At 70.1% G+C, this 372,708-nt stretch carries 324 protein-coding genes, 5 tRNA genes, 15 pseudogenes and 1 riboswitch (1 of these 345 cut by a window edge); of the genes and pseudogenes, 158 read left to right on the top strand and 186 right to left on the bottom strand.

The window, feature by feature from the left end:
• Positions 1 to 283 (bottom strand): annotated as a pseudogene (locus tag AB0436_RS15290) (hypothetical protein); the annotation flags it as partial.
• A gap of 209 nt (positions 284 to 492) precedes the next feature.
• On the opposite strand from AB0436_RS15290, the gene AB0436_RS15285 reads away from it, so the two are divergent.
• The 3 genes from AB0436_RS15285 to AB0436_RS15275 all read left to right on the top strand — a co-directional run bounded on the left by AB0436_RS15285 (position 493) and on the right by AB0436_RS15275 (position 5,219).
• Positions 493 to 1,437 (top strand): LysR family transcriptional regulator, encoded by a 945-nt coding sequence (locus AB0436_RS15285; protein WP_366468305.1) that lies wholly within the window; start codon positions 493 to 495, stop codon positions 1,435 to 1,437.
• A 423-nt stretch (positions 1,438 to 1,860) separates the two neighbouring features.
• Positions 1,861 to 3,585 carry a glycosyl hydrolase family 18 protein gene (locus AB0436_RS15280; protein ID WP_366468304.1) on the top strand — a complete coding sequence of 575 codons (1,725 nt, stop codon included), beginning with the start codon at positions 1,861 to 1,863 and terminating at the stop codon, positions 3,583 to 3,585.
• 113 nt (positions 3,586 to 3,698) lie between these two features.
• Positions 3,699 to 5,219, top strand: coding sequence for a chitinase (locus tag AB0436_RS15275; protein WP_366468303.1), 1,521 nt, complete (start codon positions 3,699 to 3,701; stop codon positions 5,217 to 5,219).
• A gap of 100 nt (positions 5,220 to 5,319) precedes the next feature.
• Here the strand turns inward: AB0436_RS15275 and AB0436_RS15270 are convergent, their stop codons facing one another.
• The 3 genes from AB0436_RS15270 to aroQ are packed head-to-tail and all read right to left on the bottom strand — an operon-like array spanning position 5,320 to position 8,469.
• Positions 5,320 to 7,101 carry a TIM barrel protein gene (locus AB0436_RS15270; RefSeq protein WP_366468302.1) on the bottom strand — a complete coding sequence of 594 codons (1,782 nt, stop codon included), beginning with the start codon at positions 7,099 to 7,101 and terminating at the stop codon, positions 5,320 to 5,322.
• A gap of 37 nt (positions 7,102 to 7,138) precedes the next feature.
• Complete coding sequence (locus AB0436_RS15265; RefSeq protein WP_366468301.1) at positions 7,139 to 8,002, bottom strand: shikimate dehydrogenase; 864 nt, start codon at positions 8,000 to 8,002, stop codon at positions 7,139 to 7,141.
• A complete protein-coding gene (aroQ, locus tag AB0436_RS15260) occupies positions 7,999 to 8,469 on the bottom strand; it encodes a type II 3-dehydroquinate dehydratase (RefSeq protein WP_366468300.1) in 471 nt (156 codons plus the stop codon). Before aroQ ends, AB0436_RS15265 begins: the two co-directional genes overlap by 4 nt.
• 144 nt (positions 8,470 to 8,613) lie before the next feature.
• On the opposite strand from aroQ, the gene AB0436_RS15255 reads away from it, so the two are divergent.
• Positions 8,614 to 9,276: a TetR/AcrR family transcriptional regulator gene (locus AB0436_RS15255; protein ID WP_366468299.1), complete on the top strand. Its 663-nt coding sequence runs from the start codon at positions 8,614 to 8,616 to the stop codon at positions 9,274 to 9,276.
• A gap of 167 nt (positions 9,277 to 9,443) precedes the next feature.
• Entirely contained in the window at positions 9,444 to 10,802 is a 1,359-nt protein-coding gene (locus tag AB0436_RS15250) for an MFS transporter (RefSeq protein WP_366468298.1), read from the top strand.
• A gap of 67 nt (positions 10,803 to 10,869) precedes the next feature.
• Here AB0436_RS15250 and AB0436_RS15245 read toward each other — a convergent pair whose 3' ends face one another.
• A complete protein-coding gene (locus AB0436_RS15245) occupies positions 10,870 to 11,853 on the bottom strand; it encodes a LuxR family transcriptional regulator (protein WP_366468297.1) in 984 nt (327 codons plus the stop codon).
• Between the two features lie 312 nt (positions 11,854 to 12,165).
• Here AB0436_RS15245 and AB0436_RS15240 point away from each other — a divergent pair, with 312 nt between their 5' ends.
• Genes AB0436_RS15240 through AB0436_RS15230 form a run of 3 tightly spaced genes read left to right on the top strand, consistent with a single transcriptional unit; the run spans position 12,166 to position 13,997 of the window.
• Entirely contained in the window at positions 12,166 to 12,501 is a 336-nt protein-coding gene (locus tag AB0436_RS15240) for a hypothetical protein (protein ID WP_366468296.1), read from the top strand.
• A complete protein-coding gene (locus AB0436_RS15235) occupies positions 12,455 to 13,093 on the top strand; it encodes a hypothetical protein (protein WP_366468295.1) in 639 nt (212 codons plus the stop codon). Before AB0436_RS15240 ends, AB0436_RS15235 begins: the two co-directional genes overlap by 47 nt.
• A gap of 16 nt (positions 13,094 to 13,109) precedes the next feature.
• The gene (locus AB0436_RS15230; RefSeq protein ID WP_366468294.1) at positions 13,110 to 13,997 is read left to right on the top strand and encodes a hypothetical protein; all 888 of its coding nucleotides are present in this window, start codon (positions 13,110 to 13,112) and stop codon (positions 13,995 to 13,997) included.
• Positions 13,998 to 14,061: 64 nt separating this feature from the next.
• Here the strand turns inward: AB0436_RS15230 and AB0436_RS15225 are convergent, their stop codons facing one another.
• From AB0436_RS15225 to AB0436_RS15150, 16 genes are all read right to left on the bottom strand, one after another.
• Positions 14,062 to 16,668, bottom strand: a complete 2,607-nt coding sequence (locus tag AB0436_RS15225) for an AAA family ATPase (RefSeq protein ID WP_366468293.1) — start codon at positions 16,666 to 16,668, stop codon at positions 14,062 to 14,064.
• A 40-nt stretch (positions 16,669 to 16,708) separates the two neighbouring features.
• On the bottom strand, positions 16,709 to 18,745 hold the full coding sequence (locus tag AB0436_RS15220) for a carbamoyltransferase C-terminal domain-containing protein (RefSeq protein ID WP_366468292.1): 2,037 nt from the start codon (positions 18,743 to 18,745) through the stop codon (positions 16,709 to 16,711).
• A gap of 95 nt (positions 18,746 to 18,840) precedes the next feature.
• Positions 18,841 to 19,173, bottom strand: a complete 333-nt coding sequence (locus AB0436_RS15215) for a hypothetical protein (RefSeq protein WP_366468291.1) — start codon at positions 19,171 to 19,173, stop codon at positions 18,841 to 18,843.
• A 26-nt stretch (positions 19,174 to 19,199) separates the two neighbouring features.
• On the bottom strand, positions 19,200 to 22,142 hold the full coding sequence (locus tag AB0436_RS15210; RefSeq protein ID WP_366468290.1) for an NHLP bacteriocin export ABC transporter permease/ATPase subunit: 2,943 nt from the start codon (positions 22,140 to 22,142) through the stop codon (positions 19,200 to 19,202).
• Positions 22,139 to 24,409 (bottom strand): NHLP family bacteriocin export ABC transporter peptidase/permease/ATPase subunit, encoded by a 2,271-nt coding sequence (locus AB0436_RS15205; protein WP_366468289.1) that lies wholly within the window; start codon positions 24,407 to 24,409, stop codon positions 22,139 to 22,141. Before AB0436_RS15205 ends, AB0436_RS15210 begins: the two co-directional genes overlap by 4 nt.
• Positions 24,410 to 24,419: 10 nt before the next feature.
• Positions 24,420 to 25,232 carry an HlyD family efflux transporter periplasmic adaptor subunit gene (locus AB0436_RS15200; RefSeq protein ID WP_366468288.1) on the bottom strand — a complete coding sequence of 271 codons (813 nt, stop codon included), beginning with the start codon at positions 25,230 to 25,232 and terminating at the stop codon, positions 24,420 to 24,422.
• Positions 25,229 to 26,758: a SagB family peptide dehydrogenase gene (locus AB0436_RS15195; protein WP_366468287.1), complete on the bottom strand. Its 1,530-nt coding sequence runs from the start codon at positions 26,756 to 26,758 to the stop codon at positions 25,229 to 25,231. Before AB0436_RS15195 ends, AB0436_RS15200 begins: the two co-directional genes overlap by 4 nt.
• Positions 26,740 to 29,010, bottom strand: a complete 2,271-nt coding sequence (locus AB0436_RS15190) for a TOMM precursor leader peptide-binding protein (protein WP_366468286.1) — start codon at positions 29,008 to 29,010, stop codon at positions 26,740 to 26,742. Before AB0436_RS15190 ends, AB0436_RS15195 begins: the two co-directional genes overlap by 19 nt.
• Before the next feature lie 139 nt (positions 29,011 to 29,149).
• Positions 29,150 to 29,824 (bottom strand): VOC family protein, encoded by a 675-nt coding sequence (locus AB0436_RS15185; RefSeq protein WP_366468285.1) that lies wholly within the window; start codon positions 29,822 to 29,824, stop codon positions 29,150 to 29,152.
• A gap of 48 nt (positions 29,825 to 29,872) precedes the next feature.
• A complete protein-coding gene (locus AB0436_RS15180) occupies positions 29,873 to 31,267 on the bottom strand; it encodes an NAD(P)/FAD-dependent oxidoreductase (RefSeq protein WP_366468284.1) in 1,395 nt (464 codons plus the stop codon).
• A gap of 65 nt (positions 31,268 to 31,332) precedes the next feature.
• A complete protein-coding gene (locus AB0436_RS15175; RefSeq protein WP_366468283.1) occupies positions 31,333 to 32,115 on the bottom strand; it encodes an alpha/beta hydrolase in 783 nt (260 codons plus the stop codon).
• A complete protein-coding gene (locus AB0436_RS15170) occupies positions 32,112 to 33,134 on the bottom strand; it encodes a Rieske 2Fe-2S domain-containing protein (protein ID WP_366468282.1) in 1,023 nt (340 codons plus the stop codon). The genes AB0436_RS15175 and AB0436_RS15170 overlap by 4 nt, the downstream gene beginning before the upstream one ends.
• A 41-nt stretch (positions 33,135 to 33,175) precedes the next feature.
• Positions 33,176 to 34,420 carry an FAD-dependent oxidoreductase gene (locus AB0436_RS15165; protein ID WP_366468281.1) on the bottom strand — a complete coding sequence of 415 codons (1,245 nt, stop codon included), beginning with the start codon at positions 34,418 to 34,420 and terminating at the stop codon, positions 33,176 to 33,178.
• On the bottom strand, positions 34,410 to 35,642 hold the full coding sequence (locus AB0436_RS15160) for a cytochrome P450 (RefSeq protein ID WP_366468280.1): 1,233 nt from the start codon (positions 35,640 to 35,642) through the stop codon (positions 34,410 to 34,412). Before AB0436_RS15160 ends, AB0436_RS15165 begins: the two co-directional genes overlap by 11 nt.
• A gap of 1 nt (position 35,643) precedes the next feature.
• A complete protein-coding gene (locus AB0436_RS15155; protein ID WP_366468279.1) occupies positions 35,644 to 36,513 on the bottom strand; it encodes an ABC transporter permease in 870 nt (289 codons plus the stop codon).
• The gene (locus AB0436_RS15150; protein WP_366468329.1) at positions 36,510 to 37,382 is read right to left on the bottom strand and encodes an ABC transporter ATP-binding protein; all 873 of its coding nucleotides are present in this window, start codon (positions 37,380 to 37,382) and stop codon (positions 36,510 to 36,512) included. Before AB0436_RS15150 ends, AB0436_RS15155 begins: the two co-directional genes overlap by 4 nt.
• 396 nt (positions 37,383 to 37,778) lie before the next feature.
• Between AB0436_RS15150 and AB0436_RS15145 the strand changes: the two genes are divergently transcribed.
• Together AB0436_RS15145 and AB0436_RS15140 are read left to right on the top strand one after the other, a co-directional pair.
• The gene (locus tag AB0436_RS15145; RefSeq protein WP_366468278.1) at positions 37,779 to 39,101 is read left to right on the top strand and encodes a cytochrome P450; all 1,323 of its coding nucleotides are present in this window, start codon (positions 37,779 to 37,781) and stop codon (positions 39,099 to 39,101) included.
• Complete coding sequence (locus AB0436_RS15140; RefSeq protein ID WP_366468277.1) at positions 39,098 to 39,940, top strand: class I SAM-dependent methyltransferase; 843 nt, start codon at positions 39,098 to 39,100, stop codon at positions 39,938 to 39,940. Before AB0436_RS15145 ends, AB0436_RS15140 begins: the two co-directional genes overlap by 4 nt.
• Before the next feature lie 71 nt (positions 39,941 to 40,011).
• Here the strand turns inward: AB0436_RS15140 and AB0436_RS15135 are convergent, their stop codons facing one another.
• Entirely contained in the window at positions 40,012 to 40,197 is a 186-nt protein-coding gene (locus tag AB0436_RS15135; RefSeq protein ID WP_365850382.1) for a hypothetical protein, read from the bottom strand.
• 264 nt (positions 40,198 to 40,461) lie between these two features.
• Here AB0436_RS15135 and AB0436_RS15130 point away from each other — a divergent pair, with 264 nt between their 5' ends.
• From AB0436_RS15130 to AB0436_RS15120, 3 genes are all read left to right on the top strand, one after another.
• Entirely contained in the window at positions 40,462 to 40,830 is a 369-nt protein-coding gene (locus AB0436_RS15130; RefSeq protein ID WP_366468276.1) for a hypothetical protein, read from the top strand.
• A 297-nt stretch (positions 40,831 to 41,127) separates the two neighbouring features.
• Positions 41,128 to 41,496, top strand: a complete 369-nt coding sequence (locus AB0436_RS15125) for a hypothetical protein (RefSeq protein ID WP_366468276.1) — start codon at positions 41,128 to 41,130, stop codon at positions 41,494 to 41,496.
• Positions 41,497 to 41,701: 205 nt separating this feature from the next.
• Positions 41,702 to 42,157: a TerB family tellurite resistance protein gene (locus AB0436_RS15120; RefSeq protein WP_366468275.1), complete on the top strand. Its 456-nt coding sequence runs from the start codon at positions 41,702 to 41,704 to the stop codon at positions 42,155 to 42,157.
• A gap of 31 nt (positions 42,158 to 42,188) precedes the next feature.
• Here AB0436_RS15120 and AB0436_RS15115 read toward each other — a convergent pair whose 3' ends face one another.
• From AB0436_RS15115 to AB0436_RS15060, 12 genes are all read right to left on the bottom strand, one after another.
• Positions 42,189 to 42,650: an anthrone oxygenase family protein gene (locus AB0436_RS15115; protein WP_366468274.1), complete on the bottom strand. Its 462-nt coding sequence runs from the start codon at positions 42,648 to 42,650 to the stop codon at positions 42,189 to 42,191.
• Between the two features lie 48 nt (positions 42,651 to 42,698).
• Positions 42,699 to 43,562: an ABC transporter permease gene (locus AB0436_RS15110; protein ID WP_366468273.1), complete on the bottom strand. Its 864-nt coding sequence runs from the start codon at positions 43,560 to 43,562 to the stop codon at positions 42,699 to 42,701.
• The gene (locus AB0436_RS15105; RefSeq protein WP_366468272.1) at positions 43,559 to 46,171 is read right to left on the bottom strand and encodes an alpha/beta fold hydrolase; all 2,613 of its coding nucleotides are present in this window, start codon (positions 46,169 to 46,171) and stop codon (positions 43,559 to 43,561) included. Before AB0436_RS15105 ends, AB0436_RS15110 begins: the two co-directional genes overlap by 4 nt.
• Positions 46,172 to 46,249: 78 nt before the next feature.
• Complete coding sequence (locus AB0436_RS15100; RefSeq protein ID WP_366468271.1) at positions 46,250 to 47,116, bottom strand: aminoglycoside phosphotransferase family protein; 867 nt, start codon at positions 47,114 to 47,116, stop codon at positions 46,250 to 46,252.
• Between the two features lie 163 nt (positions 47,117 to 47,279).
• Entirely contained in the window at positions 47,280 to 49,136 is a 1,857-nt protein-coding gene (locus AB0436_RS15095; RefSeq protein WP_366468270.1) for an alkaline phosphatase family protein, read from the bottom strand.
• Positions 49,137 to 49,257: 121 nt separating this feature from the next.
• Complete coding sequence (gene efeB, locus AB0436_RS15090) at positions 49,258 to 50,529, bottom strand: iron uptake transporter deferrochelatase/peroxidase subunit (RefSeq protein ID WP_366468269.1); 1,272 nt, start codon at positions 50,527 to 50,529, stop codon at positions 49,258 to 49,260.
• Positions 50,526 to 51,740, bottom strand: a complete 1,215-nt coding sequence (locus AB0436_RS15085; RefSeq protein ID WP_366468268.1) for an EfeM/EfeO family lipoprotein — start codon at positions 51,738 to 51,740, stop codon at positions 50,526 to 50,528. Before AB0436_RS15085 ends, efeB begins: the two co-directional genes overlap by 4 nt.
• Positions 51,741 to 51,849: 109 nt before the next feature.
• On the bottom strand, positions 51,850 to 53,349 hold the full coding sequence (gene mmsA / locus AB0436_RS15080; protein ID WP_366468267.1) for a CoA-acylating methylmalonate-semialdehyde dehydrogenase: 1,500 nt from the start codon (positions 53,347 to 53,349) through the stop codon (positions 51,850 to 51,852).
• A gap of 35 nt (positions 53,350 to 53,384) precedes the next feature.
• Positions 53,385 to 55,262, bottom strand: a complete 1,878-nt coding sequence (gene iolD, locus AB0436_RS15075; protein ID WP_366468266.1) for a 3D-(3,5/4)-trihydroxycyclohexane-1,2-dione acylhydrolase (decyclizing) — start codon at positions 55,260 to 55,262, stop codon at positions 53,385 to 53,387.
• Positions 55,259 to 56,176, bottom strand: a complete 918-nt coding sequence (iolB, locus tag AB0436_RS15070; RefSeq protein ID WP_366468265.1) for a 5-deoxy-glucuronate isomerase — start codon at positions 56,174 to 56,176, stop codon at positions 55,259 to 55,261. The genes iolD and iolB overlap by 4 nt, the downstream gene beginning before the upstream one ends.
• 35 nt (positions 56,177 to 56,211) lie before the next feature.
• The gene (locus AB0436_RS15065; RefSeq protein WP_366468264.1) at positions 56,212 to 57,102 is read right to left on the bottom strand and encodes a deoxyribose-phosphate aldolase; all 891 of its coding nucleotides are present in this window, start codon (positions 57,100 to 57,102) and stop codon (positions 56,212 to 56,214) included.
• Positions 57,099 to 58,097 (bottom strand): 5-dehydro-2-deoxygluconokinase, encoded by a 999-nt coding sequence (locus tag AB0436_RS15060; protein WP_366468327.1) that lies wholly within the window; start codon positions 58,095 to 58,097, stop codon positions 57,099 to 57,101. Before AB0436_RS15060 ends, AB0436_RS15065 begins: the two co-directional genes overlap by 4 nt.
• A gap of 147 nt (positions 58,098 to 58,244) precedes the next feature.
• Here AB0436_RS15060 and AB0436_RS15055 point away from each other — a divergent pair, with 147 nt between their 5' ends.
• Entirely contained in the window at positions 58,245 to 59,135 is an 891-nt protein-coding gene (locus AB0436_RS15055; protein WP_366468263.1) for a sugar phosphate isomerase/epimerase, read from the top strand.
• A gap of 54 nt (positions 59,136 to 59,189) precedes the next feature.
• On the opposite strand, the gene AB0436_RS15050 is transcribed toward AB0436_RS15055, so the two are convergent.
• From AB0436_RS15050 to AB0436_RS15035, 4 genes are all read right to left on the bottom strand, one after another.
• Positions 59,190 to 59,840: an MOSC domain-containing protein gene (locus tag AB0436_RS15050; protein WP_366468262.1), complete on the bottom strand. Its 651-nt coding sequence runs from the start codon at positions 59,838 to 59,840 to the stop codon at positions 59,190 to 59,192.
• Positions 59,841 to 60,283: 443 nt separating this feature from the next.
• Positions 60,284 to 61,480: an FAD-dependent oxidoreductase gene (locus AB0436_RS15045; RefSeq protein ID WP_366468261.1), complete on the bottom strand. Its 1,197-nt coding sequence runs from the start codon at positions 61,478 to 61,480 to the stop codon at positions 60,284 to 60,286.
• A gap of 103 nt (positions 61,481 to 61,583) precedes the next feature.
• Positions 61,584 to 62,528 (bottom strand): RNA polymerase sigma factor SigJ, encoded by a 945-nt coding sequence (gene sigJ / locus AB0436_RS15040; protein WP_366468260.1) that lies wholly within the window; start codon positions 62,526 to 62,528, stop codon positions 61,584 to 61,586.
• A gap of 326 nt (positions 62,529 to 62,854) precedes the next feature.
• Positions 62,855 to 63,466 carry a helix-turn-helix domain-containing protein gene (locus tag AB0436_RS15035; RefSeq protein ID WP_366468259.1) on the bottom strand — a complete coding sequence of 204 codons (612 nt, stop codon included), beginning with the start codon at positions 63,464 to 63,466 and terminating at the stop codon, positions 62,855 to 62,857.
• A gap of 144 nt (positions 63,467 to 63,610) precedes the next feature.
• Between AB0436_RS15035 and AB0436_RS15030 the strand changes: the two genes are divergently transcribed.
• The 6 genes from AB0436_RS15030 (at position 63,611) to AB0436_RS15005 (ending at position 68,591) form a co-directional block, all read left to right on the top strand.
• On the top strand, positions 63,611 to 64,345 hold the full coding sequence (locus tag AB0436_RS15030; RefSeq protein ID WP_366468258.1) for an SDR family oxidoreductase: 735 nt from the start codon (positions 63,611 to 63,613) through the stop codon (positions 64,343 to 64,345).
• A gap of 33 nt (positions 64,346 to 64,378) precedes the next feature.
• Positions 64,379 to 65,002 carry an NAD(P)-binding domain-containing protein gene (locus AB0436_RS15025; RefSeq protein WP_366468257.1) on the top strand — a complete coding sequence of 208 codons (624 nt, stop codon included), beginning with the start codon at positions 64,379 to 64,381 and terminating at the stop codon, positions 65,000 to 65,002.
• 275 nt (positions 65,003 to 65,277) lie between these two features.
• Positions 65,278 to 65,430, top strand: coding sequence for a hypothetical protein (locus tag AB0436_RS15020; RefSeq protein ID WP_366468256.1), 153 nt, complete (start codon positions 65,278 to 65,280; stop codon positions 65,428 to 65,430).
• Positions 65,431 to 65,738: 308 nt separating this feature from the next.
• Entirely contained in the window at positions 65,739 to 65,936 is a 198-nt protein-coding gene (locus tag AB0436_RS15015) for a MerR family transcriptional regulator (protein WP_366468255.1), read from the top strand.
• A 138-nt stretch (positions 65,937 to 66,074) separates the two neighbouring features.
• Positions 66,075 to 66,320 carry a heavy-metal-associated domain-containing protein gene (locus AB0436_RS15010; protein ID WP_366468254.1) on the top strand — a complete coding sequence of 82 codons (246 nt, stop codon included), beginning with the start codon at positions 66,075 to 66,077 and terminating at the stop codon, positions 66,318 to 66,320.
• Between the two features lie 6 nt (positions 66,321 to 66,326).
• The gene (locus AB0436_RS15005; protein WP_366468253.1) at positions 66,327 to 68,591 is read left to right on the top strand and encodes a heavy metal translocating P-type ATPase; all 2,265 of its coding nucleotides are present in this window, start codon (positions 66,327 to 66,329) and stop codon (positions 68,589 to 68,591) included.
• A 373-nt stretch (positions 68,592 to 68,964) separates the two neighbouring features.
• On the opposite strand, the gene AB0436_RS15000 is transcribed toward AB0436_RS15005, so the two are convergent.
• Together AB0436_RS15000 and AB0436_RS14995 are read right to left on the bottom strand one after the other, a co-directional pair.
• A complete protein-coding gene (locus AB0436_RS15000; protein WP_366468251.1) occupies positions 68,965 to 70,254 on the bottom strand; it encodes a citrate synthase in 1,290 nt (429 codons plus the stop codon).
• Positions 70,255 to 70,384: 130 nt separating this feature from the next.
• On the bottom strand, positions 70,385 to 72,658 hold the full coding sequence (locus AB0436_RS14995; RefSeq protein WP_366468250.1) for an ATP-dependent RecD-like DNA helicase: 2,274 nt from the start codon (positions 72,656 to 72,658) through the stop codon (positions 70,385 to 70,387).
• Positions 72,659 to 72,830: 172 nt separating this feature from the next.
• Here AB0436_RS14995 and AB0436_RS14990 point away from each other — a divergent pair, with 172 nt between their 5' ends.
• The 7 genes from AB0436_RS14990 (at position 72,831) to gap (ending at position 80,979) form a co-directional block, all read left to right on the top strand.
• Positions 72,831 to 73,868: a LacI family DNA-binding transcriptional regulator gene (locus AB0436_RS14990; RefSeq protein ID WP_366468249.1), complete on the top strand. Its 1,038-nt coding sequence runs from the start codon at positions 72,831 to 72,833 to the stop codon at positions 73,866 to 73,868.
• Entirely contained in the window at positions 73,865 to 75,403 is a 1,539-nt protein-coding gene (locus tag AB0436_RS14985) for a sugar ABC transporter ATP-binding protein (RefSeq protein ID WP_366468248.1), read from the top strand. The genes AB0436_RS14990 and AB0436_RS14985 overlap by 4 nt, the downstream gene beginning before the upstream one ends.
• On the top strand, positions 75,400 to 77,358 hold the full coding sequence (locus tag AB0436_RS14980; RefSeq protein ID WP_366468247.1) for a substrate-binding domain-containing protein: 1,959 nt from the start codon (positions 75,400 to 75,402) through the stop codon (positions 77,356 to 77,358). The genes AB0436_RS14985 and AB0436_RS14980 overlap by 4 nt, the downstream gene beginning before the upstream one ends.
• Before the next feature lie 34 nt (positions 77,359 to 77,392).
• Positions 77,393 to 78,298, top strand: a complete 906-nt coding sequence (locus AB0436_RS14975) for a ribokinase (RefSeq protein ID WP_366468246.1) — start codon at positions 77,393 to 77,395, stop codon at positions 78,296 to 78,298.
• Positions 78,295 to 78,684 (top strand): D-ribose pyranase, encoded by a 390-nt coding sequence (gene rbsD / locus AB0436_RS14970; RefSeq protein ID WP_366468245.1) that lies wholly within the window; start codon positions 78,295 to 78,297, stop codon positions 78,682 to 78,684. The genes AB0436_RS14975 and rbsD overlap by 4 nt, the downstream gene beginning before the upstream one ends.
• Before the next feature lie 237 nt (positions 78,685 to 78,921).
• Complete coding sequence (locus AB0436_RS14965) at positions 78,922 to 79,878, top strand: helix-turn-helix domain-containing protein (protein ID WP_366468244.1); 957 nt, start codon at positions 78,922 to 78,924, stop codon at positions 79,876 to 79,878.
• A 102-nt stretch (positions 79,879 to 79,980) separates the two neighbouring features.
• Positions 79,981 to 80,979: a type I glyceraldehyde-3-phosphate dehydrogenase gene (gap, locus tag AB0436_RS14960; protein ID WP_366468243.1), complete on the top strand. Its 999-nt coding sequence runs from the start codon at positions 79,981 to 79,983 to the stop codon at positions 80,977 to 80,979.
• A gap of 60 nt (positions 80,980 to 81,039) precedes the next feature.
• Here the strand turns inward: gap and AB0436_RS14955 are convergent, their stop codons facing one another.
• The 3 genes from AB0436_RS14955 to AB0436_RS14945 are packed head-to-tail and all read right to left on the bottom strand — an operon-like array spanning position 81,040 to position 84,184.
• The gene (locus AB0436_RS14955; protein ID WP_366468326.1) at positions 81,040 to 81,837 is read right to left on the bottom strand and encodes a sugar phosphate isomerase/epimerase family protein; all 798 of its coding nucleotides are present in this window, start codon (positions 81,835 to 81,837) and stop codon (positions 81,040 to 81,042) included.
• Positions 81,838 to 81,872: 35 nt separating this feature from the next.
• Positions 81,873 to 83,036, bottom strand: coding sequence for a dihydrodipicolinate synthase family protein (locus AB0436_RS14950; protein ID WP_366468242.1), 1,164 nt, complete (start codon positions 83,034 to 83,036; stop codon positions 81,873 to 81,875).
• Complete coding sequence (locus tag AB0436_RS14945) at positions 83,033 to 84,184, bottom strand: Gfo/Idh/MocA family oxidoreductase (RefSeq protein ID WP_366468241.1); 1,152 nt, start codon at positions 84,182 to 84,184, stop codon at positions 83,033 to 83,035. The genes AB0436_RS14950 and AB0436_RS14945 overlap by 4 nt, the downstream gene beginning before the upstream one ends.
• Before the next feature lie 145 nt (positions 84,185 to 84,329).
• Between AB0436_RS14945 and AB0436_RS14940 the strand changes: the two genes are divergently transcribed.
• From AB0436_RS14940 to AB0436_RS14930, 3 genes are all read left to right on the top strand, one after another.
• Complete coding sequence (locus AB0436_RS14940) at positions 84,330 to 85,421, top strand: LacI family DNA-binding transcriptional regulator (protein WP_366468240.1); 1,092 nt, start codon at positions 84,330 to 84,332, stop codon at positions 85,419 to 85,421.
• 207 nt (positions 85,422 to 85,628) lie between these two features.
• The gene (locus tag AB0436_RS14935) at positions 85,629 to 86,426 is read left to right on the top strand and encodes a sugar phosphate isomerase/epimerase family protein (RefSeq protein WP_366468325.1); all 798 of its coding nucleotides are present in this window, start codon (positions 85,629 to 85,631) and stop codon (positions 86,424 to 86,426) included.
• Between the two features lie 146 nt (positions 86,427 to 86,572).
• Positions 86,573 to 88,402 carry a glycoside hydrolase family 3 protein gene (locus AB0436_RS14930; protein WP_366468239.1) on the top strand — a complete coding sequence of 610 codons (1,830 nt, stop codon included), beginning with the start codon at positions 86,573 to 86,575 and terminating at the stop codon, positions 88,400 to 88,402.
• Positions 88,403 to 88,477: 75 nt separating this feature from the next.
• Here AB0436_RS14930 and AB0436_RS14925 read toward each other — a convergent pair whose 3' ends face one another.
• The 6 genes from AB0436_RS14925 to AB0436_RS14900 all read right to left on the bottom strand — a co-directional run bounded on the left by AB0436_RS14925 (position 88,478) and on the right by AB0436_RS14900 (position 98,978).
• Positions 88,478 to 89,902: a S28 family serine protease gene (locus tag AB0436_RS14925; RefSeq protein WP_366468238.1), complete on the bottom strand. Its 1,425-nt coding sequence runs from the start codon at positions 89,900 to 89,902 to the stop codon at positions 88,478 to 88,480.
• A gap of 111 nt (positions 89,903 to 90,013) precedes the next feature.
• Positions 90,014 to 90,337, bottom strand: coding sequence for a hypothetical protein (locus AB0436_RS14920; protein ID WP_366468324.1), 324 nt, complete (start codon positions 90,335 to 90,337; stop codon positions 90,014 to 90,016).
• A gap of 183 nt (positions 90,338 to 90,520) precedes the next feature.
• Positions 90,521 to 94,321 (bottom strand): ABC transporter ATP-binding protein, encoded by a 3,801-nt coding sequence (locus AB0436_RS14915; RefSeq protein WP_366468237.1) that lies wholly within the window; start codon positions 94,319 to 94,321, stop codon positions 90,521 to 90,523.
• Positions 94,322 to 94,741: 420 nt separating this feature from the next.
• On the bottom strand, positions 94,742 to 96,412 hold the full coding sequence (locus tag AB0436_RS14910) for a thiamine pyrophosphate-binding protein (RefSeq protein ID WP_366468236.1): 1,671 nt from the start codon (positions 96,410 to 96,412) through the stop codon (positions 94,742 to 94,744).
• A complete protein-coding gene (gene speB / locus AB0436_RS14905; protein ID WP_366468235.1) occupies positions 96,409 to 97,440 on the bottom strand; it encodes an agmatinase in 1,032 nt (343 codons plus the stop codon). Before speB ends, AB0436_RS14910 begins: the two co-directional genes overlap by 4 nt.
• A gap of 41 nt (positions 97,441 to 97,481) precedes the next feature.
• On the bottom strand, positions 97,482 to 98,978 hold the full coding sequence (locus AB0436_RS14900) for a sodium:solute symporter (protein WP_366468234.1): 1,497 nt from the start codon (positions 98,976 to 98,978) through the stop codon (positions 97,482 to 97,484).
• Between the two features lie 130 nt (positions 98,979 to 99,108).
• Here AB0436_RS14900 and AB0436_RS14895 point away from each other — a divergent pair, with 130 nt between their 5' ends.
• Positions 99,109 to 100,515: a PucR family transcriptional regulator gene (locus tag AB0436_RS14895; RefSeq protein WP_366468233.1), complete on the top strand. Its 1,407-nt coding sequence runs from the start codon at positions 99,109 to 99,111 to the stop codon at positions 100,513 to 100,515.
• 38 nt (positions 100,516 to 100,553) lie between these two features.
• On the opposite strand, the gene AB0436_RS14890 is transcribed toward AB0436_RS14895, so the two are convergent.
• Together AB0436_RS14890 and AB0436_RS14885 are read right to left on the bottom strand one after the other, a co-directional pair.
• Entirely contained in the window at positions 100,554 to 103,526 is a 2,973-nt protein-coding gene (locus tag AB0436_RS14890; RefSeq protein WP_366468232.1) for an FAD-linked oxidase C-terminal domain-containing protein, read from the bottom strand.
• 77 nt (positions 103,527 to 103,603) lie between these two features.
• On the bottom strand, positions 103,604 to 104,872 hold the full coding sequence (locus AB0436_RS14885; protein WP_366468231.1) for an aminotransferase class III-fold pyridoxal phosphate-dependent enzyme: 1,269 nt from the start codon (positions 104,870 to 104,872) through the stop codon (positions 103,604 to 103,606).
• Between the two features lie 165 nt (positions 104,873 to 105,037).
• Here AB0436_RS14885 and AB0436_RS14880 point away from each other — a divergent pair, with 165 nt between their 5' ends.
• Together AB0436_RS14880 and AB0436_RS14875 are read left to right on the top strand one after the other, a co-directional pair.
• On the top strand, positions 105,038 to 106,477 hold the full coding sequence (locus tag AB0436_RS14880; protein WP_366468323.1) for an NAD-dependent succinate-semialdehyde dehydrogenase: 1,440 nt from the start codon (positions 105,038 to 105,040) through the stop codon (positions 106,475 to 106,477).
• A 57-nt stretch (positions 106,478 to 106,534) separates the two neighbouring features.
• On the top strand, positions 106,535 to 107,032 hold the full coding sequence (locus tag AB0436_RS14875) for a DUF3830 family protein (protein ID WP_365850450.1): 498 nt from the start codon (positions 106,535 to 106,537) through the stop codon (positions 107,030 to 107,032).
• Between the two features lie 23 nt (positions 107,033 to 107,055).
• On the opposite strand, the gene AB0436_RS14870 is transcribed toward AB0436_RS14875, so the two are convergent.
• Positions 107,056 to 108,531 carry an amidase gene (locus AB0436_RS14870; RefSeq protein ID WP_366468230.1) on the bottom strand — a complete coding sequence of 492 codons (1,476 nt, stop codon included), beginning with the start codon at positions 108,529 to 108,531 and terminating at the stop codon, positions 107,056 to 107,058.
• The gene (locus AB0436_RS14865) at positions 108,528 to 109,577 is read right to left on the bottom strand and encodes a D-2-hydroxyacid dehydrogenase (protein ID WP_366468229.1); all 1,050 of its coding nucleotides are present in this window, start codon (positions 109,575 to 109,577) and stop codon (positions 108,528 to 108,530) included. The genes AB0436_RS14870 and AB0436_RS14865 overlap by 4 nt, the downstream gene beginning before the upstream one ends.
• Positions 109,578 to 109,739: 162 nt before the next feature.
• On the opposite strand from AB0436_RS14865, the gene AB0436_RS14860 reads away from it, so the two are divergent.
• From AB0436_RS14860 to AB0436_RS14845, 4 genes are all read left to right on the top strand, one after another.
• Positions 109,740 to 110,441, top strand: a complete 702-nt coding sequence (locus tag AB0436_RS14860) for a GntR family transcriptional regulator (protein WP_366468228.1) — start codon at positions 109,740 to 109,742, stop codon at positions 110,439 to 110,441.
• Between the two features lie 156 nt (positions 110,442 to 110,597).
• Complete coding sequence (locus AB0436_RS14855; RefSeq protein ID WP_366468227.1) at positions 110,598 to 111,755, top strand: acyl-CoA dehydrogenase family protein; 1,158 nt, start codon at positions 110,598 to 110,600, stop codon at positions 111,753 to 111,755.
• Positions 111,756 to 111,770: 15 nt separating this feature from the next.
• The gene (locus tag AB0436_RS14850) at positions 111,771 to 112,667 is read left to right on the top strand and encodes an acyl-CoA thioesterase II (RefSeq protein ID WP_366468226.1); all 897 of its coding nucleotides are present in this window, start codon (positions 111,771 to 111,773) and stop codon (positions 112,665 to 112,667) included.
• 76 nt (positions 112,668 to 112,743) lie between these two features.
• The gene (locus tag AB0436_RS14845) at positions 112,744 to 113,643 is read left to right on the top strand and encodes an aminoglycoside phosphotransferase family protein (RefSeq protein ID WP_366468225.1); all 900 of its coding nucleotides are present in this window, start codon (positions 112,744 to 112,746) and stop codon (positions 113,641 to 113,643) included.
• Positions 113,644 to 113,658: 15 nt separating this feature from the next.
• Here the strand turns inward: AB0436_RS14845 and AB0436_RS14840 are convergent, their stop codons facing one another.
• Entirely contained in the window at positions 113,659 to 114,255 is a 597-nt protein-coding gene (locus AB0436_RS14840; RefSeq protein ID WP_366468224.1) for a hypothetical protein, read from the bottom strand.
• A gap of 130 nt (positions 114,256 to 114,385) precedes the next feature.
• On the opposite strand from AB0436_RS14840, the pseudogene AB0436_RS14835 reads away from it, so the two are divergent.
• Positions 114,386 to 114,505, top strand: a pseudogene (locus AB0436_RS14835) (GNAT family N-acetyltransferase); the annotation flags it as partial.
• Positions 114,506 to 114,657: 152 nt separating this feature from the next.
• Here the strand turns inward: AB0436_RS14835 and AB0436_RS14830 are convergent.
• Positions 114,658 to 114,966 (bottom strand): hypothetical protein, encoded by a 309-nt coding sequence (locus tag AB0436_RS14830; RefSeq protein WP_366468331.1) that lies wholly within the window; start codon positions 114,964 to 114,966, stop codon positions 114,658 to 114,660.
• 179 nt (positions 114,967 to 115,145) lie between these two features.
• Between AB0436_RS14830 and AB0436_RS14825 the strand changes: the two genes are divergently transcribed.
• From AB0436_RS14825 to AB0436_RS14810, 4 genes and pseudogenes are all read left to right on the top strand, one after another.
• A complete protein-coding gene (locus tag AB0436_RS14825; protein ID WP_366468223.1) occupies positions 115,146 to 116,699 on the top strand; it encodes an alpha/beta hydrolase in 1,554 nt (517 codons plus the stop codon).
• Positions 116,700 to 116,867: 168 nt separating this feature from the next.
• On the top strand, positions 116,868 to 117,257 hold the full coding sequence (locus AB0436_RS14820; protein WP_366468222.1) for a hypothetical protein: 390 nt from the start codon (positions 116,868 to 116,870) through the stop codon (positions 117,255 to 117,257).
• A gap of 90 nt (positions 117,258 to 117,347) precedes the next feature.
• Positions 117,348 to 117,847, top strand: a pseudogene (locus AB0436_RS14815) (GNAT family N-acetyltransferase).
• Between the two features lie 204 nt (positions 117,848 to 118,051).
• A pseudogene (locus AB0436_RS14810) lies at positions 118,052 to 118,288 on the top strand (Scr1 family TA system antitoxin-like transcriptional regulator); the annotation flags it as partial.
• Positions 118,289 to 118,322: 34 nt separating this feature from the next.
• Here AB0436_RS14810 and AB0436_RS14805 read toward each other — a convergent pair.
• Positions 118,323 to 119,363, bottom strand: a complete 1,041-nt coding sequence (locus tag AB0436_RS14805; RefSeq protein WP_366468330.1) for a hypothetical protein — start codon at positions 119,361 to 119,363, stop codon at positions 118,323 to 118,325.
• A 105-nt stretch (positions 119,364 to 119,468) separates the two neighbouring features.
• Positions 119,469 to 119,610 (bottom strand): annotated as a pseudogene (locus AB0436_RS14800) (IS5/IS1182 family transposase); the annotation flags it as partial.
• Positions 119,611 to 119,814: 204 nt separating this feature from the next.
• Here AB0436_RS14800 and AB0436_RS14795 point away from each other — a divergent pair.
• The 4 genes and pseudogenes from AB0436_RS14795 to istA form a co-directional block, all read left to right on the top strand.
• Positions 119,815 to 120,012, top strand: a pseudogene (locus AB0436_RS14795) (ISL3 family transposase); the annotation flags it as partial.
• Between the two features lie 410 nt (positions 120,013 to 120,422).
• On the top strand, positions 120,423 to 121,394 hold the full coding sequence (locus AB0436_RS14790) for a transposase (RefSeq protein ID WP_366468221.1): 972 nt from the start codon (positions 120,423 to 120,425) through the stop codon (positions 121,392 to 121,394).
• Positions 121,395 to 121,489: 95 nt separating this feature from the next.
• Entirely contained in the window at positions 121,490 to 121,942 is a 453-nt protein-coding gene (locus tag AB0436_RS14785; RefSeq protein ID WP_366468220.1) for a hypothetical protein, read from the top strand.
• Positions 121,943 to 122,161: 219 nt separating this feature from the next.
• Positions 122,162 to 123,097, top strand: a pseudogene (gene istA, locus AB0436_RS14780) (IS21 family transposase); the annotation flags it as partial.
• A 99-nt stretch (positions 123,098 to 123,196) separates the two neighbouring features.
• Here the strand turns inward: istA and AB0436_RS14775 are convergent.
• From AB0436_RS14775 to AB0436_RS14765, 3 genes and pseudogenes are all read right to left on the bottom strand, one after another.
• Positions 123,197 to 123,397 (bottom strand): annotated as a pseudogene (locus AB0436_RS14775) (hypothetical protein); the annotation flags it as partial.
• Complete coding sequence (locus AB0436_RS14770) at positions 123,394 to 124,176, bottom strand: phosphatase (RefSeq protein ID WP_366468219.1); 783 nt, start codon at positions 124,174 to 124,176, stop codon at positions 123,394 to 123,396. The pseudogene AB0436_RS14775 and the gene AB0436_RS14770, both read right to left, overlap by 4 nt.
• Positions 124,177 to 124,208: 32 nt before the next feature.
• Positions 124,209 to 124,823 carry a TetR/AcrR family transcriptional regulator gene (locus tag AB0436_RS14765; RefSeq protein ID WP_366468218.1) on the bottom strand — a complete coding sequence of 205 codons (615 nt, stop codon included), beginning with the start codon at positions 124,821 to 124,823 and terminating at the stop codon, positions 124,209 to 124,211.
• A gap of 108 nt (positions 124,824 to 124,931) precedes the next feature.
• Here AB0436_RS14765 and AB0436_RS14760 point away from each other — a divergent pair, with 108 nt between their 5' ends.
• From AB0436_RS14760 to glmS, 12 genes are all read left to right on the top strand, one after another.
• Positions 124,932 to 126,539, top strand: a complete 1,608-nt coding sequence (locus tag AB0436_RS14760) for a carboxyl transferase domain-containing protein (protein ID WP_366468217.1) — start codon at positions 124,932 to 124,934, stop codon at positions 126,537 to 126,539.
• An 11-nt stretch (positions 126,540 to 126,550) separates the two neighbouring features.
• Complete coding sequence (locus AB0436_RS14755) at positions 126,551 to 128,497, top strand: acetyl/propionyl/methylcrotonyl-CoA carboxylase subunit alpha (RefSeq protein ID WP_366468216.1); 1,947 nt, start codon at positions 126,551 to 126,553, stop codon at positions 128,495 to 128,497.
• Complete coding sequence (locus AB0436_RS14750; RefSeq protein WP_366468215.1) at positions 128,494 to 129,435, top strand: hydroxymethylglutaryl-CoA lyase; 942 nt, start codon at positions 128,494 to 128,496, stop codon at positions 129,433 to 129,435. The genes AB0436_RS14755 and AB0436_RS14750 overlap by 4 nt, the downstream gene beginning before the upstream one ends.
• A 1-nt stretch (position 129,436) precedes the next feature.
• The gene (locus AB0436_RS14745) at positions 129,437 to 130,594 is read left to right on the top strand and encodes an acyl-CoA dehydrogenase family protein (protein WP_366468214.1); all 1,158 of its coding nucleotides are present in this window, start codon (positions 129,437 to 129,439) and stop codon (positions 130,592 to 130,594) included.
• Between the two features lie 153 nt (positions 130,595 to 130,747).
• Complete coding sequence (locus AB0436_RS14740; protein ID WP_366468213.1) at positions 130,748 to 131,779, top strand: ABC transporter substrate-binding protein; 1,032 nt, start codon at positions 130,748 to 130,750, stop codon at positions 131,777 to 131,779.
• A 3-nt stretch (positions 131,780 to 131,782) separates the two neighbouring features.
• Complete coding sequence (locus AB0436_RS14735; RefSeq protein ID WP_366468212.1) at positions 131,783 to 132,646, top strand: siderophore-interacting protein; 864 nt, start codon at positions 131,783 to 131,785, stop codon at positions 132,644 to 132,646.
• A gap of 127 nt (positions 132,647 to 132,773) precedes the next feature.
• Positions 132,774 to 134,213, top strand: coding sequence for an aspartate aminotransferase family protein (locus tag AB0436_RS14730; protein WP_366468211.1), 1,440 nt, complete (start codon positions 132,774 to 132,776; stop codon positions 134,211 to 134,213).
• A 25-nt stretch (positions 134,214 to 134,238) separates the two neighbouring features.
• A complete protein-coding gene (locus AB0436_RS14725) occupies positions 134,239 to 135,501 on the top strand; it encodes a lysine N(6)-hydroxylase/L-ornithine N(5)-oxygenase family protein (protein ID WP_366468210.1) in 1,263 nt (420 codons plus the stop codon).
• Positions 135,498 to 136,040: a GNAT family N-acetyltransferase gene (locus AB0436_RS14720; protein WP_366468209.1), complete on the top strand. Its 543-nt coding sequence runs from the start codon at positions 135,498 to 135,500 to the stop codon at positions 136,038 to 136,040. The genes AB0436_RS14725 and AB0436_RS14720 overlap by 4 nt, the downstream gene beginning before the upstream one ends.
• The gene (locus AB0436_RS14715; protein WP_366468208.1) at positions 136,037 to 137,824 is read left to right on the top strand and encodes an IucA/IucC family siderophore biosynthesis protein; all 1,788 of its coding nucleotides are present in this window, start codon (positions 136,037 to 136,039) and stop codon (positions 137,822 to 137,824) included. The genes AB0436_RS14720 and AB0436_RS14715 overlap by 4 nt, the downstream gene beginning before the upstream one ends.
• A 95-nt stretch (positions 137,825 to 137,919) precedes the next feature.
• Positions 137,920 to 138,195: a hypothetical protein gene (locus AB0436_RS14710; protein WP_366468207.1), complete on the top strand. Its 276-nt coding sequence runs from the start codon at positions 137,920 to 137,922 to the stop codon at positions 138,193 to 138,195.
• 37 nt (positions 138,196 to 138,232) lie between these two features.
• Complete coding sequence (glmS, locus tag AB0436_RS14705) at positions 138,233 to 140,050, top strand: glutamine--fructose-6-phosphate transaminase (isomerizing) (RefSeq protein WP_366468206.1); 1,818 nt, start codon at positions 138,233 to 138,235, stop codon at positions 140,048 to 140,050.
• Between the two features lie 154 nt (positions 140,051 to 140,204).
• Here glmS and AB0436_RS14700 read toward each other — a convergent pair whose 3' ends face one another.
• Both AB0436_RS14700 and AB0436_RS14695 read right to left on the bottom strand, forming a co-directional pair.
• A complete protein-coding gene (locus tag AB0436_RS14700; RefSeq protein WP_366468205.1) occupies positions 140,205 to 140,774 on the bottom strand; it encodes an acetate uptake transporter in 570 nt (189 codons plus the stop codon).
• 202 nt (positions 140,775 to 140,976) lie between these two features.
• Positions 140,977 to 141,498, bottom strand: coding sequence for a universal stress protein (locus AB0436_RS14695; protein ID WP_366468204.1), 522 nt, complete (start codon positions 141,496 to 141,498; stop codon positions 140,977 to 140,979).
• Between the two features lie 288 nt (positions 141,499 to 141,786).
• Between AB0436_RS14695 and AB0436_RS14690 the strand changes: the two genes are divergently transcribed.
• From AB0436_RS14690 to AB0436_RS14675, 4 genes are all read left to right on the top strand, one after another.
• Entirely contained in the window at positions 141,787 to 142,161 is a 375-nt protein-coding gene (locus AB0436_RS14690; protein ID WP_366468203.1) for a hypothetical protein, read from the top strand.
• A gap of 419 nt (positions 142,162 to 142,580) precedes the next feature.
• Positions 142,581 to 143,792, top strand: a complete 1,212-nt coding sequence (locus AB0436_RS14685) for a helix-turn-helix domain-containing protein (RefSeq protein WP_366468202.1) — start codon at positions 142,581 to 142,583, stop codon at positions 143,790 to 143,792.
• 131 nt (positions 143,793 to 143,923) lie between these two features.
• The gene (gene orn, locus AB0436_RS14680; RefSeq protein ID WP_366468201.1) at positions 143,924 to 144,526 is read left to right on the top strand and encodes an oligoribonuclease; all 603 of its coding nucleotides are present in this window, start codon (positions 143,924 to 143,926) and stop codon (positions 144,524 to 144,526) included.
• 130 nt (positions 144,527 to 144,656) lie between these two features.
• A tRNA-His gene (locus AB0436_RS14675) sits at positions 144,657 to 144,729 on the top strand.
• Between the two features lie 113 nt (positions 144,730 to 144,842).
• Here AB0436_RS14675 and AB0436_RS14670 read toward each other — a convergent pair.
• The 10 genes from AB0436_RS14670 to AB0436_RS14625 form a co-directional block, all read right to left on the bottom strand.
• Positions 144,843 to 145,892: a LacI family DNA-binding transcriptional regulator gene (locus AB0436_RS14670; protein ID WP_366468200.1), complete on the bottom strand. Its 1,050-nt coding sequence runs from the start codon at positions 145,890 to 145,892 to the stop codon at positions 144,843 to 144,845.
• A 220-nt stretch (positions 145,893 to 146,112) separates the two neighbouring features.
• Positions 146,113 to 147,576 carry a GH1 family beta-glucosidase gene (locus AB0436_RS14665; RefSeq protein WP_366468199.1) on the bottom strand — a complete coding sequence of 488 codons (1,464 nt, stop codon included), beginning with the start codon at positions 147,574 to 147,576 and terminating at the stop codon, positions 146,113 to 146,115.
• A gap of 121 nt (positions 147,577 to 147,697) precedes the next feature.
• On the bottom strand, positions 147,698 to 148,615 hold the full coding sequence (locus AB0436_RS14660; protein ID WP_366468198.1) for a carbohydrate ABC transporter permease: 918 nt from the start codon (positions 148,613 to 148,615) through the stop codon (positions 147,698 to 147,700).
• A 15-nt stretch (positions 148,616 to 148,630) separates the two neighbouring features.
• Positions 148,631 to 149,623 carry a sugar ABC transporter permease gene (locus tag AB0436_RS14655; RefSeq protein ID WP_366468197.1) on the bottom strand — a complete coding sequence of 331 codons (993 nt, stop codon included), beginning with the start codon at positions 149,621 to 149,623 and terminating at the stop codon, positions 148,631 to 148,633.
• A gap of 181 nt (positions 149,624 to 149,804) precedes the next feature.
• Positions 149,805 to 151,136 carry an extracellular solute-binding protein gene (locus AB0436_RS14650; RefSeq protein WP_366468196.1) on the bottom strand — a complete coding sequence of 444 codons (1,332 nt, stop codon included), beginning with the start codon at positions 151,134 to 151,136 and terminating at the stop codon, positions 149,805 to 149,807.
• Positions 151,137 to 152,181: 1,045 nt separating this feature from the next.
• On the bottom strand, positions 152,182 to 153,627 hold the full coding sequence (locus tag AB0436_RS14645; protein ID WP_366468195.1) for a cellulose binding domain-containing protein: 1,446 nt from the start codon (positions 153,625 to 153,627) through the stop codon (positions 152,182 to 152,184).
• A 158-nt stretch (positions 153,628 to 153,785) separates the two neighbouring features.
• Positions 153,786 to 155,180: a HAMP domain-containing sensor histidine kinase gene (locus AB0436_RS14640; RefSeq protein WP_366468322.1), complete on the bottom strand. Its 1,395-nt coding sequence runs from the start codon at positions 155,178 to 155,180 to the stop codon at positions 153,786 to 153,788.
• 78 nt (positions 155,181 to 155,258) lie between these two features.
• Entirely contained in the window at positions 155,259 to 155,948 is a 690-nt protein-coding gene (locus AB0436_RS14635; RefSeq protein ID WP_365850506.1) for a response regulator transcription factor, read from the bottom strand.
• An 851-nt stretch (positions 155,949 to 156,799) separates the two neighbouring features.
• Positions 156,800 to 157,663 carry a fused MFS/spermidine synthase gene (locus AB0436_RS14630; RefSeq protein WP_366468194.1) on the bottom strand — a complete coding sequence of 288 codons (864 nt, stop codon included), beginning with the start codon at positions 157,661 to 157,663 and terminating at the stop codon, positions 156,800 to 156,802.
• A 46-nt stretch (positions 157,664 to 157,709) separates the two neighbouring features.
• Positions 157,710 to 158,150: a hypothetical protein gene (locus AB0436_RS14625; RefSeq protein WP_366468193.1), complete on the bottom strand. Its 441-nt coding sequence runs from the start codon at positions 158,148 to 158,150 to the stop codon at positions 157,710 to 157,712.
• Between the two features lie 216 nt (positions 158,151 to 158,366).
• Between AB0436_RS14625 and AB0436_RS14620 the strand changes: the two genes are divergently transcribed.
• Positions 158,367 to 159,716, top strand: a complete 1,350-nt coding sequence (locus AB0436_RS14620) for a tetratricopeptide repeat protein (RefSeq protein ID WP_366468192.1) — start codon at positions 158,367 to 158,369, stop codon at positions 159,714 to 159,716.
• 66 nt (positions 159,717 to 159,782) lie between these two features.
• Here AB0436_RS14620 and AB0436_RS14615 read toward each other — a convergent pair whose 3' ends face one another.
• On the bottom strand, positions 159,783 to 160,379 hold the full coding sequence (locus tag AB0436_RS14615; protein WP_366468191.1) for a histidine phosphatase family protein: 597 nt from the start codon (positions 160,377 to 160,379) through the stop codon (positions 159,783 to 159,785).
• 186 nt (positions 160,380 to 160,565) lie between these two features.
• On the opposite strand from AB0436_RS14615, the gene AB0436_RS14610 reads away from it, so the two are divergent.
• The 7 genes from AB0436_RS14610 to AB0436_RS14580 all read left to right on the top strand — a co-directional run bounded on the left by AB0436_RS14610 (position 160,566) and on the right by AB0436_RS14580 (position 167,191).
• Positions 160,566 to 161,465 (top strand): phosphatase PAP2 family protein, encoded by a 900-nt coding sequence (locus tag AB0436_RS14610; protein ID WP_366468190.1) that lies wholly within the window; start codon positions 160,566 to 160,568, stop codon positions 161,463 to 161,465.
• Positions 161,374 to 162,522: a hypothetical protein gene (locus tag AB0436_RS14605; protein ID WP_366468189.1), complete on the top strand. Its 1,149-nt coding sequence runs from the start codon at positions 161,374 to 161,376 to the stop codon at positions 162,520 to 162,522. Before AB0436_RS14610 ends, AB0436_RS14605 begins: the two co-directional genes overlap by 92 nt.
• 343 nt (positions 162,523 to 162,865) lie before the next feature.
• Positions 162,866 to 164,491: a hypothetical protein gene (locus tag AB0436_RS14600; protein ID WP_366468188.1), complete on the top strand. Its 1,626-nt coding sequence runs from the start codon at positions 162,866 to 162,868 to the stop codon at positions 164,489 to 164,491.
• Positions 164,488 to 165,825 carry an AAA family ATPase gene (locus AB0436_RS14595; protein WP_366468187.1) on the top strand — a complete coding sequence of 446 codons (1,338 nt, stop codon included), beginning with the start codon at positions 164,488 to 164,490 and terminating at the stop codon, positions 165,823 to 165,825. Before AB0436_RS14600 ends, AB0436_RS14595 begins: the two co-directional genes overlap by 4 nt.
• Before the next feature lie 95 nt (positions 165,826 to 165,920).
• Positions 165,921 to 166,262 carry a hypothetical protein gene (locus AB0436_RS14590; RefSeq protein ID WP_366468186.1) on the top strand — a complete coding sequence of 114 codons (342 nt, stop codon included), beginning with the start codon at positions 165,921 to 165,923 and terminating at the stop codon, positions 166,260 to 166,262.
• A gap of 163 nt (positions 166,263 to 166,425) precedes the next feature.
• Positions 166,426 to 167,127 carry a bifunctional DNA primase/polymerase gene (locus tag AB0436_RS14585; protein WP_366468185.1) on the top strand — a complete coding sequence of 234 codons (702 nt, stop codon included), beginning with the start codon at positions 166,426 to 166,428 and terminating at the stop codon, positions 167,125 to 167,127.
• A tRNA-Lys gene (locus AB0436_RS14580) sits at positions 167,118 to 167,191 on the top strand. Before AB0436_RS14585 ends, AB0436_RS14580 begins: the two co-directional genes overlap by 10 nt.
• A 47-nt stretch (positions 167,192 to 167,238) precedes the next feature.
• Here AB0436_RS14580 and AB0436_RS14575 read toward each other — a convergent pair.
• Complete coding sequence (locus tag AB0436_RS14575) at positions 167,239 to 168,489, bottom strand: M6 family metalloprotease domain-containing protein (protein ID WP_366468184.1); 1,251 nt, start codon at positions 168,487 to 168,489, stop codon at positions 167,239 to 167,241.
• A gap of 347 nt (positions 168,490 to 168,836) precedes the next feature.
• Between AB0436_RS14575 and AB0436_RS14570 the strand changes: the two genes are divergently transcribed.
• On the top strand, positions 168,837 to 170,720 hold the full coding sequence (locus AB0436_RS14570; RefSeq protein WP_366468183.1) for an EAL domain-containing protein: 1,884 nt from the start codon (positions 168,837 to 168,839) through the stop codon (positions 170,718 to 170,720).
• Positions 170,721 to 170,726: 6 nt separating this feature from the next.
• Here AB0436_RS14570 and AB0436_RS14565 read toward each other — a convergent pair whose 3' ends face one another.
• The 3 genes from AB0436_RS14565 to AB0436_RS14555 form a co-directional block, all read right to left on the bottom strand.
• Positions 170,727 to 171,803, bottom strand: coding sequence for an LLM class flavin-dependent oxidoreductase (locus AB0436_RS14565; protein ID WP_366468182.1), 1,077 nt, complete (start codon positions 171,801 to 171,803; stop codon positions 170,727 to 170,729).
• Positions 171,804 to 171,946: 143 nt separating this feature from the next.
• Positions 171,947 to 172,666: a decarboxylase gene (locus AB0436_RS14560; protein ID WP_366468181.1), complete on the bottom strand. Its 720-nt coding sequence runs from the start codon at positions 172,664 to 172,666 to the stop codon at positions 171,947 to 171,949.
• Positions 172,663 to 173,484, bottom strand: coding sequence for a decarboxylase (locus AB0436_RS14555; protein WP_366468180.1), 822 nt, complete (start codon positions 173,482 to 173,484; stop codon positions 172,663 to 172,665). Before AB0436_RS14555 ends, AB0436_RS14560 begins: the two co-directional genes overlap by 4 nt.
• Before the next feature lie 207 nt (positions 173,485 to 173,691).
• Between AB0436_RS14555 and ehuB the strand changes: the two genes are divergently transcribed.
• The 7 genes from ehuB to AB0436_RS14520 all read left to right on the top strand — a co-directional run bounded on the left by ehuB (position 173,692) and on the right by AB0436_RS14520 (position 179,414).
• The gene (gene ehuB / locus AB0436_RS14550) at positions 173,692 to 174,603 is read left to right on the top strand and encodes an ectoine/hydroxyectoine ABC transporter substrate-binding protein EhuB (protein ID WP_366468179.1); all 912 of its coding nucleotides are present in this window, start codon (positions 173,692 to 173,694) and stop codon (positions 174,601 to 174,603) included.
• Positions 174,600 to 175,271, top strand: a complete 672-nt coding sequence (gene ehuC / locus AB0436_RS14545; RefSeq protein ID WP_366468178.1) for an ectoine/hydroxyectoine ABC transporter permease subunit EhuC — start codon at positions 174,600 to 174,602, stop codon at positions 175,269 to 175,271. The genes ehuB and ehuC overlap by 4 nt, the downstream gene beginning before the upstream one ends.
• On the top strand, positions 175,268 to 175,921 hold the full coding sequence (ehuD, locus tag AB0436_RS14540) for an ectoine/hydroxyectoine ABC transporter permease subunit EhuD (RefSeq protein ID WP_366468177.1): 654 nt from the start codon (positions 175,268 to 175,270) through the stop codon (positions 175,919 to 175,921). The genes ehuC and ehuD overlap by 4 nt, the downstream gene beginning before the upstream one ends.
• Entirely contained in the window at positions 175,911 to 176,696 is a 786-nt protein-coding gene (locus AB0436_RS14535) for an amino acid ABC transporter ATP-binding protein (RefSeq protein ID WP_366468176.1), read from the top strand. Before ehuD ends, AB0436_RS14535 begins: the two co-directional genes overlap by 11 nt.
• A 164-nt stretch (positions 176,697 to 176,860) precedes the next feature.
• Positions 176,861 to 177,619: an IclR family transcriptional regulator C-terminal domain-containing protein gene (locus AB0436_RS14530; RefSeq protein ID WP_366468175.1), complete on the top strand. Its 759-nt coding sequence runs from the start codon at positions 176,861 to 176,863 to the stop codon at positions 177,617 to 177,619.
• Positions 177,620 to 177,671: 52 nt separating this feature from the next.
• A tRNA-Lys gene (locus AB0436_RS14525) sits at positions 177,672 to 177,745 on the top strand.
• A gap of 106 nt (positions 177,746 to 177,851) precedes the next feature.
• Positions 177,852 to 179,414, top strand: a complete 1,563-nt coding sequence (locus AB0436_RS14520; RefSeq protein WP_366468174.1) for an MFS transporter — start codon at positions 177,852 to 177,854, stop codon at positions 179,412 to 179,414.
• Here the strand turns inward: AB0436_RS14520 and AB0436_RS14515 are convergent.
• Positions 179,396 to 180,559, bottom strand: a complete 1,164-nt coding sequence (locus tag AB0436_RS14515) for an SPFH domain-containing protein (RefSeq protein WP_366468173.1) — start codon at positions 180,557 to 180,559, stop codon at positions 179,396 to 179,398. The genes AB0436_RS14520 and AB0436_RS14515 overlap by 19 nt on opposite strands.
• Positions 180,556 to 181,794 (bottom strand): peptidoglycan-binding protein, encoded by a 1,239-nt coding sequence (locus AB0436_RS14510; RefSeq protein WP_366468172.1) that lies wholly within the window; start codon positions 181,792 to 181,794, stop codon positions 180,556 to 180,558. The genes AB0436_RS14515 and AB0436_RS14510 overlap by 4 nt, the downstream gene beginning before the upstream one ends.
• 200 nt (positions 181,795 to 181,994) lie before the next feature.
• Here AB0436_RS14510 and AB0436_RS14505 point away from each other — a divergent pair.
• A tRNA-Lys gene (locus AB0436_RS14505) sits at positions 181,995 to 182,068 on the top strand.
• Between the two features lie 61 nt (positions 182,069 to 182,129).
• On the opposite strand, the gene AB0436_RS14500 is transcribed toward AB0436_RS14505, so the two are convergent.
• Both AB0436_RS14500 and AB0436_RS14495 read right to left on the bottom strand, forming a co-directional pair.
• On the bottom strand, positions 182,130 to 182,798 hold the full coding sequence (locus AB0436_RS14500; RefSeq protein WP_366468171.1) for a class F sortase: 669 nt from the start codon (positions 182,796 to 182,798) through the stop codon (positions 182,130 to 182,132).
• A gap of 1 nt (position 182,799) precedes the next feature.
• Entirely contained in the window at positions 182,800 to 183,336 is a 537-nt protein-coding gene (locus AB0436_RS14495) for a hypothetical protein (RefSeq protein ID WP_366468170.1), read from the bottom strand.
• A 146-nt stretch (positions 183,337 to 183,482) separates the two neighbouring features.
• Between AB0436_RS14495 and AB0436_RS14490 the strand changes: the two genes are divergently transcribed.
• Together AB0436_RS14490 and AB0436_RS14485 are read left to right on the top strand one after the other, a co-directional pair.
• Complete coding sequence (locus AB0436_RS14490) at positions 183,483 to 184,262, top strand: HAD-IIA family hydrolase (protein WP_366468169.1); 780 nt, start codon at positions 183,483 to 183,485, stop codon at positions 184,260 to 184,262.
• Between the two features lie 90 nt (positions 184,263 to 184,352).
• Positions 184,353 to 185,429, top strand: a complete 1,077-nt coding sequence (locus AB0436_RS14485; RefSeq protein ID WP_366468168.1) for a Gfo/Idh/MocA family oxidoreductase — start codon at positions 184,353 to 184,355, stop codon at positions 185,427 to 185,429.
• 88 nt (positions 185,430 to 185,517) lie between these two features.
• Here AB0436_RS14485 and AB0436_RS14480 read toward each other — a convergent pair whose 3' ends face one another.
• From AB0436_RS14480 to AB0436_RS14470, 3 genes are all read right to left on the bottom strand, one after another.
• Complete coding sequence (locus AB0436_RS14480; protein ID WP_366468167.1) at positions 185,518 to 186,375, bottom strand: fumarylacetoacetate hydrolase family protein; 858 nt, start codon at positions 186,373 to 186,375, stop codon at positions 185,518 to 185,520.
• Between the two features lie 157 nt (positions 186,376 to 186,532).
• Positions 186,533 to 187,294, bottom strand: coding sequence for a YidC/Oxa1 family membrane protein insertase (locus AB0436_RS14475; RefSeq protein ID WP_366468166.1), 762 nt, complete (start codon positions 187,292 to 187,294; stop codon positions 186,533 to 186,535).
• A 96-nt stretch (positions 187,295 to 187,390) separates the two neighbouring features.
• A complete protein-coding gene (locus AB0436_RS14470) occupies positions 187,391 to 187,705 on the bottom strand; it encodes a DUF6412 domain-containing protein (protein ID WP_366468165.1) in 315 nt (104 codons plus the stop codon).
• 206 nt (positions 187,706 to 187,911) lie between these two features.
• Here AB0436_RS14470 and AB0436_RS14465 point away from each other — a divergent pair, with 206 nt between their 5' ends.
• Both AB0436_RS14465 and AB0436_RS14460 read left to right on the top strand, forming a co-directional pair.
• Positions 187,912 to 188,748, top strand: a complete 837-nt coding sequence (locus AB0436_RS14465) for a hypothetical protein (protein ID WP_366468164.1) — start codon at positions 187,912 to 187,914, stop codon at positions 188,746 to 188,748.
• 127 nt (positions 188,749 to 188,875) lie between these two features.
• The gene (locus AB0436_RS14460) at positions 188,876 to 189,871 is read left to right on the top strand and encodes an SEC-C domain-containing protein (RefSeq protein ID WP_366468163.1); all 996 of its coding nucleotides are present in this window, start codon (positions 188,876 to 188,878) and stop codon (positions 189,869 to 189,871) included.
• A 13-nt stretch (positions 189,872 to 189,884) separates the two neighbouring features.
• Here the strand turns inward: AB0436_RS14460 and AB0436_RS14455 are convergent, their stop codons facing one another.
• The gene (locus AB0436_RS14455) at positions 189,885 to 190,814 is read right to left on the bottom strand and encodes a zinc-binding dehydrogenase (RefSeq protein ID WP_366468162.1); all 930 of its coding nucleotides are present in this window, start codon (positions 190,812 to 190,814) and stop codon (positions 189,885 to 189,887) included.
• 114 nt (positions 190,815 to 190,928) lie between these two features.
• Between AB0436_RS14455 and AB0436_RS14450 the strand changes: the two genes are divergently transcribed.
• The 5 genes from AB0436_RS14450 to AB0436_RS14430 all read left to right on the top strand — a co-directional run bounded on the left by AB0436_RS14450 (position 190,929) and on the right by AB0436_RS14430 (position 195,416).
• Positions 190,929 to 191,372, top strand: coding sequence for a MarR family transcriptional regulator (locus AB0436_RS14450; RefSeq protein WP_366468161.1), 444 nt, complete (start codon positions 190,929 to 190,931; stop codon positions 191,370 to 191,372).
• Between the two features lie 45 nt (positions 191,373 to 191,417).
• Positions 191,418 to 191,786: a VOC family protein gene (locus tag AB0436_RS14445; protein ID WP_366468160.1), complete on the top strand. Its 369-nt coding sequence runs from the start codon at positions 191,418 to 191,420 to the stop codon at positions 191,784 to 191,786.
• A gap of 139 nt (positions 191,787 to 191,925) precedes the next feature.
• The gene (locus tag AB0436_RS14440; protein ID WP_366468159.1) at positions 191,926 to 192,891 is read left to right on the top strand and encodes an SDR family NAD(P)-dependent oxidoreductase; all 966 of its coding nucleotides are present in this window, start codon (positions 191,926 to 191,928) and stop codon (positions 192,889 to 192,891) included.
• 133 nt (positions 192,892 to 193,024) lie between these two features.
• Positions 193,025 to 193,153: a hypothetical protein gene (locus AB0436_RS14435; protein ID WP_366468158.1), complete on the top strand. Its 129-nt coding sequence runs from the start codon at positions 193,025 to 193,027 to the stop codon at positions 193,151 to 193,153.
• A gap of 184 nt (positions 193,154 to 193,337) precedes the next feature.
• Positions 193,338 to 195,416 (top strand): SpoIIE family protein phosphatase, encoded by a 2,079-nt coding sequence (locus AB0436_RS14430; RefSeq protein ID WP_366468157.1) that lies wholly within the window; start codon positions 193,338 to 193,340, stop codon positions 195,414 to 195,416.
• 55 nt (positions 195,417 to 195,471) lie between these two features.
• Here the strand turns inward: AB0436_RS14430 and AB0436_RS14425 are convergent, their stop codons facing one another.
• Positions 195,472 to 195,978, bottom strand: coding sequence for a MarR family transcriptional regulator (locus tag AB0436_RS14425; protein WP_366468156.1), 507 nt, complete (start codon positions 195,976 to 195,978; stop codon positions 195,472 to 195,474).
• Positions 195,979 to 196,199: 221 nt separating this feature from the next.
• On the opposite strand from AB0436_RS14425, the gene AB0436_RS14420 reads away from it, so the two are divergent.
• The 4 genes from AB0436_RS14420 to AB0436_RS14405 all read left to right on the top strand — a co-directional run bounded on the left by AB0436_RS14420 (position 196,200) and on the right by AB0436_RS14405 (position 200,142).
• Positions 196,200 to 197,909, top strand: a complete 1,710-nt coding sequence (locus tag AB0436_RS14420; protein ID WP_366468321.1) for a chloride channel protein — start codon at positions 196,200 to 196,202, stop codon at positions 197,907 to 197,909.
• 110 nt (positions 197,910 to 198,019) lie between these two features.
• Entirely contained in the window at positions 198,020 to 198,934 is a 915-nt protein-coding gene (locus tag AB0436_RS14415) for a hypothetical protein (protein WP_366468155.1), read from the top strand.
• 168 nt (positions 198,935 to 199,102) lie between these two features.
• Positions 199,103 to 199,783: a pyridoxamine 5'-phosphate oxidase family protein gene (locus tag AB0436_RS14410; protein WP_366468154.1), complete on the top strand. Its 681-nt coding sequence runs from the start codon at positions 199,103 to 199,105 to the stop codon at positions 199,781 to 199,783.
• A 167-nt stretch (positions 199,784 to 199,950) separates the two neighbouring features.
• Entirely contained in the window at positions 199,951 to 200,142 is a 192-nt protein-coding gene (locus AB0436_RS14405) for a hypothetical protein (RefSeq protein ID WP_366468153.1), read from the top strand.
• A gap of 174 nt (positions 200,143 to 200,316) precedes the next feature.
• On the opposite strand, the gene AB0436_RS14400 is transcribed toward AB0436_RS14405, so the two are convergent.
• Complete coding sequence (locus AB0436_RS14400) at positions 200,317 to 201,081, bottom strand: alpha/beta hydrolase (RefSeq protein ID WP_366468152.1); 765 nt, start codon at positions 201,079 to 201,081, stop codon at positions 200,317 to 200,319.
• Positions 201,082 to 201,454: 373 nt separating this feature from the next.
• On the opposite strand from AB0436_RS14400, the gene AB0436_RS14395 reads away from it, so the two are divergent.
• The 3 genes from AB0436_RS14395 to AB0436_RS14385 all read left to right on the top strand — a co-directional run bounded on the left by AB0436_RS14395 (position 201,455) and on the right by AB0436_RS14385 (position 207,174).
• On the top strand, positions 201,455 to 203,068 hold the full coding sequence (locus AB0436_RS14395; protein WP_366468151.1) for an ATP-binding protein: 1,614 nt from the start codon (positions 201,455 to 201,457) through the stop codon (positions 203,066 to 203,068).
• A 118-nt stretch (positions 203,069 to 203,186) separates the two neighbouring features.
• Entirely contained in the window at positions 203,187 to 206,117 is a 2,931-nt protein-coding gene (locus tag AB0436_RS14390) for a Z1 domain-containing protein (protein ID WP_366468320.1), read from the top strand.
• Between the two features lie 571 nt (positions 206,118 to 206,688).
• On the top strand, positions 206,689 to 207,174 hold the full coding sequence (locus tag AB0436_RS14385; protein WP_366468150.1) for a very short patch repair endonuclease: 486 nt from the start codon (positions 206,689 to 206,691) through the stop codon (positions 207,172 to 207,174).
• Here the strand turns inward: AB0436_RS14385 and dcm (AB0436_RS14380) are convergent.
• Both dcm (AB0436_RS14380) and AB0436_RS14375 read right to left on the bottom strand, forming a co-directional pair.
• Positions 207,085 to 208,311 carry a DNA (cytosine-5-)-methyltransferase gene (gene dcm, locus AB0436_RS14380; protein WP_366468149.1) on the bottom strand — a complete coding sequence of 409 codons (1,227 nt, stop codon included), beginning with the start codon at positions 208,309 to 208,311 and terminating at the stop codon, positions 207,085 to 207,087. The two genes, AB0436_RS14385 and dcm (AB0436_RS14380), sit on opposite strands and share 90 nt — an antisense overlap.
• Before the next feature lie 92 nt (positions 208,312 to 208,403).
• Positions 208,404 to 209,111: an HNH endonuclease gene (locus AB0436_RS14375; protein ID WP_366468148.1), complete on the bottom strand. Its 708-nt coding sequence runs from the start codon at positions 209,109 to 209,111 to the stop codon at positions 208,404 to 208,406.
• Positions 209,112 to 209,245: 134 nt separating this feature from the next.
• Between AB0436_RS14375 and dcm (AB0436_RS14370) the strand changes: the two genes are divergently transcribed.
• Positions 209,246 to 210,253, top strand: a complete 1,008-nt coding sequence (dcm, locus tag AB0436_RS14370) for a DNA (cytosine-5-)-methyltransferase (RefSeq protein ID WP_366468147.1) — start codon at positions 209,246 to 209,248, stop codon at positions 210,251 to 210,253.
• 97 nt (positions 210,254 to 210,350) lie between these two features.
• Here the strand turns inward: dcm (AB0436_RS14370) and AB0436_RS14365 are convergent, their stop codons facing one another.
• The 4 genes from AB0436_RS14365 to AB0436_RS14350 form a co-directional block, all read right to left on the bottom strand.
• Positions 210,351 to 212,177, bottom strand: a complete 1,827-nt coding sequence (locus tag AB0436_RS14365; protein ID WP_366468146.1) for a DEAD/DEAH box helicase — start codon at positions 212,175 to 212,177, stop codon at positions 210,351 to 210,353.
• The gene (locus AB0436_RS14360; RefSeq protein WP_366468145.1) at positions 212,174 to 213,595 is read right to left on the bottom strand and encodes a transcriptional regulator; all 1,422 of its coding nucleotides are present in this window, start codon (positions 213,593 to 213,595) and stop codon (positions 212,174 to 212,176) included. The genes AB0436_RS14365 and AB0436_RS14360 overlap by 4 nt, the downstream gene beginning before the upstream one ends.
• Positions 213,596 to 213,670: 75 nt before the next feature.
• Positions 213,671 to 214,354: a hypothetical protein gene (locus AB0436_RS14355; RefSeq protein ID WP_366468144.1), complete on the bottom strand. Its 684-nt coding sequence runs from the start codon at positions 214,352 to 214,354 to the stop codon at positions 213,671 to 213,673.
• A 1,070-nt stretch (positions 214,355 to 215,424) separates the two neighbouring features.
• On the bottom strand, positions 215,425 to 216,054 hold the full coding sequence (locus AB0436_RS14350) for an ATP-binding protein (RefSeq protein WP_366468143.1): 630 nt from the start codon (positions 216,052 to 216,054) through the stop codon (positions 215,425 to 215,427).
• Between the two features lie 216 nt (positions 216,055 to 216,270).
• Between AB0436_RS14350 and AB0436_RS14345 the strand changes: the two genes are divergently transcribed.
• The 5 genes from AB0436_RS14345 (at position 216,271) to AB0436_RS14325 (ending at position 220,168) form a co-directional block, all read left to right on the top strand.
• On the top strand, positions 216,271 to 217,116 hold the full coding sequence (locus AB0436_RS14345) for a helix-turn-helix transcriptional regulator (RefSeq protein WP_366468319.1): 846 nt from the start codon (positions 216,271 to 216,273) through the stop codon (positions 217,114 to 217,116).
• Entirely contained in the window at positions 217,116 to 217,325 is a 210-nt protein-coding gene (locus tag AB0436_RS14340) for a DUF397 domain-containing protein (protein ID WP_366468142.1), read from the top strand. The genes AB0436_RS14345 and AB0436_RS14340 overlap by 1 nt, the downstream gene beginning before the upstream one ends.
• A 74-nt stretch (positions 217,326 to 217,399) precedes the next feature.
• Positions 217,400 to 219,121 (top strand): hypothetical protein, encoded by a 1,722-nt coding sequence (locus AB0436_RS14335; protein WP_366468141.1) that lies wholly within the window; start codon positions 217,400 to 217,402, stop codon positions 219,119 to 219,121.
• Positions 219,118 to 219,639, top strand: a complete 522-nt coding sequence (locus tag AB0436_RS14330) for a hypothetical protein (protein WP_366468140.1) — start codon at positions 219,118 to 219,120, stop codon at positions 219,637 to 219,639. Before AB0436_RS14335 ends, AB0436_RS14330 begins: the two co-directional genes overlap by 4 nt.
• Before the next feature lie 16 nt (positions 219,640 to 219,655).
• Positions 219,656 to 220,168 (top strand): nucleoside deaminase, encoded by a 513-nt coding sequence (locus AB0436_RS14325; protein WP_366468139.1) that lies wholly within the window; start codon positions 219,656 to 219,658, stop codon positions 220,166 to 220,168.
• 14 nt (positions 220,169 to 220,182) lie between these two features.
• Here the strand turns inward: AB0436_RS14325 and AB0436_RS14320 are convergent, their stop codons facing one another.
• The 3 genes from AB0436_RS14320 to AB0436_RS14310 all read right to left on the bottom strand — a co-directional run bounded on the left by AB0436_RS14320 (position 220,183) and on the right by AB0436_RS14310 (position 222,201).
• Positions 220,183 to 220,794, bottom strand: a complete 612-nt coding sequence (locus AB0436_RS14320) for a GNAT family N-acetyltransferase (RefSeq protein ID WP_366468318.1) — start codon at positions 220,792 to 220,794, stop codon at positions 220,183 to 220,185.
• Positions 220,795 to 220,961: 167 nt separating this feature from the next.
• Positions 220,962 to 221,396, bottom strand: coding sequence for a VOC family protein (locus AB0436_RS14315; protein ID WP_366468138.1), 435 nt, complete (start codon positions 221,394 to 221,396; stop codon positions 220,962 to 220,964).
• Positions 221,397 to 221,622: 226 nt separating this feature from the next.
• A complete protein-coding gene (locus AB0436_RS14310) occupies positions 221,623 to 222,201 on the bottom strand; it encodes a helix-turn-helix domain-containing protein (RefSeq protein WP_366468137.1) in 579 nt (192 codons plus the stop codon).
• An 88-nt stretch (positions 222,202 to 222,289) separates the two neighbouring features.
• Here AB0436_RS14310 and AB0436_RS14305 point away from each other — a divergent pair, with 88 nt between their 5' ends.
• Positions 222,290 to 223,171: an SDR family oxidoreductase gene (locus AB0436_RS14305; protein ID WP_366468136.1), complete on the top strand. Its 882-nt coding sequence runs from the start codon at positions 222,290 to 222,292 to the stop codon at positions 223,169 to 223,171.
• Positions 223,172 to 223,271: 100 nt separating this feature from the next.
• Here the strand turns inward: AB0436_RS14305 and AB0436_RS14300 are convergent, their stop codons facing one another.
• Both AB0436_RS14300 and AB0436_RS14295 read right to left on the bottom strand, forming a co-directional pair.
• Positions 223,272 to 223,505: a DUF5133 domain-containing protein gene (locus AB0436_RS14300; protein ID WP_366468317.1), complete on the bottom strand. Its 234-nt coding sequence runs from the start codon at positions 223,503 to 223,505 to the stop codon at positions 223,272 to 223,274.
• A gap of 132 nt (positions 223,506 to 223,637) precedes the next feature.
• Positions 223,638 to 223,862, bottom strand: a pseudogene (locus AB0436_RS14295) (transposase family protein); the annotation flags it as partial.
• Positions 223,863 to 223,970: 108 nt separating this feature from the next.
• Between AB0436_RS14295 and AB0436_RS14290 the strand changes: the two are divergent.
• Entirely contained in the window at positions 223,971 to 224,534 is a 564-nt protein-coding gene (locus AB0436_RS14290; RefSeq protein WP_366468135.1) for a hemerythrin domain-containing protein, read from the top strand.
• Positions 224,535 to 224,581: 47 nt separating this feature from the next.
• Here AB0436_RS14290 and AB0436_RS14285 read toward each other — a convergent pair whose 3' ends face one another.
• The gene (locus AB0436_RS14285) at positions 224,582 to 225,622 is read right to left on the bottom strand and encodes a hypothetical protein (protein ID WP_366468134.1); all 1,041 of its coding nucleotides are present in this window, start codon (positions 225,620 to 225,622) and stop codon (positions 224,582 to 224,584) included.
• A gap of 232 nt (positions 225,623 to 225,854) precedes the next feature.
• Positions 225,855 to 226,280 carry a nuclear transport factor 2 family protein gene (locus tag AB0436_RS14280; RefSeq protein ID WP_366468133.1) on the bottom strand — a complete coding sequence of 142 codons (426 nt, stop codon included), beginning with the start codon at positions 226,278 to 226,280 and terminating at the stop codon, positions 225,855 to 225,857.
• Positions 226,281 to 226,368: 88 nt separating this feature from the next.
• Here AB0436_RS14280 and AB0436_RS14275 point away from each other — a divergent pair, with 88 nt between their 5' ends.
• Positions 226,369 to 226,935: a TetR family transcriptional regulator gene (locus AB0436_RS14275; protein ID WP_366468132.1), complete on the top strand. Its 567-nt coding sequence runs from the start codon at positions 226,369 to 226,371 to the stop codon at positions 226,933 to 226,935.
• Positions 226,936 to 226,952: 17 nt separating this feature from the next.
• On the opposite strand, the pseudogene AB0436_RS14270 reads toward AB0436_RS14275, so the two are convergent.
• The 3 genes and pseudogenes from AB0436_RS14270 to AB0436_RS14260 form a co-directional block, all read right to left on the bottom strand.
• Positions 226,953 to 227,036, bottom strand: a pseudogene (locus AB0436_RS14270) (DUF1772 domain-containing protein); the annotation flags it as partial.
• 50 nt (positions 227,037 to 227,086) lie between these two features.
• The gene (locus tag AB0436_RS14265) at positions 227,087 to 227,605 is read right to left on the bottom strand and encodes a GNAT family protein (protein ID WP_366468131.1); all 519 of its coding nucleotides are present in this window, start codon (positions 227,603 to 227,605) and stop codon (positions 227,087 to 227,089) included.
• 71 nt (positions 227,606 to 227,676) lie between these two features.
• Positions 227,677 to 228,237, bottom strand: coding sequence for a GNAT family N-acetyltransferase (locus AB0436_RS14260; protein WP_366468130.1), 561 nt, complete (start codon positions 228,235 to 228,237; stop codon positions 227,677 to 227,679).
• 486 nt (positions 228,238 to 228,723) lie between these two features.
• Here AB0436_RS14260 and AB0436_RS14255 point away from each other — a divergent pair, with 486 nt between their 5' ends.
• Complete coding sequence (locus AB0436_RS14255) at positions 228,724 to 229,974, top strand: metallophosphoesterase (RefSeq protein WP_366468316.1); 1,251 nt, start codon at positions 228,724 to 228,726, stop codon at positions 229,972 to 229,974.
• 364 nt (positions 229,975 to 230,338) lie between these two features.
• A complete protein-coding gene (locus AB0436_RS14250; RefSeq protein WP_366468129.1) occupies positions 230,339 to 231,835 on the top strand; it encodes a hydrolase in 1,497 nt (498 codons plus the stop codon).
• Positions 231,836 to 231,962: 127 nt separating this feature from the next.
• Here AB0436_RS14250 and AB0436_RS14245 read toward each other — a convergent pair whose 3' ends face one another.
• Positions 231,963 to 232,568 (bottom strand): helix-turn-helix domain-containing protein, encoded by a 606-nt coding sequence (locus AB0436_RS14245; RefSeq protein ID WP_366468128.1) that lies wholly within the window; start codon positions 232,566 to 232,568, stop codon positions 231,963 to 231,965.
• Positions 232,569 to 232,637: 69 nt separating this feature from the next.
• Here AB0436_RS14245 and AB0436_RS14240 point away from each other — a divergent pair, with 69 nt between their 5' ends.
• Positions 232,638 to 233,531: an NADP-dependent oxidoreductase gene (locus AB0436_RS14240; protein ID WP_366468127.1), complete on the top strand. Its 894-nt coding sequence runs from the start codon at positions 232,638 to 232,640 to the stop codon at positions 233,529 to 233,531.
• 314 nt (positions 233,532 to 233,845) lie between these two features.
• Here AB0436_RS14240 and add read toward each other — a convergent pair whose 3' ends face one another.
• From add to AB0436_RS14220, 4 genes are read right to left on the bottom strand one after another with little or no spacing between them, the layout of a single operon-like run.
• A complete protein-coding gene (gene add, locus AB0436_RS14235; protein ID WP_366468126.1) occupies positions 233,846 to 234,883 on the bottom strand; it encodes an adenosine deaminase in 1,038 nt (345 codons plus the stop codon).
• A 7-nt stretch (positions 234,884 to 234,890) separates the two neighbouring features.
• On the bottom strand, positions 234,891 to 236,351 hold the full coding sequence (locus AB0436_RS14230; RefSeq protein ID WP_366468125.1) for a sodium:solute symporter family protein: 1,461 nt from the start codon (positions 236,349 to 236,351) through the stop codon (positions 234,891 to 234,893).
• Positions 236,348 to 236,572 (bottom strand): DUF3311 domain-containing protein, encoded by a 225-nt coding sequence (locus AB0436_RS14225; RefSeq protein WP_366468124.1) that lies wholly within the window; start codon positions 236,570 to 236,572, stop codon positions 236,348 to 236,350. Before AB0436_RS14225 ends, AB0436_RS14230 begins: the two co-directional genes overlap by 4 nt.
• 18 nt (positions 236,573 to 236,590) lie before the next feature.
• Positions 236,591 to 237,229 (bottom strand): helix-turn-helix domain-containing protein, encoded by a 639-nt coding sequence (locus AB0436_RS14220; RefSeq protein ID WP_366468123.1) that lies wholly within the window; start codon positions 237,227 to 237,229, stop codon positions 236,591 to 236,593.
• Positions 237,230 to 237,591: 362 nt separating this feature from the next.
• On the opposite strand from AB0436_RS14220, the gene AB0436_RS14215 reads away from it, so the two are divergent.
• Positions 237,592 to 238,140: a DUF1062 domain-containing protein gene (locus AB0436_RS14215; RefSeq protein ID WP_366468122.1), complete on the top strand. Its 549-nt coding sequence runs from the start codon at positions 237,592 to 237,594 to the stop codon at positions 238,138 to 238,140.
• A gap of 118 nt (positions 238,141 to 238,258) precedes the next feature.
• Positions 238,259 to 238,816: a hypothetical protein gene (locus tag AB0436_RS14210; protein WP_366468121.1), complete on the top strand. Its 558-nt coding sequence runs from the start codon at positions 238,259 to 238,261 to the stop codon at positions 238,814 to 238,816.
• A 121-nt stretch (positions 238,817 to 238,937) separates the two neighbouring features.
• Here AB0436_RS14210 and AB0436_RS14205 read toward each other — a convergent pair whose 3' ends face one another.
• On the bottom strand, positions 238,938 to 239,990 hold the full coding sequence (locus AB0436_RS14205) for a DUF4157 domain-containing protein (RefSeq protein WP_366468315.1): 1,053 nt from the start codon (positions 239,988 to 239,990) through the stop codon (positions 238,938 to 238,940).
• Between the two features lie 403 nt (positions 239,991 to 240,393).
• Entirely contained in the window at positions 240,394 to 241,215 is an 822-nt protein-coding gene (locus tag AB0436_RS14200) for a class I SAM-dependent methyltransferase (RefSeq protein WP_366468120.1), read from the bottom strand.
• A gap of 454 nt (positions 241,216 to 241,669) precedes the next feature.
• Between AB0436_RS14200 and AB0436_RS14195 the strand changes: the two genes are divergently transcribed.
• A complete protein-coding gene (locus tag AB0436_RS14195; protein ID WP_366468119.1) occupies positions 241,670 to 242,572 on the top strand; it encodes an aldo/keto reductase in 903 nt (300 codons plus the stop codon).
• A gap of 6 nt (positions 242,573 to 242,578) precedes the next feature.
• On the opposite strand, the gene AB0436_RS14190 is transcribed toward AB0436_RS14195, so the two are convergent.
• Positions 242,579 to 243,514, bottom strand: coding sequence for an alpha/beta hydrolase (locus AB0436_RS14190; protein WP_366468118.1), 936 nt, complete (start codon positions 243,512 to 243,514; stop codon positions 242,579 to 242,581).
• A gap of 134 nt (positions 243,515 to 243,648) precedes the next feature.
• Here AB0436_RS14190 and AB0436_RS14185 point away from each other — a divergent pair, with 134 nt between their 5' ends.
• The gene (locus AB0436_RS14185; RefSeq protein WP_366468117.1) at positions 243,649 to 244,236 is read left to right on the top strand and encodes a TetR/AcrR family transcriptional regulator; all 588 of its coding nucleotides are present in this window, start codon (positions 243,649 to 243,651) and stop codon (positions 244,234 to 244,236) included.
• A 46-nt stretch (positions 244,237 to 244,282) separates the two neighbouring features.
• Positions 244,283 to 244,447, top strand: a pseudogene (locus AB0436_RS14180) (alpha/beta hydrolase); the annotation flags it as partial.
• 185 nt (positions 244,448 to 244,632) lie between these two features.
• Here the strand turns inward: AB0436_RS14180 and AB0436_RS14175 are convergent.
• Positions 244,633 to 245,235, bottom strand: a complete 603-nt coding sequence (locus AB0436_RS14175) for a TetR/AcrR family transcriptional regulator (RefSeq protein WP_366468116.1) — start codon at positions 245,233 to 245,235, stop codon at positions 244,633 to 244,635.
• Between the two features lie 73 nt (positions 245,236 to 245,308).
• Between AB0436_RS14175 and AB0436_RS14170 the strand changes: the two genes are divergently transcribed.
• From AB0436_RS14170 to AB0436_RS14145, 6 genes are all read left to right on the top strand, one after another.
• Positions 245,309 to 246,154, top strand: coding sequence for a class I SAM-dependent methyltransferase (locus AB0436_RS14170; protein ID WP_366468115.1), 846 nt, complete (start codon positions 245,309 to 245,311; stop codon positions 246,152 to 246,154).
• A 77-nt stretch (positions 246,155 to 246,231) separates the two neighbouring features.
• A complete protein-coding gene (locus tag AB0436_RS14165; RefSeq protein WP_366468114.1) occupies positions 246,232 to 246,981 on the top strand; it encodes a dienelactone hydrolase family protein in 750 nt (249 codons plus the stop codon).
• A 341-nt stretch (positions 246,982 to 247,322) separates the two neighbouring features.
• Complete coding sequence (locus AB0436_RS14160; protein ID WP_366468113.1) at positions 247,323 to 249,146, top strand: SpoIIE family protein phosphatase; 1,824 nt, start codon at positions 247,323 to 247,325, stop codon at positions 249,144 to 249,146.
• A gap of 204 nt (positions 249,147 to 249,350) precedes the next feature.
• Entirely contained in the window at positions 249,351 to 250,274 is a 924-nt protein-coding gene (locus tag AB0436_RS14155; RefSeq protein WP_366468112.1) for an ABC transporter ATP-binding protein, read from the top strand.
• Between the two features lie 53 nt (positions 250,275 to 250,327).
• Positions 250,328 to 251,692 (top strand): ABC transporter permease, encoded by a 1,365-nt coding sequence (locus AB0436_RS14150; protein WP_366468314.1) that lies wholly within the window; start codon positions 250,328 to 250,330, stop codon positions 251,690 to 251,692.
• Between the two features lie 4 nt (positions 251,693 to 251,696).
• Positions 251,697 to 254,456, top strand: coding sequence for a bifunctional YncE family protein/alkaline phosphatase family protein (locus tag AB0436_RS14145; protein WP_366468111.1), 2,760 nt, complete (start codon positions 251,697 to 251,699; stop codon positions 254,454 to 254,456).
• Positions 254,457 to 254,541: 85 nt separating this feature from the next.
• Here the strand turns inward: AB0436_RS14145 and AB0436_RS14140 are convergent, their stop codons facing one another.
• The gene (locus AB0436_RS14140; RefSeq protein ID WP_366468110.1) at positions 254,542 to 255,348 is read right to left on the bottom strand and encodes a glucose 1-dehydrogenase; all 807 of its coding nucleotides are present in this window, start codon (positions 255,346 to 255,348) and stop codon (positions 254,542 to 254,544) included.
• A 54-nt stretch (positions 255,349 to 255,402) separates the two neighbouring features.
• Positions 255,403 to 255,954 (bottom strand): YciI family protein, encoded by a 552-nt coding sequence (locus tag AB0436_RS14135; RefSeq protein WP_366468109.1) that lies wholly within the window; start codon positions 255,952 to 255,954, stop codon positions 255,403 to 255,405.
• Positions 255,955 to 256,165: 211 nt separating this feature from the next.
• On the opposite strand from AB0436_RS14135, the gene AB0436_RS14130 reads away from it, so the two are divergent.
• Entirely contained in the window at positions 256,166 to 257,341 is a 1,176-nt protein-coding gene (locus AB0436_RS14130; RefSeq protein ID WP_366468108.1) for a macrolide family glycosyltransferase, read from the top strand.
• A 152-nt stretch (positions 257,342 to 257,493) separates the two neighbouring features.
• Here AB0436_RS14130 and AB0436_RS14125 read toward each other — a convergent pair whose 3' ends face one another.
• Positions 257,494 to 257,967 carry a carboxymuconolactone decarboxylase family protein gene (locus AB0436_RS14125; RefSeq protein ID WP_366468107.1) on the bottom strand — a complete coding sequence of 158 codons (474 nt, stop codon included), beginning with the start codon at positions 257,965 to 257,967 and terminating at the stop codon, positions 257,494 to 257,496.
• 554 nt (positions 257,968 to 258,521) lie between these two features.
• Between AB0436_RS14125 and AB0436_RS14120 the strand changes: the two genes are divergently transcribed.
• Positions 258,522 to 259,175 (top strand): maleylpyruvate isomerase N-terminal domain-containing protein, encoded by a 654-nt coding sequence (locus AB0436_RS14120; protein ID WP_366468106.1) that lies wholly within the window; start codon positions 258,522 to 258,524, stop codon positions 259,173 to 259,175.
• A gap of 65 nt (positions 259,176 to 259,240) precedes the next feature.
• On the opposite strand, the gene AB0436_RS14115 is transcribed toward AB0436_RS14120, so the two are convergent.
• On the bottom strand, positions 259,241 to 260,038 hold the full coding sequence (locus AB0436_RS14115; protein WP_366468105.1) for an inositol monophosphatase family protein: 798 nt from the start codon (positions 260,036 to 260,038) through the stop codon (positions 259,241 to 259,243).
• Positions 260,039 to 260,150: 112 nt separating this feature from the next.
• Here AB0436_RS14115 and AB0436_RS14110 point away from each other — a divergent pair, with 112 nt between their 5' ends.
• The 6 genes from AB0436_RS14110 to AB0436_RS14085 all read left to right on the top strand — a co-directional run bounded on the left by AB0436_RS14110 (position 260,151) and on the right by AB0436_RS14085 (position 265,756).
• On the top strand, positions 260,151 to 261,383 hold the full coding sequence (locus tag AB0436_RS14110) for a low temperature requirement protein A (protein ID WP_366468104.1): 1,233 nt from the start codon (positions 260,151 to 260,153) through the stop codon (positions 261,381 to 261,383).
• A 317-nt stretch (positions 261,384 to 261,700) separates the two neighbouring features.
• A complete protein-coding gene (locus AB0436_RS14105) occupies positions 261,701 to 261,880 on the top strand; it encodes a hypothetical protein (protein WP_365850694.1) in 180 nt (59 codons plus the stop codon).
• Between the two features lie 12 nt (positions 261,881 to 261,892).
• On the top strand, positions 261,893 to 262,627 hold the full coding sequence (locus AB0436_RS14100) for a hypothetical protein (RefSeq protein WP_366468103.1): 735 nt from the start codon (positions 261,893 to 261,895) through the stop codon (positions 262,625 to 262,627).
• A gap of 56 nt (positions 262,628 to 262,683) precedes the next feature.
• A complete protein-coding gene (locus AB0436_RS14095) occupies positions 262,684 to 263,712 on the top strand; it encodes a hypothetical protein (protein ID WP_366468313.1) in 1,029 nt (342 codons plus the stop codon).
• Complete coding sequence (locus AB0436_RS14090; RefSeq protein WP_366468102.1) at positions 263,709 to 264,638, top strand: hypothetical protein; 930 nt, start codon at positions 263,709 to 263,711, stop codon at positions 264,636 to 264,638. The genes AB0436_RS14095 and AB0436_RS14090 overlap by 4 nt, the downstream gene beginning before the upstream one ends.
• Positions 264,635 to 265,756, top strand: a complete 1,122-nt coding sequence (locus AB0436_RS14085) for a serine hydrolase domain-containing protein (RefSeq protein ID WP_366468101.1) — start codon at positions 264,635 to 264,637, stop codon at positions 265,754 to 265,756. Before AB0436_RS14090 ends, AB0436_RS14085 begins: the two co-directional genes overlap by 4 nt.
• Positions 265,757 to 265,872: 116 nt before the next feature.
• Here the strand turns inward: AB0436_RS14085 and AB0436_RS14080 are convergent, their stop codons facing one another.
• The 3 genes and pseudogenes from AB0436_RS14080 to AB0436_RS14070 form a co-directional block, all read right to left on the bottom strand.
• The gene (locus tag AB0436_RS14080) at positions 265,873 to 266,619 is read right to left on the bottom strand and encodes a class I SAM-dependent methyltransferase (RefSeq protein ID WP_366468312.1); all 747 of its coding nucleotides are present in this window, start codon (positions 266,617 to 266,619) and stop codon (positions 265,873 to 265,875) included.
• A gap of 90 nt (positions 266,620 to 266,709) precedes the next feature.
• Positions 266,710 to 267,177, bottom strand: a pseudogene (locus AB0436_RS14075) (DUF1990 domain-containing protein); the annotation flags it as partial.
• Positions 267,174 to 268,004, bottom strand: a complete 831-nt coding sequence (locus AB0436_RS14070) for a YndJ family protein (protein WP_366468100.1) — start codon at positions 268,002 to 268,004, stop codon at positions 267,174 to 267,176. The gene AB0436_RS14070 and the pseudogene AB0436_RS14075, both read right to left, overlap by 4 nt.
• 141 nt (positions 268,005 to 268,145) lie before the next feature.
• Between AB0436_RS14070 and AB0436_RS14065 the strand changes: the two genes are divergently transcribed.
• Together AB0436_RS14065 and AB0436_RS14060 are read left to right on the top strand one after the other, a co-directional pair.
• On the top strand, positions 268,146 to 268,937 hold the full coding sequence (locus tag AB0436_RS14065; protein WP_366468099.1) for a GNAT family N-acetyltransferase: 792 nt from the start codon (positions 268,146 to 268,148) through the stop codon (positions 268,935 to 268,937).
• A gap of 118 nt (positions 268,938 to 269,055) precedes the next feature.
• Entirely contained in the window at positions 269,056 to 270,177 is a 1,122-nt protein-coding gene (locus AB0436_RS14060; RefSeq protein WP_366468098.1) for a peptidoglycan bridge formation glycyltransferase FemA/FemB family protein, read from the top strand.
• 114 nt (positions 270,178 to 270,291) lie between these two features.
• On the opposite strand, the gene AB0436_RS14055 is transcribed toward AB0436_RS14060, so the two are convergent.
• A complete protein-coding gene (locus tag AB0436_RS14055) occupies positions 270,292 to 270,879 on the bottom strand; it encodes a TetR family transcriptional regulator (RefSeq protein WP_366468097.1) in 588 nt (195 codons plus the stop codon).
• Between the two features lie 137 nt (positions 270,880 to 271,016).
• Here AB0436_RS14055 and AB0436_RS14050 point away from each other — a divergent pair, with 137 nt between their 5' ends.
• Positions 271,017 to 271,748, top strand: a complete 732-nt coding sequence (locus AB0436_RS14050; protein ID WP_366468096.1) for an SDR family oxidoreductase — start codon at positions 271,017 to 271,019, stop codon at positions 271,746 to 271,748.
• Here AB0436_RS14050 and AB0436_RS14045 read toward each other — a convergent pair.
• On the bottom strand, positions 271,745 to 272,737 hold the full coding sequence (locus AB0436_RS14045) for an alpha/beta hydrolase (RefSeq protein WP_366468095.1): 993 nt from the start codon (positions 272,735 to 272,737) through the stop codon (positions 271,745 to 271,747). The genes AB0436_RS14050 and AB0436_RS14045 overlap by 4 nt on opposite strands.
• Positions 272,738 to 272,764: 27 nt before the next feature.
• Here AB0436_RS14045 and AB0436_RS14040 point away from each other — a divergent pair.
• Positions 272,765 to 273,031 (top strand): annotated as a pseudogene (locus AB0436_RS14040) (hypothetical protein); the annotation flags it as partial.
• A 50-nt stretch (positions 273,032 to 273,081) separates the two neighbouring features.
• Here AB0436_RS14040 and AB0436_RS14035 read toward each other — a convergent pair.
• Positions 273,082 to 274,563 carry an amino acid permease gene (locus AB0436_RS14035; protein ID WP_366468094.1) on the bottom strand — a complete coding sequence of 494 codons (1,482 nt, stop codon included), beginning with the start codon at positions 274,561 to 274,563 and terminating at the stop codon, positions 273,082 to 273,084.
• A gap of 388 nt (positions 274,564 to 274,951) precedes the next feature.
• Entirely contained in the window at positions 274,952 to 275,569 is a 618-nt protein-coding gene (locus tag AB0436_RS14030) for a hypothetical protein (RefSeq protein WP_366468093.1), read from the bottom strand.
• Positions 275,570 to 275,673: 104 nt separating this feature from the next.
• On the opposite strand from AB0436_RS14030, the gene AB0436_RS14025 reads away from it, so the two are divergent.
• Both AB0436_RS14025 and AB0436_RS14020 read left to right on the top strand, forming a co-directional pair.
• Positions 275,674 to 275,991 (top strand): hypothetical protein, encoded by a 318-nt coding sequence (locus AB0436_RS14025; protein ID WP_366468092.1) that lies wholly within the window; start codon positions 275,674 to 275,676, stop codon positions 275,989 to 275,991.
• A gap of 58 nt (positions 275,992 to 276,049) precedes the next feature.
• Positions 276,050 to 276,391, top strand: a complete 342-nt coding sequence (locus AB0436_RS14020) for a DUF2087 domain-containing protein (RefSeq protein WP_366468091.1) — start codon at positions 276,050 to 276,052, stop codon at positions 276,389 to 276,391.
• Here AB0436_RS14020 and AB0436_RS14015 read toward each other — a convergent pair.
• Positions 276,388 to 277,710: a DUF445 domain-containing protein gene (locus tag AB0436_RS14015; RefSeq protein ID WP_366468090.1), complete on the bottom strand. Its 1,323-nt coding sequence runs from the start codon at positions 277,708 to 277,710 to the stop codon at positions 276,388 to 276,390. The two genes, AB0436_RS14020 and AB0436_RS14015, sit on opposite strands and share 4 nt — an antisense overlap.
• Before the next feature lie 110 nt (positions 277,711 to 277,820).
• Here AB0436_RS14015 and AB0436_RS14010 point away from each other — a divergent pair, with 110 nt between their 5' ends.
• Positions 277,821 to 279,056 carry an SGNH/GDSL hydrolase family protein gene (locus AB0436_RS14010; RefSeq protein WP_366468089.1) on the top strand — a complete coding sequence of 412 codons (1,236 nt, stop codon included), beginning with the start codon at positions 277,821 to 277,823 and terminating at the stop codon, positions 279,054 to 279,056.
• Positions 279,057 to 279,106: 50 nt separating this feature from the next.
• Here the strand turns inward: AB0436_RS14010 and AB0436_RS14005 are convergent, their stop codons facing one another.
• The 6 genes from AB0436_RS14005 to AB0436_RS13980 all read right to left on the bottom strand — a co-directional run bounded on the left by AB0436_RS14005 (position 279,107) and on the right by AB0436_RS13980 (position 284,506).
• The gene (locus tag AB0436_RS14005) at positions 279,107 to 279,757 is read right to left on the bottom strand and encodes a DUF1707 domain-containing protein (RefSeq protein ID WP_366468088.1); all 651 of its coding nucleotides are present in this window, start codon (positions 279,755 to 279,757) and stop codon (positions 279,107 to 279,109) included.
• A 10-nt stretch (positions 279,758 to 279,767) separates the two neighbouring features.
• On the bottom strand, positions 279,768 to 280,733 hold the full coding sequence (locus tag AB0436_RS14000) for an ATP-binding cassette domain-containing protein (protein ID WP_366468087.1): 966 nt from the start codon (positions 280,731 to 280,733) through the stop codon (positions 279,768 to 279,770).
• Positions 280,734 to 280,812: 79 nt separating this feature from the next.
• Positions 280,813 to 281,958, bottom strand: coding sequence for a galactonate dehydratase (gene dgoD / locus AB0436_RS13995; RefSeq protein WP_366468086.1), 1,146 nt, complete (start codon positions 281,956 to 281,958; stop codon positions 280,813 to 280,815).
• A gap of 38 nt (positions 281,959 to 281,996) precedes the next feature.
• Positions 281,997 to 282,761: an SDR family NAD(P)-dependent oxidoreductase gene (locus AB0436_RS13990; protein ID WP_366468085.1), complete on the bottom strand. Its 765-nt coding sequence runs from the start codon at positions 282,759 to 282,761 to the stop codon at positions 281,997 to 281,999.
• A gap of 148 nt (positions 282,762 to 282,909) precedes the next feature.
• The gene (locus AB0436_RS13985) at positions 282,910 to 283,800 is read right to left on the bottom strand and encodes an ABC transporter permease (RefSeq protein WP_366468084.1); all 891 of its coding nucleotides are present in this window, start codon (positions 283,798 to 283,800) and stop codon (positions 282,910 to 282,912) included.
• Positions 283,706 to 284,506 carry an ABC-2 family transporter protein gene (locus tag AB0436_RS13980; RefSeq protein ID WP_366468083.1) on the bottom strand — a complete coding sequence of 267 codons (801 nt, stop codon included), beginning with the start codon at positions 284,504 to 284,506 and terminating at the stop codon, positions 283,706 to 283,708. The genes AB0436_RS13985 and AB0436_RS13980 overlap by 95 nt, the downstream gene beginning before the upstream one ends.
• A 245-nt stretch (positions 284,507 to 284,751) precedes the next feature.
• On the opposite strand from AB0436_RS13980, the gene AB0436_RS13975 reads away from it, so the two are divergent.
• A complete protein-coding gene (locus tag AB0436_RS13975) occupies positions 284,752 to 287,136 on the top strand; it encodes a transglycosylase domain-containing protein (RefSeq protein WP_366468082.1) in 2,385 nt (794 codons plus the stop codon).
• A gap of 35 nt (positions 287,137 to 287,171) precedes the next feature.
• Here the strand turns inward: AB0436_RS13975 and AB0436_RS13970 are convergent, their stop codons facing one another.
• Together AB0436_RS13970 and AB0436_RS13965 are read right to left on the bottom strand one after the other, a co-directional pair.
• Positions 287,172 to 289,808 (bottom strand): FG-GAP-like repeat-containing protein, encoded by a 2,637-nt coding sequence (locus tag AB0436_RS13970; protein WP_366468081.1) that lies wholly within the window; start codon positions 289,806 to 289,808, stop codon positions 287,172 to 287,174.
• A gap of 228 nt (positions 289,809 to 290,036) precedes the next feature.
• Positions 290,037 to 290,501 (bottom strand): hypothetical protein, encoded by a 465-nt coding sequence (locus AB0436_RS13965; RefSeq protein WP_366468080.1) that lies wholly within the window; start codon positions 290,499 to 290,501, stop codon positions 290,037 to 290,039.
• Positions 290,502 to 290,892: 391 nt separating this feature from the next.
• Between AB0436_RS13965 and AB0436_RS13960 the strand changes: the two are divergent.
• From AB0436_RS13960 to AB0436_RS13945, 4 genes and pseudogenes are all read left to right on the top strand, one after another.
• Positions 290,893 to 298,773, top strand: a pseudogene (locus tag AB0436_RS13960) (DNRLRE domain-containing protein); the annotation flags it as partial.
• Positions 298,774 to 299,607: 834 nt separating this feature from the next.
• Complete coding sequence (locus AB0436_RS13955; protein ID WP_366468079.1) at positions 299,608 to 300,036, top strand: hypothetical protein; 429 nt, start codon at positions 299,608 to 299,610, stop codon at positions 300,034 to 300,036.
• Positions 300,037 to 300,242: 206 nt separating this feature from the next.
• Positions 300,243 to 300,689 carry a hypothetical protein gene (locus AB0436_RS13950; protein WP_366468078.1) on the top strand — a complete coding sequence of 149 codons (447 nt, stop codon included), beginning with the start codon at positions 300,243 to 300,245 and terminating at the stop codon, positions 300,687 to 300,689.
• A gap of 250 nt (positions 300,690 to 300,939) precedes the next feature.
• Positions 300,940 to 301,923, top strand: a complete 984-nt coding sequence (locus AB0436_RS13945) for a L,D-transpeptidase family protein (protein ID WP_366468077.1) — start codon at positions 300,940 to 300,942, stop codon at positions 301,921 to 301,923.
• 33 nt (positions 301,924 to 301,956) lie between these two features.
• Here the strand turns inward: AB0436_RS13945 and AB0436_RS13940 are convergent, their stop codons facing one another.
• From AB0436_RS13940 to AB0436_RS13930, 3 genes are all read right to left on the bottom strand, one after another.
• Positions 301,957 to 302,277, bottom strand: a complete 321-nt coding sequence (locus AB0436_RS13940; protein ID WP_366468075.1) for a multidrug efflux SMR transporter — start codon at positions 302,275 to 302,277, stop codon at positions 301,957 to 301,959.
• Between the two features lie 32 nt (positions 302,278 to 302,309).
• Positions 302,310 to 302,371: riboswitch (guanidine-III (ykkC-III) riboswitch) on the bottom strand.
• Positions 302,372 to 302,380: 9 nt separating this feature from the next.
• Positions 302,381 to 302,716, bottom strand: a complete 336-nt coding sequence (locus AB0436_RS13935) for a co-chaperone GroES (protein ID WP_366468074.1) — start codon at positions 302,714 to 302,716, stop codon at positions 302,381 to 302,383.
• Positions 302,717 to 302,759: 43 nt separating this feature from the next.
• On the bottom strand, positions 302,760 to 303,101 hold the full coding sequence (locus AB0436_RS13930; RefSeq protein ID WP_365850745.1) for a DUF3618 domain-containing protein: 342 nt from the start codon (positions 303,099 to 303,101) through the stop codon (positions 302,760 to 302,762).
• 139 nt (positions 303,102 to 303,240) lie between these two features.
• Here AB0436_RS13930 and bcp point away from each other — a divergent pair, with 139 nt between their 5' ends.
• From bcp to AB0436_RS13915, 3 genes are all read left to right on the top strand, one after another.
• Positions 303,241 to 303,708: a thioredoxin-dependent thiol peroxidase gene (gene bcp, locus AB0436_RS13925; protein WP_366468073.1), complete on the top strand. Its 468-nt coding sequence runs from the start codon at positions 303,241 to 303,243 to the stop codon at positions 303,706 to 303,708.
• A 119-nt stretch (positions 303,709 to 303,827) separates the two neighbouring features.
• The gene (locus AB0436_RS13920) at positions 303,828 to 305,327 is read left to right on the top strand and encodes an MFS transporter (protein WP_366468072.1); all 1,500 of its coding nucleotides are present in this window, start codon (positions 303,828 to 303,830) and stop codon (positions 305,325 to 305,327) included.
• Positions 305,328 to 305,454: 127 nt separating this feature from the next.
• A tRNA-Leu gene (locus AB0436_RS13915) sits at positions 305,455 to 305,531 on the top strand.
• 55 nt (positions 305,532 to 305,586) lie between these two features.
• Here AB0436_RS13915 and rdgB read toward each other — a convergent pair.
• The 3 genes from rdgB to AB0436_RS13900 form a co-directional block, all read right to left on the bottom strand.
• Positions 305,587 to 306,189, bottom strand: a complete 603-nt coding sequence (gene rdgB, locus AB0436_RS13910) for an RdgB/HAM1 family non-canonical purine NTP pyrophosphatase (protein WP_366468071.1) — start codon at positions 306,187 to 306,189, stop codon at positions 305,587 to 305,589.
• A 62-nt stretch (positions 306,190 to 306,251) separates the two neighbouring features.
• Positions 306,252 to 306,977, bottom strand: coding sequence for a ribonuclease PH (rph, locus tag AB0436_RS13905; protein WP_365850753.1), 726 nt, complete (start codon positions 306,975 to 306,977; stop codon positions 306,252 to 306,254).
• Between the two features lie 78 nt (positions 306,978 to 307,055).
• Complete coding sequence (locus AB0436_RS13900; RefSeq protein ID WP_365850981.1) at positions 307,056 to 307,325, bottom strand: PTS glucose/sucrose transporter subunit IIB; 270 nt, start codon at positions 307,323 to 307,325, stop codon at positions 307,056 to 307,058.
• A 180-nt stretch (positions 307,326 to 307,505) separates the two neighbouring features.
• Between AB0436_RS13900 and AB0436_RS13895 the strand changes: the two genes are divergently transcribed.
• Positions 307,506 to 308,768, top strand: a complete 1,263-nt coding sequence (locus AB0436_RS13895) for a PTS transporter subunit EIIC (protein ID WP_366468070.1) — start codon at positions 307,506 to 307,508, stop codon at positions 308,766 to 308,768.
• 216 nt (positions 308,769 to 308,984) lie between these two features.
• Positions 308,985 to 310,247, top strand: coding sequence for a PTS transporter subunit EIIC (locus AB0436_RS13890; RefSeq protein WP_366468069.1), 1,263 nt, complete (start codon positions 308,985 to 308,987; stop codon positions 310,245 to 310,247).
• Between the two features lie 93 nt (positions 310,248 to 310,340).
• Here the strand turns inward: AB0436_RS13890 and AB0436_RS13885 are convergent, their stop codons facing one another.
• Positions 310,341 to 311,093, bottom strand: a complete 753-nt coding sequence (locus AB0436_RS13885) for an MBL fold metallo-hydrolase (RefSeq protein WP_366468068.1) — start codon at positions 311,091 to 311,093, stop codon at positions 310,341 to 310,343.
• A gap of 184 nt (positions 311,094 to 311,277) precedes the next feature.
• Between AB0436_RS13885 and AB0436_RS13880 the strand changes: the two are divergent.
• A pseudogene (locus AB0436_RS13880) lies at positions 311,278 to 311,385 on the top strand (type II toxin-antitoxin system PemK/MazF family toxin); the annotation flags it as partial.
• 109 nt (positions 311,386 to 311,494) lie between these two features.
• Here the strand turns inward: AB0436_RS13880 and AB0436_RS13875 are convergent.
• From AB0436_RS13875 to clpS, 7 genes are all read right to left on the bottom strand, one after another.
• The gene (locus AB0436_RS13875) at positions 311,495 to 312,445 is read right to left on the bottom strand and encodes a cysteine synthase (protein ID WP_366468067.1); all 951 of its coding nucleotides are present in this window, start codon (positions 312,443 to 312,445) and stop codon (positions 311,495 to 311,497) included.
• 7 nt (positions 312,446 to 312,452) lie between these two features.
• Entirely contained in the window at positions 312,453 to 312,731 is a 279-nt protein-coding gene (locus AB0436_RS13870) for a MoaD/ThiS family protein (RefSeq protein WP_366468066.1), read from the bottom strand.
• 104 nt (positions 312,732 to 312,835) lie between these two features.
• Positions 312,836 to 312,949: a putative leader peptide gene (locus AB0436_RS13865; RefSeq protein ID WP_365850765.1), complete on the bottom strand. Its 114-nt coding sequence runs from the start codon at positions 312,947 to 312,949 to the stop codon at positions 312,836 to 312,838.
• An 83-nt stretch (positions 312,950 to 313,032) separates the two neighbouring features.
• Entirely contained in the window at positions 313,033 to 313,449 is a 417-nt protein-coding gene (locus AB0436_RS13860; RefSeq protein WP_366468065.1) for a M67 family metallopeptidase, read from the bottom strand.
• Positions 313,450 to 313,584: 135 nt separating this feature from the next.
• On the bottom strand, positions 313,585 to 315,012 hold the full coding sequence (locus tag AB0436_RS13855) for an amino acid permease (RefSeq protein ID WP_366468064.1): 1,428 nt from the start codon (positions 315,010 to 315,012) through the stop codon (positions 313,585 to 313,587).
• Positions 315,013 to 315,316: 304 nt separating this feature from the next.
• A complete protein-coding gene (locus AB0436_RS13850) occupies positions 315,317 to 315,952 on the bottom strand; it encodes a DUF2017 domain-containing protein (protein ID WP_366468063.1) in 636 nt (211 codons plus the stop codon).
• A complete protein-coding gene (clpS, locus tag AB0436_RS13845; protein ID WP_366468062.1) occupies positions 315,952 to 316,266 on the bottom strand; it encodes an ATP-dependent Clp protease adapter ClpS in 315 nt (104 codons plus the stop codon). The genes AB0436_RS13850 and clpS overlap by 1 nt, the downstream gene beginning before the upstream one ends.
• 80 nt (positions 316,267 to 316,346) lie before the next feature.
• Between clpS and AB0436_RS13840 the strand changes: the two genes are divergently transcribed.
• Both AB0436_RS13840 and AB0436_RS13835 read left to right on the top strand, forming a co-directional pair.
• Positions 316,347 to 317,675 carry a nicotinate phosphoribosyltransferase gene (locus AB0436_RS13840; RefSeq protein WP_366468061.1) on the top strand — a complete coding sequence of 443 codons (1,329 nt, stop codon included), beginning with the start codon at positions 316,347 to 316,349 and terminating at the stop codon, positions 317,673 to 317,675.
• 102 nt (positions 317,676 to 317,777) lie between these two features.
• The gene (locus tag AB0436_RS13835; RefSeq protein ID WP_366468060.1) at positions 317,778 to 318,362 is read left to right on the top strand and encodes an isochorismatase family protein; all 585 of its coding nucleotides are present in this window, start codon (positions 317,778 to 317,780) and stop codon (positions 318,360 to 318,362) included.
• A 58-nt stretch (positions 318,363 to 318,420) separates the two neighbouring features.
• Here AB0436_RS13835 and AB0436_RS13830 read toward each other — a convergent pair whose 3' ends face one another.
• Both AB0436_RS13830 and AB0436_RS13825 read right to left on the bottom strand, forming a co-directional pair.
• Positions 318,421 to 318,717, bottom strand: coding sequence for a hypothetical protein (locus AB0436_RS13830; RefSeq protein ID WP_366468311.1), 297 nt, complete (start codon positions 318,715 to 318,717; stop codon positions 318,421 to 318,423).
• A 122-nt stretch (positions 318,718 to 318,839) separates the two neighbouring features.
• Entirely contained in the window at positions 318,840 to 321,197 is a 2,358-nt protein-coding gene (locus tag AB0436_RS13825; RefSeq protein ID WP_366468310.1) for an immune inhibitor A domain-containing protein, read from the bottom strand.
• A gap of 469 nt (positions 321,198 to 321,666) precedes the next feature.
• Between AB0436_RS13825 and AB0436_RS13820 the strand changes: the two genes are divergently transcribed.
• Positions 321,667 to 321,996, top strand: coding sequence for a hypothetical protein (locus AB0436_RS13820; RefSeq protein WP_366468059.1), 330 nt, complete (start codon positions 321,667 to 321,669; stop codon positions 321,994 to 321,996).
• On the opposite strand, the gene AB0436_RS13815 is transcribed toward AB0436_RS13820, so the two are convergent.
• Both AB0436_RS13815 and AB0436_RS13810 read right to left on the bottom strand, forming a co-directional pair.
• The gene (locus AB0436_RS13815; protein WP_366468058.1) at positions 321,982 to 322,710 is read right to left on the bottom strand and encodes an RDD family protein; all 729 of its coding nucleotides are present in this window, start codon (positions 322,708 to 322,710) and stop codon (positions 321,982 to 321,984) included. The two genes, AB0436_RS13820 and AB0436_RS13815, sit on opposite strands and share 15 nt — an antisense overlap.
• A gap of 65 nt (positions 322,711 to 322,775) precedes the next feature.
• Positions 322,776 to 324,191, bottom strand: a complete 1,416-nt coding sequence (locus AB0436_RS13810; RefSeq protein WP_366468057.1) for an RDD family protein — start codon at positions 324,189 to 324,191, stop codon at positions 322,776 to 322,778.
• A gap of 211 nt (positions 324,192 to 324,402) precedes the next feature.
• Between AB0436_RS13810 and AB0436_RS13805 the strand changes: the two genes are divergently transcribed.
• Positions 324,403 to 324,882, top strand: coding sequence for an SsgA family sporulation/cell division regulator (locus AB0436_RS13805; RefSeq protein ID WP_366468055.1), 480 nt, complete (start codon positions 324,403 to 324,405; stop codon positions 324,880 to 324,882).
• Between the two features lie 25 nt (positions 324,883 to 324,907).
• Here the strand turns inward: AB0436_RS13805 and AB0436_RS13800 are convergent, their stop codons facing one another.
• The 9 genes from AB0436_RS13800 to AB0436_RS13760 all read right to left on the bottom strand — a co-directional run bounded on the left by AB0436_RS13800 (position 324,908) and on the right by AB0436_RS13760 (position 329,775).
• On the bottom strand, positions 324,908 to 326,275 hold the full coding sequence (locus AB0436_RS13800) for an FAD-linked oxidase C-terminal domain-containing protein (protein WP_366468054.1): 1,368 nt from the start codon (positions 326,273 to 326,275) through the stop codon (positions 324,908 to 324,910).
• Positions 326,276 to 326,346: 71 nt separating this feature from the next.
• Positions 326,347 to 326,631 (bottom strand): gas vesicle protein K, encoded by a 285-nt coding sequence (locus AB0436_RS13795; RefSeq protein WP_366468053.1) that lies wholly within the window; start codon positions 326,629 to 326,631, stop codon positions 326,347 to 326,349.
• Complete coding sequence (locus AB0436_RS13790; protein WP_366468052.1) at positions 326,628 to 326,858, bottom strand: gas vesicle protein; 231 nt, start codon at positions 326,856 to 326,858, stop codon at positions 326,628 to 326,630. Before AB0436_RS13790 ends, AB0436_RS13795 begins: the two co-directional genes overlap by 4 nt.
• The gene (locus AB0436_RS13785) at positions 326,842 to 327,672 is read right to left on the bottom strand and encodes a GvpL/GvpF family gas vesicle protein (protein ID WP_366468051.1); all 831 of its coding nucleotides are present in this window, start codon (positions 327,670 to 327,672) and stop codon (positions 326,842 to 326,844) included. Before AB0436_RS13785 ends, AB0436_RS13790 begins: the two co-directional genes overlap by 17 nt.
• Positions 327,669 to 328,022, bottom strand: coding sequence for a gas vesicle protein (locus AB0436_RS13780; RefSeq protein WP_366468050.1), 354 nt, complete (start codon positions 328,020 to 328,022; stop codon positions 327,669 to 327,671). Before AB0436_RS13780 ends, AB0436_RS13785 begins: the two co-directional genes overlap by 4 nt.
• Entirely contained in the window at positions 328,019 to 328,267 is a 249-nt protein-coding gene (locus AB0436_RS13775) for a gas vesicle protein GvpG (RefSeq protein ID WP_366468049.1), read from the bottom strand. The genes AB0436_RS13780 and AB0436_RS13775 overlap by 4 nt, the downstream gene beginning before the upstream one ends.
• A 1-nt stretch (position 328,268) precedes the next feature.
• Positions 328,269 to 329,009 (bottom strand): GvpL/GvpF family gas vesicle protein, encoded by a 741-nt coding sequence (locus AB0436_RS13770; RefSeq protein WP_366468048.1) that lies wholly within the window; start codon positions 329,007 to 329,009, stop codon positions 328,269 to 328,271.
• A gap of 3 nt (positions 329,010 to 329,012) precedes the next feature.
• Positions 329,013 to 329,465, bottom strand: a complete 453-nt coding sequence (locus tag AB0436_RS13765) for a gas vesicle structural protein GvpA (protein WP_366468047.1) — start codon at positions 329,463 to 329,465, stop codon at positions 329,013 to 329,015.
• Between the two features lie 40 nt (positions 329,466 to 329,505).
• Complete coding sequence (locus AB0436_RS13760) at positions 329,506 to 329,775, bottom strand: gas vesicle protein (RefSeq protein WP_365850800.1); 270 nt, start codon at positions 329,773 to 329,775, stop codon at positions 329,506 to 329,508.
• Between the two features lie 206 nt (positions 329,776 to 329,981).
• On the opposite strand from AB0436_RS13760, the gene AB0436_RS13755 reads away from it, so the two are divergent.
• Genes AB0436_RS13755 through AB0436_RS13745 form a run of 3 tightly spaced genes read left to right on the top strand, consistent with a single transcriptional unit; the run spans position 329,982 to position 332,080 of the window.
• Positions 329,982 to 330,446 carry an Asp23/Gls24 family envelope stress response protein gene (locus AB0436_RS13755; RefSeq protein WP_366468046.1) on the top strand — a complete coding sequence of 155 codons (465 nt, stop codon included), beginning with the start codon at positions 329,982 to 329,984 and terminating at the stop codon, positions 330,444 to 330,446.
• 12 nt (positions 330,447 to 330,458) lie between these two features.
• A complete protein-coding gene (locus AB0436_RS13750) occupies positions 330,459 to 331,088 on the top strand; it encodes a hypothetical protein (RefSeq protein ID WP_366468045.1) in 630 nt (209 codons plus the stop codon).
• 5 nt (positions 331,089 to 331,093) lie between these two features.
• A complete protein-coding gene (locus AB0436_RS13745; RefSeq protein ID WP_366468044.1) occupies positions 331,094 to 332,080 on the top strand; it encodes an SRPBCC family protein in 987 nt (328 codons plus the stop codon).
• Positions 332,081 to 332,167: 87 nt separating this feature from the next.
• On the opposite strand, the gene hppD is transcribed toward AB0436_RS13745, so the two are convergent.
• Positions 332,168 to 333,313, bottom strand: a complete 1,146-nt coding sequence (gene hppD, locus AB0436_RS13740) for a 4-hydroxyphenylpyruvate dioxygenase (RefSeq protein ID WP_366468043.1) — start codon at positions 333,311 to 333,313, stop codon at positions 332,168 to 332,170.
• A 132-nt stretch (positions 333,314 to 333,445) separates the two neighbouring features.
• Here hppD and AB0436_RS13735 point away from each other — a divergent pair, with 132 nt between their 5' ends.
• A complete protein-coding gene (locus tag AB0436_RS13735; RefSeq protein WP_366468042.1) occupies positions 333,446 to 333,922 on the top strand; it encodes an Lrp/AsnC family transcriptional regulator in 477 nt (158 codons plus the stop codon).
• A gap of 53 nt (positions 333,923 to 333,975) precedes the next feature.
• On the opposite strand, the gene AB0436_RS13730 is transcribed toward AB0436_RS13735, so the two are convergent.
• The 12 genes from AB0436_RS13730 to AB0436_RS13675 all read right to left on the bottom strand — a co-directional run bounded on the left by AB0436_RS13730 (position 333,976) and on the right by AB0436_RS13675 (position 350,163).
• Positions 333,976 to 334,764, bottom strand: coding sequence for a S16 family serine protease (locus AB0436_RS13730; protein WP_366468041.1), 789 nt, complete (start codon positions 334,762 to 334,764; stop codon positions 333,976 to 333,978).
• A 46-nt stretch (positions 334,765 to 334,810) separates the two neighbouring features.
• A complete protein-coding gene (locus AB0436_RS13725) occupies positions 334,811 to 335,452 on the bottom strand; it encodes a helix-turn-helix domain-containing protein (RefSeq protein ID WP_366468039.1) in 642 nt (213 codons plus the stop codon).
• Positions 335,453 to 335,764: 312 nt separating this feature from the next.
• Positions 335,765 to 337,546, bottom strand: a complete 1,782-nt coding sequence (locus AB0436_RS13720; protein ID WP_366468038.1) for a DEAD/DEAH box helicase — start codon at positions 337,544 to 337,546, stop codon at positions 335,765 to 335,767.
• Between the two features lie 117 nt (positions 337,547 to 337,663).
• Positions 337,664 to 339,127 carry an MFS transporter gene (locus AB0436_RS13715; protein ID WP_366468037.1) on the bottom strand — a complete coding sequence of 488 codons (1,464 nt, stop codon included), beginning with the start codon at positions 339,125 to 339,127 and terminating at the stop codon, positions 337,664 to 337,666.
• A 114-nt stretch (positions 339,128 to 339,241) separates the two neighbouring features.
• Positions 339,242 to 339,760 (bottom strand): DUF1269 domain-containing protein, encoded by a 519-nt coding sequence (locus AB0436_RS13710; RefSeq protein ID WP_366468036.1) that lies wholly within the window; start codon positions 339,758 to 339,760, stop codon positions 339,242 to 339,244.
• Between the two features lie 115 nt (positions 339,761 to 339,875).
• On the bottom strand, positions 339,876 to 342,080 hold the full coding sequence (locus tag AB0436_RS13705) for a terpene synthase family protein (protein WP_366468035.1): 2,205 nt from the start codon (positions 342,078 to 342,080) through the stop codon (positions 339,876 to 339,878).
• A 333-nt stretch (positions 342,081 to 342,413) separates the two neighbouring features.
• On the bottom strand, positions 342,414 to 344,684 hold the full coding sequence (locus tag AB0436_RS13700; RefSeq protein ID WP_366468309.1) for a xanthine dehydrogenase family protein molybdopterin-binding subunit: 2,271 nt from the start codon (positions 344,682 to 344,684) through the stop codon (positions 342,414 to 342,416).
• Between the two features lie 32 nt (positions 344,685 to 344,716).
• Positions 344,717 to 346,180: a 2Fe-2S iron-sulfur cluster-binding protein gene (locus tag AB0436_RS13695; RefSeq protein ID WP_366468034.1), complete on the bottom strand. Its 1,464-nt coding sequence runs from the start codon at positions 346,178 to 346,180 to the stop codon at positions 344,717 to 344,719.
• On the bottom strand, positions 346,177 to 347,073 hold the full coding sequence (locus tag AB0436_RS13690) for an FAD binding domain-containing protein (protein ID WP_366468033.1): 897 nt from the start codon (positions 347,071 to 347,073) through the stop codon (positions 346,177 to 346,179). Before AB0436_RS13690 ends, AB0436_RS13695 begins: the two co-directional genes overlap by 4 nt.
• 301 nt (positions 347,074 to 347,374) lie before the next feature.
• Complete coding sequence (locus tag AB0436_RS13685) at positions 347,375 to 349,030, bottom strand: beta-N-acetylhexosaminidase (protein WP_366468032.1); 1,656 nt, start codon at positions 349,028 to 349,030, stop codon at positions 347,375 to 347,377.
• Positions 349,031 to 349,144: 114 nt separating this feature from the next.
• On the bottom strand, positions 349,145 to 349,450 hold the full coding sequence (locus tag AB0436_RS13680; protein ID WP_365850836.1) for a DUF3039 domain-containing protein: 306 nt from the start codon (positions 349,448 to 349,450) through the stop codon (positions 349,145 to 349,147).
• Between the two features lie 29 nt (positions 349,451 to 349,479).
• A complete protein-coding gene (locus tag AB0436_RS13675) occupies positions 349,480 to 350,163 on the bottom strand; it encodes a YqgE/AlgH family protein (RefSeq protein ID WP_366468031.1) in 684 nt (227 codons plus the stop codon).
• A gap of 278 nt (positions 350,164 to 350,441) precedes the next feature.
• On the opposite strand from AB0436_RS13675, the gene murA reads away from it, so the two are divergent.
• Positions 350,442 to 351,788, top strand: a complete 1,347-nt coding sequence (gene murA, locus AB0436_RS13670) for a UDP-N-acetylglucosamine 1-carboxyvinyltransferase (RefSeq protein WP_365850840.1) — start codon at positions 350,442 to 350,444, stop codon at positions 351,786 to 351,788.
• 95 nt (positions 351,789 to 351,883) lie between these two features.
• Here the strand turns inward: murA and AB0436_RS13665 are convergent, their stop codons facing one another.
• From AB0436_RS13665 to AB0436_RS13635, 7 genes are all read right to left on the bottom strand, one after another.
• A complete protein-coding gene (locus tag AB0436_RS13665) occupies positions 351,884 to 352,165 on the bottom strand; it encodes an HU family DNA-binding protein (RefSeq protein WP_003968811.1) in 282 nt (93 codons plus the stop codon).
• Between the two features lie 345 nt (positions 352,166 to 352,510).
• Entirely contained in the window at positions 352,511 to 353,944 is a 1,434-nt protein-coding gene (locus AB0436_RS13660; protein ID WP_366468030.1) for an NAD-dependent malic enzyme, read from the bottom strand.
• Between the two features lie 360 nt (positions 353,945 to 354,304).
• Complete coding sequence (locus AB0436_RS13655) at positions 354,305 to 356,764, bottom strand: UvrD-helicase domain-containing protein (protein WP_366468029.1); 2,460 nt, start codon at positions 356,762 to 356,764, stop codon at positions 354,305 to 354,307.
• A 61-nt stretch (positions 356,765 to 356,825) separates the two neighbouring features.
• On the bottom strand, positions 356,826 to 357,596 hold the full coding sequence (locus AB0436_RS13650; protein ID WP_366468028.1) for a zf-HC2 domain-containing protein: 771 nt from the start codon (positions 357,594 to 357,596) through the stop codon (positions 356,826 to 356,828).
• Positions 357,593 to 358,156, bottom strand: coding sequence for a sigma-70 family RNA polymerase sigma factor (locus AB0436_RS13645; protein WP_365850848.1), 564 nt, complete (start codon positions 358,154 to 358,156; stop codon positions 357,593 to 357,595). Before AB0436_RS13645 ends, AB0436_RS13650 begins: the two co-directional genes overlap by 4 nt.
• 97 nt (positions 358,157 to 358,253) lie before the next feature.
• The gene (locus AB0436_RS13640; RefSeq protein ID WP_366468027.1) at positions 358,254 to 358,835 is read right to left on the bottom strand and encodes an ABATE domain-containing protein; all 582 of its coding nucleotides are present in this window, start codon (positions 358,833 to 358,835) and stop codon (positions 358,254 to 358,256) included.
• A 47-nt stretch (positions 358,836 to 358,882) separates the two neighbouring features.
• Positions 358,883 to 359,434 (bottom strand): GNAT family protein, encoded by a 552-nt coding sequence (locus AB0436_RS13635; RefSeq protein ID WP_366468026.1) that lies wholly within the window; start codon positions 359,432 to 359,434, stop codon positions 358,883 to 358,885.
• A gap of 110 nt (positions 359,435 to 359,544) precedes the next feature.
• On the opposite strand from AB0436_RS13635, the gene AB0436_RS13630 reads away from it, so the two are divergent.
• On the top strand, positions 359,545 to 360,126 hold the full coding sequence (locus AB0436_RS13630) for a GNAT family N-acetyltransferase (RefSeq protein WP_366468025.1): 582 nt from the start codon (positions 359,545 to 359,547) through the stop codon (positions 360,124 to 360,126).
• Here AB0436_RS13630 and AB0436_RS13625 read toward each other — a convergent pair.
• The 6 genes from AB0436_RS13625 to AB0436_RS13600 all read right to left on the bottom strand — a co-directional run bounded on the left by AB0436_RS13625 (position 360,072) and on the right by AB0436_RS13600 (position 368,124).
• Complete coding sequence (locus AB0436_RS13625) at positions 360,072 to 361,241, bottom strand: uroporphyrinogen-III synthase (protein WP_366468024.1); 1,170 nt, start codon at positions 361,239 to 361,241, stop codon at positions 360,072 to 360,074. The genes AB0436_RS13630 and AB0436_RS13625 overlap by 55 nt on opposite strands.
• An 84-nt stretch (positions 361,242 to 361,325) precedes the next feature.
• Positions 361,326 to 362,660, bottom strand: a complete 1,335-nt coding sequence (locus tag AB0436_RS13620; protein WP_366468022.1) for a nitrate/nitrite transporter — start codon at positions 362,658 to 362,660, stop codon at positions 361,326 to 361,328.
• A gap of 162 nt (positions 362,661 to 362,822) precedes the next feature.
• Positions 362,823 to 364,001, bottom strand: a complete 1,179-nt coding sequence (locus AB0436_RS13615; protein WP_366468021.1) for an acyltransferase — start codon at positions 363,999 to 364,001, stop codon at positions 362,823 to 362,825.
• Positions 363,998 to 366,157 (bottom strand): glycosyltransferase, encoded by a 2,160-nt coding sequence (locus AB0436_RS13610; RefSeq protein ID WP_366468308.1) that lies wholly within the window; start codon positions 366,155 to 366,157, stop codon positions 363,998 to 364,000. Before AB0436_RS13610 ends, AB0436_RS13615 begins: the two co-directional genes overlap by 4 nt.
• A gap of 23 nt (positions 366,158 to 366,180) precedes the next feature.
• Entirely contained in the window at positions 366,181 to 366,921 is a 741-nt protein-coding gene (locus AB0436_RS13605) for a hypothetical protein (RefSeq protein ID WP_366468020.1), read from the bottom strand.
• Positions 366,922 to 367,131: 210 nt separating this feature from the next.
• Complete coding sequence (locus AB0436_RS13600) at positions 367,132 to 368,124, bottom strand: LysR family transcriptional regulator (RefSeq protein ID WP_366468019.1); 993 nt, start codon at positions 368,122 to 368,124, stop codon at positions 367,132 to 367,134.
• A gap of 102 nt (positions 368,125 to 368,226) precedes the next feature.
• Between AB0436_RS13600 and AB0436_RS13595 the strand changes: the two genes are divergently transcribed.
• Together AB0436_RS13595 and AB0436_RS13590 are read left to right on the top strand one after the other, a co-directional pair.
• Positions 368,227 to 369,522: an MFS transporter gene (locus AB0436_RS13595; protein ID WP_366468018.1), complete on the top strand. Its 1,296-nt coding sequence runs from the start codon at positions 368,227 to 368,229 to the stop codon at positions 369,520 to 369,522.
• Positions 369,523 to 369,564: 42 nt separating this feature from the next.
• On the top strand, positions 369,565 to 370,572 hold the full coding sequence (locus AB0436_RS13590; RefSeq protein ID WP_366468016.1) for a LacI family DNA-binding transcriptional regulator: 1,008 nt from the start codon (positions 369,565 to 369,567) through the stop codon (positions 370,570 to 370,572).
• Between the two features lie 123 nt (positions 370,573 to 370,695).
• Here AB0436_RS13590 and AB0436_RS13585 read toward each other — a convergent pair whose 3' ends face one another.
• Positions 370,696 to 371,280, bottom strand: a complete 585-nt coding sequence (locus AB0436_RS13585; protein WP_366468015.1) for a dienelactone hydrolase family protein — start codon at positions 371,278 to 371,280, stop codon at positions 370,696 to 370,698.
• Between the two features lie 156 nt (positions 371,281 to 371,436).
• On the opposite strand from AB0436_RS13585, the gene AB0436_RS13580 reads away from it, so the two are divergent.
• Both AB0436_RS13580 and AB0436_RS13575 read left to right on the top strand, forming a co-directional pair.
• Positions 371,437 to 371,859 (top strand): hypothetical protein, encoded by a 423-nt coding sequence (locus tag AB0436_RS13580; protein WP_366468014.1) that lies wholly within the window; start codon positions 371,437 to 371,439, stop codon positions 371,857 to 371,859.
• A 203-nt stretch (positions 371,860 to 372,062) separates the two neighbouring features.
• Positions 372,063 to 372,708: the 5' portion of a hypothetical protein gene (locus AB0436_RS13575; RefSeq protein ID WP_366468013.1), read on the top strand. The gene runs 14 nt beyond the window's last position; the window shows 646 of its 660 coding nt (coding positions 1–646); its start codon is at positions 372,063 to 372,065; its stop codon lies off the right edge, out of view.

Here is a 372,708-nt window from a genome sequence, read left to right as displayed (position 1 = left end):
AGGCTTCCTGCACAACTACAACTACCATCGCTGCCATACCGCACTCGGAGGCCGGCCCCCCGTCACCCGCGTCAACAACCCTGCGGGTCAATACACCTAGTGCGTAACCGACCTGAGCCGCCGTCACCAGCAGCGAGGCCGAAGTGGAGGACAGACGCAGATCGCGGGCGATGGTGTCCAGCAGCGGCTGCGCATAGTAGTTGCTCGCTACGCACAGCCCGACCGCCACGGACATCAGCAGGACCGTGCCGCGTCCCGGGCCGGCAGCGGTGTCCCCGTGCACACGCCGGTCAGGGAGGCCTGCGGGGGATGACGGCTGCGGAGTCAGCGAAGAAGCCCACGTCCGTGTCCTTCCGGGAGTACTCGTAGGCGCAACCGCATCGCAGCGCCTGCGGAGCTGGTCGGTTCCGGCTCACGTTCATGCTGTTCCGCCCCGATCGATGAGTCCAACAGATGCTTGTTATGTGATCGATCGCGAAACACGATGGATGTATGGAACTCCGCCAGCTCGCCTACGCCGTCGCGGTCGCCGATACCGGAAGCTTCACCCGCGCCGCACACCGCTGTTTCGTGGTGCAGTCCGCGCTCAGTCATCAGATCGCCCGGCTCGAGGGCGAGTTGGGCACCCGCCTGTTCGAACGCACCAGCCGCCGGGTACGAGTCACTCCGGCCGGTGAGGCGTTCCTCGGCCCCGCGCGCGAAGCCCTCGCTGCCGCCGAGCGGGCCCGCAGCGAGGTGGCCGCCTGTGGCAGTGAGGTGCGTGGCCGGCTGAGTATCGGCACCATCACCCCACTCGTGGCAGTCGACCTGCCCGACCTGCTGGCCACCTACCGGGACCGGCACCCGGCAGTACGCGTCACGCTGCGCGCATCGCTGGTCCGGGACCTGCTGCAACAGGTACGCGACCGCGTCTGCGACCTCGCCTTCGTCGACACCCGCCCGGCGGAGCCGCCACGCGGGCTGGCCGGGCGGGTCCTCGCGCACGAGGAGCTGGCCGCCATCGTTCCCCACGGGCACCCGCTGGCCGGGGCGGCACAGGCCACGGTGTCCCGACTGGCCGAGGAAGAGATGGTCGACATGCCGCCCGGCTCCGGCATCCGTCAGCACAACGACGCGGCGTTCGCTGCCGTCGGCGCCACCCGCACGGTCGCCTACGAGGCCGACACCATGGCGCTGCTGGAGCAGCTGGTGGCTCGCGGTCTCGGCGTCGGACTGGTTCCCGCCGCCACCGCCGCGCGGATGCCCACGGTGAGCAGCGTGGCGATGACCGGTGTTCCGCGTCGAACGGTGCAGGCGGTGTGGACCGCTTCCGGAGTCTCGCCTGCCGCCCGCGCGTTCCTTCAGCTACTGCGCGAACGTACGCCGGACGCCCCGGCAGGGAACGCGGAAAGTACGGGCGCCGGCTCAGCCGGCGCCCGTACTTCCAGCAGCAACTGACGCTTGAGCCCACGAGAGCGGGCGGTGCACGGCAAGCGCTCCGGCTCCCGGGACGCGAGCCCAGGACAGCCGACCGCCCGCGCGCCGGTGAGCTGTGGCCCGGCTCTGCACGCCCAACGGGGCACCGGCCCTTGGATCCGCTTCAGCAGTTCCAGTGGAAGTTCGGCCGCACCGGTGCGGCGTGGTGCAGCACCGCCACTGCCCCAATAGCCGGGATGTGGTTGACAATTGGTCTAGTCCAAATCCGCCAGCGTCAGGACCATGACAACGCAAGTCACGCCAAGATTGGTCTAGTCCTCAATTAGTCCAGACTATTGACGGGCCCCTCCGGACCTCGGTATCCCATTGACATCCGCGCTGCGAGTGACGGTGCGCCACATCCCCCATCTGGAGGTTCTCGTGAGGTCCAGAAAGAGAACGCTCGTGGCGGCCGCCACGAGCGCGGCGCTGGCCGCCGGAGTGCTCACCGCACTCGCCGCCGGTGTCGACAGCGCCCAGGCGGATACCGCCTCCGCCGCCAAACCCGCGGCCGCCGCCGCGAGCAGCGGCGGCGTCAAGATCGCGTACTACGACCAGTGGAGCGTGTACGGCAACGCGTTCTATCCGAAGAACCTCGACACCGAGGGGATCGCGGGCAAGCTGGACGTCCTCAACTACTCGTTCGAGAACATCGACCCGACGAGCCACACCTGCTTCGAGGCGACCAAGGCGTCCGACTCGACGAACGAGAGCGACCCCAACGCCGGTGACGGCGCGGGCGACGCCTTCGCGGACTACCAGAAGTCCTTCGGCGCCGACATCAGCGTGGACGGGGTCGGCGACACCTGGAACCAGCCGATCGTCGGTAACTTCAACCAGTTGAAGAAGCTGAAGGCGAAGTACCCCAAGCTGAAGATCGTCGCGTCGATCGGCGGCTGGACGTACTCCAAGTTCTTCTCCGACGCGGCCGCGACCGACGCCAGCCGCAGGAAGCTCGTCAGCTCCTGCATCGACATGTTCATCAAGGGCAACCTGCCGGTTCAGGGCGGTTACGGCGGTGACGGCACCGGGGCCGGCATCTTCGACGGCTTCGACATCGACTGGGAGTACCCCGGTTCCCCCAACGGCCACACGGGCAACCACTACAGCGCCGACGACAAGGCCAACTACACCAAGCTGATGGCCGAGTTCCGCACCGAGCTGGACGCCTACGGAGCGGCCAACGGCGGCAAGAAGATGCTGCTCACCGCCGCTCTGCCGGCCGGCCAGGACAAGATCGCGAACCTCGAGACCGACAAGCTCGGCCAGTACCTCGACTACGCGAACATCATGACGTACGACATGCACGGCGCCTGGGACGCGACCGGTCCGACCAACCACCAGGACCCGACGTACGTGTCGCCCGACGACCCGTCGACGCCGATATCACCGGGAACCGAGAAGTACTCCACCGACAACGCCATCACCGCGTGGACCACCGGTGACCCGGCCTACGGCATACCCGGCGGCTTCCCGGCCAACAAGATCACCATGGGTTACCCGCTGTACTACCGCGGCTGGACCGGGGTCAAGGCGGGCAGCAACCACGGCCTGTACCAGTCGGCCACCGGACCGGCGCAGGCGCGCGGCATCAGTCAGGTCGCGGGCACCGCGTACTACAAGGAACTGACGGGCATCGTCGCCAACCCGTCCACCACGTTCTACGACGCGGCCACCCAGTCCAACTACTTCTACAACGGTACGGAGTTCTGGACCGGCCTCGGCGAACAGGGCATCCAGGCCAAGGCGGACTACGCGCACTGTCACGGTCTGGCCGGCTCGATGATGTACTCGCTGCTCGACCTCGACCCCGCCGCCACCCTCTTCAACAAGATCGTGTCCGCGACGAGCGGTTCCGCGTCCTCCTGCTCGACGCCTCCGACCACGCCGCCCACCACGCCGCCCCCGACGACACCGCCGCCCACCACGCCGCCGCCGACCACCCCGCCGCCGACCACCCCTCCGACCGGCTCCTGCACCCTGCCGTCCTGGAGTGCCTCCGCGACGTACGTCGGCGGCAACCAGGTCTCCTGGAAGGGCCACAACTGGAAGGCCAAGTGGTGGACCACCAAGGAGGAGCCCGGCACCACGGGTGAATGGGGGGTCTGGCAGGACCTCGGCGCCTGCTGATCGCTCCGCGACTCCCACGATGCCCGGCCGGGGAGCATCCATCCCCGCCGTCCCACCCGGCCGGGCATCGCGGGCCCCTCACCCCCTCAGGTCTGCTCTTCTCAGGAGATTGCATGAGACCGATCCGTTCTCTTCTCACCGCCTTTGTCACGGCAACCGCCGCGGCCGGGCTCGTCACCGTCGGCGGTGGCGCCGCCCAGGCGGCGACGCCGATGCCGGCGCACGTGTACGCCCCGTACTTCGAAGCCTGGACCGGGGACAGCCCGGCCGCCCTGGCCCAACAGTCCGGTAACAAGTACCTGACGATGGCGTTCATCCAGGCGGCGACCAAGGGTTCCTGCACGCCGTACTGGAACGGCGACAGCAGCATGCCCGTCTCCGCCGCCAGTTTCGGCAGCGACATCACCGCCATCAAGGCGGGCGGCGGTGACGTCATCGCCTCGTTCGGCGGCTACACCGCCGACAACACCGGCACCGAGATAGCCGACAGCTGCACCGACGTCGGCCAGATAGCCGCCGCGTACGAGAGCGTCATCAGCACCTACGACATCACCCGGATCGACCTCGACATCGAGGACAACTCCCTCACCAACTCCGCGGGCATCGACCGCCGCAACAAGGCCGTCAAGCAGGTCGAGGACTGGGCGGCCGCCAACGGGCGCACCGTCCAGTTCTCCTACACGCTGCCCACCACCACGCACGGGCTGGCCGCCGGCGGTCTCGCCGTGCTGAAGAGCGCGGTGTCCAACGGCGCCAGGATCGACGTCACGAACATCATGACGTTCGACTACTACGACAACGCCACGCACAACATGGCCAACGACACCCAGACCGCCGCGCAGGGCCTGCACGACCAGTTGGCCAAGCTCTACCCGTCGAAGTCGGACGCGCAGCTGTGGGGCTCCATCGGCGTCATCGAGATGCCGGGTATCGACGACTTCGGCGCTGCCGAGACCTTCACCACCGACAACGCCACGTCCGTCTACAACTGGGCCGTCGGCAAGGGCATCAACACCCTGTCCATCTGGGCGCTGCAGCGGGACAACGGCAGCTGCCCCGGCCAGGGCGCCTCGGACTCCTGCTCCGGGATCAACCAGAGCACCTGGCAGTTCAGCCACACCTTCGAGCCGTTCACCAGCGGCACCACCACCCCGCCGCCGCCGCCCAACGACTTCTCGGTGTCGCTGTCCCCCGCCTCGGCCACCGTCGCGGCCGGCAGCTCCGCCACCTCATCGGTGCACACCGCCGTCACCGCGGGATCGGCCCAGTCGGTCAGCCTGGCGGTGAGCGGCGCCCCGGCCGGTGTCACCGCCTCGGTGAGCCCCGGATCGGTCAGCGCCGGCGGCAACGCGACCCTGTCGGTCTCCACCACCTCGTCCGCCGTCTCCGGCACGTACACCCTGCGGGTCACCGGCACGGCGGGCTCCACCAGCCACGCGGCTACCTACACGCTGACTGTGACCGGCGGCGCCACCGCCTGCACCGCGGCGCAGTGGAACAAGTCGGCGGTCTATGTGGGCGGCAACACCGTCTCGTACGGCGGCCACACCTGGAAGGCCAAGTGGTGGACGACCGGGGAGACCCCGGGCACCACCGGTGAGTGGGGTGTCTGGCAGGACCTCGGCGCCTGCTGATCTCCCGTCCGGTCCGTGCGCACGGTGTCCGGCAGGGTGGTCGACCCTGCCGGACACCGGCGCGTGGCGGGCCAGTTCCTGCGGCGCGCATCGCCAGGCGTCACGTCCGCTGAGCCGTGAGACGAACCGGGGCGTTCTGAGCGCCGTAGCCATCGTAGCCGTTGAGGCGTTCGACGAGTTCGAAGAAGAGGCGGCCGATCGTCTCGGTGTAGCAGTGCCGGAACTCCCCCTTCTCGTCGCGGTCGTAGAGGATGCCGAGTTCGCGGTACGTCTCCAGCTCGCCGGGGGCGAACGCATGGCGTGCCGCCAGGTCGTCGTAGTAGTTCCCAGGTACCTGCAGCATCGGCAGGCCCGCCGCGCGGGCGCGGCGGGCCGCGGTGACGACGTCGTCGGTCGCGAAGGCCAGGTGCTGGGGGCGGGCGGGGTCGTCCGTGGGGGACGGGCCCACGCCGAGCGCGATGCGCACGGTGCCTTCGGGGTTGCTGGCGGCGCGGCTGCGCAGCAGGCCGTACGGGTCGGCCAGGTCGACGCTGGCGTGCGGCTGGAGGCCGAGCACGCTGCGGTGGAAGAGGGCCGCCTCGTCGAAGTGGTGCCAGGGCTGGGTCAGCGCCACATGATCGATGCGCCGGATGCCGATGCCGTCGCCGCCCGGCCGGTGCAGGGCGGGCGGGAAGTCGCCGGTCCAGCTGGGGTGCCCGGGGCGGTCGGTGGCGCAGAAGAAGAACTCCGTGCCGTCGGGTGCGGCCACCGCGTCCAGGGGCGCGTCCTCGGGCGCGCGCCGCCTGGGCAGTACCGGCGCGAGCAGGGATTCGGCGCGGGACGCGGCTGCCGCCGGGTCGGGGCTCTCCAGACCGATGGCGGTCAGCGAGGGGTCCGGGCGGTGGCCGTCCGTGTCGGTGTTGAGCAGGATGCGGGCCTCTCCCTGTTCCCAGAGGTCCACCGGCTTCCCCGGGTGCCGGGCCGTACGGGAGAAGCCGAGCGCGGTGAGCAGCGGAGCGACCCGCTCGGTGTCCGCGGTCGCGATCTCGGCGAACGCGAAGCCGGTGGGCAGGACCGGCGCCGGGGGCGTGGTCAGACCCGCGGACTCCTGGAGTACGGCGAGGGAGCGCTGGGCGTCGGTGGCGGTGTGCCCGGCGTCGGCCTGGCGGAAGACGTCGTTGAAGACCTCCAGCGAGAGCGGACCGCGATAGCCGGCCCGCACCACCGCGCGGACCAGCGCGGTCACGTCGAGGTCGCCCTGGCCCGGGAAACACCGGTAGTGGCGGCTCCACTGCAGGACGTCCAGGGCCATCAGCGGGGCGTCGGCGAGCTGCACAAAGAAGATCTTGTCGCCGGGGATCGCCGCGATGCCGGCGGGGTCGGAACCCCGGGCCAGGATGTGGAAACTGTCCAGGCAGACCCCGAGAGCCGGGTGGTCCGCCGCTTCGACGATGCGCCACGCGTGGTCGTAGGTGCTGACATGGCGTCCCCAGGCGAGCGCCTCGTAGGCGACCCGGATACCGAATCCCTGGGCGAGTTCGGCGAGTCGGCGCAGGTGCGCGGCGGCCAGCGCGTCATTGTCCACGGCGTGCGGCGAGACGCTGGAGCAGACCAGGACGGTATCGGCGCCGAGCCGCCGCATCAGTCGGAACTTGTGTTCCGCGCGCCGCAGGTTGCCGGCGAACTCGTCCGGCGACACGGCCTCGATGTCGCGCATCGGCTGATACAGGTCGATCGTCAGGCCGAGGTCGGCCGTGCGGTCCCGTATCTCCTCGGGGCTGAGCGGGCAGCCGATCAGGTCGTTCTCGAAGATCTCGACGCCGTCGAAGCCGGCCCGCGCCGCCGCGGTGAGCTTCTCGGTGAGCGATCCGCTGAGCGAGACGGTGGCGATGGAGGTGCGCATTTCGGTTCTCCTGACGGCTTGGCCGGCTTCGGCTTTCTCAGTGCGTTGCCGTGAGATCGGCGATGTCGGCGAGCATGTGCGCGGTGTCGGGTTCCCTGTCGGTGAACAGCCGGAACGCCTCGGCCGCCTGGAATACGGCCATGCCTCCACCGTCCAGGGTGGCGCAGCCCAGCACGCGGGCGGTGCGCACCAGCTCGGTTTCCAGCGGGCGGTAGACGACCTCGGCGACCCACAGCCGAGGGTGCAGCAGATCGGCGGGCAGCGGCAGCCCGGGGTGGGCGGCCATCCCGACGGGGGTGGCATGGACGAGGCCGTCGGCGCGGGCCAGCTCCGCGGCGAGGGCGGGAACACCGGCCGCGACGGCCCGTCCGGCGCCGAAGTGCCGGTTCAGGGAGTGCGCGAGCGCCACCGCGCGGGCCGGCTCGGCGTCGACGAGGGTCAGGCAGCCTGCTCCGAGCGTGAGCAGGGCGTGCGCGACGGCGGTTCCGGCTCCGCCCGCACCGATCTGCACGACCCGGTCGAGCGGCGCGTCCGGCAGACCGCGGGCGAAGGAAGCGGCGAAGCCGGTGACGTCGGTGTTGTGGCCGATCGCCCGGCCTTGCCGGAAGACCACCGTGTTCACCGCGCCGAGCGCCGCGGCCTGCGGGGACAGCTCATCGAGGTGGGCGAGTACCTGCTGCTTGCAGGGGTGGGTGATGTTGAGTCCGTCGTATCCGAGCTCACCCGCCGCGCGGACGAGCTCACCGGTCTTCTCCGGGGGAACGCCGAGTGCCTCGATGTCGATGAGGCGGTAGAGGTAGCGCAGTCCCTGCCGGTCCGCCTCTCGCTCATGGAGCGACGGGCTGAGGGAGGGGCCGATGCCGGAACCGACCAGGCCGACGAGGTACGAGTCGGGGCTCACCGGGTCTCCTTCACGAGCTGGGCGAGATGGGCGAGAGCCAGGGCGTAGCCATGGGCGCCGGCCCCGCAGATGACGGTGTCGGCCACGGCCGAGACGTAGCTGTGGTGCCGGAAGGCCTCCCGCCGGTGGATGTTCGACAGGTGGACTTCGACCACCGGCAGCTCGACGGCGGCGAGTGCGTCCCGCAGCGCGACGGAGGTGTGGCTGTAGCCCGCCGGGTTGATCACGATGCCGCGGTGTGCGGTGCGGGCCTCGTGCACGGCGTCGATGAGGCCGCCCTCGTGGTTGCTCTGCCGGCAGTCGGCACGCAGGCCGTGGGCGTTCGCAGCGCTCCGGCAGAGCTCTTCGACGTCGGCCAGGGTGTCCTTGCCGTACACGGCCGGTTCGCGCAGGCCGAGCAGGTTGAAATTGGGGCCGTTCAGCACAAGCACCGGGATGCCCGGCGCTGTGCCGGTGTGGTTCGGCATCGTTCGTCCCATCAATGTACGGACTGGTTAGTTAGTAATACCGGACGGGCTCGGGCTTGGGAAGCCCCACGAACGATTTCCTCGTCCGCCACTCGCCGGCTTCTACAATCACCAGACCCGACCGACCGCCTGCGAAGGATCCGGATGACCACCACCGAAGAGCCCGCGCGCCGCTCCGGACGCACCCGCGACGCGGCCCGTACCCGGGCCGAGATCCTCGCGGTGGCGACGGGGGAATTCGCCCGGCTCGGCTACGACGGGGCGCGGGTCGACGAGATCGCCGCCCGCACCCGCACCACGAAGCGGATGATCTACTACTACTTCGGCGGCAAGGAGCAGCTGTTCACCGCCGTCCTGGAGCGCGCGTACGAGGAGATCCGGCAGACGGAGCAGCGGCTGGACGTCGAGCACCTGGACCCCGCTGCGGCGATCCGCCGGCTGGCCGAGCTGACCTTCGACCACCACGAGGACCACCCCGACTTTATCCGCCTGGTCAGCATCGAGAACATCCACGAGGCCGAGCACATCACCGCCTCCGAGGAGCTGTCCCGGATCAGCTCCCCCGCGATCGACGTGCTGCGTCGGATCCTCGACGCCGGGCGGGCCTCGGGTACGTTCACGGCGGACGTGGACGCCGTGGACCTGCACGCGATGATCAGCTCGTTCTGCTTCTTCCGGGTCGCGAACCGGCACACCTTCGGCGCACTCTTCGGCCGCGACCTGGTCGCCGCCGACCAGCGTGCGCACTACCGGAACATGCTGGGCGACATGGTCATCGCCTATCTGACCGCGGAGCGCGGCGCCTGAGCGGCGCGCCCGCGGTCCGGCTCCGGCTTCCGCCGGTGATGTTTTCGACCCGACCCCTTGACGTGGAGGCGATATCCCCGCAACATCCGTAGCCACCCCGCTATTAACTATCCAGTGCGTTAATTAGCGGGGGCCGTCCCCACGGAACGTCCCCGAAGGAGTCAGACGTGACCGTTCACGCCCCTGCCGCCGGTCCCCCGCCCCAGGCCCAGCCCCGTAAGGCCGCACTCGCCGCCTGGATCGGCAGCGCCCTGGAGTACTACGACTTCTTCATCTACGGCAGCGCCGCCGCCCTCATCTTTCCCAAGGTCTTCTTCGACGCGTCGGATCCGGCGAGTGCGACGCTGCTGTCGCTGGCCACCTTCGGTGTCGCCTACGCGGCCCGCCCGGTCGGCGCGTTCTTCCTCGGACATGTCGGGGACCGGCTCGGGCGCAAGAAGATCATGGTCTTCACACTGCTCCTGATGGGGCTCTCGACGTTCCTCATCGGCTGTCTGCCCAGCCGGGCGGTGGTCGGCGGCGCCGCCCCAGTCCTGCTCGTGCTCCTGCGCATCCTGCAGGGCCTCTCGGCGGCGGGTGAGCAGGCCAGCGCCAACTCCATGAGCCTGGAGCACGCACCGCAGGACCGCCGCGGGTACTTCACCAGCTTCACGATCAACGGGACCCAGGCGGGCCAGCTGATCGCGACCCTGGTCTTCATCCCGGTCGCCGCCCTGCCGGAGGACCAGTTGCTCTCCTGGGGGTGGCGGATCCCGTTCTGGCTGAGCGCCGCCGTCGCCGTGACGGGATACGTCATCCGTCGCACCCTGGACGAGACGCCCGTCTTCGCGGAGCAGGCAGCGACCGCGGGGGTGGCCAAGCTGCCGCTGGCCGTGCTCTTCCGCGACCACTGGAGCGATGTGCTGCGGGTCGTCGCGGCCGCCCTGATCGCCACGGTCAGCACCGTGTTCACGGTCTGGGCGCTGGCCTTCGCGACCAGCGACGCCGTGGGCATGGGCCGGACCGGCATGCTGTGGGTCGGCGCGCTGGCGAATCTGGTGGCCCTCTTCGCGATCCCGCTGTGGGCCCGGCTCTCCGACCGGATCGGACGTCGACCGGTCTTCCTGATCGGCGCCGTCGGAAGTGCCGTGGTGATGCCGCTGTACCTGTGGGCGATCACCACCGGCAGCTACCCTCTGGTGCTGATCCTCGGGATACTGACGTTCGGCATCGTCTACAGCGCGGCCAACGGCATCTGGCCCTCCTTCTACGGCGAGATGTTCCCCACCCGGGTCAGGCTCTCCGGAATGGCGATCGGCACCCAGATCGGCTTCGCCGTCGCCGGCTTCGCAGCCGCCTTCGCGTCGCAGATCGCCGGACCGGACGGAGACAACTGGTCGGGCGTCGCCCTCTTCGCCGCGGCCCTCTGTCTGCCGCCGGTCGTCGCCGCGCTCTCCGCCCGCGAGACGGCCCGGGTAGCGACCGCGCACCTCGGGGAGCGTGACGACGCGGTCGCAGCACGGGCCGAGGTGCCGGCCGGGACCTGAGAAGCTGTTGCTCCACCCCCGCTGGGCCGGCGACGCCCGGCACTCTCGGCGGGGCCGGGGATCCGGCTCAGAGCCAGCCCGCCCGAGCTGCCTTCGCGCCCAGTTCGAAGCGGCTGGAGGCGCCGATACGCTCGGACAGTTCGGCGACCATCCGGCGCTCCGTGCGCAGGCCGATGCCCAGGGCACGGGCGATCGCGTCGTCCTTGGCCCCGGAGGCGAGGAGGCGGATCAGTTCGCGTTCCTGGGGGGTGAGGCCCCCGTCGTCGGGCGGTGCGGGGACGCCCAGGCGGGTGGCGTGCTTCCAGTAGGACTCGAAGAGGGCGGTCATCGCGGTCACCATGGTGCGGTTGGCGAGCACCAGCGCGGTGGGGCGCCCGTCCTCGGTTCCCTCCCCGACGACGACACAGCGGTTGTCCACGATGAGCAGCCGCATCGGCAGCGACGGAGCCGTACGGATCTCGCCGCCGCGTTCCCTGACCCAGCGGACGTACTCCAGGGTCGCCCGTTCCTTGGTGATGCTGTCCAGGTAGATGCTGCGGAAGCGGACGCCCCGGTCCAACGCCCGCTGGTTGAGTGGCTGGGCGGCCTTGGTGCCCTCCTCCGACAGGATGCTGCTGGGGTGGATCGCCAGCGCTTCCGACCGGCAGTCCTCGGAGAGCATCTCCAGGCGGGTGCGGATCTGGTCCATGCCGACCAGCCGCTCCGTACCGGTCAGCCCGCCGGCTTCGCCCTGCGCGGTGTACTCGGCTGCCAGGGCGGCGAGTGCCGCCCTGTTCTGCTCGATGCGCCACTGGCGGTCGGCGAGTTCACGCTGTTCCTGCTGGATGAGGACCTCGAGGCCGAGGGTCGGGCTCACCGCCCTGAAGTTGCCCGGCTGGTCCCAGGAAGGGGTCAGCAACGACAACCCGATCAACCGGTGGACAGCGGTGCGGACCCGGTCCTCCGGCAGCGCCAGATGTTTGGCGAGGGCGGGTACGGCCTGTTCCTGATGGAGCAGAACGGCCCGGTAAACCGCAAGGCTGTCCTGGTCCAGTCCGACCGGCAGATCCACAGCGCACCCCCATACGCGGCCCCGGTCCCCATCGGACGGCCCGAATTCCGCCCGTCACCGTGATCAGGTAGATACTAGTACGAAATCGGCCGTGTCACACGGAAGTTGCCGGTTGCCGATCACCCCGCACCCCGAACTGCGCGAGGTCATGGCAGGTCAGGCAGCTTGGTGCCAGGCAGCTTCCTGGCCTTCACAGAACCCCCGCAGAACCACCGATGCGGTGTTCGCTTGTCCACGTCGGACAGCCTGGCTCGATTTCGCCGCCGGGCACCGCAAGACCACGACGTGCAAGACGAACCAGGGGGATTTTCCATGCAGAGCAGATCCACCGTGCGCCGCTCCGTCGTTCTGCTGACCACGCTGAGCTGTGCCGCCGCGGTCCTGTTGACGGGGCTGGTTTTCGGCTCCGCCAGGCTTCTCGGCACCACCCACCACGACAGGCGGGTGCCGGCGGCCCGCCGCCTGAACAGCCGCACCGGCACCGGTGCGCGCACTTCCGTTCGCAACGCCCCGACCGTGCACAGCGTCGACTTCCGCTGGGACGACGCTCCCCAGGACGTACGCGATCGCGTGTGCGCCGACAACCCCGAGGTAATGACCGGTGGACTTTCGCTCACAGATCTCCCCGACGGTCCTCCTTGCCGGTGAGATGACTCCGACCGCGCGGGCAGTCGCCGCCGGCCTGGGCAACCAGGGTGTGACCTTGGGGATCTGCGCACCGGAGCCGGTCACCGCCGCCTACCTGTGCCGTGATCTGACCGCGTCGGGACTGCTCGCCCTGCCCTTCCACAGCCGGCCGGGCCACATCGAGGACATCTCCCGGCTGCTCGCCGACCTGGCCACCGATCTGGGGCCGTTGGACGCGCTGGTCGATCTCTCGCCCGTCGACCCCGCCGATCTCACCGCCGGGCCGGCCACGCCCGACGTACCGTGGCCGGCCCTGCCCGTGCCGTTCCGCCTGACCTGGGCCGTTGCCCAGTCGATACGGGCCACCGGGCGGTCCGGCCGCGTCGTGCTGCTCAACCGGCGTGCGCCGGACGGGGACAGCGGTGGGGACCGGAGCCCCAGGGCGCCGGTCCGGCAGTGGGCCGGGCACGGCATCACGATCGACACCGTCGACCCGGTGCCCGGGAGCGAGCCGTACCCGGCCGAGCCGATCGTGCGGCTGCTGACCCGCCGACCAGGGGTCGCCGCACCGCGGGCCGCACACGGCCGGCACCAACAGCAGGAACAGCGGTAGTAGGAAACGGGGGCCGATGAAACCGACGGGCGTCAATCCGACGGGCGTGGAGACGCTGTGCGCCGAGTTCTTCGGGATCGGGGTGACGGTCACGGCTGCCACCGGTCTGGCCGCCCTGCGCTTCCGGTTCGCGCCGCATCTGGTCCCGGAGGCGCGGGGCGCCGACCGGCTGCTGGTCGAGTTCGGTGAGGAACGGCCGGGCGGCGCGGCGCAGTTCCTGGTGCGGGGCGCCGACGGTACGCCGATGCTGCGCCGGGCCTTCCGGGCCTGGACGAACGTGCCGCCGCCCGTTCCGCCGTTCGCCGCGCTCGCCGAGCGGTTCTGGCTGACCCCCGCGGTGGTGCTGGCCAAGGGTCCGGTGAGCGTCGCGCTGATGGGCAGCCCGTATTCGCCCCGGGCCGACGTCGCCGTCGCGCTCGCCCAGCGGTCCTGGCAGTTCGTCTCCGGTCAGCTCCTCGTCGTGGACCGGGCGCTCGGTCAGGTACTGCCGTATCTGGTGCCGCTCGAATTCCACGGCGCGTCGGCAGCCGGGGTGAACACCGACACGTTGCCCGACGGCACGTGGAACCGTCGGCCGTCGGCGTTCGGCCACCCGGTCCTGCAGGTACGTCCCGAACGGCTGGGCGGCACCGTCCCGCGGCAGGCCCGGCTCGGGCCACCGGCCTTGGTGCAGCTGTGCCGGGCGCCGGGCGAAGCGATCCGGCTGTCGCCGGCCGGGAGCGCACCGCCGGTTTGGCCGCCCGATGCCGCGGCCGAGCTGACCGGGCTGCCCGACTACCGGCTGGAGCTGCCGGGCAAGGGCGGCGCCGAGGAGGCGGCCTGGCTGATCGATGAGCGCACGGCGGAGACCGGCGGTGGCGTCGAAGAAGCCGCGGCGCCGGCGGGAGCATCACTGCAGATCTGACGCGCGGTCCGCGGACCGTGGTGACCGCTGGGGGGTACGGCCCACAGGCCGTACCCCCCAGCGGTCACAGCTCTTTGAGCGCCTCGCCGAGTTCGGGCCTGCCCCGGATGCCGAGCTTCCGGTAGATGCGGCCCAGGTGGGTGTCCACCGTTCGCTTGCTCAGGAACAGCCGCTCGGCCACTTCCAGGTTGCTGAGACCGGTGAGCACCAGGTCGGTGACCCGGCGTTCGCTCGCCGTGAGTCCGACCCGTCGGGCGCCGGCCGGAGCGGGCGAAGTCCCGGAGCCTGCGGGGTTTCCCGGTCCGGCGGGGCTCCCCGTCGCCGTCCCGCCGGCGGTGGTCGCCCCGGCCGCGGGCCGATGCGCGGGCAGCAGGCCCGTGTGGTGGCCCGCTGCGTCGTCACCCGCGATGGCGCGCGCGGCGCCCGGCTCGCCCAACTGCTCGTAGGCGCACGCCGCGTGCTCACGCCAGGGGACGCAGGCCGGGTTGGCGATGCCCCGCGCGGCCAGCTGGTGCCCGCACTCCAGGAACAGTTGCAGCGCCTGCTCGTGCTCGCCGACACCGGCCGCGGCCACCCCCCTCGCCTGCAGCGACAGCGCCCGGATCAGCGGGTGCGCGCCGGACGGGGGCGGCGCCTGGGCCAGTACGGCGGCGGCCGCCTCGTGCTGGCCGCGGACCACCAGGGCCCGGGCGGCGCAGGCTGCGGCCGCGGCGGCCAGGCCCGCCGCCCGGACCGACTCGGCCAGCCGCAGCGCCTCCCGGGCGTCGCTCAGGCAGGCTGCCGTGCGATCCATGCGGTGGGCGATGTCGGCGCGTACCAGCAGGGTCAGGGCCAACTCGCCGGGGTGCGCGGCGATCCGGGCGGTGAGCACCGCGCGACCGGCCAGGGCCGCTGCGTCCTCCAGCCGGCCGGACCAGGCGAGCGCCAGGGCCGCGCCGGGTGCGCCGGTGCCGGCCCCCGCCGGGGCGGTGGCCTCCGCGCACCGCTCGGCCAGCCGCTGGGCGCGGCGCGGGAAGCGGCCGCCCGCCGCGGTCAGCGCGGCCAGCGCGCCGAGGAAGGCCGGGCCCGCGACCTGCCCGCCCGGGGACCGGCGCAGCGCCGCCAGGGTACGGCGGGCGGTGCCCCGGTGCCCGGCCAGCAGGGCCTGCGTGCCGAGCGGCAGCAGCAGTTCCAGCGATGCGCCGGAACCGGTGTCCAGGGCTGCGGCGGCCTCCACGAAGGACCGGGCGGCCATGGTGGAGTCGAGGGTCAGTACGGCGTCGGCGAAGGGCAGCAGGGCGCGGGCCCGGGCGGGCGGCGGTCCGACGGACGCGGCGACGGTGGCCGCGTACCGGGCGCAGGCGGCCACGTCCTGGTGGAGCTCGACGGCCCCGAGCTGACCGGTCACCGCGAGGACCGTCTCCGGATCGGCGGACTCGGCCAGAGCCCGGCGCAGATAGCGAGCGGCGGTGCCCCAGTCGCCGGCTGCCGCGGCCTCGCGGGCGGCGGTACGCAGGATGGGCAGCGCCCAGGTCTGGCCGGTGGCGCCCATCGACATCAGGTGCTCGGCGGTCTGCGCGGCCGGGGCGCCGAGACGTACCAGCAGTGCGGCGGCCCGGGCGTGCAGATCGAGGCGGGTTTTGGGCTCGATACGGGAGAGGATCGCCGTACGCACCAGTTCGTGACGGAACCGCTGCGGCGGCCCGGGATCGATGAGCCCGCTGCGGCGCAGCTCCTCGCCGGCCAGTGCGGTCTCGAACTCACCCTGGCCGGCGAGGGCGGCGGCGGTCTCGATGTCACCGCCGGGACCTAGTACGGCCAGGTTGGTGAGCAGTTCAACGGCGGCCGGCCGGCTTCGGTGCAGCCACTCCACGGTGGTGTCGGAGAGTGTCGCGGCGCCGATCTCCAGGACGGCGGCCGGGTCCGGTGAGCCCGCCGAGACGCCCGCGGCGAGCAGCCGGTCGGTGAGTTCCCTGAGGACCAGCGGGTTGCCGAGCGAGAGCGTGTGGCAGGCGGAGGCCAGTTCGGTGTCCAACGGAGCGCCGAACCGCTGCGCCATCCACCGCGCCGCGCAGGTGTCGCAGAGCGGCCCCGGCCGCAGCAGCCGGGGGTGGGAGAGCGCGTCGAGATCGGCCGGCAGCGCGTCGTGGGCGTCGGAGTCCACGGTGAAGACCAGGGCCAGCGGCAGTCCCTCGAGGCGGCGCACGATGTACGAGAGCCAGGCGAGGGACGCCGGGTCGGCGAAGGTCAGGTCGTCGACGGCGATGACGACCGGTTTGCCGCCGGACAGCGAACGGGCCGCCTGGAAGAGGTCCTGGAGCTGTTCGTGCACCTCGGCGCCGCTGGCTTCGGCGCGGGTACCGGCCCGCAGTTCGAGGCCGGCCGCACCGGTACGCCCCGGCTGGGCCAGCACCCGGTCGAAGAGCTGACGGACGACCCCGTACGGGAAGTCCCGTTCGCTTTCGTGGCAGCGGGCCCGCAGCACCACGCTCTGCCGGGGCGCCCGGGCCAGCGCGGCCCGCAGCAGCGAGCTCTTGCCTATGCCGCGGGGGCCCTGGATCGCGATGACCGCGGGTTGTCCTTCGGCCAGTTCGGCCATGGTCGCGTCCAGGACGGCCAGTTCGTCGTCCCGGTGGAGCAGCGGACCCGCCGGTCTTCTCGGCCCGTCCGCTGCCTCCTTGCTCGCTATCACCAGTGTGCCCCCGTAGTCCCCGGCAACGTCTACGCGTCAATTATGCGGAACTTCCACCGTTTCGCAGCGCGTTGACCACACCGAAGGCACCGGTCAGGGTGGACGGGTCGGAGAACGAGGCACCCGGGCCGTGGGTGCGGCGGAAGTTGTCGGCGAGGCCGGCGAACGAGGCGTCGACCGAGGCCCGGTAGCCGGCCAGCAGGTTGACGCGTTCCGGGGTGGCCAGCGTGCCTTCGGCGCGGAGCTCGGGCGAGCGGGCCAGCAGGAACATGCCGGGGACCGTGTAACCCCGGTCCAGCCAGTCCTGCCAGATCGCGTCGCGGTCCTCCTCCTGGCCGGCGAAGAACTCCACCGCGCGCGGCCGCGGCCCGGCCGGTGCGCGGGCGGCGAGCTGCTCGTCGCCGGTCCGCAGGGCGATCCGGCGCCCGTTGAGGTAGAGCACGCCGATGCCCTTGCGTACGCAGAAGTTGAGCGCTTCGGCCGCGGTGTCCACGACGGCCTCGCCCCGGTCGTTGAGCGAGGTGTTGCAGAGGATCGGCACCCCGGTGGCGTCCCGGAAGGCAGCCAGGGCCCGGTGCAGCAGCGGGTTGGCGTCGGCGGAGAGCGTCTGGTGGCGTGCCGAGCCGTCCAGGTGGAGGATGGCCGGAACCTGGTCCCTGACCTCCGGACGGACCTGCACGGCCTCCAGCATGTACGGCGATTCGCGGTCCGAGGAGAACCACTCGCCGGTGTGTTCGGACATGACCATCGGGGCGACCGGCCGCCACCACTGGCGCTGCTTGTAGCCGTTGAGCAGGTCCTTGACCCGGGGGGAGCGCGGGTCACCGATGAGGCTGCGGTGGCCGAGTGCGCGCGGCCCGATCTCGGCGCGGCCGTCGACCCACGCGACCACCGAGTCGGTCACGTCGGCGACGAAACGCTCCGGGTCGAAGGCTTCGGCCGCGGCCGCCGACTCGACCCAGGGGGCGAATTCCGCGAGCGCCTCCTCCGTATCACCGGCCGCACGGCCCAGGTAGGCGGAGTCGATCCGCAGCTCGGCCTCGTCGAGGACGCCGGTGCCGTGCAGTCCGAGGAGGCCGAGGCCGATGCCCTGCCCGGAGTCGTTGGCGCACGGCGGGGTGAGCAGGCCGCGGAAGCCGAAACGGTCCATCAGCAGCGTGTTGGTGGGGCAGTTGAGCGCGTAGCCGCCGCTGGTCGACAGGTAGCACTCGTCGGGTCGCAGGTCGCCGAGTGCGATGAGCTGCTCGACATTGCGGATGGCGACCAGTTCGGAGCAGCGCTGTACCACCTTCATGGCGGCGCTGCGCAGGTTCTCCTCGCGGGTGAACGCGCCGTCGAGTGCGACGGAGTCGAGCTGGGCCTCGGCCGCCTCGACGATGGCCCGGACCAGGGCGAACGCCTCCTTCCACGGCTGCACCTGCCCACCGTGCAGGCTGATGCCCGCGATCGCCGCGGCGGCGTCGAAGCGGATCTCGGTGCGGCTCGCGGACGCGAGCGCCATGAGAGTGCCCGGCTCCTGCCCGAAGAGGGTTTCGGCCGCCGTGTAGAGCGGCGCCGGGGACTCGACCGGGGCGAAGGTCAGTCTCCCCCGGTCGGCCACGCAGCCCGCGTACCAGTAGCGGGTGGGGCCGGTGTCCTGGACGTAGTCCGGCAGGGCGTCGATCGCCATCGCGACGATCTTCTCCTGCCGGAACATCCGGGTGTCCGTCATCAGTCCGCTGAACAGATGGGCAAGGCTGTGCACCGGGAAGTCACCGGCGCCCGCCGGCACCGGGACGGGCTGCGCCGCGGGCAGTCCGGGGGTACCCCAGCAGACGCTGATGTCGGCGGACGTGAGCCCTTCCTCGGCCAGCAGGGCGGCGAGGAACGCCTCGGTGCGCTCGGCCGTGTAGAGCGGCCAGAAGTGGTGCTTCTGGCCGCTGACCCGTTCCAGTTCCCAGAGGCGTACGAGCTCGACGGACGCGCCGGAACGGCGCCACAGCACCACGTTCTGGTCGTGCCGGACCGAGAAGATCGCCCCGGGGCCAGGCGGGGTCAGGTAGCAGGACAGGAAGTATTCGTCGGTACGCTCGTTCACTCTGGTTCCTCTCGGTTCGGACGCGATCGGTTCGGACGCGATCGGTTCGGACGCGCTGTGCACTGCCTTCGCTGCCTTCGCGGTGCGCATCCGCCTCACGCCCCGGCCGGCCGGGGCCGGTCGCAGCGGCGCACTTCCACCCGGTTGCCCTCGCCGACGGGGACCTTCTCGCCCCACGCCAGCGCCTCCTCCTCGGTGGCCACCTCGATCAGCCACATGCCGCCGAGCTCCAGGGCGCCGTCCCCGGCCCGCGGTTCGGACTGGAGGATCTCGGGGCGGGCGAGCCGGGCGCCGTATCTGACGGTGACACCGGCGTCGGCCAGGGACCGGCCGAAGGCGCGGTTGGCGGTGAACCGCTCCTCGCGTTCCGCCTCGGACATCTGGTCCCAGCTCTTCTCCTCGCCGAAAATGAGCAGCGCGAACTCCATGGCATCCCCCTCGGGTTGGCGTGGCTTCATGAGATCTGGCGGCGTGCCATCCGGGCGAAGAGGCCGCCGGTGTCCGCCAGCAGCTCCTCGTACCGGCCCTGCTGAACGACCTTGCCGCCGTCCAGCACGACGATCCTGTCGGCGTCCGCGACGGTGGACAGCCGGTGGGCGATGACCACCCGGCTGGCGTTCAGCTTGCGGGTGGACTCCGCGACCAGCTTCTGGGTCGGGTTGTCGAGCGCGCTGGTCGCCTCGTCGAAGAAGACGATGCGGGGCCTGGCCACCAGTGCCCTGGCGATCATCAGCCGTTGCCGCTGACCGCCGGAGAGCGTGTTGGTGCCCTCGGAGAGCACGGTGTTCATGCCCATCGGCATGGCTTCGATGTCGGCGGCGATGCCCGCCATCGTCGCGGCCTCCCAGGCGTCGTCGGCGGTGTAGCTGCTGCTGCCGACGATGTTGGTCTTGATGCTGCCGGCCAGCAGCGCGCCGTGCTGGAGAACCACCCCGCACTGCCGGCGAACGGCGGACACGTCGAGCTCCGCGAGGTCCTGGCCGTCGTACAGCACGGAGCCCGCACCCGGCTGCTCGAAGCCGAGCAACAGCCGCAGCACGGTGGACTTTCCGCTGCCCGACGGGCCGACCAGGGCGACGAACTCTCCGGGGTCGACGGTCAGCGTGACGTCGTCGAGGACGAGCGGGCCGTCCTCCTTGTAGCGGAAGGCGACATGGGAGAGCGCGATCCTGCCCGACAGGTCGCCCGGGTCCGCCTGGATGTCGTTCGTCTCGGGTTCCGCCTCGAGCAGCGGCCGCAGCTCCTCCAGCATCGGTACGACGCCCATGGCGGTGATGGCGGCGGCCGTGAACTGCAGGCTGGAGGCGAGCAGCAGATTGAACGCGGCGAAGAAGGACAGGAAGGCGGCGATCGGGACCTCACCGCTGAACGGGCCGCCGACCACGGCGAACAGGATCGCCGAACAGAACACCGGGTAGGCCGCGTTGAAGGTGGTGACCGCGTTCTGCACCCGCCGGGACACCGCCGCCTGGGTGCGGCCCTTGCTGAACAGCGCCGCCCACACCCCGAAGACCCGCTCCTCGGACGCGGTCACCCGCAGCTTGGTGATGGCGGTGAGCAGCTGGAACACCCGCGACGACATGCGTTGCTCGTACGTGTACAGCCGGCGCTGCGAGCGCACCTCGAAGTAGCCGGCGATCAGCGCGAACAGCGCGCCGGCCGCGACCAGTACGGTCGCGAGCAGGGCCAGCCGGACGCTGTAGAAGTAGACCAGGCCGAGGTTGGCCAGCCCGGTCAGCAGGCCGATGGCGGCCGTGGTCATCATGCCGGAGAGCAGTTCCTGGGCGGCGCTGATGCCCAGCACGGTGGTGCCGAGTTCTCCGGTGGAGTACCTGGCGAAGAACGACGCGGGCAGCGAGAGCAGCCGGGTCCACATGCCGACCTGCATGGCCGCGGTGGTGCGGCTCTCGATGCGCAGCACGGCGATGTTCTGCAGGATGGACAGGGCCGCGACCACCAGCGCGGAGGCGATGACCACCAGGGCGCCCTCGACGATGAGGTCGCGGCGGGCCTCGGCCACGAAGACGCCCAGCACCTCGCCGGTCATGATCGGTACGAGCAGCCCGACCAGCGAGACGGCGAGCCCCATCACGGCGAACGTCCACAGGTCCCGGCGGTTGTTGCGGAAGCCGAAGCGCAGCAGCCCGGCGATGGACTTCACCCCGGGAGGCAACGGCCGGTACAGCACCATGCCCTGCCCGGTGAGGTCCCCGGCGATCTTGGCCGTCACCGGCACCACCGTGCCGCCCTCGGCCAGCACATAGCCGCGGCCGATCGGCAGCAGGGCCACCGGGGTGTCACCGATCTTCCGGTACCCGATCATCGGGCCGAGGTCCTGCCGCCACCAGTCGCCGTCCAGCCGGACCGTGCGGGTGCGTACCCCGGAGGCCAGCGCGATGGCCTGCAGATCGGTCACCTCCCGGCCGTATCCGCTGCCCGCCACGGGCGCCCTGACGGTGAAGCCCTGGTGCGAGGCGACCAGCCGGGCCGCCGCCAGCGGCGCCGGGTCGGCGGCCACCTCGGTGAGTTTGATGCGCGCCTCGGTGTCCCGGATGACGGACTCGAAGCCGCGGGCCGCGGTGACCATCGTGGAGCGGTCGCGGGCGCGGCGGCGCAGCAGCGTCTCGGCCTCCTCGACGCGGCGGCGTTCCACCCGCCGGTCGATGACGTAGAGCAGGCGTGCGGCGTGGGTGACCCAACGGCCCCACAACTCGCCGTTGTGCAGCAGGTCCTGCAGCGAGCGGGCGTACAGCCGGGTGGCCCCGTGGGCGATCAGCCAGTCCCGTTCGGTGACACAGATGTCGGTGCCGGGGCCGATGCGGCCGGCCACGCCCTCGACCATCTCCGCCGAGCCCTCTTCGATCAGTACCCAGCGCACCCCGTCGACCGTACGGATGGCCTGCCCGTCGGCGGCCTCGGTGCTTCCGGTGCCGGCCAGCGGGACGAAGCTGCGGGGTGGCAGGGCATTGCGCAGCGCCTCGGCGAGCGCCACGATGCCCTGCTCGACACCGGTCACGAACTGCTCGACGGTGGCCCGGTACTCGGCGTCCGGCAGCCTCCGGGCGCCCTCGCCGGAGAGCGATTCCACGTGCGAGAAGGGCAGGTAGGAGAGCCGGGAGCCGAGGACCGGACGCCCGACGATGCGGTGGCGCGGTCCGTAGGGCGTGCCGATGAGGATCGTGCCGCGTTCCACCCGGTTGAGGAAGGTCCAGCGGCCGTGCGGGACGCCGTCGCGCATCTCGACCGCGAAGAGGTCCACCGCGCCCGATTCGACGAGCAGGACCCGGCGGATGTCGTCGAAGTGCACGAAACGGTCGCCGGTGAGTTCCACCGGGGTGGCGGCCTCGGTGAGGAACGGCACGAACTCCTCGCCGGCCAGGCTGGGTGCGGCGGTCACGCGTCCTCCTGCGCTCTTCGGCTGGACTCGATGAGCGCGGTGTACTGCCCGCTCAGCGCCAGCAGTTCGTCATGGGTGCCGCGTTCGGTGATGACGCCCTGCTCCAGGACGATGATCTCGTCGGCGTCGCGGACGGTGGAGAGCCGGTGCGCGATGGTGAGGCAGGCGCAGCCGCGGCGTCGCAGGTTGTCCATGATCTGCCGTTCGGTCTCCGGGTCGAGTGCGCTGGTGGCCTCGTCCAGGATCAGCAGGGTGGGGTGGACGGCCAGCGCCCTGGCGAGTTCCAGGCGCTGGCGCTGGCCGCCGCTGTAGTTGCGGCCGTCCTCGGCGATGAGGCTGTTGATGCCGCCGGGCCGGGCCGCGATGACGTCGAAGAGCGCCGCGTCCCGCAGGGCGGCGATCACGTCGTCGTCGGGGATGTCGCTGTTCCACAGCGTGAGGTTGTCGCGGACGGTCCCCTCGAACAGCGCGATGTCCTGGTCGACGTAGGCCACGGAGGCGGCGAGCTGGGTGCGGGCGATCTCCTGGCGGGGCCTGCCGTCCAGCAGGATCTGCCCTGACCAGGGTTCGTAGAGGCCGGTGACCAGACGCCCCAGGGTCGACTTGCCGCTGCCGGAGCTGCCGACGACGGCGACCCGGCGGCCCGGCACCAGATTCAGGCTGAGGTCCTTGATGACCGGTTCGGCCAGCGGGCTGTAGCCGAAGCGGACGTCGCGGAACTCCAGATAGCCGTCGAGCCGGCTGAGGGTGTCGTCGTCGGGGAGGTCGAAGACGGCGGCTGCCGGGTAGCGCTCGACGTCGTACAGCCGCTTGATGTCGGCGGTGACCTCCTGGAGCCGGCTGCCCAGGTTGGTCAGTTGGGTGACCGGGCGGCTCAGCGCGGACAGCAGGGTCTGGAAGGAGACCAGGATGCCGACGCTGATCGCCCCGTCCACCACGCGTTCGCCGCCGACCAGCAGGATCAGTCCGCTGTTGAGCGCGGCGAGCATCGCGGGTACGACGGTCAGCACGGCGGTCGGCGGGCCGAGGCGTTGTTTCGCCGAGATGACCTTGGCGAGGTAGCCGGCCCAGCGGGTGAACGCGTCGGGTTCGGAGCCGGTCGCCTTGACGGTCTCGATCAGGCTGAGCGTGGTGAAGGTGGTGGCGGTCAGGTTGCCCCGGTCGGCGCGCAGCGCCACCACCGCGTCGGTGCGGCTGCGGGAGACCCAGCGCAGCACGGCGATGTTGAGCAGCGCCATGCCGATGCCGATGACGCCGAGCAGGACGTCGTAGCGGATGAGGATGGCCGCGTAGAAGCTGACGAGTACCAGGTTGATGACCGAAAGGGCCAGGTCGCGGGAGAGGATCTCGGCGACCACGTCGTTGCCGGACACCCGTTTGGCGACCTCGGCGGGCCGCCGTTGCAGGAAGAAGTCGATGGGCAGCCGCAGCAGATGCCGGAAGAACCGGGCCGAGCCGGCCAGCCCCAGCCGCATCTCCAGCCGCAGCAGGTAGTGCCGCTGTACGGAGGTGAGGATCAGGGTGGCGAGACCTGCGGCCACCATGAAGATCACCAGGGGCATCAGGTAGTTCTGCTGACCGCCGGACAGAATGCGGTCGATGAAGACCCGGCTGAAGGCGGGAGCCGCGATGCCGGGCAGCACCAGCAGCGCGCTGGCCAGCAGGACCAGCGGAAGGGCGCGTCCGGAGGGCAGCCGGCGCTGCAGCAGCGCGGCTCCGACCTTGCCCTCCTTGCCGCCGGGGCGGAAGTCGGGACCCTTCTCGAAGGACAGCACGATCCCGGTGAACCCGGAGTCGAACTCCTCCCAGTCCATCAACCGGGGTCCGGCCGCAGGGTCGTTGACGGCGACGACGGTCCGGCCGAACCGGCTGCGCACCCCTTCGACGACCATGAAGTGCTGGAAGGCCCAGAAGATGATGACGGGCGCGGAGAGGTCCTTGAGCGTTTCGGCCTCGGCCTGGTAGCCCTTGGCGATCATTCCGTGGGCGCGGGCGGCCGCGAGCACGGTGGAGGCCTTGGCACCGTCCCGGGACACCCCGCACAGGCCGCGCAACTCCTCCAGCGGGACGAACCGCCCGTGGTAGCCGAGGATCATGGCGAGACTGGCGGCGCCGCACTCCACCGACTCCATCTGGATGACCGTGGGCACCTTGTGCCGCCAGCGCATCGTGCGGGTACGGGGATCGAGCGCGGCCGGCGGCTCGGTCTTCGCGGCGGGGGACGGGTCGCCGTTCTTACGGGCGTCGGTGTCGATGGTCTGTGACATGGCTGTCCCCTCAGCGCCCGAGGATCAGGTTGAACGGCGTCTGGCTGCCCAGATTGATGGTGGCCTTGACGGACACCTGGGTGCTCAGCGGACTCGGCGGTCCGTTCGTGGTGGACCAGGCGTAACCCGACTTCGTACCGGCGTCCTTGACCAGGTCGACGACGACCAGGCGGGGCGGGCTGCTCGAGACGTAGCTCTTGGCGGCGAGCTCGCCGCCGACCAGGCCGGAGAGTTCGCCGGAGGTCAGCGGATAGGGGCTCACGGAGCTGATCCGTCCGCGCAGCAGGCCGAAGGAGCGGGGCGGCGCGGTGGACACCGAGAGGTCCACCGGCTTGCCCGGCGCCAGGCCGACGGCGCGGGCGGCGGGCACGAAGACCATGGCGACCATCCGGTCGTCGGAGGAGTCGGTGCGCTCGACCGTGGCGACGGACGAGCCGGCCGGCACGACCTGCCCCTCGCTGACGCCGAGACCGACGACATGACCGGAGAAGGGACTGGTGACGTCGGTGCTCCGGCCGTCCGCTCCCTCGATCGTGGCGACCGGCTGGCCCTCCTCGACGGTGCCCTTGACGTGCACCAGGACACGCCGCACGGTGCCGGGCACCGGGCTCTGCACGCTGGCACTGCCCAGCGGGCGGGTGAGCAGGCCCGGTGCGGACACGCTGATGGGCAGGCTGCCCTGGAAGGCCCAGAGGGTCGCACCGGCCATGATGATCATGACGACGAAGACGGCGATCCAGCCGCGCGGTGCGGCCAGCAGCGTCGGCGAGTCCAGCTCGTCGGGCTCGCGCATCCGCTGCAGCGCCTTGAACCGGAAGTTCACGGCCGCTCCTCCCCCTCGATCCCCTCGATGTCCGGGCCCGCGATGACCGGCACTCCGGACGGGTGCCGCAGCACGGCGGGCCGGCTGCCGAGGACGAGTTCGCCGACGCTGCCCTCGGTGCGGGGGTCGAGGCCGGTGGCGGCGGCGAAGTCGGCTGCGTCCCCGCCGCCCAGTCCGCACACGCCGAGCCCCATGGCCGCGCCGATGAGGTACACGGTCTGGTAGAGCACACCGACGTGCTTGAGCAACAGCGGGTAGGCCACCGTCCGGTACTTCCACATCACCCGGCCGAAGCGGGCCGCGACCAGCAGCACGATCTGCGGGTCGCTCTCCATCAGGGCCCCGTCGCGGGCGCCCCGGACGAGTGCGTCCGTCGCCGGTCCCGCCTCGGCGACCAGTTCGAGCGCGTGCCGGTCGGTGCGGTAGTGCCACAGGCCCGGGTCGAGGCCGGCGCAGTGGCTGATCAGCGGATAGATCTCCAGCTCGTGGACGGCGCCGCCGCTGGGGTAGGGACGGTCGGCGAGCTCCTGACCGTCGCTGCCGGTGAAGGTCTGCCGGCAACGGGCCGCCCGGTAGAGGAGTTCGCCGAGCTGTACGTCGGTGACGGGCGCCGCGTCGTCGTGCTCGCGGACCGAACGGCGGCTCTCCAGGGCCTCGGTGAGAGAGGGGTCCTGCCGGGCGACCGCCGCCAGGTCGGGTACCGGCAGCGCGACCGTACGGGTGGAGCGGGCGGGCGGCACGGCGGGGAGCGGCTCGAAACGGCCGGCGCCCGGATAGGTGCCGCCGTACTCGGTGACGGTCATCGGGCCCCGGCTGCGGGCGTGCAGCCACAGGTCGGACGGCTCCCACAGGGCCTGGGACGGCTCCTGCGCCTCGGCGTCGTCCCCGGGCCCCCCGGCGGCGAGCAGCCCGGCGGCGCCGAGGAGCCGCAGCGCCTGGCCGGTCTCCGGGAGCCCGGGCAGCGTCCCGAGGCCGGCCGGCGTGGTCCAGTCGGCCAGCGCGCCGAGCAGCGCGGCGGCGGCCGGGGCGAGTTCGACCCTGAGGTGGCTGCCGGGAGCGGTGACCGTCAACCGCCCTTCCCGCACCTGGGCGAGGGCGAAACGGGAGAGCTTGACGGGAGCGTCGGCCGCCGGGGCGGGCGGCAGCTCGGTGCGGCCACGGCCGACCGGCCGCAGCCGCACCAGCGGCAGGCCGTCGGCGGTCAGGGTGTGGTCGAGCAGCCCCTCGGCGTCGAGCCGGCGCAGCGTCAGGTGCAGCCGGAGCAAGGCCGGCAGTCCGTCCCCGGCCACCACTGCCGCACCGATGTCCTCCTCGGTGTGCTCGCCCGCGGCGAGATCCGCGACCACCGCCCGTACGCTCGCGGGCAGTTCCCGCAGCCGCAGCGCGCAGAGCGGCCCGGTGACCACCAGCGCCTCGTCGGTGACGGTGAGCACCGCGTCGGACCGCAGGCCGATCACGGTGCGGGCGGCGGTCGCCGGGGCGGGTCCGGTCGCCGGGGCGGGTCCGGTCAGAAGAACACGTTCCACGGGTTCACCTGCTCCTCGGGCGTCGGCCGGTCTCTCAGGCCGAGCTGTACGGGTACGTCGTAGAGGCGTCCGGGGGCCAGCCGGCGCCAGAAGTGCCGCATGCCGGGCGCGATCACCTTCACCACGTTCAGATCGAGGTCGGGCTGGGTCTGGTCGAGCACGATCACTTCGACCCCGGCCTTCCCGGCCCGCGCGACGCACTCGCGGATATGGCTCGCCAGGTCGTGGCCGGGCAGTCCCGGGTGATCCGCGAGGGTGGTGGCCGGGAGAGCCGGGTCGGGCAGCAGCCACGGCTCGTCCTGCAGCCGGGCCTGGCGGCACCACTTGAGGGTCTCGACGTCGTCGGTGCGGTACTCGGTGTTGCCGTCCGCGTCCCGCCGCTCGACGAACGGCAGGAACTGGTTCACCTCGGTCAGCGCCCGCATCACCGCGATCGCCGGGTCGGGATGGGCGCCGAAGCCGACCATGATGTCCTCCACCCGGTGACGCCGGTGGGAGAGCGCGGCGAAGGTGGGAATGCCGAGGTCGGACGTGATGTCCAGGACCCACAGATCGCGGTCCATGCCCGCGTAGAACCTGCGCAGTGCGTCGATGTACGGGTCTTCGAGCGAGTCGAGGTCGAAGGCCGGGCGGCGCAGCCGGTTGTACCACCAGACCGCTACCGCGTCCCGCTCGACGACCTCGCAGAATCCCTGCAGGATCGCCTCTTCGAGGGTGTTGCCGCTGGCCCCGCCGTTGGAGTCGCCGACGCAGTAGAAGTGCCGGGCGAGGTCAGGGTGGCCGTAGTAGGCGTAACCGGTCGGGACGAGCCGCTCGCTGTCATGGGTGAGCGACCAGGCGGTGGACCAGTCCAGCTCCAGGTCCGTGCGGAAACGTTCCGGCACGAGATGGATACGGTGCTCCGGATCGGCGTTCCAGGCGTCACGTCCGGCGAACTGGGCCGGGGAGAAATTCAGCAGCTCGTCCATGTGGAGTGCGACGGCCGGGTCGAGTTCTTCGTAGGCCGCGCGCCGGACCGGCTCACCACCGCGCCAGACCGCCGAATAACGCTCGATCGCCTCGCAGAGCGCACTGACTTTCGCCTGTGTTTCCGACCTGCCTTTTCCGCCGCTCTGCCCGCGCATATTGCGGCGCAGCAAATCCATGTTGTCGTTGACCATGGCGAAGTTGTGGCCCGCCGTAAAGGCGTAGGTGATTCCGTTTCCGATGGCGTCGTGCGCCCCGAGTTTGGTGATCGCCCCGAGGTGCGGACTGACATGGTGCTTGAGCCGCTCGTAGGTGAGCTGCGGCGGCAGCGTGCGGTACCCGCCGTCGGTGGTGTGCCGGGCAGCCCCCGGGCTGAGGACCACCTTGGGACTGCGCTGCGCGGTGATCGCCGGGTCGCCGCAGGAGGGGCACTGCGGGCGGCGTACCAGGGTGTGTTCGGTGGTGCCCAGGGCCGCCAGGTCCAGGGTCACCATCCGGCCGGCCAGCGCGGCGGATTCGCCGGTGGCCAGGAACCGGGCGGCCTCGGTGGCGAGCAGGCCGGCCAGCGCCTGCCGGCCGGTGGGCAGCGCGGCGGCGGTCGCGTGCCGGGGCACCGATTCGCCCCGCTTCCCCGACAGGTACCGCTCGACCTGCCGGTTCTCGGAGATCCGCTGGGCCATACAGAACCAGCAGCCGGTCTGTCCCGGCTGCATCAGCGGACCGAGCCAGGCGGTCACGCCGGCCGGCCGGGCGAGCAGCCAGGGACGCCCGTCGGCGATCCGCCGGTCGTTGAACTCCGCCAGCGCCGGATCGAGGTAGTCGTCGGCGAGCACGATGGCCAGACCACCGGCCTCGCCACTGTCGTCGCCCGCCGCCGCGACCCGTACCCCGTTGGCCCGCAACGCCTCGGCGACCGGGGCCGGATCGGTGGATCCGAGCGCGACCAGGGTCACGCCCTTCGCACCGGCGGCCGTGACTACGGCGGCCGGGTCGATGCCCTGCGCGTCCCAGAAGGCGAGGACCTGATCGGGCAGTTCGGGGCGGCCCTCGGCGAGGTGACCGGCGGCCTCGTAACGCCGCAGAGCGGTCAGTACCCGGGGAATCGAGAGTTCGCCGTGCAGGGCCTGGACGATGTCGCCGACGGTCTGCCGGCCGTCGAGATAGGGCAGTAGCGCCACCGGATCGGCGCCGCGAACCATGTAGTGCTGGTCCTCAGCGACGAGAAACACCTTGTCGCCGTCCACGATTTCCGTATTGAAATGCGCTTTTAGACGAGGACGCTCCAATTCTCTGCCCCCCTGGCTCAAAGTTGTCTTGCTTTCTTTGAATGCGGGACAAGTCAATCATGGGGGCGATGGCTCGAACATACTTCAGTTTCTTCAGCAGTACGTATCTCGGCTGCGTATCCGATTACGCATGCCCCGTTCACGCGGCGGATGCCGGCACGTCCGTCGCGACGAGTGCGAAGCGGGCACCGCGCGCGTCGAGCAACCGCACGGACCCGTCGTCGTACCCGGTCACCCGGGCGCCGGCGGCCAGCGCCGTACGCACCGCGCCGACCAGGGAGTCGACGCCGAAGTGCACCAGCCAGTGCGCGGGTCCGGAGGGGTCCGCCACCAGCCGGATGGCCGGGTCCGCGCCCAGACCGGCATAGAAACCGGCCACTGCGGCCGTCTCGGGGACGTGCAGTTCGTAACGGCAGGCGGCGCCGGACTCGTCTGCCAGCACCACACCGTCCGCCCGCCGGCCCTGCCAGAAACCGACCAGGGTGCCTGCGGGGTCGGCGGCCAGCAGCAACCGGCCGTTGTCCCCCGCGTCCACGGGTGCGAGCACCACGGTGCCGCCCAGTTCGACGACCCGTACCGCCGTGGCGTCCAGGTCCTTCGCGGCCAGGTAGACCACCCAGAACTCCAGCCGCCCCGGCGCCGTACCGAACCCGGCCACCAGTTCTCCGGCGCTTCGGGCCGTGCGGTAGCCGCCCTCTTCGGCGTACTCCCAGCCGAGCAGCGCGGCGTAGAACGCCTCCGCCCCGGCCGGTTCCGCGGAGATGCGGTCGATCCAGCACGCCGCACCGGCGTCATAGGTGGTGCGTACAGGCATGACTCCCCCTCATTTGTACCTCGCCCGGGCGCCGGTACGCCGGCCCGGTCAGACGCAGCGGCGGATGCCGAGCCGGTCCTCGGTGACCAGGCTGAGCCCCGACACCGCGTCGTAGAGATCGTCCGGGTCGATCTTCATCGGCGCCGTGGTCATGCCGGACGGCTGCTGCTGGTCCGCCGCCCGCCGGCGGGCCGTTTCGGCCGCCTCGCCGAGGCCGAGCGCCGGGGCGACGCCGCCCCCCGATGTGGCGTCCTGCAGATCGCTGAGCCCCGCGATGATCGCGCCGAACGCGCTGTCCGGCTCCTCGGTGCGGCTGCCCTCGCGCAGCAGCGTCTGCGCGAGCCAGAAGTAGTGCTTACGGCCCTGGTACTTGCCGTACATCCCCGAGACCAGCGAGAACGCCCGGTGGTAGGCGTTGCGGTAGAGGGCCTCGTAGAAGCCCTGCGCCTCCGGCTCGGTCACGTCGCCGTGCTCGATCGCGTTGATCGATGCCGCCGCCAGCAGACCGCTGTACATGGCGAGGTGCACGCCGGTCGACAGCAGGGGGTCCAGGAAGCAGGCGGCGTCGCCGGCCATGAAGTAGCCGGGTCCGCAGAACTCGTCGGCCACGTAACTGAAGTCCTGCTCGACCCGCACGGGTCCCCGGAAGGTGCCGCCCGCCACCAGGTCACGCACCGTCTCGGATTCGCCGACCACCCCGTGGAACATCTCCTCCAACGAGGCGAACTTGGGCCTGCGCTGCTGGAACTGCGTCTGGTGGGTGACGAACCCGACGCTGTACTCGTCGTCCTTGAGCGGGATCACCCAGTACCAGCCCTGCGGCGACGAGATGCAGTTGATGCCGCCCGCGGGGGTGCGCGGCAGCAGTGTTCCGCCCTGGTAGTAGGCCGAGATGGCGACGTTGCGGAACTCGTCGTGGCGGCGCCGGTTCTTGAACTGCCGGGCGGAGAGGAGGCCCGCGCGGCCGGAGGCGTCCACCACGTAGTCGAAGTCCGTACGCCGCACACGGCCCTCGTGCTCCCAGTCGGCGGCGACCGCACGGCCGTCCGTGAAGTGGATCTCCTTGACGGTGGCCTGCTGGATCACTTCGACGCCCTGGGAGGCGGCGTGGTCGAGGAGCACCGCGTCGAAGTCCGCGCGGTCGACCTGCCAGGATCTGATGTCCTCGCCGAACATTTCACGCCAGTCGACGGCCCAGTCCTTCTCGGTGCCCCAGCGCAGCAGGATGCCGCGCTTGACCTGGTAACCGCGCGCTTCGATCTTCTCGCCGACTCCGGCGTAGTCGATGATGGCGCGGCAGGACGGGGCGATGGATTCGCCGATGTGGTACCGCGGGAAGCGGTCGCGCTCCAGGAGGGTGACGGACAGTCCTGCCCGGGCGAGCAGCGTCGCGCTGATGGAACCGGCGGGTCCGCCGCCGACGACGAGCACCTTGCGGGTCATGAGTACTCCGTAAGTGGTGAGGTGGCGTCCTCAAGTTCGGTCGCCGTCCGTGGGTGGTGCGGCGGTCAGGCCAGCTGAGCCGCGAGGTCTGCCGCGACGGCTTCGGGGCGTTCGAGGAGCGGGAGGTGCCCGGTGCCGGTCACCGTCCGCAGCCGGCAGTCGGGGACGGTGTCGCGCAGCAGCCGGGCGTTGGCGGTGAACACCGGCATGTCCTCGTCGCCGACGAACACCAGCGTGCGGGCCTTGATCCGGGCCAGGTCGGACGGCGTGTGGGACTGGGCGGTCAGGGTCTGCATGGCCCCGTTGTCCAGCTCGGCCCAGCTGTGCCGCGCGATCACCGACCGGAGCCGGGCGCGGAGTTCGGGGTGTTTCTCGGTGCCGCGGAAGATGTCGGGCGGCGAGGTCATCCACAGGTCGGCCAACGGCGCCGATGCGCCGGCGAGGCGCCGGAGCATGGTGAGTTCCTGGTAGCGGCGCTTGGCGTGCGGTTCCGCCGGGGCGCCGCCCAGGGTGGGCGCGGCCAGCACGAGCCGGTCCAGCAGCGCGGGTTCGTCCACGGCGAGCTGGGTGGCCACCAGCGAGCCGAAGGACAGGGCGACCATCCTGGAGGCCTGTTCGTCGCGCGCCAGCTCGGCCAGGGCCGCGGCAAGCCCCGGCAGGGTGAGCCCGGTGGGGACGGGACCGGAGCGGCCGTGCCCCGGCAGGTCGACGCCGATGTGCCGATGGCCGGGCAGCAGCTGCCACAGCGGCTGCCAGGTGCTGGAGTCCATGGTGTAGCCGTGGATCCACAGGACCGCCGGGCCGCTGCCGTACGTCGTCGTGGCGAGGAGCTCCCGTACGGCACTCATGCGGGCTGCCCGGAGGCGAGCGGTCCCGAGGCGAGCGGCCCGGCGGCGACCGGTCCGGCGGCGACCGGTCCGGCGGCGAGCTTCCCGAAGGCCGCGCAGAAGGAGCGGTAGGCGAGCACCGGGCGGTCACTCGCGTCGTAGCGGGGTACCGCTTCGAGGTCCAGGTTCTCCCAGATCTCGGTGTCCTCGGCGAGCGCCTTGTGGCTGCCCTGGACGAGCATGGGCAACTCCTTCTCGTGCCCTTCCGCAACGCCGATCGCGACCCGGGCCACACAGCCTTCCGGCGTCGGCACGGCGGCGGTGACGATGACATGCGTCCGGCCGGGCGGCCCGAATTCGGTGACCACCACGGTGGGGCTGAACGCCCTTGCCAGGAATCTGGGCCGGTAGTCCCAGCGAACCACCCCGGTGCGTACGGCGTTCCAGCGGATCTCCTCCTTCGCCCGGTCGTCCTGCCAGGGCGAGGTCTGCATCAGGAATTCACCCTCGATGACCAGTTCGCCCTGCTCGCCGGGCCTGGCGACCATCCCGGTGACCTTGGGCACCTTGTGCAGCGCCGTGAAGTGCTCACCGTCGAAGGCGTTCTCGACGATCAGCTCGGCGGGCGCCGCGATCTGCTGGGTCAGCGCGGGCACCAGCGGGTGGGTGTCGGCGAAGGCGCTCAGCGCCTCGGGCAGTCCCCGGTCGTCCGCGTCGTCGTCGGTGAGCCGGGTGAACAGGGCGTCGCCCCACTGCAGGACCGGGTATTCACGGACGGACCAACGTCTGGCCGGATCGCCGAGTGCGACGCGCTTGCCGTGGAAGGGGCAGATGACGCAGCCGGCGTCGAGGGTGCCGCCGTGGCCGAGGTGGGCGCCGCGGTGCGGACAGTTCGCGTCGAACAGCCGGATCCGGTGCTGGTCGCTGACCGCGATGAGGCGGCGCGGGCCGATGGCGAGCGGAGTGATGTCGCCGCCGCTCAGCTCGGAGCGGAAGGCGGCCAGATACCAGCCGGTGTGAAGATTCGTTTCTGCCCGCATGGTGCGCGTGTCCGTTCCGATGGCCGTTGTGCTGGGTCGATTCATCGCCGGACTCCCGCCAGGATCTGCTCGGCCGCGTGGCGACCGCTGTCGAGCGCGCTGTGCACCCAGGGCAGCCGGTGACCGGCCAGCGTGGCCTCGCCCGCGAAGAACAACGTGTCGCCGACCGGATCCGCCCAGGTGCCGGCGGCGGCCGCCGCGCCCGGTCCGGCGTACGTGAAGGCACCGAGGCTCCACGGAGACCCGCCCCAGTCCGCCACCGTCACTTCGGTCACCCGGGCGCCGGCGGTCCAGGGCAGGGCAGGCTGCAGCAGTCGCAGCAGTTCTGCGTCCGGGCCCGCCGCCGCGTTCCATCCCGTTGCCGCTTTCCGTACCGCTGCCGCGGCAGCCGACTTGGCCACCACCAGCACCTGGGGGCTGCCCGCCCGGCTGCTCACGAAGCCGCGCAGGCCGTCCGCGTCGAAGACGACGGTGGAGTCGGGTGCGGGGCGGCTACAGGTGACCACCAGGCAACAGGCGTCACCCGCCGGGAGGCGACCCGCGGCCCGGTACTTGGCGGTCGGCAGATCGGCGATCTTCAGTCCGCCGGCGGTGACGACGGCCGGCGGGACGGTCACGACCACGGCACGCGCCTGCAACTCTCCGTCGTCGGTCCGTACCAGGGTCCGTCCCGGCGACCATTCCACCGCGCGGACCGGGGTTCCGCAGCGCACGTCGACTCCGGCGGCGAGACGCTCGGGAAGACGGTCGAAGCCTCCGGGGACCGCGTATTCGCCCTCCCCGACGCCGTCGCCGAGATGGGCGGCCGCGACACCGTACGCATCGAGCCGCTCGGGGCCGACGGCCCAGTGCTGGGCGAACCATTCCCGGGCCGCCGAGCTCTCGCTGCCGGAGAGGCCCTGGGCGGCGAGCCAGTCGGCGACCGAGCCACCGGCCGCTCCCGGTGCGCGGTTGAGGCGGTGCTGCAACAGCCACGGCGCCCGGCCGCCCCGCCCGAGTGCTGCCATGTCGTGGGCTCGTCCCGCGCTGACCGCGCCCGCGCCCCCCGTACGAGGAACCACGGCCAGCGGGCCGGCGATGCGGTGCACGGGGCTTTCCGAGCCGTGCACGACCTGGGCGCCGAGTTCCAGCGGAGGGCCGCCGTCGCGGGGGCGGAAGGTCCGTATTCGGCCACCGATGCGCCACCGGGCCTCGAGCACGGCAACCCGCAGCCCCCCGTCGGCGAGTGTCCGGGCGCACATCAGGCCGGCGGCCCCGGCGCCGACCACGATGACGTCAGTCCGCATCGGCGCTCCCCGTGGTGCTCACCGGACAGCGCAGCAGTCGTCTGGGGATCGGCCTCGGGTCCCAGGCCAGGGCGTCCGGTGCCGTGGTCAGCGCGAGGCCCGGAAAACCGCCCAGCAGCCGTGGCAGCAGCAACGCGCTTGCCGTACGCACGAGTTGGGCCGCCAGGCAGAAGTGCGTACCGGCACCGAAGGCGAGCTGCGGGTTGGGGGTGCGGCCCGGCCGTAGCTCATCGGGGTCCTCGAAGGCCGCCGGGTCCCGGTTGGCGGCGGCGATGATGATCAGCACCCGGCCGTCGCGGGGCACTGTGCCGCCGGGCAGCGGTACCTCCTCGGTGGCGACCCGCGCGGTGAACGGGATGGGCGCCTCCAGGCGCAGCAACTCGTCCACCAGCAGCCGGGCCGCGCCGCCGTCTTCATCACCGTGGCGGGCGTCACCGCCGCCGCTGCCGCGCAGCGCTGCCACGGCTTCGGGGCGCGGCAGCAGCCAGTACAGGGCGTTGCCGACCATCTCGGCCAGTGGCTGCCAGCCGCCCACGACGGCCAGTCCGAGGATGCCGGTCTTCTCGCGCTCGGTGATCCGGTCGTCGGCCATCAGGCGGCCGAGTGGCCCCGCGACCGCCGTACGCGCGTGGGCGGTCAGGAAAGCACTGAGCTCCGCCATGGCGGCCCGGCCGGCCGCCGCGCGTTCGCTCCCGGCCAGCGGGTCGAGGTTGACCGAGGCGGCCCCCGCCAGCAGCTCGAAACGTGCCCAGTCGGTGCGCGGCAGGCCGAAGAGCCGGCCGAACACGGCGGTGGCGAACGGCGCTCCGATCGCCTCGACCGCGTCCAGGCGATCGGGCAGGGCACCGATCAGGGCGTCGATCTCCTCGCCGAGCACACCTTCCAGAGAACGGACCGCCGCCGGGCCGAGCAGCAACTGCCCCGGGTTGCGCAGCCGCTGGTGCTCCGGCGGGTCAGTGGTGAGCATCGAGGGCGGCAGCGCGTCGTCCCGGGCCCGCTCCCGCTGGCCGAGCGCGGCCGACAGCCGGTTGTCACGCAGCGCGGCGCCGCATGCCGCATGGCTGGTGAGCCACCACATCCGGGAGTACGGGTCGTAGTGGACGGGATCGTGCACCTGCAACCAGCGATAGGCGGGGCCCGGGTCGGCTCGCCCGGCCGGAGCGAACGGGTGCGTGAGGTGCGGGGGCAGCGGCACGATGACGGGTCGCTCGGCGGTGGTCATGTCAGTTCACCCGGGGGCCGCGCCAGCGGAAGGTGAGCGCCGAGAGCACCGCACCGGCCAGCGTCCACAGCGCCAGCACCAGGGCGATACGGCCGAGCTCCCAGCCGCCGGCCGGTTCGACCACGGCGAACGAGTCCGGCAGGAACACCGAACGGAAGCCCTGTGCCATCCACTTGACCGGGAAGAGCGCCGCCACGCCCTGCATCCAGGACGGCAGCTGGTTGAACGGGAAGAAGACCCCCGAAATGAACTGCAGCACCATGAACACCGGCGTCACGATCGCGGCCGCCGAGCGGCTGTTGGGAATGAGCGCGCTGTACGCGACGGCGATCATCGCGCAGGCGATCGTGCCCAGGGCCAGGTCCCAGCCGAGGGTGGCCCAGCGCTGCGCCGTGTCGGGCATCGGCAGCCCGAAGAGCGTTACCGCGATCCCGACGAGCAGGATCGTCTCGAGTACCGCCGTGACGACGACCCGGACCAGCTTGCCGACGAAGTAGGCGGTCTTCGGCATCGGGGTGATGCCCAGGCGCCGGATGGTGCCGGTGTCCCGCTCGATGGCGATGCTGATGGCCAGGCCGGAGAAGCCGGTGCTCATCACGCCGGCCGCGATGATCCCGGCCATGAACACCTGCTTGACGTCGGTGTGCGTGCCCTTGACGGTGCCGGAGAAGATCGATCCGAACACCAGGAGCAGCAGCACCGGAAAGAGCAGGGTGAAGATCAGCGACTGCTTGTTGCGGAAGAAGCCCTTGAGTTCGACGGCCGACCTGGCCGTGCTCGCCCGCCAGATGCCGGGCAGGCGGCGCGCCGCGGCCGGGGCCCGCACGGTGGTGGTGGCCACCTCGGCGGCGGTTGGCTGGGTACTGGTCATGAGGTCCCCAGTTCGCTGTTGCGACGGATCAGGTCGAGGTAGGTCTCTTCGAGGGTCGGTCGATGGACCCGCAGATCGAGCAGTTCCGGTACACCGGCGTCCGCGGCCCAGGCCAGCAGGGTGCGCAGCACCTCGCTCGGGTGCTCGGTCAGCACGCTGACCGCATTGCCGTGTTCTTCGGCCCGCGCCTCCGGCCGCAGGGCCGGCAGCGCGAGCCGGTCGAGCTCCGCCGGGCGACGGAAGGACACAGTGGCCGGGGTGTCGGCCCGGCCGCCGAGCCCGGCCGTCGGACCGACCTCTACGATCCGGCCCTCCACGATGACGGCGGCCCGCTGGGCCAGCGCCTCGGCCTCGTCGAGGTAGTGCGTGGTGAGCACGGTGGTCGTCCCCCGGTCGGCGAAGAACCGTACGAGGTCCCACGCCTCACGCCGGGCCACCGGGTCAAGTCCGGTGGTGGGCTCGTCGAGGAAGATCAGATCAGGGTCGCCGACGACACCGACGGCCACGTCCAGACGGCGCTGCTGGCCGCCGGAGAGCGCCAGCGTCTGGGTGCGCTGGTGCTTGGCGAGTCCGACCATGTCGATGACCTGGTCAACGCCGAGCGGTGCCGGATAGAACGCGGCGAAGTGCTGGACCACCTCGCGCACCGTGAGGTCCGGGTAGGTACCCGTGCTCTGCGGCACCACACCGATGCGCGCCCGCCAGTTCCGCCGGTCGGCCGCCGGGTCCTCGCCGAGCACCCTCACGTCGCCGCCGCTGCGGCTTCGAATTCCTTCCAGAATTTCGACCGTGGTGCTTTTCCCCGCACCATTGGGTCCGAGCAGAGAAAAGACTTCCCCGGGGAATACATCAAGGTCGACACCACGCACCACGTCGTGGTCCCCGTATTGTTTTCGAAGACCTCGAACGGTGATTGGGTTGCCCCCGTCGACGACCACCTGGCTGCTCCTCTTCCGCTGGAACTTTCCGCGCAGCAGTCTTCCACGGCGCCCGCACCAGGCCAATACCTCACTTTCCGGCCGAGCGGGCGAAGCATTGAATCGGGCGGTCACCGCGCGCTAGATTGCGGTGTCCGGGCCCATTGGCTTACGTATCCCGCACGCTTGTACGCATCCTCAGTACGTAGTGCAGTACGTATTTTCCGTACGCATTCTCAGTACGTACGCCGACGCCCGCCGCCCCGTACGCACAGACGAAGTACGGACGAATATACGGATAAATGTACGGACGAACTGAACCGGCACCCATGACAGGTGGTCCGCCTTATGCCCAAACAATTGACCATGCCGCCAGGTCCGGCGGACGACGTCGACCTGGAACAGATGCGGCACGCACCGCTGGAGTTCGTCACCGGGCTGGCGCGTACTTACGGTGACGTCACCCGTCACACCGCCGACGGCGACACGGTGTATCTGCTGAACCGGCCCGATCTCGCCCGGCACGTCCTCAAGGACAACGGCGCGAACTACACCAAGGTACAGACCCCGGACGACCACATGCTGCGCCCGCTGCTCGGCAACGGCCTGCTGACCAGCAACGGCGAGGAGTGGGCCCGCCAACGCCACCAGTGCGCACCGGCGTTCCGGCCGGGCGCGGTCAAAGCCTTCGACACGGTCATCACGGAGGCCACGCACCATCTCCTGGAGCGCTGGCAGCCCGCGGTCAAAGCGGGCGCGCCACTCGCCCTCGACCACCATCTGGCGGCGCTGACCCTCACCATCGTGACGCGGGCGATCCTGGGCACCGATCTCGACGGCGTCGGCGAGGGGTTCGGGCAGGCGGTCGACGCGGTGAACCGGTGCATAGGCCACTACGTACCGCCCGAGGACCCCGACCCGGCCGATACGGCGCGACGGCAGCGGGACTTCGCACAGGCGCGGATGTTCCTCTCCATGGTCACCAGCACGCTGATCGGCTCCCACCGGGTGGCCGGCGGCCCGGGGAACACGCTGCTGGACGCGATGCTGAACGGCCCGCACCAGTTGTCCGACGGGGAACTGCGCGACGAGGTCCTCACGCTGATCATGGCGGGCCACGAGACCACGGCCAAGTCGCTGACCTGGACGCTCTTCCTGCTCGACCGGAACCCGCAGGAGGCGGCCAGGGTGCGCGAAGAGGTGGACCGGGTGCTCGCGGGGCGCACCCCGACCGCCGCCGATCTGGAGGAACTACCGCTGTGCCGGAGAGCCGTGCAGGAGGCCATGCGGCTGTATCCGCCGGTGTGGCTGACCTCCCGGCGAGCCGGCGAGGCGGACGTCGTCGACGGGTACGACGTCGAGCCGGGCACCCTGATGTGCATCAGCCAGTGGGTGCTGCACCGCGATCCCCGCTACTGGGACCGGCCCGATGCGTACCACCCCGACCGGTTCGCCGAGCCGGTCGGGCCCAGCCACCTGTACATGCCGTTCGGCGGCGGCGACCGGGTCTGCATCGGCCAGCACTTCGCCATGGTGGAGGCGGTGCTGGTGCTGGCGATGCTCACCCAACGGGTGCGCCTGGAGCTGGTCGACGGGTTCCCCGTGGAGCCGGAGGCCCTGGTCACCCTGCGTCCCAAGCACGGCATGAGCATGATCGCGAGGCCCCGATGACCACCACGGTGAGCTCCCCGGCGGGCTCCTACGACCCGGCTCGTACCACCGGCGGCGGACTGAGCGGTGAACTCGCCCGACTGGAGGCGCAGGCCGCCCTCGCCTTCCCGGAGGAGCTCCGGGTGCTGCGGGAGGCGGGGCTGCCCGAGCGCGGTGTGCTGCTGGAGCTCGGCGCGGGGCCGGGCGCGGTCACCCGGCGGCTGCGCGCCGCGTTGCCCGAGCTGTCCGTCGTCGCCCTCGACATCGACGAGCAACTGCTGGCCCACGGAACGGCCGAGGGTGCGGCCAAGATGGTGGGCGACGCGGGCCGGCTGCCGCTGCGGGACGCCAGCGTGGACGCCGTACTGCTGCGTTACGTACTGCAGCACCTGCCCGATCCGAAGCCGGCCCTCGCCGAGGTGGCCCGGGTGCTCAGGCCCGGTGGCCGTGTCATCACCGTTGAGGTGGACGGCGGTTGCTGGGGTCTGGCCGAACCCGCCTATCCCGAGCTCGCGCGTATCCATGCGAAGGTCGCGGCGGCGCAGAGCACGGCGGGCGGCGATCGCACGATCGGGCGGCGGATGACCCGCATGCTGCGTGCGGCGGGCTTCGACGAGGTGAAACTGCGGCTGTTCTCGACGAGCAGCGACGACCGGCCCGTCGGGGACTTCGCCCCCCACCTGGGACCGCAGCGGCTGGAGCCGCTGGTGGCCTCCGGGCAACTCTCCCTCGCCGAGCTCGCCCTGGCCGCGGACCGCTGGCGGCGTTTCAGGGACGACCCGGACGCCTGGGTGATGCTCGTCGGCTTCGTCGCCTCAGGGGCCCCGGGGCCGTCCAGCACGGCGTACAACTCCCCCTGAACGCAGCGGATCACGGTGCGACGACCGGGCCTGCGCCCGGTCGCCGCACCGTGATCGGGGTGGCGGGCCTGTCAGTACCGGGGCTTGCGCGTGAGCGCGACGCCGGCCAGCAGGAACATCACGCCGAGCACGCCGGCCACGATCGCGGTGGTCGACTCCGCGGGCTTGTGGATCGACGCGGTCACCGCGCTGAAGAGACCTACCACACCGCTGATGTAGCAGAAGATGGTGATGAAGATCTTCAGATTCGGGTTCACCGGAAACTCCTTTGCGTAAATGCGTACACGCCGCTGGATACGTATCCCCGTACCGCGGCACCACGCACGGCACTACGTATCGAATTGGCTCCGCTTCGAGAATGTACCGGAACCCCTGCCACCGCTCAATACTTAACTACGGCCGCCGGCAGGTGAGGTCTTGGCGTCGCAGCGTGTTCGTGCCAGCTTTGTTCGAGTCACCGGCGACCATTCGGAACGCGACAGCGAGTAACGCGACAGCGAGCACGCGACAAGGAGAAAACCGTGGCTTTGGATCCCCGAGCACGCGCAGAATTCGTGAACGGCTACACCCGCGCCCTGATCACCGCCTGGTCCAGCGAGACCTTCGCGGCCAAGCTCGGCACCGACCCCCGCACCGCACTCGCCGAAGCCGGCCTCACCCTCCCCGACGACGCCGAGATCATCGTCGTACGCACCGTCCCCGAGGGCCAGCAGGACGGCAACCTCGAGGTCCAGGTCGGCCTCTACGAGACCGGACTCGCCACCGGACGCTACGAGTTCCACATCCCCGAGACCCCCCAGATCGACATGGCCGAACTCTCCGAGGGCGACCTCGCCGACGTCGCCGCCGGCGGCACCTCCTGCTGCTGCCCCTGCTCCTGCTGCACCTGATCCCCCACCGCAGCAGCGACCCGAACGCCCCGGACCCTCCAGGCCCGGGGCGTTCGCCATTCCCGGCGCACGTACGTATACGTAAGCATGCGTACAGGCGATTCCAGTAAAGCGCAGACGTAGCGCAGTGCATTTCCCCGCACCGAATACGCAATAGCCCCTCCGGCCCGATTAAGTCTTGGCCGGGACCGGAAAGCGTGACAGCTTTATCCATGTCACCGGCGACCATTCGGAACGCGACAGCGAGTAACGCGACAGCGAGTAACGCGACAGCGAGCACGCGACAAGGAGAAAACCGTGGCTTTGGATCCCCGAGCACGCGCAGAATTCGTGAACGGCTACACCCGCGCCCTGATCACCGCCTGGTCCAGCGAGACCTTCGCGGCCAAGCTCGGCACCGACCCCCGCACCGCACTCGCCGAAGCCGGCCTCACCCTCCCCGACGACGCCGAGATCATCGTCGTACGCACCGTCCCCGAGGGCCAGCAGGACGGCAACCTCGAGGTCCAGGTCGGCCTCTACGAGACCGGACTCGCCACCGGACGCTACGAGTTCCACATCCCCGAGACCCCCCAGATCGACATGGCCGAACTCTCCGAGGGCGACCTCGCCGACGTCGCCGCCGGCGGCACCTCCTGCTGCTGCCCCTGCTCCTGCTGCACCTGATCCCCCACCGCAGCAGCGACCCGAACGCCCCGGACCCTCCAGGCCCGGGGCGTTCGCCATTCCCGGCGCACGTACGTCGCCGCGCGCTCCGGGGCAGGCTTCCGGGTGAAGCATCGATCGGTCGGGCACTTCCCGCCGGGTCCGGCCGTTGTCCTTCCGTACGCTGTACGAGCAATGACCAGCATGGCGAACCAGGAGATGGACGATGGCCCTGTGGGACCGGTTCAAGGATTCTGCGCAGACGATGCAGACGCAGCTCAACGCGAAGAAGAACGACCTCAAGAGCGGCGGGTTCCGGGATGCCAGCATGGCCATGTGCGCGCTCGTCGCCGCGGCCGACGGTTCGATCGACGCTTCGGAGCGGCAGCGGGTCGCTTCGCTGATCGCGACCAATGACGTGCTGAAGAACTTCGCCGCGGACGATCTGCAGACGCGGTTCAACGACTACTGCCAGAAGCTCACCGCCGACTTCGACTTCGGCAAGGTCAGCGTGCTGCAGACCATCGGCAAGGTCAGCAAGAAGCCCACCGAGGCGCGTGCCGTCATCCAGATCGGCATCGTCATCGGCGGCGCCGACGGCAACTTCGACAAGAGCGAGCAGGCCGTGGTCCGCGAGGCGTGCTTCGCGCTGGGGATCGCACCGACCGAGTTCGACCTGTAAGCGCCGCCTCGCACCGGCCCGTGCAGGGTCGTCAGGCCGTCGCGGACCCGACGACCAGGGCGAAGGCGGCCGTCGACAGAAACGACCTGACCAGGTGGAGGCGGTTCCAGCGCGCCTCGAAGGCCGCGCGGACAGCGCCGGCCTCCTGGCCGGTCGCGGCGGCGAGCGCGCTGTTCAGCGGGATGTTGCCGGCGATCGTCACCAGGTGACTGAGCACGGCACACACCAGCCCGACGGCGAGCAGCCACAGGGCCGTATCGGTCCGTCCGCGCACCGGCACCACGAGGGCCGCGGCCGGCAGCAGCGCCGATCCCAGGAAGACCAGCAGGAACCACGGCCCGGGGACCTTCTCGTTGATCCGGCGCATCGCTGCCACGAACTGCTCGTCGGTGAGCAGCTTGAGCCCCGGCATCACGCCGACCGCGAAGGCGAACATGAACCCCGCGTACAGCCCGGTGGCCAGGGCGGCGAGGACGAGCAGTGTGGTGGCCATGGCGCACATCATGACGGGTGCGCCATGCGGCGTCGAGGAAGCCCGCCCTCAGGAAACGATGTCCTTCCTGGCGAACCCCCGGAACGCCAGCGCGCAGAGCACCAGCGCATAAGCCACCGACACGGCCGCCCCTCTCAGCATGCCGCCCCACTCCAACTGCGGCTGCAGCGCGTCCGCCCAGGCGAACTGCCAGTGCGCCGGCAGGAAATCCCGCCAGGAGCCGAGCGCGGTGACCGCGTCCAGCACATTGCCCACGATGGTCAGGCCGACCGCTCCGCCGACCGCGCCGAGCGGCGCATCCGTCTTCGTCGACAGCCAGAACGCCAGCGCCGCAGTGACCAGTTGGGACACGAAGACGAACGCCACGGCGAGCGCGAGACGCGGCACCGTGTCGGCGGTGGCGAGCGAACCCCCGGTGGGTAGCGCCAGCGGCCCCCAGCCGTACGCGGCGGTGCCGACCGCGAGAGCGACCACCGGCATCACCACCATGGCCGCCAGGCTGAAGCCCAGCGCCACGGTCAGTTTGCTCCGCAGCAGCCGGGCCCTGGGCACCGGTGCGGCGAGCAGATAGCGCAGCGAGGACCAGCCGGCCTCGGACGCGACGGTGTCGCCGCAGAACAGCGCCACCGGCACCACCAGCAGGAAGCCCGCCGAGACGAAGAGGCAGGTGGCAGCGAAGTTCGCCCCGGACGCCGTCGCGGTGTCCATCAGCGTCGGGCCGTTGCGGCCGCTGCCGCTCGGCGTGCCGCCGACCGCGAACGCGGCGACGAGGATGAACGGCAGGGCCACCAGCACGGCGCCCATCACCAGTGTCCGCCGGCGTTTCCACTGCCGCCCGGCTTCGACGCGCAGCGGCAGGGTGTGCCGGGCGCGATAGCCCGGGGCCGTCTCCGGGAGGACCGTGCTGGTCATGCGGGTGTGCCTCCGATCAGGGTGAGGAACGCGTCCTCCAGGCGGCGGTGCGGACCCACACCGGTCAACGGCACGTCCAGGCGTACGAGTTCGGCGATGAGCGCGGCCGGTGCGGCGCCGTCGAGCCGGACCAGCAGCCCTTCGTCGGTCCGTACGGCAGAGCCGATGCCCGGCAGCGCGGCCACCTTCTCGGCGAGCGCCTCCGGGATCTCTTCAGCGGACGTGACCAGCAGGCTGTCACCGCTGCCGGTGATCTCGGCGACCGGGCCGGCCTGGACCAGCCGGCCCTGGTCCATCACGACCAGATGCGTGCAGGTCTGCTCGACCTCGGCCAGCAGATGGCTGGAGACGATCACGGTCCTCCCCTCGCCCGCGTACCTGATCATCACGTCCCGCATCTCGCGGATCTGCGGCGGGTCCAGGCCATTGGTCGGTTCATCGAGTATCAGCAGATCGGGCAGGCCGAGCATGGCCTGCGCGATGGCCAGCCGCTGCCGCATGCCCTGCGAGTAGGTGCGCACGGCGCGCTCCAGGGCGCCGCCGAGGCCGGCGATCTCCAGCGCCTCCGCGAGGTGCGAGTCCTCGCTGGGGCGGCCGGTGGCCTGCCAGTACAGCTCGAGGTTGGCCCGTCCTGACAGATGCGGAAGGAACCCCGCGCCCTCGACGAACGCCCCGACCCGCGACAGCACCGGGGCACCCGGGGCGATCGCGTGGCCGAAGACCCGGATCTCACCGCCGTCGGGTGTGATCAGGCCCATCAGCATCCGCAGGGTGGTGGTCTTGCCCGCGCCGTTGGGCCCGAGCAGCCCGAGCACCTGGCCCTTCTCCACCTGGAAGGAGAGGTCGCGGACCGCGTACCGGTCGGCGGACCCGGCGTACTTCTTGGTCAGGCCGGTGATCCGCAGCGGCACCACGGCGAGCGCCGGATCGGGCGCCGGGACGGCCCTGCGCCGGCTGACCAGCAGTCCCGCGGCGACCAGCGCGCCCAGCGCGGGCAGCCCCCACACCCACCAGCTGATTCCGGCGGCGGCGGTCTTCAGCGCGGGCACCGTCGGTACGGTCAGTGGCCCCTTCAGCGAGACCGTGTACGTCGCGGGGGCGGCCGAGGACGCATAGCCGAGGTCGGTCGACGCGAGCACAAGACGCAGCCGGTGACCCGCCTCGACCTTGTGGTCGACGGCGGGCAGCGTCAGCCGGACGGTGCGGCCCGCCTTGGCACCGGTCACCCGGACCGGGGCGACCAGTTGGTGCGGCAGCACCTGCTGCTTGCCGTCCGGGGCGACGTCGTAGACCTTCCCGAAGAGCACCGCGTCGTCGCTGGTCGACTTCACCCTGATCTCGGCCGTCGGTGCACCGGTGATCGTGCGGGCGGTGGCCAGCGGCGCGGATTCGAACTGTGCGTACTGGCCGGGGAAGTCCAGCGAGAGCCCCACGCCGAGCCCGGAGAGCTGGGAGAGCGCGCCGGCTCCGGGCACCGCGGAGATCGCCGGCGGGGCGCCGCCCGCCGGGCTGGCGAAAGTCTGCTCGCGACCTGCCAGCGCGATGGGGTGCCCACCGCTCGCCAGACCGGGGTACGTATCGCTGCTCGCACCCCGCAACCGGGCGGCGCCGTCGGTCGAGTCGACCCCGCCGGTCCGGGTGACCCGGAAGGCCGGGCCGGTGTCGGCGCCCTTGTCGCCCTTGAGATACCGGTTGAACCAGGAGGTGATGCGGCCGTCGATACGGCTGGCCTCCCGGTCGCCGCCGTCGTGGCCGCCCGCGATCCAGTCGACGGACACCGGCGCGCCGTTCGCACGGATCTGCTGCGCGGCGGCGTCGGCCTGCCCCAGCGGGAAGAGCGAGTCCGTCTGCCCCTGCACGAGCAGCGACGGCACCTTGATCCGCTCCCCCACCGCCTCGGGGCTGCGCGCCGCGAGCATCTTGCGGGCGGCGGCGTCCGGTTTCCCGGCCTCTGCCACCCGGTTGTACATCGAGCAGAGCTGCGCCTCGAAGTGGTCGCAGCCACCGCCGTCACTGATGAAGATCCCGGCCCAGAGCTTCTTGAAGACTCCGTCGGGGAACAGCGCGTCGGCCAGGTTCCAGTACGTGATCTGCGGTGCGATGGCGTCCACCCGCCGGTCGTACCCGGCGGCGAGCAGCGAGATCGCCCCGCCGTACGACGAGCCGGAGACGCCGACGCGCGGGTCGCCCGCCTTGTCCAGCCGCACCTCGGGGCGCTCGGCCAGCCAGTCGATCAGCTTCGACACGTCCTTGACCTCGTGGTCCGGGTCGTTGAGCCCGATCTTCCCGGTCGACTTCCCGAAGCCGCGCGCCGACCAGGTGAGCACCGCGTAACCGTCACGCGCCAGCTCCTGCGCCTGCGCCCGCACGTCGTCCTTGCTACCACCGAAACCATGCCCGAGCAGCACCGCGGGGCGCCGCCCCGGGCCGCCCGCGGTGAAGTACGAGGTATCGATGCGCACCCCGTCCACCGCCATCAGCCGGTCCTCGCGGTGCACCGCCGCAGTCCCGTCGGAGGCAACGGCCGTCCAGGTGCCCGCCCCGACGAGCACAGCGAGCGCGGCGACCGCACCGGCGAGCACCCGGCCGCGGGGTTTGGGTAGCTTCATACCTGACCACCCTAGGTGCCGTATCCGACAACCGATGCGGCCACCAGGGGGAACTGCCTGGTGTACTCCGGGAGTACGCTACGCCGGCCGCGTACCGCAGCGGGAGTAGTGGCGGGCCCGCCCGTCCCGCTCGCGGTCGAGGGACGACGTGAGGAACTCCGGCGCGTCGGCGGTGAGCGGGGCGGTCGCCCGGCACCACCCGAGTACCCGCTCCGCGGACATCCCCGGCACCAGTGCGGCCAGTTCGGCGCTTCGCGCGATGAGCTCACCCTCGTCCGTGACCCCTTCGAGGACCCAGTCGACCGCGTCGTAATCCGGGTCCCCGAGGGTGGGCCGGGGATCGATGGCGACGAGCCGGCCGCCGGGGCCGAGCAGCACGTTGGCCGGGTGCAGATCACCGTGCACCAGCCCCCGCGCGGGTCCGCTCCGGGCCATCTCCAGCGCCGCGCGCCGCCCCCGGTCCAACGCTTCCGGGTCCCGGCCCCCGCGCCGGGCGGCCATGTCGTACAGAAAGGTGATCCGGTCGGCGAGCGGCCGCAGGTCCGGTGCACTGCGGTACGGAGCCGTCCGCAGCTCGGCGAGGAGTGCGCCGACCTCGCGCAGCCGCCAGCCGCTCTCCTTGACCCGCGCCCCGGGCTCGACCCCGGCGAGCAGCAGTGCCCCCACCGACAGGTCCTGGTCCAGTAGCCCCACCACGGCGTCGCTGCCCGCCCAGGCCCGCAGCGCCTCGGCCTCCTCGGTGGCGATGACGGGATCGGGCGTGAGCTTCAGCCAGACGGTGCGCCCTTCACGTACACACCGGTACACACAGGAGGTTCCGCCGCCTCCTGCCTCTCCCACGTCGAGGTCCCACCGCCGGGCAAGACAGTCGACGAGAGCGGGCAGGGACCGGTACCAGACGGCGACTTCGGGGCCGAACCGTGCGGTGAGGCGGGTGAGGTTCACAGTTCAGTCTCGCTCACGGCTCGCTGCCCCGGTCGGGCCGCCGGCGACACCACCCGTGTCGAACGGCGAGTCGCGCGGCGAAAGCCGCTGCGTAAGGGTCTGGCAACGGAGGGGCCGCCCCCCTGACGGCCCCTCCGCGAAGTACTCGGCGGTCAGCCGGTGCTCAGCTGTCCTTGCGCGCCCCGCGGCGGTGCATCGCGAAGGCGGTGGCGCCGGCCGCGAGCACGGCGAACGCGATACCGGCCGGCAGCACGGCCGGTGGCAGCCCGCGGTCGGTGGCAGCCTGCGCGGTGACGTCCGTGGTCAGGTCGGCGACACCGTGCGACCGGTCCGGGCGTGCGGGGTGCCGGGGGATGTGGCGGACGGACCTGACCGAGCCGTCCGTGTTGAGCAGCACCTGCTGGTTGTTCGGGTGCCTGAAGTCGAAGGCCGAGCTCAGCGATCCGGCGCGGGCGTCGAAGGACGCGTCGCCGATTCGTCCGGTGCGCCAGTTGTCCTCGATGAACCTGGTGATCGAGGCCTGTTCGGTGCGGGTGTGGTCGACCGAGTTGACCTTGCTGTACGGGGAGATGACCAGCAGCGGCTGGCGGGTGCCGGGGCCGCAGCGGTCGGCGTAGCCGCCGGCGGAGGCGGGGCCGGCCTGGCAGGCGGGGCTGTCGGCGGCCTTGCCGTTGGATCCGGTGGTGCTGTCCTGGGAGCCGTTCTGCGGCTTCGCGTAGGCGTGGTCGTACCAGCCGTCGGAGTCGTCGTAGGCGATGACGACGGCGGTGTCCTGCCACTCCCGGGACTGCTGCAGCTTGTTGATCCGGTCGACCAGGAAGTGCTGTTCGTCGATCGGGTCGGAGTATCCGGCGTGGCCGTCCTGGAATTCGGCGGCCTTCAGGAAGCTCACCGCGGGCAGGTTGCCGGTCTTGAGCGCGGTGTCGAAGTCGGTCAGGTCGTAGTTGTGGTTGGCCTGCCCGCTGTGGCCGATCTCGGCGGCGTTCTTGGGCGGCAGGTGGTGCGGGTTGGACGTCGCCTCGTAGTACTGGAAGGGCGAGTGGTGCGGGCTGTAGTCGACGGACGCGGCGCCGCCCACGTTGGTGTGGGTGTTCCCGGCGCACTTCGCGTAGTCGCCCTGCTTGCCGTCCCAGGCGGTGCTGGGCCGGAAGCCGCCCTGGAACCAGCCCCAGCTGACGTTCTTGGCGGAGAGCAGGTCACCGATGTTCCTGCCCTGCATCGCGGCGAGCGCGTTCTTGCTGGTGTGGTCGGCGCCCGAGCAGTCGTCGTACGCCGGGTCGGGGTCGTTGGTGACGGTGCCGACGCCCTGGGCGTCCGGCGAGACCACGGCGTACGGGTCGGGGGCGCCGGTCTGCTTCGGGTGCTCGGTGCCGGATGCCGGGTCGACGGAGATGACGCCGTGGGTCTGACCGGAGACCAGGTTCAGCGCGCCCGGGGTGGAGGGGCCGTAGGTGGAGCTGTAGGAGTTGTCGCCGAGCGAGTAGTGCTGGGCGTAGTTCCACAGCCCGGTGACCGTGTTGCCGTCGTAGTAGTCCATGACCAGGCCGGGCTCGCCGAACAGGTTGCCGGAGCACTTCCCGGAGTCGGTGTTCTGCACGTACTGGTCGGCCTTGCCGCCGTTGGCCGCGTACTGCTCGGGTCCATAACCGTGGTTCTGGTCGCAGGTCATGGCCTGGTCCGCGGAGAGCCGCTCGGGTGCGTACTGGTTCGGGTTGTTCTTCAGCAGTCCGGCCGCGCTCAGGGTGTCGATGTGTTTCGGCGTGTGCTTGCTCGCCTTGAACGTCGTGCCGTCGGTGTTCGCCGCTTTCGGGTACGTGCCGAAGTAGTGGTCGAAGGAGACGTTCTCCTGGAAGATCACCACCAGGTGCTTGATCGGGGTGCTCGTCGCGCTGCTGCCCGGGTGGGCGTGCGAGTTCGCCGACGCGGGGGCCGCTCCCCCGAGAACGGCGAGCGCCGCCGCCCCGGCGCATGCTCCCCAGCGCACGGCGCGGCGTCCCGCCGTTCTTCCTGTGCTGACCATGTTCTCTGTGCCTCCGCTGTCGGCTGTCGTCGTGTCCTTGCGGAGTGCGATGTTCCGGCAGGCGGGCGACCGGGTGGGTGCGTGACCGTGTCGCCGGGGTGAACAACCGGTCAGGAGTTCCTCAGGCGAGCAGCGCCCGGCCCAGCCAGTCCGTCCGGTCGCGCACGCCGGGCAGGGCGAAGAAGTAGCCGCCGCCGAAGGGGGTGATGTAGTCCGCCAGCGGTTCGCCGGCCAGCCGTTTCTGTACGGTCTCGAACTGCCGGGCCAGATCCTGCTGGTAGCAGCAGAACAGCAGCCCCATGTCGAGGTTGCCGTTGCTGTCCATGCCCCGGTCGTAGTTGTACGCGCGGCGCAGGATCCGCTGGGCGTCGGTCTTCGGGACCCGGGGGTTGGCCAGCCGGATGTGGCTGTCCAGCGGGATCACGTCGCCCTTCGGGTCCTGTGGGTACTTGGGCGTGTCGAACTCGCCGGTCCCGTCGAGTGGCGCCCCGGTGTCCCGGCTGCGGCCGAACATCCGCTCCTGCTCGGTGATCGAGACCCGGTCCCAGAACTCCACCAGCATCCTGATCAGCCGCACCACCTGGTAGCTGCCGCCGGCGGTCCAGGCCGGTTCGGCGCCGCCGTCGCCCACCCAGACGAGGTGGTCCATGGTCGGGCCGTCGCCGGCGTCCGGGTTGGCGATGCCGTCCTTGAAGCCCAGGTGGTTGCGCGGTGTTCCGCTGGGCCGGGAGGGGCTGGTGTAGCCGTCCATCCGCCACCGCACCTGCATGCCGCCCCGGGTGTGGCGGGCGATGTCACGCAGCGCGTGCAGCACCACGTCGGGGCTCTCCGCGGAGAGTTGCAGGCTCAGGTCGCCGTGGCACATGACCGGGTCGAGGTCGTCGTCCGGGAAGGTCGGCATCGCGGTGAGCCGCAACGGCTTACGGTCCTTCAGCCCGAACCGCTCGTCGAAGAGGGCGGCGCCGACACCGGCCGTAACGGTCAGCCCGCCCGGCGGGACGACCGGCCCGAGGACCCCCGAGTCGGTGGGGGGTGCGGTGATTCCCGGCGAGGCCGGGGTGCCTCCGGTGGTCAGGAAGCGGGCCCGGGCAGTGAGGGTGTGCAGCAGCTCGGTGAGTTCCCGGCGGCTTTCGGCCGTCACGTCGAACGCCACGAAGGCGGTGGCTCGTTGGGAAGGCCGGAGGATGCCTGCCTGGTGCGGACCGTGGAATGCGGTGCGGGCCGCGGACTGTCCGGGCTCCGCCGGTTTACCGGTCGGGTGGTCCGCCGCCACCAGGCCGGCCCCGGCGACGGCCGAGCCCACGCCGATCGCCGCACCCCGCAGGAAGCCGCGCCGCCGTACCTCGTTGGCGCGCGGCTCCTGCGCGTGTCCCTGGTCTCGCCCCTCGTTCATGCCGTCCTCCGCAGATCACAGATGGCCGCGACCGATGCCAGCCGCTCCACCGTCTCACCGATATCACTGTTGAGCCGTTCCCGGTCAGTGCGCGGCAGTCGGTTCACCGGCGGGCGGTGGCCATCGTGCCCGAAGCCGTCCAGGGTGTGCTGCGTACGATCCAGCCAGGAGTCCAGCTGTGGCAGCCCCGGGAAGCGGGAGGTGAGCAACGGACGTAGCACATGCAGGAGTTCACGGGTGCCGTCGAGGTTGGCGCGGGCCGTGTCCAGGCTGGTGCCACTGCCGTGATCGGTGCGCCCGGTCAGCTCGAGCTGCTCGGTGTTCTCCAGGATCTCGTGCGCCCGCAGACCCAGCTCCGCCGGGTCCATCCGCTGCTGCGGCCAGCCGTCCCGCAGGGCGTGCACGGCCTGCGCCAGGCGGTCGGCCGGGGCCCGCAGCGATGCGGCGGACTCGCCGTGCCACAGCCCGTACTCGACGCGGTGGAAGCCCTGGAAGCCCGGGTCGTGGACGCCGTCGGGCAGTCCGGCGCCGGTGCCGTTGATGGCCGCGTCGGCGTCCCCGAAGGTGCCGTAGGCGGCGCCCATCCGCTCGTAGACCAGGTGCGCCGGCAGCCATGCGGTGCGCGCGGCGGCCAGGTCGCCGCGGTCGACGGCCTGGCGCAGTACGTCCGTGCGCCGCGCGAGTTCTACGGTCCTGGCGCCGATCCACCGCTGGTACGCGAGGGTCGGCGGGACCAGGTCGTGTTCCGTCACCGGGACCGCGTGCGGGCCGGCGGCATCGGCGCCGCCGGTGACCCGGACGGTGGGCCCGGTGATCGCGTCGGCGTCGTCGGGCAGGCACCGGAAGGCGTACGAGCCGCTGCCGAGCGCCACCCGCATCGGGCGGGAGGTGCCGGGCGCCAGGCCCTCGACCTCACCGTAGACGGCGCCGGTGCGCGGGTCGGTGAGGTCGACCTCGGCCGGCCCGGTGGACGTGTTGTGCAGGTCGAACACCTGGGTACCGGCGCGGGCCCGGGTCCAACCCCGGCCGCAGGAGCCGACCGAGACCTCCACGGCAGTGTGCGGGAGGCCGTCGGCGTGGGCCGGGTGCGGTGCGGACGCCGTGCCGGACGGGTCGTCGGTCAGCAGAGCGCCGGTGGTCACCATGGCGGCGGCCGACAGCACGGCCGCCGCCGCCCATATGCGGGTACCGGCGATGGCGCGGCTGGACACGACGGGGCTCCGTTCGTACGGCGGGGGCGGCGCCGCTCATGCTAGGCAGCGGCACCGCCTCCCAGGGCCTTTCGAACGCCCGGCCGACCGGATTTCCCCGAGAGTTCACTCAGTGGTTGCGAGGAAACCCGAGGTCCACCCCGGCCGGCGCGTCCGCCGGGTCGGGCCAGCGGGTGGTGACGACCTTGCCGCGGGTGTAGAAGTGCACGCCGTCGTTGCCGTAGATGTGGTGGTCGCCGAAGAGCGAGTCCTTCCAGCCGCCGAACGAGTGGTAGCCGACCGGGACCGGGATCGGCACGTTGACGCCGACCATGCCCGCCTCGATCTCCAGCTGGAAGCGGCGGGCCGCGCCGCCGTCCCGGGTGAAGATCGCGGTGCCGTTGCCGAACGGCGACGCGTTCATCAGGGCGACGCCGTCCTCGTACGTGTCGACCCGCAGCACGCAGAGGACCGGGCCGAAGATCTCGTCCCGGTAGGCGTCGGAGTCCGTCGCGACGTTGTCCAGCAGCGAGAGGCCGATCCAGTGGCCCTCCTCGTGGCCTTCGACGGTGTAGCCGGTACCGTCCAGGACCACCTTCGCGCCTTGGGCGGCGGCCCCCTTGACGTAGGAGGCGACCTTGTCGCGGTGGACCGCGGTGATCAGCGGGCCCATCTCGGACGCCGGGTCGTTGCCGGGGCCGATCTTGATCTGCTCGGCGCGCTCACGGATCTTGCCGACCAGCTCGTCGGCGATGGAGGCGACCGCGACGACGGCGGAGATCGCCATGCACCGCTCCCCGGCCGAGCCGTACGCGGCGGAGACGGCGGCGTCGGCCGCGGCGTCCAGGTCGGCGTCCGGGAGCACCAGCATGTGGTTCTTGGCACCGCCGAGCGCCTGGACGCGCTTGCCGTTGGCGGACGCGGTGGCGTGGATGTAGCGCGCGATCGGGGTGGATCCGACGAACGAGACCGCGGCGACGTCCGGGTGGTTCAGCAGTCCGTCGACGGCCACCTTGTCCCCGTGCAGCACGTTCAGCACACCGTCCGGCAGCCCGGCCTCGGCGGCCAGCTCGGCCAGCAGGTTCGCGGCCGAGGGGTCCTTCTCGCTGGGCTTCAGTACGAAGGTGTTACCGCAGGCGATGGCCAGCGGGAACATCCACATCGGCACCATCGCGGGGAAGTTGAACGGCGTGATGCCCGCGACGACGCCCAGCGCCTGGCGGATGGACGACACGTCGACCCGGGTGGAGACCTGGGTGGACAGCTCGCCCTTGAGCTGGTTGGTGATTCCGCAGGCCAGCTCGACGATCTCCAGGCCGCGGGCGACCTCGCCGAGCGCATCGGAGTGCACCTTGCCGTGTTCGGCGGTGATCAGCGCGGCGATCTCGTCACGGTGCGCGTCGAGCAGGGCGCGGTAGCGGAACAGGATGGTGGTGCGGGTGGACAGCGACGACGTGCCCCAGGTTTCGTACGCCGCCTTCGCGGACGAGACGGCCGCGTCGACCTCCTCGACCGAGGCCAGCGCCACCCGGGTGGTGGCGGCGCCGGTCGCCGGGTCGGTGACCGGGCCCCAGTTGCCCGACGTGCCTTCGACGGTCTTGCCACCGATCCAGTGGTTGACGGTCTTCATGGGTGAGCTCCTCAGGGGTCCTCAGGCGTGTTCTTCTACAGATGGCGTCGTCGGGCTGCGACCTGCCGGTCGTACTCCTCCCGGGCCTTGACCGCCGACGGACGGGTCGCGGTCTCCGCTACGGGAACATCCCACCACGCCTGGGCCGGCGGCGGGCCCGACACAGTGTCGTCCGTTTCGGTCTCCACGTAGACACATGTGGGACGGTCCGACGTCCGAGCCGTGGCCAGGGCTTCGCGCAGCTCACGGACGGTCTGCGCGCGTAGGACGGTGAGGCCCAGACTGGCCGCGTTGGCCGCCAGATCGACCGGCAGCGGGTCGCCGGTGTACGTGCCGTCCGGGGCCCGGAAGCGGTACCCGGTGGCGAAGCGCTCGGCGCCCACGGAATCGGAGAGGCCGCCGATGGAGGCATAGCCGTGGTTCTGCAGGATGACGACCTTGACCGGGAGCCCCTCCTGGACGGCGGTGACGATCTCGGTGGGGTTCATCAGATACGTGCCGTCGCCGACCAGCGCCCAGACCGGCCGGCCCGGCGCCGCGAGCTGGACGCCGATGGCGGCCGGGATCTCGTATCCCATGCAGGAGTAGCCGTATTCGACGTGGTACTGGTCGCGGGAGCGGGTCCGCCAGAGTTTGTGCAGGTCGCCCGGGAGCGAACCGGCGGCGTTGATCAGGATGTCCTCGCCGGTCACCAGGGTGTCGAGGACGCCGAGCACCTGCGCCTGGGTGGGCCGCACGTCTTCCCGGTCCGCGGCGTAGGCGGCACTGACCAGGGTCTCCCATTCGGCCTTGGCCGCGGTGTACGCACTCTCATAGCCGGCCGGGACGCGGTGGCCCGTGAGAGCCTCGGTCAGCTGCCGGAGGGTGGCTCCGGCGTCCGCGATGACCGGAAGGCCGGCCATCTTGTGTGCGTCGAAACCGGTGATGTTGATATTGACGAACCGGACCGCCGGTTCCTGGAAGAGGGTCCCGGAGGCCGTGGTGAAGTCGGTGTAGCGGGTGCCGACGCCGATCACCAGGTCGGCGGCGCGGGCCAGTCCGTCGGCGGTGACCGTCCCGGTGTGGCCGATACCGCCCACGTCCGCCGGGTGGTCGTAGGGCAGCGATCCCTTGCCCGCCTGGGTGGCCGTCACCGGGATGCCGGTCGCCTCGACGAGCGCGCGCAGGGCGGGTTCGGCGCCGCTGTGATGGACCCCGCCGCCCGCGACGATCAGCGGCCGGCGGGCGGCCCGGATCGCGTCGGCCGCATCCAGCAGCGCCGTCCGGTCCGGCTGCTGGACCGGTACCCGCCAGACCCGCTCGGCGAAGAACTCCTCGGGCCAGTCGTACGCCTCTGCCTGTACGTCCTGCGGCAGCGCGAGCGTCACCGCGCCGGTCTGCGCCGGGTCGGCCAGCACCCGCATGGCGGCCAGCGCGGCGGGGATCAGGGCCTCGGGGCGGGTGATCCGGTCGAAGTACCGGGAGACCGGGCGCAGGCAGTCGTTGACGGACACATCGCCGGCGTAGGGGACTTCCAGCTGCTGGAGTACCGGGTCGGCGGGGCGCGCCGCGAAGCTGTCGCCGGGTAGCAGCAGCACCGGCAGGTGGTTGACGGTGGCCAGCGCCGCACCGGTCACCAGGTTGGTCGCGCCGGGGCCGATGGAGGTGGTGACGGCGTGCGCGGAGAGCCGGCCGGACTGCCGGGCGAAGCCCACCGCCGCGTGCACCATGGCCTGTTCGTTGCGGCCCTGGTGGAACGGCATGGTCTCGGGGCCGGCCTCCACCAGCGCCTGACCAATCCCGGCCACGTTCCCATGGCCGAAGATGCCCCAGGTGGCGGCGATCAGCCGGCTGCGGTGTCCGGCGCGCTCGGTGTACTGGCGGGCCAGGAAGGTCACCAGGGCCTGCGCGGTGGTGAGCCGGCGTGCGGTCATCGTGGGCGCTCCGATTCGCTGTCGGGGGCGGTGTCCTCGGGAACGGCGTCTTCGGGGGCTGTGTAGAGGGGCAGCCGCGGGTCGACGGCCTGGGTGTCCCAAGTCGTACGGATCCAGCCGTGGTCCGGGTGGTCGCTGATCAGCCATTCGCGTGCGGCGCCCGGGCCGGCCATCACGTTGAGGTAGTACATGTCGTGCCCGGGGGTGGCCATCGACGGGCCGTGCCAGCCGTCCGGGATCAACACGGTGTCTCCGCTGCGGACTTCGGCCAGCAGATCGGTGCCGCCCGGCCGGGACGGTGTCACCCGGTGGTAGCCGGGGCCCGCACCGGCGATCTCGAAGTAGTAGATCTCCTCCAGTTCGGACTCCTCGCCAGGACGGTGCTCGTCGTGTTTGTGCGGCGGGAAGGAGGACCAGTTGCCGCCCGGGGTCAGCACCTCGACGGCGATCAGCCGGTCGCACTCGAACGTGTCGGCCGCGGCGAAGTTGTTGACCTGCCGGGAACAGTTGCCGCTGCCCCGCAGTTCGACGGGAACCTCCGGCGCGGGGCCGTAGCGGGCGGGGAGACGTCGCCCGCATTTCGCTCCTGCCAGGGCGAAGCGGCCTCCCGCGCCGGAGGAGATCTGCACATCGGCATCGCGCGGCACATAGGCGAAATCGGTCACCGCATCGAACACCCCGGCTCTGCCCCGGAGTTCGATGATCGCTCCGTCGACCAGGACGGTACAGCCCCCGGTGAGCGGCAGAACGATCCATTCGCTGTCTTCGGTGGAAAGAAGATGTGAACCGCCGGGGGCGAGTTCCAGTATCCGCAACGCACAGTGCGCCCAGCCGGCCCGCTCCGGACCGATGTCCAGGGCGTAGGGCCCGTGGGCCTCGCTTCCGGCCCGTACCACCAGGTCGTCGTCCTTCATCAGTGCCCTCCGGGGCGGCTCGGGTTCTCCGATGGCTACAGCAGTCCCACCGCGGTGTCGACGGCGCCCGTCACGTCACCGTCGGCCGGATAGAGCAGCGCACGCCCGGCCACCAGCCCCTGCACGGTGGGCAGTCGCAGCGCCCTGCGCCACTTCTCGTAGGTGCCCACCGGGTCGTCACCGGGCTCACCGCCGAGCAGCACGGCAGGCAGCGTCGAGGTCTCCATCACCCGGGCCATGTCGTCCGGATCGGCGGTGACCGGCACCTTCAGCCAGGTGTACGCGGAGGTGCCGGCCAGGCCGGAGGCGATGGCGATGGAACGGGTCACCGCGCCGGCACTCAGATCGCTGCGGAGCCTGCCGTCCGCGCGGTGGCAGATGAACGGCTCGACGAATACGGGGAGCCGGTGGGCCGCCATGTCGTCGATGGCGCGGGCGGTGGCGTGCAGTGTGGTGAGCGAGCCCGGGTCCTGGTAGTCGATCCGGAGCAGCAGTTTCCCCGCGTCGAAGCCGAGGCGGGCCAGGTCCTGGGCGCGGTGGCCGGTGAAGCGGTCGTCGAGCTCGAAGGAGGCGCCGAAGAGCCCGCCCCGGTTCATCGAGCCCATCGCCACCTTGCCCTCCAGGGCCCCCAGCAGCAGCAGGTCCTCCAGGATGTCGGCGGTGCCGAGCACCCCGTCGACGCCCGGTCTGGACAGCGCCAGGCAGAGTCGCTCCAGCAGGTCGAGCCGGTTGGCCATGGCGTGCGCCCGGTCCCCGACGGCGAGCGAACCGCGGGCCGGGTGGTCGGCGGCCACGATCATCAGCCGGCTCCGGTCCCCGATCAGCGGCCGCCGGGTCCGCCGGGCGGCGGCCTCCGCGATGGCCTCCGGGTGGCGGGTGCGCACGGTCACCAGGTCGGCGATGGAGATCGATCCGGCGCCGGTCATGGCTGTACTCCTTCGAGGGCCGACTCGACCTCGGCCGGGTACGGCATGGCGGACGAACAGGCGAGCCGGGAGGCGACGATGGCGCCGGCCGCGTTCGCGTACCGCATGGTGCGCTCCAGGTCCCAGCCCGCCAGCAGCCCGTGGCAGAGGGCGCCGCCGAACGCGTCGCCCGCGCCCAGCCCGTTCACGACCTCCACGGGGACGGGCGGCACCTCGACGGTGGCGCCGTCGCGGTGCACGGCGAGTACCCCCTTGGGGCCCTGTTTGACGATGGCGAGCTCCACGCCGTGCGCGAGCAGTGCTTGGGCGGCGGTGTGCGGGTCGCGCTCGCCGGTGGCGATCTCCACCTCGTCGATATTGCCCACGGCCACGGTGGCGTGGCGCAGGGCCTGTTCGTAGTACGGGCCCGGTGCCCCGTCCCAGAACATGGGACGCCAGTCCAGGTCGAACACGGTGACAGTTGGTCGCCGGCAGTCCTGTTGCTGCTCACGGCGAGGGGCAAAATCAAGCCCCTCCGGCGATTGAGGAGCGGGGTCCGGGGCGGAGCCCCGTGCAGCGAGCGCCGCAAGCGTCGCAGCGCGGCTCGGCTCCTGGCACAGCCCCGTCCCCGTCATCCAGAACACCCGCGCCGAAGCGATCGCGCCAAGATCGAGCTCACCGGGCAGGATCTCCAGGTCCGGCGCCTTCGGCTGCCGGTAGAAGTACAGCGGAAAGTCGTCCGGCGGAAAGATCTCGCAGAAGGTCACCGGCGTGGGCAGCCCGGCAACCGGCGTCACCCACCGATCGTCCACGCCGAACCCACGCAACGCCTCGTGCAGGTAGTCACCGAAAGGGTCCGCACCCGTCCGGGTGATGACCGCGGCCCGCCGCCCCAGCCGTGCCGCGGCGACCGCGACGTTGGTCGCCGACCCGCCGAGGAACTTGCCGAACGTGTCGACCCGCGCCAGCGGTACCCCGGCCTGCAGCGGGTAGATGTCCACCCCGATCCGGCCCATGGTGATCAGGTCGTACACCGTGCACGTCCTCTCGGTCGGCGGGATGTTCACAGGTCTAACTCCCCCCTAGACCCGCTGTCAACGCATTGTCCTTACATTCGGACGAACGCTTGACAGCTTTCCGGCACGGACGGAAGCCTGGTCCCCATGACGCACATCCGGATCGGCTCCGCACCCGACTCCTGGGGGGTGTGGTTCCCCGAGGACCCGCTCCAGGTCCCCTGGACCCGCTTCCTCGACGAAGTCGCGGAGTCCGGCTACGAGTGGATCGAACTGGGACCGTACGGCTATCTGCCGACGGACCCGGTCCGGCTCGCCGAGGAGATCACCGGGCGCGGACTACGGGTTTCGGCGGGAACGGTCTTCACCGGGCTGCACCACGGGCCCGCCGTGTGGGACGCCACCTGGGCCCATGTCTCCGACATCGCGGCACTGGCCCGGGCCATGGGGGCGGAGCACCTGGTCGTCATCCCGTCGTTCTGGCGCGATGACAAGACGGGCGAGGTCAAGGAGCCCGACAGACTCACCGCCGCGCAGTGGCGGGACCTCACCGCCCAGACCGAGCGGCTGGGGCACGAGGTGCGGGAGCGCTTCGGGCTGCGGATCGTCGTCCATCCGCACGCGGACACCCACATCGACACCGAGGAGAACGTCAGCCGCTTCCTCGACGCGACCGACCCCGCCCTCGTCTCGCTCTGCCTGGACACCGGGCACTACGCGTACTGCGGTGGCGACAGCGTCCGGCTGATCGAGACGTACGGGGAACGGATCGGCTACCTGCACCTCAAGCAGGTGGACCCGGCAGTCCTGGCCGAAGTGCGCGCAGCGGAACTGCCGTTCGGCCCGGCGGTGGCACGCGGCGTGATGTGCGAACCGCCCAACGGCGTGCCCGCGCTGGGGCCGGTGCTCGACGCGGCGCGCAAGCTGGACCGGGACCTGTTCGCGATCGTCGAACAGGACATGTACCCGTGCCCACCCGACCGGCCGTTGCCGATCGCCCGCCGCACCAGGGCCTTTCTGCGCTCCTGCGGGGGCTAGATCGCCGGTCTTCACGTGCAGGACGATGGCCGGCGCGCCCCTGAAGTCGGCCGCCTACCCGGCGGTACGCCTGCGGGCCAGTTCCTTGGCCTCCTCCGGCAGGGCGTCGGCGACCAGCAGTCGCGGCAGCAGCTCCGGTTCACGTGTCATCGCGCGGAAGACGAGCGCGACGGTCACGTCGTGGTCGGGCCGGTACACGATCTCCACCGGGTCGGCGGCGCGGATCTCCCCCGGCTGGATCACGCGCAGATACGCGCCCGGCAGCGCGGCCCGCGTGAAACGCTTGATCCAACCGTCACGCTCCAGCCAGCCCTGGAACGTCGCACACGGAATACGCGGGCAGGACACCTCCAGGAGAACATCGGAGCCGATGCGCCAGCGCTCGCCGATCAGGGCGTCATTGACGCCCAAGCCGGCGGTCGAGAGATTCTCCCCGAAGACGCCGTTCGCCAGCGGCTTGCCCAACTCGCTCTCCCACCGGTCGAGATCCTCGCGGGCGTAGGCGTAGACGGCCTGGTCGGAGCCACCGTGGTGCTGCACGTCATAGACCCGATCGCCGACGAGACCGACCGCGCCGGTGCCCTTGGGGCCAGGGGCGATCACGGCGACCGGGCCCTCAACGGGCCGCTTGTCGATACCTGTGGCGCTGAGGCCCTTCCACGGATTGGGGCGGGGCCTGCCGACGTTGACGGAAAGCAGCTGCATCGAGGCGACGGTACGGTCCACTGCACCCGAAGGCGACACATTTTCCCGCCCCTGCGGCGCCTGCGGGGACACGTGACGCCTCAGCGGCCGGCCCCGGGCTGGGTGATGGCCCGGTGGTATGCCGGTCTGGCCCGCACGATCTGCCGCAGCGGCCAGGACCAGATCCGACAGGCGTACCGCGAGGACTATTCTCCAACTGGACCTACGGAGCCGCCATTTCGTTCCTGGGCGTTGGCGTCGCCTACCTCGCCGGTTCACTCGTTGCCTGGCAACTCATCGCCCGGCCGGAGCGCGTAGCCGCGCTGACTGCCATCGCGGCCGCCTGATGCCGGGAGCTTCTCTCCGGCCTCGCCAGGTGCGCTGAACGACCCGCCGGCGGGCAGTGTTTCTGCCCGCCGGTGTCTCCCGGCGCCCCGTTCTCCCGGCGCCTTCCGCGGTGCGCGTCAGGACGTCACCTCGACCGCCGGGCTCGCCGCTACCGGCTCGCCCACGACGCGGCGGCGACGGCTCGGCATGCCGAGTGTCGGGTTGGCGACGCCCCAGGCCGCGCCCTTGCAAACCAGTTCCTTGTAGACGGCGGCGAGCCGTCCGGTCAGGGCCGCCCGGATCGCGCGGTCGTCGGCGGTGACGTACTGGATCAGGCCTTCCTGGCGGCCCAGCGAGATGCACTGGTTGTAGTAGCGGGCCGACACGTTCGGCAGCTTCCCGCCGGTCAGGCGTGCCGCGATGGCGTCGGCGGCCTGCCATGCCGAGGGGACACCCGAGGCGCAGGACATCCGCAACGGCTTGCCGCCGGGGCCCATCGCCAGCGCCGCGTCACCGATGGCGTACACGTCCGGGTGGGAGACCGACCGCAGGGTGTCGTCGACCACGATCCGGCCCGTGTCGGTGACGTCCAGGGTGGTGGCCTTCGCGATCGGATGGACGGCGAAGCCCGTGGTCCAGACCGTGACGGCGGCCGGGATGGTCGTGCCGTCGGCGGTGGCGACATGGTCGGTCTCGACGCCGGTGACGGTGACGTGCTCGTGCACGGTGAGGCCCAGCTTGTCGGCGACCTTCCGCAGGTGCCTGCGGCCTTTGGGCGAGAGCCAGTCGCCGAGGGTGCCGCGGGCAGCCAGGGTGACGTCGAGGTCCGGGCGGGCCTCGGCGATCTCGGTCGCTGCCTCCAGGCCGGTGAGGCCACCGCCGACGACGACCACGGGCTGTCCGGCGTCCAGACGGGCCAGCCGCTCGCGCAGCCGGAGTGCTCCGGGGCGGCCGGCGATCTCCTGAGCGTGCTCGGTGACCCCGGGGACGCCCTGGTCGTTCCAGCCGCTGCCGAGGGCGTACACGAGGGTGTCGTACTCCAACTCCTCGGCTTCGTTCGCCCCGTTGAGGTTGACGGTCCTTCGCTCGACGTCGACGCCGGTGACCTTGGCGAGCCTCAGTGCGACGCCGGTGCCCGCGAACATCTCGCTGAACGGCCGGGGGCTGAGTTCCTGGCCGACCGCGAGCTGGTGCAACCGGACCCGTTCGACGAAGTCGGGTTCGGCATTGACGAGGGTGATGGCGACGTCTTCACGGCGCAGCCGTTTGGCGAGGCGGCCGGCCGCGATGGCTCCGGTGTATCCGGCTCCGAGGACGACGATTCGATGCTGCATGTCCGGCTCCTGTCTCCAGCGGGTTCGCCCCTTGAACCGGGCAGCCCGCCGTTTCCTGACAGGAGGAGAATGTGAAGCACGTCACAGCACGTATACCTGGTGTTCAGAAAGCACGGAGCAGGGGCTCTCCGTGGTCGGTGGCCGCCCACTGCCGGGTGGCGCGCTCGAGCTTGTCGGGGTTGACCTGGCTGCGGAACGCGGCGATGCCCTCGTCGGCGATCTCCAGGCAGATGACGCCGAAGACCCGGCCCTCGACGATCACCACGACGGCGGGGGCGCCGTTGGCCTCGCTGACATAGACCTCGGTCGAGCCGCCGACCAGAGCGCGCTTGGCCTTGTTGATCTTGAACAGGCCCCGCATGAACTTCGCGACCGCGACCGCGCCCTCGAACGCCCGGGCTCGGGCCGGGACCTTCCCACCGCCGTCGCCGACCGCGATGGCGTCCTGGGTGAGCAGCCGTACGAGTGGCTCGGTCCGGCCGCTGGTGGCGGCCGCGAGGAACTCCTCGACCACCCGCCGGGCAGCGGCCTCGTCGATCTCGGTGCGGGGCCCGTCTGCGGCAACACGCTTCTTGGCGCGGTGGAAGATCTGCTGGCTTGCGGCCTCGGTGAGACCGAGGATCTCGGCGATTTCCCGGTGCGGGTAGGCGAAGGCCTCCCGCAGCACGTACACGGCCCGCTCGTTGGGCGAGAGGCGCTCCAGCAGGACGAGGACCGCGTACGACACCGAGTCGCGCTGTTCCGCGGTGTCGGCGGGACCCAGCATCGGGTCGCCGGCGAGCAGCGGCTCGGGAAGCCATTGGCCCACGTAGGTCTCGCGCCGCGCGCGTGCCGATGTGAGCTGGCTGAGGCAGAGATTGGTGAGCACCTTCGTCAGCCAGGCCTCGGGGACCTCGACACGGTCGACGTCGGCGGCCTGCCAGCGCAGGAACGTCTCCTGCGCGGCGTCCTCGGCCTCGCTCGCGGAGCCGAGCAGACGATAGGCGATGGCCTCCAGGCGGGGCCTGAACGCCTCGAACCGGTCCACGTCGTTCACGCTCAGCGCCATGCCCACGGATCCTAGCGGTGCGCGACGGCGGCCGTCGCGGACGGGGTGGCGTGGCGCAAGCCCGGGCGCCGGCCCCGCAAGCCGTCCCCGCCCGTTCGAACCGACGGCGCGTCACCGCCCTGGGCCGGGATGACGGCCTCGAACTCCTGAAAGCCTTTGGGGGGCGCCGGTCTGCCCGGCGGCTTGTGCTGCGGCCTGCTGCAGGCGGGCGGCCAGTTCCGTAAAAGCCGACACGCCAGGGCCGGGTGCCGGGCGGGTGGTGTCGCGTACCGGCGGGTGCAGCCGCGCGGCCGGCAGCGCGTCCACCCCGGCCGCGGAGTGCCAGGTCAACTCGACGCTTCCTCCCGTCGCCGGTCTTCGCCGGCTGTGGCGGGGATGGCGGTGTCGATGAGGACGGCGGCGATGGCGGCGGCGGTGGGGAAGGCGTCGGCGTTGAGGACCCGGGTGCGGGCCGCTGCGCCGTCGATGAGCAGCGCGAGTTGCTCGCCGAGCTGTTCGGGGTCGGCGGCGCCGGCTTCGCGGGCGGTGTCGGCGAGCCGCCCGGCGACGGCTTTCTTGTAGTCGCGTGCGTACTGCGATGCCGGGTGCTGGGGGTCGTGGAGTTCGACGGCGGCGGCGATGTAGGGGCACATGGGGGTGCTGGGGGGGATGTCGAAGGCGGCGAGGAGCCGTTCGCGGGGCGTGAGGTCGGTGCGGTCGAACACGCCGGACAGAACAGAGGGATCGAACCGGCGCAGGTACTCGGCGACGAGTTCGTCCTTGCCGTTGAAGTGCTGGTAGGCCGTCCGCTTGGACACCTCGGCCGCCGCACAGAGCTGGTCCATGCCGGTGCGGTTGATGCCCCGCTCGCGGAACAGCTGCTGGGACGCGCCGAGGATGCGCTCGCGGGCGCCCCGGCCGCGGCGGCGGCCCGTGGGGCCTTTCTCCAACTCCGTCATGGCCCCATGCTACCTCACTTGGGTAACGACCGGTGTACATAGCTTGCGCCCTGGCCGCCCGCCCAGTAGCGTAAGCACACAGGACGGTGTACATAACACCGTCGCCCCAGGTGCACACGGCACCACCGACCCAAGGGAATGACTATGGGAAAGCTCGACGGCAAGGTAGCGGTCATCACCGGCGGCACCACCGGCATGGCGTTGGCCGGCGCGAAGCTGTTCGTCGACGAGGGAGCGCACGTCTTCATCACCGGCCGCCGCCAGGACGCCCTGGACGAGGCCGTGAAGCAGATCGGCCGCAACGTCACCGGCGTTCAGGGCGATGCCGCCGACCTGAACGACCTGGACCGCCTGTACGACACCGTCAAGCAGGAGAAGGGAAGCCTCGACGTGCTGTGGGCCAGCGCCGGCGGCGGCGAGCCCGCCCCGCTCGGCGAGATCACCGAGGCCCAGTTCGACACCTGGTTCGGGCTCAACGCCCGCGGCACCCTGTTCACCGTCCAGAAGGCCCTCCCGCTCTTCAACGACGGCGGCTCCATCCTCATGACCGGCTCCAACGCCTCTCTCGGCGCCTTCCCCGGCTGGAGCGTCTACGCCGGCAGCAAGGCCGTCCAGCAGGCCTGGGCCCGCGTCTGGCTCAACGAGCTCAAGGATCGCCGCATCCGCGTCAACGTCCTGACCCCCGGCCAGGTCGCCACCGCCAAGCAGGAAGAACTCTTCGACGAGGCCACCAGGCACCAGTTCGAGTCCCTCATCCCCCGCGGCCAGATGGGCCGACCCGACGAAATCGCCACCGCCGCCCTCTTCCTCGCCTCCGACGACTCCAGCTACGTCAACGGCATGGAACTCGTCGCCGACGGCGGCACCACCGCCATCTGAACCGAACCACACACAACCAGGGCAGGACATCTCATGAGCAACATCAGCATCATCGGCACCGGGAACATGGCCCGCACCATCGGCGCGCGGGCAGTAGCGGGCGGCAACACCGTCGAGGTCATGGGCCGCGATCAGTCCAAGGCCGCTGACCTGGCCAAGGCCCTCGGTGGTGGCGCCACGACGGGAGAATGGGGCACCGCCCCGGCCGGGGACATCGTCATCGTGGCCCTGTTGTACGACGGTGTCGTGCCGGTCGTCGCCCAGTACGGAGAGGCTCTCGCGGGCAAGGTCATCGTCGACATCAGCAATCCCTTCAATTCCACGTTCGACGGGCTGGTCCACCGCGAGGAGACCTCGATCGCGCAGGAAGTCGCCAAGGTGGCCCCGGCCGGCGCCGGCGTGGTGAAGGCGTTCAACACCGTCTTCCGTCATGTCCTGGAGAAGGGTCGGCCCGACGTCTTCTTCGCCGGCGACGATGCGCAGGCCAAGGCGAGTGTGGGGGCGTTCATCGAGAGCCTCGGGCTGCGCCCGCTGGACGTCGGCGGCCTGAAAATGGCGCACTGGCTGGAAGGAGCGGGCGTGGTCACGGTGGGCCTCGCCAACCACGGGGTGGGGAACTTGGACTTCGCGCTCGGCATCACCGAACTCCCCGTCTGAGCAACGCTTGACGGCTGAGCGACAGGACTCGCCAAGCAAGCGGGCGACGTCCGGAATGATGCCCGCAGCGCTGAGGGTACGGATCGCGCGCAAGACTGCGCGGATGGAAGCAGGCGCGGCACTGGTCGAACAAGCCCTGGCTGCGGCGCGCGCTGCCCAGGAGACGGACGACTGGGACGCGTACCAAGTCCTGCTGCGGCGGGCTGCGGCTGAGGGATCGGGTTCGCTGCCGCTCGGCCTTGAGCTGATCGGTTCGAATGATCCGTGTTGCACGAATGACTGGCTGCGACCTGCTGGGCGACGCGAGCGACCAGCACGCGGCATTCCGCGCCGAGACGGCGACCGCGCTGGTCGCACTCGCGGAGCGGGAGAACGAAGGCTGCTTTCTGCGGTCCCTGGCCCGCGCGATCGAGAAACAGCCAATGTAAGACGACTTGTCTTACACGGCGTATCCCGGCCACTGCCCCGCCTGCCGGCCAACGCACGCCGAGGCCGTCCGACGACTCCAGGGAAGTTGCACAGGCCCATGTGCCACTCGCGTCACAGGAGTTGCCGCGTGGTCACGCATGTCCTCGTTACGCGTGCTTTCCGTCACAGGAGATCAACAGGCCCATCCTCCGCCTCTTCGGCCCTCGTTGTCCGAGGAGAGGCTGATTGATCACCAATGCGCCAGTACCGCGACTCCCCCGACGGCCGCCAGGCCGGCTGCCGCGGTCGGCGCAGGGAGGTGCTGAACATGACCGACCGAAAGCTCTGGTCGTACAAGGACATCGCCGCGCATATCCGGGTCCAGCCGGACACCGTCCGCTCGTACCGCAAGCACGGCCTGCTGCCGCCGCCCGATCAGGTGGAGCACGGAAAGCCGTACTGGTACGCGGAGACCATCCGGGTGTGGGTGTCGCGCAGGCCCAGCAATCGCGGCCGGGACCGCTGACCGGCCGACGCGCGTGCTCGCCCCGGCTCGCATCTGTACCCCCTAGGGGTATACCGTGGAGGAATCGGAGGGGCCCCGGTGTTCCCGGGGTTCCCTCACGCACCATGGTTCACGTACATCTGCGCAGAGGAGAGCGACATGACCGCCGAGGCCCGGACCTCCGAGAGCAACGCCGTCACCACCGTCTACCAGGTGACCGGCATGACCTGCGGTCACTGCGAAGGCGCGGTGGCCGGCGAGATCGGCGAGCTGCCGGGCGTCAGCTCCGTGCAGGCCGTCGCGGCCACCGGGCAGGTGACCGTGGTCTCCGCGGCCCCGCTGGACGAGCAGGCCGTCCGGGCCGCGGTCGACGAAGCCGGTTACGAGCTCACGGGCCGGGCCTGAGCCACCATGACGGGCGCAGCAGAGACCGGCACAGTCGAACCCGGCACGGTCGGGACCAGCACGGTCGAGCTCTCGGTCGGCGGGATGACGTGTGCCTCGTGCGCGGCCCGCATCGAGAAGAAGCTCAATCGCATGGACGGGGTCGAGGCCACCGTCAACTACGCCACCGCGAAGGCGAAGGTGTCCTTCGGTGACGGCATACAGATCGCCGATCTGATCGCCACCGTGGTGAAGACCGGCTACACGGCCGAGGAACCGGCCCCACCGGCCCCGGCCGCCCCGGCCACCCCGGACGGACAGCCGGAGGAGCAGGCCGCCGACCCGGTGCTGGAGGCGCTGCGGCAGCGGGTGCTGGTCTCCGCGGTGCTCAGCCTGCCGGTGGTCGTACTGGCGATGGTCCCCTCGCTGCAGTTCGACAACTGGCAGTGGCTGTCCCTGGCGCTTGCCGCGCCCGTCACGGTGTGGGGCGCGCTGCCCTTCCACCGGGCCGCCTGGACGAACCTGCGGCACGGCGCGGCCACCATGGACACCCTGGTCTCGCTGGGCACGCTCGCCGCGTTCCTCTGGTCACTGTGGGCGCTGTTCTTCGGCGACGCGGGGATGCCGGGGATGCGGCACGGGTTCAGCTGGACCGCGTCCCCCACCGACGGCACATCGACGATCTATCTCGAGGTCGCCGCGGGCGTCGTCACGTTCATCCTGCTCGGCCGCTATCTGGAGGCGCGTTCCAAGCGCAGTGCGGGCGCCGCCCTGCGGGCCATGCTCGAACTGGGCGCCAAGGACGTCTCGGTGCTGCGCGGCGGTACGGAGGTCCGCATGCCGGCCGACCGGCTGGCGGTGGGCGACCGCTTCGTGGTGCGCCCCGGAGAGAAGATCGCCACCGACGGACTGGTGATCGAGGGCACGTCCGCGGTGGACGCCTCGATGCTCACCGGCGAGTCCCTGCCGGTGGACACCGGGCCGGGAGACACCGTCACCGGCGGCTGTGTGAGCGCTTCCGGCCGGATCGTCGTGGCGGCGACCCGGGTCGGCGCGGACACCCAGCTGGCCAGGATGGCCCGCCTGGTGGAGGACGCGCAGAACGGCAAGGCCCAGGTGCAGCGGCTCGCCGACCGGGTTTCGGCCGTCTTCGTGCCGGTCGTGCTGCTGATCTCGCTGGGCACGCTGGCCGGCTGGCTGCTGGCCTCCGGCGATCTCACCGCGGCGTTCACCGCGGCCGTGGCGGTACTGGTCATCGCCTGCCCGTGTGCGCTGGGTCTGGCGACCCCGACCGCGCTGATGGTCGGCACCGGCCGGGGCGCCCAGCTGGGCATCCTGATCAAGGGCCCCGAGGTGCTCGAGTCGACGCAGCGGGTGGACACCGTCGTACTGGACAAGACCGGCACGATCACCACCGGGCGCATGCAACTCCAGGAGGTGCACGCCTTCGGGGACACCGACGAGAAGGAGCTGCTGCGGCTCGCAGGCGCCCTGGAGCACGCCTCGGGACATCCGGTGGCTCTGGCCGTCGCCGCGGCCGCACAGGAGCGCACAGGGGATCTGCCGGCGCCCGAAGGGTTCGAGGACGTACCCGGACTCGGGGTGCGCGGCACCGTCGACGGACATCAGGTGCTGGCCGGACGGGCGAAGCTGCTGACCGATGCGGGCATCGGGCTGCCCGAGGTGCCCGCGGCAGCCGCCGGGCGCACCACGGTGGCCGTCGCCTGGGACGGGCGGGCCCGGGGCGTGCTGACGGTCGCCGACGCGGTCCGGGAGACCAGCGCCGAGGCCGTACGGAGGCTCCGCGCGCTGGGCCTCACACCGGTCCTGCTGACCGGTGACAACCGGACGGTCGCCGATGCGGTGGCGGCCGAAGTGGGCATCGAGAGGGTCCACGCCGAGGTGCTTCCCGAGGACAAGGCCGAGGTGATCAGCGAGCTTCAGGCCGAGGGCCGGCGGGTCGCGATGGTCGGCGACGGGGTGAACGACGCGGCTGCCCTGGCCACCGCCGACCTGGGGCTCGCGATGGGCACCGGCACCGACGCCGCCATCGAAGCCGGTGACCTCACGCTGGTCCGTGGAGATCTGCTGACGGCCGCCGACGCGATCCGGCTCGCCCGCCGCACGCTGGCGATCATCAAGGGCAACCTCTTCTGGGCCTTCGCCTACAACGTCGCGGCCCTGCCGCTGGCCGCTGCCGGGCTGCTCAACCCCATGACCGCCGGTTTCGCTATGGCGTTCTCTTCGGTGTTCGTAGTGACAAACAGCCTGAGATTGCGTACCTTCACATGACGTTCACAACGAGACATGGATCACGTGCTTCACGGGGTAACCATTCCGGCGCACCGAGTGTCTAAGTGAACGATGCCAAGGATGTCTTGGGGGACGTCCGACGGAATGTCTTGGGGGACGTTCCGTGGCAAGCGTTGGCCGGGGCACGTGCCACGGAGAGCTTTGAGCGGCCCTCCCGTCGTGTACGTACCCCGGCAGAGCGCGGCACGGGCACTTCTGTGCCCACCAGACGCCCGGAGCGGATCCCGTGGGGGGAATCCGACCGGGGAATGGGAAGCGCCCCGTGCGTCGACCCGTGGGGGGATCGGCGGCGGGGCGCTTTTCGATCGGTGGGCGCGGCTGCTCGGAGCCGGCGCCGGTGTCGGAGTCGGAGTCAGCGGCCTTGGACCGGGGTGAAGTCGCGGAGGACCTCTCCGGTGTAGATCTGGCGCGGACGGCCGATACGGCTGCCCGGCTCCTTGATCATCTCGTGCCACTGGGCGATCCAGCCGGGAAGGCGGCCGATGGCGAAGAGCACGGTGAACATCTCGGTCGGGAAGCCCATCGCCCGGTAGATCAGGCCGGTGTAGAAGTCGACGTTCGGGTAGAGCTTCCGCTCCACGAAGTAGTCGTCGGCCAGCGCGTGCTCCTCGAGCTTCAGCGCGATGTCGAGCAGCTCGTCGTCCTTGCCGAGGGCCGAGAGGACATCGTGCGCCGCCGCCTTGATGATCTTCGCCCGGGGGTCGAAGTTCTTGTAGACGCGGTGCCCGAAGCCCATCAGCTTCACGCCGTCTTCCTTGTTCTTCACCTTGCGGATGAAGGTGTCGACGTCGCCGCCGGACTGCTTGATGCCCTCGAGCATCTCCAGCACCGACTGGTTGGCGCCGCCGTGCAGCGGGCCCCACAGCGCGCTGATGCCCGCAGAGATCGAGGCGAACATGTTGGCCTGCGAGGAGCCGACCAGACGCACGGTGGAGGTCGAGCAGTTCTGCTCGTGGTCCGCGTGCAGGATCAGCAGCTTGTCCAGCGCCGATACGACGACCGGGTCCGGCACGTACTCCTGCGAAGGGACCGAGAAGGTCATCCGCAGGAAGTTCTCGACGTAGCCCAGGTCGTTGCGCGGGTAGACGAACGGGTGGCCGATCGACTTCTTGTACGCGTAGGCCGCGATGGTCGGCAGCTTGGCGATCAGGCGGATCGTCGAAAGGTGCCGCTGCTGCTCGTCGAAGGGGTTGTGGCTGTCCTGGTAGAACGTGGACAGCGCGCTGACCACCGACGACAGCATGGCCATCGGGTGCGCGTCGCGCGGGAAGCCGTCGAAGAACCGCTTGACGTCCTCGTGCAGCAGGGTGTGCTGGGTAATCTCGTTCTTGAAGGTCGAAATCTCGTCGACCTTGGGGAGCTCGCCGTTGATCAGCAGATATGCCGTCTCGAGGAAGCTCGACTGCTCGGCCAGCTGCTCGATCGGGTACCCGCGGTAGCGCAGGATGCCCTGCTCGCCGTCGAGGTAGGTGATCGCGGATTTATAGGCGGCCGTATTGCCGTATCCGCTGTCCAGCGTCACCAGACCGGTCTGGGCGCGTAGCTTCCCGATGTCGAAGCCCTTGTCGCCGACGGTGCTGTCGATCACCGGGTAGGTGTACTCGCCATCGCCGTACCGCAGTACTACAGAGTTGTCGCTCACGTCATCCCTCACCGACGGTAGTGCCTCTTCTTCGAGGTGCCCTGACTGTCTCTACCATCCCCCACTTGGCTCAGCAGAGTGCACTCGGGGTCGCCCATTGGGCTAATCGGCGGCACTCAGTGCCGCCAACCTATTCATCCTGCCTTCTCGGTCCCGGTTCCGAAAGCCCGGGTGATGTTTCCCACCGCGGCGGCTCCGCTCGTCCTCCGGACAGTCGGTGGTCCAGTGCGGTGCAGCGCCTGCCCGCGGAGACCGTGCGCACCGCCTGTCCGATGGCCTTGCGGGAGCCCACCAGGACCACCAGCTTCCTGGCCCGGGTGACCGCCGTGTAGAGCAGGTTGCGCTGGAGCATCATCCAGGCGCCGGTGGTGACCGGAATGACCACCGCCGGGTACTCGCTGCCCTGCGAGCGGTGGATGGTCACCGCGTAGGCGTGCGCCAGCTCGTCCAACTCGTCGAATTCGTAGGGTACTTCCTCGTCCTCGTCGGTGAGCACGGTGAGTTTCTGCTCGTCCGGATCGAGTGCGGTGACCACCCCGACCGTGCCGTTGAAGACGCCGTTCGCCCCTTTGTCGTAATTATTTCTGATCTGCGTCACCTTGTCGCCCACACGGAAGACCCGGCCACCGAACCGCTTCTCCGGCAGGCCGGGCCGAGCAGGTGTGATCGCCTGCTGGAGCAGCCCGTTGAGCGTCCCCGCGCCGGCCGGGCCGCGGTGCATGGGCGCCAGCACCTGGATGTCCCGGCGCGGGTCCAGGCCGAACTTCTGCGGGATGCGGCGGGCCGCCACGTCGACGGTGAGTTTGCCGGCCTCCTCCGTCTCGTCCTCGACGAAGAGAAAGAAGTCCGGCAGACCCTGAGTGAGGGGTTGACTGCCGGAGTTGATCCGGTGCGCGTTGGTGACCACCCCGGACTGCTGGGCCTGGCGGAAGATCCGGGTGAGCCGCACCCGCGGCACCGGCCCCCCGGCGACCAGCAGATCGCGCAGCACCTCCCCCGCGCCGACCGAGGGCAGCTGGTCCACATCACCGACCAGCAGCAGATGCGCGCCCGGGGCCACCGCCTTGACCAGCTTGTTGGCGAGCAGCAGGTCCAGCATGGACGCCTCGTCGACCACCACCAGATCCGCGTCGAGCGGGCGGTCCCGGTCGTACGCCGCGTCACCGCCCGGCTTCAGCTCCAGCAACCGGTGCACGGTGGAGGCGTCCGCCCCGGTCAGCTCGGCCAGCCGTTTCGCGGCCCGCCCGGTGGGGGCCGCCAGCACCACCTTGGCCTTCTTGGCGCGGGCCAGCTCCACCACGGAGCGCACCGTGAAGGACTTTCCGCAGCCCGGGCCCCCGGTGAGCACGGCGACCTTCTCGGTCAGCGCGAGCCGGACCGCCGCCTGCTGTTCCGGGGCCAGCTCCGCGCCGGTCCGCGCGGCGAGCCAGGACAGCGCCGTGTCCCAGTCGACGTCCCGGAAGGCCGGCATCCGGTCCTCCTCGGTGCGCAGCAGCCGCAGCAACTGGGAGGCGAGCGAGAGCTCGGCCCGGTGGAAGGGCACCAGATAGACCGCGGTGACCCACTCCTCGCCGCCCTCAGGGCCCGGCACCCGCTCCCTGACGACGCCCTCATCGGCGGCCAGTTCCGCGAGGCAGTCGATGACCAGGCCGGTGTCGACCTGCAGGAGTTTCACCGCGTCGGCGATCAGCTGCTCCTCCGGGAGGAAGCAGTGCCCCTGCTCGGTGGACTGGGACAGCGCGTACTGCAGGCCGGCCTTCACCCGCTCCGGTGAGTCGTGCGGGATGCCGACGGCCTGGGCGATGCGGTCGGCGGTCAGGAAGCCGATGCCCCACACGTCGGCGGCCAGCCGGTAGGGCTCGTTCTTCACCACGGAGATCGACGCGTCGCCGTACTTCTTGTAGATGCGCACGGCGATGGAGGTGGAGACCCCTACCCCCTGCAGGAAGATCATCACCTCCTTGATCGCCTTCTGCTCCTCCCAGGCCGCGCCGATCAGCTTCGTACGCTTCGGGCCGAGGCCCGGTACCTCGATGAGGCGCTTGGGCTCCTGCTCGATCACGTCGAGGGTGTCGAGGCCGAAGTGCGTGGTGATCCGGTCGGCCATGACGGGGCCGATGCCCTTGATCAGTCCGGAACCGAGGTAGCGGCGGATGCCCTGGATGGTGGCGGGGAGGATCGTCGTGTAGTTCTCCACCGTGAACTGCCTGCCGTACTGGGAGTGCGAGCCCCAGCGGCCCTCCATGCGCAGCGACTCGCCGGGCTGGGCGCCGAGCAGCGAGCCGACGACGGTGAGCAGGTCGCTGCCCCGGCCGGTGTCGACGCGGGCGACGGTGTAGCCGTTCTCCTCGTTCGCGTACGTGATCCTCTCCAGGACCCCTTCCAGCACTGCCATGTTCGACATGCGCCGACGCTACCGCCCGGGACCGACAGCCGGAGTCGCAGCCGTCGTATCACGATCGCGTCACGGATGCCGGGTCCCCCCTTGACCGCCGACTGTGTAATCGATTCCAATCGCTCGTGTAATCGATTCCATGGAGCATCGATTCCATGGCCCACAAGGAGGTGGTCCTGCGATGGCGAGCATCAAGGACGTCGCAGCCGGTGCGGGGGTATCCGTCGCCACGGTGTCCCGCGCCCTGAACGGCCATCCGTCCGTCCGCCCCGACACCCGCGCCCGGGTGCTGGCCACCGTCGAGGCCCTCGGCTACCGGCCCAACGCGGTCGCCCGGTCGCTGCGCACGGACAGGACCCGGACGCTCGGTCTGGTCATCAGCGACGTCCTGAACCCGTACTTCACCGAGCTGGCCCGCTCCGTGGAGGACGAGGCCCGGGCGCACGGCTTCAGCGTCATCATCGGCAACGCCGACGAGCAGCCCGCCCAGCAGGACCACCACATCCGTACGCTGCTCGACCGGCGCATCGACGGACTCCTGGTCAGCCCGACCGACGGCGGCTCCCCGCTGATGCTGGACGCGGCCGGCTCCGGTACCCCGATGGTCTTCGTGGACCGCTGGATCCCGGGCGTGGACGTACCTGTCGTACGGTCCGACGGGCGCGCGGCGGTTCGCGAACTGGTCGCCCACCTGCACGGTCTTGGCCACCGCAGGCTCGCCATCATCGCCGGACCGGCCACCACGACGACCGGTAACGAGCGCATCGAGGCCTTCCGCGACGCACTCCGGGAGTACGGACTGCCGCTGCCCGACGCCTATATCGGGCACGGCGACTTCCAGGCCGACAGCGGCCGCCGGGAGACCAACCGCTTCCTCGCCCTCCCCGAGCCGCCCGAGGTGGTGTTCGCCGCCGACAACCTGATGACACTCGGTGCCATGGACGCGATCCGCGGTCACGGACTGCGCATCCCGCACGACATCGCGCTGGCGGCCTTCGACGACATCCCGTGGTTCGTCCACACGGACCCGGCGATCACCGCGATCGCCCAACCGACCGGCGAACTCGGCAGGGCCGCCGTCCGGGCGCTGATCGACCGGCTGGAGGGCAGGGAACCGCAGTCCGCCATCCTGCCCGCCCGGCTGATGATCAGACGCTCCTGCGGCGAACCCGAACCCCCGCGGCCGACGGCCCCCACGACGAACAGGAGCGACCGGTGAGCAACCCCGACGAGTTGCTGCGCATCGAAGCCATCCGCAAGACCTTCCCCGGTGTGGTCGCGCTCGACAGCGTCGACTTCGACCTGCGCCGCGGCGAGGTGCACGTCCTGCTCGGTGAGAACGGCGCGGGCAAGAGCACCCTGATCAAGATGCTCTCCGGCGCCTACCGCCCGGACAGCGGCCGGATCTTCTCCGAGGGGCGCGAGGTCCGCATCCACGGCGCGCAGGACGCCGAACGCCTCGGCATCGCCACCATCTACCAGGAGTTCAACCTGGTGCCGGACCTGACGGTCGCCGAGAACATCTTCCTCGGCCGGCAGCCGCGCCGCTTCGGCATGATCGACCGCGGCCGGATGGAGGCGGACGCCCAGGAGTTGCTGCACCGGGTCGGGGTCGACGTCTCGCCGCGTACCAAGGTGCGCGAACTGGGCATCGCCCGGCTGCAGATGGTGGAGATCGCGAAGGCGCTGAGTCTGCGGACCGGCGTCCTGATCATGGACGAACCGACCGCCGTCCTCACCTCGGGCGAGGTGGAGAAGCTCTTCGCGCTCGTCCGCACGCTGCGCGAGGACGGCGTGGGCATCGTCTTCATCACCCACCACCTGGAGGAGATCGCCGCACTCGGCGACCGGGTCACCGTGCTGCGCGACGGCCGCAGCATCGACCAGGTGCCCGCCTCCACCCCGGAGGACGAACTCGTCCGGCTGATGGTCGGCCGCTCCATCGATCAGCAGTTCCCGCGGCAACGCCCGGAAATCGGCGAGCCGTTGCTCGCGGTGCGCGGGCTGAGCCGGCACGGGCACTTCCACGACGTCAGCTTCGAGGTGCGGGCCGGTGAGGTGGTCGGCCTGGCCGGTCTCGTCGGCGCCGGACGCACCGAGGTGGCCCGCGCCGTCTTCGGCGCCGACCCCTACGACTCCGGCACCGTCGCCGTCACCGGCAGGCCGCTCCCCGGGCACGATGTGAACGCCGCGATGGGCGCCGGGATCGGCCTGGTCCCCGAGGACCGCAAGGGCCAGGGCCTGCTGCTGGAGGCCTCGGTCCAGGAGAACCTCGGCCTGGTCACCCTGCGTTCCGCCACCCGCGGCGGACTGGTCGACCTCAAGGGCCAGCAGACCGCGGCCGCGCGCATCGCCGAACAGCTCGGCGTCCGGATGGCCGGGCTCGGCCAGCACGTGGGCACCCTGTCCGGCGGCAACCAGCAGAAGGTCGTCATCGGCAAATGGCTGCTCGCCGACACCCGGGTGCTGATCCTCGACGAGCCGACCCGGGGCATCGACGTCGGCGCGAAGGTCGAGATCTACCAGCTGATCAACGAGCTGACGGCCGCCGGACACGCGGTCCTGATGATCTCCAGCGATCTCCCCGAGGTGCTCGGCATGAGCGACCGGGTGCTGGTGATGGCCCAGGGCCGGATCGCCGGCGAACTCACCGCACACGAAGCAACCCAGGACGCGGTGATGGCACTCGCCGTCACCACCTCAGCCCCGACCACACCCAGCACTGAAGCGAAGGAAGCAGAGGGCCTCCAGTGACCACTGACACGCTCAAGGGCTCAACGGGCGCGAGTGGCGCCTCGGCAGTCCGCCGCATTCTGCTCGACAACGGCGCGCTCAGCGCCCTGGTGGTCCTGGTGGTGGCGATGTCGCTGCTCTCCGGCGACTTCCTCACCACCCAGAACCTGCTCAACGTCGGCGTGCAGGCCGCGGTCACCGCGATCCTGGCGTTCGGCGTCACCTTCGTCATCGTCTCGGCGGGCATCGACCTCTCGGTCGGCTCGGTGGCCGCGCTCTCCGCGACCGTGCTCGCCTGGACGGCGACCTCCGAGGGACTGCCGGTCTGGCTGGCGGTGGTCTTCGCCATCGGTACCGGCATCGCCTGCGGCCTGGTCAACGGCGCGCTCATCTCGTACGGCAAACTCCCGCCGTTCATCGCGACGCTGGCCATGCTGTCGATCGGCCGCGGACTCTCACTGGTCATCTCGCAGGGCTCCCCGATCGCCTTCCCCGGCTCGGTCTCCTCGCTCGGTGACACCCTCGGCGGCTGGCTGCCGGTCCCGGTGATCGTGATGATCGTGATGGGTCTGCTCACCGCGCTGGTGCTGTCCCGTACGTACATCGGCCGCTCGATGTACGCGATCGGCGGCAACGAGGAGGCCGCCCGGCTGTCCGGACTGCGGGTCAAGCGGCAGAAGCTCGCCATCTACGCGTTGTCCGGGCTCTTCGCCGCCGCCGCGGGCATCGTCCTCGCCGCCCGGCTCTCCTCCGCGCAGCCGCAGGCCGCCAACGGGTACGAACTCGACGCGATCGCCGCGGTCGTCATCGGCGGCGCCAGCCTCTCCGGCGGCGTCGGCAAGGCGTCCGGCACGCTGATCGGCGCGCTGATCCTCGCCGTACTGCGCAACGGCCTCAACCTCCTCTCGGTGTCCGCCTTCTGGCAGCAGGTGGTGATCGGCGTAGTCATCGCGCTGGCGGTCCTGCTGGATACCCTGCGCCGCCGCGCCGGCACCGGCACCGGCACCTCCGCTGCGGCGGGCACCGGCTCGCCGGGCGGCAAGCGGCCACAGGTGATCAAGGCCGGGGTCGCCGTGGTGTGTGTGGCGGCCGTGGTCGCTGCCGTGTCGTTCTTCAACAACTCCGGCTCGTCCGGCACCCGCCTCAAGGTCGGCCTGTCCCTGTCCACCATGAACAACCCGTTCTTCGTCCAGATGAAGGCGGGCGCCCAGCAGGAGGCCAAGGCGGAGGGCCTCGACCTGACCGTCACCGACGCCCAGAACGACGCTTCCCAGCAGGCCAACCAGATACAGAACTTCACCAGCTCGGGCATCAAGGCGATCGTCATCAACCCGGTGGACTCCGACGCCTCCGGTCCCTCGGTCCGCGCCGCCAACAAGGCGGACATCCCGGTGGTCGCCGCCGACCGCGGCGTCAACAAGGCCGACGTCGCCGCCCTGGTCGCCTCCGACAACGTGGCCGGCGGCAAGCTCGCCGCGAAGACGCTGGCCGAGAAGCTCGGCGGCAAGGGCCGGATCGTCGAACTGCAGGGCACCGCGGGCACGTCCGCGGCCCGGGAGCGCGAGCAGGGCTTCACCGAGGGCATCAAGGCCTACCCCGGCATCAAGGTGGTCGCCAGCCAGCCCGCCGACTTCGACCGCACCAAGGGCCTCGACGTCATGACCAACATGCTGCAGGCCAACCACGGCGTCACCGGCGTCTTCGCCGCCAACGACGAGATGGCGCTCGGCGCGATCAAGGCGCTCGGCAGCAAGGCCGGCAAGTCCGTCCAGGTGATCGGTTTCGACGGAACGCCCGACGGGTTCAAGGCGGTCAAGGCCGGCACCCTGTACGCATCGGTCGCCCAGCAGCCCGCGGAGCTCGGCAGGCTGGCCGTGCAGAACGCGGTGCGGGCCGCGCACGGCAAGACGGTGCCCAAGGCGGTGAAGGTGCCGGTCAAGGTCGTCACCAGCAAGAACGTCGCCACCTTCGCCTGACCGACGCACGTTCTTCCCGGAAAGCAGGACAGACATGTACGACTACGACCTGCTGGTCGTAGGGTCGGCCAACGCCGACCTGGTGATCGGCGTCGAGCGCAGGCCCGCGGCCGGCGAGACGGTGCTCGGCTCCGATCTGACCGTCCACCCCGGCGGCAAGGGAGCCAACCAGGCGGCAGCCGCCGCCCGGCTGGGCGCCAGGAGCGCGCTGCTGGCCCGGATCGGGGACGACGCCCACGGCCGGCTGCTGCTCGACGCGCAGCGGTCGGCCGGTGCGGACACCGTCGGCGTGCTGGTCGGCGACGCGCCCACCGGCGTGGCGCTGATCACCGTGGATCCCTCGGGCGACAACAGCATCGTGGTCTCCCCCGGCGCCAACTCCCGGCTCACCCCGGCCGACGTCCGCGCGGCGGGCAGCCTGCTCGCCGCGGCCCGGGTGGTGTCCGCACAGCTGGAGATCCCGCTGGAGACCGTCGTCGAGGTGGTCCGCACCCGGCCGCCCGGCACCCGTTTCGTACTGAACCCCTCCCCGCCCGCCCCACTGCCCACCGAGCTGCTCGCCGCCTGCGACCCGCTCGTGGTCAACGAGCACGAGGCCCGGGTCCTGCTCGGCCCGTCCGCCGGACCAGGACCCGAGGACTGGGCCGCCGCGCTGCTCGGTCTCGGCCCGCGCTCGGTGGTGATCACCCTGGGCGCCGAGGGGGCGCTGATCGCCGAGTCCGGCCCCGGCACCGTCTCGCGGGTGCCGAGCCCACGGGTCGCCGCGGTGGACACGACCGGCGCGGGCGATGCCTTCACCGCCGCGCTGGCCTGGCGTCTCGGCCAGGGCGACAAGCTCGCGGAGGCCGCCGCATTCGCCGCGCGGGTGGGCGCCACCGCGGTCACCGGGGCGGGCGCGCAGGAGTCGTATCCGACCGCCGGAGAGGTCGTCGCCGGATGAAGAAGGCCGGAATCCTCAACCGTCATCTCGCCGGGGCGCTGGCCGAACTGGGGCACGGCGACGGCGTACTCGTCTGCGACGCCGGGATGCCCGTCCCGGACGGCCCCCGACTGGTGGACTTGGCCTTCCGGGCCGGCGTGCCGTCGTTCGCCGAAGTCCTCGACGGACTGCTGGCCGAGCTGGTGGTGGAGGGCGCGACGTCGGCGCACGAGGTCCTGGAAGCGAACCCCGCTGCCGCTGGGCTGCTGGGCAGGTGCTTTCCCGCTCTCGAGCTGGTCCCGCACGAGGAGTTGAAGTCCCGGTCGGCAGGGGCGCGACTGGTGGTGCGGACGGGGGAGGCCCGGCCGTACGCCAATGTGCTGCTGCGGTGCGGCGTCTTCTTCTGAGTCTTCTTCTGAGCAGACGTCCCGTCGCCGTGGCGTGGGGGCCCGATCCGTGGACCGGGCCCCACCGCATTCCCCTCCCCCGCTCAGCGCTTCCCGTATCCCCCCGGGTACGGCCCCCCGAAGCCCTGATGACGTGTACGACTGCCGTCACCCGGGAAGGGTTGTACGGATTCCGGGAGAGGTATCCGGGCGCAGCGCCCAGGTGACCCGGCCCACGTCCCCTCGTACCCTGTTTCCGTGCCGTCCTCCCACCCGCGTCGCGTCGCCGTCCTCGTGCTCGAGGGTGCGAAGCCGCTCGACGTCGGCATTCCCGCGCAGGTGTTCACGACCCGGGCGAGCATGCCGTACGAGGTGCGGGTGTGCGGCGCGGCGCCCGGTCCGGTAACCGGCGGCGACGGCCTCTCCTACCACGTCACCCATGGCCTCTCCGCGCTCACCTGGGCCGACATCGTCTTCATCCCCGGCTACCGGTTTCCGGACCGCAACGACCCGCCCCCGGCCGTCGTCGATGCGCTGATCGCCGCCCACGACGCGGGCGCGCGGCTCGCCGCCATCTCGACGGGCGCCTTCGCACTCGCCGCGACCGGTCTGCTCGACGGCAAGCGCGCCACGACGCACTGGCATTACTCGCGGGCGCTCAGCGCGAAGCATCCGCTCGTCCGGGTCGACGAGAACGTGCTGTTCGTCGACGAGGGCAGCGTACTGACGTCGGCAGGCGCTGCCTCCGGCATCGACCTGTGCCTGCACATTCTGCGCAGCGACCTCGGCGTGGCTCCGTCGAACCACGCGGCCCGGCGCCTGGTCGCCGCCCCCTACCGCAGCGGCGGTCAGGCGCAGTACGTGCCGCGCAGCGTTCCCGAGCCGCTCGGCGAGCGGTTCGCCGCCACCCGCGAGTGGGCGCTGCACCGGCTCGGTGAGCCCCTCACCCTCAAGGTGCTCGCCGGGCATGCGGCGGTCTCGCCGCGCACGTTCTCGCGGCGCTTCGTGGAGGACACCGGCTACACGCCGATGCAGTGGGTGATGCGCGCCCGCATCGACATGGCCCGTGAGCTGCTCGAGCGTTCGGGGCGGAGCGTCGAGCAGATCGCCGCCGACATCGGTCTCGGCACCGGCGCGAATCTCCGGCTGCACTTCCAGCGTGTCCTCGGCACCACGCCGAGCGAGTACCGGCGCACCTTCACCCAGGGCGAGTAACCCGCCCCCACGTGGCGCGATCCTTGCGAACCCTGGCGATCACGCCGCTGTCCCGGGCGGAATCCGGGCGCGAACCTGGGGGTGAACCGAAGGGACACACTCATGACTCGCATCGCCATCAACGGATTCGGCCGCATCGGACGCAATGTGCTGCGCGCACTGCTCGAACGCGACAGTGACCTCGAGATCGTCGCCGTCAACGACCTCACGGAGCCCGCCACCCTCGCGCGACTGCTCGCCTACGACACGACGGCCGGCCGGCTCGGACGCCCGGTGACCGCCGAGGCGGACACCCTCGTCGTCGACGGCCGCCGCATCAAGGTGCTCGCCGAACGCGACCCGGCTCAGCTGCCCTGGGCCGCGCTCGGCGTCGACGTCGTACTCGAGGCGACCGGCCGCTTCACCTCGGCCGAGGCCGCCCGCGCCCACCTCGACGCGGGCGCGAAGAAGGTGCTCGTCAGCGCGCCGTCGGACGGCGCCGACGTCACGCTCGCGTACGGCGTCAACACCGACGCGTACGACCCGGCCCTGCACACCATCGTCTCGAACGCCTCCTGCACCACCAACGCGCTCGCCCCGCTGGCAGCGGTCCTCGACGAACTCGCCGGCATCGAGCACGGCTTCATGACGACGGTGCACGCCTACACGCAGGAGCAGAACCTGCAGGACGGCCCGCACCGCGACGCCCGCCGGGCCCGTGCCGCCGCTGAGAACATCGTGCCGACCACGACGGGCGCCGCCAAGGCGATCGGCGTCGTGCTGCCGAAGCTGGACGGCAAGTTGTCGGGCGACTCGATCCGCGTGCCGATCCCGGTGGGCTCGATCGTGGAACTCAACACGACCGTCGCCCGCGACGTGACCCGCGACGACGTGCTGGCGGCGTACCGCACCGCGGCGGAAGGACCGCTCGCCGCCATCCTCGAGTACTCGGACGACCCGCTCGTGTCATCCGACATCACCGGCAATCCGGCCTCGTCGATCTTCGACTCGGCCCTCACCCGTGTCGACGGCCGCCACATCAAGGTGGTGGCCTGGTACGACAACGAGTGGGGCTTCTCCAACCGAGTGATCGACACACTCGAACTCCTCGCCACCCGCTGACCGAGCGGTTGCCGTCGGCCGTGCTCGTCGGCCGTGCTCGTCGGCCGTGCTCGTCGGCCGTCAGAGCGCGTGCAGCGCGAACCGCTCGGCGGTCTCCCGGAGTACCTCCTTCCCGTCCCGGGCCCACAGCGCCTCGTTGAACAGCTCGACCTCGATCGGTCCGCGGTACCCCGCCGCGTCCACCCGCTCGCGCCACTCCCGCATGTCCACCGCCCCGTCGCCGATCTGGCCGCGCCCGTTGAGTACGCCGGCGGGCAACGGCGTCGTCCAGTCGGCCAGCTGGAAGGTATGGATCCGGCCCCCTTCTCCCGCCCTGGCGACCTCGGCCGGGGCCCGGTCGTCCCACCAGATGTGGTACGTGTCGACGGCCACCCCCACCTGCTCGGCCGGGAAGCGTTCGGCCAGGTCGAGGGCCTGGGTGAGGGTGGAAATGACGCATCGGTCGGCGGCGTACATGGGGTGCAGGGGCTCGATCGCGAGGCGTACGCCGTGGTCGGCCGCGTACGGGCCCAGCTCGGCCAAGGCGTCGGCGATGCGTTCCCGGGCGCCGTGCAGGTCCTTCGAGCCGGCCGGAAGGCCGCCGGAGACCAGGACCAGGGTGTCCGTGCCGAGCGTCGCCGCCTCGTCGACGGCCGCGCGGTTGTCGGCCAGCGCGGCGGCCCGTTCGGCCGGGTCGATCGCGGTGAGGAAACCGCCGCGGCACAGCGTGGTGACGGTCAGCCCGGCGTCCCGTACCAGCTTGGCCGCCGAGGCGACCCCGTACTGCTGCACCGGCTCCCGCCACAGACCGACGCCGGGCACACCCAGCTCCCGGCAGGCAGCGGTGAGTTCGGGCAGCGACAGTTGCTTGACGGTCATCTGGTTGATGCTGAAGCGGGAGAGGTCTGCGGTGCTCACTGGTCGACTCCGTACACGTTCAGGAGGGAGGTCATACGGCGCTGGGCGAGCGCCGGGTCGGGGAAAAGGCCCAGGCCGTCGGCCAGTTCGTAGGCCCGCGCCAGGTGCAGCAGGGAGCGTGCCGACTGGAGTCCGCCGACCATGGTGAAGTGCGACTGGTGGCCGGCCAGCCAGGCGAGGAGGACCACGCCGGTCTTGTAGAAGCGGGTCGGCTTCTGGAAGAGGTGGCGGGACAGCTCCACCGTGGGGTCGAGCAGGGCGCGGAAGCCCTGCCGGTCACCGGTGTCCAGGACGCGGACCGCCTCGGCGGCGAGCGGACCCAGCGGGTCGAAGATGCCGAGCAGTGCGTGGCTGAAGCCGCGTTCGTCGCCCGCGATCAGTTCGGGGTAGTTGAAGTCGTCGCCGGTGTAGCAGCGCACCCCGTCGGGGAGGCGGCGGCGGAGGTCGACCTCGCGTTCGGCGTCCAGCAGCGACACCTTGATGCCGTCGACCTTGTCCGGGTGGGCCTTGATGACCTCCAGGAAGGTCTCCGTAGCGGCGTCCAGGTCGGCCGAGCCCCAGTAGCCGTCCAGTGCCGGGTCGAACATCGGGCCGAGCCAGTGCAGGATGACCGGCTCGGAGCACTGGCGCAGCAGGTGCCCGTAAACCTCCAGATAGTCGTCGGGGCTCTTCGCGGCGGCCGCCAGCGCCCTGGATGCCATCAGGATCGCCTGGGCGCCGGTCTCCTCGACCAGGGCCAGCTGGTCCTCGTACGCCTCGACGACCTGGTGCAGAGTCACCTCGCCGGACGGCAGTTGGTCGGTGCCGACGCCGCAGGCGATGGCGCCGCCCACCGAACCGGCCTCGGCGGCGGACCGGCGGATCAGCTCGGCGGCGCCCGGCCAGTCCAGGCCCATGCCGCGCTGCGCGGTGTCCATCGCCTCCGCCACGCCGAGGCCGTGCGACCAGAGGTGGTGGCGGAAGGCGAGGGTGGCGTCCCAGTCGACGGCGGCCGGGACGTCCGGCGAGACGTCGGCGTAGGGGTCGGCGACGACGTGCGCCGCGGAGAAGACCGTACGGGAGGCGAGCGGGGCGCCGCCGCCGGAGGCGAACGCGGCGGGCTCGGTGCGCGGCTGGTAGCGGTACGTACCGCCGCCCGCGCGGGGCAGCAGGATCGTCACAGCGAGATCTCCGGAACGTCGAGCCGGCGGCCCTCGGCGGACGACTGCAGCCCCAGCTCGGCGAGCTGCACACCGCGCGCACCGGCCAGCAGGTCCCAGTGGTAGGGCTCGTCGAGCGCGACGTGGCGCAGGAAGAGCTCCCACTGGACCTTGAAGCCGTTGTCGAATTCGCCGTTGTCCGGGACCTCCTGCCACTGCTCGCGGAAGGCGTGCGTGGCGGGCAGATCCGGGTTCCAGACCGGCTTGGGGGTGGTGCTCCGGTGCTGGGTACGGCAGTTGCGCAGACCGGCTACGGCGGAGCCCTCCGTGCCGTCGACCTGGAACTCGACCAGTTCGTCGCGGTTGACCCGGACGGTCCAGGAGGAGTTGATCTGGGCGATCGCACCGCCCTCGAGCTCGAAGATGCCGTAGGCGGCGTCGTCGGCGGTGGCGTCGTACGGCTTGTGCTGTTCGTCCCAGCGCTGCGGGATGTGGGTGGCGGTCAGCGCCTGCACGGAGGTGACCCGGCCGAAGAGCTCGTGCAGAACGTACTCCCAGTGCGGGAACATGTCGACGACGATGCCGCCGCCGTCCTCGGCACGGTAGTTCCACGAGGGGCGCTGGGCGTCCTGCCAGTCGCCCTCGAAGACCCAGTAGCCGAACTCGCCCCGGACGGAGAGGATCTTCCCGAAGAAGCCCCCGTCGATCAGGCGCTTGAGCTTCAGCAGGCCCGGCAGGAAGAGCTTGTCCTGGACCACGCCGTGCTTGATCCCGGCCGCGTCCGCGAGCCTGGCCAGCTCCAGAGCGCCGGCCAGTCCGGTGGCGGTCGGCTTCTCGGTGTAGATGTGCTTTCCGGCCGCGATCGCCTTCCGCAGGGCCTCCTCGCGGGCCGACGTGACCTGAGCGTCGAAGTAGACGTCGAGGTCCGGGTCGGCGAGCACCGCGTCCAGGTCGGTGGACCAGTGCTCCAGGCCGTGCTTCGCCGCCATCGCCTGCAGCGCGTGCTCGCGGCGGCCGACCAGCACGATTTCCGGCCACAGCACCGTGCCGTCGCCGAGGTCGAGGCCGCCCTCCTCGCGCAGGGCGAGGAGGGAACGGACCAGATGCTGCCGGTATCCCATCCGGCCGGTTACGCCGTTCATGGCGATCCGCACTGTCTTGCGCGTCACGAGAAATTCCTCCATACAGCAACGATGAGCAAGCGATAGCAAGCGCTTTCTAAGCAGGATGAAGCTAACCTGCGAACACCGGCCCCGACAAGGGGCCGCGCAGACGCGTGACCGAGATGCGCAGCGAAGTGCCACGGAGGCAGACATGACAGCGACCCTCGCGGATGTGGCGGCCCGTGCCCGGGTCTCCCCGGCGACGGTGTCCCGGGTGCTCAACGGCAACTACCCCGTCGCGGTATCCACCAGAGACCGGGTACTACGGGCCGTGGACGAGCTCGACTACGTGCTGAACGGGCAGGCGAGCTCGCTCGCCGCCGCCACCTCCGACCTGGTCGGCATCCTGGTCAACGACATCGCCGACCCGTTCTTCGGGATCATGGCGAGCGCGGCCCAGTCCGAGATCGGCGGCCAGGAGGGCACCGGACGCGGCGGCGGCGAGAAGCTGGCCGTCGTGTGCAACACGGGAGGCTCGCCGGAGCGCGAACTCACCTACCTGACCCTGCTGCAGCGCCAGCGCGCCGCCGCCGTCGTGCTGACCGGGGGCGCGCTCGAGGACCCCGCGCACAGCGCGGCGGTCTCCGCGAAGCTGGCGCGGCTGGCCGATGCGGGCACCCGGGTGGTGCTGTGCGGCCGGCCGCCGCTTCCGGGCGCCGAGTCGGTGGCCGCCACGCTGACCTTCGACAACCGGGGCGGCGGTCAGCGCCTCACCGAGCACCTGCTGTCGCTGGGCCACCGGCGGATCGGCTACGTCGCGGGCCCGGTGGAGCGCACCACGACCCGCCACCGGCTCGAGGGCCACCGCGCGGCGCTGGCCGAAGCGGGACTGGCCGAAAAGGGCCTGGCGGGCGGCGGCCCGGAGGAGACGCAGGACCGGCTGACGGTGCACGGCGGCTACGACCGCGGTTCCGGCTACCGGGCCACCCTGGAACTCCTGCGCAGGGAACCCTCGTTGACGGCCGTGGTGGCGGCGAACGACACGGTGGCGCTCGGCGCCTGCGCGGCGCTGCGCGAGCGAGGGCTGCGGATTCCCGAGGACGTCTCGGTGGCCGGCTTCGACGACCTGCCGTTCTCGGTGGACGTGGTCCCCGCGCTGACCACGGTACGGCTGCCGCTGTACGAGGCGGGGGCGCGGGCCGGACGCCTCGCGATGGGCCGGGAGGCGCCCCCGGAGGGGGGCGTCGCCATGGTCCGCGGCGAGTTGACGGCGCGGGCCTCCACGGCGGCGCCTCGGCAGTGACTTCGGGCGGGCGCGTCTCCCGTACGGGGTCGGGCGGCGCCGGCGTCCCGTTCGCGGGGTAGGCGGCCCTCACGGCCACGCACGACACGGCACGCCACGCCCCGGCCTCGGTGTACCGGATCCGCCCGGGCGCACGGGTCACACTCGTCGCCCGGGAAGAACCACCTCGTACGAAACCGCACGATGTCGCTGGAAAGGACCACCACGTTGAAGTTCGCGTTCTCCACCCTCGGAGTGCCAGGTATCACCATCCAGGATGCGGTGCGGCTCGCGGCCGACACCGGCTACCAGGGGGTCGAGCTGCGCGCGCACCCCGAGGAGGCGCTGCACCCCGGCAGCGGTCTGCGTGAACGGCAGGCGGCCGCCGAGGAGTTCGCCCGCGGCGGAGTCGAGATCCTGGGTGTCGCCGGGTACGCCAGGGTCGCCGCCCCGGGCGACGACAAGGAGATCGAGGGCGAGATCGCCGAGCTGGTCTTCCTCGCCGCCGATCTCGGCGCCCCGTTCGTCCGGGTCTTCCCCGGCGCCGGCGACCAGGACCGGGCGGAGGCCGACGCGGCCGCCGCGCGCCGGCTGGGGGTGGCCGCCGAACTCGCCGCCGACAAGGGGGTGCGCATCCTGCTGGAGACGCACGACTCGCATCGCACCGGCGCCGACGCGGCCCGCATTCTCGGCCCGGTCGGCCACCGGAACGTCGGTGCGCTCTGGGACGTGATGCACACCTGGCTGGGCGGCGAGACCCCGGCCGCCAGCCATGCGGTCCTCGCCCCGCACCTCGGTTACGCCCAGGTCAAGGACATCGCGTCGGCCGACGACACCACCCCGATCGCGCTGGGCGCCGGTGTGCTGCCGCTCGCGGAGTGCGTGCGGCTGCTCGACTCGTCGGACGGGTGGCTGTGCTGGGAGTACGAGAAGCGCTGGTACCCGCAGGCGGCGGAGCTGCCCGGGCAACTGGCGCAGGGCCGGGAGTTCCTGGAGCGGCTTGCCGGAGGCCCGGCAGGAGGGTGAGCGCGAGGGGCAGGGCGCGCCGGGCTGCGGCATCTTTCTGCGTGTCGTTCTGCCCGCACCCTTGACCTGTCAGTAACTTTCCGGATATCCGTGCTCATTGGAAGTTTCCTTCAATTCCTTGCGCAGCATGGCCGGAAGGAGCACCAGTGCACCACCGCACCTCCAGACGCTCCCTGCTCACCGCTACCGCCGCAGTGGCCGCAACAGCGGCCACCGGCACCACGGCCCACGCCGAACCGCGCAGCCGGGATCACGACCACGGACAGGGCCGTGACCGGCAGCTCAAGAGACTCATCGCGCACATGAGCATCGAGGAGAAGATCGGTCAGCTCTTCGTGATGCGCGTCTACGGGCACTCGGCGACCGACCCGGACCAGGCCGACATCGACGCCAATCTCACCGACATGGGGGTGCGTGACGCCGCCGAACTGATCGCCACGTACCACGTCGGCGGCATCATCTACTTCACCTGGGCGCACAACACCCGTGACCCGTACCAGATCGCCGACCTCTCCAACGGCATCCAGCGGGCCGGGCTCGCCCAGCACACCCCCGTACCCCTGCTGATCGCCACCGACCAGGAGCACGGCATCGTCTGCCGGGTCGGCTACCCCGCCACCCTCTTCCCCGGCGCGATGGCGCTCGGCGCGGGCGGCTCCCGCGACGACGCCTACCTGATGGGCCGGATCGCGGGCAGCGAACTGGACGCCATCGGCATCCGGCAGAACTACTCACCGGACGCCGACGTCAACGTCAACCCGGCCAACCCGGTCATCGGTGTGCGGTCCTTCGGCTCGGAACCCGACGCGGTGGCCCGGATGGTCGCCGCCGAGGTGCAGGGCTACCAGAGCTCCCGGATCGCCTCCACCGCCAAGCACTTCCCCGGCCACGGCGACACCGCCGTCGACAGCCACACCGGCATCCCGGTCATCACCCACACCCGTGAGGAGTGGGAGCGCATCGACGCGCCGCCGTTCAGGGCGGCGATCGCCGCCGGGATCGACTCGATCATGACGGCGCACATCCAGTTCCCCGCCCTGGACCCGAGCAACGATCCGGCCACTCTCTCCCGTCCCATCCTCACCGGCATCCTGCGCGAGGAGCTGGGCTACCAGGGGGTGGTGATCACCGATTCGCTGGGCATGCAGGGTGTGCGGGACAAGTACGGCGACGACCGGGTCCCGGTGCTCGCGCTCAAGGCCGGCGTCGACCAGCTGCTGAACCCGCCGGACCTCGCCACCGCGTGGAACGGGGTGCGCTCCGCCGTGGAGAGCGGGGAGATCACCGAGGAGCGCCTCGACGAGTCGATTCTGCGGGTGCTTCAGGTCAAGGAACGGCGCGGTCTCCTGCAGCGCCCCTACGTGGACGCCCGCCGGATCGACCGGACCGTCGGCACCCGCTCCCATCTGGCCACCGCGGACCGGATCGCCGAGCGGACCACCACCCTGCTGGTGAACCGGGCCGCGCTGCTCCCGCTGTCCCCGCGCCGCCGGACGAACCTGCTCGTGGTCGGCGCCGACCCGGCCTCGCCCTCGGGCACGACCGGGCCGCCGACCACGGTGCTCGGCAAGGCGCTGACCGAGCTGGGCTTCGCCGTCACGGTGCTGTCCACCGGCACCAGCCCCACCGCGGAAACGATCGACGCCGCGGCTGCCGTCGCCACGGACATGGACGCGGTGATCGTCGGGACGTACAACACCGGTCCGGGTGACCCGCAGGGCCGGCTGGTGGCCGCACTGCTCGCGGCCGGCGCGCCCGTGGTGCAGATCGCGATCCGCAACCCGTACGACATCGCCTACCTGCCCGATGTCGGCGCGGCGCTCGCCACCTACAGCTGGACCGATGTCGAGCTCAGGGCCGCGGCGCGGGTGATCGCGGGCCGGGCGGAACCGCGAGGGCGGCTGCCGGTCCCGATCCAGCGCGCCGACGATCCGGCGCAGGTGCTCTATCCGGTCGGCCACGGCCTGTCGTACTGAGGCCGCCGGGCCTGCCGGTGCCCGCCGTCCCCGGGTCTTCGCCCCTTGGGACGGCGGGCACCGGCAGGTGGTGGCTCACGGCCGCAGCGAGGGGCCGCGCTCGACCGCGCTGCGGTCGAGCGCCGCGTCGTAGCCGGCCAGCGGCCGGGCCTTCGCCGGGTCGGAGCGGACCGCCGCCGGGGCGACGCCCGCCCAGGCCAGGATGCGCGCGGTGGCCTTCGCCTTGTCGTCGGGGGCGAGACCGGCGACATTGGCGCCGTGGTTCATGCCGGGCGCGGTGAAGACGTAACTGTCGTCGGCGTGCCGCCCGACGCTGAAGCGCTCGGCACCCCACGGGTCGTTCTGCCCGTACACGAACAGCATGTGGTGGGCGTGGTGCTTCACCCACTGGTCCACGTCGTCCATCACGAACGGCTGGAACCGCATCGGGATGGAGCGCGGCACATAGTGCCGGGGCGGCTGGTAGCCGTAGCGGCTCAGCTTGCCCAGCCAGGGCTGCGTGATGTCGGGCGAGCCGAGCTGGGTGCCGGCCTGGTAGTAGTACGGCGTGTACGGCTCGAGCCCCTGGTCGGTGTAGAAGGAGAAGCCGGAGATCGTGTCGATGGAGTCCCAGATCGCCTGGTCGGTGGCGTGCGGGGCGTCGGCGGGGATGGTGGCGCAGTCGGCGAGCAGGCTGTACTGCCAGAAGCCCCAGATGTAGTCGAGCACCACGGCCTCGTACGCCTTGTCGAGGCTGCCGACGGTGTGGAACGTGTAGCCGTTGTCCGCCGCGTACGCGGCGTACTTCTTCTCCAGCGGCTTGCGCCGGACGAGTGCTTCGCGCTGGACGCCCTCCAGCTTGGCGCGGCACTCCTTGGTGCCGACGGTCTCGAAGAACCGGTCATACGCCGAGTCCTCCTTGTCGACCACGTCGTCGGGCGCGACATACGCGACGACGCCGTCCATGTCGTGCGGGTAGTACCGCTCGTAGTAGGTGGCGGTCATGCCGCCCTTGGAGCCGCCGGTGGTCAGCCAGTTCTTGGAGTAGATCGGCTTCAGCGCCTCGTACAGCCGATGCTGGTCGCTCGCGGCCTGCCAGATGTCCAGCTTCGACCAGTCGGCGGGCTGCGGCCGGGAGGGTGTGAAGTAGCGGTACTCCAGCGACACCTGATTGCCGTCGATGATCCGGGTCGGCTCGCTGCGGCCGGGGGTGGTGGAGACGTTGTAGCCGCCCGTGTAGAAGACGGTGGGCCGGCTGGTGTCCTTGTGCAGCAGGGTGAAGCGCTGCTCGAAGGTGCCCTTCGAAGGATGGTGGTGGTCGATGGGCTGGGCATACTCGAACACGAAGTAGCGGTAGCCCGTGTAGGGCTTCTCCTCGACCAGGCTCATGCCCGGGATCGCGAGGATCCGGTCCTTGATGTCCGGTGTCGCGGCCGTGGCCGCCCCGGCCGATGCCCCTGCCGCGCTCACGGTGCCTATCAGCACCACAAGCGCGAGCAGCCATCTCAGCGCCTTGCGCATTCGCCCTCCCCTGGGATCACAACCTACGGGTCGCCGCGAACCTACTGGCGCAACGCGCGTCACGCCAAACCCAGTTGACCATGAACCAGCCGAGCGGGGCAGCTCAGGGGCTCAGCAGAGGATCCAGCCGGTGGCGGCCTTCTTGCCCGATACGGCGGCCACCGCCCGCACACAGCGGTTCGCCGAACGGACCTTCACCGGGCCCGCCAGACGGGTGAAACGACCGCTGTCGACGACCGCCCGGGCGCCGCGCGCCTGGAGCGAGACGGACATCTGTCGCCTGCGGCCCGGGGACTTGGCGAGGGTGACGGCGCAGGCGTACTGGCCGCTCCGGTACACCTGAAGCGTTCCGGCGGCGAACCGCACGCTCTCGACCCGGTGTCCGGGGCAACCTGATGCGGCGTCGGCGCGCGTGATGCCCGGCCCGGCGAGCATCAGCGCCAGTGCGGCCGCAGCCGTCAGCAGCACCGGGCCGCGCCGCGGTCGGTCGGCTCGTCCGGGCCACAGCCGTCCGTCGAACACTTTTGCTTCCCTCCACCGTATGAACGTATGCACGTACGGACGCACGGGGCACTCAGCGGGTTGCACCGGGGCCGGTGCGTTGGGGGCAAATGCAAGCTACGCCACGACCACCGGCTCGCCCACAAACGTGCGCCACAACTCCGCGTACCGCCCCTCCAGGGCCAGCAGCTCCTCATGCGTACCGTCCTCGACCACCCGCCCGTGATCCATCACCACCACCCGGTCCGCCCGCGCGGCGGTCGTCAGGCGGTGGGCCACCACCAGCGTGGTCCGGCGGCCGGTGATGCGGTCGGTGGCCTGGGTGACCAGGGCCTCCGAGGCCAGGTCGAGGGCGGCCGTGGCCTCATCGAGAAGGAGCACGTCGGGGTCGACCAGCTCCGCGCGGGCGAGCGCGATCAGCTGGCGCTGGCCGGCCGAGAGGTTGCGGCCGCGTTCGGCGACCTCGTGGAGATAGCCGCCGTCCAGCGTGGCGATCATGTCGTGTGCGCCGGCCGCCCGCGCCGCCGCCTCGACCTCGGCGTCCGTGGCCTCCGGGCGCCCGTAGGCGATCGCGTCGCGGACCGGTCCGGCGAAGAGGTACGCCTCCTGCGGGACGACACCCAGCCGGTGGCGGTAGGCGGTCATGTCCATGGCGCGCAGATCCGTGCCGTCCACGGTGACCCGGCCCGACGTCGGGTCGTAGAACCGCGCCACCAGCTTGACCAGGGTGGACTTGCCGGCCCCGGTCTCCCCGACGAAGGCGACCGTCTGACCCGCCGGGATCTTCAGGTCGATGCCGGCGAGCGCCGCCTCGGCGGCCCCTGCTCCGTCCTTCTCGGCGGATCCGTAGGCGAACGACACGTTCTCGAAGGCGATGTCGCCACGGAGTGCTGTCACCGGCAGCGGATCGGCCGCCGCCACCGTCGAGGTGGGCTCCTGGAGGAGTTCCTGGATGCGCCGCAGCGAGACGGTGGCCTGCTGGTAACCGTCGAAGACCTGCGACAGCTGCTGCACGGGGGCGAAGAACAGGTCGATGTAGAGCAGATAGGCGACCAGCGCACCGGTCGTGAGGGTGCCCGCCTCGATCCGGCCCGCGCCCACGATCAGTACGGCAGCGGCGGCCACCGAGGACAACAGCTGCACGAACGGGAAGTAGACCGAGATCAGCCACTGACCCCGCACCCGGGCCCGGCGGTAGTGGTCGCTGCGGTCGGCGAAGCGCTGCGCGCCGGTGCGCTCGCGCAGGAAGGCCTGCACGATCCGCAGCCCGGACACCGACTCCTGGAGGTCGGCGTTGACGACCGAGACCCGTTCACGGGCCAGCTCGTAGGCCTTGACGCTCTTCTTGCGGAAGAAGTACGTACCGAAGATCAGGAAGGGCAGCGTGGCGAAGACGACCAGGGCCAGCTGCACGTCGATCACCAGCAGCACGACCAGGATGCCGAAGAAGGTGACGACCGAGACGAACGCGGTGACCAGTCCGGTCTGCAGGAAGGTGGACAGCGCGTCCACGTCCGTCGTCATCCGGGTCATGATCCGGCCGGTCAGCTCACGCTCGTAGTAGTCGAGCCCGAGCCGCTGCAGCTGGGAGAAGATCTTGAGGCGCAGGGTGTAGAGAACCCGCTCGCCGGTCCGTCCGGTCAGCCGGGTCTCACCGGTCTGCGCCAGCCACTGCACCAGCACCGCCGCCAGCCCGAGTCCGGCCGCGGTCCACACCGCGCCGATGGCCAGCCGGTTGACGCCCTGGTCGATGCCGTGCCGGATCAGTACCGGGAGCAGCAACCCCATACCGGCGTCGATGGCGACCAGCAGCAGGCTGACGGCCAGGACCGGGCCGAAGCCGCGCAGCAGCCGGCGCAGCCCGTAGGAGGTCTCGGCGGTGACAGCGTGTGCTTCGTCGACGTCCGGGGTGTCGGTGGCCGGCGGCAGGGCCTCGACCTGGGCGAGGAGTTCCGGCGACGGCGGTCCCCCCTGCGCGGCAGGCGCGGACCGTTCGACGGGCGGCAGGCCGCCGGGGGCTGTCTCCGCCGCCTCTTCCTGACGGACCCAGAGCGGTGGGGTGATGCCGCGCTCCGCGTCGAACTCGGCTTCCAGCTCGTACCTTACGGAGGTGTCCTCCACCGCCTCGGCCCCCGCCGGCGCGGCATGTCCCGGTGACACCCCGCCCAGCTCGTCCGGGTCGGTCAGCAACTGCCGGTAGAGCGCGCACCGCTGCTGCAGTTCGTCATGGGTACCGATGTCCGCGAGGCGGCCTCCGTCGAGGACCGCGATGCGGTCGGCGAGGTTGAGGGTGGAGCGGCGGTGCGCGATGAGCAGCGTGGTGCGCCCGGCCATGACCCCGCGCAGCGCCTCGTGGATCTCGTGCTCGACCCGGGCGTCCACGGCGGAGGTGGCGTCGTCGAGCAGCAGCAGCCTGGGGTCGGTGAGGATGGCGCGGGCGAGCGCGATGCGCTGGCGCTGGCCGCCGGAGAGGGTGAGGCCGTGCTCGCCGACCGCGGTGTCGTAGCCGGCCGGCAGCTCGGCGATGAACCTGTCCGCCTGCGCGGCGCGGGCGGCGGTAAGGATCTGCTCCTCGGTGGCGTCGGGGAAGCCGTAGGCGATGTTGGCGCGGACGGTGTCGGAGAAGAGGAAGCTGTCCTCGGGTACCAGCCCGATGGCGGCCCGCAGCGATTTCAGCGTCAGCTCGCGCACGTCGTGGCCGCCGATCAGGACGGCGCCGCGGGAGACGTCGTAGAAACGCGGCAGCAGCAGCGAGACGGTGGACTTGCCGCTGCCCGACGAGCCGACGACGGCGACCGTCTCGCCCGGCGCGATGGACAGCGAGAAACCGTCGAGGACCGGGCGCGCCTCCTGGTAGCCGAAGGTGACGTCGTCGAACTCGACGGTGGCCTCGGCGTCCGCGGGCAGTTCCTTCGTACCGTCGGCGATGGACGGCTCGGTGTCGATCAGCTCCAGTACCCGCTCGACGCCGGCCCGGGCCTGCTGGCCGACGGTGAGCACCACGGCCAGCATCCGGACCGGGCCGACGAGCTGCGCGAGATACGTGGAGAACGCGACGAACGTACCGAGGGTGATCTGGCCGCGGGTGGCGAGCCAGCCGCCGAGCGCGAGCATCGCGACCTGGCCGAGGGAGGGCACCGCCTGGAGTGCGGGGGTGTAGCGGGCGTTCAGCTTGATGGTGCGCAGCCGCCCGGCGAAGAGCCTGCGGCTCGCCTCGCGCAGCTTGCCGGTCTCCTGGTCCTCCTGGCCGAAGCCCTTCACCACCCGGACGCCGGTGACCGCGCCGTCGACGACCCCGGCGACCGCTCCGGCCTGCGCCTGCGCGTACCAGGTGGCGGGGAAGAGCCGGACCCGGCTGCGTTTGGCGATGAACCAGAGCGCCGGGGCGACGGCCACCGCGATCAGGGTCAGCAGCGGGGACAGCCAAGCCATGATGGCGAGCGAGATCGCGAAGAGCAGCACATTGCCGATGGTCATGGGCAGCATGAAGAGCAGGCCCTGGATCAGCTGGAGGTCGCTGGTGGCGCGGCCGATGACCTGCCCGGTGGAGAGCTCGTCCTGGCGTCGGCCGTCCAGCTTCATGATCGAGCCGTACATCTCGGTTCGGAGATCGTGCTGGACGTCGAGGGCGAGCCGCCCGCCGTAGTAGCGGCGGACGAAGGTCAGGCCGTAGACGACGAGCGCGGCGGCGATCAGTGCGCCGGTCCAGAGCGCCAGCGACCGGGTGTGGTCCCCGATGACGTCGTCGATGATCACCTTGGTGACCAGCGGGACGAGTGCCATGACGGCCATCCCGCCCAGCGACGACCCGAGCGCGAGCAGCACATTGCGCCGGTACCGCCAGGCGTACCCGGCGAGTCTCCGGCCCCACCCCTGCTCCGCCGGTGCCGCGGTGTCCTGCTGTGCGGCGTCCGCCACCTGGTGCCTCCCGTTGTCCGATACCACCGGAAGTCTCCAACGCGGCCACCAGGAGATTTCATCCCGCCACAGCGACTCAGGACCGGCGCGGGCCGAAGACCGGTCGGAGGTCCTAGGACTTCGGTACCGGGCAGCACGCTGTTGTGGTCGCCACGCTGTTGTGGTCGCCATGCTGTTGTGGTCGCCGGCACACAGTCAGGGGACAGCCGACCCGCCACTCGTACGGATGACCTCGCAAGCGAACCCGCTCGCCTATACATAGCCCGGCTATACGTTCGCTCTCGCAGAGCGAGCTCGCCCGGCGTGCCGACATGACGCAGCCGCAGGTCTCCGCACTGGAGCTGGTCGACGACACGTCCGGCGTCGCGTTCCGGGCACGCACCACGGCCGCCTGACGCCACCGCTCGGAGGACCCGCTTCTCAGACGTGCGTCGGGGCGAACATCCGCAGGACCGCGGGCAGTACGACCACCGAAGGGCCGGGCGCCGCGAGGCAGGTGGCCAGGTCGGTGGTGAGGGATTCCGGGGTGGTGCGGACCGCGGGAACGCCGAAGGACTCGGCCAGGGCGACGAAGTCCGGGCGGGCGAGTTCGGTGCCGGTGGCCTCGCCGAAGGTGTCGGTCATGTATGCGCGCAGAATGCCGTAGCCGCCGTCGTCCACGATGAGCCAGGTGACCGGCAGGTCGTGCTGTCGGGCGGTGGCGAGTTCGGCGATCGAGTACATCGCGCCGCCGTCCCCCGACACGGCGAGCACCGGTTTCGTACGGTCGGCCACGGCGGCGCCCAGCGCGGCCGGGAAGCCGTAGCCGAGACCGCCCGCTCCCTGGGCGGAGTGCAGGGGGCCCGGCCAGGCGGACCACGCCCAGTAGGCGAGGATCGTCATGTCCCAGAAGCTGGGCGAGGTGGCGGGCAGTGCCTCATGGACCGACGCCAGCAGCTGCTGCTCCAGGTCCAGGCCCTGTCCGGCGATCCGTTCCCGTACGCGGGCGAGGACCGTGCGCACGGACTCCGCGGCGGCCGGGTCGGTCCGCTCGGTGACCGTGTCGAGGAGGGCGGCGAGGGCGGCCCGGGCGTCGGCGTGGATGCCCAGCGCCGGGTGGTTGGACTCGAGTTTGCCGAGGTCCGCGTCGATCTGGACGACCCGGCCGCGCGGCTCGAACGTGTGGTAGTTGGAGGAGAGTTCGCCGAGTCCGGAGCCCACGACCAGCAGGACGTCCGCCGATTCGAGGAAGTCCGTGGTGTGCCGGTCCTCCATCCACGACTGGAGTGAGAGCGGGTGCTCCCACGGGAAGGCGCCCTTGCCGCCGAAGGTGCAGACGACCGGGGCGTCGAGCTTCTCGGCGAGGGCGAGCAGTTTTCCTGCCGCGTCGGCCCGCACGACACCGCCGCCGGCGATGATCACCGGGCGCTCGGCGTGCGAGAGGTGGTGCGCGGCCACCGCGGTCAGCTCGGGGCGGGGTTCCAGGTCGCGCGGGGTCGCGTCCAGGGCGGTGACGACGGGGAGCTGCGTCTCGGTGAGGAGCACGTCCTGCGGGATCTCCACCCAGACGGGGCCGTGCGGGGCGGTCAGCGCGGACTCCCAGGCGGCGGCGATCGCGGAGGGGATCTGCGAGGCGGTGCGCACCGGGTGCACCGACTTCACGATGTCGCGGAACGACGCCTGCTGGTCGCGGAGTTCGTGCAGGTAGCCGTGGCGGCCGCCGCCGAGACCCGCCGCCGGGACCTGGCTGGAGACGGCGAGCACCGGGGCGCTGGCCGCTGCCGCCTCCTGGAGCGCGGCGAGCGAGGTCAGCGCGCCGGGCCCGGTGGAGAGCAGCAGCGGGGCCACCTCGCCGGTGATCCGGCCGTAGGCGTCGGCGGCGAAGCCCGCGTTGTTCTCCACCCGCAGGCCGATGTACGCGAGCGCGGAGCGGCGCAGCGCGTCGAACATGCCGAGCGCGTGCTGCCCCGGGAGGCCGAACACGGTGGTCGCGCCGAGGCCCTGGAGGGTTTCGACGACGAGGTCGCCGCCGTTGCGGCCGGCCGGAGGGCGCAGGGCGGCCGTGGTCTGCTCGGGGGTGAGCTGCGGCCGCTCGTCGTGGTCGTGACTCACTTCGCCCGGTCCTCGGCGCTGCGCCCATCGCCCTGCCTGCCGGCCGCACTGTGCCCATGACCCTGCCTGCCGGCAGCGATTTGCCGCGACATGATCGTGGTGAGTTCGTACGCCGTGTGGGAGGCGGCGACCGAGGTGATCTCGGCGTGGTCGTATGCGGGTGCGACCTCCACCAGGTCGGCGGAGACCAGGTGGCAGGAGGCCAGGCCCCGGACGATCTCCAGGAGTTCGCGGGAGGTCAGTCCGCCCGCTTCCGGGGTGCCGGTGCCCGGGGCGTGGGCCGGGTCGAGCACGTCGATGTCGATGGAGATGTAGAGCGGGCGGTCGCCGATGCGCTGGCGCAGCTGGTCGGTCACCTCGTCCACACCGCGCCGCATCACATCGGCGGACGTCACGATGCCGAAGCCCATCTTGGCGTCGTCGTCCAGGTCCTGCTTGCCGTAGAGCGGTCCGCGGGTGCCCACGTGGGAGAGCGCGGCGGTGTCGAGGATGCCCTCCTCGACGGCCCGGCGGAACGGGGTGCCGTGGGTGTAGGCGGCGCCGAAGTAGGTGTCCCAGGTGTCCAGGTGGGCGTCGAAATGCAGCAGCGCGACCGGACCGTGCTTCTTCGCCACCGAGCGCAGCAGCGGCAGCGCGATGGTGTGGTCGCCGCCCAGCGTCATCATCCGGGCGCCGGTCCCGAGCAGGTCGTCGGCCGCGGCCTCGATGGTCTCCACGGCCTCCTCGATGTGGAACGGGTTGGCCGCGATGTCTCCCGCGTCGGCGACCTGGGCCAGCGCGAACGGCGACGCATCCTGCGCCGGGTTGTACGGGCGCAGCAGCCTGGAGGCCTCCCGGATCGCGTTGCCGCCGAAGCGGGCGCCGGGCCGGTAGGAGACGCCGCTGTCGAAGGGCACACCGACGACGGCGACGTCGGCACGGCCGCCGACCTCGTCGAGCCTGGGCAGCCGGGCGAACGTGGCCGGACCTGCGTACCGCGGGATGCGGGACGAGTCGACGGGGCCGCGCGGCTGTTCGGTGCTGGTCATGGGAGATGCCCTTCTTTTCATGCTTTTGGCGTTTTGTCACTCTAGCTGTGCGTGGAAATGGTCCGCGGCCCGGGTTCCGCCTCCGCCCCGTCGCCGCCGGGGCTGCCGTCGTTTGCGGGGCTACCGGCCAGGCGTTCGCGCCAGGCGGCCAGTACGGCCGGATCGGTCGGCTTGGTTCCCACCGAGACGACGACGTACGAGAGCAGCGAGGCGGCCAGACCGTAGTAGATCGGCTCGTTGGCGAGGGCGCCGTACGTCACCATCAGGCCCAGTACGACGAGCCCGCCGACACCCACCGCCGCCAGCGCACCGTGCACGGTGCCGCGCTTCCACAGCAGACCGCCCAGGATCGGCACCAGCAGGCCGCCGACCAGCAGGTTGTAGGCGACGGTGAGCGCCTCGACGACGTTGTTCAACGCGATCGAGATACAGATCACGAGTACGCCCATGGCCAGGATGAAGGCACGGTTGCCGCGCACCTCGTCGCGGTCGGGAGCCCTGCTGCCGGTCAGCCCGCGCAACCGCGACCAGATGTCGTTGTTGGCGACGGTGGCACAGGCGATCAGCGCTCCCGACGACGTCGACATCACCGCGGCCAGCGCGGCGGCGAGCACCAGGCCCCTTACCCCGATGGGCAGTTCATCCTTGACGATGGTGGCGAACGCGGCGTCGGCGCTCGGCAGCTTCGGGTACATCACCTTGGCCGCCGTACCGATGACGGCGCCGGCGACGGCGTACAGCAGGCAGTAGGTACCGGCCACCGTGCCGCCGATCCTGGCCACCTTGTCGCTGCGCGCGGTGAACACCCGCTGCCAGATGTCCTGGCCGATCAGCATCCCGAAGGTGTAGATGAGGACGTACGTGAAGATGGTCTCGCCGCCGATGCCCAGCGGGTCGAAGTAGCTGGTGGGCAGCTTGGCCTTCATCTCGGCGAATCCGCCGGCCTTGACCACCGCGATCGGCAGCAGCAGCAGAAGCAAGCCGACCGTCTTGACGACGAACTGCACCATGTCCGTGAGGGTGATCGACCACATGCCGCCGAGCGTCGAGTACGCCACGACGATCGCACCGCCGAGGATGATCGCCACGGTCCGGTTCATGTCGAAGAGGACGTCGAAGATGGTCGCGTAGGCGATGGTCGACGTCACCGCGAGCATCAGGGTGTACGCCCACATCACCACGCCGGAGATGACACCGGCCCGCCCGCCGTACCGCAGGTCGAGCATCTCGGAGACGGTGTAGACCTTGAGCCGGGCGATCCGCGCGGAGAAGAAGACACTGAGCGCCAGCAGCCCGAGGCCGATGGTGAGGACCATCCAGGCGCCGGAGAGCCCGTACTGGTAGCCGAGGCCGACGCCGCCGATGGTGGAGGCACCGCCGAGGACGATCGCGGCCATGGTGCCCGAGTACATCGCGGGTCCGAGCCTGCGGCCCGCCACCAGGAAATCGGCCTTCGACTTGGCGCGGCGCATGCCCCACCAGCCCATGGCGAGCATGCCCGCCAGATAGACGACGATCACCGCGTAGTCGACTGCCATGAGCCCTCCCTCTCCTCCACCACCGGACCGTCTGCTTCACCTGCTTCGTCGGTTGACATTAGGTGGCCGGAAAGAGGGGTTGAAGTGTACGTTCCATCCATCAGACCCCAGATCGATGGATGGAACATCCATGCCGGACCCTGCCGCTCCCCCGACCTCTCCCGTACCGCTGGCCGCGCTGCTGGGCCGCCGGGATCTGGGGCTGCGCCATCTCGCGGGCCCGGCCGCCGACGAGTCCGCGGTGCACTGGGTGCACACCAGCGAGATGGCCGACCCGTATCCGTATCTGCTCGGCGGCGAACTGCTGCTGACCGCGGGCGTGCAGCTCAGCGACCCGGACCGTTATGTGGCGCGGATCGTGGCGGCCGGCGGTGCGGCGCTCGGCTTCGGGGTCACACCGGTGTACGACACGGTGCCCGCTGCGCTGGCCGAGGCCTGCGACCGGCATGGTCTGCCGCTGGTGGAGGTCCCGCCGGGGACTCCGTTCACCGCGGTGGCGCGCGCGGTGTGGGGGCTGATGGCCGAGGCACGCCACCATGAGCTGCGCAGGGTGTCGGGGGCCCAGCAGGCGCTGGCCGCCGCCGCGGCCCGTCCCGACCCGGTGCCCTCGGTGCTGCACCGGCTGGCCACCCGGCTGGACGGCCGGGCGGTGCTGTTCGGGCCGGACGGCGTGGCCCGGTGGGCGGCCGGCCGCGAGCCCGGCGCGGAGGCCCGGGACGCGCTGGCGGCGCTGGCCCCCGTCGTACGGCCCGCGACCGGCCGGTCCGCCCCGGCATCGGCCACCGACACCGCGGGCTCCGTCCACCTGGCCGCGTACGCCATCGCCGGGAGCGAGGGGCTGGTGCTCGGTGTCGCCACCGCGCACCGCGAACCCGGCGACCACACCATCGCCGGGGTCGCCGTGGTGCTGCTCTCGCTGCTGACCGCGCCACGGCAGGGCGCCGACGAGTCCGCGCGGTCGGCGGCGCTGGTCCGGTTGCTGCTCGGCGCCGAACCGGCCGATGTCGCCCCCCTGCTCGGCGACGGCCCGTGGACCGTGGTGCACGCCCACGGCGAAGGAACCCCGCCCCCACTGGACAGCCCGCTGGTGGACGCCCGGGCGGACACCGTACGGGTGGTGCTCCCCGCCGACCGCTCGGTGCGCCCGCACCCCGGCTGGACCCTCGGCGTGAGCGCCCCCGCCGCGCCCGGCGACCTGGCGGCCGCCGACGCCCAGGCCGGCCGCGCCCTGCGCCGGGCGCAGGCGAGCCGCACCCCGCTGGTCCGGCACGGCGGCACCGGGATCGCGGCGCTCCTCGATCCGGACGAAGCCGCCGCCCACGCCCGGGCCCTGCTCGCGCCGATCGGCGAGCCCCTGCGCGAGACCCTGCGCAGCTGGCTGGCGCTGCACGGCAGCTGGGACCGGACGGCGGTGGCGCTGGGCGTGCACCGCAACACCGTCCGCCAGCGGATCGCCCGCTGCACGACGCTGCTCGACGCCGACCTGGACGACATGGACGTGCGTACGGAGCTGTGGCTCGCCCTGCGCGGTCGCTGAGGACCCATGCCGGGTCCCGGCACCGGACGGGCCGGCCGCTACGCGCCGCCGGAGCGGATGCTGTCGCGCAGCACTTCCGCCAGATGGACCGGCCGCCGGGGCGACAGCTGGGAGATCTGGGTGCGGCAGCTGAAACCGTCGGCCAGCACGACGGTTTCCTCGGACGCCTCGCGCAGCGCCGGGAGCAGTACGTTCTCACCGACCTGGACCGAGACGTCGTAGTGCCCGCGCTCGAAGCCGAAGTTGCCCGCCAGGCCGCAGCAGCCGGAGTCCAGCCGGTCGTTGTCGATCCCGGCCCTGGCCATCACCCGGTCGTCGGCGGCGCTGCCGAGCGTGGCGTGCTGGTGGCAGTGCGTCTGGGTCATCGCCTTGCCTTCAAGTCGGCCGAGGTCAACGTCCGGGGCATGCCGGTCCAGCAGTTCGGCGAACGTCAGGGTGGACCGGGCGGCGCGGGTGGCCCGGGGGTCGCCGGCGAGCAGTTCTTCCGCGTCGGAGCGGAACAGCGAGGTGCAGCTGGGCTCCAGGCCGACCATGGGGATGCCCTGCGCGAGGTACGGATCCACGGCATCGAGGGTCCGGCTCAGGACCCGGCGGGCGGTGGCGAGCTGACCGGTGGTCAGCCAGGTCAGGCCGCAGCACAGCCGGTCCTTCGGCAGCAGCACCTCGAAGCCCGCGTGTTCCAGTACCTCCACGGCGGCCCGGCCCACCTCGGGCGCGAAGTACTCGGTGAAGGTGTCCGGCCACAGCAGTACCCGCCGACCGGTGGCCGGGGGTGTCCGCGCGGTGCGTCGCGCTGCTTCCCGGGCGGCACTGTGCTGCTCGAACCAGCGGCGGAAGCGCTGCGGGGCGAACTGCGGGATCGGACGCTCGGGGGCGATGCCGCCGGCCGCCTTGAGCGCGGCGGCGGAGGCGCGGCCGCGGGTGACGGCGTTGACCAGCCGGGGAGCCCGGCCCGCCAGCGCCGACCAGAGCGGCAGCCAGCCCAGTGAGTAGTGCGAGGCGGGACGCAGTCGCCCCCGGTAGTGGTGCTGCAGGAACTCGGCCTTGTAGGTGGCCATGTCGACGCCGGTCGGGCAGTCGCTCTTGCAGCCCTTGCAGGACAGGCAGAGGTCGAGCACCTCGCGGACCTCGTCGGACCGCCAGCCGTCGGTGATGACCTCGCCCTGCACCATCTCGTACAGCACCCGCGCGCGGCCCCGGGTGGAGTCCTTCTCGTCGCCGGTCGCCCGGAAGCTCGGGCACATCACCCCGCCGGAGCCGGTACGGCACTTGGCGATGCCGACGCAGCGGCGCAGCGCCCGGCTGAGGTCTCCGCCGTCCTGTTCGAGCGCCAGGGTGGTGACCATGGGCAGCGCCGGGCGGTGGCCCGGCTTGATCCGCAGCCGTTCGTCGGCGGGCCTGGGGTGGATGAGGATCCCCGGGTTCAGGCGGTTGCCCGGATCCCAGATCTCCTTGAACGCGGCGAACGCCGCCATCGCGTCCGGGCTGTGCACGAGCGGCAGGAACTCCGCGCGCGCCTGGCCGTCGCCGTGCTCACCGGACAGGGTCCCGCCGTGCCGGCCGACCAGTTCGGCCGCTTCGCGCATGAAGCTGCGGAAGACCTGCACGCCCTGGTCGGTGCCGTAGTCGAAGTCGATGCGGATGTGCACGCATCCCTCGCCGAAATGCCCGTACGGCGTGCCGTGCAGTTCGTGACGGGCCATCAGGTTCTCGAAGTCGCGCAGGTAGGCGCCGAGGTTTTCGACCGGGACCGCCGAGTCCTCCCAGCCGGGCCATGCCTCGGACCCGTCGGGGGCCCGGGTGGCCAGTCCGGAGCTCTCCTCCCGGATCCGCCACAGCGCGCCCTGTTCGGCCGGGTCCTGCACCAGCCGCATGCCGACCGCCCCGGTGTCCCGCTGCAGGACGAGCGCCCGCTCCTGCTCGGCGGCCGCGTCGGTGGCCGGGCTGTCGGAGCCGAATTCGCACAGCAGCCAGCCGCGGCCGTCGGGCAGCAGCCGCTCCGGCTGTGCGTCGGGGACATTGCGGCGCAGCGCGGCGACCTGGTCGGCGCCGAGGCCCTCGCAGGCGATCGGCCCGTGCCGCAGCACGGCCGGCGCCGCGTCGCCCGCCGCCGGCAGGTCGTCGAAACCGAGGGCCACCAGGGTGCGGCGGACCGGCAGCGATACCAGGCGGACGGTGGCGGCGAGCACCACCACACAGGTGCCCTCGGTGCCGACGAGCGCCGCGGCCACGTCGAAGCCCCGCTCGGGGAGCAGATGTTCCAGACCGTATCCGGAGACCTGACGCCGGAAGCGCCCCAACTCGGTACGGAACAGGGCCAGGTTGGCGTCCCGCAGGTCGCGCAGCCCGGCATGGATCTCGCCGCTGCGGCCACCGGCGTCGATGACTTTCTGCAGCTGCTCCGGGTCGAGCGGGCGCACCTGCATGCGGGTGCCGTCGTAGGTGAGTACGTCGAGTTCGACGATGTTGTCGGCGGTGCGGCCCCAGGCCACCGAATGGGTACCGCAGGCGTTATTGCCGATCATGCCGCCGATGGTGCAGCGCGCGTGCGTGGAGGGGTCGGGACCGAACCTCAGCCCCTGCGGGCGGCAGGCGGCCTGCAGGTCGTCCAGGATCACCCCGGGCTGCACCCGGGCGGTGCGCGCCGCCGGGTCGATGGCCAGGATCCCGGTGAGGCTGCGGGAGGTGTCGATGACCACGCCGTCGCCCACCGCCTGGCCGGCGATGCTGGTGCCGGCGCCGCGCAGGGTGACCGCCACTCCGAGCTCCCGGCAGGCGGTGATCGCGGCGATCAGCTCGTCGGTGTCGGCGGGCAGCACCACCGCGGCGGGCACCTGCCGGTAGTTGGACGCGTCCTGCGAGTATTCGGCGCGGCGCCGCCGCCCGAAGTCCACCGAGCCCGCGGGGACCGCGGCGCGCAGGGCATGCTCCAGCGCCGGCAGGGCCCGGGGATCGGGCGCGTCGGGGTGGCCGGGGATCAGTCCGGCGCGCGGTGACCGGTGGAGAGCCATGGCTGCTGCGTCACTTCCTTGCGCGGCTGCGCACTACGTGGTGCGGGTGAGGTGGGTCGCGGGCCGGCCGGGCCGAGTCAGCCCAGAACCTCGCGCACCGCTTCGGTCCACCGGCTCAGCCCGTCGTTCACCTGCGCCTCGGTCACCACCAGCGCCGGGATCATCCGTACCACCTGGCAGCGGGTGCCGCAGGTGAGCAGCAACAGACCGCGCCGGGTCGCCGCCGCCTGCACCAGGGCGGCGGTCGCGCCGTCCGGCTCGCCGTCCGCCGTGACGAACTCGGTGCCGGCCATCAGCCCGAGGCCCCGCACATCACCGATGCCGGCTCTGCCGTCGGCCGGGTACTGCTCCGCCACCGCGCGGAGGCCGGTCAGCAGCTGGGCGCCGCGCTCGGCCGAGTTCTCCACCAGCTTCTCGTCCTGGATGACGTCGAGCGTGGCGATCGCGGCGGCGCACGCCACGGCGTTCCCGCCGTAGGTGCCGCCCTGCGAGCCCGGCCACGCCTTCTCCATGATCGCCCTGGGTGCGGCGATGGCCGACAGCGGGAAGCCGCTGGCCAGTCCCTTGGCGGTGACCACGATGTCGGGTCGGCCCGCGAAGTGGTCGTGGCCCCAGAAACGGCCGGTACGGCCGAAGCCGGTCTGCACCTCGTCCAGGATGAGCAGGATGCCGTGGCGGTCGGCGCGCTCGCGCAGTCCGCTCAGGAACTCGGCGTTGGCCGCCACGTAGCCGCCCTCGCCCAGCACCGGCTCCACGATGAACGCGGCCGTGTCCGCGGGCGCGGTGACGCCGGCGAGCAGCTGGTCGAGCTCGCGCAGGGCGAACCGGGTGGCCGTCTGCTGGTCCCAGCCGTAATAGAAGGGGTTGGGGAAGGGCGCGATCGCCACCCCCGGCATCAGCGGGCCGAAGCCGGAGCGGAACTTGCCGGCGGACGTGGTCAGCGAGGCGGCGCCGATGGTGCGGCCGTGGAACGACCCCTGGAAGACCACGATGTTCGGCCGCCCGGTGGCCTGCTTGGCCAGCCGCATCGCGGCCTCCACGGCCTCGCTGCCGGAGTTGGCGAAGAACAGCGAGTCCAGGCCCTGCGGCAGCACCTCGGCCAGCCGCTCGGTCAGGGTGAGCAGCGGCTGGTGCATCACGGTCGTGTACTGGCCGTGGATCAGGGTGGCCACCTGCTGCTGGGCGGCTTCCACCACCCGCGGGTGGCAGTGACCGGTGCTGGTGACGCCGATGCCCGCGGTGAAGTCGAGATGGGCGCGCCCGTCCTCGTCGTAGAGGTAGACCCCTTCGCCGCGTACGGCGAGGACCGGGGTGGCCTGCTTGAGCACGGGGGAAAGCTCGGTCATGGTCGGCTCCTCATGGTCGGCTCTTTGTGCTTACCGAATCGGGCTTACCGAAAAGCTCCATCGTAGGATTGTCAACAACTTACTCACATGCAAGCATGTATTCGTGTTGCTGTCTACGAGCTGGGGACCGTCGTGAATACAGATACGGATCGCGAACGAACTGTGGTGCGGAACGTCCCCACCGGCCTGTTCATCGGCGGGAAATGGCGCCCTGCGGCCTCGGGCGCCGTCTTCGACGTGGAGGATCCCGCGGCGGCACGCCCCCTGTGCACGGTGGCCGACGCCGGCGCCGACGACGCACTGGACGCGCTGCGGGCCGCCGCCGACGCACAGGATGCCTGGGCCGCCCACCCGCCCCGTGAGCGCGGCGAGATCCTGCGCCGGGCGTACGACCTCATCCACGCCCGCATCGACGACCTCGCCCTGCTGATGACCCTGGAGATGGGCAAGCCGCTGGCCGAGGCGCGCGGGGAGGTGGCCTACGCCGCGGAGTTCTTCCGCTGGTTCGCCGAGGAAGCGGTGCGGATCGAGGGCGGTTACGCGGTCTCCGCCGACGGCAAGGACCGGCTGGTGGTCATGCGCCGGCCGGTCGGCCCCGCACTGCTCGTCACCCCGTGGAACTTCCCGCTGGCGATGGGCACCCGCAAGATCGGCCCGGCGGTGGCGGCCGGCTGCACGATGGTGATCAAGCCCGCCGAGCAGACCCCGCTCTCGATGCTGATGCTGGCGCAGATCATGACCGAGGCCGGTCTGCCCGACGGCGTGCTGAACGTGATCACCAGCAGCCGGCCGGGAGAGGTGGTCGAGCCGCTGCTGCGCGACGGCCGTATCCGCAAGCTCTCCTTCACCGGTTCCACGCAGGTCGGCAAGCTGCTGATCGAGCAGAGCGCCCAGCAGGTGCTCAAGGTGTCCCTGGAGCTGGGCGGCAACGCACCGTTCATCGTGTGCGAGGACGCCGACCTGGACCTGGCGGTCGAGGGCGCCATGCTGGCCAAAATGCGCAACATGGGCGAGGCCTGCACGGCGGCCAACCGGCTGTACGTGCACGAGAGCGTGGCCGGCGAGTTCGCCCGCAGGCTGGCCGAGCGGATGGGGTCGCTGGTGGTCGGCCGGGGCACCGAGACCGGCGTGGACGTCGGTCCGCTCATCGACGAGGCCGGCCGCACCAAGGTCCGCGAACTCGTCGGCGAGGCCGTCGCCGGCGGCGCCAAGGCGCTGGTCGGCGGGGAACCGGTGCCCGGTGACGGGTACTTCTACGCCCCGACCGTTCTCGTCGACGTCCCGGCGGACGCCCGCATGATGCACGAGGAGATCTTCGGGCCGGTGGCGCCGATCATCGAGTTCTCCGACGAGGACGAAGCGGTCGCCGCCGCCAACGCCACCGAGTACGGGCTCGTTTCGTACCTGTTCACCGAGAACCTGCGGCGCGCCTTCCGGCTCTCGGAGCGACTGGACACCGGGATGGTCGGGCTCAACAAGGGCGTGGTGTCCAACCCCGCGGCGCCGTTCGGCGGAGTGAAGCAGTCCGGGCTCGGCCGGGAGGGCGGGCGCGTCGGCATCGACGAGTTCCTGGAGACCCGCTACCTGGCGATGCCGCTGTCCTGATCTCCCGATCCCCAGCCGCTGAAACCGACGACCGCCGCACACGTTTGGAGAACCGCCATGGACCGTTACATCGAGATCTCGCTCGAGAAGCGCGGCGTCAGCTGTGTCGCCAAGCTGCTCGACGACCGGGCCCCGCGCACCTGCGAGGCGGTCTGGAACGCCCTGCCGCTGGGCAAGGACGTCTTCCACGGCAAGTACGCCCGCAACGAGATCTACACCCTCGTGCCGGCCTTCGCCGAGGCCGAGCCGGGCACCGAGAACCCCACCATCACCCCGATCCCCGGTGACGTCGCGTACTTCTCCTTCGCCAACTGGCAGCTCAACACCAGCTCGCACGGCTACACACAGGGCGGACGGCCGCAGCAGGAGGAGGCCATCGTGGACCTGGCGGTGTTCTACGAGCGCAACAACCTGCTGCTGAACCCGGACACCGGATTCGTACCGGCCAACATCTTCGCCACCATCACCGAGGGCCTGGACCGGATGGCCGAGGCGGCGCAGGACCTGTGGCTGTCCGGTGTGATCGGCGAGTCCCTCAGCTTCAAGCGCGCCTGACGCGACGCGCGGGTCCGGCCGGCTCAGCCGCGCGGCCGGGCCGGTGCGGCGGAGGTGATCCCCTCCCGTACCAGCGCCTCGAACAGCAGATGCGAGGCGCGCAGCACCAGCCCGTCACCGTGCCGGGCCGCGACCAGTTGCACGCCCACCGGAAGCCCGTCGGCCGTCGTGCCGCAGGGCACGGTGGACGCGGGCTGCTGGGTGAGGTTGAACGGATAGGTGAAGGGGGTCCACCCCGTCCAGCGGTCGTAACCGCTGCCTTCCGGGACCTCCCGGCCGGCCTCGAACGCCGGAATCGGCACGGTGGGGGTCACCAGCAGGTCGTACGTCTCGTGGAACTTCCCCATCCGCACGCCCAGCGCCATCCGCTCGGCCACCGCGCCGAGGTAGTCCAGCGCGCTCGCGGTCGCCCCCTGCCGGCACACCTCCCGCAGCCCCGGGTCGAGCTCCTCCAGCTGGCGCGGCGTCAGGTGCTCGACCACCTTGGCCGCGCCCGTGAACCACAGGGTGTGGTACGCCTGCACCGGGTCGGCGAAGCCCGGGTCCGCCTCCTCGACCTCCGCGCCCAGATCGGCGAGCAGCTCGACCGCCCGCCGCACCCGGGCGGCCACCTCCGGGTCCACCGGTGCGCCCGCCAGTGTCGGGCTGTAGGCGACGCGCAGTCCGCGCACTCCGCCCTCGCGGTGCAGCTCCGCGCGGAAACCGCCCTCGTACGGCGGCAGCGCCGCCCAGTCACGGCTGTCCGGGCCGCTCAGCACGTCCATCATCAGCGCCGCGTCCGCCACCGTGCGGGTCATCGGCCCGGCGTGCGCGAGTGTGCCGAACGGGCTCGCCGGGTAGAGCGGGATCCTGCCGTAGGTCGGCTTGAGGCCGAAGATCCCGCAGAACGCGGCGGGGATGCGCACCGAGCCGCCCCCGTCGGTGCCCACCGACAGCGGGGCGAGCCCCAGCGCAACGGCCGCCGCGCTGCCGCCGCTCGAGCCGCCCGACGTACGGCTCGGGTCCCACGGGTTGCGCGTCACCCCGGTCAGCGGGTTGTCGGTGACGCCTTTCCAGCCGAACTCCGGGGTCGTCGTCTTGCCGACGAACACCGCGCCGTGCTCCCGCATCCGGGCCACGCACGGCGCGTCCTCGTCCCAGTCCTGACCGGAGTCGCTGCTCAGCGAACCGCGCAGGGTCGGCCGGCCCTTGGTGAGCAGCAGGTCCTTGACGGAGACCGGCACACCGTCCAGCAGTCCTAGCGGCTCACCGCGCTGCCAGCGCTGCTCGGAGGCGCGGGCCTGGGCGCGGGCGGTCTCCGGGTCGACCAGGCAGTAGGCGTTGACCAGCGGGTCGAGCCGTTCGATACGGTCCAGCACCGCCTCGGTCACCTGGACCGGCGACAGGCTCCTGTCCGCGTATGCGGCGACGAGTTCCGTCGCGGTGCGCGCACACAGGTCGTCGGCCTCGCTGCCGCCGTCCGCTGCCGTCCCGGCTTGCGTGCTGCTGACTTCGGTCATGGCATGCCCTTCTCGGTCCCCGGCTTCTCGGTCCCCGGCTTCTCGGTGCCCGGCTTCTCGGTGCCTGGTGCGCCATCGGCGACCGGCACGTATCCCAACTTCTTGTCGACCGTGTTGCGCAGCGGCCGGCCGGCCGTCCAGCGCTCGAAGTTGTCGAGGAACACCTCGGCGAGGTCCTCGAGCCAGCCGTAGGTGTCCGCCGACATGTGCGGGGAGACCAGCAGCCCCGGCGCCTCCCAGTGCGGACTGTCCGGCGGCAGCGGTTCGGTGCGAAAGACGTCGAGGGCTGCCCCGCCGAGGCGGCCGCTCTCCAGGGCGGCCAGCAGGTCCTCCTCGACGACCAGCGGGCCGCGCCCGACGTTGATGAACCGGGCGCCCTGTTTCATCCGGCCGAAGGCCGCGGCGTCGAACATGTCGGCCGTCTGCTCGGTCAGCGGGGCCGCGCTCACCACCCAGTCCGCGTCCGGCAGCAGGCCGGACAGCTGCCCGAAGCCGTGCACCCGGCCGAACTCGGGGTCCTGGTCGCGTGCGGTACGCCCCACCAGTTCGGCCCGCACGCCGAGTGCGGACAGCAGCCGGGTGATGGCCCGCCCGATCGGCCCGGCGCCCACCACGACGGCCCGGGAGCCGGAGACCCGCATGGTCTCCCGGTGCTGCCAGGTACGTGAACGCTGCAGGTCGTACGTACCGGGAAAGTCCTTGGCCATGGCCAGTACGAGCCCGGTCACGTACTCGGCGATCGGCTGCTCGAACACCCCGCGGGAGTTGGTGACCAGGGCGTCCGACTCGATCAGCGCGGGGAACATCAGACGGTCGACGCCGGCACTCGCGGTGTGCACCCAGCGCGGGCCGCCCGTCCGGGGCCAGACCCGGGGCAGGGCGTCGGTGAGGAAGTCCCATACGAGGAGGACGTCGGCCGTCGGCAACGCCTCGGCGAGACCGTCCTCGGTGACGTGGCGCAGCCGGGTTCGCGCCCCGATGCGGTCCAGGCGGGGCGGTGTCCCGCCTGCCAGCACCACGACGACAGGGGGTCCGGTCTCACTCATGGGCGGCCCTTTCGGATCGCTGTGTCGCGCTGACACCGCCGTACATTGACACGCTAGGCAGCCATTCCTAACATTGTCAACAATCTACCAATGGCGCACCGCGCCCCGGCGCACGACCGCTTCCGCGCGAGCCGCAGGCGACCTTGACGAAGGAACGAACTCATGGCGAAACCGAGAAGTCTGCGACCGGTCAAACTGGAACCGGCCGCGATGATCATCGCCACCCGGCTCACCGAAGCGATCATGGACGGCACCCTCACGCCGGGCAGGCAGCTCGGCGAGGCCGAGCTGGCCGGCCAGCTCGGCGTCAGCCGCGGTCCGCTGCGCGAGGCCCTGCAACGCCTGGTGCAGCAGGGCATCGCCCGTAGCGAGCCGCACCGCGGGGTGTTCGTCACCACTCTGGACGAGGACGATGTGCGGGATATCTACCTCGCCCGGACCGCCATCGAGTCCGCCGCCTGCCGTCTGATTCTCCAGCAGTCCCCCCAGCGCAGCGCCGACCGCCTGGCGACCGTGCACCGCTCCATGGCCACCGCGGCCGGGCGCCGGGACCCGGCAGCCCTCAGCGCCGCGGACATGGCACTGCACCAGGCGCTGGTCGAGGAGTCCGGCAGTCTCCGGCTCAAGCGCATGGCGGAGACCCTCTTCGTCGAGACCCGGATGTGCCTGTCCGCCCTGGCGGACAAGTACCCCACCCCGGTGGACATGGCCGACGAGCACGCCGCGATCATCGAGGCGCTGCGGGCCGGTGACGAGAAGCGGCTGCTGGTGCTGATGGACGAGCACATGCAGGATGCCGTCCACCGCCTGACCGGCGGCGACGGCCCCCGTGTCAGCGAACCGCCGGAGGTGGCGGCCGGGTGATCCGACGCCGCCTTTCGCACCCTCCGGGCGGCAGCGATCCGGGCATGGCTCGGGGCAGTGCTCAGCATCACTCTGGACAGTGCGCGCGACCAGCCGGTAACTTTGCCTGAGCAAGCGCTTAGTACCGCAGTCGAGCATTCGAGCGAGGGGCCTTCCGTGCGCCGTACCGTTTACAACGAGGACCACGAGGCGTTCCGGGACACCATCCGCGCCTTCATCGAGGCCGAGGTCGTTCCCGTGTACGAGGAGTGGCTGGCGGCCGGCCAGGCCCCTCGCGAGTTCTACTACACCCTCGGTGAGCTGGGCATCTTCGGGATCGAGGTGCCCGAGGAGTTCGGCGGGGCGGGCGAGGAGTCCTTCAAGTTCCAGGCGATCATCTCCGAGGAGTGCGCCCGCGCCGGCGTCTCCTTCGGCGGCTCCGGCGTGCACGTCGCGCTCTGCCTGCCCTACCTGAAGGCGTACGCCACCGACGAGCAGAAGAAGCGCTGGCTGCCGGACTTCGTCTCGGGCACGACGATGTACGCCATCGCCATGACCGAGCCGGGCACCGGTTCGGACCTGGCCGGCATGAAGACCACCGCCAAGCTCTCCGAAGACGGCACGCACTACGTGCTCAACGGCGCCAAGACCTTCATCACCGGCGGTGTGCACGCCGACCGCGTCATCGTCTGCGCCCGTACCGCCGCCCCGACCGCCGAGGACCGCCGCCACGGCATATCCCTGCTCGTCGTCGACACCAAGTCCGAGGGTTACGCGGTCGGCCGCAAGCTCGACAAGCTCGGCCTGAAGACCTCGGACACCGCCGAGCTCTCCTTCACCGACGTCAAGGTCCCGGTCGAGGACCTGCTCGGCGAGGAGCACAAGGGCTTCTCCTACCTCGGCCAGAACCTGCCGCAGGAGCGTCTCGGCATCGCGGTCGGCGCGTACGCCCAGGCCGCGGCGGCCATCCGGTTCGCCAAGGAGTACGTCCAGGACCGCACCGTCTTCGGCAAGTCCGTCGCGTCCTTCCAGAACACCAAGTTCGAGCTGGCCGCCTGCCAGGCCGAGGTCGACGCTGCCGAAGCGGTCTGCGACCGCGCGCTGGAGGCTCACGACCTGGGTGAGCTGTCCGCCGCCGAGGCCGCGTCCGCGAAGCTCTTCTGCACCGAGGTCGCACACCGCGTCATCGACAAGTGCCTGCAGCTGCACGGCGGTTACGGCTACATGAACGAGTACCCGATCGCCCGCCTCTACGCGGACAACCGGGTCAACCGCATCTACGGCGGCACCAGCGAGGTCATGAAGATGATCATCGCCAAGAACATGGGTCTGTAAGGTCCGACGCCTTTCATGCCTCTCCTTCACTCGAACTCAGCACTCGCGTCCCTGCTCGATCTGCTCGACCTGGAGCAGATCGAGCAGGACATCTTCCGCGGCCTGAGCCGCTCCGCCGTCGTGCCCCGCGTCTTCGGCGGCCAGGTGGCCGCCCAGGCCCTGGTCGCCGCCGGCCGCACGGTGCCCGCCGACCGGTCAGCCAATTCGCTGCACTCGTACTTCCTGCGGCCCGGCGACCCCGGCGCGCCGATCGTCTACACCGTCGACCGCATCCGCGACGGCCGTTCCTTCACCACCCGCCGGGTGGTCGCCGTGCAGCACGGCCAGCCGATCTTCCATCTCTCGGCGTCCTTCCAGACATACGAGGAGGGCCTGGAGCATCAGGCGCCCATGCCGCAGGCTCCCGACCCCGAGACACTCCCCACCGCCGCCGAGTTGCTGCCCCGCCACGCGGACCGCTTCCTGGACCCGAGCGTGGTGGACCGGCTGCTCGAGGCCCGCGCGGCGGTCGATCTGCGGTACGTCGACGACCCGCCGTACGCCAGCGTCGGCACCCCGCGCGAACCGCGCTCGCAGGTCTGGTTCCGGACCAGCGGCAAGCTGGACGGCGAGATCGACCGGCCGATGCTGCACGTCTGCCTGGCCACCTACGTCTCCGACATGACCCTGCTCGACTCGGTCCTGTTGGCGCACGGCCGCGGCGGCTGGGCCACCGGGGATGTGGTCGGCGCCAGCCTCGACCACGCGATGTGGTTCCACCGCCCCTTCCGGGCCGACGAATGGCTCCTCTACGACCAGGAGTCCCCCTCCGCATCGGGCGGCCGCGGCCTCGGCCAGGCCCGCATCTACACCCGGGACGGGCACCTCGCGGTCACCGTGATCCAGGAGGGCGTCGTCCGGGTCCCGCGCTGATCCGCCCGGAAACGGCTTGACGGGTCACGGCCGGGAAGGTTCGGATGGCCGTCCGCCGAGAACCGGGAGGCCGCGTATGGGAGCCGGCAGGATGCATGCCGACGAGGCGCACACCGACGCGGCTCTGGTACGCCGTCTGATCGCCGCGCAGTTTCCGCAGTGGGCAGACCTCCTCGTCGAGCAGGTCGATTCCGCCGGAACGTCCAATGCCATGTATCGGCTCGGCCGTGATCTCGTCGTACGGCTCCCCCGCATCCCGGGGGCGGCCGGCGACGTGGAAAAGGAGCATCGGTGGCTGCCGCGGCTCGCCCCGTCGCTTCCGGTTGCCGTCCCGGTGCCACTGGGCCGGGGAGCGCCTGCGGAGGGCTACCCCTGGCCCTGGTCCGTCTACCACTGGCTGCCCGGCGAGAACCCGACCGCCGAACGGGTCCCCCGACCCGACCTGCTCGCGGCGGACCTGGCCCGGTTCGTCGCCGCATTGCACCGGATCGATCCCGCTGACGGGTCGGCTTCCTACCGCAGCGAGCCCCTGGCGGGGCGAGACGCCGAGACCCGCGGCGCGATCGGGGATCTGCGCGGAATCGTCGACACCGCGTCGGCGACCGCCGCCTGGGACGCCGCCCTGCGGGCCCCCGCGCGGCCCGGCCCGGCGGTCTGGATCCACGCGGACCTGCAACCGGGGAATCTGCTGGTCGCCGACGGTCGGCTCAGCGCCGTCATCGACTTCGGCTGCCTGGGTCTCGGCGATCCCGCCGTCGACCTGATCGCAGCGTGGTACGTGCTGCCGGCCGACGCGCGGGACACCTTCCGGGCTGCCCTGGAGGCCGATGACGCGGCCTGGGCGCGAGGCCGCGGCTGGGCGCTGTCGATCGCGCTCATCGAGCTGCGGTACTACCGGGAGACGAATCCGGTGATGGCGGCCACGGCACAGCACGTGATCCAGGCAGTCCTCGCCGATCACGAGCACACTTCCTGACGGGGAGCCACGCGGTCAGAACTTACCCGTCTGCTCCTCGGTGCGGTACCCGAGCCGCTTACCGAACTCGCCGCAGAAGCCGACGCCGAGCGGCGGCCACCCCCAGAAGTCGAACGCCAGCGCACCCAGGTCGAAGCCGGAGCCGAACTGCCACTCGGCGACCGGGACAGCGGCTCCGCACGCGGAACAGACGGCGCTCCCGTTGCCGGTTTCCTTCCAGGCGGCGATGCCGTCCCCGAACGGCTGCCAAGCCTCCTCGTCGGCCTCGAACTCCTCCGGGTAGTCGATGATCACCGTTCGCGCGTCGCACCGCGGACAGGTGGCGAAGTCCGCCACGTCCTCCCCCTGGCCCCCGACGTGGTAATCCCGCCCGACGATGACCGCAACCGGACCCGGTATCCGCGAAGGATCCGATGAATTGGCCACCGCCCGACGCCAGTCGGGCCCCGGCAGATAACCCTTGTCCACGGTCAGGCTGTACATCGCGTCGCCGGACATCTCGCGCGTGATCAGACCTTCGGCGACCATCCAGTCGACCGTCCGCTCGGCGAGCGGACCTGCCTCCTCGCCGGTCACTTCGAGATCGACGATCCGCTCGAAGTAGTCACCCATCGTCCTGCAGTTCCCCCGTGCTCGGTCGGCACCCGATCAGTTGGCGCCCAGTCTGCGCATTCCACTGACAACCCACCGGCGCGCCGACATTGAAGCGGCCCCCGCCCACCAGAACATGGACACTGACCCGATGCGCATCCGCGCAGCTCGCAGCGAGGGCCTCCCCCGCCTCCAGGACATCGAAAGGGCAGCCGGGCAGTGCTTCTGCGACATCGGCATGCCGGAGATCGCCGACGACGACCCACTCCCCTCGACGAACTGGAGGGGCCTCCCATCGATCGCAGTCGGTCCAGGAATGCAGTCGAGCAGACTTCTACCAGGCGGCACAGCGGGAGATCCGACGGACTCCGTGGCTACACTTCGTCCACACAGCGCGGCCGCCTATCCGCCTGCCGTCGGCAACTACCTTCGCAGGTCCAGTTGCATCAACTTGGCCTCCGTCGGACTAACCTTTTCCGGAGTCCTGTTAATCTCCGCTTGCACTGTCGGGAGCAGGCTGCTCAGTTGGGCCAGCATGACCTTCCGGCGCCCTTCGATATCAGAGTGCCAAGCTGTCGCGTTCGGCCCAGCCCAGGATCGCCTGCCGCCGACGTCGGCAGATGCCTTTTTCAGCAACTCCGCGAGATCATGCATTTCGTGCTCGATGTCTCTTTTCAACCCAACCAGGGCATGACGTCGCGGATTTTCGACCTTGGCCGGATCACCACTCATCGGACTCTCCTCCCCCTTCGACCTCGTAGCCAGTCTTCCACATGCACAGGCGGATTGCGGCGTAGTCAGTCGAAGGCAAACTCCGGGAATGCATCTGCGGTTCAGGTACCGCGTGACGCGGCGAGCGCGTGCTGATAGCGTCCCGTAGTCGAAACGACACGTGAACGGGGGAGTGGGAGATGAGTGATCCAGGCGGCCGTGGAGACACCTTCTGTGGCATCAATCCGGAGGCCCTCCAGGGCACCATCACTTCCCTCAAGAGGGATTCGAGTCGACTGCGTACAAGTGCTTCACGATTCAAGGGACGGTTCGATCAGCTCGGGATCGACGCACAGCCGTTGACGAAGCTCCTCCACATAGCCAGCTGGGCCGACGATCAACTACCCATGCTGCGTAGACGTCACCACCTTGCACTGCTCATCGACAAGGATGCCGACCCAGTCCTTCACTATCCGAACCATCCCGACATGATCATGGTCGATGATACAGATGTCTCTGCAGGGCCTCCCAAATCCAGTGAACTACCGGACGGCGCAGATCCAAAGCTGAATGCCGACTGGTGGGGATCACTCACGCCGGGCTTGAAGGCGGAACTGCAATTTCTCTACCCTGCTCAGATCGGCGCCCTCGACGGCCTGCCCGCGACAGTACGTGACAAGGCAAATCGTGCACAGCTCTTCAAGGAAAAGGGGCAGTTCAACGCGAAATTGAAGAGATTGCGCCGGGATCTCGCAGAGACCAAGGCCCAAATTCCTTCGAATGTCGATGATGTCGGAGGCGCGATCGGCGGAAGCCCGGCCTATGAGCTGCAGAACGAGATCGATGAGGTTCAATCAAAGCTTGGTAGTATCGCTGCCGTCGAGCGCGGTCTCGCCAAAGGCGACCAGTCCGGCTTCCCTCATGCGTATCTGCTCGGGTTCGATACGCACAAGCTTGGCCACGCCATCGTCTCCTTCGGCGACCCGGACACTGCAGATGACATGGTGACCTATGTACCGGGGCTTGGTTCTAAACTCGCCGGCGCTGAAGGTGACATCAATCGGGCCTCGGCGTTGTGGCAGGATTCTAATCGACGAGCCCCGGACAAGCATGTCGCATCGCTCTACTGGCTGGGCTACGATGCCCCGCAGCTCGCGGCCAATAGGCATGGAGCCGACGTAGCAGGCGAGGGCGATGCGAATGCTGGTGCGCCTCTGCTGAGGCGCTTCACTCAGGGCCTCACAGCAGCTCGGACCGTTTCTTCCCCTGTACACACAGTCGTCCTGGGACACAGTTACGGATCTCTCGTGACGGGACGTGCCGCAGTTCTCGGCAAGGGCAAATTGGCCGATGATCTGGTCTTTGTCGGTAGTCCCGGCGTCGGTGTGGATCATGCCTCTGACCTACACGTAGACCCCTCGCATGTGTGGGCAGGGGCGAACGTCCATGACCCGGTCCCCGACCTCCCAGCATCCGATGTTCTCCAGGACCTGGGAGGAAACGCCTCAAGTTTCGGTATAAATCCAGCGTCAGTAGCATTCGGCGGACACGTGTTCAAGGCAGACCAGGACCCGAGTCAAAGTTTCTCGTCAGTTGATCTCGACGCTCATTCCTCCTACTGGGACACGAACTCGGACTCCCTGGCCAACTTGGCGAAGATTACCGTCGGAGACTACGGCGACGTAACTCAAACCCGTCCGATCCCGTCAGACATCCCAACAGCCCCGACCCTGGTCGGCCCTGGTGTTCTGTAACGACAATTCAGAAGGATTCTGATGAGCCCGGCACACCTGGCTGGAGCATCACGTCGAGCCGTCTCCGCGATATTGCTCCTGGCACTCGCCCTCACCGGATGTTCCCGGAGCGCAGTGCCTCGGCCGAAGAACCACAAGACGATCACACAGGAGCAGGCAAGCACTCGCGTGGAACAACTGATCCGTGAGACGGCCGATGCGCTTACGCCAAGGCCCAAGCTGGAGCTTTACGAACCCGGATCTGCCACCGCTCAGTGTCTGGACCCAACCGACGGAGGTTCAGAGAAACGACGGGTGGTCTCGCGTGTCTACTGGCTGCGTGGGGTCGGGAAGGCCGACAACCAGCGACTCGGCCAGCAGGTCCTGCACCTGTGGAAGAAGCAGGGCCAGCTGATCACATCCGCCACAGGGGTGGGTACGGACAAGCCAGAAATTCATGGTGGCAGCAAACCGGACGACTTCCTCATCGCCCTTGAGGCCAGCGACAACGGATGGTTGTCGATAGGTGCCACCTCCCCCTGTATCTGGCCTCAGGGGACGCCCCCGCCTGCCACATGAGGGGCCGGATTCACTCGGTCGGGGCTCAGAGACCACCAAAGGTGCTCATGCTCAAAAAACCGCAGATCCCGCGGTCGTTGCCGACCGCGCATCCGCGCAGCCCGCACCGGGGACCTCCCCCGCCTCCAGGACATCGAAAGGGCAGCCGGGGAGTGCTTCCGCGACATCGGCATGCCGGAGATCGCCGACGACGAGCCGCTCCCCCTCGACGAACTCGCCCGCTACCGGCGGGGCCGGACTGGCCTGGGTGGCGGAGGGCGGCACCGACAGCCCGGCGGCCTATCTCATCGCGAAGCGCGTCGACGGGAACCTCCACGTCGAACAGGTGTCGGTCCACCCGGACAGCGCGCGCCAAGGGATGGGCCGGCGGCTGCTGGATCACCTCGCGGCCCGGGCCCTGACCGACAAGATCCCCGCTGACCCTGACCACATTCGCCCACGTGCCCTGGAACGCGCCTTACTACGCGCGCTGCGGCTTCCGGCGGCTGGCGGAGAGCGAGCTCACGCCCGGCCTACGCGACATCAGCCTCAGGGAGGCTGCGCACGGTCTGGGCCGATGGCCACGAGTCTGCATGCGCCGGGTTCTTTGACCGCCGGGCTTGTCCGCCCATACCCAGCTCCAAGTGTGGCGGAGCCTGCGACGAGGGGTTCAGACGGGGCAGGGCGGCTCGATGTCAACTGATGCCGCCCGCCACGTCGCCCCCCTCGCCTCCGCCAACCACTGAAGTGATCCATTCTGCGCCCGGGCAGGGGCGAAGGGAGAGTTCTGGCCGCCGGCGCGACGACGCGGGGCGTACCTGGCGGGCATTCTGCAGACAGAAAGGTACGCGCGTGCGGTCCTGAGCACGTCGTTCCCTCCGGTGAGCGAAGAGGAGTGTGACAGGCTCGTTGTCACAAGGCTTGACCGGGGGAAAGTCCTTGACCATCCCGTGCGGCCTGTAGTTTGGGCGCTGCTCGATGAAGCGGTGCTGCGTCGCACAGTCGACGGCTCAGACGCCATGGCCGAGCAGATCATGCACATCGTGCGCCTAGGCCCTGTTTCGGAATGGGCTGGGTGGGCCCGGCTCATCGGCCGGGCTGGTCGGTCGGTGGCTTTGGCAGTACGGGGGCCGTGCAGCCATGTCGGTCGGCGGAGCGGGTTGCGAAGCTGCGCAGGTCGTTGCGCTCCTGTGAGGTGAGCGGCTCTTTGGTGAAGTCACGCTTGCTGTGCTCTGTGGTCGATATGTCGTACACGGCTGTCTTGGATGCTCCCGGGCAGCGGGCCGAGCCCCACATCCCGAAGCCGTCCTCGCCCCAAGGCTTCTCGTATCGCCCGGGGCCATGCGAGCGTTTGGAGGTGCCGGGCACGAAGGGTCCGTAGTAAGCCCGCAGCACCAGGTCGTCGCCGAGCACGCAGATCTCTGTGGGGGCGACTCCGGCCGCGGTTTCACGCATCCGGGGGTGCGAGCTCAGCCCGGCGCAGGTTCCTTTTGCCGCTCCGGCGGCTGTCTCCTGGCCCGTGGCTCGTCCTGCGATGTGGGTGATCTTTTCTCCCGGGTGGGCGCCGCAGCCGCTCCGCTGTGCCGTCCGTTCGGCTGCGACGGTGGCGACTCTGGCCACCGGGGTGCGGGCGCCCTCGGCGGTCACGGTCACGAGAATCCCGGTGCCTTTGCTACGGCTCCAGTCCGGGCAGTCCAGCAGCACGGAGGCGGTGGTCTCGGGGCCGTCAAGGACGGTGTCTTGTGCCAGTAGCCCCGTCCATCCGTGCCCGAGAGGGAGCGGGAGGATGTCGTCGCGTTCGATGGAGTAGGGGCTGTAAGCGTCGTCGGCCGCCTCGATCGTGACCCACACGCCGGACGGGGTGGCCCTGCAGGAGACCGGGAGCCCTTCCGGCTTACCGGCCTGGGCCGGACCATCGGGATGCCAACTCTCCAGCTTGTACTTCGAGTCGCCAACCTCCGCGTCAGGGTCCGTCAGCTGGAGCATCTCATCAACGGGCAACACACCGTTGCAGATCTTGGCCAGCTGGGCCGTGGGGGTGTGCTCCTTGTACCAGAGTGCGCCACCGGCGACCGCCAGCGCCACGGCCACCACGACCGCCGCTATCCCGATCCGTCGCCTCCTCAATGCAATCCCCCGTGCTTCAAGTTCCCGTCGAATTCCCGGAAGCCTACGCACCCCCGCCGCGGCCAACAAAACGCCTGTGGCGAACTGCTGCTCGGTGGCAGGCCCCCCTTTTTTTCGCGCCCCGGCGGCATGCTGGTGAGCGCGCACGACGGTGGTCGACCGACACCAGCCAGCTAATGCCCCCGGCCATGTCGGCCTGAGCCTGGGCGGCTCGCAGCATGCCTTCGAAGGTGCCGTCCAGCGCCCATGGCGAAAGCGGGTATGCAGTGGCTTTATTCACGAGTAGTGGGTTCTGGCACAGATCTTGGGGAGCCGTCGCTGAGTGTTACTTCGGCGTTCGATTGTGAGTGGACTGTTCGCGTGAGACCGCGTACGCCCTATCGTCCGACGGCCGTAACTGACGCTCCCTCAGGTGTCTGCCTGCCGCTGCTCCAGTTGGTCGTGAACGGTGATGGTGCTGCTCATGCAGACCGACGCATTTTGGGACTCGCTGGTGTTCGACGGAATCGACGATGTGGATGTCGAGGCGGTTACGGCCGCGTTCGGCACGGTCGAGGTGCTGGCGAGAGGCCGCGCGGGCGGAGCGGCATGTCCGGACTGCGGCTGTTTCTCGGGCCGAGTGCACGACCGCTACCAGCGCAGGCTGAAGGATCTTCCCCTCGCTGAGCAGGGCTTTGTGATCCGGCTGACGGTCCGGCGCTTCATCTGCGGGTCGGCGCACTGCCCCCGCCGGACGTTCGCCGAGCCGTTCTCCCGGCTGGCCGCCCCGCACGCACGGTTCACGACGCGGCTCAACCACGCCCTGGAGCGAGTAGGGCTTGCCCTGGCCGGGCGGGCCGGCGCCCGGCTGGCCGCCCAACTCGGCTTCGGCGCTGGACGGATGACCTTGTTACGCAGGGTCATGGCACTGCCTGATCCGCTGTTCAGCGCCCCGCGTGTGCTGGGCGTGGACGACTTCGCCATCCGTCGCGGCCAGACCTACTCCACCGTCTTGACCAGCGTCGAAGACCATCGCGTGAAGCCGGGCCACTGGCCGCATGGCTGGTCCGCCATCCGGGAGTGGAGATCATCTGCCGGGACCGAGCCGGCGCCTACGCCGAGGGTGCCCGGCGCGGTGCCCCCGACGCTCTGCAGGTCGCAGACCGCTTCCATCTGTGGCAGGGCCTCGGACGAGCCGTGGAGACCTGCGTCGCCGCCCATCGCGACTGCCTGCCCAGTCCTTCGCCCACCGGCACGCTGCCGGAGGCCACCCGGCAGGCTCCCGGTCAGCCGCAGGACGACTCGGCGCCAGCCGGCCGACGGGCCGAGCGGAAGAAGGCAGCACATGCCTTGGTCCACGAGCTTCTTGGCCAAGGTCACTCACGTCGGGCGATTGCCCGGCACCTGGGGTGGGGCCTCAACACCGTCCTCCGGTACGCGAACGCCGGACGCTGGCAGGACACCATCCGAGAAAACCGGCCCAGGCCCAGCAGGCTGGACCCCTACAAGCCCTACCTGGAGCGACGATTCGCCGCAGGCTGCACCAGCGTCACCCACCTCCACAGCGAACTCGTTGCCGACAATGCACCCGTCACTTACCAGATGGTCCGCGCCCACATCGCCACCCTCCGCGGGGCTCCGGCCGACGCGCCGCCCCGGCCCCCGACGGTGCGCCAGGTGACCGGCTGGCTCACCCGACACCCCACGACCCTGAACGAGGACGACTGCGCAGGCCTGAAGGGTGTTCTGGCCCGCTGCCCCGAACTGGACACGGCCGCCGGGCATGTCCGGGGCTTCGGCGAGATACTCACCGGCCGCCTTGGCTCCACACTCCCCACGTGGATCGACGCGGTCGAGGCCAGTCAGCTTCCCGGTCTCACCGGCTTCGCACTCCACCTGCTCCGGGACCTTGACGCTGTGACAGCCGGGCTCACCCTGGACTGGAGCTCGGGCAGCATCGAGGGCGCCGTGAATCGGATCAAGAAGATCAAGCGGCAGCTATACGGTCGAGCTGGATTTGGACTACTCCGAAAAATGATCTTGCTTCAGTAGCTCCTCGCGGAGGTGTTGCTCTGTCGCTCTCCGGCGGCTTCGCCTGCAGAGTCTTCCTGGCGTGGTGCTACTTTTGGTCGAAATTTGTGGGAGGGGTGGGCGAGCTGGTGGACGGTGCCCTGCGGCGCGCTGTTGTCGTGGCCCTTGGCGAGCTCGGGCGAAGCAGCGATTTTGGGGACCGTGCGGACGCTGGTCGCGGTCTGGCGGGCTTTGCCGAGATGGAGGAGGCTGTCCGTCCGCTGCTGGAGCTGGTGCTCGACCGCGAAGACACCTTCGTTACACGGGTGACCGCAGAAGCGTTGCTTCGACGGCAGGACAGGGCCGGACTCATGGTCGTCGCGTCCGCGCTGGCAGTCGCCAGCCCGAACCATGGCGACTGGATCCACACCGCGATCCTCGATGTGTTTGCCATCTACGCCAGCGACCGCGACGACGCGGTGCGGCTCTGCGAGGTGCTGACGCGGGATCCTGACGAGCGCGTCGCCCTGGGAGCTCGCGTGCTGCACGAGAGCCTGTCCGGGATCAATTGCGTTCTTCATCCCGAATAGCGCAGGAGGCACACGGTGCCGTGGACGCCCAGGTGCTCGACGATCGCGATTGGTGACCACGATGCAGTCAAGCAGCCGGGCTCATCGCCACCCTTGCAATCGAACTGCACTATCACCCTGTGCGACGACACCCCAAGATCTGTGCCAGAACCGAGTTTTGACGGCACTGCGGTACTTGCCAGGACAGCATCGGGATGCTCCTGGTGCAAGGTCCTGGTCATGCCGCAGATGTCCAAGGTCGAGTTGTACGCGGCGATCCGGCGTGATCACCGTGCTGGCATGAAGATGCGCGAGCTTGAGCGCAAGTACAACGTGTCGTGGCGAACGGTCAAGAAGGCCGTGGACTCCGTCTGGCCGGAGCCCCGGAAGAAGCTGCCGCCGCGACCGACTGCGCTGGATCCGTACAAGCCGGTGATCGACGAGATGCTGCGGACGGACCTCGACGCGCCGTGCAAGCAGCGGCATACGATCACGCGGATCTTCCACCGGCTCATCGAGGAGCGCGGCGCCGATGTGTCCTACCAGATGGTCCGGCGCTACGTTGCCGACCGGAAGCCGGAGATTCTCGCGGCCTCGGGCAAAGGCCCGGGGGAAGCGTTCGTACCGCAGACCCACCTGCCGGGTCACGAGGCGGAGGTCGACTTCGGTGACGTGACCGTGCGGCTGGCCGGCGAGTTGGTGACCTGCTACCTGTTCTCGCTCCGCCTGTCCTACTCGGGCAAAGCCGTCCACCGGGTCTTCGCCTCCTGCGGCCAGGAAGCCTCCTTCGAAGGACACGTACACGCGCTTCGAACGCTGGGCGGTGTCCCTCGGAGCAAGATCCGCTACGACAACCTCAAGTCAGCAGTCGCCCAGGTGCTGGGACTGAACCGGGCCAGGGTGGAAACCGACCGGTGGATCGCCTTCCGCTCGCACTTCAACATCGAGAGCTTCTACTGCCGCCCGGGCATCGACGGCTCCCATGAGAAGGGCGGCGTCGAGGGGATGATCGGCTACTTCCGCCGCAACCACTTCACTCCGGTCCCGGAAGTCGGCTCCCTCGCTGAGCTGAACGAGATGGTCGACCAGTGGGACCTGCACGACGGACATCGCCGAATCGGTTCACGGCCGCGGACCGTCGACGAGTACTTCGCCGTCGAGCAGCCCCTGTTGATGCCGCTGCCGCAGGAGCCGTTCGAGACCGGCCGGCTGTTCACGCCGCGGGTCGACCGCTACAGCCAGATCGCCGATCTCAGCCTGAAGTTCTGCGCCGGCGATGTCACCCTTGCAGCGCATGGCATGGAAGGCGTCCACCGGCATGTGGAACCACGTTCCTTCGAGCATTCCCAGGAGCTCCCGGGAGATGCTGCTCTTGCCGGAGCTGGATGTGCCGTTGAGCAGGATGATCCTGCCGCCCGCCGCGGTGCCGGGAACGCGGGCGTGCGCCGGGTCCTCCGCGACCGCACCGGTCGTCATCGGACCAGCCCCGCCGCGTCCAGCAGGTACGCCGTCATCGGGTCGTAGAAGCGCGGGTCGGTGACGTGGTCGTCGAGCGGGACGGTGACCTGCATCGTGCCTTCGGCCTCGCCGAGGAAGAGCGCCGGGTCGTTGGAGTCGGCGTAGCCGACGGAGTCGATGCCGCGCTGGCCCGCGCAACCGGCCCAGCCGTGGTCGGCGACGACCAGATCGGGCAGCGGCCGCCCTTCGCGCTCCAGGCCGTCGAGGATGGTGGTCATCGGCACGGGCGAGTGGGTGTGCCAGAGCGTGGCGCCGCGTTCGAGCACCGCGACGTCCGCGAACTGGTAGACCATGCCCTCGTCGGAGGCGAGGCCGCCCGGGATCCGTACGATCTCGCAGCCCGCGGTGCGCAGCGCGTCCGCCGTGGCGCGGTGTACGTCGAGCAGACCGCCCGGGTGCCCGGTCGCCAGGAGTACCCGCTGCTTGCCCGCCGCGGCCTTGCGCAGCCGGGCCGCCATCCGTTCCAGCGCGTCGACGGTCAGCTCCGGGTCGATGGTGTCCTGCCCGTACCGGTGCCCGGGGTCGTCACTCACTCCGCAGCGTTCGGCCATCACCGCGAGCACGTCCTGCTCGTCCGCCCAGCGGTCACCGAGTTCCAGTCCGAGCCAGAAGTGGCGGTCGCCGTTGGAGAGCTTGCGGTAGTGGGAGAGGTTGTTGTCGCGGGGCGTGGCGACGTCTCCCGCGATACGCGTACGGACGAGGTGGTCGACGAGTTCGGCGCGGCTGGGTATCGGCATGAGCCCCATTGTGCCGTCAGCCGTCGGCCGCGTCAGTCGGGCAGCCCGGCCGTCTCCGGCGTCCGCGCCAGCGCTTCGAAGGCCCCGTGCGCGAGGCGGCGCAGCAGGGCCTCGGTGACGGCCCGGCCCGGGAGGCCGCCGGTGCCCAGGTGCGGGGTGGAGTTCAGCAGCCCGAAGACGGCGTGCACGGCGGCCCGGGCCTCCGGTTCGGGGGTGTGCGGGTGGAGCTCCCGGACGACGGTGACCCACAGCTCGACGTACTGCCGCTGGAGCCTGCGGACCGCCTTGCGGTCGCTGTCGCGCAGCCGGTCGAGCTCCCGGTCGTGCACGGTGATCAGGGGGCGGTCGTCGAGCGCGAAGTCGATGTGGCCGTCGATGAGCGAGCCGAGCACCGTCTCGGGCCCGCCGGCGGCCTGCGCTGCACGCAGTCTGCCCCCTTCGAGGAGCCGCTCGCTGATGCCGACGAGCAGTTCGGCGAGCATCGCGTCCTTGCCCGCGAAGTGGCGGTAGAGACCGGGGCCGCTGATGCCCACGGCGGCACCTATCTCGTCGACGCCGACGCCGTGGAAGCCGCGCTCGGCGAAGAGGCGCGCAGCCTCTTTGAGGATCTGCTCGCGCCGCGTCGGGGCGTCCGTCCTGGTGCTCATGGGTTCATTCTAGACAGTGGGGTTAGCGAGCGTTAACCTGGCGGAGACTTGTTAACGGTCACTAACACGGTCACCATCGAAGTCACTCACACCAAGGGGGCCCGACGGATGCAGCAGGCACCGGTGCTGGCGAGCGCGGCCGATCCCGCCTCGGAGGCCTGGCAGGCCAACGAGGCGGCGCACGAGACGCTCGCCGCCGAGCTGCGGGGCAGACTGGCGGCCGCCCGGCTGGGCGGCGGCGAGAGGTCCCGCGCCCGCCACACGGCGCGTGGAAAGCTGCTGCCCAGGGACAGGGTCGACACCCTGCTCGACCCCGGCTCCCCGTTCCTGGAACTGGCACCGCTGGCGGCCGAGGGGATGTACGGCGGTGCGGCCCCGGCGGCGGGGGTGATCGCCGGCATCGGCCGGGTCAGCGGCCGCGAGGTGATGGTGGTCGCCAATGACGCCACGGTCAAGGGCGGTACGTACTACCCGATGACCGTGAAGAAGCACCTGCGGGCGCAGGAGGTGGCCCTGGAGAACCGTCTCCCCTGCCTGTACCTGGTGGACTCCGGCGGCGCGTTCCTGCCCCTGCAGGACGAGGTCTTCCCGGACCGCGAGCACTTCGGCCGGATCTTCTACAACCAGGCCCGGATGTCGGGCGCGGGCATCCCGCAGATCGCCGCGGTGCTCGGCTCCTGCACGGCGGGCGGCGCGTATGTCCCGGCGATGAGCGACGAGGCCGTCATCGTCCGCAACCAGGGCACCATCTTCCTGGGCGGACCGCCGCTGGTGAAGGCCGCGACCGGCGAGGTCGTGACGGCCGAGGAGCTGGGCGGCGGGGAGGTGCACTCGCGGGTCTCCGGGGTCACCGACCATCTCGCCGAGGACGACGCACACGCGCTGCGGATCGTCCGGACCATCGTGTCGACCCTGCCGGAGCGCGGCCCGCTGCCCTGGACCGTGGAACCGGTGGAGGAGCCGAAGGCCGACCCGGCGGGCCTGTACGGCGCGGTGCCGGTCGATTCCCGTACGCCCTACGACGTGCGCGAGGTGATCGCCCGGATCACCGACGGCTCCCGGTTCGCCGAGTTCAAGTCGGAGTTCGGCACGACGCTGGTCACCGGCTTCGCGCGGATCCACGGCCACCCGGTCGGGATCATCGCCAACAACGGCATCCTCTTCTCCGAGTCCGCGCAGAAGGGCGCGCACTTCATCGAGCTGTGCGACCAGCGCGGCATTCCGCTGCTCTTCCTGCAGAACATCTCCGGCTTCATGGTGGGCCGGAGTTACGAGGCGGGCGGCATTGCCAAGCACGGCGCCAAGATGGTGACCGCGGTGGCCTGCGCCCGGGTCCCGAAGCTGACCGTGGTGGTCGGCGGGTCGTACGGCGCGGGCAACTACTCGATGTGCGGGCGCGCCTATTCGCCGCGCTTCCTCTGGATGTGGCCGAACGCGAAAATCTCGGTGATGGGCGGCGAGCAGGCCGCGTCCGTGCTGGCCACCGTCAAGCGGGACCAGCTGGGCGACGACTGGAGCGCCGAGGAGGAAGAGGCCTTCAAGGACCCGATCCGCGCCCAGTACGAACAGCAGGGGAACGCCTACTACGCGACGGCCCGGCTCTGGGACGACGGTGTGATCGACCCGCTGGAGACCCGCCAGGTCGTCGGTCTCGCCCTGACCGCCTGTGCCAACGCCCCGCTGGGCGACCCCGGCTACGGCGTCTTCCGGATGTGATGAGGATGGAAATGTTCGACAGCGTTCTGATCGCCAACCGGGGCGAGATCGCCGTCCGGGTCATCCGTACGCTGCGGGAGCTGGGCATCCGCTCGGTGGCCGTGTTCAGCGACGCGGACGCGGACGCCCGGCACGTACGGGAGGCGGACACCGCCGTCCGTATCGGCCCCGCGGCCGCCGCCGAGAGCTACTTGTCGGTGGAACGGCTGCTGGCCGCGGCCGCCGGCAGCGGCGCGCAGGCGGTACACCCGGGATACGGCTTCCTCGCCGAGAACGCCGGCTTCGCGCAGGCCTGCGCGGACGCCGGACTGGTCTTCATCGGCCCTCCCGCCTCCGCTATCGCGCTGATGGGCGACAAGATCCGCGCCAAGGCGACGGTGCGGGCGGCGGGCGTCCCGGTGGTCCCCGGCTCCTCGGGGAGCGGACTCACCGACGCCGAACTCGCCGCCGCCGCACAGGACATCCGGATGCCGGTGCTGATCAAGCCGTCCGCCGGCGGCGGCGGCAAGGGCATGCACCTGGTCCGGGACGAGTCGCGGCTGCTGGACGAGATCGCGTCGGCCCGGCGCGAGGCCCGCTCGTCCTTCGGTGACGACACGCTTCTGATCGAGCGGTGGATCGACCGGCCGCGCCATATCGAGATCCAGGTGCTGGCGGACGGCCACGGCAATGTGGTGCACCTGGGCGAGCGCGAATGCTCGCTGCAGCGCCGCCACCAGAAGATCATCGAGGAGGCGCCGTCCGTCCTGCTGGACGAGGCGACCCGCACGGCGATGGGTGAGGCCGCGGTGCAGGCGGCGCGCAGCTGCGGTTACACGGGGGCGGGCACGGTGGAGTTCATCGTCCCGGGCAATGACCCTTCCTCGTACTACTTCATGGAGATGAACACCCGCCTCCAGGTCGAGCACCCGGTGACCGAGCTGATCACCGGCATCGACCTCGTCGAGTGGCAGCTGCGGGTCGCGGCCGGTGAGCAACTCCCGTACAGCCAGAAGGACGTCACGCTCACCGGCCATGCCGTCGAGGCGCGCCTGTGCGCCGAGGACCCGGCCCGGGGCTTTCTGCCGTCCGGCGGCACCGTGCTGTCGCTCCGTGAGCCGCAGGGACGGGGGGTGCGCACCGACTCCGGCCTCAGCGAGGGCGCCGAGGTCGGCAGCCGCTACGACCCGATGCTGTCGAAGGTCATCGCCTACGGGCCGGACCGGGCGACCGCGCTGCGCAAGCTCCGGGCGGCGCTGGCGGACACGGTCACCCTGGGCGTCCCGACCAACGCCGGCTTCCTGCGCCGGCTGCTCGCCCACCCGGCGGTGGTGGCGGGCGACCTGGACACCGGTCTGGTCGAGCGCGAGGCGGACGGCCTGATCGACGACACCGTCCCGCCGGAGGTGTACACAGCGGCGGCCGCGGTACGCCGCGCGGAGCTGGCCCCGGAGCCGGCACCGGGGTCGGCGGGGGGCTGGACCGACCCGTTCTCGGTGCCGAGCGGCTGGCGGCTGGGCGGCACCGGCGTACCGCTCGCCCACTGGCTGCGGGTCCCCGGGCACGAACCGGTGCGCGCCGAGGGTGCGGGCCGAGTCGGGCCGGACACCGTGTCGGTCACCGTCGAGGGAACCGTGCACACCTTCCACCGGGCCGGGAACTGGCTGGGCAGGGACGGCGACGCCTGGCACGTCCAGGACCACGATCCGGTCGAGGCCACGCTGGACGCGGCGGCCGGGCGCGGCGGCGCCGGATCGCTCACCGCGCCGATGCCCGGGACGGTCACCGTGGTGAAGGTCGCCACCGGGGACGAGGTCATCGCCGGGCAGGGGCTGCTGGTGGTCGAGGCGATGAAGATGGAACACCTGATCACCGCCCCGCACGCGGGCGTCGTCACCGAACTGGACGTGCAGCCGGGCACCACCGTCGCCATGGACCAGGTACTGGCCGTGGTCACTCCCCAGGAGGATGCCGTATGACCCCCGGGCTTCCCATGTCCGTACCGGCGCAGGGACTGCCGCCCCGGATCCGTATCCACGAGGTCGGCGCCCGGGACGGACTGCAGAACGAGAAGACGGTCGTACCGACCGAGGTGAAGGCCGAGTTCGTCCACCGCCTCGCGGAGGCGGGCCTGACCACCATCGAGGCGACCAGCTTCGTGCACCCCAAGTGGGTGCCCCAACTGGCCGACGCCGAAGTGTTGTTCCCCCAGCTCGGTGGCATCGGGGGCGTCGATCTGCCGGTGCTCGTGCCCAACGCCCGCGGCCTGGAGCGCGCCCGCGACCTCGGCGCCCGCCGGATCGCGGTGTTCGGCTCGGCGACCGAGTCCTTCGCCAAGGCCAATCTCAACCGGACCGTCGACGAGTCGCTCGCCATGTTCGAGCCGGTCGTCGGGACGGCCAGGTCGGCCGGGATGCACGTCCGGGGCTACCTCTCGATGTGCTTCGGCGACCCCTGGGAGGGGCCGGTCCCGGTCGACCGGGTCGTGACGGTCGCCAAGCGGCTGCTGGACCTGGGCTGCGACGAGCTGAGCCTCGGCGACACCATCGGGGTGGCCACCCCCGGCCACGTCCAGGCCCTCCTCACCGGCCTCAACGCGGCAGGCGTCGGTACGGAGTCGATCGGCGTCCACTTCCACGACACCTACGGCCAGGCCCTCTCCAACACCCTCGCCGCCCTGCAGCACGGGGTGACCACGGTGGACGCCTCGGCCGGAGGTCTGGGCGGCTGCCCGTACGCGAAGTCCGCCACCGGAAACCTCGCCACCGAAGACCTCGTGTGGATGCTCGAAGGCCTCGGCGTCGAAACCGGCGTCGACCTCGGCCGCCTCACCGCCACCAGCGTGTGGATGGCCGGCCGACTGGGCCGACCCAGCCCTTCCCGCACCGTACGCGCCCTCTCCCACCAGGAGCAGTGACATGGACCACCGCCTCACCCCCGAACACGAAGAACTCCGCCGCACCGTCGAGGCGTTCGCCCATGATGTGATCGCGCCGAAGATCGGTGACTTCTACGAGCGGCACGAGTTCCCGTACGAGATCGTCCGCGAGATGGGCCGGATGGGCCTTTTCGGGCTGCCCTTCCCCGAGGAGTACGGCGGCATGGGCGGCGACTACCTCGCGCTGGGGATCGCCCTGGAGGAGCTGGCCCGGGTCGACTCCTCGGTGGCCATCACCCTCGAGGCCGGGGTGTCGCTCGGCGCGATGCCGGTCCACCTCTTCGGCACCGAGGAGCAGAAGCGGGAGTGGCTGCCGCGGATGTGCTCGGGCGAGATCCTGGGCGCCTTCGGCCTGACCGAGCCCGGGTGCGGCTCGGACGCCGGCGGCACCCGGACGACCGCGGTGCGCGACGGTGACGACTGGGTGATCAACGGCTCCAAGTGCTTCATCACCAACTCCGGCACGGACATCACCGGCCTGGTCACCGTCACCGCGGTCACCGGCCGCAAGGTCGACGGCCGCCCGCTGATCTCCGCGATCATCGTGCCGTCCGGCACCCCCGGTTTCACCGTCGCCGCCCCGTACTCGAAGGTCGGCTGGAACGCCTCGGACACCCGCGAACTGTCCTTCTCCGACGTCCGGGTGCCGGCCGCGAACCTGCTCGGTGCGGAAGGCCGCGGCTACGCCCAGTTCCTGCGCATCCTCGACGAGGGCCGCATCGCGATCTCCGCCCTGGCGACCGGGCTCGCCCAGGGCTGCGTCGACGAGTCCGTCTCGTACGCGAAGACCCGGCACGCCTTCGGCCGCCCGATCGGCGACAACCAGGCGATCCAGTTCAAGATCGCCGACATGGAGATGAAGGCGCACACCGCCCGGGTGTCCTGGCGGGACGCGGCGTCGCGCCTGGTGACCGGCGAACCGTTCAAGAAGGAGGCGGCGCTGGCGAAGCTGTACTCGTCGACCGTGGCGGTGGACAACGCACGCGAGGCCACCCAGATCCACGGCGGGTACGGCTTCATGAACGAGTACCCGGTGGCGCGGATGTGGCGCGACTCGAAGATCCTGGAGATCGGCGAGGGCACCAGCGAGGTGCAGCGCATGCTGATCGCGCGGGAACTCGGGCTGCCGACGAGCTGACCGGCCGCGTTCTGCCGCACGCCGGTCGGCGAGGTCGGCGAGGTCGTCGAGGTCGGCGAAACACCCATACGAGGGCGTCAGGTCAGGTTAGGCTAACCTGACCTGAAGTTGCCCAGTGGCCACATCGGCACGTATGGAAAGCAGAGCCCCGCCATGCCCAATGCCAGCGCTTCCCACCTCTCCCGACGCGGCCTCCTCGCCGCCGGCGGCGTCATCGGTATCGGCGCCGCGCTCAGCGCATGCGGGAGTGGCGGCTCGAAATCCTCGGCGGGTACGGCAAAGGCGGGGTCGAGGGCCTGGTCCTTCAAGGACGACCGCGGGAAGGTCGCCAAGGCCGACTCGACCCCCACGAAGATCGTCGCGTTCACCGGCACCGCGGCCGCGCTGCACGACTTCGGGGTCGAGGTGGCGGGAGTCTTCGGGCCGACGAAGACCAAGGACGGCAAGGCCGACGTCCAGGCCGGCGATCTCGACATCAGCAAGGTCGAGATACTCGGCAACGTCTGGGGCGAGTTCAACGTGGAGAAGTACGCAGCACTCGGCCCCCAGTTGCTGATCACCGGGATGTACGACAAGGGCGCGCTCTGGTACGTGCCGGACGAGTCCAAGGACAAGATCCTCAAGCTGGCCCCGAGCGTCGCACTGATGGTCGCCAGGACCTCGATGCCCGCCGCGCTCCAGCGCCACGCCGAGCTCGCCGCATCGCTGGGTGCCGACCTCGAGGCGAAGAAGGTCGCCGACGCCAAGGCGCGCTTCGAGAAGGCCGCCGCCCGACTGCGCGCCGCGGCCAGGGCCAACCCGAAGATCCGGGTGCTGATCGGCTCGGCCGGCGCCGACCTGTTCTACATTTCGACACCGGAACCCTCCGCGGACCTGCGGTACTTCAAGGAACTCGGGGTCGACATCGTGGTTCCCGACAAGGTCGACAAGCAGGGCTGGTTCGAGAGCCTGAGCTGGGAGAACGCCGACAAGTACCCGGCCGACATCATCATGATGGACAACCGGACTTCGGCGCTGCAGCCCGCCGCCCTGAAGTCGAAGCCGACCTGGGGCGAGCTGCCGGCGGTGAAGGCGGGCCAGGTCATCCCCCGTTCCACCACCGACCCGATCTTCTCCTACGACAAGTGCGCCCCGGCCCTGGACGCCCTGGCCGAGGCGATCGAGAACGCCAGGAAGGTCGGCTGACCCATGACGACGGCTGTTTCCGCCCCGTTCCGTTTCTTCGGCCTGCATGTCGTACGGACCCGGCGGCTCGGCCCGTCGATGGTCCGCATCACCTTCGGTGGCGAAGGCCTCGGTGAGTTCGCCGCCGGTGGCCGGGACCAGAGCCTGTCGCTCTTCCTGCCGCATCCCGGGCAGCCGGAGCCGGTGCTGCCGGTCGGCGACGACTGGTTCACCGAGTGGCGGGCGCTGCCCGCCGACGTACGGGCGGTGCTGCGCTCGTACACCGTGCGCGAGCAGCGCCGGGACCCGGACGAGGTCGACATCGACTTCGCGCTGCACGGCGACGCGGACGGTCCGGGGGACGGCGACGCGGACGGGGCAGGCCGGAGCCACCCCGGCCCCGCCTGCCGCTGGGCGCGCCGGGCCGTCCCGGGGCAGCGGGTGGTCGTGCTCGGGCCGGCGGCCGTCGAGAACAAGGCCGTCCGCTTCCAGCCGCCCACCGGCACCGACTCGGTGGTGATCTGCGCCGACGAGACCGCGCTGCCCGCCGCCGCGGCCATCCTGGAGTGGCTGCCGCCCGGCACCCGGGCGCACGTCTGGCTGGAGGTGCCGCACAGCGGGGACCGCCAGCAGCTCCGCACCGAGGCGGACGCCCGGGTCACCTGGCTGGTTCGGGCCGAGGGCGCGCCGTCGGCCGTGGCGGCGGTGGGCGCCGCGGAGTTGCCGGGCGCCTCGCCCTACGCATGGATCGCCGGCGAGTCCGGCCGGGTCAGGGAACTGCGCCGCCATCTGGTGGGCGAGCGGCGGCTCGACCGCCGCAATGTCACCTTCGTCGGCTACTGGCGGCGCGGGCTCAGCGAAGAGCAGTTGCGAGCTGCGGCGGCCTGACACCCATACGCCTACGGGGAGTCGGGGCTCATTGCGGCCTCGAACCCGTTAAGTTAGGTTAGGCTTACCTAACCAAGAACGCCACGTGCCCCTTCGCCCCCTTCTTCCTTCCCCCGGAGGACCGTTCATGCGCTCACACCTGCTCAACGACACGACCGCGGAGCAGTACCGCCATACGGCCACCGCAGCGGTCGAGCGGGTGGCGGACCGACTCGCCTCCACCAGAAACCCGTTCACCGGCATCACCCCCGAGGCGCTCTCCCCGGCCGTCGACGCCATCGACCTGGACACGCCGCTCGGCGACGCGGGCGCCGCGCTGGACGAGCTCGAGACCGTCTATCTGCGTGACGCGGTCTACTTCCACCACCCCCGCTATCTCGCCCATCTCAACTGCCCGGTCGTCATCCCCGCGGTGGCGGCGGAAGCGGTGCTGTCTGCGGTCAACTCCTCGCTGGACACCTGGGACCAGAGCGCGGGCGGCACGCTGATCGAGCGTCGGCTGGTGGACTGGACCGCCGGACGGATCGGGTTCGGCCCGGCCGCCGACGGGGTGTTCACCAGCGGCGGTTCGCAGTCCAATCTGCAGGCGCTGCTGCTGGCCCGCGAGGAGGCCAAGGCAGCGGACCCGGCCTTGCTGCGGGTGTTCACTTCCGAGTGCAGCCACTTCAGCGTGCAGAAGTCCGCGAAGCTGCTCGGGCTGCGGCCGGAGGCCGTCGTCTCCGTTCCGTGTGACCAGGACAAGCGGCTGCAGACCGTCGCACTCGCCCGGGAGCTGGAGCGGTGCAGGGCCGAGGGCGGCGTCCCGATGGCCGTGGTGGCCACCGCGGGGACCACCGACTTCGGCTCCATCGACCCGCTGCCCGAGATCGCCGCGCTCTGCGCGCAGTACGGCACCTGGCTGCACGTCGACGCGGCGTACGGTTGCGGGCTGCTGGTGTCGCACCGGCGTCACCGCCTCGACGGCATCGAGCAGGCAGACTCGGTCACCGTGGACTACCACAAGTCCTTCTTCCAGCCGGTGAGTTCCAGCGCACTGGTGGTGCGCGACGGGGCCACCCTGCGGCATGCGACCTACCACGCCGACTACCTGAACCCGCGCTCGGCCGCGGTGGCCCGCATCCCCAACCAGGTGGACAAGTCCCTGCAGACCACCCGCCGGTTCGACGCGCTCAAACTGTGGATGACGCTGCGGGTGATGGGCGCCGACGGAGTGGGCCGGCTCTTCGACGAGGTGGTCGACCTCGCGGAGCAGGGCTGGCAGCTGCTCGCCACCGATCCGCGCTTCGATGTGGCCGTCCGGCCGCAGCTCTCCACGCTGGTCTTCCGCTTCGTCCCGGCGCACGTCACCGCGCCGGCTCTGATCGACCGGGCCAACCAGTACGCCCGCAAGGCGCTGTTCGCCTCCGGGGAGGCGGTCGTCGCGGGCACCACGGTCAACGGGCGCGCCTACCTCAAGTTCACCCTGCTCAACCCGCAGACCACCGTCGCCGACATCGCCGCAGTCCTCGAGCTCATCGCCGAGCACGCCGGCCAGTATCTGGGAGAGACCCTTGCCCACGCCTCCTGAGTCCGGGCCCCACCCTATGCACGACATGCACGACATGCACGACTTCATCGCGATCGGTCTCGGTCCTTTCAACCTGGGTCTTGCCTGCCTGACCGAACCGATCGACGGCCTGAGCGGGCTCTTCCTCGAGTCCAAGCCGGACTTCGACTGGCACAGCGGAATGTTCCTGGAGGGTGCCACCCTGCAGACACCGTTCCTCTCCGACCTGGTCACGCTGGCCGACCCGACATCGCCGTACTCCTTCCTCAACTACCTCAAGGAGTCCGGCAGGCTCTACTCCTTCTACATCCGTGAGAGCTTCTATCCGCTGCGCGAGGAGTTCAACGACTACTGCCGCTGGGCCGCCGCGAAGATCCCCTCGATCCGCTTCGGCGAAACGGTCACCGAGGTGGTGTACGAGGAGCAGGACGGGGTCTACGCCGTACGCACCGCCGCCGGCGCCGTCCACCGGGGGCGCCGGCTCGTGCTCGGCACGGGCACCCCCGCGTACACCCCGGAGTCCTGCCGCGGCCTCGGCGGCGACCTGATCCACAACTCCCGCTACCTGGGCGCGAAGGAAGCGCTGCAGGCCAAGGAGTCGGTCACCGTGGTCGGCAGCGGGCAGAGCGCGGCGGAGATCTACTACGACCTGCTCCAGGACATCGACACGCACGGCTACGCGCTGAACTGGGTCACCCGCTCCCCCAGGTTCTTCCCGCTGGAATACACCAAACTCACGCTGGAGATGACCTCGCCGGAGTACGTGGACTACTTCCACGCGCTGCCCGCGGCCACCCGCGACCGGCTCAACGGCGCGCAGAAGAACCTCTACAAGGGCATCAACTCGGAGCTGATCGACCTCATCTTCGACCTGCTGTACACGAAGAACCGGCGCGGCCCGGTGCCGACCAGGCTGCTCACCAACACCTCGCTGGAAACGGCGGCTTACGACCACGGCACCTACACCCTGGGGCTGCGCCAGCAGGAACAGCAGAAAGACCTCACGCTCGCCACCCAGGGCCTGGTGCTGGCCACCGGCTACCGGTACCGGGTGCCGGAGTTCCTCGAGCCGCTGCGGAACCGGATCCGCTGGGACGCACAGGGCCGGTTCGACGTGCACCGCAACTACAGCATCGACGCGGACCGGACGATCTACGTCCAGAACGCCGAGCTGCACACCCATGGCTTCGTCGCCCCCGACCTCGGCATGGCTGCCTACCGCAACGCGTGCATCATTCGCGAACTGCTCGACGGCCAGGAGTACTACCCGGTCGAAAAGGCCATCGCCTTCCAGGAGTTCGCCGCATGATCCCCTTCACCTTCCGTCCGCTCGACCCCCTCTCCGACTCCGAACTGGTACACCGCTGGGTCACCCACCCCAAGGCGGCCTTCTGGCTGATGCAGGACGCCACGCTGCCGGAGGTCGAGCGCGAGTACATGGCGATCGCCGCCTCCGAGCACCACGAGGCCTTCATCGGTCTGCACGACGGCGCCCCGGCGTTCCTGATGGAGCGCTACGACCCGGCGCACGTCGAACTCAACGGGCTGTACGACGCGGAACCCGGCGACGTGGGGATGCACTTCCTGGTGGCGCCCACCGACACCCCCGTACACGGCTTCACCCGCGCGGTGATCGCCGCAGTGATGGCGGAACTCTTCGCCGACCCGGCGACCCGACGGGTGGTGGTGGAGCCGGACGTCCGCAACCACGCGGTGCACGCGCTCAACAAGTCCGTCGGCTTCGAGGTCGTGCGCGAGATCGAGAAGCCGGAGAAAAGAGCCGCGCTGAGCATATGCACCCGCCGGTCCTACCGGGCAGCCGTACCCAGCAAGGAGTCCCGCCGATGAGCGACCACCTGACCCCCGAGCTCTGGGCCGAGGCCAACCGGCTGCTCGTCCGCAAGGCGCTCGCGGAGTTCTCGCACGAGCGGCTGCTGTCCCCGCAGCCGCTCGGCGACGACTCGTACGTGGTGCACAGCGACGACGGCGCGACCGAGTACCGCTTCGGCGCCCGGCGGTTCGCGCTGGACCACTGGCAGGTGCCGGCCGCGTCCATCACGCGGCACCGGGACGGCGCGGAGCTGCCGCTGGACGCGCTGGACTTCTTCATCGAGCTGCGCGGCGCCCTGGGGCTGAGCGAGGCCGTCCTGCCGGTCTACCTGGAGGAGATCTCCTCCACCCTGTCCGGCACGGCGTACAAGCTCGGCAAGGCGCCGGTGCCGGCGGCCGAGCTGGCGGGTGCCGCGTTCCAGGACATCGAGACCGGGATGACCGAGGGCCACCCCTGTTTCGTCGCCAACAACGGCCGGCTGGGCTTCGGCGCGGCCGAGTACCTGGCCTACGCACCGGAGGCCGCGAGGCCGGTGCGGCTGATCTGGCTGGCCGCCCGGCGCGACCGGGCCACCTTCACCGCGGGCGCCGGTCTGGACTACGACACGCTGGTCCGGGGAGAGCTGGGCGAGGAGACGCTGCGGCGGTTCGCCGCGACGATGGCCGGGTTCGGCCTCGATCTCGACGGGTACTTCCTGATCCCGGTCCACCCCTGGCAGTGGCAGAACAAACTCGCCGTGACCTTCGCCGGCGAGGTGGCGCAGCAGCGCCTGGTGCTGCTGGGGCCGGGCGACGACCGGTATCTGGCGCAGCAGTCGATCCGTACCTTCTTCAACACCGACCACCCGGACAGGCACTACGTCAAAACGGCCCTGTCGATCCTCAACATGGGCTTCATGCGCGGGCTTTCGGCGGCCTACATGGAGGCGACGCCCGCCATCAACGACTGGCTGGCGGGCCTCGTCGAGCGTGATCCGGTGCTCAGCTCGACGGGCCTGGCGGTTATCCGCGAGCGGGCCGCCATCGGCTACCACCACCGGCAGTACGAAGCGGCGACGGCCAAGGGCTCGCCGTACCTCAAAATGCTGGCCGCCCTCTGGCGGGAGAGCCCGGTGCCCTCGCTGCAGCCCGGTGAGCGGCCGGCCACCATGGCTTCGCTGCTGCACACGGACCGGGCGGGGGCCTCCTTCGCGGGCGCGCTGATCGCCGAGTCCGGCGAGCGGCCGGTGGTCTGGCTGCGGCACTACCTCAACGCCTACCTCACGCCGCTGCTGCACAGCTTCTACGCATACGGCCTGGTGTATATGCCGCATGGCGAGAATGTGATCCTGGTGATCGAGGACGGCCTCGTCCGGCGGGCGATATACAAGGACATCGCCGAGGAGATAGCCGTACTCGACCCGGCCACCGAGCTCCCGCCGGAGGTCGAGCGTATCCGCGCCGAGGTGCCCGAGGACCTGCGGCTGCTGTCGCTCTTCACCGATGTCTTCGACTGTTTCTTCCGCTTTCTCAGCGCGACGCTGGTCACCGAGGGTCTGCTGACGGAGGACGACTTCTGGCGGACGGTCGCCGACTGCGTCCGCGCCTACCAGGACGCGACGCCCCGGCTGGCCGAGAAGTTCCGGCGGTACGACCTGTTCGCGCCGGAATTCGCGCTGTCCTGCCTCAACCGTCTGCAGCTCCGCGACAACCAGCAGATGGTCGACCTGCAGGACCCGGCGGGGGCGCTGCAGCTGTCGGGGACGCTGAAGAATCCCCTCGCATCCGTGACGAGAACGGTGCCAAAAAGGCCGACGAACTGATCGCAAAGCGACTCCCATCCCCCAGTTGCGCCTCCGTCTGCCCGATATCGGGCAGAAATCTTGCAAAGAGCCGCCCGCCACACCAATATCAACGGGTGCTCGAAAGCCGTCCGTCCTACGACGACCTCATCGACCACCTGGTGCGCAGCACCGCGCTGCAGCGCGGCGAAGCCGCCCGGGTGGTCCTTGACGTGCTCGCGTACTTCGACGAGACGACCGAGGAGTTCGTCCGGCGCCGCCACCGCGAACTGCAGGCCCGCGGGCTGACGAACCCGGATATTTTCGAGCGGATCTCGGACGAACTGCCGCACCGCGCGGTGGCGCCGCCCGAGCTCTCCCTGCGGCAGCTGCGCCGCATTGTCTACAGCTAGTACAGATTGTCCGTGGCTAGAGGGTACGAGGAGCGATATGTGCGGAATCGTCGGATACATCGGAAAGCGTGATGTGGCACCGCTGCTCCTGGAGGGGCTGCAGCGACTGGAGTACCGGGGGTACGACTCCGCGGGGATCGTCGTCTCGTCCCCCAAGTCACCCGCACTGAAGATGGTCAAGGCGAAGGGCCGGGTCCGCGAACTCGAGGCCCGTGTTCCCAAGCGCTTCGCGGGCACCACCGGCATCGCGCACACCCGCTGGGCCACCCACGGCGCCCCGAGCGACGCTAACGCCCACCCGCACCTGGACGCGGAGAACCAGGTCGCCGTCGTGCACAACGGCATCATCGACAACGCCTCCGAGCTGCGCGCCAAACTCACCGCCGACGGGGTGGAGTTCCTCTCCGAGACCGACACCGAGGTCCTCACCCACCTCATCGCCCGCTCGCAGGCGGTGACGCTGGAGGACAAGGTCCGCGAGACCGTCCGGCTGGTCGAGGGCACCTACGGCATCGCGGTGCTGCACGCCGAGTTCCCCGACCGCATCGTGGTCGCCCGCAACGGCTCCCCGGTGGTGCTCGGCATCGGCGAGAAGGAGATGTTCGTCGCGTCCGACGTGGCGGCGCTGGTCTCGCACACCCGCCAGGTCGTCACTCTTGAGGACGGCGAGATGGCCACCCTCAAGGCCGACGACTTCCGCACCTTCACGACGGAGGGGTCGACCACCTCCTCGACGCCGACCATCGTGGAGTGGGAGGCCGAGTCGTACGACATGGGCGGCCACGACACGTACATGCACAAGGAGATCTCCGAGCAGGCCGAAGCCGTCGACCGGGTGCTCCGCGGCCGGATCGACGACCGGTTCTCCACCGTGCACCTGGGCGGGCTGAACCTGGACGCCCGCGACGCGCGGGGCGTGCGCCGGGTGAAGATCCTGGGCTGCGGCACCTCGTACCACGCCGGTCAGATCGGTGCGCAGCTGATCGAGGAGCTGGCCCGCATCCCGGCGGACGCCGAGCCCGCTTCGGAGTTCCGCTACCGCAACCCGGTGGTGGACCCCGACACGCTGTACGTGGCGGTCTCGCAGTCCGGTGAGACGTATGACGTGCTGGCCGCGGTCCAGGAGCTGAAGCGCAAGGGCGCCCGGGTGCTCGGAGTGGTGAACGTCGTCGGCTCGGCGATCGCCCGGGAGACCGACGGCGGGGTGTACGTGCACGCCGGCCCGGAGGTCTGCGTCGTCTCCACCAAGTGCTTCACCAACACGGTGGTCTCGTTCGCGCTGCTGGCCCTGCATCTGGGCCGGATCCGCGACCTGTCGGTGGCGGACGGCAAACGCATCATCGCCGGGCTCCGGAAGCTGCCCGCCCAGATCTCCGAAATCCTGGCCGGCGAGGCCGAGATCGAGAAACTGGCCGCCGACTACGCCGACGCCAAGTCGATGATGTTCATCGGCCGGGTGCGCGGTTATCCGGTCGCCCGGGAGGCCTCGCTGAAGCTCAAGGAGATCTCGTACATCCACGCCGAGGCCTACCCCGCCTCGGAGTTGAAGCACGGCCCGCTGGCGCTCATCGAACCCGCCATGCCGACGGTCGCCATCGTCCCCGACGACGATCTGCTCGAGAAGAACCGGGCGGCACTGGAGGAGATCAAGGCGCGCGACGGACGGATCCTCGCGGTCGCGCACCAGGAGCAGCCGAAGGCCGACCACACCATCGTGGTGCCCAAGAACGAGGACGAGCTGGACTCGATCCTGCTCGGCATCCCGCTCCAACTCCTCGCCTACCACGCGGCGCTGGCGCTCGGCCGGGACATCGACAAGCCGCGCAACCTGGCGAAGTCGGTCACCGTCGAGTAGGTCCGCACCGCGCGCGGGGTGCGCGCGTGACGCATACGTGCAGGTGGTCCCGGTACGCGCCACCAGGCGTGCCGGGACCACCTTGGACCGGCCGGCGGAATCCGGCCAGTCCTTACGGGCCGCCGGCGCCCCGCCAGGTCACCGGCGGGTGCGGCTACTGGCCGGCGGCCGTCACTCCGCGGCCGGCAGCACGCCCGGGAAGAGCCCTCGGCCAGCCCGCCAGCGCGGCCGTCGCCGCATACCAGGCTGCGGCACCGGCCACCACGGCCACCCAGCCGCCGACCTTGCCGAGGCTGCCGCTGTCGGCGAACCTGCCGACGGCCAGCACCACCAGCGAGAGGAAGAACAGCCCGTACGTGGCCTGGCCGAGCAGACCTTCACCGGCGCCGAGCATCAGGCTGAGAGCCAGCAGCGCCCACAGCAGAAGGAAGAGTCCCGCGCCGTTCGCGGAGACCTTGTCGCCGACGCCGGCGGCCCAGGTGAACCAGAAGGCACCGAGGCCGGCGAACGCCGTGCCGTTGAAGCTGTTGCCGCCGCGGAACTCGAAGAGTCCGGCGACGAACAGGGCGACGCCGCCGATCCAGGTGGCGATCGACACGGAATCGGCCGCGGACACACCGTTGATCACGCCGGTGGTGCCGATACCGAAGGCAAGGAGGGTCACTCCGAGCGCGAGGTGGCCGAGATGAGAGGTGCTGCTTCCCGCAGCGACGTGGTTGTCCACGGCGGGCTCCCTTCAGATGCAGTGAAGCTGTGCCCCAGTGAATGTCCGGGTGACCCATATGTACCCTTCACAAGGGCGCAATCCACCTCTACGCATCGGTAGTTTCACGCACCGTCAAGCGGAGTTGAGGCCAAGCGGCCGATGGTCACGGGACGGGGTCTGCCGTCGGAATGGGGCTGCCGTCACGGAATGCGGGCTGCCGTCACGGAATGACGATGACGGGCCGCTGTGCGCGGCGTGCGAGCCGGCCGGCCACCGTGCCGAAGATCCGGCCGACGATCCCGTGCGTCGACCCGACGACGATTCCGTCGGCCGAGTACTCCCGGCCGACCTCCTCCAACTCGTGGCAGATGTCGCCGCCGCGCTCGACCAGGATCCAGGGCACCGTGGAGAGATAGTCCGCACAGGCCAGTTCGAGGCCGAGCACCTCGGTGCGGTGATCCGGCACGTCCACGAAGACCGGGGGTTCGCAGCCCGCCCAGACCGTGGTCGGCAGCCGGTTGGCGACATGGACGATGATCAGCCCGGAGCCGAGCCGCACCGCCATACCGATGGCATAGGCGAGCGCCCGCTCACTGGAGGTCGAGCCGTCGAAGCCGACGACGACCCCGTGCAGAAAGGCGGGATCACAGGAATGACGTGGTTCGTCCACCGCATGGAGATCGGCCGAAGGGTCGGCAATCTGCTTGCGGTCCGCGGGTTCGGAGAATTCGTAACCGGCCATCGGTGTCTCGGCGAAGAAGATCCTCTGAGGAGGGAGCGGTACGTGGCAGTCGAGCTGTGTCGGAGCTGTGTCCGGGAATCATCTTCCCAATCCCATACCCCTAAGGGTACGGCGACACTCCTTTCCTGCCCAGTGCCCGCCGATGTACTCCGGCGTTCCAGGGAGCATGCCCGAGCAGGCCGGGAAATGGCAATGCCCGTTGGCATCTACAGCTTCCTGACGCAGTGACCGGGAGCCGCAACCACCCGTTGGACACGCGTCACCCCGACGTCTCCCAGGGAGTAGCGCGTGCCCGTACCGCCGACCGACCCCGCCCCCGTACCCGGCGCCCGCGGGGTGTCCCGTCGGAGGGCCGCACCGCCGTCCCGCCCGTCCGCCGTTCCGCCGCCGCACCCCTCCTCCGGCTCCGCGAACCAAGTGGTGCGCTGGGCGGCCTTCTGCTGCGTGCTGGTCCCCGGCGTCCTGCTCGTACACGGGACGGGCCTGGGCGACACGGCGCTGACGGCCCTCGGGCTCGTCGCGGTGACCCTCGTCTGCCGGCTCCTGCTGCGGCAGTCGGAACGGGCCGCCGCCCGGGCGGCCGCAGGACCGGCGGCGCACCGGCGGGAACCGCAGCAGCGGACCGGCACGGGGGCGCACAGGGGCGGTCGTCGGCCGTACTGACGTGCGCCGGTGAGCTGACCGATTCGCACACGTGCTCCCGTACGTTTTCAGCCAACTTCACGGTAGTGCCCAAACCTTGGCGGAACGGTACGTCAACCCCCTTGTCACCTGCGGAGAAAGGGCCACGGAAGGCGCCGGCACCCTACGGGGACGGGCCATGCGCGGAACGCGCACTTCCCTGAGGGCGTTCGGGGTGAAACGCTTCGTGATCGAATGCTTCGCGCCACGTTGCCTTGTCGACATAGTGCCGTCAGCCGAACTTGTCACGCCGGCACCACGGGACGCAGTAGATTCGATCATGGGTATAACGGCGGGGGACTCGTGCTGGACCGAGGGGCCGTGACGATTAGAGGCAGTGTGCAGGAGCGACCGTCCCGACACGAACAGGGAGCCGCGAGCACCGAGGGGGGCTTAGCACCATGAGCCAGGGCCAGGACTCCACCGCCGCGCCGGAGGCGACAAGAAAGCTCTCCGGGCGCCGCCGCAAGGAGATCGTCTCCGTGCTGCTCTTCAGCGGAGGCCCCATATTCGAGAGTTCCATTCCACTCTCGGTGTTCGGGATCGACCGCCAGGACGCCGGAGTGCCCCGCTACCGCCTCCTGGTGAGCGCCGGCGAGGAGGGACCGCTGCGGACCACCGGCGGCCTCGAACTCACCGCGCCGTACGGCCTGGAGGCCGTCAGCAGGGCGGGCACCGTCGTGGTGCCGGCCTGGCGTTCCATCACCTCGCCGCCGCCACCCGAGGCCCTGGACGCCCTGCGCCGCGCCCACGAGGAGGGCGCCCGCATCGTCGGGCTGTGCACCGGTGCGTTCGTGCTGGCGGCGGCCGGACTGCTGGACGGCAGGCCCGCCACCACGCACTGGATGTACGCGCCGACGCTCGCCAAGCGCTACCCGTCGGTGCACGTCGACCCGCGCGAGCTCTTCGTCGACGACGGCGACGTACTGACGTCGGCGGGCACCGCGGCCGGGATCGATCTCTGCCTGCACATCGTCCGTACGGACCACGGCACCGAAGCGGCGGGAGCACTGGCCAGGCGGCTGGTCGTGCCACCGCGCAGGAGCGGCGGGCAGGAGCGCTATCTCGACAGGTCTTTACCAGAGGAAATCGGCTCCGACCCGCTGGCGGAGGTCGTGGCCTGGGCGCTGGAGCACCTCCACGAGCAGTTCGACGTGGAGACCCTGGCCGCCCGCGCCTACATGAGCCGGCGTACCTTCGACCGCCGCTTCCGGTCACTGACCGGCAGCGCACCGCTGCAGTGGCTGATCACCCAGCGGGTGCTCCAGGCACAGCGGCTCCTCGAGACCTCCGACTATTCGGTGGACGAGGTGGCGGGGCGCTGCGGTTTCCGCTCACCGGTCGCGTTGCGCGGTCACTTCCGGCGGCAGCTGGGCTCGTCCCCGGCCGCCTACCGGGCGGCCTACCGTGCCCGCAGGCCGCAGGGCGAAGCGGCCGTACTGGTCGCCGGGGTGGCCCAGGAAGTGGTGCCGCAGGTCCGCCGCGCAGCGGCGGCGAGCTCCCCGGCCGGTCCGGCGGCGACCGCCTCCGCTCCGCCGGAGCCGGGCAAACCGAGCTCGGACACCTTCGCCCCGGGGCGACCGACGGTACCGGGGCAGCGGAGCGCGTCGTAGACCGCGCCTCGTCCGGGCCGGACCGAGCCAGGTCCGGCCCGGACGGGTCGGTCACCACGGACGGGGCGGTCGTCCCGGACCGGTCGGTCGTCCCGGACCGGTCCACAGGCGCGGGTCGTAAGGTAGGGCGCATGAACGATCGCATGGTGTGGATCGACTGCGAGATGACCGGGCTCTCGTTGACGGACGACGCACTCATTGAGGTGGCCGCACTGGTCACCGACTCGGAGCTGAACGTGCTCGGTGAAGGGGTGGACATCGTGATCCGCCCACCCGCCGAGGCACTGGAGACCATGCCCGACGTGGTGCGGAAGATGCACACCTCCTCCGGGCTCCTCGACGAGCTGGCCGCGGGCACCACGCTGGCGGACGCCGAGGAGAAGGTACTGGCCTACGTCCGTGAGCATGTGAAGGAGCCGGGCAAGGCTCCGCTGTGCGGGAATTCGGTCGGCACCGACCGGGGATTCCTGCTCCGCGACATGACGGACCTGGAGAGCTACCTCCACTACCGGATCGTCGACGTCTCGTCGATCAAGGAGCTGGCCCGCCGGTGGTATCCGCGGGCGTACTTCAACAGCCCCGAGAAGAACGGCAACCACCGGGCGCTCGCGGACATCCGTGAGTCGATCGCGGAGCTGCGTTACTACCGGGAAGCGGTCTTCGTACCCCAGCCCGGCCCGGACTCGGACACCGCGAAGCAGATCGCGGCGAAGTACGTGCTGCCCGCGGAGTAGTGCCCGGGGCGGCGACAGCGCCCGAGGACGGCGTGCGGAGCGCGGGCGGGGATCGCCGAAAAGGCTGGAGCGAGCACCCTCCCGGACCCTGTACACTTTTTCTCGGCCGGTCGGAAACGACCGGGTCGTGGTGGGTATAGCTCAGATGGTAGAGCACCTGGTTGTGGTCCAGGATGTCGCGGGTTCGAGTCCCGTTACTCACCCTTGAAGGTTGTTCAGGGACGAAGGCCCGGTCTGTTTCCCACAGACCGGGCCTTCGTCGTATGCGGGACGGCCGGGCGACCCCCGCGCGCCGCCCGTCGCCCGTCGCCCGTCGCTAGGAGCTGAGCCGCGGCACCAGGTCCGTCGGGAGGACCATCTGCGTCCGCTCGACGCCACCGGACCCGGGTGTGCGGCGGGCCACGATCTCGGAGAGCAGCAATCGGGCCATGGCACGGCCCATGTCCTCGATCGGCTGGCGCACGCTGGTCAGCGGCGGGTCCATGTGGCGGGCGATCGTCGAATCGTCGAAGCCCACCAGTGCCACGTCCTCCGGTACCCGCCGGCCCCGCTCACGCAGCACCTGCCGGGCGCCCGCCGCCATCACGTCGGACGCCGCGAAGACGGCGTCCAGATCGGGCCGGCGGTCCAGCAGCAGTTCCATCGCCCGCCGGCCGCCCTCTTCGGAGAAGTCGGACGGCGCGACCAGCGCCTCGTCACTGTCGATGCCCGCCGCGGCGACCGCCCTGCGATAGCCGTCGAGGCGGCACTGGGCGCCGTACACATCCAGCCGACCGGTGATGGTGGCGACGGTGCGGCGGCCCCGCGCGACCAGATGGCCGACGGCGCTCCGGGCGCCCTGGAAGTTGTCCGAGTCGACCGAGTTCAGCGTCTCGTGGTCGGACCGCCGGCCGCTGATCACCACCGGGATGGAGAGCTGTGCCAGCAGGTCGGGCAGCGGGTCGTCGGCCCGCACGGACACCAGCAGCACGCCGTCGACCCGGTGCGCCGCCAGGTAGTGGGCGAGCCGCTGCCGCTCGCGGTCACTGCCGACCAGGGTGAGCAGCAGCTGCATCTCGGTGTCGGCGAGCGCCGCGCCCACACCCTGCACTATGCCCGAGAAGTACGGCTCGGCGAAGAAACGGGTCTCGGACTCCGGCACCACCAGGGCGATGGCGTCCGTGCGGTTGCCCGCCAGGGCGCGGGCCGCCCGGTTGGGTACGTAGCCGAGCTCGGCCACCGCTGCCTCGACCGCCTCGCGGGTGTGATCGCTCACCCGCGGCGAGCCGTTGATGACCCGTGACGCGGTGCCACGCCCCACCCCGGCCCGTGCCGCGACCTCTTCGAGCGTCGGCCGCCCGCCGCTCCGTACTCGCGCTGCCGCCATGGCTGCCTCCCGTTCGCGGTCAATTTCTCACAGTCGGATAACCAAACCAAGTCCTGACGTCGGCTCCCGCCACCTGGGGCGGCACCGGGAGGGGCCGCAGCCACGCCCCCGGATGGGAGCGCTCCCAATGTACGGGGCCGGACAACGGCAGGGCGAAACGGCCGAGACCCGGCACCAGGCCGGGTCTCGGGGGTCCTGCGGGCTGCGCGCGATACGCGGTTTACATGGGGCCGGACACCGGCGGCAGCGCGTGGCGCCGGATCACGTCGGCGTACCAGTGGGCGCTGGCCTTGGGGATGCGTCGCTGGGAGGCGTAGTCCACGTACACCGCACCGAAGCGCTTCGAGTACCCGTACCCCCACTCGAAGTTGTCCATCAGGGACCACAGGAAGTATCCGCGGACGTCCGCGCCCGCGGCGACGGCCCGCTGCACCGCGTCGAGGTGGCCGTGCAGGTAGTCGATCCGCTCGGTGTCCATGACCCGGCCCTCGGGAGAGACGTAGTCGTCGAAGGCGGCGCCGTTCTCGGTGACCATCAGGGGCAGGCCCGGGTGGTCACGGGTGACGTCGAGCAGCAGGTTGTACAGCCCGTCGGGGTCGATCGCCCAGTTCATCGCGGTGCGCCGCTTCCCCTCGGAGAGGTGGAAGGCGACGTGCTCGGAGCCCGTCCACGGGGAGTACTCGCTGTTGCCGTGACCGTCGTCGCGCGAGTCGCCCTGGCCCGCCGCGGGGGTCGAAACCACCGTGGGCGTGTAGTAGTTGATGCCCAGCACGTCGATAGGGCGGGAAATGGTGAGCAGATCGCCGTCGTGCACCAGCTTCGACCAGTCGACCAGGTGCGAGGTGTCCTCGATCAGGTCCTGCGGGTAGGCGCCGTGCAGGATCGGCCCGGTGAAGACCCGGTTGCCGACGGCGTCGATCCGGCGCGCGGCGTCCGCGTCCGCGACGCTGTCGGTCAGCGGGCGGACCTGGTGCAGGTTGAGGGTGATCGAGGTCTGCGCGGTAGCGGGGAGTTGACCGCGCAGAACCTCGATCGCCCGGCCATGGGCGAGGTTGAGGTGATGGGCCGCCCGCAGCGTCGCCGCGGGCTCGGTACGGCCGGGGGCGTGCACACCGGATCCGTAGCCGAGAAAGGCAGAGCACCAGGGCTCGTTGAGGGTGGTCCAGGTGGTCACCCGGTCACCGAGGGCACCCGCCATGATGGCGGCGTAGTCTGCGAATCGCTCGGCGGTCTCGCGCTGCGGCCAGCCTCCCGCGTCCTCGAGCTCCTGGGGCAGGTCCCAGTGGTAGAGGGTGGCGACTGGGCTGATGCCGGCTTCCAACAGCTCGTCGGCGAGCCTGCGGTAGAAGTCGAGGCCGCGCTCGACGGCCGGGCCGCGGCCGGTCGGCTGCACCCGGCTCCAGGAGATGGAGAAGCGATAGGCCTTCAGGCCGAGCTCCTTCATCAACTGCACGTCGTCGCGGTAGCGGTGGTAGTGGTCGGCGGCGATGTCTCCGGTGTCACCGTTGCGGACCTTGCCCGGCGTACGACTGAAGGTGTCCCAGATGGAAGGGGTGCGGCCGTCCTCGGCGGCGGCCCCCTCGACCTGGTAGGCAGCGGTGGCCGCCCCCCAGACGAAGCCCGTCGGGAAGCTCGTGGCCTCGGGCGCTTGCTTCGGGGTGATGTCGGGTCGTACGGCGGTCATGCGGGAGCGCTCCCATGAGTGGACGGGCAAGGGCAGAAGAGGGGGTGGAAATCCGGTGCCGGTACGGCCGGCGATCAGGCACCGGCCGTACGGAACGTCCGGACGGGGACGGGTGACGGTGTCACCCCTTGACGGCGCCCGACATGATGCCTCCGACGATCCGCTTGCCGAAGATCACGAACACCACGAGCAGCGGCAGCGTGCTGATCAGCGCGCCCGCCATGACGATGCTCTGGTCGGGGGTGTAGGAGGCACTCAGCTGGCCGAGGGCCACCTGAAGCGTGGGGTTCTGCTGGTTCAGGGCGAGATAGGGCCAGAAGAAATCATTCCACGCCTGCACGAAGGTAAGCATGCCGAGCACCATCATCGCGGGACGGGCCACCGGAATCACGATGCTGAGCACGATGCGGAAGTTGTTGGCACCGTCCAGCTTGGCCGCCTCGATGAGTTCGTAGGGCAGCGCCTCGGTCATGTACTGGCGCATGAAGAAGACGCCGAACGCGCTGACCAGCGTCGGGAAGATCACCGACTCCAGCTTTCCGCCCCAGCCGATGTCGGACATCATCATGAACAACGGGACGACGCTGAGCTGCGGTGGGATGGTCAGCGTGGCGATGACCGCGGTCATCAGCCCGCCGCGCCCCCGGAACCGCATCTTGGCGAAGGCGTACCCGGCCAGTGTGCAGAAGAAGAGCGTCGCCGCCGTGATGCAGCCGGAGACGACGATGCTGTTGACGATCGCCTTGCCGAGATGGGCCTGGCTCCAGGCGGCGTCGAGGTTGTTCAGCAGTCGCCCGCCGGGCAGGAACGGCGGCGTGGTGTCGAGTACTTCGTCCTGGGTGTGGGACGCTGCCACCAGGGTCCAGTACAGCGGCAGGATCGATACGATGCCGACGACCGCCAGCACGAGGTAGGCGAAGGGGCCGCCCTTCATCTGCTGGCCTGCGCGCTCCCTGAACCGGCGCGGTTTCCGGGGCGCACTGTGAGCGGCCTGCCGGACACGGATGTCCGGGGCGTTGGTGGGGCTCGTCATAGTCATGGATATCGCTCCCGGTCAGGCCGCGGACTTGCGAACGAAGCGGCCGATGAGCAAGTTGATCGCGGCGATGATCAGCAGCAGGGCGAGCATCGCCCAGGCCACCGCGGCGGCCGGGCCGAGATGCCCCAGATTCCAGCCGTAGTTGTAGAGGTAGATGCTGAGCGTCTCGTACTGGTGCTCGGTGCCGCCCGACGCACCGGTGGTGCCGCCCTCCAGCAGCAGCGGCTCGCCGAACAACTGCATGGAGCCGATCGTCGAGACGACGATCGTGAAGAGGATCGTCGGCCGCAGCGAGGGGATGGTCACCTTGCGGAACTGCTGCCAGCGCGAGGCTCCGTCGATCGAGGCCGCCTCGTAGAGGTCGGTCGGCACGGCCTGCATCGCGGCGAGGTAGATCAGGGTGTTGTAACCCGTCCAGCGCCAGATCACGATGACGGAAATGGCGATCTTCGAAGTCCAGGCCCCATTGGCCCAGTCGGTGTCACCCAGGCCGATGAAGTGCAGCACCCAGTTCAGCAGGCCGCCGTCGGCACGGAACACCAGGGCGAAGACCAGAGCCGCGGAGGCCACCGAAGTGGCGTACGGCGTGAGGATGATCGTCCGCCAGAAGGTGCTGGCCCGCAGCTTGTAGTTCAGCAGGTGCGCGAGGCCCAGCGCGACCAGCAGCTGCGGGACCGTCGACATGACGCCGATCAGGAACGTGTTGCTGACCGCCGTCCAGAACTCGTCGTCCTGCAGGATCTTGGAGAAGTTCTCCCAGCCGACCCACTGCATCTGGTCGAGCCCGGTCATCTCCACCCGGTGCATCGCGATCCAGCCGGTGTAGATCAGCGGGTAGAGGCCGAAGGCCCCGAAGACGAGGAAGAACGGGGCGATGTATGCGTACGGCGAAGCCTTGTCGTCGAACCGCCACAGCCGGCTCCGCCACTTCTGCCGGCCGGCAGACGTCTGCTTGGAGCCGCGGGGAGGCGGGGCGTAAGTATCCCGGGTGGGGGTCGAGGTTGCCACGGGCGGGAGTCCTTCCCTGGGATGCGCCGACCCGGCGCGATGAGCGGACCCGTCCGGCCCGGGTGGCGGTGTCGGAACGCTGGTCCATGTGCGATACCCGCGCCGGGGGCGTCCGGCCTGATCGGCGGAACGCCCCCGGCGTCGGTGCGGGCTGCCGGGTGGCCGCCCGCACCGGTGATGATCAGCCGACGACCTTGCCGATCGCCGTCAGCGCGTCGTTCCACGCCTTGTCGGAACTGGTGTGCCGCTTCTCCATGTTGTTGATCTGCAGGGAGAACGCGTCCTTGATGGCGCCGTCCTTCGGGCCGAGCACCGCAGCCGGGATGGTGCTGGCTTCCTGGGCGTAGATCTGCCCGATCGGCGCGTTGTTGAAGTAGGGAAGCTTGGCGTTCTTCACGTCGGGCAGGGAGTACGCGCCCTTGTTGGACGGGAAGACACCGATCGCCTTGAACACCGCAGCCTGCTGCGCCGGCGCGGTCAGCCACTTGACGAGTGCGCTGGCCTCGGCCACGTGCTTGCCGCTCTTCGGAATGCCCAGGAACGAACCGCCCCAGTTGGCCGAGGTCGAGCCGGGGGCCGTGGCGATGTCCCACTTGCCCTTGTTCTTCGGACCGGCGTCGGCAGAGATCTGACCGGCCATCCACGCGGGGCAGACGACGGTGGCGACGGTGCCCTTGCGCAGTGCGGGGACCCAGCTGCCCGGGTCGAACTGCTTGAGCCCCTGGGAGAGCCCCTTGGTGGCCACCTGGTTCGCGAGGTCCCAGCCGTCCTTGACGCTCTGGCTGGTCTGGTAGATCGGCTTGCCGCTGGAGTCGTAGTACTGCTGCGCGTTGGAGCTCACCACGGCGTTGAACATGGCACTCGCCGAGTCCATGAAGTAGGTGCCGGCGGGCGCGTGCTTCTTGTACTCCTCACCCAGCGCGAGGTAGTCGCTCCAGCCCCCCTGGACCTTCTGGGTCACCTTGTCACGGTCGGTCGGCAGGCCGGCCTTCTGGAAGAGATCCCGGTTGTAGCAGAGCGACATCGGGCCGATGTCGGTACCCGCGCCGACCACCTGGCCGCCGGACGTGGTGGCCTGCTTCTCCTTCCACGGCACCCAGTCGTCGACGTTGATCACCTTGCTGAGGTCGACGAACTTGTCCGCCTTGGTGTCGACGATCTCCTTGATCCGTCCGACCTCGATGCCCTGCACATCGGCCAGGCCGCTGTTCGAGTTCAGCTGCTGCAGGAACTTGGTGTAGTAGTTCGGCTCCTGGGCGGTGGTGTTCTCCTTGACCGTGATGTTCGGGTGCAGCTTGTGGTACTGCGCGAACAGCCCGGCTTCCTTGTAGCCGAACTGCCCGTAGTCGGCGACAGTCAGCGTGATCGGCCCGTTGGCGTCGGACTTGCTGGAGCCCGATGAATCCGAGTCGCTGCTGCAGCCGGCCAGCAGCAGCGCTGTGGCCGTGAGGCCCGTGGTGGCTATGACCGCGGCTCTGCGGCTTCGGCCGCCGACGATGCGGGTGATACGCATTCCACTACTCCTTGTTCCAGGGTGGGACTGGCGTGATGACTGCCGTTTCTGGGCCGCCGTACTCACTGCTGTGCTGACCGCTGTGCTGAGTGCTGTGCTGACATGTGCGGCAATCGCGCTGGTGAGTGCGGGTGCCAGATGGTGCAAGGGGGGAGGCACGGGCCGTGCCGTCCGCACGGATTTCTCCGTGCGATGTGGGAGCGCTCCCATGCGCCGATGCCGGAAGGTTGCTTCCTCGGAGGGGTGGGTGTCAAGAGTTGAAGACGCTTCTGTTGCGCGAGCGTGTCCTGGAAGTCATCCGAACGTGTCCGTCCGCCGTCTTGCGCGGGCTGCGCGCGACCGGCCGTACACCCCACCCGACCAGCAACATCACCGCTCGGAGCAGGTTTTGACAGCTTAGCGGAATCCCATATTCCGTAAAGGGTCACGATCCGGGTCACGGTCGCGCCCTCCCCGCACCGCCCGCCGGAAGGTGAACGGGATACGCGGTCCGAGGCCGCCCCTGAGCGCTCGCGCCGTTTTTGCCCGAATCCAGGGCCGCGGGGGTGGAGTGCGGGGATGCGGAGTGGGGCCGGCTGCGGAGGGTGGAGCCAGCGCGGGACGGGGGCTCCGGGGGGCCCGGTGCGGGACGGGGGCTCCGGGGGCGGGCCCGGTGCGGGGCGGGGGCGGGCGTGGGGCCCTGCGCCCCGGGCTACGGGCGCGGGACCCGCGCTGGGCCACCGGGTGGCGCCCAGCGGCTGCCGCCGCCCCCGGGGCCGGGCCGGGCGCGGGCACGGACCGGGACACGGGCTGGGGGCGCGCATCTGCCGCCCGTACGGCAGCCCCGGTCAGATGACGCTCACACTCTCAATCACCACGTGATGGTCCGAGTACGCCGAGTCGGCCACTACACACCAGCGCCGAGGCTCTGTGCTGAAGATGTAGTCAATTGTGGCTTCACTATTGTCGTATGTCGGCGGTAGTGCAGCACATACGCGCGCCCCGACCGGGTGGGGGGTGAGCCGGTCGGGGCGTGTCTGTGAGGGGCGCGGGGTGAGGGGGAAGGTCAGTTGTTGGCGGCGAAGGCCTTGGTGAAGGCGAGGGGGGCCTGGTCGATGGAGGAGCAGCTCGCGTCGGCGGAGTTCTTCGGGCCGCCGGGGCAGGCCTTGTCGCGGGTGCCGGACCACATGGACAGCCGGCCGAGGCCCTTCGACTTGGCGAAGTCCGCGATTTGGGTGGCGTCGTCGACCTTGAAGGTCTCGGTGTTGACGTCGTTGACGCCGATCATCGGGGTGACCGCGACGGCCTTCCAGGCGTCCGCGTCGGAGAGTCCGAGCACGCTCTTGATCTGGGCCTGGGTCGCGGTGGCCGCCTGGGTGGCGTAGTCGCCCATGTCGCCGCTGTAGGACGCGCCGTAGTCCATCGCCATGACGTTGACCGCGGAGATCTTGACGCCGTTCTTCTTGGCGTTGGACACCAGGTCGACGCCGGGCTGGGTCAGGCCCTCGGGCATGACCGGCAGGGTGTAGGAGACGTCCAGGCCGGGGTGGGACTTCTGGAGTTGGGCGATCGCCTGGGCGCGGCGGGTGTTGGAGGCGGTGTCCGGGAGAGCGCTGCCTTCGATGTCGAAGTCGACCTTGGTGATTTTGTAGGTGTCGATGACCTTGCCGTACGCGGCGGCCAGTTCGTCGGCCGACTTGCAGGCGATGCCGAGTTCGGTGCCGGAAGCGCCACCGAAGGAGACCCGGACGTCGCCGCCCTTCGCTCGCAGGGCGCCGATCTGGGAGGCGACCTTGTCGTCGCCGAGTGCCGTCACGCCGCCCCACAGCGGGGCGCAGCTGCCGCCGGAGGTGATGAAGGCGAGGTTGAACTCCTTGACCCCCGTCTTGTCGACGGTGTCCAGCAGGTCGTAGGCGGGGTAGAGGGAGGTGTCGATGTAGGGGGCGAAGCCGGCGCCGGTGGTGGTGCCGGTGCCGGTGCTGCCGGTGGGGGTCGGGGAGGAGGACGCCGGGGGCGGCGTCGGCTGCGGGGACTCGGTGGGGCGGCCGCTCGGTTCGGGGGTTCCGCCGGTGTCCACGGAGCACTTGGCGCCGTCAATGACGCAACCGGTCGGGTCGCCCGCCGTGCCGGTCGCCGTGGTGACGAAGCCGATGGTGACCGACTTGCCCGCGGCGATTCCGGCCTTGTCCCAGCTCGCGGGCTTCACGGTGACGTGCTGGCCGTCGACGGTGGACGAGGCGTTCCAGAGCGAGCTGAGCTTGGTGCCCGCGGGCAGGTCGAACTCCAGGGTCCAGTCCGTCAGCGTCTTGTCCGCGTCGTTGGTGACGACGTACTCACCGGTGTAACCGCCGTTCCAGTCGGCGGTCTTGGTGTACGCGGCGCCGACGGAGGCGGCCTGCGCGGTGCCGGTCAGTGCGAACGCCCCGCCCCCGGCGACGGCTGCGGCGATGACCGCGACCATGACCTTCGTTTTGCCGCTGATCCTGCGCCGGTGCGTCGTCGTCGTACTCATCGGGTGCCTGCCTCTGGGTTACGGAAGTGGGGGTGTGGCAGCACGCTAGCGACTCGGAAACGGACAAAAGGCCAGTTCAGGACTGTAGTTGGAGTTCTTAGGGCGGGCTTAAGGAAGCCAAAGGGAGGGGTTAAAGGTGCAGACCGCGTCACGCGAGCTCAAGCGTGGGTCGTGCGGCGGGGCGTGGCCCGCCGGCGGCCCCGGAGCCGGTGGCCGCGCCCCGTTGCCGTACGGCCGCCGTCCAGCGCGATCCAGACCCGGACCTCCGTGCCGCCGAGGACCGAACGCCCGATCCGCAGGTCGCCGCCGGTCGACTCGGCGACCCGGCGCACGATGTCCAGGCCGAGACCGGTCGAGCCCGCGCGGTCCCCGCTGTTGCCCCGGGTCAGGGCGGCCGCCGGGTCGGCGATGCCGCCGCCGGCGTCGGAGACCAGCACGATGACGGCGTCCTCGGCGTTGTGTACGTCGACGGCGAAGGGGGTGCCCTCGGGGGTGTGCCGGAAGACGTTGCCGAGCAGGGCGTCAAGTGCGGCGGTGAGTTCGGCCCGCGCCACCGGGATGTGTACCGGCCGGTCGACGCCCGCGAGTCGTACCTTTCGGCCCTCGTCCTCGGCCAGCGCGGACCAGAAGGCCATGCGTTCATGGATCACTGCGGAGACGTCGCAGCCGGTTCCGCTGCTCTGCCCGCCCTGGGTCTGTGGGCGCTGCTCGCGTGCGGTGCGGATGATGGTGTCGACCTCGCGCTCCAGTTTCTCGACCGCGGCCCGGGTCTGTTCGGCGGCCGGGCTGTCCCCGAGGGATGCGGCGTTGAGCCGGAGCACGGTGAGCGGGGTGCGCAGCCGGTGGGACAGGTCGGCCGCCAGCTCCCGCTCGTTGTCGAGCAGTTGGATGACCTGGTCGGCCATGGAGTTGAACGCGACGGCTGCCGAGCGCAGTTCGGTGGGCCCCTCCTCGGGGACCCGGACCGACAGCCTGCCCTCGCCGAGCTCGTGTGCGGCGCGGGCCAGCCGTTGCGCGGGGCGCACCATCCGTACGCCGAGACGGTCGGCGACCGCCACCGAGCCGACGATCAGTGCGACGGCCACTCCGGCGAGGACCAGCCAGGCGGTGCCCACCCCGTTGGTCACCTCGTTCTCCGGGACGTACACCTCGACCACCGCGATCTTGCCGGTGGACAGCGCGGTGGGCTGGAGCAGTGCGGAGCCGCCGGGCACCTTGGTGATCACCGCCTGGCGGCGGGCGGACTCGATGTCCTTGCCGCTCGCCCGTTGTTTCCCGATCTCGATCGGCCGGCTGCCCGGCTCGTCGGCGGCGGGCACGTGCAGCGCCATCCGGTCGGCGGCGCCGGCCGGGGTGGAGGCGACGGCCTTCTCCAGCGGGAGGCGTTCGGTGGTGATGGAGAGGGTCGGGCCGATGGCCGCGGCGTTCCTCTCGGCGTCGGAGAATGCGCGGTCGCCGGCCATCTCCTTGATGACCAGGCCCAGGGGGACGGCGAAGGCCACCACGACCATCGCCGTGACGGCCAGCGACACCTTGACCAGTGCCCATCTCACGGTCCGCCTCATGTGGTCAGTCTCACGGGAGTCGGCCTCACGGGGTCGGCCTCTGGGTCGGCCTCGCCGCACGCCGGCTCATCGGGGCGGTTCCAGCTTCACGCCGACGCCTCTGAGGGTGTGCAGGTAGCGGGGCTTGGCTGCGGTCTCCCCCAGTTTCCGGCGCAGCCAGGAGAGGTGGACGTCGATGGTCTGGTCGTCGCCGTAGGACTGCTGCCAGACCTCGGCCAGCAGTTCCTTGCGCGCCACGACGACGCCGGGACGTCCGGCGAGGAAGGTCAGCAGGTCGAACTCGCGCCGCGTCAGGTCGAGTTCCACGCCGTCCAGTTCCGCCTGCCTGCGCAGCGGGTCGACCGAGAGGCCGCCGACCTTGATCAGCCGGGAGGGGGGTGCGGCGCCCGACCGGGCGCGCGACCGGCGCAGGACGGCCGCCATCCGGGCGGACAGGTGCTCCACCGAGAAGGGCTTGGTCAGATAGTCGTCGGCGCCGTCGTTGAGCAGCCGGATGATCTCCGTCTCGTCGTCCCGGGCGGTGGCGATGATCACCGGGACGTCGGTGATGCCGCGCAGCATCTTCAGGGCCTCCGCCCCGTCGAGGTCGGGCAGGCCGAGGTCGAGGATGACCAGGTCGAATTCGAAATGGGCCACCTCACGCAGCGCCTCCAGGGCCGTGCCGACGCTCCGTACGGTGTGGGAGGCCTCGGTCAGGTGCCGGATGAGGGCGGAGCGTACGAACTGGTCGTCCTCGACCACGAGCACACTTGCCATGGGCGGCACCGTACGCCATTCGGGGGGCGCCGGGGGATCCCTCTGCGCGGAGCGACACGGGTGGTGCGCGTGGTGCGGGTCATGCACTATGGCGCGATGGTACGGCGACTGGCTCAGGCCCTGGCGTGGTCGCTCGCCACCGGTGCGGCGGTCACGCTCACCTGGTGGGGGGTGCATTCGGTGATGGCGGGGACCGCCTATGATCCGCCGCGGGCTCTGCCGGTGGCGGGGAGTCCTGAGCTGCTGTCCTCTTCGACGCAGCGGCCCGAGACGGGCGGGGCGGCGTCCTCGACGCCGCCGGTTTCGGGCCCGGCGCGCTCGCCCGGCCGCTCCGTCGAGCCGTCCCGGGTCGCGCCGTCGCCGTCGCCGTCCGCGTCGGCCGGGGCTCCGTCGGCTTCCTCGTCCGCTTCGTCCGGGGACGTGCGGAGCTACACGCTGTCGGGGGGCCGGGTCGTCTTCGACCTCGGTACGTCGTCGGCGTCGTTGGTTTCGGCGGTGCCGGGTGACGGGTGGGAGATACGGGTCTGGAAGACGGCGGAGTGGATTCGGGTGACGTTTACCCGGGGGGCTCGGGCGGGGTCTGTGTTCTGTACGTGGAATGGGCATGCGCCGATGGTGCAGGTCGATGACCATTGAGGGGCGTGCGGTGGGGGCCGGCTTTTTCCCCTCCCCGCCCGTTCCCGCTGTGACACTGTGCGGCTCCGCCGCGCGAAAGGCTCCGCCCCGGGCCCCGCTCCTCGAACTCCCCCAGCCACCTCCCCCGGACTCCGTCCGGGGGGACCCCCACGGAGGGGCCCCAGGAGGGGCCGGATCCTGCAAAGTGATGGTGCGCCCTGTTCGGGCGTCGCCCCCTACCCGAACACGCCCCCCGGTGGCCCCGGGGAAGCCACCGCGTTCGTGTCCGTTACCGGTGTTGCTCCGCCGGTGAATTCCACCAGCCGTTGTCCGGACTCCACTCGGCCCGCGTAGCCGTCGCCCGCGACTCGGCGGGTCAGTTCGGCTATCGGGAGCGGCGTGGATGCTGCGATCAGTACCGCGTTGCCGAAGCGGCGTCCTCGGAGCACCGTCGGCTCGACGGCCAGGGCCAGTTCGGGGAAGACGGCGGCGGCGGTGGCTATCTGGCCGCGTAGGTGGGTGAGGGGTGGGCCGTCGGTGAGGTTGGCGGCGTACCAGCCGGTGGGCTTGAGGGCGGTGCGGACCTCGGTGAGGAATTCCGTGCTGGTGAGATGGGCGGGTGTGCGGGCGCCCCGGAAGACGTCGGCGATGATCAGGTCTGCCCAGCCCTCGGGGATCTTGGCCAGGCCGGCCCGGGCGTCGGTGGAGCGGACGCGTATGCGGGCGTTGGGGTCCAGCGGGAGCTCGCGCCTGACGAGTTGGACCAGCGGGCCGTCCAACTCGACGATCTGCTGGGTGGAACGGGGGCGGGTCGCCGCGGCGTAACGGGCCAGGGTGAAGGCGCCGCCGCCGAGGTGGACGACGTGCAGGGGCTGCTTCGGTGGTGCGGCCAGGTCGATGACGTGGCCGAGCCTGCGCTGGTACTCGAAGTCCAGGTATCCGGGGTCGTCGAGGTCCACATGGGACTGCGGGGCGCCGTCGAGCAGCAGCGTCCAGCCGCGCGCCCGGTCCCGGTCGGGCCTCAGCTCGGCGACTCCGCCGTCCACCTGCTCGACGACGGCCTCGCGTGCCGCACGGCCCTGTCGCTTGTTCTTCGCCACGCTTCCAGTATCGCGGTACGGGATCGCGGTACTGGTCGGCGGCGGTTCAGCGGCGGTTGTCGGCCGCCTCGATGAGCCGGGCCGCCTCGCCCAGCGCCGCTCTGAGCATCGAGGGATCGGTGACCGGTGCGTCCTGCTCGGGGGGCAGCAGCCAGCCGGTGCCCTGGACCGGTGGTTCCTCGGGGATCCGCAGACCGCGCCCGTTGGTCCGGGTGCAGGCGCTGCCCGGCATGTCCCAGCCGTCGGCGGTTCCGGGCGGTACCAGGAAGCCGAGGGTGTCGCAGGCTCCGTCGTGCAGCACGGGACCCACGTCGGTGCGGGCAGCCCCCCTGCGCAGGATGTCCACTGCCTCAAGACCCTGCCGGGCCGGGACCGTCACCAGATCGCAGGGCTCGGGCCCTCCGTCCGGCGGTGTGCTGAACTCCTGGTTCGGCGTGTGCTGGGCGGTCGTACGCGAGCCGCTCATCTCGATGCCGGTCTCCAACAAGGCAACCCCTCCTCGTTCTCCACAAGGTTCAACGCCCGCCGGACGTCAAGGGCTACGGCATGGTCCCGCCGTAAAGGATGGCAGTTCATGGCAAATTGCGGGTGAGATATCCGTTTTGTAGCCATACGCCGTGTGACCGCCTCCCTACAGGCGGTACGTTTTTGCCCGCCGGAGCGGTCCGGGCCGGCAGCACGATCCGCCAGAGAGGGCGCCGCCATGGCGATGTCACGGGCAGTACGCAACCCCGCTTTCCGACAACTGCGCGGGCAGCGTTCTCCCGGCGAGTTCGCGGCAGCGGTCCGCCGGGCCGCTCGCGAGATCGGCGAGCACGTGGCGTGCGACGCGCGGTACATCGGACGGGTGGAGACCGGCGAGATCCGCTGTCCCAACTACGCGTACGAGCGGGTTTTCCTGCATATGTTCCCGGGCTCGACCCTCAGCGACCTGGGCTTCTCCGACCGGGAGGCAGTGCGCGGCAGAGGCGCGCACAGCACCCCCGCCGAACCACCGGACCATCCGTCCCACCCCCACAGCGGTAAGAACGACGAGGAGAGCGACGTGCTGCGTCGCGCATTCATGGCCGGCGGCTCCGCCGCGATGGCGGCCGTCTCGCTGGGCCTCGGCCCGGCACCCGTACCGTCCCCCCGGCGTGCCCCCCACCATGTCGGCGAGGCGGAAGTCAGTGCCGTCGAGGCGGCCGTGCGACAGATCCGGCTGCTCGACGACCGGCACGGCGCCGATGGCCTCTACCAGCGGGCGGCCCAGCCGCTGGAGGCCGCTTACGCGCTGCTCGACGCGGACACGGCCCGCCGTTCGGCGGCCGACCGGCTGCACGCGGGCGCCGGTGAACTGGCGATCTCGGTGGGCTGGCTGGCGCACGACTCGGGCCGCTTCGACGACGCCCGCTCGCATTACGCGGAGGCCCTGGCTACCGCACGGGTCGCCGGTGATCCGGCGCTGGAGGCGCACGCCTTCTGCAATACGGCGTTCCTGGCCCGGGATGCCGGACGGCCGCGCGAGGCGGTGCGGGCCGCGCAGGCCGGGGAGCGGGCGGCGAAGCATCTGTCGTCGCCGCGACTGCTCGCCCTGCTGACGCTGCGCGAGGCGGGCGGCTGGGCAGGGCTCGGCGACCGCACGGGGTGCGCGCAGGCCCTCGGGCGGGCCAAAGCGCTGTTCGCCCGCGGCTCTTCGGACGCCGACCCGGAGTGGATGACCTTCTTCGTCGAGGCGGAGCTGGAGATGCTGGAGGCGCAGTGCTGGTCGGCGCTGGGCGACTGGCCGCGTGCCGCACGGCACGCACAGCGTGCGGCGGCGTTGCAGGACAGCCGTTTCGCCCGCAATCTGGCGCTCTACCGCGCCCAGTTGGCCGACGACCTGGTCAGGGCGGGCGCCCCCGACCGGGCGGCGGCCGTCGGGCAGCAGGTGCTCGACCTGCTGGATCAGGACCAGGTCCAGTCGTCACGTATCCAGGCGATGCTGGCGGGCACAGCACGTCGGCTGCTGCCGCAGCGCAGGGCCGCCGGCGTGCCGGACTTCCTGGAACGGCACGCGTCAGCGCTCTGCTGAGTCACGTGGATCCGGCGAGGCCGCGTCCCGTGGGTCGTGTGCGGTGCGGTGCGGTGCGGCCGGTGGTCAGCCTTCCAGGTGGCCGGTGTCGTTCCAGCGCTCGACGGCCGGGGCGTCGTATGCCCAGCCGAGCAGGGAGAGCGAGGCGGGGGCGAGGCGGATCCGGGCGGCGAAGGTGAGGTCGTAGCCCAGCCAGCGGGCCGCGAGTGCCCGCAGGATGTGGCCGTGCGCGAAGATCAGCACCTCGCCGTTCCCGGCGCGGACCCGCTCGACCACCTGGTCCGCACGGGCGGTCAGGTCGGCGACCGACTCTCCGTCGGGGACGCCGTCGCGCCAGATGAACCAGCCGGGGCGGATCGCCTGGATCTCGGCCGGGGTCAGCCCCTCGTAGGCCCCGTAGTCCCACTCCAGAAGCCCGTCCCACTCCTCGGCGCGGTCGGCGAAACCGGCCAGCGCACAGGTCTCGCTCGCCCGCAGCAGCGGACTGGTGAGCACGGCCGTGTCCGGCAGTCCGTCCCAGGGGGCGCGGTGCAGCCGCTCGCCGAGGAGTTTCGCGTCCCGGCGCCCCTGGTCGAGCAACGGAATGTCCGTCCTGCCGGTGTGTTTCCCGGACAGCGACCATGCGGTCTGTCCATGCCGGGCCAGCAGCATGCGGGGTGCCATGACGTTCTCTTCCTGTGGTGCGGTGATGCCTGACCCATCATCGCGTACGGGGTCACCGAGCAACCCGGCGGACCTTTCCGGCGTCACTACCTACCGATGGGGGCGACTGAATCCGTGCTCGCCCACGCCCTATGGTTGGACGCCGGGTGACTGGCCCTGTTTGAACACAAGATGGAGAGCGTTCGGATGCCGTACACCGCGACCCGTGACCGGCCCCGCTGGTGGACAGAGCTCCTCGTGATCGCTGTCGTCTACACCGCCTACTCGTCGGGCCGGCTGCTGGCACGCGGGAACACCGAGAGCGCGATCGACCACGGGCTGTCGATCCTGCACCTGGAGAAAACCCTCCATTTCAACCTGGAACGCCCGCTGAACCGGCTGTTCACCGACACGCCTGCGCTCGGCATCCCGGCCGACTTCGCCTATGCGTCCCTGCACTACCTGGTCACCCCGGCGATCCTCATCTGGCTGTTCCGCCGACGCCCGGTGCAGTACCGCCTCGCACGGACCTGGCTGCTGATCTCCACCATGCTCGGTCTGATCGGCTTCACCCTGCTGCCGACCTGTCCGCCCCGGCTGCTGGCCCCCGCCGAGGGCTTCGTCGACACGATGGCCCAGTACAGCTCGTACGGCTGGTGGGGCGACGATGCCAGCGCGCCGCGCGGACTCGGCGGTATGACGAACCAGTTCGCCGCGATGCCCAGCCTGCATGTCGGGTGGGCACTGTGGTGCGGTGTGATGCTGTGGCGCTACGGCCGCACCCCGCTGACCCGGATCCTGGCCGTGCTCTACCCGCTGACCATCACCTTCGTGGTGATCGGTACGGCGAACCACTATCTGCTCGACGCGGTCGCGGGCGCCGCGGTGATGGGTGTCGGGCTGGTGCTCGCCGGGCGCGCCCTGCGGCTCACCGACCGGGTACGCGAGCGGTTCGCTTCCGGCGATCCCGGGGCGCGGTCCCCGATTGTCAGTGGCGGATGGAAGACTTCCACGGGTGAGCACTTCCCCGGACAGCGGATCTCCTCCGCCCCCTCCCCCGGCACCGCCGACCCGGCCGGCGACGGCGCTCCGTCAGCGGCTCGCTGAGCTGCGCGGCCCGGCCGTCGCACCGCAGCCGCTGGATGCCCGGGCGTTGGCGGCGCTGGCGGCCAACCCCGGATGCGAGCGCCGAGCGCTGCTCGACGGCGCCGGTGTCAACAAGGCGGTGCTGGCCGAGGCGCTGGGCTCGCCCTCCGGTTTCGGCCAGTCGCAGTTCGCTTTCATGCGGGGCAACGCGTTCGAGGCGCGGGTCAAGGCGGACGGCGGAGCCGAGCTGATGCGGCTGTTCGCGGAGCGGATGGGCACGGCGGAAGCGGTGGACGTCCAGGTCCCCGACCTGACGGCGGCGGGGCCCGAAGGCCGCGCCGCGCGCACGGCGCTGGCGCTGCGGGAAGCCACCGGGGCCGCGGGGTGGTCGTTGTTCGACCATCCGATGCTGGCCCTGGAGGTGGCCGGGACCCCTGCCTATCTGGAGCCGGATGCGCTGGTCGTGGACCCGGCCGGGCGCTGGACGGTCATCGAGATCAAGTCCTTCCCGATGATCGACGCATCGGCGGACGCGGCGAAGGTCGGCGCCGCCGCCCGGCAGTCCGCGGTGTACGTGCTGGCGCTGCAGCGGATGGCCGAACACCTTCCCGGGGCGTCGGTGGCCGACCGCGCCCTGCTGGTCTGCCCGAAGGACTTCTCCAATCTGCCGACCGCGGCAGCCGTCGACGTACGCAAACAGCTTTCGGTGACGCGCCGCCAGTTGGCCCGGCTCACCCGCGTCGAGGACATCGCGGCCGGCCTCCCCGAGGGCACCACCTTCGACCCCGCGCTGCCCGCCGCCGAGCTGACCGCCGCGGTCGAGTCGGTGGACGCCGCGTACGCGCCCGAGTGCCTGGCCGCCTGCGAACTGGCCTTCCACTGCCGGGACCGGGCCCGCCGCGCGGGCGCGGTCACCGCCCTGGGCCGCGGCGTCCGGGGCGAGCTGGGCGGCTTCACCACGGTCGCCGCGGTGCTGGCGGCGGCCCGCGGTGAGGGCGACCCTTCGGATCCGACGGTGGCGGCGTTGCGTCGGGCTGCGGCGCTGCGGGTGGAGGGACTGGGGGGTGCGGTGTGCTGACGCCGCGCGGGACTGTTTCCGGGGCTCCGCCCCGGACCCCGCTCCTCAATCTCCCCCAGCTACCTCCCCCAGACTCCGTCCGGGGGGACCCCCACGGAGGGGCCCCCAGGAGGGGCTTGATTTTGGCCGGCGTGGATCGAGTGTGGCGGCATCGTGGGTTGCATGAACTGCACGAGCTGCACGAATTGCAGGCGCTACCGGGGCCGCACGATCAAACTGACGCCGGCAAAATCGAGCCCGTCCTGGGGGCACCTCCCAGTAGCTGGGGGAGCTTGAGGACGACCGGGGTCCGGGGGCTTGCCCCCGGCTCGGGTGCTCGGCGCCCCGACCGGAGGGGATCCGCATGTCACTGATCGGCACGCTCGCCCGGCTGGAAGCCACCGCCGACGGCCACGCGCATCCCACCGCCACGGTCCGCCACCGTCACCTCTCCGACCGCCCCCTGGTCCTCGTCCCGCTCACCACCGCGGGCGAGGCCGGCGCGCCGCTCGGCGCGCTGGTGGGGACCGACCGCGGGGACCCGCGGCTGTTGGTGGTGGCGCAGCCGCGCGACCGGGATCTGCGGTTCGCGTTCCTGGCCGAACTGGCGGAGGCCGTGCTGCCGTACATCGACGGGTACGCCGAGGACGTCGAGACCGCCGAGCGCTCCGAGGCCGACCCGGAGACCGGCAAGAGGACCAAGGTCGAGGTCGAGCTGTGCGCGGACGCGCCGCAGCTGATCGTGCCGAGCCGGGCCGGTATCGACTTCGTACGGCTGCTGGGGCGCTCGATGCGCTTTCGGCGTGCGGCCGAGGAGGACCCGGAGACGCCGTACCCGGCGCCACCACGGGTTCCTCTGCTGGGCCGCTGGCTCTCCCACTTCGGGGAGCGGGCCCGGGTACCGGGCTCCTCGCTGCTGCTGTCCGCCACCGATCTGCTGAACCGTCACTGGGCCACCGGGCAGAGCAGCCTGGAGGACCAGCATCTGGGCGCGCTGCTCGCCTGGATCGACCCACCGGGCCGAGCGGGCGGGCCCGGCGCGTCGGGCGCGGAGGCGGCGCTCCGGGCCGAGCTGGCACGGGACCCTTCGGGGCAGCTGGTGTGTCCGCCCGCCGGGCCGTCCACCGACCCGGCGTTCGACAACAAGCTGCTGGCCCCGGCGATCGAGCGCTACGACCTGGCGAGGACCGCGCTGGCCACCGCCGAGGACGGTCCGGCCGCCGACGCGCGGCTGGCCGAGCTGACGGCGGCGGAGCAGCGGATCCGCACCCTGCTCGAGGGGGTGCTGCGGCCCACCTGGGACGCCGTGTGGCAGGGGCTCGAGCTGCTGCGGGCGCTGCCCGAGGGGGAGCGGGTCGCCGATCGCTGGACCCGTGATCGCTGGTCGTTCACCGGCCACCGGGACCGGGTCGGCGCCGGGGAGCCTCCGCAGCCGCGCCGTGACGACGCCGTGACCGCGGCGCAGAAGCTGGCCGCCCGGGAGGCCGCGCAGACCCAGCTCGACGCGCAGGAGGCGCTCGACGATCCGCTGGTGATGGCCGGCCGACGGCTCACCGGCGAGGCGTTCGCCGGTGAGGTGACCGAGGTGGTGATGGCCTGGAGCGAGTCGAAACGCCCCAGCCCCCGTCCGCTCGTCACCCTCCGCACGAACGACACCCCGCATCTGGGCGAGCGGGCCAAGGTGCACCGCGCCCTGCCCGGCAGCCCGCCGAAGACCCAGACCGCGGAATTCGTACGGTACGAGGAGCCCGGCACGCTGGTGCTGCGTTTGGTCAACGGCATGGGCCGCTCCAAGGAACCGGCGCCGGGAACCGTGCCGGACAAGGGCGATCGGTTGTGCTGGACGCTTTTCGAGCACAGTTCGCGCGGCGGCCCCGAGTTGCCGGCGCGGGAGGAGACCCCGTGGACCCACGGCGGCCCGCCCCTCGCCGGGGAGCCGGCTGATGCCGCCACCGCTCCCGACCCCGTGACCCCGGAGGATCTGCTGTGAAGTCCGATCCTCTCGACGCCGGCGCCGAGGCGGCCCGGGCCACACAGGCCATCCTCGACGACACGCTGCACGGTGCCGCCCGCGGCGTGGTCGTCGACTCGCCGCCCGGGGCGGGCAAGTCGACCCTGGTGGTGCGCGCCGCCCGCGAGCTGGCCGCGGCGGGGCGTCCGCTGATGGTGATCGCACAGACCAATGCCCAGGTCGACGACCTGGTGCTGCGGCTCGCCGAGAAGGAGCCGGACCTGCCGGTGGGCCGGTTGCACAGCAGCGAGCCCGATCCGTACGACAAGGCGCTCGACGACCTGGCGAATGTGCGCACGTCGGCCAAGGCGGCCGATCTCGGCGGCCTGGACGTGGTGATCTCGACGGCCGCGAAGTGGGCACATGTGAAGGGCGTCGAGCCGTGGCGCCATGCGATCGTCGACGAGGCGTACCAGATGCGTTCGGACGCGCTGCTCGCGGTGGCCGGGCTTTTCGAGCGTGCGCTGTTCGTGGGCGACCCCGGACAGTTGGACCCGTTCAGTGTGGTCGGCGCCGACCAGTGGGCGGGGCTGACCCACGACCCGTCGGCCAGCGCCGTCTCCACCCTCCTCGCGCACAACCCGGACCTGCCGCAGCACCGGCTGCCGGTCTCCTGGCGGCTGCCCGCTTCGGCGGCTCCGCTCGTCTCGGACGCGTTCTACCCGTACACGCCCTTCCGCAGCGGTACGGACCACGGTGACCGGCGGCTGGCCTTCGCCGTGCCGTCCGACGGCTCGGGCCCCGACCGGGTGCTCGACGAAGCGGCCGAGGCGGGTTGGGGCCTGCTGGAGCTGCCCGCGAGGCACACACCGCGTACGGATCCGGAGGCGGTACGGGCGGTCGCCCAGGTGGTCCGCCGGCTACTGGACCGTGGCGGGGCCGCGGTGAGCGAGCGGTCGCCCGATCCGGTCCCGTTGACGGCGGACCGCGTCGCGGTCGGCACGGCCCATCGCGACCAGGCGGCCGCGGTGCGTGCCGCGCTCGCCGAGTTGGGGGTTCCTGGCGTCGCCGTCGACACGGCGAACCGGCTGCAGGGCCGCGAGTTCGACGTGACGGTGATGCTCCACCCGCTGTCGGGCCGCCCCGACGCGACCGCGTTCCACCTGGAGACCGGCCGCCTCTGTGTCCTGGCCTCCCGGCACCGCCACGCCTGCATCGTGGTGTGCCGGGCAGGCGTGGCCGAACTGCTCGACGAACACCCGTCGACGGAACCGGTGCGGTTGGGCGTGACGGTGAAGTTCCCGGACGGGTGGGAGGCGATGATGTCCACCTGGGACCACTGGTCCGGACACCGGGTCGCCTGGCGGCCCTAGACCGGAGGCCCTCTTGCGCGAGGCGGGACAATGGACGGTGGTCCGAAAAGGCTGACCGGTACGACGGAGCAGCACGACAGCAGGAGGCACAGGTCATGGCGGAACCCGAACAGCGTGAGCGTAAGCTCCGCCCGGCGCCGTTGCTCTTCGAGCCGTCGGAGGCCTCCGCCGACCCCGAGCACTTCTTCGACCTGGAGTCGATCGACGACCCGGCCGCGCTGCTGGCCCGTTCCACCGAGCTGGCGCTCGCCTTCCGTGCCGCCGCCGACCGGGCGACCGAGTTCCAGGCGATCGCGGCCGCCCAGCTGGCCGATCCGCGCCGCTTCGACCGGCTCACCACGGCGGACATCGCCGAGCGCGCCCAGTGGGCGGAGGACTACGCCAAGAAGATGGTGGAGTTCGGCCGGGACCTGCTGCGCAACGCCAACGGCGGTTAGCAACAGCGGTCAGGAACGTCGGCGGAGCGAAGCGCGCCGACCGGCACCGCGCGCAACCGACTGGCATATGCCGCCGCGCAAGATACGCCTTCCCGCCCCTCCCCGTCCCGGTTTCACCCAACCCGCCGGAACGGAACCGTCACGGCGGGTACATATGGACGTCATGAACGCATGGCAGCGACATGACGACAGCACCGGGATCTCCACGGGCCATGGGAGCTGCCCGGGCCGTGGGCCCGGCGGGCGGTCCTCCGCGGAGTTCGGCCACCTGCCACACGCGTTGCAAGATCTGCCCGGCACCGGTGAGCAGGCCGCCGCCCAGGTGACCGCTGCCGGCGCGGACTGGCTGGCGTCGGCTGCCGCGTATCCGCGCAGTGCGCTCTCGGTGTGGCAGTCCCGCCCCGGCGCCCCCGTCGTGCTGCCCTGCGGCTCCGTCTTCGACGTGGTGAACGTGGAGTCGGTCTTCGGTCGCCGGCTGCTGGACGCGCTGTGGTCCGAGGGCCCCGGCTCCGGCCCGGTGGCCGCTCATCGGGGCCGGATGTTGCTCTTCACCGCGCCCGGCACAGCGCACCGTCTGCCGTCTCTGCTCGACTGGGAGGAGTGGGGCGACGCGGTGCCGCCGCTGCTCTGTCACGGCACCGGCGACGCGGTGACCGTACCGTCGCTGACCAGCCCCTTTCCCCGTTCGAGCATGCGCTGGCTGGTGGCTCCCGACACCCGGCACCCTTGGCTCCCCGGGCCCGAGGTGGTGCTCTGGGCCTGTGTGCGGGCGGCCCGCTCGGCCTGCTCGCCGTCGGTCCGCTTATCGATTTTTCCCCGCGCCGATCAGGGTGCTAAGGTCTACGACGTCAGCAGGCGCCGCTAGCTCAGTTGGTTAGAGCAGCTGACTCTTAATCAGCGGGTCCGGGGTTCGAGTCCCTGGCGGCGCACCGACAGACGAGGCCCCTCGCGCGAGCGAGGGGCCTCGTTCGTTCGCTCAGACCACCGGTGTGACCTGCACCGTCCAGGCCCCGGACGGCGTGCGGTCGGTGACCTGCACCCGGGTGTCCCCGTCCGGCACCGTGAAGGTCTCGCCGACCTGCAGCGGCGCGTTGGCCAGCTCCGGATAGACGGACTGCCCCAGGCACGCCGCGCTGTGCGGATGGGCGTCGATGACCTGGACCGGTCCGTCGCCGGAGGCCGTGCCGCCCTGGATCCGGTAGATCAGTACCCCTTCCGTGCAGGTGGCACGATCGTCTCCGGTGGCGGTGCGGGCCTCGATCGCCAGCACACTGTCCAGGCCGGTCCGTACGACGATCATCCGGGTGCCGGCGACCTCCGTACCGCCTGCCGGCATCTCCTCCAGCGGCTCGAGGGTGTACATCCGGGGCGCCGTGCCCTGGACGCAGGCGATCTGGCGGCGGTCGAGCCAGCCCAGCTTCCACTTGAGCCAGCCGAAGAAATCGGATGCCAGTCCGAACTGGCTGCCCATCACGTCCCAGTCGCCGACATAGGTGTCCCAGTCGCCCTTGCCGTCCGTCGGGCGGTGGTACAGATCCGGCATGTCGAAGATGTGCCCGGTCTCGTGCGCCAGCACGTTGCGGTCCGGCGGGTGCCGCTCGAAGCCGGTGACCACCCGCCGAATGTCCGTGCCGTCGGCGTGCAGCGGTGCGTCGAGGTTGACCACCTTGGTGGCGTCGGAGTTGACGCCGGGCGCGTCCGGGTCCGCCATCAGATAGACGATGTCGTACTTGCTGAAGTCCACCACGGGATCGGCGGCGGCCAGGGCGTCGTGCAGGTAGGCGCTGCGGCGGCCGGCGTTCCAGTCACGCTGTACGGCGTACGCGGTGGCGGGCCGCGGCATTTCGGTCCAGGTCGTCAGGGGATGCGGGTGCAGGGTGAATTTGCCGTACGAGGCGCGCCGGTAGAAGTCGGTGGTCGCGGGGAAGTAGTCGGCCGCCAGTTCCTTCGGGGTGGTGCGGGGGGTGGTGCCGGGGAAGGACAGGAAGATCATCACGGCGTTGAGGGTGCCGACCGGCCGCGGATAGGCGGTGTCCCAGGTGTCGAGCCCGAGCGAGTGGTGCACGTCGGTGCGCGGCAGTGCGCAGGGCCCCGCCGCGCCCTCGGCGGCGACGGCGGGCCCGGCGACCAGCGAGGTGGCGGCCAGCGCGGTGAACGAGGTGAGCACCGCGGCGACCCGGCGCAGACGTTGCCGGTCCACTCCCCCGGGTGTCTGCAGACGCTGCACGTCGACCTCCGGGTTCGGGATGCGGGGACACCCCACCCACCCTGTGACCATTTGTGCAGGTTTGCCCTGTCCAACTGCCCCACTCGGGTGACCGGCCGACACCCCGAAGCTTCACGGAAAGTCACAACCGGTCAGGCCGGAAGAACCCCGGACCATAGCCGCGCAGAAACGGTCACCCGGAGGTGCCGGAGCGGTCTCGGCCCTCGGCCGGCGCTGGAATGGTCATCCCTTGAACCTCTATGATCGGCACACTTTCCAGCGTTGATCGCGTCTCCGGCGTTCTTCCACCGTCCGGATCACGATCCGGACCTCACTTGTTCAAGCCGACTGCACTGCGGGAGCCAACCGTGAGCGGAACCCCCGAAGGACCGGGCTCGGTGCCCGCATCCATCCGGCCGCCGGTCACAGAGCGTCAGGAGGCTGTCCGAAGCGCAGCCGCCCACAGCACGGCCGCCCCCGGTGCACCCGCCCACAGCACGGCCGCCCCCGGTGCACCCGTCCACAGCGCGGCCGAACTGCGCGACTACCGGGCCGCGTTCAACACCGCCCGGCTCGGGATGGCGGTCGTCGATCGGGAGGGCCTGGTCGTCGCGGCCAATGCCGCCCTCGCCGGGCTGCTCGGCGCCGAGCCGGCGGGGCTGGCCCGGCAGACCGCGGCCGATCTGGTGGATCTGGCCACGGACTCCCGCACCTGGCACGCCTACCGCGAAGTACTGGGCGGCCACCGTGCGGGCTTCCGCTGCACCCGCAGGCTCAAGCATCCCGACGGGCACTCGCTCTGGGCGGAGGTCAGCGTCACCCCCGTCCCCGACAGCCCGCAGGTGCTGCTCTCGGTCGCCGACGTCAGCGACCGGCGGGAGCTCCAGGCCAAGCTGCGCCATCTGCAGATGCACGATCCGGTGACCCGCCTGCCCAACCGCAGCCTCTTCTTCGAGCGGCTGTCCGCCGCGCTCGACCCGACGGCGTACGGACAGCCCGGTACCGGCCGGATCGGCCTCTGCTATCTGGACCTGGACGGTTTCAAGGCGGTCAACGACACGCTGGGCCACCGCTTCGGCGACCGGCTGCTCTCGGAGGTCGCCGCCCGGCTGACGCACTGCGCCGACCAGTCCGGATACGGGCGCAGCGGCGGCCACCTGGTGGCCAGACTCGGCGGCGACGAGTTCGCGCTGCTCGTCGAGGACTCCACCGGTACGGAACAACTCGCCGACCTGGCGGGTTCGGTGCTCGCGGCGCTGCAGAAGCCCTTCGAGCTGAGCGGCCACCGGCTGTCCGTGTCCGCCTCGATCGGCGTGGTGGAGCGGTTGGTGGCCGGCACCAGCGCCACCGGTCTGATGCAGGCAGCCGACACCACGCTGTACTGGGCGAAAGCGGACGGCAAAGGCCGCTGGACGCTCTTCGACCCCGAGCGCAACGCCCACCGGATGACCCGCCAGGCCCTCTCGTCGACCTTGCGTCCGGCCGTCGAGAGCGGGGAGTTCGTGCTGGAGTACCAGCCGCTGGTGGACATGGCGGGTGGGGCGCTCAAGGGGGTGGAGGCGCTGGTCCGCTGGGAGCATCCGCAGTTCGGCCGGCTGACGCCGAATCGGTTCATCACACTGGCCGAGGAGGACGGCTCGATCGTCCAGCTCGGCGGCTGGGTGCTGCGGACCGCGTGCCGGCAGGCCAGACAGTGGCAGCTCGACCACCCGGACGAGCCGCCGCTGTTCGTGAGCGTCAATGTGGCGGTGCGGCAGGTGTGGGACTCGGACCTGGTGGGCGAGGTGGCCGGGATCCTCGCCGAGACCGGCCTCGCACCGGATCTGCTCCAGCTCGAACTGACCGAGTCCGCGCTGATGGGTTCCGCCGGCCGCCCGCTCCAGGCGCTGCAGGCGCTCAGCGACATGGGCGTACAGATCGCCATCGACGACTTCGGGACGGGCTACTCGAACCTCGCGTATCTCAGCCGGCTGCCGGTCTCCGTACTGAAACTGGACGGCTCCTTCGTCAGCGGTTTCCGGTACGAGGAGGGCACCCACCCCAACCCGGCCGACGAGGTGATCGTCGAGGCCCTGGTCCAGCTCGCGCACCGGCTCGGGCTCACGGTCACCGCGGAGTGCGTGGAGACCGCGGGGCAGGCGGCCCGGCTGCGCCGGATCGGCTGCGACACCGGGCAGGGCTACCTGTACTCACGGGCGGTCGCCCCGGAAGCCATCGGGGCGATGATCGGCGCCGTTCCCCAGCGGTCCTGACGGGCGTCAGACCGGCAGAACCTCCGGGCCGGGCAGCCCGTAGGCGTCCGCGATCAGCTCGTACGAACGCAGCCGCGCGTCGCCGCCGTGTGCGTTGGCGGTGATCATCAGCTCGTCCGCGCCGGTGCGCTTCTGCAGGTCGTCGAGACCGGAGCGGACCTCGTCCGCGGTGCCCATGATGATGTTGTTCAGCCAGCCGTCCACGAACTCCCGTTCCAGCGGGCTGAATTCGTAGGCCTCCGCCTCCTCGGGCGTCGGCACCAGACCCGGCCGCCCGGTGCGCAGCCGGACCATCGACAGCGCCCCCGTGAGCACCTGCCGACGGGCCTCCCGCTCCTCGTCGGCGGCCAGCGCCGCCACACCGATGAGCGCGTACGGGGCGTCCAGCACCGCCGACGGGCGGAAGGTCTCCCGGTACAGGTCGAGCGCCGGGATGGTGTTCTGCGCCGAGAAGTGATGCGCGAAGGCGAACGGCAGGCCGAGCGTCCCCGCCAGCCGTGCGCTGAACCCGGACGACCCGAGCAGCCAGATCGGCGGACGGCCGGCCGGTCCCTGGACCGGGCCGGGGACCGCGTGTATCCGGGCGTACGGATGGCCGTCCGGGAAGTCGTCGTCCAGGAACCGGGTCAACTCGGCGAGCTGCTGCGGGAATTCGTCGGCGCCCTCGCGAAGCCGTTCGCTGCGGCGCAGGGCCGCCGCGGTGGCTCCGTCCGTGCCGGGCGCCCGCCCCAGCCCCAGGTCGACCCGGCCCGGGGCCATCGCCTCCAGCGTGCCGAACTGTTCGGCGATCACCAGCGGAGCGTGGTTGGGCAGCATCACGCCGCCCGAACCGAGCCGGATGCGGTCGGTGTGGGCGGCGAGATGCGCCAGCAGCACGGCCGGCGACGAGGAGGCGACCCCCGGCATCGAGTGGTGCTCGGCCACCCAGTAGCGGTGGAACCCGCGCCGTTCCGCGAGCCGGGCGATGTCGACGCCGGTACGGATGGCCTGGGTTGCGGTCCGGCCCTTGCCCACGGTGACCAGGTCCAGGACGGAGAGGGGTACGGGGGCGGCGCCGGCCGCCTTGCCTTGGATCGGGTCCACCGGAAGTGCCTTCCTGCTGTTCGCCGGGTACGCCTGGCGCCAACGGGAGGGGATGTCCGGTTATTCCCCGGGCTACCGGACGGCTCCCCCCGGGGCCTGCCGGGACGGCTCACGTCCGGTGGCCCCGGGGCCCGCCGGACGGTTTACGCCGGCCGGGCGAACAGCTTGCCCATCCGCTCCCCCCAGACCCTCCGCTCGGCCAGCCGCAGCCCCTCCCACACGGATACCTGATTGGCCGTGAGGACCGGCTTTCCCAGCACCTGCTCCAGCTCCGCCAGGTACGCCGCCGTGTGCAGGGCGGTGTCCGGCAGCAGCAGGATCTCCGCCGAGGGATGGTCCCCGGCGAGCGCCAGCTCGAGGACCTCGTCGCGGCCCCAGGTGCCGACCTCCGCCGCGGTGATGATGCCGCTGCCCCGGGTGGCGGTCACCTCGGTGCCCGCCGACTTGAGGAAATCGGCGAAGTAGTCGGCCACGTCCTCGGGATAGGTCGCGGCGATCGCGACGCGGGTGGCCCCCAGGTGCTGGATGGCGTGCGCGAAGGCGAAGGACGTGCTGGAGGCGGGCATCCCGGCCGCCCGCGCCAGGTTCCTGATCTGTTCGTGGGCGCCGTCCCAGCCGTATACGAAGCTGCCGCTGGTACACGCCCAGACCACCGCCTCGGCGCCGGTGAGCCGCAGCTCTTCGACGCCCGCGGCAAGACGGTCGTCTCCGCCCATGGTGAGCAGCGCGTCGACCCGGTGGGCGTCCTCACCGATGTCGGTGTGCACCACGGGCAGTCTGATGTCGGAGGCGAGCAGCTGCTCGATGCGCTCGTAGTCGTCCTCCGCGGAGTGCCCCGGGTAGAGGAACCCAACCGCTGTCATGTCCAGCCTCCCTGTTCGTCGGGCGGATCATCTGCCACCGCGGCGGCGGGCTCGGGAAGCGGCGGCGGCTCCGGTGCGGCGGGCGCCGAGTCGATCAGCAGCCGCTGGTACGGGCCGACAGCCTGGGCGCCGATGTGCCGCAGCGCCGCCCACATCGTGACCTGGTTCGCCGAGAGCACCGGCATCCGCAGCTCCGCTTCGAGCTGCGGGATCACGTCGTACGTCGGGAGGTTGGTGCAGCTGATGAACAGCGCATCCGCCTCGCCGACCACTGCCTGTCGCGCCATGTCCACCACATCGCGGTACGGGACTTTCCAGATGTGCCTGGTGAGGCCCAGAAAGGCCCGCCCAGTGACAGTTGTCCCGGCTTCCGCGAGGTATTCCTCCAGCGAGGACGTCACAGATTCAGTGTAGGGCGTGACCAGGGCGATCCGCCGGACGCCGAGCTCCTCGAGAGCGGTGAGCAGGGCGCCCGACGTGGTGAGCGAGGGAACCTCGCCGGCCCTGGTCATGGCCTCGCACATGGCACGTTCACCGGCCAGACCGCCGACGAAACTACCGCTGGTACAGGCGTACGCGACGACCTGCGGCGCGACCGCGCAGAGTGCGCGGACCCCCTCGCGGAGCGTCTCGTGTTCGCTGACCAGCCGGGCGAGGTCGAGCGAGACCTCGACCGGTACAAAAGGGGTGCGGGTGAGATGGAGCGACACGTCGTCCGGGACCCAACGCCAGAGCTCTCTGTCGAGAGCGAAGTCAAAAGGGGCTACCACGCCCACACCGCGCTGTGGCTGTGGCCCGCCGAGAAAGGAGACGTCCATCAGGACCCCCCGAGTGACATGCGCAAATGCATCATGCGCGAGGCGGCTGGTGCTTCTTCTGTAGACGGTAGGGGCCGGGAGCGAGCCCGGTCAATCAGTACATGTCAGACGTTGCAATCCGATTACTCGGCCGACATGGCGACGCTTCCCTCAACTCGGCGGAAATTGGCCCGCATATCTCGGCTGGAGCCGGGTAGCCGCGCGCCCATGGCTTCACCACCAGGGAACGACTCAGGAAGCACGACAAGACGGTCCATCCAGCCCATACGGCGCAGGTCGCTCCTGTTCGGCGCGGCGGGGCTGGGCGCCGCGGGGGCGCTCGGGGCCGCCGGGTGCAGCAGGATCCCGTCGGGCGACACGCTGGCCCGGCTGAAATCCCAGGGCACCGTCCGGCTCGGCATCGCGGGAGAACAGCCGTACGGCTACGTCGACAAGAACGGCGATTTCACCGGGGAGGCGGTCGAGCTCGCAAAGATCATCTTCAAGCGTCTCGGCATTGCTCATGTCCAGCCGGTGGCCACCGACTTCGGTTCACTGATTCCGGGACTCAACTCCCAGCAGTTCGACGTGGTCTCGGCCGGGATGTACATCAACCACGACCGGTGCCAGCAGGTGATCTTCGCCGATCCCGAGTACCAGATGCTGGACGCCTTCATCGTCCGCAAGGGAAACCCGAAGAACCTGCACAACTACGAGGACTGCTTCAAGGCCAAGGCGAAGTTCGCCACCGGCACCGCGTACGCCGAGATCGCCTACGCCGTCGCCGCGGGCTACAAGGAGAAGGACATCGTCATTCTCCAGGACCAGGTCGCCGGCCTGAACGCCGTCGAGACCGGCCGTGTCGATGTCTTCGCGGGTACCTCGCTCACCGTCCGCGAGGTGGTGAAGAAGAGCCACCGGGCCGAGGGCACCAAGGCCTTCGCCACCACCATCGACGGCAAGAAGAAGATCGACGGCGGGGGTTTCACGTTCCGTCGCACCGACACCTCGCTCCGCGATGCCTTCAACGTCCAGATCCACAAGATGAAGAAGAGCGGTGAACTCTTCCGGGTACTCCAGCCGTTCGGGTTCACCAAGGACGAGATGACCACGCTGACGGCCAAGGAGCTGTGCGCATGACGTCGGGACTGTGGACCCACTGGGTGCTCCCGGGCATCTGGATAACCATCCAGCTCACCATCTACAGCGCCGCGCTGGCGACGGTGGTGGCCTTCGCCATAGGCACCGCTCGTACCCATCACTCGCGCTTCGTGCGCTTCCTGGCCGGCGCCTACACCGAAATCTTCCGCGGCACATCAGCGCTTGTCCTGATGTTCTGGATCTTCTTCGTGCTGCCGAACCTCTTCGGCTGGGCCCTGGTGCCGATGTGGGCGGCCGTGCTCGCCCTTGGCCTGTCGTACGGGGCGTACGGCGCCGAGATCGTGCGCGGCGGTCTGCAGGCGGTGGCGCCCGCCCAGCGGGAGGCGGGCATCGCGCTCAACTTCACACCGTGGCAGCGACTGCGGCTGATTCTGCTGCCGCAGGCCATCCCGGAGATGATGCCGCCGTTCTCGAACCTGCTCGTCGAGCTGCTCAAGGGCACCGCGCTGGTCTCACTGCTCGGCGTCGGAGATGTGTCGTTCGCCGCCTATCTGGTGCGGCTCGCCACCCAGGAGAGTTCCCAAATCTACTCGATCATCCTGGTCATCTACTTCGTCATCGCTTTCGTACTCACCCGCGGGATGCGGGCACTTGAGCGCAAGACCAGGGCCAATCTCGGTCTCACGGCCACCGGAGGTGCCCGATGAACACATGGGACTGGTCCGCTGTCTCGGACTTCATGCCGTATCTCTGGGACGGTCTGCTCACCACTCTGCGGATCCTCGTGCTCGGCTCAGTGCTCTCCTTCGCCCTGGGTCTGGTCTGGGCGCTCGGCTACCGGACGAAGACACGATTCGTGCGGTGGCCGGTGAACTTCGTCACCGAGTTCATCCGCAACACCCCGCTGCTGGTGCAGCTGTTCTTCCTCTACTTCGTGCTGCCGGACTGGGGCATCCAGTTCTCCGCCATCACCACCGGCACGGTGGCGATCGGCCTGCACTACTCGACGTACACCGCCCAGGTCTACCGGGCCGGCATCGACGCCGTACCGGTCGGGCAGTGGGAGGCGGCCACCGCGCTGTCCCTGCCGCTGAGCCGTACCTGGACAGCGGTGATCCTGCCGCAGGCGATCCGCCGCGTCCTGCCGGCCCTCGGCAACTACGTCATCGCCATGTTGAAGGACACCCCGCTGGTCGTCGCGATCAGCGTGCTCGACCTGCTCGGCGAGGCCCGCCAGCAGGGCGGACTGACCTTCCACAGCAACGAGACGATCACCGTCGTCGGCATTGCCTTCATCGTCATCGCCTACCCGGCATCTCTTCTTGTCCGAGCCCTGGAGCGCCGCCTTGTCCGCTGACGCGATACCCGCGAACCCCGAGACCCCCGTCACCGCGAGCGAGCTGATCCGCTTCGAGAACGTCACGAAGAGGTTCGGCGACAACACCGTCCTCGACAATCTCTGCTTCTCGGTACAGCCGGGCAAGCACGTCACGCTGATCGGCCCCTCCGGGTCCGGCAAGACGACGATCCTCAGACTTCTGATGACCCTGCTCAAGCCGGACGAAGGCGTGATCACGGTCAACGGGGCCAAGCTCTTCCCCTCCGAGGGGGAGAAGCAGCTCCGCGAGGTCCGCAAGAACATCGGCATGGTCTTCCAGCAGTTCAACCTCTTCCCGAACATGTCGGTGCAGCGCAACATCACCGAGGCCCCGGTCCGGGTGCTGGGGATGTCGCAGGACGAGGCCGCCGAGCGGGCCAAGGGCCTGCTCGACCTGGTGGGGCTCGGTGACCGTGCCGATGCCAAGCCGAACCAGCTGTCCGGCGGTCAGCAGCAGCGGGTGGCCATCGCCCGTGCGCTGGCGATGCGGCCGCAGGTGCTGCTGCTCGACGAGGTGACGTCGGCTCTGGACCCGGAGCTGGTCGCCGGTGTGCTCGACGTGCTGCGGGACATCGCACGTTCCACCGACATCACCATGCTGTGCGTCACCCACGAGATGAACTTCGCCAGGGACATCTCCGACGACGTGCTGATGTTCGACTCCGGAAAGGTGATCGAATCCGGATCGCCGGAAAAAATCTTCAGCGAGCCGGAGCACGAACGCACGCGCGAATTCCTCAGCGCGGTGCTCTGACCACGGTGTCTCCACGGAGGGCATGACCTTGGCATATGCCACGGTGGCGCGCCCCAGCGTAACGGCCCGGGACGCGCCACCGAGTCATCAACAGCCTCCCCATAAAAGGCTCTTGGCCGTTATCGTGGTACGCGAGCAAGCGGTCACAACCTGTAGGGGGAACCGTGGCGCTGAAGCCCGAGCCGACTGCGCCGTTCCACTCGGTGCAGTACGCACTGCGCGTGCTGGAGTCCGTCTCCAAGTGCGGCACCGGTGTCACCGACACCCAGATCGGCCGCGACACCGGCCTCCCCGCCGCCCATCTCTCCTCGCTGCTGCTGATGCTCCGCCGCGAGGGATACGTCGAGCAGGTCAGCGACGGCGCCTATGTGACCGGCGACTCGCTCGTCCTCCTCGGCTCCGGCGCCACCCGCGAGGCGGCCCTCGCGGCCAAGCTCCGTGACACCCTGACCCGGCTGCGGGACTCGGTGGGGGCCGCGGTCTACATCAGCCGGTACATCGACGGCGAGGTCCGGGTCACCCAGGTCGCCGACGGACCGCTCACCCCGGCCGTCCAGGAGTGGGTGGACTTCCGTTCGTCGGCCCATGCGAGCGCGGCAGGCAAATGCCTGCTCACCCAGCTCGACCACAACGGCCGCCGCGACCACCTCTCGCGCCACAAGATCGCCCGGCTGACCTCCAGGACCATCACCAACGAGCGGGTGCTGTTCTCCCGGCTGGACTCCCAGCCGGCCACGGTCCCGATGCTCGACATCCAGGAATACGCGGTGGGCACGGTGTGCGCCGCCGTACCCCTCACCGCGGGCTCCGCGGTCGGGTGCCTGGCCCTCTCACTGCCGATCGAGCACGCCCATCGCCTGCGCTCGGCGGCGGAGGCGCTCAACCGGCAGGCCGCGCCGGTGGTGCTCTCGCTGACCATCTGAGCCACTGGTTTGGAGCACCCCTTCGGACCAGGTATTCTTTGCGGGTCAGCAGGCGCCGCTAGCTCAGTTGGTTAGAGCAGCTGACTCTTAATCAGCGGGTCCGGGGTTCGAGTCCCTGGCGGCGCACCGACAGAAGAAGCCCCTCGCGGAAGCGGGGGGCTTTTTCGTGCGCCCGACAAAGATCTATACGCTTGTACTAGACGCGCGTATTAAACAGCCGTACAGTTCTGGCATGCCGAATCAGCCGAGCACAACAGCCCTGGCCGGCCGCAAGCAGTGGACCGCCTTCGTCGTCCTCCTGCTGCCGCTTCTCCTGGTCTCGATGGACGTCTCCATCCTCTTCTTCGCCATCCCCGCCATCACCCGAGAGCTCGACCCCACCAGCACCCAGCAGCTGTGGATCTTCGACATCTACGCTCTGACGCTGGCGGGACTGCTCATCACCATGGGCTCACTGGGCGACCGGATCGGCCGCCGCAAGCTGCTGCTGTTCGGTGCCGCGGCCTTCGGTGTGGCCTCGGTCGGGGCCGCGTACGCCCAGAGCGCCGAGATGCTGATCGCCGCGCGGGCGGTGCTCGGCATCGGCGGGGCGACCCTGATGCCGTCGACCATGGCGCTGATCCGCAACATGTTCACCGACGAGAAGCAGCGCACCAAGGCGATCGGCATCTGGTCGGGTGCCATGGCCGGCGGTATCGCGCTGGGCTCGGTGATGAGCGGCATCATGCTGGAGCACTTCTGGTGGGGCTCGGTCTTCCTGATCAACGTGCCGGCGATGCTTCTGCTGCTGGTCCTGGCGCCCGTGCTGGTACCGGAGTTCAAGGGCGCCGAACGGGGCAGATTCGATCTGCTGAGCGTGCCGCTGTCGATGGGGTCCGTACTCCCCGTCATCTACGGGCTCAAGGAGATCGCCGCCTACGGCTTCAGCCTCCCGCGGATGCTGTGGATCGCGGCGGGCGCGGTCGTCGGCTGGCTCTTCGTACGCCGTCAGCGCCGCACCACCCACGCGATGATCAGCCGGGAACTCTTCCGCGGCCGTGGCTTCGGCGCCGGGATCACGCTCAACGCGCTGGCGGCCTTCGCGATGATGGGCTCCGCGTACTTCACCACGCAGTATCTGCAGTCGGTACTCGGTATGAGCACGATGCGGGCCGCGCTCTGGTCCATGGCGCCGTCGATCGCTGTGGGCATCGCCGCGCCGACCGCCTCCGCGATCGCCCAGAAGGTCGAGCGGGCGTATGTCGTCACCGCCGGGTTCCTCATCGCCGCGGGCGGCTTCGCGCTGCTCTTCTGCGTGGGCACCGACGCACTCTGGCTACTGCTGGCCGGCGCGGCCGTGAGCAGCTGCGGCATAGTCACGGTGATGGCGCTGGTCGCCGACATGGCGCTGTCGTCGGCTCCGGTGGCGAAGGCCGGTTCGGCCGCGTCGCTGCTGGAAACCGGGCAGGAGTTCGGCGGGGCGCTGGGAATGGCGATCCTCGGGTCGATCGGTACGGCGGTGTACCGGGCGAACATGCCGGCCGCGGCCCCTGCGCAGTCCCGCGAAACGCTCGCCGGGGCGACCGCGACCGGGGATCCGGGGCTGGTGCACATGGCGCGGGAGGCGTTCGTCTCGGGGATGCACGGGGCGGCGGTCGGCGGCGCGGTGCTGCTTCTGCTGGGCGCGGCGCTGGCGCCGGCGCTGCTGCGCGCCCGGCGCCGGCCGGCCGGTGACGTACCGCCGGCCCGCGTCGAGCTGAGCGAAGTTGCCGTGGCCGCCGGAGCAGACCGAACCGATCACACGCGCGCCGAGTAGAAGGCGATCGTCAGATCCTTGACGAGGGTGTTGCGGCCGGCGACGTCCAGCTCGACGAGTCCGCGCGCGGTCAGTCGGTCGACGGCGTCCGCCACCTCGTCCACCACCGAGGACAGCACTGCTTCCCGGTGGAGCGCGTCGACGGCCGCGTTCCTGCGCCGCTGCAGCGCCCCGGCCACCTCGGGCGCGTAGTCGATCCGGACCGGCTGGGCGGAGCACACCTCGATCCCCGCCGGCAGCACGCTCGTGTGCAGCAGCCGGGTCAACGCCTCGCCGACCGCGTCGGTGTCCCGGAGCGTCGGCGCGTCCCCGCCGAAGGCGTCGGCCGGCAACTGCGCCATCACCCGCGCGACCGCGGCTTCGAGCTGTTCGCCCAGATACTCCTCGTGGTCCGCGACGGCGTGCACCGCCTTCGCGGTGTCCGCGACCCGCCAGACCACGAGCACCGCCACCCGCAGCGCGGTGCCCTCGGCGTCCGCCGCGCACACCGGCTCGCTGCGCCAGTGCCGCAGCCGTACGTCGACCGGGCGGCGCTGCAGCAGCGGGCTTGTCCACAGCAGTCCGGTCCGCCGCACGCTGCCCCGGTAATGGCCGAAACGGGACAGCACCAGGACCTGCCCGGTCCGGCCGCGGCCGAGACCGAGGAAGGCGAACAGCGTCAGCGCGGTGAGCAGGATGAGCGCCACTTCGGCGCCGAGCCCGACACCCTGGTACGGGTACGGCTCGAGGCCCACCGCGATGGCCAGCGCGTCCGGGACCAGCCCGGTCAGCCAGATCAGCCGGAGCAGACCGGCGAGCGCCGCGGCCCCGCCGAGCACCGCGACCACCCCCGGCACCGAGGGAGCGGCCCGTTCGGTCAGCCGGGGATCGCCGGCCGGCGACGGCCGGTCGGCGACGGCCAGGCGCACTGCCTTCGGGAGCTGCTGCTTGCGGCCGGCCGCCGGACCGGCGCCCGCATCGCCGGCCGGCGCGGCCGAGGCCCGGCCGGGCCTCGGCGAGACGGCGTCCGGGCCGTCCTCACGGAACAGCAGATGCACCGGGATCTCGATCGTGGAGTCGTTCCCGATGACCGCGGGCCTGCGCCCCTGCGCGTGATCCACCGGGTCGGACCCTCCGCCCGCCGGCACGGCCGTCGCCTCTGTCATGCGAACATTCGCCTCCCTGCGTCTGCCGGGCGGTGCCCGGAGGCACCGGACCAACCCGGCTCGATATGCCCCGCCCCGATGTGTCCTGTCGCGGTCGGCACGACACCGTGGTTGCTCTTCGCGGCCGGGATGTTCTTGCCCTTGCCGGTCACCAGCAGCTTCCAGGTGGTAGGTCCCGGCAGGCCGTCCGCGTTCGCCCCCGACCAGCCCTGGGCGCGCTGAAAGGCCTGGGTGGCCCGCCGGTCGGCCGCACTCCAGCCGGGCCCCGGACCCGTCGCGTAGAAGCGGCCGCCGCCCCGCGCCACCAGCTTCTTGCCCAGCCGGGTGACATGGGCGTTCTTCTTGCCCTTGCCGAAGTACTTCTTCCCCGGGTAGGCGGTGGACGAGGCCGAGCCGCCGGCGCCGGTGGTCAGGCCCCGGTAGCGATAGGCCACATAGCGGCTGGAGTTGGACCAGTAGGCGTACGGCGTGGACCGGGTGCGGGTGTGCGGCGGAGTCTGCTCGTAGGCCTTGTAGTAGGTGTGCGCGCTGGTGGTCCAGCCGCCGAAGATGGTGACGTGCGAGCCCTTCTTGGGGTTCGCCGGGTTGTGGAAGAGCAGGATGTCCCCGGGCTGCAGATCGGACTTGGAGATGCGGACGCCGTACTGCGCCAGGCTCCCGGTCCACTCGTTCTGCTTCAGACCCCAGGCCATCGAGACGTAGCCCGAACAGTCCTGCCGGTACCCGTCCGACCAGTGCTTGGTCGTGCTGTACGGGACGCGGGCCGCCACCCAGAGCTTCGCGCGGTCGATGATGGCCGACCTGGTGGTGGCGGGCAGGGACGGCGGGGTCTTCTGCGCGGTGGCCTGTTCGGCCGACGGGCTCCGGGTGGGATCGGGCCGGGGGGTGTCGGACTGGTGGGTATCGGACTGGTGGGTGTCGGACTGGTGGGTGTCGGACTGGTGGGTGTCGGCCGTCTGCTTCGTGGCATCCGACGCCTCACCAGCCGTACTCGGAGGCGCACTTGCCCCGGCCGGAGCCGGCGGAGCGGGATCCGCGGCCGCCGCCGATCCCCCGCCCAGTACCATTCCGGCCGCTGTGGCGAGGACGAGCGCCTGGCGGGCGCGGCGCGCCCGCAGCTGACCGCGGCCCTTCGGCGACGGTGCGCGCGGTGCCGGGTTGCGCCGGTCGGCGTGCCCGCCACGACCGCGGTGGCTCGCAGGTTCGTACTTCTCCTCGAAGACCGGAAGCGTCATCCGTGTGCCCTCCACGTCTGTTGCAGGTGTGCCGCACGTGTTGCTGCACGTGTTTGCTGGGGTATCTGCACGGTCGTCAGCTTCTCAACTGTTATGAGGAATCGCATTTTGATGGGTGAAATGGGTGCGAAACGAACAGGTGACTCAGTGACAGGTCCGGAGCACCGCCGAACGTCCGGTAAAGTTCTCCGGGTCAGCAGGCGCCGCTAGCTCAGTTGGTTAGAGCAGCTGACTCTTAATCAGCGGGTCCGGGGTTCGAGTCCCTGGCGGCGCACCGACAGAAGAAGCCCCTCGCCTCACGGCGAGGGGCTTCTTCGTTCCGGGCCGACGGCTGGTCAGTGTTCGAGTACGGCCGTCAGATAGCCGGATACCACGACATTCGCCGTGTACGTCTGCGCCGTGCGGTCGTACGAGCCCCCGCAGGTGATCAGCCGCAGCTCGGCGCGGCCCTTCTCCCGCTGGCCGTACACCTTCTTCGGGTCGAAGCGGTCGCGCCGGAAGACGTGGACGTCGTCGATGGTGAACTCGGTGTGCGAGCCGTCCTCGCCCTCCACCCGGATCTTCTCGCCCGGGCGGGCCGCACTCAGACCGTAGAAGACCGCCGGCTCGCGGCGGGTGTCGACGTGGCCGACGAGCAGGGCGGCGCCCTTCGCACCGGGACGGGTGCCGGCGCCGAACCAGCCGACCTCGCCCGGATTGTCGAACGGCGGCGGGTCCACGGCGCCGTTGTCGTCGAGGCCGCGCGGAACGACGGGGGCACGGATGCCCAGCGCCGGAATCTCCACGCGCTCCGGCGTCGCGCCCTTGACCGGGCGGTGGGCCGGCGGCAGGGCCACGCCGAGCGGGCGGCCGACCGCGGCCACGTCGCCGGTCCTCGGCCCCAGAGCGCCGTCCGGCCCGTCGGCGATCCGGCGGCCCCACAGCCACAGCCCGAGCAGCAGTACGGCCCAGGCCACCCCGATCAGCAGCCGCCCGTGGCCCGGGCCGGAATCCTTGGAGGACATGTCACTCGTCGTCCCGCCGCCGCCGGAAACCTCGCGCCGCCACCGTCACCGCGGCGATCCCCGCGACCACCAGTCCCAGCACGGCGTTCCGGGTCCCTGCCGCGTCCTCTTCCGCCGCCAGCACCGCCATACCGCCGCCGCCGGCGTGCACGGGCGCGGTGGGCGTGGGCAGCGGCACCGTGGCGGTCCGCCGTACGACGGTGACGCGGCCGGCCGAACGCCGGCCGTGGCACCTGACCTCGACCGGGTACACCTTCGCCGCGACGTCCGCCCGGATCCGGGCCTCCGCGTACATGGCGCCCTCGTCGGCCGCCGGCGAGAACGCCACGTCGGCCGCGAACGCCGTCGACGTCGCCACGATCCTGCCGCCGGGGCAGTGCACCCTGAGGTCCACTTCCTCCCCCGGGGAGATGACGGACGGGCTGACGACGACCGTCCCCGGCCCCTCTGCGGCCTGCGCAGCCGTGGCGGCCGTCGCGGGGAGCAGGGCCGCCGTGGCCGCGGCGGCGCCACAGAGGGTGACTGATATCAAACGCATGGTGAGCCTCCTGGTACTCCGAAGGTTCACCCATTCCGCGGCTTCCCGCATCCCGGAAGGCCCGCGCATCCGACAGCGCGGGCGGCTTCTTCCGCCTATGGGATGATCGCAGCATTGCCGCCGCGCACCCGCAGGAGACTCGTCCCATGACCCAGCGCAAGCCCATCGAATCCTGGCTCACGGACATGGACGGCGTGCTCATGCACGAAGGTGTTCCCGTGCCCGGAGCCGACGCCTTCATCAGGCGTCTGCGGGAGTCGGAACGACCGTTCCTGGTCCTGACGAACAACTCGATCTACACGCCTCGGGACCTGTCGGCCCGGCTGAGCCGGATCGGCTTGGACGTGCCCACCGAGAACATCTGGACTTCGGCGCTGGCGACGGCCAACTTCCTGGAGAACCAGCACCCCGGAGGCACGGCCTACGTGATCGGCGAGGCCGGCCTGACGACGGCCCTGCACGACGCCGGGTACATCCTCACCGACGTGGACCCCGACTTCGTGATCCTGGGTGAGACCCGGACCTACTCGTTCGAGGCACTGACCAAGGCCATTCGACTGATCAACAAGGGTGCGCGGTTCATCGCCACCAACCCCGACAGCACCGGCCCCTCGGCCGAAGGGGACCTGCCTGCCACCGGCTCCGTGGCGGCTCTGATCACGAAGGCCACCGGCAAGGACCCGTACTTCGTGGGGAAGCCGAATCCGCTCATGATGCGCACCGGGCTGAACACCATCGGCGCGCACTCGGAGTCCTCGGCGATGATCGGGGACCGGATGGACACGGATGTCCTGGCGGGTCTCGAGGCCGGGATGGAGACGTTCCTGGTGCTGACCGGGCTGACCCAGCCCGCTGACGTCGAGCGGTACCCGTTCCGGCCCACCCGGATCGTCGACTCCATCGCTGACCTGGTGGAGTTGGTCTGACGGAGCTGGTCCGGTGCAACTGGTCCGGTGCAGTCGGGCCGGTCAGCCGGCATTTCCCATCGCGGTCGGATCATTGATTGAGTGGGATCCATGACCGCCACCCCGCTCCGCGTAGGACTCGTCGGCTATGGCCTCGCGGGTTCCGTCTTCCATGCGCCGCTGATCGCCGCCACCGAAGGACTCGTCCTCGACACGATCGTCACCTCGAACGAGGAGCGGCGCCAGCAGGCCCGCGCCGAGTTTCCCGACGTCCGCTTCGCGGCCGCACCCGACGATCTCTGGTCGCGCGCCGGCGAGCTGGATCTGATCGTGATCGCGTCACCGAACAAGACGCACGTTCCGGTCGCGACCGCCGCACTCGAGGCAGGTCTGCCGGTCGTCGTGGACAAGCCGATCGCCGGCACGGCGGCCGAGGCGCGTGAGCTCGCGGCGCTGGCCGACGCACGCGGGCTGCTGCTCTCGGTGTTCCAGAACCGCCGCTGGGACAACGACTTCCTGACTCTCCAAAAGCTGCTCGCCGACGGCGCGCTGGGCGACGTGCAGCGGTTCGAGTCACGGTTCGAGCGGTGGCGTCCGCGGCCGAAGGGCGGCTGGCGCGAGTCCGGTGACCCGCTGGAGATCGGCGGGCTGCTGTACGACCTGGGCAGCCACGTCGTCGACCAGGCCCTGGTCCTCTTCGGCCCCGCTGTCCGGGTGTACGCCGAGTCGGACGTACGCCGCCCCGGCGCCCAGGCCGACGACGACACCTTCATCGCGATCACCCACGCGAACGGTGTCCGCTCCCATCTGTACGTCTCGGCAACCACCGCCCAGCTCGGGCCGCGCTTTCGGGTGCTCGGCTCGGCGGCCGGTTATGTGAAGTACGGCCTGGACCCGCAGGAGGCCGCCCTCCGCGACGGCGGGCGACCGGCCGCCGCCGGGGAGAGCTGGGGCGAGGAGCCGGAGTCGCAGTGGGGCCGCCTCGGTTCCGGCGAGTCCCCGCTGACCGGCGGCGGCGCGGTCGTACCGACGCTGCCCGGCGACTACCCGGCGTACTACGCAGCGGTCGCCCACGCCCTGCGCACCGGCGGCCGGCCACCCGTCACCGCGACGGAGGCGGCGGCGACCCTGGACGTGCTGGAGGCCGCCCGCCGTTCCGCGCGGGACGGGACCGCGGTGCGGCTGTGAAATCGGCGGAGGAGCGCCCGCCCCTCCGCCGATTCACCGGCTGAGCCGGCCGTCTGAACCGACCGCCTGAACCGGCCGCCTGAACCGGCTAAGCCGAGCGCAGTACCTGCCGCTGCTTGCCCAGACCGCCGATCTCGAGCTCCACCACATCGCCCGCCCGCAGATACGGCTTCGGCTCGGGCTGCCCCATGGCCACCCCGGCCGGGGTGCCGGTGTTGATGACGTCTCCGGGGTAGAGGGTCATGAACTGGCTGAGGTAGCGCACGACCTCCCCCACCGGGAAGATCTGGTCGGCGGTCTTGCCGTCCTGCTTCAGCTCACCGTTCACCCACAGCTTCAGCGGCAGCGCCTGCGGGTCGGGCACTTCATCGGCCGTCACCAGCCACGGGCCGAGCGGGTTGAAGGTCTCGCAGTTCTTGCCCTTGTCCCACTGGCCGCCGCGCTCGATCTGGAACTCGCGTTCCGAGACGTCGTGGGCGATCGCGTACCCGGCCACATGCCCCAGCGCCTCCTCGGCCGACCCGAGGTAGCGGGCCGTGCGCCCGATGACGACCGCGAGCTCGACCTCCCAGTCGGTCTTCGCGCTGCCACGCGGCACCAGCACGGTGTCGTCGGGGCCGACCACCGTGTCGGGCGCCTTCATGAAGAGGATCGGCTCGGACGGGATCGCCGCGCCGGTCTCGGTGGCGTGGTCGTGGTAGTTCAGCCCGATGCAGACGATCTTGCCGATACGGGCGACCGGCGGCCCGGTCCGCAGCCCCTCCGCTTCGATCGCGGGCAGCACACCGGCGGCGGCCGCTGCCCGTACCCGGGAGAGCGCGGCCTCGTCGGCCAGCAGGTCACCGTCGATGTCGGTGACGAGGCCCGACAGGTCGCGCAGGATTCCGCGCTCGTCCAGCAGAGCGGGGCGCTCGGCCCCGGCGGTTCCGACTCGGAGCAACTTCATGGTCAGTCTCCCAACGATTTCGACCGGCCCGGCCGATGGGGTGCGGCCATCGGGGGATTGGCTGATCCTCCAATTTGGCGGTCCACTCCGCAAGACCCCGTTCACAAGCTGGACCGTGCCGCTCCGCCGCCGGGCTGTGTCCGTGCGCCCGCCGGGGTTACATCGGGCTGCTCACCACGGCCCCGGCGGGCAGCGTGTCCCGGTACAGGGCGGCCCGCTCGATGGCGGTCCAGGTGGTGCTGGTGACCACGTACAGCGCGGCGGCGAGCGGCACGTACGCCACGGTGAGCAGCGTCGCGAAGGACATCAGCGGCATCACCTTGCTCATGGTGGACATCGCGCCGGCGCCGGGCCCGTCGGGCAGCGGGTTCGGCGAGGCGGCCATCATCCGCTTGGTGCGTCCGTAGTTGAAGGTGGCGACGGCGGCGACGATCACGAAGAGCACCAGGTAGACGACGCCCTGCTCGCCGAGCAGCCCGCCGTGGCCGACGGCGTCCTCGAGCCGGCCGCCGAGCGGGCTGCCGAGGAGCGTGTGACCGAGCAGGGTGTTGGTGCTCGATCCGATGTGGGAGCTGGAGAAGAGGTGGTAGAGCAGAAAGAAGGCGGGCATCTGCAGCAGGCTGGGCAGACAGCCGCCGAGCGGGGAGATCTTCTCCTCCGCGTGCAGTTCCATCACGGCCTTCTGCATCTGCTTCGGGTCCTTGGCGTGCTTCTTGCGCAGTTCGGCGACGCGCGGCGCGATCTTGGCGCGGGCCTTCTGGCCGCGGGCGGTGGCCCGGGACAGCGGGTGCACGGCGAGTCGGACGCAGGCGGTGAAGAGGATGATCGCGGCGGCGGTGGCCGAACCGTGGAAAAGCGGCTGGAGCAGGTCGGCAAGGTGCGCGACCAAGGCGGCGAACGCGCTGAAGATCGATGACACGGGAGCCCTCCGTGGGGTCTCGTCGCAGGCCGGACAGACAGACATGTCGGCGGTGACGAACCGCGAGGGCGGAAGGACGAGCGAAGCGTGCGCGCCCTACGCGGTCGTCAGGACGGGACGACCGGGTGCTCGGGGCCTGGGCCGGCCCGAGGCGTCGGGATCGCGCTGCGGCAGGAAGGCCGTGCGCCGCTCACGGTCCCGGATCGCGGTACGGATCCTGGTCCGCGGTACGGCGGGCACCTGGCGCGAGACGACCAGCGCGCAGGCGGCCAGCGCGGAGCCGACCGCGGCCGTCGCGGCGAGCGCGACGGCGGAGGACAGCAGGCTGCCCTCGACGAGCAGCACCTCGGCGACGAGGAAGAACAGCAGCGCGGCTGCCGGGCGGGACAGGCGCATCAGGCGTCCGGCCATGGTCTTCCTCCTCTCGCGAAGCTGTTGCGTACCTCCAGCCGTTATACACGAGTCGTCAGGACCGGGTCGTGTCGCCGGCCCCACCGCCGGCCGCGCGGTACGGGCAACGAAGGCTGCCCCCGGGTACCTTCCCCGGCGGTGTCCGGCCGAGGTACCCATGAGGATTGGCTCCCGGCCGAAGCCCGCTTCCAGGAAGGTCCGCTCCCATGCGCGCGCATGACCCCGACAAGACATCCGACGCCGACCAGACCCGCGCCCGGGCGTCCCGCGCCACCGCTGTCCGTCCTGCGGACGTGACCACGGACGTGACCGCGGGACGGGGCGGCCGGTCGCCGCTGTCGCTGCGCGCCCTGCAGCGCAGCATCGGCAATGCGGCGGTGAGCCGCCTGATCGAGCAGGACCGCCACCAGCACGGCGCGGGCTGCGGCCATCAGCAGGACGCCCCCGCGGTGCAGCGGGCCGGCGATTGGAAGAACAAGCAGACGAAGGGTGCGCTCAAGGCCCTCAAGCAGCAGCACCCCGGTGACCCCCTCGTCCACACGCTGCACCACATCGCACCCAAATCGAAGCTCGCAGAGTTCGCGGCGATGCTCACCGCGACACAGCGGGGCGATGTCGTGAAGGCCCTGAAGCCACACGCCCCGACGGCCTTCACCACCGGCTCGAGCAGTCTGCAGGCCGTGTCGGATGCCCTGAAGAACCTCCCGGCCAACTACGCCGTCGGCCCCGAGCCGGGAAACAGGACGGACGACCCGGGTGCCGGCATCGACCCCAATTACGACCGTGAGGGGGCCATCACGCCCCGCTCCGAAGAGCTGGAACAGCTGAACACGCTGATCGCCGGCCTCACCAGCAGGCCCGCCGGCACCCCCGTCAGCCCCGCTGAGCTCCACACCTTCATCGCGCATGCCGTCGCCGCCTGTCAGGCGCACAACAGCATCACCGGCGGCGGAGTGGGACTCGACCGCGATCGCGTCCAGTGGCACGGAGACCCCGCGACCCGGAGCTCGCGCCGCACCGGGACCCTGAGCCCGCTCGCCTGAACGGGTCCGTGCGTGCGGCACCGCTCAGCGCGGCCGTACGCACCACCTGCCGGCAGCCGGGCTTCCCGCCGCCCCGCTCCGCACGCACCCTGACCGCACACCAGTCCACCGCAGTACGGTGTGGTCCATGCGCCCCGACACCCCTGCCGCCCACACCGCCGAAGCCGAGCGCCTGCTGCGTACCGCCGCGCAGTATCCCGAGGACCAGGAACCGCTGCTGCTGCAGGCCGCCGCCCACCTGGAGCTGGCCGACGACCGCGCCGGAGCCACCTCCCTCTACGACCAGCTGCTGACCGTCCCCGGCGTGAACCTCCCGCTGGTCAAAGCCCTGCAGGCGGCGAACCTCTGGGAGTACGGGCACGAGGCGGAGGCCCGCGCCATCATCAACGGCGTCCGCACCTCGTCTCCCGGGGACCCGGCCGCCTGGGCCATCGTCGCGGAGACCCTGGAGGCCCACGACGAACTGGACGCGGCCCATGAGACCTTCACCACAGCGCTGACCCTGCTGGTCGACCCGTCCGAAGAGGTGCCCTACGCCGCCCGGGCGCTGCTCACCGGCCGGCACCGGGTCAGCCGCCTCAAGGGCAACCCGCACGACGAGTGGGACGCCCTCGCCGACACCCTGCACGCCGGCGACATCAGCCTCGACGAACTCCACGACCCGAAACGCCTCTGGGCTCTCGGCTCCAACGACCCCGCCGTCCTCCGGGCCGAAATCGCCCGTCTCCAGTCGGAGTTGGGCACTTACCGGGCGGCTCTGTCCCGCCCCTTCCCGGTGGCCGTGCTGCACTGGCCGGCCGCCGAACTCACCGAGCTCCTCGCCGGGTATCCGGCGCTGGAGTCCGAGTACTCCTCGCACAAGGCGCACCTGACCGACATAGAGTCCGCCCTGCGCGAGCTGTCGGCGGGCGGCACCACGAACCTCGGCATCGTGTCGGGCAGCGTCCCGTCCTACGAAGCCTTCGCCGCCTCCGAGCGCACCTCCCCCTCCGACGCCGACCTCCTCCCCCAGTACGCCACCACGCTGGCCGCCCGCGGCCGCGCGGTCTCCTGGCCGCCTTCCCGCAACGCCCCGTGCTGGTGCGGGTCGACGGTCGCCTACCGGGGGTGCCACGGGGCGTAGCGGCCGGCCCCGGTCAGTCGCGGTTGACCAGGACGACCTTGCCGAGGTTGCGGCGGGACTCGATGATCGCGTGGGCCCCGGCTGCCTCGGCGAGCGGGATTTCGGCGTGCACGCACGTGCGCAGCGTGCCGCTCCGGTGCAGTTCCCAGAGTTCGTCGCGCCAGCGCGCGTACAGCTCGGGCTTGCCCCGGGCGATGGCGGCCACCTGGAAGCCGATGGCCGAGGCGCCGCGGACGAGCAGTTCGTACGCGTCGATGGTGCCGCCGCCCGAGCTGAAGGCGACCAGCCGGCCGCCGGGGGCCAGGGCGCGCACCGCTGGACCGAGGAGTTCGCCGCCGACCCCGTCCAGCACGATGTCGACCGGATCGCCCCAGGACTCGTCGTCGTAGCGCACGACCTCGTCGGCGCCCAGCGCCCGGACGAAATCCGCCTTGTCCGCGCTGCCGACGGCGGCGACCACCCGGGAGGCACCGCCCGCTTTCGCGTACTGCAGGGCCAGGGTGCCGACCGCACTGGCCGCCGCGGTGACCAGGACGGCGTCGCCGGAGCCGGGCCGGCCGGCCTCGTACGCCCCGCGCGCCACCAGACCGCTGCGGACCAGGGCCACGGCGTCCACGGCGGTGGCCCGGTCGGGGATGCGGGACGCCATCCCGGTGTGCAGGACGGCCAGTTCGGCGTAGGCATGGGAGAAACAGAGGCCGGTGACGCGGTCGCCCACGGCGAACCCGGTGACGCCTGCACCGACCGCGGTGACGGTGCCGGCCACTTCCCCGCTGAGCGGGACGGGCTCGGTCCCGGCACGCACCTTCCGCACGACGGGCAGCGTGACGCCGACCGCCTCGGTGCGGACGAGCAGCTCACCCGGGCCGGGTTCGGGGGCCGGGGCATCCTCGGTGAAGAGGACTTCGGGGCCGCCGTTGACCTGGTAGCGGACACGACGCATGGGCACCTCCGGGTGCGGCAGACAGCAAACGGTTATTCATTGGGACTCCCAACGAACGACCAGCATAGGGAGAAGTCATTGGGAAGTCCAATGATTTCGGGATAGCCTGCTGCCATGACGCGTACGGAACGGCTGCACGCCCTGGAGCACATCCAGTCCCTGCCGAGCTGGCTGGCCGGCCGGGTGGCGGCGCGCGGCCGGAACCTGGTCGCCGAGGCGATCGCCGAGGAGGGACTGAAGCTGCCGCAGCACGCGGTGCTCGCGGCGGTCTCCGAATACGGCCCGGTCGCCCAGGCCGACTTGGTGCGCCGGCTGGGCATCGACGCCAAGGACGTGGTCCTCCTGCTCAACCACCTGGAAAGGAGCGGGCTGGTCGTACGGGAACCCGACCCCCGGGACCGCCGCAAGAACGCGGTCACGGTGACACCAACCGGCGTACGCACCCTGAAGCGCTGCGCGGAACTGGCCGAACAGGCCAACGCCGAGCTGCTGTCCCCGCTCAGCGCGGCCGAACGTCAGCAGCTGATGACCCTGCTGACCCGCGTCCACCAGCCGTAACGCTCCCCTCGCTCCTTCGCGAGCCCGTTCTCCTATGATCTTGCTGTGCTCAGCGACTTCCAAGGCGTGCGCGCCGTCATGGTGTTCAGCGATGATCCACCTACATCCGCCCGCTGGTGGGCCGATGCCCTGGGCGGCGAAGCCCGCATCGAATCGGACGGTACGGCGGTCTTCGCCTGGGTTGACGTCAATGGGGTGGAACTGGGCTTCCATCCTGCCGACGATCAGCGCAATCCCCGAGGTGGCAGTCCGGTGGTCTACTGGTCCGTGTCCAGTGTGACGGCCACCCGTGAGCGGCTCCTCGCAGCGGGCTGCACACACCACCGTGGCCCACTCGACATCGACGCAGACCGGCACATCTGCCAACTCGTCGATCCGTTCGGGACGGTGTTCGGCCTCGACGGCCCGGCCTGAGCCTTACTGACGCCGACGGCCCATGGCCGATATCCACCCGCTGTGCGCCGTGAGCCACCGGACGAGCCACCTCGGCGCGTACGGCACCGTGAGGACGACCGGTTGACTTGGAGTGCGCTCCAATTCGTACGTTTCCTGCATGACCACTCAGCAGCACAAGATCAACACGGGGTTCGGAGCCCACAGCACCACGAGCGACGTTCTGCGAGGCGTCGACCTGTCCGGCAAGCTCGCGATCGTGACCGGCGGCTATTCGGGGCTCGGCCTGGAGACGACACGGGCCCTGGTCGGCGCTGGGGCGCGCGTGGTCGTCCCGGCCCGGCGCCGCACCGCAGCTCAGGAGGCGGTGAGCGGGATCGACGGCGTGGAGGTGGCGGAACTGGATCTGACGGATCCGGACAGCGTGCGGTCCTTCGCCGAGCTGTTCCTCGCCTCGGGCCGGGACATCGACATGGTGATCAACAATGCCGGGATCATGGCTAGCCCGGAAAGGCGTGTCGGCCCGGGCTGGGAGGCCCAGTTCGCCACCAACCACCTCGGTCACTACGCGCTGGTGAACCGGCTGTGGCCGGCCATCGTGCGAGGCGGTGCCCGCGTGGTGTCGGTGTCCTCCAACGGACACCAGCTCTCGGACATCCGCTGGGACGACGTGCACTTCGAGCACGGCTATGACAAATGGCAGGCCTATGGGCAGGCGAAGACGGCCAACGCCCTCTTCGCCCTGCATCTGGACACGCTGGGCCGTGGCGCCGGGGTGCGGGCGTTCTCACTGCACCCGGGCACCATCCGCACACAGCTGGGCCGCCATATGTCCGAGGAGGAGCTGGCAGAGCTGTCAACGGCGATCGGTGACAGCCCGACGAACAGCGGCTGGAAGACGCCCGAACAGGGCGCCGCCACCCAGGTATGGGCCGCGACATCAGCCCAGTTGGAGGGCGCGGGTGGCGTGTACTGCGAGGACTGCGACATCGCCGAGCCGGCAGCGAAGGACACGGTCCTGGGCAGTGGGGTGAGCGCCTGGGCCGCTGACCCCGAGCGGGCCGCACGGTTGTGGGAGCTGTCAGCCGAACTCACCGGAGTCGATGCGGTGCCGTCCGCGGGATGACGTAAGCGGCTGTCGGCCCGAGTCGGGTGAAGGCCGCACGTCACGGCGAGGGCCCGGGCTGTCCCCGCGGGATGAGGCGCGGGTCGAGGTCGAGGAGTTCGGCGTCGGTGTTGTAGCGGACCGGGGAGAAGCGGTGCATGCGAAGGCTTCCGCCAACCGGAAACTCGTGATCGCGAAGGGCAGCTCCCACGACATTCCGGCCGATCGTCCTGACGTCGTCATCAAGGCGGTCGACGCCATGGTGAAGGCCCACGGCCACTGAACCGGAACCGGATGGGGCCGGTCTGATCACGCCGGCTGCCCGTCGCCGCGCAGGCCGCGAACCCACATGACGGGCGCAGGCGGCCGGCGCCCCGCAGAATGGTGGGTGTGGCCACGCCTGACGCGGCAATCCCGGCTGTCGCCGAACGCGACGCGACGAATCCGTGCGAGCCAGGAGGCAGTCGATGGATCGCTTCGGCGAACACACCGGCGGGACCGGCCCGAGGGCCGAGCCCCGGGCCGCCGCGCACGTGGCCCTGGCTGCCAACGGCATGGGCAGCTTCACCTGGGACCTGACCAGCGGCACCATGCAGTACGACCAGGCCGGCATGGCCGTGATGGGCTTCCGGCCCGGGGAGTTCGACGGCCGCCTGAGCACCCTCGGCGAGCGGATGCTGCCGGGCGAGGTGCCGGCCATCCAGGCGCAAGTCGATCAAGCGCTGCGGGACCGTACGAGCTTCAGCCTCTACTTCCGGGTGCGGCACCATAACGGGTGGCTGCGCTGGACGCACACCCAGGGCCACGTCGTCTGCGATGCACAGGGACACCCGGTCAGGGTCATCGGAATCATCCGGGACGCCAGCCAGGAGCTGCGCGCCATCGACCAGACCGAACAGCTGCGCCGGGTCAGGCACGACCGCCGCCGCCAGGCCGACATCGTCGGCCACGTCAGCGATGCGCTCGCGCCCACCGTCACGGTGGAGGACGTGTCGGAGGCGCTCACCTCCACGCTGCTGCTCGCACAGCTCGAGGCCGCCAGCATCGTGCTGGGCCTGGTCGACAACGGCCGCATGCAACTGGCCGGCTCGAACGGCCTCTCCGAGGAGCTGGTCCGCGACTTCCATCTGTCCCGCCTCAGCCAGCCCCTGCCGCTCACCGACGCGGTCAGGACCGGCCGGGCCGTCTTCATCACCAGCCGCTCGGAGTTCGTGGCGCGATATCCGAGCATGCGGCCGTATCTGAAGATGTTCTCCGAGGCCACCGCCGCCGTCTATCTCCCCCTGATCGCCCACCGCACCCCCATCGGTGCTCTGGGGCTCACCTATGAGGGCAAGGGGCGCTTCACGCACGACGAGCGGACGGTGCTGACCGCGCTGGGCAAGGTCATCGCCCAGTCGCTGCAACGGGCGCTGCTCTACGACCAGGAGCACGAGCTCGCCACCGGCCTCCAGTCGGCCATGCTCCCCGGGCGCCTGCCGCACGTCCCCGGTCTCGCCCTGGCGACCCGCTACCGGCCGGCCAGAGCCCAGGGCGGCATCGGCGGCGACTGGTATGACGCCCTCACCCTGCCCGACGGCCGCATCGCGGCAGTCGTCGGCGACGTCCAGGGCCACGACGTGACAGCCGCCGCCGTCATGGGGCAGCTCCGCATCGCCCTTCGCGCGTACGCCGCCGAGGGGCACTCCCCCACGACCGTGCTGGCTCGCGCCTCCGCCTTCCTCGCGGAGCTGGACACCGACCGCTTCGCGACCTGCCTCCTCGCCCTGCTCGACCCCCGTACCGGACTGACCACCATCGTGCGCGCCGGGCACCTGGAGCCGGTACTGCGCCGCCAGGACGGCAGCAGCGTCTGGCTCGACTCCCCGGGCGGGCTGCCGCTCGGTCTCGCAGCCCCGGACGCCCAGCTCGCGTATCCCGCCGTGCAAACCGTCCTGGAACCGGGCTCCACCCTGCTGCTCTGCACCGACGGACTGATCGAGGCACGCCACGAGGACATCGACCGGGGGCGCGCCCAGCTCCTCGACGCGCTCCGGAGAGCGCCCCGGCGCCCCGATGCCCTGGCGGACCACCTCCTGCACACCATGGACACCTACACGGGCGGGGAGGACGATGTGGCCCTCCTGATCGTGCGGCGTGCGCTGGGAAAGCGGGGAAAGCACGCCGGGGCGCCGCAGTTCCAGGCCACTTTCAGCCGCAACGACCCCGGCTCCCTCCACGCCGCGCGGCTCGCCCTGCGCGCGGCGCTGCGCCGCTGGTCGCTCGTCCCGCTCAGCGACACCGCGGAGCTCCTGGCCAGCGAGCTCGCCACCAACGCCCTGCTGCACACCGAGGGCCGCGCCACGCTGACGGCCAGACCCGTCAGCGACGGCCGCCGCGTCCTGCGCCTCGCCGTCACCGACACCTCATCCGCTTCCCCGCAGCGCCGGGCCGCTCCCGCCCTGTCGACCTCCGGCCGCGGCCTCATGCTCCTCGAAGAGCTGGCCTCGGCCTGGGGAGTTGAGCCCCAAGGCAGCGGCAAGACCGTCTGGTGCGAAATCTCCTGACAGCTGAGCACCATGGCCGGCTCGCTGGTGAACGGCAACGGCAACGGCCGGTACGTCAGCTCCAGCCCGGGAGCAGCAGGCCGCCGTATGCGTCCGGGTCGATCTGCGGTTCTCCCGCGGCGTCGGCGAAGGCCTGCAGCGCTTCGACCATGGCGCCGCGCCGCTCGACGGGCATGGCCCGAACGATCCGGGTGATCTCCTGGTGGCGGCGCTGGGTCACCTGGTGGACCACGCGCTGCCCGGCCGGTGTGAGGGCCAGCTTGGCCGCGCGGCGGTCGGCCGGGTCGCTGGTGCGCTCCATCGTGCCGGCGGCAATGAGCCGGTCTGCCATGCGCATGGCGGTGGAGGGGTTGACCGCCAGATGCTCGGCGAGCCGGGAGAGGTTGACCGGACCGCCGGCATCGAGCACCACCAGCATCCGGAACTGCGGCACGGTGAGGGTCTCCTCCACCGCCGCCAGCGAGCGCGCGGAGACGGCGACCAGCACACGGGAAGCGGTGACGACCGCGGCGACCATCTCGGTGGCGTCGGCGGGAGCCGGGGCGGGTTTCGCTTCGGACATGAGTGCAGTTCTACCCGATCCAGGTGGCCGAACGAACGGCGAGGCCACCCCCGGTGTTCCATGCACCCGGCAAACTTTGCATAATGCATGGTATGAGTGATGCAGTCACGTCTGCCATACCCGCCCCCGCGACCGAGAGCGCTGTACCGGTCCGGCCGCTGGCGACGCAGCGCGGCCTGCCCTGGGCCTGGAGCGCGCTGCGCGAGTCCAAAGGGGGCCTGCTGGCGCTGTCCCTGCTGGTCGGCGCGGGGGCCGGGGGCGGGGCGGTGGTCTTCCGCTGGCTGATCAAGACCTTCACCCTGCTGCTCTCCGGGCACGCCGACTACTCGGCCGCCGGTCACGCCGCCAACCCGCATCTGCCCTTGCTGGGCCGCTACTTCGTGCTCGCCGCACCGGTGCTGGCCGGGCTGGTATACGGCCCGCTGGTCTACCGGTTCGCCAAGGAGGCCCGCGGGCACGGCGTACCGGAGGTCATGTACGCCGTCGCCCGCCGCGGCGGGCGCATCCCCCCGCAGGTCGCCGCCGTCAAGGCGCTCGCCTCCGCGCTGTGCATCGGCGGCGGCGGCTCGGTCGGCCGGGAAGGGCCGATCGTGCAGATCGGCTCCGCCCTCGGCTCCACCCTGGGCTCGTGGGTCAAGGTCGCCGAGGACCGCATGCGCGTCCTGGTGGCCTGCGGCGCGGCCGGCGGCATCGCGGCCACCTTCAACGCGCCGCTGGCCGGAGTCTTCTTCGCCATGGAACTGGTCCTGCGCGACTTCACCGCCGAATCCTTCGGCATGGTCGTCCTCGCCTCGGTCACCGCCAGCGTCATCGGCCGGGCCGCCTTCGGCAATGCCCCCTTCCTCCACCTGCCGCCCTTCCACGTCGAGCACCTCACCCAGTACGCGCTGTTCGCCCTGCTCGGCCTGATCGCCGGGGTGGTCGGCGTCGCCTTCAGCAAGGTCCTGTACCGCATCGAAGATGCCTGTGACGCGGTCTGGCGCGGCCCGGAGTGGGCCCGCCCAGCGGTCGGCGGCCTGCTGCTCGGCGGCCTGCTGCTGGTGCTGCCCCAGATGTACGGGGTCGGCTACCCGGTCCTGCACAACTCCCTGACCGGCCACTACGCGCTGCTGCTGCTGCTCGGGCTGCTGGCGGGCAAGATCATCGCCACCTCCCTCACCATCGGCATCGGGGGCTCCGGCGGCGTGTTCGCCCCCAGCCTGTTCATCGGCGCCATGCTCGGCTCCGCCTTCGGCCAGACCGCCCACCACCTCCTGCCCCACCTGGCCGGCCCCGCCGGCGCCTACGGTCTGATCGGCATGGGCGCGGTCTTCGCCGGCTCCGCCCGCGCCCCGATCACCGCCGTGATCATCCTCTTCGAACTCACCGGCGAGTACACGATCATCCTGCCCCTCATGGCCGCCATCGTTCTCGCCACCGGCGTCAGCCGCCTGCTCACCGGAGAGACCATCTACACCGCCAAACTGCGTCGCCGCGGCGTCGACATCGACGTCCCCACCCCGGGCACCCCGGCCGCCGCGCTGACGGTCCGCCATGCCATGGAGCCCACCCCCACCCCGCTGGCCGATGACACCCCGCTCGCTCAGGCCGCCCCTGCCCTGGCCCGCTCCCCGTACGGCACCCTGCCCGTCCTCGCCGCCGACGGCGCCTACCGAGGTATCGCCACCGCCCGGACCGTCGCCGAAACCCTCGCCGACGACGCCCACACCGCCACCCCCGTCGGCAAAGTCGCCCACCTCCCCCACGCCCTCACCCCCGGCACCGCGCTCGACCAAGCCCTCCAGGCTCTCGCCGGCGCCGACAGCCAGGCCCTGCCCGTGCTCGACGAAGACCGCACCCACCTGATCGGCTGGGTCAGCCACCGCAGCGTCCTGACCGCTCTCGACCACAACAACGACAACCACGGCCGGGTCGCGTCGAAGAACGGGTAAACCGACAGCCGCCATCCGGCGCAGCCCCGTGCACCCGTGCGGAGGGCGTTCGGGCCCGACCGCGCCCGATACCCCGGTGAGCTGTAGATCGTGTGCTTAACGTGCCGGTCATGAGTCGCACCAGTCTTCTCTCCGTGACCGCCTGTGCCATGTGCCCCACCGCCGCTCCCACCGAGCGCGACAGGGCGATGGCCGGCGGCGGCGCACCCGCCGGGCAGGGCTACCACGTCGCGCTGCACACACCCAGCGCGTTCACACCCGTGGGCTACCACCCGACCGCGCTGCTCATCGGGGCAGGCAGCAGCGACAACGGGTGGTACCCGGCCGGCATCATCCCGGCTCCGAGCAGGAGCGAGGAGTCGGGGCACGGCGACTCGGTGCGCCCGCCCGACGGCAACGGTCGGCCGACACCCGGTCAGCACCACCTCATCCCCGGTTCGCGGTCGCCCGTCACGCCGAACGAAGTCGGCTCCGCCGGCCTGCCTCCGACGGGTACGGGGCCCGGTACGGGACCGGACGCTGCCGAGCTGACGGGCATCACCCCACCGGCCTCCGGCACCCTTCTGACGCCGACGAGGCGACGGACCACGGTCGACGCCCCGGCCGTCATGAACAACGCGTCCACCTGGCACGCCCCCGAATACGTCCGGATCTCGGGCGAGCGGTGCTGGTACAGGCCATGGAGCTCAACCGGGACCGGCCTCACCACGGCCGCCGGTGAGTTGCTGGAAGCTGCCGCCTTCGTCCCCCGCTCGCACCTCAAGGACAGCGACTCGCCCGTCGTCGTCGAGGACCCGGCCGTCGTACGACAGTTCACGCCCGCCCCACGGCCCCGAAGCGCCGCGCAGTCCGTACGCGACGCGGAAAGCCCTCGCCGGTTGCCGGCCCCCGCCTCGGCCGAGCCCGTCCCCCGCTCCCCGCACGAGCCCACCAGGACCCGCTCCTCGGTCGTCCGGTACGCGGCAGGTGGCGCACTGCTGCTGGTGATCGCCGCGGTACTGGCTCGCCGACGGCCGCGTCACTGATCGGGCACGCCGAGGGGACGGCATCCCGCCCAGCCCACGAAGCACTGAATCCGTTGCCGAAGCTACATTGATCAACTAAATCAGTTGAACACCTAGGCATCTACAGACGAAATCTGTATGCTCTGCCGGTAGTAAGGATTCCCCGGACCACCCGGCAGAAGGACGGCCATGGCCCCATCCGCCCCCGACCGGCCCCTGCCGCAGACCCAGCGCACGCGCCACCGCCGACTCCGCGAACAGGGCAGCCTCGAACGCGCCGACCTCGATGCCATCCTGGCCGCGGGCTTCATCTGCCACCTCGGAGTGACCGTGGACGGCACCACGATGGTCGTGCCCACGGTCTACGGATCGGACGGCACCACGCTCTACTTCCACGGTTCCGTCGCCAGTCGCAGCCTGGTCTCGTCCCCGGCAGCAACCGTGTGCGTCACCGTCACACACGTCGACGGACTGGTACTGGCCCGCTCGGTCTTCGAGCACGGTGTCAACTACCGCAGCGCCATGGTCTTCGGCACCCCTCGCCCCGTCACCGCTCCGGACGAGAAGGCCGAGGGCCTGCGCTGCCTCACCGAGCAGGCCACGCCGGGCCAGTGGGACTACGCCCGCCGCCCCAGCCGCAAGGAGTTGGCCGCCACCGCCCTGCTCGCCCTCTCCCTCGACGACGCCTCGGTGAAGATACGCACCGGCCCCCCGGACGACGGCGAAAGCCCCGACGCCGCGCTGAACGTATGGGCCGGCACCCTCCCCCTCCACACCTCCTGGGGCACCCCCGAACCGGACCCCCTGCTCACCTCCGGCATAGCCGCCCCACCCCACATCGCGGACCGCACAGGGACCTCCGCGCAGTAGTGGGTTCTGGCAACACATTCCGCCTCCGGCTCGATGACGCCCGTCACCCATGCGGCACGGGCGGCGGCCGCTGCGTCCGTTTGCAGTAGGTGCACATCTCTCGGAACGACAGGGGCGGCACGGCTGATTAGCGTCGATCTCATCCCCGACGGATCAAGGAGATCCCCATGAAGATCATGCTTCGCCGTAGCGCTGCCACGGCCGTGCTCACCCTTGCCGTGGCATTGCCGCTCATCACTGCCGCTCAGGCGGCGGAAGTTCCCACCCACAAGGCGGCGGCCACCCACCCGAACTGGGGCGGCCACCATGACCGCGACGGCGAACACAACCTGCTGGACCTGGACCTCGACATTCTCTGACGCGGCGCGCAGTCAGCTCACCAGGGCTCGGGGGCGAGCTTCACGGACGATGCGATCGGCTGCTCTTCCTGCGTTGCCGTCATCGAAGTCGCCGCCGGCAAGGCCTACTCCTCGCGTGTGAACCGCCGCGGTCGCGGCGCCCGGCCGGCGAGCCGGGCGCCGCGACCGCGGATGTCAGGCTGACGCGGTGACCGCTCCGCCGAGGTGCCGGGCGAAGAACCGGACCGCGCTGTCGGCCTCGAACCGGGGCAGCTCCTTGTGCGCGCCCGAGTTCACGTGCAACGACTTCTCCTTCGAGGCGAAGGCGTCGAACAGCGCGAGACCCTCCTCGCGCGAGATGTGCTCGTCATCCCACTGCAGATCGAACTCGATCGGGATGGTGATGTGCTTCGCCTTCTCCGCCAGGACGTCGGGCCAGTGCTGGCCGAAGACCGCGGCCGTGATCCGGGGTTCGGCTGCCACGAACGGCACGCCGATCGCGGTGCCCATGTTGATGCCCCAGTAGCCGACCGGGCCGTCGGCGCCGATCTCCGGAAGTTCCTGAAGGGCGTCCAGGGTCGCCTGATACTCGGGCACGGCGAGTCCCGCCAAGTGGTCGTTGTAGCGGACGACGATCGGGCCTTCCGGCTCGCCGGCCGCCCGCGCCCGGAACAGCTCGGCGATCTCCGCTTCGTCGTGCTCGGTGCGCGGCCGGTCGCCGTGCCCGGGCGCGTCGATGACGGCGACATGGAAGCCGCCGCCCGTCACCAGGCGCTGCGCCCGGCCGGACATCGCCGGGTGCTTCTTGTGGTTGCCGCCGCCATGACCCAGCAGGACCAGCGGCGCACGATCGGAAACGGAAGCAGGCGACCAGAGAACGCCGGGGACATCGCCCACAGTGAAGTCGCGTTCCAGCATGCCGTGCGACGACGACTCGGCGGTGAACTGCAGAGAGAACATAGGTGTTGCCTTTCAAGAGTGCCACGTTGTCGAGGCCCTCCCGGCGACACCTACGTCAGTCGCCCGGCCGTGACGGCAAGGGGGAGAACCCACAGAGCTACAGCGTTCATGGGTCTCACCTCCTCGGACGGTGTCACGGTCAACTGGAAGCTACCAAACTGATCTTCATCCCTTCAACCCCTTTTTCCCGCCACGTGACTACGACACCGGAGACGGCTGAGGGAGCGTCGGCACCCCCGCCGACTTCGCGAGAATAGAAGGACAATGCACCCTTCACGTCTTCATTGCAGTATCTTCACGAGCAGTAAAGACTGATCCGACTGGCGCACTCCTCCCCCACGCAGGCCCAGTCTCTGTGTGCGCGAGGAACCACATGCCCTATGAGCCCGGTGCCGGTTGGCAGTACGACGTACCCACCAGCGGCAGCACCCACCTGCCCCCCGACGCCGGATACGGCAAGGCGCTCACCAACCAGGGCTACGGCTTCGAGGCGGCGGTCGCCGACCTCATCGACAACTCGATCGACGCGGGCGCCGACGAAATCGTCGTCCACTTCCTGCGGGACGCCGACCGCATCCTCACCCTCCTCATCGTCGACAACGGCGCAGGCATGGACGACGCCGGCCTGAACGCGGCGATGACGGTCGGGCGGCTGCGCGAGTACGGCGAAGGCGCACTCGGCATGTACGGCACCGGCCTCAAGTCCGCCTCCCTCTCGCACGCCCAGTCCCTCACCGTCGTCAGCCGCACCCGGCGCAGCAGGGCAGCCGGCCGCCGGCTCACCGCGGAAGGCGTCGCGGACGGTTTCCGGTGCGACACCGTCGAACCGGCCTACGCACAGGACCTCGTGGACCGTTACGACGGCATCATCGAGTGGCACGGCACGGTGGTCCGCTGGGACCGGGTGCGCGCCTTCGAAACGGTCGCGCGCGGCCAGAGCGAGCAGTACCTGTCGAAAGCGATCACCCGCCTGGAGACCCACCTCGGCCTCTACCTCCACCGTTTTCTGGCCCGCGGCCTGAAGCTGGACATCGCCGTCTGGGACGTCGGTGCAGACGGCGGTGCAGACGGCGGTGCAGACGTTCATACGGACGCGGGAACGCACCCCGGTACGCACCCGGCCGGACTCGGCGAGGAGGTCGACCACATCTCGGTCGAACCCCTGGACCCCTTCGGCTACACGGTGCCGGGCAAGGCCGGTTACCCCCGCGTCTTCACCGCCCCCGTGGAGGGCGCCGGAGACGTCCGCCTGACCGCCCACATCTGGTCGGCGAAGTCCAAGCACGCCGGCTTCCGCCAGATCGGCGCGCTCAACGAACGGCAGGGCTTCTACTTCTACCGCAACGACCGCCTGGTCCAGGCAGGTGGCTGGAACGACCTGCGCAGCGCCGAGGGCCATCTCAACCTGGCGCGGATAGCGGTGGATCTCCCCGCCACCCCGAACGGCGTGTTCAGCCTGGACGTCAAGAAGGAGGACGTCACCGTCACACCGGCCTTCACGCTGGGCGTGGACAAGGCCGTCGACGCGTCCGGGAAGCCGTTCCAGACCTACCTGGCCGACGCGGAGGCCGCCTACCGCGACGGCGCGAAGCGGACAGAGATCGTACGCAAACCGGTGACCGCTCCCGGTAAGGGGCTGGATCCGAGGATCAGGCGGACCGTCAAGGAGGAACTGCCGGAGAAGCCGGGCGAGGAGCCCATCGCCTTCACCTGGACCTCGTTCCGGGAGGACCGCTTCTTCGACCTCGACCGCGAGAACAACGTCATCCTGCTCAACAGCGAGTACCGGGACGACTTCAACGACGGGCGGCGCGGCGGCGCCAACGACGCGCCGGTCACCAAAACACTCCTCTATCTCCTCCTCGAGGACTGCTTCGGCCTGGGGCGCTGGGAGAAGGCCCGCGCGGACCGTATCGACTACTGGAACACGATCCTGCTGGCGTCGGTACGAGCCCAGCGCGAGCGCCGCGCCCGCTTCACGCCGTGACCCTCCGCTGCCCTGCCCCGTCCGTGCCCCGGCCCGCCCGCTCCCCGAGGACGCTCCCGTGAACACTCCCGTGAACGACGACATCCTGCTGAAGATCCACAACTCCGCGCTGACCGGCATGCAGGACAGCCCGCGCCACTTCGCCAAGTGGGCCGCGCTCGCCGCCGACGAGGACCACCCCGACGCCGACCTCACCGAGGAGACGTTCCGGGCGCACATAGCCGGCGGCGACGAACGGCTCACCGCCCTCTGGAGCCGCACCCTCACCGCCTGGGACTTCGCCGACGCCCCGCCGTGGGCGCCGGAGGCCCCGCCCCGTACCGACGAGCGGCGGACGACGGTGTACGACCGGCTGCGCCTCGGCCCGGACGTGCGCAAAGCACTCGACGCGGCCGTCCCGGTGAGCCGGGTGCCGGGCGCGACCGTCATCGCCCGCGAGTTCACCCCTTGGTACACCCCGGAGCGGAGGGCCGCGCGCTCCTTCTACTGGACGGCGTACGAGCGCAAGCTGCGCGCCAAGGGCTGGCCGGACGCGGCCATCGCGAGCCTGGACGAGGCGAGCCGGTCCGTCGTCGAGCGCCTCACCGACCCGGAACAGCCGACCGTCCGCCAGGCGAAGGGCCTGGTCGTCGGCTACGTACAGTCCGGCAAGACCGCCAACTTCACCGGGGTCGCCGCCAAGGCCATCGACGCCGGCTACCGCCTGGTCATCGTCCTCGGCGGCACGCTCAACCTGCTGCGCGCGCAGACCCAGCGCCGCCTGGACATGGAGCTGATCGGGCAGGAGAACATCCTGCGCGGCGCGGACCCCGCCGACCCCGACTCCCTGGTCGGCGTGGACTACGTCGACGAGGACGCCGACTGGCCCCACTTCGTACGCCACGGCGGCCGCCCCTCCACGCTCGGCGCCTTCGACATCGAGCGGCTGACGACCCGCGACAACGACTACAAGAGCCTCGCCCAGGGCATCCGCGCCCTGGAGTTCGAGAAGCGCGAGCCGGCCCTCCCGCTCAACGATCCGCGCAATCTGCACCACGCGGCGGCCCGGGTGATGGTCGTGAAGAAGAACAAGTCGGTCCTCACCAAGCTGGTCAAGGACCTGAAGCAGATCCACGGCCTGCTCGGCGAGCTCCCCGTCCTGATCATCGACGACGAGTCCGACCAGGCCTCGGTGAACACCTCCAACCCCAAGCGCTGGGAGCAGGGCCGCACCGAACGCACAGCCATCAACGCACTGATCTCCCAGCTCCTCACCCTCCTCCCGCGCGCCCAGTACGTCGGCTACACCGCCACTCCCTTCGCCAATGTCTTCATCGACCCCAGCGACGCGCAGGACATCTTCCCGACCGACTTCCTCATCTCGCTCCCCCGCCCGGCGGGCTACATGGGTGTCCAGGACTTCCACGACCTCGACTCACCGCTGGAGGCCGGCGAGCGTACGTACGCGAACTCCCAGGAGCTGGCCCACGTACGCGGCATCCACGACGACGAGGACGACCGCCTCCAGGAGGCCATGGACGCCTTCGTCCTGTCCGGCGCCCTCAAGCTCTACCGCGCGGACCACGGAACCCCCGAGGAGCCCTTCCGCCACCACACGATGCTGGTCCACGAGTCGGTCCGGATCAACGACCACGCGGAACTCGCCCTGCGCATCAACACCATGTGGCATGAGGCCGGTTACGCCTCGCTCGCCGGACGCAACCGGCTGGCGGAGCTTTTCGCGGACGACTTCGCGCCGGTGAGCGCGGCCCGCGCGGACGGCCTGCCCACCCCGTCGTCCTTCGATGAACTCACCCCGTACATCAGTTACGCCCGCCAACTGATCGGCAGGGGCGGCCGGCCGGTCATCGTCGTCAACGGCGACTCCGACAAGTACTTCGAACAGCTCGACCTGGACTTCGACCGCACCCCGCACGTCTGGAAGATCCTAGTCGGCGGCACGAAACTCTCCCGCGGCTTCACGGTCGAGGGCCTGACCATCACGTACTACCGCCGCACCACCCAACAGGCCGACACCCTCATGCAAATGGGCCGCTGGTTCGGCTTCCGCCCCGGCTACCGCGACCTGGTCCGCCTCTACATCGGCCGCGCCGAGACGTACGGCCGCGGCCAGTCGGCCGACCTGTACGAGGCCTTCGAGGCGATCTGCCGCGACGAGGAGGAGTTCCGCGGCCAGCTCGCTCGCTACGCGGAACTCGTCGACGGCAAACCGCAGTTGATCCCGGCCCAGGTCCCGCCGCTGGTCTCGCAGCACCTGCCTTGGCTGCGGCCTGCGGCACGGAACAAGATGTACAACGCGGAGCTGGTGGAGATCCGGTCGCCGGGGGTGTGGGTGGAGCCTACGGCTTATCCGACAGAGGCCGCGGACCTGCGGCACAACACCGAGACCTGGCTACCCATCCTGGAAATGCTGGACCCCGACCCGGCGGTCTTCGTCCACCTCAGCGACGACGATCGCGGCAGCTACATCCGCTATCCCGCTAAGACTGCCGTCGTCAGCCACTCGCAGCTCCTGGAGACGCTCACCACCCTCACCTGGGCGCGCCGCGACCTCCTCAACCCTCACCTCCGGTACCTCGCCGACGCCAGCGATGCCGGCTGCGCCACCGACGACTGGGTGGTGGTCGCTCCGCAGACCTCCGGACCGACCAGTGTGGCCGCCACCATCCTCAACTCTCAGCCACTCACGCTCGTACAGCGAAGGCGCAACGCGCACGGCGTCTTCAACCGCATCTCCGGACTAGCCCACCGACAGTCCGCTGAGCGCATCGCCGGGCTTCTGCCACTCACCGACGATGACCCCTTCGCCACGCAATTCCACCAGCGCCGACGCGGTGTGGTCCTGCTGTACGCCATTGCGGGCGCGGCACCGAGTATGTCGACAGGGCTTGCCAGCCATGGTCGAGTCGACCCAGCCAACGTCGTGCTCACCGCATCCTTCATCCCTGCGTCAGACCCAACTACCCCGCACGTACCGTTCATTCGGTTCAAAGCAATCGATTCCTCGCAAAATGGTTCCCCCATCGTCGATACACACATGGGGAAATAGAGACCGGTGATCGAGGAAAGCACCCCCGCTCGGTCACGTGAGGCGGGGGAATCTCGCTCTCTCCGACCTTCGTAAGCTCAAGGAGCTGCCCGCTATCTGAGGCGTATCATCCGCTCTACGGTTGCCGCGCAGATCTCCGAACATGCTCCTCGCACTGACGCGTTGCGTCGCCCGGCAATCTGATCTGGGACGGCAGCAGCCCTCGTCTGGACCTGCTGGGCGATGGGGCAAGCACCGCCTCGGGACTTACGGGTGGTTACCAGCTTGCCTTCCGCATCGGCTCGGGCATCGATGCCGCCGCTCTCGTTCTCGCTGCCCCCCTGCTGCGGTCTCCCGCCCCGTCCGGGGGGCAGCAAGAAGAAGTCGGCCGCCGAGAACGCCGCTCGTTGACCGAGCGTCGACGCCGGACCAGGCCGGGCAGAATATGTGCGCAGGAGGAGATGTTTCTGTCGTGCCGCCATTGATCATCGCCCCGATCCGCGAGGAGTTCCTTGCGTCACTGCCGCGTGTCGGTACTCGCCCGAGGTAGGCCGTGGCGTCCGCAAGTGCTACGCCAGGCACACTGGACTGTATGCGAGGGACAGGGGCTGGCGACTGGGAGCGGCCAGAAGGGTCGTGGGCCGCCTCGGCGGCACGCCGTCGGAACATGCAGGCGATCCGCAGCCGGGACACCAAGCCGGAGCAGCTGATCCGCCGCCTCGTCCACGCCAGTGGCCTTCGCTACAGGGTCGCCGCCAGGCCGCTGCCTGGCCTCCGCAGGACAGCCGACCTGGTTTTCCGTCCTACAAAGGTCGCCGTCTTCGTCGACGGCTGCTACTGGCACGGCTGCCCTAAGCACTACGTTCCGCCGAAGACGAACCCCGACTACTGGTCAGGCAAGGTCGCGGGCAACATGGCCCGCGACCGTGATACTGATCAGCGCCTGGCCGAGGAAGGCTGGATGGTGCTGCGCTTCTGGGAGCACGAGTCACCCGAGGAGTGCTCGCGCACTATCCTCCGCGTCGTCCTCGATCGTCGGAAGTCCCTGCTGGAGCGGAAGCTCAGGCGCTACCAGTGACGGGTCTTCCTCGGGCTCAAATTCTGGATGCGGGTCGTCCAGCAGAGGCCCAGTGCGCAGCAGTGCTTCATTGATGCTTTTGCCTACCGCAGCAGCCACTGGTGGCGGGAACGCATTTCCCACCTGCCGATAGCGCGCAGTCTTCCCGCCCCCGACGAATTCCCATTGTTCTGGGAACCCCTGAATGATGGCGGCCTGCTTCACCGTGAGCTTGGGTCCGCGCTCCAGGTCGCCAAGATCACGTCCCGGATCAACCATGTCTTCTTCGGCATTGGCCACACCCATGGCGTCTACCCCCAGGGCGGCCCATGCCTTCTTCGCTCGCGTAGGGCCGAGGTCCGCACCACCATGCTTCTTGGATCCTCCGACGAGCGTGGGAGCGACTGTGCCCAACTTCGCCTGGTCATGCCACTTGTTGAAGCGAGGCGAGTCCTTGCCAAGCCGCCGCTCCATGGACTCCCGCAGCGCTTCCGCTACCGTCTTCAGCTTCTTTTGCGGCTCAGGCCATGCGAAGCCGCGGTACTCATCGGCTCGGATCGCAACCAGGATGGCGCGCGGACGCAGCTGTGGGACACCAAAATCCTGGGCTTGGAGAACCCGCCAGCCACAGACCACGTACCCAGCTTTGCGCAGGCGGTTTTTGATGTGATTGCGGTAGTAGCGGAATTTAAATTCCGGTTCGACCAGTCCGCGTACGTTTTCAATCATGACTGCGCGCGGCTTCAGCTCTTCAACCAGATCGAGGATCGTGGGAAACAGATCCCGCTCGTCGTCACGCCCAAGTTGCTTTCCCGCGGCTGAGAACGGAGGGCATGGCACACCGCCGGCAAGGAGATCGAGTTGGCCCTGGCGCAGCATGTCGGATTTCTGGCCGCTGCCTCTACGACGCGACTCCGGGTCACGCACCTCGTCCAGCGGGTGGAACTTCTTCACGTCCACCTCGCGCACCAGGCAGTGCTGCTTCTCCCAGCGCCACGCTGGCTGAGTCTCGATGTTGTGCTTCAGCGTCGCCACGGCGTGCGTGTCGATCTCGACCAGCGCAAGGTGCCGGAAGCCAGCCTGGTGAAGGCCGACAGCCTGGCCGCCGGCGCCCGCGCAGATCTCAATCGAGGTCAGCTTGCGGTCGGCGGTACTCATCGACTCCTCCTGGTGCAGTACGTGCGGACACGCAAGTGTCGCACCCCGCACTGACAAGCGTCTCGAGACCGGCCGCAGGCCACAGAGCTCCATCAGCTCCTCATGAGTCTTTCCAGGTCACCCTCAAGTTCCTCCCGCACGACAGCCGGTAGCTGCCGGTACATTCCCCACGCCTTCTCGGCCTCGCTCAGCGGTCGGCAGTCGGCCTTCATCCACGCGAGCAGGTCCCGCTTGTGCCGGGCAGGGAGTTCCTTCACGCGATCCCAGACCTGCTCTCTGGTCATCTGGGTCCCCGTGAGGTGCTTCACAGTCTCATTGCATCGGGCGCACTCCGTGATCAGGTCCTCCGCATGGGCGCCGCTGCCGGACTTGTGCGGGTTTACATGCCCGAGTGTCAGCCTCGCGCGAGCGCTTACGTCGTCGGGGTACGCCTCACCCGCGGACACTCCGCAACGCCGGCACATGTGCCCGTCGCGCTCGTAGACAAAGCGGCGCGTCTTGGCGCTGATCTGGCGGAGCCCGGCAGCCCTGTATTCCTTCTCCCAGACTGGCGAGCCGATCTTTTCTAGGAACAGTTCCTCCGGCTGGAGGCTCGGCTTGTCCCGATACGTCTTAATGTCCCAGCCAGCCGGACGAAGATCCCGCATCCGACGGTCGACCTGCTCTGCTCCCTGGATCGCCGCCCGCAACCGCTGCTTGGAGAATACGGAGCCCTCCCCGACCTCGTCCCGCAGCCACAAGGCAACCCGGATACGGGTTCCAAGCCCTGCATTGCGCCAGTCCAGCTCATCCTCGGACATACCCACCCCATTCGAAAATACGTTCCATCGATACCTCGTTCGCGGCATGAATATTACTTGCCGCCACTTGCCGCGGCAGGTGGCGGCAAGCTCTGAGTGATAAGTCTGAGCCGCGACAACCGGAGGTACCACCCATGTCTGGACAGAGCAGGACCGCCCTGAACCTTCCAGCTCCCGTGTGTGTAGAAATCTGTGCCGGCGCGGGTGGCCAAGCCCTTGGGCTGGAGCGCGCGGGGTTCAAGCACAGCGCTCTGGTAGAAATCGACACTGACGCCGTGCGAACGCTGCGGGCCAATCGGCCCGGTTGGAATGTCCTGCAAGCGGACGTCCGCGGTCTGCCCGCATCCTGCCTCGCTTTCGAGGAGAAGGAAATTGACCTGCTCGCCGCTGGCGTGCCCTGTCCTCCGTTCTCTCTGGCCGGCAAACAACTTGGCGCTGGCGATGAGCGGGACCTCTTCCCTCGAGCCCTGAATCTGGTGGAGGACCTCCGGCCCAGAGCCGTCATGATCGAGAACGTCAAGGGCATCATGCAGACCAAGTTCGCCTCCTACCGGTCAGCCGTTCTCGAAAGACTGGAGGGCCTGGGGTACGCAGCGAACTGGCGCCTGCTGCGAGCATGCGACTACGGCGTATCCCAACTCCGCCCCCGCGCCGTGCTGGTAGCGATGGCCGCCGAGGCCCTCGTCCACTTCGCCTGGCCAATCGCCACAGCGTGCCCTGTCACCGCCCCTCCCGTCGGCGAGCTCCTCTACGAATCGATGGCCTCACGGGGCTGGGATCTCGCCCGCCAGTGGGCAGACGGTGCCATGCGCATCGCACCGACTCTCTGTGGCGGCTCGCGCAAGCACGGCGGCGCGGACCTCGGCCCGTCGCGTGCCCGTCAGGCCTGGGCAACTCTCGGTGTGAACGGCTCCAGTGTCGCCGACGCGCCACCGCTACCAGGCACGCCGCTTCCAGTGCGGCTCACAGTCCCGCAGATGGCCTTGCTCCAGGGGTTCCCGGCCGACTGGGTCTTCTCGGGCGGCAAGACCTCCACATACCGCCAAGTGGGCAACGCATTTCCACCGCCCGTTGCTGAGGCAGTCGGCCGAAGCATCGCCTCCGCACTTGTTCATCCGGTCCGGGCAAACGCAACTACCTGACTCCCCAGGCTCGGCCGACAGTGAATGACACACACATAGCTCGGAGCCTGTCTACGGTGCTGCGTCAGCTGGCGCAGCACCGTCCGAGGAACGTCCTCTACCGATGGCCACCGTCGAGATGACCCAGCAGGGCCCGAACATCAGCCATGTCCATACCGCCCACCATTGGTGTCTCTTCCTGAAGATCCGCAAGCTGCTGCACAGACGGGTCGTCGAGAATCCGGCCCATGAATTCGAGCTTCTCTTCCAGTCTCAGGGCAACGACTTCATCGATCGTTCCGCGCGACGCCAACACGGTGACGTTGGTCTCCGTGCCAGGGGCCAGTCCCAAGCGGTGGATCCGGTCAAGGCTCTGAAGGAACCGTCCAGCCATGAAATCGCGGTCCACGTAGACCGCGTCATGGCACGCATGGTGGAGGCTGATCCCTTCGCCCAGGGTCGCCGGGTTGGAGAGCAGCACTGCACAGTCCGGGTCTTCGCGGAACCGGCGCAGCTCCAGCTCCCGGTCTGGTGTACCACCGTGCACCACTGCGGGCTCGAAGCTTGCGAACAGGCGCTCCATCGTCGTCAGGCTTCGCACGAAGGTCGTCCACACCAGGGTCTTGCGTCCCTTCTCCGCGTTGTTCGCCACGATGCGGAGAGCTTCTTCGTACTTGGGAGACAGCTCGTAGCTCGGCAGATCCCGCATCAACGAGTACAGCGAATCGTTCTGCGGTACTTCCAAGGGTGGCACCTGGTACGAGAGGGGCTCGTACCGGCTGCTGCCCTCCGCGAGGAGGGCCGGGCTGGTAGCCGCCATCAGCAACCGCAACATGGCTTTGCCCAGAGCATCGAAATCATCACGGGCTGCCTCGGCCCGCGCCGAGTAGCGGCCAACCAAAGCGTTATAGATCTCCTGATGCAGATCAGGCATGTCCACATAACGAATTTTGGGGTCGAACGGGGGCAGGCCGAGCTCGTTCTTGGTGGTACGTGTGAAGAGCGGACGCAGCACTGCGCTCGCATAGGCGAGGTCCCCGCCGGCGACAGCGCCGGTCACAACCCTGCGCCCGTGCCCTGGCCATACGAACGAGAGAAGGTTCTCCAGGTCCCGCGCCCCGTTTGGTGCTGGGGTGCCGGTCAGGATCAGCCGTCGTCGGCTCAACGGGCCCAGGGCCATGCACGCCGCGCCGTAGATCCCTCGTGCCCCCAGTTTCATCCGGTGTGCCTCGTCCAGGATCACCATCGACGGTGCAGCCCTGAGCCACCCGGCGAGGGAGGCCAGCGAGCGGTCAAGCCGTTCGTAGTTCACGACGAGGACTTCTGCTCCCGGGGCGGGGGACTTCCCCATGATCTCGAATCTCAACGGCTCTTTGAGGCAGGTGCGGCTCTCGAACTCCCACGCCTCATAGGCGGATTTCGGGCTGATGACCAGGAGCCGGTGCGCCTCGCCGCGTTCCCGCATCGCAGCGAATACAGCGAGTCCGACACGGGTCTTGCCGGCACCGGGAACGCTGAAGTTGGCGCCGTGGCGCAGAGACAGCAGTCGGGCTATGTCCCTCTTCTGGAAGTCCGTGAGGTCTGCTGTCCACTCGTTGCCGAGCATCGCCAGGACGTCATCGGGCAGAATCGTCTGCTCCAGCGTGGTGCCATCGCCCTGAAGCTGTCGTTCTGCCGTGTCCGCGTCGTCCAGGACACCGCCTACCAGCTGTGCCAGATCCTTGTCCCAGTCCACGTCCGGGGACGGCCATGAACCCAGCTCACTGATACCGACCAGGAAGTCATCGAGGTCGATTTCGGCGGTCAGAGGGCCGCGCTGGCCGACGGGAAAGCGGGCAGCGAGCTGCGCGAGGTCGCTCTGGCGGCCGCGCCCGGCCCGGAGGACAGCCCGGGTACGCGTCACATCGAAGGTGATCCGCAGTGACGGTTCTTCCCCCTGGCTCACACATCCTCCTTCCGGAAGACATCAAGAAGCCAGGACACGCCGTCGCCCGGGACCTTAATGCTGCGAGCAGACTCGATTGCCAGCTTGCCCAAGGCTTCCCGCAGTTTGATGACCGCCTCGTCGAAGGTCTCGTCGTCCAGACTGCTTGAAGCCCTGGCGAGAACCAGGTCCGTGTTGCACTGCTCAATGTCCTGACACGCGTCGGTCAGCCGATCAGGAGCCGCCTGCTTCCGCTTACGGATGCGGGCATCCTTACCCGCGGGCTCAAGCGCGTCTTCGAGAGCGTCCTTCGCAGCCTTGAGCGTGCGCGCCGCCGCAGCGACCCTCTCCATGGGCAGGGACTCCGCGGCTGCCTCGACGGCTTTCACCCGCAGGATCGAATCAGTGAGCGCCCTCGCCTCAGCAACCTTGGGATCAGCGGCTCTCACCATCCTGTTCAGCCCGGGGATTGATACAGCAGCGGCCGGCGCGATGGCTGACTGAGCCCTGAGCTCGTCAGGAAGTCGCTTGTCCAAGTAACGGGTCCTGAACTCGGCCTCGATCAGACGAACGTCGGTCTTCGAGAAGTTGAGGACGATGGCAGCGAGACGGCTCTCCTTCATCAAGTCGGCCTTCTCCTTGCTGGCCGCTGAGTCCTTGATGTACCTGCGGTGCAGCTCCTTGAGCTTCTCCTGCTGATCTTCGAAGTCAAGCAGCCGAAGCTGGGCACCGCCGTCCTTGCTCCGCTCGACGAGATCATTGAGCGTTGCAAGAATCCAGATGTCCTGTTCGCACCTGGGCCCAGTTGTGCGGAAGTCCCGTGCGATGTCCGACACCGAGCGTCCGAGACTGATCTGCTCGTCAACGGCAAGCAGACGGTTGATGTAGGAGTACTCCCGCCGGTGATCCTTGCGCAGCTGTAGCGCAAGCTCAACCGCGTTGACGTCTGCCCAGGTGCAGGAAGCCGGCAGGACTCCGACCCGGATGGTAGGCGTGCCCATGTCCTTCATCGCTGCACGCCGTGTGTTGCCATTCACGAGGACGCCGTCACGGGTGATCAAGCCGGGGTCGTTCTGCTTGAACTGCCTGAGGCTGTCCTGCAGTGCGTCGAAGTCAGGGTCTCGTTTCGAGGGGTCCGCCGGCAGGGCCTGAAGCAGATGGTGCAGATACTCCTGGCTCTCTTCGCTCCAGGCGTCCTCTTCGAGTGCCCGATCGCGGGCGGGTTCATGGGTGCGCTGCGCACGGATGCGGTGCGTGCCCGGGTTGTAGTAGAGGGAGCCCACAGGCATGTCGATGACCTCAACCTGGATCGGCTGCTCCCGCCACTCAATGCGGAGCGTCTCCGGTACACCTCCGGCACCCTTAATCTCTCTCAGACGCTTCTCGATGAGGGCCTGGTTCTCCGCTGCCAGCGGCGGCTTGCCAAAGTCTGTAGTCATGCCTGTCTCCTCGGGTTCAGAATCGTTTGCGGGCCGCAAGAGCGTGCCAGGTCGGATGTCCGGACGGTTCGGGTGCTAGTCGTCAGCGTCCAGGACGCCCTCCACCTGCTCGCGGGAATCTGCGGACAGCGTCTGGTACTCGGCCCAGATGGACTCCAGTGCGCTGAATTCCCGCTCTCCCGCCGCGACCCAACGCGTCAGAATCTTTCGCTCAAGGCTGCCAAGATTCTGGATCTTCCTCAGCAGGCCGGGGGTGTCCACTGCGAGCTCGCGCCCACCTACACGGCAGCGGGTGCACTCCGTCAAGAGCTGTACGACGGTGGATCCATCGGCCTGCCGAACCTGGCGCCGGGCGATGTCGAGTTGTGCCGCCTCGTACGTCCCCGCGTACATCTGGCCGGCCGTGATTCCACACGAGCGGCAGAGGTGCCCATCCTTCGCCATGATCTCGCGCCGCTGGGCAGCCGTGATCCCCAGGTTCGTCTTGGCGCGGCCCTTGCCAGGCTCCCAGACCGGCTCCCCCTGTGTGACGAAGCGCTGCTCATTGGCGTCAAGGCTCAGGTCTTCGCGGTTGGTGTCGATCCGCCAGCCGAAGTCGCGCAGGTCGCGCACTCGTCGGTCGATCTGCGAGGTGTCGGGAAAAGCCGACTTGAGCTGCGTCTTGGTGAACACGTTGCCCTCCCCCACGACGCTGACCAGCCAGAGAGCCCCCCGCTTCATCGAGCCGTACTTCTCGTCCGTCCACGACGGCAGTGTCATGGTCAATGCCTCCCCATCTGGCAATACGACGGTCTTGCGGTCCCCAGTGATCCGCTACCGCTTGCCAAGAAGGCTTCCTCGTCCGACGGCCAAAAGCCAGAGTCTTTGGATCTTCTCCAATAAAGGGAACAGGGAGTGCTTCCGCTCCGTCCAGGTGCTCCCTCACCATGAGATGCCAAGATGGAACTCTGTGATCCCAGAAGAGGTTTGATGCCCCGTAGAGGCCAGATCAGCAGCCAGGTTGCAGCTTCCGTCACGGCGGAGGAGCGGCAACTCGCGAGCGCATTACGCGCGATGTGCATGTGCATTCAGCGGGAACTGGAGAGCCAGAAGGCGATCGCAAGCAAGATCCATCTCAGCGAGTCCGTGCTCTCTGGCGGCCTCAGCATGCAGAAGTTCCCCACTCGGCAGACTCTCTACAGCCTGTGGCAACTCATGCCAGACAGCATGGCACTGAGGCGCAGGCCGATTCCCCGCACGCGTGCTGAACTGATGGGGCTGCACGCGCGGGCAGACGCTGCACGCAAGCTCCGGCGAGCGCGGGAGCGCGCCCGCACGTTCGATGGGCCAGACACATGCGTCAGTGCGAGGCCGGCCCCGCTGACTGTCCGCAACAGACACTCGAAGCGCTATCTGCGCACACGGGCTGTCGGCGTCCTTGCCAGCGCAGCGCATACCGGCAGCAGTTCACCGGCGGAGGCGCCGAACGTTGTGTTGCCGGTCCCCCGCCACCAGGGGGACCGGCAACACAACGAAGCTCCCGAGTACGTCTGGACGGGACTTGAAGAACTTATGGACCATCTGCAAGCAGGCCGCGAGCCAGCGGCCATGACGATCCTGTCGCATGCGGCGAGAGCTACTAATGTGCGCGATGTCCGAAATGCTATCGTCGCATGCCGTGCAGCAGGGCTCGATGGCGCCGCTCACGCGGTGCTGACCAACGCCGGCCTCCGTGGGGCTGAGACCGTACTCAGCATCGCCGGCTCCCTACACGAAGCCGAGTACCACGAAGACGCGGCTCTCCTGATCCGGGCAGCCATGGACCACAACGGTAGTCACGCTAACCACTCTTAAGCGGCCTCTGATTCCGCCTCGAAGTGCATCTGCGCCCGGTCAAGGATGTCGTCCGGGTCGCCACCCTGAGCGGCCAGCCAGTGCAGCAGGTCGGCGATGATGTCGGTGACCGACTCTTCAAGCACTGCGTAGCTCGGGGTGAGGGTCTGCGTGCCGCCGCCAGCCCGGCGATACCCCTCAAGCACGACAGCGGCTCGCTGAAGCCGGGCACAGTGGCGCAGCGGTTTCAGCCGGAGCTCGCACCAGACTGCCTTCCCCGTGGCGGTGAGCAGAGTGCCCCAGTCCTCCGCCATCCCGGACAGCAGGTGCAGGCCACGGCCGCACTCCTCATCCCAGTCGGCGGCGACGATAGAAGGAGAGGCGTAGCTCTTGTCGTGCAGTTCGAGGCGGAGCCGCCCCTCTCGGGATTCGAGAACCAGCGTCGCGGCAACGCCCTGCCCAACGTGCTTGATGACATTGGTCGCGAGCTCCGTCGCGGCCAGTTCTGCTTCGTCAGAGACCGTCAGCATGCCCCAGTGGCTCAGCTGAGACCTCACCGCCTTCCGCAAGACAGACATCTCCGCCGGCTCCGCCTCGAAAGGCAGAACGCAGCGGAGCTGGGGTTCAGTGACTTCGTAGCCGTTCATGGCCGCACTCCCTCCCACGCCACATCAGCCTGCGCCGAGCCGTATCCGTACGACTGCACTGCGTAGCGCTACGGAGAGAGCATGGCACCGAGAAGTCTCTCCATGAAACTTCTCACTCGACTCTTCCGGGTGAATATGGTGGGTCGACAACTAATGGCCCCCATAGCCTTGTTGCCGGACCAGACCACTGGTGCGGACGTAGCGGAGGTTGCTTCCATGTCATCGAGGACCACCACCCGACGTAGGCAACTCGGCGCAATGATGCGGAAGCTCCGCGCCCGCAAGGGGATGACCCTGGAGGAGGCGGGGCGGCTGGTCGACGTGTCGAAGGCCACCATCAGCCGGTACGAAACCCAGGAAGGGCCCGTGAAGTGGCCGGTCGTGGACGCTCTCTGCCGTGAATACGGCGCGAGCGACGCGGAGCGGGAGGCGCTTGTCGCGATCGCCAAGGACGCCAGGCAACAGGGTTGGTGGAGCACCTTCGCCGACTCCATCCCGGAGAGCATGAACCTACTGCTCACCCTTGAGGACGAAGCTGTCCGCGAAGATCACTTTTCCTGCGTCTACGTTCCTGGGCTGTTGCAAACCCGGGGGTACAACACGGCCGTTCAGCAAGCCAATGAGATGCGGCTCGCGCCGCAAGAGGTCGAGCGTCTGGTCGACATCCGCATGAAGCGGCAGGAGATCCTCAACCGTGCGTCCCCGCCGCATCTCTGGGCGATCCTGGACGAGTCGGTAGTCCGCCGGGTGGTGGGCTCCCGCGACGTCATGCGGGAGCAGCTGGACCACCTGCTACGCGCCAACGAGTCCCCGGACATCACCTTGCAGATCCTGCCGTTCGCGAAGGGCGCCCACACCGCAGCATTGGGAAGCTTCGTCATCTTCGGTGGGGTCGAAACATCGCTGGATGTCGTCTACGTCGACTTCCATGTCGGTTCGCTCTTCATGGAGACGGATGAGGAGCTGAGCCGATACCGACTTGCGTTCGACTACCTTCGCGCACAAGCGTTGGACATGGCCGCCTCATCGGCCATGATCGATCGCGTCCGCGAGGAGATGTAATGGCTTCTGTTACCCCCGCCACGGCGGGACAGAATTGGTTTAAGTCGTCGTATAGCGGTGGAAATCAGACGGAGTGTGTCGAGGCTGCCTGCATCCTCACCGGCACAGCCGTGCGCGACAGCAAAAATCCGCACGGCCCACAGCTGGCCTTCAGCAGTTCAGCCTGGACCGGCTTCGTATCAGCCCTGAGAACCGGTCAACTCGACTGAGGACTCACTTGGCAACCCCCCGGCCCGCTGGCACAGTTGATCGCCTCCGGTGAGTCTCAGGGGGTAGGCGGGGGATGGGCCACTTACGGCGGCAGGGTGCGCTGCTCGTCTGCTCGCTCGGGCTTGCCTGGCTGGCGTGGGCTGTGTCCGTCAAGGAGGACAGGGTCGTCGACGCGACCCAGTTCTCCGTGGCGTTCTTCGCGACGCTGCTCACCGGTGAGGCCGTCATCTTCGCGCTCACCTTCTCGGCGGCCAGCTCCTGGCCGTCGCTCCGCGCCATCGACAGCCACATCGCCTTTCGCGAGTGGGTATTCATCGGGTGGCTGGCCGCGATGTTCACCGGCTGCGGGCTGCTCTGGAAGAACGAGACCAGCGCGACCTACGGTGCTGAGCTGTTCCTCCTCGCGAATGTCTTCGGGGTCTTCTCCTTCATCCGGCTCTTCGGTCTGGCGAGCGTGGGTGGCCGGAACCGGCTGCTGACCGGGGCTCTTGCCCGCGGCCTCGTGGAGCTGCGCGATCAGGAACTCAGCTTCGATGAGGAGCTCAGCGACGATCCCGTGGTGGCCGCCTATCTCGGCACGCTGGACCAGACGATCAGCAGCAACGACCCGACCGGGATCCGCAACCTGGTGGGACAGCTGGTCGACGCTCGCGTACCGGCCCCTGCGAACGAGAACTCCGCGGCCCTGCATCTTGAAGTGCTGCACCGCCTGTCCCGTGCGGCGCTCGTACGAGGCGCCGACCCGGTCGTGGTCACCGGTAGTGCCGAGCGGATCGTCGGCTCCATCCTCAGCCAGGCCGGTGAGCTGCCGGATGCCGCTGCGGTGCTGGGCGCGACCAGCCGTTACCTGGCCTGGCTCGGCAGCACGGCGATGCTCATGTCGGTACGCGGGGTCGCGTCGAGTCGGGCCGCGCGTGAGCTCGTAGCCATGTCGGTCGACTCCCGGCTCCGCATCCTGCTCTGCGTCGACCCCGATCCCAAGACGATCAGTAGCGCCGACGATGTCCCCTCGGTGCTGACCGATCCCGTCGGCGTGCTGCTCTGGGTCCGGGACTTCACCGAGTTCCACGGGGCGCACCAGGCCAATGCCTTCTACGGGGTGTACCAGTTCCTCACCGGCCGTAAGTTCATGGGCAACTACTGGGACGGGGCGTCCATCCTCGGGCAGATGCGGGAAGCTCTGTACGGGTCGGCGGAGGACCGCGCCGACGGTGAGCCAGCGGACGCCGCTCGGGAGGCCTTTGGCTCGGTCGCCGGGTTCGACCGCTTCTGGGCCCTCGCCTCCGTCGGCGCCATCGCCACCCTCCGCGATGTCCGCCTCGCCCATCCTCCGGAGCTCGTACGTCCCGAGTTCACCCCGGACCACCAGTTGCTGGGTGCGTATCTGCGTACGTTCGCTTCGCACCGCTGGTTCACGACGGCGAAGGAGGCCCGTGAGGCGCTTCTCGTACTCATGGCGCGATCAGACGGAACGGATGCAGCCTGGCAGAAGATCCGCGTCCGTACGGCGAAGAGCCCGGTTCCCAGTCCATCGCCACGAGCCGAGCCGGAGCAACGGCCGGCCGCAATGGTGCTCGCCATCGCCTGCCGTCTGGCGCCACTCCTGGCCGGTGATCCGGACACCGAACTCCGGGCGTTTCTGACGCGGCTGCCGGCTCCCGTACTGAAGTCGGCCGCTGACCTCACCGCGCGCGTACTTCCCGTTCCGGCCGGCACCCACAGTCCGGAAGAGACGATGGTGATCGGCCTGCGAGTACTGCAACTGGTGGGCGTCCAGACCCCGGCGGCCGCATGAACGCCGCCCACTGGCCCCGGCGGATTGCCCGCCTGTTCCGGCCGTCCGTCGAGCATGCGGTCATCGTGCAGTGCGGTCTCGACTGGCTGCGCCCACAGCGTTCGGACCTCCGCAACGACATCGATCAGGCGTTGCTCGCCGCCCAGTTGCGGCGCGGCTCGTCGCTGCGGCTGACGCGGGTGGTACTGCACAACCTCCCGGCATCAGCCAGTACGGCAGCCGACTCCGACGCCGTGACGAGAGCTTTCGACGAGTGGAACTACCGGCTCGCCGCGACGATGGCGTTGTTCTCCGGGCCGGCGCCACGCATACACCGGCTGATCATCCCCGGTAACCAAGCCGTCGCCCCGGTACCGGATATGGTCGACTTGCTGGAGAACGGCCAGTGGTCCGATCCGCAGAACACGGAGCTCACCCTGAGCACCCTCGACACCGCTGGCACGACGACACCCCTGACCAGCTACGACGTGGATCTTCAAGGCCCCTTCAGCGACGGGGACCCTTCGATCCACATGTGAGATGAGGGAGATTCGGTTGCCTTACGCGCAGGAGAACTCAGCGGACCGAGCGTTTCTCGAACAGGCCATCGCCATCTCGCGGCACGCGTTGGAGGACGAGGGCAAGACGCCCTTCGGCGCCATCGTCGTCGTCGGCGGAGAGCCGGTGGGAACAGGCACCAGCTCCGTCGTCGAACGCAACGACCCGACCGCGCACGCCGAGGTCATGGCGCTGCGCTCGGCGGGCGAGTCGCTCGGTCGTCACCTGATGGAGGACGGCGTCATGTACTCCAGCAGCGAGCCCTGCCCGATGTGCCTGGTCGCCTGCTACTGGGCGCGGATCCCACGCCTGGTGTACGCGGCGAACAGCCACGACGTGGGTACCAACGGCTTTGAAGACCTGCAGTTCTACCGGGAATTGGCGCTGCCGAACAAAGAGCGGACGCTGCTGTCGGAGGTACCGGTCGAAGGCGAACTCCGTGACAAGGCGGCGGGTGCGCTTGGCGAGTGGGCGGCGCAGTTGCCGTTCACGGTGGTGCCCAAGCTCTGATGCCCCGCGGACTGCTACGCACCAGGCTCTAATCGAGGCGTTGCCTGTGGCAACGTTCTAGCCGGCTCGGACGACGGCTGCCACTCCCGCCTGATCAGCCCATAGACCCACGAGTCAGAGATCTCGCCGTTGACGACGCAGTCTTCCCGCAACGTCCCTTCACGCACGAAGCCGAGCTTCTCCAGCACGCGGGCAGAGGCCACATTGCGCGTATCGGCCTCAGCTTGGACCCGATTCAGGTCAAGCGTGTCGAATGCCCACCGCAGCAGAGCGCGCGCGGCCTCGGTTGCGTAGCCGTGGCCCCACGCTGCATCGTCGAAGCAGTAGCCAAGCGACGCGCTGCGGTAGTCCGGATTCCACCTGTTCAGGCTGCACCAGCCGATGAACGCCCCGTCGGAGGCACGATCTACGGCCAGCCGCGCCCCGGTGCCCTCCTGTGCCATCTGACGGCAAGCCGTGATGAACTTCTCGGCGCGCGAGCGCTCGCTCCACGGTGGCGTGTCCCAGTAGCGCAGCACGTAGGCGCTGCTGTGCAGTGCGAAGAGGTCGTTCGCATCCGCGTCTTCGAAGGCACGCAGTCGAAGGCGAGCGGTGTGCAACGAGGGGGTGGGCAACGACGTCCTCATGTTCCCTCCCTTGATCGGCTGCCGATCAATCAGACATCCGATGCGGGTCACTCGCAACGGGTTTCTCGGCGGGCCGGCAGAACGACGTGTCCGGCGCGGAAGCTGTTCTGACGGGCGGTTCTTCGCCCTGGCCGCGGGGGCAGAACGAGGACAGGTTCGCGGTCCCGTCAGTCGAGACAGAACTCGTTGCCCTCGATGTCCTGCATCGAGATGCACGACTCGTTGTGCTCATCGGCTCGCAGTACTTGCACGCATACGGCACCGAGCGCGACCAGTCGTGAGCACTCGGCCTCAAGCGTGGCCAGGCGCTCTTCACCCACGAGCCCGGTGCCGACCCGCACGTCGAGGTGCACCCGATTCTTGACGACCCTGCCCTCGGGAACACGCTGGAAGAACAGTCGCGGGCCCACACCTGAGGGATCAACGCAGGCGAACGCCGAACCCTGTAGCTCAGGCGGCAGCGAGCGATTGAAATCGTCCCAGGTAGCAAACCCCTCCGGCGGCGGCGGTACGACGTACCCCAACACCTCGCACCAGAAACGAGCGACGCGCTCAGGTTCTGTGCAGTCGAAGGTGACTTGGAACTGCTTGATCGAGGCCATCGCTCCACCATAGATGCGGTGACTGTTCACCGAGACCCTGAGGTGTCATCAGCCGCGCGAATCCTGCTCGATGGTCAAGGAGCCTCCGCCAACTTGAAATCGCTGACTGTCTGCGCAGTAGGTCATCTGTCAGCGATTGGCTTGGAGGTCTGTGAGGAAGAGCTGGGCCTCTCGGAGGCAGTCGGCGCCGCAGCGCCTATGGCGCCGACAGCCGAGCGGCATGGCATCAGCCCAGCGATGCCGTTGCCGCACGCAGGTCTTCCAGGGCTGCCAGTGCATGTGGCGCGAGCCCTTCTGTGTCATCACGATCGCTTTCAGACCACTGGACGTATCCCCGCTTGAACGCGAGGACTCCCAGCTCGCCCGCGAGGTGCGCGGTCGGGTCGGGGACGCCACGGGCGATGAGCGCGGCTGTCATGGCGGCCGCGAGACCGACGCTCTTGAGGGCGTCGCGCTCTTGTAGTTCGGTGCTGGCTGCCACGGCTGCTTTGAGGCGGGGGCCGAGTTCGCGGTTCGCTGGTCCCATGGCGCTCGATGCGCGCTCGAGACCGGCTGCTACCGCTTGGAGCGGGCTGGCGCTCGCAGGGGCCTCGGTAATGCCATCGGCGAGCAGCCTGCTGAGCGTCTCCTGGCCGGCGACCAGTAGCTCGCGCTTGTCGGAGAAGTGCCGGAAGAAGGTGCTTTTGGTGACACCGGCGCGCTCGGCGATCTGCGTCACCGTGGTGGCGTCGTACCCCTGCTCGGTGAACAGGTCGACGGCCGCAACGACGAGTCGCTGGGTCGCCCCCGCTTGCCATCTAGCCATGCGACCAGGATAGGTGATGGGACACCTGTCCCGTCACCGTGTAGGGTCAGTGATGGGACAACAGTCCCATCACTTTCAGGGAGAGCTCATGCATGTCTTCGTCACCGGCGGTACCGGCACCATCGGCTCCGCCGTCGTCGCCGAACTCCTCGGCAACGGCCACACCGTTCTCGCACTGGCTCGCTCGGACGGCTCCGCGCAGGCCCTTGAAAGTGCTGGTGCCAAGGCGCTGCGAGGAGACCTGGCGGACCTCGACGTCCTGTGGTCCGGCGCAGCGCAGTGCGACGGCGTGATTAGTCTGGCGTTCGGACGCGACTACAGCAGTCCGGACGCTCTCGCGCAGGCCATCGCCGAGGAGAGCGCCGCTCTCGCCACGCTGGGGCAGGAACTCATCGGAAGCGACCGCCCGATCGTCACGGTCTCCGGGACGCCCTGGGTGCCGGGACGCGCCTCCACCGAGGCCGATCCGCTGCCGACCGACGGACCGGTGGGTGGTCGGGGCCGTTCGGTCAATGCACTGCTGGACCTCGCCTCGCGCGGTGTGCGCAGCACGGCTGTCCGCATGCCGCGCACGGTCCACAACGAGGGCCAGGGCGGATTCGCCGGCCTGTTGACCGATCAAGCGCGCCGCACCGGGGTGGCCGGCTACCCGGGCGACGGCACCCAGCGCTGGCCGGCCGTGCACGCGCTCGACGCAGCCGTCCTGTTCCGGCTGGCCCTTGAGTCCGCACCGGCCGGGACGGCCTGGCACGCCGTCGGCGACGAGGGCGACGCGGTGCGGGACATCGCCACAGTCATCGGCCGACGACTGGGCCTGCCGGTCGAGGAGGTTCCGCAGGAGAACTTCGGCCCGTTCGGCCCGATCTTCGCCATGGACCAGCCGGCGTCCAGCGCCCACACCCGTGATGCCCTCGGGTGGCAGCCGACCCACTCCAGCCTCCTCGAGGACCTGGAAACCATTCAGCCCTGACGCACACCGGCGGAGGCTCAAGGCAACGTCATGCCCTTTGCCCCTTCACTTTGCCCCTTCACTTCGGAGCGCGGCAACCTGCCGCTCATAGGCGGGGGCTTCAGCTACGGGTCAGCGAGGTGGCGTCACTCATCCGGACACCGGGCACCTGACCGCGTGCGGCGATCAGGGCCGCGGCCACGTCCCGGGTTCCGGTGGAAACGCACAGGGTGTAGGCGACATCGTCCATGCGCCGACGCACTTGCGGACTGTCGGCTGCGGAAGCGTTCTGCATCTCAAGCGCTGTGTACTGCTCGACGAGGTCCCGCAACACCGCCGGATGGGCCATCAGCATGAAGACTCCTTGTGTACCGTGCGACACCGGTGAAGACCTTGCAACCGATACCCGGCTTTCTCGCTCCCATGTCATCGCGTCGGCGATCGGACCGTTCCGCCGCCGGTGAAGCCCTGCCGGTTCAGCGATCCACTCGCCGACCGCCAACAGGGAGGTCGCACCTGCTGGGACGGCGCACGCGGTCGGCGCCAGTACCACGGCCGGCCGGTGGCGCACTCCGCGCGGGTCTCGCGGGTCCGGCACTTCTGCCAGGCGTTCCAACAGCCCAGGGAGCTCCCCAGCTGCGGCCGGCAGCCGAGGCCCTGGGGTGCTGACCGGGCGGGCTCCAACAGGCCTGGGGGTCCCGGCTCCCGGCACCGCCACCGATGCGGCGGCCGGTCGCGGGCATACTGCCGACCGTCCCGGGCATCCGATAGCCCTGACGCGACAGGAAACCTTGTCGCGAGTTCGAGCAAGGAGCTGGACGTGGGACACGGCGGAGACGCTATCCAGGAACTGACCACCGACCACCGCGAGGTCGAGGAGATCTTCGCTCGGATCGAGGCGTTGCCGGCCGGTGACCCGCAGCGCAAGAAGCTCGCCGACCAGGCCACCATCGAGTTGGTTCGCCACTCCGTCGCCGAGGAGACGCATCTCTACCCGGCGGTCCGCAAGTATCTGCCCGGGGGCGATGCTGTCGCGGACAAGGAGATCGAGGACCACACGACGGCCGAACGCACCATGAAGCAGCTGGAGAGCTGCCAGGCCGACGACGCCGACTTCGACCGGCTCATCAGCGAACTGATGCGGGAGATCCGCAGCCATGTCGAGGACGAGGAGAACAACCTCTTCCCCCAACTGCGGCAAGCCGCCGGCAGCGAGGACCTCGAAGCGCTGGGCGAGAAGATCCGCAGCGCCAAGAAGACGGCGCCGACCCGCCCCCACCCCTCCTCCCCCTCCACACCGCCTGGCAACAAGCTTCTTGCCCCCGGCGCGGGACTGGTCGACCGGCTCCGTGACGCCCTCACCGGACGCGGCAAGAACGACTGAACCGCAGGCCAACGAAAAGGCCCGCCGGGTCTCCCGTGCACGGGGCGTCAGCACCGAGCCGGGCGGGCTACGGCAACTGAGCCGAGGCCGGGCAGTCCGGACGCGCCGTTGAGCGCGGCGAACCTGGACCGCCATGGGGTGTGATCGGTGGGCAGCGGCTGGGAGCTGTGCGGTTCCGGCTGGGCTGCGGCCCGACGGCAGGAAGCACATTCGGTCTCGTCGGCCACGGGGCGGAAGGCGTGGTCCTCGCCCCGCCCCTGGCAGGTGACCAGTCCGGCGACGGGCGCGGACGACGACGGAGCGGGCGCCGGCATCGGATCGCCGGGGAGCTTCTCCGCAAGGCGGTAGCGCAGGAAGCCGACCGCCGATCGCACGCCGTCATGCGGAAGCTCGGCGAGCAGGGCCCGGCGCAGGTCGGCGGCTGTGACGCCGCGCAGCAGCCACTTCGCGGCGTCGGCCGCCAGGGTGCGGGCCTCACGTACGCCGAGGTGCAGCTCGCGGCGGGAATGCCGCAGCGACAGCAATACCCGTTCCGCCTCGGCCAGTTCCGGGGCCGGTGGCTGAGGGTCGGGATCGGGCCCGAGGTCCGGCGCCGGTTCCGGGGCCCGGCACGGTTCGCCGGGCGTGCGGGCTTCGGAGGGTGGGTGGGGAGTGGTCTTCTCCCCGTGGTCTTCTACCGGTTCATAGCCACCGACCACCCGGCGCCCCGGCCCACCGACCGCCGGAACCCGGGTACTCGGTGACGCGTCGGCCGGTGTGGGGCCCCGGCGCAGACCGCATGCCTGCTCGACGGTCAGCGGGAGGTTCGCCACAAGCTGCTCGGTGACCCAGCGCCCACGGTCGCCCTGGGTGCGCCACTCGTGCACGTAACCATGGGCTACGAGTTGCTCCTTGGCCTTCTGGTAGGCGCGGCCCTTGAGCCCGAGCTTCTGCGCGAGTTCGCTGAGGGGCTTGTGCGCCGCGTGCTCGGGGAGGCCCTGGATGTACAGGAGCAGGATCTTCGCGTCGTTGTTCAGACGCGGATGACGGACGACATCATGCGATGCCTTCGTATAGCGCCCGGACGGCGCGATAACATGCCGAAGCATTCCCGGTGGACCTCTTCCACTGGTGATGAAGGCCCTCGGATTGGTGTTCCCGCACCGCCGGGGGCCGCCCCGTATACGTGCGTACGCGGAGCGTGATGGCTCGGTCACCGTACCGCACGGAAATCATCTCCCACCACACAAACGGGACTTCCGGCCCCACCGGAGCCGTACCTGCCCATCGGGGCGGAGCCGAAAGAGGCCGGGCGCCTGGCGCTTCCTGCCGGTCCGGCGTTCATCCACGGGCGCCGGCGACTCCCGAGCCGTCCATGTAGTCGCGGACCCGTGTGATCAGTCCGCTGCGGACACGGAGTATCAGGAGACCGGGGACGGTGAAGGTGGTTCGTTCGGGCGGCAGCGTTCCCACCACGACCTGTTCAGCGATGATCACTTCCGGATCGGTGGTCTCGTAGGTCGCTGTCCTCCTGATCTCCTTCACCTTGGCGGGGCCGGCGCCCCACACTGCCCGGTAACCCGCACGCACGGCCTCGCGCCCCTCATAACGCGGGGGAAAGCCAGGAGAGGTGAACGGGAACTCGTGCACCGCGTCCACCGCATACAGGTCGGCGAGATCGTCTGCGGACTTGTCGCGCATGGCCCGGTAGTAGCAGGCCAGCACCTCGCCAGGAGTGCGGGCGGCAGGTGTCTCCACATTCGGCACTGGGACCACTCCATTTCGCTCAACGGTTGTTGACTGTTTCATGGTAGGAGTCGGCCGACGGTTCGGTCAACGGCTGTAGAGTGATTTGGTGCCCTCCTCTCACCCCTCCCGCGCCGACCGCCGCCGAGCCACCGAACTGCGCATCCTTGACAACGCCCGGGAGCTGTTCGCGGAGAAGGGGTTCGATCGCACCACCATCCGCGCTGTGGCGACCGCGGCAGGCGTCGACCCGGCCCTGGTCATGCAGTACTTCGGCTCGAAGCGCGAGCTCTTCACCCGAGCCGTCCAGACGTTCCCCGCGCTGCCGGCGGCCACGGACACCGACGCGCTCGTCGATCAACTGCTGGCCACCCTCGACCTCAAGCTCGGCGGCCTTCCCGAGGGCGCGCTGGCGATGCTGCGCTCCATGCTCACCGACCCGGAAGCAGCCGATCACGTTCGCACCGCCCTCGAGCGGCAGATCGACAGCGTCAGCGCCGCTCTGCCGGCGACCGAGGACCCTGAGCTGCGCGCCGCGCTCGCCGTCACCACCTTGCTGGGCGTCACCATCGGCCACCAGTTCCTCGGCGTGGCCGCTCTTCGTGACGCCCCGGCCGACCGGATTGCCGCGCTGCTCCGCCCGGCGTTCAAAGCCCTGGCAGAGCCGTTGGGTTGAACGGAGGAGGGCGTGCGCAGCAGGATCGACATGACCACGCTGAGGATCAGCAGTCCGGTGGCGGTGCCGACGAGTCCGGCGCCGTGGTGGTGCCATCCGGCACACAGCCGGAGCGGATTCGGGCGAACCCGTTTCGGGTGCTACCGCGGGATCACGGGTGTGCGGTGGGTGACGGCGACGGCCTGTCCTTCGGCGTCAGATCGGCGTGGACTCCGCCGGTGTCCTGGCCGGTGCCGAGCGTCGCGCCATTGCGACGCAAGGCGGTGAGCGCCGCCGTGTTGTGTGCTGTCGTCTCCGCGACCACGGAATGTGCGTCGGTCCTGGCGGCCTCCTGGAGGAGGATTCGGAGAGCGGCAGTGCCGATTCCGCGTCCGCGTCGGGAACGCCCCAGCCACATACCGGTCTCGAGTACGTCGGGGCGGTCGCGGACAGCCAGCCGGGCCGACCCCACGATTTCCCCGTCATGCCTGATCACGAACGTGGACTCGCGGAGCGGGCCGCCAAGTCCTGGGCGCCGGGCCCGGTGCCAGGCCCGGAATGCTTCCTGCCGTTCGGTCGTCCATCCCGGTGGGCCGGCCACGGGAGGCATGACCTCGTCGGGTGTTGCGTCGTGGACGGCCACCGCGAGGAGCTCTGCGAGACTTTCCGCATCCAGTGGCTGTACGTCCACTCGCCCGACCATGCCGGTTCGCCTCCGCCTTCTCCTCCGCCGAGTGGGCCCACGCCCCGGCCCGGGTCCTCCTACTGCTCCCACTGCTCCCTGGTGATCTCGTACCGTACGCCCCCGTGCTCGGAGCCTTCGATCTTCTTCATGTCGGGGGGAGTGGGGATGGTGTCGGCGAGCGTCATGCCGAGCTTCTCCATGACATTGCGCGAACCGTGGTTCACTACCATCGTCTCGGCCCAGACCATGCGCATGCCGAGTTCCGCGAACGCCTTGCCCAGCAGAGCCCGTGAGCCTTCGGTGGCGTAACCCCTGCTCCAAGCCGCCTGCCGCAGCCGGTAGCCGAGTTCGGCCTCGTCCAGCGGTGCCTCCCGCTCGGGACGCAGGATGAACCAGCCGATGAACGCGCCGCCGTCCTTCTCGTGTGCGGCGAACAGTCCGAGCTCGCCGCGCCACCTTTCGTAGCCGGCGAGGATGTTCGGCAGGTGGCGCTCGCGGACGATCTCCGGCGGGGTCGGTTCGCCGCCGGTCAGGTAGCGCATCACCGCCGGGTCGCTGTCCAGCTCGATCAGCAGGTCCGCGTCGTCGGCGGTGAAGCGGCGCAGGGTCAGGCGCTCGGTCTCCAGGTAGGTGTCCACGGAGCGGATGATGCCGGAACCAGCAGTCCGGCGCGAAGTGGTTTTTCCGGTACCCGCCGGAAGCGGGCGCCGAGTTCGCGTACCCGGGGCTGCCGACGGACCATGGCCACCCGGGACGCTCCCTCGGCCGTCAGCCCGCTGTTCCCGCCAGGCCGTGGCGCCGAGCATCCGCTCCGGCAGCCGCGGTTCCTTCAACCCACGGGTTGACTGCGGGTGGAACTCCGCGCACCGCCATGGTGTCGTCCCCCCTTGCCGACTCGGTACGGACCACCGTACGACGGGCCGAGTCGATGCGACCGTCACCTACTCACCGGCGCGGGCCACGAGCAGCGGCTGGAAGCAGCCGGTCTCCGCCGGCCGTCCCGCGTGCCGGATGATGGGATCGGCCGGACCACGGATGTGAGGGGCAGTGCAGTGGCAGATCACGAAACTCACGGAGCAGAACCGGTCGCACCGCCGATCGGCGGCGGAGCACCGGACACCGTCGTGCTCGGGCCCCCGTCAGATGCCGACGTACCGGTCGACGCCGGGTCGTCGCCGGCTCCGAGGGGCGGAGGTGTCGTCCGGGTCCTGCGCCGGCTCGTCATACTCGTCGTCGTACTCGTCTCCCTGTTCTTCCTGCCCTGGTGGACGCTGTTCTCCTCCCACACCGACTGGCCGTTCCCGGTGGTCCTGGCCGGCACGGTCCTCTTCGCCGCCGCGCTGCTCTCCTTTCCGGTGCTGATGGTCATGGGCCACGGGCGCAGACGGTCGGACCGGGCGGCGCGCATCGCCGACACCACCCTGGGGGTGATCTGGGTGCTGTTCGTCTGGTCGGCGCTGAGCGGCCTGCTGCGACTCGTCCTGATCGCGTCCGGCGTCGGCGACCCGGCGCGGTCCAGGATCGTGGCCGTTGTCGTCGCGGTGGTCGGGGCCGGGCTGCTGGCCTGGGGATACCGCGAGGCGATGCGCCTGCCCCGGGTGGTGCGGCTCGACGTCACCGTCCCGCGGCTCGGCCAGGGCCTGGACGGGACACGGGTCGTCGTACTCGCCGACACCCACTACGGACCGATCGACCGGGCCGGATGGTCGGCGCGGGTCGCCGAGGCGGTCAACGAGCTGGACGCCGACGTCGTCTGTCACGCGGGCGACATCGCCGACGGCACCCCGCACCAGCGCCGGGGGCAGGCCGCGCCGCTCGGGACGATACGGTCACGGCTGGCGAAGGTGTACGTCACCGGGAACCACGAGTACGGCAGCGAAGCCCAGGGTTGGCTCGACCGCATGGCGGAACTGGGGTGGGAGCCGCTGCACAACCACCACATTGTTGTCGAGCGGGGCGGGCACAGCCTGGTGCTCGCGGGTGTGGACGACGTGACCGCGGAGTCCTCCGGCCTGACCGGACACCGGGCGAACCTGGACGGTGCGCTGGCGGGGGCGAACCCGGACCTGCCGGTCCTGCTGGTCGCGCACCAGCCCAAATACGTCCAGCAGGCAGCAAGCGCCGGCATCGAGCTACAGATCTCCGGGCACACCCATGGCGGACAGATCTGGCCGTTCCACTACCTCGTCCGGATCGACCAGCCGGTGGTGCACGGCCTCAGCCGGCACGGAGAGCGGACCCAGCTCTACACATCCCGGGGCACCGGCTTCTGGGGCCCTCCCTTCCGGATCTTCGCGCCCAGCGAGATCACGCTGCTCACCCTGCGGTCGGCCCCGGGGATGTCCGGCGGATCATGTGACCTACCAGCGCCTTGATCGCAACCGCACGGGGCCGCCGTGGCTGGCTCTGCCTGCACGTTTCGGTAAGCGTCCTGGCCGAAGCCGACGCCCAGGGCCGCACCGACCGGTCGGTGGTGCTTTCACGGCACCGTGACTCTCGCCTCGATCCGACTGGGGCTTCGATCATGATCCGCCGGGCCGCTCCGTGGCGCCCCCGCCGGATGCCCTGGGGCGAGCGCCGGGGGGACGCCCTGCGGACCCCGCGCGTTTGCTCTGTCCCCGAGTCAGATAGTCATGTACCGTTCAATCGCTTGTAGCCCAGCGGCCCCCCGGTCCATGGTCTACGCGCGCAGACTTGCGCTCCGCACCCCTTCTCCCCCACTCGACGGAGGTATGACGGATGCTCGGTTCAAGATGCTCACGCCGCACGCTCACCACAGCGCTGACGGTGGGCGGCATGCTGCTCACCGGTGTCGCCGCCCAGGCGGCCGCCTCGCCCGCCACCGCCGCCCCCGGCGGGGTCTCCGCGGCAACCGCCACGGCCACCACCCCCCACCGTGTGCTCTTCGACAACACGAAGGCCGAGACCGCCGGCAACGCCGACTGGATCATCGGCACGAGCCAGCCGGATCCGCTCGGACAGGACGCGACACCCTCGACGGAGTCCGACTGGACCGGCGCCCTGTCCTCCTGGGGCGTCGCCCTGCAGAAGACCGGCGACTACGCGCTGAAGACACTGCCCTCGGGCAACACCATCACCTACGGCACCTCGTCGGCGCTCGACCTGAAGAACTTCGACACCTTCGTGCTGCCCGAACCCAACGTGCTGCTCAGCGCCGCCGAGAAGACAGCCGTCATGAAGTTCGTGCAGAACGGTGGCGGCCTGTTCCTCATCTCGGACCACACCGGCTCCGACCGCAACAACGACGGCAACGACGCGGTCGACGTCATCAACGACCTGATGACCAACAACAGCGTGGACGGCACCGACCCCTTCGGGTTCTCCGTCGACCAGCTGAACATCGGCACCGACAACCCCAGGGCCATCACGGATTCCTCCGACCCCGTACTGAACGGTTCCTTCGGCAAGGTGACCGGCAGCATCATCCGCAACGGCACGACGGTCACCCTCAAGCCGGCCGACAACGCCGCCGCCAAGGGCCTCGTCTACCGCACCGGATCCTCCGGCAACACCGGCGCGTTCTTCGCCACCAGCACCTTCGGCACCGGGCGGGTCGCGTTCTGGGGTGACAGTTCACCGATCGACGACGGCACCGGCCAGAGCGGCAACACCCTCTACGACGGCTGGAACGACACCGCGGGGACGGATGCCGCACTCGCCCTCAACGGCACCGAGTGGCTCTCCGGCGGCTCCGGCACCACCGGCGGTGGTGGTGACGGTGGCGGCGGGGGTGGCGGCGGCACCTGCACCGCGGCCCAGCTGCTGCGCAACCCCGGCTTCGAGTCCGGCGCCACTTCCTGGTCGGCCACCAGCGGCGTCATCACCAACGCCAGTGCCGAGGCCGCCCACTCGGGCACGTACAAGGCCTGGCTCGACGGCTACGGCACGTCCCACACCGACACGGTGTCCCAGTCGGTGGCCATCCCGTCGGGCTGCGCGGCCACCCTGTCGTTCTACCTGCACGTCGACACGGAGGAGGCCACCACCGGTAGCGCCTACGACACCCTGAAGGCCCAGGTCGTCGGCGGCAACGGAACCGTCCTGGCCACGCCGGCCACCTACTCCAACCTCGACGCGACGAGCGGCTACACCCAACGCACCCTCGACCTGAGCGCGTACGCGGGCCAGTCGGTGACGATCCGCTTCACCGGCACCGAGGGCACCAAGCTGGCGACGTCGTTCGTACTCGACGACACGGCGCTGAACGTCAGCTGAACGACGCGGGCGCCCCTCCGGGGCCGGTGGCCGCGTCGCCGGTGACCGTGGGGTGGCCGGCGTGCGCTGTGGGGTGAAGCGTCTCGGCCATCCCATGGCACTCCTGGCCGGCGGGGCCGAGTCCTGACTACGGTCCAGCCGTGCCGGCGGAGTTTCCAGAGGGGTGGGTGACCTCCCAGGCCGCCTCGATCATCCGGAAGATTTCGTCCACCGCGGCATCCGGATCGGCCGCCTCGCGGGCCAGTGAATGAGCGCCGATCACGAATCTCGCGATCGTCCGGCAGGCCGTTGTGGTCCGTGGCAGGCCGGGGTCGGCGGCGATGGCCGTTGCCAGCGACTCCGCATGACGAAGCATCATCGACTCCTCGTACTCCCGCAGGGCGGGTGATGCGTCGATCATGCCCCAGATCGGGGCGGCGCCGTCCGCCGTGCAGTGCCGCACCAGGGCGTGCATCTCGCGGCGCAGCGCGGGGATGAGCGGATCCTGCGGCGCCCGGCCGGTGACCGCCTGCGTGAGGCGTCGCTCGAAGTCTTCGTCCTGCTCGAACACCAGGGCCTCTTTCGAGGCGAAGTGGGAGAAGACCGTGGTGACGGCCACGTCGGCCTCAGCGGCCACGTCGCGGATGCCCACCGCGTCGTACCCGCGTTCCAGGAAGAGCCGCAGGGCGGTGTCGGCGATCTTCTGGCGGGTCGCGGCCTTCTTGCGCTCACGGCGTCCGGTCGGCACTTTCATGCCCTCACGCTATCAGCCACAAAAGCGAAGCTGTTCAGAAATGCTAACCGTTAGTGCTACGGTCTCCGCATGAAGAAAGTGAGCTTCGCCGAGTTCGGCGGTCCCGACGTTCTGCACCTCATAGACGCCGAGGAGCCCCACGCGGGCCCCGGCCGGATACGCATCGCCGTGCGGGCGGCGGGCGTGAACCCCGTGGACTGGAGGATTCGGGAAGGCCAGGTCCTGGGGGCCCATCCGACCGAGTTGCCCTCCGGAGTCGGGCTGGATGCCTCCGGGGTGGTGGACGAGGTCGGCGAGGGTGTCGAAGGGATCGAGGCCGGCGACCGCGTGTTCGGCGAAGGGGCGAGCACCTATGCCGAGTTCGCCGTGCTGTCGGCGTGGGCCCGGATGCCCGAGGGGCTGACGTTCGAAGAGGCGGCCGGGTACCCCTCCGTGGTGGAGACCGCGCTGCGCATCATCCGCGAGGTCGGTGTGCGGCCCGGGCAGACGCTGCTGGTCAGCGGTGCGTCCGGAGGAGTCGGATCGGCGGTGCTGCAGATCGCCCGCGACCGCGGCGTCACGGTGATCGGCACGGCCGGGGCCTCGAACCAGGACTATCTGCGCAGCCTGGGCGCCCTCGCCACGACGTACGGCGAGGGCTGGGTCGAGCGGGTGCGGCAACTCGGCCATGTCGACGCAGCTCTCGATCTGGCCGGCACGGACGTGCTCCGCGAGCTCGTCGAGCTGACCGGGGACCCGCAGAAGGTGATCTCCATCGCCGATCTCGCTGCGCCGGAGCTCGGTGTCCGATTCTCCGGTGTGGCCGGGAGCGTGCCGGAAGCGCTCGCCGAGGCCGTCGGCCTCATCTCGCGCGGGAAGCTCCGCATCCCGGTAGAGAAGTCGTACACGCTCGCCCAGGCCGCGGCGGCGCACGTCGACAGCCGTGCCGGTCACACGCGCGGGCGCCGGGTCCTCGTCGTCTGAAAGCCGGCTGCCGTGGTGTTGGCGGGCTGTCGTGCGCAACTGCCGCCGGTTCCCCCATGGGGTCGGCCAGCGGGTAACCGTTCGTGGTCGTCGGGGGTGTGGACGTCTGTGCTGACGTGAACATGCGGCGGGGCCCGCCAAGTGACGGGCCCCGCCATCGGAGCGTCGGTAGAGGATCTTCCATCAAAGGACGAGCAAGGTGGCTGCGCCACTGCGCCCTCGCTCCGGCGCTGGTTCCGGCGATCCCGGTGAACGCCAAGGTCACCTTAGCCTCGCGCTTTCATGAAGCGGGCTGTCCGACGGGTGGCCTGACGTCAGGCCGGGAGCCGCGCGGTGAGCATGGCGATCTCGGTGGTGAACTCCTTGCGGAGCCGGCGTTTGTCGTCGTCGTCGAGCCAGGTGGCGTCGATGCCGCTGAGCGCGAGGTCGATGGCCGTCGCGCGGGGGAGCTCGAGCTCCCGGCTCAGGGTGACGTACGCGGTGCCGATGTCGGTGCCGTACATGGGCGGATCGTCGGTACAGACGACGAGTTCGAGGTCGGCGTCCAGCATGCGCCGGACGTTGCGCCACCGGGTGGTCAGCCGGGAGGGGACGCAGGTGTGGGAGCAGACCGTGAAGGGGACGCCGTCGTCGGAGCAGCGCTGGACGAGGCGGGGATCGCCGAGGATGTTGTAGCCGTGGTCGATGCGGTCGCAGCCGAGGTCGTCCAGGCATGTGGCGATGTTGGACGGCGGGGCCTCTTCGAGGGTCTGGTTGTCCTCGCAGGCATGTGCGGTCCGATACAGGCCGGCCTTTCCCGCCATCCGGTACGCCTCGCCGAAGAGTCCTGGGGGGCCGCCGCGTTCGGCGCCGTCCATCCCGATGCCGATGACCTCGTCGCGCCGGTCGGCGATGACCTCGGCGACCGTGTCGCGTGCGGTCTGTGGTCCGAGTTCGCGGTTGATGGCGGGGATCAGGCGCGCGGTCACCCCGTGGTCGGACTCGGCGTCGCGCAGGCCGGCGATGAAACCGTCGAGCATGGTGCGGTAGTCGACGCCGCTGGGATAGTAGTCGGTGGGGTTGAAGAACAGTTCGGCGTATTTGAGGTTGCCGGCGGTGGCGGCGTCGGCGAGGGCTTCGTAGGCGACGCGAGCGAAGTCGTCGTGGTCGATGAGGCAGCGGGCGGCGGTGCGGACGACGTCGAGGAAGTCGTAGAAGTCGTCGAAGACGTACAGCCGGTCGGGATCGCTGGTCTGCAGCGGCACGTCGTTCTTGTGGGCCAGTTCGATCAGCGTGGCCGGGCGGATCGTGCCGGCGAGGTGGCAGTGCAGGTCGACCTTGGGGAGTCGGCGGAAAAACGTCTCGTGGTCCACGGGGCTCCTAGGATTCGGTGACGGCGGGCGCTGCCGGCGCGCGGTCGGCGGGTGCGGGCGGGGTGACCTCGGCCAGGGCTATGGGATGACGCGGCTCGTCGGGGGTGCCGAGCCGGCTGAGGCCGAAGGTGAGGGCGAGGTTCGCCGCGAGCGCGATCAGGCCGATGTTGATGCCGCCAAGGTGGGTGTCGGTGACGTAGAGGGTGATGGCGATCAGGCCGCCGACGACGATGCCGGTGCCGACGGCGAGCGGCCGTACCCTGCGGGCGAAGAAGATCGCCAGCCAGCCCGTCGCGAACTGGATCCCGACGTAACCGCTGAGGTTGAGCACGGTCAGCATGAGCGCCGGGCTGAAGGTGGTCATCGCGGCGGCCACGACGAGGAACAGTCCGACTACGGCGATGGTGTAGCGCCGCTGCGCCGACTGGGGAACGTTCGGCACCAGGTTGCGGGTCACGATCGCCCCGATGTTGAGCGAGGTGGCGGCCAGCACGAGCACACCGGCCAGTGCGGCCCCGGCGGCCACGATCCCCACCAGCCAGGGCGGCAGGAGGTGGTGCGCGACGTTCAGGAACACCCCGTTCGGATTCTTGCTCTTGGGCAGCGCGCCGATGGCGAAGTAGGCGGCGAACACGGCGAACGGATACATCAGCATGTACACCGGCATGAACACCGTCGCGCTCTTCACTGCGGCTTCGGACCTGGCTGGGAACACGTACGGCGACACCGAAGGCTGCAGGTAGAAGCCGAAGCCCTGGTACACGAGGGTGGTGACGGCGAAGGTCAGGGCCGTGCCGGTCAGGTGCGGGTGCGCGTCGACGGCGGCCGCCCGCTCGAACATGGGTGACACGCCGTGGGCCGCGATGACGGCGGCCACGCCGACGACCACGATGCCCACCAGCATGAACACGTCCTTGACCCACGCGACGAACGCGGATCCGCGCATGCCCGCCACGGCGATGTAGACGAAGGCGATGGCCGCGGCGATGACCACGGCGCCGAGCGGACTGATGGGCAGCCCGAGCCCGCCGAGCACGACCTGGAGTCCGATGAACTGGAACTGACCCCACGGCACCAGTGCGACCATGGACCCGATCGCGACGACGACTTCGAGCTTGCGGCTGCCGAAGTGCCGGCCGAAGACCTCGGGCACGGTCAGCGCGTCGTAGCGTGCGGCGGCCCGCCACACCAGCGGCGCGAGGAAGTATCCGACCGGGTAGGCCAGCAGGATGTAGCCGAGGAACCAGAGGCCGTAGCCCGCCCCTTGTGAGTAGATACCTCCGGGGAATCCCAGCACGGTGCCGATGCTGTACACCTCGCCGACGGCCAGGAAGAACAGCATCAGAGGGGGGAAGGAGCGGCCGCCCACCAGGAACTGCTTGATGTCCGTGCGCTTCACGCCGACCCGCGCGAGCACGGCGACGCCGAGCGACAGCGCCATGATCAGGGCGAATACCACTGCTGTCATGCTCTGCTCCCTTCCTGCGCCGCGTAGTGGCGGCGGTCGAAGCCGTACCAGCTGATGGCCAGACAGATCGTGGTCAACGGGAACCAGGCGAACATCCAGAAGAACAGCAGCGGGATGCCCAGGACCGATACCTGCGCGTTGCTGATCAGCGGGGGAACGATCACGATGGCGACGACCGGGATGCCCAGGCCGATCGCGAGACTCCACAGACTGCGCGGCACAGGGTGCCTCCTTGTTGATCAGGCTTGGTCTCTGCTCGATGATCGGGCCGTCGACGAGGTGTCGGCGGCTTCGTTGTTGCGGCGGCGGAGGTCGGCCAGGAGCGTGGTCATCGCCCACTCCACGGCGTCGGCCACCTCCTCGCCCGACAGATCCAGCTCCTCGCGCATGGTCGCCCACGCCAGGACGTTGTCCAGATACGCCAGTACCGCCTCCGCGCGGCGCCGCTCCCGGGGCGGCAGATGGGGGGCGACCTGCTCCAGCGCCTTGCTGTTCTCGGCGAGAACGTGTTGACGGAACCCGGCGCGCACGCTGCGGCCGAGTCGCGACAGCGCGATCGCGTACGCCAGGTTCGGCTGCTGATCGAACCGTCGGCACGCCTCACGGAAAACCGTGGGCAACTCGTCCAGCGACGAGGGGTGCACGTAGCGGAACACGTTGTCATTGATCCACTGGCCCGCCGCGGCCTGCAGATCTACCCGGGTCGGGAAGTGCCGGTACACCGTCCGGTCGGTGATGCCCGCCTGTTCGGCCACCGCCGAGACGGATACCTCCTCGGCCGGCTGATCGGCCAGACACTCCACGAATGCCGCAAGGATCCGTTCTCGCGTCTGAGCGGCGTACTCGTCCCGAAGGTTACGTCGTGGTCCTGAATTCATGTCAGGATTGTGACGCGAGTGTGGAAGTGTGTCAATGCTCCGGGAGTGAGGAGCACGAGGGGCCTCAGCAAACGCGGGTCAGGGCTTCCGGCCGCGCCGCGCAGAAAGCGCAGGACCTGAACTGTTCTCCGCAACCGAGGAAACGAGCGGTCCGCCGGACGGAACCTGACGGTGAGGCGCTCGAAAACCGGTGGAACAGCGCCGCTGAACGCCACTACCGTGCTGCCGAAACCAAGTCGTCTGGGCTAGGACGTGCCGTTGTACACCGTGTGAGACCTCCCGAGTGCTGATTCGTCGCGCGTCGCGCATGTGCGCCGCGCTGCTTTTTGCTGCGGACTTCTCACTGAAACCGGTGTACTTCTGTGCTCAAAAACTGGGCGGTCATGCCCACCTGCCTGCCGCTCGTTCTCCGCCGTTGCCACGCATGCGCGTCCGAGCGCTTCCGGGCACCCGGTAAATTTCGCGTCAACGCACACCACAAGCTCCTCGATGCCTGGCTCCTCGTGCTCTGCACCGCTTGCGGGGAAACGGCAAAGCTCACGGTCCTGGAGCGGGTGCATGTGCGCTCCGTCCGACCTGAGTTGTTGGACCGGCTCCACGACAACGACCCTTCACTGGCAGCCAAGTTGCTCCGGGACCCGGGCGTGCAGCGCCGTAATCGCATCGCCCTCGACTGGGACGACGCCTGGCGCCTCGACACCGGCGGGTCGGATCACCTGGACCGCGAGGTGATCGACATAACGGTCCGCTTCGCGGCGCGGATACCTGTCCGGCCGGTGCGACTGATCGCTGAAGGTTGCGGTCTTTCGCGGGCGGAGGTCGAGAGACTGATCACGGAGGGGAAGCTAGTTTCGTCAGTCCGGCTGTGCGGCAAGCTTTCCGGCGACTTCACCTTCACGCTCAAGCGCTGAGCTCCTCCCTGGGAGCTCTCGCGCCCCCGGTGAGGCATCCTCGTATGGAATACTCCGCGGATTTTCGGGATGGGGGCGCCGGGTGCGTAAGAGACATGTGCGCGCGATGTTGCGGAAGATGGCGAGCGGGGAACGAGTGGCGATCGCCCGATCGACCGGATCGGTCGGCGGCCTCGCCCGACTCGCCGCCATCGCCGAGCAGTTCGGTTACGCGTACGCCGACGCAGGGCTGGGAGGTATCCGGGGCGAGCAGCTCATGCTGGTACTCGTGCCCGACCCGAGGCACGAGGCTCAGGCTCGCGCCGAGCGGAACCGGGCGCTGTATCCGAACGCGGGCGACGGGGTCTCGCTGCCTCCCCTGGTACCTCAGGAGGTGGAGTTGCTCGAGGCCCGCATCTCCTTCGACTTCGCCAGCCAGTTCACGCCCAAGCAGCGGCTGGCGGTGGGGATTCCCCTTGCGACCGCGGTGGCGGTGGCCCCCTGCATCCGGTTCGGCCTGCACAGCACCGCCGCACTCGTCGCGGGCCTCCTCTGGGCCGCGTTCATGCTCCTCGCGCCCCTCGGGCTCGTGTCCATCCGACGCAAACGCGCCCAGTACGGTGCCCGGTTGCGGGCCGCAGGCTTCCTACCGGTCACCGACGCGCGCGGCCGGTTGAGGTACATTCCGGCACCGTAGTTCAGCCGGTGACCGACACGCGATGCCGTGCGGGTGATCCTGAGCAACACGGCTCTTGGCGTCGACACCCGCACCAGGTAGGAGACCGCGCCTCCGGTCCCTCAACCGCGGCGAGTCATTCCTATGCCACCGTGTTATGGACGATCCAACCCTCGCCGTACATCTCCTGCCCTGTCCGCGGGTCGTGGACGGTCGTCTGGCAATTGAGGTACGTGGGAATCGACTGCGCGTAATACCTGTCGATCTCGGCAGCCACTGAACCGGTTGCCCCGAGGCTCGCCCCGGTCACTTGCCCATCGAATACTGCCTCGACCTTGTACACCACTGTTCTTCCTGCTTTGATCTCGTCCTTTACGTTGTATTCCGTCATTTCGTGGTGCTTCCGGTTGCCGGCCTTGGTGAGGGGCGTCAGGTTGTCCAACGTGTTGCCGGGGCCGCCGAGGTTGTCGTTGAGGAGGTGTCCCTGCACCATGTACTTGGCGAACCAGTCTCCTGTCGGTGTCCCCGTCTTGGGCCACCAACTGGGCTTCACCTTCGGTTTTCCACCGTATTTGATGGAGCCCGGGTGCAGTTCGGCTTCCATGGAGCTACCCACTCCGCTCCTGGCCGAAGAAGCGTAGGTGACCGTGTGGCGGCCGCTGTAATACCGCTGGATCGCCCGGGAAACCGTCGGCTGATCCCCGCCCGAGGTATCGCTGTCCGCGTCGGAACTCCTGGTGGAAACCGACCCGCTCATCACCCGACGGGCGTTGTCCTCGGCCTCGCGCTCGAATCGGTCGGAGGGGTCGCTCACTCGCAGACCGTTGCCGTCGTCCGTGCCGGCGACGGGGCCTTGGCGCTGCTGGATGACGTGGGTGAGTTCGTGGGCGAGGGTGTGTTTGTCCTCGCCGCCCTGCCCGATCACCACGTGACTACCGGACGTGTAGGCTCGCGCTCCCAGTGCGGCCGCCGACGCCTGTGCGGCACTACCCGCGTGGATGCGGACATCGGAGAAGCCTGTGTCGAACCGGGCTTCCATCTCGGCGCGGACTTCGCTGTCCAGCGGGCGTCCCGGTTGCCGGAGGACGTCCTGGGCGGTGGCGCGTTGCACGGCAGGAGTACCTGCGCGGTGACCGCAGCCGGCGCCGTGCTCGTGCCGGTCCTGGGCCTGCTCGTGTCCGGCACGTCGCAGCATCTGAACGACGGCCGCATTGCCTGCGGTGCTCTGCAGTCCGAGGATCCCCCGAAGGGCTGTGTTCGCTGAATCCGCAGGGCGAAGGTGGTGGGTCGTTTCTTCTTTTGCTGTGGACGCCTTGCGGTGTGCGGATTCCATAGCGCTCCTCAATCCAATGGTCACCTTGGCCTGTTCTACTCGGACCGGGTGCGAGGGATCCAGGTAATCGGGGGCAGGGTTCCGGGCCGAACAGGCAGACTTGGGCTGCGGTGCGCAGTGCGATGCCGGGAGGTCGGGGGCCGGTGAAACCGGCAGCGAGCGGGAGGCCCGCCGTACGTCTGCACCGACGGCGAAGGGCCGGGCAGCGGCACTTTCCGGGCCTCCGGTCCGGCGGCCGCCCCTCTCGGCGCGCCGGACCAGGCGATCAGCGGCCTTCAGCGCTCTTCTCGCACCGGCCGGATGCCAGCAGCGCCACGGCGGGAAGGCTGAGCAAGCCATCGTCCGCCACTCGCCCGGCCGCCAACCGGTCGTAGGCGGACTTGACCCGGGCGAACATCTCGGCCGTCTGCCCGGTCACCACCAGACCGATGTTGGCCACCCCGCCGGCCGGCCCGGACCACCAGACCTCCGGGTCCTCCCGATGCGTCCAGGCAAGCTCCTTGCTGCCCACCTCGGCCCACCCCGCTTGCTCCAGCAGCCCGCCGAGGCCGTCGACGGTCCGGTCGAAGTCAACCGGCAGGGCCGGGTACACCGGGCGCTCCACACCGGCCTCGTCCAGCGCCAGGTTGAACAGGGACATCGCCTCATTGCCGGCGTCGTGCCACGTGGTCACGGCGAGCCGGCCGCCCGGACGGACCACCCGGCGCAGCTCCGTCAGCGCCGCCCACGGGTCCTCCACATGGTTGACCACGAAGTTGGCCACCGCGGCGTCGAACGAGCTGTCCGGGAAGGGCAGCTCAGGAAGCACCGCGTGCCGGATCTCCGCCCCGGGGGCGTTCGCGGTCGCCAGCGCCACCATGCCCGGCTCGGCGTCCACTGCCACGACCTCGGCACCCCGGGCCAGCGCCGCCGCCGCGACCGTGCCGGGGCCGGTGCCGACGTCCAGCACTCGCGTCCCGGCACCGACTTCGGCCGCGTCCAGCAGCGCCTCGGCCGCCCCTCCGCACAGGGCCGCGAAGCTGCCCGCGTAGGCCTCTGCCGCACCCGCCCACATGTGCCGCTCGTGCGCGTCGAACTCGCCGGCCATATGTCCGCCCTCCCCTGGTACACATCTTGCCGCCAGCCTAACCAGGCACCCGAAGCGCGTTTTTCGCCTGCCGCCTGCACCGCGCCCGGACCGCGTCCACCTTGACCTGGTGCCGGACCCCGGTGACGACAGAGCAGCGGAGGCGGCCCGGTCCTGACGCGGGTTCGGTGGGGGTCCCCCGCCGTGGGCCGTCGTGTCGCTACCGTGGAGCGCACCGTGGTTCCCGGTCTGTCTCGCCAACGCGCGTGCGTCGCCGGCGTGGGCCGCGGGGGACCTGCTGGCGGGCGATGTTCTACGAGTAACAACTTGCCGTGCCACCCCGTGAGTTCCCCGCTGCGCTGTGACATTCACCCACACCTTCGTGCCTTCTCGCTGCGGCTGCCGTCGTGCATACTCCAGGGCCCGCCCCCTCAATGACCTGGGGGTGTGGTCCGTTCGAAAGGAACTGGCGAAGATGGCACACGACACGGTTTCCGCAGCCGACGCGGGCACCTGGCTGCTCGGCGACCTGAAGGTCAACCGGATCGGCTTCGGCGCGATGCGGCTGACCGGCGATGGCGGAGCCTTCCACCTGGGGACGCCCAGCGACCGTAGCCGCGTCATCGGGGTGCTGCGCCGTGCGGTGGAGCTCGGCGTCAACCACATCGACACTGCGGCGTTCTACTTCTCGCGGTTGCGCTCCGCCAACGAACTGATCAACTCGGCGCTTGCGCCGTATCCGGACGACCTGGTCATCGCCACCAAGGTCGGTCCGGCCCGGGACGCGTCGGGTGAGTGGGCCACCGCGGCCCGCCCTGACGAGCTTCGCGGGCAGGTCGAGGAGAACCTGCGCCAGCTCGGCCGTGACCATCTCGACCTGGTCAACTTGCGCCGCATGCGCCAGGACTCCATCGCCGAGCACTTCGGGGCGCTCGCCGAGCTGCGCGACGCCGGGCTCATCCGTCACCTCGGCGTCTCCCATGTCCGTCCGGAGCATCTCGCCGAAGCGGAGGCGATCGCGCCGGTCGTCTGCGTCCAGAACCGCTACGGGATCGACGCGCCGGCCCACGAGGCGATGGTGCGCGACTGCGCGGCCCGGGGCATCGCCTTCGTGCCCTTCTACTCCATCGCGGGCCAAGGGGGCGAGGCGGGCGCCGCCGGAGCTGAGAGCGAGCAGGTACTCGCGGTGGCCGCGGCGCACGGGGCGTCACCCGCGCAGATCCGCCTGGCCTGGACGCTGCACCAGGGCGCCCACGTACTGGCCATCCCGGGCACGGGCAATCCGGACCACCTGATCGACAACCTGGCGGCGGGAGCGCTCCGGCTGACGGACGAGGAGATGACGCTCCTCGAACAGCCCGGCGGCCCCCAGGTGTGACCGGCGTCAGTCGTCGCCGACGATGAAATCGGCCAGCGCGGCAGCGACCGCTGCGGGCTGCTCATCGGGGATGAAGTGTCCGGCGTCGGGCACCACGACTCCGGTGGCGTCGTCGGCCCATGGGCTGATGGAGGCCGCCATGTCCGGGACGGAGCCGTGGCTGCTGGAGATCCCGAGGACCGGCACGGTCAGGTGCTTTCGCTCGAGCGCCTCGTGGTTCTTGCGCGCCGACTCGGCGGCGTCCCGGTAGTAGGCGAGGGAGGCGCGGAGGCCACCGTCGGCGGCGACGGCCGCTGCGTAGTGGTCGAGTTCGGCGTCGTCGAACGTGTCGGGCGAGAGTGCCTTCACCTTCAGGAACCAGCCGACGTACGCCCGTTCGCGGCCGGCCAGCAGCGTCTCGGGCAGGTCGGGCACCAGGTGGAACGCGAAGTGCCAGGTCTTCCACGCCCGGTCCGGGTCGGTGGGAATCGATTCCGGGAGAGTGATGCCGGGAATTCCGGCGTCGAGCAGAGCGACCCCACGCAGCTCCCTCTCGAAGTCGAGGGCGAGGGAGAAAGCGACCCAGGCGCCGATGTCGTGGGCGACCAGCCAGTACGTCGACACGCCGAGCGCCTGCACGGCGGCGTGGACGTGCGCGGCGACCGTGTGCGTGTCGTAGCTCTGCTCCGGACGCTCGGAGTGGCCCTGACCCGGCAGGTCGATCGCGATGACGTGGAACCGGCCGGCGAGGCTGGGCATCACCTTGCGCCAGGCCCACCAGGTTTGCGGGAATCCGGCGAGCAGCACCACGGTCGGGCCGGCCGGCCGGCCGCCTTCGACGGCGTGCAGGCGGACGCCGTCCGCGTCGACCCAGCGGTGAGTGAATCCGGCCAGGTCGTGCAGGGGCAGGTCGCGGACCGGGTTGCTTTCGGAGACATGCCGAGCGCTGGTCGGGTGGTCCATCACGGAGATCCTCCATCGGTGTCGGTCCGGCCATGACCGGGCTGGAACGCTAACACATCTTGAACCGTTCGGTTCAAGATAGGATGGTGCACACCGCAGCCCGGAACACCGACAGATCGGCGAGGAAGAGCCCCGTGGCAGGCAAGAAGCAGTTCGACATGGACGCGGCGCTCGACGCCGCGATGATCCAGTTCTGGCGCGCCGGTTACGCCGACACCTCGGTGGACGCTCTGTCCCGGGCAACCGGCCTGAACCGGAGTTCCATCTACTCCTCGCTCGGCGACAAGGACACGCTCTTCCTGCGCTGCCTGGATCGCTACGCCGCGCGCTACGGCGACCAGTACGACGCCGCCCTGGCGTGTGCGGCCTCAGACCCTCTGACAGCTGTTCGTGCGTTCTTCGCCGTCACCCTCGAGCGCATCGCCGATCCCGAACTGCCGGACGGTTGCCTGGTTGCCCAGTCGGCCATGGCCGTTCCGGTGCTGAGCCCGAGCGTCGCGGCGCACGCGAAGGAGGCCCTGGGCTTCCAGTGCGCGCGCCTGCGCGCCGCGCTGGCGGCCGCCCGATTGACCGACCGGGACGCCGAAGCCTTCGCTGTACACATGGCGGCCGTGAACCAGTCCCTCGCTGTCATGAGCAGAGCCGGGGCGAGCCGGGAGCAGCTCCTGGCCATCGTGGGCGTGACGGTGGACGCGCTCTCACAGGCGTTGCGCGCCGCGTGACGCCCTGACGTGCGGGTAACTCATCGGCGAGCCGGTTGTTGCGGGCGCATATACTGGCCGCCAAGCGTTGAGCTGCGCGTTCTCGTATTACCGGGCCCTGCCCGAGAGCGCGGCACAGATCGAGCAGGCAGTCACCACGGCCCGCCTGACGGTACCGACGCTCACCGGACACGTCATCGAAGACTGCGGCCACATCATCCCGCTGCACCGGGCGCGCGCTCGCGCAGGGTGGGAACGCCGCTGTCCGCCCTTCGAACTCCTTGCAGACCGGGCAACGCATGTCCTCGTACACCTGCACGGCCGTTGTCCCGTGGGTCGAGCCGACGATGACGGTGGTGCCGTCCGCACCGCGCCGCTCCGGGAGCTTCGCGGATTTCGTGGACCACTCAAGGCCGTCTAGGCCGGCCGGCGTTGGACGGCGTCGGCGACGACCGCTGTGACGAGTTTGCTGACGGCTGCCGTGGTCGGTGGGCCGGGGTCGCGGTCTGCGAACAGCAGGTGCCCGCCGCCGACCAGGGAGAGGGTGAGTGAGTCGATGTCGGCGTCGGCCGCGATGCGGCCCAGGTCGCGCTCGTCGGCCAGATAGGCGGAGACCGCGGTCGTAGCCTGGGCGAGGATCGCGATGCCGCCGCCGGGTCTGGCCTGCCGCAGCCGGGCGCGCAGCTCGTCCCGGAAGGCGATGAGCGGAATGATTGCCACCGGAATCGGCCCGAACAGGGCGGTCAGCGCGCTGGTGAGGTTGCCGGCCACCGTGCCGGTGCCGGCCGACTCGCGCAGCGCGCCCGCCTGTGTCTCGAGTTGCGCGGCCCGGTCCAGCACGAGGTCGGCGAGGAAGGCGTCGAAGTCGGCGAAGTGCCGGTGCAGGACGCCTTTGGCGCAGCCCGCCTCGTCGGTGACGGCCCGGCTGGTCAGGCCGTTCGGCCCGTCCCGCAGAAGCACGCGTTCGGCGGCGGCGAACAGTTGCTGCCGTGCGTCGCGAAGGTGCACACCGGTCGGCACTCACGGATCCTCTCGTGCGTCGCCCCGTCGGCAACCGTTGCCTGAGTGGGCGCCCGCCCACTACAGTGGGCCCATGCCCACCCTACCGCGAGAGCAGCCAGAGCCGTCTCCGGCCGAGTCGCACAAGGCCCGACGGATGGCCGAGTCGTTCGGCGTGGACGCGCAACGCTACGACCAGGCCCGGCCCGGCTACCCCGAAGCGCTGGTGGCGCGAATCGTTGCCGGAAGCCCGGGCGCCGACGGACCCGGCAGGCCCCGCGTGCTCGACGTCGGCTGCGGCACCGGCATCGCGGCCCGGCAGTTCCGGGCCGCCGGCTGCGCCGTGCTCGGCGTCGAGCCCGATGTGCGGATGGCCGACTTCGCGCGAGCCCGTGGGCTGCAGGTCGAGGTGGCGGCCTTCGAAGCCTGGCAGTCGGCCGGCCGGATGTTCGACGCGGTCATCGCCGCCCAGTCGTGGCACTGGGTGGATCCGGTGGCCGGCGCCGCCCAGGCGGCACGCGTGCTGCGCCCGGACGGACGACTGGCGATCTTCGGGCACGTGTACGAGCCGCCCGCCGAGGTGGCCGAACCGTTCGCCGCCGCCTACGGGCGGGCTGCGCCCGACTCCCCGTTCAGCGGCCAACCGGCCCGACGCCCGCTCGATCTCTACCGGGCGATGTACGCGAAGATCGCCGACAGGATCCGCGAGACCCAGCAGTTCAACGATCTCGAAGAGTGGCGATTCGACTGGCAGCAGTGCTACACCCGCGACCAATGGCTGGGCCTGCTCCCCACCACCGGCGGCCTCACGCAGCTCCGGCCCGATCAGCTGGACGAGGTACTGGACGCGGTCGGCAGCGCCATCGACTCCCTGGGCGGACGCTTCACGATGCACTACACCACGCTGGCCACGACCGCCGTACGCGCCGGCGCCTCCTGAGGGCAGCAGAATCAGGACTGCGGGTCGTGTTCTCGCCGAAGGCGGCCGGGCTGATCGTCACTGCTACGGTTCGCGCCATGCCATCCAAGACGCTGCAGATTCCTACCGCTGACGGTCAGGCCGACGCTTTCGCCGTCTTCCCCGACGACGGCGAGCGGCATCCCGGGGTGCTCCTCCACATGGATGCCTTCGGGCCGCGTCCCGTACTCCATGAAATGGCCCAGCAGTTGGCCTCGCACGGGTATTACGTGCTCGTCCCCAACCTCTTCTACCGGCACGGCCCGGCACCGGTGGTCGAACTTCCCGCGCACATCGGGGGGGACAACCGGCAGGCCCTCTTCGCCCAGCTGATGCCCTTGATCAAGGCGCACACCGCCGACCGTGCGCTGCGCGACGCCGACGCCTACCTCACGTTCCTCACCGCCCAGCCCGAGGTCAGCGCCGGACCGGTCGCCGCGATCGGCTACTGCATGGGCGCCGTCGTGGCGATGCGCACCGCAGCGGCCCATCCCGACCGGGTGGCCGCCGTCGCCGGATTCCACCCCGGCAACCTGGTCACCGACGCACCCGACAGCCCGCACCGCCTCGTCCCGGAGCTCACCGCCCAGGTCCATCTCGGCCTCGCCGAGAACGACATGCGGTCCGAGGCCATCAGTGAGCTCAACCAGGCGCTGGATGCCGCGGGTGTCGGCTACACCTGCGAGATCTACCCCGGCACCGTCCACGGCTACACCATGTCCGACACGGACGCCTACAACCCCTCGGCACTGCAGCACCACTGGGACCGCCTGCTTCCCCTCCTCGACCGCACGCTGGGGAACAGCTGAGGCTCCGACGGGCGTCGGTTCGGTCAGTTTGTCACCTTGATCACCCACCTGCGGCGCCGTGCCGCCATCATGCCGGACTGCCCGGACACGGCGGCCACTCGAAGGCCCTCGCCAGGTGCGCCGGCGACCTCCCGGCCGCAGCGCTCGCAGACGGGAGCCGGCGGAGCGGCCCGCCGCTGCACCGGTCCCGGCGAGTGCTGTTTCAGCGCGCGCCGCAGCCGTAGCGGATGGACGATGTCCAGGGGGAGCCGGACGGCCGACACGGGCGCCGGCTCGTGGCCTCAGGAAAGCGGAGACAGGACCGTGCAGCCATCCGGAACGGGCCAGGCCCCGGTGCAGCGATGAGTCCCGCCGGCCGGCCGCTGGAGCCCGATTTCCTGCGCGCTGTGTTCGACAGCGCGGGAGCAGGGCTGTACGTGATCGACACCGCCGGGCGCATCACGGCCTGCAATCCGAGCGCCCAGCAATTCGCAGGCCGGTCCGAGGAGGAGATGCTCGGCCGGGATCTGCACGACCTGCTGCACCGTCGCCCGGACGGCAGCGAAGTTCCGCGCGATGAGTGCCGGGCGCTGGCGGTGCTGGAGAGCGGGCAGCCGAGTCAGGGCAGCGACGAGTTCCTGGTCCGGGAGGACGACACCCTGGTACCGATCATCTGGGCATCCAGCCCGCTGCGGCGGGCAGGCCGGGTGGAGGGTGCGGTGGTGATCCTCCACGACTTCAGTCTGCACCGCAGGGACGCCGAGGAGGCGGCGGCCCGCCTGACGGCTCTGGAGGGGCTCACCGAGCGGCTGATCATGGTGGCGGAGGCCTCCGCGGTGCTGTCCTCCACCCTGGACGTGCCCAAGATGCTGCACCGGCTGGTGCGTCTGCTGGTGCCGGAGCTGGGTGACTGGGCGGCAGTGGACGCGCTCGTGCCGGGCGAATCGGCCGAGATGCAGCGGATCGCCGTCCACACCATGGACGGCACGGCCGAGGAATTGCTGGGGCCGCTGCCACCGCTGCCGGATGCGTCCCCGTCGGTGGTGGTCCGCGCGATGCGCGAGGACACGCCGCTGCGACTGGACGCCGACGAACTGGCCGCGGAGGCGGAAACGCCGCTCGACCAGGCGCATCGGGAACTGTTCCGCCAGCTCGGCGGGCACTCCGCGATCGTGGTGCCGCTGCGCACCCCCAGGCAGGTCCTCGGTGCGCTGACCGTGGCCCGTACCGGGCAGCCCGCCCCGTACACCGAGGCCGAGGTGACGGTGCTTGCGGACATCGGACGGCGCACCGGCCTGGTGATGGAGGGCGCCCAGCTGTACGACCAGCAAAGGCACGTCGCCGAGACCATGCAGCGTCAGCTCCTCACCCCACTGCCGCAGGTCGACCACTTGAAGATGGCCGCCCGCTACCGGCCCGCCGAGGTGGCGGCCGAGATCGGCGGCGACTGGTACGACGCCTTCCTGCTGGCCGACGGCGTCATGACCATGGTCATCGGAGACGTGGTGGGGCATGACCTGCAGGCCGCCGCCCACATGGCCGAGGTCCGCAACATGCTGCGTGCCCTGGCCTGGGACCACCAGGAGCCCCCCAGCGTGATCATGCGGCGGCTGGACGAGGCGATGACCAACACCAGCGACGCCCCCATGGCCACCGCCGTCTTCGCCCGCATCGAAGGACCCGAAGGGGGGCCCTGGCAACTGCACTGGGTCAACGCCGGCCATCCGCCGCCGCTGCTCGTCACCTCCGACGGACACGCCCGCTTCCTGGAGGGCGGCCACGGGCCGCTGCTCGGGATCAGCTCGACGCTGCACCTGGGCCTGACCTGGCCCGACACCCGCGAAGACCTCCCGCCGCAGTCCACCCTGCTCTTCTACACCGACGGTCTGGTCGAAAGCCGCGCCTATCCCATCGAGACCGGGCTGGCCAACCTGCGGCGCCATGCCGCCGCGCTGGCCCGCCGCGACGTCGAGGAGTTCCTGGACGAACTCCTCGCCCGCATCAAGCCGAGCGGCGACGACGTCGCTCTGCTCGTCCTGCGCATCCCCGCTGCCGGTGCGGGCGCCGAGGGCGACGAGTCCCCGGCGCCGCCCCGCCACGCGCACAGCCCGGCCACCCCGGACCGTGCCGCCCCGGGCTCCCTCGTCGAGGGCACCCCGGTCAGGGACACCTCCGAGCCTGCGTAGCTCCTGGCCGACCGATCTGCCGATGCGCCGATCCGCCGATCTGCCGAACCGCCGATCTTTGCGACGCCCGGCCGGACGGCCCGTCAGGTCGGGCGTCGGCACGGCGGATGCCGGTCGTTTTCCGTTCCCTGAACGTCAAGCCGCTGTCCCTGTCCGCGTTGGATGCCGTCCCTAAGGTCCGTGGAGGTTCGAAGGGAGGGACCCATGGACGCACTCCACGCAATCCGGGCTCGCGGAATCACCAAGTGTTTCGGCGACGTCATCGCGCTCGACGGCATCGATCTGGACGTGACGCAGGGGCAGATCCACGGCCTGGTCGGACCGAACGGCGCCGGCAAGACGACGCTGCTCGGCCTCCTGCTGGGACTCGCCGTCGCCGACAGCGGAGACCTGGAGATCCTGGGTACGCCGGTCGGGCGGGCGCTCGCCGTTCCCGACGGTGTCGCCGGCTTCGTGGACGGGCCCGGTCTCTACCCGTCGCTCACCGCCAGGCAGAACCTCGCCGCGCTGGCCGCCCTCCGCGGCCACGACGAGCGGACCGCGGAGATCGACGAGGTGCTCGACGAGGTCGGACTCACCGATGTCGCCGACGACCGGGCCCGCGGCTTCTCCCTGGGCATGCGTCAGCGGCTCGGACTCGCCGCCGCGCTGCTCACCAAGCCCCGGCTGCTGGTGCTCGACGAGCCGTCCAACGGCCTCGACCCGGCCGGCAAGAAACACATACACGGTGTCCTCACCCGGCTCGCGACGGAGGGAACCAGCGTCGTGCTGTCGAGCCACCGCATGGACGACCTCGAGGCGCTGTGCTCCGAGGTCACCATCCTTGCCACCGGGCGGGTCGTGTTCTCCGGCCCGCTGGGCAAGTTGGCCGCCGAGGACCGTGAACTCGACTACCGGCTGCTCACGTCCGATCCCCCGGCCGCCCGCCGGCTCGCCGTGGGCACGGCCGGGGTCCGGGTCGCCGGGGGCGACGAGGTGCTCGTCGTGCACGCGCCGGTGCCCGCCCTCGACGAACTGGTGGTGCGGCTCGTGCACGCGGGCATCGCCCTGCGCGAGTTGGCGCCGGTGGTGTCGCCGCTGGAGGCCGCGTTCCTCGCCCTCACCGAGCAGCAGGAGGCCTCCCGGTGACCGCGCCGACGCCCACGCCCGCACCCGTCCCCGCACCCCCGTCCGCCGCGCCGATGCCGTCCCGCCCGGCCGCCGGAGGCGACCGGGTCGCCGGCGACCGCCGGGTACCGGTGCCGCGCGCCTACCGCTTCGAGCTGGTCAAGCTGGTCTCGCAGTGGCGGATCCGCTTGCTGGTCCTCGCGTGCTGGATCGCGCCGGCGCTCTTCGTCGCCGCGGTGAGCCGGCAGAGTTCGCTCCCCTCCGACACCCTCTTCGGCCGCTGGATGCACGCCACCGGGTGGGCCGGGCCGCTGGTGGTGCTCGGCTTCGCGGGCACCTGGGCGCTTCCGCTGCTGACCTCGGTGGTCGCCGGGGACGTGTTCGCCTCCGAGGACCGACTCGGCACCTGGCGCCACCTGCTCGTGGCGGTCCGGTCGCCTCGACGGATCTTCGCGGCGAAGGCACTGGCCAGCGTCACCGTCATCCTGCTGCTCGTGGCCGGGCTGGCCTGTTCCGGCGCGATCGGTGGGCTGGCGGCAGTCGGCAACCAGCCGCTGGTCGGCCTCGACGGGCACCTGCTGACGCCGGGGGACGCCGAAGTCAGGGTCCTGCTCGCCTGGGTCTGCGTCCTCGCCCCGACCCTGGCCCTCGCCGCGATCGGGCTGCTCGGGTCCGTCGTGCTGGGGCGGTCCCCGATGGGACTGCTGCTGCCCGCGCTCGTCGCGCTCGTCATGCAGCTCGCCCAGATGCTGCCGCTGCCCGTCGCCGTACGCCTCGCCCTGCCCGGCTACGCCCTGATCGCCTGGAACGGTCTGTTCACCGGCCCGGTACAACTCGGCCCACTCCTGATCGGCATCGCGGTCAGCCTGGTGTGGGCGGTGACGGCGACCGGGCTGGCGTACCTGCTCTTCGTGCGGCGCGACTTCACCAACCCGACCGACGAGGGCTCCGGGCGCCGCGCGATCACCACCGGACTCCTGCCGCTCGTCGGGCTGGTCGCCGTGACGGTCGGGGTCGTCGCCGCGACGACCACGGCCACCGGCTCGGGGATCGAGCAGCAGAAGGTGCAGCGCTCGGTCGCCACGGCATTCGCCCACCTCTATCGCCTGCAGACCGAGCAGCTCAACCGCCCCGCCGTCACCGAGGCGCAGCTGAAGGCCACGGCGGCTTGCACCAAGGGCGACGTCTCGGACGGCGCCAAGGGGCCGGGCAACGACTGGCACTGCGTCGTGACCTGGCATCTCCCCGGCGTCGATGTCACGGGGACGGCCATCTACCAACTCGACCTCACCTCTGACGGGCGGTTCGTCGCCGACGGTGACGGGCCGAAGGAAGTGAACGGCTACTTCCTGGTACGGACCCCGACCGGGGACGCACCGAACCCGCTCTGGCAGTTCGACGGGAACGTCGAACTGCTGTCCACCTCCCCGAAGGGATAGCTCCATGCAGGTAGCACGCCGCAGACGTGCCGAGAAGGGCGCGTCCGGCCTTCTCCCCCAGCGCATCGGCCGGATACCTCTGGTGACGGCGGGAATCACCGCCCTCGCCGTCACCGCCGCCGGCACCGCTTTCGCCGAGACGGACACCTTCGGCTTCCAGAAGGTCGGCCAGTCCACCGCCAAGGGCCAGGTCATCTCCAGCGACCAGCGCATCGCCCCGTACGGCGACCACATGGTCGTCAACAACGGCAAGATCATGTCGTCGTCGGTCAGCCCGGACGGCACCCACCTCGCGGCCTCGGTCACCGACGGCGGGGTCGCGATGGACGTCATCGACCTGAAGAGCTGGAAGGTTCAGCAGGTTGTCGGCAAGTCCGCATCGGCCGACCTGCGCATCAGCGGCAACGATGTGGGCCAGGAGGGCCCCACGTACTCGCCCGACGGCAAGCAGCTGTGGCTGGGCCGGACCGACGGCTTCACCAAGTTCACGGTGAACGCGGACGGCACCCTCGCCGACCCGGTGAACGTCACGATCCCGGCTGACGGGGCCAAGCACGCGCTGGTGGGCGAGCCGGTGTTCTCGGCCGACGGCTCCACCGTGTACGTCGCCGTCAACGGCCAGAACCGGGTGGTCGCCCTCGACGCGGCGACCGGCGCCATCCAGCAGAGCTGGGCCGTGGGCAACGCCCCGCGCGGCATGGTCCAGGTGGGCAACAAGCTCTACGTCAGCAACGAGGGCGGACGTCCGGCGAAGGCCGGCGACACCACGATCAACTCCTACGACACCCAGGTGCCGGCCGACCCGAAGACCGGTGCCACCACCACCGGTACGGTCAGCATCATCGACCTGGCGAACCCGGCTGCCACTCCCGCGAGCATCAACGTCGGTCTGCACCCGACCGCCGTGTACGCCAAGAAGGGGGCGGTGTTCGTCACCAACACCGCCACCAACGACGTGTCGGTCATCGACACGGCTGAGGACAAGGTCGTCCAGACCATCGCCACCCGGCCGTGGCCGGAGGCGTCGGTGGGCTACGAGCCCGACGCGGTCACCCTCACCGACGACGGTCGCCTGCTGGTGACCCTCGGCCGCGCCGACGCGGTCGCCGTCTACCGGTACACCTCCCCGCAGGAGCCGGTCAGCTATGTCGGCCTGCTGCCGACGGACTACTTCCCCTCGGAGATCGCCACCGTCGGCAACCAGGTCGTGGTCTCCAACACCCGTGGTGTCGACGCCCTCCGCCCCACCACCAGCGCCGGGCACGGCACCCACGACACGACGTCGAGCGTGCAGCACTTCACGCTGCCGAGCGACAAGGTCATCAAGTCCGAGACCCGCAAGGTCTTCCAGCAGAACGGCTGGACCAACGGCTCGGTCAAGCTCGCCATGAACCACGGACACAAGAAGCCGGTGCCGGTCCCGGCACGGATCGGCGACCCCTCGACGATCAAGCACGTCTTCCTGATCGTCAAGGAGAACCGGACCTACGACCAGGTCCTCGGGGACATGCCGCAAGGCAACGGCGACCCGTCGCTGACGCAGTTCGGCGAGAACGTGACGCCGAACCAGCACGCACTGGCTTCGCAGTTCGGGCTGTACGACAACACCTACGACATCGGCACGAACTCCGCCGAGGGCCACAACTGGCTGATGCAGGCCGACAACCCGGAGTACACCGAGTCCTCGGCCGGTCAGTACCTGCGCAGCTACGACACCGAGAACGACGCGCTCGGCCACCAGAAGTCCGGCTTCATCTGGTCCGGTGCGCAGGCGGCGGGCAAGTCCGTCAAGGATTACGGCGAGTTCCAGTCGATCGAGAGCAAGCCGTCCGGCGCGTCCTGGCAGAACCTGTACTGCGACAGCAAGAACATGCAGGCAACCGGGCAGAACACCGCATATCCCATTAAGACAGGTTCGGCCATCCCGTCGCTCAACGACGTGTCGGTGCCCGGCTTCCCGATGTTCGACACCAGCGTTCCGGACATCTACAAGGAGCAGATCTGGAAGAAGGACTTCGAGAAGAACGGTCCTGCGAACCTGAACATGTTCTGGCTGTCCAACGACCACACCGGTGGTCCGGTGAACGCGGCCTCGCAGGTCGCGGACAACGACCTCGCGGTCGGCCGGATGGTTGACGAGATCACACACAGCAAGTACTGGAAGGACTCAGCGATCTTCATCGCCGAGGACGACTCCCAGGCCGGCCTCGACCACGTCGACGGCCACCGTGCCCCGATCCAGATCATCAGCCCCTACGCCCAGCACGGCGTCGTGGACGACCACTACTACTCGCAGATCACGATGGTCCGCACCATCGAGCAGATCCTCGGGATCAAGCCGATGAACCAGAAGGACAGTGCGGCCAGCCCGATGACCGGGGCGTTCACCCGGACCCCGGACTACACGCCGTTCACCGCGCTGCCCAACCGGACCTCGCTGACCCTCGGCCTGAGCGGCAGCACCCAGCCCTCCTGCGGCGCGGACGTCCCGGCCGCGCAGGACGCCAAGGCGGCGCCCGCGCCGACGACCACCACGGTGCCGACGTCCGAGCAGGCCGTCGCGGCGAAGTGGAAGACGTGGAAGTCGCACCAGAAGCTGACCGGGCCCGGTGCCGTGCCGGACTACGCGAACCCCGAGCAGATGAACCGCTTCACGTGGTACGAGACGCACAACTTCAAGACGCCCTACCCCGGCGAGAGCAAGATCTTCGCGCCGGATGACGTGCCTGGCGCCTACATTCCGTCCTCGGAGAACGACGGCTGACGTCGGCCGGTCACGTCAACGGGCCCCTGGCCGGCGTCCCGCCGGCCAGGGGCTCCCGTCGGTCACGGGCAGTGCGCCCCCGCCGTCAACCCGCCTTCGCCTGGGCCGAGATCCCGCCGTCGACGGGCATCGCGGTGCCCGTGACGAAGGAGGCGCGGTCGCTGCACAGCCAGACCGCGGCCTCCGCGATCTCGTGCGGCGCGGCCATCCGCTTCTGGATCTGCGGAGCGATGAACGCCTGCTCCAGCGCCGGTACCTGGAGTACCGCCCGGTCGATCATCTCGCTGCGGGTGGTGCCGACGACGAGCGCGTTGATACGGATGCCCTGTTCCCCGTACTCGGCCGCGGCCGCCCGGGTGATGCCGAGGACCGCGTGCTTGGCCGCGACGTACGGCACGGAGGCCCCGGTGGCGTAACGACCCGCCGTACTCCTGGTGTTGACGATGGACCCGCCGGTACGCGAGGCCAGCATCACCGGCAGCTGGTTCTTCATGCAGTTCCACACCCCCCGCACGTTGATGTCCATCGTGCGGTCGTACACCTCGTCGTCCGTCTCGTGCAGGGCGGTTTCGATGGTGGCGTATCCCGCGTTGTTGAAGGCACAGTCGAGGCCCCCGAACCGATCCACGGCCGCCTCGACCGTGCGCCGGACGTCACCGGAGTCGGTGACGTCGCCGGGGACGGCCAGTGCGCGGCCACCCGCGGCGGTGACCTCCTCCGCCAGCGTCTTGAGCCGGTCGGCACGGCGCGCCATGATGACGACCGCCGCGCCCTCCTGCGCGAAGAGCCTGGCGGCGGCCGCGCCGATCCCGCTGGACGCCCCGCTGATCATCGCGACTCGGCCCGTCAGCATGCCCTCGCGATGTCCTCGCGTGTTCTCCCGTTCGGTCATGGCCCGAGCATATGTCGCGGCGTCAACAACCTTTGTGGCGCCAGCTGTTGGTCCTCATTGCGGCCGCCCGCCGAACTGCCAGTCGTGGACATCGATGTCGGCGTACCGGTCCGGGGTCAGGACGGCGCGTGCCGCGTCCGGGTCCGGCGCCCGGACCAGCACCGCGGTACCGAGCCAGCTGGTGCCGTCGTCGGACAGCAGCGGCCCGTACGCGATCAGGTCGTCCCGGCAGGACGGCACGGCGAGGTCGGCGGTCCGCCCTGCGCCGAGACCGAGCACCAGGTACCGGTTTCCGCCACTGCGGCCACCGGGAAAGTCCCACATGGTGCGCCCCAGCACGTTGCGCCACCGGCGCAGCAGGACGTCCCGGTACACGCCGGCCTGGTAGTTGGGCTCGTCGAAGGCGAAGGCCCGGGCAGCGGCGGTATCCGGCAGGTCGACGATGTGCAGGCTGCCGGTGGGCGTATCGCCGCTATCGGCGAAGGTCGGGCCCCGGGCGATCATCTCCTTCGCATACTGGTCCATGTAGGACCAATGCTTCTCCGACAGCTCGTCGCGCAGCGCTACGGAGCCGGGCCGGTCGCGGTGGTAGCAGAGGAACTCCATGCCTACAGGGTCGCTTACCGGAGGCCGCCGTCGTAATCGCGGTGCGCGGGACCACGGAGCCGGGATAGGGTCGTGGGCATGCACCTCTACCAGATCTACGGCTGACACGGACGGGGCAACGCCCCGCGTCCGTCCGCATACCCATGTGCGCTCCCACGCGCACCGGTCTGTCATGCCCTTTTCGCCGTAGACCTGAAACGAGTGATCCTCCATGACCCGTCGCCGTTCCCACATCGCGATGGTCGGCATCCCGATCGTCAGCCACGTCCTGCCCAGCCTTGAGATCATCCGCGAGCTGGTGGCCCGCGGCCATCGGGTGAGCTACGCCAACGACCCGGCGGTGGCCGACCTGATCACCGACGCCGGCGCCGAATTCGTCCCGTGCACCTCGGTGCTCCCGGTCGCCGACAACAACTGGCCCGACGACGCCATCGCCGCGATGAGCCTGTTCCTGGACGACGCCGTCCAGGTGCTCCCCCAGTTGCACGCCGTGTACGACGACGATCCGGCGGATCTCTACCTGTACGACATCGGCGCCTACGCGGGGCGAGCTCTCGCCGAGACGCAGCACCGGCCCCTCATGCTGCTGTCGCCGACGTTCGTGGGCTGGGAGGGCTACGGTCAGGACGTCGCAGCACACCTGTGGCAACTGCCGGGCGCCGACGCCTACCGGGCGCGGTTCGCGCAGTGGCTCGCCGACTGCGGGGCGTCCACCACCGACATGGACGCCTTCGCCGACCGACCCGCACAGGCGCTGGCCCTGATCCCCCGAGCGATGCAACCGCACGCCGACCAGGTCGACACCGACACCGTGACATTCGTCGGCCCCTGTCTCGGCGCGCGGGCGGAGGAGGGTGGCTGGACGCGTCCGGCCGATGCGGAGAAGGTGCTGCTGGTCTCGCTGGGCTCGGCGTACACACGCCGGCCGGAGTTCTACCGCCAGTGCCTGGCGGCCTACGGAAACCTGCCCGGCTGGCACGTCGTACTCCAGATCGGCAGGGACACCGACCCGCGGGAGCTCGGCACCATCCCGCCCAACGTGGAAGTGCGTTCCTGGGTGCCTCAACTGGCGATTCTGGAACAGGCCGACGCCTTCGTCACCCACGCCGGAATGGGCGGTAGCGGCGAAGGGCTGTTCACCGGCGTCCCGATGATCGTCGTACCGCAGGCCGCCGACCAGTTCATGAATGCCGACCAGTTGGTGGATCTGGGCGTGGCCCGCCGTATCGACACAGCGGAAGCCACCGCCGACACCCTGCGGACGGCCCTGATCGACCTCGTCGCCGACCCGGAGGTCGCCCGCCGCTCGGCGCGGCTCCGTGCCGACGTGCGAGCCGAGGGCGGCAGCATGCGAGCCGCCGACCTCGTCGAGAAGATGCTGGACTGATCCCTGACCGCTGACCGCTGATCGCGGCCGAACCGGGGTGGGGTGGTGAAGCGGCGGCCCGCTTCACCACCCCGCCCGAGCCCGGCGATGACCCGCCGGGCCGACCTGAGACCCTGGAACCCTGCCGCACGCCCCGGCCGAGCGGTGCTCCGTCAGCCGAACTGGCCCGGCTGGTAGTCCCCGGCCGGCTGCTGGACGATGACGTTCAGCCGGTTGAAGGAGTTGATGAGGGCGATCGTGCATACCAGGGCGGCGAGTTGGTCCTCGTCGTAGTGCTTGGCGGCATTCGCCCAGACCTCCTCCGGGACCCCGCCGGCCGCGTCGGCCAGGCGGGTGCCCTGCTCCGCCAGCTCCAGGGCGGCGCGCTCGGCGTCGGTGAAGACCGTGGCCTCCCGCCAGGCCGCGACCAGGTTGAGGCGTACTGCGGTCTCCCCGGCGTGCGCGGCGTCCTTGGTGTGCATGTCGATGCAGCCGGCGCAGCCGTTGATCTGGCTGGCGCGGAGCTTCACCAGTTCCTGTGTCGCGAACGGCAGCGTCGAGTCGGCCAGCACTTTGCCCGCCGAGACGAGGTGCTTGCCGAACTTGGCCGCGGTCTGGCTGCCGAAAAGGTTCAAGCGGGCTTCCATGGTGAGCTCCTCTGTCGTCGCTGGTGCTGTTGGTGTTGGTTACACACCTTTGACGGGACAGCTCGGCGAGATATGACACGCCTCCCATGTGACGTGCGTCTCATACTGGGGGGCGTCCCGGGTGCCGTGCGGGCCCGCCCGTCACGCTCCCGAGCAGCCGGTAGTACTGAGGGGCGTGCACGCGTACTCCGCCTCGGGCGGCAGCGGGCAGGTTCGCTGAGCTGTGGCGCGAGGTGCTCAGGGCGTAGAGGAGAGCGTGCTTCCCGTCCTTGCTCACCAGCAGGTGCGCCGCGCTGATGCCTGCGGGCGACTCGTCCCGCAGCCTCTCGGCGACGGCGTGTGCCCAGTTCCCGGCCTCCTTCGCGTGGTACCTGCGTCGGGCCGGCTTACGTCGGGCAGCGGCTGAGGGGAGGTCATCACAGTTCCATTCGGACTCGTCGTGCGCTCAGCGTGCAACCTCAGGCGCGGTTGAGGTCAATCGCGGGGTGAGCTCCACCGTCGTGGGGCGGGCGAAATCGGTCGCAGCGGAGGCCGGCCGTTGCTAGCTTGCGGCCGTGGATCTCTTCTCGCGCTGTTGGACAGCGTTGCGCACGGTGATCGCCGATCTCCCGGACAGGGACTTCGCACAGCCGTCCGGCTGCACCGGCTGGCTCGTGCGGGACCTGGTGTGCCACCTGATCACCGATGCTCAGGACGTCTTGATCACCCTCGTCACCCCGGCCGAGGACAAGCCGACGCGGAACGCGGTGACCTACTGGGACATCGTCGATCCCCCGACCGGCGACGACCCGCTCGACGCGTTGACCGTCCGCCTGGCCGCCGCGTACGAAGAGCCGCGGCTACTCAGGTACCACCTCGACGACGTCGGTGCGGCGGCCGGTCGCGCCGCCGAACTCGCGGACCCGGCGGGCCGGGTCAGTACCCGCGATGAGGTGCTCACCGCGGGCGACTATCTCTCCGCGTACGTCCTGGAGTGGACGCTGCACCACCTCGACCTGACCGCACACCTCCCGGATGCGGGGGAACCGCCCGCCGAGGGGCTCGCCCGGTCACGCGAACTGCTGGAGGAGATCGCCGGTGCGGCGTTCCCCTCGTCGTTCTCCGACAAGGACGCGCTGCTGATCGGCACCGGACGGCGCGGACCGGCAGAAGCGGAGAAGGCCGAACTGGGTGCGTTGGCCGCGCGACTCCCGCTCGTCCTCGGCTGATGGGCCGCTCTCCCCTTCGAGCGGCGGCAACCTCGCTCATCGGCGGCTGAGTCGGGAACCCGGTGCTAACGTCCGCTGCGGATCACCGACATGAGCAGCCCGTGGGTCTCCGCGTCGGCGGCCGCGACGAGCCCGCGGCCGGCCGGCCCGATCGGGGCGCCGTCGATGCCGGTCACCACGCAGCCCGCCGCCCGGCACAGCGCGATGCCGGCAGCGAAGTGCACGCTCCCGGACAGGTCACCGCCATCGGTGACGTACGCGGCGCGTTTGCCGGCCGCGACCCAGGTCAACGCCAGCGTCGTGGAGACCACCCGCGGTCGGAACCGCTCGGTGAACCCGGGGTGGGCCAGCAGGTCCACGGCCCGGAACCCGGGCGCGCCCGGGAACGGCGGGTCCAGGTTGACGTCCACCAACCGGGTCTCGGGGGTGGGTGCCGGCCGGGTGTCGACCCCGTTCTGCCGCACCCGGGCGCTCTCGCCGTCGGTGAAGAAGATCTCACCGCTGAACGGGTCGGCCACCGCCGCCGCCCCGCCGCGCAGTGCCACGTTGACGGCCACCAGCATGTTGCCGACGGCGTAGTTCAGCGTGCCGCACAGCGGATCCACCAACCACTGGCGCCCCGAGTCGGCCGCACCCTGCTGCCCGCCCTCCTCGCCGAGCACCGCATCACCCGGCCGAGCAGCACGGATGACGTCGAGGATCGCCTTCTCGGCCGCCACATCGGCGGCGGTGGCGAAGTCCCCGGCGCCCTTGTCGATGCGGGCCAGCCGCTGTCCGTACATGTCGCGCACCACGTCCGCGCCGGCCTGCGCCGCGGCTATCGCGACGTCGGCATCATCAGTACTCGCAGGTGAGTTGATCACGCCGTGCAGGATATCGGGGCGGCCTGCCCGCCCCGCACCCTTGTGCCGCCCCGGCCGCGCGGGCGGCGAGAATGTGCGCACAGCAGATCGGACCGTTGCCAGGAGAGGCGCGATGAGCGGTAGCAACACCCCGGAACGGACCGGACCGCTGAGGCGGGTGATGCGGGGGCGGGACCCCGGCGAGGAGCACCGGGCGTCGACGCCGTTGGAGTTGCTGTTCGACCTGACGTTCGTGGTCGCGGTCTCGCAGGCGGCGGCTCAGTTCCACCACGCCCTGGCCGAGGGCCACCTCGCCTCCGGGCTGCTGGGGTACGCCTCGGTGTTCTTCGCGATCTGGTGGGCGTGGATGAACTTCACGTGGTTCGCCTCCGCCTACGACACCGACGACGTGCCCTACCGGCTGCTGACGCTGCTGCAGATGGGCGGCGTCCTCGTCCTGGCTGCCGGGGTGCCCGCCGCGTTCGACGGCGACTTCGCCCTCGTGGTGGTCGGTTACGTCATCATGCGGCTCGCGATGATCACTCAATGGCTCCGCGCGTCCGTCGAGCACCCCGAGGGCCGCAGGGCCGCGCTACGGTACGCCGTGGGCATCGCCGTGGCGCAGGCCGGGTGGGTCGCCCGGCTCTGGGCCACGGGCGTGTGGGCACCGGTCACCTTCGTGGTCATGGTGGCGGTGGAGCTCGCCGTGCCGGCCTGGGCCGAATACCGCGGCAACGCCACCAGTTGGCATCCCGGCCATATCGCCGAACGCTACGGGCTGTTCACGATCATCGTGCTCGGCGAGATCATCCTCGCCACCCTCTCGGCCGTCCAGTCGGCCGTGACCGACCACGGTCTGTCCGCCACCATCCTGCTGATCGCCCTGGGCGGCCTGCTGCTGGTCTTCACCCTGTGGTGGATCTATTTCACCGGCAGCGAAGCCGGCCTGACCAGCCTGCGCACCGCCCTGACGTGGGGGTACGGCCACTACGTCGTCTTCGGCGCGCTGGCCGCGCTCGGCGCCGGCCTGGAGGCGGCCCTGGACGCCACCGAACACCACGCGCACCTGTCCGGCCAGGCCGCCGGCCTGGCGGTGGCCGTTCCGGTGGCGATCGTGCTGCTGCTGTTGGGCGTACTGCACCGGATGACCGGCACCGGCGCCGTGGGACACGGTCTGCTGGTGGCGGGCGGCGCGCTCGTCGTACTGGCCCTGGGATTCAGCCCGCCGGTACTGGGCCTGGGCGGAGCCGTGCTGGGCATGGGCCTGGCCTGCGCCGCGACCCTGGCCGTCAACGTGACCGTCGTGCGGCGCCGTACGAGCGGCCGCATGAAGCGGCCTGCCACTCGCGCGGCCCGCAGTACGTGATCGCGCCGCCGTCGCGCGGACGTCCCGGCTCGGCTCGTCCCGCGCCGCTCAGGCGGACTCGAGGATCGGGCGGATCTCGAGCGCCCCGCCGAACGTCTGCACGGCTCGGCGGCCCGGGTCAGCCGGGCTGCCCCTCCACGATGCGCCGCCGCCCGCGCAGCGGGCTTTGTTCGGGCGCACGGACGGCGAGACCGCGCCGGCCGTGAATGACGATTCAATTGAAGGGTCAAGAGCCGGATTTCTTCCTTTTGCGCGGTTCCCGTCCTTGGGTTTAGCTGAGACGGAAGGGAACCCACCCCGACAGAATGGGACGGCTCATGTACTCCACTGAACCGCTGACGGACACCAGCCTCGACACGGATGTCGAGGCGGCACTCAACCCGTGTGAGATCGAAGGCACCTTCCGGGACTCCCGTGAGTGCGCTGAGCTCGCGCTTCTCTCCGGGAGCACGTCGCTTCTGCTCTCGCCGCCGACTCCGCGCCCCAAGAAGTCGTAAGCAGTAACGCGGATGGACCAGTCAAGCGCTTCCTCCCGCATTGCGGGCGCGGTGCACGACCTGGCATCCGAGGTGGTCTTCGCTCTGCAGAGCGAAGACCACCTCTCCGCCGTGTGCGGCGCCGCCGGAATCGGGGAGGACGACAGAACGGGAATCGCCGCCGTCAGGGTGATCGGAGCGGACCTGCTGCTGCCGAGCATTCTGTACGGGCGGGACCCGCACCCCGGTGATGTGGCCGTACTGCAGCGTGCGGTCATCGAATTCCCGCCCCGTACCGGCGCCCCCGCGGCGTCCGCCTGGAGCCACTGGGCCATGGAGTCGACGCTGCGGCAACTGGCCCGTGCGGAAGCGGCGGAAACGGCGGAAGGCCTCCGGCAGGCGGGGCAGTTCAGCGCTACCGGAGCGGAGCCCGAGTCCGGGTGGCTGGAACAGGCCCCCTGGCAGGCGCTCACCCATCAGCTCTCGGTACTGGCGCCGCTCGCCGTGCCCGCCGCCGCCTCGGCGGTCAACCGGGCGGCGAACCGCAGGCCGGTCGATGTGGCGCGCGGTTTCGTCCGCGCCGTACGGCGCCGCGACTGGCTGCAGGCGGCCGGGGCCGGCCGGTGGCTGGCCACGCTCGACGGAGTGCCGGACACCCTCGGTCTGGACGCCGGCCTGGACTTCGTCCAGCTGATGGGCGGTCAGGACGCCCGGGTGACCCTGCATCTGCGTGCGGCCAGGCTGATCCGGTCGGGATCGCTGCGGTGACGGCGGGCGAAGCCCCGGGAACGGTGTCGGGGGCCGGGGCGGCGCAGGGCGATCCGGTGGCGCAGCGCGATCTGGTGCACGATGTGGCGGGCGCCGCCCTGACCTGGGTGTGCGACAACCGTTCCGGCTTCGTGCTCCCCGCTGACGTCCTCGAGCCGTATACGGACGTCAACCACACCCTGAAACCACTCGGCGAGCTGGCGCAGCTGTGCACCACGGTCCGCCGTCGCACCGGTCCCGGCGACCGGCTGCACACCGTCGCCGCCTCGCTCGTACGGTTCGCCTGGGAGCAGACCGGTGCGGGTGAACTGCTGCTGGACCTGTTGCGCGCCGAGCCGTTCGCCACGTACCCGTTCGAGATCTACGCGGCCTTCGCCGGGGACGGCCTGCGGCACCAGGGTTTCGAGCGCCTCGCCGGCACCATCGCCGCCACCCGCGGCTGGGCGTTCACCGAGCAGCATGCCAACCGCAGGCTGGGGCTGCTCAACTCCGAGCGACGCATCGGGCTTCCGCTGCACACCGACATGGAACCGGCGCTGCGCCGCACCTGGCTCGGCGGGCTGCCCGAGCCCTGGACGTTCGAGCGGGCGTCGGGATACGCCCTCACGCATGCGGCGTTCCACGTCACCGACTGGGGCACCGCACCCCACCGCATGCCGCACGACGTCGCCGGTTACCTCGGCAGCTGGCTGCCGGCCTGGATCGACGGCTGCTTCGAGGGCGGGCAGTGGGACCTGGGCTGCGAGCTGCTGGCCGTCGGCGCCTGTCTGCCCGCGCCTCCGCCGGCGGCACTGGTGGAGACCTGGTGGCCGGTCATCGCGGCGGTGCAGGACTCGGCGGGGGCGGTGCCGGAGACCGGGCCGCCGCCGCAGGCCGGCGAAGGACGGGACGGGCGGGCCGGTGAAGCGCCCCGCACATTCCTGAACTGCTACCACTCGACGCTGGTGACGGCCTTCGCCGCCGCCCTCACGCTTGCCCGCATGGACTCCACTGCCCGTAACCAAGACCCCGACAACCGCAACCAACACCCCGACCGGTCCCCGGCCTTCGACATGGCCGGCCGTCGGGACGGAGGCGCCGTATGACCGGCATCCAGCAGATCCACGGTGTCGGATCGCGCGCCCTGGACTGGCTGTACAGCCACCGGGACGGTTTTCGGCTGGAGGAGCACCCCGAACCCGGCGTCGGGATGCTGGAGCGCTTCAAGCCGCTCGGGGAGCTGGCCCTGATCACGAAGGTCATCTTCCGCGAGGGCGTCGCGGGGTCACAACAGGCCGCGACGGCACGGAAGTTGCTGGACCACGCCTGGCACCAACTGTTGGACTCCGGCGCCAGGCTCGTCGAAGGCCAGCGCCACGAACCGCTGTCGCCGGTGCCCTGGGAGGTCTACGTACCTTTCAAGGAACTCGGCTACAGCAGCCCCGGCATCGAGACCGCCGCCCACCTCAACCACCGTCTCGGCAGTTGGGCGGCGCTGGAGGTGATGCCGAACCGCCGGCTCGGGATCTCCGCCATGGAGCGGCGGTACGGTCTGCGACCCAGCCTTCCGCAGGACGAGGCGTTCGACCGCACCTGGCTCGCCCGCAGCCCGGAGCCGTGGACCGTGGAGGGCCACATCGGCTACGACATCACGCACACGGTCTTCCACCTGACCGACTGGGGCGAGAACCCGTCCGGTCTGCCGCCGGCCGTTGCGGACTATCTGGCGACCTGGCTGCCGGTCTGGCTGGACGACTGGCTCGACCTCGAACGATGGGACCTGCTGGGCGAGTTGCTGGTTGTCGATGCCTGCCTGCCCGAGCCGACCCTGGACGCGACGGCCTGGCAGGGCTTCGCCGCCGCCCAACAGCCCGACGGTGCGATGCCCGCCATCGGAGCGATGCCCGAGGGAGACCCCGAGTCGGTCTTCGACATCGTCTACCACCCGACCCTGGTGGCCGCGTTCGCCTCCGCGCTGGCGGTCTCCCGCGCCATGACGGATCTGGCCACGCCGTCCGCGACCGCGTCATGACGGTGACAGCGACGGCGGGTCGCGCCCGGACCGGCATGGCGGGCCGCCTGGCCGCCGCTGCGCAGGCCGTCGACGCGCCCGGCATCGTCATCGCGGTCAGCCGCCGGGGCCACCGCACCGTCCACTGCGGCGGCGCCGCTCCTCCCCCGCTCGTCCCCCGGGACCAGCAGCGATACGAGATCGGCTCGGCGTCGAAGACCTTCGCCGGCCTCCTGCTGGCCGAGCTGGTCCGGACCGGCCGCCTGTCCTACGACGACATCGCGGCCGACCAGCTGGCAGCCGGGCACCCGGCCACCGCGCCCCGGGAACGGAGCCGGAACCGCGACCGCGACCGGGACCGGAACACGGCGACGCTGCGGCACCTGATCACGCACACCGCCGGGCTGCCCTCGCTGCCCGCCGACTTCTACCCGCAGGCGGTCCGCCGCTGGTCCACCGACCCGTACCGGGGTTACCCCGCCGAACGGGTGGTCGCCGCGTTCCTCCGTCACCGCCCGCGCCACCGCCCGGGCACCCGCTGGCACTACTCCAACTTCGGCGCCTCGGTACTCGGCCACGCCCTCGCCGCCGCCACCGGAACCCCTTGGGAGGAGCTGCTCGGCCACCATGTGCTGGGCCCGCTCGGCCTGACCGGCACCCGTCTGCACCCGGAGACGCCGGGGGCCGGCGCACCCGCCGACGCACCCCGTACGGACGCCTGCGGGCACCGCCCGGACGGCGTCACCCCCGTGCCGGGGCTCGCCATGGGCGGCTTCCAGCCGGCCGGCGCCGTACGCGCGACGCCCGGCGACCTCCTCACGTACCTGGAAGCACACCTGGACCCGTCCGGCGCCCCGCCGGCCGGCACCTCGCTGGCCGACGCGCTGCACGCGGTCCGCCGGCCGCTGCTGCGCCGTGGGCAGGGGCATCGCCACACCCACACCCTCACCTGGTTCCAGCACCCCACCCCGCAGGGCCCCCTCTACTTCCATGCGGGCGCCACCACCGGCCAGCAGGCCTTCATCGGCTTCCGCCCCGACACCCGTACGGCAGTGGCGGCCGTGTGCACGCGCCGGGTCCGCCTCCTCCGCGACACGTTCATCGCCACGGCGTACGCACTCCTCAGCGACATCGACTGACGGACCGAATCCCGGACACGGGCACACGGCGCCCCCGAGGAATCGCTGCACCGGATACGGCTGCTCGGCCTCACCGGTCCGGCCCGCTGGGACGACCCGCACTGGCCGAACCACCGCTACTGATCCGTTCCCGGTAGCGAGGGCCGCCGGGCGAAGAACACGAACTCGCGACCCGGCCGATCCGGCGCGCCACGGATCTCCTCGACGGTGTACCCACTCGCGGCGAGGTCCGCCGCCACCTCGTCGCGCTCCCGGAAACGCAGGGTCGAGTCGGAGGTCAGTACCTGTCCGTCCACAGCGAACGCCCAGGTATGACGGAAGGTCACCAGCGGCCCGTCGACCTCCATGAGCTCCACCCAGGTCTCGACCGCGCCGACGCCCGGGATCTCGGTAACCCGGTGCGACTCCGCACGGTTCCACTCCTCCCACCCTCGTCTCGCCGGGTCGCGGGTCTCGAAGACCAGGTAACCGCCGGGCCGCAAGGCGTCATGGGCGCCGCGCAACGTCCCGGCCCAGTCCGACGGGTCGACGATCGCCTGGGCGACGTTCCCGGTCATCGTGGCGAGGTCCACCCGCATCGCGGGCAGGGCCGTCGCATCACCGCGGACCCAGCGCACCCGCTCGCCGCCCGGCTTGGCGCGCGCCACGTGGAGTGACGCGCCGGCCGGGTCGACGGCGGTGACCTCGATGCCCCGGTCGGCCAGCAGCAACGCGAAGACGCCGGTGCCGCAGCCGATGTCCAGTACTCGGCGCGCCCCGAGCTCCTCCGTGATGGCGAGGTATCCGTCGAGGTCACCGCGGTCGGAATCGAGCGGGTCATAGACCGCGGCCAGCCGCGGGTGCTCGAATATGTCGTCAGCCATGCGGCCCACGGTACGGCGGCCGTGCACCACGCCCGCCTCGTTCGCGCAGCCTCGGTGAGCCGTCATCCGCCGCAGGGTGTTCCCGAGGTGACGGGCATACGCTCGCTGGAGCACCGGGACCAGCAGGCCCGCGAGCCGGGTGTACCAACAGCCCGGCCGGCTGAAGGCGGTGACGCTGAACCAGACCGTTCCGTCCGGTGCGAGCTCGACGAGGAACGACTCCTCGCCGCACTCCGGATGGCCGGCGCGGGTCCCGTACGCGAAGCCGATCCGTTCTCTCCCGTACGCCGTCCAGACCACCTCGCACGGGGCGTGGAAGCGCAATCGCCCGAGGCCGAGGGAGACCGTGACGTGCGCACCGGTCTCGACGACTGAGCTCCTTGCCTCCACCCGGGCCCCGGACCGCCGGTGCATCCGCCAGGTGGTGACGGCCGCACCCGCCGCCTCGAAGACGTCCCGGCCCCGCCCTATCCGGGTGCGGTGGTGCAGATGGTGGTAGCCGTGCGGCAGCGGGATGTGCCGGGTGGCGCCGGTTTCGCGGTAGTTGAGCGTGCTCATTCGGCTGTCTCCTCCGTTGCCTTGATGCGTCGCCAGGCCAGCACCGAACAGAGTGCGAAGCCCAGGGCGTTGCCGATGCCGTGCGTGGCGGCCATCCAGGCCACCGTCGGGTGGGGAATTCCGGCCGCCTCGCCCAGCGCCCAGCTCAGCGCCAGCAGCATGGTCACGACCAGCACCGCCGAGGCGGTGGCCAGCAGGGTGCGGGTGAGCGGGTCCGGGCCGGCCCTGCGGATGTCGCGCCAGGTCACCAGCGAGACGGCCCACATTCCGGCGGTCAGCACCAGAGCCCCTGCCAACTCCACCCAGTCGTCGACGAAGTACCCGGCCAGGACGAGCAGCGTGCCGAGCGGGACGCTCAGCGCCGCGAGCCTCCCCAGCGGGCCCGGGGCCGCCCGGCAACACAGCCCCGCCACCAACGCCGCCGCGAACCCCGCGAAGTGGAAGTGCGGCACGGTCAGCGCCAGGATCCGCAGGTCGAAGCCGAGGAGTTGATGGCCCCCGCGCTCGGCGATTAGGGCCAGCGCTGCGACGGACGGGGTCACGAGCGCCGTGAGCGTCGCGATCTCGGCCGGCGCGAGCGAGCAGCGGGTCCTGGCCAGTCGCAGCGGAGCCTGGAGCGCGAGCAGCAGTGTCGCCACGGCATACCCGGCGGCGAAGGCCGCCGCGACGGGGCCGCGCGGCAGCCACAGAGATGCGGCGCCGGACGCCGCGGCGAGCGGCCAGAGCCGGCCCACCGAACCGAGGTGCGGATCGTCGAGCAGCCGCAGCCCCACCGGAACGACGATCAGCATGCCGAGCATCACGATGAGATCGACCAGTACGGACATCAGACCCCCCCTTTTGAACATGTTCAACGGCCGTGAGCCTACGAGGATTTTTGAACATGTTCAAGCCCGATCGCCCGACGACGGGTCCCGGCTCCGCCCTGTCCGGAAAAGCGGTTGCCACGGCCTCGTACCGTCACAGGTGTGACAGACATCGACAGCTTGCTCATGGCCTACGACGAGCAGATGCGGGGAGCGCCTCCCCACCCGCCCACCGGAGTGACGTACGAGCAGGACGGTCCGCTGCTCCGCGTTGTCGGCCAGTTCCGCGGCTTGGTCAGCGCGCCGCGCGACATCGGGGCACGCGGCGCCGAACTCGACCGCCTGATCGCCCGGCAGCGTGACCACTTCGCCGCCCGCGGCGAGGCGGTCGAGTGGAAAATTCGCGGTCACGACCAACCTGCCGACCTCACCGACCGCTTGCTGGCCGCCGGCTTCCTCCCGGAAGAGCAGGAGACGGTCCTCATCGGCCTCGCCGAGGAGATGTCCGCGCCGGTGACTCTGCCGGGCGGCGTCGCCGTCCGCCAGGTCACCGCGGACGCCGACATGCACCGCATAGCCGCGATGGAATCCGCGGTCTGGGGCCAGGACTGGAGCTGGCTCGGCCACGACCTGATCGCCCGCGTGTCGGCCGCCCCGGACGAAATCGCCGTCATGGTCGCCGAAGCGGACGGTGAGGTGGTCGCGGCAGCCTGGCTGGTGTTCCGGGCGGGAACCGAATTCGCCGGCCTGTGGGGCGGCTCGACGCTGTCCGCCTGGCGGGGCCGGGGGATCTACCGCGCGCTGGTCGCCGCCCGCGCCGAACTCGCCGTGGCCCGCGGCGTCAGGTTCCTCCAGGTGGACGCCTCCGACGACAGCGCCCCGATCCTGCGCCGACTCGGCTTCCGGGCGGTGACCACCACCACGCCCTACGTCTGGTCGCCACCCCAACGCTGAGCCGGCCGAACGGCGGACCGCGGCGCGGAGAAGCGTCCACCCCGACGCGCCGGAGCAGTCGGGCCGATGCACAGCAGTGCCTCAGTAGGCTGACGCGTCGAGCAAAGGAGCACCGCACATGAGCTTCCGCATCGAGGCGATCACCCGCGAGGAACATCTGGCCTTCATTACGGCCATGCCCTCGGCCAGTCACATGCAGGTCCCTTCCTGGGGTGATGTGAAGCCGGACTGGCGGGCGGAGAGTCTGGGCTGGTTCGACGGCAACGACCGTCTCGCCGGTGTGGGGCTGGTGCTGTTCCGGCCGTTGCCGAGGCTCAAGCGGTACCTCGCCTATCTGCCCGAAGGCCCGGTCATCGACTGGGACGCACCGGAGCTTCCGCGATGGCTGGAGCCCATGCTCACGTATCTGAAGGCCCAGGGCGCCTTCTCGGTGCGGATGGGGCCGCCCGTCGTCGCTCGCCGGTGGAACGCCGAGGCGGTCAAGGCCGCGATCGCCGACCCGCGGGCCAGGCGTCTGCGTGATGCCGAGGCCACCGCGCAGGAGCCGCGGGCCTTCGATATCGCCGACCAGCTACGGCGGATGGGCTGGCAGCAGACCGAGCCCGGCGGCGAGGACGGCTTCGCCGCCGGTCAGCCGCGGTATGTGTGCCAAGTCCCGTTCGCCGGCCGCTCGCTGGAGGACATCGAGCGTGGCCTCAACCAGCAGTGGCGCCGCAACATCAAGAAGGCCGAGAAGGCAGGCGTCAAGGTGGTGCTCGGCAGCTATGACGATCTGCCGGTCTTCCACGACCTCTACGTGGAGACTGCCCAGCGCGACGGGTTCATCCCGCGTCCACCGGCCTACTTCCAGCGCATGTGGACCGCGCTGACGGCGGAGGACCCCCGCCGCATGCGGCTCTACCTCGCCCATCACGAGGGCGAAGTACTCGCAGCGGCGACGATGCTGACCGTCGGTGAGCACGCCTGGTACTCCTACGGGGCCTCCACCAGCCGAAAGCGCGAGGTCCAGCCGAACAACGCGGTGCAGTGGCGGATGATGTCCGATGCTCATGAGCTCGGCGCGAGCATCTACGACTTCCGCGGCATCACCGACACCCTCGAGGAGAGCAACCACCTGCTGGGCCTGCTCCGGTTCAAGGTCGGCGCCGGTGGTCAGGCCGTGGAATACCTCGGTGAGTGGGACTTTCCACTCAACAAACTCCTGCACAAGGCCCTCGGCCTCTACATGTCCCGCCGCTGATGGACGTCCTCGTGGGACCGCGCACGGCCAGCGTGGCCGCCGTCGTCCTGGATCCCAACAGGGGCCCGGCCACCGCCGTTCAGCGCTCGGCCTGACACGTACCGGGTCGGACCGTCAGCTTCCGGGTCCCGGTGGCACGGCTTTCAGTCCGTCGAGGACCAGGTCGAGGAGTCGTTCGGCCTGCTCCCGCTGTTCGGGTCTCGCCGAGGTGAGGGCGATCCCGGCGAGGGCGGCGAACATGTCGGTCGGGCGGATGTCGGAGCGGATCGTGCCTGCGGCAGTGCCCGCGTTCATGAGTGCCGAGAGGGCGCTCTGGATCATCTCGTGGCTGTCGACGTAGGGGTCGGATCCGGAAGCGACGACGGCTCGCAAGGCGTCGGCCATGCCGAATTTCGCGGTGACGTAGTCGATGAAGCGGCGCGTCCAGGCACGCAGGGCCTCGTCGGGCGGCAGCGTCGCCAGGAGGGCGGGGGCGGCGTCGCACAGCCGGGCGACTTCGTTCCGGTAGGCCGCCTCGATCAGGGCTTCCCGGGTGGGGAAGTTGCGATACAGGGTGCCGGTTCCCACGCCCGCTTCCCGGGCGATGCGCTCGAAGTGAGCATGCAGCCCTTCCTCGCTGAACACGCGCACAGCGGCAGCCAGAATCCTGTCCCGGTTGCGCTGCGCGTCGGCCCTCAGTGGGCGTTCCGCGTCTCGGGCCATCAGCGGCACTCTCCTCATCATCATTTGCTAAGTGGAGGCACGCCCACTTAATCTGGCACAAGTGGCGGCCCCTCCACTTTCACTGTAGGTCACAGACGTGGGCTGCTCTCGTTCCCCTTCTGGAAGGACTCTCGGTTATGTCCGGAATCCAAGGCAAGGTCGTCGCGATCACAGGTGCCAGCAGTGGCATCGGAGAGGCGGTCGCGGTCCTGCTCGCCGAGCGCGGCGCGAAGGTCGTCCTCGGGGCGCGGCGACCGGACCGTCTTGCGGCTCTGGCCGCCCGCATCGAACGAGCCGGCGGTGAAGCCGCCTGGGCTCGTACGGATGTGACGCGGCGCGCGGACCTGTCCGGTCTCGTCGAGCTGGCACGCGAGCGGTACGGCAAGCTCGACGTCCTCGTGAGCAACGCCGGAGTCGGTTTGATCTCCCCCCTGGACGACCTGCGCGTCGAGGACTGGGAGGAGATGATCGACGTCAACCTCAAAGGGGTGTTGTACGGGATCGCCGCGGCCCTGCCGGTTTTCCGGGAGCAGGGCTTCGGGCATTTCGTCAACACGGTGTCCACCGCTGGACTGCGCATCGTGCCGCTGCAGTCGGTGTACGCCGGCACGAAGAACGCCGTGCGCACCATCTCCGAGGGGCTGCGCCAGGAGGCCGGCGACAGTCTGCGCGTGACAGTCGTCTCCCCGGGCTTCGTCCGTACGGACTTCGCAGACCACATGGATCCGGCGGTGAAGGCCCGGCTCGCCGATATGAAGGACATCGCCATCCCGCCGGAGGCGGTGGCCCGCACGATCGCCTTCGCCATCGAGCAGCCGGACGGTGTCGACGTGGGGGACATCGTCGTTCGTCCCACCGCGCAGGCTTAACCCTCGCTGCCCACCGGCAGTCCCCCGAGCCACTCGGTCAGCAGCCGGTTGATCTCGGCCGGCCGTTCCTGCTGGATCCAGTGGCCGCAGTCGTCGAGGAGGTGCGAGGAGACCAGGCCGGGCAGCGTGGTGGGGTACGCCTTGATCGCGTCGGTCAGCCAGGTGGTGGAGGCGTCCAGGGCGCCGCCGACGAAGAGGGACGGCTGGGTGACGGGGGCGCCGTCGAAGTCGGCCAGGTCCTCCCAGTCCCGGTCCATGTTCCGGTAGCGGTTGAGCGGTCCCGTGATGCCGGTCCGCTCGAACTCCGCGGCGTACACGTCGAGGTCCTCCTCGCTCAGCCAGCCGGGCAGCCGACCGGCCGGGAAGCGGTCCCGCAACTTCCCGCCGCGGCCCACGAAGTGCGGGTTCGGGGCGTCGGGGGCGGGCATGGTGTCGGCGGGAAGCGCGGCGTAGATGCCCGCGAGCCAGCCGCGGACGTCGGGCTCGACCTCGGCTTCGGCCCGGCCGGGCTGCTGGAAGTACGAGACGTAGAACTCGTCGTCCCCGCCCACCCGCGTGAAGACGTCGGTGGGTCGCGGGCCGCCGCGCGGGGTGTACGGCACGCTCAGCAGGCCAACCGCCCGGAACACGTCCGGCCTGAGCAGCGCGGAGTTGGCGGCGATGGGCGAGCCCCAGTCGTGGCCGACGATCGCCGCGGACTGCTCGCCGAGCGCGTGCACGACGGCGACGTTGTCCTCCACCAGGTCGAGCATCCGGTAGGCCGCCGGGTCCGCGGGCTTGGAGGAGCGGCCGTAACCGCGTACGTCGACGGCTACCGCGCGGTACCCGGCCGCCGACAGCGCCGGCAACTGGTGGCGCCAGGAGTACCAGGACTCCGGGAAACCGTGCACCAGCAACACCAGGGGCCCGGTGCCCTGTTCCACCAGGTGGATACGGCCGGCGGGCGAGGGGACCGACCGGTGAGTGACGTCCAGGGCGTGCCGTGACATGAGGCCTCCGGTGTTCTCGTAACTGCTGTGCACGAGGGCAGAGGTCGATCATGCGGGCAGCGGCGCGCCCGACGCGAGTCCTGTTGCCGTTTCGACAAACCGCGAAGGCCTGCCGTGCGGCGGCCGGGGGCGGGTAGCTCCCCGAGGCTCGACGGTTTCCGGGCCGTCGCCGCGGCCTTCGGCCGCACCGTACGCCAGGAGCCCGACCTCAACCGCCGGCTCACCCTTCCGCAGTACCCCTGGTCACCGCCGGAGCCGGTCACCTGGAGCGTGCGACGCGTAGTGCTCCAGGTCTTCCGTGAGATCGCGCATCACAGTAGCCACGCGGACATCATCCCCGCGGGCTATGACGGGGTAACCGCGTCCGCCCGTTCGGACGGGGTGACGGCGTCGTCCGATCCGCTGCCGCCGCCGCTCACCCGGTCGCGGATCAGCGCGACGGCCACCACCAGCACGGCGGCCAGCACCGAGAGGATGACCTGCTTGCGTCCGGCGGGGTCGGTGAGCATGTAGACGAGCACGAACGAGATGACGCCGATGGTCGCCCAGGTCAGGTACGGGAAGAGCCACATCCGCACCACCAGGCGCTCCGGGTTCTCGCGGAGGATGATCCCCCGCATCCGCAGCTGGCTGAAGCAGATCACCAGCCACACGAACAGCGCGATCGCGCCCGAGGAGTTCAGCAGGAACAGGAAGACGGTGTCCGGCCACAGGTAGTTGAAGCCGACGGCGACGAAACCGAAGGCGACCGACGCCAGGATGGCGGTCTGCGGGACGCCCCGGCCGCTGGTCCGCGCGAAGGCCCGGGGGGCGTCACCGCGTCGGCCGAGCGAGAAGGCCATCCGGGAGGCCGTGTAGAGACCGGAGTTCAGGCAGGACAGCACGGCCGTCAGCACGACCACGTCCATGACCTGGCCGGCATGCGGGATACCCATCGCGTCCAGAGCGGCAACGTAGGAACCGCTCTTGAGGATCGCCGGGTCGTCCCACTTGAGGAGGGACACCACGACGAAGATCGAGCCCAGGTAGAAGACGGCGATCCGCCAGATCACGCTGTTGGTGGCCTTGGCGACCGCGCGCCGCGGGTCCTCGGACTCGGCGGCGGCGAGGGTGACGATCTCGCTGCCCATGAACGAGAAGACGACCAGCAGCACGCCGGTGAGAATCGCCCCCGGCCCGTTGGGCAGGAAGCCGCCGTGCCCGGTGAGATTGCCCAGTCCGCTCGCCGCGTGCGAGGTGCCGGGGAGCACGCCGAAGATCGCCAGGGCGCCGAGCAGGATGAACACGGCGATCGCGACCACCTTGATGCCTGCGAACCAGAACTCGAACTCGCCGTAGGAGCTGACCGAGGCCAGGTTACTGACGGTGAGGACGATCATCACGATGAGCGCCCACCCCCACTGCGGAACCGCCGGCACCCAGCCTTCGAGGATCTTGGCGCCCGCGGTGGCCTCGACGGCCAGCACGACCACCCAGAAGAACCAGTAAAGCCAGCCGATGGAGAAACCCGCCCAGCGGCCGATGGCCCGGTCGGCGTAAGCGGAGAAAGAACCGGACGACGGGTTGGCCGCGGCCATCTCGCCCAGCATGCGCATCACGAGGACGACCATCGCACCGACCAGGGCGTAGGACAGCAGGATGCCGGGGCCGGCCGCGGCGATGCCGGAGCCGGAGCCGACGAACAGGCCGGCGCCGATGACACCACCGATCGCGATCATCGACAGGTGGCGGTTCTTGAGTCCGGCCTGCAGACCGGACTCAGCGGAGACCTTGTCGGTTTCCGGGGGCGGCGAAGCTATGGGGGTGCTCGTCGGTCGCGCGCTCATGCACAGTCCTTAAGCCGAGGGATTGGGGAGCATCGGTCTGTCGGGCCGGCCCGCGTGCCGGGGGCATCGCGGGGACGGCGTTGTGCGTAAGGACCTGCCGCCAGGCGGCCGGGGCGACGACGCCTGGCGGACATGTTTCGCCAGGGGGTGGCCTGGCGATTCGTCATCGGGTCTAGCAGAAGTTAGGAGTGCGGCTTCCCCGACACCATAGACATATGCACCATGCCCTGACCTGCTGGTTGTACAAATGCTCAGTTGCGGGGGCGGCTCCCGGAGGGTATAGCGCGTTGGCGGTCCGGGCCGCCCCCACGGACCGCGCCCGGCCTTCCGCGCCGGCAGCCGCCCCGTAGCCGGTGTGGTTGAGCGAGCCGGCGACCTGGCCGATGGCTCAGGTCTCGTCCGCCCGCGGCGCCCGCACCGCCCGGAACAGCTCACGGTGCGCGGTGGCCGGGTGGTCGGCCGACAGATGCAGCCGCTCGGCGGTCAGCGACGATCCGTCCGCGAGCCGCAGCTCGACCGGCTCGTCCAGTTCCAGAGTGATCTCGGCCGTCCCGGCCACCGTGCACAGCACCGAGCCGCTCCTGCCCGGCACCGGCCGTACGCCACGGCCCTTCGCCGACACGAACTCACGGCGGACCGCGGCCACCCGGGACAGCGGCAGCAGGAGCTCGTCGTAGAGCCCGGCTCTGATCCGCAGGGTGCGGGCGGTCAGCCGGTGCGGATGGCGCCGGGTGACGGCGGAGAAGGCGACGCACAGGTCGATCATCAGCGCCAGCCACACCAGGTGAAACGGTCGCCAGGCGGGCGGAATCATCGACACGTCCATCAGCGCCTCGACGCACAGCTCCCCACCGACCACCAGGAACACGCTGGTACGCAGCGCCGACGAGTGACCGATGACCGTCTCCCCCGGCCCCCCGCACGGCCGTCTCCCCAGCGCCGCCGCCATGTCCCGCACCGTCTGCCCGACCAGCCCTCGCCGCCCGCTGATCCTGATCGCCGTCATGCTGTGGCCCTCCCCCGCACGGACTGCGTACCTCATCAGAACACGAGTGCGTCACCGCGGACCCGGCGGCCCGATGAGGGGTGCTGCGCATTAGCCTCGGACCTATGGCAAACATCTCCGCAGCAGCCGTAGCAGCCACCGGTCTCGTCGGTGGTTACGCCGTCGCCCGCTGGACCAAGAAGCGCCCCCTCGGCGGGGTCGCGCTCGCCGCCGCCGGCGCTGTCGCCGCCCGGCGGTGGCAGCAGCAGGCCGGTACCGGGAAGGCGGCGGCCCTCACCGGTGTGTATCTGGCCGCCTTCGGCGGGTCCCACCCGCTTGCGAAGAAGATCGGCGCCTGGCCGGCGGTGTTCTCGGTGGCGGCCGCGGTGGCCGTCGCGGCGACGGTGGTGACCCGGGGCGGGCCGGGCGGGCACAGCGCGTAGCCGGGGTCAGCCGAAAAAGCGTTGCCCGGGCGGCGGAGCGGCTGGCAGGCTTCGGGCCATGTCCGACACGGCTGCCCACGGGTCCAGCACGTCCGCCGCATCGAGCACCTCCGGCGCCCCCGGCAGGTCCGAGGACGCGCACGGGGTGGCCGCGCTGTTCTCACGCGGGCGGCTGACGACGATCCCGCGGAAGACGGCGCGCCGTGAGCAGTTGCTCGCGCACCTCACCGAGACGCTGTTCGAGCCGGACCGGACGTACAGCGAGCGCGAGGTCAACGAGGCGCTGCTCACCGTGCACGAGGACTGCTCGGCGCTCCGCCGCTACCTGGTCGATGCGGGGCTGCTGGTGCGGCCCCGGGACGGCAGCAGCTACCGCCGGGCGGGCCGGCCGGCGTACTAGCCGCCCGCCGCCTGCGATACGGCGTAGATCACCAGACCGACCAGCGCCCCGACCACCGTGCCGTTGATCCGGATGAATTGCAGGTCACGGCCGATGTGTGCCTCGATCTTGCGTGAGGTCTGCTCGCCGTCCCAGCCGGCCACGGTGTCCGAGATCAGCGAGGTGATCTCACCGCGGTAGGTCGTGACCAGGTACGCCGCCGCGTCCTCCACCCAGCCCTCGAGCTTGCGCTGGAGCCGCTCGTCGGTGGTCAGCCGCGCGCCCAGGGACAGCAGCGAGGCACGCGCCCGCAGCCGCAGTTCGCTCTGCTCGTCCTCGGCCGCCGAGATGATCATGGCGCGTACCGATGACCAGGCGGAAGCGATCACGTCCTGCACCTCGGAGCGGCCGACCAGGTCCGACTTCAGCCGCTCCACCCGCGCCCGGGTCTCGGTGTCCGACTGCAGATCGGACGCGAAGTCCACCAGGAAGCGGTCCAGCGCGCCGCGCGCCGGATGGGCGGGCATGTCGCGCATCTCCGTGACGAACCGGAGCAGCTCCTTGTAGACCCGGTCACCGATCCGCTTGTCCACGAACCGCGGGGTCCAGCCGGGCGCTCCGCCCTGCACGGCGTCCATCACCGAGTCGCCGTGCAGGATCAGCCAGTCATGGGCGCGGGAGCAGATCAGATCCACGACCCGCCGGTGGCCGCCGTCCGCGACGATCTTCTCCAGCATCTTTCCGGCCCCGGGCGCGACCTCTGCGGCCTCCGCGCGCCGGGTGATCGCCTCGCCGACCACCGCCTGGACGTCCGAGTCGCGCAACACGGTCAGCGCGCCGCGCAGCGCCGTCGACAGTTCCGCGGTCACCCGGTCGGCGTGCTCCGGTTCGGCCAGCCAGGCACCCAGCCTGCGGCCGATGCCGACGGCGCGCAGCCGAGCCCGTACAACATCTTGTGACAGAAAATTTTCCCCGACGAAGGAACCAAGTGACGCTCCGAGCTGATCCTTCTTGTTGGGGATGATCGCGGTATGAGGAATGGGGAGGCCAAGTGGTCGGCGGAAGAGTGCCGTCACGGCGAACCAGTCCGCCATCGCGCCGACCATTCCCGCCTCCGCGGCCGCCGCGACGTATCCCGCCCAGGAACCGGCCCCGGTGTGACCCGCCCAAGTGGCAAGTACGAAAATGAGAGTGACCATCAGGAGAAGCCCGGTGGCCGTCGCCTTCATGCGGCGGACACCCCGGCGTTTCTCCTCGTCGGCCGCGCTGTAGGCGATGGAGCCCAGCGGGGCAACACCTGTGACGCTCTCCGTCGCGGCTTCCCGCTCTGTACGTTCCATCAGCTCCGCCTGCTCCGCCCGTCCACGCACCTGCACCATCCCCGTACGTATTGTCCCTGCCAGAGCTACTCCTGGGACGCACGTCGAGTTCCCGAGGAGAACGACCGCTCATGACCAGGCGCCGTGGTTACGCCCTGCTCGCCGCTCTCGCGGCGGTGGTGACGCTGATTTCGGTAGGCATCTTCACCATGGTGAGGACGCCGGCCACCACCGTCACCGCCGGATCGTCCGGTTCGACCGGCTCTTCGTCGGGTGTGTCGTCCGGCGTTCCGGCGTCCGGCACCTGGACCGGCACCTGGGCGGCGGCCCCCGTCGGCCCGGAACCCGGTACGCCGAACGGGCTTCCCGGCAGCACCATCCGTAACGTCGTGCACACCAGCATCGGCGGCTCGATGGCCCGCATCACCCTCTCCAACCTCTTCGGCACCCGCCCGCTGAAGATCACCCAGGCGTCCATCGCGGCCGACGGCGTGCTGCGCGCGGTCACCTTCGACCGCCGCGGCTACGTCACCATCCCGGCCGGCGGCCAGACCATCAGCGACGCGATCCGCATCCCGGTCCCGGGCAACCACGATGTGACGGTCTCGCTCTACACGCCCAGCCCGAGCGGCCCGGTCACCTATCACCCGCACGCGCGGCAGATCTCGTACGTCACCACCAACGGCGCCACGGTGGAGAGCCCCTACTGGCGCTACGTCACCGCCCTGGACGTGCACACCTGGCAGGCGAGCGGCGCGGTCGTCGCCCTCGGGGACTCCATCACCGACGGCATCACCTCCACCACCGGAGCCAACCACCGTTGGACCGACGGACTCGCCGAGCGGCTGGACGGCCGGTACGGGGTGCTGAACGAGGGCATCAGCGGCAACCGGGTGCTGCTCCCGGGCATCGGCCAGAGCGGGCTGACCCGCTTCGACCGCGATGTGCTCGGCCGGTCCGGCGCACGGACCGTGATCATCGACCTCGGAGTCAACGACATCCTGCGGCTGCCCCACCAGTTGGACGCCCGGCAGATCACCGACGGCCTGCAGGAGCTGGCCCAGCGGGCGCGGGCCCGCGGGCTGCACGTGGTCGGATCCACGCTGACGCCCTTCGGCGGTCACCCCGGCGTCACGCCGCAGCTCGAAGCGGTACGCGAACAGGTCAACGCCACGATCCGGGCGGGCGGGATCTTCGACACGGTCGTCGACTTCGACAAGGCGCTGCGCGACCCGTACGCACCGCAGCGCCTTCTGCCGCGCTACGACTCCGGGGATCACCTGCACCCGAGCGACGCCGGGTACGGCGCGATGGCCGCGGCCATCGACCTGGACTCGCTGAGCAGGTCCGCTCCGGCGCGGGCCTGACGGCAGCGGGCCGGTGCGGCGGCGCCGGGGCGGTTCCGGGGAGCGGCGGGTCAGCCGAGTTCCTTGCGACCGGACTTCTTCTCCTCCCGCAGCCGCTGCTTCTCCGCCTTGGTGATGCGCCGTTCGACCCCGATGCCGCCGAACAGCGCGAAGCCGGTGACCTTGACCCGGGGCGATCCCGGTGTGCCCTCGCCGGACGCCTTGTCGCCGAAGCCGCCCATGAGGCCGAAGCCACTGACAGTGCAGTGCAGGTCGGGCGGCACGATCACGCCCATACCGCCGAACAGCGCGAAGCACCGGATCGCCACTTCCCGGTCCTCGAAGCGGGCTTCGCGCAGATCGAGTTCGCCGCCGCCGAACAGGGTGAACGCGGTGAACCGGCGGGCGACGGTCCAGGTGCCCCTGCGGTGGAAGCCGCCGAACACCGCGAGCGCCCCGGTGGAGGTGGCGGGACCGCCGATGCGGGCCGCCCAGCCGCTCTTCGGCTGCGGCTCGGCCACGGCGGCAGCACCGCCGGGGGCCGGCAGATCACGTACCAGCGGTTCCAGCTCACCGTGCGTACGGGCCTGGTACGCCGCGTCGAGGCGGTGCTCGAACTCCGCCATGTCGAGACGCCCCTCGGCGACGGCCTCACGGAGCGACTCGGCGATCCGCTCGCGCTCGGCATCGGATGCGCGCATCTCGGGGAGTTCGTTTGTCATGCCCGACAGCCTATTGAAGACCACGGTCCGCGTACATCTTCGCGATGACGGCCTCGATGTCGGGCTCCCGGACCGAGAGGTCCACCAGCGGGTAGTCGGCGGCTATCGCGGCGACGACCGGCGCGGCCGATGCGGAGGCCGGGAAGGCCAGCCACTGACGCGGGCCCTCCACCTTCACCGTACGGGCCAACGGCGTTCGGATCGGCGGAAGTTCCTGCTCCAAGTCCACGACCAGCATCCGCTCGCTCTCCCCCACCTCGTGCAGCGCGGCCGGCGCGCCGTCGTACATCAGCCGGCCGTGGTCGATCACCATCACCCGCTCGCAGAGCTGCTCGATATCGGTCAGGTCGTGCGTGGTGAGCAGGACGGTGGTGCCGAGCTCGGCGTTCAGGTCCCGCAGGAACGCACGGACCTTGACCTTGGAGATGACGTCGAGCCCGATCGTCGGCTCGTCCAGATAGAGCACCTCCGGATCGTGCAGCAGGGCTGCCGCGATGTCGCCGCGCATCCGCTGCCCGAGGGGGAGTTGCCGTACCGGTACGTCCAACAGGTCCTTCAGGTCGAGCAGTTCGACGCACCGGTCCAGGTTCTCCCGGAAGCGGGCGTCCGGGATGCGGTACATCCGGTGCGCCAGCCGGTAGGAGTCGCGCAGCGGCAGGTCCCACCAGAGGGTGGTCCGCTGGCCGAAGACCACCCCGATACGGCGCGCGAGCCTGGTGCGCTCGCGGGACGGGTCCAGACCGGCCACCCGCAGGTGGCCGGCGCTGGGCGTCAGGATGCCGGTCAGCATCTTGATGGTGGTGGACTTGCCGGCGCCGTTCGGGCCGATGTAGCCGACCATCTCCCCTCGGGCGATGCGGAAGGTCAGCGTGTCAACGGCTCGGACCTGATGCGTTTCCCGCCGTAGCCGGGTGGTTCTCCGGCGCACGTCGAAGACCTTCTCGACTGCGTCGAGGGTGATGAAGTCGGCGGTCATGGGTGTGTACTCCTCGGTCTGTGCTCCTGAGGTCCGGGCTTCTGGGTCCGGTACGCCTGTCGTTCCGCCGGGGCCGCGCCTACCAGGGCGCGAGTGAGCCGTCGGCGTTGCGCCATACGGGGTTGCGCCAGTGGTGTCCACGGGCCGCCGCCTCGCGAACCGCGGCCTCGTCGACGGTGATGCCGAGGCCGGGACCGGTCGGCCGGTCGATGTAGCCGTCGCGGACTGCGAAGGGTACGGAATCGACCAGGTAGCCGAGCAGGCCGCTGCTGTCGCCGTATCCGATGCCGAGCGACTGCTCCTGGATGAGGAAGTTGGGTGCGGCGAAGTCGAGTTGGAGACTGGCCGCCAGTGCGATCGGCCCGAGCGGGCAGTGCGGAGCGACCAGCACGTCGTACGTCTCGGCCAGGGCGGCGATGCGCCGGGTCTCGGAGATGCCGCCGGCGTGGCTGATGTCCGGCTGGGCCACGGCGATGCCCTCCGGCAGTACGTCGCGGAAGTCCCAGCGGGAGAAGAGCCGTTCACCGGTGGCGATGGGGATCGAGGTGGCCCGGACCACCTCGCCGAGGTCGCGGGAGAACTCCGGCAGCACCGGTTCCTCCGCGAACATCGGCAGCAACGGCTCCAGCAGCGGCAGCACGCGCCGGGACATCGCCCCGCTGAAGCGCCCGTGGAAGTCCAGCGCCAGGTCCCGGTCCGGTCCGATGGCCTCGCGCACCGCGGCCACCCGGTCCACGATGGCGTTGATGGCGGCGGGGGTGGCGAGCGGTTCGATCTGACCGCAGGGATTCATCTTGACCGCGGTCATGCCCTTGGCCACCTGTTCGGCCGCCGAATCGGCCAGCTCCTGCAGGGTTTCGCCGCCCACCCAGCCGTAGATGCGCACCCGGTCACGCACGTGTCCGCCGAGGAGCTGGTGCACCGGCACGCCGTGGGTCCGGCCGGCGATGTCCCACAGCGCCTGGTCGATCCCGGCCAGCGCGCTGCTGAGCACCGGGCCGCCCCGGTAGAAGCCGCCCTTGGCGAGCAGCTGCCAGTGTTCCTCGATCCGGGCGGGGTCCTGCCCCGTCAGGTAGTCGAACATCTCCTCGACGGCCTTGGCCACGGTGTGCGCCTTGCCCTCGACGATGGGCTCGCCCCAGCCCGATATCCCCTCGTCGGTGTCCACGCGCAGGAACAGCCAGCGCGGTTCGACAAGGAACAGCTCGTATCCAGTGATCTTCATCGGTGGACCTCCGGGTCCTGATGTGAGGTTCGGCGGGGCTATTCGTGCGCACTGATGCTTCGGCCGCCGTCCACGAGCAGGTTCTGCCCGGTGACGAAGGAAGCGTCGTCGGAGGCGAGGAAGGCCACGGCGGCCGCGATGTCCTCCGGGACCCCGAGCCGGCCGGCCGGCGTCCGGGCGATGGTCTGCTCCCGGTACTGCGGTGTCGACTGCGCCCACAGCCCGGTGACGACGGCTCCGGGCTGTACGGCGTTGAACCTGATCCGTCCGCCGTACTCCACGGCGAGCTGGCGCACCAGGGCGCCGATACCGCCCTTGGCGGCGGCATACGCGGGGAAGCCGCTGAAGCCGATGGCCGCGTGCACGGACGAGGTGATCACGACCGCGCCCCGCGAGGCGCTCAGCCGGGGCACGGCGGCCCGTACTCCGTAGAAGACCGAGTCGAGCGAGAGCCGCAACTGGTCGTGCCAGCAGGCGTCGTCCAGCTCGTGGGCGGCGCCGGGCAGATTCCGGCCGGCGTTGAGATGCAGCACGTCGAGGCGTCCGGTCCAGGACTCAGCGGCTTCGACCGTGGCGGCCCACTCGCCGGGCACGGTGACGTCCAGCTCGCGGTCCCGCGCGTCCCCTCCGTCGGCGCGGATCTCCGCGGCCACCCGGCGGGCACCCTCGGCGTCCACGTCGGTGACGAGGACCGAGGCACCCTCCGCGGCCAGGCGGCGCGCGGTGGCCGCACCGATGCCTGAGGCAGCCGCGGTGAGCAGCGCCGTGCGGCCGGCGAAACGCGCCGGTCCGGCAGCGGTCATGGGCTTCCTCCCGGTTTCGTGGTGGAGTCGTGCGCTCCCCCGGACACGGCCCGGCGGGCACGGCCGGGGCGGCACCCGGCGACAAGAGCATGGCAACCTAACGCCCGCCGAAAACCTGGTCAACCGGTTTCCTCGGCGTGCGCCCGCGCTAACTCCCCGTACTGCGATACGACCGCAACCCCGCCCGCCAGCCCATCCCGGCGAGTGCCGCGCACGCCATCGCCACCCCCGGGGAAAGGAACGCCGACCACCGCGGCACATCCAGCGGATACGGCCGCCCCAGCACGTACAACGCCGGCAGCCAGTTGACGAAGGCCAGCGGGATCACGCATGTCACCCCGCGCAGCAGGTCCTTCGCGAAGACGGTCGGCGGATACTCCAGCAGCGTCACCCCGCCGTAGGTGAACGCGTTCTGGACCTCCGAGGCGTCCTGGGCCCAGAACTGGAAGGCGGCACCGGCAACGTACACCGCCGAGAAGATCGCCGCGCCGCTGACGATCATCACGGGGACCAGCACGACCTTCAGCGGCGTCCAGGCGATGTCGACGGCCGTGAGCGCGTAGATCAGCACCAGCAGTCCCTGCGTGATCCGGCCGAGCCGGCGCAGCGCGAAGCGGTCGGCGGCCACCTGTGCGAGCACCGGAACCGGACGGACCAGGAGGGTGTCGAGGGTGCCGTCGCGGATACGGCGGCCCAGTCGGTCCATCGAGCCCATGATCAGGTCGGCGAGGCCGAAGGAGGTGGCGGCCGCGCCGTAGAGGAAGGCGATCTCGCCGAGCGAGTAGCCGCCGAGGCGGTCGACGTGCGAGAACATCAGCAGGATCGCCACGAAGTCGAAGCCGGTCGCCGCGAAGTTCCCGAAGGCCGTCATCAGGAACGAGGCCCGGTAGGCCATCGTCGAGCGGATCCACATCCCGGCGATCAGCAGATACGCACGGATCCCCTCAACCACCCTGCACCACCACCCTGCTGGTCGCCGCGGACTGCAGCAACCGCCCGGCGGCGAGCAGGACGGCGGCCCAGCCCAGCTGGAAGGCATAGGCGTTCAGGAGACCCCAGCCGGTGCGTTTGCCCAGCACGACGTCGGCGGGCACCTGGAGCAGCGACGACCAGGGCAGCGCGCGGGCGACCTCGCCGAGCACCCCGGGGAAGAGATTCAGCGGCAGCAGCATCCCGGAGAAGAACGTCCCGACGAGCCAGGCGATCTGCGCCGCTCCCGCACCGTCGAGCAGCCAGAAGCCGGACAGCGCCACGAGGTAGCGCAACGCGAAGCTGACGACCATCCCCAGCACGATGGAGAGCAGCGCCGCAGCCCATACGAACGGGTCGGACGGAAGCGCGAGAGGGAAAGCGAGCGCCCCCAGCGCCATCGGCAGCACCCCGCGCCCCAGCAGCTGGAAGGCGGCCCGGCCCAAGTCGCAGGCCAGCCACCAGAGTTGCAGGTCGGCGGGACGGTACAGATCGATCGCGATGTCACCCGTTCGGATGCGCTCGATCAACTCGTCCTCGAACCCGCCGCCCATCAGTGCCATGGTGGTGAGCAGCGCCTGGCCCATCCACACGTAGGTGAGGGCCTGCGCCTGGTCGTAGCCTCCCAGGTGCGGGCGCTCGTGCCAGAGCGCGATGTAGGTGTAAGCCATGATGAAACCGAACACGGTGTTGGTGAACACCCCGGCCACCGTGGCGATCCGGTAGGTCGCGAAGCGCCGGAAACCCCCGGCGGCGACGACCGCGTACAACCGCACCCGATTTCCCTCCCCTCGCCCGCCCCCGGCCACGGCGCCCCTCCATTCCCGGCGACCTCTCCGGGCGTGGGGCCCGCAGGCACCAAAGCGCACGACCTTAGTCCAACGGGGTCGCACGCCGCGACCGAATAAACGGCTTGGTCCGGGACAGGCACTGCGACAGTGTTTTATGGACGTACGACGCGAATCGCCCATACGACACCGCCCATCCCCCGTATGACCCGCAGCCGGACGCTGGAGACACAGTGAGCGACGAGCAGCCCGAGCAGCAGCCCGGCTGGGCGCCCCGGGACCCCACCGCGAGTGGCACACCGTCACCGGACGAGGCAGGCACACAGGGGGCGCCGGGCAAGCGGAAGCGGAAGCGCCCCCGGCGCACCGGCTGGCGCCGACTCGTGCCCACCTGGCGGATGGTCCTGGGCGGCGTGCTGATCGTGCTGCTGCTGATCATCGGCGGCTTCTTCGCCGGCTACAACCTGGTCGAGATCCCCGCAGCCAACAGCGCGGCCACCAAACAGAGCAACGTGTACCTCTACTCCGACGGCTCCGCGTTCGCCCGCGACGGCACGGTCAACCGGGAGAACGTCCGGCTCTCCCAGATCCCGCTGGGCGTGCGGCGTGCCGTACTCGCCGCCGAGGACCGCGACTTCTACTCGGAGAGCGCCGTGGACCCCCAGGCGATGATCCGCGCGGCCTGGAACACCGTCACCGGCAAGGGCAAGCAGGGCGGCTCGACCATCACCCAGCAGTACGTCAAGAACTACTACCTCGGCCAGCAACAGACCATCGGCCGCAAGGTCAAGGAGTTCTTCATCTCCATCAAGCTGGACCGCGAGGAGAGCAAGGACGACATCCTCCAGGGCTACCTCAACACCAGCTACTTCGGCCGCAACGCCTACGGAATCCAGGCCGCGGCCCAGGCCTACTACGGCAAGAACGTCCAGGACCTCAGCATCGCCCAGGGCGCTTACCTCGCCTCGCTGCTCAACGCCCCCAGCGCGTACGACGTCGCGGCGCACCCGGAGAACAAGGGCAGGGCCGGGGCCCGCTGGAACTACGTACTCGACGGCATGGTCAAGGAGGGCTGGATCAGCGAGACCGCGCGGGCCGGCCTGAAGTTCCCGGTGCCCGGCAAGGCGAAGCCGTCCTCCGGACTCGCCGGACAGCGCGGTTATGTCATCCAGGCGGTCAAGGACTACCTCACCAGCAACAAGGTCATCGACGAGGACACCCTGGCCACCGGCGGCTACCGGATCATCACCACGCTGCAGCACGCGAAGCAGGACGCCCTGGTCAACGCCGTCGACGACCAGGTGAACAGCCACCTCAGCAAGAGCCGCGCCGCCGACCGCAACGTCCGGGTGGGCGGCGTGTCGGTCGACCCGGCTTCCGGCAAGGTCGTCGCGATGTACGGCGGGATCGACTACACCAAGCAGTTCGTCAACAACGCCACCCGCCGCGACTTCCAGGTCGGCTCCACCTTCAAGCCGTTCGTCCTCGCCTCCGCCTTCGAGAACGACTCGACCACCCAGGACGGCCGGCCGATCGCCCCTGACACCACCTACGACGGCACCGACCACCGGATGGTGCAGGGCCCCGGCGGCCCCACCGGATACGCGCCGGGCAACGAGGACGGCAAGTCGTACGGCGACATCCCCGTCAGCGAGGCCACCGACAAGTCGGTCAACGCCGTCTTCGCGCAGATGGCCGAGGACGTCGGTCCGGCCAGGGTCCAGCAGACCGCCATCGACCTCGGCATCCCGAAGTCCACCCCCGACCTCACCCCCACCCCGTCCATCGCGCTGGGTCCCGCGACCCCCAGCTTGCTGGACATGACCGAGGCCTACGCGTCGCTCGCGGGCCACGGCCGGCACGGCACATACACCCTGGTCGAGAAGGTCACCAAGAACGGCCAGGATCTCCCGCTGCCCGAGAAGAACACCGTGCAGACCATCAGCAGGCAGGCCGCCGACACCACCACGTCCATCCTGCGGGGCGTCGTCGACCACGGCACCGCCACCGCGGCCCGGTCGGCGGGCCGCCCCGCCGCAGGCAAGACCGGCACCGCCGAGGACGACAAGGCGGCCTGGTTCGCGGGCTACACCCCCGACCTGGCCACCGTCGTCGCGGTGATGGGCCAGGACCCGACCAGCGCCGTGCAGAAGCCGCTCTATGGAGCGCTCGGCCTGCCCCGGATCAACGGCGGCGGCCCGCCCGCGCAGATCTGGGGCCAGTACACCGCGGACGCGCTCGACGGCACTCCGGCCACCCCCTTCGACCTGGACGTCCGGCCGGGCTCGAAGCAGGACCAGTCACCCTCCGGCTCCGCGTCAGCCTCGCCGTCCGGCACCTCGTCGTCGTCGCCCTCCTCCGGGGAACCGTCGACGGGCCCGGCGCCCACCCCGTCCGGTAGCCGGCCCGAGGAAACACGCTCGACGCCCGGTGAATCCCCCGCCGGCGGCAACCCCGGTGTCATCGGCGGGCTCACCGGCGGCGGCCCGGAACCCGGCGCCGACGGAAGCGACGGCGAAGGAATCGACGGCGGACGATACGACGGCTGGGGAAACGGCGCCGGAGGAAACGACGGCGACGGTTTCCGGGGGAACGACGAAGGCGGGAACGGGCGTTAGCCGCCCGTCCCCGCCCTCCCCGGTCCCTGTGCGGCCTACGGTGTCAGGGTCTGCCCCAGGTGCGCCCCGGCCGGGGCGCCCAGGGTGCCGCGCCCCATCAGTACGGCGCCGGACACGGAGATGCCGCTGCTCCCGCTGCTGAGGTAGGCGACCACCCCGTCGCCCGCGTTCTCGCCCTCCGCGCTGATGGCGAGGTCCGCACGGCCGTATCCCGAGATGTCACCCAGCAGCACCGCCGACCCGTCGTGGTCACCGGACTCGCTCGCCCCCGGCATTCCGGAGGTGTCCTGGGTGAAGCCGCTGGCGCCGCTGCCGGTGAGACCCGCCGATGAACCGTTCAGCAGCACCGCCGCGCCCGCGTCCTTGCGGCTCGCTCCGTCCCTGGTGATGTCCTCCCCGGGCAGGCCGGCGAGGACGTCCGCGTACCCGTCCAGGTTGTAGTCGCCGACGGCCACCGAGGCCCCCATGGCGTCTCCTGCCTCCGCGGCGCCCGGCACGCCCGAGGTGTCCTGGTGGATGGTCTTCGCGCCGGTGGTGGTGAGCCCGGTCGCGGAGCCCGGCACCATGGTGACCTGGCCGCCCGAGTGGGCGCCGGACTCGGCGGTGTAGGGCTGGCCGATGACGATGTCGTCGTAGCCGTTGCCGTTGACGTCGCCGGCCGCGATGGACCGGCCGCCCTTCACGGCGAGCGTCGCCACCTTGACCAGGCCGGAACCGGTGCCCTTGAACCAGACGACCCGGCCGATGCCGGACGCGTCGCGGTAGTTGAGCGCCACGTCCTGGTAGCCGTCCCGGTTGAAGTCGCCGGTCGTGGCGTCCTCGTAGGCGAGCTTCCCGGTGGAGGTGGTGAGCATTCCGTACTGGACGGCGCCCTTGGAGAGGTGGACGTTCCAGCTGCCGCCGGAGCCGATGCCCGCGGCGAAGACGTCCGCCTTGCCGTCCGCGTCGAAGTCGCCGACCGTCACGGCGGAGCCGAGCTGCGCGCCGGTCCGCGTGATGCCCGTGGTGCCCCAGGAAACACCGGAGGTGAGGGCCGGGCCGTACATGACGGTGACCGCGCCCCCGTCGGCGTGGCCCGAGGTGTCGTCCTCGCCGGGAACACCGATCGCCAGGTCCGCGACGCCGTCGCCGTTGACGTCACCCCAGGCGGTGGCCGCACCGAAGCCGTCCCCGGCCTCGGAACCGCCGGGGACACCACTGCTCGACTGGGTGAGAATCCGCTTCGCGGCGGTGGCCGGGGTGTTGGCGCCGCCGGGCACCACGGTCAGCGAACCGGACCCGCTCGACGTCTTCGGCGTACCGGTGACCAGGTCGGTCAGCCCGTCGCCGTTGTAGTCGGTGGTGGGCAGGGCGTGCGAGACGCCCGGCAGCGCGGCCAGTTTCGCGATCGTCGGCAGCTTCGGGTAGAGGTTCTTGCCGGGGCAGAGCGTCGCGTTGGTGTCACGGTGTCCGAAGACCCGCGGCAAGGTGATCGACTGGCCCTGGTCGACGAGGTTGCCGTCCTGCCCCTTGGGGCTGCCGGACTCCAGCGTCACCTTGCCGGTCGGATCGATGCCGTACATCCCGAACTTCCAGGCCACCACGCGGGCGATGGCGTCGAGCCCGGCCTTCGTCGGCTGGGCGCTCTCGAAGTTGCCGATGTACGAGATGCCGACCGTGTTGGTGTTGAAGCCGATGTCGTGGGCGCCCACCACCGGCAGGTCCATGCCGCCGCTGCGGCCCTCGAAGATCTGGCCGCAGCGGTCGACCACGAAGTTGTAGCCGATGTCGTAGTAACCGCGCGAGAAGTGCTCCTGCTGGATGGTGCGCATCCGGGCACGGGAGTCGGCGCAGGAGACGGTGTTGTCCGAGTCGACCCCGGTGTGGTGGATGACGGCGGCCTTGATCTCGGTGCCGTACGACGGAGTGCCGTCGTAGTCCGTGGAGGCACCCCACTGCGCCTGGGTGATGATCGGCGGCTTCACGACCGTCGAAGGCCGGGACGCGGGCACCGTCTCCGAGGGCTCGGGCGTCGGCGACGCGGAGCCGGTCGGCGCCGGGTCGGTGGCAGCCGGATCGGTGGCAGCCGGGTCCGTCGCTGTCCCGGTGGCCGCCGGTGCCGTGGGCGTGTCCGTGACCGTGGGCGCGTCCGTTGCTGTGGGCGTGGGTGTGGCGTCCTCGGCGAAAGCGGCGGGCCGCATGCCCTTCGCCGCATCCGGGCCGTGCGGCGAACCCTTGGGGTCGGTGCCCGGGTCGAGCAGCTTCACGTCCATGCCGGCCGGCAGCGCATCGGCCGACGAACCGTCCTTGCCGACCACCCGCACCTGGACGCCGTTCGCGTCATCGGTCCACAACGATGCGGTGCCGCCACGCTGCCCGGCCCGCGCACCCTCCGCGCCGTCCGCCGAGAACGGGTCGTCCGGCAGCTTCTGCCACCCGGACCAGGCACCCGACTCGAGCCCGCGATAGCGCACTTCGGCGGTACCGTCCAGTACGGCCTTCGGGTTGTTCCAGGTCAGCAGAACCGCGCTGAAGCGGCCGGTGCTCTTCTGGTCCAGACCCTTACGGCGCGCGCCCTCGCTTTCGAGTTTCAGGCTGTGTACCGCCGGCTTGCGCGGCTGCGCGGTGTACTGCGGGCCGTCCGCAGGACCCGCCATGGCGTATGTCGCCGCTCCGGCCCCTCCCAGCACCACGGCGGCGACGGTGATCCACGCGCGGCGCCGCAGACTCAGCGGCCGGTATGCGTGTGATGTTTGCGATGCGCGTCTCGCACGCGAAGCGCGCGCCCTACGCGGTGTACGCGGGCTCACTTGCCCCACCCCTCAGATGTGTTCACGTAACCGCCGCTCTCCGTGAGAGCGGTCCGGTCCTTTCAGCGCTCAGCCAACGCCAAACGTCACTCACCGCCGCTATGACGCCGGTCACTCGCCCGAATCGGTCCGCTTCGTGCCCGCCGGAAGCGATCCCTGGCAGACGGCCCGCCCGTACGCACCGCTGGCGGTGGCGGACTGCACGTGCCGGCCCCGTACGGCGAGCGCGCAGCGGGCCGTGCCGCCCTTCTCGTGGAGCGCGATGCGGATGACCGGGTCGTGTCCGAGCGGCACCGTGACGGACTTCTTCCACGGCAGCCGGGCAGCCTTGACGACGGCCGCCCTGTCGGCGTTCCCGGAGGCGTCGAGCGCACGGTAGGTGATGTCGACCATGCCGGTGCCCTCGACCTCGTAGGTCACCCCGGCGCTCGGTACGGCCTTCCGCTTCGGCGCCTCGTCCCCGTGCGTCAGAACGCCGTACACGAGTCCGGCACAGACGATCAGCGACGCGGCCGTAACGAGTATGCCGCGACGGGGGTGCCGGGTGGTCACGGCGCCCCGGCCGGTCCCGCCCACGCCGGTTTCCGTCGAATAAGGTGCACCCTTTTCTTCGGATTCCGCTCCGCTATCGGCCGATTTGCCGGTCCCTGCACCCACCGTTTTCCCCTCGCAAAAGAAATCCTCCCGATGCTGGACGCGGCGTTTATACACGATGACTCGCAGCAGCGGCCAGCAGGTGGAAATTTCGGACACCAGACATCCGGTTTGGCCCCACCTGCGGGTAATGCGTGATCACTTGACGCCCAGTCGGCGCAGTGACTAGAACCACCGCGCCGCTCCGTGCGCGCACCGTTCGAGCAGCTGGAACGTGCCGTGTGGCGGCGCCTTTTCAGTCATGCATCACAAGGAGAGGTTTGGCGTGAAACCGAGATTGGGCAGGCTGTTGGCGTGCCTTGCGGTAGGCGCGATGACGAGTTCGCTGATTCCGCAAGCCGCTTATGCCGCGACCACCCCGAGCGGTGACGGCAAGGGATTCGCCGCCGCCGTCAAGGGGTGGTTCACGGATGACGGAAAGAAGACAGAAAAGCCTTCATCACATGACGAACTGGGGATGGCCGACCGGCAGAAGCTGCCCCGGGGAAAGAACGCGCCGAAGGCGAAGCGTGTCAGGGAGCTGAAGAACAGACGCACCAACAGTGCCCGCTTCTGGCAGCTGTCCGACGGCCGCGTCGAGGCGGAGCTTTCGGCGGTGCCGACCTCGTACCGGGACGGGAAGTCGAAGTCCTGGAAGACGATCGACCCGGCTGTCCACGCGGTGAGCGGTAAGGCGGAGCATGGTTTCGACGTAGCCAACACCACGAACACAGGCAGCAGTTGGTTCGGTTCGGACGCGGACCGGCTGCTGCGGTTCGAGGCGGACGGAGGCGGCGCGGTCACCTTCGGCCTCGAGGGCGCCAAGGGCTCTCTGAAGCCGTCCGCCAAGGGCGACACGATCACCTACAAGGACGCGGTCGACGGCGCCGACCTCGCCTATCAGGTGGGCCCGGGCCGGGTGAAGGAGGACATCACCCTGGCGAAACGCCCGTCCAGGCCCGTGCGGTTCACCTTCACACTGGACACCGACGGGCTGACGCCGAAGGCCCGTAAGGACGGCTCGATCGCCTTCTACGGTGAGCTGCCGAACACACCCGTCATGGTGATCCCGGCCCCGTACATGACGGATGCCGCGCACACCGAGAAGACGGAGAAGTCCGTCTTCGGCAAGACCTACAGCACGAAGGTCTCGCAGAAGCTGACGCGTGCCGGAAAACAGTGGAAGCTGACGGTCACGCCGGACGCGAAGTGGCTGGCGTCGAAGGACCGGCAGTACCCGGTCGTCATCGACCCGACGATCACCATCGCGCCGACTCCGTCGCAGTCCCAGGACACGATGGTCCTGTCGGACCAGGCGGGGGTGAACTTCAACACCTCCTGGAAGCTGGCTGCCGGGAAGACCGACACCGGCATCTCCCGGTCACTGATCAAGTTCCCGCTGGACGAGATCCCCGCCGGTACGCAGATCGACTCGGCCCGGCTGGGCATGTACTTCGACCAGGCGCACACCACCAACGGCTACGACGTCCCGATCGGCGCCTACCGGGCGACCGGCGCGTGGGACGAGTCGACGGCCACCTGGTCCAACACCAGCGGCCTGGTGGGCGAACTCTCCGGCACCAGCGTCCAGGTGGACGACGGTGACGCGGGCACCACGGCCGCCAAGGGCTCCTGGCCCACGTCCGGCTCGACGCTGACCCAGTACGCGATCGGCAAGGACTACCACTACAACAAGGACTCGGTCGCCGGGGACACCTACACCTGGCAGCCGAAGCTCCCCGAGACCGCGTCGTACCGCGTCGACGTGCACTACGTCCCGGCCACCGACCGCTCGACCGCCGCGCCCTACACGGTGACCGGCAAGGACGGCACCACCGCATACACCCTCGACCAGACCGCAGGGTCGGGCGGTGTGTGGTCCTCGCTCGGCGGCGGCAAGCAGATCAACTTCGCCAAGGGCACGGCCGGCAAGGTCGTCCTCGGTGACGGGCCCGCCTCCACCTCGACGGCCGTCCTCGCCGACGCGGTACGCCTGGTCAACCCGGCGTCCATCGTCAAGAACACGGGCGAGTACAACCAGTGGCACAACTTCCCGGTCACCGACACCGTGCAGCAATGGCTCGACGGCACCGCCAACAACGGCTTCGTCCTCAAGGCCACCGACGAATCAGCGTCCGCCCCGCTCGGCGGCCCGCGCTACGAGTCCGGTGACGGCGACTACGGCGGTGAGACCTCGAGCATCCCGCGGCTGACCGTCACCTACGGCAAGGTCGGCACCGCGCTCGACTCGCCCACCGTCGTCCACTCGACGGGGCCCGAGCTGTCGTGGAAGGCGTACACCAACGACACCGGTGACAGCGGCCTGGACATCGCCGAGTACCAGCTGCACCGCTCCACGCAGCAGGGCTTCGTCCCGTCCGCGGCCACCCTCGTCGCCCCCATCGACAAGGGCGCGACGTCCTACACGGACACCACCGCGACCCCGACCCCCGACTCGTCCCCGGACGAGATCGGGCGGTCGTACTACTACCAGATCGCGGTGAAGACCAAGGACGGGCAGATCCTCGGCTCCCCGGTGCGCCTGGTCGGCATACCCAAGGCCGGCCGCACCATGCGGCTGGTCCAGGGCACCTCCGGCGTCACCGACACCACCCTGTCGTCGGGGCAGCCCACCACCAACCAGGACACCATCTACTCCTACACGCCGCAGAAGTGGCTGGAGGTCGGCAACAACTCCGGCACCTACGGCACCACCCGTGCCGCGCTGAAGTTCAACACGGCCGCCATCCCCACCACTGCCACGGTGCTGGAGTCCAAGCTCTATATGTGGGGCACCGAGACCACCACCGACACCGACGGCGCGATCTACGAACTCCACGGGCTGAACCGCGACTTCGCGGAGACGTCGGCCACCTGGAACAACGCCGCATCCTCCACGGCGTGGACCAAGCCCGGCGGTGACTACTCGGCCACCGTCTCGGACACCGTCCCGCAGGTCTCCGACGTCGGCCGGCACTGGTGGGACGCCACATCCCTGACCCAGGACTGGATCAGGACACCGGGCGACAACCACGGCGCCCTGGTCAAGCTGAAGGACGAGAGCACGTCCGGCCCGCAGGAACGCAGCCTGTTCCTCGCCTCGGAGACCGCCGACCCGCAACTCGGCCCGCTGCTGCGCGTCATCTACGTCGACTCCACCACGGCCGACACGTATTACGCGCCGCAGACGCCTTCCCGCATGACCCCGAACTCCACCTACACGGTGGACTTCACCGTCACCAACACCACATCCAGCGCCTGGGCGACCGGTGAGCGGTAACTCTCCTACACCTGGAAACTCCCCGACGGCACCGACGTGACCACCGGCGGCAACCAGGTGTCCACCCCCATCCCGGCCCTGCTGCCGGGCAAGTCGGCCACGATCCAGGGACAGGTCAACACGCCGATCAACTCCGACAGCGGGAACAAGCGCACCGACTACGCGCTCGGCTGGGACATCCGCAGGATCTCCGACGGCTCCTGGCTGTCGGCCACCTCCGCCATCCCCGCGCTGAGCCAGAACGTCGCGGTGGAGGACCCGACCTCCAACGCGCTGGGCCTGGAGAAGTTCTACTCCTATACCGGGAAGAACACCGGCGCCGGCTCGACGCTGATGAACAACCTCGCCTCCGGCAACAGCGTCTGGTCCTACAACGCCTTCACCAACCCGGGCCGGGGCCTGAACACCTTCGCCCGCTTCTCCTACAACTCACTCGACACCAGCGACACCGTGCTGGGCGGCGGCTGGTCCGCACAGGCCGCGGGGCCCATCCGGCTCGGCGCGCCGCTCGACTTCCACCCCAACCCGCACCCCACCGAGGTCCGTCTGCCCGACGGTGACGGCACCACGCACGTCTTCCGCCTGCAGGACGACGGCACCTGGAAGGCCCCGGCGGGCGTCCATTACCGGCTCACGTCAAAGCCGGGTCTGGACTGCACCCCCAACAAGGACCCGATCCCGGACGCCTGGACCCTGCTGCGCCCGGATGGCACGCGCTTCCTCTTCGGCTGTGACGGCTATATGACGTCGGCGGTCGACAAGAACGGCAACACCCAGACGTTCACCTACGAGGAACGCAAGTCCAACAACAAGCCCACCAAGTTCCTCACCTACATCACCGACCCGGCCGGCCGGCAGTCCCTCACGGTCGACTACTACAAGAAGGGCGACGCGTCCTACGACTACATCGACGACACGGGCGCCAAGGTCACCGGCTCCAAGCTGACCAACTCCAAGATCTACGACCACGTGAAGTCCATGACGGACATCTCGGGCCGCACAGTCTCCTTCTACTACACCGACAAGGGCCTGCTCGGGCAGTTCACCGACGGTGACGGCTCCGCACAGCCCAAGACGTTCACGTTCACCTACGACGCCACCCAGGGCAACAAGAACGTCAAGCTGGTCAAGGCGACCGACCCGCGCGGCCACGCCACATCCATGGCGTACTACGCCCCGAAGACCGGCGACGACCCCGCCTACCACTGGTGGACGAAGACCATCACGGACCGCCTCGGCGGTGACACCGGCTTCACCTACGCGGCCGACGCCACGAACACCAAGTTCACCGACACCACGGTGACCGACGCCGAGTCGCACGCCACGAAGTACGTCACCGACGACTTCGGCCGCCCGGTGCAGACCACCAACGCCAAGTCCCAGACCACGAAGATGTCCTGGGACGCCGACAACAACGTCACCTACCTCGAGGAGGACAACGGCGCCAAGACCGCGTACTGCTACGACCAGAAGACGGGCTACCCGCTCTGGCAGCGCGACGCGGAGAACAACAAGTCCGGCGTCCCGGCCGCCTCGGACTGCGCACCCGGCACCTACCCGGCCAACGCGTCCAAGTACGAGTACCAGACCCGCGCCGACGGCTACGCCGCCGACCTCTTCCGCAAAACCTCCCCGGAGGGCCGTGCCTGGCAGTTCGGCTACGACACCTTCGGCAACCTCAAGACGGTCACCGACCCCAAGGGCGTCGCCACGGCGACGGCCGGTGACTACACCACGTCGTACGACTACGACTCCTACGGCGAGCTGACCAAGGCCACCGACGCCAACGGCAACCCGACGACGAGCTCCACGTTCGGACCGACCGGTTACCCGGCGACGATCACCGATGCGCTGGGCAAGTCCTCGTCGTACGTGTACGACGAGCGCGGCCAGGTCGAATCGGTCACGGACGCGCTGGGCAAGAAGACCACGCAGACGTACGACACGTACGGGCGCCCGCTGGTCAGCACGGTGCCGAAGGACCAGGACGCGGGTGTTTTGATCACCACCCCGGCCCCGGTCTACGACGCCAACGACAACGTCACCACGTCCACGGCGCCGAACGGCGCCGTGTCGACCGCGGTGTACGACGACGCCGACCAGGTGACTTCGGCGACGGCACCGAAGGACACCTCCACTTCGGACGAGCGGAAGACGACCTACACGTACGACAAGGTCGGCAACCTGAAGACGACGACGGAGCCGAAGGGGTCACTGACCACGACGGATCCGGACGACTACAGGACCTCCAGCAACTACGACGAGATCTACCAGCTGACGTCCGCCGTGAACGCCGCAGGCGACACGATCTCGTACTCATACGACAACGTCGGCAACGCCACCAAGGTGGTCGACCCGAAGAAGAACGCCACCGCCGACACGACCGACTACACGTCGAAGACGGCCTACGACCTGGACCACCGGATCACGCAGGTCACGGACGCGGTCGGCAACGTCACCAAGCGTGGCTACGACAAGGACTCCCTGGCCGTCTCCACGACGGACGCGGAGAACAACACCACGACCGTCACCTATGACGAGCGGGGCAAGCAGACCGAGGTCAAGAGCCCGCACGACGGCACCACTTCGATCACCTACCGCACCACGAAGTACGAGTACGACCAGGTCGGCAACACGACGAAGGTGACGACACCGCGCGGCACCGCAACGTCAACCGCCGACGACTTCACCGCGCGCACCGACTACGACGCACTGAACCGTCCGGTCAAGCAGTACCAGCCGTACGACCCGAACGACGCCCGGTACAACAAGCCGGACGTCTACAGCCAGACGTCGTACGACGCGGTGGGCCGGGTGGCGAAGACGTCGCTGCCGCCGTCGGAGGGCCAGACGGTCCGCAACGACACGACCTACAGCTACTTCGACAACGGCTGGGCCAAGGCGTCGACCGACCCGTGGGACATCGACACCACCTACGACTACAACGACCTGGGTCAGCAGACAAAGCGCACACTGACCTCAGCGGGCGGATCTTCGAACCGCACCATGTCGTGGTCGTACTACCCGGACGGCAAGCTGAAGTCCAAGGCGGACGACGGCGTACCGGTCGGCAGCGCGGTCGTGCTGGCAGATAACTCCGACACCCAGAACACCTCATCCACCGGCACCTGGACCAAGGGAGACATCACCGGCGAGCAGGGCTACGACCACGCCAGGCACGCGGCGGGCACCGGTACCGACTCGTTCACCTGGACGCTCAACATCCCCAAGGACGGCACATACACGGCGTATGTGAAGTACCCGAAGGTCACCGGCGCGGCGACAGCGGCGAAGTACACGCTCACCCACGCGAGCGGTTCCGTGGACAAGACGGTCGACCAGAGCGCCTCCACCGGCTCCTGGGTCTCCCTCGGCTCGTACACCTTCCAGCAGGGCAATGAAGCCAAACTGGAACTGTTCGAGAACAGCGGCGGTACGGTGACCGCGGACGGCGTGAAACTCGTCCGCGACAACTCCTCCGACACCGACACCGAGAAGCACGACTTCGACTACGCCTACGACGCCAACGGCAACCTGACCTCGATCAGCGACACCTCACCCGGCTCGAAGATCGACGGCTACGCGGTGGCGTACACCGGCCTCGACCAGGTCCAGAAGGTCACCGAGACCCTGTCCGGCGCCGAGAAGACCTCGACCTCGTACACCTACGACGCCAACGGTCAACCCGAGACGGTCGACCACCCCGACCAGTACTCCAAGTACACCTACGACCTGCGCGAACTGGTCAAGACGGTGTCGGTCGGAACCTCCGTCACGGATCCCTCGCCGAAGGTGTCGTCGTACACGTACACCGACCGTGGCCAGCAACTCCAGGAGACCAAGGCCAACAAGAACACCGTCGACTACGCCTACTACCTCGACGGCGCCCTGAATTCGACCACGGAGAAGAAGGGCTCCGGCACACTCGTCTCCTCGCACACCTACGCCTACGACCCGAACGGGAACAAGGCACAGGACGTCGCGAAGAAGATGAACGCCGACGACCACGCGGCATACCTGTCCTCGACCACGGACTACACCTACGACCCGGCCGACCGGCTCGCCAAGTCGGTCAAGACCGGCAACGGCGCCGGGACGGAAACCTACGTCCACGACGACAACGCCAACGTCATCAGCCAGACCGTCAAGGGCGACACCACCACTTACAGCTACGACAGAAACAGGCTTCTGTCGTCGGTGACCTCGGGCACCGCCTTCTCCTACAACTACGACCCGTTCGGCCGCCAGGAATCGGTCACGGGCGGTGGGAAGGTCTTGGAGCGAAGTGTCTACGACGGTTTCGATCACGTCGTGGAGTCCCAGAAGCTGGACGATTCGGGAGCCCTGAAGTCCACGAAGTACGCCTTCGACCCGCTGGACCGCACTGCGTCGAAGACCGTCGACGGTAAGACGACGGACTTCGACTACCTGGGCCTCTCCAATGAGGTCCTGGACGAGAAGGTCGCCGGCACCCTCACCAAGTCGTACCAGTACAGCCCGTGGGGCGAACGCCTGTCCCAGATCAAGCACAACAGCGACGGCACGACCGAGGACGGCTACTACGGCTACAACAGCCACACCGACGTCGAAACCCTGACTGACGACAACGGCGACACCAAGGCCACCTACGGGTACACGGCATACGGCAAGGACGACACGTCGGAGTTCACCGGCATGGACAAGCCGGAGACCGGAGCCCCCACAGACGAGCCGTACAACGCCTACCGATTCAACGCCAAACGCTGGGACGCCCAGTCCGGCACCTACGACATGGGCTTCCGCAACTATGACCCCGGCCTGAACAGGTTCACAACCCGGGACATGTACAACGGCGCCCTGGCCGACATGAACCTCGGCTCGGACGTGTACACCAGCAACCGGTATGCGTTCGGTGGCGGCAACCCGAGCAGCTTCATCGAACTCGACGGTCACCTGCCCTGTGCCGAGGGCATCCGGGACGTATGCGGCGGCGGTGCATCGACCGCCGGGGCCTGGTGCATGGTCTGCGTGACGAACTACAACCCCGGGATGAGCAAGCCGCGTGCCCACGCGCCCAAGGTGGAGAACGATGACCTCGGGAAGATCATCAAGGAACTGTACGCGAGGGACAGCGTGGCCGACAGCGACGTAAAGGGAGACGGCAGGACTGTCACCGCACTCATCGACGAGTACAACACCGGAAAGCCGGTCGGTAAGTGGCACATAGAGAAGGCCTCGAACAAGCTGGCCGGCCTTGCGAGCCTTCTGGAGAAGGATCGGAAGGCCCGGGCGAAGACGGGTAACGGAATTCTCTCCGAATCCGATCTGAAGGTGGCGATGAACGAGTCCCAAGACCTCTGGAATGCCTTGAATTCCAGGGATGTGACCGGTGTTGTCACGGCGCACGTGAACGCGAAGGCCGAGACTCTGAAGGCGGTGCGGACCAACAGGGACTCCGTCCTGAAGTCCCCATCCGTCTCGGAGATAACGGGGCAGCAGTTCGAACAGGTCCACCCCAAGGCCCCGCCGCGGCCTATGGGCGCACCACGTAACCTACGGGGAGGCTACAAGGCCTTCGGAGTCGTGGGGTGGGTCGGCGCTGCGGCTCAGGCGCCGAGCTACGTGCAGCAATACGGTGCTGCCGACGGCGCTTGGGAGATGTTCAAGGACATGATCGATCCTCTTGGATTCCACCACGCGTATGACCCGCAACCGGCTCCCGTAGCCTGATAGACGGGGCCGGTCCGGCTGATGCCGGACCGGCCCCCATCGGACCGGAGGACGACAACGATGGAAAAGATCGAATTCGCGGACCTGGTGCGACGGTTTCGTGAGGTAGTGCCGGATGCCGACGTGCTCATAGGCCGTTGCGACGACGAACTGAGGCGCGAGATCGAGCGGTGGCCCGCAGGTGAAACCGATCTGTATACGTTCCTCTCGAAGGTCGTGATGTATCCAGTCGTATTGCCGGCATTGAGCGCCGACGACTTCGACGCAGACAGCGTGTATCCCTGCTTCGCGTTCATCGAGGGACTGGCGCAGAACGACAACTCGTACATCCTGGGCGCCGTCTACTACGAGGTGTACGAACAGTTCCTGGACGACATTGTTGTCCTGGAGCGGGCGCTCGACTGCTGCCTGCCGGTCACGCGATCAGGCCTGATGGACATGCTGACCGAGCAGTACCCCGCCACCCTGGCCAAGCTGCGGCGACCGTAGCGCGCCCCTCTGTGGCCAGATGCATGCGCCGACCGGTCGCGGTTCGCCATCGGACGCACGAGCCGCGTCAAAGGTTGTACGCGGCCTGTCGATTCGCTGTGTGAGAAGCCGCACTCGGCGTACGTGTGACATTCCGGAGCGTGCGGCCGCTTGACATCAGGGAGAGCCCGCCGGGGTCTCGGGACGTTGGGCGGAGGCCTGAAGCGATGGACGAACGCGAAAGACCTGTGCCGCGGGCAGGCGAAATGCGGTGGCACGCCGCCTACTTCGTGGCACAGGTGACGGCCGTCCGGGCCCGGGCGGCACGTGGCCGGCTGCCGTTGGACTACTCCGTGGCCAGCCTGCGCGTGGCGGACTTCCTGGTCGACGGATTACGCAAGGGCGGCCGGGAGCGCGCGCAGGTCGCGGCGATGCTCTTCGGGCTCGGGGCGTACGTCGGGGAGGTGCTGGTCCGGCACGCCCATGCCGAGTGGGTGGACTTCGACGCGGGTCAACGGAACTACTTCGCCCAACCGGTGGGCGTACGGCTGCCGGACGGCCGGGTGTGGAATCCGCTCGGCAAGGTCGTCAACCGCTACGAAGTGGGCAATGACGAGTCGCTGCAGACGTTCTACCTGACCCTGCACGGGCGCCACACCCGCGCCACGCAGTGACCGGGTCATCAGTCCGCACCTGTGACGGCAGCCGGCAGCACACACGTCCGCGTCCGGCACACTCCGTTCACGGCGGAATGTCCGTCCGCTTGAATCTCGGCTCCACCAGTGGTTAGAAACACCCCGCTGCCCCCTTCCGAGTGCCCGCGTTCCCCCGGCACCAGTACTTCGACATGCCCGTTCACGTGATGCGCGCCGTCCGCTCGGTGCGTCCGGCGGCCGCCATCGCAGCCCCAGCAAGGAGCACAGCGTGCACATTCCATCCCGTCAGTTCCTGGTCACCGCCGCCGTTGTCGGTGCACTGGCGCTGACGTCCGGGTGCGGAGGGAACAAGGAGCACAAGGAATCGGCGGCCGGCTCCGACTCGGTCGCCGTCTCGGACGCGTCCACGGACGCACCCGGCGCGGACGGTTCCGCCTCGCCCAGTGCCTCGGCATCCGCCTCCGCTTCCGCGAGCCCCTCCGCATCCGCCGACCCCTCGGCCTCCGCCTCCGCCAAGAACGGCAAGCGGAGCGGCGGGGCCTCGGGAGGAGCGGACGGGGCCACGAAGTCCGGATCGGGCGCGGGGTCCGGATCGGGATCGGCAGCGGGATCAGGCTCAGGATCGGGAGCCGGTAGCACCGACGCGGCGGCGTCCGCGCCCGACTTCCCGGTCCCCGTCACAGTCGGCAACGCCACCCAGCTGATCACCGTCAAGGCCAACGGCTCGTACGCCACCGTCACCGCCTGGTCCAAAGGGCCCTCCGGCTGGAAAGCCCAGTTCAGCACCGCTTCCGCTCGGGTCGGCTCCAACGGGGTGACCAACGGTTCGACCCGCCGACAGGGGACCTACACCACCCCCACCGGCACCTACACCCTCACCGAGGGCTTCGGTGTCCAGGCCGGCGGCACCGCCATGCCGTACAAGGTGGTCGGCAGTGACGACTGGTGGGTCGAGGACCCCGAGTCGAAGTACTACAACTCGATGCACAGTGCGTCGGGCGGCGACTTCCCGCTGACCGAGTCCGGCGACCGGGGCAGCGAGCACCTGGTCAACTACCCCACTCAGTACGCCAAGGCGCTGGTCATCAACTTCAACCGCTGGCCCGCCACCCCCGGCCGGGGCGCCGGCATCTTCCTGCACGTCAACGGCAACGGCGCCACCGCAGGCTGCGTCTCCGTGCCGCGCGCCACGATGGACCGGATCATGGGCTGGGTCACCCCGGGACACCACCCCAGGATCGCCATCGGCTGACCCAGCCAACTCACAGCAGCGGGATCAGCGCGCTCAGTGCCCCGAGGTCGCCTTCAGGCCGACCACGGAGACCAGCAGCAGACAGACGAAGAAGATCCGGGCGGCGGTCGCCGGCTCACCGAGCACGACCATGCCGAGCACCGCCGCTCCGGCCGCACCGATGCCCACCCAGACCCCGTACGCCGTGCCGATCGGCAGGGTCTTCGCGGCCTGCGACAGCAGCAGCATGGACGCCACGATGCCGGCGCCGGTCAAGAGGCTGGGGCACAGCCTGGTGAAACCCTCGGTGTACTTCATCCCGATCGACCAGGCCACTTCGAGCAGACCGGCGACGACCAGCAGAACCCATGCCATGACGACGAACCTCCGCGAGACGGATCAGCAGAAATGCGTCGTCTTTGCAGTGCCCGGTACGGCGCGTCTCGTCGGGGTCCCATCAAAGGTAGCAAACAGGGACTTACAGATACAGCCCTGTCGAGTCATCGGAGACCCGCTCCGAAGCCACCGCATGCAGGTCGCGCTCCCGCATCAGCACGTACCCCACACCCCGCACCTCGACCTCGGCCCGGTCCTCCGGGTCGTACAGCACCCGGTCACCCGGCACCACCGTGCGGACGTTCTGGCCGACCGCGACCACCTCGGCCCAGGCCAGCCGCTTGCCGACCGCGGCGGTCGCCGGAATGAGGATGCCGCCGCCGGAACGCCGCTCGCCCTCCGGGGTGTCGGACTTCACCAGTACCCGGTCGTGCAGCATCCGGATGGGCAACTTGTCGTCGTGGGTGTTCTCGCTCACGAAGCAGAACCTACCTGCCCGGGCAGCCGCCGTTCACGAAGGGTCAGCACCGGCGCCGCTTGGCCGCGGACACCGCCACCAGTCCGACCAGGCCGACCGTCAGCAGAGCCGCCGGAATCACCCGCTCGAGCCGGGGAGCGCCGTCCTCGGTCACGAACTGCGCCCGTACGGTGCCGACCGTCCGGTTCACCGCGACGAACGCCCGTCCGGCGGTCTGGTCCACGGCCGAAGCGACCTTCGCCTTCGCGTCTCCCACGATCGTGCTCGGGTGCAGCCGCACCCCGATCTCGTCCAGCGTCTCCGCGAGACCGGCACGCCGGTTCTTGATGTCCGCCTGGATCTGCGCCGGGGTCCTGGCATCCGTGGCGTCCGTGGCATCCGACACTGCGCTGCCTCCGTGGTCGTGTCCGGTAGTCCTTGCTCGACAGTCTGTCAGCTCCCGCGGGAACGCACCCTGCGGCACCCCTATTACGCTCGGCCCCGTCCGTATTCCACACCCGCCCCATCCTCCCGAGGAGACCCTGATGAGTGAGCGACTCCAGCCCGGCGACCCCGCGCCCGCCTTCACCCTGCCGGACGCGGACGGCAAGGACGTCTCCCTCGCCGACTACCTGGGCCGCAAGGTCATCGTCTACTTCTACCCGGCTGCGCTTACCCCCGGATGCACCAAGCAGGCCTGCGACTTCACCGACAACCTGGAGTTCCTGGCCGGCGCGGGATACGACGTCATCGGCGTCTCCCCCGACAAGCCGGAGAAGCTTGCGAAATTCCGCGAGAAGGAGTCCCTGAAGGTCACACTCGTCGGCGACCCCGCCAAGGAGACCCTCACCGCGTACGGCGCCTTCGGAGAAAAGAAGCTTTACGGCAAAACGGTGAACGGGGTCATCCGTTCGACCGTCGTCGTCGACGAGCAGGGCAAGGTGGAACGCGCCTTCTACAACGTCAAGGCCACCGGCCACGTGGCGAAAATCATCAAGGATCTCGGCCTCTGACAGGCTCGATCGCCAGGAACGCGTGACCAAGGTCCCAGTTCACCGGGGCCTTGGTTTGCGAACACGATTGCTGCGCAGATGTTCTCCTTGGTGTTGTACGACCAGTGAGAGGACCAGCCATGGAGGATCCCGGCCATCGGACCGCGACCGATCCGGAGGCGGTGAAGCGCCACCACGCGCTCTTCCGTACCGTCGCCCGCCGGAAGAACCCGCGGCTGCGCCGCACGGACATCACGGTGACCGATGAGCGGGCCATCAAGCGTGCGGTCAAAGCGGCCTCGCTCGGTAATGCCATGGAGTGGTTCGACTTCGGGATCTACAGCTACCTGGCATCCACCATCGGACACGTCTTCTTCCCCTCGGGGAGCGACACCGTCGAGCTGCTCTCGTCGTTTGCCACCTTCGCGGTCGCATTCGTCGTTCGGCCGATCGGCGGCATGGTCTTCGGCCCGATGGGTGACAAGATCGGCCGCAAGAAGGTCCTTGCCCTGACCATGATCCTGATGGCGATCGGCACTTTCGCCATCGGTGTTCTCCCGTCGTACGCCTCGGTCGGATTCTGGTCCCCGGTTCTGCTGATCTTCTTCCGGCTGGTGCAGGGCTTCTCCACCGGTGGTGAGTACGGTGGCGCGTCGACCTTCATCGCCGAGTACGCGCCGGACAAGCGCCGCGGTTACTTCGGCAGCTTCCTGGAATTCGGCACCCTGGCCGGTTACGTCGGCGCGGCCGGACTGGTCACGCTGCTGACCGCACTGCTCGGCAGCCACGGCATGGACTCCTGGGGCTGGCGCGTCCCGTTCCTGGTCGCGGGGCCGCTGGGCCTGGTCGGTCTCTACCTGCGGCTGCGACTCGACGAAACCCCGGCCTTCCTGAAACTGGAGGGCGGCGAGCACGTCAATATCGGCGAGGCCGCCACAGGCATCGAGACGACCGCCAAGGGCGACCTCGGCAGGATCTTCCGGCACTACTGGCCCTCGCTGATCCTCTGCATCGCCCTGGTCGGCGCGTACAACATCACCGACTACATGCTGCTGTCGTACATGCCGACCTACCTGTCGGACGAGCTCGACTACAGCGAGACGCACGGCCTGCTGATCCTGCTGGGCGTCATGGTCTTCCTGATGCTGATCATCAACCAGGTCGGCAAGCTGAGTGACCGCTTCGGCCGGAAGCCGCTGCTGATGACCGGCATGCTGGGCTTCCTCGTACTGTCGCTCCCCGCCTTCCTGCTGATCCGGGACGGCTCGGTCGTGGCGATCACCGTGGGCATGCTGATGCTCGGTCTCTCGCTGGTCTGCATGCTCAGCACCATGTCGGCCGCGCTGCCGGCGATCTTCCCGACGCACGTCCGCTACGGGGGCCTGTCGGTCGGCTACAACCTCTCCGCATCGCTCTTCGGCGGCACCACACCCCTGGTCATCACGGCGCTGATCAGCGCCTTCGGCACCAATCTGATGCCGGCCTACTACGCCATCGCGGCGGCACTGGTCGGCGTGATCGCGGTGGCCTGTATGAGGGAAACCGCCAACAGGCCGCTGATCGGCTCCCCGCCATCGGTGGAGACGAAGGAGGAGGCGGCGCAGCTGGTGGAGGCGCAGGCCCCGGAACCGCGCTTCTGATCCGCGTCGGCCGAGGGGCTGCCGCCGGGACGGTCCGACCCAGCCGACCGAACCACGGTCGCTGGAGGAGACGCACGGCGAAAACGTTCGCGAGTCGGATGGAGGGCTGTAGTCTTTTCTCAGCTCTGCGCCTGTACGCCATCTGGTTGAGCGGCGATCTTTAGGTGGTCGTGTATGTCGGTTCGAATCCGATCGGGCGCACCAGACGTGACAAGGCCCGGCGGGCTTCCGTATCGGAAGACCGCCGGGCCTTGCTGCGTCAGCCCAAGAGCTCCCGCACCACCGGAACCAGTGCCCTGAAGGCCTGCCCCCGGTGGCTGATCGCGTTCTTCTCCGCGGCCGTGAGTTCCGCGCAGGTGCGGGTGTCGCCGTCCGGCTGGAGGATCGGGTCGTAGCCGAAGCCGCCGGTGCCTGCCGGGGTGTGGCGGAGGGTGCCGGTGAGGCGGCCCTCGACCACGCGCTCGGTGCCGTCGGGGAGGGCCAGGGCCGCGGCGCAGGCGAAGTGGGCGGCTCGGTGGGGGGCGTCGATGTCGCCGAGTTGGGCGAGGAGGAGGCGGAGGTTCGCCTCGTCGTCGCCATGCCGGCCGGCCCAGCGGGCCGAGAAGATGCCGGGGGCGCCGTGGAGCACGTCCACGCAGAGGCCGGAGTCGTCGGCGACTGCCGGGAGGCCGGTGGCCTGTGCCATGGCGTGGGCTTTGAGCAGCGCGTTCTCGGCGAAGGTGACGCCCGTTTCCTTGACGTCCGGGACGTCGGGAAAAGCATCGGTGCCGACGAGGTCGTGGGGCAGGCCCGCGTCGGCGAGGATCGCGTTGAGTTCGGTGATTTTCCCGGCGTTGCGGGTGGCGAGGATCAGACGGGTCATGGGTCCAGTATCGGACGGCGGGCTCCGTTGCCCGTAGGGGCGCCGGGGCCCGCCGCTCGGTCCTACTTGCCGAGTGCCTCGACCTGGCAGGCGGTGAGATCGGCACAGCCGCCGGTGGCGAGGTCGAGCAGCGCGTTGAGCTCCTTGCGGTCGAAGGGCTCGGCCTCGGCGGTGCCCTGCACTTCGACGAACCGGCCATCGCCGGTGCAGACGACGTTCATGTCGGTCTCGGCGCGGACGTCCTCGAGGTAGCAGAGGTCCAGCAGCGGCTCGCCGTCGACGATGCCGACGCTGACCGCGGAGACGGTGTCGGTGAGCGGCTTGCGGCCGGACCTGATGAGCTTCTTCTCCTGCGCCCAGGCGACCGCGTCGGCGAGTGCGACATAGGCGCCGGTGATGGCGGCCGTGCGGGTGCCGCCGTCGGCCTGCAGGACGTCGCAGTCGAGGACGATGGTGTTCTCACCCAGCGCCTTGTAGTCGATGACGGCACGCAGCGAGCGGCCGATGAGGCGGGAGATCTCGTGCGTGCGGCCGCCGATCTTGCCGCGTACGGATTCGCGGTCGCCGCGGGTGTTGGTGGAGCGCGGCAGCATCGAGTACTCGGCGGTGACCCAGCCCTCACCGCTGCCCTTGCGCCAGCGCGGTACCCCTTCGGTGAAGGAGGCGGTGCAGAAGACCTTGGTGTCGCCGAAGGAGATGAGGACGGAGCCCTCGGCGTGCTTGCTCCAGGCGCGCTCAATGGTGACCGGGCGGAGTTCTTCGGGGGTGCGGCCGTCGATACGAGACATGGGGGCGAGCCTATCCGGGATACCGAAGGGCCCGTTCCGGATGGATGCGGAACGGGCCCTTCAGGTGCGGTTCAACGGTTACATCATGTCTTCGATGTCGGCGGCGATCGGGTCGGCGTCGGTGCCGATGACGACCTGGATCGCGGTGCCCATCTTGACGACGCCGTGGGCGCCGGCGGCCTTGAGCGCGGCGTCGTTGACGAGGGAGGGGTCCTTCACCTCGGTGCGCAGGCGGGTGATGCAGCCCTCGACCTCTTCGATGTTGTCGAGTCCGCCGAGCCCGGCGACGATCTTCTCAGCCTTTGTGGCCATGTCTGACTCCTGAGTGTCTCTTCGAGGCCCGGCGATCCGGTCCGCTTGATCACGTTAACGCACGTTTGGAGCACTTATACGGGCGCGGTACCGGGTCGGATCGCAGGATGGCGAGCACGGGTGCCACGCCCCGCAGGCCGGCACCGGGATGCGCCGTAAGTGGTCTACACCAGTGTACGGCGACCGTTGAGCAGGCCGATGCCAGGAGGGCGCCGAATGAGCTCCGAGAGCGCGGCCGCACCCGGGAACGCGCCCCGGCCGAGGTGGTGGAACGGCCTCTTCCAGGGGCTCCAGAAGGTCGGCCGCAGCCTGCAGCTGCCGGTGGCCGTACTGCCGGCCGCCGGACTGCTCGTCAGCCTCGGCAATCTGTTCACCGCCTATCTGCACGGGGCCTTCTGGGACAAGACGGCCAAGGTCTTCTCCGCAGGCGGCAACACGATCCTGGACGGCGCGTTCGGGCTGCCACTGCTCTTCTGCATCGGCGTGGCGATCGGCTTCGCCAAGAAGGCGGACGGCTCCACCGCGCTGGCGGCGGTCGTCGGCTTCCTGGTGTACCACGGCGTGCTCGCCGTCTACCCGATCCACGGCACGGTGACCAAGGAACTCCCTGCGGGCACCCCGCAGAACCCGGGCGTGCTCGGCGGCATTCTGATCGGCCTGCTGACCGCGGTGATCTGGCAGCGCTACCACCGCACCCGGCTGGTCGACTGGCTGGGTTTCTTCAACGGCCGCCGTCTCGTGCCCATCCAGATGGCGTTCGTCGGCGTCATCCTCGGGGTGGCGTTCGGGCTGCTGTGGAATCCGGTGGGCGAGGCGCTGACCTCAGCCGCGAAACAGCTGATCGACCTGGGCGCCTGGGGTGCGGCGATCTTCGGCGTCGCCAACCGGCTGCTGATCCCCATCGGGATGCACCAGTTCCTGAACACCTTCTTCTGGTTCCAGGCAGGCAGCTTCAAGAGCCCGGACGGCAAGATCGTGCAGGGCGACCTGACCCGGTTCTTCGCGGGCGACCCGCATGCGGGGCAGTTCATGTCCGGCTTCTTCCCGATCATGATGTTCGGCCTGCCGGCCGCCGCGCTGGCCATGGCGCACTGCGCGCGGCCGGAGCGGCGCAAGGAGATCACCGGGCTGATGATCTCGGTGGCGCTCACCTCGTTCGTGACCGGGGTGACCGAGCCGCTGGAGTTCTCGTTCATGTTCGTCGCCCCGCTGCTGTACGGGATCCACGCGCTGCTGACCGGGGCCTCGATGGCCATCACCTGGTCCCTCGGCGCGCATGTCGGCTTCAGCTTCTCGGCGGGCCTGATCGACTACGTCATCAACTGGCACCTCGATACGAAGCCCTGGCTGGTGATACCGATCGGGGCGTGTTTCGCAGTGGTGTACTACGTCATCTTCCGGTTCGTGATCACCGTCTTCAATGTGCCGACACCGGGGCGGGAGCCCGAGGACGAAGTCGAGGACGTCACGAAGGCGTGACGTACAGCGACGGCCGCCGTCGCCCTGGGACCCCGGAGCCGATGGCTCCGGGGTCTTTGGGTATCTTGGTCCGCTATGGCCCACGCCACAGAAAGTGACGGTTCCTTATCGCGCCTTCACCATGTTAAAACTGGTCTACACCACTGAGTGGTGTAGACCACCTGTGCTGCGCGTCCCCCGACGGTCTCCGGCAGCACCGGCACATGGAGGAAGTCAATGAGTACGGCCACCGCCACCGCGGCGCCCGCAAAGAAGCGGGGCTCCGGCCTTTTCCAGGGCCTGCAGAAGGTCGGCCGCAGCCTGCAGCTGCCGATCGCCGTCCTTCCCGCCGCGGGCATCATGGTCCGCCTCGGCGCAGACGATGTCTTCGGCAAGGACGGACTCGGCTGGGACAAGGTCGCCGCTGTCTTCGGTAACGCCGGCGGCGCACTCACCGGAGCCCTGCCGATCCTGTTCTGCATAGGCGTGGCGATCGGCTTCGCCAAAAAGTCGGACGGCTCCACGGCGCTCGCCGCGGTGGTCGGCTTCCTCGTTTACAGCAAGGTGCTCCAGGCGTTCCCGGTCACCGACGCCGTGGTGAACACGACCGCCAACAAGGGCGTCGACGTCGCGGCCACGTTCAACGACCCGGGCGTACTCGGCGGCATCATCATGGGTCTGCTCTCGGCGGTGCTGTGGCAGAAGTTCCACCGCACCAAGCTGGTCGACTGGCTCGGCTTCTTCAACGGCCGGCGCCTCGTCCCGATCATCATGGCCTTCGTCGGCCTCCTCGTCGGTGTCATCTTCGGCCTGATATGGGAGCCCATCGGCAACGGCATCTCCCACTTCGGCGAGTGGATGACCGGACTGGGCTCCGGCGGCGCCGCGCTCTTCGGAGGTGTGAACCGTGCACTGATCCCGGTCGGTATGCACCAGTTCGTCAACACGGTGGCCTGGTTCCAGCTCGGTGACTTCACGAACTCCGCCGGTGACGTCGTGCACGGCGATATCACCCGGTTCCTGGCCGGCGACCCGACCGCCGGTATGTTCCAGTCGGGCTTCTTCCCGATCATGATGTTCGGCCTCCCGGCCGCCGCGCTGGCCATGGCGCACGCCGCCCGCCCCGAGCGCCGCAAGGCCGTTCTCGGCATGATGGTCTCCCTCGCGCTGACCTCCTTCGTGACCGGTGTGACCGAGCCGATCGAGTTCTCGTTCATGTTCATCGCGCCGATCCTCTACGTGGTCCACGTGCTGCTCACCGCGGCGTCGATGGCCATCACCTGGGGTCTCGGGGTGCACGCCGGCTTCAACTTCTCCGCCGGGCTCATCGACTACCTGCTGAACTGGAACCATGCGACCAAGCCGTGGCTGATCATCCCGATCGGTCTGGTGTTCGCGGGGATCTACTACGTGGTCTTCCGTTTCGCGATCACCAAGTTCGACCTCAAGACCCCGGGCCGGGAGCCCGAGGAGGAGATCGAAGACCTCACCAAGGCGTGATGCTCGCGTCAGCGACGCACGAAAGCCCCCCACGCGAAGGCCCCGGAGAACCCTTGGGTTCTCCGGGGCCTTCGCGTGGGACGGGGGCGGGGGTCAGATCTCGTACACAGCGCCGGAGACGGCCAGTTCGGCCCGGCCCCGGTACACCGCCTGCGCGTCCGCCAAGTTCCGCTTGCCGTCCGTCCACGGCGGGACGTGGGTCAGCACCAACCGCCCCACCTGCGCACGCGCCGCCTGCGCGCCCGCCTCGCGGCCGTTCAGATGGAGGCCGGGAACGTCCTCCTTGCCGTGCGTGAAGGACGCCTCGCAGAGGAACAGGTCGCTGTTGAGGGCCAGTTCGTGCAGCGGCTCGCAGACGCCGGTGTCGCCGGAGTACGTCAGGGTGGAGCCGCCGTGCTCGATACGGATGCCGAACGCCTCGACCGGATGCCAGACCTTGTCCGTACGCACGGAGAACGGGCCGATCTCGAACGACCCCGGCTTCAGGGTGTGGAAGTCGAAGACCTCGCTCATCGACGAGGAGGACGGCGTGTCCGCGTACGCCGCGGTCAGGCGCTCGGCGGCGCCGTCGGGCGCGTAGACGGGGATCGCTCCGCAGCGTCCTCCGTCGTAGCGGTAGTAGCGCGCGACGAAATACGCGCACATGTCGATGCAGTGGTCCGAGTGCAGATGACTGAGGAAGATGGCGTCGAGGTCGTAGAGACCGCAGTAACGCTGCAGCTCGCCAAGGGCGCCGTTGCCCATGTCGAGGAGCAGCCGGAAGCCGTCGGCCTCTACGAGGTAGCTCGAGCAGGCCGATTCCGCGGATGGGAACGACCCCGAGCAGCCGACGACGGTGAGCTTCATGGAGTGGGAACCTCCGTGGACGGGCCGGGCGACGGGGGTCGTGCGGTCTGTCGAGCGTAAGGCGCATGAGCGGCCGTCGCTCCTCCACAGTGGGCCGTTGTGGGCGAACTCACCTGCGCTGTCACCGGTTCGGGTGGGCGTGCGGCGGCTCCCCCGGCGCGCGGACGCCGGTACGGTCGGAGTCATGGATACGACGTGGGTGCTGGCGCTGATCGCTGTCGTACTGCTCGGCCTGGTCGCCTCGATCATCGACGGACGAGGGCGGGGGCGGCGGCCGCGGCGGGGCCGCCGGGCCGGGCGGGGGCCCGGGCGGACCGCTGATCGTTCCCGCGACGGGTCCGCCGGACCCGGTGAGACGAAGTAGACGAACCAGACGAAGCAGGGGGCGAGAGGCCCCCGGGCTACGCCCAGAGCTGGCCCTGCAGGGTGTCGATCGCCGCCTCGGTCGTCGGAGCCGTGTACACGCCGGTGGACAGGTACTTCCATCCGCCGTCGGCGACGATGAAGACGATGTCGGCGGACTCGCCGGCCTTGACGGCCTTCCGGCCCACCCCGATCGCCGCATGCAGCGCGGCGCCGGTCGAGACCCCGGCGAAGATGCCCTCCTGCTGGAGCAGCTCCCGGGTGCGGGTCACCGCGTCCGCGCTGCCGACGGAGAACCTCGTGGTCAGGACGGAGGCGTCGTAGAGCTCGGGGACGAAGCCCTCGTCCAGGTTGCGGAGGCCGTAGACCAGGTCGTCGTAGCGCGGCTCGGCGGCGACGATGTGGATGCCCTCGACGTTCTCGCGCAGGAAGCGGCCGGCGCCCATCAGCGTGCCCGTGGTGCCGAGGCCCGCCACGAAGTGGGTGATGGAGGGGAGGTCGGCGAGGATCTCGGGGCCGGTGGTGGCGTAGTGCGCGCCCGCGTTGTCGGGGTTGCCGTACTGGTAGAGCATCACCCAGTCCGGGTGCTCGGCGCTGAGCTCCTTGGCAACGCGTACGGCGGTGTTGGAGCCGCCCGCCGCCGGGGAGGAGATGATCTCCGCGCCCCACATGGTGAGCAGGTCGCGCCGTTCCTGGGAGGTGTTCTCCGGCATGACGCAGACGATGCGGTAGCCCTTCAGCCGGGCCGCCATGGCGAGCGAGATGCCGGTGTTGCCGGAGGTGGGTTCCAGAATGGTGCAGCCGGGCGTCAACCGGCCGTCCTTCTCGGCCTGTTCGACCATGTGGAGCGCGGGGCGGTCCTTGATCGAGCCGGTCGGGTTCCGGTCCTCCAGCTTGGCCCAGATCCGGACGCTGTCGGAGGGGGAAAGGCGCGGGAGCCGGACGAGCGGGGTGTTGCCCACCGCCGCCAGCGGGGAGTCGTATCGCATCAGGGGCTCAGACCATGCCGCCGGCCACGGCCGGGAGGATCGTGACGCTGTCGCCGTCGGCCAGCTTGGTGGAGATGCCGTCCAGGAAGCGGACGTCCTCGTCGTTGAGGTAGACGTTCACGAAGCGGCGCAGCTGTTCACCGTCGACGATCCGCTCCCGGATGCCGTGGTGGCGGGACTCGAGGTCGGTGAAGAGGTCGGCGAGGGTGTCACCGCTGCCTTCGACCGCCTTGGCGCCGTCGGTGTAGGTGCGGAGGATGGTCGGGATGCGGACCTCGATGGCCATGGCTGGGCTCCTGTCGGAAGGGTCGGACTCAGGACGCGGCGTAGCGCGGGCGGTACGGAGCTGTGCGGGCGGTGCGGAGCTGTTGGTGCGCGCGGGGCCGCGGCTCAGACGGCAGCGGGACGCGGACAGATCGCGCTGGCGAGGCGGCACAGGTCGACGTGCCGCCGCGAGACCAGCAGGAGGTCCGGCGTCGATTCGCTCACGTCGATGGAAACCATGGGGTCATCGTATCGATTCCCGCACCGGGATCCGGTGTGTGATCTCGCCATGTGGTATCGATCCGTCCGGTGAATGGACGATCTCACTGGACGATCTTTACTTCTTCCTCGGTGATCACGCCTTCGACGATCCGGTACGACCGGAACTGGAAGGGGCCGGCGTCGTCCGTGTCCGCCGTGGAGACCAGCACGTAGTGCGCGCCGGGCTCGTTGGCGTAGCTGACGTCCGTACGGGAGGGGTAGGCCTCGGTCGCAGTGTGCGAGTGGTAGACGATCACCGGCTCCTCGTCGCGGTCGTCCATGTCGCGGTAGAGCTTCAGCAGGTCCACCGAGTCGAACTCGTAGAACGTGGGCGACCGGGCGGCGTTCAGCATCGGGATGAACCGTTCCGGGCGGTCGGTGCCCGCCGGGCCGGCGACGACTCCGCATGCCTCGTCGGGGTGGTCGGCGCGGGCGTGCGCCACGATCTGGTCGTGCAGGGCCTGGGTAAGGGTCAGCATGCGGATCAGGATAAGCAGACAGACTGAAGAGCAAGGCCCGCGCGTACCGGAGTGCGGTATGCGCGGGCCCACATGCTGAGAATTACCTGCCGGTCACCTGCTGGGGGTCACCTGCTGGGGGGTCACCTGCCGGTGTCACCGCTTGGCGAAGGCCGCGCCCTCCGGGTTGCGGGCGCGCAGCACCAGATAGGAGACGCCGAGGATCAGCGCCCAGAACGGCGCGCAGTAGAGGGAGACGCGGGTGTCCTTGTCGATGCCCATCATCACGATGACGAGTGCGATGAAGGCGAGCGAGAACCAGCTGGTCCAGGGGGCGCCGGGGGCCCGGAAGCTGGACTGCGGGAGTTCGCCGCGGTCCGCCTTGGCGCGGTAGCGGATCTGGCAGACGAGGATCACGATCCAGGCCCACATGCCGGAGATGGTCGCGAAGGAGACGACGTAGTTGAACGCTTCGCCGGGCCACTGGTAGTTGATCCAGACACCCACCAGCATCAGCGCGGCGGAGACGGTGGTACCGACCAGCGGGGTGCCGCTGCGGGTCAGCTTGGTGAAGAACTTCGGGCCCTGGCCGTTGAGTGCCAGGTCGCGCAGCATCCGGCCGGTGGAGTACATGCCGGAGTTGCAGGAGGAGAGGGCCGCGGTCAGCACCACGAAGTTGACGATGGCCGCGCCGATCCCCAGTCCCATCTTCTGGAAGGCGGCGACGAAGGGGCTGACGCCCGGCTGGAACTCGTTCCACGGGACGACCGAGAGGATCATGATCAGCGCGCCGATGTAGAAGACGGCGATGCGCCACGGCACGGTGTTGATCGCCTTGGGGAGGACCTTCTTCGGGTCCTTGGACTCCCCCGCGGTGACGCCGACCAGCTCCACGGCGAGGAAGGCGAACATCACGATCTGCAGGGTCATCAGGGTGCCCTTGATGCCCTTGGGGAAGAATCCGCCGTTGTCCCAGAGATGCGCGACGGTCGCGGTGTCGCCGGCCTCGGAGAAGCCGAGGGTGAGGATGCCCGCGCAGATCAGGATCATGCCGATGATGGCGGTGACCTTGACCATCGAGAACCAGAACTCGAGCTCGCCGAAGAGTTTCACCGAGATCAGGTTCACGCCGTAGAGGATGACCGTGAAGACCAGGGCGGAGAGCCACTGGGGGATGTTCCACCAGTACGTCATGTAGGTCGCGGCCGCGGTGACCTCGGTGATGCCGGTGACGACCCAGAAGAGCCAGTACGTCCAGCCGGTGACGTAGCCGGCGAAGGGGCCGATGAACTCGCGGGCGTATTCCGAGAAGGAGCCGGAGACCGGGCGGTACATGAGCAGCTCGCCCAGGGCCCGCATGATGAAGAAGATGACCAGCCCCGCGATGGCGTAGGCGAGGATGAGGCTCGGCCCGGCCTTGGAGATGGCCTTGCCGGCTCCGAGGAAGAGCCCGGTGCCGATGGCGCCGCCGATCGCGATCATCTGGATCTGGCGGGAGCCGAGGCCCCGCTGATAGCCCTCGCTGGACGTTGCCGCGCCGGCCTCACTGCCGTCGTGCTGCTCGTTGACCTGCACTGAGGTCATGGTGATGCGCCTTTCTCCCTGCCGACCCGGCCGTCACCGACCCGGCCGTATGCGGCTCGGACCGGCTGCGTCGATCCTGGTCGCGCGGACACCCCTGACGCCCTCGGGGACGGGGTGCCCCGCCGAGTGATCGTGCAGATCTATCACGCCGACAGGAGTGATCGTCCGATGGGAATGTGATCCACGCCACTGGAAGAACCGGATGAAAAGCACCAGGCGGAGCAAAGCATTCCGCCTTAGTGACAGCATCGTTATCCGGATTTGAGCGTCCGTTGAGCGGACGGGCGTGTTGAGGCAGGCGCCGTTACGGCGTCAGAGTGCCGACGAGGGTCTCCTGGAGCGCGCCGAGCCAGAGGTAGGCCATCACCATCGGCTTGCGGGGGTCGTCGTCCGGGAGCCGGTACAGCTCGTCGTTCTCGTCCTCGTCGGAGACCTCCAGGCGGGTGCCGATGGTCAGCCTGAGGTCGTTGAGCGCGCCGAGCCAGTGCAGCGAGTCCTCGGGCGACAGCCTGACCACCGCGGCTCCTGCGGACCGGGCCCGCTTTTTGCCACCGCCCCAGTGGCCGCCGCGGGTCGCACCGCCGGGCGCCGGTGCGGCGGCGGCCTCGTCCAGGGTCCGCACCATCGCCAGCGCGTCGTCGCGCTTGCGGGCGCGCAGATCGTTCTCGGTGAAGCGGCGGAACTCCGACGAGTAGTCCGCCTCCTTCTCGTCGTACGCGTCGGGGAAGAGCCGGGCCAGCGCCGGGTCGGCGGGCGCCTCGGTCGGGCCCTCGGCGAACAGCGCCGCCAGCGGGTCCTCGTCCTCGCCGTCGGCCGGCTCGTCTCCCGGTCCCACCAACTCGAGCAACTGGACGACGAGGGAGCGCAGGATGGAGATCTCGACCTCGTCCAGCGCGACGGCCGCGCCGCCGCCCTTCACCGGTTCGAACTGACCGGCCATCAGTTGCGGTCCTGGGTGAGTGTGGCCCAGAGGCCGTACCCGTGCATGGCCTGCACGTCGCGTTCCATCTCCTCGCGGCTGCCGCTGGACACCACGGCCCGGCCCTTCTGGTGCACGTCGAGCATCAGTTTGTGTGCTTTCCCCTTCGCATAGCCGAAGTACGCCCGGAAGACGTATTCGACGTAGCTCATCAGGTTGACCGGGTCATTGTGGACGAGCGTCACCCACGGGACGTCGGGCTCGGGGACGGCGAAGGTCTCCTCGGCCGATTCAGGACGTTCGATCTCTACGGGGGCGACACTCACGTACCCCATGCTGCCACCCGCGGAGTGGCGGCGCACACACCGGCCCATAGATCTCGTCACTCTGACGAGATAGGGGTAGCATCACTCATATGAACACTTCGGACCTTGGCCTGCCGGTAGATGTGCCGTCGACAGCGCTCTTCACCGACCAGTACGAGCTGACCATGCTCCAGGCCGCGCTGCGGGCCGGCAGCGCAGACCGGCGCTCGGTCTTCGAGGTCTTCACCCGGCGGCTGCCCGAGGGACGGCGGTACGGCGTCGTCGCCGGGACCGGACGCGTGCTGGACGCGGTGGAGAACTTCCGGTTCGACGAGACGCAGCTGCGGTTTCTGCACGAGCAGAAGATCGTGGACGAGCCGACGGCCGAATGGCTGACGTCCTACCGCTTCGGCGGCGACATCTGGGGCTACCCGGAGGGCGAGGTCTACTTCCCGGGCTCCCCCATCCTGCGGGTGGAGGGTTCGTTCGCCGAGTGCGTGCTGCTCGAGACGGTGATCCTCTCGATCCTCAACCACGACTCGGCCATCGCCGCCGCGGCCTCCCGGATGTCCACGGCGGCCGGCGAACGCCCGCTGATCGAGATGGGCGCACGCCGTACGCATGAACTGGCGGCGGTGGCGTCGTCCCGCGCCGCGTACGTCGGCGGCTTCTCCACGACCTCCGACCTGGCGGCCGGATTCCGCTACGGGATCCCCACCGTCGGCACCAGCGCGCACGCGTTCACCCTGCTGCACGACGACGAGCGGCAGGCGTTCACCGCGCAGGTCGAGTCGCTCGGGCGCGGCACCACCCTGCTGGTCGACACCTACGACGTGGCGGAGGCGGTCCGCGCCGCGGTCGAGATCGCCGGGCCGGAACTGGGCGCGGTCCGCATCGACTCGGGGGATCTGCTGTTGGTGGCGCACAAGGTGCGCAAGGAACTGGACACGCTGGGGGCGACCGACACCAAGATCGTGGTCACCTCCGACCTGGACGAGTACGCCATCGCCTCGCTCGCCGCCGCGCCGGTGGACGCGTACGGAGTGGGCACCCAGCTCGTCACCGGCAGCGGGCACCCCACCTGCTCGATGGTCTACAAGCTGGTGGCCCGCGCCACGTCGGCCGACCCGGCGACGCCGCTGCAGCCGGTGGCGAAGAAGTCGCTGGGCGCCAAGACCTCACGGGGCGGACGCAAGTGGGCCGCGCGCCGGACGGACGCGGACGGTGTCGCCGAGGCCGAGGTGATCGGCACGGGCCCGGTGCCGGCCGCCATGGCCGACCGGCAATTGCAGGTCCAGCTGGTCAAGGGCGGCTCGGTCATCGAGCGCGAGCCGCTGGACCGGGTGCGCGATCGGCACCTCGCGGTGCGCTCGACGCTGCCGATGTCGGCTCTTCAGCTTTCTCGGGGGGAGGCGGTCATCCCCACCGAGTACGCGTGAGCCACCACGGGCATACCACCGTTGTTATTGCTCTTACTGCTGTCACTCCTGCGACAGCTGCCAGTCTTGCGACAACCAGTCTTGCGACAGAGGGAATCCGTCATGCATCGCGCCTTGATCGTCGTTGATGTGCAGAACGACTTCTGCGAGGGCGGAAGCCTCGCCGTCGCCGGCGGGGCGGATGTCGCCGCCGCCATCACGGAACTGATCGGGCAGGCCCCCGCCTGCTACCGACACGTCGTGGCCACCCGCGACCACCACGTGGACCCCGGCAACCACTTCTCGGCCCACCCCGACTACGTCCGCTCCTGGCCGCCGCATTGTGTGGCGGGCACGGAGGGGGTCGGCTTCCACGCCAATTTCGCGCCGGTCGTCGCATCGGGGGCGATCGACGCGGTCTTCGACAAGGGGGCGTACGCGGCGGCCTACAGCGGCTTCGAGGGCGTCGACGAGAACGGCGCCGCCCTGGCCGACTGGTTGCGGGCGCGGGAGATCACCGCGGTCGACGTGGTCGGCATAGCCACCGACCACTGCGTACGGGCCACGGCGCTGGACGCGGTGGGGGCGGGGTTCGCGACCACCGTGCTGCTGGATCTTACGGCGGGGGTCGCCGCGGAGACGACGGGGCGGGCGCTGGATGAGATGCGGTCGGCGGGGGTGGAGTTGCGGGGCAAGCCGGTGGTGTGAGCGGGTGCGGCTTCTGAGGAGCTGCATTTTGCCGCACGGTGAGTGCCGAAGGCTGCGGCTACCGGAGTAGTGCTCCGATGGGGTGCCATAGTTCTGTGCGGTTCTGGGGGGTTGTGCGCCAGAGGAGGCCGTCCGGGTGGTGCAGGACGGCGGTGATCTCGTCGGGGGTCGGTGGGTGGGTGTTGCCGCGGAGGTAGACCGCGCGGAGGCCCAGATTCCGTAGGCGGGTCAGCGCGCGGGCGCGGTTCGCCGCGCGGACCAGGACGCGCACCTCGGTCAGCCGGTCCGGGCTCGGCAGGGTGAGTGCGACCACCACGCTACCGCTCGGAAGTCTGGTGAATCCGCCACCTGGCATACCGTTCATCTCCCCCATGAGACCTCGTGTCAATAAGAGCTGTGCAGACGCACCTAAACACGATCGGCCGCCGCCCGCTAGAGGGCGACGGCCGATCATGGCTTGACCTGCAGAGATGTGCGTCAGTGGTGCGAGGGGCCGACGTGGACCGTGATCGTCGAGCCGCTCAGCGGCTGCTGCAGGATCGTGATCCGGGTGTTGGTGTCAGTAACCTGGACGCTGCCGGTCTTGTTCTGCTCGTACCAGTACGTACCCTTGTGGTCGTCGAAGACCGGAACACCCAGCTGCGGGTGGATCCGCGTGGCGACGTCCGCGTTGTGCAGGGTGAACCCACTCGTCGGGTACCAGCTGAACGGCGCGTCGAAGGGCTGGATCTTGTTCCGCATGACCGTGCCGTCCGACCACTTCAGCGGCTTGGCGTGCGAGTCGATCGGCAGGATCTGGCCCTGGCCGGGGTGCGCGCTGACGTTGTTGTCGGGCTGCGAGGTGTCCCACTGCCAGATCATCAGGCCGCGCTGGTACGGGTAGTACTCCACCCAGTCCGGGCGGGTCTTCGAGAAGCCGAAGTTGTACGGGCCCGTCTTGAGCGTCTGGTCGAACGAGACGTACTGGCGGTTCTCCGCGATGTAGTACTGCGGGTAGTCCTTGGTGAAGGACTCGGCGATGCGCGAGAAGCCCGAAGCGGTCCAACCCGCGTCGTCCGTCTCGGCGTTGTCCGTGAAGAGCGGCGCGCCGTCGGCGTTCACCGAAATCGCGTCGGCCGCGAAGCCCTTGCCCGCCACACCGCCGTCGGACGCGTAGCGGAAGCGCAGCTGGATCTTCTTGCCCGCGTAGGCGTCGAGCGGGTACGAGAGGTTCTTGTACGCGGTGGACGAGCCGGTCAGCGCGGGCTTGTCGCCGCCGTCGCGCGGGATCTGCGCGCCGTCGGCCGTGCCGTCGATGGCGGTCCAGTCGGCGCCACCGTCCGTCGACACCTCGGTGTAGAGGTAGTCGTAGTCCTTCTCGATGTCCCACCAGCCGGAAAGGTCCAGTGAAGCCTTGGACTTACCGGTCAGGTCGACGGAACGGGTCAGGGTGTTGGAGAGGTTGTCACCCATCCCGCTCCACCACTGCTTGGTGCCCTCGGCCGGCTTGACGATGGTCGTGGTGACCGGCTTGTCCGGCAGCGAGACGACCAGCGCCTGCTTGTTCTTGGTGTTGTACTCCGAGACGCCCAGCTTGGTGGTCGACGACGTGGCGGCCTTGGCCTCGCCGTAGTTGAGCCAGCCCAGCTGGAGCTTGTCCCAGGCGGACAGGTCGCCCGGCATGTTGCCGATGGCGTTGTCACCGGTGCTCAGCCAGGAACCCGCCGACATCAGCGACCAGAAACCGACCGAGTTCTCAGCGGTGTTGGTGGTGTCGTACTCGTCGGGCAAGCCCAGGTCGTGGCCGTACTCGTGGGCGAAGACACCGAGACCGCCGTTCTCCGGCTGCATCGTGTAGTCGCCGACCCACATGCCGGTGTCGCCGATCGGGGTGCCGCCGGCCTCGTTGTCGGCCGGGCCGGTCTTGCCGGCGTCCGTGCCGTACACGTACGAGCGGTGCGCCCAGAGAGCGTCGGTGCCCTGCACGCCGCCGCCGGCCGACTCGTCCTCGCCGGCGTGCACGATCTGGAAGTGATCGATGTAGCCGTCGGGCTCGTTGAAGTTGCCGTCGCCGTCGTAGTCGTAGCGGTCCCACTGGTCGTAGGTGGCCAGCGTCGCCTTGATCTGGGCGTCGGTCTGGCCGGCGGCCTTCTGTGCCGCGACCCACGCGTTGACGCCGTCGCGCACCAGGTCACCGGCGCTGGCGCAGATGGTGGAGCCGCAGTAGTTGGACCCGTAGCGCGCCTCGTTGTACGGGACGGTGACCCAGTCGGAGACATCGCCCTCGACCGAGTAACGGCCCGACGAGTTCTTCTCGTAGAAGGTCTTCAGCGACTCGGTGCCCTTGCCGGTACCGAAGTACAGGTTCTGGAAGTGGTCGCGGTTGTAGTCGGCCTGCCAGGCGGTGCTGTTGTCCTTCTTGCGGTCCGGCTGGGCGATCTCGTTGTGCGCGGGGCCGGGCGTGCCGCCGTACTTCTTGACCGGCGGCTTCGGGCCGTCGGGGCCGTCCGGGTCGTACATCGTGGTGTCGTCGACCTTGGTGCCGAACTGCGCCAGGATCGTGAAGATCTTGTCGGTCTTCTCCCGGCCGAGCTCGACGTACTTCTTGTCGTCGAGGCGCACCACCTGCGAACCGTGCTTCGACTGGACCTTCTTGTGGCCCGCTATGACCTGCTCGAGCGCTGCCTGGTGCTGTTCGTCCTGCTGTCGGCTGAGGGCGCTCTGGATGTTGTCGTGCCCGCCCTTGATCCCGGTCCCGGGGTCCCGGCGATCGATCTTCTTGGCCGCCGGCGCCGTGGATGCCGTGGGCGCCTTGGTGTCGGCCTGGGCCGTGGCGTACGCCGCGGTGGTCGCCATGGTCGCGGCGATGGCCACGAGTACGGTGCCCGCGCGGGTCGTCGCCCGTCTCTTGATATTCACTTGGTGCTGTCCTCCCCGAACAAGTCGCAAGTGACGACATTCGATCGAAGGTGCGAGAGAAAAGACAGACCTTGACTTGGACACACCAATTGCACTATGCAGGGCGCGACTTCCGGTATCCGGACGGTCCTCGGACAGCTCCCGGACGGACTCCGGATCGGGGCGTCCCACCCTCCCCATCGACCTCACACGCAGTCAACGGGCGCGCCCGTCCCAGCACTTGGTCGGCGAAATGACTCCGTGCGCCCCCTGTGCATCGGCACCGTGGGTTAGGTCACGCTTACTATCGGTTCCGCTCGGGCATGCGTCGGATTAGAGTCTTTCGACGGCGTGCCGGTGCCGGGAGTGGTACCAGTCCGCTCTGTCGAATCGACCGCCCACTGCTGTCCCTAGGACGGATATCGCCATGCCGCGTCCGACTGCCGCACAGCTCGCCTATGGTTCGGCCACCGTCGTCTTCTCCACGCTGGCGATGCTGCTGCTCTCCCGTACCACTTCGGGCCTCGGCGTCGCCGTCATCGTCCTGGCGGCGTGGATCCTCGGGCTCCTGGTCGCCACGACCGTGCCCATGCCGAGGGCGGCACGCGCGGCGGAGGCCGGAGCTCAGGACGGCGCGGTTCAGGACGGCACGGGCCGGGCCGCCGTTTCCGTACCGGCGACCGCGCCGGCCGCCGTACGCGTGACGGCACCCACCGGCCGGGCGGACCGGGTCGGCGAGCACTCACTGCGGAGCTGACACCACCACCGTCTTGGCCGCCTTGTCGTGCAGGCCCTGTTTGTAGGGCCGGTCGAAGAAGCTCCAACCGCCGCAGATCGCGGTCCAGATGCAGGCGCAGCAGAAGACCGCGGGCAGCCACAGCACCAGAGCCCGTACGAACGCCGACTGCACGGTGGGTGTGGTGCCGTCGTTGAGATTCGCGGTGCGCAGCTTCAGCAGGCGTTTGCCGTAGGTCTGGCCGCTGCCCCGGGACATCATGAACGTGTCGTAGCCGACGTAGAGAATCGCCGCGAGCACGCTCTGGCCGACCTCCCGGCCGTACGCCACATTGTCGGTGGTGTAGTCGTACCGGAACCCGCCGAACGCCAGCGAGAGCAGCCAGACGAACACGGCGACGATCACGATGTCGACGATCCGGGCCAGCACCCGCTTACCGCTCGGCGCGAGCGGCGGCATCCCGGCGAGGGGATCGCTGCCGCCGTATCCGCCGCCGTAGGCGTTCGGGTCGTACGGCGGGGGCGGAGCGCCGTAGGGGCCGCCGGAGCCGCCGCCGGGCGGGGGTGGCGGCGGCTGAGGTCCTCCGCCGCCGTACGGGCCGCCACCGGGCGGCGTGGAGCCGTGCGGCGGGTTGTCGTACGGGTTGCCCGGCGGCGGCGGAACGTCGTCCCGCGGCTTCTTGCGGAACGGGTCGTCCTCGGGAGACGGGCCGGACGGAGGGGGATCGGTGCTCATGGCCCGAGTCGACCGCGCCGGGCAGAGCCCCGCATCCGGTCAAAGGCCGTACGAGTGACGACCCGTCAGCCGACCGCCACGAAGGTCCGCGCCGCCTTGTCGTGCCAGCACTGCCGCCATGGCCGGTCGAACAGGCACCAGAGCACATTGACCACACCGATGACCAGCAGGCTCAGCACGCCGTAGACCAGCCAGCGGGTCAGCGCGACGGTGAAGGTCGGCGGTTCATAGGTCTCCATTCCGCGCACCTGGATGCCGCACAGCTTCTTGCCCAGGGTGCGCCCCCACTTGGCGGTCGGCAGCGCTTCGTAGAGCAGCCCGAGCACCAGGAAGGCGCCGATGACGACGCCGAGGCAGCCGGCCGTCGTCCCGTCCAGCAGCCAGACCGTGACGGTGGTGCCGGACAGTTTGGCCTCGTCGATCTTGCTGCTGATGTGGTCCGCCGCCTTCGTCACGAACGGCACGGCCACCGCGCCGACGACCGCGCCCAGGAGAACGGCGTCGATCAGCCGCGCTGCCAGCCGTTTGCCGAAACTCGCGGGACGGGCGGACGCCTGGGCCCGAGCGGCCTGCAGGAAGGGGTCCTCGACCACCGGCTTCCAGGGCGGCAGCCCCTGCTCCTCGGACTCCGCACCGGGCCTGGCCAGCTGCTGCACCTGCTGCGGCCAGGAGGCGGCCCCGCCGCCCGGACCGGGGGTGGTCGGGGCGCCGAGCGCCTGAGGGCGCGCCTGCGAGGGCAGTTGCGGCTGCGGAGGCGCGGGCTGCGGCGCCTGTTGCCGGGCCTGCTGTTGGGCGGGGACCTGCGGCGGGGCGGTCTGCTGAGGCTGCGGTGGCTGGGGCTGCTGGGGCTGGGGCTGCTGGGGCTGGGGCTGGGGCTGGTGTTGCTGGGGTGACTGCTGCTGGGACTGCGGGCGCACGGCCCGGATGGACATCGTGCCGTCCGTCCTGCTCGTGCGGCCCGTTCCGCCCGGTCCCTGCGGACGCAGCGCGCGGAGCGCGACGGTGTCCGACGGCACGCCGGACTCCTTCCGGCCGGCCGGGAGCGCGGGCCTGCCCGGCTGCTGCCCGGTGGGCTGCTCCGCGGCGGGCGCTTCCGCCGGCGTGCGGGGGTCCGGGCTGCCCCAGGAGACCCGGCGGTCGCGCTCCCCACCGAAGCCGGCCTGGCGTGAGGCGTCGGCCTGCCAGGCGGACGAGGGCTCCTGGCGGTTGTCGTACTCCGGTTCCTCGTCGAAGAAGACCGGTCCGGTCTCCTCCACAGCGGGCACAACGGGCACAGCAGGGGCCGCAGCGGGCGCGATGCCGCGGGGCGGCACCGGCGTGGCCGGGTTGCCGTCCGCGGTGCCGTCCTCGGGGGCAGGGCGGCTCGTGCCGGGCACCCAGGAGCCACCGTTCCAGTACCGCACGTATCCGGGGATCGATGGGTCCGGGTAGTAGCCGGGTGTGGGGCTGCCGTCGCCGGTGGCCGGGGTGGGGGCGCTCATCTCCGTGGTCCCGTATCTCCTCGAGAGCCGCAATGCAGGGCTCCACATGTATCAGACCGCCGCACGACCACGGACCGGTCCTGCCGCATCGACCACTTTCCGGTCATCGGCACATCATCCTCGAAACCCGCGTCATAACTGCCGGGCAAGGTGCTCTCACCCTGTGCGGCCCGTCGTCGGGCCATCCTTACAAGGAGAGGAAGGGCACGCCATGCACACCGTGGTGGAACGTGAACTGGAGCTCATGCTGGTGCTGTCGCCGGAGCGCAGCATCCCGGTCCCCGCCCGGCTGACCTACCGCACGGAGGACCCCTACGCCGTGCACGTCAGCTTTCACATCTGCTCCGAGGCCCCGGTGAACTGGACGTTCGCCCGCGAGCTGCTCGTCGAGGGGGTGTTCCGGCCGTGCGGACACGGTGACGTCCGGATCTGGCCCACCAAGGTGGACGGCAGGAGCATCATCTGCATCGCGTTGACATCGCCGGACGGGAACGCGCTGCTGGAGGCGCCCGCCGCGCAGGTCTCCGCCTGGCTGGAGCGGACCCTGCGGGCGGTGCCACCGGGGTCGGAGGGCGACCGGCTCGGCCTCGAAGAAGGACTGACCGCGCTGCTCAGCCCGCTGCCTGCGGACGATCTCTGGCTGAGCGACCCGTGGCCGTCCGAGGAGTCCGCCGACGACGAGAGCCAGTGAACGGCCCGCGCGCCGGTGGCCGCGGTCAGAACAGCTTGCCGGGGTTGAGCAGACCCAGCGGGTCGAAGGCCTGCTTGACCCCGCGTTGCAGTTCCAGGCCGACCGGGCCGAGCTCACGCGCCAGCCACTCCTTCTTGAGCAGTCCGACGCCGTGTTCGCCGGTGATCGTGCCGCCGAGTTGCAGGCCGAGCGCCATGATCTCGTCGAAGGATTCACGGGCCCTGCGCGACTCGTCGGGGTTCTCCTGGTCGAAGCAGACCACCGGATGGGTGTTGCCGTCGCCCGCATGAGCGCAGACACCGATGGTCAGGCCGTACTTGTCGGCGATGGCCGACGTGCCGTCGAGCATCGCGCCGAGCTGGGAACGGGGCACACAGACGTCGTCGATCATGGTGGCCGGTTTGACCGTCTCGAGCGCGGTGAGGGACATCCGCCGGGCCTGCAGCAGGAGTTCGGACTCGGCTGCGTCCTCGGCGGGCACCACCTCGGTGGCCCCGGCCGCCGTGCAGAGCACCCCCACCGCTGCCAGGTCGGCCGCCGGGTCGGGGGTGTCGAAGGCGGCGAGCAGCAGGGCCTCGGTGGTCTCCGGGAGGCCCATGTTCGCCATCCTGTTGACCGCGTGGATGGTCGTACGGTCCATGAGTTCGAGGAGTGACGGCGTGTGGCCCCCCTCGATGATCCGGCAGATCGCGTCGCAGGCGTCCGTGGCGGAGGAGAACTCGGCGGCCAGCACCAGCTGCTGCGGCGGGGCCGGCTTCAGGGCGAGCACGGCCCGCACGACGATGCCGAGACTGCCCTCGGAGCCGACGAAGAGACGGGTCAGGTCGTAACCCGCGACTCCCTTGGCGGTGCGGCGGCCCGTGCTGAGCAGCCGGCCGTCGGCGAGCACCACATCGAGCCCCAGGACGTATTCGGCGGTCACCCCGTATTTCACGCAGCACAGGCCGCCGGCCGCCGTGCCGATGTTGCCGCCGATGGTGCACATCTCCCAGCTGGACGGGTCCGGCGGGTAGTACAGGCCCTGTTCGGCGACGGCGCGGGAAAGCACCGCGTTGACGACGCCCGGTTCGACGACCGCGATCCGGTCGACCGGGCTGATCTCCAGGATCCGGTCCATCTTGACCAGCGACAGCACGATGCAGCCGTCACTGGCGTTGGCGGCGCCGGAGAGCCCGGTGCGGGCGCCCTGCGGGACGACCGGAGTCCGGAGGGCGGTGGCGGTCCGCATCACATGCTGGACCTGCTCGACGGTGTGCGGCAGGACGACCACGGCCGGGGCGCCGGCCTCGCAGAAGCCGGCCATGTCGTGGGCGTACGAGGTCATCACGTCGGGGTCGGTGACCAGGGCTTCCGCGGGGAGCCCGGCGCGCAGCTGTTCGAGCAGATCGTTCATGATCCCAGCGTGACACCGGGGCGCTCCGCTGGGAAGGGGCGGAGCCGCCGGCGACCGGGACGGCGCCGGGGTCACCGGGCTTCGTAGGACAGCAGGGTGCCGAGCGGGCCGAGGTCCAGGTTGAGGTCCTCGCGGCGCAGCCCGTGCAGTGCGCAGAGTTCCGTCATCCGCTCGTCGAGAAGCATCAGCGTGGTCCCCACACGTTCCTCCTGCTCCTCGGTCAGCTCTCCGCTGTCGAACCGGCGGATCGCCTGCCGCTCCATCAGTTGTCTGAGCAGCTCGACGACGGTCAGTACCAGCGACGCCAGATCGCGGCCGACGCTGTGCGGGTCGAGGTCCAGCCGGGTGTCGGTCACAGGGGTCCTCCATCGGCCCAGGGCGCGGGAACGCGTTCGCTGACGGACGCGAGCAGGGCGTGCAGGGAGAGGCGGACCAGCGGTACCTCCGCGATGGCGATCACCAGGTCTCCGCTGATGACCACGCCGGTGCCGAGCACCCGGTCGAGCAGGTCGACCAGGGGAACGCCGATCGGCGCCGTGGCTTCCGGGCCCTGCCAGGGCACGGGGTCAGTGGTGCCCGGCACGTTCGTCTCCATCCGTGAAGGAGTACGGGGCCCAGGGCCCGGACACGTCGATCTCGACGTCGTCGAAGCCCGGGGCGCCGCGCAGCCGCCCGATCGTGGCGGCCGGCTCGTCGCTTCGGTCCCGGGCGATCAGATAGGCGGCGTTCATGATCTGGGTGCGGTCGTGGCCGGTCACCTCGGGGCCGTGCGGACGCCGGCGGACCGAGCCGGCCGCGATCTGCCGCACCGCGCTGTCCACCCGCTCGGCCGCGGCCAGTGCGTTCTCCCGCTGCCGCTCGCGCAGCTGTTGGCGGCCGCGCAGGCGGTTCAGGTACGCCCGTCCGGACGTCTCGGGCGGCGCCTGCGCGGGGGGCCGGTCCGGGTGGGTGAGCGGCCGGTCCGGGCGGGTGGGCGGTGCCGGGCGTGCGGGCTGTGTCAGGTAGACCTTGACGGCCCATTCGGCTCGCCCCGCGATGCGGTCGAGCACCGCACGGAACCGTTCCTGGTTCTCCGCGAGGGCGGCGGCGGCCCGCTCGTCGCCGCGGTAGAGCGTGGCCAGCGGGAGCGGCACCGCGGGGCCGCCCGCGGCAGCCGCGCTGACGACGTCGTGGTGGGTCCGCGCACAGCGTTCGAGTTCGGCCGCGTCGGCGAGCCGCTCCCGCAGCGCGGCCTCGGCGAAGGCTGCCGCCGGCACGTCCTGGACCACGGCCCGCAGCGAGCCGATCGGCAGGAAACGCAGCGGGCCGCCCTCCGGATGCCCGCCGGCCGAGCCGAGTGCCCGGGGATGGTCCGGCCCGCACACGGCGAAGACGTAGGTGGCTGGCGACACGGTCATCGGCGATGCAGTTCCCTTCCGCTGCCCGCTGCACGGCTGTCGTCGCCCTCCCAGGCCTCGATCCGTTCGCGCAGCCGCTGGTTCTCCTCGGACAGGGCGTTGTGCGCGGCGCGCGAGGAGAGGGCGGGGTCGGTCTCCCACCAGTCGATGCCTGCCTTCTTCGCGGTCTCCACGGACGAGATGAACAGCCGCAGCCGAATCGTCAGCAGTTCGATGTCCAGTAGATCGATCTTGATGTCGCCGGCGATGACGATGCCCTTGTCCAGCACCCGTTCCAGGATCTCGGCCAGGTTGACCGTGGAGGGAGGATGCGACGGGGCCGCCGAGCTCCAGCTGTCCAGTTCCGTCACGGTCCGCCTCCAGGTGCGATCGGCTTCCTTTCGAGCAGGTCCAGCAGCCGCTCTTCCTCACGTTCGAACTCCGCAAGGTCGATCTCACCGTCGTCCAGGGCGCGGTTCAGCGCCGCGAGCCGCGCGCGGATCACCCCGGGGTCGTAGAGCTCCGCCTCCGCCGCGTCGATGAGACGGTCGGACACCCAGACCACGCCGCGGACCGGCGCCAGCGGGAGGAGCAGCACGCTGGAGAGCAGCCCCATGTCAGGCCTTGGCCGGTACGCGTTCCGAGCCCACGAAGCTGTAACAGGGCAACGGCCCGGTCACCCGCAGTTCCAGCCGGTCCAGGTGGTCCGCGGCGAAGCGCTCGGCGACGGCACGGAAAGGCCCCTCGTCGCGCCGCCGGAGCAGGAACGAGGCATTCAGCACGCAGCCGTCCACGTCCGGGCCCGTTCGCATCTCTTCGGCGATCTCGGCGAATTCGGCGGGCAATCGGGCCGAAGCCACCCCGGCCCGACGCCGCAGGCCGACCGCTACGGCTTCGCCCAGCCGGACGTTGGCTTCGTAACCGGGGTGGCGACGGGTTTCCTCGCGCATCCTCCGCACCACCGGGTCCTCGCGGATCAGTGCCGCCAGATTGTCCTGCACCGGCGTGACCTTGACGTTCATCTCGATGCGGTCATCCAGCCGTTCCAGGACCGCGGCGTGCTCGTCAGCGCGCGCCGCGACATCGGCCAGCACCGTCGCCTCGTCCGGCGCGACCACGCCGAAACGCATGGGCAGCACCGGTCCGGCCTGGGCCAGCTTCAGCAGCACGTCCTGGTGCGCCATCAGGTCGCGGCGCCGGGCCCTGAGCCCCGGATGAGCCGCACTGACCACGACCGCCAGTTCCCCGGCCGGCAGCAGCCGGACCGTGGCCGGCGGCTCTCCGACGCCCCGGACCCCGGAGCCGAGCGGGTGGGCGCTGCCGACGATGCCGTACACGTAGACGCCTGAAGCGGTCATCGGTCAGCGCTCCTCTCGGTGACGGCGGGTGCGTTCGCTGTCGGTGCTTCGCGAACGGGATGCCTTGGCGCGGCGCGGGCGGGCTTCCTCCGCCGCGTCCTCGTCGTCATCGTCACCCGCTCCGACGGCCTTCTTCACCTTGTCGCCCACGGAACTCGCGGCCTTCTTGGCCCCGGCTTTCCGTACGCTGCTCATTCCGCCACCGAACAGCTCGGGCACGGTCCTGCTGGTCTCATCGTTTTCCAGATCGAGCCGGTTGCAGGCTTCGGCGAACCGCAGATAGGTGTCGACGCTGGCGACGACGATCCGTGCATCGATCTTCAGGATTTCGATGCCGACCAGCGATACGCGCACGAAGATGTCGATGACCATGCCGCGGTCGAGAATGAGTTCCAGGACGTCATAGAGGCTTCCGGCGCGCGGAACGCGGACAACCTCCTCGCTGTATGTGCTCAAGGGATGACCATCTCTCCGGATCGGCTCTGGTGGCGGGCGCTCATGTGTCCGCCTGACCGCGGCGGTAGCGGCGGACTCGGCGGTACTGGAGCAGGGCGCCGCCCTTGTCGAGATCCACTTCATATGTGGCGAGGAGGCTGGTCGTATCGGGAATGCGCGGGAGTTCCAGCACATCCACGTCGACGTGCCAGCCGTCGTCGGTCCGTGAGACGGCGGAGACGCCTTCAGCCCTGTGGTTGATCAACCTCTTCAGGGACTTGACAGCACGCTCCGCCGCCTCCTCCGCTCCTTTTACCTGCTGCTCCGGCATGTACGTCAGTCTGCTGACCGTGCGGTCGCCCCGCATGCGGTGATGGACCGAACGGGGGCCGCCCGTGAACCACACGAATGGCGGCTTGCCGAAGGCCGGAGGACATTGGATAGGGGGTGCGCACCGCAGTGCGGGAAGAGCACTCGCTGCGGCATTCCTTTGCCACTCGCAGACACATCTCCCTTTTTCTCTCTGGAGGATCTTCGATGGCCGCCACCGACTTCACCAGCAACGGCAACAGTCCGCTCGCCGCCAGAAGTGGCGAACGGGAAACACGCGGCACCACCACCATCGCCGACACCGTCGTCGCGACCATCGCGGGCATCGCGGTCCGCGAGACGCAGGGAATCTACGCCGTGGGCGGCAGCGCTTCGCGGGCGCTGGGCTCCGTGCGCGACAGGGTCGCCAAATCATCCGATCCGGGTCGGGGCGTCAAGGTCGAAGTCGGCGAGAAACAGGCCGCGATCGACCTGGACGTGATCGTCGAATACGGCGAGCCCATCGCGGACGCGGCAAAGGAGATACGCAGTCGGGTGACGGACGCCGTGGAGACGATGACGGGCCTGGAAGTCGTCGAGATCAACATCAGTGTGCTCGACGTCCATCTGCCCGGATCGGACGACGAGAGCGACGACGAGGGCAGCGGCGGCCGGAACGAGCGGGTCCGCTAAGGGGAGGCACGCATGGAGAACAGCAAAAAGGCCTCTGTCGCCGCGGCTGTGGCGGCGGGCTATGTCCTTGGCCGAACAAAGAAGGGGAAGCTGGCCCTCGGCCTCGCTTCCCTCGTAGCAGGACAGCAGTTGCCGCTCAATCCACGGGAACTCGTCACCCTCGGCGCCCGCAAGCTGGCAGAGAACCCCCAGGTGGCGCCGCTGATCAAGCAAGCACGGGGTGACGTACTGGATGCCGGGCGCGCAGCGCTGTCGGCGACAGCCAACCGTCGCCTCGAAGCCGTCGCCGACGCTCTCCAGCAGCGGACCGAGGCACTGCAGGAGCCTCCGGCCGACGAAGAGGAGAGAGACGACGAGGAGGAGGGCGAAGAGCCGGAGCAGGAAGAGCCGGAGCACGAAGACGAAGACGAAGACGACGAAGAGGAGGGGGAGGAAGAGGAAGAAGAGGAAGAAGAGGAACGTCCTCGCCGTCGTCCGGCGAAGCGTCCGGCGGCGAAGAAGGCACCCGCACCCGCCAAAAAGACCGCCGCCAAGAAGCCCCCGCCGAAAAAGGCCGCTGCGAAGAAGGCCAGTCCGAAGAAGTCCGCTACGAAAAAGTCCGCTGCGAAAAAGTCCGCGAACCGCAACAGCCGTAGGAGGTAGCTCTCATGGCCAAGCAGGAGGACGACCCCACGGACAAGAGTGCGTCCGGCCTGGATCAGGTCAAGGAGCAACTGTCCGCCTACGTCGGGGCCCAGGGGCAGCGGCTGCTGGATTCCGCCGGGGGGAAGCTCAACGAACTCGCCCAGGGCCTCGGTGACTCAGCCGAAGACGACGGAGACGGGGGCGGCGGCCTCCTGGACGTCGGAAAGCGGGTCATCGGGGGTGAGAACCCGGTCAAGGCATTCGTCGGCGAGAAGGCCGGCGCGATGAAGGACAAGGCCGTGGATTCGGTCAAGAACGCGTTCGGCGGCGGGGGCGGGAAATCCGGGAGCCCCAAGGTGACCAACATCGTGGAGTTCATCGACGTGGGCAAACCCCTGCGTACGGTGTACGACCGATGGACCGAGATCGAGGAGTTCAACTCCTTCACCAAGGGCGTCACCAGCGTCTCCAAGTCGGACGAGATCGAGAGTGACTGGAAACTCAAAATCGCCTTCTCCAACCGCAGTTGGAAGGCCACAGTGCAGGAGCAGGTCCCCGACGACCGCATCGTCTGGACCTCCGAGGGCGGTAAGGGAACGACCCACGGCGCCATCACCTTTCACGAACTGGCCCCGAGCCTGACCCGTGTCATCGCCGTCGTCGAGTACACCCCGTCCGGATTCTTCGAGAAGACCGGCAACATCTGGCGTGCGCAGGGACGCCGGCTGCGGTTGGACCTGAAGCACTTCCAGCGGCACGCCACCCTCACCGACGACGAGGACGTCGAAGGCTGGCGCGGCGAAATCCGTGACGGCGAAGTCGTCCGGAGCCACGAAGACGCCATCGAGGACGACGAGCGGGACGACGAAGAACCGGACGAGGAGCAGGAAGAGGAGCCGGACGAGGAGCCGGAAGACGACGAGGAGCAGGACGAAGACGAGGACGAGGACGAGGAAGAAGAGGAGGACGACGAGGACGAAGAGGAAGAGGACGAAGAGGACGAGGAGTGACCCGAGCAGCAGGCCCTGTTCCCGGCGCTTGGGGAGCCGGGAACAGGGCCGGTGGACGCCACCCGATAATGACTGGGTGCGGCGCGACTACAGGTTTCCGCGCCGCTCCTGCTCCCGCTCGATCGCCTCGAACAGTGCCTTGAAGTTCCCCTTGCCGAATCCCATCGACCCGTGCCGCTCGATCATCTCGAAGAAGACCGTCGGCCGGTCCTGCACCGGCTTGGTGAAGATCTGCAGCAGGTAACCGTCCTCGTCGCGGTCGACGAGGATCTTCTCCTGGCGCAGCGTCTCGACGGGGACGCGGGTTTCGCCCGCCCACTCGCCCAGCGTGTCGTAGTACGAGTCGGGGGTGTCCAGGAACTGCACGCCGGCCGCCCGCATGGCACGTACCGAGGCGACGATGTCGTTGGTGGCCAGGGCGATGTGCTGGACGCCCGCACCGCCGTAGAACTCCAGGTACTCGTCGATCTGCGACTTCTTCTTCGCGACCGCGGGCTCGTTGATCGGGAACTTCACCTTGAGGGTGCCGTCGGCGACGACCTTGGACATCAGGGCGGAGTACTCGGTGGCGATGTCGTCGCCGACGAACTCCTTCATGTTGGTGAAGCCCATGACGTTGTTGTAGAACGCCACCCACTCGTTCATTTTGCCGAGTTCCACGTTGCCGACGCAGTGGTCGATGGCCTGGAAGGTGCGGCGGGCGGGCGGCTCGACGATCGGGTCGGCGGCGACGAAGCCCGGCAGGTACGGGCCGTCGTAACCGGCACGTTCCACCAGGGTGTGGCGGGTCGTGCCGTAGGTGGCGATGGCGGCCAGCACGACCGTGCCGTGGTCGTCCTTGAGCTCGTAGGGCTCCTGCAGGCCGGTGGCTCCGTGCGCGGTGGCGTAGGCGTAGGCGGCGCGGGCGTCGGGGACCTCGATGGCGAGGTCGACGATGCCGTCGCCGTGCTCGGCGACATGGCCGGCCAGGAAGCGGCCCTGGTCGGTCGTGGGCTTGATGACGGAGGTGAACACGAAACGGGCCGAGCCGCTCGTCATGACGTAACTCGCGGTCTCGCGGCTGCCGTTCTCCGGTCCGGAGTAGGCGACGAGCTTCATACCGAAGGCGGTCGCGTAGTAGTGCGCGGCCTGCTTGGCGTTGCCCACGGCGAAGACGACCGCGTCCATTCCCTTGACCGGGAAGGGGTCGGCCTCGCGCGCGGTTTCGGGGGTGTGCTGGGTGGTCTCAGTCATGAGAGCAGCGTCACCCCACATCGCAAGGTGCGCAACAGTTGGCGATTATGCTGGGCAATCTGCCCAGCCACCGACCCGGACGGCCGGTAGATCTGTACAGGGTGACCACCTTCGTAGCCATCGGGAGCGGCCATGGGCATCGACGAACTCGACGGGCGGCTGATCGTGCTGCTGGCGCGCGAGCCGCGGATCGGCGTGTTGGAGGCGTCCCGGCGGCTCGGCGTGGCCCGTGGGACCGTGCAGGCCCGGCTGGACCGGCTCCAGTCCCATGGCGTCATCCGCGGGTTCGGACCGGACGTCGACCCTGCCGCACTCGGGTATCCGGTGACGGCGTTCGCCACCCTGGAGATCAAGCAGGGCCAGGGAGCGGACGTCCGGTCGCACCTGACCTCGGTGCCCGAGGTACTGGAACTGCACACCACGACGGGACACGGCGACATGCTGTGCCGTCTGGTGGCCAGGTCCAACGCCGATCTCCAGCGCGTGATCGACCTGGTGGTGGGTTTCGACGGCATCGTCCGCGCCTCCACGGCGATCGTCATGGAGAACGCGGTCCCGCTGCGGATCATCCCGCTGGTCGAGCAGGCGAGCCGGGGCGGCGGTCTCTGACGTCGCGCCGCCGACCGTGGACGCCGACCGTCGAGGCCGAACGTTGACGGGGGTCAGCAGCTCGGAACCGAGCCGCCCTTCTTCAGGGCGAGGAGCGCCGACACCGCGCCCTTCAGCGTGGTGACCGGGACCAGCCGCAGTCCGTGCGGGAGCTCCGACCGGGCGTCCGCGCATTCGGCCTTCGGCACCAGGAAGACGGTGGCGCCGTCACGGGCGGCGGACTGGGTCTTCAGCGGTACTCCGCCGACCGCGCCGACCTTTCCGTCCGCGCTGATGGTGCCGGTCCCCGCAATGGTCTTCCCCCCGGTGAGGTCGCCGCCGTGCCCGTCGCCGCGGAGTTTGTCGACGATGCCGAGGGAGAAGAGCAGCCCGGCGCTGGGGCCACCGACATCGGCGAGCCGCAGGGTGACGCGGGCCTTGGCCGAGCTGCCGCCGAGGTAGCCCTGAGCGGCCTGGGTGGCGCTGTCCTGCGACTCCTTCATCTCGGCGAGATTGTGCCGTTCGATCTCGGCATCGCTGCCGCCCGTCGGGTACACCGCTTCGCGGGGCATCACCGCCCGGTCGGTCCGGAACCAGCCGTCGATCACCTGGCCGAGATGCACGTCGGTGGAGGGACCGGTCGCCGCGATGGTGACCATCCGCAGTTGCCCCGTGGTGGCCCGGACGGGCACGCCACTGACGGTGATCACCGGCGTGCCGTCGTCCTTCCCCAGGACGTCGGCGGTCAGCCCCGGCTGCGCCACCGAGAACGGCAGCGGCGCGAAGGCGGCCGTGCCGAAGAGCGCGAGTACGAGAACGGTGCAGGCGGTGAGGGCGCGGTGGCGCGGGTGGCGGAGAAACACGGAATCAATGTATCGGGCGGGGTGCGGCGCCCCGCGAGGCCGGTGGTCACCGCAACGCGTCCGCGACCTCCCGGGCCGCGTCGACCACCCGTGCACCGACCCGCTCGGGCACCGAGTCGGCGAGCATCACCACGCCCACGCTGCCCTCCAGCCCGGTCACGCCCGTCAGCGGAGCGGCCGCGCCACTCGCGCCGGCCTCCAGTTCACCGTGGGTCAGCGTGTAGCCGGGGCCTTCGAGCATCCCCTGGCGCGACGCCAGGATCGCCCGGCCGGCCGCGCCCCGGTCCAGCGGGTGGCGGAAGCCCGCCCGGTACGCCACGTGGTAGTCGGTCCAGGTCGGTTCGACCACGGCGACAGCCAGCGCGTCCGATCCGTCGACCAGGGTGAGGTGCGCGGTGGCGCCGATGTCCTCGGCGAGCGAGCGCAGCGCGGGCAGCGCCGCCTCCCGCACCAGCGGATGCACCTGGCGGCCGAGCCGCAGCACGCCGAGGCCGACCCTGGCCCGCCCGCCCAGGTCCCGGCGGACCAGGGTGTGCTGTTCGAGGGTGGCCAGCAGTCGGTAGACCACGGTGCGGTTGACACCGAGTTTGTTGGACAACTCGGTGACGGTCAGCCCGTGGTCGGTGTCGGCTAGCAGCTTGAGGACACGGAGTCCCCGATCGAGCGTCTGAGAAGTCTCGGCGGTCACGACGCCCACTCCTTAAGTGGTGGCCGCGACGGCTCAACCACGGAGATCGCGCCACCGGTCCCATCGGTGACGCGCGCAGAGGCCGCCGGCGGGCCCATGGCACCGGCTGCGCTCCGAGGCGACACTGCCACGGGGCGTATGCGTTTCCGGGACAGTAGCGAGCCGGTCCGCTCAGCGGAAGAGCTCGTCCAGAATCCGGGCAGTCAAGACGAGGATTGCCCTGATCTTGACGGAAGCGTGGCACTTGGTGACCGGAATGCCACCTCTCTCCGGTGTGCACCACGGCGGAGCTCTGCTGCCCGTCGTCGGGCGTCACCGCATGCGGGTGGCCCACTCCTGGACCTTGGTGATGCGTTGCTTGAGCTGGCCCGCGGTCGCCTCCGCGCTCGGCGGCCCGCCGCAGGTGCGGCGCAGCTCGGTGTGGATCACGCCGTGCGGTTTGCCGCTCTGGTGGGTGTAGGCGGAGACCATGGTGTTGAGCTGCTTGCGCAGTTCGAGCAGCTGTTTGTGGGTGACCACCGGACGCGCCTCGGCGGCCTTCTCCAGCAGGTCGGCCTCGGCGGCCGGTTTCTGGCGGCTGTGTGCGATCTGCCGGGTCTGCCGTTTCTGGAGCAACAGCTGGACCTGGTCCGGCTCCAGCAGGCCGGGGATGCCGAGGTAGTCCTGCTCCTCCTCGCTGCCGGGGTGCGCCTGCATACCGAACTCGGCGCCGTCGTACAGCACCCGGTCGAAGACCGCGTCGGACTCGAGGGCCTCGAAGGGGAGTTGCTCCTCGGTCTCCTCGTCCTCCGGCTTCTCGGCGTCGGCGAGCAGCTGGTCCTCCTCGGCGAACGGGTTCTCCTCGTCGCTGCCCTTCTTCGGCTTGTCGAGGACGTGGTCCCGCTCGACCTCCATCTCGTTCGCGAAGTCGAGGAGCATCGGGATCGTCGGCACGAAGACGGACGCGGTCTCGCCGCGCCTGCGGGACCGCACGAAACGGCCCACCGCCTGGGCGAAGAAGAGCGGCGTCGAGATGGTGGTGGCGTAGACGCCGACCGCGAGGCGGGGCACGTCGACGCCCTCCGACACCATCCGGACCGCGACCATCCAACGGGAATCGTCGGCGGCGAATTTGTCGATCTTCTTCGAGGCGGCCTTCTCGTCGGAGAGCACCACGGCCGGCCGGTCGCCGGTGATCTTCCGCAGGATCTTGGCGTACTCGCGGGCCGTGTCCTGGTCGGACGCGATGACCAGACCGCCCGCGTCCGGGATGCCCTTGCGCACCTCGGTAAGGCGCTGGTCGGCGGCGCGCAGCACGTTCGGGATCCACTCGCCGGTGGGGGCGAGCGCGGTGCGCCAGGCCTGACCGATCGCGTCCTTGGTCATCGGCTCGCCGAGCCGGGCGGCGATCTCGTCGCCCGCCTTGGTGCGCCAGCGCATGTTGCCGCTGTACGAGAGGAAGATGACGGGGCGGACGACACCGTCGGCGAGGGCGTTGCCGTAGCCGTACGTGTAGTCGGCGGATGACCGGCGGATGCCGTCGTTGCCCTCCTCGTACGCGACGAAGGGGATCGGGTTGGTGTCCGAGCGGAACGGCGTACCGGTGAGGGCGAGCCGGCGAGTCGCCGGGTCGAACGCCTCCTGGCAGGCCTCGCCCCAGGACTTGCTGTCGCCCGCGTGGTGGATCTCGTCCAGGATGACGAGCGTCTTGCGCTGCTCGCAGCGGTTGCGGTGCAGCATCGGGCGTACGCCGACGCCCGCGTAGGTGACCGCGACGCCGTCGTACTCCTTGCTCAGCGGCCCCGCGCTGTAATCCGGATCGAGCTTGATACCTATCCGGGCCGCGGCCTCCGCCCACTGCTTCTTCAGATGCTCGGTGGGCGCCACGACGGTGATCTGCTGCACCACATGGTGGTGCAGCAGCCAGGAGGCGAGCGTCAGCGCGAAGGTGGTCTTCCCGGCGCCGGGTGTCGCCACCGCGAGGAAGTCCCGGGGCTGTTCCTGCAGGTAGCGGTCGAGAGCCCCCTGCTGCCAGGCACGCAGCTTGCCGGCCGTGCCCCAGGGGGCGCGGCCGGGGAAGGCGGGTGAGAGGTGGTGGGAGGCGGTAGTAGTCACGGTCTCCGAATCGGTTCTCTCGGGTGCACGGGCGTCGGCAGGCGCCGATACGACAACCGGGCCACCCTACCGGGGGCCCGGCTTGATCCCGTACGGACGCCGCCGAAGCGTGGAGGCCTACGGGCGTGCTTTCGTCCGCAACCGGGTAGCGACCCACGCCCCCACCAGCGCCACCCCCGCCATCGGCAGGAACACCGCCGCGAAGGCCGCCGGGTGGGAGCCCGGTGCGCCGTCGTGCAGCGCGCCCACCGCGCCGCCGCCCAGGGCCGCGAACGCCGCGCCGCCCGCCGCGAGCAGCAGCACGTTGGAGAGGCCGTCCGAGATCTGCAGGGCCGCCGAGTTCAGGCCCGCCTCCTCCGGCGGGGACAGCTTCAGCAGCAGCACGCTGGTCGACGCGATGACCGTGCCCATGCCGTAGCAGCCGAACGCCCAGGCGACCGCGACGATCCAGACCGGGACCGAGTGGATCAGCACGGTCGGCGCGGTCGCGATGGCCGCGGCGACCAGGATCATGCCGCCCACCATCAGCCGCTGCCGGTACGGATCCATCCTGGGCCGGGACTGGACGTACGAGCCGAGCGCCCAGGTCCCGCCGCCGGCCGCAAGCGAGAGACCCGCCAGGGTCGGCGACAGCCCGCGCTGGGTGACCAGCATCAGCGGTACGAAGCTCTCGGCGGCGATGAACGAACCGGCCGAGATCCCCCGCAGCAGCACCACGGACGGCAGCCCGCGCACCGCCCGGTAGGTGCCCCGGGGTAGCAGCCCGAGTACCGCGGGGACCAGCAGGACCGCCCCCGCCATCGCCGGGATCAGGGAGAGCCACCGCAGGTCCTGACCCGCGTACTGGAGCAGCCCGGCCCCCACCGAGATGCCGAGCGCGAGGCGGATCCGGCGCCGGTCGAAAGTGGGCGCGGGCCCGGAGGTGTCGGACGGTCCGGAGGCCATCCGGCGGATCGCCGGCAGCGCGAGCGCGAGCGGCGGCACCACCAGGACGGGGATGCCGAGGAACACCCAGCGCCAGCCGAGATGTTGGGTGACCGCTCCGGCGGCCAGCGGCCCGACCACCGACGGGACCACCCAGCTCGCCGCGAAGGCGGCCATGATCGAGGGGCGCAGGTGTTCCGGGTAGGCCCGGCTGACGACGACGTACAGCGCGACGATGACCAGCCCGCCGCCCAGCCCCTGGATGGCCCGCCCCAGGATGAACAGCCACATGGTGGTCGCCGTGCCCGCCACCAGCAGTCCGGCCGCGAAGCCCGCGATCCCGGCGGCGAGCGGCCCCAGCGGACCGTTCCGGTCGGCCCACTGACCGGAGAGGACCATGGCGAAGAGCGAGGTGGTGAAGAACGCGGAGAACGCGAACGCGTAGAGCGGCACGCCGCGCAGCTCCCGCGCGGCGACCGGCATGGCCGTGCCGACCGCGGTCGCCTCGAAGGCGATGAGCAGCACCACGGTGACGATGCCGATACTGAGCGCCCGGTGCGTACCGCCGAGAATCCCGCTGCTCTCCGGGACGGATGCCGGTCCTTCGGTCGGGGTGGCGGGCGCGACCTCGGCGTCGCGTGATTCCAGGGCGGTCATCCGACCAGGGTAAGGGGTGAATGCCGGATTGGGGCCTGTCCTGAGGGGCAGCCGGGCTCGGCCATTGGTCGTACGACCATGAACGGCGGGTGGCAGTCGTGTTGCGGGACCCCGCTACTGCGCGGGCTGCTCCTTGTTCGCCCGCTGGGCCGCGTCGACCATCTCCTTCAGGTGCTGCTCGTCCTCCGCGGAGAGCGAGGTCTGCACCAGTTGGCCGCCGTACTGGGCGAGTTCGGGGATGACCTTGTCGCGGGCCTCCGACTTCGCCAGGACGAAGAGGGCAGCCGCTCCCGGGCGGAGGTTCGAGCTCACCTGGCGCATGAAGTCGTCGTTCACCCCGGTGTCCGCCGCCGCGCCGCCCGCCGCGCCTGCCGCGGCTCCCACGGCCGCGCCGAGCAGCGGCGCCAGGAAGAGCAGCCCGATGACGCCGCCCCACAGCGCGCCGCCGGCCGCGCCGGCCGAGGTGAGGTTGACGGACTGGTGGAGTTTGATCTTGCCGTTGTCCGCCCGGCGCTCGACGACGACCGCGTCCTCGAGATCGATGAGATGTTCACGGCTCAGCGAGAAGATCTTGTCCCGCACCTGGTTCGCGGTGACGAGATCGTTGTAGGCGACGACGAACAGATTGCTCATGCGACTGACTCCTCATCGGGGTACCGGACTCGGCCCCCACTATAGGAAATAAGCCGTAAATAGATCTTATGCCGCGCAGGTGGCGTTGCGGGCGGGTGCATCGGGGGCTTCCCGGCTACCGTCCTCGCCCGGCGAGCCACGGCACCCGCAGGGCCGACCGGTACGGCTCGTCGGGAGCGGCAGGCAGATGACGGCGCCCGGGCCCGCCCGCCAGTAGATCGGCCTCCGTGTACCGGCGGGTCCGCCGGTGCCAGTTCAGAATGGCGGCCATCCAGTCCTCCAGCTCCCGCACATAGCTCCGCACGGCCTCCCGGGTCTCGTCGTCCAGGCCGAAGTCCTCGTACAGCACGGGCAGTTCGTGCTCGGCGACATGCTGGAACTGGCGCATGCGCGACCGCATCAGGTCGTCGACCATGGCCAGTGCGGTCGGGTAGTCGACGGAGAAGAAGGTCTGCACCACGAGCACGGCGTTGTGGACCTCGCCCTCGAACTCGATCTCCTTCTGGTAGGAGAACACGTCGTTCAGCAGAGCGGCGTAGTCGGCTGCCGAGCTCTCCAGGGACTTGACGGTGCCGCTGCGGAAGACCTCGTCCGGGATCCGATGGCCGTGCCCCAGCCTGGCCAGCGCCATGGTGAAGTCGGAGCCGAAGGTCAGCCGGCGCATCTCGATGTAGTCGACCGGTTCGGGGACGCGGTGCTGCGCCTGGTTGGCCAGCTCCCACAGCCAGCTGGCCGTCATCTTCTCGACGGCGGTACGGAAGGTACGGCGGGCCGCTTCGTCCATCGGCGCCGCCGTCCTGGCCCAGAGGTCGGCCAGGGCCCGTTCCATGGTGTTCTCGGGCGGCGGAACCGGCTCACCGTCCACCGGCATGAACAGCGGGAACCGCTCGTTCTGCGCCTTGGCTCGGGCCAGGTCCCTGGTCCGCCCGTAGACCTGCGGGAAGTAGTCGTCGCCGTACGTCCCCCAGGCCAGCCAGCCCGAGGAGAGCAGCAGTTCCTCCGCCGAACCGTCGGGGTCGATACCGGCCGAACAGATCGGGAAGTCGAAGCCGGTGAACAGGGCCTCGTCCCAGATGTCGTTCAGCATCCCCATCCGGTGCGCCCACTCGACCAGACCGGTCCGGGCCGACCCGAGGTGAGGGTTGAGGGTGAGCGGGAACGGCAGGTCGAAGTCGGGCAGCCGAGACGGTCCGACCCGCTGGTGCGGGACGTGGACGTGCTGACGGAGACGGGCCGCCCCGGTGGCGGCGAGCAGCTTCTTGATCTCGGCGGCGGACGTCCCGGCACCCATCGGAGCCAGCGGCAGCACCGGCTCCGGCGCCGCCTTTCCGCCGTCGTTCATATAGCGGCTGGACCGCAGATGCCACTCGTGGCCGCCGGACTGCCAGTCCTGCAGGCCCTTCGCGTAGGCGAGCGTGTCGGCGACGGACTTCGGGTCCAGACCGTACTCGGCGAAGAGCGGCCCCAGTTCGGTGAAGAAGGTGTTCTCGAACTGGTGCAGCCGCGCGGTGAGCAGGTCGTTGACCGCGTCCGCCGCCTGCTGCGTAGTGCATTTCAGGAACGTCTCGAGGACCAGTACGCCGTTGCTGAGTTCGCCCTCGTCCTGGATTTCCCGCTCGTAGGAGAACAGGTCGTTGCGCAGGTGGACAGCGTCGGAGAAGGTGTCCTTGAGCACGCGCAGCGGGCGCGACTGCGCGATGGCGGCCGGGACTTCGGCGCCGGTGGCGAATTCGATGAGACCGGCCGACCAGGGCGCGCCACCGACCTTCCGGCGCATCTCGATGTACTCGACCGGGTTGGACACCCGGCCGGCGTTGATGTTGGAGAGTTCCCAGAGGGATTCATTGAGCAGGTTCTCGGTGTTCTCGGCGAAACGCGCCCGCCAGTCCAGGGACATGCCCGGTACGGTGCGGGCCCAGAGATCGGCGAGGCCGGCCTCGACCTGATTCCGCGGCTCCGGGAATCCGTCGGCCAGATCCATCGGCATGAAGGCCGGGAGCCGGTCCAGGTACGCCTTTCCGCCCTGCCGGTCCTGGGAGCGTTTGAATTCCTCCAGGAAGTGGTCGTCGAAGAAGAACACCCAGACATACCAGTCGGTGACCAGGGACAGCTCCGGGCCGTCGCAGTCGGGGTGGGTATAGGCGCAGAGCAGCGCGTAGTCGTGGGAATCCAGGTCGTGTTCCTCCCAGATTCCGGATCCCTCCAGCATTCCCATGTCGCCGGCCCACTGCTTTGTGTGGGCGCGGGCCTCTTCGAGGTGGGGGTTCAGCCTGGCCGGGTGCGGCAGGTAGAAGTCCGGCAGTTCAAAAGGCTTTGACACGGGTGTTCGGCCCTTTCCCGGGGGGTTGCGCGATCGGCTCAGCGTTACCCGGGGGGCTGGGGGGACATTCTTGGGGGCCGGTCGTTATGCCCGTATGTATGACGTGGGGGCGAATGCGGGACGGGGGCGGGGGTGGTGTGCATGGGGGGCCTGCGCTACCGCTGGGAGGGACCGCCGGGAGAGGCTGGTAGCCGTCCGGCGAGGCCGATGTCGCCGGCAGACACCGGAGCCGCCCACTGCCGAGCAGCGTCCTGCTACACCGGCAAAACCAAGCCTCTCCGGCGATTGAGGAGCAGGGGCCCGGGGGCGGAGCCCCCGAGAGGGCGGCGCCCCTCAGACCGCAGCCACCGCGGCCTGCGGCCGGATCGGCAGGCGGCTGACCGGGCGCCCGGTCGCCGCGCGGACCGCCGCAGCCACCGCGGCCGGCGAAGTCACCACTGGCACCGCGCTGGCCGCCTTCGCCCCGAACGGCGCCACCACATCCCGCTCCTCGACCAGCTTCACGATGCGGATGTCGGGCGCGTCCAGGGCCGTGGGGAGGGCGTAACCGGTCAGGTCGGGGTGGCGGATCACGCCGCGGGTGGTGCGGAGGTTCTCGGTGAGCGCGGCACCGACGCCCTGGGTGACACCGGCCTCGATACGGGAGGTCAGCAGCCGGGGGTTGAGGACCCGGCCCACGTCCTGGGCGACGGCCATCTCCACCACCCGCACCGAACCGAGCTCGATGTCGACGTCCACCACCGCGCGGATCGCGCAGAAGGCCAGACCCACGAAGGCGTCGCCCTGACCCGACTCGTCGAGCGGCTCGGTGGGGTGCGGGCGGCACTGGGCGGTCGCCCAGAGCTCCTTGCCGTCCATCGCCTCGGTGACGGTGGTGGAGAGCACTCCGTCGTACGAGGTGATCTTGCCGTCGGCGATCTGCAGCAGTTCGGTGGACATGCCGAACTTGTGGGCCAGCGGCTGCAGCAGCTGGGTGCGGACCATCTTCGCCGCCCGCTCGACCGCGCCACCTGAGACCCAGGTGTGCCTGCCGTGCGTGGCGGGGCCCGCCGGGGGCTGATCGGTGTCGACCGACGCCACATGGACCTCCTCGATGCCGAGGGTGTCCTGAACGATCTGCCGGGCCAGCGTGGAAAAGCCCTGGCCGGTCTCGACGGCGGCGCAGATGACCGTGGCCACCCCGTCATGCACCTTGACCGTGGCGGTGGAGACCTCGTCGGCGCCCTCGGCGCCGAGCATGTGGACCATGCCCAGCGCATAGCCGACACCCCGGCGCACCGCGCCGGGCTCGCCCGCGCCCTCGGGTCCGCCGGGCAGCAGCCAGTCGCCCTCGGGGCTGTCCTTGGGGAGTGCGGGCAGCGGGAAGTCCCGTACGGAGCGGAGCAGTTCGGCCACCGGCGCCGGGCAGGTGATGGTCTGGCCGGTGGGCAGCAGGTCGCCGGTGGCGATCACATTGCGCAGCCGCAGCTCGGCCGGGTCGAGGGAGAGTCTGGCGGCCAGCTTGTCCATCTGGCCCTCGTAGGCCGCGCAGACCTGGAGCGCGCCCTCGCCGCGGACGTGCCCGGACGGGGGGTTGTTGGTGCGGACCGCCCAGCCCTCGATGAAGGCGTGCGGGACGACGTAGGGGCCGCAGGCGAACGCGACGGCGGCGGCCAGTGATTCGGCGGACGCGGCGGCGTACGCGCCCGCGTCGAGCAGGATCTGCGCCTCGACCTTCACCAGTCGGCCCTCGGCATCCGCGTGGTGGCGGTAACGCAGCAGGGTGGGGTGGCGGTGTGCGTGGCCCAGGAAGGACTCCTCGCGGGTCGCCGCGAGTTTGACCGGACAGCCGGTCTTCAACGCGAGGAGACCCAGCGGGAGTTGGAAACTGGTGTCCTCGCGGTCGCCGGTCGCGCCGGGGACCCCGGTCACCACGACCTTGACCCGCTCGGGGTCGAGACCGAAGCAGGCGGCGGCCAGATCACGGTCGGCGTGCGGGTCGGTGGACGCGGTGTAGATCTCGACGCCACCGTCCGGGCGGGGCACCGCGAGTCCGGCCTCGGCGCCGATCGGCGCCGGGTCCTGGCGGCCGATCCGGTACAGACCCTCGACGATCACCTCGCCCGTGATGTCCGGGTCACCGAAGCGCAGCGGGATGTGCCGGATCAGATTGCCGTCGGGGTGCAGCGCTTCGGCGGCGAAGGCCTTCTCCGGGTCGGTGACCGGCTCCAGGACCTGGTATTCGACGGTGATGGCGGCGGCGGCGAGCCGGGCGGTGTCCGGGTGGTCGGCGGCGACCGCTGCGATGGCCTCGCCGTGATGGCGGACGAGTTCGGCGGCGAAGACCGGACGGTCGGCGATCCCGCGCCCATGCGCGCTGTCACCGGGGATGTCGGTGTGGGTGACCACCGCGCGGACCCCGGGCATCGCGGCGGCCGCCGCGGTGTCGATCGACAGGATCCGGGCGTGCGGGTGCGGGGAACGCAGCACCGCCGCCCACAACAAGCCCTCGGCCCACAGGTCGGAGGCGTAGGGGAAGGTTCCCTCGGTCTTCGCGCGGGTGTCGGCCGGCGGAAGTGAGGCGCCGAGACCGTGCGCCGCCGGCTCCTGCTCGGGTTCGTCCACCGCCGGGTTGGCCTCGGTGGCCGCGTCGCTGCTCACGCCATGCCTCCGTCATGCTGCTGCGGGTGCGGGGGCTGGACGCCGCCCGCCCCGGGGGGTGCCTGGTGCGGAATGCGGGCCTCCTCGGCGACGTCGGCCACGGCCGCGCGCCCGGCGACGACCTCGCCCACCGCGTCGAGTACGCCGCGGTACCCGGTGCAGCGGCAGAGGTTCCCGGAGAGGGCCTGCCGGGTCTCGAGCTCGGTGGGGGCGTGGTTGCCCTCCAGGAGGTCGTGCACCGTCATGGCCATGCCGGGGATGCAGAAGCCGCACTGAACGGCCCCGCAGTCGGCGAGTGCGCGCTGCACGTCGGACGGTTCGCCGTTGACCGCGAGACCCTCGACCGTACGGACTTCGGAGCCGGCCGCGGTGGCCGCGGGTACCAGACAGGAGGCGACCAGCCGGCCGTCGACCTGTACGTTGCAGGCGCCGCACTCGCCCTGCGAGCAGCCGTCCTTGGCGCCGGCCAGACCGAGGCGCTCGCGCAGCACGTAGAGCAGCGACTCACCGATCCAGGCGTCGGTGACCGGGCGGTCCGAGCCGTTGACCCGCAGCACGTAGGAGGCGGGGGTGTGCTCGCTGTGCGCGAGCAGGGGCACGGGGTCGGGTACGGGCTCGGGGTCGGGCTCCGACAGCGACTCGGGCTCGGGGCCCGGGGCCGGGATCTCGTCGGCCGCCGCCGGCGGAGCTGCGACGGGGTCGGCCTCGGGTACGTGGTCCGGCTCGTGCTGCGGTACGGGGGTGCCGTGGGGCGGTGGGCCGCTGTCCTCGACACCGTCCCGGGCAGCGTCCTCGGACCGAGCGTCCTCCACCCGGGCGTCCTCCACCCCGGTGTCCTCGGCCCGGCTGTTCTCGTCGGCGGTGTCGGCCGGTTCCGGCGCCGGTTCCGGGTCCTGCGGCGGCAGCGCCCAGGGCGCGGGGGCACCGCCCGGCAGCGTCGCCGGGCGCGTCAGGGACGAGGTGGTGAACTCACCCGATTCCTCCGGGACGTTCCCCCCGGCGACCGGGATCGTCCACTGCCCGGTGAGGTTCCCACCGGTCTGCGGTGGCTCCCCGGCAGCGTCGGCCTCCGGTGCGGCACCGCCCTCACCCTCGGCCTCGCTGAACGTCCACTGCCCGGTGGCCCGCGGGTCGTAGCCGGACTCGGCGTCGAAACCGGCGCCGTACGTGCCGTCGAACGCGGCATCCGGCACGTGCTCCGGCGCCGCCTGCGGCTGCGCCTCGGGCCACTGCACCGTCTGCGGCACCGACCACGACCCGGTGGCGGCCGGGTCCGTCCCCGCCGCCGGGGTCAGCGGCAGGATCATCGGCGGTACGAAGCCGTGGCCCGGCGCGGCCAGCGGCGCGTGGTCGAAGTCCAGATCCTCGGGCAGCTGCACGAAGGCGGTCGCCTCGGCGTCGTAGTCGCCGCCCTGCGGAACCGGCTGCCAGCCGCCCCGGTCGTCGTCGTTGGTGGTCACGACAGTGCCCTCCCCAGTGCTCGCCGGGCCAGCGCGGCGACGGTGCGCCGCAAGTGCAGTACGGCAGGGGACAGCGGCTGGGCCTCTCCCCCGTCGGGTGGCGGCGCCGCATCGGGGATGCAGGCGGCGGCGACGTACTCCCCGAAGGCGGTCAGCGCCTCGTCGGCGAGTCCGCGCTCGCCGTCCCAGTCGATCAGCGAGGCGATCCACCGCTCGGCCTCCAGCGGCCGCAGCGGCATCGGCGCTATGGCACCCACCGCGCAGCGCACCCCGCGCCGGGCCGGGTCCAGCACCACGGCGACCGAGGCGGTCGCCCGGCCGGGGCCGGTGCGGCCGGTGGCCTTGAGGAAGACCTGGGGGGCGTGCAGCAGCGGAACCCGTACGAAGCCGACCAGTTCGGCCGGCTGCAGCATGTCCCGCCCGGCCAGCAGATGCGACACCGGGGTCTCGCGGCGCGAGCCGTCAGGTCCGGCGACGATCAGCGTGGCCTCCAGCGCGGCCAGCACCGGCAGCGCGTCACCCGTCGGTGCGGCGGTGACGACGTTGCCGCCGAGGGTGCCGGCGTTACGGACCTGGGGCGGCCCGGCGGCGCGTGCCGCGGCGGCGAGCGCGGGGATGAGCGCGGCGAAGTCCGGCCGCCCCATCCGGGCGTGCGTGAGACCGGCGCCGAGCAGCGCGTGTCCGTCCTGGTAGTGCCAACCGCGGATCTCGCTGATCCGGCCGAGTCCGACGAGCCCGGCGGGCCGCAGCAGCCCGGAGTTCACCGCCGTCATCAGGTCCGTACCACCGGCGACGGGCACGGCGACGGGCATGGCGGTCAGCGCCGCCACCGCCTCGTCGAGCGTGGTCGGCAGCGTCACGGACTGCGCCGCCTGCGGTGCGTGCGTGGTCAACCCAGCTGCCCCTTCCCGGTGTCCCGGCAATCCCTGCTGTCCCGCCTACTGCGCCGTACGGTACGTGCTCAGAGCCCCGACGACGCAACTCTGGCACATCTTCCGAGCCGTCCGACGCGAGGGTCCGTGAAGGGCAAATCCATCCCCCCACGGGCCGATGATCCCGATTTGCAGCCCTCTGTCGGTTACTGCCGATCAGCGTGCGGTTTGCTGCTCTTCTGCACCATTTCTGCACCGTGTTCGGTACCGCGGTTCATGCTCCCAGGGAGTCACACCCCGGGCACCTGTCTTATCGCCATGCTCACACGTTCGGGGGCGCCCCCTCGATCGGGCGTCCGAGATCGCGGGCCGTCAGCCCCGCCGGAGCGGGCCGCCGCTGCCAGGGCAACGGGCCGCCCGGCGGCCGGTATGCGACGCCGAAGGCGTCAAGTCGCCGGTAGTGCGCGGTCATCCGCCGGGCGAAGTCCGCGAAGTCGCGTTCGGCCGGGGCCGGCAGCGCGGACCAGGCGACCTCGGCGAACGCGACCAGCCTGGGAAACGTCTGGTAGTCGACCCGGTCGCGGCTCTCCATCACCTCGGTCCAGACGTTGGCCTGTGTACCGAGCACATGCGCGGCCGCCTCCGGCGTCAACTGCGGCGGCACCGGCTCGAACCGGTAGACGTCCTCCAGGGTGCGGACGAACCCGATAGGCATCGGTTCGTGCTCGCCGCCGTCCTGACGGTGGTCCAAGTACACCTGCTGCTCGGGGCACATGACGACGTCGTGTCCGGCTTCGGCAGCGGCGATGCCGGCCGCGTACCCCCGCCAGGAGGAGACGGCGGCGCCGGGCGCCAACCCGCCTTCCAGGATCTCGTCCCAGCCGATGAGCCGGCGGCCCCGGGCGGTGAGCCAGCGGTCGAAGTGCCGGATGAACCAGGACTGCAGCTCGTCCTCGTTGGCAACTCCCAGCTCCTCGATACGGGCCTGGGCCGCGGCGGAGTCCTTCCACTGCTCCTTGGGACACTCGTCGCCGCCCAGATGGATGAAGGTGGACGGGAAGAGCTCCAGAACCTCTTCGAGCACCTCTTCGTAGAACCGCACCGAAGTCTCACTCGGTGCCAGCACGTTGGGGTTGACGCCCCAGGTGTCCCAGACGGTGAGCGCGGCCGTGTCCACCACATCGGTGTTGCCCAGCTCCGGATACGCGGCGATCGCGGCCTGCGAGTGGCCCGGGACGTCGATCTCGGGGACCACGGTGATGTGCCGTTCGGCGGCGTAGGCGACGATCTCGCGGATGTCGTCCTGGGTGTAGTAACCGCCGTGCGGTTTCTCGTCCCAGAGCGGCGACGCCCGGTGCCCGTATTTCGTCCGGGCCCGCCAGGAGCCGACCTCGGTGAGCCGGGGGTGGCGCCTGATCTCGATGCGCCAGCCCTGGTCGTCGGTGAGGTGGAAGTGGAAGACGTTCAGCTTGTGCGCGGCGAGCAGGTCGAGGCAGCGCAGCACGCCGTCCTTGTCCATGAAGTGCCGTGACACGTCCAGCATCATGCCGCGCCAGCCGAAACGGGGGCGGTCCTCGACGACCTGGTAGGGAACGCTGTGCGGGACGCCGGGCCGGACCGGGGCCCGGCGGAAGGCGTCCGGGCCGAGCAGCTGACGGAGCGTCTGCGCGCCCCAGAAGACCCCGGCCGCGTCGCCGCCGCGGATCTCGATGCCCCGCTCGGCGGTCACCTCGAGCCGGTACGCCTCGGCGGCGAGGCCGGTGTCCAGGGACAGGCTCACGGCGTTGGCGTCGCCGGAGTCGGTGGCACCGGGCTCGCCCGGTGCCAGCGGCAGTCCCAGCGCGGCGCCCAGCGTGGACCGCAGCCAGCGCTCGGTGCCGCCGGTGCCGGGGACGGCCCGCAGCGTGGTGCCGGCGTCCAGCAGGAAGCCGCCCTCGGACGAGCCGGCGACCAGGCGGGGTGCGGGTATCAGATCCATCGGTGAACTCCTCGGTGAGAAGACAACAGCTTCTGGACATCGCAAACGACCCCCGGGGCGCGCCTCAGCGCACCTCGGGGGTCGTGGAAGCCGTACACGGATCGGGGGCCGGACCTACTGGTCCTTGCCGCCGCCCTTGCCGCCCTTGCCGCTCTTGTCCTTGTCGCCGCCGGCGCCCATGGACTCGTAGATCTCCTTGCACATCGGGCAGACCGGGTACTTCTTCGGGTCGCGGCCCGGTACCCACACCTTGCCGCACAGTGCGACGACGGGCGTGCCTTCCAGCGCGCTCGCCATGATCTTGTCCTTCTGGACGTAATGGGCGAAGCGCTCGTGGTCGCCGTCGCCGTTCGACACCTGCGGTGTCGGTTCCACGAGGGTTCCGGTACCTGCCCCGCGCTCGGGCTCGAGAGTGCTCATAGCCCCCAGGGTACTGACTCATTCCGCCTTCAGTTCAGCGAAGGGTCGTCCGGATAGGTGGCGATCATCGCGAGCTTGCTCCGCTGGCGCCGCAGTACCGCGCGCCACATGCCGTCCGGCTCCGGACATGCCACGTCGCCCGGCTCCGAATCCACCACGTACCAGGCGCCTTCGGTCAGCTCCGACTCCAGTTGGCCCGGGCCCCACCCGGCGTAACCGGCGAAGATCCGCAGGGAGCCGAGGGCGGCGGCGAGCAGCTCGGGCGGGGTCTCCAGATCCACCACGCCGATCGCGCCGCGCACCCGCCGCCAGCCGATGGGGTCCTCGCTGCTCGAACGCAGCGGCCCGCTCGAGGACGGGCCGCTGCTTCCGGAGGTGAACCGCGAGGTCGGCGACGGCTCACTCCAGGGACTGCGGCGCGGGGTCACGGCGGGGCCCTCGACGCCGGGGATGACCGCGACGCCGAGCGCGGAGTCCAGCGCCACCGGGCCGCCCTGGAATATCACCCCTGGCTCCCCGGCGAGCTGTTCCCAGCCCGCCAGGATGTCGCCGACGCCGACCGGGGTCGGGCGGTTGAGGATCACGCCGAGGGAACCCTCGCCGTCGTGGTCGAGGACCAGGACCACGGCGCGGTCGAAATTCGGGTCCGCCAGGGCGGGGGTGGCGATGAGCAGCCGCCCTGTGAGCGAGGACACCTCCGTCATGACAGACATGATCCCGCATCTTCGTCCTCCGTGGGGGGCGGGCGCAGGAGTACGCGTGGGCGCAGTCCCGCGCAGGAGGGGAGCGTGAGGGGGCGGCCACCGTATGTGACGGGTGGGTGCGACAGCTCACCCGGCGCGGCCCCAGCGCGTCATCGGCCCCCTACGGAACGTGTTGTAGCGAATTCATGACGGTCCGGCCCACGCCTGAGGCTTATGAAACCGGGGTACACGCCCCTTACCCTTTGACCCTGGCCCCCTGTCCACCCCCCTCCCGGAACGCGAGATCCATGACCGGCACTGGTACCGACGATGTACTGCTCGTCCACGGCGGCAACCCGCTCGAAGGCGAGATCCGCGTTCGCGGCGCGAAGAACCTCGTGCCGAAGGCGATGGTCGCCGCGCTGCTCGGCAGTGGTCCGAGCAGACTGCGCAATGTGCCCGACATCCGCGACGTACGCGTCGTACGCGGGCTGCTGCAGCTGCACGGTGTGACCGTGCGGCCCGGTGAGGAGCCGGGCGAGCTGGTCCTGGACCCGTCGCACGTGGAGAGCGCCAACGTCGCGGACATCGATGCCCACGCGGGCTCTTCGCGCATCCCGATCCTTTTCTGCGGCCCGCTGCTGCACCGGCTCGGCCATGCGTTCATCCCGGGCCTGGGCGGCTGCGACATCGGCGGCCGGCCGATCGACTTCCACTTCGAGGTGCTGCGTCAGTTCGGCGCGACCATCGAGAAGCGGGCGGACGGCCAGTACCTGGAGGCCCCGCAGCGGCTGCGCGGCTGCAAGATCCGGCTGCCGTACCCGTCGGTCGGCTCGACCGAGCAGGTGCTGCTGACGGCGGTGCTGGCCGAGGGCGTCACCGAGCTGTCGAACGCCGCGGTGGAGCCGGAGATCGAGGACCTCATCTGCGTGCTGCAGAAAATGGGCGCGATCATCTCCATGGACACCGACCGGACGATCCGGATCACCGGCGTCGACCAGCTCGGCGGCTACAACCACCGTGCGCTGCCGGACCGCCTGGAGGCCGCGTCCTGGGCCTCGGCGGCACTGGCCACCGAAGGCAACATCTATGTCCGGGGCGCCCAGCAGCGCTCGATGATGACCTTCCTCAACACCTTCCGGAAGGTCGGCGGCGCCTTCGAGATCGACGACGAGGGCATCCGCTTCTGGCACCCCGGCGGCCCGCTCAACGCCATCGCCCTCGAGACGGACGTCCACCCGGGCTTCCAGACCGACTGGCAGCAGCCGCTGGTGGTGGCCCTGACGCAGGCGTCCGGCCTGTCCATCGTCCACGAGACGGTGTACGAGTCGCGGCTCGGCTTCACCTCCGCGCTGAACCAGATGGGCGCGCACATCCAGCTGTACCGCGAGTGCCTGGGCGGCTCCGACTGCCGCTTCGGGCAGCGCAACTTCCTGCACTCGGCGGTCGTCAGCGGCCCCACCAAGCTGCAGGGCGCCGACCTGGTCATCCCCGACCTGCGCGGTGGCTTCTCCTACCTGATCGCGGCGCTGGCCGCGCAGGGGACGTCCCGAGTGCACGGTATCGACCTGATCAACCGGGGCTACGAGAACTTCCTCGACAAGCTGATCGAGCTGGGCGCGAAGGTCGAACTGCCGGGCGGGGCGCTGGTCTGACGCCGGGCGCGACGCACCGGCGGTCCTGCCGAGCACATACGGAGGGCGGCCACCCTGACCGGGTGGCCGCCCTCCGTACTGCTCAGGACAACTGCTTACTTGCCCTTGGCGGCTTCCTTGAGCTTGGAGCCCGCGGAGACCTTCACGCTGTAGCCGGCCGGGATGTTGATCGGGTCGCCGGTCTGCGGGTTACGCGCGGTGCGAGCGGCACGGTGCGTGCGCTCGAAGGTCAGGAAGCCGGGGATGGTGACCTTCTCGTCGCCCTTGGCGACGATCTCACCGACGGTCTCGGCAAGGGCGGCCAGCACGGCGTCGGCGTCCTTGCGCGTCACCTCGGCGCGGTCGGCCAGGGCGGCCACCAGCTCACTGCGGTTCATGTCGTTACTCCCGTGTTCTTCTTGCCTGTAAGGCGTGAGATCGAAGCCGATGCTGCCAGGGCCCTAGGGAGGGCACTAGGTCAGTCCCCGGACCCGGGTCTGACGTCAGACCCTCGCGCCCGAATATGCATCCTGCCCCCACCAACGGCGGGAAAGCCAATCCGGCACTCACCGGAGTCACACGAACGCGTCACCGGCTCATGGTGGTAAGGCTTCGCCGACTCCCGGAATGACAGCTGCAGGCAGCCCAGGGGCTCGGATCGACCGGCGCATGAGGCCGGTCGACCCTATTTCAGCCACCCTAAAGGGGGGTTTGGGGCCATGAGTCCCGCGACGCGCCGGGCTTTACGCGGACGTGGGCGTCGTCACAGCGGCAGCGGACGGCTTGGCGGCCGCCCGGACGGCACCCGCGACCGCTCCCGCGACCTTGTCGTTGAAGACCGAGGGAATGATGTAGTTGGCGTTGAGTTCCTCGCTGCCGACCACGTCGGCGAGCGCGCCGGCCGCCGCGAGCATCATCTCCGTGTTGACGGTGCGGGACTGGGAGTCCAGCAGGCCGCGGAAGACGCCGGGGAAGACCAGCACGTTGTTGATCTGGTTCGGGAAGTCGGAGCGCCCGGTGGCCACAACTGCCGCCGTCTGACGGGCGATTGCCGGGTCCACCTCGGGGTCCGGATTCGCGAGCGCGAACACGATCGCGTCGTCCGCCATGGCCGCGACGTCCTCGCCGTTCAGCACGTTCGGGGCGGAGACACCGATGAAGATGTCGGCGCCGACGACGGCTTCCTTCAATGTGCCCGTCACACCTTCGGGGTTGGTGTTGTGGGCGATCCAACCCAGCGGGGAATCCGGCGCCGCGCCGATCAGGTCGGCGCGGTCCGCGTGCACCACACCGTGGATGTCCGCGACGACCGCGTGCTTGACGCCGGCCGCGAGCAGCAGCTTGAGAATGGCCGTACCGGCCGCGCCGGCTCCGGACATGACCACCCGGACATTGCTGAACTGCTTGCCCACCACCCGGAGGGCGTTGGTCAGCGCGGCGAGCACCACGATGGCCGTGCCGTGCTGGTCGTCGTGGAAGACCGGGATGTCGAGCGCCTCACGCAGCCGGGCCTCGATCTCGAAGCAGCGGGGCGCGGAGATGTCCTCGAGGTTGATGCCGGCGAAGCCCGGGGCGATGGCCTTGACGATCTCGACGATCGCGTCGGAGTCCTGGGTGTCCAGGCAGATCGGCCAGGCGTCGATGCCCGCGAAGGTCTTGAAGAGCGCCGCCTTGCCCTCCATGACCGGCAGCGCGGCCATCGGTCCGATGTTGCCGAGACCGAGCACCGCGGAGCCGTCCGTCACCACGGCCACGGAGTTGCGCTTGATGGTGAGCCGGCGGGCGTCCTCCGGGTTGTCGGCGATCGCCATACAGACGCGGGCCACACCCGGCGTGTAGACCATGGAGAGGTCGTCACGGTTACGGATGGGGTGCTTCGACGCCATCTCGATCTTGCCGCCGAGGTGCATCAGGAACGTACGGTCGGAGACCTTGCCGAGCTCGACGCCCTCGATCCCGCGCAGTTTCTGCACGATCTCGTCGGCGTGATCGGTGGAGCTGGCGGCGACGGTGACGTCGATCCGCAGCTTCTCGTGGCCCGAGGCGGTGACGTCGAGGCCGGTGACCGAGCCGCCGGATGACTCCACGGCGGTGGTGAGCTGGCTGACCGCGGTCCCGCTAGCGGGGACCTCCAGCCGCGCCGTGATGGAGTACGAGACGCTGGGCGCCGTTGCCATGGGCCGACTTCCTTTGCTTTCCCTATTTCGCTTGAAACGCAATCCGATGGTCGCACCTACCGACGGGTACCCGGTAACGAGGGCTCTTTCGGAAAGTTTTTTCCACCATACGAGAAGATCATGGTCGGGGGAACCCCCACACGAAAAAGGCCCGCACCACCGGGAAGGTGGTACGGACCTTTTCACGCTGGTGGCACCGGCCCGCCATGCTCGCCTCGCGGCAAGTGGTCGCTCGAAGCGACGAAGGTTGGGCCCGGGGGCTTGGATCGAGCCGGTGTCACAGCCAAGGCTAACAAACCACCCGGCGAAAGTGATTCCCCCGCGGGGCTTGATTCTTACGGCTTGTTCTCCGCAGCAGGCTCAGCCCCGCAGCAGGCCCGGCACGCCGTCGGCGTCCGGCGCGTCGTCACCGGTGGAGATCACCGTGAGCTGCTGGGTGGCGCGGGTCAGCGCCACATAGAGCACCCGGAGCCCGGTGGGCGACGCGCCGTCGCCGGTGACCTCGTCGCCGGGGGCGCCCTTGGCGATCTCCGCGGGCGACACCACCACCGTCGCGTCGTACTCCAGGCCCTTCGCCTCCAGGCTGCCCAGGACCACCACCCTCCCCCAGTCTCGGCTTCGCTCGACCGGGGGGACCCCCATGCCCAGCCCGGCCAGCCACTTCCTGGCCTGCTCGCGCCGGTTCATGGCGACCACCACGCCGATCGTGCCGTCCACCTTGTCGAGCAGGCGCCGTGCCTCCTGCCGTACGCAACCCGCCAGATCCTCGCCCGCCACCGCGAAGCGCGGCTCGACCCCGGTGGAGCGGACCGCCGACGGCGACTTCATGCCCGGCATGGCCAACGCGAGAACCTTCGAGGCCAGTTCGGCGATCTCCGCCGGGTTGCGGTAGTTGACGGTGAGGGTGAACTGGCGGCGCGGACGGCTGCCCAGCGCCTCGTCACGGGAAGCGGCCGCCTCGTCCGGGGCCGGCCAGGACGACTGGGCGGCGTCACCGACGATCGTCCAGGTCGCCTGCCGGCCGCGACGGCCGACCATCCGCCACTGCATGGGCGTCAGGTCCTGCGCCTCGTCGACGATGACATGGGCGTACTCGGTGCGTTCCTGCGCCAGCCGCTCGGCCCGCTCCCACTGGGTCTCCTCGCGGTGCGGCATCAGCTCCTCGAGGCCGGTGAGCTGGTCCAGCGGGTCGTACTCCCGCTGCTTCCGGGGCCGATGCGGGGTGCCGAGCAGCGTCTGCAGCTCGTCTAGCAGCGCCACGTCGTGCACCGAGAGCGCCTCCCGCCGGAGCGAACGGGCCAGCCTGCGCACCTCCCCCTGGTTGAGCACCCGCCGGGCCCAGCGGCCCAGCCGGCGTTCGTCGGACATCGCGGAGAGCACACCGCGCGGGGTGAGCTCGGGCCACCAGGCGTCCAGGAACTCCAGAAAGCTGTCCTCGCCCGACACGTCGTCGTCGAAGGAGGCGCGCAGTTCGGCGGCGAGCTCCGGATCGCCTCCGGTGGACGCGGCGCGGCCGCGCGCGTTCTTCGCCCAGAGCGCGTCGAGCAGCAGCCGCCGGGCCCGCGGGCGCAGCAGATTGACGGGGGCGGTGCCGCCGAGCACCTGGTTGCGGATGCGCTGCAGCTCGGCCGCGTCCAGTTCGAGACGCCCGCCGAAGGCGACCACCCGGAGCCGGTCCGGGGCGGCGTCCGGTGTTCCGGCCGCCTCGGCGGCGTCGTCGCCGAAGGCGAGCTGCTGCTCGCCGCCCGCCCCGCCGCGGGTCCTGCCGCTGCCCCGTTCCGGGCGCGGCGGGGCCGTTTCGAGAGACCCGCGGGCTGCCTTGCGCAGCACCTGCAGCATCCGGGACGAGCCCTTGATACGGGCGATGCCCGGCTCGTCGTACGCCGTCGCCTCCGCGCCGTCCACCAGCGAGCCGACCGCGCGGATCGCTACCTGCCCCTCCTCGCCGAGCGAGGGCAGCACGCCCTCGGTGTACGCGACGAGCAGCGGCGTCGGCGAGACGATCAGGATGCCGCCGGCGTACTTGCGGCGGTCCTGGTAGAGCAGGTAGGCGGCGCGGTGCAGGGCCACCGCGGTCTTGCCGGTGCCCGGACCGCCGGCCACCTCGGTGACCGAAGCGGCGGGCGCCCGGATCACCAGGTCCTGCTCGGCCTGGATGGACGACACGATGTCCCGCATGGTGTGACTGCGGGCCTGCCCCAGAGCGGCCATCAGCGCCCCGTCGCCGACGACCGCCAGCTGCCTGCCGTCCAGCGACGCGGTCAGCTCGGGACGCATCAGGTCGTCCTCGACGCCGAGCACCTTGCGGCCCTTGGAGCGGATGACCCTGCGGCGTACCACCCGGCCGGGATCGACCGGCGTCGAGCGGTAGAACGGCGCGGCGGCCGGCGCCCGCCAGTCGATGACCAGCGGGGAGTAGTCGGAGTCCAGCACGCCGATCCGGCCGATGTGCAGGGTCTCCGCGATGTCGGCCGTACGGTCGTCGCGCACCGCGTCGTCGGAGGGCTCGACGGCGGTGTACGCGCCGTCAGGACCCCGCTTGCCGTCCTTGCCGTGCAGCAGGTCGACGCGTCCGAAGAGGAAGTCCTCGAACTCGTTGTTGAGGCGATTGAGGTGGATACCGGCCCTGAAGACCTGTGCGTCCCGCTCGGCGAGAGCGCCGGGCGTGCCGACCTGGCCGCGCTTGGCGGCATCGTTCATAAGGAATTCAGCCTCGTGGATCTTCTCCTCGAGGCGCCGGTACACCTGGTCCAGGTGCTCCTGCTCGGTCGCGATCTCGCGGTCCCTGACCGAGTCGACAGCGGCGTCCTGCGCGGCCACTGAGGCCCCCTTCTTGCATGCATTGGGCGACCGTCAACCCTATGCGAACGGGGAGCGTATGTCAGGCGGCCACCCGCACCAGGCTCCTGCCGTCCAGGGTGCGTACCAGGAAGTGGTCGATGTCGCTGCGTTTGAACGCCGATCCGCCGTGCACGTACAGCGGGTACTGGGCCGCCGGATGTGCCGCGTCCGGGACGCCGTAACCCCACTCCGGCACCGACCAGGTGGTCAGCGTCTCCTGCGCGCCGGTCTTCGACACGGCGATCAGGCTGCACTTCTGCGGACCCTTGACGTTCTTCAGTTCGAGGACGGCGTCGGTGCCCCAGGCTTTGTCCTGGGTGCCGACGGTCGCGGACACCTTGGTGACCGGGTCGGTCGCGCTGACCTTCTTCGTCATCCGGCCGAAGTCGTCCGCTGCCGCGCCGGCCGGCGAGGGCCGGGCCGAGACGCCGGTACCGGAGTCGGCGGAGGACGCCAGCACCGCGACGGTGGGACCACCGATGATCAGCGCGGCCGCTGCCGCCACCAGATACCGGGTGCGCCTGCGGCGCCGGGCGCGTTGCGCCGCCACCTCGTCGACAAGACGGCCGAGCACCTGCGGGGACGGGGCCTTCACGGGCTGCGGGGCAGGTCCGGGGAACTCGGCGAGGGACGCCAGGATCGGCTCCATGCCCGCGAACCCGTCCAGTTCGGCGGCACAGATCTCGCAGCCGGCCAGATGCGCCTCGAAGGCGGTGGCCTCGGCGTCGTCGAGAATGCCGAGGGCATAGGCGGCAACCGCGTCGTGCTCGGATTCGTGTTCCGGTGGCGGCTGCTGCTCGTACCTGTTCATGCCTGTACCCCCCTCTCCTCCAGGGCGAGCTTCATGGAACGCAGTGCGTAGAAGACCCGGGACCGCACCGTCCCGCTGGGAATGCCGAGCGCCTCGGCCGCCTCGTTGACCGTACGCCCTTTGAAGTACGTCTCCACCAGTGCCTCCCGGTGTGCGGGAGTCAGGTCGTCGAGTGCGTCCGAGAGCGTCATGAGCCACAACGCCTTGTCTATCTCGTCCTCCGCGGGCATGACCTCCAGCGGCGACGGATCGACCTCCTGCGGCCGGGCCTGCCGGCTGCGGTGAGCGTCGATGACGATGCGTCGGGCCACCGTCACCAGCCAGGGTCGGACAGAACCGGTGGCCCGATTGAGCTGACCGGCGTTCTTCCAGGCACGGATGAGCGTCTCCTGCACGACGTCCTCGGCACGCTGGCGGTCGCCTGCGACGAGACGGAGCACATACGCGAGCAGCGGGCCGGCGTGCTCGCGGTACAACGCCCGCATCAGCTCCTCGTCGGGAACGGAGCGATGCCGGGCGCCGGGCGGACGGTCATCGGCCACGGCGGCATCCTTGCGCACCTGAACCTCCCGGTCGAGACCCTGACTGACTCGTCTGCTTCCTGTACGGCCCCGGAGCGGGAACCGTTCAACGGCTGGCGGATCAATCGAGAATTTCTCAGGAGCGTTCGGCGACCGCGGCCCGGCGCCGGTGCCTGGCCACCCGTTCGCGGTTGCCGCAGACCTCGCTCGAGCACCAGCGGCGGCGGTGCCCCCGGGACGTGTCGAGGTAGAGCCGCCGGCAGTTGTCGCCCTCGCACTGCCGCAGCCGGTTCCTGGCCGCCGGGTCGGTGAGCAGCTCGACGGCGTCCCGGGCGACGACGGCCAGCAGCGCGTCCCGCTCGGCCGCCCCGGCCAGCTCCTTGGTGAGCTGCCCGCTCCCGTCGCGTACCGCCCGCAGCCCGGGCAGCGGGCCTGCCGCGCAGGCGTTGACCGCGGCCAGCGCGCTGTCGGCGGTACGGCCCGCCACCTCGGCCCGCACCAGTTCCTCCACCGACCGGCGCAGCGCGATGAACGCGGCCAGCCAGTCGGCGCCGAGCGCGGGCAGCGGAGTCCCCGGCGGTACGAGTCCGGCGCCCGCCAGCCAGGTCGCGAGGCGCCGGCCGGTATCCAGCTGCTCGACCGAGTCCGTCTCCGTCGCCACCAGGTCCAGGCAGACCCGCCCGGAATCGAACCGCAACTCGTACGCGTGCGAACCCATACCTCTTACAGTGCCCGGCGACAGGCCGCGCCGGAACCCCGCTGCGGTCAGAAGGGGCTCCGCTCGTGCAGGATGCGCTGGAAGAGGCGGTGGTCGCGCCACTCGCCGTTGATGTGCAGATACCGGGGCGCGGTGCCGAACGGCTCGAAGCCGCACTTCGCGAGGACCCGCTGCGAGGCGGCGTTGTCGAGCAGCGTGCCGGCCGCCACGCGGTGCAGCCCCAGTTCGTCGCGGGCGATGCGGCAGACCTCGTCGACGGCGCCCGACGCCAGGCCCCGGCCGGTGTACCCGGCGTCGATCCAGTAGCCGAGGTCGGCGCTGCAGAACGGCCCGAGGGCCACGTTGTTGAGATTGACGGAGCCGAGCACCCGGCCACCGCCCCCGCCCGGCTCGTCCAGCACCCAGTGCGCGGACCGTCCGGCGTCCCGCTCGGCCAGCATGCCGCGGAGTCGCGCCAGTTGGCCCTCGGCGGTGAAGAAGGACTCCGGCCTGACCGGGTCCCAGGGCCGCAGGTGGGCCCGGTTCCGCCGGTACGCGGCGGCGAGCGGCTCGGCGTCGGAGAGGTCGGCGGGGCGGAAGCGGATACCGTCGGCGATCATTCCGGCACGGTAACTCAGCGCGATGGCCTGCCCGGTAGCCCGGGCGACCGGTAATTCAGGCGCCCGGTAATTCAGGGGCCCGGTAGTCGGCGCCGTCGTACCGTGGCCCGGTGGACCACGTCACGCTGCACGCCCCCGCGACCGCACACGCCCCCGGCCTTCTGCTGCGCCCCTGGCGCGCAGACGACCGGGACGCCGTCCTGGAGGCGTACCGCGATCCGCTCATGCGGCGCTGGCTCCACAACCGACTGGAGACCGGCGACGACGCCGCGCAGTGGCTGGAGATCCAGCAGGACGGCTGGGTGACCGGAAACCGAATGAGCTTCGCCGTTCTCGAAGAGAGACAGGTGGCGGCCCAACTGGTCCTCAAACGCCCCGATCCCGGCGGGCCGTCGGCCGAGATCGGCTACTGGACCGCCGCCCGTGCCCGGGGCCGGGGAGTGGCCGGCCGTGCTCTGGAGACCGTCACGGCCTGGGCGTTCGACGCCTTCGCCGGTGAGGGTCTGGACCGACTGGAGATCATCCACACGGTGGGGAACGATGCCTCCTGCCGGGTCGCCGAAAAGGGCGGATTCGCCCTGTCCGAGCTGCTGCCCGCAGGCCCGAAGTGGGACACCGAAGGCCACCGGCACGTACGTCAGCCCTCGCCGCCGTACTTCTCGTCCGATGCCGGGTCGAGCGCGAGCCGGTAGCCCCGCTTCACCACCGTCTGGATCAGCCTCGGCGCACCCAGCGCCGTGCGCAGCCGGGCCATGGCCGTCTCCACCGCGTGCTCGTCGCGGCCGGCCCCCGGGAGCGCCTTCAGCAGATCGCCCCGGGACACCACCCAGCCGGGGCGGCGGACCAGCGTACGGAGCAGGGACATGCCTGCGGGCGGGACCGGACGCAGCGCACCGTCGACGACGACCGCCTGGCCCCGGAGCTGCACCCGGTGGCCTGCGACGGGCAGGACGGCCGCCCGGGACGGCAGCTCCTGGCAGAGGATCTGCACCATCGGGCCGAGCCGGAAGCGTTCCGGCTGGAGGGTTTCGATGCCCTGGTCCTGGAGCGGCAGCGCCGTGACCGGGCCGACGCAGACCGCGAGTACGTCATGGCCGAGCGCCGCGACCAGCTCCGGGTGCCGCCCGGATGTCTCGGCGCGGGCCAGCAGGGACGCGGCGGCGGGCGCGCTGGTGAAGGTCAGCGCGTCGACGGAACGGGTGAGCACCGCGTCGATCAGCCGGTCGAGCGGCGCGATGTCCTCCGGCGGCATCCACCGGTACACCGGCACACCCACCACCTCGGCGCCCGCCGCCCGCAGCGCCTCGACGAAACCGGGCAGCGGATCGCCGTGCAACTGGATGGCGACCCGGCGTCCTTCGACGCCCTCGTCGAGCAGCCGGTCCAGCACCTCCGCCATCGACTCGGAGGCCGGTGACCACTCCTCGGTCAGTCCGGCCGCCCGGATCGCCCCCTTGACCTTGGGGCCCCGGGCGAGCAGTTCGACCTCGCGGAGCCGGCCGAGGAGCCGGTCGCCGAGGCCCCAGCCGTCCGCCGCCTCGATCCAACCGCGGAAGCCGATCGCGGTGGTGGCGATCACCACGTCCGGCGCCTGGTCGAGCAACTGCTCGGTGGTGGAGAGCAGTTCGCTGTCGTCGGCGAGCGGCACGATGCGCAGCGCGGGGGCGTGCAGCACTGCGGCGCCCCTGCGCTGCAGCAGCGCCCCGAGCTCGTCGGCACGCCGTGCGGCGGTGACCCCGACGGTGAATCCGGCGAGCGGTCCGTCCGGCGCCGCTGGGCCCTGCTGTGATGGTGCGATCTCGCGCATAGTGGGTGAGCCTGCCAAGGATGCGTGACGGGTTCGGTTCACCGGTATTTCCCGGGTGTTACGGCTGCCCCGCGTCGGCCCCGGTCAGACCTTCGCGTAGCTGAGCTGCGACTTCACCGACTGTACGGGCTCCGTACGGCGAAGGTATACCGCCCAGGTCACGGCGAAACACACCGCGTAGAAGGCGAGAAAAGCGATGAAGGCCGCCGTGCCGGTGCCGGCGGTCTGGAAGGACTGGCGAAAGGCGAGATTGATGGCGAGCCCGCCGAGCGCCCCCACCGCGCCGATCAGCCCCATGGACGCCCCGGACAGCCGGCGCCCGTACGCCGCCGCCGCCTCGCCGGTCATGCCGCCGGCCAGCGCCTTGTTCTGGAAGATGCCCGGAATCATCTTGTAGGTGGAGCCGTTGCCGAGCCCGCTCAGGACGAACAGGGCGATGAAGCCGACGAGGAAGACGGCCAGCGACTTCTGCACCGAGGCGAACAGCACCACCCCGGTCGCCACCGCCATCGCGGCGAAGTTCCACAGGGTGATGCGGGCGCCGCCGTGCAGGTCGGCGAGGCGGCCGCCGACCGGGCGGATCAGCGAGCCGAGCAGCGGGCCGAGGAACGTGATGGACGCGGCCTGCAACGGCGTCCGGCCGAACTGGGTCTGCAGCACCAGGCCGAAGGCGAAGCTGTAGCCGATGAAGGAGCCGAAGGTGCCGACGTAGAGGAACGACATGATCCAGGTGTGCCGATCGCGGGCCGCCTCCCGGGCCGCGCCCGTGTCGTTGCGCACCGGTGCCAGGTTGTCCATCCGCAGTGCGGCGCAGGTGGCGGCCAGGACGATCAGCGGCAGATAGACACCGATCAGGACGCGCGGGTGTCCGGCCCCCGCCGTACCGATGATGAGCAGACCGATCAGCTGCACGACCGGCACCCCGACGTTTCCGCCGCCCGCGTTGAGCCCGAGGGCCCAGCCCTTCCTGTGCAGCGGGAAGAAGGAGTTGATGTTCGTCATGGACGAGGCGAAGTTCCCGCCGCCGACCCCGGTGAGCGCCGCGACCAGCAGGAAGGTGGTGTAGGAGGTGCCCGGTTTCATCACCGCGTAGGCCGCGACGGTCGGCACCAGCAGCAGTCCGGCGCTGATGACCGTCCAGTTGCGTCCGCCGAACCGTGCGACGGCGAAGGTGTACGGGACCCGGGCGACCGCGCCGACCAGCGTGGCCATCGAGATCAGGAAGAACTTCCCGGCCGGATCGATTCCGTACTGCGGCCCCATGAAGAGGACGAGCACCGACCACAGGCTCCAGATGGAGAACCCGATGTGTTCGGAGAGCACCGAGAGCAGCAGGTTGCGGTGCGCGGTGCGTTTCCCGGTCCGCTCCCAGAACGTCTCGTCCTCCGGGTCCCACTGCTCGATCCAGCGGCCATTCATCACGCGCCTCCACAGGGGTCTTGTCCGATGACACCGACCGTAGGGACGCCGGGTTTCAGCGCCGTGGCCCGAGGTGACCGGCGCGCAACCTTGCGCTCACCCGGCCGGACGCCCCCTGGTGAGGGCGGGTGCCTGTGACGTACCGGCGGGGGCGCGCAGCGGTCAGCCCGCGTGGCGGTGGGCCGTCCTGGGCCCGTCCGGCCAGAGGCGGGGTCTGCGCCCGGCCGCCAGGTCCTCGATCCAGCCCACGGCCAGCACCACCACCCCGATCAGCGGCCAGACCACCAGGAACATCCACACGTTGTAGGTGGCGGTCAGCAGGGTGTCGAACCGGTCCTCGATGAACGGGATGTTGTACAGCGCGTCGATCAGCGGCACGGTCGCCATGATGAGGGCGTTGTGCCAGAGGTAGATGGTCACCGCGCGGTTGTTGGACAGGGTGATCAGTCGGTCGAACCTGGCGAACCTCCCCGGCAGTTGCTGCCAGGACGGGGAGTACGCGAGGAGCAGCGCGCAGGCCCCGAGGGACCAGGTGGCCTGGGCGAGCGGGATGTCGTTGAGGTCCCAGCCGTCCGAGCCGAGATGCCCGTGCGCCCACCAGAGGCCGAAGGCCATCACCGGCGTCGCGCAGGACACCAGCAGGTAGCGCGGGACCTTCTGGAGCACGCCGTCCTGGTGGGCGAAGCCGAGTATCCAGCAGGAGCCGTAGACCGCGAAGTCGGTGAGCGCGAGACCGGGTTCGCCGGGGACCGTCACCAGTCCGGTACCGACGACCGCGGTCAGCGCCAGCGGCGCGAGCAGCGTCGGCCAGGGCAGTCGGCGGAAGGCCCTGAGCAGCAGCGGGGAGAGCACGACGAACCAGAGATAGGCGCGCAGGTACCAGAGCGGCCCCACCGCCTGGTCCGGCCAGCTCTGCTCCAGCAGTCCGGAGGCGGACCCGAGCGAGTCCGGGTACGGCGGGGCGCCGACCGGCACCAGATAGAGCAGCACCTTGGTGACCGAGGGCCGCCACCCCGCGTAGACCATCATGGTGACCATCAGCCCGCCGAACACCCACATCGGCGGCAGCAGCCTGCGGACGCGTCCGCGGATGACGCCCAGGGCAGCACGTCCTTGCGCGGGTCGGCTCAGCGAGCGGGCCATCAGCGAACCGGCCAGGGCGAACATCACCCCCATGGAGGGGAAGACCACCGACAGCCAGGCCCAGCCGAACAGGTGGTAGAAGACCACCCTGACCAGCGCGGTGGTACGCAGCAGATCGAGGTAGCGGTCCCGGCCCGGTATCCCCTTCCGGGCCGGCCCCGGGACGGCCCGCTCTGCGGCATGTGTCGTGGCGGTCATGCGACGGGCCTCCGGTCGTCATGGGTGCGGTGGTTGTCAGGGGTGCGGTGGTTGTCAGGTGTGCGGCGGGATCCCGGCACAGCGCCCGGCTCCTCGACCGCTCCGGTGCGCCGGAGTTTCTGCCAGCGCAGCCGGCCCCCGGTGAGTGCGGTGATCCAGGACTGCAGCAGCACCACGTACATCAGCTGCCGGTAGAGGACCTGTTGCAGCGGCAGCGAGATCAGGTACCGCATGGGCTCCCGGTCGAGCCGGAAGGCGTAGCCGGCGCAGACGGCCTGCACGGCGAGGACCCCGAACCAGGCGCCGATGGTCTTGCCGGTGGGGCCGAAGACCACCCCGTACAGCAGGAAGATGTCGATGAGCGGCGCCAGCAGCGGGGCCACCACCATGAACAGCGAGACGAAGGGCAGCCCGACCCGGCCGAATCGGCCGGACGGGCCGCGCTCCACCACGGCCCGGCGGTGTTTCCAGATCGCCTGCATCGTGCCGTACGACCAGCGGTAGCGCTGCGACCACAACTGCTGCACGCTTTCCGGGGCTTCGGTCCAGGCCCGGGCGTTCTCCGCGTAGACCACCTGCCAGCCGTCGCGGAGCAGCGCCATGGTGATGTCGGTGTCCTCGGCGAGGGTGTCCTCGCTCATCCCGCCGACCCGGTCCAGCGCGCTGCGGCGGAACGCGCCGACGGCGCCGGGGATGGTGGGCATGCAGCGCAGCACGTCGTACATCCGGCGGTCCAGGTTGAAGCCCATCACGTACTCGATGTGCTGCCAGGCGCCGATCAGGCTGTCCTTGTTGCCCACCTTGGCGTTTCCGGCGACCGCGCCGACCCGCTCGTCCCCGAAGGGCTGCACCAGTTCGCGCACGGTGCAGGGCTCGAAGACGGTGTCGCCGTCCATCATCACCACCAGGTCGTGCCGGGCGTGCGCGATGCCGTTGTTGAGGGCGGCCGGTTTGCCGGAGTTGCGCTGGCGCACCACCCGGACGTTGGGCAGCCGCATCGCTTCGACGATGTCGGCGGTACCGTCCGAGGAGCCGTCGTCGATCACGATCACCTCGACCGGGTGGTCGCTCCTGCGCAGGGAGCGGACCGTGTTGGCGATGCATTCGCGTTCGTTGTAGGCGGGGACCAGCACCGATACCGGCTCGGTGACGGGCGGCCCCCACCGGAAACCGGGTCTGCGGATCTTCCGGGCGTGCACGGACGACAGGACCAGCATCAGCCCGAAGCGGGTGAAGACGAGTACGCCGACGACGGCGAGCCCGACGATCAGCGCGTCGGTCACGTCGTCGGAGACCCCGACCGCGAACACGAAGGCCCGGCCCTTCCAGAGCGCCGGACCGCTCACCGGGGTCTGCGCGGACGGCGCGCCCAGGGCGTCCGTCAGACTGGCGAACCGGTAGCCCTTGTGCTGCAGTTCGGGCAGATAGCGGTCCAGGGCGGCCACCGTCTGGGACCGGTCACCGCCGGAGTCGTGCATCAGCACGATCGCGCCCTTGCCGGCCTTCGGCGTGGCGTTACGCAGGATGGTGGGGACGCCGGGGCGCTCCCAGTCCTCGCTGTCGATGGAGTCGAGCACGGTGATGTAGCCCCGGCTGCCGACGTACTTCACCACCGGCCAGTTGGTGTTGTCGAGCGCGTCGGCGAACGAGGAGTAGGGCGGCCGGAACAGCGAGGAACGGATCCCGGCCGCGCCCGCGATGGCCAGCTGCGTCTGCGAGATCTCCCAGTCGATGCGGTTCTTCGACTGGTACGACAGGTCGGGGTGGTTGAAGGTGTGCACGCCGACCTCGTGGCCCTCGTCGACCATGCGCTTGACCAGCGCCGGATAGCGCGAGGTCATGGTTCCGGTGACGAAGAAGACGGCGTGGACGTGGTACTTCTTCAGCTGGTCGAGGACCTTCGGGGTCCACTCCGGGTCGGGTCCGTCGTCGAAGGTGAGAACGATGGTGTGGTCGGGGATCCGCAGGCTGCTGGGTTTGCCCTTGGCCCGTGCGTCGATGACGGGACCGCCGTCGAGGATCGCCTCGGGGACCTGATCGGTCGCGGCCGGGGGCCTGATCCGGTGGTCGGCCAGGATCTCGCTGTGCACGTATCCGCGCACCATCAGCATGCCGAAGAGTGCGACGAGCAGGAACAGCGGCAGGAGGTAGCGCATGGGAAGCCTGCGCCGGCGGTTTCTCATTTTCTACGGTGCGCCTTCTGCGGGGCCGGTGCTGACTCGGGCGAAGCGGACTGCTCGGGCGGGGTCACAGAGGCGCTGGTCGAGGGAACGGGATCGGGCGAGGCCGAGGGTGACGGTGACGGCTCGGTGGAGCCGCCGGTGATCGGCAGCGGCCCTCCCGGTGCGGGAAGCGCCGAACTGCCGCTGCCCGGTGCCGGGCGGGCCGGTACGGACGCGCCGGGCACCGCCACGGCCGGCTTCTTGCCCGGCTTGGGCGGCACGGTGACCCGTACGCCGTTGGAGATGGTGGTCCTCGGCTTCGGCAGCATGGGCGCCACGACGCCCACCGGACCGGGTGGCGCTGTCAGCCCCGGTACCGGATCGGCCGGTGCCGGGGACGTCTTCGGGTCTGCCGGTTCCTTGACGGTGTCCGTCTTCTTGTCGGCGGCGGGGCCGGGGATCAGCAGCCAGGGCGCGGTGGAGTTGCCCCCGACGACGGTGACGACCAGCATCACCGCGTAACACGCGCAGCACACCCCCAGCGCCCAGCCGACCCGCCGGTACTTCCGGCTCCGCCGACCGCTCTCGTCCACGAAGACCGGTCCTTCGGGGAGGCCGGCCTGCCCGTCGTCCTGCGGATCGCGGCGGGCGCCCGGCTCACCTGCTTGGTCCGGTTCCTTCCGGCTCCGCTGCAGCGGTCCCGGCAATTCCCGCCCCACGCCGTCCAACTCGACCGTCACATCGTGCGGTTCGTACATCTGCCCGAATCGGGCGCCTTCTCGCCATTTTTCCACCGGTATACGCACATCCCCCAAAGCAGATTCATCCGCGCGTGATTGACCGGACCGATTGCCGCCGACGCCCCGAGTCCCCACTCGGTGACGAACGCCCCCCAGGCCATGGGACCTGGCCTGCTGCCGTCCGGGGCGTGAATCTAACGCATCCTGAGGGCGTTACCGGCGCCTTGTTCACACTTGCCCGTATAGCGTCCTGATCTGCTCATACATCGCCATGTCCACGGCAGGGAGCCAGGTCCCGGCGGGCAGTTCGAGCCATCCGTGTTCCGCCACCGCCTCGTCGACCGCCGTATGGAGCGCACGGAGCCCCGGGTGCCGCAGCGACTTCCGCCAGACCAGCGAAACCAGCGACAGCGGTACGGGGTCCACGATCGGCCGCAGCACCATGCCGGAGACCCCGATGAACTCGGTGCTCGCCAGCACCGACCAGCGGCGTTTGCGGATCACGCGACTGAACTCCTCCGGGCCCTCGATCTTCGGGAACGGCGCGGCGAGTTCGATGCCCCGGCCGGCGAAGAGCCGTACCGCCAGATCGGTCCACTCGACGGTGGCCGCGTTTCCCGCCGCCGCATAGAGGGTCTCCCCCGCCAGCGCGTCCAGCGGGACCTCGGCGAGAGCCGCGAGAGGGTGTTCGGCCGGGAGCACCACAGCCACCCGCTCGAAGCGGACCGGCCGGTGGTCGAGCTCCTCGAGCAGCCCGGCGGGCAGCCCCGCCACCCGGCCGGCCGAGACGTCCAGCCGCCCCGCCGCGATCTCCGTCGCGGCCCCGGTCAGGCCGCTCAGGAACCGGGCCACGAACTCGACCTCCGGCGCCATGCCTCGGGCCCGTTCGAGCAGCCGCGAGGCCGTACTGACCGGGGCTCCCACATCCACCAGCAGCGGGCGCTGGTCCCGGTCCCGGGCCGCGGCCAGTTCGTCGTACGCCGCCAGCACCCGTCGGGCGTACGGCAGCAACCTCGCCCCCTCGGCCGTCAGCGTGACCTGCCGGGTGGTCCGCGAGAACAGCTCGGCGCCCCACTCCCGCTCCACCCGCCGGACATCACGGCTCAGCGCCTGCTGAGCCACATAGAGGCGGGCGGCGGCGCGGGTGAAATGCAGATCCTCGGCCACGGCGACGAAGGCCCGCAGCAGGCGGGGGTCGATGTCTTGCGGTACCTGGGGCATCCCGGCGGATTCTAGACCGCGGCGCATTCACATCACAGGCGCGTGAATCGGCACTGAACAGGTGTTGGACCGCGGAACGGCCCGGCACCGAGGGTGGTCACCATGCCGCATGAATTCACCGAGCCCCTACCGGCGACCACCCGCACCGCGCCTCCTGCGGACGCCCGCGAACCCGCGCCCGCCACGAAAATCAGCAGCGGACACGCCTACCGCCGCCTGCTCGCCACCCCCGGCGCCCGTGCCTTCACCGTGGGCAACCTCATCGCCCGGCTCCCGATGGGCATGTTCAGCGTCAGCGCCGTGATCATGATCGCCGGGTCCCGCGGTTCGTACGCACTGGCCGGCGCCGTCACCGCCACCGGCCTCGCCGCCACCGCGGTCGTCGGCCCGTGGACCGCGCGCCTGGTCGACCGCCACGGCCAGGCCCGTATCGCCGTGCCGGCCACCCTGCTCGCGGCGCTCGGCTCGCTCACCCTGCTGCTCTGCGTCCGCTACGGCGCGCCGGACTGGACCTTCTTCGCCGCCTACGCGGCCACCGCCACCACCCCGAACACCGGCGGCATGTCCCGCGCCCGCTGGGCCCACCTGCACCGGAACGACCCGGCCGTTCTGCACACCGCCAACTCCTTCGAACAGGCCGCCGACGAGCTCTGCTTCATGCTCGGCCCGGTGGTCGCCGCCTTCCTCTGCTCGGCGCTCTTCCCCGAAGCCGGCACCCTGGTCGGGGTGTTCCTGCTGGTCACCGGCGTACTGATCTTCGCCGCCCAGCGGGCCACCGAACCGCCCGCGACCCCCCGCTCCACCGGCTCACGCTCTCCCTTCCGGCATCCCGGCTTCCCCGCCCTGCTCGCCGTCTTCCTCGCCACCGGCGCGGTCTTCGGCGCTCTGGAAGTCACCACCATCGCCTTCGCCGACGCGCACGGCCACCGCTCGGCGTCCGGCGCGATACTGGCCCTGCAGGCCGCCGGGTCCTGCGTCGCGGGCCTGCTGTACGGATCGGCGCGCCCGGCAACCGACGTACGCAGGCGGCTGCTCGGCTGCCTGGCCGCGATGACCGTGCTGATGACAGGACCGCTGCTGGCCGCATCGGCGACCGGCTCCCTCATCGCTGTCGCCGGCACATTGCTGCTCGCAGGGGCGGCCACCGCGCCGACCATGGTCACCGGCATGACACTCGTCCAGCGCATCACCCCCGCAGGCCGGCTGAACGAAGGCATGACACTCGCCGTGACCGCGCTCCTGGGCGGGATCGCGACCGGTTCGGCCACCGGGGGCTGGCTGGTGGAACACGGCGGCGCCACCACCGGCTACGCCGTCCCCGCCTCGGCCGCCGCCCTCGCCCTGCTGCTCTGCGCGACCACCCCCCGGCCTCGCCCGGGAAGCGCGCCGCTGGCTTAGGCTTCGTTCGACACTGCGAACGAAGGAAGCCCAGGGAGACCCATGGTCAAGATCAACGATGTGGCGCAGCACGCAGGCGTCTCCCCGAGCACGGTGTCGTACGCCTTGAGCGGCAAGCGCCCGATCTCCGAGGACACCCGCCGCCGCATCGAGGAGAGCATCCAGATCCTTGGCTACCGCCCGCACGCGGGCGCCCGCGCCCTGGCCGGAAACCGCTCCAATGTGCTGGCGCTGGTGGTCCCGCTGCGCAGCGGTATCCATGTGCCGATCGTCATGCAGTTCGCCGTCTCCGTCGTCACGGCCGCCCGGGAGTACGACAACGATGTCCTGCTGCTCACCCAGGAGGAGGGCGTGGACGGGATCCGCCGGGTCGCAGACACCGCGCTGGTCGATGCGCTGATCGTGATGGACATCCAACTGCACGACGAGCGGCTCCCGTTGCTCCGCACCTTGCACCGCCCCGCGGTCCTGGTCGGCTACCCCGCCGACCCCCAGGGCCTCACCTGCATCGACCTCGACTTCCAGGCCGCCGCCGAAAGCTGCGTGGACCACCTGGCGGACCTCGGCCACCGCACCGTGGCGCTGATCGGCTCGCCGCCCGAGGTCTACGCCCGGGAGACCGGCTTCGCCCACCGCGTCTCCCAGGGCTTCACCGCGGCCGCCGGCCGGCACGGCCTGACCGCCACCAGCCACCCGTGCGCCGCGACCCCGGCGGCCGCGCGCGAACTCGCGGCCGCCCTGGTTCGCCAACATCCCGTTCCCACCGCTGTGGTGATCCACAACGAGCCACTGATCCAGCCCCTGATCGACGCCTTCCAGGCCCTGGGCCACCGCGTCCCGCAAGACCTCTCGGTCACCGCCATCTGCCCGTCCGAAACGGCCGAACACACCACCATCCCGGTCACCTCGGTGACCGTCCCCGCCGATGAGGTCGGCGCCCGGGCTGTCGAGCTCCTGATGCGCAAACTCAACCGCACCCCGGTGCCGGACACGACCCTTCTGCCACCTCAGCTGACGGTACGGGCGTCGACGGCGCCGAGGGCGGCCTGACCCGCAGCCCGGAAAGACATGTCGCGCAACGTCCCGGACCTCGCGGGCCAGCCTGTCCGGAGCTGCCACCGACAGCCTGCCGACAGCCCACCGACAAGGTCGGGCGGTGTCCGCTCCGTGCGGTTACGCAGAGCCCACGGCGCCCAGAAAGCCGAGCACCCGCCGCATCATCAGCTCCGCCGCAGCCGCGTCGTAGTCCGGCAGGCTGCTGTCCGCGAACAAGTGTCGATCCCCCGGATACAGGAACAACTCCGCAGCCGGCGCCGATTCGACCAGCGCCCGGGCCGCCTCGATGTCACCCTCGTCCACGAAGCTCTTGTCACCGTCCATCCCGTGGATCTGAACGGGGACCGTCTGCGGCCAGGCGGCGCCGAACTCGGAGACCGGGACGCAGGCCTGGAACATCAGCGCGCCCTTCGCACCCGCCCGCGTCTGGGCGAGCTTCTGCGAGGGCAGGACACCGAGCGAGAACCCCGCGTAGACCAACTCCGCGGAGAGCCCCTGCGCGGCGGCCACCCCCCGTTCGATGAGCGTGCCGAAGCCCGTCCGATGGACGTAGGCCATGCCGTCGTCGAGGGTGTCGAAGACGTTCCCCTCGTACAGGTCCGGGGTGTGCACGGTGTGGCCGGCCTGCCTGAGTTCCTCGGCGAAGCCGAGCACCCCTGAGGTCAGTCCCTGCGCGTGGTGGAACAGCAGCACCTCAGCCATCCGAACTCCCTTCCCCGTGCGGCGCCCCAGCGGCTCCACGGCCCCGAGTATCGCGCGGCGCACCGACAATTCCGCCGAACCGGTACGCGGCCCGGGATCGCCGAGGCCGGGGGCTGTGGATACCCTGCACCGTTCGGCACATACAGGGGAGGGCCCATGGCCATACGTAAGGCGACCATCCAGCAACAGCTCACTGCTGCCATATACCAGGCCAACCCGGGCGACCGCCCCCTGGTGTCCGTCCAGGCCATCGCCGGGCCGAACCCGTCGCTGATAGGCCTGCTGGGGATCATCGGCCAGGCGTTTCTCACGTACTACTTCATCACCGTGACCGAGCAGGCCGTGCTGATCCACCAGGCGAACCGGATGAGCAACCGCCCCCAGGAGATCGCGTACGCCCTGCCGCCGGCCCAGGCCATGCACTCGGTGAGTGACATCAAACGCGGCGCCCTGTGGAGCTCGTTCCGCTTCCAGCTCCCGGACCAGCCGGCGCCGGTCAAGATGAACGTGCACCGCCAGTGGCGTACGGAGATGGACCACATGCTGAACATGATCACCGGGTACCGGCCGGCTGCCTGAGCCCGGCTCCTCGAATCAGCGGTCGACCCGGCGGTGGACGGGCTCAGCTCCCTCCGCCCCCACGACCCCCTGACCAGCGACTGATTCATCCGAAGCACCACAAGTATCCCGACGGCACCGCCCAGTTCGCTCTGGTGAAACCAAGTACCGTCCGGATAGCGTCAATTACCCATAGTCCGCAACCGCCCCACCGGGAGTCGCCCGTGAACCGCCGATCTTTGCCTGTTGCCGCCGCACTCGCGACCGCAGCGGCCCTCCTCCTCACCGCGTGCGGCGGGGGAAGTGACAAGTCCAAGGACTCGGACAAGATCGCGGGCGCCGACACGGGAGCGTCCAAGTCCGCCTCGCCCAGTCCGTCGGCTTCGACGGCTCCCGGCGTCAAGCGGCCGAAGATCACGCTGCCGTCGGACATCTCGTACACCTTTGACTGGCCCAAGACCGGCAACAAGGACAAGGACGCGATCCTGTCCGACGGCGAACAGTCCATCAAGGCCGTCGACATGGCCATCGCCAAACAGAAGTCCGCAGACCCGGCGTACGAGTTCTACTACGAGGGTGAAGCGGCGGCAGGTACGGAAGTATTCGTCAAGAAGTACGTGGATCACAAAGCGCGGACAACCGGACATTACCGCTTCTACAGTGATTCCGTAACTATCAATAAAGACGGAACTGCGGCATTCAGCTACTGCGAAGACCAGAGCAAGGCCTACGTCAAGTATCTCAAGGACGGAAAAGTAGCCAAAACGCCGGTAACGAAGAAGAGCTACGTGAGTTACGACACTGCACTGCGCAAAAATGACCAAGGCGTTTGGGTAATCGAGAAGATGTACTCGCAAGTGGGGAGCGCCA

Source organism: Streptomyces sp. NPDC051322 (genome assembly GCF_040689485.1).
Taxonomy (GTDB): domain Bacteria; phylum Actinomycetota; class Actinomycetes; order Streptomycetales; family Streptomycetaceae; genus Streptomyces.
The sequence above is the reverse complement of the archived record's forward strand: the minus strand, read 5'-3'. Positions and strand labels throughout refer to the sequence as shown.

Coding starts and splice junctions, on each gene's coding strand:
- AB0436_RS13985 (WP_366468084.1), bottom strand. CDS start 283,800: ATGCCTTCCAGCTGGGCTGGGCCGCCGTCCTGCTCGCCGCCGGGCGGT.
- AB0436_RS14885 (WP_366468231.1), bottom strand. CDS start 104,872: ATGACCGAGCTTTCCCCCGTGCTCAAGCAGGCCACCCCGGTCCTCGCC.
- AB0436_RS13745 (WP_366468044.1), top strand. CDS start 331,094: ATGGCCAAGCAGGAGGACGACCCCACGGACAAGAGTGCGTCCGGCCTG.
- AB0436_RS14335 (WP_366468141.1), top strand. CDS start 217,400: ATGGGCCACTTACGGCGGCAGGGTGCGCTGCTCGTCTGCTCGCTCGGG.
- AB0436_RS13920 (WP_366468072.1), top strand. CDS start 303,828: ATGGAGGATCCCGGCCATCGGACCGCGACCGATCCGGAGGCGGTGAAG.
- AB0436_RS14360 (WP_366468145.1), bottom strand. CDS start 213,595: ATGACTACAGACTTTGGCAAGCCGCCGCTGGCAGCGGAGAACCAGGCC.
- AB0436_RS15180 (WP_366468284.1), bottom strand. CDS start 31,267: ATGACCCGCAAGGTGCTCGTCGTCGGCGGCGGACCCGCCGGTTCCATC.
- AB0436_RS14450 (WP_366468161.1), top strand. CDS start 190,929: ATGACGCGTACGGAACGGCTGCACGCCCTGGAGCACATCCAGTCCCTG.
- AB0436_RS14285 (WP_366468134.1), bottom strand. CDS start 225,622: ATGCTTCGGCATGTTATCGCGCCGTCCGGGCGCTATACGAAGGCATCG.
- AB0436_RS15050 (WP_366468262.1), bottom strand. CDS start 59,840: ATGCAGCTGCTTTCCGTCAACGTCGGCAGGCCCCGCCCCAATCCGTGG.
- AB0436_RS14515 (WP_366468173.1), bottom strand. CDS start 180,559: ATGACAGAGGCGACGGCCGTGCCGGCGGGCGGAGGGTCCGACCCGGTG.
- AB0436_RS15170 (WP_366468282.1), bottom strand. CDS start 33,134: ATGCGGGCAGAAACGAATCTTCACACCGGCTGGTATCTGGCCGCCTTC.
- AB0436_RS15255 (WP_366468299.1), top strand. CDS start 8,614: ATGACCACCACCGAAGAGCCCGCGCGCCGCTCCGGACGCACCCGCGAC.
- rph (WP_365850753.1), bottom strand. CDS start 306,977: ATGTCTCGTATCGACGGCCGCACCCCCGAAGAACTCCGCCCGGTCACC.
- AB0436_RS15230 (WP_366468294.1), top strand. CDS start 13,110: ATGAAACCGACGGGCGTCAATCCGACGGGCGTGGAGACGCTGTGCGCC.
- AB0436_RS14465 (WP_366468164.1), top strand. CDS start 187,912: ATGCGCGCGCATGACCCCGACAAGACATCCGACGCCGACCAGACCCGC.
- AB0436_RS14500 (WP_366468171.1), bottom strand. CDS start 182,798: ATGTCCTCCAAGGATTCCGGCCCGGGCCACGGGCGGCTGCTGATCGGG.
- AB0436_RS14050 (WP_366468096.1), top strand. CDS start 271,017: ATGTCCGGAATCCAAGGCAAGGTCGTCGCGATCACAGGTGCCAGCAGT.
- AB0436_RS15095 (WP_366468270.1), bottom strand. CDS start 49,136: ATGGTCAGCACAGGAAGAACGGCGGGACGCCGCGCCGTGCGCTGGGGA.
- AB0436_RS13800 (WP_366468054.1), bottom strand. CDS start 326,275: ATGAACGATCTGCTCGAACAGCTGCGCGCCGGGCTCCCCGCGGAAGCC.
- AB0436_RS14470 (WP_366468165.1), bottom strand. CDS start 187,705: ATGGCCGGACGCCTGATGCGCCTGTCCCGCCCGGCAGCCGCGCTGCTG.
- AB0436_RS13895 (WP_366468070.1), top strand. CDS start 307,506: ATGAGCTCCGAGAGCGCGGCCGCACCCGGGAACGCGCCCCGGCCGAGG.
- AB0436_RS14725 (WP_366468210.1), top strand. CDS start 134,239: ATGCACGACATGCACGACTTCATCGCGATCGGTCTCGGTCCTTTCAAC.
- rdgB (WP_366468071.1), bottom strand. CDS start 306,189: ATGACCCGTCTGATCCTCGCCACCCGCAACGCCGGGAAAATCACCGAA.
- AB0436_RS14200 (WP_366468120.1), bottom strand. CDS start 241,215: ATGGCCGGCGAGTTCGACGCGCACGAGCGGCACATGTGGGCGGGTGCG.
- AB0436_RS15120 (WP_366468275.1), top strand. CDS start 41,702: ATGGCCCTGTGGGACCGGTTCAAGGATTCTGCGCAGACGATGCAGACG.
- AB0436_RS14415 (WP_366468155.1), top strand. CDS start 198,020: ATGAGTCGCACCAGTCTTCTCTCCGTGACCGCCTGTGCCATGTGCCCC.
- glmS (WP_366468206.1), top strand. CDS start 138,233: ATGTGCGGAATCGTCGGATACATCGGAAAGCGTGATGTGGCACCGCTG.
- AB0436_RS14740 (WP_366468213.1), top strand. CDS start 130,748: ATGCCCAATGCCAGCGCTTCCCACCTCTCCCGACGCGGCCTCCTCGCC.
- AB0436_RS14890 (WP_366468232.1), bottom strand. CDS start 103,526: ATGGCTCTCCACCGGTCACCGCGCGCCGGACTGATCCCCGGCCACCCC.
- AB0436_RS14955 (WP_366468326.1), bottom strand. CDS start 81,837: ATGACCGTCAAGCAACTGTCGCTGCCCGAACTCACCGCTGCCTGCCGG.
- AB0436_RS15145 (WP_366468278.1), top strand. CDS start 37,779: ATGCCCAAACAATTGACCATGCCGCCAGGTCCGGCGGACGACGTCGAC.
- AB0436_RS14485 (WP_366468168.1), top strand. CDS start 184,353: ATGACCGCCACCCCGCTCCGCGTAGGACTCGTCGGCTATGGCCTCGCG.
- AB0436_RS14495 (WP_366468170.1), bottom strand. CDS start 183,336: ATGCGTTTGATATCAGTCACCCTCTGTGGCGCCGCCGCGGCCACGGCG.
- AB0436_RS15010 (WP_366468254.1), top strand. CDS start 66,075: ATGACCGCCGAGGCCCGGACCTCCGAGAGCAACGCCGTCACCACCGTC.
- AB0436_RS14925 (WP_366468238.1), bottom strand. CDS start 89,902: ATGCGCAAGGCGCTGAGATGGCTGCTCGCGCTTGTGGTGCTGATAGGC.
- AB0436_RS14330 (WP_366468140.1), top strand. CDS start 219,118: ATGAACGCCGCCCACTGGCCCCGGCGGATTGCCCGCCTGTTCCGGCCG.
- AB0436_RS13595 (WP_366468018.1), top strand. CDS start 368,227: ATGCCGCATGAATTCACCGAGCCCCTACCGGCGACCACCCGCACCGCG.
- AB0436_RS14590 (WP_366468186.1), top strand. CDS start 165,921: ATGGCGGAACCCGAACAGCGTGAGCGTAAGCTCCGCCCGGCGCCGTTG.
- AB0436_RS14440 (WP_366468159.1), top strand. CDS start 191,926: ATGACCACTCAGCAGCACAAGATCAACACGGGGTTCGGAGCCCACAGC.
- AB0436_RS15285 (WP_366468305.1), top strand. CDS start 493: ATGGAACTCCGCCAGCTCGCCTACGCCGTCGCGGTCGCCGATACCGGA.
- AB0436_RS14670 (WP_366468200.1), bottom strand. CDS start 145,892: ATGGCGGCAGCGCGAGTACGGAGCGGCGGGCGGCCGACGCTCGAAGAG.
- AB0436_RS14560 (WP_366468181.1), bottom strand. CDS start 172,666: ATGACAGCGGTTGGGTTCCTCTACCCGGGGCACTCCGCGGAGGACGAC.
- AB0436_RS14755 (WP_366468216.1), top strand. CDS start 126,551: ATGTTCGACAGCGTTCTGATCGCCAACCGGGGCGAGATCGCCGTCCGG.
- AB0436_RS15165 (WP_366468281.1), bottom strand. CDS start 34,420: ATGCGGACTGACGTCATCGTGGTCGGCGCCGGGGCCGCCGGCCTGATG.
- AB0436_RS14060 (WP_366468098.1), top strand. CDS start 269,056: ATGAGCTTCCGCATCGAGGCGATCACCCGCGAGGAACATCTGGCCTTC.
- AB0436_RS15030 (WP_366468258.1), top strand. CDS start 63,611: ATGGGAAAGCTCGACGGCAAGGTAGCGGTCATCACCGGCGGCACCACC.
- AB0436_RS14355 (WP_366468144.1), bottom strand. CDS start 214,354: ATGACACTGCCGTCGTGGACGGACGAGAAGTACGGCTCGATGAAGCGG.
- AB0436_RS14005 (WP_366468088.1), bottom strand. CDS start 279,757: ATGACAAACGAACTCCCCGAGATGCGCGCATCCGATGCCGAGCGCGAG.
- AB0436_RS15005 (WP_366468253.1), top strand. CDS start 66,327: ATGACGGGCGCAGCAGAGACCGGCACAGTCGAACCCGGCACGGTCGGG.
- AB0436_RS14990 (WP_366468249.1), top strand. CDS start 72,831: ATGGCGAGCATCAAGGACGTCGCAGCCGGTGCGGGGGTATCCGTCGCC.
- AB0436_RS14715 (WP_366468208.1), top strand. CDS start 136,037: ATGAGCGACCACCTGACCCCCGAGCTCTGGGCCGAGGCCAACCGGCTG.
- AB0436_RS14230 (WP_366468125.1), bottom strand. CDS start 236,351: ATGACAGCAGTGGTATTCGCCCTGATCATGGCGCTGTCGCTCGGCGTC.
- AB0436_RS15045 (WP_366468261.1), bottom strand. CDS start 61,480: ATGCAGCATCGAATCGTCGTCCTCGGAGCCGGATACACCGGAGCCATC.
- AB0436_RS14840 (WP_366468224.1), bottom strand. CDS start 114,255: ATGGGTGACTACTTCGAGCGGATCGTCGATCTCGAAGTGACCGGCGAG.
- AB0436_RS14000 (WP_366468087.1), bottom strand. CDS start 280,733: ATGACCGCCGACTTCATCACCCTCGACGCAGTCGAGAAGGTCTTCGAC.
- AB0436_RS14165 (WP_366468114.1), top strand. CDS start 246,232: ATGCCATCCAAGACGCTGCAGATTCCTACCGCTGACGGTCAGGCCGAC.
- AB0436_RS13850 (WP_366468063.1), bottom strand. CDS start 315,952: ATGGCCGGTCAGTTCGAACCGGTGAAGGGCGGCGGCGCGGCCGTCGCG.
- AB0436_RS15035 (WP_366468259.1), bottom strand. CDS start 63,466: ATGACGGAGTTGGAGAAAGGCCCCACGGGCCGCCGCCGCGGCCGGGGC.
- AB0436_RS14900 (WP_366468234.1), bottom strand. CDS start 98,978: ATGGCAGTCGACTACGCGGTGATCGTCGTCTATCTGGCGGGCATGCTC.
- speB (WP_366468235.1), bottom strand. CDS start 97,440: ATGACCAGCACCGAACAGCCGCGCGGCCCCGTCGACTCGTCCCGCATC.
- AB0436_RS14720 (WP_366468209.1), top strand. CDS start 135,498: ATGATCCCCTTCACCTTCCGTCCGCTCGACCCCCTCTCCGACTCCGAA.
- AB0436_RS14895 (WP_366468233.1), top strand. CDS start 99,109: ATGCCGGACCCTGCCGCTCCCCCGACCTCTCCCGTACCGCTGGCCGCG.
- AB0436_RS14620 (WP_366468192.1), top strand. CDS start 158,367: ATGGCGATGTCACGGGCAGTACGCAACCCCGCTTTCCGACAACTGCGC.
- AB0436_RS14685 (WP_366468202.1), top strand. CDS start 142,581: ATGAGCCAGGGCCAGGACTCCACCGCCGCGCCGGAGGCGACAAGAAAG.
- AB0436_RS14025 (WP_366468092.1), top strand. CDS start 275,674: ATGGCAAACATCTCCGCAGCAGCCGTAGCAGCCACCGGTCTCGTCGGT.
- AB0436_RS13825 (WP_366468310.1), bottom strand. CDS start 321,197: ATGGCGACCACCGCGGCGTACGCCACGGCCCAGGCCGACACCAAGGCG.
- AB0436_RS14155 (WP_366468112.1), top strand. CDS start 249,351: ATGGACGCACTCCACGCAATCCGGGCTCGCGGAATCACCAAGTGTTTC.
- AB0436_RS13940 (WP_366468075.1), bottom strand. CDS start 302,277: ATGGCATGGGTTCTGCTGGTCGTCGCCGGTCTGCTCGAAGTGGCCTGG.
- AB0436_RS14395 (WP_366468151.1), top strand. CDS start 201,455: ATGCCCTATGAGCCCGGTGCCGGTTGGCAGTACGACGTACCCACCAGC.
- AB0436_RS15205 (WP_366468289.1), bottom strand. CDS start 24,409: ATGTCACAGACCATCGACACCGACGCCCGTAAGAACGGCGACCCGTCC.
- AB0436_RS14020 (WP_366468091.1), top strand. CDS start 276,050: ATGTCCGACACGGCTGCCCACGGGTCCAGCACGTCCGCCGCATCGAGC.
- AB0436_RS14995 (WP_366468250.1), bottom strand. CDS start 72,658: ATGTCGAACATGGCAGTGCTGGAAGGGGTCCTGGAGAGGATCACGTAC.
- AB0436_RS14635 (WP_365850506.1), bottom strand. CDS start 155,948: ATGGCAAGTGTGCTCGTGGTCGAGGACGACCAGTTCGTACGCTCCGCC.
- AB0436_RS13835 (WP_366468060.1), top strand. CDS start 317,778: ATGCATCGCGCCTTGATCGTCGTTGATGTGCAGAACGACTTCTGCGAG.
- AB0436_RS13955 (WP_366468079.1), top strand. CDS start 299,608: ATGGAAAAGATCGAATTCGCGGACCTGGTGCGACGGTTTCGTGAGGTA.
- AB0436_RS14455 (WP_366468162.1), bottom strand. CDS start 190,814: ATGCGTCGTGTCCGCTACCAGGTCAACGGCGGCCCCGAAGTCCTCTTC.
- AB0436_RS14350 (WP_366468143.1), bottom strand. CDS start 216,054: ATGAACGGCTACGAAGTCACTGAACCCCAGCTCCGCTGCGTTCTGCCT.
- mmsA (WP_366468267.1), bottom strand. CDS start 53,349: ATGAAGACCGTCAACCACTGGATCGGTGGCAAGACCGTCGAAGGCACG.
- AB0436_RS14735 (WP_366468212.1), top strand. CDS start 131,783: ATGACGACGGCTGTTTCCGCCCCGTTCCGTTTCTTCGGCCTGCATGTC.
- AB0436_RS13660 (WP_366468030.1), bottom strand. CDS start 353,944: ATGGCAACGGCGCCCAGCGTCTCGTACTCCATCACGGCGCGGCTGGAG.
- AB0436_RS14340 (WP_366468142.1), top strand. CDS start 217,116: ATGGCTTCTGTTACCCCCGCCACGGCGGGACAGAATTGGTTTAAGTCG.
- AB0436_RS14160 (WP_366468113.1), top strand. CDS start 247,323: ATGAGTCCCGCCGGCCGGCCGCTGGAGCCCGATTTCCTGCGCGCTGTG.
- AB0436_RS13610 (WP_366468308.1), bottom strand. CDS start 366,157: ATGCGCTACCTCCTGCCGCTGTTCCTGCTCGTCGCACTCTTCGGCATG.
- AB0436_RS14205 (WP_366468315.1), bottom strand. CDS start 239,990: ATGCTGCGACGTGCCGGACACGAGCAGGCCCAGGACCGGCACGAGCAC.
- AB0436_RS14045 (WP_366468095.1), bottom strand. CDS start 272,737: ATGTCACGGCACGCCCTGGACGTCACTCACCGGTCGGTCCCCTCGCCC.
- AB0436_RS14425 (WP_366468156.1), bottom strand. CDS start 195,978: ATGTCCGAAGCGAAACCCGCCCCGGCTCCCGCCGACGCCACCGAGATG.
- AB0436_RS13760 (WP_365850800.1), bottom strand. CDS start 329,775: ATGCCGGAGCAGCAGGTAAAAGGAGCGGAGGAGGCGGCGGAGCGTGCT.
- AB0436_RS15240 (WP_366468296.1), top strand. CDS start 12,166: ATGCAGAGCAGATCCACCGTGCGCCGCTCCGTCGTTCTGCTGACCACG.
- AB0436_RS14090 (WP_366468102.1), top strand. CDS start 263,709: ATGACCGGCATCCAGCAGATCCACGGTGTCGGATCGCGCGCCCTGGAC.
- dcm (WP_366468149.1), bottom strand. CDS start 208,311: ATGAGTACCGCCGACCGCAAGCTGACCTCGATTGAGATCTGCGCGGGC.
- AB0436_RS14825 (WP_366468223.1), top strand. CDS start 115,146: ATGAGTGATCCAGGCGGCCGTGGAGACACCTTCTGTGGCATCAATCCG.
- AB0436_RS15185 (WP_366468285.1), bottom strand. CDS start 29,824: ATGCCTGTACGCACCACCTATGACGCCGGTGCGGCGTGCTGGATCGAC.
- AB0436_RS14345 (WP_366468319.1), top strand. CDS start 216,271: ATGTCATCGAGGACCACCACCCGACGTAGGCAACTCGGCGCAATGATG.
- dgoD (WP_366468086.1), bottom strand. CDS start 281,958: ATGAAGATCACTGGATACGAGCTGTTCCTTGTCGAACCGCGCTGGCTG.
- AB0436_RS14210 (WP_366468121.1), top strand. CDS start 238,259: ATGGCGAGCGGGGAACGAGTGGCGATCGCCCGATCGACCGGATCGGTC.
- AB0436_RS14650 (WP_366468196.1), bottom strand. CDS start 151,136: ATGCGTATCACCCGCATCGTCGGCGGCCGAAGCCGCAGAGCCGCGGTC.
- AB0436_RS15140 (WP_366468277.1), top strand. CDS start 39,098: ATGACCACCACGGTGAGCTCCCCGGCGGGCTCCTACGACCCGGCTCGT.
- AB0436_RS13600 (WP_366468019.1), bottom strand. CDS start 368,124: ATGCCCCAGGTACCGCAAGACATCGACCCCCGCCTGCTGCGGGCCTTC.
- AB0436_RS13605 (WP_366468020.1), bottom strand. CDS start 366,921: ATGTACGAACCGCACGATGTGACGGTCGAGTTGGACGGCGTGGGGCGG.
- AB0436_RS13755 (WP_366468046.1), top strand. CDS start 329,982: ATGGCCGCCACCGACTTCACCAGCAACGGCAACAGTCCGCTCGCCGCC.
- AB0436_RS14390 (WP_366468320.1), top strand. CDS start 203,187: ATGCAGGACAGCCCGCGCCACTTCGCCAAGTGGGCCGCGCTCGCCGCC.
- AB0436_RS13625 (WP_366468024.1), bottom strand. CDS start 361,241: ATGCGCGAGATCGCACCATCACAGCAGGGCCCAGCGGCGCCGGACGGA.
- AB0436_RS14150 (WP_366468314.1), top strand. CDS start 250,328: ATGCCGTCCCGCCCGGCCGCCGGAGGCGACCGGGTCGCCGGCGACCGC.
- AB0436_RS14430 (WP_366468157.1), top strand. CDS start 193,338: ATGGATCGCTTCGGCGAACACACCGGCGGGACCGGCCCGAGGGCCGAG.
- AB0436_RS13735 (WP_366468042.1), top strand. CDS start 333,446: ATGGGCATCGACGAACTCGACGGGCGGCTGATCGTGCTGCTGGCGCGC.
- AB0436_RS14220 (WP_366468123.1), bottom strand. CDS start 237,229: ATGAATTCAGGACCACGACGTAACCTTCGGGACGAGTACGCCGCTCAG.
- AB0436_RS14600 (WP_366468188.1), top strand. CDS start 162,866: ATGTCACTGATCGGCACGCTCGCCCGGCTGGAAGCCACCGCCGACGGC.
- AB0436_RS13840 (WP_366468061.1), top strand. CDS start 316,347: ATGAACACTTCGGACCTTGGCCTGCCGGTAGATGTGCCGTCGACAGCG.
- AB0436_RS13615 (WP_366468021.1), bottom strand. CDS start 364,001: ATGACCGCCACGACACATGCCGCAGAGCGGGCCGTCCCGGGGCCGGCC.
- AB0436_RS14875 (WP_365850450.1), top strand. CDS start 106,535: ATGGACCGTTACATCGAGATCTCGCTCGAGAAGCGCGGCGTCAGCTGT.
- AB0436_RS15110 (WP_366468273.1), bottom strand. CDS start 43,562: ATGACCAGCACGGTCCTCCCGGAGACGGCCCCGGGCTATCGCGCCCGG.
- AB0436_RS13620 (WP_366468022.1), bottom strand. CDS start 362,660: ATGAATGGCCGCTGGATCGAGCAGTGGGACCCGGAGGACGAGACGTTC.
- AB0436_RS14250 (WP_366468129.1), top strand. CDS start 230,339: ATGCTCGGTTCAAGATGCTCACGCCGCACGCTCACCACAGCGCTGACG.
- ehuC (WP_366468178.1), top strand. CDS start 174,600: ATGACGTCGGGACTGTGGACCCACTGGGTGCTCCCGGGCATCTGGATA.
- AB0436_RS14305 (WP_366468136.1), top strand. CDS start 222,290: ATGCATGTCTTCGTCACCGGCGGTACCGGCACCATCGGCTCCGCCGTC.
- AB0436_RS14385 (WP_366468150.1), top strand. CDS start 206,689: ATGCGAGGGACAGGGGCTGGCGACTGGGAGCGGCCAGAAGGGTCGTGG.
- AB0436_RS14135 (WP_366468109.1), bottom strand. CDS start 255,954: ATGGAGTTCCTCTGCTACCACCGCGACCGGCCCGGCTCCGTAGCGCTG.
- AB0436_RS13815 (WP_366468058.1), bottom strand. CDS start 322,710: ATGAGCACCGATCCCCCTCCGTCCGGCCCGTCTCCCGAGGACGACCCG.
- AB0436_RS13665 (WP_003968811.1), bottom strand. CDS start 352,165: ATGAACCGCAGTGAGCTGGTGGCCGCCCTGGCCGACCGCGCCGAGGTG.
- AB0436_RS13885 (WP_366468068.1), bottom strand. CDS start 311,093: ATGAAGCTCACCGTCGTCGGCTGCTCGGGGTCGTTCCCATCCGCGGAA.
- AB0436_RS14080 (WP_366468312.1), bottom strand. CDS start 266,619: ATGGCTGACGACATATTCGAGCACCCGCGGCTGGCCGCGGTCTATGAC.
- AB0436_RS14645 (WP_366468195.1), bottom strand. CDS start 153,627: ATGAGTACGACGACGACGCACCGGCGCAGGATCAGCGGCAAAACGAAG.
- AB0436_RS13580 (WP_366468014.1), top strand. CDS start 371,437: ATGGCCATACGTAAGGCGACCATCCAGCAACAGCTCACTGCTGCCATA.
- AB0436_RS14010 (WP_366468089.1), top strand. CDS start 277,821: ATGACCAGGCGCCGTGGTTACGCCCTGCTCGCCGCTCTCGCGGCGGTG.
- AB0436_RS14315 (WP_366468138.1), bottom strand. CDS start 221,396: ATGGCCTCGATCAAGCAGTTCCAAGTCACCTTCGACTGCACAGAACCT.
- AB0436_RS14940 (WP_366468240.1), top strand. CDS start 84,330: ATGACAGCGACCCTCGCGGATGTGGCGGCCCGTGCCCGGGTCTCCCCG.
- rbsD (WP_366468245.1), top strand. CDS start 78,295: ATGAAGAAGGCCGGAATCCTCAACCGTCATCTCGCCGGGGCGCTGGCC.
- murA (WP_365850840.1), top strand. CDS start 350,442: ATGACCGGCACTGGTACCGACGATGTACTGCTCGTCCACGGCGGCAAC.
- AB0436_RS14245 (WP_366468128.1), bottom strand. CDS start 232,568: ATGAAAGTGCCGACCGGACGCCGTGAGCGCAAGAAGGCCGCGACCCGC.
- AB0436_RS14105 (WP_365850694.1), top strand. CDS start 261,701: ATGTACTCCACTGAACCGCTGACGGACACCAGCCTCGACACGGATGTC.
- bcp (WP_366468073.1), top strand. CDS start 303,241: ATGAGTGAGCGACTCCAGCCCGGCGACCCCGCGCCCGCCTTCACCCTG.
- AB0436_RS15160 (WP_366468280.1), bottom strand. CDS start 35,642: ATGACCACCGCCGAGCGACCCGTCATCGTGCCGCTGCCCCCGCACCTC.
- AB0436_RS14845 (WP_366468225.1), top strand. CDS start 112,744: ATGGGAGCCGGCAGGATGCATGCCGACGAGGCGCACACCGACGCGGCT.
- AB0436_RS14665 (WP_366468199.1), bottom strand. CDS start 147,576: ATGACCGCCGTACGACCCGACATCACCCCGAAGCAAGCGCCCGAGGCC.
- AB0436_RS14100 (WP_366468103.1), top strand. CDS start 261,893: ATGGACCAGTCAAGCGCTTCCTCCCGCATTGCGGGCGCGGTGCACGAC.
- AB0436_RS13870 (WP_366468066.1), bottom strand. CDS start 312,731: ATGGCCATCGAGGTCCGCATCCCGACCATCCTCCGCACCTACACCGAC.
- AB0436_RS14510 (WP_366468172.1), bottom strand. CDS start 181,794: ATGACGCTTCCGGTCTTCGAGGAGAAGTACGAACCTGCGAGCCACCGC.
- AB0436_RS13710 (WP_366468036.1), bottom strand. CDS start 339,760: ATGAGCAATCTGTTCGTCGTCGCCTACAACGATCTCGTCACCGCGAAC.
- AB0436_RS13820 (WP_366468059.1), top strand. CDS start 321,667: ATGCCGCGTCCGACTGCCGCACAGCTCGCCTATGGTTCGGCCACCGTC.
- AB0436_RS14730 (WP_366468211.1), top strand. CDS start 132,774: ATGCGCTCACACCTGCTCAACGACACGACCGCGGAGCAGTACCGCCAT.
- AB0436_RS13990 (WP_366468085.1), bottom strand. CDS start 282,761: ATGACCGCTGCCGGACCGGCGCGTTTCGCCGGCCGCACGGCGCTGCTC.
- sigJ (WP_366468260.1), bottom strand. CDS start 62,528: ATGGCGCTGAGCGTGAACGACGTGGACCGGTTCGAGGCGTTCAGGCCC.
- AB0436_RS14085 (WP_366468101.1), top strand. CDS start 264,635: ATGACGGTGACAGCGACGGCGGGTCGCGCCCGGACCGGCATGGCGGGC.
- AB0436_RS14240 (WP_366468127.1), top strand. CDS start 232,638: ATGAAGAAAGTGAGCTTCGCCGAGTTCGGCGGTCCCGACGTTCTGCAC.
- AB0436_RS14055 (WP_366468097.1), bottom strand. CDS start 270,879: ATGGCCCGAGACGCGGAACGCCCACTGAGGGCCGACGCGCAGCGCAAC.
- AB0436_RS14145 (WP_366468111.1), top strand. CDS start 251,697: ATGCAGGTAGCACGCCGCAGACGTGCCGAGAAGGGCGCGTCCGGCCTT.
- ehuB (WP_366468179.1), top strand. CDS start 173,692: ATGGCTTCACCACCAGGGAACGACTCAGGAAGCACGACAAGACGGTCC.
- AB0436_RS14745 (WP_366468214.1), top strand. CDS start 129,437: ATGGACCACCGCCTCACCCCCGAACACGAAGAACTCCGCCGCACCGTC.
- AB0436_RS14585 (WP_366468185.1), top strand. CDS start 166,426: ATGAACGCATGGCAGCGACATGACGACAGCACCGGGATCTCCACGGGC.
- AB0436_RS14695 (WP_366468204.1), bottom strand. CDS start 141,498: ATGGCCGGTTACGAATTCTCCGAACCCGCGGACCGCAAGCAGATTGCC.
- AB0436_RS13640 (WP_366468027.1), bottom strand. CDS start 358,835: ATGGGTTCGCACGCGTACGAGTTGCGGTTCGATTCCGGGCGGGTCTGC.
- AB0436_RS13635 (WP_366468026.1), bottom strand. CDS start 359,434: ATGATCGCCGACGGTATCCGCTTCCGCCCCGCCGACCTCTCCGACGCC.
- AB0436_RS13875 (WP_366468067.1), bottom strand. CDS start 312,445: ATGCGATACGACTCCCCGCTGGCGGCGGTGGGCAACACCCCGCTCGTC.
- AB0436_RS15270 (WP_366468302.1), bottom strand. CDS start 7,101: ATGCGCACCTCCATCGCCACCGTCTCGCTCAGCGGATCGCTCACCGAG.
- AB0436_RS14870 (WP_366468230.1), bottom strand. CDS start 108,531: ATGACCGAAGTCAGCAGCACGCAAGCCGGGACGGCAGCGGACGGCGGC.
- AB0436_RS13785 (WP_366468051.1), bottom strand. CDS start 327,672: ATGACCGTGTCGCCAGCCACCTACGTCTTCGCCGTGTGCGGGCCGGAC.
- AB0436_RS14405 (WP_366468153.1), top strand. CDS start 199,951: ATGAAGATCATGCTTCGCCGTAGCGCTGCCACGGCCGTGCTCACCCTT.
- AB0436_RS15055 (WP_366468263.1), top strand. CDS start 58,245: ATGACGCACATCCGGATCGGCTCCGCACCCGACTCCTGGGGGGTGTGG.
- AB0436_RS13715 (WP_366468037.1), bottom strand. CDS start 339,127: ATGACCGCCCTGGAATCACGCGACGCCGAGGTCGCGCCCGCCACCCCG.
- AB0436_RS14140 (WP_366468110.1), bottom strand. CDS start 255,348: ATGACCGAACGGGAGAACACGCGAGGACATCGCGAGGGCATGCTGACG.
- AB0436_RS14610 (WP_366468190.1), top strand. CDS start 160,566: ATGCCGTACACCGCGACCCGTGACCGGCCCCGCTGGTGGACAGAGCTC.
- AB0436_RS14130 (WP_366468108.1), top strand. CDS start 256,166: ATGACCCGTCGCCGTTCCCACATCGCGATGGTCGGCATCCCGATCGTC.
- AB0436_RS13685 (WP_366468032.1), bottom strand. CDS start 349,030: ATGGATCTGATACCCGCACCCCGCCTGGTCGCCGGCTCGTCCGAGGGC.
- AB0436_RS14375 (WP_366468148.1), bottom strand. CDS start 209,111: ATGTCCGAGGATGAGCTGGACTGGCGCAATGCAGGGCTTGGAACCCGT.
- iolB (WP_366468265.1), bottom strand. CDS start 56,176: ATGAAGGACGACGACCTGGTGGTACGGGCCGGAAGCGAGGCCCACGGG.
- AB0436_RS15025 (WP_366468257.1), top strand. CDS start 64,379: ATGAGCAACATCAGCATCATCGGCACCGGGAACATGGCCCGCACCATC.
- AB0436_RS13890 (WP_366468069.1), top strand. CDS start 308,985: ATGAGTACGGCCACCGCCACCGCGGCGCCCGCAAAGAAGCGGGGCTCC.
- AB0436_RS13750 (WP_366468045.1), top strand. CDS start 330,459: ATGGAGAACAGCAAAAAGGCCTCTGTCGCCGCGGCTGTGGCGGCGGGC.
- AB0436_RS14865 (WP_366468229.1), bottom strand. CDS start 109,577: ATGAGTGAGACCGGACCCCCTGTCGTCGTGGTGCTGGCAGGCGGGACA.
- AB0436_RS14520 (WP_366468174.1), top strand. CDS start 177,852: ATGCCGAATCAGCCGAGCACAACAGCCCTGGCCGGCCGCAAGCAGTGG.
- AB0436_RS13675 (WP_366468031.1), bottom strand. CDS start 350,163: ATGTCTGTCATGACGGAGGTGTCCTCGCTCACAGGGCGGCTGCTCATC.
- AB0436_RS14860 (WP_366468228.1), top strand. CDS start 109,740: ATGGCGAAACCGAGAAGTCTGCGACCGGTCAAACTGGAACCGGCCGCG.
- AB0436_RS13805 (WP_366468055.1), top strand. CDS start 324,403: ATGCACACCGTGGTGGAACGTGAACTGGAGCTCATGCTGGTGCTGTCG.
- AB0436_RS13590 (WP_366468016.1), top strand. CDS start 369,565: ATGGTCAAGATCAACGATGTGGCGCAGCACGCAGGCGTCTCCCCGAGC.
- AB0436_RS13950 (WP_366468078.1), top strand. CDS start 300,243: ATGGACGAACGCGAAAGACCTGTGCCGCGGGCAGGCGAAATGCGGTGG.
- AB0436_RS13855 (WP_366468064.1), bottom strand. CDS start 315,012: ATGACCTCAGTGCAGGTCAACGAGCAGCACGACGGCAGTGAGGCCGGC.
- AB0436_RS15275 (WP_366468303.1), top strand. CDS start 3,699: ATGAGACCGATCCGTTCTCTTCTCACCGCCTTTGTCACGGCAACCGCC.
- AB0436_RS14750 (WP_366468215.1), top strand. CDS start 128,494: ATGACCCCCGGGCTTCCCATGTCCGTACCGGCGCAGGGACTGCCGCCC.
- AB0436_RS14850 (WP_366468226.1), top strand. CDS start 111,771: ATGCCTCTCCTTCACTCGAACTCAGCACTCGCGTCCCTGCTCGATCTG.
- gap (WP_366468243.1), top strand. CDS start 79,981: ATGACTCGCATCGCCATCAACGGATTCGGCCGCATCGGACGCAATGTG.
- AB0436_RS14920 (WP_366468324.1), bottom strand. CDS start 90,337: ATGCTCGCCGGGCCGGGCATCACGCGCGCCGACGCCGCATCAGGTTGC.
- orn (WP_366468201.1), top strand. CDS start 143,924: ATGAACGATCGCATGGTGTGGATCGACTGCGAGATGACCGGGCTCTCG.
- AB0436_RS14125 (WP_366468107.1), bottom strand. CDS start 257,967: ATGGAAGCCCGCTTGAACCTTTTCGGCAGCCAGACCGCGGCCAAGTTC.
- AB0436_RS14770 (WP_366468219.1), bottom strand. CDS start 124,176: ATGCCGATACCCAGCCGCGCCGAACTCGTCGACCACCTCGTCCGTACG.
- AB0436_RS14030 (WP_366468093.1), bottom strand. CDS start 275,569: ATGACGGCGATCAGGATCAGCGGGCGGCGAGGGCTGGTCGGGCAGACG.
- clpS (WP_366468062.1), bottom strand. CDS start 316,266: ATGGGGTACGTGAGTGTCGCCCCCGTAGAGATCGAACGTCCTGAATCG.
- AB0436_RS15175 (WP_366468283.1), bottom strand. CDS start 32,115: ATGAGTGCCGTACGGGAGCTCCTCGCCACGACGACGTACGGCAGCGGC.
- AB0436_RS15105 (WP_366468272.1), bottom strand. CDS start 46,171: ATGAAGCTACCCAAACCCCGCGGCCGGGTGCTCGCCGGTGCGGTCGCC.
- AB0436_RS14460 (WP_366468163.1), top strand. CDS start 188,876: ATGCGCCCCGACACCCCTGCCGCCCACACCGCCGAAGCCGAGCGCCTG.
- AB0436_RS14320 (WP_366468318.1), bottom strand. CDS start 220,794: ATGAGGACGTCGTTGCCCACCCCCTCGTTGCACACCGCTCGCCTTCGA.
- AB0436_RS14660 (WP_366468198.1), bottom strand. CDS start 148,615: ATGACTATGACGAGCCCCACCAACGCCCCGGACATCCGTGTCCGGCAG.
- AB0436_RS14310 (WP_366468137.1), bottom strand. CDS start 222,201: ATGGCTAGATGGCAAGCGGGGGCGACCCAGCGACTCGTCGTTGCGGCC.
- AB0436_RS14195 (WP_366468119.1), top strand. CDS start 241,670: ATGGCACACGACACGGTTTCCGCAGCCGACGCGGGCACCTGGCTGCTC.
- AB0436_RS15020 (WP_366468256.1), top strand. CDS start 65,278: ATGACTGGCTGCGACCTGCTGGGCGACGCGAGCGACCAGCACGCGGCA.
- AB0436_RS13770 (WP_366468048.1), bottom strand. CDS start 329,009: ATGACCGCTTCAGGCGTCTACGTGTACGGCATCGTCGGCAGCGCCCAC.
- AB0436_RS13810 (WP_366468057.1), bottom strand. CDS start 324,191: ATGAGCGCCCCCACCCCGGCCACCGGCGACGGCAGCCCCACACCCGGC.
- AB0436_RS14760 (WP_366468217.1), top strand. CDS start 124,932: ATGCAGCAGGCACCGGTGCTGGCGAGCGCGGCCGATCCCGCCTCGGAG.
- AB0436_RS13680 (WP_365850836.1), bottom strand. CDS start 349,450: ATGAGCACTCTCGAGCCCGAGCGCGGGGCAGGTACCGGAACCCTCGTG.
- AB0436_RS15215 (WP_366468291.1), bottom strand. CDS start 19,173: ATGGAGTTCGCGCTGCTCATTTTCGGCGAGGAGAAGAGCTGGGACCAG.
- AB0436_RS15065 (WP_366468264.1), bottom strand. CDS start 57,102: ATGACCGGCGCCGGATCGATCTCCATCGCCGACCTGGTGACCGTGCGC.
- AB0436_RS15115 (WP_366468274.1), bottom strand. CDS start 42,650: ATGGCCACCACACTGCTCGTCCTCGCCGCCCTGGCCACCGGGCTGTAC.
- AB0436_RS14300 (WP_366468317.1), bottom strand. CDS start 223,505: ATGCTGATGGCCCATCCGGCGGTGTTGCGGGACCTCGTCGAGCAGTAC.
- AB0436_RS14975 (WP_366468246.1), top strand. CDS start 77,393: ATGTACGACTACGACCTGCTGGTCGTAGGGTCGGCCAACGCCGACCTG.
- AB0436_RS14015 (WP_366468090.1), bottom strand. CDS start 277,710: ATGGAACGTACAGAGCGGGAAGCCGCGACGGAGAGCGTCACAGGTGTT.
- iolD (WP_366468266.1), bottom strand. CDS start 55,262: ATGACCGCACGCCGGCTCACCACCGCGCAGGCCCTGGTGACCTTCCTG.
- AB0436_RS15060 (WP_366468327.1), bottom strand. CDS start 58,097: ATGGGCCGGATCGGGGTGGACATCTACCCGCTGCAGGCCGGGGTACCG.
- AB0436_RS15155 (WP_366468279.1), bottom strand. CDS start 36,513: ATGACCAGTACCCAGCCAACCGCCGCCGAGGTGGCCACCACCACCGTG.
- AB0436_RS14555 (WP_366468180.1), bottom strand. CDS start 173,484: ATGGACGTCTCCTTTCTCGGCGGGCCACAGCCACAGCGCGGTGTGGGC.
- hppD (WP_366468043.1), bottom strand. CDS start 333,313: ATGACTGAGACCACCCAGCACACCCCCGAAACCGCGCGCGAGGCCGAC.
- aroQ (WP_366468300.1), bottom strand. CDS start 8,469: ATGCCGAACCACACCGGCACAGCGCCGGGCATCCCGGTGCTTGTGCTG.
- AB0436_RS14410 (WP_366468154.1), top strand. CDS start 199,103: ATGGCCCCATCCGCCCCCGACCGGCCCCTGCCGCAGACCCAGCGCACG.
- AB0436_RS15015 (WP_366468255.1), top strand. CDS start 65,739: ATGACCGACCGAAAGCTCTGGTCGTACAAGGACATCGCCGCGCATATC.
- AB0436_RS14170 (WP_366468115.1), top strand. CDS start 245,309: ATGCCCACCCTACCGCGAGAGCAGCCAGAGCCGTCTCCGGCCGAGTCG.
- AB0436_RS14765 (WP_366468218.1), bottom strand. CDS start 124,823: ATGAGCACCAGGACGGACGCCCCGACGCGGCGCGAGCAGATCCTCAAA.
- AB0436_RS14035 (WP_366468094.1), bottom strand. CDS start 274,563: ATGAGCGCGCGACCGACGAGCACCCCCATAGCTTCGCCGCCCCCGGAA.
- AB0436_RS13865 (WP_365850765.1), bottom strand. CDS start 312,949: ATGGTTTCCATCGACGTGAGCGAATCGACGCCGGACCTCCTGCTGGTC.
- dcm (WP_366468147.1), top strand. CDS start 209,246: ATGTCTGGACAGAGCAGGACCGCCCTGAACCTTCCAGCTCCCGTGTGT.
- efeB (WP_366468269.1), bottom strand. CDS start 50,529: ATGAACGAGGGGCGAGACCAGGGACACGCGCAGGAGCCGCGCGCCAAC.
- AB0436_RS14615 (WP_366468191.1), bottom strand. CDS start 160,379: ATGGCACCCCGCATGCTGCTGGCCCGGCATGGACAGACCGCATGGTCG.
- AB0436_RS14070 (WP_366468100.1), bottom strand. CDS start 268,004: ATGTCCGTACTGGTCGATCTCATCGTGATGCTCGGCATGCTGATCGTC.
- AB0436_RS14190 (WP_366468118.1), bottom strand. CDS start 243,514: ATGGACCACCCGACCAGCGCTCGGCATGTCTCCGAAAGCAACCCGGTC.
- AB0436_RS13585 (WP_366468015.1), bottom strand. CDS start 371,280: ATGGCTGAGGTGCTGCTGTTCCACCACGCGCAGGGACTGACCTCAGGG.
- AB0436_RS13650 (WP_366468028.1), bottom strand. CDS start 357,596: ATGAACAGGTACGAGCAGCAGCCGCCACCGGAACACGAATCCGAGCAC.
- ehuD (WP_366468177.1), top strand. CDS start 175,268: ATGAACACATGGGACTGGTCCGCTGTCTCGGACTTCATGCCGTATCTC.
- AB0436_RS14490 (WP_366468169.1), top strand. CDS start 183,483: ATGACCCAGCGCAAGCCCATCGAATCCTGGCTCACGGACATGGACGGC.
- AB0436_RS14110 (WP_366468104.1), top strand. CDS start 260,151: ATGAGCGGTAGCAACACCCCGGAACGGACCGGACCGCTGAGGCGGGTG.
- AB0436_RS13830 (WP_366468311.1), bottom strand. CDS start 318,717: ATGCCAGGTGGCGGATTCACCAGACTTCCGAGCGGTAGCGTGGTGGTC.
- AB0436_RS13860 (WP_366468065.1), bottom strand. CDS start 313,449: ATGCTGACCCTTACCCAGGCCCTGCACGACCAGATCGTGGCGCACGCC.
- AB0436_RS14400 (WP_366468152.1), bottom strand. CDS start 201,081: ATGTTCTCTCTGCAGTTCACCGCCGAGTCGTCGTCGCACGGCATGCTG.
- AB0436_RS14480 (WP_366468167.1), bottom strand. CDS start 186,375: ATGAAGTTGCTCCGAGTCGGAACCGCCGGGGCCGAGCGCCCCGCTCTG.
- AB0436_RS13775 (WP_366468049.1), bottom strand. CDS start 328,267: ATGGGGCTGCTCTCCAGCGTGCTGCTCCTCCCGCTGGCGCCGGTCCGC.
- AB0436_RS14830 (WP_366468331.1), bottom strand. CDS start 114,966: ATGAGTGGTGATCCGGCCAAGGTCGAAAATCCGCGACGTCATGCCCTG.